401 protein-coding genes, 3 tRNA genes, 8 pseudogenes and 1 riboswitch (1 of these 413 running past the window's edge) are annotated in these 458,074 nt (G+C 71.7%); of the genes and pseudogenes, 221 read left to right on the forward strand and 191 right to left on the reverse strand.

Translation table 11 applies throughout. From position 1 onward, the window contains the following. Positions 1–105: 105 nt before the first annotated feature. Positions 106–2,067, reverse strand: coding sequence for a LamG-like jellyroll fold domain-containing protein (locus BR98_RS11725; protein ID WP_035844193.1), 1,962 nt, complete (start codon positions 2,065–2,067; stop codon positions 106–108). Between the two features lie 257 nt (positions 2,068–2,324). Further along, positions 2,325–2,810 (reverse strand): type 1 periplasmic-binding domain-containing protein, encoded by a 486-nt coding sequence (locus BR98_RS11730; protein ID WP_035844195.1) that lies wholly within the window; start codon positions 2,808–2,810, stop codon positions 2,325–2,327. A 413-nt stretch (positions 2,811–3,223) separates the two neighbouring features. On the opposite strand from BR98_RS11730, the gene BR98_RS11735 reads away from it, so the two are divergent. Both BR98_RS11735 and BR98_RS11740 read left to right on the forward strand, forming a co-directional pair. Further along, entirely contained in the window at positions 3,224–12,796 is a 9,573-nt protein-coding gene (locus BR98_RS11735) for a LamG-like jellyroll fold domain-containing protein (RefSeq protein ID WP_051969674.1), read from the forward strand. 133 nt (positions 12,797–12,929) lie between these two features. Further along, positions 12,930–13,328 carry a hypothetical protein gene (locus BR98_RS11740; RefSeq protein ID WP_035844197.1) on the forward strand — a complete coding sequence of 133 codons (399 nt, stop codon included), beginning with the start codon at positions 12,930–12,932 and terminating at the stop codon, positions 13,326–13,328. 209 nt (positions 13,329–13,537) lie between these two features. On the opposite strand, the gene BR98_RS11745 is transcribed toward BR98_RS11740, so the two are convergent. After that, a complete protein-coding gene (locus tag BR98_RS11745) occupies positions 13,538–15,448 on the reverse strand; it encodes an FUSC family protein (protein WP_035844199.1) in 1,911 nt (636 codons plus the stop codon). Between the two features lie 152 nt (positions 15,449–15,600). After that, positions 15,601–15,777: a hypothetical protein gene (locus BR98_RS39225; protein ID WP_157537690.1), complete on the reverse strand. Its 177-nt coding sequence runs from the start codon at positions 15,775–15,777 to the stop codon at positions 15,601–15,603. Positions 15,778–15,892: 115 nt separating this feature from the next. On the opposite strand from BR98_RS39225, the gene BR98_RS11750 reads away from it, so the two are divergent. Continuing rightward, a complete protein-coding gene (locus BR98_RS11750) occupies positions 15,893–16,588 on the forward strand; it encodes a hypothetical protein (protein ID WP_035844201.1) in 696 nt (231 codons plus the stop codon). Positions 16,589–16,673: 85 nt separating this feature from the next. Next, entirely contained in the window at positions 16,674–17,528 is an 855-nt protein-coding gene (locus BR98_RS11755; RefSeq protein WP_035844203.1) for a universal stress protein, read from the forward strand. 262 nt (positions 17,529–17,790) lie between these two features. Here the strand turns inward: BR98_RS11755 and BR98_RS11760 are convergent, their stop codons facing one another. Continuing rightward, positions 17,791–20,520 (reverse strand): bifunctional acetate--CoA ligase family protein/GNAT family N-acetyltransferase, encoded by a 2,730-nt coding sequence (locus BR98_RS11760; protein ID WP_035844205.1) that lies wholly within the window; start codon positions 20,518–20,520, stop codon positions 17,791–17,793. 201 nt (positions 20,521–20,721) lie between these two features. On the opposite strand from BR98_RS11760, the gene BR98_RS11765 reads away from it, so the two are divergent. Continuing rightward, the gene (locus BR98_RS11765) at positions 20,722–21,432 is read left to right on the forward strand and encodes a helix-turn-helix domain-containing protein (protein ID WP_035851697.1); all 711 of its coding nucleotides are present in this window, start codon (positions 20,722–20,724) and stop codon (positions 21,430–21,432) included. Positions 21,433–21,474: 42 nt separating this feature from the next. On the opposite strand, the gene BR98_RS11770 is transcribed toward BR98_RS11765, so the two are convergent. The 4 genes from BR98_RS11770 to BR98_RS11785 form a co-directional block, all read right to left on the reverse strand. Further along, positions 21,475–21,984, reverse strand: a complete 510-nt coding sequence (locus BR98_RS11770) for a flavodoxin domain-containing protein (RefSeq protein WP_035844207.1) — start codon at positions 21,982–21,984, stop codon at positions 21,475–21,477. Positions 21,985–22,085: 101 nt separating this feature from the next. Beyond that, positions 22,086–22,523 (reverse strand): pyridoxamine 5'-phosphate oxidase family protein, encoded by a 438-nt coding sequence (locus BR98_RS11775; protein WP_051969675.1) that lies wholly within the window; start codon positions 22,521–22,523, stop codon positions 22,086–22,088. Positions 22,524–22,621: 98 nt separating this feature from the next. Further along, entirely contained in the window at positions 22,622–23,617 is a 996-nt protein-coding gene (locus BR98_RS11780; protein WP_035844209.1) for an Acg family FMN-binding oxidoreductase, read from the reverse strand. A 25-nt stretch (positions 23,618–23,642) separates the two neighbouring features. Beyond that, positions 23,643–23,927: an SHOCT domain-containing protein gene (locus BR98_RS11785; RefSeq protein WP_198042204.1), complete on the reverse strand. Its 285-nt coding sequence runs from the start codon at positions 23,925–23,927 to the stop codon at positions 23,643–23,645. 648 nt (positions 23,928–24,575) lie between these two features. On the opposite strand from BR98_RS11785, the gene BR98_RS11790 reads away from it, so the two are divergent. After that, positions 24,576–25,232: a CBS domain-containing protein gene (locus tag BR98_RS11790; protein WP_035851718.1), complete on the forward strand. Its 657-nt coding sequence runs from the start codon at positions 24,576–24,578 to the stop codon at positions 25,230–25,232. 338 nt (positions 25,233–25,570) lie between these two features. Here BR98_RS11790 and BR98_RS11795 read toward each other — a convergent pair whose 3' ends face one another. Next, entirely contained in the window at positions 25,571–26,269 is a 699-nt protein-coding gene (locus BR98_RS11795) for a CBS domain-containing protein (RefSeq protein ID WP_035844211.1), read from the reverse strand. Between the two features lie 358 nt (positions 26,270–26,627). Here BR98_RS11795 and BR98_RS11800 point away from each other — a divergent pair, with 358 nt between their 5' ends. Continuing rightward, positions 26,628–29,012, forward strand: a complete 2,385-nt coding sequence (locus BR98_RS11800) for a glycoside hydrolase family 65 protein (RefSeq protein ID WP_035844213.1) — start codon at positions 26,628–26,630, stop codon at positions 29,010–29,012. A 113-nt stretch (positions 29,013–29,125) separates the two neighbouring features. Here BR98_RS11800 and BR98_RS11805 read toward each other — a convergent pair whose 3' ends face one another. Together BR98_RS11805 and BR98_RS11810 are read right to left on the reverse strand one after the other, a co-directional pair. After that, positions 29,126–29,563 carry a universal stress protein gene (locus tag BR98_RS11805; protein ID WP_035844215.1) on the reverse strand — a complete coding sequence of 146 codons (438 nt, stop codon included), beginning with the start codon at positions 29,561–29,563 and terminating at the stop codon, positions 29,126–29,128. Positions 29,564–29,685: 122 nt separating this feature from the next. After that, positions 29,686–33,273, reverse strand: a complete 3,588-nt coding sequence (locus BR98_RS11810) for a hydantoinase B/oxoprolinase family protein (protein WP_035844217.1) — start codon at positions 33,271–33,273, stop codon at positions 29,686–29,688. A gap of 166 nt (positions 33,274–33,439) precedes the next feature. On the opposite strand from BR98_RS11810, the gene BR98_RS11815 reads away from it, so the two are divergent. Together BR98_RS11815 and BR98_RS11820 are read left to right on the forward strand one after the other, a co-directional pair. Then, the gene (locus BR98_RS11815; protein WP_035844219.1) at positions 33,440–34,624 is read left to right on the forward strand and encodes a Rossmann-fold NAD(P)-binding domain-containing protein; all 1,185 of its coding nucleotides are present in this window, start codon (positions 33,440–33,442) and stop codon (positions 34,622–34,624) included. A gap of 14 nt (positions 34,625–34,638) precedes the next feature. Then, positions 34,639–36,960 carry a heavy metal translocating P-type ATPase gene (locus BR98_RS11820; protein ID WP_157537692.1) on the forward strand — a complete coding sequence of 774 codons (2,322 nt, stop codon included), beginning with the start codon at positions 34,639–34,641 and terminating at the stop codon, positions 36,958–36,960. Between the two features lie 14 nt (positions 36,961–36,974). Here the strand turns inward: BR98_RS11820 and BR98_RS11825 are convergent, their stop codons facing one another. Continuing rightward, positions 36,975–37,499, reverse strand: coding sequence for a PhoU domain-containing protein (locus tag BR98_RS11825; protein ID WP_198042205.1), 525 nt, complete (start codon positions 37,497–37,499; stop codon positions 36,975–36,977). 570 nt (positions 37,500–38,069) lie between these two features. Between BR98_RS11825 and BR98_RS11830 the strand changes: the two genes are divergently transcribed. Beyond that, a complete protein-coding gene (locus tag BR98_RS11830; RefSeq protein WP_035851723.1) occupies positions 38,070–38,702 on the forward strand; it encodes a DUF4389 domain-containing protein in 633 nt (210 codons plus the stop codon). Between the two features lie 45 nt (positions 38,703–38,747). Here the strand turns inward: BR98_RS11830 and BR98_RS11835 are convergent, their stop codons facing one another. From BR98_RS11835 to BR98_RS11855, 5 genes are read right to left on the reverse strand one after another with little or no spacing between them, the layout of a single operon-like run. Then, positions 38,748–40,127: a Ni/Fe hydrogenase subunit alpha gene (locus BR98_RS11835; RefSeq protein WP_035844223.1), complete on the reverse strand. Its 1,380-nt coding sequence runs from the start codon at positions 40,125–40,127 to the stop codon at positions 38,748–38,750. Then, complete coding sequence (locus BR98_RS11840) at positions 40,124–40,906, reverse strand: NADH-quinone oxidoreductase subunit B family protein (RefSeq protein WP_035844225.1); 783 nt, start codon at positions 40,904–40,906, stop codon at positions 40,124–40,126. Before BR98_RS11840 ends, BR98_RS11835 begins: the two co-directional genes overlap by 4 nt. 1 nt (position 40,907) lies before the next feature. Next, a complete protein-coding gene (locus BR98_RS11845; protein ID WP_035844227.1) occupies positions 40,908–41,702 on the reverse strand; it encodes an FAD/NAD(P)-binding protein in 795 nt (264 codons plus the stop codon). Beyond that, the gene (locus BR98_RS11850) at positions 41,699–42,145 is read right to left on the reverse strand and encodes a Crp/Fnr family transcriptional regulator (RefSeq protein ID WP_035844229.1); all 447 of its coding nucleotides are present in this window, start codon (positions 42,143–42,145) and stop codon (positions 41,699–41,701) included. Before BR98_RS11850 ends, BR98_RS11845 begins: the two co-directional genes overlap by 4 nt. Beyond that, a complete protein-coding gene (locus BR98_RS11855; RefSeq protein ID WP_035844231.1) occupies positions 42,142–43,269 on the reverse strand; it encodes a 4Fe-4S dicluster domain-containing protein in 1,128 nt (375 codons plus the stop codon). Before BR98_RS11855 ends, BR98_RS11850 begins: the two co-directional genes overlap by 4 nt. 172 nt (positions 43,270–43,441) lie before the next feature. Here BR98_RS11855 and BR98_RS11860 point away from each other — a divergent pair, with 172 nt between their 5' ends. Both BR98_RS11860 and BR98_RS11865 read left to right on the forward strand, forming a co-directional pair. Further along, the gene (locus tag BR98_RS11860) at positions 43,442–43,957 is read left to right on the forward strand and encodes a hydrogenase maturation protease (protein ID WP_051969678.1); all 516 of its coding nucleotides are present in this window, start codon (positions 43,442–43,444) and stop codon (positions 43,955–43,957) included. Positions 43,958–44,290: 333 nt separating this feature from the next. Next, complete coding sequence (locus tag BR98_RS11865; protein WP_035844233.1) at positions 44,291–45,163, forward strand: universal stress protein; 873 nt, start codon at positions 44,291–44,293, stop codon at positions 45,161–45,163. Positions 45,164–45,200: 37 nt separating this feature from the next. Here BR98_RS11865 and BR98_RS11870 read toward each other — a convergent pair whose 3' ends face one another. After that, the gene (locus BR98_RS11870; RefSeq protein ID WP_051969679.1) at positions 45,201–46,055 is read right to left on the reverse strand and encodes an alpha/beta fold hydrolase; all 855 of its coding nucleotides are present in this window, start codon (positions 46,053–46,055) and stop codon (positions 45,201–45,203) included. 261 nt (positions 46,056–46,316) lie between these two features. Between BR98_RS11870 and BR98_RS11875 the strand changes: the two genes are divergently transcribed. From BR98_RS11875 to BR98_RS11885, 3 genes are all read left to right on the forward strand, one after another. Continuing rightward, positions 46,317–46,940, forward strand: coding sequence for a potassium channel family protein (locus BR98_RS11875; protein WP_232247377.1), 624 nt, complete (start codon positions 46,317–46,319; stop codon positions 46,938–46,940). Between the two features lie 242 nt (positions 46,941–47,182). Further along, positions 47,183–48,604, forward strand: a complete 1,422-nt coding sequence (locus tag BR98_RS11880) for a diacylglycerol/lipid kinase family protein (protein ID WP_063774780.1) — start codon at positions 47,183–47,185, stop codon at positions 48,602–48,604. Beyond that, positions 48,582–49,136: a phosphatase PAP2 family protein gene (locus tag BR98_RS11885; RefSeq protein ID WP_035844235.1), complete on the forward strand. Its 555-nt coding sequence runs from the start codon at positions 48,582–48,584 to the stop codon at positions 49,134–49,136. The genes BR98_RS11880 and BR98_RS11885 overlap by 23 nt, the downstream gene beginning before the upstream one ends. Positions 49,137–49,390: 254 nt before the next feature. Here BR98_RS11885 and BR98_RS11890 read toward each other — a convergent pair whose 3' ends face one another. The 4 genes from BR98_RS11890 to BR98_RS11905 form a co-directional block, all read right to left on the reverse strand. Continuing rightward, complete coding sequence (locus BR98_RS11890) at positions 49,391–49,990, reverse strand: NAD(P)H-dependent oxidoreductase (protein WP_035844237.1); 600 nt, start codon at positions 49,988–49,990, stop codon at positions 49,391–49,393. A gap of 71 nt (positions 49,991–50,061) precedes the next feature. Then, the gene (locus tag BR98_RS11895; RefSeq protein WP_035844239.1) at positions 50,062–50,799 is read right to left on the reverse strand and encodes a hypothetical protein; all 738 of its coding nucleotides are present in this window, start codon (positions 50,797–50,799) and stop codon (positions 50,062–50,064) included. Next, a complete protein-coding gene (locus tag BR98_RS41140; RefSeq protein WP_035844241.1) occupies positions 50,796–51,050 on the reverse strand; it encodes a hypothetical protein in 255 nt (84 codons plus the stop codon). Before BR98_RS41140 ends, BR98_RS11895 begins: the two co-directional genes overlap by 4 nt. Positions 51,051–51,105: 55 nt before the next feature. After that, positions 51,106–51,903: a hypothetical protein gene (locus BR98_RS11905; RefSeq protein ID WP_035844243.1), complete on the reverse strand. Its 798-nt coding sequence runs from the start codon at positions 51,901–51,903 to the stop codon at positions 51,106–51,108. 112 nt (positions 51,904–52,015) lie between these two features. Between BR98_RS11905 and BR98_RS11910 the strand changes: the two genes are divergently transcribed. Continuing rightward, entirely contained in the window at positions 52,016–52,639 is a 624-nt protein-coding gene (locus tag BR98_RS11910) for a TetR/AcrR family transcriptional regulator (protein ID WP_035844245.1), read from the forward strand. Between the two features lie 108 nt (positions 52,640–52,747). On the opposite strand, the gene thpR is transcribed toward BR98_RS11910, so the two are convergent. Together thpR and BR98_RS11920 are read right to left on the reverse strand one after the other, a co-directional pair. Then, on the reverse strand, positions 52,748–53,365 hold the full coding sequence (gene thpR, locus BR98_RS11915) for an RNA 2',3'-cyclic phosphodiesterase (RefSeq protein WP_051969680.1): 618 nt from the start codon (positions 53,363–53,365) through the stop codon (positions 52,748–52,750). A 136-nt stretch (positions 53,366–53,501) separates the two neighbouring features. Then, on the reverse strand, positions 53,502–53,942 hold the full coding sequence (locus tag BR98_RS11920) for a VOC family protein (RefSeq protein ID WP_035844247.1): 441 nt from the start codon (positions 53,940–53,942) through the stop codon (positions 53,502–53,504). 504 nt (positions 53,943–54,446) lie between these two features. Here BR98_RS11920 and BR98_RS41145 point away from each other — a divergent pair. Next, positions 54,447–57,230 (forward strand): M4 family metallopeptidase, encoded by a 2,784-nt coding sequence (locus BR98_RS41145; protein ID WP_232247378.1) that lies wholly within the window; start codon positions 54,447–54,449, stop codon positions 57,228–57,230. A 98-nt stretch (positions 57,231–57,328) separates the two neighbouring features. Here BR98_RS41145 and BR98_RS11930 read toward each other — a convergent pair whose 3' ends face one another. After that, positions 57,329–58,261: a LysR family transcriptional regulator gene (locus BR98_RS11930; RefSeq protein ID WP_035844249.1), complete on the reverse strand. Its 933-nt coding sequence runs from the start codon at positions 58,259–58,261 to the stop codon at positions 57,329–57,331. 133 nt (positions 58,262–58,394) lie between these two features. Between BR98_RS11930 and BR98_RS11935 the strand changes: the two genes are divergently transcribed. Both BR98_RS11935 and BR98_RS11940 read left to right on the forward strand, forming a co-directional pair. Further along, on the forward strand, positions 58,395–59,675 hold the full coding sequence (locus BR98_RS11935) for an MFS transporter (protein WP_035844251.1): 1,281 nt from the start codon (positions 58,395–58,397) through the stop codon (positions 59,673–59,675). 118 nt (positions 59,676–59,793) lie between these two features. Continuing rightward, complete coding sequence (locus BR98_RS11940; RefSeq protein WP_051969681.1) at positions 59,794–60,213, forward strand: VOC family protein; 420 nt, start codon at positions 59,794–59,796, stop codon at positions 60,211–60,213. 96 nt (positions 60,214–60,309) lie between these two features. On the opposite strand, the gene BR98_RS11945 is transcribed toward BR98_RS11940, so the two are convergent. Continuing rightward, positions 60,310–60,882, reverse strand: coding sequence for a TetR/AcrR family transcriptional regulator (locus BR98_RS11945; RefSeq protein ID WP_035844253.1), 573 nt, complete (start codon positions 60,880–60,882; stop codon positions 60,310–60,312). Positions 60,883–61,003: 121 nt separating this feature from the next. Here BR98_RS11945 and BR98_RS11950 point away from each other — a divergent pair, with 121 nt between their 5' ends. The 6 genes from BR98_RS11950 (at position 61,004) to BR98_RS11975 (ending at position 67,658) form a co-directional block, all read left to right on the forward strand. Then, positions 61,004–61,444, forward strand: coding sequence for a nuclear transport factor 2 family protein (locus BR98_RS11950; protein WP_035844255.1), 441 nt, complete (start codon positions 61,004–61,006; stop codon positions 61,442–61,444). A gap of 140 nt (positions 61,445–61,584) precedes the next feature. Then, a tRNA-Met gene (locus tag BR98_RS11955) sits at positions 61,585–61,658 on the forward strand. Positions 61,659–61,829: 171 nt separating this feature from the next. Next, positions 61,830–62,075, forward strand: coding sequence for a hypothetical protein (locus BR98_RS11960; RefSeq protein ID WP_035844259.1), 246 nt, complete (start codon positions 61,830–61,832; stop codon positions 62,073–62,075). 375 nt (positions 62,076–62,450) lie between these two features. Then, positions 62,451–63,728, forward strand: a complete 1,278-nt coding sequence (locus BR98_RS11965) for a glycoside hydrolase family 3 N-terminal domain-containing protein (RefSeq protein ID WP_035844262.1) — start codon at positions 62,451–62,453, stop codon at positions 63,726–63,728. A gap of 610 nt (positions 63,729–64,338) precedes the next feature. Further along, the gene (locus BR98_RS11970; protein ID WP_157537698.1) at positions 64,339–65,502 is read left to right on the forward strand and encodes a PqqD family protein; all 1,164 of its coding nucleotides are present in this window, start codon (positions 64,339–64,341) and stop codon (positions 65,500–65,502) included. A 59-nt stretch (positions 65,503–65,561) separates the two neighbouring features. Further along, on the forward strand, positions 65,562–67,658 hold the full coding sequence (locus BR98_RS11975; protein ID WP_083976501.1) for a tetratricopeptide repeat protein: 2,097 nt from the start codon (positions 65,562–65,564) through the stop codon (positions 67,656–67,658). Positions 67,659–67,700: 42 nt separating this feature from the next. Here the strand turns inward: BR98_RS11975 and BR98_RS41985 are convergent, their stop codons facing one another. After that, on the reverse strand, positions 67,701–68,198 hold the full coding sequence (locus BR98_RS41985; protein WP_267886060.1) for an SDR family NAD(P)-dependent oxidoreductase: 498 nt from the start codon (positions 68,196–68,198) through the stop codon (positions 67,701–67,703). Continuing rightward, the gene (locus tag BR98_RS41990) at positions 68,198–68,569 is read right to left on the reverse strand and encodes an SDR family NAD(P)-dependent oxidoreductase (RefSeq protein WP_267886061.1); all 372 of its coding nucleotides are present in this window, start codon (positions 68,567–68,569) and stop codon (positions 68,198–68,200) included. Before BR98_RS41990 ends, BR98_RS41985 begins: the two co-directional genes overlap by 1 nt. 523 nt (positions 68,570–69,092) lie before the next feature. Between BR98_RS41990 and BR98_RS11985 the strand changes: the two genes are divergently transcribed. Beyond that, positions 69,093–69,707, forward strand: coding sequence for a hypothetical protein (locus BR98_RS11985; protein ID WP_035844265.1), 615 nt, complete (start codon positions 69,093–69,095; stop codon positions 69,705–69,707). Positions 69,708–69,770: 63 nt separating this feature from the next. Here BR98_RS11985 and BR98_RS11990 read toward each other — a convergent pair whose 3' ends face one another. Both BR98_RS11990 and BR98_RS11995 read right to left on the reverse strand, forming a co-directional pair. Beyond that, a complete protein-coding gene (locus BR98_RS11990) occupies positions 69,771–70,799 on the reverse strand; it encodes a S66 peptidase family protein (protein ID WP_035844268.1) in 1,029 nt (342 codons plus the stop codon). A gap of 187 nt (positions 70,800–70,986) precedes the next feature. Continuing rightward, the gene (locus tag BR98_RS11995; protein WP_035844271.1) at positions 70,987–71,577 is read right to left on the reverse strand and encodes a dihydrofolate reductase family protein; all 591 of its coding nucleotides are present in this window, start codon (positions 71,575–71,577) and stop codon (positions 70,987–70,989) included. A gap of 264 nt (positions 71,578–71,841) precedes the next feature. Here BR98_RS11995 and BR98_RS12000 point away from each other — a divergent pair, with 264 nt between their 5' ends. Next, the gene (locus BR98_RS12000; protein WP_035844274.1) at positions 71,842–72,330 is read left to right on the forward strand and encodes a hypothetical protein; all 489 of its coding nucleotides are present in this window, start codon (positions 71,842–71,844) and stop codon (positions 72,328–72,330) included. Here BR98_RS12000 and BR98_RS12005 read toward each other — a convergent pair. After that, positions 72,302–73,222, reverse strand: a complete 921-nt coding sequence (locus BR98_RS12005) for an IS5 family transposase (RefSeq protein WP_232247379.1) — start codon at positions 73,220–73,222, stop codon at positions 72,302–72,304. The two genes, BR98_RS12000 and BR98_RS12005, sit on opposite strands and share 29 nt — an antisense overlap. Positions 73,223–73,651: 429 nt before the next feature. Here BR98_RS12005 and BR98_RS41150 point away from each other — a divergent pair. Continuing rightward, positions 73,652–74,145: pseudogene (locus BR98_RS41150) on the forward strand (SMI1/KNR4 family protein); the annotation flags it as partial. Positions 74,146–74,205: 60 nt separating this feature from the next. On the opposite strand, the gene BR98_RS12015 reads toward BR98_RS41150, so the two are convergent. Both BR98_RS12015 and BR98_RS12020 read right to left on the reverse strand, forming a co-directional pair. Then, positions 74,206–75,855, reverse strand: coding sequence for an ISAzo13 family transposase (locus BR98_RS12015; protein ID WP_407639401.1), 1,650 nt, complete (start codon positions 75,853–75,855; stop codon positions 74,206–74,208). Between the two features lie 125 nt (positions 75,856–75,980). Next, positions 75,981–76,922 carry a LysR family transcriptional regulator gene (locus BR98_RS12020; RefSeq protein ID WP_051969684.1) on the reverse strand — a complete coding sequence of 314 codons (942 nt, stop codon included), beginning with the start codon at positions 76,920–76,922 and terminating at the stop codon, positions 75,981–75,983. 97 nt (positions 76,923–77,019) lie between these two features. Between BR98_RS12020 and BR98_RS12025 the strand changes: the two genes are divergently transcribed. The 3 genes from BR98_RS12025 to BR98_RS12035 all read left to right on the forward strand — a co-directional run bounded on the left by BR98_RS12025 (position 77,020) and on the right by BR98_RS12035 (position 80,380). Further along, entirely contained in the window at positions 77,020–78,180 is a 1,161-nt protein-coding gene (locus tag BR98_RS12025) for a nuclear transport factor 2 family protein (RefSeq protein ID WP_035844279.1), read from the forward strand. Positions 78,181–78,221: 41 nt separating this feature from the next. Next, entirely contained in the window at positions 78,222–79,871 is a 1,650-nt protein-coding gene (locus BR98_RS12030) for an ISAzo13 family transposase (RefSeq protein ID WP_407639401.1), read from the forward strand. Positions 79,872–80,110: 239 nt separating this feature from the next. Continuing rightward, a complete protein-coding gene (locus BR98_RS12035) occupies positions 80,111–80,380 on the forward strand; it encodes a helix-turn-helix domain-containing protein (RefSeq protein ID WP_051969685.1) in 270 nt (89 codons plus the stop codon). A gap of 200 nt (positions 80,381–80,580) precedes the next feature. Here the strand turns inward: BR98_RS12035 and BR98_RS39235 are convergent, their stop codons facing one another. Beyond that, positions 80,581–81,183, reverse strand: coding sequence for a hypothetical protein (locus BR98_RS39235; RefSeq protein WP_157537700.1), 603 nt, complete (start codon positions 81,181–81,183; stop codon positions 80,581–80,583). Between the two features lie 247 nt (positions 81,184–81,430). Here BR98_RS39235 and BR98_RS12045 point away from each other — a divergent pair, with 247 nt between their 5' ends. Next, a complete protein-coding gene (locus tag BR98_RS12045; RefSeq protein ID WP_035844281.1) occupies positions 81,431–82,120 on the forward strand; it encodes an SDR family NAD(P)-dependent oxidoreductase in 690 nt (229 codons plus the stop codon). 160 nt (positions 82,121–82,280) lie between these two features. Here the strand turns inward: BR98_RS12045 and BR98_RS12050 are convergent, their stop codons facing one another. Beyond that, positions 82,281–86,576 carry a bifunctional nitrate reductase/sulfite reductase flavoprotein subunit alpha gene (locus BR98_RS12050; RefSeq protein ID WP_035844283.1) on the reverse strand — a complete coding sequence of 1,432 codons (4,296 nt, stop codon included), beginning with the start codon at positions 86,574–86,576 and terminating at the stop codon, positions 82,281–82,283. 402 nt (positions 86,577–86,978) lie between these two features. Here BR98_RS12050 and BR98_RS12055 point away from each other — a divergent pair, with 402 nt between their 5' ends. Next, positions 86,979–88,535: a Re/Si-specific NAD(P)(+) transhydrogenase subunit alpha gene (locus BR98_RS12055; protein WP_035844285.1), complete on the forward strand. Its 1,557-nt coding sequence runs from the start codon at positions 86,979–86,981 to the stop codon at positions 88,533–88,535. Between the two features lie 6 nt (positions 88,536–88,541). Then, positions 88,542–90,029 carry a Re/Si-specific NAD(P)(+) transhydrogenase subunit beta gene (pntB, locus tag BR98_RS12060; RefSeq protein ID WP_035844287.1) on the forward strand — a complete coding sequence of 496 codons (1,488 nt, stop codon included), beginning with the start codon at positions 88,542–88,544 and terminating at the stop codon, positions 90,027–90,029. Positions 90,030–90,106: 77 nt separating this feature from the next. Here pntB and BR98_RS12065 read toward each other — a convergent pair whose 3' ends face one another. The 3 genes from BR98_RS12065 to BR98_RS12075 all read right to left on the reverse strand — a co-directional run bounded on the left by BR98_RS12065 (position 90,107) and on the right by BR98_RS12075 (position 92,089). Then, on the reverse strand, positions 90,107–90,526 hold the full coding sequence (locus BR98_RS12065) for a hypothetical protein (protein WP_035844289.1): 420 nt from the start codon (positions 90,524–90,526) through the stop codon (positions 90,107–90,109). A gap of 79 nt (positions 90,527–90,605) precedes the next feature. Continuing rightward, entirely contained in the window at positions 90,606–90,869 is a 264-nt protein-coding gene (locus BR98_RS39240; RefSeq protein ID WP_051969687.1) for a hypothetical protein, read from the reverse strand. 308 nt (positions 90,870–91,177) lie between these two features. Beyond that, positions 91,178–92,089, reverse strand: a complete 912-nt coding sequence (locus BR98_RS12075; protein ID WP_198042206.1) for a phosphotransferase family protein — start codon at positions 92,087–92,089, stop codon at positions 91,178–91,180. Between the two features lie 262 nt (positions 92,090–92,351). Between BR98_RS12075 and BR98_RS12080 the strand changes: the two genes are divergently transcribed. Then, positions 92,352–92,924 carry a GNAT family N-acetyltransferase gene (locus tag BR98_RS12080; protein WP_035851790.1) on the forward strand — a complete coding sequence of 191 codons (573 nt, stop codon included), beginning with the start codon at positions 92,352–92,354 and terminating at the stop codon, positions 92,922–92,924. Positions 92,925–93,028: 104 nt separating this feature from the next. After that, entirely contained in the window at positions 93,029–93,553 is a 525-nt protein-coding gene (locus tag BR98_RS12085; RefSeq protein WP_035844293.1) for an AAA family ATPase, read from the forward strand. A gap of 125 nt (positions 93,554–93,678) precedes the next feature. On the opposite strand, the gene BR98_RS12090 is transcribed toward BR98_RS12085, so the two are convergent. After that, positions 93,679–94,191 (reverse strand): hypothetical protein, encoded by a 513-nt coding sequence (locus tag BR98_RS12090; protein WP_198042406.1) that lies wholly within the window; start codon positions 94,189–94,191, stop codon positions 93,679–93,681. On the opposite strand from BR98_RS12090, the gene BR98_RS12095 reads away from it, so the two are divergent. The 3 genes from BR98_RS12095 (at position 94,156) to BR98_RS12100 (ending at position 97,970) form a co-directional block, all read left to right on the forward strand. Further along, positions 94,156–96,327, forward strand: a complete 2,172-nt coding sequence (locus tag BR98_RS12095; protein WP_035844297.1) for a TerD family protein — start codon at positions 94,156–94,158, stop codon at positions 96,325–96,327. The genes BR98_RS12090 and BR98_RS12095 overlap by 36 nt on opposite strands. Positions 96,328–96,704: 377 nt before the next feature. Then, positions 96,705–96,857 carry a hypothetical protein gene (locus BR98_RS39245; protein ID WP_157537702.1) on the forward strand — a complete coding sequence of 51 codons (153 nt, stop codon included), beginning with the start codon at positions 96,705–96,707 and terminating at the stop codon, positions 96,855–96,857. 225 nt (positions 96,858–97,082) lie between these two features. Continuing rightward, entirely contained in the window at positions 97,083–97,970 is an 888-nt protein-coding gene (locus BR98_RS12100) for an MBL fold metallo-hydrolase (protein ID WP_035844299.1), read from the forward strand. Positions 97,971–98,211: 241 nt separating this feature from the next. On the opposite strand, the gene BR98_RS42285 is transcribed toward BR98_RS12100, so the two are convergent. Continuing rightward, positions 98,212–98,337, reverse strand: a complete 126-nt coding sequence (locus BR98_RS42285) for a hypothetical protein (protein ID WP_324606706.1) — start codon at positions 98,335–98,337, stop codon at positions 98,212–98,214. Positions 98,338–98,464: 127 nt separating this feature from the next. Beyond that, positions 98,465–98,971, reverse strand: coding sequence for a hypothetical protein (locus BR98_RS12105; RefSeq protein ID WP_035844301.1), 507 nt, complete (start codon positions 98,969–98,971; stop codon positions 98,465–98,467). 356 nt (positions 98,972–99,327) lie between these two features. Here BR98_RS12105 and dacB (BR98_RS12110) point away from each other — a divergent pair, with 356 nt between their 5' ends. The 7 genes from dacB (BR98_RS12110) to BR98_RS12140 all read left to right on the forward strand — a co-directional run bounded on the left by dacB (BR98_RS12110) (position 99,328) and on the right by BR98_RS12140 (position 107,502). Continuing rightward, on the forward strand, positions 99,328–100,896 hold the full coding sequence (dacB, locus tag BR98_RS12110) for a D-alanyl-D-alanine carboxypeptidase/D-alanyl-D-alanine endopeptidase (protein WP_051969688.1): 1,569 nt from the start codon (positions 99,328–99,330) through the stop codon (positions 100,894–100,896). Positions 100,897–100,976: 80 nt separating this feature from the next. Further along, positions 100,977–102,569: a peptide ABC transporter substrate-binding protein gene (locus BR98_RS12115; protein ID WP_051969689.1), complete on the forward strand. Its 1,593-nt coding sequence runs from the start codon at positions 100,977–100,979 to the stop codon at positions 102,567–102,569. Between the two features lie 49 nt (positions 102,570–102,618). After that, a complete protein-coding gene (locus BR98_RS12120) occupies positions 102,619–103,545 on the forward strand; it encodes an ABC transporter permease (RefSeq protein WP_035844303.1) in 927 nt (308 codons plus the stop codon). Beyond that, positions 103,538–104,491 (forward strand): ABC transporter permease, encoded by a 954-nt coding sequence (locus tag BR98_RS12125; protein ID WP_035844305.1) that lies wholly within the window; start codon positions 103,538–103,540, stop codon positions 104,489–104,491. Before BR98_RS12120 ends, BR98_RS12125 begins: the two co-directional genes overlap by 8 nt. 8 nt (positions 104,492–104,499) lie before the next feature. Next, positions 104,500–104,982, forward strand: a complete 483-nt coding sequence (locus tag BR98_RS36240; RefSeq protein WP_051969691.1) for a hypothetical protein — start codon at positions 104,500–104,502, stop codon at positions 104,980–104,982. Next, the gene (locus BR98_RS12135; protein WP_035844307.1) at positions 104,970–105,803 is read left to right on the forward strand and encodes a M55 family metallopeptidase; all 834 of its coding nucleotides are present in this window, start codon (positions 104,970–104,972) and stop codon (positions 105,801–105,803) included. The genes BR98_RS36240 and BR98_RS12135 overlap by 13 nt, the downstream gene beginning before the upstream one ends. Before the next feature lie 130 nt (positions 105,804–105,933). Further along, entirely contained in the window at positions 105,934–107,502 is a 1,569-nt protein-coding gene (locus BR98_RS12140; protein ID WP_083976511.1) for a flavin-containing monooxygenase, read from the forward strand. A gap of 54 nt (positions 107,503–107,556) precedes the next feature. Here BR98_RS12140 and BR98_RS12145 read toward each other — a convergent pair whose 3' ends face one another. After that, on the reverse strand, positions 107,557–107,868 hold the full coding sequence (locus BR98_RS12145; RefSeq protein WP_035844308.1) for a hypothetical protein: 312 nt from the start codon (positions 107,866–107,868) through the stop codon (positions 107,557–107,559). Between the two features lie 259 nt (positions 107,869–108,127). Between BR98_RS12145 and BR98_RS41995 the strand changes: the two genes are divergently transcribed. Further along, on the forward strand, positions 108,128–109,930 hold the full coding sequence (locus tag BR98_RS41995; RefSeq protein ID WP_063774782.1) for a S53 family peptidase: 1,803 nt from the start codon (positions 108,128–108,130) through the stop codon (positions 109,928–109,930). A 139-nt stretch (positions 109,931–110,069) separates the two neighbouring features. On the opposite strand, the gene BR98_RS12155 is transcribed toward BR98_RS41995, so the two are convergent. Next, positions 110,070–111,011: a hypothetical protein gene (locus BR98_RS12155; RefSeq protein ID WP_035844309.1), complete on the reverse strand. Its 942-nt coding sequence runs from the start codon at positions 111,009–111,011 to the stop codon at positions 110,070–110,072. 161 nt (positions 111,012–111,172) lie between these two features. Next, positions 111,173–112,768: a D-alanyl-D-alanine carboxypeptidase/D-alanyl-D-alanine endopeptidase gene (dacB, locus tag BR98_RS12160; protein ID WP_063774783.1), complete on the reverse strand. Its 1,596-nt coding sequence runs from the start codon at positions 112,766–112,768 to the stop codon at positions 111,173–111,175. 429 nt (positions 112,769–113,197) lie between these two features. Between dacB (BR98_RS12160) and BR98_RS12165 the strand changes: the two genes are divergently transcribed. The 8 genes from BR98_RS12165 (at position 113,198) to BR98_RS12200 (ending at position 123,087) form a co-directional block, all read left to right on the forward strand. After that, complete coding sequence (locus tag BR98_RS12165; protein WP_035844311.1) at positions 113,198–114,142, forward strand: hypothetical protein; 945 nt, start codon at positions 113,198–113,200, stop codon at positions 114,140–114,142. A gap of 227 nt (positions 114,143–114,369) precedes the next feature. Further along, entirely contained in the window at positions 114,370–115,089 is a 720-nt protein-coding gene (locus BR98_RS39255; protein ID WP_051969692.1) for a ferric reductase-like transmembrane domain-containing protein, read from the forward strand. Beyond that, entirely contained in the window at positions 115,089–116,687 is a 1,599-nt protein-coding gene (locus BR98_RS36250) for an FAD-dependent oxidoreductase (protein ID WP_051969693.1), read from the forward strand. The genes BR98_RS39255 and BR98_RS36250 overlap by 1 nt, the downstream gene beginning before the upstream one ends. Positions 116,688–117,000: 313 nt before the next feature. Continuing rightward, on the forward strand, positions 117,001–118,314 hold the full coding sequence (locus BR98_RS12180) for a hypothetical protein (protein ID WP_198042207.1): 1,314 nt from the start codon (positions 117,001–117,003) through the stop codon (positions 118,312–118,314). A 67-nt stretch (positions 118,315–118,381) separates the two neighbouring features. Further along, positions 118,382–119,002: an ATP-binding protein gene (locus BR98_RS36255; protein WP_051969694.1), complete on the forward strand. Its 621-nt coding sequence runs from the start codon at positions 118,382–118,384 to the stop codon at positions 119,000–119,002. Positions 119,003–119,100: 98 nt separating this feature from the next. Further along, positions 119,101–119,829: a response regulator transcription factor gene (locus BR98_RS12190; protein ID WP_035844313.1), complete on the forward strand. Its 729-nt coding sequence runs from the start codon at positions 119,101–119,103 to the stop codon at positions 119,827–119,829. After that, a complete protein-coding gene (locus BR98_RS12195) occupies positions 119,826–121,241 on the forward strand; it encodes a sensor histidine kinase (protein ID WP_035844315.1) in 1,416 nt (471 codons plus the stop codon). Before BR98_RS12190 ends, BR98_RS12195 begins: the two co-directional genes overlap by 4 nt. Before the next feature lie 211 nt (positions 121,242–121,452). Further along, positions 121,453–123,087 (forward strand): hypothetical protein, encoded by a 1,635-nt coding sequence (locus BR98_RS12200; protein ID WP_157537708.1) that lies wholly within the window; start codon positions 121,453–121,455, stop codon positions 123,085–123,087. A 69-nt stretch (positions 123,088–123,156) separates the two neighbouring features. On the opposite strand, the gene BR98_RS36260 is transcribed toward BR98_RS12200, so the two are convergent. The 3 genes from BR98_RS36260 to BR98_RS12215 form a co-directional block, all read right to left on the reverse strand. Next, positions 123,157–123,978, reverse strand: a complete 822-nt coding sequence (locus BR98_RS36260) for a tetratricopeptide repeat protein (RefSeq protein ID WP_051969695.1) — start codon at positions 123,976–123,978, stop codon at positions 123,157–123,159. 145 nt (positions 123,979–124,123) lie between these two features. Further along, on the reverse strand, positions 124,124–132,946 hold the full coding sequence (locus BR98_RS12210; protein WP_051969696.1) for a DNRLRE domain-containing protein: 8,823 nt from the start codon (positions 132,944–132,946) through the stop codon (positions 124,124–124,126). Positions 132,947–133,421: 475 nt separating this feature from the next. Beyond that, positions 133,422–134,183 carry an SDR family NAD(P)-dependent oxidoreductase gene (locus BR98_RS12215; RefSeq protein ID WP_035844319.1) on the reverse strand — a complete coding sequence of 254 codons (762 nt, stop codon included), beginning with the start codon at positions 134,181–134,183 and terminating at the stop codon, positions 133,422–133,424. A gap of 632 nt (positions 134,184–134,815) precedes the next feature. On the opposite strand from BR98_RS12215, the gene BR98_RS12220 reads away from it, so the two are divergent. From BR98_RS12220 to BR98_RS12235, 4 genes are all read left to right on the forward strand, one after another. Beyond that, positions 134,816–135,148, forward strand: coding sequence for a YciI family protein (locus tag BR98_RS12220; protein ID WP_035844321.1), 333 nt, complete (start codon positions 134,816–134,818; stop codon positions 135,146–135,148). After that, entirely contained in the window at positions 135,145–136,410 is a 1,266-nt protein-coding gene (locus BR98_RS12225) for an RNA polymerase sigma factor (RefSeq protein ID WP_051969697.1), read from the forward strand. Before BR98_RS12220 ends, BR98_RS12225 begins: the two co-directional genes overlap by 4 nt. Positions 136,411–136,718: 308 nt before the next feature. After that, positions 136,719–137,441: a Type 1 glutamine amidotransferase-like domain-containing protein gene (locus BR98_RS12230; RefSeq protein ID WP_035844323.1), complete on the forward strand. Its 723-nt coding sequence runs from the start codon at positions 136,719–136,721 to the stop codon at positions 137,439–137,441. Positions 137,442–137,574: 133 nt separating this feature from the next. Beyond that, positions 137,575–137,970 carry a nuclear transport factor 2 family protein gene (locus BR98_RS12235; protein WP_035844325.1) on the forward strand — a complete coding sequence of 132 codons (396 nt, stop codon included), beginning with the start codon at positions 137,575–137,577 and terminating at the stop codon, positions 137,968–137,970. A gap of 97 nt (positions 137,971–138,067) precedes the next feature. Here the strand turns inward: BR98_RS12235 and BR98_RS12240 are convergent, their stop codons facing one another. Beyond that, on the reverse strand, positions 138,068–139,000 hold the full coding sequence (locus BR98_RS12240; protein ID WP_035844327.1) for an NADP-dependent oxidoreductase: 933 nt from the start codon (positions 138,998–139,000) through the stop codon (positions 138,068–138,070). A gap of 116 nt (positions 139,001–139,116) precedes the next feature. Here BR98_RS12240 and BR98_RS12245 point away from each other — a divergent pair, with 116 nt between their 5' ends. Then, a complete protein-coding gene (locus tag BR98_RS12245; RefSeq protein ID WP_051969698.1) occupies positions 139,117–139,533 on the forward strand; it encodes a winged helix-turn-helix transcriptional regulator in 417 nt (138 codons plus the stop codon). A 30-nt stretch (positions 139,534–139,563) separates the two neighbouring features. Here BR98_RS12245 and BR98_RS12250 read toward each other — a convergent pair whose 3' ends face one another. The 9 genes from BR98_RS12250 to rpmB form a co-directional block, all read right to left on the reverse strand. Further along, positions 139,564–139,914 (reverse strand): hypothetical protein, encoded by a 351-nt coding sequence (locus tag BR98_RS12250; protein WP_035844329.1) that lies wholly within the window; start codon positions 139,912–139,914, stop codon positions 139,564–139,566. Beyond that, positions 139,830–140,885: a metal ABC transporter permease gene (locus tag BR98_RS12255; protein WP_083976517.1), complete on the reverse strand. Its 1,056-nt coding sequence runs from the start codon at positions 140,883–140,885 to the stop codon at positions 139,830–139,832. Before BR98_RS12255 ends, BR98_RS12250 begins: the two co-directional genes overlap by 85 nt. Next, positions 140,882–141,841 (reverse strand): metal ABC transporter permease, encoded by a 960-nt coding sequence (locus BR98_RS12260; RefSeq protein WP_232247380.1) that lies wholly within the window; start codon positions 141,839–141,841, stop codon positions 140,882–140,884. Before BR98_RS12260 ends, BR98_RS12255 begins: the two co-directional genes overlap by 4 nt. Continuing rightward, positions 141,828–142,733 (reverse strand): metal ABC transporter ATP-binding protein, encoded by a 906-nt coding sequence (locus BR98_RS12265; RefSeq protein ID WP_051969699.1) that lies wholly within the window; start codon positions 142,731–142,733, stop codon positions 141,828–141,830. Before BR98_RS12265 ends, BR98_RS12260 begins: the two co-directional genes overlap by 14 nt. After that, on the reverse strand, positions 142,730–143,698 hold the full coding sequence (locus tag BR98_RS12270; RefSeq protein ID WP_035844331.1) for a metal ABC transporter solute-binding protein, Zn/Mn family: 969 nt from the start codon (positions 143,696–143,698) through the stop codon (positions 142,730–142,732). The genes BR98_RS12265 and BR98_RS12270 overlap by 4 nt, the downstream gene beginning before the upstream one ends. 163 nt (positions 143,699–143,861) lie before the next feature. Next, a complete protein-coding gene (locus BR98_RS42535; RefSeq protein ID WP_035844333.1) occupies positions 143,862–144,188 on the reverse strand; it encodes a GTP-binding protein in 327 nt (108 codons plus the stop codon). Between the two features lie 66 nt (positions 144,189–144,254). Beyond that, positions 144,255–145,445, reverse strand: a complete 1,191-nt coding sequence (locus BR98_RS12280; RefSeq protein WP_035844336.1) for a CobW family GTP-binding protein — start codon at positions 145,443–145,445, stop codon at positions 144,255–144,257. Positions 145,446–145,539: 94 nt separating this feature from the next. Further along, a complete protein-coding gene (gene rpsN, locus BR98_RS12285; RefSeq protein WP_035844337.1) occupies positions 145,540–145,845 on the reverse strand; it encodes a 30S ribosomal protein S14 in 306 nt (101 codons plus the stop codon). Beyond that, positions 145,845–146,081 carry a 50S ribosomal protein L28 gene (gene rpmB / locus BR98_RS12290; RefSeq protein WP_035844338.1) on the reverse strand — a complete coding sequence of 79 codons (237 nt, stop codon included), beginning with the start codon at positions 146,079–146,081 and terminating at the stop codon, positions 145,845–145,847. Before rpmB ends, rpsN begins: the two co-directional genes overlap by 1 nt. Before the next feature lie 221 nt (positions 146,082–146,302). On the opposite strand from rpmB, the gene rpmG reads away from it, so the two are divergent. Both rpmG and BR98_RS12300 read left to right on the forward strand, forming a co-directional pair. Next, positions 146,303–146,467, forward strand: coding sequence for a 50S ribosomal protein L33 (gene rpmG / locus BR98_RS12295; protein ID WP_035844340.1), 165 nt, complete (start codon positions 146,303–146,305; stop codon positions 146,465–146,467). Positions 146,468–146,499: 32 nt separating this feature from the next. Next, complete coding sequence (locus BR98_RS12300; protein ID WP_035844342.1) at positions 146,500–146,769, forward strand: type B 50S ribosomal protein L31; 270 nt, start codon at positions 146,500–146,502, stop codon at positions 146,767–146,769. A gap of 38 nt (positions 146,770–146,807) precedes the next feature. Here the strand turns inward: BR98_RS12300 and BR98_RS12305 are convergent, their stop codons facing one another. Beyond that, on the reverse strand, positions 146,808–147,161 hold the full coding sequence (locus tag BR98_RS12305; RefSeq protein ID WP_035844344.1) for a VOC family protein: 354 nt from the start codon (positions 147,159–147,161) through the stop codon (positions 146,808–146,810). Positions 147,162–147,411: 250 nt separating this feature from the next. Between BR98_RS12305 and BR98_RS12310 the strand changes: the two genes are divergently transcribed. Then, a complete protein-coding gene (locus tag BR98_RS12310; protein WP_035844345.1) occupies positions 147,412–148,176 on the forward strand; it encodes a maleylpyruvate isomerase family mycothiol-dependent enzyme in 765 nt (254 codons plus the stop codon). A 22-nt stretch (positions 148,177–148,198) separates the two neighbouring features. Here BR98_RS12310 and BR98_RS40230 read toward each other — a convergent pair. Further along, positions 148,199–148,511, reverse strand: a pseudogene (locus BR98_RS40230) (IS5/IS1182 family transposase); the annotation flags it as partial. A gap of 44 nt (positions 148,512–148,555) precedes the next feature. Between BR98_RS40230 and BR98_RS12315 the strand changes: the two are divergent. Next, on the forward strand, positions 148,556–149,326 hold the full coding sequence (locus tag BR98_RS12315) for an alpha/beta fold hydrolase (protein ID WP_035844346.1): 771 nt from the start codon (positions 148,556–148,558) through the stop codon (positions 149,324–149,326). A gap of 95 nt (positions 149,327–149,421) precedes the next feature. Here BR98_RS12315 and alr read toward each other — a convergent pair whose 3' ends face one another. The 3 genes from alr to BR98_RS12330 form a co-directional block, all read right to left on the reverse strand. After that, positions 149,422–150,576 (reverse strand): alanine racemase, encoded by a 1,155-nt coding sequence (gene alr / locus BR98_RS12320; protein WP_051969700.1) that lies wholly within the window; start codon positions 150,574–150,576, stop codon positions 149,422–149,424. 456 nt (positions 150,577–151,032) lie between these two features. Then, a complete protein-coding gene (locus BR98_RS12325; RefSeq protein ID WP_035844348.1) occupies positions 151,033–151,776 on the reverse strand; it encodes a class I SAM-dependent methyltransferase in 744 nt (247 codons plus the stop codon). A gap of 123 nt (positions 151,777–151,899) precedes the next feature. Then, a complete protein-coding gene (locus tag BR98_RS12330) occupies positions 151,900–152,862 on the reverse strand; it encodes a helix-turn-helix domain-containing protein (protein ID WP_035844350.1) in 963 nt (320 codons plus the stop codon). Between the two features lie 112 nt (positions 152,863–152,974). Between BR98_RS12330 and BR98_RS12335 the strand changes: the two genes are divergently transcribed. Next, the gene (locus tag BR98_RS12335; RefSeq protein ID WP_035844352.1) at positions 152,975–154,003 is read left to right on the forward strand and encodes a saccharopine dehydrogenase family protein; all 1,029 of its coding nucleotides are present in this window, start codon (positions 152,975–152,977) and stop codon (positions 154,001–154,003) included. A gap of 32 nt (positions 154,004–154,035) precedes the next feature. Here the strand turns inward: BR98_RS12335 and BR98_RS12340 are convergent, their stop codons facing one another. Beyond that, positions 154,036–154,494 carry an ArsI/CadI family heavy metal resistance metalloenzyme gene (locus BR98_RS12340; RefSeq protein ID WP_035844354.1) on the reverse strand — a complete coding sequence of 153 codons (459 nt, stop codon included), beginning with the start codon at positions 154,492–154,494 and terminating at the stop codon, positions 154,036–154,038. A 90-nt stretch (positions 154,495–154,584) separates the two neighbouring features. Between BR98_RS12340 and BR98_RS12345 the strand changes: the two genes are divergently transcribed. The 3 genes from BR98_RS12345 to BR98_RS12355 are packed head-to-tail and all read left to right on the forward strand — an operon-like array spanning position 154,585 to position 156,178. After that, positions 154,585–154,971, forward strand: coding sequence for an ArsR/SmtB family transcription factor (locus BR98_RS12345; RefSeq protein ID WP_035844356.1), 387 nt, complete (start codon positions 154,585–154,587; stop codon positions 154,969–154,971). Further along, entirely contained in the window at positions 154,968–155,711 is a 744-nt protein-coding gene (locus BR98_RS12350) for an aquaporin (protein ID WP_035844358.1), read from the forward strand. The genes BR98_RS12345 and BR98_RS12350 overlap by 4 nt, the downstream gene beginning before the upstream one ends. Positions 155,712–155,758: 47 nt before the next feature. Beyond that, a complete protein-coding gene (locus BR98_RS12355; protein ID WP_035844360.1) occupies positions 155,759–156,178 on the forward strand; it encodes an arsenate reductase ArsC in 420 nt (139 codons plus the stop codon). Positions 156,179–156,248: 70 nt separating this feature from the next. On the opposite strand, the gene BR98_RS12360 is transcribed toward BR98_RS12355, so the two are convergent. Both BR98_RS12360 and BR98_RS12365 read right to left on the reverse strand, forming a co-directional pair. Continuing rightward, positions 156,249–158,309: a phosphocholine-specific phospholipase C gene (locus tag BR98_RS12360; RefSeq protein ID WP_035844362.1), complete on the reverse strand. Its 2,061-nt coding sequence runs from the start codon at positions 158,307–158,309 to the stop codon at positions 156,249–156,251. A 126-nt stretch (positions 158,310–158,435) separates the two neighbouring features. Next, a complete protein-coding gene (locus BR98_RS12365; protein ID WP_035844364.1) occupies positions 158,436–159,434 on the reverse strand; it encodes an Lrp/AsnC family transcriptional regulator in 999 nt (332 codons plus the stop codon). Positions 159,435–159,602: 168 nt separating this feature from the next. Between BR98_RS12365 and BR98_RS12370 the strand changes: the two genes are divergently transcribed. Both BR98_RS12370 and BR98_RS12375 read left to right on the forward strand, forming a co-directional pair. Further along, the gene (locus BR98_RS12370; protein ID WP_083976521.1) at positions 159,603–161,045 is read left to right on the forward strand and encodes an MFS transporter; all 1,443 of its coding nucleotides are present in this window, start codon (positions 159,603–159,605) and stop codon (positions 161,043–161,045) included. An 87-nt stretch (positions 161,046–161,132) separates the two neighbouring features. Next, positions 161,133–161,408, forward strand: a complete 276-nt coding sequence (locus BR98_RS12375; protein ID WP_035844366.1) for a hypothetical protein — start codon at positions 161,133–161,135, stop codon at positions 161,406–161,408. Positions 161,409–161,589: 181 nt separating this feature from the next. On the opposite strand, the gene BR98_RS40235 is transcribed toward BR98_RS12375, so the two are convergent. After that, positions 161,590–162,450 carry a MerR family transcriptional regulator gene (locus BR98_RS40235; RefSeq protein WP_198042208.1) on the reverse strand — a complete coding sequence of 287 codons (861 nt, stop codon included), beginning with the start codon at positions 162,448–162,450 and terminating at the stop codon, positions 161,590–161,592. A 245-nt stretch (positions 162,451–162,695) separates the two neighbouring features. Here BR98_RS40235 and BR98_RS12385 point away from each other — a divergent pair, with 245 nt between their 5' ends. Further along, positions 162,696–163,025, forward strand: a complete 330-nt coding sequence (locus tag BR98_RS12385) for a MazG-like family protein (protein ID WP_035844368.1) — start codon at positions 162,696–162,698, stop codon at positions 163,023–163,025. Positions 163,026–163,085: 60 nt separating this feature from the next. On the opposite strand, the gene BR98_RS12390 is transcribed toward BR98_RS12385, so the two are convergent. Beyond that, positions 163,086–163,556 carry a winged helix DNA-binding protein gene (locus BR98_RS12390; RefSeq protein ID WP_035844370.1) on the reverse strand — a complete coding sequence of 157 codons (471 nt, stop codon included), beginning with the start codon at positions 163,554–163,556 and terminating at the stop codon, positions 163,086–163,088. 247 nt (positions 163,557–163,803) lie between these two features. Between BR98_RS12390 and BR98_RS36265 the strand changes: the two genes are divergently transcribed. The 3 genes from BR98_RS36265 to BR98_RS12405 all read left to right on the forward strand — a co-directional run bounded on the left by BR98_RS36265 (position 163,804) and on the right by BR98_RS12405 (position 167,275). After that, on the forward strand, positions 163,804–164,910 hold the full coding sequence (locus BR98_RS36265; protein WP_198042209.1) for an ATP-binding protein: 1,107 nt from the start codon (positions 163,804–163,806) through the stop codon (positions 164,908–164,910). Then, a complete protein-coding gene (locus tag BR98_RS40240; protein WP_035844372.1) occupies positions 164,907–165,386 on the forward strand; it encodes a helix-turn-helix transcriptional regulator in 480 nt (159 codons plus the stop codon). The genes BR98_RS36265 and BR98_RS40240 overlap by 4 nt, the downstream gene beginning before the upstream one ends. Positions 165,387–165,967: 581 nt before the next feature. Next, positions 165,968–167,275, forward strand: coding sequence for a phenylacetate--CoA ligase family protein (locus BR98_RS12405; RefSeq protein WP_232247381.1), 1,308 nt, complete (start codon positions 165,968–165,970; stop codon positions 167,273–167,275). 61 nt (positions 167,276–167,336) lie between these two features. On the opposite strand, the gene BR98_RS12410 is transcribed toward BR98_RS12405, so the two are convergent. The 4 genes from BR98_RS12410 to BR98_RS12425 all read right to left on the reverse strand — a co-directional run bounded on the left by BR98_RS12410 (position 167,337) and on the right by BR98_RS12425 (position 173,382). Continuing rightward, positions 167,337–169,871 carry an acyl-CoA reductase gene (locus BR98_RS12410; RefSeq protein WP_035844376.1) on the reverse strand — a complete coding sequence of 845 codons (2,535 nt, stop codon included), beginning with the start codon at positions 169,869–169,871 and terminating at the stop codon, positions 167,337–167,339. Beyond that, entirely contained in the window at positions 169,868–171,040 is a 1,173-nt protein-coding gene (locus BR98_RS12415) for a LuxE/PaaK family acyltransferase (RefSeq protein ID WP_035844378.1), read from the reverse strand. Before BR98_RS12415 ends, BR98_RS12410 begins: the two co-directional genes overlap by 4 nt. A 53-nt stretch (positions 171,041–171,093) precedes the next feature. After that, positions 171,094–172,194: a GNAT family N-acetyltransferase gene (locus BR98_RS12420; protein ID WP_157537710.1), complete on the reverse strand. Its 1,101-nt coding sequence runs from the start codon at positions 172,192–172,194 to the stop codon at positions 171,094–171,096. Positions 172,195–172,737: 543 nt separating this feature from the next. Continuing rightward, on the reverse strand, positions 172,738–173,382 hold the full coding sequence (locus BR98_RS12425) for a GAP family protein (protein WP_035844386.1): 645 nt from the start codon (positions 173,380–173,382) through the stop codon (positions 172,738–172,740). Positions 173,383–173,560: 178 nt separating this feature from the next. Between BR98_RS12425 and BR98_RS12430 the strand changes: the two genes are divergently transcribed. Further along, positions 173,561–174,508, forward strand: a complete 948-nt coding sequence (locus BR98_RS12430) for a Gfo/Idh/MocA family protein (RefSeq protein ID WP_035844388.1) — start codon at positions 173,561–173,563, stop codon at positions 174,506–174,508. A 10-nt stretch (positions 174,509–174,518) separates the two neighbouring features. On the opposite strand, the gene BR98_RS12435 is transcribed toward BR98_RS12430, so the two are convergent. Next, positions 174,519–175,385, reverse strand: a complete 867-nt coding sequence (locus BR98_RS12435; RefSeq protein ID WP_035844390.1) for an NAD-dependent protein deacetylase — start codon at positions 175,383–175,385, stop codon at positions 174,519–174,521. A gap of 106 nt (positions 175,386–175,491) precedes the next feature. Here BR98_RS12435 and BR98_RS39265 point away from each other — a divergent pair, with 106 nt between their 5' ends. After that, a complete protein-coding gene (locus BR98_RS39265) occupies positions 175,492–176,130 on the forward strand; it encodes a hypothetical protein (protein ID WP_051969702.1) in 639 nt (212 codons plus the stop codon). Here the strand turns inward: BR98_RS39265 and BR98_RS41175 are convergent. Next, positions 176,078–176,701, reverse strand: coding sequence for a cytochrome P450 (locus BR98_RS41175; RefSeq protein ID WP_232247382.1), 624 nt, complete (start codon positions 176,699–176,701; stop codon positions 176,078–176,080). The two genes, BR98_RS39265 and BR98_RS41175, sit on opposite strands and share 53 nt — an antisense overlap. On the opposite strand from BR98_RS41175, the gene BR98_RS41180 reads away from it, so the two are divergent. The 4 genes from BR98_RS41180 (at position 176,688) to BR98_RS12460 (ending at position 179,071) form a co-directional block, all read left to right on the forward strand. Continuing rightward, a complete protein-coding gene (locus BR98_RS41180) occupies positions 176,688–177,308 on the forward strand; it encodes a hypothetical protein (RefSeq protein ID WP_232247383.1) in 621 nt (206 codons plus the stop codon). The genes BR98_RS41175 and BR98_RS41180 overlap by 14 nt on opposite strands. Before the next feature lie 265 nt (positions 177,309–177,573). Beyond that, positions 177,574–178,086, forward strand: coding sequence for a DinB family protein (locus tag BR98_RS12450; protein ID WP_035844392.1), 513 nt, complete (start codon positions 177,574–177,576; stop codon positions 178,084–178,086). Positions 178,087–178,181: 95 nt separating this feature from the next. Beyond that, positions 178,182–178,415 (forward strand): DUF6296 family protein, encoded by a 234-nt coding sequence (locus tag BR98_RS12455; RefSeq protein ID WP_035844394.1) that lies wholly within the window; start codon positions 178,182–178,184, stop codon positions 178,413–178,415. 401 nt (positions 178,416–178,816) lie between these two features. Then, positions 178,817–179,071, forward strand: a complete 255-nt coding sequence (locus BR98_RS12460; RefSeq protein WP_035844396.1) for a hypothetical protein — start codon at positions 178,817–178,819, stop codon at positions 179,069–179,071. Between the two features lie 8 nt (positions 179,072–179,079). Here BR98_RS12460 and mscL read toward each other — a convergent pair whose 3' ends face one another. The 5 genes from mscL to BR98_RS12480 all read right to left on the reverse strand — a co-directional run bounded on the left by mscL (position 179,080) and on the right by BR98_RS12480 (position 181,956). Then, positions 179,080–179,472: a large conductance mechanosensitive channel protein MscL gene (gene mscL / locus BR98_RS12465; protein ID WP_198042210.1), complete on the reverse strand. Its 393-nt coding sequence runs from the start codon at positions 179,470–179,472 to the stop codon at positions 179,080–179,082. 104 nt (positions 179,473–179,576) lie between these two features. Then, positions 179,577–180,158 carry a DUF5954 family protein gene (locus BR98_RS37860; protein ID WP_232247384.1) on the reverse strand — a complete coding sequence of 194 codons (582 nt, stop codon included), beginning with the start codon at positions 180,156–180,158 and terminating at the stop codon, positions 179,577–179,579. Next, positions 180,115–180,354 carry a DUF5954 family protein gene (locus BR98_RS41185; protein WP_232247385.1) on the reverse strand — a complete coding sequence of 80 codons (240 nt, stop codon included), beginning with the start codon at positions 180,352–180,354 and terminating at the stop codon, positions 180,115–180,117. The genes BR98_RS37860 and BR98_RS41185 overlap by 44 nt, the downstream gene beginning before the upstream one ends. Before the next feature lie 85 nt (positions 180,355–180,439). Beyond that, complete coding sequence (locus BR98_RS12475; protein WP_035844398.1) at positions 180,440–181,138, reverse strand: response regulator; 699 nt, start codon at positions 181,136–181,138, stop codon at positions 180,440–180,442. Then, positions 181,135–181,956 carry a sensor histidine kinase gene (locus BR98_RS12480; RefSeq protein WP_083976523.1) on the reverse strand — a complete coding sequence of 274 codons (822 nt, stop codon included), beginning with the start codon at positions 181,954–181,956 and terminating at the stop codon, positions 181,135–181,137. Before BR98_RS12480 ends, BR98_RS12475 begins: the two co-directional genes overlap by 4 nt. A 139-nt stretch (positions 181,957–182,095) precedes the next feature. On the opposite strand from BR98_RS12480, the gene BR98_RS12485 reads away from it, so the two are divergent. From BR98_RS12485 to BR98_RS12500, 4 genes are all read left to right on the forward strand, one after another. Then, positions 182,096–182,812 (forward strand): ABC transporter ATP-binding protein, encoded by a 717-nt coding sequence (locus BR98_RS12485; RefSeq protein WP_051971032.1) that lies wholly within the window; start codon positions 182,096–182,098, stop codon positions 182,810–182,812. Next, positions 182,809–185,130, forward strand: coding sequence for an FtsX-like permease family protein (locus BR98_RS12490; RefSeq protein ID WP_051969704.1), 2,322 nt, complete (start codon positions 182,809–182,811; stop codon positions 185,128–185,130). Before BR98_RS12485 ends, BR98_RS12490 begins: the two co-directional genes overlap by 4 nt. Before the next feature lie 294 nt (positions 185,131–185,424). Further along, positions 185,425–189,024: a discoidin domain-containing protein gene (locus BR98_RS12495; protein WP_035844400.1), complete on the forward strand. Its 3,600-nt coding sequence runs from the start codon at positions 185,425–185,427 to the stop codon at positions 189,022–189,024. Positions 189,025–189,158: 134 nt separating this feature from the next. Further along, positions 189,159–189,674 (forward strand): mycothiol transferase, encoded by a 516-nt coding sequence (locus BR98_RS12500; protein ID WP_198042211.1) that lies wholly within the window; start codon positions 189,159–189,161, stop codon positions 189,672–189,674. 11 nt (positions 189,675–189,685) lie between these two features. Here BR98_RS12500 and BR98_RS12505 read toward each other — a convergent pair whose 3' ends face one another. The 3 genes from BR98_RS12505 to BR98_RS12515 all read right to left on the reverse strand — a co-directional run bounded on the left by BR98_RS12505 (position 189,686) and on the right by BR98_RS12515 (position 193,215). Beyond that, complete coding sequence (locus tag BR98_RS12505; protein ID WP_051971035.1) at positions 189,686–192,271, reverse strand: SpoIIE family protein phosphatase; 2,586 nt, start codon at positions 192,269–192,271, stop codon at positions 189,686–189,688. Positions 192,272–192,317: 46 nt separating this feature from the next. Continuing rightward, positions 192,318–192,593 (reverse strand): hypothetical protein, encoded by a 276-nt coding sequence (locus BR98_RS12510; protein ID WP_157537712.1) that lies wholly within the window; start codon positions 192,591–192,593, stop codon positions 192,318–192,320. A 97-nt stretch (positions 192,594–192,690) separates the two neighbouring features. Further along, on the reverse strand, positions 192,691–193,215 hold the full coding sequence (locus BR98_RS12515; RefSeq protein ID WP_035844404.1) for a gamma carbonic anhydrase family protein: 525 nt from the start codon (positions 193,213–193,215) through the stop codon (positions 192,691–192,693). A gap of 109 nt (positions 193,216–193,324) precedes the next feature. Between BR98_RS12515 and BR98_RS12520 the strand changes: the two genes are divergently transcribed. The 4 genes from BR98_RS12520 (at position 193,325) to BR98_RS12535 (ending at position 195,923) form a co-directional block, all read left to right on the forward strand. Then, a tRNA-OTHER gene (locus tag BR98_RS12520) sits at positions 193,325–193,398 on the forward strand. Between the two features lie 5 nt (positions 193,399–193,403). Then, positions 193,404–193,476 (forward strand) — tRNA-Val (locus tag BR98_RS12525). A 32-nt stretch (positions 193,477–193,508) separates the two neighbouring features. Then, on the forward strand, positions 193,509–194,918 hold the full coding sequence (locus BR98_RS12530) for an SDR family oxidoreductase (protein WP_035844406.1): 1,410 nt from the start codon (positions 193,509–193,511) through the stop codon (positions 194,916–194,918). A gap of 120 nt (positions 194,919–195,038) precedes the next feature. Then, positions 195,039–195,923, forward strand: coding sequence for a DMT family transporter (locus tag BR98_RS12535; protein ID WP_035844409.1), 885 nt, complete (start codon positions 195,039–195,041; stop codon positions 195,921–195,923). A 14-nt stretch (positions 195,924–195,937) separates the two neighbouring features. Here the strand turns inward: BR98_RS12535 and BR98_RS12540 are convergent, their stop codons facing one another. Next, entirely contained in the window at positions 195,938–196,300 is a 363-nt protein-coding gene (locus BR98_RS12540) for a PhlB family protein (RefSeq protein ID WP_035844411.1), read from the reverse strand. A gap of 79 nt (positions 196,301–196,379) precedes the next feature. Then, positions 196,380–197,117, reverse strand: coding sequence for a TetR family transcriptional regulator (locus tag BR98_RS12545; protein ID WP_035844413.1), 738 nt, complete (start codon positions 197,115–197,117; stop codon positions 196,380–196,382). 118 nt (positions 197,118–197,235) lie between these two features. Here BR98_RS12545 and BR98_RS12550 point away from each other — a divergent pair, with 118 nt between their 5' ends. Both BR98_RS12550 and BR98_RS12555 read left to right on the forward strand, forming a co-directional pair. Next, entirely contained in the window at positions 197,236–198,021 is a 786-nt protein-coding gene (locus tag BR98_RS12550) for an electron transfer flavoprotein subunit beta/FixA family protein (RefSeq protein ID WP_035844414.1), read from the forward strand. Between the two features lie 49 nt (positions 198,022–198,070). Beyond that, entirely contained in the window at positions 198,071–199,033 is a 963-nt protein-coding gene (locus BR98_RS12555; RefSeq protein ID WP_035844416.1) for an electron transfer flavoprotein subunit alpha/FixB family protein, read from the forward strand. A gap of 124 nt (positions 199,034–199,157) precedes the next feature. Here the strand turns inward: BR98_RS12555 and BR98_RS12560 are convergent, their stop codons facing one another. The 3 genes from BR98_RS12560 to BR98_RS12570 all read right to left on the reverse strand — a co-directional run bounded on the left by BR98_RS12560 (position 199,158) and on the right by BR98_RS12570 (position 202,073). Further along, positions 199,158–199,901 carry a pyridoxamine 5'-phosphate oxidase family protein gene (locus BR98_RS12560; protein ID WP_083976525.1) on the reverse strand — a complete coding sequence of 248 codons (744 nt, stop codon included), beginning with the start codon at positions 199,899–199,901 and terminating at the stop codon, positions 199,158–199,160. An 8-nt stretch (positions 199,902–199,909) separates the two neighbouring features. Next, positions 199,910–200,995 (reverse strand): globin domain-containing protein, encoded by a 1,086-nt coding sequence (locus BR98_RS12565; protein WP_232247386.1) that lies wholly within the window; start codon positions 200,993–200,995, stop codon positions 199,910–199,912. 445 nt (positions 200,996–201,440) lie between these two features. Continuing rightward, entirely contained in the window at positions 201,441–202,073 is a 633-nt protein-coding gene (locus tag BR98_RS12570; protein ID WP_035844418.1) for a class I SAM-dependent methyltransferase, read from the reverse strand. A gap of 136 nt (positions 202,074–202,209) precedes the next feature. Between BR98_RS12570 and BR98_RS12575 the strand changes: the two genes are divergently transcribed. From BR98_RS12575 to surE, 3 genes are all read left to right on the forward strand, one after another. After that, positions 202,210–203,034, forward strand: a complete 825-nt coding sequence (locus BR98_RS12575) for a maleylpyruvate isomerase family mycothiol-dependent enzyme (RefSeq protein ID WP_035844419.1) — start codon at positions 202,210–202,212, stop codon at positions 203,032–203,034. 140 nt (positions 203,035–203,174) lie between these two features. Beyond that, complete coding sequence (locus tag BR98_RS12580) at positions 203,175–204,152, forward strand: PfkB family carbohydrate kinase (RefSeq protein WP_035844421.1); 978 nt, start codon at positions 203,175–203,177, stop codon at positions 204,150–204,152. Beyond that, complete coding sequence (gene surE / locus BR98_RS12585; RefSeq protein WP_035844423.1) at positions 204,134–204,931, forward strand: 5'/3'-nucleotidase SurE; 798 nt, start codon at positions 204,134–204,136, stop codon at positions 204,929–204,931. Before BR98_RS12580 ends, surE begins: the two co-directional genes overlap by 19 nt. Positions 204,932–204,969: 38 nt before the next feature. On the opposite strand, the gene BR98_RS12590 is transcribed toward surE, so the two are convergent. Then, the gene (locus BR98_RS12590; RefSeq protein ID WP_051969705.1) at positions 204,970–205,407 is read right to left on the reverse strand and encodes an SsgA family sporulation/cell division regulator; all 438 of its coding nucleotides are present in this window, start codon (positions 205,405–205,407) and stop codon (positions 204,970–204,972) included. Positions 205,408–205,592: 185 nt separating this feature from the next. On the opposite strand from BR98_RS12590, the gene BR98_RS41190 reads away from it, so the two are divergent. Continuing rightward, positions 205,593–205,757: a hypothetical protein gene (locus BR98_RS41190; RefSeq protein WP_232247969.1), complete on the forward strand. Its 165-nt coding sequence runs from the start codon at positions 205,593–205,595 to the stop codon at positions 205,755–205,757. Then, positions 205,754–206,815 (forward strand): annotated as a pseudogene (locus tag BR98_RS12595) (aminotransferase-like domain-containing protein); the annotation flags it as partial. The gene BR98_RS41190 and the pseudogene BR98_RS12595, both read left to right, overlap by 4 nt. Before the next feature lie 24 nt (positions 206,816–206,839). Here the strand turns inward: BR98_RS12595 and BR98_RS41195 are convergent. Beyond that, complete coding sequence (locus BR98_RS41195) at positions 206,840–207,199, reverse strand: OsmC family protein (protein ID WP_232247387.1); 360 nt, start codon at positions 207,197–207,199, stop codon at positions 206,840–206,842. 11 nt (positions 207,200–207,210) lie between these two features. Then, positions 207,211–207,942: an SDR family NAD(P)-dependent oxidoreductase gene (locus tag BR98_RS12605; RefSeq protein ID WP_035844425.1), complete on the reverse strand. Its 732-nt coding sequence runs from the start codon at positions 207,940–207,942 to the stop codon at positions 207,211–207,213. 95 nt (positions 207,943–208,037) lie between these two features. On the opposite strand from BR98_RS12605, the gene BR98_RS12610 reads away from it, so the two are divergent. Further along, on the forward strand, positions 208,038–208,886 hold the full coding sequence (locus tag BR98_RS12610; RefSeq protein ID WP_035851900.1) for a LysR family transcriptional regulator: 849 nt from the start codon (positions 208,038–208,040) through the stop codon (positions 208,884–208,886). A 32-nt stretch (positions 208,887–208,918) separates the two neighbouring features. On the opposite strand, the gene BR98_RS12615 is transcribed toward BR98_RS12610, so the two are convergent. Continuing rightward, positions 208,919–210,226, reverse strand: coding sequence for a cytochrome P450 (locus BR98_RS12615; RefSeq protein WP_232247388.1), 1,308 nt, complete (start codon positions 210,224–210,226; stop codon positions 208,919–208,921). Between the two features lie 34 nt (positions 210,227–210,260). After that, a complete protein-coding gene (locus tag BR98_RS12620; RefSeq protein WP_051969706.1) occupies positions 210,261–212,702 on the reverse strand; it encodes a SpoIIE family protein phosphatase in 2,442 nt (813 codons plus the stop codon). A gap of 389 nt (positions 212,703–213,091) precedes the next feature. Here BR98_RS12620 and BR98_RS12625 point away from each other — a divergent pair, with 389 nt between their 5' ends. The 6 genes from BR98_RS12625 to BR98_RS12645 all read left to right on the forward strand — a co-directional run bounded on the left by BR98_RS12625 (position 213,092) and on the right by BR98_RS12645 (position 217,062). After that, positions 213,092–213,904, forward strand: a complete 813-nt coding sequence (locus BR98_RS12625) for an MBL fold metallo-hydrolase (RefSeq protein WP_035844427.1) — start codon at positions 213,092–213,094, stop codon at positions 213,902–213,904. Positions 213,905–214,017: 113 nt separating this feature from the next. Continuing rightward, the gene (locus tag BR98_RS41200; RefSeq protein WP_232247389.1) at positions 214,018–214,254 is read left to right on the forward strand and encodes a hypothetical protein; all 237 of its coding nucleotides are present in this window, start codon (positions 214,018–214,020) and stop codon (positions 214,252–214,254) included. Next, complete coding sequence (locus BR98_RS12630) at positions 214,251–214,631, forward strand: hypothetical protein (protein ID WP_051969707.1); 381 nt, start codon at positions 214,251–214,253, stop codon at positions 214,629–214,631. The genes BR98_RS41200 and BR98_RS12630 overlap by 4 nt, the downstream gene beginning before the upstream one ends. A 141-nt stretch (positions 214,632–214,772) precedes the next feature. Next, positions 214,773–215,723 carry a DUF1996 domain-containing protein gene (locus BR98_RS12635; RefSeq protein ID WP_035851911.1) on the forward strand — a complete coding sequence of 317 codons (951 nt, stop codon included), beginning with the start codon at positions 214,773–214,775 and terminating at the stop codon, positions 215,721–215,723. A 59-nt stretch (positions 215,724–215,782) separates the two neighbouring features. Then, positions 215,783–216,343 (forward strand): sigma-70 family RNA polymerase sigma factor, encoded by a 561-nt coding sequence (locus BR98_RS12640; protein WP_035844428.1) that lies wholly within the window; start codon positions 215,783–215,785, stop codon positions 216,341–216,343. Further along, the gene (locus tag BR98_RS12645) at positions 216,340–217,062 is read left to right on the forward strand and encodes a zf-HC2 domain-containing protein (RefSeq protein WP_035844431.1); all 723 of its coding nucleotides are present in this window, start codon (positions 216,340–216,342) and stop codon (positions 217,060–217,062) included. The genes BR98_RS12640 and BR98_RS12645 overlap by 4 nt, the downstream gene beginning before the upstream one ends. Positions 217,063–217,125: 63 nt before the next feature. Here BR98_RS12645 and BR98_RS12650 read toward each other — a convergent pair whose 3' ends face one another. Together BR98_RS12650 and BR98_RS12655 are read right to left on the reverse strand one after the other, a co-directional pair. After that, complete coding sequence (locus BR98_RS12650; protein ID WP_051969708.1) at positions 217,126–217,665, reverse strand: DUF6529 family protein; 540 nt, start codon at positions 217,663–217,665, stop codon at positions 217,126–217,128. Between the two features lie 39 nt (positions 217,666–217,704). Beyond that, positions 217,705–218,253: a COG4315 family predicted lipoprotein gene (locus BR98_RS12655; protein WP_035844433.1), complete on the reverse strand. Its 549-nt coding sequence runs from the start codon at positions 218,251–218,253 to the stop codon at positions 217,705–217,707. Between the two features lie 195 nt (positions 218,254–218,448). On the opposite strand from BR98_RS12655, the gene BR98_RS12660 reads away from it, so the two are divergent. From BR98_RS12660 to BR98_RS12670, 3 genes are all read left to right on the forward strand, one after another. After that, complete coding sequence (locus BR98_RS12660; RefSeq protein ID WP_051969709.1) at positions 218,449–219,861, forward strand: outer membrane protein assembly factor BamB family protein; 1,413 nt, start codon at positions 218,449–218,451, stop codon at positions 219,859–219,861. Between the two features lie 164 nt (positions 219,862–220,025). Continuing rightward, on the forward strand, positions 220,026–220,331 hold the full coding sequence (locus BR98_RS12665) for a DUF4193 domain-containing protein (RefSeq protein ID WP_035844434.1): 306 nt from the start codon (positions 220,026–220,028) through the stop codon (positions 220,329–220,331). Positions 220,332–220,507: 176 nt separating this feature from the next. Beyond that, the gene (locus BR98_RS12670) at positions 220,508–221,587 is read left to right on the forward strand and encodes a porin PorA family protein (RefSeq protein WP_035844435.1); all 1,080 of its coding nucleotides are present in this window, start codon (positions 220,508–220,510) and stop codon (positions 221,585–221,587) included. A 7-nt stretch (positions 221,588–221,594) separates the two neighbouring features. On the opposite strand, the gene BR98_RS12675 is transcribed toward BR98_RS12670, so the two are convergent. Further along, positions 221,595–222,110: a DinB family protein gene (locus tag BR98_RS12675; protein ID WP_035844437.1), complete on the reverse strand. Its 516-nt coding sequence runs from the start codon at positions 222,108–222,110 to the stop codon at positions 221,595–221,597. A gap of 110 nt (positions 222,111–222,220) precedes the next feature. After that, complete coding sequence (locus tag BR98_RS12680; protein WP_035844438.1) at positions 222,221–222,754, reverse strand: hypothetical protein; 534 nt, start codon at positions 222,752–222,754, stop codon at positions 222,221–222,223. 130 nt (positions 222,755–222,884) lie between these two features. Here BR98_RS12680 and BR98_RS12685 point away from each other — a divergent pair, with 130 nt between their 5' ends. The 4 genes from BR98_RS12685 (at position 222,885) to BR98_RS12700 (ending at position 227,442) form a co-directional block, all read left to right on the forward strand. Continuing rightward, positions 222,885–223,367, forward strand: coding sequence for an SRPBCC family protein (locus BR98_RS12685; protein WP_035844442.1), 483 nt, complete (start codon positions 222,885–222,887; stop codon positions 223,365–223,367). A gap of 9 nt (positions 223,368–223,376) precedes the next feature. Further along, on the forward strand, positions 223,377–226,574 hold the full coding sequence (locus BR98_RS12690; RefSeq protein ID WP_035844445.1) for an ATP-binding protein: 3,198 nt from the start codon (positions 223,377–223,379) through the stop codon (positions 226,572–226,574). Positions 226,575–226,650: 76 nt separating this feature from the next. Then, positions 226,651–227,046, forward strand: coding sequence for a cupin domain-containing protein (locus BR98_RS12695; RefSeq protein ID WP_035844449.1), 396 nt, complete (start codon positions 226,651–226,653; stop codon positions 227,044–227,046). A 3-nt stretch (positions 227,047–227,049) separates the two neighbouring features. Continuing rightward, positions 227,050–227,442, forward strand: coding sequence for a hypothetical protein (locus tag BR98_RS12700; protein WP_035844458.1), 393 nt, complete (start codon positions 227,050–227,052; stop codon positions 227,440–227,442). Positions 227,443–227,460: 18 nt separating this feature from the next. On the opposite strand, the gene BR98_RS12705 is transcribed toward BR98_RS12700, so the two are convergent. Together BR98_RS12705 and BR98_RS12710 are read right to left on the reverse strand one after the other, a co-directional pair. Then, a complete protein-coding gene (locus BR98_RS12705) occupies positions 227,461–228,732 on the reverse strand; it encodes a chymotrypsin family serine protease (protein ID WP_157537720.1) in 1,272 nt (423 codons plus the stop codon). A 147-nt stretch (positions 228,733–228,879) separates the two neighbouring features. Further along, positions 228,880–229,278 carry a nuclear transport factor 2 family protein gene (locus tag BR98_RS12710; RefSeq protein ID WP_035844463.1) on the reverse strand — a complete coding sequence of 133 codons (399 nt, stop codon included), beginning with the start codon at positions 229,276–229,278 and terminating at the stop codon, positions 228,880–228,882. 110 nt (positions 229,279–229,388) lie between these two features. On the opposite strand from BR98_RS12710, the gene BR98_RS12715 reads away from it, so the two are divergent. Further along, the gene (locus tag BR98_RS12715) at positions 229,389–230,672 is read left to right on the forward strand and encodes an ATP-binding protein (RefSeq protein ID WP_035844466.1); all 1,284 of its coding nucleotides are present in this window, start codon (positions 229,389–229,391) and stop codon (positions 230,670–230,672) included. Between the two features lie 78 nt (positions 230,673–230,750). Here the strand turns inward: BR98_RS12715 and hypE are convergent, their stop codons facing one another. The 16 genes from hypE to BR98_RS12790 all read right to left on the reverse strand — a co-directional run bounded on the left by hypE (position 230,751) and on the right by BR98_RS12790 (position 246,717). Beyond that, positions 230,751–231,833, reverse strand: a complete 1,083-nt coding sequence (gene hypE / locus BR98_RS12720) for a hydrogenase expression/formation protein HypE (RefSeq protein WP_051969710.1) — start codon at positions 231,831–231,833, stop codon at positions 230,751–230,753. After that, the gene (gene hypD / locus BR98_RS12725) at positions 231,826–232,959 is read right to left on the reverse strand and encodes a hydrogenase formation protein HypD (RefSeq protein WP_035844468.1); all 1,134 of its coding nucleotides are present in this window, start codon (positions 232,957–232,959) and stop codon (positions 231,826–231,828) included. Before hypD ends, hypE begins: the two co-directional genes overlap by 8 nt. After that, positions 232,956–233,276 (reverse strand): HypC/HybG/HupF family hydrogenase formation chaperone, encoded by a 321-nt coding sequence (locus BR98_RS12730; protein WP_035844470.1) that lies wholly within the window; start codon positions 233,274–233,276, stop codon positions 232,956–232,958. Before BR98_RS12730 ends, hypD begins: the two co-directional genes overlap by 4 nt. 36 nt (positions 233,277–233,312) lie before the next feature. Further along, positions 233,313–235,670, reverse strand: a complete 2,358-nt coding sequence (gene hypF, locus BR98_RS12735; protein ID WP_035844473.1) for a carbamoyltransferase HypF — start codon at positions 235,668–235,670, stop codon at positions 233,313–233,315. Beyond that, on the reverse strand, positions 235,667–236,458 hold the full coding sequence (gene hypB, locus BR98_RS12740; RefSeq protein WP_035844475.1) for a hydrogenase nickel incorporation protein HypB: 792 nt from the start codon (positions 236,456–236,458) through the stop codon (positions 235,667–235,669). The genes hypF and hypB overlap by 4 nt, the downstream gene beginning before the upstream one ends. Before the next feature lie 3 nt (positions 236,459–236,461). Further along, positions 236,462–236,854 carry a hydrogenase maturation nickel metallochaperone HypA/HybF gene (locus BR98_RS39270; RefSeq protein WP_035844477.1) on the reverse strand — a complete coding sequence of 131 codons (393 nt, stop codon included), beginning with the start codon at positions 236,852–236,854 and terminating at the stop codon, positions 236,462–236,464. A gap of 145 nt (positions 236,855–236,999) precedes the next feature. Further along, a complete protein-coding gene (locus BR98_RS42540) occupies positions 237,000–237,104 on the reverse strand; it encodes a DUF6893 family small protein (protein ID WP_407639446.1) in 105 nt (34 codons plus the stop codon). A gap of 17 nt (positions 237,105–237,121) precedes the next feature. Continuing rightward, the gene (locus BR98_RS39275; RefSeq protein WP_035844480.1) at positions 237,122–237,688 is read right to left on the reverse strand and encodes a hydrogenase maturation protease; all 567 of its coding nucleotides are present in this window, start codon (positions 237,686–237,688) and stop codon (positions 237,122–237,124) included. Next, a complete protein-coding gene (locus tag BR98_RS12755; RefSeq protein WP_232247390.1) occupies positions 237,685–239,112 on the reverse strand; it encodes a hypothetical protein in 1,428 nt (475 codons plus the stop codon). Before BR98_RS12755 ends, BR98_RS39275 begins: the two co-directional genes overlap by 4 nt. Next, positions 239,109–239,756, reverse strand: a complete 648-nt coding sequence (locus BR98_RS12760) for a DUF6084 family protein (RefSeq protein WP_035844482.1) — start codon at positions 239,754–239,756, stop codon at positions 239,109–239,111. Before BR98_RS12760 ends, BR98_RS12755 begins: the two co-directional genes overlap by 4 nt. Beyond that, positions 239,753–240,376: a DUF5947 family protein gene (locus BR98_RS12765; protein ID WP_035844485.1), complete on the reverse strand. Its 624-nt coding sequence runs from the start codon at positions 240,374–240,376 to the stop codon at positions 239,753–239,755. Before BR98_RS12765 ends, BR98_RS12760 begins: the two co-directional genes overlap by 4 nt. Beyond that, positions 240,373–240,903, reverse strand: a complete 531-nt coding sequence (locus BR98_RS12770) for a NifU family protein (protein WP_035844487.1) — start codon at positions 240,901–240,903, stop codon at positions 240,373–240,375. The genes BR98_RS12765 and BR98_RS12770 overlap by 4 nt, the downstream gene beginning before the upstream one ends. Next, positions 240,900–242,684 carry a nickel-dependent hydrogenase large subunit gene (locus BR98_RS12775; protein WP_035844490.1) on the reverse strand — a complete coding sequence of 595 codons (1,785 nt, stop codon included), beginning with the start codon at positions 242,682–242,684 and terminating at the stop codon, positions 240,900–240,902. The genes BR98_RS12770 and BR98_RS12775 overlap by 4 nt, the downstream gene beginning before the upstream one ends. A 100-nt stretch (positions 242,685–242,784) precedes the next feature. Then, on the reverse strand, positions 242,785–243,846 hold the full coding sequence (locus tag BR98_RS12780; RefSeq protein WP_035844492.1) for an NADH-quinone oxidoreductase subunit B family protein: 1,062 nt from the start codon (positions 243,844–243,846) through the stop codon (positions 242,785–242,787). Beyond that, the gene (locus tag BR98_RS12785; protein WP_083976527.1) at positions 243,830–245,653 is read right to left on the reverse strand and encodes a hydrogenase maturation protein; all 1,824 of its coding nucleotides are present in this window, start codon (positions 245,651–245,653) and stop codon (positions 243,830–243,832) included. The genes BR98_RS12780 and BR98_RS12785 overlap by 17 nt, the downstream gene beginning before the upstream one ends. A gap of 137 nt (positions 245,654–245,790) precedes the next feature. Next, a complete protein-coding gene (locus BR98_RS12790; RefSeq protein WP_035844493.1) occupies positions 245,791–246,717 on the reverse strand; it encodes an NADP-dependent oxidoreductase in 927 nt (308 codons plus the stop codon). 516 nt (positions 246,718–247,233) lie between these two features. Between BR98_RS12790 and BR98_RS12795 the strand changes: the two genes are divergently transcribed. Next, positions 247,234–248,709 carry a nucleobase:cation symporter-2 family protein gene (locus tag BR98_RS12795; protein WP_083976529.1) on the forward strand — a complete coding sequence of 492 codons (1,476 nt, stop codon included), beginning with the start codon at positions 247,234–247,236 and terminating at the stop codon, positions 248,707–248,709. A 45-nt stretch (positions 248,710–248,754) separates the two neighbouring features. Here the strand turns inward: BR98_RS12795 and BR98_RS12800 are convergent, their stop codons facing one another. Both BR98_RS12800 and BR98_RS12805 read right to left on the reverse strand, forming a co-directional pair. Beyond that, positions 248,755–250,071, reverse strand: a complete 1,317-nt coding sequence (locus tag BR98_RS12800; protein WP_035844495.1) for a tetratricopeptide repeat protein — start codon at positions 250,069–250,071, stop codon at positions 248,755–248,757. 76 nt (positions 250,072–250,147) lie between these two features. Next, a complete protein-coding gene (locus tag BR98_RS12805) occupies positions 250,148–251,530 on the reverse strand; it encodes a DUF4331 domain-containing protein (protein WP_232247391.1) in 1,383 nt (460 codons plus the stop codon). Positions 251,531–251,983: 453 nt separating this feature from the next. Between BR98_RS12805 and BR98_RS12810 the strand changes: the two genes are divergently transcribed. The 5 genes from BR98_RS12810 to BR98_RS12825 all read left to right on the forward strand — a co-directional run bounded on the left by BR98_RS12810 (position 251,984) and on the right by BR98_RS12825 (position 259,484). Next, entirely contained in the window at positions 251,984–253,699 is a 1,716-nt protein-coding gene (locus tag BR98_RS12810; RefSeq protein WP_051969711.1) for a hypothetical protein, read from the forward strand. Positions 253,700–253,775: 76 nt separating this feature from the next. After that, complete coding sequence (locus BR98_RS36275; RefSeq protein WP_051969712.1) at positions 253,776–253,967, forward strand: hypothetical protein; 192 nt, start codon at positions 253,776–253,778, stop codon at positions 253,965–253,967. Positions 253,968–253,979: 12 nt separating this feature from the next. Beyond that, positions 253,980–254,111, forward strand: coding sequence for a hypothetical protein (locus tag BR98_RS42000; RefSeq protein WP_267886062.1), 132 nt, complete (start codon positions 253,980–253,982; stop codon positions 254,109–254,111). A 322-nt stretch (positions 254,112–254,433) separates the two neighbouring features. Further along, positions 254,434–256,527 carry a SpoIIE family protein phosphatase gene (locus tag BR98_RS12820; RefSeq protein ID WP_035844498.1) on the forward strand — a complete coding sequence of 698 codons (2,094 nt, stop codon included), beginning with the start codon at positions 254,434–254,436 and terminating at the stop codon, positions 256,525–256,527. Positions 256,528–256,565: 38 nt separating this feature from the next. Further along, the gene (locus BR98_RS12825; protein WP_083977434.1) at positions 256,566–259,484 is read left to right on the forward strand and encodes a helix-turn-helix transcriptional regulator; all 2,919 of its coding nucleotides are present in this window, start codon (positions 256,566–256,568) and stop codon (positions 259,482–259,484) included. Positions 259,485–259,656: 172 nt separating this feature from the next. On the opposite strand, the gene BR98_RS12830 is transcribed toward BR98_RS12825, so the two are convergent. Next, the gene (locus BR98_RS12830; RefSeq protein WP_035844500.1) at positions 259,657–260,334 is read right to left on the reverse strand and encodes an alpha/beta hydrolase; all 678 of its coding nucleotides are present in this window, start codon (positions 260,332–260,334) and stop codon (positions 259,657–259,659) included. A gap of 160 nt (positions 260,335–260,494) precedes the next feature. Between BR98_RS12830 and BR98_RS12835 the strand changes: the two genes are divergently transcribed. Then, on the forward strand, positions 260,495–261,409 hold the full coding sequence (locus BR98_RS12835) for an IS982 family transposase (protein ID WP_035844502.1): 915 nt from the start codon (positions 260,495–260,497) through the stop codon (positions 261,407–261,409). A 39-nt stretch (positions 261,410–261,448) separates the two neighbouring features. On the opposite strand, the gene BR98_RS12840 is transcribed toward BR98_RS12835, so the two are convergent. The 3 genes from BR98_RS12840 to BR98_RS39280 all read right to left on the reverse strand — a co-directional run bounded on the left by BR98_RS12840 (position 261,449) and on the right by BR98_RS39280 (position 263,321). Continuing rightward, positions 261,449–261,823, reverse strand: coding sequence for a hypothetical protein (locus BR98_RS12840; RefSeq protein WP_035844505.1), 375 nt, complete (start codon positions 261,821–261,823; stop codon positions 261,449–261,451). A gap of 74 nt (positions 261,824–261,897) precedes the next feature. Next, positions 261,898–262,839: a S8 family serine peptidase gene (locus tag BR98_RS12845; protein ID WP_035844507.1), complete on the reverse strand. Its 942-nt coding sequence runs from the start codon at positions 262,837–262,839 to the stop codon at positions 261,898–261,900. A 326-nt stretch (positions 262,840–263,165) separates the two neighbouring features. Beyond that, positions 263,166–263,321, reverse strand: coding sequence for a cyanobactin maturation protease PatG family protein (locus tag BR98_RS39280; protein WP_157537724.1), 156 nt, complete (start codon positions 263,319–263,321; stop codon positions 263,166–263,168). A 134-nt stretch (positions 263,322–263,455) separates the two neighbouring features. On the opposite strand from BR98_RS39280, the gene BR98_RS12850 reads away from it, so the two are divergent. Next, on the forward strand, positions 263,456–263,740 hold the full coding sequence (locus BR98_RS12850; protein ID WP_035844509.1) for a hypothetical protein: 285 nt from the start codon (positions 263,456–263,458) through the stop codon (positions 263,738–263,740). A gap of 17 nt (positions 263,741–263,757) precedes the next feature. Here the strand turns inward: BR98_RS12850 and BR98_RS12855 are convergent, their stop codons facing one another. After that, complete coding sequence (locus tag BR98_RS12855; protein WP_035844512.1) at positions 263,758–265,233, reverse strand: glycosyltransferase family 39 protein; 1,476 nt, start codon at positions 265,231–265,233, stop codon at positions 263,758–263,760. 197 nt (positions 265,234–265,430) lie between these two features. Between BR98_RS12855 and BR98_RS12860 the strand changes: the two genes are divergently transcribed. Continuing rightward, entirely contained in the window at positions 265,431–266,090 is a 660-nt protein-coding gene (locus BR98_RS12860) for an NADPH-dependent FMN reductase (protein WP_035844514.1), read from the forward strand. A gap of 73 nt (positions 266,091–266,163) precedes the next feature. Continuing rightward, positions 266,164–267,108 (forward strand): DUF5996 family protein, encoded by a 945-nt coding sequence (locus tag BR98_RS12865; RefSeq protein WP_035844515.1) that lies wholly within the window; start codon positions 266,164–266,166, stop codon positions 267,106–267,108. 108 nt (positions 267,109–267,216) lie between these two features. Here BR98_RS12865 and BR98_RS12870 read toward each other — a convergent pair whose 3' ends face one another. Then, positions 267,217–267,576, reverse strand: coding sequence for a UBP-type zinc finger domain-containing protein (locus BR98_RS12870; protein ID WP_035844518.1), 360 nt, complete (start codon positions 267,574–267,576; stop codon positions 267,217–267,219). A 173-nt stretch (positions 267,577–267,749) separates the two neighbouring features. Here BR98_RS12870 and BR98_RS12875 point away from each other — a divergent pair, with 173 nt between their 5' ends. The 3 genes from BR98_RS12875 (at position 267,750) to BR98_RS36280 (ending at position 273,639) form a co-directional block, all read left to right on the forward strand. Then, positions 267,750–270,632: an AfsR/SARP family transcriptional regulator gene (locus BR98_RS12875; protein ID WP_035844520.1), complete on the forward strand. Its 2,883-nt coding sequence runs from the start codon at positions 267,750–267,752 to the stop codon at positions 270,630–270,632. 116 nt (positions 270,633–270,748) lie between these two features. Then, positions 270,749–272,920, forward strand: a complete 2,172-nt coding sequence (locus BR98_RS12880; RefSeq protein WP_232247392.1) for an RICIN domain-containing protein — start codon at positions 270,749–270,751, stop codon at positions 272,918–272,920. 98 nt (positions 272,921–273,018) lie between these two features. Next, positions 273,019–273,639, forward strand: coding sequence for a hypothetical protein (locus tag BR98_RS36280; RefSeq protein ID WP_051969713.1), 621 nt, complete (start codon positions 273,019–273,021; stop codon positions 273,637–273,639). On the opposite strand, the gene BR98_RS42545 is transcribed toward BR98_RS36280, so the two are convergent. Beyond that, entirely contained in the window at positions 273,636–273,794 is a 159-nt protein-coding gene (locus BR98_RS42545; RefSeq protein WP_157538137.1) for a nitric oxide synthase oxygenase, read from the reverse strand. The two genes, BR98_RS36280 and BR98_RS42545, sit on opposite strands and share 4 nt — an antisense overlap. Between BR98_RS42545 and BR98_RS12890 the strand changes: the two are divergent. The 5 genes and pseudogenes from BR98_RS12890 to BR98_RS12910 all read left to right on the forward strand — a co-directional run. Further along, positions 273,772–274,290: pseudogene (locus tag BR98_RS12890) on the forward strand (polyprenyl synthetase family protein); the annotation flags it as partial. The gene BR98_RS42545 and the pseudogene BR98_RS12890 overlap by 23 nt on opposite strands. 224 nt (positions 274,291–274,514) lie before the next feature. After that, a complete protein-coding gene (locus BR98_RS12895; RefSeq protein WP_035844522.1) occupies positions 274,515–275,747 on the forward strand; it encodes an ABC transporter substrate-binding protein in 1,233 nt (410 codons plus the stop codon). Positions 275,748–275,815: 68 nt separating this feature from the next. Beyond that, positions 275,816–276,172 carry an ArsR/SmtB family transcription factor gene (locus tag BR98_RS12900; RefSeq protein WP_035844524.1) on the forward strand — a complete coding sequence of 119 codons (357 nt, stop codon included), beginning with the start codon at positions 275,816–275,818 and terminating at the stop codon, positions 276,170–276,172. Positions 276,173–276,327: 155 nt separating this feature from the next. Further along, a complete protein-coding gene (locus BR98_RS12905) occupies positions 276,328–277,692 on the forward strand; it encodes an MFS transporter (protein ID WP_035844526.1) in 1,365 nt (454 codons plus the stop codon). A gap of 110 nt (positions 277,693–277,802) precedes the next feature. After that, positions 277,803–279,287 carry a glutamate synthase subunit beta gene (locus BR98_RS12910; RefSeq protein ID WP_035844528.1) on the forward strand — a complete coding sequence of 495 codons (1,485 nt, stop codon included), beginning with the start codon at positions 277,803–277,805 and terminating at the stop codon, positions 279,285–279,287. Here the strand turns inward: BR98_RS12910 and BR98_RS36285 are convergent. Continuing rightward, on the reverse strand, positions 279,215–280,459 hold the full coding sequence (locus BR98_RS36285) for a copper resistance D family protein (protein ID WP_051969714.1): 1,245 nt from the start codon (positions 280,457–280,459) through the stop codon (positions 279,215–279,217). The two genes, BR98_RS12910 and BR98_RS36285, sit on opposite strands and share 73 nt — an antisense overlap. A gap of 90 nt (positions 280,460–280,549) precedes the next feature. Here BR98_RS36285 and BR98_RS12920 point away from each other — a divergent pair, with 90 nt between their 5' ends. Continuing rightward, complete coding sequence (locus tag BR98_RS12920) at positions 280,550–283,948, forward strand: NB-ARC domain-containing protein (RefSeq protein ID WP_198042212.1); 3,399 nt, start codon at positions 280,550–280,552, stop codon at positions 283,946–283,948. A gap of 30 nt (positions 283,949–283,978) precedes the next feature. Here BR98_RS12920 and BR98_RS12925 read toward each other — a convergent pair whose 3' ends face one another. Next, on the reverse strand, positions 283,979–284,296 hold the full coding sequence (locus BR98_RS12925) for a hypothetical protein (RefSeq protein WP_157537726.1): 318 nt from the start codon (positions 284,294–284,296) through the stop codon (positions 283,979–283,981). Between the two features lie 8 nt (positions 284,297–284,304). Beyond that, positions 284,305–284,598 (reverse strand): hypothetical protein, encoded by a 294-nt coding sequence (locus BR98_RS12930; protein ID WP_051969715.1) that lies wholly within the window; start codon positions 284,596–284,598, stop codon positions 284,305–284,307. A 128-nt stretch (positions 284,599–284,726) separates the two neighbouring features. Between BR98_RS12930 and BR98_RS12935 the strand changes: the two genes are divergently transcribed. Both BR98_RS12935 and BR98_RS12940 read left to right on the forward strand, forming a co-directional pair. Then, positions 284,727–284,945: a hypothetical protein gene (locus BR98_RS12935; protein ID WP_035844534.1), complete on the forward strand. Its 219-nt coding sequence runs from the start codon at positions 284,727–284,729 to the stop codon at positions 284,943–284,945. Between the two features lie 147 nt (positions 284,946–285,092). After that, positions 285,093–285,479 carry a hypothetical protein gene (locus BR98_RS12940; RefSeq protein WP_035844536.1) on the forward strand — a complete coding sequence of 129 codons (387 nt, stop codon included), beginning with the start codon at positions 285,093–285,095 and terminating at the stop codon, positions 285,477–285,479. 27 nt (positions 285,480–285,506) lie between these two features. On the opposite strand, the gene BR98_RS12945 is transcribed toward BR98_RS12940, so the two are convergent. Beyond that, complete coding sequence (locus tag BR98_RS12945) at positions 285,507–285,944, reverse strand: ATP-binding protein (protein WP_035844539.1); 438 nt, start codon at positions 285,942–285,944, stop codon at positions 285,507–285,509. A 305-nt stretch (positions 285,945–286,249) separates the two neighbouring features. On the opposite strand from BR98_RS12945, the gene BR98_RS12950 reads away from it, so the two are divergent. Continuing rightward, positions 286,250–287,464, forward strand: a complete 1,215-nt coding sequence (locus tag BR98_RS12950; RefSeq protein WP_035851948.1) for an FUSC family protein — start codon at positions 286,250–286,252, stop codon at positions 287,462–287,464. Positions 287,465–287,583: 119 nt separating this feature from the next. Further along, positions 287,584–288,612 (forward strand): C40 family peptidase, encoded by a 1,029-nt coding sequence (locus tag BR98_RS12955; RefSeq protein WP_035844541.1) that lies wholly within the window; start codon positions 287,584–287,586, stop codon positions 288,610–288,612. Here BR98_RS12955 and BR98_RS12960 read toward each other — a convergent pair. Beyond that, positions 288,588–289,121: an NUDIX hydrolase gene (locus BR98_RS12960; protein WP_051969716.1), complete on the reverse strand. Its 534-nt coding sequence runs from the start codon at positions 289,119–289,121 to the stop codon at positions 288,588–288,590. The two genes, BR98_RS12955 and BR98_RS12960, sit on opposite strands and share 25 nt — an antisense overlap. A 161-nt stretch (positions 289,122–289,282) precedes the next feature. Between BR98_RS12960 and BR98_RS12965 the strand changes: the two genes are divergently transcribed. Further along, positions 289,283–290,653 (forward strand): lytic transglycosylase domain-containing protein, encoded by a 1,371-nt coding sequence (locus BR98_RS12965; protein WP_232247393.1) that lies wholly within the window; start codon positions 289,283–289,285, stop codon positions 290,651–290,653. Between the two features lie 56 nt (positions 290,654–290,709). Here BR98_RS12965 and BR98_RS12970 read toward each other — a convergent pair whose 3' ends face one another. Further along, positions 290,710–294,213, reverse strand: a complete 3,504-nt coding sequence (locus tag BR98_RS12970; RefSeq protein ID WP_035844545.1) for a S8 family serine peptidase — start codon at positions 294,211–294,213, stop codon at positions 290,710–290,712. A 485-nt stretch (positions 294,214–294,698) separates the two neighbouring features. Here BR98_RS12970 and BR98_RS12975 point away from each other — a divergent pair, with 485 nt between their 5' ends. The 3 genes from BR98_RS12975 (at position 294,699) to BR98_RS12985 (ending at position 298,299) form a co-directional block, all read left to right on the forward strand. Continuing rightward, positions 294,699–296,207 carry a S53 family peptidase gene (locus BR98_RS12975; protein ID WP_035844547.1) on the forward strand — a complete coding sequence of 503 codons (1,509 nt, stop codon included), beginning with the start codon at positions 294,699–294,701 and terminating at the stop codon, positions 296,205–296,207. A gap of 184 nt (positions 296,208–296,391) precedes the next feature. Further along, positions 296,392–297,582: a chromate efflux transporter gene (gene chrA, locus BR98_RS12980; RefSeq protein WP_035844549.1), complete on the forward strand. Its 1,191-nt coding sequence runs from the start codon at positions 296,392–296,394 to the stop codon at positions 297,580–297,582. A gap of 45 nt (positions 297,583–297,627) precedes the next feature. Next, the gene (locus BR98_RS12985; RefSeq protein ID WP_035844552.1) at positions 297,628–298,299 is read left to right on the forward strand and encodes a VOC family protein; all 672 of its coding nucleotides are present in this window, start codon (positions 297,628–297,630) and stop codon (positions 298,297–298,299) included. A gap of 18 nt (positions 298,300–298,317) precedes the next feature. On the opposite strand, the gene BR98_RS12990 is transcribed toward BR98_RS12985, so the two are convergent. Further along, on the reverse strand, positions 298,318–300,384 hold the full coding sequence (locus BR98_RS12990; RefSeq protein WP_035844555.1) for a phosphocholine-specific phospholipase C: 2,067 nt from the start codon (positions 300,382–300,384) through the stop codon (positions 298,318–298,320). A gap of 171 nt (positions 300,385–300,555) precedes the next feature. On the opposite strand from BR98_RS12990, the gene BR98_RS12995 reads away from it, so the two are divergent. The 5 genes from BR98_RS12995 to BR98_RS13015 all read left to right on the forward strand — a co-directional run bounded on the left by BR98_RS12995 (position 300,556) and on the right by BR98_RS13015 (position 304,054). Beyond that, positions 300,556–300,969 carry a PaaI family thioesterase gene (locus BR98_RS12995; RefSeq protein ID WP_035851951.1) on the forward strand — a complete coding sequence of 138 codons (414 nt, stop codon included), beginning with the start codon at positions 300,556–300,558 and terminating at the stop codon, positions 300,967–300,969. Positions 300,970–301,115: 146 nt separating this feature from the next. After that, positions 301,116–301,364, forward strand: a complete 249-nt coding sequence (locus tag BR98_RS13000) for a DUF6296 family protein (protein WP_035844556.1) — start codon at positions 301,116–301,118, stop codon at positions 301,362–301,364. A gap of 276 nt (positions 301,365–301,640) precedes the next feature. After that, positions 301,641–302,771 carry a glycoside hydrolase family 3 N-terminal domain-containing protein gene (locus BR98_RS13005; protein WP_083976535.1) on the forward strand — a complete coding sequence of 377 codons (1,131 nt, stop codon included), beginning with the start codon at positions 301,641–301,643 and terminating at the stop codon, positions 302,769–302,771. Positions 302,772–302,885: 114 nt separating this feature from the next. After that, positions 302,886–303,578 carry an HAD family hydrolase gene (locus BR98_RS13010; RefSeq protein WP_035851955.1) on the forward strand — a complete coding sequence of 231 codons (693 nt, stop codon included), beginning with the start codon at positions 302,886–302,888 and terminating at the stop codon, positions 303,576–303,578. Then, positions 303,578–304,054 (forward strand): NUDIX domain-containing protein, encoded by a 477-nt coding sequence (locus BR98_RS13015; protein ID WP_051969718.1) that lies wholly within the window; start codon positions 303,578–303,580, stop codon positions 304,052–304,054. Before BR98_RS13010 ends, BR98_RS13015 begins: the two co-directional genes overlap by 1 nt. On the opposite strand, the gene BR98_RS13020 is transcribed toward BR98_RS13015, so the two are convergent. From BR98_RS13020 to BR98_RS39290, 4 genes are all read right to left on the reverse strand, one after another. Beyond that, a complete protein-coding gene (locus BR98_RS13020; protein ID WP_035844557.1) occupies positions 304,012–304,815 on the reverse strand; it encodes a family 1 encapsulin nanocompartment shell protein in 804 nt (267 codons plus the stop codon). The genes BR98_RS13015 and BR98_RS13020 overlap by 43 nt on opposite strands. Further along, positions 304,812–305,873 (reverse strand): Dyp-type peroxidase, encoded by a 1,062-nt coding sequence (locus tag BR98_RS13025; RefSeq protein WP_198042352.1) that lies wholly within the window; start codon positions 305,871–305,873, stop codon positions 304,812–304,814. Before BR98_RS13025 ends, BR98_RS13020 begins: the two co-directional genes overlap by 4 nt. A 77-nt stretch (positions 305,874–305,950) precedes the next feature. Next, complete coding sequence (gene gndA / locus BR98_RS13030) at positions 305,951–307,393, reverse strand: NADP-dependent phosphogluconate dehydrogenase (protein ID WP_035844558.1); 1,443 nt, start codon at positions 307,391–307,393, stop codon at positions 305,951–305,953. 175 nt (positions 307,394–307,568) lie between these two features. Continuing rightward, positions 307,569–307,721: a hypothetical protein gene (locus BR98_RS39290; RefSeq protein ID WP_157537728.1), complete on the reverse strand. Its 153-nt coding sequence runs from the start codon at positions 307,719–307,721 to the stop codon at positions 307,569–307,571. 226 nt (positions 307,722–307,947) lie between these two features. On the opposite strand from BR98_RS39290, the gene BR98_RS13035 reads away from it, so the two are divergent. Both BR98_RS13035 and BR98_RS13040 read left to right on the forward strand, forming a co-directional pair. Beyond that, positions 307,948–308,688 carry a YoaK family protein gene (locus tag BR98_RS13035; RefSeq protein ID WP_035844561.1) on the forward strand — a complete coding sequence of 247 codons (741 nt, stop codon included), beginning with the start codon at positions 307,948–307,950 and terminating at the stop codon, positions 308,686–308,688. Positions 308,689–308,803: 115 nt separating this feature from the next. Continuing rightward, entirely contained in the window at positions 308,804–309,586 is a 783-nt protein-coding gene (locus BR98_RS13040; RefSeq protein ID WP_035844564.1) for an SGNH/GDSL hydrolase family protein, read from the forward strand. Positions 309,587–309,734: 148 nt separating this feature from the next. On the opposite strand, the gene BR98_RS13045 is transcribed toward BR98_RS13040, so the two are convergent. Both BR98_RS13045 and BR98_RS40245 read right to left on the reverse strand, forming a co-directional pair. Then, positions 309,735–310,016 (reverse strand): hypothetical protein, encoded by a 282-nt coding sequence (locus BR98_RS13045; protein WP_035844567.1) that lies wholly within the window; start codon positions 310,014–310,016, stop codon positions 309,735–309,737. A 26-nt stretch (positions 310,017–310,042) separates the two neighbouring features. After that, positions 310,043–310,198: a hypothetical protein gene (locus tag BR98_RS40245; RefSeq protein ID WP_198042213.1), complete on the reverse strand. Its 156-nt coding sequence runs from the start codon at positions 310,196–310,198 to the stop codon at positions 310,043–310,045. Positions 310,199–310,283: 85 nt separating this feature from the next. Here BR98_RS40245 and BR98_RS13050 point away from each other — a divergent pair, with 85 nt between their 5' ends. From BR98_RS13050 to BR98_RS36290, 3 genes and pseudogenes are all read left to right on the forward strand, one after another. Then, positions 310,284–310,949, forward strand: coding sequence for a TetR family transcriptional regulator (locus tag BR98_RS13050; RefSeq protein WP_035844570.1), 666 nt, complete (start codon positions 310,284–310,286; stop codon positions 310,947–310,949). Positions 310,950–311,102: 153 nt separating this feature from the next. Beyond that, complete coding sequence (locus BR98_RS13055) at positions 311,103–312,317, forward strand: glycosyltransferase family 2 protein (protein ID WP_035844574.1); 1,215 nt, start codon at positions 311,103–311,105, stop codon at positions 312,315–312,317. Between the two features lie 265 nt (positions 312,318–312,582). Continuing rightward, a pseudogene (locus tag BR98_RS36290) lies at positions 312,583–314,086 on the forward strand (SGNH hydrolase domain-containing protein); the annotation flags it as partial. 89 nt (positions 314,087–314,175) lie between these two features. Here BR98_RS36290 and lpdA read toward each other — a convergent pair. From lpdA to BR98_RS13095, 6 genes are all read right to left on the reverse strand, one after another. Further along, positions 314,176–315,585 carry a dihydrolipoyl dehydrogenase gene (lpdA, locus tag BR98_RS13070; RefSeq protein WP_035844578.1) on the reverse strand — a complete coding sequence of 470 codons (1,410 nt, stop codon included), beginning with the start codon at positions 315,583–315,585 and terminating at the stop codon, positions 314,176–314,178. A gap of 99 nt (positions 315,586–315,684) precedes the next feature. Continuing rightward, positions 315,685–316,662 carry an alpha/beta fold hydrolase gene (locus tag BR98_RS13075; protein ID WP_035844580.1) on the reverse strand — a complete coding sequence of 326 codons (978 nt, stop codon included), beginning with the start codon at positions 316,660–316,662 and terminating at the stop codon, positions 315,685–315,687. A 163-nt stretch (positions 316,663–316,825) separates the two neighbouring features. Next, on the reverse strand, positions 316,826–317,668 hold the full coding sequence (locus BR98_RS42295; protein ID WP_035844581.1) for a transglycosylase family protein: 843 nt from the start codon (positions 317,666–317,668) through the stop codon (positions 316,826–316,828). Positions 317,669–318,132: 464 nt separating this feature from the next. Continuing rightward, complete coding sequence (locus BR98_RS13085; protein WP_232247394.1) at positions 318,133–318,843, reverse strand: pyridoxine/pyridoxamine 5'-phosphate oxidase; 711 nt, start codon at positions 318,841–318,843, stop codon at positions 318,133–318,135. A 22-nt stretch (positions 318,844–318,865) separates the two neighbouring features. After that, complete coding sequence (locus BR98_RS13090; protein ID WP_035844583.1) at positions 318,866–319,789, reverse strand: pseudouridine synthase; 924 nt, start codon at positions 319,787–319,789, stop codon at positions 318,866–318,868. A gap of 62 nt (positions 319,790–319,851) precedes the next feature. Continuing rightward, on the reverse strand, positions 319,852–320,337 hold the full coding sequence (locus BR98_RS13095; protein ID WP_035844585.1) for a MarR family winged helix-turn-helix transcriptional regulator: 486 nt from the start codon (positions 320,335–320,337) through the stop codon (positions 319,852–319,854). A 104-nt stretch (positions 320,338–320,441) separates the two neighbouring features. On the opposite strand from BR98_RS13095, the gene BR98_RS13100 reads away from it, so the two are divergent. Beyond that, positions 320,442–320,804 carry an HGxxPAAW family protein gene (locus tag BR98_RS13100; protein ID WP_035844587.1) on the forward strand — a complete coding sequence of 121 codons (363 nt, stop codon included), beginning with the start codon at positions 320,442–320,444 and terminating at the stop codon, positions 320,802–320,804. 34 nt (positions 320,805–320,838) lie between these two features. Here the strand turns inward: BR98_RS13100 and BR98_RS40250 are convergent, their stop codons facing one another. Both BR98_RS40250 and BR98_RS40255 read right to left on the reverse strand, forming a co-directional pair. Beyond that, positions 320,839–321,006 (reverse strand): hypothetical protein, encoded by a 168-nt coding sequence (locus tag BR98_RS40250; protein WP_198042214.1) that lies wholly within the window; start codon positions 321,004–321,006, stop codon positions 320,839–320,841. Between the two features lie 73 nt (positions 321,007–321,079). Beyond that, positions 321,080–321,229 carry a hypothetical protein gene (locus tag BR98_RS40255; RefSeq protein ID WP_198042215.1) on the reverse strand — a complete coding sequence of 50 codons (150 nt, stop codon included), beginning with the start codon at positions 321,227–321,229 and terminating at the stop codon, positions 321,080–321,082. Between the two features lie 155 nt (positions 321,230–321,384). Here BR98_RS40255 and BR98_RS42550 point away from each other — a divergent pair. Next, positions 321,385–321,672 (forward strand): annotated as a pseudogene (locus BR98_RS42550) (helix-turn-helix domain-containing protein); the annotation flags it as partial. Between the two features lie 25 nt (positions 321,673–321,697). Here the strand turns inward: BR98_RS42550 and BR98_RS13110 are convergent. Both BR98_RS13110 and BR98_RS13115 read right to left on the reverse strand, forming a co-directional pair. Further along, positions 321,698–322,522, reverse strand: a complete 825-nt coding sequence (locus BR98_RS13110) for an SAM-dependent methyltransferase (RefSeq protein ID WP_051969721.1) — start codon at positions 322,520–322,522, stop codon at positions 321,698–321,700. 185 nt (positions 322,523–322,707) lie between these two features. Then, positions 322,708–323,928 (reverse strand): RNA-guided endonuclease InsQ/TnpB family protein, encoded by a 1,221-nt coding sequence (locus BR98_RS13115; RefSeq protein ID WP_035844591.1) that lies wholly within the window; start codon positions 323,926–323,928, stop codon positions 322,708–322,710. 158 nt (positions 323,929–324,086) lie between these two features. Here BR98_RS13115 and BR98_RS13120 point away from each other — a divergent pair, with 158 nt between their 5' ends. Beyond that, positions 324,087–325,490 carry a serine hydrolase domain-containing protein gene (locus BR98_RS13120; RefSeq protein ID WP_051969722.1) on the forward strand — a complete coding sequence of 468 codons (1,404 nt, stop codon included), beginning with the start codon at positions 324,087–324,089 and terminating at the stop codon, positions 325,488–325,490. Positions 325,491–325,696: 206 nt separating this feature from the next. Further along, positions 325,697–325,820, forward strand: a riboswitch (cyclic di-AMP (ydaO/yuaA leader). 5 nt (positions 325,821–325,825) lie between these two features. After that, positions 325,826–326,746: a LysM peptidoglycan-binding domain-containing protein gene (locus tag BR98_RS42300; RefSeq protein ID WP_324606669.1), complete on the forward strand. Its 921-nt coding sequence runs from the start codon at positions 325,826–325,828 to the stop codon at positions 326,744–326,746. Positions 326,747–326,972: 226 nt separating this feature from the next. On the opposite strand, the gene BR98_RS13130 is transcribed toward BR98_RS42300, so the two are convergent. Beyond that, complete coding sequence (locus tag BR98_RS13130) at positions 326,973–327,353, reverse strand: hypothetical protein (protein WP_157537732.1); 381 nt, start codon at positions 327,351–327,353, stop codon at positions 326,973–326,975. Positions 327,354–327,413: 60 nt separating this feature from the next. Beyond that, positions 327,414–327,836, reverse strand: a complete 423-nt coding sequence (locus BR98_RS13135) for a MarR family winged helix-turn-helix transcriptional regulator (RefSeq protein ID WP_035844594.1) — start codon at positions 327,834–327,836, stop codon at positions 327,414–327,416. A 271-nt stretch (positions 327,837–328,107) separates the two neighbouring features. Between BR98_RS13135 and BR98_RS13140 the strand changes: the two genes are divergently transcribed. Together BR98_RS13140 and BR98_RS13145 are read left to right on the forward strand one after the other, a co-directional pair. After that, positions 328,108–331,923, forward strand: coding sequence for an nSTAND1 domain-containing NTPase (locus BR98_RS13140; protein ID WP_083977438.1), 3,816 nt, complete (start codon positions 328,108–328,110; stop codon positions 331,921–331,923). Between the two features lie 276 nt (positions 331,924–332,199). Then, on the forward strand, positions 332,200–332,661 hold the full coding sequence (locus tag BR98_RS13145) for a hypothetical protein (protein WP_035844596.1): 462 nt from the start codon (positions 332,200–332,202) through the stop codon (positions 332,659–332,661). An 82-nt stretch (positions 332,662–332,743) separates the two neighbouring features. Here BR98_RS13145 and BR98_RS13150 read toward each other — a convergent pair whose 3' ends face one another. Further along, positions 332,744–333,733 carry an ArsR/SmtB family transcription factor gene (locus BR98_RS13150; protein WP_232247396.1) on the reverse strand — a complete coding sequence of 330 codons (990 nt, stop codon included), beginning with the start codon at positions 333,731–333,733 and terminating at the stop codon, positions 332,744–332,746. 70 nt (positions 333,734–333,803) lie between these two features. Here BR98_RS13150 and BR98_RS13155 point away from each other — a divergent pair, with 70 nt between their 5' ends. Continuing rightward, a complete protein-coding gene (locus BR98_RS13155) occupies positions 333,804–334,676 on the forward strand; it encodes an oxidoreductase (RefSeq protein WP_035844598.1) in 873 nt (290 codons plus the stop codon). A 150-nt stretch (positions 334,677–334,826) separates the two neighbouring features. Then, positions 334,827–335,729: an LLM class flavin-dependent oxidoreductase gene (locus tag BR98_RS13160; protein WP_232247397.1), complete on the forward strand. Its 903-nt coding sequence runs from the start codon at positions 334,827–334,829 to the stop codon at positions 335,727–335,729. Between the two features lie 118 nt (positions 335,730–335,847). On the opposite strand, the gene BR98_RS13165 is transcribed toward BR98_RS13160, so the two are convergent. Next, positions 335,848–336,366 (reverse strand): methylated-DNA--[protein]-cysteine S-methyltransferase, encoded by a 519-nt coding sequence (locus BR98_RS13165; protein ID WP_035844600.1) that lies wholly within the window; start codon positions 336,364–336,366, stop codon positions 335,848–335,850. A 180-nt stretch (positions 336,367–336,546) separates the two neighbouring features. On the opposite strand from BR98_RS13165, the gene BR98_RS13170 reads away from it, so the two are divergent. Then, positions 336,547–337,296 carry a hypothetical protein gene (locus BR98_RS13170; protein ID WP_051969723.1) on the forward strand — a complete coding sequence of 250 codons (750 nt, stop codon included), beginning with the start codon at positions 336,547–336,549 and terminating at the stop codon, positions 337,294–337,296. A gap of 27 nt (positions 337,297–337,323) precedes the next feature. Here BR98_RS13170 and BR98_RS13175 read toward each other — a convergent pair whose 3' ends face one another. After that, positions 337,324–337,887 (reverse strand): DinB family protein, encoded by a 564-nt coding sequence (locus tag BR98_RS13175; protein WP_035844601.1) that lies wholly within the window; start codon positions 337,885–337,887, stop codon positions 337,324–337,326. Positions 337,888–338,006: 119 nt separating this feature from the next. Between BR98_RS13175 and BR98_RS13180 the strand changes: the two genes are divergently transcribed. The 4 genes from BR98_RS13180 to BR98_RS13195 all read left to right on the forward strand — a co-directional run bounded on the left by BR98_RS13180 (position 338,007) and on the right by BR98_RS13195 (position 340,540). Further along, positions 338,007–338,663 (forward strand): ArsR/SmtB family transcription factor, encoded by a 657-nt coding sequence (locus tag BR98_RS13180; RefSeq protein ID WP_035851978.1) that lies wholly within the window; start codon positions 338,007–338,009, stop codon positions 338,661–338,663. 2 nt (positions 338,664–338,665) lie between these two features. Beyond that, positions 338,666–339,403: an SRPBCC family protein gene (locus BR98_RS13185; RefSeq protein ID WP_035844603.1), complete on the forward strand. Its 738-nt coding sequence runs from the start codon at positions 338,666–338,668 to the stop codon at positions 339,401–339,403. A gap of 126 nt (positions 339,404–339,529) precedes the next feature. Beyond that, positions 339,530–340,102: a dihydrofolate reductase family protein gene (locus tag BR98_RS13190; protein WP_035844605.1), complete on the forward strand. Its 573-nt coding sequence runs from the start codon at positions 339,530–339,532 to the stop codon at positions 340,100–340,102. Positions 340,103–340,198: 96 nt separating this feature from the next. Then, a complete protein-coding gene (locus BR98_RS13195; protein ID WP_035844606.1) occupies positions 340,199–340,540 on the forward strand; it encodes a hypothetical protein in 342 nt (113 codons plus the stop codon). 10 nt (positions 340,541–340,550) lie between these two features. Here BR98_RS13195 and BR98_RS13200 read toward each other — a convergent pair whose 3' ends face one another. Next, positions 340,551–340,988, reverse strand: a complete 438-nt coding sequence (locus tag BR98_RS13200) for a pyridoxamine 5'-phosphate oxidase family protein (RefSeq protein WP_035844607.1) — start codon at positions 340,986–340,988, stop codon at positions 340,551–340,553. A 228-nt stretch (positions 340,989–341,216) separates the two neighbouring features. Here BR98_RS13200 and BR98_RS13205 point away from each other — a divergent pair, with 228 nt between their 5' ends. Then, positions 341,217–342,128, forward strand: a complete 912-nt coding sequence (locus BR98_RS13205; protein WP_051969724.1) for a phosphatidylinositol-specific phospholipase C — start codon at positions 341,217–341,219, stop codon at positions 342,126–342,128. Between the two features lie 10 nt (positions 342,129–342,138). On the opposite strand, the gene BR98_RS13210 is transcribed toward BR98_RS13205, so the two are convergent. Further along, positions 342,139–342,444 (reverse strand): antibiotic biosynthesis monooxygenase family protein, encoded by a 306-nt coding sequence (locus BR98_RS13210; protein WP_051969725.1) that lies wholly within the window; start codon positions 342,442–342,444, stop codon positions 342,139–342,141. A gap of 280 nt (positions 342,445–342,724) precedes the next feature. Between BR98_RS13210 and BR98_RS13215 the strand changes: the two genes are divergently transcribed. From BR98_RS13215 to BR98_RS13280, 14 genes are all read left to right on the forward strand, one after another. After that, a complete protein-coding gene (locus BR98_RS13215; protein WP_035844610.1) occupies positions 342,725–343,618 on the forward strand; it encodes a DMT family transporter in 894 nt (297 codons plus the stop codon). A gap of 313 nt (positions 343,619–343,931) precedes the next feature. Then, positions 343,932–344,780 (forward strand): nitrilase-related carbon-nitrogen hydrolase, encoded by an 849-nt coding sequence (locus tag BR98_RS13220; RefSeq protein ID WP_035844612.1) that lies wholly within the window; start codon positions 343,932–343,934, stop codon positions 344,778–344,780. A 14-nt stretch (positions 344,781–344,794) separates the two neighbouring features. After that, entirely contained in the window at positions 344,795–346,075 is a 1,281-nt protein-coding gene (locus tag BR98_RS13225) for an aspartate aminotransferase family protein (protein ID WP_035844614.1), read from the forward strand. Further along, a complete protein-coding gene (hydA, locus tag BR98_RS13230; protein ID WP_035844616.1) occupies positions 346,072–347,478 on the forward strand; it encodes a dihydropyrimidinase in 1,407 nt (468 codons plus the stop codon). Before BR98_RS13225 ends, hydA begins: the two co-directional genes overlap by 4 nt. A gap of 30 nt (positions 347,479–347,508) precedes the next feature. Continuing rightward, positions 347,509–348,519 carry a TIGR03842 family LLM class F420-dependent oxidoreductase gene (locus BR98_RS13235; protein WP_035844618.1) on the forward strand — a complete coding sequence of 337 codons (1,011 nt, stop codon included), beginning with the start codon at positions 347,509–347,511 and terminating at the stop codon, positions 348,517–348,519. 270 nt (positions 348,520–348,789) lie between these two features. Continuing rightward, on the forward strand, positions 348,790–350,412 hold the full coding sequence (locus BR98_RS13240) for an AMP-binding protein (protein ID WP_035844620.1): 1,623 nt from the start codon (positions 348,790–348,792) through the stop codon (positions 350,410–350,412). Positions 350,413–350,480: 68 nt separating this feature from the next. Beyond that, a complete protein-coding gene (locus tag BR98_RS13245) occupies positions 350,481–350,975 on the forward strand; it encodes an acyl-CoA thioesterase (protein WP_051969726.1) in 495 nt (164 codons plus the stop codon). 66 nt (positions 350,976–351,041) lie between these two features. Further along, the gene (locus tag BR98_RS13250; protein WP_035844622.1) at positions 351,042–353,414 is read left to right on the forward strand and encodes an oxidoreductase; all 2,373 of its coding nucleotides are present in this window, start codon (positions 351,042–351,044) and stop codon (positions 353,412–353,414) included. A 35-nt stretch (positions 353,415–353,449) separates the two neighbouring features. Further along, positions 353,450–354,454: a carbon-nitrogen hydrolase family protein gene (locus BR98_RS13255; protein WP_051971051.1), complete on the forward strand. Its 1,005-nt coding sequence runs from the start codon at positions 353,450–353,452 to the stop codon at positions 354,452–354,454. After that, positions 354,451–355,572: a cupin domain-containing protein gene (locus BR98_RS13260; protein ID WP_035844624.1), complete on the forward strand. Its 1,122-nt coding sequence runs from the start codon at positions 354,451–354,453 to the stop codon at positions 355,570–355,572. Before BR98_RS13255 ends, BR98_RS13260 begins: the two co-directional genes overlap by 4 nt. Positions 355,573–355,626: 54 nt before the next feature. Next, complete coding sequence (locus tag BR98_RS13265) at positions 355,627–356,532, forward strand: fumarylacetoacetate hydrolase family protein (protein WP_035844626.1); 906 nt, start codon at positions 355,627–355,629, stop codon at positions 356,530–356,532. Between the two features lie 130 nt (positions 356,533–356,662). After that, positions 356,663–357,406 carry a maleate cis-trans isomerase family protein gene (locus BR98_RS13270; RefSeq protein ID WP_157538139.1) on the forward strand — a complete coding sequence of 248 codons (744 nt, stop codon included), beginning with the start codon at positions 356,663–356,665 and terminating at the stop codon, positions 357,404–357,406. 114 nt (positions 357,407–357,520) lie between these two features. Next, on the forward strand, positions 357,521–358,354 hold the full coding sequence (locus tag BR98_RS13275) for a PaaX family transcriptional regulator (RefSeq protein WP_035844630.1): 834 nt from the start codon (positions 357,521–357,523) through the stop codon (positions 358,352–358,354). Between the two features lie 111 nt (positions 358,355–358,465). Next, positions 358,466–360,094 (forward strand): amidohydrolase, encoded by a 1,629-nt coding sequence (locus BR98_RS13280; protein WP_035844632.1) that lies wholly within the window; start codon positions 358,466–358,468, stop codon positions 360,092–360,094. Here BR98_RS13280 and BR98_RS13285 read toward each other — a convergent pair whose 3' ends face one another. The 3 genes from BR98_RS13285 to BR98_RS42005 form a co-directional block, all read right to left on the reverse strand. Next, positions 360,095–360,949, reverse strand: a complete 855-nt coding sequence (locus BR98_RS13285; protein WP_035844634.1) for a DUF3626 domain-containing protein — start codon at positions 360,947–360,949, stop codon at positions 360,095–360,097. 179 nt (positions 360,950–361,128) lie between these two features. Then, positions 361,129–361,359: a tautomerase family protein gene (locus tag BR98_RS13290; protein ID WP_035844636.1), complete on the reverse strand. Its 231-nt coding sequence runs from the start codon at positions 361,357–361,359 to the stop codon at positions 361,129–361,131. 29 nt (positions 361,360–361,388) lie between these two features. Continuing rightward, entirely contained in the window at positions 361,389–361,517 is a 129-nt protein-coding gene (locus BR98_RS42005; protein ID WP_267886064.1) for a hypothetical protein, read from the reverse strand. 2 nt (positions 361,518–361,519) lie between these two features. On the opposite strand from BR98_RS42005, the pseudogene BR98_RS41220 reads away from it, so the two are divergent. From BR98_RS41220 to BR98_RS13305, 4 genes and pseudogenes are all read left to right on the forward strand, one after another. Continuing rightward, positions 361,520–361,678 (forward strand): annotated as a pseudogene (locus tag BR98_RS41220) (transcriptional regulator); the annotation flags it as partial. Further along, on the forward strand, positions 361,675–361,851 hold the full coding sequence (locus BR98_RS39305) for a hypothetical protein (RefSeq protein ID WP_232247398.1): 177 nt from the start codon (positions 361,675–361,677) through the stop codon (positions 361,849–361,851). The pseudogene BR98_RS41220 and the gene BR98_RS39305, both read left to right, overlap by 4 nt. Before the next feature lie 67 nt (positions 361,852–361,918). Continuing rightward, entirely contained in the window at positions 361,919–362,419 is a 501-nt protein-coding gene (locus BR98_RS36295; RefSeq protein ID WP_051969727.1) for a hypothetical protein, read from the forward strand. A 47-nt stretch (positions 362,420–362,466) separates the two neighbouring features. Then, on the forward strand, positions 362,467–362,760 hold the full coding sequence (locus tag BR98_RS13305) for an MTH1187 family thiamine-binding protein (RefSeq protein WP_035844640.1): 294 nt from the start codon (positions 362,467–362,469) through the stop codon (positions 362,758–362,760). 8 nt (positions 362,761–362,768) lie between these two features. On the opposite strand, the gene BR98_RS13310 is transcribed toward BR98_RS13305, so the two are convergent. Further along, positions 362,769–363,659, reverse strand: a complete 891-nt coding sequence (locus tag BR98_RS13310; protein WP_035844642.1) for an amidohydrolase family protein — start codon at positions 363,657–363,659, stop codon at positions 362,769–362,771. 207 nt (positions 363,660–363,866) lie between these two features. Here BR98_RS13310 and BR98_RS13315 point away from each other — a divergent pair, with 207 nt between their 5' ends. Both BR98_RS13315 and BR98_RS13320 read left to right on the forward strand, forming a co-directional pair. Continuing rightward, positions 363,867–364,436 (forward strand): hypothetical protein, encoded by a 570-nt coding sequence (locus tag BR98_RS13315; protein WP_232247399.1) that lies wholly within the window; start codon positions 363,867–363,869, stop codon positions 364,434–364,436. 162 nt (positions 364,437–364,598) lie between these two features. Further along, positions 364,599–365,675, forward strand: a complete 1,077-nt coding sequence (locus BR98_RS13320) for a hypothetical protein (protein WP_035844646.1) — start codon at positions 364,599–364,601, stop codon at positions 365,673–365,675. Between the two features lie 19 nt (positions 365,676–365,694). Here BR98_RS13320 and BR98_RS13325 read toward each other — a convergent pair whose 3' ends face one another. Next, the gene (locus tag BR98_RS13325; RefSeq protein ID WP_035844647.1) at positions 365,695–365,985 is read right to left on the reverse strand and encodes a hypothetical protein; all 291 of its coding nucleotides are present in this window, start codon (positions 365,983–365,985) and stop codon (positions 365,695–365,697) included. Positions 365,986–366,101: 116 nt separating this feature from the next. On the opposite strand from BR98_RS13325, the gene BR98_RS13330 reads away from it, so the two are divergent. Next, positions 366,102–366,965, forward strand: coding sequence for an alpha/beta fold hydrolase (locus tag BR98_RS13330; protein WP_035851997.1), 864 nt, complete (start codon positions 366,102–366,104; stop codon positions 366,963–366,965). A gap of 70 nt (positions 366,966–367,035) precedes the next feature. Here BR98_RS13330 and BR98_RS13335 read toward each other — a convergent pair whose 3' ends face one another. Then, positions 367,036–367,575: an AAA family ATPase gene (locus BR98_RS13335; RefSeq protein WP_035844648.1), complete on the reverse strand. Its 540-nt coding sequence runs from the start codon at positions 367,573–367,575 to the stop codon at positions 367,036–367,038. Then, positions 367,572–368,117, reverse strand: coding sequence for a GNAT family N-acetyltransferase (locus BR98_RS13340; RefSeq protein WP_035844649.1), 546 nt, complete (start codon positions 368,115–368,117; stop codon positions 367,572–367,574). The genes BR98_RS13335 and BR98_RS13340 overlap by 4 nt, the downstream gene beginning before the upstream one ends. Before the next feature lie 579 nt (positions 368,118–368,696). Between BR98_RS13340 and BR98_RS13345 the strand changes: the two genes are divergently transcribed. Further along, the gene (locus tag BR98_RS13345; protein ID WP_232247400.1) at positions 368,697–369,752 is read left to right on the forward strand and encodes an alpha/beta hydrolase; all 1,056 of its coding nucleotides are present in this window, start codon (positions 368,697–368,699) and stop codon (positions 369,750–369,752) included. 58 nt (positions 369,753–369,810) lie between these two features. On the opposite strand, the gene BR98_RS13350 is transcribed toward BR98_RS13345, so the two are convergent. Further along, on the reverse strand, positions 369,811–370,812 hold the full coding sequence (locus tag BR98_RS13350) for a DUF3048 domain-containing protein (RefSeq protein WP_035852002.1): 1,002 nt from the start codon (positions 370,810–370,812) through the stop codon (positions 369,811–369,813). Positions 370,813–371,100: 288 nt separating this feature from the next. Further along, the gene (locus BR98_RS13355) at positions 371,101–373,089 is read right to left on the reverse strand and encodes an alpha-galactosidase (protein WP_035844651.1); all 1,989 of its coding nucleotides are present in this window, start codon (positions 373,087–373,089) and stop codon (positions 371,101–371,103) included. Positions 373,090–373,450: 361 nt separating this feature from the next. On the opposite strand from BR98_RS13355, the gene BR98_RS13360 reads away from it, so the two are divergent. The 5 genes from BR98_RS13360 to glpX all read left to right on the forward strand — a co-directional run bounded on the left by BR98_RS13360 (position 373,451) and on the right by glpX (position 379,611). Continuing rightward, positions 373,451–374,731 (forward strand): extracellular solute-binding protein, encoded by a 1,281-nt coding sequence (locus BR98_RS13360; protein ID WP_035844653.1) that lies wholly within the window; start codon positions 373,451–373,453, stop codon positions 374,729–374,731. 125 nt (positions 374,732–374,856) lie between these two features. Continuing rightward, positions 374,857–375,792 (forward strand): carbohydrate ABC transporter permease, encoded by a 936-nt coding sequence (locus BR98_RS13365; protein WP_035844655.1) that lies wholly within the window; start codon positions 374,857–374,859, stop codon positions 375,790–375,792. Beyond that, positions 375,792–376,637 carry a carbohydrate ABC transporter permease gene (locus tag BR98_RS13370; protein ID WP_051969729.1) on the forward strand — a complete coding sequence of 282 codons (846 nt, stop codon included), beginning with the start codon at positions 375,792–375,794 and terminating at the stop codon, positions 376,635–376,637. The genes BR98_RS13365 and BR98_RS13370 overlap by 1 nt, the downstream gene beginning before the upstream one ends. A gap of 56 nt (positions 376,638–376,693) precedes the next feature. Further along, positions 376,694–378,640 (forward strand): acetate--CoA ligase, encoded by a 1,947-nt coding sequence (gene acs, locus BR98_RS13375; RefSeq protein ID WP_035844657.1) that lies wholly within the window; start codon positions 376,694–376,696, stop codon positions 378,638–378,640. Then, the gene (gene glpX / locus BR98_RS13380) at positions 378,637–379,611 is read left to right on the forward strand and encodes a class II fructose-bisphosphatase (RefSeq protein WP_035852005.1); all 975 of its coding nucleotides are present in this window, start codon (positions 378,637–378,639) and stop codon (positions 379,609–379,611) included. Before acs ends, glpX begins: the two co-directional genes overlap by 4 nt. Here glpX and BR98_RS13385 read toward each other — a convergent pair. Further along, entirely contained in the window at positions 379,608–380,240 is a 633-nt protein-coding gene (locus tag BR98_RS13385) for a TetR/AcrR family transcriptional regulator (protein ID WP_035844658.1), read from the reverse strand. The genes glpX and BR98_RS13385 overlap by 4 nt on opposite strands. Before the next feature lie 118 nt (positions 380,241–380,358). On the opposite strand from BR98_RS13385, the gene BR98_RS13390 reads away from it, so the two are divergent. Next, entirely contained in the window at positions 380,359–381,477 is a 1,119-nt protein-coding gene (locus BR98_RS13390) for a family 1 glycosylhydrolase (RefSeq protein ID WP_051969730.1), read from the forward strand. Positions 381,478–381,624: 147 nt separating this feature from the next. Then, on the forward strand, positions 381,625–382,434 hold the full coding sequence (locus BR98_RS13395) for an alpha/beta fold hydrolase (protein ID WP_035844659.1): 810 nt from the start codon (positions 381,625–381,627) through the stop codon (positions 382,432–382,434). 7 nt (positions 382,435–382,441) lie between these two features. Here BR98_RS13395 and BR98_RS13400 read toward each other — a convergent pair whose 3' ends face one another. Then, the gene (locus BR98_RS13400) at positions 382,442–383,983 is read right to left on the reverse strand and encodes an MFS transporter (protein WP_232247401.1); all 1,542 of its coding nucleotides are present in this window, start codon (positions 383,981–383,983) and stop codon (positions 382,442–382,444) included. Positions 383,984–384,060: 77 nt separating this feature from the next. Between BR98_RS13400 and BR98_RS13405 the strand changes: the two genes are divergently transcribed. Then, a complete protein-coding gene (locus BR98_RS13405) occupies positions 384,061–384,645 on the forward strand; it encodes a helix-turn-helix domain-containing protein (protein ID WP_035844661.1) in 585 nt (194 codons plus the stop codon). 23 nt (positions 384,646–384,668) lie between these two features. Here BR98_RS13405 and BR98_RS13410 read toward each other — a convergent pair whose 3' ends face one another. Both BR98_RS13410 and BR98_RS13415 read right to left on the reverse strand, forming a co-directional pair. Beyond that, positions 384,669–386,663, reverse strand: a complete 1,995-nt coding sequence (locus BR98_RS13410; protein WP_407639526.1) for an APC family permease — start codon at positions 386,661–386,663, stop codon at positions 384,669–384,671. A gap of 256 nt (positions 386,664–386,919) precedes the next feature. Continuing rightward, the gene (locus BR98_RS13415; protein ID WP_035844663.1) at positions 386,920–387,462 is read right to left on the reverse strand and encodes an MOSC domain-containing protein; all 543 of its coding nucleotides are present in this window, start codon (positions 387,460–387,462) and stop codon (positions 386,920–386,922) included. A 154-nt stretch (positions 387,463–387,616) separates the two neighbouring features. On the opposite strand from BR98_RS13415, the gene BR98_RS13420 reads away from it, so the two are divergent. Then, a complete protein-coding gene (locus tag BR98_RS13420; RefSeq protein WP_407639447.1) occupies positions 387,617–389,389 on the forward strand; it encodes a translation initiation factor 2 in 1,773 nt (590 codons plus the stop codon). On the opposite strand, the gene BR98_RS13425 is transcribed toward BR98_RS13420, so the two are convergent. Both BR98_RS13425 and BR98_RS39310 read right to left on the reverse strand, forming a co-directional pair. Further along, the gene (locus BR98_RS13425) at positions 389,377–391,503 is read right to left on the reverse strand and encodes an NB-ARC domain-containing protein (protein WP_035844664.1); all 2,127 of its coding nucleotides are present in this window, start codon (positions 391,501–391,503) and stop codon (positions 389,377–389,379) included. The genes BR98_RS13420 and BR98_RS13425 overlap by 13 nt on opposite strands. A gap of 497 nt (positions 391,504–392,000) precedes the next feature. Next, complete coding sequence (locus tag BR98_RS39310; protein ID WP_157537734.1) at positions 392,001–392,144, reverse strand: hypothetical protein; 144 nt, start codon at positions 392,142–392,144, stop codon at positions 392,001–392,003. A 379-nt stretch (positions 392,145–392,523) separates the two neighbouring features. Here BR98_RS39310 and BR98_RS13430 point away from each other — a divergent pair, with 379 nt between their 5' ends. Together BR98_RS13430 and BR98_RS13435 are read left to right on the forward strand one after the other, a co-directional pair. Then, positions 392,524–392,904, forward strand: coding sequence for a hypothetical protein (locus tag BR98_RS13430; protein ID WP_035844666.1), 381 nt, complete (start codon positions 392,524–392,526; stop codon positions 392,902–392,904). Between the two features lie 12 nt (positions 392,905–392,916). After that, positions 392,917–393,162 (forward strand): 2Fe-2S iron-sulfur cluster-binding protein, encoded by a 246-nt coding sequence (locus BR98_RS13435; protein ID WP_035844667.1) that lies wholly within the window; start codon positions 392,917–392,919, stop codon positions 393,160–393,162. Between the two features lie 6 nt (positions 393,163–393,168). Here BR98_RS13435 and BR98_RS42010 read toward each other — a convergent pair whose 3' ends face one another. Continuing rightward, a complete protein-coding gene (locus BR98_RS42010) occupies positions 393,169–394,203 on the reverse strand; it encodes a pyridoxal 5'-phosphate synthase (RefSeq protein WP_083976549.1) in 1,035 nt (344 codons plus the stop codon). 64 nt (positions 394,204–394,267) lie between these two features. Beyond that, a pseudogene (locus tag BR98_RS41230) lies at positions 394,268–394,497 on the reverse strand (substrate-binding domain-containing protein); the annotation flags it as partial. Between the two features lie 23 nt (positions 394,498–394,520). On the opposite strand from BR98_RS41230, the gene BR98_RS13445 reads away from it, so the two are divergent. Both BR98_RS13445 and BR98_RS13450 read left to right on the forward strand, forming a co-directional pair. Then, positions 394,521–395,300, forward strand: coding sequence for a class I SAM-dependent methyltransferase (locus tag BR98_RS13445; RefSeq protein ID WP_035844668.1), 780 nt, complete (start codon positions 394,521–394,523; stop codon positions 395,298–395,300). A gap of 250 nt (positions 395,301–395,550) precedes the next feature. Further along, on the forward strand, positions 395,551–396,078 hold the full coding sequence (locus BR98_RS13450) for a hypothetical protein (RefSeq protein WP_035844669.1): 528 nt from the start codon (positions 395,551–395,553) through the stop codon (positions 396,076–396,078). A gap of 408 nt (positions 396,079–396,486) precedes the next feature. On the opposite strand, the gene BR98_RS13455 is transcribed toward BR98_RS13450, so the two are convergent. Continuing rightward, the gene (locus BR98_RS13455) at positions 396,487–396,717 is read right to left on the reverse strand and encodes a tetratricopeptide repeat protein (RefSeq protein WP_198042218.1); all 231 of its coding nucleotides are present in this window, start codon (positions 396,715–396,717) and stop codon (positions 396,487–396,489) included. A gap of 36 nt (positions 396,718–396,753) precedes the next feature. Then, the gene (locus tag BR98_RS13460) at positions 396,754–398,007 is read right to left on the reverse strand and encodes an MFS transporter (protein ID WP_035844671.1); all 1,254 of its coding nucleotides are present in this window, start codon (positions 398,005–398,007) and stop codon (positions 396,754–396,756) included. Between the two features lie 234 nt (positions 398,008–398,241). Here BR98_RS13460 and BR98_RS13465 point away from each other — a divergent pair, with 234 nt between their 5' ends. Beyond that, entirely contained in the window at positions 398,242–399,432 is a 1,191-nt protein-coding gene (locus BR98_RS13465; RefSeq protein WP_035844674.1) for a CapA family protein, read from the forward strand. A gap of 24 nt (positions 399,433–399,456) precedes the next feature. Here BR98_RS13465 and BR98_RS13470 read toward each other — a convergent pair whose 3' ends face one another. Next, the gene (locus BR98_RS13470; RefSeq protein ID WP_232247403.1) at positions 399,457–401,880 is read right to left on the reverse strand and encodes a SpoIIE family protein phosphatase; all 2,424 of its coding nucleotides are present in this window, start codon (positions 401,878–401,880) and stop codon (positions 399,457–399,459) included. 147 nt (positions 401,881–402,027) lie between these two features. After that, positions 402,028–403,164 carry a PP2C family protein-serine/threonine phosphatase gene (locus BR98_RS13475; protein ID WP_051969732.1) on the reverse strand — a complete coding sequence of 379 codons (1,137 nt, stop codon included), beginning with the start codon at positions 403,162–403,164 and terminating at the stop codon, positions 402,028–402,030. A 216-nt stretch (positions 403,165–403,380) separates the two neighbouring features. On the opposite strand from BR98_RS13475, the gene BR98_RS13480 reads away from it, so the two are divergent. Together BR98_RS13480 and BR98_RS13485 are read left to right on the forward strand one after the other, a co-directional pair. Then, the gene (locus BR98_RS13480) at positions 403,381–404,547 is read left to right on the forward strand and encodes a 4-hydroxybenzoate 3-monooxygenase (RefSeq protein ID WP_035844676.1); all 1,167 of its coding nucleotides are present in this window, start codon (positions 403,381–403,383) and stop codon (positions 404,545–404,547) included. A gap of 53 nt (positions 404,548–404,600) precedes the next feature. Continuing rightward, positions 404,601–406,325, forward strand: coding sequence for a methyltransferase (locus BR98_RS13485; protein ID WP_035844678.1), 1,725 nt, complete (start codon positions 404,601–404,603; stop codon positions 406,323–406,325). 79 nt (positions 406,326–406,404) lie between these two features. Here the strand turns inward: BR98_RS13485 and xdhC are convergent, their stop codons facing one another. The 6 genes from xdhC to BR98_RS13515 all read right to left on the reverse strand — a co-directional run bounded on the left by xdhC (position 406,405) and on the right by BR98_RS13515 (position 416,811). Next, positions 406,405–407,214: a xanthine dehydrogenase accessory protein XdhC gene (xdhC, locus tag BR98_RS13490; protein WP_157537736.1), complete on the reverse strand. Its 810-nt coding sequence runs from the start codon at positions 407,212–407,214 to the stop codon at positions 406,405–406,407. Position 407,215: 1 nt separating this feature from the next. Further along, entirely contained in the window at positions 407,216–409,588 is a 2,373-nt protein-coding gene (gene xdhB, locus BR98_RS13495) for a xanthine dehydrogenase molybdopterin binding subunit (protein WP_035844682.1), read from the reverse strand. Further along, complete coding sequence (locus BR98_RS13500; protein ID WP_035844684.1) at positions 409,585–411,048, reverse strand: xanthine dehydrogenase small subunit; 1,464 nt, start codon at positions 411,046–411,048, stop codon at positions 409,585–409,587. Before BR98_RS13500 ends, xdhB begins: the two co-directional genes overlap by 4 nt. Positions 411,049–411,532: 484 nt before the next feature. Continuing rightward, entirely contained in the window at positions 411,533–413,872 is a 2,340-nt protein-coding gene (locus BR98_RS13505) for an alpha-L-fucosidase (protein WP_035844686.1), read from the reverse strand. Positions 413,873–413,999: 127 nt separating this feature from the next. Continuing rightward, on the reverse strand, positions 414,000–415,481 hold the full coding sequence (locus BR98_RS13510; protein WP_035844688.1) for an RICIN domain-containing protein: 1,482 nt from the start codon (positions 415,479–415,481) through the stop codon (positions 414,000–414,002). 631 nt (positions 415,482–416,112) lie between these two features. Then, the gene (locus BR98_RS13515) at positions 416,113–416,811 is read right to left on the reverse strand and encodes a GntR family transcriptional regulator (protein WP_051969733.1); all 699 of its coding nucleotides are present in this window, start codon (positions 416,809–416,811) and stop codon (positions 416,113–416,115) included. A 92-nt stretch (positions 416,812–416,903) separates the two neighbouring features. Here BR98_RS13515 and BR98_RS13520 point away from each other — a divergent pair, with 92 nt between their 5' ends. From BR98_RS13520 to BR98_RS13540, 5 genes are all read left to right on the forward strand, one after another. Then, positions 416,904–418,355, forward strand: a complete 1,452-nt coding sequence (locus tag BR98_RS13520) for an MmgE/PrpD family protein (protein ID WP_035844690.1) — start codon at positions 416,904–416,906, stop codon at positions 418,353–418,355. A gap of 19 nt (positions 418,356–418,374) precedes the next feature. After that, positions 418,375–419,259 (forward strand): isocitrate lyase/PEP mutase family protein, encoded by an 885-nt coding sequence (locus BR98_RS13525; protein WP_035844696.1) that lies wholly within the window; start codon positions 418,375–418,377, stop codon positions 419,257–419,259. An 88-nt stretch (positions 419,260–419,347) separates the two neighbouring features. Next, entirely contained in the window at positions 419,348–420,595 is a 1,248-nt protein-coding gene (locus BR98_RS13530) for a 3-isopropylmalate dehydratase large subunit (protein ID WP_232247405.1), read from the forward strand. Beyond that, on the forward strand, positions 420,595–421,113 hold the full coding sequence (locus BR98_RS13535; RefSeq protein WP_035844700.1) for a LeuD/DmdB family oxidoreductase small subunit: 519 nt from the start codon (positions 420,595–420,597) through the stop codon (positions 421,111–421,113). Before BR98_RS13530 ends, BR98_RS13535 begins: the two co-directional genes overlap by 1 nt. Beyond that, positions 421,106–421,801 carry an MBL fold metallo-hydrolase gene (locus BR98_RS13540; protein WP_051969734.1) on the forward strand — a complete coding sequence of 232 codons (696 nt, stop codon included), beginning with the start codon at positions 421,106–421,108 and terminating at the stop codon, positions 421,799–421,801. Before BR98_RS13535 ends, BR98_RS13540 begins: the two co-directional genes overlap by 8 nt. Before the next feature lie 116 nt (positions 421,802–421,917). Here the strand turns inward: BR98_RS13540 and BR98_RS37900 are convergent, their stop codons facing one another. Beyond that, positions 421,918–422,214: a hypothetical protein gene (locus BR98_RS37900; RefSeq protein WP_051969735.1), complete on the reverse strand. Its 297-nt coding sequence runs from the start codon at positions 422,212–422,214 to the stop codon at positions 421,918–421,920. Positions 422,215–422,283: 69 nt separating this feature from the next. Beyond that, positions 422,284–429,573, reverse strand: a complete 7,290-nt coding sequence (locus BR98_RS13550) for a polymorphic toxin-type HINT domain-containing protein (RefSeq protein ID WP_232247868.1) — start codon at positions 429,571–429,573, stop codon at positions 422,284–422,286. 1,068 nt (positions 429,574–430,641) lie between these two features. On the opposite strand from BR98_RS13550, the gene BR98_RS13555 reads away from it, so the two are divergent. The 6 genes from BR98_RS13555 to BR98_RS13580 all read left to right on the forward strand — a co-directional run bounded on the left by BR98_RS13555 (position 430,642) and on the right by BR98_RS13580 (position 439,138). After that, positions 430,642–432,312, forward strand: a complete 1,671-nt coding sequence (locus BR98_RS13555; protein ID WP_035844702.1) for a glycoside hydrolase family 27 protein — start codon at positions 430,642–430,644, stop codon at positions 432,310–432,312. A 114-nt stretch (positions 432,313–432,426) separates the two neighbouring features. Continuing rightward, positions 432,427–433,947: an arabinofuranosidase catalytic domain-containing protein gene (locus BR98_RS13560; protein ID WP_083976551.1), complete on the forward strand. Its 1,521-nt coding sequence runs from the start codon at positions 432,427–432,429 to the stop codon at positions 433,945–433,947. A 410-nt stretch (positions 433,948–434,357) separates the two neighbouring features. Then, positions 434,358–435,185: an FAD binding domain-containing protein gene (locus BR98_RS13565; protein WP_035844704.1), complete on the forward strand. Its 828-nt coding sequence runs from the start codon at positions 434,358–434,360 to the stop codon at positions 435,183–435,185. Next, positions 435,182–437,908 carry a molybdopterin-dependent oxidoreductase gene (locus tag BR98_RS13570; RefSeq protein ID WP_035844706.1) on the forward strand — a complete coding sequence of 909 codons (2,727 nt, stop codon included), beginning with the start codon at positions 435,182–435,184 and terminating at the stop codon, positions 437,906–437,908. Before BR98_RS13565 ends, BR98_RS13570 begins: the two co-directional genes overlap by 4 nt. Beyond that, positions 437,905–438,876 (forward strand): antibiotic biosynthesis monooxygenase, encoded by a 972-nt coding sequence (locus tag BR98_RS13575; protein WP_035844708.1) that lies wholly within the window; start codon positions 437,905–437,907, stop codon positions 438,874–438,876. The genes BR98_RS13570 and BR98_RS13575 overlap by 4 nt, the downstream gene beginning before the upstream one ends. 58 nt (positions 438,877–438,934) lie before the next feature. After that, positions 438,935–439,138 carry a hypothetical protein gene (locus BR98_RS13580; protein ID WP_035844710.1) on the forward strand — a complete coding sequence of 68 codons (204 nt, stop codon included), beginning with the start codon at positions 438,935–438,937 and terminating at the stop codon, positions 439,136–439,138. A 267-nt stretch (positions 439,139–439,405) separates the two neighbouring features. On the opposite strand, the gene BR98_RS13585 is transcribed toward BR98_RS13580, so the two are convergent. The 5 genes from BR98_RS13585 to BR98_RS13600 all read right to left on the reverse strand — a co-directional run bounded on the left by BR98_RS13585 (position 439,406) and on the right by BR98_RS13600 (position 443,815). After that, positions 439,406–440,038, reverse strand: a complete 633-nt coding sequence (locus tag BR98_RS13585) for a sigma-70 family RNA polymerase sigma factor (RefSeq protein WP_198042219.1) — start codon at positions 440,036–440,038, stop codon at positions 439,406–439,408. 152 nt (positions 440,039–440,190) lie between these two features. Next, entirely contained in the window at positions 440,191–440,949 is a 759-nt protein-coding gene (locus BR98_RS36300; protein WP_157537737.1) for a helix-turn-helix domain-containing protein, read from the reverse strand. A 920-nt stretch (positions 440,950–441,869) separates the two neighbouring features. After that, positions 441,870–442,436: a hypothetical protein gene (locus BR98_RS40275; protein WP_035844712.1), complete on the reverse strand. Its 567-nt coding sequence runs from the start codon at positions 442,434–442,436 to the stop codon at positions 441,870–441,872. Positions 442,437–442,715: 279 nt separating this feature from the next. Next, entirely contained in the window at positions 442,716–442,949 is a 234-nt protein-coding gene (locus BR98_RS42015) for an NAD(P)-binding domain-containing protein (RefSeq protein WP_267886065.1), read from the reverse strand. A 47-nt stretch (positions 442,950–442,996) separates the two neighbouring features. Then, the gene (locus BR98_RS13600) at positions 442,997–443,815 is read right to left on the reverse strand and encodes a 3'(2'),5'-bisphosphate nucleotidase CysQ (protein WP_035844714.1); all 819 of its coding nucleotides are present in this window, start codon (positions 443,813–443,815) and stop codon (positions 442,997–442,999) included. A gap of 140 nt (positions 443,816–443,955) precedes the next feature. Between BR98_RS13600 and BR98_RS13605 the strand changes: the two genes are divergently transcribed. After that, the gene (locus tag BR98_RS13605; RefSeq protein ID WP_035844716.1) at positions 443,956–444,861 is read left to right on the forward strand and encodes a LysR family transcriptional regulator; all 906 of its coding nucleotides are present in this window, start codon (positions 443,956–443,958) and stop codon (positions 444,859–444,861) included. A gap of 344 nt (positions 444,862–445,205) precedes the next feature. Here BR98_RS13605 and BR98_RS13615 read toward each other — a convergent pair whose 3' ends face one another. Further along, positions 445,206–446,570 carry a GH1 family beta-glucosidase gene (locus tag BR98_RS13615; RefSeq protein WP_035844720.1) on the reverse strand — a complete coding sequence of 455 codons (1,365 nt, stop codon included), beginning with the start codon at positions 446,568–446,570 and terminating at the stop codon, positions 445,206–445,208. A 270-nt stretch (positions 446,571–446,840) separates the two neighbouring features. Here BR98_RS13615 and BR98_RS13620 point away from each other — a divergent pair, with 270 nt between their 5' ends. From BR98_RS13620 to BR98_RS13645, 6 genes are all read left to right on the forward strand, one after another. After that, complete coding sequence (locus BR98_RS13620) at positions 446,841–448,370, forward strand: hypothetical protein (RefSeq protein ID WP_035844722.1); 1,530 nt, start codon at positions 446,841–446,843, stop codon at positions 448,368–448,370. A 106-nt stretch (positions 448,371–448,476) separates the two neighbouring features. Continuing rightward, on the forward strand, positions 448,477–449,778 hold the full coding sequence (locus BR98_RS13625) for a sigma 54-interacting transcriptional regulator (RefSeq protein ID WP_035844724.1): 1,302 nt from the start codon (positions 448,477–448,479) through the stop codon (positions 449,776–449,778). Continuing rightward, complete coding sequence (locus BR98_RS13630) at positions 449,775–451,163, forward strand: vWA domain-containing protein (protein ID WP_232247407.1); 1,389 nt, start codon at positions 449,775–449,777, stop codon at positions 451,161–451,163. The genes BR98_RS13625 and BR98_RS13630 overlap by 4 nt, the downstream gene beginning before the upstream one ends. Further along, complete coding sequence (locus BR98_RS42775) at positions 451,144–451,500, forward strand: WXG100-like domain-containing protein (RefSeq protein WP_035844728.1); 357 nt, start codon at positions 451,144–451,146, stop codon at positions 451,498–451,500. Before BR98_RS13630 ends, BR98_RS42775 begins: the two co-directional genes overlap by 20 nt. Before the next feature lie 59 nt (positions 451,501–451,559). Then, positions 451,560–452,438 carry a restriction endonuclease fold toxin-2 domain-containing protein gene (locus BR98_RS13640; RefSeq protein WP_157537739.1) on the forward strand — a complete coding sequence of 293 codons (879 nt, stop codon included), beginning with the start codon at positions 451,560–451,562 and terminating at the stop codon, positions 452,436–452,438. Between the two features lie 40 nt (positions 452,439–452,478). Next, the gene (locus tag BR98_RS13645; RefSeq protein ID WP_035844732.1) at positions 452,479–452,862 is read left to right on the forward strand and encodes a hypothetical protein; all 384 of its coding nucleotides are present in this window, start codon (positions 452,479–452,481) and stop codon (positions 452,860–452,862) included. Here BR98_RS13645 and BR98_RS37910 read toward each other — a convergent pair. Beyond that, entirely contained in the window at positions 452,842–453,030 is a 189-nt protein-coding gene (locus tag BR98_RS37910) for a family 1 glycosylhydrolase (RefSeq protein WP_035844734.1), read from the reverse strand. The genes BR98_RS13645 and BR98_RS37910 overlap by 21 nt on opposite strands. A gap of 186 nt (positions 453,031–453,216) precedes the next feature. On the opposite strand from BR98_RS37910, the gene BR98_RS13655 reads away from it, so the two are divergent. After that, a complete protein-coding gene (locus tag BR98_RS13655; RefSeq protein ID WP_035844736.1) occupies positions 453,217–454,038 on the forward strand; it encodes a MerR family transcriptional regulator in 822 nt (273 codons plus the stop codon). Between the two features lie 283 nt (positions 454,039–454,321). Then, positions 454,322–454,993, forward strand: coding sequence for a TetR family transcriptional regulator (locus BR98_RS13660; RefSeq protein ID WP_083976553.1), 672 nt, complete (start codon positions 454,322–454,324; stop codon positions 454,991–454,993). Between the two features lie 80 nt (positions 454,994–455,073). On the opposite strand, the gene BR98_RS13665 is transcribed toward BR98_RS13660, so the two are convergent. Then, positions 455,074–455,265, reverse strand: a complete 192-nt coding sequence (locus tag BR98_RS13665; RefSeq protein WP_157537741.1) for a hypothetical protein — start codon at positions 455,263–455,265, stop codon at positions 455,074–455,076. 264 nt (positions 455,266–455,529) lie between these two features. On the opposite strand from BR98_RS13665, the gene BR98_RS39320 reads away from it, so the two are divergent. Together BR98_RS39320 and BR98_RS13670 are read left to right on the forward strand one after the other, a co-directional pair. Continuing rightward, complete coding sequence (locus tag BR98_RS39320) at positions 455,530–455,790, forward strand: hypothetical protein (protein ID WP_157537743.1); 261 nt, start codon at positions 455,530–455,532, stop codon at positions 455,788–455,790. After that, positions 455,787–456,518, forward strand: a complete 732-nt coding sequence (locus BR98_RS13670) for a bestrophin-like domain (RefSeq protein WP_035844740.1) — start codon at positions 455,787–455,789, stop codon at positions 456,516–456,518. Before BR98_RS39320 ends, BR98_RS13670 begins: the two co-directional genes overlap by 4 nt. A 118-nt stretch (positions 456,519–456,636) precedes the next feature. Here BR98_RS13670 and BR98_RS13675 read toward each other — a convergent pair whose 3' ends face one another. After that, positions 456,637–458,074 carry the 3' portion of a M4 family metallopeptidase gene (locus tag BR98_RS13675; RefSeq protein ID WP_035844742.1) on the reverse strand. The gene runs 887 nt beyond the window's last position, so the window shows 1,438 of its 2,325 coding nt (coding positions 888–2,325); its start codon lies off the right edge, out of view — the gene reads right to left on this strand; it ends in the stop codon at positions 456,637–456,639.

Here is a 458,074-nt window from a genome sequence, read left to right on the forward strand (position 1 = left end):
ACCTCGGTGCGCTGCTGCCGGAGCGGACCGAGGGAGGCGAAGGGGCAAGGGGACGGTGTCGGCGAACGCGAGCCGGCACCGTCCCCTTCGGGCGCGGCTCCGGCGTCACGAGATCATGAACTCCTCCGTCGACAGCGCACGCTTCACGATCCGCACGTCGCCGATCCAGCCGTGGAGGATCTTGTCCAGCACGCCGGCGTACTCGTATCCGCCGAGCATCCACGGCTGCCCGAGGGTGGTGAGGCCGACGGCCGGGGTCGAGGGGTTGCGGGCCACCTCGCAGCCGTCCACGTACATCCGGTTGAGCCGGCCGTCGTTGACGACCGCGACGTGCCACCAGTGGTCCAGCGGCAGCTGGTGGCCCCAACAGGTCGACGCGCCGGTCTGGTTGAGCGGGTACACGCACCACTGCAGCGCGGGCTGATCGGACAGGCTGAGCGTGACGATCGGCTCCTGCGGGTCGGTCGAGTCGCCGCTCTTGCCGGCCTCGCCGCTCATGCCCCAGCGGCTCAGGATCGCCGACCACGCGTTCTGCCCCGGGTCCCAGTCCGCGGGCATCTTGAAGAAGGCCTCGATGGTGTAGCCGTGCTCGAACGTCTCGCGGTTGACGGGCGCGCCGGGCACGGTCTGGAGGAAGGCGCCGACCGGCGGCTTGTTGCGGCTGTCGAACAGCAGGCTGCCGTGGCCGGGCTGGTCCGGGTGGTGGTCGGACGACCAGGTGAGCGAGCTGTCGGGTGCGCCCGGGGTGCCCAGGCGGATCAGGTCGTTGCCCTGGCCGGTGAGGTCCCGGACGACCTGGCGGTCCGGGAGCGGCGTACCGGCCTTGCCGCCGTTGTCGAAGCGCCAGTAGGCGAGGGTGTCGCGGACGAGCAGGTCGCTCGCGGGCCGGGCCGGGCGCTGCGGGACGGGGGCGAAGCCGGCGAAGCGGTGCTCGAAGTCGATCGGGATGGAGAACCGGTCGACGTCGGAGGTCAGTTCGGCCTCCTGGGCGGCGAGGGCGTTGCGCTCCTCGGCTGCCTGCTCCAGGATCCACGGCGAGAGCGTCGACACGTCGATGGCGTTCCGGTCGAGGTCGAACCGGTAGGTGCGGATCATCGCCGCGCCGCCGTAGTAGCGGTCCTGGTAGTTGGTGATGTGGACGTGGACGTCGTGGCCGGCCTTGTTCTTGAGGACGGTGCGGCCGGGCGGCCAGTAGTGCCCGTTGACGGTGAGGAACACCTGGTCGTTGTCGTTGACGAGCTTGTCCCAGAGGCGGGTTCCGTAGTCGGAGAGCGTCGCCTTGCCGTTGTCGTCCGCGTAGGCCATCTCGTGGGTGGTGAGGATGACCGGCAGCTTCGGGTTCGCGGCGATCATCTTGTTGGCCCAGGCGAAGCCCGCGTCCGACAGGCGCCAGTCCAGTGAGAGGACCATCCACTCGCGGCCGGCCGCCTTGAAGACGTGGCAGGTGTTGTACCCGTCGGGGCTGGAGGCCCGGTAGCCGGGTGTGCGGGCGGCCCTCGCCGGGGTGAAAGTCTGCAGGTACGGGGTGCTGCCCCGCTGGTCGTCGGTCGAGGACCGGACGTCGTGGTTGCCCGCGAGCACGCCGTAGGCGACGCCGGCGTCGTCGAGCATTGCGAAGGACTTCGTCACGGCGGCGTACTCGGTGGGCAGTCCGTGCTCGGTGACGTCGCCGAGGTGGGCGAGGAAGACGATGTTGTCGTCCCCGCCGTCCTCGCGGTTCACCCCGCCGTCGAGGACGTAGCGGAAGGAGGCCTCCAGCGGGGCGGGGTGGATCCGGTCCTCATCGAACAGGTACTGCGTGTCCGGCATGACGACGAAGGTGAACTGCCGGCTGTCGGGGTCGGGCTCCCAGCGGTCCCGGCTGCTGCGGGTGTCGCGGGGCCCGGGCGTGTCTGCCGCCGCGGGCGCGGCAGCGCTGAAGACTCCGAGTCCCGCCGCGCCGACCCCGGCCCCCAACAGCCCGGCCCCGCGCAGGAACCGCCGACGGCTCGCCGCCGCCGTCCCGTGCCCGTCGAGGTCCGCGGTGCGGGGGCAGGCGCACGCGTCGGACGGATGGAATTCGTGCATGATCGCTCCAAGGAGTGGGGTGTCCCCAGACGCTAGGAACCGAACCTTGTCGCAGGTCATCCACGTGGTCACGCGGCGCTGAACAGCGGCCGAATGCCGCAAACTCGACGCCGGGCGCCCCGGCGCGGGAGGCGGGAAGGGCGGCCGCGATGATGTCAGGCATGATGCCGCCCGCACCGGCAGCGAGCGCCCGTCGCGGCTGGTTCCGCCGGGGCCGCTGAGCGCGCGTCAGCGGCACCCGCCGGCCTGGGTCCTGATCAGTGCGCCTGCGCGCTGTCGGTCACGGCCTGCCGCACCCGCTCCTGAAGGTCGTCGCCCGGCGGGAGGCTGCGCACATTGGCCGTGGTGGTGGCCGGGCCGACGAGCAGGAAGTGCTGCTCGGGGTGGGCCTTGGCGGCCGCTTCGACAGTCGGCGCGAACTGGCCGTCGGAGGAGGCGGCGACGATCAGGGTGCAGTTCTTCAGGATCAGGCCGCCGATCGCGCCGGCGGCCTGGGCGGACGTCGCCGTGACGTAGCTGGCGCGGGCGTGCAGCGGGGCGGTCGCGGCCTGGGCGCCGGCCCAGGCCCGGGCACCGGGCGTGCCGGGCGTGAGGCCCGCGGGGTCGGTGACCAGACAGGTGTTGAAGGCGATGAACGGCTGGGTCGGCGCCGGCTTGGGGGCCGCGTGGGCCGAACACCCGGTCAGCGCCGGGCCCCCGGTCAGCAGGGTGAGGGCAAGGGCGCCAGTGGCTCGTTTGGACATCTGCGGTCGCACTGCTGTTGCTCCCTTGTGCTCGTTGATCGGGGCTGAGCATAAGGCATGCGGAGCACCGCGAGGCACATCCAGAATTCGCCGAACCTGATGGCCGTTCAGTTTAGTTGGCACGCAGGATTCGTGGGGTTTCGGTGATATTTCGGCATGCATACGATCTATGGGTAATAAGCACCGTTTGCATACGACGGACTGACGGGCCCCGCCTTCGCACATGCGGTACGCATACTGTCGATCCGTCATCCATCGCAATTCCACCCATTGAACCACCAGGAAGCATGGAGTTTTTGGACATGCCAACCCGCCCACTGATAGAACTCGGAGCCCTTATATGATCTTTACACTGGAGGGGATACGTGCGCCCGCATTCAGGGTCACCATCACCGTTCGGCAGACGACGGCGCATGCTGCGCTGGACCTCGTCGCTGACCACGCTCGTCCTCGCGCTCGGCGTCGTGACCGACGCCGCCGATGCCGTCCCGCTGCCGGCGAAGGCCGTTGCCGCGACCGCCAAGAAGCGGGTGGACACCTCGAAGGTGAACACCCCCCGGCAGGGCTCCGGTTCGGCTGCGAACAAGTCGCACCAGGCGTCCACTGCCGACACCCGCGGTGCCGGCACCGGCCCGGTCGCCGGCCGCAGCCCCGGCAAGGCGCCGGGCGAGCTCGCGCCGTTCCAGCCGAACAACCGGGTGATCGACCCGTTCCTGGTGGACCGCTCGGGCAACGTGCAGACCTCGCCGACCGCCGGCCCCGACAAGCCGGCGCCCACCGGCTTCGACGCCGGTAAGAGCACCGAGGACACCGCCAAGCGCAACGACCACGAGAAGGTCTTCAAGAACCCGGACGGCACCCAGACCGTCCGGACCTTCTCCGGCCGGGTCTCCTACCCCAACCCGGACGGCACGTGGTCGGACATCGACCCGACCCTGGTCCCCGCCGCCACCTCGCGGGCCGCCGCCATGACGGCGGGCGGCAACGACGGCGCCGCCACCACCGGCGGCAGCGCCAAGCTGAAGAAGAAGGCCGACTCCCAGGACGTGGAGTTCGCCACCAGTGCCACCGACCCCGCGCTGATGTCGATCAGCGGGGACGGCGCGAACCGGGTCTCCTTCGGCCTGGACGACGCCGCGGCGGTCGCGGGCCAGGTCAACGGCAACGAGGTGCGCTACCCGAACGCGCGCCCGTCCGCCGACCTCGATCTGAAGTCCGTCAACGAGGGCTTCAAGGAGACCATCGTCCTCAACGGCCCGGACGCGCCGACCGTCTGGACCTTCCCGATCAGCTCCCCGGGCCTGACCCCGAAGATCGCCGCCAACGGCGACGCCGTCTTCGTCGACGCCTCGGGCGCCGTCAAGGTCACCGTCCCGGCGGGCACCATGACCGACGCGAAGATCGACCCGCGCTCGGGCGAGGGCACCTTCTCCAACGGCGTCAGGTACGCGGTGGTCGACGACCGGGGCGCCAAGGCGCTGCAGGTCACCGTCGACTCGGCCTGGCTGCACGACCCGTCCCGGGTCTTCCCGGTCAAGGTCGACCCGTCCTCGGCGAACACCACGACCGACACCTCGGCCTTCTTCGAGAACAACTTCATCGCCGGCCAGACCAACATCGCCAGCAGCTCGAGCAACCCCGACCTCAAGGTCGGCGACTACGACGGCTCGCACGCCTCGGCCGGCTACGTCCGCTTCCCGGTGCAGACCTCGATCCCGAACGCCTCGGTGATCAGCGGCGGCATCAACGTCTATACCACCTGGTCCGGCTACTGCGGCGCGGCCGAGGAGGTCGACGCCAAGCTGATCACCGGTGGTTGGAGCCTGGGCACCGTCCAGGGCTGGCCGGGCGTCGGCTACCCGTGGCCCACCTCCGGCGCGGCCTCGTTCACCGGCGGCACCGGCAGCGGCTGCGGCGGCGCCCAGTACGAGCGGATCCCGCTCAACTCCACCGGTGTCGGCCAGGTGACCTCCTGGACCCACGGTTCGGCCAACAACGGCTTCCTGCTGTACGGGTCCAGCAACGACGTGTACCACTGGAAGCGGTTCAACTCGGCGGCCTCCGGCTCCAACCTGCCGTACCTGGACATCACCTACGCCCCGGACGACGCGAGCTTCAACTTCGCGAGCAGCTGGGACTTCGCGCCCTCGCACATCCAGCAGGGCCAGATCGCCGTCACGGTGACCAACACGTCCTCCAACACCTGGGCGTCCGGAACCGGCAACGGCTCCTACGCGCTGGGCTCGCGCACTTACCGCACCGACGGCTCGCTGGTCGGCTGGGGTTCGAGCGTCTCGCTGCCGAACAACGTGGGCCCGAACCAGTCGGTGAAGCTGGAGGCGATCAGCCCCGCGCTCTCCCCCGGCACCTACACGCTCTGCTGGGAGATGGAGAAGCGCGGCTACTACGCGTTCAGCGACGTCGGCGGCCACAACGCCTGCTGGTCGTACACCATCACCAACATAGCGCCGGAGGTGGACAGTTCGTACCCGCCGAACAACGCCTCCGAGCCGACCTTGACCCCGACGCTGTTCGCCACCGGGCACGACCCGGACAACTGGCCGGGCACCGGGCTGAGCTACAAGTTCGGCGTCTGCTCCGGCACCCAGGCCGCTCCGGTCAACTGCTTCGACTCCGGCGGCTTCGCGGCCTCCACCTGGCAGGTCCCGACCGGCAAGCTGACCTGGGGCCAGTCCTACTTCTGGCAGGTCTGGACATCCGACGGCAACACGAGCGTCGGCCCGTTCGTCCAGGGCTACTTCAACACCGCCGTCGGCCAGCCGCAGATCACCTCGCACCTGACCGAGAACCCGGCCGCGCGCGGCTTCGACCCGCAGAGCGGCAACTACACCGCCGAAGCGACCGACTCCACGGTGGCCACCGCGGGCCCGGCACTGACGGTGCACCGCACCTACAACAGCCTGGACCCGCGGACCAACGGCATGTTCGGTGCCGGCTGGATCTCCCCGCTGGACATGCGGGCGGTCATCGACGACGACGGTTCCAACAACGTCGTGATCACCGACACCGACGGCCGGCAGATCCGCTTCGGCTGCAACCCGGCCACCGGCAGCACCGGACCGCCGTGCGCGTCCTACCAGCCGCCGCAGGGCATGTTCGCCACGCTGATCGCCCAGGCCGGCAGCGGCTCCTCGATCGCCTCCTTCACCCTGACCGAGAAGACCGGCACCAGCAGCACCTTCACCGCGGCCGCCGGTAGCACCTCGACCTTCCCGCTGACGCAGACCAAGGACTCCGACGGCCGGGTCAACACCCTGGCGTACGACGGCTCCGGGCTGCTGCAGAGCGTCACCAGCGGCACCAGCGGTCGCGCGCTGCACTTCGGCTGGAGCACACCGACCGGCGCGACCAGCCCGCACGTCGCCCGGGTGTTCACCGACCCGGTCTCGGGCACGGACCAGAACACCGACCTGACGTACCTGTACAACTACACCGGCGACAAGCTGACCTCGGTCTGCCCGCCGACCTCCACCACGGCCTGCACCACGTACAACTACACGGCCGGGTCGCACTACAAGACCGCGGTGCTGGACGCCGGCCCGCAGTCCTACTGGCGCCTGAACGAGTCCGCCGGTGCCGGCACCGCGGCCAGCAGCGTGGCCCTCAACGAGGGCAACGACAACGCCACGTTCAGCAATGTGACGCTGGGTCAGGCCGGTCCCATCGCAGGATCGCCGGCGACCGCCGCTTCGTTCAACGGCACCAACTCCTCGGTGCGGCTGCCGGACAACCTGCTCTCCTCCACCTCGAACCTCGCGGTGGAACTGTGGTTCAAGACCACGACGGCGGGTGGACCCCTGCTGTCGTACCAGGACGTCACCCTGGGCAGCACCGCCGCCAACTGGACCCCGGCGCTCTACCTGGGCATGGACGGCAAGCTGCGCGGTGAGTTCTGGCAGGGCGCGGCGACCCCGATCACCTCGGCGAGCCCGGTCAACGACGGCAACTGGCACCACGCGGTGCTCTCCGGCGCGCAGAACACCCAGACCCTGTACCTGGACGGCGCGCAGGTCGGCACCCTGGCCGGCACCATCGCCAACTCCAAGCAGCCCATCGCCTACATCGGCGCGGGCTTCTCCAGCGGGGACTGGCTCGGTTCGGGCCAGGGGTACGGCGACCGGTACTTCAACGGTCAGATCTCCGACGTCGCCTTCTTCAACCACCCCGTGGGCGCGGCCACCGCGTCGGCCCACAACCAGAGCGGCCGCACCCAGGCCGGCGCGCTGCTGACCAAGGTCACGCTGCCCTCCGGCGCCGTGCAGGCCCAGGTCTCCTACGACACCGCGGCCGACCGGGTCACCCAGGTCACCGACCAGAACGGCGGCGCCTGGAAGCTGAACACCCCCGCGGTGACCGGCTCCTCCGGCGTGTACCGCTCGGCGGTCCAGGCCTCCAACCCGCAGGGCTACTGGCGGCTGTCCGACACCGCCGGCGCCGACGCGGCCAACGTGTTCGGCACCGGCTACGGCAACTACGAGCAGACCACCCTCGGCGCCCCCGGTCCGTACTCCTCGGGTGACGTCACGGCAGCCTCGTTCAACGGCACGTCCTCCTGGACGGCACTGCCCTCCGGGCTGGTGCCGGACCACGGGCCGTCCGCGCTGGAGATGTGGTTCAACACGACCACGCCGGGCGGGGTGCTCTTCTCCTACTCCTCCCAGCTGGTGACCGACCCCAACGGCCCGCTCTGGTTCTACACCCCCGCGCTCTACGTGGGTAAGGACGGCAAGCTGCAGGGCGAGTTCTGGGACGGCAACGCCACCGCGATGGCGTCCACCGGCTCGGTGGCCGACGGCAAGTGGCACCACGTGGTGATGAGCACCGACGCCACCGGCGCCGGCCAGGCGCTCTACCTGGACGGCAACCAGATCGGCGCCAAGTCGAACACCGTCAGCCAGACCGGCTGGGGGATGACCAACGTCTACCTCGGCGCGGGTCTGATCAACGGCAACTGGCCCGACAGCCCGACCGACCAGGCCGGGCACTTCAAGGGCAGCATCAGTGAGTTCGCCTTCTACAACCACCAGCTGAGCTCGGCCGACGTCACCAAGCACTTCCAGGCCTACGCCGCCGCCCAGTCGGCGCTGACCACCACGGCGAGTGTGACGGACCCGACCGGCAAGACCGTCTCGTCCTCCTACGACCCGAACAACAGCGGCCGGATGGTCTCCTCCACCGACGCGCAGGGCGCCACCACGAAGTACGGGTACGACACCGGCGGCTTCCCGTCCACGATCACCGACCCGAACGGCAACACCAAGACCGAGGGGCATGACGCCCGGGGCAACGTGGTCAGCGAGACCACCTGCCAGGACCAGGCCCACCAGGTCTGCTCGACCGCCTATCACAGCTACTACCTGAACACCGCCAACCCGGTCGACCCCCGCAACGACGCGGTGACCGACACCCGGGACGGCCGCTCGGCCTCGGCGACCGACAACACCTACTGGACCCACAACGAGCTGGACGCCGCCGGGCGCCTGGTCTCCACCACGACCCCGCCGTACGTCAACGGCACCGGCCGGGTGGCGACCACCACGTACACCACCGGCACCGAGGCGGCCGCCGACTCCGGCACCGTCCCGCCGGGGCTGCTGGCCGTCAAGACCACCGCGAGCGGTGCGAAGGCGACCTACAGCTACTTCCACAACGGCGACCTCGCGCAGGTCACCGACCCGGTCGGCCTGGTCACCAAGTACCAGTACGACCAGTTGGGCCGGATGACCAGCCACACGGTCTACGACTCCGTCAGCTACCCGAACGGCCTGACCAGTTCGGCGACCTACGACGGAGACGGGAAGTTCCTCACCCAGACCGAGCCGGCCGTCACCGACCGGGTCACCGGTGCGGTGCACACGGAGAAGACCAGCTTCACCTACGATGCGGACGAGCACGTCCTCACCGAGGCCAAGACCGACCTGACCGGCGGTGACGCCGCCCGGACCGAGAGCTTCACCTACAACTCCCTCGGCCAGGTGGCCAGCACCACCGACGCCGCCGGCCACGGCGAGAGCTTCGGCTACGACGTCTACGGCAACCGGTCCTCCAAGACCGACGCCAACGGCACCACCATCGCCTACGCCTACTCGCCCCGCGGCGAGCTGCTGAGCAGCACGCTCAAGGGCTTCACGGGCGACCCGACCGCGCCTTCCCCGGCCACCGACCTGGTGCTGGACTCGAAGGCCTACGACCCCTCCGGCCGCCTCGCCTCGGACACCGACGCGATGGGCCGGACCAACTCCTACACCTACTTCGACGACAACCAGACCAAGACCGAGCAGCGCACCGACAGCACCACCGGTGCCTCGATCCAGCTGCACGCCTTCACCTACGACGGAGCGGGAGACCGGCTCAGCGACCTGGCCGACGGCGAGACGCTGACCAACTACACGGTCGACGCCGCCCACCGGGTCACCTCCGAGGCCGTCAAGGTCGGCCTGGATCCGAACAGCCAGCCGATCTGGCGCACCACGTCGACCACGTACGACGCGGACGACCGCGAGACCTCGGTCAGCAAGACCGACTCGACCGGCGCGCTGACCGAGCAGACCGACCACACCTACGACGCGATGGGCCGGGAGCTCACCGAGACCGTCCACAACGGTGCGAGCAACCTGGTCACCAGGTGGACCCGCGACCAGCGCGGTCTGGTGACGATGCTGGTCGACCCCAACGGGGACGAGACCGACTACGAGTACGACGAGGTCGGCAACCACAGCTACACCTCCGAGCCGTACCGCTCGGTCGAGGCGGTGGGCGGCACGGCCGTGATGGCCTCGCCGTACGTCACCTTCGGCTACGACACCTTCGGCGACCAGACCTCGCACTCGGACGAGCGCGGCAACGTCACCTACACCAGCTACGACGCGGTGGGCAAGGAGACCGGCACCATCGAGCCGAACTACACGGCTCCCGGTACCACGACCCCGATCACCGCGACCACCAGCAACAGCTACGACCAGCTCGACCAGTTGGTCGCGCACACCGACCAGCTGGGCAACACCACCACCTCGGTCTACGACCAGCTCGGCCGTGACGTCACCAAGACCGAGCCGGCTGTCGGCGGGGCGACCACCGGCGGCGTGTGGCACTACAGCTACGACGCCGTGGGTGAGCGGCTCTCGCAGACCGATCCGACCGGCTCCGTCCAGCAGGCCACCTACGACTTCCTCGGCCGCAAGCTGACGGAGACCCAGGTGGAGCGGTCCCCCGTGGCCGCCGCGTACACCACCACGCTGGCGTACAACAACACCGACGACCTGGTGTCGGAGACCTCGCCGACCGGCGTGGTCACCAACTACGGCTACGACCTGGCCCACCAGAAGACCAGCCAGTCGGACGCCTTCGGCAACACCACCCGCTTCGACTACGACCTGCTCGGGCGGGAGGTCAAGACCACCGATCCGTCCGGCACCGGACAGCGCACGGTCTACGACCCGGCCGGCCGGATCACCTCGGTGAGCGACTTCGACACCACCGGGACGACCCTGCGCACCCACAGCCTGACCTACGACGCCGGCGGCAACGTCCTGTCGGCGACCTCGGCGCTCGGCTCGACGGTGTCCTACACCTACGACAGCGACCACCAGCAGCTGACCGAGACGGAGACCCCCGCCACCGGCGTGGCCATCACCACCTCCTTCGGCTACGACGCGGCCGGCAACCGCACCCGCTACACCGACGGTCGCGGCAACAACTTCCTGACCACCTACAACAGTTGGAACCTGCCCGAATCCCAGGTCGAACCCGCCACCACGGCCTACCCGAACGCGGCCGACCGCACCTACACCACCAGCTACGACGCGGCCGGACAGGCCGCCGGCCTGGCGGAGCCGGGCGGCGTCACCCGCACCCGCACCTACGACCAGCTCGGACGGCTGACCAAGGAGACCGGCACCGGCGCCGAGAGCGCCACCAGTGACCACACCTTCGGCTACGACCTGATGGGCCGGATCACCTCGGCCGGCGCTCCCGGCGGCAACGACACGTTCGCCTACAACGACCGCGGTCAACTGCTGTCCGCGGCCGGGCCGTCGGGCTCCTCCTCCTTCGCCTACGACGGCGAAGGGAAGATGTCCTCCCGCACCGACGCCTCGGGCACCTCGTCCTACACCTACGACCAGGCCGGGCGACTGGCCACCATGGCCGACCCGGCCTCCGCGACGACCGCCACCTACGGCTACGACCGGGACTCCCAGCCCGTCACCGTCGGCTACGGGACCGGCAACAACAGCCGGACCTACGGCTTCGACGCGCTGCACCGGATCACCAACGACACGGTGACCACCCCCGGTGGAGCAACCGTCGCCTCGGTCGCCTACTCCTACAACCTCGACGACCAGCTGACCGCCAAGACCACCACGGGCTACGCGGGAGCGACCAACAACACCTACTCCTACGACCAGTCCGGGCGCCTGACCTCGTGGAACAACGGGACCACGAACACCGCCTACGCCTACGACGCCTCCGGCAACCGCACCCAGATCGGCTCCCGGGCGCAGACGTACGACGCCCGCAACCGGCTGATCTCGGACGGCACCGCGAGCTACACGTACACGGCGCGCGGCACGATGTCCGGCAAGACCCCGAACGGATCGCAGACCACCGAGGTCATGCAGTTCGACGCGTTCGACCGCCTCAAGGCGGACGGGGCGCAGACCTACTCCTACGACACGCTGGACCGGCTGCTGACCTCGGGGTCGAGCACGCTGGCCTACTCCGGCACCGGTGACTACGTCGCCTCGGACGGCGCCGCCGGCTACGCGCGCGACCCCGGTGGTCTGATCACCGGCATCTCGCAGGGCGGCGTCCACAGCATCGCCCTGACGGACCAGCACGACGACCTGGTCGGCGACTTCGCCGCGGCAGGCACCGCGCTGGCCGACTCGGCGGCGTACGACCCGCTCGGCAACACCATCGCCACGGTGGGCACCAAGCACCTGCTCGGGTTCCAGTCCGACTTCACGGACGCGACCACGGGCAAGGTGAACATGCTGTCCCGCTGGTACGACCCGTCGACCAGCAACTTCATCTCCCGCGACACCTACAACCCCGACCACGTCGTCTCGGACCTGCCCGACCGCTACGCGGTCGACGGCATGGACCCGTGGTGGTCGGACCCGAACCCGAGCATCGCCCAGGACCGTTACGCCTACGCCGACGGCGACCCGCTCGCGTTCACCGACCCTGACGGCCACTGGGGCCTGCCGAAGTGGGTCAAGTCGGTCGGCCACGCGATCTCCAGCGGGGCCTCCGAGGTGGTCAACCACCCGATGAGCGCGCTGGCGACCGGCGCCAACTTCGTCTACCAGGTCTCCGGCGCGGCCGACGTGGTCAACTGCGCCACCCACCCGGGCTGGAGCAGCTGCGGCCAGGCGGCCCTCGCGGTCGCCTCGTACATCCCGGTGGTCGGCGAAGGCGCCATCGCCCTGCGCGGTGCCTCGCTCGCCATGAAGGGCGCCCGAATCGCCGGCCAGGTCGGCCGGGGCGCCCGGGCGATCAACGGCTCCATCTACGCCTACCACGTGTACAGCGACGTGCGCGCCGGCCACTACAAGCAGGCGTTCAAGGACGTCGCCACCGGCGTGGTCCTCGGCAAGCTCGGCAAGCACCTGCCCGGCGCCGCGCGTCGAGTCGGACAGAAGGCGAACTGGGCGATTGCCAAGGGCAAGGTCAGGCTCGGGGAAAAGGCCTACCTGAACGGCCGGGTGGGAGGACGGTCGAAGCTGTTCGGTGATGTCGGAGCCACCGCCCTGCGCAAGGGCGAACTGAAGGCCGGCCGAGAGCCGGGCAAGTCCGGCATCCTGAACAAGGGAAACCGGAACACCAAGTGGGCGATCGGCTGGAGCGCCCACAACAGGAACGGGACGACCCGAGTCGTGTTCCGGGCAAAGGTCGCCGGATACAAGATCGACATCATCCACGGGCCCCGGAGAGGACGCCACGAATTCAAGCACCAGTGGTGACACCTCGATGAAGAGTTCTCCGCAGTAAGGCAGTACGCGGCTCATCGCTCCGGACTGCACTACTCGGAGGCATCCGGTAGGGTGGCCCGGGCCTACGACAGGCCCGGGCCACCCTCGCCCCATAAGGTAGAAAATGGATCTGACTGACACTTTCGCGGATATGTCTCGACTGATCGAGGCGGACTACAAAGAAACGGGAGTCACGGTCGAGCTGGTGGGGGTGGACCCAGAGCTCCTGCAAGTCACCGTGCAGGCCCCGGCAGGGCCGAAAATCTCAGTGCTCCCACTGGATTTCTCCGACGAGTTTCGAGTGCTCGTCAAGGAATACACTTTCGATTCAATTCCAGCGGGCTCCCTGGTTGACTTTGTTCGTGAGATCCTGGAACTTCGGGTGCGGGTCAAGGTCACCGGAAAGCTCATGAAGTGGGCCTGGCTGTCAATCGACGTCCGGGGGGAGACCTGGGAGGCCAGCAGGAGACTGAGGGGAGAACTGTCTTCCTGGGAGCAGACCCTGTTCGACTCCGGCAGGTAGATCCGGGTCGGCGGAAGCAGGCCGAGACCCCCGGCTCCGTTCACGGGTGACCCATCAGAATGCCCCCCGGGAGCCTCGCTGCACCTCCACGACCGTCAGACCAGTGAGCCACTGGCGCGCCGCCTCCCCGTAGTGGTGGGGTGTCCCCCACCCGTGAACGGCCCAGCGCGCGAACCCACCGACCGGTCACGGTGAGCACCGTCGCAGTGCTAAGCCGGCGTGAGCGCCAGGGCTTGGATCCGGTGCAGTTCGGTGAGGATGTCGTCCAGGGTGCGGCAGTCGGGGGCGGCCGGGCCGAGTTCGGGAGTGGTCGGGCCGCGGCCGTCCAGCGCGTCGGCGACGGCGGCCAGCGCCTCGGTGACCTGACGGACCGTCGGCTCGGCGGGCCGGGGCGCGCCGTGCTCCATCCGCACGGCGCAGGCGGTAGCGGCGTCGGCGATCCGTTCGGCGCCCGCGGCCATGCCCAGCCAGTCGTGCTGGGCGCCGGCGGCCAGCTCGGCGGCGGCGCTCTCGGCTGCCGCGCGGGCCTCGGCCAGCGAGTGGTAGGCGGCGCGGCGCAGGTCCGCGCGGCGCTCGGGGTGCTGCTGCTCGTCCTGTCCGTCGGTCAGCACGTGGTCGAGGTAGTCCAGGGTGTGCCGCAGGGCGTGCGCGGTGCGGTGCCCGACCCGGACCCGGGTGTCGGCCAGTCCCGGCAGGTGGCCGACCAGCAGCACGATGGCGCAGGCGATCGCGGTGTCGGCCAGCCGGGCACCGGCCGCCTGGGTGTCGCCGCCGACGCTGACGAAGCCGAGCACGGTGAGTGTGACCACGGCCGTCTGCAGCGCGAAGTGACGCGCCGCCGGCGGGATCAGCGCCCCGCAGCCGGCGACGAGGGCGACCGGCCACCACGGGCCACCGAGCACCCCGGCGACCAGGGCGAACAGCAGCACGGCGGCGCCGGTGCCGACGAAGCGGTTGACCACCCGTGAGAAGAGCGGACCGTAGTCGGGCTTGACCAGAAACGCGGCGGTGGCAGGCAGCCAGTACGCGTGGTCGGCGCGCAGCAGCAGCGCGACGGCGGCGCTCGCGGTGACGCAGACCGCGACCCGCAGGCCGTACTCACGCCCGGCCGGGCCGAGCGGGTGGACCCCGCGGCGGCGACGTACGAACGTGTTGCCAGGCGGCGGCTGCACGGTGCTGCCCGCCGAGCCGAAGGCGAGGCAGGCCTGCAGCACGGCCCGGTCGAAGGCGCTGCGGGCCGCACTGTCCGGCACCGGGGCCGGCAGCCGGCCGGGGTTGGCGTCGGCGCGGACGGCCTCGGCCAGCCGCCTGGGGCCCGAGGACAGCCGGGGCGGCAGCCGCTCGCCCTCCCAGAGCAGCGCCACGCTCGCCTCGCAGAGCGCCGCGGCGGCGGCGAACCGTTCGGTGAGCCGCTGCTCCCCCGCCCGGAGCGGACCCGGCCGGCGCAGCAGCTGGTGCAGGCGCAGCGCTTCGTCGGCCTTGTCCAACGCGACCGTCAGCCGGCGGCGGGCCGGCTCGGCCCCGGGGGTGCCGACCGCGTCCAGCGCATCGGCCAGCGCGTCGAAGACGGCGGCCACCGCCAGTCGTTCACCCGCGTGCCGGCCGCTCACCGCGCGCGCGGGGTGCAGCAGCAGGCTCAGCAGCAGGAGCCAGAGCGCGCCGACCAGGAACCAGCCGGCCCGGGCCCAGCCGGGCAGCGCCAACGGCATGCCGCTGGCGACGATGGTGAGCACCAGCAGTTGGATGGCGGCCGCCGAACTGACCGGCCCGGCGACGCTGATCGCCCCGGAGACCAGCCCGACCGCGAAGAGCAGCGGCAGCACCCACCAGCCGCCCGGCCGGCCGAGCAGCAGGCCGAGCGCCCCGGCCAGTGCCGGTACGCCGATCTGCCGCAGGCCGGTGCGCCGGGTGCCGGGCCGGTCGTTGATCCCGGCGAACATCGCGCCGAGTCCGGCCAGCACGCCGGCCTGCCGGTGTCCGGTGGCGACCGCGAGCGCCAGCACCGGACCCATGCCCAGCACTCCGCGGGCCATCGCCGCCCACGGCACCGGCAGGCGCTGCCAGCGCAGTGGGTGGACCAGCCAGCGGGGCGGCTCGGGTCGGCGTGTCGCTCTGCGCACGATCCTCCTTCAAGGGGGTGTTCTGGCAGCTTAGGCGGCTGAATTGTCCGGGCTGCTGCTGGTCCGTTACCGCCAGGTGTCGACCTACGGCCACGTCATGCCCACGGCCTCCGCCGGGGCGGCTGTCCCCTCCCCCGAAGCGCTTGAGGTCCTCAGGTCGAGGACTGCAGGAGGACCTGCTCACCCTCTCCGTTCGGCTCCTCGAAGTTGGTCAGGTAGCGGTTGAACAGCTGCGGATCGCCGCGGGCAGCGAAGTGCTGCTGCTCGGCCGGGACGGGTCGGTGCGGGCGGAGCGGCTCGTCCGGCAGCCGAACGTCCAGGACGGCCACCTGGGGCCGCAGCTCCGGGATCCGGGCGGCGCCCGGGCACCGGTGGCGGCCTCGCCGACCGCGTCGATACCGCTGCCCAGTGGTGTCCTCGGGTCGCAGACGGGACGCTGGAGACATGAGGGAGCGCCGACCCGGGGTGGTGCCACATGCTGTCGGCGCGGCGGCCGCCGCGCTGGCCGGCTACCGCGTGTTCGTCCGGCCACGGCTGCTGACCTGGGGTGCGACCGACGACGAAGCCGCTCGCCGCTTTCCCGGTGACGAGCTCATCCCCGCTGCCGGCAGCTCGTCGACGATGGCCACGACCCTGCCCGCGCCACCCGAGGAGGTCTGGCCCTGGCTGGTGCAGATGGGCTGCAACCGTGCCGGCTGGTACAGCTGGAACCGCTTGGACAACGGCGGAAGGCCCAGCGCGGATCGGATCGTGCCGAAGTGGCAGCAGCTGGAGGTCGGCCAGCGGCTGGACTCCGTACCCAGCGGCCGCTCCTGGTTCACGGTCGCGCTGCTCGTGCCCGGGCGGACCCTGGTGCTGCGGGCACAGCTCGAACTGCCCTCCGGCCGCCCCTTCGAGGCGCGGAGCGGGGCCCCGCCGAGGGCGTTCGTCGATTCGCTCTGGGGCTTCCACCTCGCGCCCGTCCCCGGCGGCCACACCCGTCTGGTGGTCCGTTCGCGCTCCCGCAGCCGCCCGCGCCCGCTGACCCGGCCCCTCGACCTGCTGTTCGGCGAGCCCGCCCACCTGATCATGCAGACCCGCCAGTTCCGCACTCTGCGTGCACGAGTCGGCGCGCCACAGGGGACCGAGCCACCGCCGTGACTCGGTCGACTCGGCCTGGGCCGAAGCCCGGACCAGGGAATCGGGCGGGGCCGCGCTCGTCCTACGGAACCGAAGGGAATTGACGATGGGCAAGCCCGTCATCGTGGGAGTGGACTCCTCCCGGGCGAGCAGGGACGCGCTCGACTGGGCGGCCGGCGAGGCGTCGCTGCGCGGCGAGCCGCTGAGCGTCCGGCACATCTGGGGGGAGGAGACCGTGAAAGCCCCCGACGGCGGGGAGTCGCCGCCCACCAGGGAGGCCGGCGAGGCGCTGCTCGACGAGGCCCTCGCGCGGACCCTGCGCCAGTACCCGGACATGGAGGTCACGATCGAGCTGCTGGACGGCCTGCTGCGCGACGCGATGACCGAGGCGGCGCACGGCGCGGACCTGCTGGTCCTGGGCGCGCGCGGCTCGGGCGGGTTCCCCGGGCTGCTGGTCGGTTCCACCAGCCTCTTCGTCGCCGCGCGCGCGGCCTGCCCGCTGGTTGTGGTCCGACCCGTTGACCCCGGTCCTGGCCGCGGCGGGGTGGTCGCGGGCGTCCACGGCGACCACGGTGACGCGGAAGTACTGGCGTTCGCCTTCGACTTCGCCCAGCGGCGGGACCTGCCGCTGCTCGCCGTGCACGCCTGGTCCTACCCGCTGATCACCATGCCCGGCCACGCCAGCCCGCCGGTCTTCGAGGAGAGCCACATCGCCGCCGAGCGGGACCGGCTGATCGCCGAGGTCCTGACCGGCTGGCGCGAGCGGTACCCGCAGGTCGACGTCACCGCGACGGCCGTGCGCGCCCAGCCGGCCGGGGAGTTGGTCGCCCGCTCGCGCGAGAACCAGCTGCTCGTCGTGGGCCGCCACGGCGAGCCGCACGGCCCGCTCGGCCGCCTGGGCTCCACGAGCCAGGCCACCGTCCTGCACGCGAACTGTCCCGTCGCCGTCGTCCCCACCTGACCTGCGGCGCCACCTCCGGACACGCGCGGTGCCTAGTCGGGAGCGCGGCGGCGTCGCTGCGGGTGCGGGTGCGCCCGGCGAGCTTGATGTGGCCCCGCTCGCACCTGACGTGCAGCACACCGGCGGCCTCTCCCGAGCCCGGGATGAGGGCCAGGGCCAGTGCTTCGTCGCGGATCGCCTCGTCGTCGCGGCGCAGCGCGTCCAGCAGGTACCCGCGAGGAGTCGGTCGGCGTGTCGTCAAGGACGCTGTGGTTCATGGCAGTCACTCCTGAGCGGTGGCGGCCGGTCGGCGCAGTCGGCGCAGGTAGGGGTCGAAGGCCGGCCGGGGTTCCAGGCGGACCCGGGCGTCGACGCAGAGCAGGCCGCCGGGCCGGGCGATCAGCGGGTTGAGGTCGGCCTCGGCGAGCTGCGGCAGGTCGGTGGCGAGGCGGGAGAGGCCGGCGAGCACCCGCCGCAGCGCCGCCAGGTCGACCGGCGGGGTGCCGGGTCGGCCCAGCAGCAGTGGGGCAGCGCGCAGTTCGCTGATCATCGTGGTCAGGTCGCGCTCGGTGAGCGGGGCGAGCCGGGCCGTGCGGTCGTCCAGCAGGTCGGTGGCGGTGCCGCCCAGGCCGAGCATGACCAGCGGGCCGAACACCTGGTCCTGGACCACTCCGGCGAGCAGTTCGAGCCCGGGGGCGGCCATCGGCTGCACCACGACACCGGCCATGGAGTCGCCGAAGCGCTCCTCGAAGTCGCGGTACGCGGCGCGGACCTCGTCGGCGCCGCGCAGGCCGGTGCGGACGGCGTCCGCCGCGCTCTTGTGGACCTGCTCGGGCCAGTACGCCTTGAGCACGACCTTGCCGTCGTGGCCGAGTTGACCCAGCGTCCGGACGGCGAGCAGCACGTCGTGCTCGCCCCGTGCCCAGATCGACGTGGTGAGCGGCAGGTCGTAGCAGTCCAGCAGGTCGGCCGTCTCCTTCGGATCGAGCCAGCCACCCTGCGGATGATCGGCGAGGAAGGCGGCAGCCAGGTGTTGGGCCACGGCGCTGTCGGCGGTGTCAGGGACGGCGTCGGGCGAGGGCGGCTCGGCCAGCCGGCGGGCGCGGTCGCGGGCATGGGCGAGGGCGCGAGCGGCTGCCGCCGGGTCGGCGTAGGCGGGGAGCCGGCCGCCGTCCGCGCAGGTCAGGTATCGCACGGGCGCCTCCTGGTCGGGCAGTACGGCGACGACCGGAACGCCCCGCCGGGCGGGGTGGTCGAGCAGGGCCTGGAGGGGTCCCGGCCCGGTTCCCAGCGCGGTCGGCACGATCGCCACCAGTAGCGCGTCGATCTCCCGACGCTTCGTCAGCCCGTCAATGCACTGGGCGAGTTCTCTCGATCCGACAGCCGCCGTGGTGTCCACCGGATTGCTCGTCCCGGCGCCGTCCGGCAGCAGACCGGCCAGCTCGGCCGCCGTCGCGGCTGGCAGTACGGGAAGGCTCAACCCTGCCTCGGCGCAGGCGTCGGCGGCCAGGATGCCGATCCCGCCCGCGTTGGAGACCACGGCGACCGCTCCCCGCGCGCCGGGCAGCGGTTGGGCGTGCAACAGGGCGGCCGTCTCGACGAGTTCGGCGATGCTGCGGGTGGCGGTGATGCCGGCCTGGCGGAAGAGCGCCTCGCGGGTCACCGTCGGGGTCGCTGCGGCGGCGGTGTGCGAGGCGGCGCCCCGTCGGCCGGCCGCCGAGCGTCCGGCGTCCACGGTGAGCACCGGTAGGGTGCGGGTGACCCGGCGGGCGGTGCGAGAGAAGCCGCGCGGGTTGCCGAAGGACTCCAGGTGCAGCAGCGCCAGGTCGGTGCGGCCGTCGCCCTCCCACCACTGCAGCAGGTCGTTGCCGCTGACGTCGTACTTGTCGCCGAGCGAGACGAAGCTGGAGACCCCGATGCCGAGGCGGGCCAACTGCCCGAGCAGGGCGATGCCGACGCCGCCGGACTGCACCGCGACCCCGGCCGTGCCGGGCAGGGCGGCGGCCCCACCGAACTCGGCGTCCAGGCGCACCGCCGGGTCCAGTTGCGCGATTCCCAGGCTGTTCGGGCCGACCAGCCGGATGCTGTGCCGTCGGCAGGCGTGCATCAGCAGCCGGGCCTGGTCGGCGTCCAGTCCCGCGGTGAGCACCACCAGCGCACGCACCCCGGCGGCGCCGCACTCCTCGGCTGCTCCTGCCACCACCTCGGCCGGCACCGCCAGCACGGCGAGGTCCGGGGTACCGGGCAGGGAGGCGAGCGACGGGTAGGCGGCCTCTCCGGCCACCCGCTGAGCGTAGGGGTTGACCGCCCACAGCTTGCCGCTGAACCCGTTCTGCCGGATCTTCCGCAGCACCGCCTGCCCGACCGAGCCGGGCCTGCGGGAGGCGCCGACCACCGCGACCGAACGCGGCCGTAGCAGCGCCGAGAGACTCGCGACGTCGGCGGCCCGGCCGCGCTGGTCGACGGCCTCCTGATAGTGCTCCTCGTCCTCGTCCAGCGGCACCACCACCCGGATCTCGCCCTGTTCGTAGCGCCGGTGGACGGGCAGGCCGAGGTCGGTGAAGAGCCGGTGCACCGCAAGGTTGTCGGCCAGCGTGTCCGCCTCGAACCGCTGGACCCCGCGTTTGCGGGCTGCGTGAACCAGGTGCTCGATCAGCAGGGTTCCGACTCCCCGGTGCTGCCAGGCGTCCGCGACCGCCAGTGCGAGTTCAGCGGCTTCAGGACGGCCCTCGACCGGTTCGCAGTCCGCCTCCCCGACCAGCTCACCGTCCACCCAGGCCCCCAGCACCAGCAGCTCGGACCGCTGCGGCCCGCACAGCCGGTCGGCGGTCATCTGCGGTGCTCGGCGGCTGGCGCCGAAGAACCGCAGCCGACGGCTGCCCTCGGACATCCGCTCGGCGTGCAGGTCGAGCACGGCGGCATGGTCGGCCGGACCGATCGGGCGGATCGTGGCGGTGGTGCCGTCGGCGAGCAGTGCTTCGACGGCATGCGGCGGGTACTGGACGGTAGGCATCTCGACTCCCTGGTCCGGCCATGGGCGGCAGCCCTCAGCTCCACGTTCCTCCAGAGCCGCGCGACAGGCCAGGGCCGGGAAGACCTGTGGAAGGGCCCGACCGGCCCTCGCCGCGCCCGCCGCTTCGGCCGATCATGGGAAGGGACGGTCGCGGTGGTCCGACACCGCCACGGCCCTGAGCAGGAGGAGGCGGAGATCCTCATGAGCACCGCAGGCCCGCACAGCTCCCAGGCCCGCCCCGCGCATCCGGGCGACATCGGCCGCAGGGTCGCCCACCGCCGCCGGCAACTGGGCCTCAGCCGCGAGGAGGTGGCGGAAAGGGCCGGAATCGCCGTCAGCTACCTGAAGTACCTGGAGTCGCAGCCCGATGTGGTCGAGCTGGAGACGGTCACCACGCTGGCCGGCGCGCTCGGCACCTCGCTGGGGTACCTGCTGGGCTCCGACCTGCCGCCCGGCCGGTCCCGACCGGCCGCCGGGCCCGCGCTGGAGGAACTGGCGCCGGAGCAGTGCTGGGCGAAGATCGCGCCGGGCGGTGTGGGCCGGATCGTGGTGTCGACACCCGACGGGCCGAGGGTGGCTCCCGTCAACTACCGCGTCCTCGACAACGTGATCCTCTACCGCACCGCCGCGCACGGCCTGCCCGCCAGCGCCGTCGGGATGGGGGTCCCCCCGGCCGAAGGCTGGGGGAAGGTCGCCTTCGAGGTGGACCAGTTGGACGACGCGCTCAGCAGCGGCTGGAGCGTGGTGGTCGCAGGCATCGCCGAGCGCCTCACCGATCCCGAGGAGCTCGAGTGGCTGACCGAACACGCCGATCCCGGTCCATGGGTCGGCGGCACCCGGGAGACCTGGGTGCGGATCAACCCGCAGAGCATCACCGGACGCCTGATCCGCACCGTCGACCTGCTGCCGTGACCGACCAGGCCTCGTCCGCCGGCACCCCGGTCCACCACCGGACTACTTCTCCTCGCCCGCGCGTAGTTCCTCGCCCACCTGGTGGGCCCAGCGCCGGATCTGCTCCGGGTTGCGGTAGTCACCGGCCTTCTCGTGCTTGACCATCGTCCGGGCGATGAACCCGGGCGTCTGCGCGGTGATGCTGCCGCCGAAGGTGACATGCCCCTTCGCGTGCAGGCGACGCATCTCCTTGGCGGCCGAGGGCACCGGCGGGATCTCGTGCTGCTCGGCCGAGCTGTCCACCGGGCCGCTGCTGAACAGCCACACCGGCCGGTGCGTCAGCGCCTCTTCGTTGCGGTGGGCGCAGCGCACGGCGTCCCGGTGCCAGTGACCCGCGTAGAGCGAGCCGCCGAGCACCACCGCGTCGAACTCCTCGACATCGCGTACCTCCCGAGCGGGGACGACCTGCGCCTCGAAACCGTCCTCCTGCAGCGTGTGACCGATCTGGTCGGCGATACCGGCTGTGGCACCGTGCTTGCTGCCGTAGGCCACCAGAACTCTCTGCTTCCTCATCGCACACCTCCCGCGTGCGGCGGCTGCGGGTCGGCCCGATCGGCCGGCCGCTACCCCCAGCCTGGCTCCAATGACCGCGGCGGAACAGGGCCACTCGCCCCTCAGTCCATGGACGGATCGGCCCCTGTTTTCACCCTCCGGATGCAGGTGATCGAGCGGCTCAGGTGGTCGTCGATGTGGTCGACCTGGAAGGACACGGCCGTACCCGGCTCGGCAGCAGCGGCGCCGTGCGGGGTGGTGCGGTAGGCCACGGTCTCGGCGTCCACCGTGTAGTTGACGGGGAAGACCAGTGGAGCAGGCAGGATGGGCAGGACGACGCGGCCCACTCCGTGGGTGCCGAGCTTGTCCCAGCACTCCGGCGTGGTGAGGCGGACCAGGGCCGGCCGGGAGGGCGCTCCGCTCTGGCCGGGGGCCGGGTCGCGCCGTCCTTCGATCAGCTCCTGGTAGGTGAGGTGGCTGGATGCAGGTTCACGGTGGCTCCTCGGCAGAGGTACGTACGGAAGAGGGCGACCCTTCAGCAGCGCCTTCCTGGCCCGCACTCCATTGGCTGTCCTCTCCAGCCTCCGCCCGGACCGCAGCCGGCCACATGGGCCGCACGGTCCCGACGCATCGGCGGCAGCTGCGCCGGCGCGTTCCGCTACCAGTCGGCTGACTCCTCGGCGTCCAGGACGTCCGAGACCGCCAGGCGCGGGGTCGGCGCACCCTCCCGCCCGTAGCCGAGTCGCAGCAGCATCTGCACGAAGCCCGGCCGGAGTTCGGGGTCACGCACCTCCCAGCGAAGTCCGGGCCACTCCAGCGCCTGGTGCAGCAGCGAGGCCCGCACCTCGTGCACCGTCGCCAGCAGCAGCACGTGCTCCAGGGCCATCCCGGCGCGCAGCCAGTCCGCCGGCCGGTCGTACTCGGTGGCAAGGACGGCGAGGCACGGCTCGGCCTCGAACCCGGCGGGCGGCAGGTGCTCGGCCGGGCGGATGGCGGAGAAGTCCCGCATCGGCAGGTGGCCGGTGGCGTCCTGGGGGCCGAGGGCTGCTGCCGGGATGCCATAGGGCGGGGCACCGGGCCCATGAATCCAGGCGCGGCTCTCGGCGCTGCGCTCGGGGTCGGTGGTGCTGCGGCGCTCGGCCTCGGCGGTCAGCCGCAGCAGCCGTTCGCGCTCCGCGTGGTCGGGGAAGACGAGAAGCGCCTCCTCGATCCGGGCGGCCTCGGCCAACTCCTCCCGGACACTGGCCGGGATCGCGTCCCCGCTGAACGGCGTGCGGATCGTGTGCCGGTGCCAGATCGCCCCGTAGAGCGCGCTCGTCGGAGCCAGGTGCACCGACGAGGGCTGGTCGAGTTCGACGGCTGCCAGCAGGTCCGGATCGCCGGGATCGGGCAGCAGCCGCACCTCGGGAGCCCAGCCCAGATGCCGGGCGGCGGTGCGCAGGTTGAGGACGGCTGCGCCCACCGAGATGTGCAGGGCCCGACCCTGCGGGTCAGTGGCAGGCACCGCGCGCTCGCGAGCGGCACGGACCTCCAGAGTGGAGATCTCGGGCCGCAGCCGGAAGTGCCACGGCTGGCTGTTGTGCAGCGACGGCGCCGCGACCGCGGCCGAGACCAGCTTCTCCAGTACGGCGGCGTCGAGAGTGATGGTACGCATGACGGGCTCCCTGACTGACGTGGCGTCAGCTGTCGTCCGGCCCAGAGCCGGAGCGCAACATGTCCAGCCGGCGCCGGTACTCGTCGGTGTCGATCTCGCCGCGGGCGAAGCGCTCCGCGAGCAGCCGCTCGGGCGAGCGGTCCTCGGGCGAGCGGTCCTCGGCTTCGGCGCCGCCGTGGTGCGGGACACGGCCCAGCTGCCGGAACAGCATGACGCCACCGAGAACGATCAGCACCCAGAAGATCAGCATGCCTGCGGTCATCAGGCCGAAGCCCCAGCCGCTCATGCCGTGGTCGTCCCAGAACATCATCGCGGCGCTCCTTAACCGATGTGCCAAGGGCAGTGGGCCTGTTCCCTCACTGCCTACTGTGCGCCCGCGGTCACCGCTCCCGCTTGGGCCGATCGGCTCCCCCCGGTGGGCCGGACGGGCTCAGTGGACCGCGCGGAGTGCGGCGGTTCGGTCTCGGCCGGCCCACGTGACCCCGGCGACGGGGCCGGCTGACCCATTCCCACCGCGCGGCTCGTCCGGCACGGTGGAGGCAAGGAGATCACCCGGTGCATCTCAGGCTGTGGTGACCGGCCTGACCTCGACGTCCACCACACCGGGGACGGCCCGCACGAGCCGCTCCAGCACGGGCAGCGCCGACGGGTCCGACAGCGTGCCGGTCAGGGTGTTCGGGCCGTCGCGGACACCGGTCGGCTCTGGCCCCGGCGCGCCCGGGCGTGCAGGCTCGGTAGTAGAGGGGCCCCGGCGCAGGCGTTACCGGGGCCGCGAGAAGGACGGGAGGCGAACACGATGTCGCTCATGCACAGGCGGACCAGCTCCCCGGAGAAGGCCGGGAGCGCGGGAGGGACGCGGGGTCGGGGGATCGACGTGACCGGAGGCCGGCCGACGCCCGAGGGTGCCGCCACCGGGGTCCCCGGTACGTTCCCGTGCCGGACCCGGGTCGCAGAGGTGATGAGCCGCCAGATCGTCGCGATCGATCCACGGGCCGGCTTCGCCGTCGTCCTCGCGGCCCTGCGGGAACACCACCACGACATGCTGCCCGTGGTCGACGGGGAACGACGGGTGATGGGCACGGTCTGTGCGTCCGACCTGCTCGCCAAACTCGCCGTCCAGAAGCTGCCACCCCGGTCCATGCTGTGGGAGTCCCGGCAGGTGCGGGCCGTTCGGAGCAAGTCGAAGGCCGTGGAGGCCTGTGAGCTGATGACCAGCCCGGCGGTGACCGTCCACGAGCAGACCAGCGTGGAGCAGGCCGCCCTGCTCGCGGCGCGGCGCCGCGTGCACCATCTGCCGGTGGTCGACGGGCAGCGACGGCTGACCGGGGTCGTCTGCCTGTGCGACCTACTGGACGTGCTGCGCCGCGACGACGCGGCCATTCTCGCGGACGTCGAGGCGGTCGCCCTTGCCCCGGACCTTGGCACGGTGGCCTCGACCCTGCGGATCAGCTGCGAGCAGGGCCGAGTGACGCTGGACGCCCGCACCGTCCACCACAGTCAGGCCGACCGGCTGGGCGAGCGGGTGCGAGCCGTCGAGGGCGTCGTCAGCGTCGCGGACGACCTGCGCTGGGAGATCGACGACGTCGGACTGGCCGGCCCCCAGGCTTCCGGTTGACGTGGCGGCCTCGGGCCGTCGCCAGTAGCCCCAGGCGACCGAGGAGGACACCACGCGTCGGCAACCCGCTGACCATCCTCCTGCGCAGCACACCGGGCCGGACACCTGGAGGTGTCCGGCCCGTCCGCACGACCGGCGACGATGCGGCGCGACCGTACCTGCCCGCCATGGCCTGCTCCCACATCACAGCGAAGTTGACGCTGGGTTACCAAAACATATCGCGCGTGACGTCCCCAACGCCCCCGACCGGGGCCGGGGAGCCAACACCCGAACGGCAGTTCGGCCGCCGTCAAGCCGCCGTCAGTCAGCAGGTCGCGGCGGCCGAGGTGGGACTGCGATCAGGACCGACCGGTGCCGTAGGCGTGCGGATGCTCCACCTGGAGCTGAGTGTCGTCCTCGGTCCAGGTCAGCGTCTGGTGGACCGCCACCACGCCGTCCACCGCCCGGCACAGCTGCTCCGTGATCGGGATCAGACTCCTGCGCGGCACCCGGCCGGTCAGGGTGACCACACCGTCCTGCACGGCGACCTCGACGTCTCCGGGGGGCAGCCAGAGGGTCTGGCCGAGCACGTCGTGGTTGATCTCCTCGCGGATCGCCGCATCGTGCCGCAGGAAGACCTGGAGCAGGTCGCGGCGGCTGACGATGCCGACCAGTCGGCCGACCTCGTCCACCACCGGCAGTCGCTTGACCTTGTGCTTGTCCATGGCCCGGGCGGCCTCCGCGATGGTCCAGGTGGCGCGGGCGGTGACGGCCGGGCTGGTCATCAGGCCGCCTGCGGTCTCCGCCTCGGCGCGAGCGCGGTCATGCGCGTCCAGCCAGCGGCCGGGGGTGCGGCCCTCGGGGTCGGGCAGGACCGCTTCCTTGCGAATCAGATCGGCCTCGGAGACCATGCCGAGCGGGCGGCCCTGGTCGTCGACGACCGGAAGCGCGGTGATGTCGTTGCGGTGGAACAGCCCCGCGACCTCCTTGAACGGCGTGTCGGGCCGCGCGGTGACCACCTCGTGGGTCATCACGTCCTGGACGTTGCGGTGCTGCATGGTCCTCACTCCTCACAGCTCGGCTTCCCTACCACCACTCTGCGCCCATCCTGGCGGCCGTCCCAGGGCCGTTCGGTCCCCGCACGAGGACCGGCCCGCCCACGACAGCAGGTCCGCGCTGGCTCACCATGGAAAGACAGCCCACCAGCCTCGGAGACGACCATGGACCACGGAATCAGCGTCGGGCTCGATCTCCCGTTCGGCCACGCAGTCGAGCGTGTGCGGGCCGCGCTGGCCGCGGAGGGCTTCGGTGTCCTGACCGAGATCGACGTCAGGCGACGCTGCGCGCCAGACTCGGCGAGGAGACGGCGGAGACATCGATGAACGCCAACGGCAACCGCGAGCCGGAGCCCACAGCATGACCGCACAGCGCCCGCCGAGCGATGCGTGGCATCTCCGCTTCGAAGGTTTCGACCCGGCCGAGGAGGGCGTGCGCGAAGTGCTCTGCGCGATCGGCAACGGCCGCCTGGTCAGCCGGGCCGCCGCCCCCGAGTCGTGCGCGGACGGCGTGCACTACCCGGGCACCTACCTGGCCGGCGTCTACGACCGCGCGAGGTCGGTGGTCGGCGGCCGGAGGGTCGAGAACGAGGACCTGGTCAACTGCCCGAACTGGCAGTCCTTCAGCTTCCGCCACCCCGACGGCGAATGGTTCACCGGGCCGCCCGCCGAGCAGCGGCTCGACCTCGACCTGCGCCGGGGCGTGCTGACCCGGCACGGGCTGGTGGTGGACGCGGACGGCCGTCGGACCAGGCTGGTGCAGCGCCGGATCGCCAGCCAGGCCCAGCCGCACCTGGTGGCGTTGGAGACCGAGCTGCTGGCGGAGAATTGGTCCGGTCTCCTGGAGGTTCGCTCCGCTCTGGACGGCACCGTGGAAAACACCGGTGTCGCCCGCTACCTGGGCCTGACCAGCCGTCACCTCGTCCCCACCGGGCAGGGCGTGGACGAGGACGGCGCGCTGTGGCTGGAGGTCGCCACCGTGGGCACGCCGCTGCACATCGCGCTCGCCGCCCGGACCCGGGCGGCACCGACAGAGGTGCACCGTGCCAGTGAGGTGCGGGACGGCTGGGCAGCCGAGCTGCTCACCCTGGACCTCACCGAGGGCCGGCCGGTCACCGTCGAGAAGACCGTGGCCGTGTACACCTCGCGCGATCCCGCCATCGAAGCACCCCTGCCTGCCGCACGGCGCCTGACGGCCCAAGCACCCGACTTCGAGCACCTGCTCCGCGAGCACGCCATGCGCTGGGCCGAGTTGTGGCGGCGCTGCCGGATCGAGGCCGACTTCGACAGCGAACTCGCACTCCACCTCAACCTGTTCCACCTGCTGCAGACCTACTCCGAGCACTCGGTGGACCTCGACGTCGGCATCCCCGCCCGGGGTCTGCACGGTGAGGGCTACCGAGGACACGTCTTCTGGGACGAGCTCTTCGTACTGCGCCTGCTCAACCTGCGCTTCCCCGAACTGGCCCGCGCCGTTCTCGACCACCGCCGCCGACGCCTGGACGCCGCCCGGCAGGCCGCCCGCGAGGCGGGCCTGTGCGGGGCGATGTACCCGTGGCAGAGCGCGAGCGACGGCCGCGAGGAGTCCCAGCAGCTGCACCTCAACCCGCTCTCCGGCCGGTGGCGGCCCGACCGCAGCCATCTGCAGCGCCACGTCGGCTCGGCCGTCGCCTACAACGTCTGGCAGCATTTCCAGGCCACCGGCGACCTCGACTTCCTGGCCACCAGCGGCGCCGAGATGCTGCTGGAGATCGCCCGCTTCTGGTCCTCCCTGGCCGCCTACGACCCAGAACGCTCGCGGTACTCGATCCGTGGTGTCCTGGGGCCCGACGAGTACCACGACGCCTACCCCTGGGCCGAGGGTCCCGGCCTGGACGACAACGCCTACACCAACGTGCTCGCCTCCTGGGTGCTCGCCCGCGCGCTCGACACCGTCGACCTGCTGCCCGAGTACCGCCGCGACGAACTGCTGGAGCGCCTGGCGATCGACCGCACCGAACTGGACCGCTGGCAGGAGGTCGGCCGCCACCTGCACGTGCCGTTCCACGACGGCGTGATCAGCCAGTTCGCCGGCTACGAGCGGCTCGCCGAACTCGACTGGGCGGCCTACCGAGGCCGCTACCCGGATCTGCGGCGCCTGGACCGGATCCTGGAGGCGGAGGGCGACAGCGTCAACCGTTACAAGGCGTCCAAGCAGGCCGACGTCCTGATGCTCTGCTACCTCTTCTCCTCGCGCGAACTGCGCGGCCTGCTGCGCCGACTCGGCTACCCGGCCGGACCCGAACTGCTGCGCCGCACCACCGACTACTACCTGCACCGCACCGTCCACGGATCGACGCTCAGCGCGGTGGTGCACGCCTGGGTGCTCACCCGCACCGACCGCCGCAGGTCCTGGCGGTTCTTCCGGGACGCGCTCAACAGCGACCTCCTCGACCTCCAACACGGCACCACCGCCGAGGGCGTCCACCTCGGCGCGATGGCTGGCGCCGTCGACCTGCTGCAGCGCTGCTACACCGGCCTGGAGATCCGCGAGGACACCCTGTGGCTGGCCCCACGCCTGCCCTCCTCCCTCGGCCGCCTCGAACTCGACCTGCGCTACCGGGGCCACTGGGGCGTGCGGATCGCCGTCGACCGGCACACCGCCACGGTCAGCCTGCGCGAGAGCCGCCAGCCGCCGATCCGGGTCGCCGTCCGAGGCTCGACGACGGCCATCGGCCCGGGCGAGATCCGCACCTTCTCGCTCTGAAGCCCGCTCTGAGGCCCGCCGGTCGCCGTCAGCACTCACCGCGGAGATCGACGACTGGGCCGACTGCATCCACCGCTCGCTCACAGCGGGCGGCCCGCGCTGACCCGGCCCGGTCAGTCCGGCCGGACGATCACGACCGGGCAGGAGGCGTGCGCCGCGCAGTGCTGGCTCACCGAGCCCAGCAACGCCCGCGCGAAGGTGCCGTGGCCCCTGCTCCCGACCACCAGGATCTCGGCGCCGCGCGACGCTTCGATCAACACGTCGGCGGGATTGCCGAGGATCAACTCCCGCCGCACTTCGACGGGTTGCCCATCTCCCAGCACCTGGTCGAGTTCCTGCTGGAACTTGCGGCGGCTGACGTCCTCGTCGAGGGCCGTGTCCACCGGGGGCGCGGACCAGCCGTACATCATCGGGACCTCCCACGCCCCGACGGCGTCCACCCTCCCCCCGATCAACTGCGCGTAGCCGATCGCCCACCGCAAGGCCGCGTGCGACGACGGCGAACCGTCGACACCGACCACGACCCGGCGAGCCGACTCGTTCCCGGCCATACCACTTCACCTCGCCAGCCTTGCCGGAGCTTCCACTCTTTCCACGCTGCGCCCGTTCCGTCCGCCCCGCCAGCAGAAGCCGTCGGTCGGGCCCCGCACGCCTTCGCGGACCGCGCAGCGCGTCAGGCCGGCCCGTAGCCTCCGCCGCCGGGTGTCTCGACCTCCAGAACGTCCCCGGTCGCGAGGTCGGCACGGTCGCAGCCGGCCAGGCGCAGCGTGCTGCCGTCACTGCGCAGCACCCGGTTGGCTCCCAGGGCGCCCGGGGAGCCGCCTGCCATCCCGTAGGGCGGCACCCGCCGGTGCCCGGAGAGGATGCTCACCGTCATCGGCTCGCGGAACCGGATCCGGCGCAGCGCCCCGGCGCCACCGCGCCAGTGCCCCGCGCCCCCGCTGCCGTCCCGGACGGCGAACTCCTCCAGCAGGACGGGCAGGCGCCATTCCAGGACCTCGGGGTCGGTCAGGCGGGAGTTGGTCATGTGCGTCTGCACCACGTCGGCGCCGTGGAAGCCGTCGCCCGCGCCGGAGCCGGAGGCGACCGTCTCGTAGTACTGGTGGTGCTCGTTGCCGAAGCTGAGGTTGTTCATCGTTCCCGAGCCCTCCGCCTGGACACCCAGCGCCGCGTAGAGCGCGCCGGTGATCGCCTGCGAGGTCTCGACGTTCCCGGCGACCACGGCGGCCGGGTAGACGGGGGCGAGCATCGAGCCGGGCGGGACGAGGATGCGCAGCGGGCGCAGGCAGCCGTCGTTGAGCGGGATGTCATCGGCGACCAGGGTGCGGAAGACGTAGAGCACGGCGGCGGTGACCACGGCGGAGGGCGCGTTGAGGTTGGAGTCCAGCTGGGCCGAGGTGCCGGTGAAGTCGACCGTGGCGCTGCGCCGTTCGCGATGGACCGCGACCCGTACCGCGATCACCGCGCCGGAGTCCGTCGCGTAGCGGAACTCGCCGTCCTGGAGGGAGTCGATGACCCGGCGGACCGCCTCCTCGGCGTTGTCCTGCACGTGCCGCATGTAGGCCTGCACCACGTCAAGCCCGAAGTGGTCGATCATCGCGGCCACTTCGTCCACGCCCTTCTGGTTGGCGGCGACCTGCGCGCGCAGGTCGGCGAGGTTGGTGTCGGGGTTGCGGGAGGGGTAGGGCGCCTCGGTGAGCAGCTTCCGTGTTTCGGCCTCGCGCAGCCGGCCGTCCGCCACGAGCAGCCAGTTGTCGAAGAGCACGCCTTCCTCGTGGATCGTCCGGCTGTTGGCCGGCATCGAGCCGGGCGTGAGGCCGCCGATCTCCGCGTGGTGTCCTCGGGAGGCGACGTGGAACAGGATCTCGGCGCCCGTGGAGTCGAAGACCGGCGTCACCACGGTGATGTCGGGCAGGTGGGTGCCACCGTGGTACGGGTCGTTGACCGCGTAGGCCTCACCCGGGTTCATGGCGCCGGCCCGGCGGCGGATCACCTCCTTCACCGTGGTGCCCATCGAGCCGAGGTGTACCGGGATGTGCGGGGCGTTGGCGACCAGGTTGCCCGCCGGGTCGAAGAGCGCGCAGGAGAAGTCCAGCCGTTCCTTGATGTTGACCGACTGCGCGGTCGACTCCAGCCGTGCGCCCATCTGCTGGGCGATGGCCATGAAGAGGTTGTTGAAGATCTCCAGCAGCACCGGGTCGGCCGTGGTGCCGACGCCCGGCTCGGCGCGGGCCGCGACCCGCTCCACCAGCAGGTGCCCGGTCGGCGTCGCCGCCGCGCGCCAGCCCTCGTCGACCACGGTGGTGGCGTTGGCCTCGGCGACGACCGCCGGGCCGGTCACCGTCTCCCCGGGCCGCATCCGCTCGCGCTCCAGCAGCGGCGCCAGGCGCCAGGCGCCTCTGCTGTAGAGCCGTACCGTTCGCGCCGGGGCGGGCTCGCCGGTCGTGCCGGCCGGGGTGTCGAGGTCCGGCTGTTCAGTGAGACCGGTGGCCTCCACCTCCAGGGCCTCGACGACGATCGGACGGTCCATCAGGAACGAATAGGTGGCGCGGTGCAACTTCTCGAAGGCAGCAGCCATCTCGGTCGGTTCGCCCAGCGCGACCCCGAGCGTGGTGTCGGTGCCGTCGTAGCGAAGCCGCGCGCGGTGGGCCACCCGGATTCGCTCCGGCGCGATCTCCTGGTCGAGCAGCTCGGCGCGGGCCGCCTTCGCCAACTCGGCGGCGACCTCGCCGACCGCCCTCATCGACGCCGGTTCGAGCGGACGCTCCACGGCCCGTTCGCGCAGCACCGTGGTGTCGGCGAGCCCGATGCCCAGCGCCGAGAGCACCCCGGCCATGGGCGGCACCAGCACCGTGCGGATGCCGAGCGCGTCGGCCACCGCGCAGGCGTGCTGCCCGCCCGCGCCGCCGAAGGTGGTCAGCGCGTACCGGGTGACGTCGCGCCCCTGCTGGACGGAGATCCGCTTGACGGCGTTGGCGATGTTGCCCACCGCGATCCGCAGGAACCCCTCGGCGACCTGCTCGGGCGAGCTCCGGTTCCGGGTGCGGTCACTGATCTCCTCGGCGAGCCCCGCGAACTGACGCCGCACCAGGGCCAGGTCGAGCGGCTGGTCCCCGTCCGGTCCGAAGACCTGCGGGAAGTGCTCGGCCTGGATCCTCCCGAGCATCAGGTTGGCGTCGGTGACGGTCAGCGGGCCGCCGCCTCGGTAGCAGGCCGGGCCCGGCCGGGCGCCCGCCGAGTCGGGGCCGACCCGCAGCCGGCTGCCGTCGAAGCGCAGCACCGAGCCGCCGCCGGCGGCGACGGTGTGGATGGCCAGCATCGGCGCGCGCAGCCGCACGCCGGCCACCTGGGTGGTGAGCACCCGCTCGTACTCGCCGGCGTAGTGCGACACGTCGGTGGAGGTGCCGCCCATGTCGAAGCCGATCACCCGGCCGAAGCCCGCCAGCCGGGACATCCGCACCATGCCGACGATGCCGCCCGCCGGGCCGGAGAGGACCGCGTCCTTGCCCCGGAAGTGGCCGGCCTCGGCGAGGCCGCCGTTGGACTGCATGAACATCAGCCGCACGCCCCGCAGTTCCTCGGCCACCTGACGGACGTAGTGGCGCAGCCCCGGCGAGAGGTACGCGTCGACCACCGCGGTGTCGCCACGCGGCACCAGCTTCATCAGCGGGCTGGCCTCGCTGGAGAGCGAGACCTGCGGGAAGCCGATCTCCTCGGCGAGCCGGCCGATCGCCCGCTCGTGCGCGGGGTGCAGGTAGCTGTGCAGGCAGACCACCGCGACCGCGCGGATGCCCTCGCGGTGGCAGCGGCGCAGGTCGCGCGCGAGCCCGTCGAGGTCGGGTGCGCGCAGCACCGTGCCCTCGGCGGTGATCCGCTCGTCCACCTCGATCACCCGCTCGTAGAGCGGCTCAGGCAGCTTGATCTCGCGGTCGAAGATGTGCGGCCGGTTCTGGTAGCCGATCCGCAGCGCGTCGGCGAAGCCCCGGGTGATCACCAGGGCGGTCGGCTCGCCGGTGCGCTCCAGCAGAGCGTTGGTCGCCACGGTCGTGCCCATCCGCACGCTGCTGATCGTGGCCTCCTCGCCGGCGGCCAGCGCCGGTGCCAGCAGGGCGTGGATCCCGGCGACAGCGGGGTCCCGGTACCTGGCCGGGTCGTACGAGAGCAGCTTGTGGGTCAGTACCCGCCCGTCCGGACTGAGCGCGACCACGTCGGTGAAGGTGCCGCCCCGGTCCACCCAGAACTGCCAGCCCCTGCCTGCCACCTCCGGCTCCCTCCGCTGGTCCGCCCGACGCTGGTCCGCCCGGCCCGGTCGCCCGTACGCCTCCGAGCAGGCCTGGCCCTGTGGCCGAGTATCCGGCCGGGCGATCAGCCGTCGCAAACGCGACATACTGGGCATGTCGGTCTGCTCCGAAGGCGGTGACCGGGCTATGACGGCGATGGCGGTGGGGGTCCTGCGCGAGACGGCACCCGGCGAACGGCGGGTGGCGCTCGTCCCCGAACTGGTCCGCGTGGTCGGCGCACTGGGCCTGACCGTCCTGGTGGAGCCCGGCGCCGGCACCCGGGCCTGGTTCCCCGACGAGGCCTACGCCGCGGCCGGAGCCGGTCTCGTCCCGCACGCCGAACTGCTGCGCCGCGCCGACGTGCTGCTCGGTGTGCAGGCCCCGAACCTCGGCCCCACCCACCGCTTCCGCCCCGGCCAGCTACTGATCGGGCTGCTGCGGCCCACCCTGATCCCCTTTCTGGTCCGCCAGTGGGCCGACCAGCGCCTCACGGCGATCGGGCTCGACCTGGTGCCACAGGGGATGAGCGCCGTCGGCACCTCAGCTGCTCGGCCGGTGGACGCCCGAGCCTCCCAGGCCCGGGTCGCCGGCTACCGGGCGGTCCTGACCGGGGCCGAGCACCTGAGCCGCTGCCTGCAGCCCTGGGGCTCTGCCGACACGGCGTTCGAGCCCGTCCGGGTCCTCGTCATCGGCGCCGACCCGGCGGGCCTGCAGGCGATCGACACCGCACGCCGCCTCGGCGCGCTCGTGCACGCCCACGAGCTGCGGCGGCAGCAACGCGCGGAGGTCGTCGCGCTGGGCGCCGCTCTGCTCGACCTGCCGTACCTACCTCCCGTGGTCGGCGCCGGCGGGCTGGCCCGGGCGCTGGACACCGAGCAGGACGAGCTGCGTCGGGGGCTGGCCGAGGTGCTCCCGCGCTTCGACCTGGTCCTCACAGCCGTCGAGCCGGCCGACCGGCGGCCACCGATGCTGCTCACCACCGAGGCGGTCCGGGCGATGCAACCGGGCTCGGTCGTGGTCGACCTTGCTGTCGGACCTCTGGGCGGCAACGTCGAGTGCGCCGAGGCGGACACCAGGACGCTGGTCGGCGACGGAGTGACGGTGATGGGCGCGGGCAACCTCCCCGCGCAGGTTCCCACCACCGCCTCGATCGCCTACGCGCACAACGTCACCGCACTGCTCCACCACCTGACCCGTGGCGGCGGCCCGCTGACGATCGATCCGACCGACCCGCTGCAGGCCGCCGTGCTGGTGACCCACCGCGGCAGCGTCCTCCACCCGGCCACCTGGCAGCTGATCATCGACGCCACCGCCGCCGCCGGCACCCCCTGACCTGGGATTCGAGCATGGCGAGCAGGAAGCACGGGCGGCATTCCCTCGTAGTCACCGGACACGGCGGCGAGGTCGCGCTGCTCGCGGTCACCACGGCGGCGCTGGTGGCCGGCGGGCTGGCCCGGCTCGCCGGGGCTCCGGCCGTGGCGGACGCCTGCTGGGCTCTCGGCACGGTGGCGGCCGTACCACCGGCCCTGGCCTGGGTGGTGGCCGCCCTGCGGCGCGGCCGCGCCGGAGTCGACCTGATCGCGGTGCTGGCCCTGATCGGCACCCTGCTGGTGCACGAGTACCTGGCCGGTGCCCTGATCGCGCTGATGCTGGCCACCGGTCGGACGCTGGAGGCGGCTGCCCAGCGGCGCGCCTCCCACGAACTGCGCGCGTTGCTGGAGCACGCCCCCCGCTCGGCCCGCCGCCGCACGGGGCAGCAGGTGCGCACGGTGGCGCTGGCCGAGGTGGCGGTGGGTGACCTGCTGGTGGTCGGCCCGGGCGAGGTGGTCCCGGTCGACGGGCGCATCGAGGGTGCCTCCCCGGCCGTACTGGACGAGTCGGTCCTCACCGGCGAGTCGCAGCAGGTCGAACGGCCGCCCGGTGAACGGGTGCGCAGTGGCGCGGTCAACGCGGGAACGGCCTTCGAGCTGCGGGCGGAGGCGACGGAGCAGCAGAGCACCTACGCCGAGATCGTCCGGCTGGCCCGCGAGGCCGGCGCGCAGAGCGCCCCGGTGGTGCGGCTCGCCGACCGTTACGCGGCCTGGTTCCTGCCGTTGTCGCTCGCGGTGGCCGGTCTGGCCTGGTTGGTCAGTGGCTCGGCGGTGCGAGCGGTCGCGGTCCTGGTGGTGGCCACACCCTGCCCGCTGCTGCTGGCCGCCCCGGTGGCGATCGTCTCCGGACTCTCCCGGGCCGCCCGCCTCGGCGTGGTGGTGCGCGACGGCGGCGCGCTGGAGAACCTGGGCCGGGCCCGCACGGTGGTGCTGGACAAGACCGGCACGCTCACCGCCGGCCGCCCGCGCGTGATCGAGGTGGCGGCAGCGCCGGGCCGGCGGCCTGGCGAGGTGCTCCGGCTGGCGGCCTCGCTCGACCAGCTCTCCCCGCATGTCCTGGCCAGGGCGCTGGTGGACGAGGCCGCAGCGCGCGGTCTGCCGCTGAGCATGCCCGAGGACGTGGCCGAGCAGCCCGGGCGGGGCGCCACCGGGAACGTCGACGGCCAGCAGCTCAGCGTGGGCCGGTTCGGGTCGGCGGAAGCGGGGCCCGCCTGGGCGCGAGCGGTCGACAACCGGGCCGTGCTGGACGGCGCAGCCCTCGTCTGGCTGACCGTGGACGGCGTCCTCGCCGGCGCCGTCCTGCTGCGCGACCCGCCGCGCCGCGACGCCCCCCGAGCGATGCGGCGGCTGCGCGCGGCCGGCATCCAGCGGCTGCTGATGCTCACCGGCGACCGGGTCGAGCCCGCCCAGGAGGTGGCGGCTGTGCTGGGCCTGGACACGGTGCGGGCCCAGCAGACCCCGGCCGACAAGGTCGCCGCTGTGCGAGCCGAACGCGAGCGGGCGGTGACGGTGATGGTCGGCGACGGTGTCAACGACGCCCCCGCCCTGGCCGCCGCCGATGTCGGTGTGGCGATGGGCGCGCACGGCTCCAGCGCCTCCTCCGAGGCCGCCGACGTGGTGCTCACCACCGACCGGGTGGACCGCCTCGCCGACGCCCTGACGATCGCGATCCGCTCCCGGCGGATCGCGGTGCAGAGCGCGCTGGGCGGCATGGCGCTCTCGCTGATCGCGATGGCGGCCGCGGCCTTCGGGCTCCTGCCGCCGGCCCCCGGCGCCCTGCTCCAGGAGGCCATCGACGTCACTGTCATCCTCAACGCGCTGCGCGCACTGCGCCCGGACCGCACCGGGCCACCGGACCTCGAACCCGCCACCGAGGACCTCATCCACCGCTTCGCCGCCGAGCACGACGACCTGCGCGACGTCCTGGACGCGGTCCGCGACACCGCTGATCTGCTGGCCGACGGCATCGGGCCGCAGGCTCTGGAGGCCGTCCGGGCGGTCCACCGGCTGCTGACCGAGCGGCTGCTGCCGCACGAGGACGCCGAGGAGCATGAGCTCTACCCCGCCCTCGCCGCCTCACTCGGCGGCCCCGAGGCGACCACCACGATGAGCAGGGCGCACACCGAGATCGCCCGGCTCGCCCACCGGCTGGCCACCCACCTCGCCCTCGCCGACGCGGCCGGCGAGCTGCGTCCGGAACAGCTCGACGATCTGCGCGCCTGCCTCTACGGGCTGCACACCGTGCTTCGGCTGCATTTCGCCCAGGAGGAGGAGAGCTACTTCTCGCTGGCGCCCTGAGCTCGGCCCGGCCCCTACGCGGTTGCCGTGAACAGGGCCGCGTGGCGCGCGATCGACACGGCGTGGCCTGCGCAGCGCTGGTAGTGGCAGGCCAGCAGGGTCGCGTCGGCGATGTCGCCGGCCGCGACCGGTTCGGCCCCGGACAGCAGCAGTTCGTACAGCAACCGCTGACGCTGGCCGACCTCGTGAGAGGTCGTTAGAAGATCCGCACCGGCTTCGGCGTCCTCGGACTCCAGCAGGTCGGCGGCCTTGGCGAGCATCGCCAGCGCGACCGCGCCCATCCCGTGCAGCGGAACGCGCAGCCGGTCCGGCCACGGCGCCGTCGACTGGCGCGACCAGGCAAGTCGCAGCAGCTGCTCGACGAGGTCTGCCAGACACTCCACCTCGCTGCCCACGTGGACGCCCACGACGATGGCATGCCGATCCGACACCTTCGGTGACCCGCCGCGCAACACTCCGGCCGCATCCTCCTCGATCCGCTCGCGCAGCTCGGACAAGGCCTTCTCGGCAGCCATCGCAGCACCCTCCAAGGTGGCCATGGGGGTCTCCCCGGCGGGAGGCCGGGGAGCGGTCAGCCCGTCCGCGACCTCACTCAGCGCCGTGCTCGCGAGCCGGACCAGATCGGCCAGTTCGCCGGACAGCCGACCGTGCGCGTCCTGTTCGTTCCCAGACATCCGTCGACTCCCTCTCGCTGCGGGCCGGCTCCGCCGCCTTCGTCGTACTCCTCCAGTCTCACCGCACCCGGGGGCGGGTGCCGAGCCGTCCGGCATGCGTCCGTGCTGCCGGTGGCGGGACTGAGCGGTCGTTCGGGCCGTCGCGAGCTGCCCCGGCTCGTGGTCGTGCCGGGTGGTGGCCAGGCGAACCGACGGGCGCGAGAAGGGCGATCTGGTACCAGTGGTGCCACCGCCGACGGCGAGACGCTGGAGACGTGAGCGAGAACCGGCCCGAGTTCGGGCGCGTTCCGTCGTCGCGGCCCTCCGGCCGGCCGTTCGTGCTCGGCGGACCACCGCCCCGCCCGTAAGTCGATTCGGATCGGGGTTTTCGCCACGCGCCCGCACCCGGCGGCCGGACTCGCGTCGGTCGGCGGTCCGCCAGGAGGGATGATCGACATGTCATCGGCAACGGTCCAGGCCGTCCGGCTGGAGGCGGTGCTCGACGCCCCGCTGTCACGCTGGCTCTGGCTCGTGAAGTGGCTGCTCGCCATCCCCCACTACGTCATCCTGGTGTTCCTGTGGTTGGCGTTCCTGGTGCTGACCGTGGTGGCGTTCTTCGCGATCCTGTTCACCGGCCGCTATCCACGGGCGATCTTCGACTTCAACGTGGGCGTCCTGCGCTGGAACTGGCGCGTCGCCTACTACTCGTACAGCGCGCTGGGCACCGACCGGTACCCCCCGTTCACCCTGGCCGACGTGCCGGACTATCCGACCCGCCTGACGGTGGCCTACCCCGAACAGCTCTCGCGCGGCCTGGCGCTGGTGAAGTGGTGGCTCCTGGCCATCCCCCACTACCTCGTGGTCGGCTTCTTCCTGGGCGGCACATGGTCCTCGGGCAATCTGATCGGTGTGCTGGTGCTGATCGCCGTCATCGCCTTGGCGTTCACCGGCGAGTACCCCGGCGGGATCTTCGAGTTCGTCATGGGCCTCAACCGGTGGGTGGTCCGGGTGGCGGTGTACGCCGCCCTGATGTCGGACGAGTATCCGCCGTTCCGGCTGGACCTGGGCGGCGCTGAGCCACAGCGCTGAAGGGCCTCGGCCGCCTCATCGGCGCGGAGGTCAGCTGCTTCGGGGTCACCACCCGTTCCCGGTCCACTCGACGGTGAGGTCGAGGAAGTGGGCCGAGCACGAGATGCAGGGGTCGTGGTTGCGGATCGCCCGTTCACACAGGGTGGTCAGCTCGGCATCGGTGGGGTCGCCGTCCGCCAGGCGTTGCTGCACGAGGCGGCGCAGGTCCTCCTCGATCGCGCCCTGGTTCTGCGCGGTCGGCGGGACCAGGCCGGCGTCGGTGATGGTCCCGTCGGCGTCGAGGGTGTAGCGGTGGTACAGCAGACCGCGCGGCGCCTCGGTGGCGCCGTGACCGGTCCCGGCTCGCGCGGGCACCTCCAGGTACGGACGGGGCGGGGGTTCGTAGGCCTCGATGATGCGCAGTGCCTCGTCGACCGCGTGGAGCACCTCGACCGCTCGAACGACGATGCTACGGAAGGGATTTCGGCAGACGGTGCCCTGCCGGGGGTCGCCGAGCCCGGCGTCCTGGGCGGCCTGCAGGGCGATCGGGGAGAGCCAGCGGCCGCTGATGGCGTAGCGGGCGAGCGAGCCGGTCAGGTGGCGGCGGCCGTCCAGCAGGGAGTGCAGGGCGGTGGAGTGAGGCACCTGGCTCTCGACGACGTGGCCGCCGAACTCGCGCACCCCGAAAGTCCGGGTGGGCAGCGAGCGAGCGGATCCGGGGGGAAGGCCTGCGGTGCTCGGCGCAGGCATGACGGTCGGGGTGCCGGACTCGATGGCGTAGCTGCCGGGTTCGGCCAGGGCGAGCAGGTCGTTGTCGCAGCCGGCGTCGGGAAACTCGAACTCGGCCACCCAGCGCACCGTCTCCTGTGCGTCGTCGCGGGCCCGGCGCAGCCGCTCGGCCAGTGGGCGAAGTTCGGCCGTGGTGGGGACGCGGTGGAAGCCGCCGAGGCGGACGTTGATCGGGTGGATCGCCCGGCCGCCGAGCAGCTCCATGATCGCGTTGCCGGCCTGCTTGAGTCTGAGGCCGCGTTCGACGTCGGCGCGCCGGGTGCGGGCCAGGTCGATCGCGCTGTCGCAGCCGAGGAAGTCCGGCGCGTGCAGGAGGTGGATGTGCAGCGTCTGGCTCTCGATCCACTCTCCGCAGTACAACAGTCTCCGCAGGGCGCCCAGTTGCCCGTCCACCACGACGCCGCAGGCGTCCTCGACGGCCCGGCAGGCGCTCAGCTGGTAGGCGACCGGGCAGATCCCGCAGACCCGGGAGGTGATGTCGGGCGGCTCGGTGTGGGAACGTCCGCGCAGGAACGCCTCGAAGAAGCGCGGAGGTTCGTAGATCGCCAGCCGGGCCTCGGCGACCCGGTCGCCGTCCATCCGCAGGTACAGTGCGGTCTCGCCCTCGACGCGGGCGAGCGATCCGACGTGCAGCACCCTGGAACCGCGGTGGGTCACTGGTCCAGCTCCTCGCGGGAGACCGCGTCGAACTCGGGGGCCGCGGTGTTGAAGGTGCGCAGCACCCGCACGATGTCCAGGGTGTCCATCCCGTCGCGGCGCAGCAGGGGGATGAAGGAGGGGAAGTTGGTCGAGTCGGACGGGCCGAAGCACCCGTAGCAGCCGCGCCCGTACGCGGGACAGAGCGCGCCGCACCCCGCGTGGGTGACCGGACCGAGGCAGGGCGTGCCGTGGGCCACCGTCACGCAGACCGTGCCGCGCTGCTTGCACTCGAAGCAGACGCTGTGCGCGGGTACGTCCGGCTTGCGCCCCGCGAGGTGGGCGGTGATGACCTCCACGAGTTGGCCTCGGTCGATGGGGCAGCCGCGCAGTTCGAAGTCGACGGGGACGTGGGCGCTGATCGGCGTGGAGGTGGCGAGCGTCTCGATGTAGTCCGGTCTGGCGTAGACGACGGCTTGGAACTCGGCGACGTCCGCGTAGTTGCGCAGCGCCTGGACGCCGCCGGCGGTCGCGCAGGCGCCGATGGTCACCAGCCGCCGGGAGACGGCACGGATGTGCTGGATCCGGTCGACGTCCTGTGGCGTGGTCACCGAGCCCTCGACCAGCGACAGGTCGTACGGGCCGGGACCGGTCGCGCTGGAGGCTTCCAGGAAGTGCGAGATCTCCACCTTGTCGGCGATGCCGAGGAGTTCGTCCTCGCAGTCGAGCAGGGTGAGCTGGCAGCCGTCGCAGGAGGCGAACTTCCACACGGCGAGCTTCGGGCGGCTGCTGGCGGTCATGTCACAACTCCCGGACCATGAGCAGGGGCTGGGCGAGTCTCCAGGTGACGACCGGCCCGTCGCGACAGAGCAGCAGCGGGCCGAGCTGGCAGTGCCCGCAGTGGCCGGTCGCGCAGTGCATGTTCCGCTCCAGCGAGACCCGGATCCGGTCCGGTTCGAGGCCTCGGTGCACCAGCTCGCCGGCGGTGGCCCGGATCATCGGCTCGGGGCCGCAGATGAACGCGGCCGCCGACGACGGATCGAAGGCGGCCCGGTCCAGCAGGGTCGTCACGACGCCGACCTCACCCTGCCACCGCTCGTCGGGCCGGTCCACGGTGGTCAGCGATCCCTGCCAGCTACGGACTTCCTCGGTGTAGAGCAGCTCGCGGGGCTCGCGGGCGCCGATCAGGACGCTCAACCGCCCGTACCGCCCGGGTGTGGCGAGCACCTCGCGCACGAGCGGGCGCAGCGGCGCCAGACCGATGCCGCCGGCCACCACCAGCAGATCGAGCCCGGAGGCGGCGGACAGCTCCCAGCCGGTGCCGAACGGGCCGCGCACCCCGACGATCCCACCGGGCCGCAGTGCGTGCAGCGCGCCGGAGATCGCGCCGACCGCGCGGACGGTGTGGGTCAGCCGGTGTCCGTCGATCGCGCTGACCGACAGCGGGATGTCGCCGACGCCGAAGGCGTACACCATCGCGAACTGCCCTGGCGTGAACGGTTGCAGGGCCGCCTCGACCGGTTCGAGGACGATCGTGGCGGTGTCGGGCGTCGCGGCCTCGCACTCCACCACCCGGTACGGTACGGGAACGGTCATCGGGGAGGCCCGTACAGGTCGAGCAGGCGCGTGCGAGTGGACTTCAGCCGCCGGGCGATCACCTGTGCGACGCAGTTGGTCACCGCCAGGCCGAAGGCGGGATCCTCCTCGCACGCGGCGCGCACCCGCCCCGCGTCGAACTCGGACGCCACTACGGCCGCGCGGGTCTGTGCGCCGAGGTGCCAGCGGTATGGCTCGAACAGCCAGGACCAGCCCAGCAGATCTCCCTCGCCGAGCGTCTCCACGACGGCTGCGCGCCGCCCCGGAACGTGCACGTCGAGGGCGACGACCCCGGAGCGGATGATCCAGAACCGGTCGGCGACGCCGTCCTCCTCGAAGACGCGGGTGCCTGCGGGGAAGGAGACGTCACGGGCGAATCCGGCCAGCCGGTCGCGGTGGGCGGGCGGGAGCGCGCCGAGGAAGCCGTGTCGCACGACGGTCATGGCGCCCCGTCCCGTTCCCGGTTCAGCGCGTGGGCCTCCTCGGTGATGTCGATACCGACGGGGCACCAGACGATGCAACGCCCGCAGCCGACACATCCGGAGCTGCCGAACTGGTCGAACCAGGTGCCGAGTTTGTGGGTGGCCCACTGCCGGTAGCGGCTGCGCGAGCTGTCCCGGACCGGGCCCGCCTGGAGGTGCGAGAAGTCCAGGTCGAAGCAGGACTCCCAGTGCCGCCAGCGCTCGGCGTGGTCACCCGTCAGGTCGGTGACGTCCTCGGTGCTGGTGCAGAAGCAGGTCGGGCACACCATCGTGCAGTTTCCGCAGGTCAGGCAGCGGGCCGCCACGTCGTCCCAGCGCTCGGCCGTGAGGGTCTCACGCATCAGGAGCTGCAGGTCCACCAGCGGCATGCTGCGGCCCATCCGGTCCGCCGCCTCGGCGACCCGCTCACGCGCGGCGGTCCGGGTGGCGGTGTCGGCGGCGCGGCGCGGCAGCTCCGCCAGGACCGACTCCCCCTGCTCGCTCCCGGCCCGGACAAGGAAGCGGTGGCCTTCGGCGTCGAGCACCTCGGTCAGCGCCAGGTCGTAGCCGGGCCCCACGGCCGGACCGGTCCCCATCGACGTGCAGAAGCAGGTGGCGCCCGGTTCGGTGCACTCCACCGCCACCAGGAAGGCCCGCTCGCGGCGCCCCCGGTAGGCCGGGTCGGTGTACGTCCCGCCGGTCAGCACCCGGTCCTGGATCGCGATGGCCCGCAGGTCGCAGGGGCGCACTCCGAGGAACGCGTACGACGGCTGCGGTGTCCGGTCCTGCGTCACCGTCAGCTGACCGTCAGCCCCTCGGTCGGCCGTCCACTGCCGCTCGCGCGGCGGGTGCAGGAAGGTCTTCCAGGACTGCGGGCCCGCGCTGTGCGCGAACGCGGCGCCGTCCTCGCGCGCCCGCAGCCGGTACAGGCCGGCCTCCAGCTCGACGCCCCAGCCGTACGGGAGTTCGTCGCCACCGGAGATCTCGGCGAGGACGATCGCACCGTCGCGGACCGTCGGTCCCACGACCGTGCGGCCCCGGCCCACGAGAACCGCAATCAGCGCGTCCAGCCCGTCCTTGTCGATGACCGCCGAGCCGTCCGCCACCGTCCACCTCCCGCGCCGATGCTGCCGCCCCGCCCAGTATGGACACCGGCCTGCCACCGGACCTGGGACGGCAGTGCCGATGTGCTCCAGGTGGCCGCGCCGTTGCCCCGTACGGACCACGCCGGGCCCCACCGGCGACTGACGAGCACCACGGAAGGGGAGGGCGACCCGCATGAAACTCACCGCGCGGAGCGTCGTCATCGGTGTCGGCAACGAGTACCGCCACGACGACGGGGTGGGCTGGGCCGTGGTGGCCCGGCTCGCGGAACGCGCCGAGCAGCGACCGCTCCCCCTCGGGACCGTCCTACGGGTGTGCGACGGTGACCCTGCCCGACTGATCACCCTGTGGGAGGCCACCGACCTCGCCATCGTGGTTGACGCGGCACACGCACACCCCGGGCATCCCGGCCGGGTGCACCGCCTGGACCTGGATGGCAGACAACTGCCCACCTCCGGCGGCCCGACGAGTTCCCACGGCCTCGGACTCGGTGAAGCCGTCGAACTGGCCCGCGCGCTGGACCGCCTGCCAAGGCGGCTCGTCGTCTACGCCATCGAGGGAACGGACAGCAGCCTCGGGACCGGACTGTCGGCAGCCGTCGCAGCCGCCGTGGAACCCCTCACCGAGCGGATCGCCGAGGATCTCCGCACGGTCCCCGCGATCACCGACAGGTTGCGGACGACACGTTGAACGGATCGCAGCTGGGAGCATTCCGCCGCGCCGCCGCCTGCCTCTTCGTCTCGTCCACGCGGTACCGCCGGTAACCGGTGAGGCGCTCGGCATCCACGAAACGACCCGTCACCGGGCACTGCTGCGGCGCGGCGAGCAGGCACTGGACACAGCCGCCGCCCTCGCCCGCCGACCGGGACCACCTCGCGGCGGGCGTCGCGAGTGCTCCCGACACTCGTGCCAGGCCGGTGGCCGCCGAAGCATGATGATCGGCGTGCGCGGCTCGCTACCTCGTGAGCACGATAGAAGCCCGGACCCATCGCTCTGAGCAGCGACCCGGCATGGAGGCGCGCAGTGGGCGAACGTGTGATCACCGGATTCGATGGATCGGACCCGAGCCGAGCGGCCGTCGAGTGGGCCGCGCGGGAGGCATCCCGGCTCGAGCTTCCGCTGGAGGTTCTCCAGGCATGGCCCTGGGGGCCGAGCAGGCCGCTGGGCACCGGGCAGGCCGAGCGCTGGGGGCGTGAGCAACTGGCCGCGCAGGCGGACACGATCCGGTCCCGCTTCCCCGGACTGGAGGTGCGCGCGACACACGTGCCGGACGACGCGGTCGCGGTGCTGAAGGCCGCCTCCGACCGAGCCGCGATCCTGGTGCTCGGCTCGCGCAGGCTCAGCGCACTGCGCGGCTTCCTGGTCGGTTCGGTGAGCCAACAGGTCCTCGGCCACGCCACCTGCCCGGTCGTCCTGGTGCGTGCGCCGTCCGACCTGACGGACGGGCCGAGTTCGGACGGCAGCGCGGAGCAGGGCCTGGTCGTGGGCCTGGACCTCGCGCACCCGTGCCAGGAGGTCCTGGCCTTCGCCTTCGAAATAGCCGCCCGGCGTGGAGTTTCGCTGACCGTGGTGCACGCGTGGGGTCCGCCCGCCGGGACCGAGTACATGCACTTCGGCGCGATCGGCGGCCTCGAGGACGAACTGGCCGAGCCCGAACGGCAGGCACTGGAGGAGGCGGTGATGCCCTGGCTGGAGCGCTACCCCGACCTGCCAACGGAGACCGCGTTGCTGCGCGGCCACGCCGGACTCACCCTGGTTGACGCCGCGGCGACGGCCGAACTGCTGGTGATCGGCGCCCGCCACCGTCGCAGCCCCGTGGGGGCACACCTCGGACCAGTGGCGCACGCGGTGATCCACCACGTGGGCTGCCCGGTCGCGGTCGTACCGCACCACTGAGGCGGACCGGGCACCAGTCGATCGACAGCGGGGACCTCTAGAGCGCGAGCATCGCTGCGGCGACCTCCTCGGCGGCCGCGTCGGGGATCGCGGTCGCGGCCTGTTCGAGCACCAGCAGTCGTGCACCGGGGATCTCGCGCGCGAGCGCCTCGCCGTTGCCGACCGGGAAGAACCGGTTGTGACGGCCGTGCAGCACGAGCGTCGGCAGTGCGAGCTCGGGCAGGCGCTCACGCCAGCGCGGCGTGCAGTCGAGTTTGGCGAACACCATGCCCATCTGGTTGGCCAGTTGGAGCGCGGGATCCGTGCTCGGCGTGCGGTCGAAGACGCGCTCGGCGGTGGCGCGTGCCGTAGTGGGATCGTCGCCGAGGATCTCCGCTCTGGCGGCGGCGAACTCCGCGACGGCGGCGCGATCGGACCAGTCGGGCATCGGGAGCGCGAACCGTCGCTCCATGGCCGCCTTGTCGTGGTCGGGCAGATCGTCGTCGACCGGGCCGGGGGCGACGGGCCGCGTCCCGGCGAGGGTGAGCGCCGAGAACACGTCCGGATGGTCGAGCGCGGCGACCTGGGCGACCATCCCGCCGACGCCGATGCCCGCCAGGTGCGCCGGCCGGTCGGCCAGTCCGCGGGCGAGCGCGGCCGCGTCGGCGGCGAGATCCCGGAGCGTGTACGCGGGCGCCTCGGGGTCGACGGTGGTCGAAGCGCCGCAGTCGCGCAGGTCGTAGCGCACGACGTGACGTCCGCCGCGCGCGAGCGACTCGCAGAGCGCGTCGGGCCACGACAGCATGGTCGTGCCGCCCGCGAGCAGCACGAGGGGCGAGGCCGCATCGCCGAAGTGCTCGACCCCGAGCGTGATGCCTTCGGGTGTGCGGAACGTACGGACCGTCGAGTGCATCGTCAACCTCCCGGGCAGGTGCGTGACCGTGGCCACGCTACCCCGCACCGGCGACACCGCCCCACGACCGGCGGCGCTACACACTCAGCTGCGAAGATCTCGACATCAAGCGCAGCGACGCTACTGCAGCGTCAGATGACGCCAGGTCAACGCGCCTCGCAGGCTCCCTGTCCGGCGGCGCTTGAGCCTCTACTCTCGTGGCGTGGACTTTTCCGGACCGCCCCGGCAGCCAGACTGACCGGGACAGCGCTTCAACCGCCGGTGCGCCGCCTGTCGGCTGTTTCGGGGGTTGACCATCTGTCACACGGACTGGAGGTTGGAGACACCGGGATGAATCGGCTGCCAGAGCTTGACGACCTTCCGACCCGCAAGAGGCGCCGTCTTGTGCTGCGCGCACTGCTGAGACCGACCCTGACCGCCACCGCCCTCGTAACCGCGTACTACGTGCTGCCGTTGGACAACGCCTTCAGCGTCGGTACGGCGGTCAAGCTGGTCCTCGGCCTGCTCGCGGTGGCCGTACTCTTCGCCTGGCAGACGCGCTCGATCGCCCAGTCCCAGTACCCGCGACTGAAGGCCGCCGAGGCGCTGGCGGTCACCTTCCCGTTGTTCATCCTCCTGTTCGCGACAACCTACTTCCTCATGGCGGGAAGCCAATCCGCTTCCTTCACCGAGCCCCTGACCCGAACAGATGCCGTCTACTTCACGGTCACGGTGTTCTCCACCGTGGGCTTCGGTGACATCGCGCCCAAAACAGAGCCGGCAAGACTCACGGTGGTGCTGCAGATGCTCGGAAACCTGGTGCTGGTCGGTTTCGCCGCCCACGTCCTCATCGGCGCCGTCAATGCGGGCCTCGACCGGCGCAAGCGCCAAGGACAACTCGGCTGAAGCGGCGCGCCCATCCACCGGGCGTTCAGTCCATACTCCGGCCCCGGGCTGCGAGCGGGCTCCGCCGATCGGGTGGGGCCGGTGCGCGCCGCGTCGTGCGCGGGCCACTTGGCGCGCCGTCAGGTGCCGTGCCGGTTACGGTGACCGAACCGGAGCGCGTGGATGGGCCGAGCGCGTGGATGGGCCGAGCGGTCCTTCAGCGGGCCGAGCGGACAGGTACAGGGACAAGGACAGGTGAGCCGATGTCGGGCGGGACGGTGGCGGCAGCGGAACGGCGGGCCCGCGTGCTGGCAAGGATCGCCCTGCTGTGCGCGGCCGCTGCCGTGGTCACGGTGTTGCTCACCGGGCCGCACGGGCTGGTGGTGCTGCTGGCCGGCCTGGCCGGGCTGGCGGTGATGGCGGTCGGCGGCTGGTGGGCGTTGGCTCACCATGGACTGCCGCGCGTCGTCGGCGCGGTCCTGGCCGTGGCCGCACCGGTGGGCGTGATCGTGCTGGCGGTCGCGCACCACGTGCTGCTGATCGTGCTGCTGGCGTTGGCGCTGTGGCTCGGCGGCTTGACCTGCGCCCGGTCCGCGCTGCGGGCGGCCCGGCCACCGAAGCCGATGCCGACCCGAGAGGCGCCGGCGCCACGCCGACCCGTGCTGATCATGAACCCGAAGTCCGGCGGTGGGAAGGTCCAGCGCTTCGAGCTGGTCCGGCGCGCCGAGGAGTTGGGCGCGCGCGTGGTGCTGCTGGACACGTCCGTACAGCAGGACGTCGCCGCGCTCGCCCGCCAGGCGGTCGCCGAAGGCGCCGACCTGCTCGGCGTCGCCGGTGGCGACGGCACGCAGGCGTTGGTGGCGCAGGTCGCGGCCGAGCACGGCCTGCCGTTCCTGGTGATCTCCGCCGGGACGCGCAACCACTTCGCCCTGGACCTCGGCCTGGACCGCACCGACCCTTCGACCTGTCTGGACGCGCTGCGCGACGGCGTCGAACTGCGCGTCGACCTCGGCCGGGTGGCGGGCCGGCCCTTCGTCAACACCGTCTCCTTCGGGGCCTACGCGCAGATCGTCCAGAGCCCGCAGTATCGCGATGCCAAGGCGACCACCGTCCTGGACCAACTGCCCGAGCTGCTGCTCGGCGAAGGCGGCCCGCGGCTGACCGTCGAAGCGGGGGAACACCGCCTCGACGCTCCGCAGGCACTGCTGGTCAGCAACAACCCCTACGCCGCGCCGGATCCGCTCAGCCTCGGCCACCGCCCCCGGCTGGACAAGGGCGTCCTCGGTGTCCTCGGCGTGCGCGTCGAAGGTCCCGCGCAGGCCGCCGAGCTGGCGCTGCGCCGCGCGCGGGCGGGCGGGATCTCGACGCTGACGGCCCGCCAGGTCACCGTCAACGCCGCCGCGCCCGAGATCCCGGTGGCGGTCGACGGCGAGGCGCTGAGCCTGCCGACCCCGGTCCAGTGCTCCCTCGCGGCCCGAGCACTCCGCGTCCGCGTGCCCCGCGACCGCCCCGGCGCGGACCCGCTGAAGCAGGACCGCACTCGGCCCCTGGACTGGCGGGACGTGGTCGGCCTCGCGCTCCCTTCGCGCTTGGGCGGCGGCGCGCAGCCCGGCACGCGACCGAGTTCCGCCGAGCACGCCCGCACCGAAGGGAGTAACGCGCGTGAACGACGCCGTCCTGCATGACCTGGCCGCTCTCGACGGTGCTCTCTACGCTGCTGTCGCCGCGACAGAAACCCCTGCGCTCGACAGGAGCCTGCGGCTGCTCTCCGCCGCCGCCGATCACTCGAAGATCAACCTCTCGGTCACGGCGGCGCTGATGCTGATCCCGGGACCGTGCCGGCGCGCTGGGTTGGTGGGCGCGGCCTCGGTCGGCCTCGCCTCGTTCACCGCGAACCTGGTCGGCAAGCGGCTGGCCCGCCGTCCGCGCCCGGACCGGGAGGCCTCGCGGGTGCCCGTGAACCGGCATGTGCCGATGCCGACCTCGCCGTCGTTCCCCTCCGGGCACACCGCCTCCGCCTTCGCGCTGGCCACCGCCGTCGGCACCGTACTGCCTGTCGCCACGGCACCGCTCGGGTTGCTGGCCTGCGCCGTCGGCTACTCCCGGATCCACACGGGCGTGCACTATCCCGGCGACATCGTCGCCGGGGCAGTGCTGGGCAGCAGTTGTGCGACCGTCGTGCTCGCCCTCGGCCGGCATCTCGCCCCGCAGACCTGAGACGGCGGACGCCCGGGGCTCCCGGAAATCGCGCCTAGCACCATCGACAGTGTCCGCCTGAGGCTTGAGCGGCTCGTCCTCGTCGGGCAACCGAACGGCCTGACCGGGCGTCACCTCGCGCGCTGGCGTGCCGCGAGTTCGCGGCCGAGCTGGTGGAAGCTCATTGCGGCCATCAGCACGCCTCCTCGATCGGACCTGACGGCCCCGTGCGGCCGGCTCCGGAAACCGGCCCGCAGTCGGCGGGTGACCGGGGTTCAGCTGATCAGTGCAGCTGCTTGGGCGCGGGCCTGCCGGAGCCACTCGGCGCGGGTCTCGGCGGCGGAGTCGGTCACGGTGCGGAACACCGTCCGGCGCACGTCGGTGACGCCGACATACGGCAGCACGCAGTCCGCCCAGATCCGCTCCAGTGGGTCGCCGAACTCGCTCTGCTCGCGCTCCTGCGGCGTGTCAGAAGTGTTGAGCACCAGAGCCCGCCCGGCGCGCAGCAGCCCGGTCGGTTCGCCGTCGGCCGTGCCGAGCTTGTAGGCGACACCGGGGGCCAGCACCCGCTGCACCCAGCCCACAAGCACGGCGGGAGGCATGCCCCACCAGTTGGGGTGGATCAGTACAAGCGCGTCCAGGGTGGCCACCTCGGCCCGGTGCAGCGCCAGTTGAGGGTCAGTCGACGTCTCGGCCTCGGCCACCGTGCCGGTCTCCCCGGCGGTGAGCAACGGCGCGAAACCCTCCGCGTAGAGGTCGTGGGCCCGGACCTCACAGCCGCGCCCGCGCAGTTCGTCGACCACGGCCTCGTGCAGTGCGTGGTTGAAGCTCCCCGGTCGCGGGTGCGCCAGGTAGACACCGATCCGGCTCATCATCCGTCCCCCTTCGGCTGATTGGAGCTGATGCTACGGCCCGGCGGTGCCGGCTTGCCCACCACTGTGCGGCCCTAGTGGGCCGGGGAGTCCGGGTGGGGCCGCATCAACAGCAGGTCCTCACCCCAGGCGTCCAGCACCGCCGCGTGGCCGGCGGCCCGGGCAGCCGCCTCGACTTGGGCGAAGAGCTGCTGCTGCGGCGCCACTTCGCCGGTCGCGGTGATCCGGGCGAGGGTGTCGAGCAGCGCGGCGCTCTCCCAGCCGGGCAGTGGGAACCGGTCGAGTTCCCAGGCCAGGTACTTGTTGTAGGGGCGCGGTCGGCGGTCCAGGGCGAAGAGCAGGTCGAGCAGGAATCCGATGCTGGCGGCCGCGTCGAGGTGGCCGGCGAGCGGGTTGCCGTCGCGGTGGTTCTTGACCGAGCGGTAGAGCGAGTTGGCGTAGGCGTCCAGCAGGTCGGCGCCGGACCGGAAGGCCTCCTCGGCGTCGAGTCGTCCCATGGCGGCGACGATCCGGGTGACCTCCCCGTCGCGGCGGTCGAACAGTACCCGGGAGCGGGCGATGGCGTACCGCTCCCAGTCGGCGGGGTGGCGGAACCGTTCGAGGGTGGTGACGACCAGGTCGAGGCGCGCGGAGCGGTAGCCGTCGAGCGCGGTCAGCTCGCTCGCCGCGTCGTCGGCGAGGATGACGTAGAGGTCGTGGTCGGAGTGACGGGTGGTCATGCCGTCGTGGGCCCGGGAGCCCTTGAGGACGAGCCCGACGACGGCCGGGTCGGCCGTCGCATCGGCCACGAATGCCGCGAAATCCAGCGTCATGCCAGGTCCTTGCGCATCAGCGTGCACATCGTCCCGTACCGCTGGATTGAGCCGTCCTCGGCCGCCACGTCCCAGGAGCCGAGCTCGCCCAGGCGGGCCTGCAAACGGGCGCTGTCGAACCCCGGGGCGCCGTCGCCCGCGCCGAGCGCACGGTTGACCGTACCGGCCACGTCGCGGTCGGTCTGTGCCAGGAGCTCGGCCATCTCCTGGGGGACGAGCTTCGACACTTCCCGGCGAAGGTTTTGCGACATGCTGTCTCCCTCGTGGTCACGGTGGAACGGCGCGGGCGGGGCGGGGGCCTTCCCGCTAGCCGGCGCTGCGGGTCCGCCGACCGAGGAGGCCGGTCAGCGAGGCGACGGTGGTGCGCGGCGGCTGCCGGAGGTCGCGGTCCGGGTGCAGGACGGTGCGGAAGGCGGCCCAGGCAAGTGTGCCGAGGGCGAAGCCGTAGGCGGAGACCAGCCCGTGTCCGTTCTGCTGCGCGAACCACATCGCCAGCCCGAGCACCGGCACCCCGAGCGCGAGCAGCCGGTTCGTGCGGACGGCCTTGGCGCGGCTCGCGCCCTCGTCGTCAAAACCCTGCCCGGCGCCCCTTGCGGAGTTCTCCTCGGCGCCGCCGCGCAGCAGCAGGGCCGCGGCCAGCGTCGCGCCCAGGAAGTAGGTGGCGCCGGAGCTGCCGGCGAAGTTGCGGGGGTCGGTGCTGTGGGAGGTCTGGCCCCACAGCTTGTCGATCTGCTCCGGCAGCAGGATGCCCGCGGCGAACAGGCCGAGTGTCAGCGGCGCACCCCAGAACCAGTCTGCGAAGGCCGCGACGGCGGCAAGGGTGGCGAGGTTCCAGGCCGCCCCGCCGAAGCCGCCGTTCTGCATGAAGACCGAGGTGACCACGCGCCACCAGCCGGACTTCGCCGGGTCCGAGTCGAGCGCGCCCATCGCACCAGACCAGCAGAGCTGGAGGGCCACTCCGGCGAGCGCGAGCCCGGTCAGACCGACGGCCGCCCAGGGGATCCGCCGCCGGCCCAGTGTGCTCTGGCCGACCAGGGCCAGACCGCCTTTGAACATCAACACCATCAGTGCCGCCGTGGTCACGTTGAACAGCAGGATGTCCATCGTCACCACCCCCCTCCGAGCCGTGTGCGATTTTGCCGATCATGACAGTAGCGCGGCCCGGAGGATTTTCAAACAGTGTTTGAAAGCTGGCGCGGCTCGCTAGACTGCGGCCGTGAAGCTGACCGCAGACCGGATCATCGACGCGGGGATGACGGTGTTCGCCCAGACCGGCTACCACGGCTTCTCCGTGCGCCAGGTCGCGGAGCGGCTCGACGTGCACGCCGGCAGCCTCTACTACCACGTGCCCAGCAAGGCCGCACTGCTCCAGCTGATGGCCGACCGGGTGGTCCGGCAGGCGTACGAGGCCGGCACCGCCGCCCTGGCCGCACTGCCCGCGCAGGCAGGCTGGCCGGCGCGGGTCACGGCGCAGGCCGTCGCCCTGCGGCAGAGCATCCGGCAGCACCCCGGCGGGGCGATCATGCTCGCCGGCAGCCCGAAGACCCTCAGCCCCGGCGCGCTCTCGCTGATGGAACGGCTGCTCGCCACCCTCGCCGAGGCCGGCGTGCCGCCGGAGCACTGCGGCACCGCCGCCGACACCGTGCTCAGCCACGTCACCGGCTACGTGCTCCAGGAACAGAGCGATCCACCTGCCGTGCCGGTCACCGCCGAGGACGGCGCCGCCCTCCACCGGAGCTTCCCCCGGACGGTGGCCGCCGCGACCGCGCACGGGCCGGACGAGAAGTTCACCCGCAGCCTGGACCTGCTCTGCGCCGGCATCGGGACACTGATCCGGTAACCGGCCGAGGCGGCGCCGCCCGAGGAAGCACGGTCCGCGGAAGCGCGGTCCGAGGAGCAGTTGTCGCAGTCGCCATGAGCACCGTTGCGATCGGCGCTCGCGTGTCGGCTACGGCTCGGCGGGAACGCTGTTGCCCTGGGCCTGGATCGCGGTGCCGAATCGCCATGCCTCGATGTCGCGGTAATGGATCGGCCCGGGGCCACGGCCGATGTTGCTGCCGACCAGGTGGAGGCGCTCGGTCCGCCACGGTCGGCCCACGAACTCGGCGAGCCCGGCCGCGACATGCGGCACGCTGGTGTGATCGTCGCGGCGGGAGCGTGCCAGAGTCAGATGGGGGTGCAGCGGACGGTCCCTGAACTCGATCCCGCAGGACCTGATCAGGTCGCGGATGTCGGCGGCGAGCAGGTGCAGTCCCTTCAGGTCCCCGTCGATCCCGCTCCACAGCAGTCGCTCGTCGAAGTGACCGCCACCGCGCAGGCCCAGCTGCAGGGCGGGCTGCAAAGCGGCCCTGTCGGCGAGCACCGACTGCAGAAACGGCACTGTTGTGGAGGGGAGTTCACCGAGGAAGGCCAGGGTGATGTGCCAGTCCTCGATCCGGTTCCACCGCAGGTGCGGGTACGCGGCGTAGGCGGGTTGCAGGGCCCGAGCCAGCTCGTCCTTGGCGTCGTCGGGCGGGGCCAGCGCCACGAAGACGCGCAGGGTCGAGGGCTCGGGGTGATCGTCCACGAGGGATTTCTAGCACCTCAGCCATGGTCCCGGCCGCCCGGCTCCGACCGCCTGCACCCGGATCGCCCTCCGGGCCCGTGGGCGCGCTGCGCCCGGGCGCCCAGCACAGCGGGTGGCGGCCGCCAGGCGGTCCTTCTCAGCGCAGTTGCTCGGCCAGTCCGACGATGACGCCCTCCGGGCCGCGGACGTAGCAGAGCAGATAGCTGTCCTCGAACCGGGCGATCTGGCCGACGAGTTCGGCGCCGCACGGGCGCAGGCGGGCAACGGTGTCCTCGATGTCGTCGACGGTGAACATGACGCGGTGCGTGCCCACGATGTTGTGCGGCCGGTTGCGCGGCCCGGCGCTGATCGCCGCGGGGCTGCGGTACTTCGCCAGCTCGAGCCGGCTCTGACCGTCCGGGGTCCGGACCATCGCGATGTCGCAGCGGACGCCGTCGAGTCCGGTGCACTGGTCGGCGAAGGGGCCCCCGACCTCCGCCCTGCCCTCCAGCTCCATACCGAGTTCCACGAAGAACGCGATGGCGGCGTCCATGTCCTCGACGACGATGCCGACGTTGTCCATCCGCTGAATCGCCATGCTGGTTTCTCCCTCTTCCTCCGAAGACGATCAGCCGCGGCGTGCCGTCCCCGCTCTTTCACTTCATCCTCGACGATTCGCAGCGTGCGCGCTCGAGCATGGCACCTCCCCGATCGATTCACGGTGCCGGCTCGCCCTTGGCGTGTGGATTCTGACCTGCGGTGAGGAGTTTTGGCCCGGCCGAACTCGCCGGACTGTCAAGGCAATTGGCGGAGATCAGCCATTGGCATGTTCCCGCCTGGAGCAGTAGCTGTTGACTCCGAGTCTCCTTCGCTACCGTTCTGGGGCTGGGCCGCTCCTACCGCCCGCACCTCACGGCTGTGGCACCCCCACCGCACTGCGTCCGTCCACCGTGATCCGGTGGCGTCCAGGCGCAGGCAATCTCTGCCACGGACCGGTCTGCACGTGCGCGAAATCCCCCATTTCCCGGGCCGGCACCAGTTCCAGGGCGACTCACGAGGCCGTTCCGGCGTGCCGTCCCCTGCCCCCAGGGAGGGCCGCCAGTTGCACACCCATGCCAGAAACTCCCGACGCCGCCCAAGCCGATCAGGCACAGCGGCGCTCGCCGCCGCCGGACTCCTGATCGCCGGCCTGGCCGCCGCCGGGACCTCGGCGGCAGTGCCGCCGCCCGCGCCCGAGTCGCCCCAGGCACTGGCCGTCCAGAATGCCGACGCGTTGGTGGCCAGCCGTCCGGCGTTCCTGCACGCCGGCGCGAACGAGCAGTTCACCCACCGTCAGGTCGCCTCGTCGGGTGGTACGCAGTACGTGCCCTACGAGCGCACCTACTCGGGCGTTCCGGTGGTCGGCGGCGACTTCGTGATCGTCACCAACAGCGCCGGCCAGGTGCTGTCCAACTCCGTCGCCCAGGAGCACTCGATCGGCACCTTGTCGGTCAGTCCCACTCTGAGCAGCGCCAAGGCCGAATCGGTGGCGTCGGCGCAGCTGAAGTCGGTGTCCAAGGTGGAGGGCACCCGACTGGTGGTGTACGCGCTGGGCGCGGCGCCGGCCGCCCTGGCCTGGGAGTCCACGGTGGACGGCACCGGCGACGACGGCTACAGCCGCCTGAGCGTGGACGTCGACGCGCGCACCGGCGCCGTGCTGCACACCCAGGAGCACGTGATGCACGGCAGTGGCACCGGGGCGTGGAACGGCCCCGCGCCGCTCACCATCAACACCACGTCCTCCGGCGGCACGTTCTCGATGAGCCCCACCAACATCACCAACATGCCGTGTCAGGACGCCGCGACCAACACGACGTTCACCAAGTCCACCGACACCTGGGGCAACGGCGACGCCACCAACAAGGAGACCGGCTGCGTCGACGCCGAGTACGTGGCGCAGGGCGAGTTCCGGATGCTCTCGCAGTGGCTGGGCCGCAACGGCATGGACGGCAGCGGCGGGGCCTGGCCGATCCGGGTGGGCCTGGCCGATGTCAACGCCTACTACGACGGCTCCCAGGTCCAGGTCGGACACAACGACGCCAACCAGTGGATCAGCGCCGTCGACGTCCTCGCCCACGAGATGGGCCACGGCATCGACGACCACACCCCCGGCGGCATCTCCGGCAACGGCACCCAGGAATTCGTCGCGGACGTCTACGGCGCCTCGACCGAGTTCTTCATCAACGAGCCGTCCCCGTACGCCGTCCCCGACTTCCTGGTCGGCGACCAGGTCAACCTGGTGGGCACCGGCCCGATCCGCAACATGTACAACCCGTCGCTGATCAACAACGACCCGAACTGCTACTCCAGCAGCATTCCGAACGCCGAGGTGCACTCCGCGGCCGGCCCCGGCAACCACTGGTTCTACCTGCTCGCGCAGGGCTCCAACCCCGCCGGTGGCCCGACCAGCCCCACCTGCAACAGTTCCACCGTCACCGGCATCGGGGTGCAGAACGCCCTCAAGATCCTGTACAACGCCCAGCTGATGAAGACCTCCGCCAGCTCGTACCTGATGTACCGCACCTGGACGTTGCGGGCGGCCAAGACCCTCGACCCGTCCTGCGCCCAGTTCAACACGGTCAAGGCCGCCTGGGACGCCGTCAGCGTCCCCGCCCAGTCCGGCGACCCGACCTGCACCGTCGGCAACGACTTCTCCATCGCGGTGTCCCCGGGCTCGGGTGCGGTCAACCCGGGTAGCTCGTTGACCACCACCGTGGCCACCACGCTCACCAACGGTTCGACGCAGACGGTGAACCTGTCGGCCTCCGGCCTGCCCACCGGCGCCACCGCGTCGTTCAACCCGGCATCCGTCTCGGCCGGCGGCACCTCCCAGCTGACCATCGGCACCGCCACCTCGACACCGGCCGGCACCTACACGGTGACCGTCACCGGCGCCGGGGCCTCGACGACCCACACGACCACCTTCTCGTTGACGGTCAACGGCACCGGCGGATCCGGAATCAGCAACGGCGGGTTCGAGAGCGGGAACCTCAGCGGCTGGACGACCTCCGGCGCCTCCGCGACCGTCGTCAACAGCGGCGCGCACTCCGGAACCTACGCGGCCCGACTCGGTTCGACCGCCGCGACCAACGGCGACGCCAACGCCGCGCAGACCTTCACCGCGCCCTCCGGCACGGGCACGCTGTCCTTCTGGTACAACGTCACCTGCCCGGACACCGTGAGCTACGACTGGGCCACCGCCACCCTCGCCGACAACACCGCCGGCACCAGCACCACGGTCCTGGCCAAGACCTGTGTGGCGAACTCGGGCTGGAAGCAGGCGTCCGCGCCGGTCACCGCGGGTCACAGCTACACCCTGACCCTCACCTCGCACGACGACAACTACAGCGGCGATCCGACGTACACGCTGTACGACGACGTCGCACTGAGCTCCTCGACCCCGCCGCCCACGAACCCGATCACCAACGGCACCTTCGAGACCGGCTCGCTCTCCGGCTGGACCACCGCCGGCACCGCGACGGCCGCGAACTCCGGTGCGCACTCGGGCACCTACGCCGCCCAGCTCGGCGGCTCCGCCCCGACCAACGGTGACTCCTCCGCCTCGCAGACGTTCACCGCCACCGGCGGCGGCACCCTGTCGTTCTGGTACAACGTCACCTGCCCGGACACGGTCACCTACGACTGGGCCACGGCGACACTGAAGGACAACACCGCCAACACCACCGCCACGGTCCTGGCCAAGACCTGCGTCGCCAGCTCCGGCTGGACCCAGGTCAGCAGTGCCCTGACCGCGGGACACTCCTACACCCTCACGCTGACGTCCCACGACGACAACTACGCCGGCGACTCGACCTACACCGGGTTCGACGACGTGACCGTGAGCTGACACGTGAGCTGACACCCACCGGCTCCACCGGGGGACGGCCGCTTCGGCCGTCCCCCACTCGTCGTGACGGCCGGTCGACGGGTGACCGCAGCGGCCCGCTAGATCACCCAGTCCGGCACCCAGGTCCCGGCGGCGTCGGGGGCGGCCGACGTGGCGGCGAGGTGGGCCCGCAGGGTGGCCAGTGCTGGGTGCGGGTTGTCGCGGTGCCACAGGAGCGAGTGCGGGTAGACGGGCGTCGGGTCGGTCACCGGGATGCGGCGCAGGCCGTGGCCGGCGGGCCAGACAAGGCGAGTCTGCTCGCCCATGAAGGTGGCCAGGGCCGGGGTGTCGGCGATGGTGTCGAGGAGGGCGTCGGAGCCGAAGTTGGGGCCGGTCGCCTCGATGGTGAGGCCGAACTCGGCGACGAGGTCGTCGTAGTAGGCGGCCCACTCGGTGCCGGGGACGATGAGGCCGGGCATCCAGATCCGGTGCCCGACGAGCTGAGCGATGGTCACCGACCGGGCGCCCGCCAGCGCGTGGGCGGGGCCGGTGAGGAGTTGGAGCGGCTCGTCGAGCACCCGGACGGACTCGATGTCCTCGGGAAGGGGTCGGCCGGGCGCGGCGACGGCGCGGAAGGACGCGTCGATCGCGCCGGACCGGATGGCGGCGACGGCCGCCTCGACGTCGAACAGCATCACCACGTCGAGCTCGATCTCGGGGTGCGCGCGGTGGAAACCGCGCATCAGGCCCGACTGCGCGCTGCGTGAGGCGATCACGTCGACGCGCAGCGGGCGGCGGCCGGTGTGCACGGACGCGACCGCGCGCTCGGCGACGCGCAGCAGCTCGCGTGCATGGGGCAGGAACGCCTGCCCGTCGATGGTGAGTTCGGCGCCGCGCGGGGTGCGGGTGAACAGTCGCACCCCGAGGTTGCGCTCCAGCGCGGCGATGCGCTTGGAGACGGCCTGCTGGGTGACCGCCAGCTCGGCGGCGGCCTCCTGGAACTGGCGCGCATCGGCGGCGGCGACGAAGGTCCGGACGGTGTCGAGGTCCATGCCAACACCTTATGGGTACAACTGTTGGTTGTGGCCGATGGCTCTGCGGTTGTTTGACCCCGGGATATGGCGCTCGCTTTGATGCTTCCGATCGCGGATCGGTTGTGCGGGTGAGTGGGGAGGGACGTCGGGCATGAGGAGCGGACACCGGCTGGGGCGGCGGTTCGGGTGGCTCTGGGGAGCGTACGGGACCAGTGCGCTCGGCACCTGGCTCGCCTTCGGCGCGTTCCCGCTGATCGCCGTCCGCGTGCTGCACGCCGGACCGGCCGAGGTCGCCGCGCTCTCGTCCACCGGGGCTGCGGTGGGCGCGGCCGTGGCGGTGCCGCTCGGCCCCTGGGTGGAGTTCCGCCGCAAGCGGCCGGTGCTGATCGCGATGGACCTGGTGCGGTTCGCGGCGCTGTTGACGATCCCCACGGCGTTCGCGCTCGGCGCGCTCACCTTCCTTCAGCTCCTGCTGGTCTCGGTGGTCGTCGCGGCGGCCGACATCACCTTCCGCGCCGGCTCCGGCGCGTACCTCAAGACGCTGCTGCCCGCCGAGGACCTGCTCGTCGCCAACGCCCGGTTCGAGTCCACGGCCTGGACGACCACGATCATCGGACCGCCGCTGGGCGGCGCCGCGATCGCGCTCCTCGGTCCGGTGGCGACGGTGCTGGCCGACGCGGTCAGCTACCTGCTCTCGGCCCTGGGCATCCGCGCGACCGGCGGGCCCGAGCCACGGCCCGAGCGCCGGGAGGGCGCACGCCTGCGGGCCGGGGACCTGCTCGACGGTTGGCGGTACATCCTGGCTGACTCGACACTGCGTCCGCTGTTCTTCAACACCGCCCTGTTCAACGGCCTGGTGATGGCCGCCGAGCCGCTGCTGGCCGTCCTGATGCTCGGCCGACTCGGATTCGCACCGTGGCAGTACGGCCTCGCCTTCGCCGCGCCCTCGATCGGCGGGCTGATCGGTTCGCGACTCGCCCGTCCGCTCGTCACCCGGTTCGGCCAGCACCAGGTCCTGGTCGCGACCGGGACGCTGCGCGCGATCTGGCCCGTCGGCCTGGTCTTCCTGCAGCCGGGGACCGGCGGGCTGCTGCTGGTGATCGGCGTCGAGCTCGGGCTCATCTTCTGCTGCGGGGTCTTCAACCCCGTCAACGCCACCTACCGCCTCGAGCGCACCGCGACCGACCAGCTCGCCCGCACGCTGTCCGCCTGGGCGGTGACGACCAAGGCCTCGACCGCGCTCCTGACGGCCGTCTGGGGCGGACTGGGCGCCCTACTCGGCCCGCGTACGGCCATCGGCCTGGCCGGCGTGCTCCTGCTGGCGACCCCGCTGCTGCTCCCCCGCCGCCCGGCAGCGAATCTCTCCGATCCCGAGCCCGATCCCGATCCCGAGCCGGAGCCGGAGCCCGAGCCGGCGCCGAGCCCGGCCTGAGAGCAGCCACGGTGAAAGTGACGAGCGGTCAGATCCGGCACAACGCGATCGCGTAGGCCAGCGTCCGCCGGCACGGGCCGACGGTCGCCTCTCGGGTTGTCCACGTACACTGACGGGCATGGCATGCCGCATCAGCGAGTTGGTCATCGACTGCGCCGACCCGGAACTGCTCGCCGCGTTCTGGAGCGAGGTCCTCGGCTACGTCGAGCTCGGCCAGGAGGACGACGGAAGCATCGAGATCGGGCCACCCGACACCGGCTTCGGCGGCCCGCAGCCCACCCTCGTTTTCGGCCCCAGCAGCGACCCTCGGCCCGGGAAGCTGCGACTGCACATCGACGTCAACGCCACCGACCGCGACCAGGACGCCGAGTTGGAGCGACTGCTCGCTCTCGGCGCCAGGCCCGTCGACGTCGGCCAGACCGGCGCCGAGAGCTGGCACGTCCTGGCCGACCCGGAGGGCAACGAATTCTGCCTCCTGCACGCCCGGCTGCAGCCCGTCTCGCCGCCGCAACTGCCGTTGGCCCAGGGCCAGGCCTGACCAGCGCAGTCAGCAGCGCGCACCGGTCCTGGGCCATGGCCACCAGGGAATCTGCGTTGCCAGGGCTCGGCTCGGGGATGCCGACACGGCGCCTGTTCAGCGTGGCCGCAGCCCGTCGAAGATCACCTCGAACATCCGCTGTCGGGCCGCCGGGTCGGCTCCGAGCTGCTCCATCATCGTGGTGGTGCCGACCAGCAGGGCGATAAGCTCCGACAGGCCGAGCTCCGGGCGGACCGCCGCGGCCCGTTGCGCCCCGACCAGTAGCCCGGCCAGCTGTGCCCGGATCGCCTTGCTGGGTTCCTGCAGGGCCGCCTGCGCGTCCACCCCGGCTGCGGCGAGCGCCTGGGCGAACTCGTTCTTGCCCGCGGACTGGTCGACCACCAGGCGGAAGCAGGCGAAGAAGGCCTCAGCGGGCTCGGAGTCGGCGGTCAGCTGCGCGCTCTGGGCGGCGATCGACTCCAGCCTGCGCACCATCACCGCCTCCAGCAGTGCTTCCTTGGTCGGGAAGTGCCGGAAGAGCGTGCCGACCCCGACTCCGGCGGCCCGGGCGATCTCCTCGGTCGGCACGCCGACGCCGCGGGTGGTGAACACCTCCGTGGCGACGTCCAGCAGTCTGGCCCGGTTACGGGCTGCGTCCGCCCGCAGCGGGCGTTCCTGAGCGCCGCTCATCCCTTCCACCTTCCCCTGCCGATGGCAGAGCCACCCTGGACAACCGGAGTCGCCAGTCCGTATCGTTGAGAACCGGAGTCACTAGTCCGATTCTAGTGACGAATCCGCCTGGGGGTTGATCATGTCTGAAACGCTGTCACCGCGCGCGGTCTTCCAGAAGCTGCTCGACGGCATCACCGAGCGGCGGTTCGCGGAGCTGGCCGAGCTCTACGCCGAGGACGCCGTGGTGGAGACCGTCTTCGCGCCGGTCGGGCCACGCCGGTTCGAGGGCCGGGCGGCACTCAAGGAGCGGTTCGCGGAGATCGCCGCGAATCTGCCCGTGCAGCTGACCGCGACGAATGTGGTGATCCGGGAGACCGACGACCCTGAGGTGGTGGTCACCGAGTGGAACTACCAGGTGCACCACCGGGTGACCGGGCGGGACTTCGAGGTGGCCAACATCCAGGTGCTGCAGGTCCGCGACGGCCTGATCGTCAGCAGCCGGGACTTCCACGACCACCTGGCCCTCGCCGTGGCCGGCGGCGACCTGCCGCAGCTGGTGGCGGCGCTGGACGGCAAGTAGCGCGAGCAGCAGCCGCGGGCCGGGACTCCCCCGGGGTCCCCGCCCGCGCGGGGCGCCCGGCCGTGCACTGCTTCGCCGGGCCGGGGCTGGAAATGGATTACCCGGCCGGGCCGTCCATGCCGTACAGTCGGCTTCTCCGACGCGGGGTGGAGCAGCTCGGTAGCTCGCTGGGCTCATAACCCAGAGGTCGCAGGTTCAAATCCTGTCCCCGCTACTGAGAAGGCCGGGGTCGGCGCACCGAGTGCGCCGACCCCGGCCTTCTTCCATGCCCGCTCGACGGCGAGGCCGCCTGGAGGCGGGCCTGCGGCCGCCCCACGCGCCGCCCCGCCCGCCGCCCCACGCGGCACCGGTGCGCAGGCCTGGTGTGCGGCGCTACCGTGGGAGCATGACGACGCTGGTGGAGCTCCCGACACACCTGGAGCAGCCTGTGGCCGAGGCTGCCGCCCGGGCGGGGCTGAGCGTGCAGGAGTACGTGGCCAGGGTGCTGACGGCCGATCAGGCCGCCGCTCGCGGCAGCCGCGAGGAGCGGATCGAGCGGGCCGGCACGCTCGCGGCCGCCGCCTATCAGCAGTGGGTCACCGGTGGGTGCAGCGAGGCGGGCGCGATGACCCTGGACGAGGTCTTCGAGTGACGGATCGTCACCCGGCGCGGATCGGCGCCGAGGTCGGCCAGATCATCAAGGCGATGCCCGCCGAGGTCCGCAAGGAGTTGCGCGCGGCGCTGGAACGGGCCGAGACGACCCCCGGTCCTGGCCGCAGGCCGACCGGTACGACAGCGACGACACGGTGCGGGTCATCAGGCTGCCCGACGTGATCGTGCACTATGCCATCGTGCCCGTCGGCGAGCCGCCGCACCTGTGGGTCTTCGCGGCCACCCTGCTCTGACGCTCGTGCCGGATCCCTCGCGGACCGGGCCGAGGTCGCGCATGCTCGTGGGTAGGCGGCACCAGCCCAGACCGAGCCGTGCGGAGCTGCACAGGAGGCCACCGATGCGCTCCTCTCCCGGGATGAACCGATCCGTCGGCAGGTTGCGCCTCCAGGTGCTGGGGGTGCTGCTGATCGGTGGTGTCGTGGCGGCCTGTTCGTCCTCGCCGGCGCCGACGGTAGCCCCCTCCCGCTCCCCCGCAGCCACCTCGGCACCGGCTTCGCCCCGACCGACCGGGCCGGAGTCCCCCACCGCCGGGTCGCCCGCCCCCGCCACGCCTCCGTCCTCGGCCGCCAAGCCCACGCCCTCGCCTTCGCCCTCGCCGACGCCGACGCCGACACTCGGCCGGACCGCGACGCTGACCCAGCAGCAGCTCGTCGGACAGCGGATCGTCTACTCCTACCCCGGCCTGACGCCGCCCGCCGCCCTGCTCCAGCACATCCGCGCGGGGGAAGCCGCCGGCGTCATCTTCTTCGGCCAGAACATCTCCAGCCCGGCCCAGCTCGGCTCGGCGATCGCCGAACTGCGCCAGGCGCAGGCGGACAGCCCGGTGCACGAGCCGCTGCTGCTGATGACCGACCAGGAGGGCGGCCAGGTCCGCCGCCTGCCCGGGGCGCCCGCGCTGTCGGCCAAGCAGATCGGCCAGACCGGCGACCCGTCGGCCGCCGCCTCGGCGGGCAGCGCCGCAGCGCAGAACCTGGCCGGTGTCGGCATGAACGTCAACCTGGCACCGGTTCTCGACGTCCTGCACGGCGCCGGCGACTTCATCGACCAGACCCAGCGCTCCTTCAGTGACAACCCGTCCGTGGTCACAGCCATGGGCCGGGCGTTCATCACGGCCCAGCAGCACGGCGGGGTCGCGGCCACGGCCAAGCACTTTCCCGGGCTGGGCGCGGCGGCCGCCAACCAGAACACCGACCTCGGCCCGGTCACGCTGAACGAGCGGCTGACCACCCTGCGCAATGTCGACGAGGCTCCATATCCCGCGGCGATCTCCGCCGGCGTGAAGCTGATCATGGTGAGCTGGGCGACCTATCCGGCGCTGGACCCGGCACACCCGGCCGGCCTGTCCGCCCCGGTCGTCCAGCAGGAGCTGCGCGGCCGCCTGGGCTTCACCGGGGTCACCATCACCGACGCCCTGGAGGCCAAGGCGCTCGACGCCTTCGGCACCACAGGCCAGCGCGCCGTCGCCGCCGCGGGCTCCGGCATGGACCTGCTGCTCTGCTCCGCTCAGGACGTGGGTCAGGGCGAGAGCGCGGCGGGCGCACTGGCGAGCGCGCTGAACAGCGGGCAGCTCGATCTGTCCGCGTTCCGCGCCGCTGCCGACCGGGTCACCACGCTGCGGGCCGGCCTGCATTAGCGGTGAAGCCCCTCATTGGCGTCTGCGGGGCAGTGCGGCGATTCGGGCGCGAGGCGCGGGGCGCGCCGAACTCCGCATCGAACTCACCGTTTCGGGTCCATACGGCAGATTTTCCGATTCCGTCAGGCCGTTTCTCGGCCACTTTCGCCACGCCGTTCGGCGCGGTCTGAACCAGTGCTCGGACGCGATGATTTTCGGCGAGAGTTCGCCGGCGAAATGCACCAGCTCAGATGGATGGAGAAGGATATCTCGATCTTCTCCGCTCATTCGAGCCAATGCCGGAGCTCTTGACGCACTCACGCCACGAGGGGACGTTGGGTCCGGCTCGGCCGCCGGCCGAGCCGGACATCGAACAGGGAGGTCCCCTTGAAGTCGACCGTCGCGATGAAGAAGCCCACGAAGAAGATCACCGTTCGCCGCACCGGCGACGTGCGTCTGACCTCGGCCGCGTGTCAGTGCCCGTACAGCGCCTCCGCCTGACGGTGACGCGCTAGCTCGCTGCCCGGGTGTGCCGAGTCCCGGCGCACCCGGACAGCGCCGGGCGCCGACCGCATTCGGCCAACGGATCTTTGGGAGCGCTGTGAGCGAATCAACCCTTGCGGTACACGAGTTGAGTTTTGTCTCCGAGGGTGACGAGGTCGTGGTCGGCCGGCTGGACACCGGTTCCTATGCCGTCTTTCCCTCCGACGGTGCGGAACTGCTCAAGCGGCTCACCGAGGGAATGCCGTTGGACGAGGCGGCCGCCTGGTACGAGGAGACCTTCGACGAGCCGGTTGATGTCGAGGACTTCGTCGCCACGCTCCACGAGTTGGGATTCGTCCGGGAGTCCGACGGCGCACCGCTCACACCCGCCGCACCGGTCCGCCTGCGCGGGCTGGGACGAGCAGCGTTCTCACCGGTGGCCTGGGCGTGCTACCTGGCGGTGCTGGTGGCCTGGCTGACGGCCGTCGCGATCCACCGCGAACTACGGCCGGCGCCCTCGCAGATCTTCTTCGTCAGGTCGCTGCTGGTGGTCCAGTTGGTGATCACCTTCGGTCAGGTCCCGTTGCTGCTGGCCCACGAGGGCTTCCACATCCTGGCCGGGCGGCGGCTGGGCCTGCCCACCAAGCTGCGACTGAGCAACCGGCTCACCTACATCGTGGCGGAGACGCAGACCAACGGCCTGATGAGCGTGGACCGCCGCAAGCGCTATCTGCCCTTCCTGGCGGGGATGGTCTGCGACGGCGTGGTGCTGGGGACCCTCGGGCTGATCGCCGCGGCCGACCGGCACGGCGACGGCAGCTTCTCGCTGACCGGCCGACTCTGCCTGGCACTGGCCTTCACCGTGGTCATGCGGATCCTCTGGCAGTTCCAGCTGTACCTGCGGACCGACCTCTACTACGTCTTCGCCACCGCGCTGCGCTGCTACGACCTGCACGACGCGAGCAAGGCGCTGCTGAAGAACCGGATCTGGCGCCTGCTGCGCCGCCCGGAGCGACAGGTCGACGAGGGACAGTGGACCGAACAGGACCGCAGGGTCGGCACCTTCTACGGACCGTTCATCGTGCTCGGCTTCTGCGTACTGGCCGCCATCACGATCTTCGCGAGCATCCCGGTCACCGTGAGCTACTTCCGGATCGCCGCCCATGCCATCGGGTCGGGCCGCGTCGACGCCCGCTTCTGGGACTCGCTGCTGTCGCTGTGCCTGAACGCGGCCCAGACGGTCGCACTGGTCGTCCTCTCCCGGCGCAAACGCCGTGAACAGCGACGCGCGGCGAACCCCGCACTCTCCTAGGCCCTGCCCGGCGCCGGCTGTCCCCGCCCCAGACCTCCCTGAACGAAAGGTGTTTCGACATGCCCGGTCATCGCATGATCGTGGGCGACAGCCCGGCGGCCCGACTGCGGCCGGCCGGCGCCGACGGTGACCTCGCGGTGGTGGCCCGCTGCCATCGGCGGCTGCGCGGCCCGTACACCGGCGTCGACACCGTGCTGCGGGCGGTGCTGCCCGAGGCGGCCCGTCGGTGGCCGGAGCTGGTGGAGCACCACCGGGTGGAACTCCTCTACGGGATGCCGGAGTTCGCCGAGCTGATCGGCCCTGCGCCGCGGACCCTGGCGGGCGAGTCCTCGTTCAAGGAGCGCACCAGGTTCTTCGGCGCCGGCATGATCCGCTGCATGAGTCAGGGAATCGTCTCCTTCCTGCTCGACTACGCCCGTCGGGTGCGGTCCTGCGGTGAACTGCCTGCCTACCTGGTCTTCGACGAAGTGGACCAGGCGGAGCCCACCACACAGGAGTTCATCGCCCTGCTGGTGCGCCGGGCCGACCCCGCACAGCTGCGGGTGGTGGTCTGCGCCGCGCCCGGCGAGCTGCCCGAGGAGCTGGCACAGGTGCTGGCTCGCCACACCGAGCGGATCGACGCGGGGCCGAGCGACGGCGGTGACAGGGGTGACGGCGCGCACCCGGGCGGCCGGCCGCGCAGCGCCGTCGAGTTGGCCGAGGCGTACGTCCTCGGTGACGGCACCGGCAGCGACCCCGCCGAGCTGCTCGCCTACCAGCAGGCGGACCCAGAGCTACGGGCGCGCCTGCACGACCTGCGCGCCGACGAGCTGGAGCAGGCGTCCCCCAGCTGGGGCGTCAGGGTCGGCGCCCTCGCCTACCACCGCGAGCACGGCAGTGACCGCGCCGGCGCCGGCCGGCTCGCGCTGCTGGCGGCCCAGCGCTACTGCGTGGAGGTCGGCTTCTCGGCAGCGGTGATCGACCTCGGTCTGCGCGGTCGGCTCGTCACGGATCCGAACGTCGACCAACACGACTTCTGGGAGTTCACCCACCAGGCTGCCGCCGCCTGCATCCCGGTCGGCCGGACCGTCCAGTCGATGGAGCTCTACCTCGACGTCATCCAGCGCTTCACGGACCCCAAGGTCCACATGATGACCAGCTATTCGATCGCGATGCTGCACACCCGCTTCCTCCAGCCACGTGACCATGACCTCGCCCTGCGCTGGCAGAACAACGCCGTGGCGATCGCGGGCATCCTGCCCGATCCGGCCGAGCGGCTCACCTTCAGTGTCTTCCACGACAACGGCCTGGCCCTGGTGGAGATGCACCGGGGCAACCTGGCCCGCTCGCTGGAGCTGGTCGAGTCCTGCATGGCCCGGCTCGACGCGAAACTGACGGACGAACAGTGGCGGCTGCACCGCTCGCAGTTGCTCTACAACCGCGCGCGGCTGCTGACCGCCACCGGCCGGCTGGACGAGGCGTTCGCCGACTACTCGACGCTGATCGACCTCGACCCCTACTACACCGACTACCTCTCCGAGCGGGCTCGGATCCACCGGGTGCGCGGCGACTTCGCAGCCGCCCTCGCCGACTACGACCGCGCGGTGCGACTGGCCCCGCCCTTCCCCGAGCTCTACTACAACCGCGGGACGGCCCGAGCGGAGGCCGGCGACGACAAGGGGGCCCTGGCTGACTTCGGCTACGTCCTGGAGATGGAGCCCGACGACGTCGACACCCGGCTCGCGCGGGCCGAAATGCTGCTCGAGAGCGAGGAGTTCGACGCCGCCGAGGCCGACGTCGCGGCCGGTCTGGCGCTGCGGCCCGACGAGCCCCGGCTGCTCTGCATGCGCGGCACCGTCGCCCTCCAACGCGGTGCGCTCACCGAGGCGTACCAAGCGCTCAGTTCGGCCCTCGACCTCGACCCGGGCTACCCCGCCGCACTGATCAACCGCGCGGTCGTCCACTACCAACAGGACCGCTACCAGGCCGCCGTGCAGGACCTCACCGCCACCTTGGGGCTGATCGGCGACGACCCCGACGTCCTGCTGAACCGCGGCATCGCCTACCAGGCCGAAGGACAACTCGACCTGGCTCTGGCCGACTTCGACCGTGCGCTGACCCTGCCGGGCGCGGACGTCGCGGAGTTGCGGGAGCAGCGCGAACGCTGCGGTGCCTAGGGTGGCCGGGTGGCTAGGCGGTGAGCGTGCGGCCGCCGTTCGTCAGGGCGTCTCGGTCAGTGCCGCGATGGCCTCGGCCACCACCGGGTTCTGGGTGAACTCTCGGCCCGCGGCGAGTTCGCGCTGCCCGAGCTGCTCGGTGGCCGCCAGGTACGCGTAGGCGTCAGCTCCGATCGGCAACCGCAGGGGCGCGGACTCGGTGGCGACGACGCGCAGGACCAGCTCGGCGAACTCCTCGGGACGGCCCAGCGACTCGTTGTGCCGCATGCCGCGCAGGGCCTCACGCACCGGCCCGGTGTTCTGGTCGTAGGCCGGTAGCCGTACCGCCGTCTCGGCAAGCGCGTCCCCGTAGCCGGTGGCGAAACCCCCCGGCTCCAGCACCGTCACTCGCACACCGAGCGGGCCTGCCTCCGCTGCCAACGCCTGACTCATGCCCTCCAGGGCGTACTTGCCGGTCACGTAGGCGGACAGCCCCGGAAAGGCCGTCCGTCCCGCCAGCGAGGAGACGTTCACGATGTGCCCGCGGCCTTGAGCGCGCATCAGCGGCAACACCAGCCTCGCCAGCCGCCACGGCGCCACGGCGCCACGACCAGCGTCTCCAACTGGGTGCGCAGCTCCTCGTCCGAGACCTCCTCGACGGTACCGGACAGACCGGCTCCCGCATTGTTGACCAGGACGTCCACACCGCCGAGGCGGTCCACCGCCAGTTGCACAGCGGCCTGCGCAGCTTCCGCGTCCCGCAGGTCCAGGGTGGCGACGACCAGCTGGTCCGGATGCTTCACGGCGAGTACGTCGAGGGCGGACGGCCTGCAGGTGGTGGCAACCAGCCGGTCCCCGGCACCCACGACCGCGGTTGCCAGCGCGAGTCCGAGTCCGGACGAACATCCGGTCACCAGCCAACGACGTGTCATATTCCCTCCCCTGTCCCTCGGGTACTCGGCCGCCCCGGGCCAGGGTAGGCACGCCGCCCTCCCCCGCACACCGCGCACGACACACGCGCCCAGAACACACCGGCGTACGCCCTGAAGGGCGCCAACCGCCCGCCGACCAGCGGGCTCGCGCCCGGGGCACCCGGGGGCCCGGGTGTTCAGCGGAACGCCTGCCAGGGTGGTGGGGCGTGTGATGGTGGGGCGTGTGATGGAGTAGTGCGGTACGGGTCGGATCGAACGAAAGGGGCAGGTGCCGCGCATGAGACCGGGACGTGGTGGGCGATTCGCGGTGGGGGCCTCGGTGCTGACAGTGGCGGCGGTGGCCCTGGCAGGGTGCTCGGGCGCAGCGGGCACCCGAGCCGCAGCAGGCGCGCCGCCGAGCCCGAGCAGCGCCTCACCGAGCAGCGCCTCACCGAGCAGCACCGCCCCGCCCACCCCACCCGCACCGACCGCGACGGCGTCCACGGCTCCCTCGGTGCCCCCAGCGCCGGCGCCGGAGACCAGCGTGCCCGCAACCTCGGGCCCGGGTGCGCAGTTGATCGGCAGTTACCTCAAGACCTTGCTGCCCAGACGCTCCTCCCTGGCCATGCTGGGCTTGGGTCCCACGCTGCCCTCCGGGTGGGTGGCCAATGACGTGCACGAGCGGGACAGCGGGCCCGCCGTCGCCGCCACCGCGGCACCCTCCGTGGTGGGCGCGGGTACCTGCTCCTACCTGACGGGCGAGGATCTCGACCTGGCCGGCGGCCTCAGCGTGGCCAGCGCGACCGAGCCGCTGAACTTCGGCAACGCGCACGCCGCGCTGACCCTCCATGCCTACGGGCCAGGCGATGCGGCCAAGTCGCTCGCCGAGGTCCGACAGAGCGTCACCTCGGCGTGCGCGTGGTTCACCGCGCTGTACCCGGCCGGCGCCGTGACCGTGAACGTCTCCGCGACCCCGGTCAGCGGCCTCGGCGACGAGGCGCTGCTGGTCAGCACCGCACCCCAGGGCCCCTATCTCGGCCAGGAGGACCTCCTGGTGCGCCGCGGCGACCTGATGCTGTCCCTGAACGCGGACAACAGCACCGGCAGCCTCCCCGACCTGTCCCCGGTGGCCGCGGCACTGGTCCCCGGAATGGGCTGACACCGGGAACACCCGCCAGGGTCCCTCTTTCACCTCAGGGCGACGGTCACCAGAGCGCGGTGCTCAGCTAACCGGTCCCGTCATCGTGTGCGGCCCTACCGCCGGTTCGAGCAGTGACAAAGTCCGCTGCTGCGCATCGAGGCCGACGCGGATGCCGACCGGCATGGGCAGATTCGGGCCGGCATGCCCGAACTCGACGTTGCCCAGGACCGGGATGTCACGGTCCCCGAGGACGTCGAGAACGATCTCGGGCAGGCTGGGGGACGCGCCGGGCTCGAGTCCACTGATCTCGCGCGGAACGCCCACGACCATGCCGGAGATCCGATCGAGGATGCCGCAGTGTCGCATCACCTGCAGATAGCTCCACACATGCGATGCCAGGCCGCCCATCTCCTCCCAGAACAGCACCGCACCGTCGAACCGTTCGAGCGGCAACGCGAAACGCGTCGCCTGCGCCAGCACGATGCGATTCATCACCCCGCCGATCAGCCGACCTTCGACACGACCAGGACGCCAGCACTCCCACGACGGGCTCGCGGGCAACGCACCGATCGCCTCGGTACCGGTCAACAACCTGCCGTAGAGCTCCTCGAGTTCCACTTGGCGCGCCACGGGCGCAGACTGCCAGTGCCCGCCGAAGCCGGGAACCGCCATGTCGGCATGGAACCCGACCAGACCCGTGCGCGCGTAGAGCACCAGATGCAGCAGCGAGATGTCGCTGTAGCCGAGGATCGGCTTGGGGTCGGCCCTGATCGCCTCGACATCGATCAGGTCCAGGTAGCCGAGCACCGTCTGCCCGCCGTCACTCGCAACGATCGCGCGCACCTCAGGATCGCGCAGAAGACCATTGAGCTCCCCCGCGATCTCCGCCGGCGTGGCCGCGCTCCACCAATGCCGGCGTCCTACTTCGAGTAGCGGAGCCCGACGCACACGGAAGCCCATCCGCTCCAGCACGACCACCGTCTGCTCGACGTTGGGCTCGTAAGCTACCGGCAGCGGACCGGACAGCGACGCGATGACAACGAGATCCCCGGGCCTCAGGGCACGCGGTCGAAGCAGTCGAGGCAGCAGAGGCGACGCAGAACCAGTCATGGCGCCAGTGTCGCCGTTGCCCTTGGTAGGGTCACGCGACTTTCGCCGGCCGTCCGCCCCAGGCCAGGGTGCTGCCCTCGGCGCCCAATTCACTGTCCTCGGGGAGACGTTCACCGCGCCGAAGCACACCTTCTGGGGCTGAGCCACCATCGAGATAACTGCGTGAAGGCTGTGCGCCCGGGTGCGTCTACCTGACCCAGCGGGTCTCCACGATGCCGCAGGCGTAGGCGGCCGAGTGGGCGGCCCGGTAATTCCGCGTGGCGAGCCGGGCCCCGAAGACGCTGGTCCCCTCGCCCGCGAAACCGGGGTTGGTGAACAGCCGGAGCTCGTCGGCCAGGTCCTCCCGCAGCACGGAGGAGACCAGGCCGGCGCCACCAAAGCAGACCAGGTCCCCGTCGGCCTGCTTCTTCGCCTGTTCCACGGTGTCGGCCAGCTCGCCGTTGAGCACCGTGGTCCGTGGCCAGTCGAGTTCGGGCCTGCCCGACCGGCTCACAACAAACTTGGGGAGTGCGCCGATGGCCCGGCTGAACTCCCAGTCGGGATCGCCGGGATGCTGCTCCGCCATCCGGCTCCAGTGCCCAAGGTAACCCTCGTCGGCCATGGGCCGACTCAGCAGGATGCCCGAAGCGCCACTGAGCAGGCCGTTGAAGGCCGCGCGGAGGTCCGCACTCCACGGCCAGTCGGGGCCCCAATTCCACAACTGCCAGTTGGCGTCCGACAAGCTGCTGTCGACGTAGCCGTCGATGGAGATCTGCATCGCCACAGTCAGGCGGCTCACGATTCTTCCGTCCCCTCGTCATGGTCAGGACTGCCGGTGGCTCGGAGGCCGTCCCTCAGTCTCACCCAACGAGTGCCAGCTGGACTCGCCAGGCCCGCCGATCCGAGCCGACATCGAGACGATAGCTCGGACAACTGACGTTTTCTGAGAAGCGATTCCCAAAGCGGACATAGCTTCAAGTTTTCGCTGTTCAGGCATGTAGTCGTCGCTGGGTAGGCAGGCTGGATCCGCTGTGTTCACGCTCGTTGTGTGCGGAGGTGGCGGATGCCGTCGGTGCTGGGACTCCTGGAGGAACGCGAACGGGCGGCGCTGGCCCGGGTGGAGGAGCTGCGCGCCGAGCTGGAACGGGTCCGGGCGGCGGTGGTGGAGGCCGAGGAGGCCGCGCGGCGCGCGGTCGTCGCCCGCGAGGAGGTCGTCGAGGCCCTGGCCGCCGCGCCGGGCGTGCCGGAGACCGGGGCGGTGGAGGTTGTGGGTGGTGTTGCGGCCAGGGTCGACGTCCCGCCGTGGCATCAGGGGTTGGATCTTGCGGTGCTGCCGGGTGACTGCGCGGCGATCGTGGCGCTGGTCGAGGACGACGCGGCCGGTGGCGGGGGTGGCGTGCGGGCCCGGCGGATGCGCGATCATCTGGGCTGGCAGGCCAGTGATGCGCGCGAGCAGGCCGCTCGGTTCCGTGCCAAGCGGCTGGTGGAGCGTGGGTGGTTGAGCGAGGAGGGGCCGGGGTTGTTCAGGCCGCGGCCGGCGCGGACCGATTGAGGCGGCGGGGTGCGGGGGTGCCTTGGCGGGCCAGTCGCCGGGTGGCGGGGATGCTGGCGGCCCACCAGAGCATGGCCTCGGCGCTGTCGGTGCGGGTTTCGTAGTCACGGGCCAGGCGTCGGGCCCGGATCAGGTGGGAGAAGCTGCGTTCGACCACCCAGCGGCGCGGTAGCACGGTGAAACCGGAGATGTCGTCGGGGCGCTTGACGATGGTCAGGGCGATCGCGAGGACAGTGGTGGCGAAGTCGACGAGCCAGCCGGTGTAGCCGCCGTCGGCCCATACCACGGTGATGGCGCGGTGGCGGGCGCGCAGGCGCTGCAGCAGGTCGCGGCCAGCTTCGCGGTCGCTGACCGAGGCTGCGGTGACCATCACGACCAGCAGCAGGCCGAGGGTGTCGACGGCGATGTGCCGCTTGCGGCCGTTGATCCTCTTCCCGGCGTCGTAGCCGCGCGAGACGGCGGGCACGGTGGCGTCGCCCTTCACCGACTGGGAGTCGATGATCGCGGCGGTGGGCTCGTCCTTCTTTCCGGCCAGCTCGCGCAGGCGGGCGCGCAGGCGGCCGTAGAGTTCCTTGATCAGGTCGTTGTCGCGCCAGCGGCGGAAGAACCGGTACACGGCCCGCCACCTGGGGAAGTCGGTCGGCAGGCTCGCCCAACGCACGCCCTCGGCGACCAGGTAGCGCACCGCATCGAACATCTGGCGGTGGCAGTACCCTTCCGGGCGCCCGCCGCGTCCGTTCAGCCAAGCCGGGACCGGCAGCAGCGGCCGGATCAGAGCCCATTCCGTGTCGGTCAGGTCGGATGTGTAGCGGCGGGCGCGGTCCGGCCGGTCGGCGGCGTTGCCGAACAGGTGGGCCAGGCAATCGCACGGCGACACGCCCGAGTTGGACACGGGACGAACGGTCACGACACAGTAGGGCACCAGGGCCTCCGGCACGCTCAGTTGACTCGACATCACCGAGCTGTGCAGGAGGCCCTTTCCCTATACGTCGATCCGCGACCGATCACCCGAACGAGATCGACACGCGCGACAGTTCGATCAGCAGGCGTGCCATCCGCTTTGGGAATTGCTTCTGAGGAGAAGGGCGGCGCGGGCGATGTCACCGATCCGGCTGGGGCTGAGCGTCACGTGCCTGAGCGCGCGCCAGCGCCCCTTGAGCTCGGCTGCGGCCCGCTCACCCTGGAGCGTGAAGCCCCTGGTAGGACGGTTCTCACCACAAGATTGTCCGCGACAACCAGAGGCTTCACGTAGGTCACCTATGTTGCCACGCTCGACGTCCCGCGCCACGTAGTGGAGTACCTCGCCGTCTGCTGAGAGGACCTTCCCGCGCCTGTCGGCGATGCCCAGATTGCGGAGGCCGAGAGGCAACTGGGCTTCGCGCTGCATCGCTACTTGCGCGCCTGTACCGCGAGGTCGCTGACGGCTGCTTCGGCCCTGACTACCGACTGCTGCCGCTGCTTGGTCCGGGCTCCAGCGTCGCTGGCGAATACCTGACGCGACGTGAGGCGTCCGTTGGCGTGGAGCACCCGGAGTGGCCCGAAGGCATCGTACCGATCCTGACCTGGGGCTGTGCCATGTACGCAGGCGTTGATTGTCTCGGTGAGGACGGTCAGGTCCTGCTCTTCGAGCCGAACCCGTATAGCGGCGGATCGTGGGATCGGTGTTGGTTCCTCGACTCCGCCAGCCTCGCAACGTGGCTGGAGACATGGCTCGCGGGGACGGGCTGGTTCGAGGAGGACGCCTTCGACAGAGAGGACCTGGTCGAGCCTCAGCCATGGGACCAGGCCGCAAGCCGACTGTCCTCCGGCGCATAGCGAAACACCAACGCTTCGTCCCGTTGGCGCAGACGCCGTCATCCCGGGGCCGTCGATGAATTAGTGGGTTGATTTGTCCTCGCGGTCTGCGGCTGTCGCGTGCATGACGTAGTTCGCGAGGTCGCTGGGGTCGATCAGGCGGGCGGGGATCGGTTCCGGGTGGTGTCCCAGGTCTTCCAGGATGGGGCGGACCTGCTTGATCAGGGCTCTGATCTGGTTCTCCCCGACGCGGAAGAGGTAAGCGGTCAGCGAGCGGGACAGGCCGCGCTGGTCGAGGATGGCGGCCCAGATGATGTTCTCTGTGGTCATCTTGCGGTGCCGGGGCCGCTCCTTGGGCGGCAGGGCGTCCAACCGGTCGCGGACGCTGACGGTGAGTTCGTCCAGGTCATGGCGCTCGATGCCGGTCAGCAGGGGGTGGGTGGCCAGGGTCGCGCCGAAGGTGTGCGCGTGCCGGGGGTGGGATCTGGGGCCGGGCGGGTGGAGCGGGACGTCGGGGATGCCGGGCTGGGGCGGGATCGTGTAGTTCCACTCCCCGTGGAAGTCTTCCGGGCGGATCGTGAGGGCGGACGCGTGTTGTTCGCTGATCTCGATGCCGGTGGGGTAGCTGCCGGTGTCCAGGCGGGCGGTCACGGTCAGTCCGGTGCGGGTGGTGGTCGCCGAGATGAGGTTCAGGGCGGTCTCGTAGCTGGTCAGCGGGTGGGAACGCCAGTTGAGGGAGATGAAGGAGAACAGGCGGTGCTCGACCCGGTTCCACTTCGAAGTTCCCGGAGGTAGGTGGCACACGCTGATCTCCAGGCCGGTCTCGGTGGCGAGAACGGCGAGGTTGGCCTTCCACGCCTTGGCGCGGGAGCTGTTGGAGCCGCCGCCGTCCGCGGTGATCAGCAGGCGTCTTGCCTGTGGATAGGCGGGCCGCCCTTCCTCGGTCCACCAGCGGCGCAGGCTGGAGACGGCGAACGCGGCGGTGTCGTGATCGGTGCCCACCACGACGAACCCGGTATTGCGGCCCAGGTCGTAGATGCCGTAGGGGATCGCTGTGCCCGTGGCGTGGGAGGGGAAGTCGTGGTCGAGGACCTTGACCGGGGCGCCCGGCGGGGCCCACTCGCGTCCGGGCCGGGCGAAGAGTCCGATCTGCTCCTTCTTCTTGGTGTCCACGCTGATCACCGGATCACCGGCCTGGAGGAACTCGGCCACCGTGGAGTTGAGATGCTGGAACTGCGCGTCCCGGTCTGGGTGGTGGCTGCCGGCCAGCACCCGCGCGTTGCCGCGCAGGCTGAACCCGGCCCCTTTCAGCAGGGCCGCGACAGTGTCGCGGCCCACCTTCCTGCCCTGGGCGGCGAGTTCATCCGCGAGGCGGCGCAACGACTTCGTCGTCCACGTCAGGGGCTTCATCGGATCGCCCTGTGTGCTGTCCTCGACCAGCGCCAGCAAGGCCGGCACCAAACCTGGGTCCCTGTCCGCCAGGGCCGGGCGGCCCGCACCCGACCGCCGTACCCGCCCGTCCGGTCCCTCGCCCGCATCGAGTTCGGCCAGGCCACGGCTGACGCGGCCTTTCGAGACGCCCGCAGCCTGTGCCACCGCGGCAATCCCGCCGTGCCCGAACTGCCGGGCCTCCGCCGCGTACAGGATCCGGCGCTGCCGCTCGTTCAAATGCGGCGTCACCGCCTCGAACTTCGCCCGTAACGACTCCACCGATCCATCAAAGCGCCCCATGCCACATCAACGAGCCCAACTACCGTAAGCAACCCACTAATTCATCGACGGCCCCGGGGCCGGCCATGCTCAGAGGGCGGAAAGCGAGCTCTTGTCCCGTTCTTCTTCGGGTGTTGGGCGGGCGCTCAGGCCAATGCCGATTCATGCGTTCCAGTGGACCACTGGGCGGCTTGGGCGGGACGAACTGAGCCGAAGGATGCCGCGAGCTGGTCGAGCAGGGGAGTTGCGGCTGGGTGCGGGGCGCGACGTGGTGTGATCGTGTAGATGCCGCGGGTGGGGGGATCGATGAGGGACACCGTGGTGACGTCGGACCGCAGCGCGCATGTCAGCACCCCGGGTATGAGGGCGATGGCGTGGCCGGTCGCGACCAGGGCCAGCTTGCCGGCGAGATCTGCCGCGGTGAGGTCGATGCGGGCGGTGGCTCCGGCGCGGGCGGCGTGCTGGTGCAGCAGTGCTGCCGAGCCGTCGTTGTCCTCGACCCAGGTCTGGTCGGCCAGCTCCTGAATGCGCACCGGTCCGTGCCCGGCTCGTGGATGGTCGACGGGCAGGACGACGACCATCTCGTCCATCCCCAGGAGCCGTCGTTCGATGCGCGGGTCATGGGGCAGCCCCGGTGGCGCGTCGGTGACGACGGCGACGTCGAGATCGCCGGCTGTCACGCGACCGTGCAGTTGTGCACTCAGCCCCGGCAACAGGCTCCACTGGAGTGGGCCGGCTTTGTCCAGCAGGCGGCGGATCGCCGTGGGCACGATCCCGGCGGCCAGGGACGGCGTCGCGCCGACGGCCAGCGGCCGCCCGAATGCCCCGTCACGGGCGTCTCGTGCGGCACGTACGGCGCGGTCGGCTTCGTTGACCGTGACAAGGGCGTGGTGACGGAACACCTCGCCGGCGGCGGTCGGACGCACGCCGCGTGCATGCCGCTCCACCAGCGGTACCCCGAGTTGGCGCTCCAGCCCTGCGATCTGCCGGGAGACAGCCGACTGTGTGTAACCGAGCTCGTCGGCCGCCGCCGACAGCGACCCGAGTCGGCACACCGTCACGAACGTCCGCCACGCAGTCAGCTCCATGGCCGCAAGTATGCCTGGGCTCTATGCGTGTCCCGCATGGCTGCCCTGCTGGATCTGCGCTTGTCGCAGGTATCGCGATGCCGCCACGGTGTGACACATGACCACACCGCGCACGATCGCCGTCCTCGGCCTGGGCCGCATGGGCGCCGCAATCGCGACACGACTCGCCGACCACGACTGGGACGTCATCGGTTGGACCCGCTCGGGGCGCACCGCAGGCGCTGTCGAGACGACCAGGGAGGCGAGCGACGCCGTGGCGAAGGCCGACGTCGTACTCCTGGCGTTGTTCGACGGCGAGGCCTGTCAGCAGGTCGTCGACCGAGTCCGCGACTCGCTGCGACCGGACACGATCCTGCTGAACGTCAGCACCGTCGCCCCCGCCGAGGCGTCGCAGCTGGCCAGGCAGCTCGGCCCGTCCTACGTCCACGCGCCGGTGCTCGGCTCCGTGCCGGCTGCCGCCGCCGGCACCCTGCGGATCCTCGCCGCAGCCGACCAAGGCGCGCTCGACCAGGTCCAACCGGTCCTGGAAACGCTCGGCACGATGCGGCGCGTCGACGCCGCCGCCAGTGCCGCCGCACTCAAGCTGATCGCCAACAGCAGCCTCGCCGGCTCCGTTCTCGCGCTGCGGGAGTCACTGCGGCAAGCCGATGCCCTGCGGCTGCCCCGTGCCGATGTGCTGGACGTACTCGAACTCGGCGTGCTCGGCGGGCTCGTCGCCCGTAAGCGAACCTTCCTCGCCGGCGAGCGGACCGCGGCCACGGCGGAGTTCACCATCGGCGCACTGGCCAAGGACATGGCGCTGCTGGCCGCCGCGTCGAACACGCCCCTGCACAGCGCGGCCGAACTGGCCAACACCCGGGCCGACCCCGAGGCCGACATCGCCATTGCCGCCACGGTCCCCGCTGTGGGTGGCGCCGTCCTCGAACCGCTACGCGCCTACATCCGCGGACACGCCACCGGCGACCCCACCCACTTCCGTGACGCGTTCCTGCCCAGCGCCCACATCGAGGGAATCCGGGACGGCGCACTCGTCTCATGGCGCCTGGGCGAGTACTGCGCTCTCTTCCAAGGCCGTCCAGCCCCGGACGAGCCGAGCCGCCTGCGCCGCATCGACGCCGTTGACGTCCACGGCATCGTCGCGACCGCAACCATGACGCTCTGGCACGGAGAGGACACCTTCACCGACGTCTTCCTGCTGGTCCGCACCGGTGGCAGCTGGCGCATCGCCAACAAGGCCTATCACAGGGGCCGTCGATGAATTAGTGGGTTGCTTACGGTAGTTGGGCTCGTTGATGTGGCATGGGGCGCTTTGATGGATCGGTGGAGTCGTTACGGGCGAAGTTCGAGGCGGTGACGCCGCATTTGAACGAGCGGCAGCGCCGGATCCTGTACGCGGCGGAGGCCCGGCAGTTCGGGCACGGCGGGATTGCCGCGGTGGCACAGGCTGCGGGCGTCTCGAAAGGCCGCGTCAGCCGTGGCCTGGCCGAACTCGATGCGGGCGAGGGACCGGACGGGCGGGTACGGCGGTCGGGTGCGGGCCGCCCGGCCCTGGCGGACAGGGACCCAGGTTTGGTGCCGGCCTTGCTGGCGCTGGTCGAGGACAGCACACAGGGCGATCCGATGAAGCCCCTGACGTGGACGACGAAGTCGTTGCGCCGCCTCGCGGATGAACTCGCCGCCCAGGGCAGGAAGGTGGGCCGCGACACTGTCGCGGCCCTGCTGAAAGGGGCCGGGTTCAGCCTGCGCGGCAACGCGCGGGTGCTGGCCGGCAGCCACCACCCAGACCGGGACGCGCAGTTCCAGCATCTCAACTCCACGGTGGCCGAGTTCCTCCAGGCCGGTGATCCGGTGATCAGCGTGGACACCAAGAAGAAGGAGCAGATCGGACTCTTCGCCCGGCCCGGACGCGAGTGGGCCCCGCCGGGCGCCCCGGTCAAGGTCCTCGACCACGACTTCCCCTCCCACGCCACGGGCACAGCGATCCCCTACGGCATCTACGACCTGGGCCGCAATACCGGGTTCGTCGTGGTGGGCACCGATCACGACACCGCCGCGTTCGCCGTCTCCAGCCTGCGCCGCTGGTGGACCGAGGAAGGGCGGCCCGCCTATCCACAGGCAAGACGCCTGCTGATCACCGCGGACGGCGGCGGCTCCAACAGCTCCCGCGCCAAGGCGTGGAAGGCCAACCTCGCCGTTCTCGCCACCGAGACCGGCCTGGAGATCAGCGTGTGCCACCTACCTCCGGGGACTTCGAAGTGGAACCGGGTCGAGCACCGCCTGTTCTCCTTCATCTCCCTCAACTGGCGTTCCCACCCGCTGACCAGCTACGAGACCGCCCTGAACCTCATCTCGGCGACCACCACCCGCACCGGACTGACCGTGACCGCCCGCCTGGACACCGGCAGCTACCCCACCGGCATCGAGATCAGCGAACAACACGCGTCCGCCCTCACGATCCGCCCGGAAGACTTCCACGGGGAGTGGAACTACACGATCCCGCCCCAGCCCGGCATCCCCGACGTCCCGCTCCACCCGCCCGGCCCCAGATCCCACCCCCGGCACGCGCACACCTTCGGCGCGACCCTGGCCACCCACCCCCTGCTGACCGGCATCGAGCGCCATGACCTGGACGAACTCACCGTCAGCGTCCGCGACCGGTTGGACGCCCTGCCGCCCAAGGAGCGGCCCCGGCACCGCAAGATGACCACAGAGAACATCATCTGGGCCGCCATCCTCGACCAGCGCGGCCTGTCCCGCTCGCTGACCGCTTACCTCTTCCGCGTCGGGGAGAACCAGATCAGAGCCCTGATCAAGCAGGTCCGCCCCATCCTGGAAGACCTGGGACACCACCCGGAACCGATCCCCGCCCGCCTGATCGACCCCAGCGACCTCGCGAACTACGTCATGCACGCGACAGCCGCAGACCGCGAGGACAAATCAACCCACTAATTCATCGACGGCCCCTGACAGACACTCCTGAGAGGGCAGTATGCGATGTCTTGCCCGATATCTGACTCTGTCATGGGATTGGCGTGCAGGTCAGGGCCAGACGAGCGCCGGTTGCATGGCGAGGACGAACAAATCGACTCGGGTCCGGCCTGGGGGCGTGTTGCCTTGGCCGGTGCCCTGGGGCCATGGGATCGAGTCAGAGGGCTGTCCCAGCCCAGACCCTGCGACATACTGCGGTCATGAGTGGAGAGGAATCGGCGCGGCTGACGAGAGCCCTCATCGAGTTCCGTGAGGCCGAAGGCATCTCGGAGCGTGAACTCGCGCGCCGCACCTGGCTCAGTGAGGCGACCATCAGGACCTTCGAACGCGACCCTGGGGACCTGCCCACTCCGACCGTTGCCCAAAGCTTCGAGGAAGTCCTCGGCTGGGCTCCGGGCAGCATCAAGACCACGCCGTCCGAGGCGACGGGCCGTGAGCCATCGGCCGACTCGGCCATCGGCCTCAAGTAGGCGGGTACCCGCCGCATTCGGCAAGCGACTCGTAGCAGAGCTTGGTCAGGTTGGTATCGCCGTGGGTACGCCGCGGTGACGGGTGGGGCAGGCGCCGGTCCGGAGCGCGAGGAGGAACCGCGGTTCGCAGGCGATCCGGTAGCGGCAACCATTCCAGGTGCGGCCCTCGAACCGGGGCAGGCCGCAACACGCGCGGGCGCTCAGTGCGGGGTGGGGACGGCGGTGTTCGGGAGCGGGGTGACGTAGCAGGGATTGCTGAGTGTCCCGCAGGTGGGCTGGGGACTGGGGTCCGGGTGGATGAGGGTGCAGTTGCAGCCGGGCCCGGGATCGTTGCTGGTCGGCCGTGGTCCCGGGGTGTTCGCGGCAGTGGTCGGTCCGGCGGGGTGCGCCGTACGCGAGGGGGCTGGACGGCTGCGGGTCGGGGTGGGCGACGGCGCGTCAGTCTCCGTGGCGGTGGCGGCGGTGGCCGTGGCGGCGGTGAGGGTCGGGCTGGGGGTGGGAGCGAGCGACGGCGACGGGGAGAGGGAGGGGGTCGGCGTCGGTGAGGGCGTGGGCGACACGGCGGGTGCCGAGGTGGGCGGTTGGGCGACGGCCGGGGAGGCGGTGTGCTGTCCGGCGAATCCCCAGACGGCCAGCGCCGTCACGGCAACCACAGCCGTCGCGGCAATCAGGGCGCCCGCCAGGCGGCGGCGCAGGAACCACGGGGCACGGGCGGCGGGCACAGCGGGCTCCGCTGCGCCCACAGCGGCCGCTATCGGCTCCCGCTGATCGTCCGTCGGGGCGGCTTCGCCGGCGTCCGTCACGTCGCATCCTTCCAGGTCGAGGCCGTCATCATCGCAGGTGGCGCCGACAGCTCCCGAGGCGGGGCGGGCGGGTGTGCGGACGGGGACTGAGACTGGGACCGACCGTCACCAGACGGCGGGCGGGGGATGCCCGCCGCAGCAGTGAAGCGATCGCCACGATGGGCTTCGGCGGCCCGGTCGAGCAGCGTCGCGGACCGGGTCGTAAACCACTGGCCGATCGCATCGTCCCGGAGGGAGGCTGTTCCCCATGACGACAACCTTGATCACCGGGGCCAACAAGGGCCTCGGCCACGAGACCGCCCGCCGCCTGATCGCCGCGGGCCACACCGTCTACCTGGGAGCGCGCAGCGTCGAGCGAGGCACGGCGGCCGCTGCCGAGCTCGGCGCCCGGTTCGTGCAACTCGACGTCACCGACGATGCGTCGGTGACCGCCGCGGTGGCCACCGTCGAGGCCGGCGGCGGCCTGGACGTCCTGGTCAACAACGCCGGAGTCGAGGTGCGGTCACCGGAGGGCGACATCATAGGGGCCACGGAGCTGACCGCCGACGTGATGCGGGAGGTGTTCGAGACCAACGTCTTCGGCCTGGTCCGGGTGACCCACGCCTTCCTGCCACTGCTGCAACGCTCGGCCGCGCCGGTCGTGGTCAATGTCAGCAGCGGCCTGGCCTCGCTGGCCCGGGCCGGCGCGGGGTACCCGGGGGTCGCCTACCCGGCCTCCAAAGCCACGGTCAACATGCTCACCGTGCAGTTCGCCAAGGCGTTCCCAGGGATGCGGATCAACGCCGTGGAGCCCGGCTACACCGCGACGGACCTGAACCGGCACGAGGGCAGGCAGACCGTCGCGCAGGGCGCCGAGATCATCGTACGGACGGCCCAGCTGGGACCGGACGGCCCGACCGGTGGCTACTTCGACGCTGCGGGCCCGCTGCCCTGGTAGGTCGGCCCCGCGTGACGGCGGCGGCGCCACCACTGGGCATCGGCGGGATGCAGTCGACGCTGGCCGCACGTCGTACCGCGCTCGCCGCTCGCCGCTCGCACGGGATAGCGGTGCACCGACGGCTGGTGCCGAGGAGCCCCGCGTTCGGCCCGGTGGCTGATCAGTAGACGTCGCGGACGTAGCGTTTCTCGCCGGCCAACTGCCGGACGTACAGGGCGGCTTCCTCCTCGTCCATGCCGCCGTGTGCGACGGCGATCTCCCGCAGGGCCCGGTCGACGTCCTTGGCCATTCGGCCGGCGTCGCCGCAGACGTAGAAGTGGGCGCCGTCCTGCAGCCACCGCCACAGGCGCGGGCCGTGCTCGCGCATCCGGTCCTGGACGTAGATCTTGTTGCGCTGGTCGCGCGAGAAGGCGACGTCGAGGCGGTCCAGGTGACCGGAGGTGCGGAATGCTTCCAGTTCCTGGCGGTAGTAGAAGTCGGTGGCTTCGCGCTGCTCGCCGAAGAACAGCCAGTTGGGTCCGGTGTGGCCGCGGGCTTGGCGGTCCTCCAGGAAGCCGATGAACGGTGCGACGCCGGTACCCGGCCCCACCATGATCATCGGGGTGGCAGAGTCGACGGGCGGGCGGAAGTGGCGCGAGCGTTGGACGAACACCTGCACCGGGCCGTCGTCGGCGCAGTCCGCCAGGTAGCTGGAGCAGACGCCCTTGCGCTCCCGGCCGTGGTCGTTGGTGTAGCGGACGACGGACACGGTGAGGCGGACCTCGTCGGGGTGCGCCAGCGGGCTGGAGGATATGGAGTAGAGGCGGGGCTGGAGTCGTTTCAGGACGGCTGCCCACTCGGCAGCGGAGGCTCGGACGGGGAAGGCACCGAGGACGTCCGCGGCCTGCCGGCCCCAACTCCACTTCGCCAATTCGCCCTTGTTGTCAGGGCGCAGGAGCCGTTGGAGATTGCGGTCGCTGGTGCGCGCGGCGACGAACCTGAGGAGATCCGGGGTCATTCCGGCGAGGTCGAAGCGGGTCCGCAGGGCTTCTCCGAGGGGTATGGCACCGGTGTCGGGGACGACGACGCGCTCATCGGGGTCGAGGCCGGTGAGGGCGAGCCATTCGGCGACGAGTTCGGAGCCGTTGGTCGGCCAGACGCCGAGGGCGTCTCCGGCCTCGTAGGCGAGTTCGCCGTCGCGGGTGTCGAAGGCGAACTGCCGTACCTCCTTCTGTGATCCGGGCAGGCTGAGCAGCCGGTTTCCGATCAGCAGGGTCGCGAACGGGGAGGCCTTGGAGTAGGTGGCGAGTGCGGACGGCGGGGCTTCGGCAGGGGCAGCGGAAGCCTCTGCTGCGGGTGCGGGGGCGGCCACTGGTCCCGCGGTGCTTGCCGTGGCCGTCATGACGGGCGCCCGCTGCTGGTCGGCCGCGGTGGCAAGGGCGGTGGTGACCTGGTCGAGCCACTGCCAGGCGGCTTCGTGGTAGTCGGGTTCGCAATCGGTGCGCGGGTGCAGGCGCGTGGCGCCGAGCTCCGCGAGGCGCTCGTCCAAACGGCGGCCGTATCCGCAGAAGTCGTCGTAGTTGGAGTCGCCGAACGCCAGGACGGAGTACCGCAGGCCGTCCAGCCGGACTGTGTCGCCGGAGGTGAGGCGCTGCCAGAACTCGGCGCCGTTGTCGGGGGCGTCGCCGTCGCCGAAGGTACTGGTGACGATCAGCAGGTCGGTGGTGGCGGTGAGCTGTCCGAGGGTGGTGTCCGCCATGGCGAGCACGGTCGGGGTACGGCCGGCCTCGATCAGGCGCCTGCCGGCCATGGCGGCGAACTCCTCCGCGTTGCCGGTCTGCGAGGCCCACAGCACGAGCAGCTCCCGGGTCGGCGCGACTTCGGGGGCCGAGCCGGCGGCGGGGCTCGGGGCGGCGCGGGCGGCAAGCGCCGTGGCTGGGGTGGCGGAGGCCGCGGATCGGGAGAACATGCCGGCCAGCAGGCCGTCCACCCACAGCGCCGTCGCAGGGTCGAACGGCGCGTTCGCGGGCAGCACCGGGACGCCGCCGGGCGGCGCCAGGGCCACACCGGAGAGGAATCCGGACAGGTAGCGGCGCTCCTGTTCGCCCAGCGCCGGGCCGGTGAGGTCGATCAGGCCGAACAGTGCGGCGAGCACGGAGACAGCGGAGCCGACGGTGGCGAACGCGGGGACAGCGGGGACAACGGGGCCGACGGTGTTGGGCCCGGGGACAGCGGGGACAGCGGGGCCGACGGCAGCAGGCACGGGGGCGGCATCCTTGGCTTCCCGGGCGGCCACCGCGCGCAACGCCACGGCACAGACCTTGAACTCGGGCTGGAACGAGATCGGATCGATGGCATCGCTGGTGACGGCGTTGATGCTGAGGTACTCCCCGAACAGGTCGTTCCAGTGGAACGGCGCGAAGCAGTTCCCGGGGCGTACCCGGTCGGTGACGACGGCCGGCAGGACGGCGCGCCCGCGGCGCGAGGCGACCTCGATCTGGTCGCCGTCCTTGGCGCCCATGGCGGCGGCGTCGTCCGGGTGCAGTTCGACGAGCGGCCCGGGGTTGAGCTTGTTGAGTTTGGCGACCTTCCCGGTCTTGGTGAGGGTGTGCCACTGGTGCTGGAGACGGCCGGTGTTCAGGACGAACGGGTAGTCGTCGTCGGGGAGTTCGGCTGGAGGCAGGTGCGGGCGGCCGAAGAACTGGGCGCGGCCGGTGGCCGTGGGGAACGCCAGCCGGGGCGCGGTCCCGTCCTCGCGCTCCAGCAGGGTCTGGCTGACCCCGTCGTTGAGGTAGCGGATCGGGTTCCGGTCGCTGCCGTGCATGGACGGGGCCGGCCACTGAACCGGGGTCTCGCGCAGCCGCTGGTAGCTGACGCCGCGCAGGTCCCAGCCGGTCTTCGGGTTCCAGGCCCGCTTGAGCTCCTCGAAGACGTCCTCGGCGCTCGCGTAGGTGAAGGCGTCGGCGAAGCCCATCTCGCAGGCCACGCGGGCGATCAGCTGCCAGTCGGGCAGGGCCTGCCCGGGCGGGTCGACCACTCCTTGGACGAGGCTGAGGCTCCGCTCCGAATTGATCATGACGCCGTCGGACTCGGCCCACAGCGTGGCGGGCAGCACGACATCGGCGTAGGCGTTGGTCTCGGTCTCCGTGAACACGTCCTGGGCGATGACCAGTTCGGCGGCCTCCAGACCCGCGATGACGGACCTGCGGTTGGCGACGGAGGCGACTGGGTTGGTGCAGATGATCCAGCACGCCTTGATGTCGCCGGCGGCCATCCGCTCGAACATCTCCACCGTGCCGCGCCCGACCTCGGTCCGCAGCGTGCCCGCCTCGATGCCCCAGAGCTCCTCGATGAAGGCGCGCTCCGCGTCCACGAGGACCGACCGCTGCCCTGGCAGGCCCGGTCCCATGTAGCCCATCTCACGCCCGCCCATCGCGTTCGGCTGGCCGGTGAGCGAGAACGGGCCGCTGCCCGGGCGGCAGATCGCGCCGGTGGCGAGGTGCAGGTTGACCAGGGCGTTGGTGTTCCAGGTGCCGTGCGTGGACTGGTTGAGGCCCATCGTCCAACAGCTCATCCACTCACCCGCCTCGCCGATCCACTGCGCGGCCTGCCGGATGTCCGCCTCCGGGATGCCGGTGATCTCGGCGACCTTCGCCGGCCGGTAGTCCGCCAGGAAGGCGGGCATCTCCTCCCAGCCGTCGGTGTACTGCGCGATGAACGTTTCGTCCGTGTGTCCGTTCTCCACCAGCAGGTGCAGCAGCCCGTTCAGCAGGGCCAGGTCCGTCCCCGGCTTGATCTGCAGGAACAGGTCGGCCTTGTCCGCGGTGGCGTTGCGTCGCGGGTCGACGACGATGAGCTTCGCCCCGGCCGACTTGATCCGGTCCATCATTCGTAGGAACAGGATCGGATGGCAGTCGGCCATGTTCGAGCCGATCACGAAGAACGCGTCCGCGCTGTCGAAGTCCTGGTAGGAACCGGGCGGGCCGTCCGCGCCCAGCGACAGCTTGTAGCCGGAGCCGGCACTGGCCATGCACAGGCGGGAGTTGGACTCGATCTGGTTCGTCCGCACGAAGCCCTTGGCCAGCTTGTTCGCCAGGTACTGCGCCTCCAGGGACATCTGCCCGGAGACGTAGAAGGAGAGCGCGTCGGGGCCGTGCTCATCGAGGATCGCACGCAGGCGCCTGGCGACCGCCGTGACCGCCGCGCCCACGTCCACCTCGGCGGGCGCGGTGCCGCGCTCGGTACGGATCAGAGCCGTGGTGGCCCGCCCGGTGGCGGCCATCATGTCTGCGCTGGTCGAGCCCTTGGTGCAGAGTCGCCCGAAGTTCGTCGGGTGGTTCTTGTCCCCTGAAGCCTTCTTGACGGTGCGTCTGCCCGTGGCGGCGTCCAGGCTGACGTCGAGCACGATGCCGCAGCCGACGCCGCAGTACGAGCAGACCGTCCGCACGCTGTCCGCCTTCGAGCCAGGCGTCGTCACCGAGAGCCCCTCCCCGGGAATCGCAGTCCCTGCCCCGCGCACGGGGGCGTGGCGTGGCAGGCAGTGGGAGATTCCCACGATCATCACACTAGAAAGATCACGTTACCGGGTCGTGACGGCACGAGGGTGCGGGGAGTTAACCGGACTGCACAGGTCGCTCTCCGCGCGTGTGAGCGGCACGCCACAAACCTGCCGTAGCGGGGCGGACCGCCCAACCCCGTCGGACCCGCGGCGGTGAAACGCGTCACGGTTCCAGCCTGTGCCGCCGGCGGGGTTCGGGCGTGTAGGTTCCTGCGTCCGAGGGCAGCACTTCCAGCACCCCGACCGCAGATGCCCTGACCGCAGATGCCCTGACCGCAGATTCCCCGTCAACAGCTCCTCCTGACTGGAGAGACACGAGAGATGTCCGCATACGACTCCATGCGCCACCCTCCTCAGCGCATCGGCGTGGTCGCCGAGTCGGCCGCTGGGGAGACCCGCGTCGCGGCGACCCCGGCGACGGTTCGTGGGCTGCTCGCGCTCGGCTACCAGGTCGTCGTCGAGTCCGGGGCCGGTTCGGCCTCCGGGTTCACCGACGAGGCCTATGCCGAGGCCGGCGCGACCATCGGCAACGCCTGGACCGCCGATGTCGTCCTGAAGGTCAACGCCCCGTCGACCGGCGAGATCGCCCTGCTGGGCGACGGCGCGACCCTGGTCGGCCTGCTCGCCCCGGCCCAGCGCCCCGACCTGCTGGAGGCGCTCTCCGCGCGTCCGGTCACCGCGCTCGCGCTGGACGCGGTGCCGCGGATCTCGCGGGCGCAGTCGATGGACGTGCTCAGCTCGATGGCCAACATCGCCGGGTACCGGGCCGTGATCGAGGCGGCGCACGTGTTCGGGCGCTTCTTCACCGGCCAAGTGACGGCTGCGGGCAAGGTCCCGCCGGCGAAGGTCCTGGTGGCGGGCGCCGGGGTGGCCGGGCTCGCCGCCATCGGCGCCGCCGCCAGCCTGGGCGCGATCGTCCGGGCGACCGACCCGCGGCCGGAAGTGGCCGACCAGGTGAAGTCCTTGGGCGGCGAGTACCTGCCCGTGGACGTGGTCCAGGAGGCCAGCACCGACGGGTACGCCAAGGCGACCTCCACCGACTACGACCGCGCCGCCGCCGAGCTCTACCACGAGCAGGCCGAGGACGTGGACATCATCATCACCACGGCGCTGATCCCCGGCCGGCCCGCCCCGCGCCTGGTCACCGCCGAGGACGTGGCGGCGATGAAGCCCGGCAGCGTCATCGTCGACATGGCCGCCGCCCAGGGCGGCAACGTCGCGGGCACGGTGCCGGGCCGCACGGTGGTCACCGACAACGGGGTCACCATCATCGGCTACACCGACCTCGCGTCCCGACTGCCCGCCCAGGCCTCGCAGCTGTTCGGCACCAACCTGGTCAACCTGCTGAAACTGCTGACACCGGGGCAGGACGGGCAGTTGGTCATCGACTTCGAGGACGTGGTCCAGCGGGCCGTGACCGTGGTCCGGGCGGGCGAGACCACCTGGCCACCGCCGCCCGTCGCCGTCTCGGCCGCTCCCGCCGCACAGCCCGTGCCCGTGCCCGCCGTCGTGGAGCCGAAGCGGTCCGGGCTCACCCCGGCGGCCCGCTTCGGTGTGATCGGCCTCGGCATGCTGGCGATGTTCGCCCTGGTCGCCTTTGCGCCGGCCCAACTCGCCGAGAACTTCACGGTCTTCGCGCTCGCGGTGGTCATCGGCTACTACGTCATCGGCAAGGTCCACCACGCCCTGCACACCCCGCTGATGTCGGTGACCAACGCGATCTCCGGGATCGTGGTGATCGGCGCCCTGCTGCAGATCGGGCACGAGAGCGTGGTCGTCACCGTGCTGTCCTGCGTGGCGATCCTGCTGACCAGCGTGAACATCTTCGGCGGCTTCGCCGTCACCCGCCGCATGCTGAGCATGTTCTCGAAAGGCTGAGCCCCGATGACTTCCACCACGGCCGCCCACGCCGCGGACCTGGTCGCCGCGCTGCTCTTCATCCTCAGCCTGGCCGGGCTGTCCCAGCACCGCACCTCCCGCGCCGGTGTCGTCTACGGCATCGCCGGCATGGCCCTCGCCCTGGTCGCCACCGTCGTGGTGGCGGCCCAGAGCATCACCGCCGGCGCGGTCGCACTGATCGTCCTCGCGATGGCACTGGGCGGCGTGATCGGGCTCTGGCGGGCCCGGCGGGTCGAGATGACCCAGATGCCCGAACTCATCGCCGTCCTGCACAGCTTCGTCGGCCTCGCCGCGGTGCTGGTCGGCTGGAACAGCTACCTGGAGGTCGAGTCGCACGGCTCGGCCGGGTCGCCGATCGCCGCGGACCTGCTGGGCATCCACCATGCCGAGGTGTTCATCGGCATCTTCATCGGCGCGGTGACCTTCACCGGCTCCATCGTCGCCTTCCTCAAGCTGTCCGCCCGGATCAACTCCCGACCGCTGGTGCTGCCGGGCAAGAACGCGCTCAACCTCGGCGCACTCGGCGCCTTCCTGGCGCTGACGGTCTGGTTCACCGTCAGCCCGAACCTCGGCCTGATGGTCGCGGTCACCGTGCTCGCCCTCGCGCTGGGCTGGCACCTGGTCGCCTCGATCGGCGGCGGGGACATGCCCGTCGTCGTCTCCATGCTCAACAGCTACTCCGGCTGGGCCGCGGCCGCCGCCGGGTTCCTGCTCGACAACAACCTGCTCATCGTCACCGGGGCACTGGTCGGCTCCTCCGGCGCCTACCTGTCCTACATCATGTGCAAGGCGATGAACCGGTCCTTCCTCTCCGTCATCGCCGGCGGCTTCGGCATCGAAGCCCCGTCCGGCGGCGGCGAGGAGCAGGGCGAGCACCAGGAGATCCGCGCGCAGGAGGCGGCGCAACTGCTCGCCCAGGCCCGGTCGGTGGTCATCACCCCCGGCTACGGCATGGCGGTGGCCCAGGCGCAGCACCCGGTCGCGGAGCTGACCCGCCGGCTGCGGGAGCGCGGCGTCGAGGTCCGCTTCGGCGTCCACCCCGTCGCCGGCCGGCTGCCCGGACACATGAACGTGCTGCTGGCCGAGGCGAAGGTGCCGTACGACATCGTGCTGGAGATGGACGAGATCAACGACGACTTCGCGGACACCTCCGTGGTCCTGGTCATCGGTGCCAACGACACCGTCAACCCGGCCGCCACCGAGGACCCGTCCAGCCCGCTCGCCGGCATGCCGGTGCTGCGGGTGTGGGAGTCGGAGCGGGTCATCGTCTTCAAGCGGTCGATGGCCTCCGGCTACGCCGGGGTCCAGAACCCGCTGTTCTTCCGCGAGAACAGCAGCATGCTGTTCGGCGACGCCAAGCAGAGCGTCGAGGAGATCCTCCAGGCACTGGGACAGGCGCCCGGCACCGAGGGCCGGCCGCCGGTCGCCGGCAGCAGTCGCCAAGCGGCGGCGGCGGGCCAGCCGGCGGTGTAGGGGTTCCTGCTGTGCGGGCACCGCTGTGCACGCATGAGGGTTACTGCTGTGCGTGCACCGCTGTGCGTACATGAGGGTTACTGCTGTGCCTGCGAGCTCTCCGTCAGCAAGGGGCTCTCGTAGGCCAGCATGACCGCCAGCACCAGCACACCCGTCAGCACGATGAGCAGGCCGAAGGCGGCCCAGCCGGACAGCGCGACGGCCAGGGCGGCCAGTACTCCGTTGAGGACCGCACAGACGAGCAGCAGGATCCGCACTGCCGGCCGCACCGCCTCGCGACCGGCCGAGAGCACCACCAGCACGGCGCAGACCAGCAGGAACACGGCCAGAACTCCCTGACCGATCCAGGAGCCCATGGCCATCCTGGAACTGGAGAGCCCACCGACCGACATGTGCTGCCGGCTGGCCGCGACACCCAGGATCAGCCCGACGAGTCCGACCACCACCGACTCGACCAGCAGCACCACCGCCGCCGCCGTGAGCACCACTTTGCGCATGCCCTCCGCCTCCCACCTCCGCGAACGGCGGGACCGCTACCCGGCCACGCCGCGAGCCAGATGTTACTGACGAGTTGTCTCACTCCTCAAGAGGTTGACCGCACCACTTTCCTCCAGGTGCCCGGTCGGCGGCGGTCATGGGGTCGATCAGGTGGCGGTTGGCCTGGCTCCAGGCGAGGCGGGCCCGGAGTTCGTCCAGGTGCCCTTCGGCGACCCAGGTGGCCTGGGGCTCGTGGCCCTGTTCGGCCAGGCGCCGGACGGCATCAATGCCGTGCTCCTGGACGGTGAGCACGGCATCGACCAGGCCCGCCGTGTCGGTGAGGCCGTAGGCGGTGGCGAACACCTCGAGGCGGTGACGCCGGTCGGGCGGCTGCGGGTTTCATAGCCGACGGCTTCCAGATGGCGGAGCAGGCCGTGAACCGCCGGGGTCCACGGACCGGCCGGCCGGTGCACCGTGTCGCCGATACGCTCGACCCGACCGAGATCTCGTGTGGTCATCTGGGAACCGTGGCGAGGAATCTGCCGTGGCACAACTGGTTATCGTGCCGGTGCACTGGCCGCAGCCGACCGCAACCAGATCGCCACAGCCGTAAACACCGCCTCAATCAGTTCGGTCAGCGCCGGGCCCCCGCCCCGGACCGCCTCGGCTGCTCAGCCCAGCGCCTCCATCAGGGCGGTGACATAGGCGTCCAGCCGCTCCGCCACGACCCGCGTCGTCAGCTCCGCCCTCCCGGTCTCCCGCCATGCCCGCGCCACCAGCTCCACCTCTTCGGAGAACGCCAGCGGGCTCCGCACCCGCCAGTACAGCCGCTCGCTCGCCGCTGCGGCCAGCACCCCGCCGGCCTCCTCGTACGCCTCGGCGAACCGCTGACCCCACTCGGGACCGTGCAGCAACGCCAGATTGGTGGAGCAGTGCGCCACATCGAGATCCGCCGGGCCCCAGGAGGTAGCCGCCCAGTCGACGACGCCGGTCAGCCGCGCACCGGCCGACCTTGCGGGCAGCACGTCGAACAGCACGTTCCCGGGTTGGAAGTCCCGGTGCAGGAATCGCCCTTCATAGGGCGGCGCGGGCCTGCGGATCACGTCGATCGCCGCGGCCCATGCCACCGCGTCGGCACCCCCTGGAACCACCACGGTGTCGGCGGTCGTCAACGCCACATACTCCCGGGGCCGCTCGACGGGTCGCAACGCGTGGATCGCGACCAGTTGACGGGCCAGCAGCGGGACGCGCGTCTCCAGTCCCTCGTCGTCGAAGACCGTCCCGCCCGCCAGATGTGTCATGAGGAGCGACGGATACTCGCACTGCGCGGCGGTCGGATCAACCGCGACCAGTCCAGGAGCCGGCACCTCGGACCCCGCCAGCAGTGTCAGGGCGCCGACCTCCCTGATCAGCGAGTCCTCGGCGCGCTCCAGGTAGTACGGGTCGACGTAGGTCCGCAGCACCAGGTCACGGGTGCCTCCGTCCCGGGTGCCGACGGTCAGCCTCCGCATCTCGGCGGTGCTGCCGCCGTGCAGCGCCTCAATTCTGACGATCCGTTCGCCGACCTCCAGTTGTCGGCTCACCCAAGCCCGTGTCAACGGTCGGACGGCGTCCGCCTCATGATGGTTGGTCACCGCGCCAGCTCATCATCCGGACGGCAGCACGCGCAAAAGCTTTTGGCGGAATGACCAGCGCCCTTTCTGTCCGACAAGCGCCGGGGCCCGATCGAGCCCGTGATCGATGAGCGGACACGTCGTTCTGCCAGCCCGCCGAGAAAACCCGTTGCGAGCGACCCGCACCGGATGTCTGATGGATCGGCTACCGATCATGGGACGGAACATGAGCATGTCGCTGCCCACCCCCTCGTTGCACACCGCTCGTCTTCGACTGCGTGCCTTCGAGGACGCTGATGCGAACGACCTCTTCGCACTGCACAGCAGCGCCTACGTGCTGCGCTACTGGGACTCGCCGCCGTGGAGCGAGCCCGCGCGCGCCGAGAAGTTCATCAGGGATTGCCGGCAGATGGCGCAGGAGGGCACCGGGGCGCGGCTCGCCGTGGATCGTGTCTCCGACGGGGCGTTCATCGGCTGGTGCAGCCTGAACAGGTGGAATCCGGACTACCGCAGCGCGGCGATCGGCTACTGCTTCGGCGATGCGGCGTGGGGTCACGGCTACGCGACCGAGGCCTCGCGCGCTCTGCTGCGGTGGGCATTCGACACGCTGGACCTGAATCGCGTCCAGGCTGAGGCCGATACGCGCAACGTGGCGTCTGCCCGCGTGCTGGAGAAGCTCGGCTTCGTGCGGGAAGGGACGTTGCGGGAAGACTGCGTCGTCAACGGCGATGTCTCTGACTCGTGGGTGTACGGGCTGATCAGGCGGGAGTGGCAGCCGTCGTCCGAGTCGGTTCCCACCCGCTGAGTTCCGTCGCCGTCAGCGTGGCCTCGATCCGCCAGTGGCTCAGGCCGTAATCAGGCCGACAAAAGCAGTGGCCGTCCGCCCGGCTTCGCTGACACGATCTGGGCGTGACCACGTTGTTCCTGATGGTCGGCCTGCCAGGGGCCGGAAAGACCACGAGGGCTCGGCAACTCGCCGATGAGCACGGCGCGCTGCGCCTGACGCCCGATGACTGGATGATTCCCCTGTTCGGCGAGGCGGAGTCGGACGGGAAGCGCGACGTGCTGGAGGGGCGCATGCTCTGGCTCGCCTTGGAGGCGGTCAAGCTGGGCACCAATGTCGTGGTGGACTACGGCTGTTGGTCCCGGGACGAACGGTCCGCGATCCGCTGGCTGGTGGAGGCCGAGGACGCGTCCTTCCGCATGGTTTACCTGCCGGTGGACGATGAGACGCAACGCGCCCGGATCGCCCATCGCTGGGCGACCACCCCCGAGGAGACGTTCCCGATGACTGAGGCCGACATCCTGGACGGGCGGGCGCACTTCGAGGAGCCCGACGCGGCGGAGCTGGGAGGCGGCGCGGCCGCCGGCCCGCCCTCCGGCTGGGCGGGCTGGCGGGAGTGGGCCGCCAGCCGGTGGCCGTCGTTCGCGTGACTGTTTCAGGTGGAGATCCGCTGACCGGACCCTGGCCTTGCGGAGTCCGAAGTCACGTGCGCAATACAGGAGTTCGCCACCTCGGACGGTCTTGAAGCGGCGGACCGTCTTGCGGTCCGGGCCGGCTACCCATCCCAAGGGTTACCGTGCGGCAGACAGCCGAAGGCCTGGAGGCGTGAGTCGACGTCTTTCAGACCGGCAACGCCCGTGCCGAACTCTTCCCAACCCAGGGCTTCCGTCTCCTTGGCCTGTGCCGGAGCCATGGTCGGGCCGAGGCGGAGGAGCGAGACGCTCATGACGCTGTCCAGGCCGGAGCCAAGGTGCTGCAAGGCGGTCGACCAAGCGGTCTGGGTCTCCTGGTCGGGTATCGGGCTGTACTGCCCGGCGCCGCGAAGATCCTTGTACGTCTGATTCAGGTCGATGACATTGCTGCCTTTGGCACGAAAGGCAGCACGTGTCACAGCCCCACGATCGAAACGCTCATCGGACCATCCTGCCGGAGCCGAGCGGTCCACCGCTCCCCCGTTTCCTCGCCGGCCGACCCGCCTGACCGCTCGAAAACCCGAATGCGTCGGCTCGCGTGGTTCTGGGATCATGCCCGGATGACCCACCATCTTGCGCCCCTGGTCATCCGTCACACGCACCGCCTCCCCGCCCCTTCCGGACCAGCCGGGCAAGGCGCCGTCGCAGCGCGGCGGTTCGACGCCGCGCTGATGTCCGCGGGCTTCAAGCTCTCGGCCGGCCTGCTGGAGCACCTGGCGGGGCTGTCCGAGGAAACGGTCGTCGACACCGCCGCGCGCACCCTGGACACCGTCCGCCAGATGGTCGGTGACCACGTCCAGCACAACGTCTACTTCGTCGACTTCCCGGCCAACGTGCCCGACACCTTCGAATTCTGGATGCGGTGCATCGGCGAGGCGCTCGCCGACGACGGCTCGCGCGAGAACACGCTCGCCCAGCTGCGCACCGGTGTGGTCGACCTGCTGACGCTCCCGTCGTACGGCAACTACCAGCACACGTACGCCGAGATGCTGGCCGCTCACGACGAGCTGATCGCGGCCGCGGGCGACCGTATGACGGTCCTGCAGCTGGGCGGTCCCCTGGAGGACGAGGTCACCGCGCTGTATCTGGCCCTGGCGGGCAGCACCACTCCGCTGGGCGAGGAGGGGCTGCGCGACCTCGGCACACTCGCCGAGCACTGCGTGGACGGTCCCCAGCCCGAGGCGATACCGGTGCGGGAGAACCGCGCCGTCGTCAACCTCACCCGCCTCCAGGCCGGCGCGGACCTCCTGCTGGACACCGTCACTGACGTGCTCCGCCTGGCCTGCGCGCTCTCGGACGGCGATGTGTCCCTGGTGGAACCGACCCGGTTCCGGTCGCCGGCCCGGCCGGTCCGCCGCGCCCTGCTCGCCGGCCTCGACGCGGTGGTCGCGGCGGCCCCCGCCAAGCTCGCCGATGTCAACGCGCACCGCGAGGCGTTCAAGCGCCTCGGCGAGCGGCTCCACCCGCACGAGTACCCGCGCTGGCCGCACGCCGCCCAGGTGTTCGCCGTCGCCCGGGGCGAGCAGGAGGCCCGGTCCTTCGACAGTCACCTCGAGGAACTGCTCGGCATGAACGACGTCGCCGGCGCCGCGCGGCTGCTGACGGGAGCCCCGGGCAAGCTGTTCCGCTCGCTGGACCGCCTGCTGCGCTCCTGCCTCACCGAGGACGAGCGCGATGCCGTGGTGGCCGCCGCCGAGCAGGTCGCCCCCCAGGTCTCCGGTCGGGTGCTGCTCTCGGTCCGCGAGCACCTCCACAACCGCGCGCAGGAGACCGGCGAGCGCCGCGTCTTCGTCAACCAGCGCGCCCGCGCCTGGGTCACCACGGACACCCGTTCCGTCGTGCTGCCGCCCGAGCGCGAGCGCCTGATCGCCGCCGTGGACGCCGAGATGCGCCGCCGCCTCCCGGACCCCGGGCACCTGCTGATCGACCCGGGCGTCCTCGACGTCGCGCTCCCGCTCAGCGGCAAGGCGACGACCGGCGGCTTCGGCGTGCTCCCCCGGGGCTCGCTCTCCCCGGTCGACGGCGAGCTGTTGCGGTTCTTCGTCTACTGGAAGCAGTCCAGCCACATCACCGACTTCGACCTGTCGGCGCTGATGCTGGACGCCGACTACAAGACCGTCAGCTGGCTTTCGTACACCACCCTCAAGGAGCTGGAGGGCGAGCACTCCGGCGACATCACCAACGCGCCCAACGGCGCCTCGGAGTTCATCAACCTGCGCCTGAACGCCGTGCGCGGCGCCTTCATCGTCCCGCAGGTCAACGTCTTCTCCGGGGAGGGCTTCGAGGAGGTCGAGGAGTCCTTCTTCGGCTTCATGCTGCGCGAGGCCGAGCAGCAGGGCCGCCCGTTCGAGCCGCGCACCGTGCGGATGAAGTCGGAGCTGCGCGGGCCGGGCAGGGTCGCGCTGCCGCTGGTGTTCCTGCGCGGGAACGACGGCCGCTGGCACGCCAAGTGGCTGCACCTGTACCTCCAGGGGCACCCGCACGCCAACCGGGTCGAGGGGAACCAGGTGTCGGTCGCCACACTGGTGCGCGGCATCGTCGAGCGCGAGTACCTGACGGTGCGCTACCTCACCGAGCTGCTCGCCGACCGGGCCACGGCCACCACGCTGTGGGACGGCACGACGGTCCCGAACGGCCCCGTCACCTACATCGGCCTGGAACGCCCGGTCGGACTGCACCCGGAGTCGCTGGTCGTCACCCCGGAAAATCTGCGTGCCCTGATCCCCGGCTGACTGCTAGCGTTGGCCCCGGCGAGGCCATGGACGGACTTCCTTCTCACTCCTCACTGAATTAGTCCGTCCGCTTTCCTCGCCCTCGACGTCACGCCGGGGTGCCCAAGGGCACCCCGGCGTTGTCGTTCCCCGATCCCCGTACTTGCGCCGCCGTGCGCGCCTTCCGGACACCCCGCGACACCCCCGCGGTCGGTCCCGGGTCACCAAACTGAGCCCAAACTGGCCTGAAGCCTTCGATCAACAGGCCATTCTCCGAACGGATGGCAAAAATGAAGGGCACCGGGCAAGTTTGGGTGTAGAATCAGAAGTGCGAGGGCGGCCCCCGCGACAGGCATCACGGTGATGCCGACGGACCGCCACATCCAGGGGGAGACACCATGACCTACCAACTCGACACTGCGCGGGCCACGATCGACGAGCGTCTGCGGGAGGCCGAGAACTACCGCCTCGCCCGCGCACTCCGGCTCAAGAACCGCGCCGAACGCACCACCCGGCGCGCGTACCAGGCCCTCACCAACCTGGCCTCATGAGCACCCCGACCTCAACGGGCCGTCACCGCACCATCGGTGACGGCCCGTTCTGCTTTCCGTAGACAGCGGCACTGGGCGCTCAGAGCAGCGCACCGCCGCAAGAACAAGATCCAAGGCCTCTTCCTTTATCCGCAGGACGCGGGGTACCTCTGGACTGTGAGCGGCCGGTCCGCAGGCGCAGCGCGCCGGCCGGTCGGCGGACGCAGCACCGAGGGAGGCAGGCCCATGAGCGATGAAGGCTTCGAGGACGGCTGGCAGGTGGACGGGCGTTGCACGAACTGCGACGTCGCCCGGCAGCTCGCCCCCGGCCTGATCGGTGAGGTCGACGGCCGCTCGGTCGTCCTGCGCCAGCCGCAGGACCAGGCCGAGGCCCGGCAGCTGCACGCCGCCGCGCACGCCTGCCCCACCCGGTCGATCCATCCCCCGGCCGGGCCGCTGGACCCAGCACTGGACCCGTTCCCGCTGGCCCTGGACGACACCGTGCACCTGTGCGGACACAACTCCAGGCACACCGCGGGCGCCAACTCCTACCTGCTGCGCCGCCCCGACGGCACCCGGATGATGGTCGACACGCCACGCTGGAGCGCTGCACTGGCCACGCGCTACGAAGGGCTGGGCCCCGTCACCGACGTCCTGCTCACCCACCGCGACCATGCCGCGCACGGCCGCCGCTACGCCGACCGCTTCGGCGCCCGGCTGTGGATCCACGAGGGTGACCTCGATGCCGCCCCGGACGCCGATCGTGTGCTGCGCGGCACCGATCCGGTGGAGATCGCCGAAGGGGTGCTCGCGCTGCCCTTCCCCGGGCACACGCGAGGCAGCGTGCTCTACCTGGCGGACCAGCGGTACTGCTTCAGCGGCGACAGCTTGTACTGGTCGCGGACCACCGCGGACATCGAGGTGGTCGACAATGTCACCTGGTACTCCATCGAGGAGTTGGCCGCCTCGTTGGCCCGGACCACCGACCTGCTGCACTTCGAGTGGCTGCTGCCGGGCCACGGCGACCGTCGACGCCTCCCCGCCGAGGACATCACCCGGCGGCTGCGGGACCTGACCGCGCGCACCCGAGAACTCCAGCCCCGCGCCGTCGACTTCACCGCGATGCGCTGGTAGCGGGCGACGACTGCGGAGGAGGCGTCGGTGCTGGCTCGACCCGGCCCCTGTCGGCGGAGCCCGGTCCTGTCAGCGGGGCCCGCTACCGTTCGCCGACAACCGACGTGGGGAGAAGTCCGTGGTGGACGCGGGGGCGGGCGTCCTGGGCTGCATGTTCATTCCTGGCTGACCCGGGGAGCCGGCGTGGGAAACTGACGTGGGGTCAACGGGCTTAGGTGCGCTGACCTTCTTCGATTCGACCTCAGTCGGCTGCCTTGTCCCGGGACAGCTTGGCGCCGATGTCCCTCCGGGTGGTGTCGAGCTTGCGCAGCACGTTGGCGACGTAGTGCTCGACCGTCCTCGGGGACTGGAAGAGGACCTCGGCGATCTACTGGTTGGTGGCGTTCCCGGCGAGCAGCTCGGCCACCTGCCGTTCGCGGGGGGAGGCGGTCGCCGTAGCCGCGCCGTCCGACGGTGGCGGGTTTGTTCAGTTGATGCCACCACCGGTGCACTGCCTAGAACCAGGGCTGCGCCACCGCCACGACACCGAGCATGACCACACCGGCAACGGCACGGTAGGGAAGCCGAAGACGCGGGGCCACCAGCAGTGCGCTGGACGTGTAAGACACCGCGAAGGCGGACACCACGAACCAGACGGGTGCGGAGGAGCCCCGCTCGCCGAGGAGGGATCCGGCCAGGACGAAGGTCGAGGGCGAGACCAGGGCTCCGAGCAGCGCCACCGCCCACGCCGGGCGCACATTCAGGCAGCGCAGGACGAGCCACGCCACCGGGAAGCTGAGGAATCGCAGGAACACGGAAACGGCGATGGCCCCGCCGAAGCAGCCGAACCCCGAACCTTTCTGCGCCTGCAGGCTCGCCTCGCACTGTGCGTCGCTTGCCAGCAGCCACGCCAGGACGAGGCCGCATGCGGCTCCCGCCAAAGCGGCGGCAGCCGCGCGGGTCACGGCATAGCGCGCGCCTTCGAGCGGCGGCGCCTTGGACGTGCTGTCGTCGACAGTCATGGCGCCAGGCTCCCAGAGGCGGCATCCAGACGTCCTGAGTACGCGTACTCAAAACCTCGGCACGGTCAGGTCGTCCGACAGAAGCGGCGCACCAACCCGCCACGCCTCGGGCCGGTGGCCGGTACCTGATCCAGGTGCCGGCCCGAGGCTTGGCGCCGCGTCAGACTGTCGGCCGTGCGGGGGAATTCTCGGCGGGCGCGGGTCAGCACCCGCCGATTCACGGGCGGCCGGCGCGAAGGTGGGGTCAGTCGGCGCGAAGGCGGGAGTCGGCGGCGCAGCTGGGCAGGCGGGCCCGGCCGGCAGTCCCGCCGGTGGCACCGGCTCGTCCCGCAACCCGTTCGCCCCTTGGAGGCGCCGTGCGCAGCGTTCCGATCCGGCAGTTGGCCGCGCCGCTCGCCGCCGTCCTGGTCGCGCTGCTGCTCACCGGCTCCGGCTCGGCGCCCCGGAGCCTGCCGGCCGCCGATCCCCTCGCCGCGGACCTGGACCGGCTGCTCGGCGACCCCCGCCTGACCGGTGCCGCAGTCTCCGTCCTGGTCACGGACGCCGCCACCGGCGAGGTGCGCTACCAGCGCGCGCCCGGCGCGCTGGTGCTCCCGGCGTCCACGCTCAAGACCGTCACCGCGGCCGCCGCGCTCGACCTGCTCGGCCGGGACCACCGTTTCAGCACCGAGGTGCTCGCGGCGGGGCCGCGCACCGGGGCGGCCCTCGACGGCGACCTCGTGCTCCATGGCGGTGGTGACCCCAGTCTGCTGCCCGCCGATCTGGACACGCTGGCCGGGCAGGTCGCGGCAGCCGGGATCGCCGAGGTGTCGGGCGCCGTACTGGCCGACGCCTCGCGCTACGACGCCGTGCCGCTCGGCGCCAACTGGGCGTGGGACGACCAGGCCGCCTACTACAGCCCGCAGATCTCCGCGCTCACCCTCACCACCGACGGCGACGACGACGTGGGCACCGTCCGGCTCACGCTGACTCCCGACGCGTCGCCCGGACGGCCGGCTGCCGTGCGCGTCACCCCGCCGGAGGCGCCGGTGCGGGTCAGCGGGCGGGTAGACACCGGCGCGGCCGGCGGCGAGGACACCGTGCGGGTGGACCGGCGGCCGGGCGGCAACGAGATCGTGCTGACCGGCAGCCTCCCCGCAGCCGGCGGTCCGACCGAGGAGTGGGTCGCGGTGGACGACCCGGCCCGCCTCACCGCCACGGTCTTCACCGCGGCCCTCGCCCGCCACGGCGTCACGGTGCGCGGCGGGGTGCGGGAGGGTCAGGCCCCCGGGGACGCCGTCGTGCTGGCGACCCACGACTCGGCGCCGCTCTCCGCGCTGATGGTGCCCTTCCTCAAGCTCAGCAACAACGGCATCGCCGAACACCTGGTCAAGGAGATCGGCAGGGTGCGGGCCGGGTCCGGCAGCTGGACCGCCGGGCTCGACCGGGTCCGGGACTTCCTGCACCGCAGCGGGCTGGAGCCGACGGCCGCACGGCAGGTGGACGGCTCGGGGCTGTCACGGCAGAACCTGATGACCAGTCAGCGGCTGGTGTCACTGCTGCGGTTCGCCCGGCAGCAGCCCTGGTTCGCCACCTGGTACGACGCGCTGCCGGTGGCCGGCGACCCGCGCCGGATGGTCGGCGGCACCCTCACCAACCGGCTGCGCGGCACACCGGCCGACGGGCGGGTGCACGCGAAGACCGGGTCGATGACGGGGGTGGACGCGCTGGCCGGCTACCTGGACCGGCCGGACGGGCACACGCTCGCTTTCAGCATCCTGCTCAACAACTTCGCCGGCGACACCCCTCGACCGGTCATCGACGCGTTCGTGGTCCGGCTCGCCTCCGACGGCGCGTCAGCGGCGCCACCGTCCGAGAACGGCGGCGACCGTCACCGCGCCACCCACGACTGGGAGGCCACCTGCCTGGCGGCCGCGCGTTGCTGAGCCGACGGCCCGCCCGGCGCCGGCCTGCTCGTAGCCGTCGGCCCGCTCGTAACCGCCCCACCCGCAGTCGGGCGGCGCTGGTGACGCTGCTGGCACTGGCGCTGCCGGCGGCCGCCCTGGCGGGCTGCGCGCGCGGCGCCGCCGACGACCAGCGGGACGTCCCGGCGGTGCCGGGCGGCGCCTACTCGGTCGCGCTCACCGAACCCGATCACCTGACCCCCGGCCGCACCACCAGCAGCTACGCGCTGCAGGTCCTGGAGGGCCTGTTCGACACCCCCGTCACCCTGGACCCGCACGACGGCCACCCCGTCCCGCTGGCGGCCCGGTCCGTGCAGACGGACGACCAGCGGGTCTGGACCCTGTCGCTGCGCCCGGACACCTCCTTCCACAACGGCGAGCGGGTCACCGCACGCAGCTTCGCCGCCGCCTGGGACGCCGCCGCCTACGGCCCGGGCGGCTGGGACGCCAACTCCTACTTCGCCCAGATCGAGGGCTACGACGACCTCAACCCGACCGACGGCCACGCACCCGCGACCCGCCACCTGAGCGGTCTGACGGTGCTTGACGACACCACGCTGCGGGTCACCCTCAAGGCCCCGTTCAGCCAGTTCCCGATGCTGCTCGCCTTTCCGGCCTTCGCGCCGCTTCCGCAGGCCGCGTTCGCCGATCCGGAGGGCTTCGACCTGCACCCGATCGGCAACGGCCCGTTCGAGATGGACGGCGGCTGGCAGCGCCACCAGCGGATCGACCTGCGGCGGGCCACCGGCTACACGGGCTCCCGCCCCCCGATGGCCGACGCCGTCCACTTCCGGATCTTCACCAGCAAGGACACCGCCTTCACCGAACTGCGCGCCGGCCACATCGACTTCGTCACCAACGTGCCCGCCGCCCGCGCCTACGAGGCCAAGCGCACCTTCGGTCGGCACTACTCCGTCCAGCCCAGCGGAACCATGGACTACCTCGGGCTGCCGCTGTGGGACCAGCGCTACGCCGATCCGCGGGTGCGCCGGGCGATCTCGATGGCCATCGACCGCAAGGGCATCACCCGGGCCATCTACAACGAGGTGTTCACCCCGGCCGACTCGCTGGTCGGCGCCACCATCCCCGGTCACCGGGCCGGCGCCTGCGGCGAGACCTGCAGCTACCAGCCGGCCCGGGCCAGGGAGTTGCTGCGGCAGGCGGGCGGCTTCAGCGGCACGCTGGAGCTGTACTTCGCCAACTCCGACCCCACGTACCTGCAGTGGATGACCGCCGTGGCCAACGAACTGCGCCAGAACCTCGACATCCGGGACATCGCGTTCCGCACGATGTCCGGTGCCGATCTCGCCCCGCTCCTGAGCGGCCACAAAGCCACCGGGCCCTACCGGCAGAACTGGGTCGCCGACTATCCCAGCGAGCAGAACTACCTGGCCGGCCTGCTCGGCCACGGCAACCGCACGGGCTGGCGCAACCCCGGCTTCGACGAGCAACTCGCCCTCGGCGACGCCGCCGCCACCGCCGAGCAGAGCATCGCCTGCTACCACCGGGCCGAGGACCTCGCGCTCCAGGACCTCCCGCTGATCCCGCTCTGGAACTGGCAGGACCAGACCGCCTGGAGCGGCCGGGTGGGCAACATCCTGCTCGACCCGTACGTCGCCGGACTCCATCTGGAGCAGGTGACCGTGCGGCACTGAAGGCGCCGAAGACCGTGCCAACCCCGAACGTCGGCCGAAGGGACAGCTGATGGGTCGCTACCTCGCCCGCCGCCTGCTGTACGCCATCCCGGTACTGCTGGCCACCACCTTCCTGATCCACGCGCTCGTCTTCGTGCTGCCCGGCGACCCGATCCAGGGGCTGGCCGGCGACCGCCCCGTCCCGCCCTCCGTGCTCGCCGAGTTGCACCACCGCTACCACCTCGACGACCCGCTGTTCCTGCAGTACGCCAAGTACGTGCGCGGTCTGCTCGGCGGGGACCTCGGCCGGACCTTCACCGGTGAGCCGGTCGCCGACGCGCTGGTCGGCCGCTGGCAGGTCACCCTCCGGCTCGGCCTCACCGCCTGGTTCCTGGAGGCCGTCCTGGGGGTGGGCCTCGGCCTGTGGGCCGCGCTGCGCCGGGACGGACCGGCCGACAAGGCGGTGCTGGCCGGGACCACGCTGGTGGTCGCCGTACCCGTCTACATCCTGGGCTACCTGGCCCAACTGGTGCTCGGCGTACGGCTCGGCTGGTTCCCCGTCTCCGGCGTGGAAGCCGGCTGGCCGGCCTCCTACCTCCTTCCCGGCCTGGTGCTGGCCTCCTTCGGGGTCGGCTACGTCGCCCGGCTCACCCGCTCCTCGCTGCTGGAGAACCTGCGCAGCGACTACGTGCGCACCGCGAGCGCCAAGGGCCTGTCCCGCCGCCGCGTGGTCGTCCGGCACACGCTGCGCAACTCGCTCATCCCGGTGACGACCTTCCTCGGCGTCGAGCTGGGGTCGCTGCTGGCCGGGGCCGTGGTCACCGAGTACATCTTCAACCTGCCGGGCATCGGCCAACAGGTCTTCCAGGCCATCCAGTTGCACGAGGGGCCCACCGTGGTCGGCATCACCACGGTGCTGGTGCTGGTCTTCTGCCTGGCCAACCTGGCCGTCGACATCCTCTACGGCGTGCTCGACCCGAGGATCCGTCATGACTAGCCCGCCACCGGTGATCGCCCCCGCCGAGCAGCTGCTGCCGCCCGCCCCGCGACCGCCACGGAGTCGTTGGCGCCACCGGCCGCGCCACCGGCGCTCGGCCGGGCCGGGCGGGGAGGGCTGGCGCGAGCTGACGGCCCGTCCGGCCGCCGTGGCCTGCGCGGGCGTGCTGCTGCTGCTCGCCGTGACGGCCGCCTTCCCGGGCCCGTTCATCGCGCTGCTGACCCACGACAGCGGACGCTGCGAGCTGGCCGACTCCCGGGTCGGGCCGAGCTGGCAGCATCCCTTCGGGTTCGACGTGCAGGGCTGCGACTACCTCGCCCAGACCATCCGCGGCAGCCGTCCCTCGCTGGTCATCGGCCTCGCGGTGACCGCCGGCGCGCTGGCGCTCTCCGTCCTGCTCGGGCTGCTGGGCGGCTTCTACGGCGGTTGGATCGACGGCCTGCTCTCCCGGGCCACCGACGTGTTCTTCGGCCTGCCGTTCGTGCTGGGCGCCACCGTGGTCCTGGTCGCCTTCCCCGACCACGGGCTGGGCGCCATGACGCTCGTGCTGGTGGCGCTCGGCTGGACGACCATGACCCGGCTGATGCGCGCCCAGGTGATCGCGGTGAAGGACGCCGACTTCGTGCAGGTCGCCCGCTCGACCGGCGCCGGACCGCTGCGCCTGATGGTCCGCCACATCCTGCCCAACGCCGTGACACCCGTCGTGGTGGTCGCCATGCTGAACGTCGGGAACGTCATCTCGGCAGAAGCGACGCTGGACTTCCTGGGCGTCGGACTGCAGTATCCGGCGATCTCCTGGGGGCTCCAACTCAACTCCGCACAAGCGTACTTCCTCGACTTCCCGCACCTGCTCCTGTTCCCGGCCCTGTTCCTGTCGGCCACCGTGCTGAGCTTCATGCTGCTGGGCGACGCGGTCCGGGACGCCTACGACCCGAAGCTGAGATGAGGACCGCCATGCCAGACACTCAGCCCGTCGACCCACCACCGGCCGCCGCCCCCTCCGCCGCCTCCTCCCACCGGGTGCCCCCGCGGTTGGGTCCGGGCGACCGGGTGGCGATCGCCGCGCCCGCTGCCGAAGGCTGCCTGCTGCTCCTGGAGGAGACCGGCGAGCAGCCGTACCGGCTCGACCGCATCCTCACCCAACTCACCAGGGCCGGCGTGCTCGGCCGGGCGGCGGGCCTGGTGCTCGGCGACTTCACCGACTGCGGCCCGGCCGATCAGGTGCAGGCGGTCCTCGCCGATCGCCTCGGCGGCCTGGGCATCCCCGTCGCCACCGGCCTGCCCGCAGGCCACGGACCGCTTCAACTCACCGTCCCGCTGGGCAGCCTGGCGCAGCTGCGGGCCGGGCCGTCCGGCACCACGCTCACCCTGCTGGAAACCCCGCTGGCACCCCGTCAGCTTCCGCCCCGACAGGAGGACCTCCCGTGCGCGTGCTGATCTCCGCCGACATGGAGGGCGCGACCGGCACCACCTGGCCCGGCGACGTGGTCCCGGGCACACCCGGCTGGGACCGGATGCGCCGGATGCTCACCTCCGACGTCAATGCCTGCGTGGCCGGCCTGGCTGCCGGCGGCGCCGAGGACGTGGTCGTCAACGAGGCCCACGACACCCAGCGCAACGTACTGCTGGAGGACCTCGACCCGCGGGCCCGGCTGCTCACCGGCCGGCACAAGCCGCTCGGCATGATGCAGGGCGTCCAGGACGCCGACGCCGTGGTGTTCCTCGGCTACCACACCGGTGCGGGCGTCCACGGCGTGCTCGCCCACACCTACCTGGGCGCCGGCCTGACGGGCTTTCGGATCGACGGCGAGCACGCCGACGAGGGGCGGATGAACGCGCTGACGGCCGCCGACCACGCGGTACCGGTCATCCTGGTCACCGGGGACGACCTCACCTGCGCCGCCGCTGCCCAGTGGGCGCCCGGCGCCCGCACCGCGGCCGTCAAGGAGTGCGTCAGCCGGTACGCGGCGATCTGCCTGCCGCCCGAGCGCAGCGCCGCGCTCATCCGCGAGCGGGCCGAACAGGCGATGGCCGACCACCGACGGCGCGGGCGCCCCGAGCCGGTGAGCGGCCCACACCGCTTCGAGATCGACTTCCACGCCACCCACCAGGCCGCGGCCGTGGCGCTGATTCCCACCGTCGAACAGATCGGCCCGTGCACCGTCGCCTTCACGGCGCCGAGCCCGACCAGGGCCGCCCTGACCTTCAAGATCTGCTGCGCCATCGCCAACGGCGCTGCCGAGGCGCACTACGGCTGACGACTGACGGCGGGTGTTCGCCGGTCCGCAGGTGACCTCCCGGCCTCCGCTTCGTTCTCCAGACACGACTCCGACGGTCTCTACGCCCGCCGGAGTCGCCCTGTTGCGCTGCGGAAGTCAGAAGGCACCGATGAACGAGACCGACCTGCGGACCAACGCCGTGATCCCGGCACAGACCACTCGGGCCGGGAAGCAGGTGCACGTCCTGGTCGTCGGCGCGGGGTTCTCGGGCATCGGCGCCGCCATCCGGCTGCGCCGGGCCGGGGTGCGCGACCTGCTCGTCCTGGAGGAGGCCTCGCAACTCGGCGGCACCTGGCGGGAGAACACCTACCCGGGCTGCGCCTGCGACGTCCCCTCGACGCTCTACAGCTACTCGTTCACCCCGCGCACCGCCTGGAGCCGGGTGTTCGCCGGACAGCCGGAGATCCAGGCCTACCTGCGGGCGACGGCCGAACAGCACGGACTCGGCAGCGTGCTGCGCTGCGGGGTGCAGGTGCGGGGAGCCCGGTGGGATCCGGCGGCCGGGCGCTGGTTACTGGAGACCAGCGACGGCCCCTACAGCGCCGCGGTGCTGGTGATCGCCACCGGGCAGTGGCACGTCCCGCGCCGCCTCGAGGTCCCCGGGATCGAGGAGTTCGCCGGCCCCGTGCTCCACACGGCCCGCTGGGACCAGAGCATCGACCTGACGGGCCGTCGGGTGGCCGTGGTGGGCACCGGTGCCTCCGCCGTCCAGCTCGTCCCCGCCGTCGCCGCCCGGGCGGCAGCCGTGCACCTCTTCCAGCGGACCGCCCAGTGGGTACTGCCCAAGCCCGACCTGCCCGTACCCGCGGCCGTCAACCAGGTCCTGGACCACCTGCCCGGCTCCCGAGGCGCACTGCGCGCCGGCCAGTACGCGCTCCAGGAAGGCTTCGGCTACGCCTTCCGCCACCCACGGCTCGCCCGCCTCCTCGAAACGGGGGCCCGCGCCCATCTGCGGCTCGCGGTCCGCGACCGGCAGCTGCGCCAGGCACTCACGCCCGACTACCGACTGGGCTGCAAGCGCCTGCTGACCTCGAGCACCTTCTACCAGGCCCTCAGCCAGCCGCACGTCCGCCTGCACCCCACCGCCGTGACGGCCGTACGCGGCAACGAGATCCTCGGCGCCGACGGCACTGTCGCCCAGGCTGACGTCCTCGTCACCGCCACCGGCTTCCGGATGGGCGAACTGCCGCTGGCCCGGAGTCTTCACGGCACCAACGGCCAGACCCTGCACGACACCTGGGGCGGCGAACCGCAGGCGTACCTGGGCACCACCGTCAGCGGCTTCCCCAACCTGTTCCTGCTCCTGGGCCCCAACCTGCTCGGCGGCTCCACCTCCGCGATCACCGTCCTGGAAGCCCAACTCACCTACCTCACCGCCGCCCTGGCCCACCTCGACCGCACCGGCCACCGCGCCCTGGAGGTCCGGCCGGCCACCCAGGCCGCGCACAACGAGGCGGTGCAGCAGGCGTTGCGGACCACCGTGTACAACTCCGGCGGCTGCACCAGCTACTACTTCAGCCCGAGCGGCCGGAACACCTTCGCCTGGCCCTGGTCCACCGGACGACTCACCCGCCACCTGAGCCACTTCGACCCCACCGCCTACGCCTGGCACCCCTCAGCCGGCCGTACACCCACCCCGATGCCCTCCCCCAACGCGGGCACAGCGCACCGCCCTTGAAGCAGGAGCGCCCCGAAGCCGCGCGGGCTGGGGCCGGCCTCCCGCCCGCACCGGTCAGCCGTTCAGCTTCTTCCTGAACTCGGCGTCGCGCTTGGCTTTGTCAGCCTTGTAGATCGCCTTGAAGTTGATCGCGGGATGGTCCACGTCGAACCGAACCTTGCCGGAGGTCGTGTCGAGGAGCAGCGGAACGTCGTGGCCCGTGGGGGGATTGATCATCTTCTTGCCGAGAAGTCCCCACACCTGCTTGAGCTCCACCCGCTGCGGCTCGCCGCCGTCCACCCGGTACTCGACCACGTACTTCCACTGTGTCGTGGACGAGCCGGACCCGCTCCCGCCGAGGACACGGGCGATCTCCGAGGCGATCACACGGCCCGAGATCTGCTTCCAATTCCGACCTGCCATACCGGACATGCTACTGAACTTGAGTCTGTGAGGCCGTCAGTCCGGGACGTGACCGCTCCCGTCGTTTCGAAGTATTCGGCCCCTTCCACAGTTTTGACAGACGAACCGCCGCACGCCTGTGAAACAGCCTTCTCATCAGGGCCTTGAGCCCCGACGCTGCCTTTACCCCCACGGCGGCGCCTGCGAAGCGCCCCGCGATGAACCCAGCGAACAGGAGTTCTCAGTGCGACGGATCCTCCCCAGCGGCGCGGCGATCATCGTCATAGCCGCGGCCGGAGCGGCAGTCCAAACCGGGCCGGCTGCGGCCGCGCCCACGCCCCAACTGGTCCCGGCCTCCTGTGCGACGGCGCAGGCCGGGTACGCCCACTGCAACGCGATCCAGCTGGTCGGCGCCGCGACGTCCGGTGCCGCCCAGCCGGCCGCGCCCAACGGCTACGGCCCCGCCGACATCCAGTCCGCGTACGGCCTCGGCACCAACCCCGGCAGCGGCCAGACCGTCGCCATCGTCGACGCCTACGACGATCCGAACGCCGAGCAGGACCTGGCCACCTACCGGGCCCAGTACGGGTTGTCGGCGTGCACCACCGCCAACGGCTGCTTCAAGAAGGTCAACCAGCGGGGCGGGACCTCCTACCCCAAGGGGGACACCGGGTGGGGCACCGAGATCACCCTCGACCTGGACGCGGTCAGCGCGGCCTGCCCCGGCTGCCACATCCTGCTGGTCGAGTCCGACGACAACCTCGACGTCAACCTCGGCGCGGCCGTCGACGAGGCCGTGCAGCTCGGCGCCAAGTTCGTCTCCAACAGCTACTCCGACTCCGAGTCCGACGTCCCGTCGGGCACCGACGCCCACTACAACCACCCCGGCGTGATGATCGCCGCGGCGACCGGCGACTACGGCAGCAAGTCGGGCGCCGACACGCAGTACCCGGCGAGCTCGCCCACCGTCGTCGCCATCGGCGGCACCTCGCTGCGGAAGGCGAACAGCACCCGCGGCTGGACCGAGACGGTGTGGGGCAGCAGCACGGCCGGTGCGCTCGGCACCGGCAGCGGCTGCTCGGGCACCTACGCCAAGCCCTCCTACCAGCAGAGCGTGAACACCTCCTGCGCCAAGCGCGCGACCTCGGACGTCTCGGCCGTCGCCGACCCGAACACGGGCCTGGCGATCTACGACAGTTACGGCCAGTCCGGCTGGCTCCAGTACGGCGGCACCAGCCTCGCGACGCCGGTGATCTCGTCGATGTGGGCCCTCGCCGGCGTCCCGGGCGCGAGCGACAACCCGGTCGCCTACCCCTACTCGCACGCCGACAAGTTCAACGACGTCACCTCCGGCACCAACGGGCCCTGCGGCGCACCGATCTGCACCGCCGGCACCGGCTGGGACGGCCCGACCGGGCTCGGCACCCCGACTGGCATCGACGCCTTCAAGGCCGGGAACCCCCCGCCGCCGCCGACCAACGACTTCTCGGTGTCGCTCTCCCCGACCTCCGGCAGCGCCGTCGAGGGCAAGTCGGTCACGTCCACGGTCTCCACCGCGGTCACCTCGGGCTCCGCGGTCAGCGTCCAGCTGTCCGCCAGTGGTCTGCCCTCCGGCGCGACCGCGACCTTCAGCCCGGCCTCGGTCACCGCCGGCAGCAGCTCCACCCTGACCATCGGCACCGCCGCGACGACGCCGGCCGGCAACTACTCGGTGACGGTCACCGGCACCGCCGGGAGCACCGCCCACTCGATGACCTACACCCTGACCGTCACCGGGACCGGCGGGGGCGGCATCGTCACCGTGAACAACCCCGGCACCCAGTACGCCTCCAGGTACTACGGTCCGGTCATCCAGATCAGCGCCACCGACAGCGCCGGGCTGCCGCTGACGTTCACCGCCTCCGGCCTGCCGGCCGGCGTCTCGATCACCCCTGGCGGCCGGATCTCCGGCAACCCGGCCGCGAGCGGCGCCTTCCAGGTGACCGTCACCGCGACCGACAGCCGGGGCGGCACGGGCACGACGACCTTCACCTATCAGGTGTTCTGACCGGTCCAGGCTCAGCGCGCCGGTCGGACTGAACGCTTCGCCTCACAGGCGCCGGAGCGTGGCGCCGGGCCCGGGATCCGTCCCGGGCCCGGCGGCCTCCGCGCTCCATCGCGCTGCATCGCGCTCCGGCTCGGTCCGCTCAGTCCCACTCCCAACGCATGCCCAGCACGCTCGGCGACACATCCAGGGCGACCACATGGGCCAACTGGGTCCCGCCGACCCATAACTCCCGCACCCGCCGGTCCGGCGCCGGGACCACTCTGCGCTCATAGCGCCAGCAGCGGGCCGGCACCGCCGCGGGGTCGAACTGCACCTGCAGCACGTACTCGCCCACCGGCGCCGGGAACACCCGGTAGTAGTAGTCCACCTCGCCGAAGGCCATGTCCGAGGCCTCGTATTCCACGACCGCCGTGTCGCCGCGATCAAGCACCCGGTCCAGCACCAGTTCGGCGACCAGGAAGCCGGCCGCGGCGTCGGCCCGGACCCGCCCGACCCGGCAGCCGCGCACAGCCCGCAGCCGAGGTGCCCGAGAGGCGGGATCCTCCTGCCGGTAGGTGACCGTGAACCGGGAGATCCGGTTCTCATGCGCGCGCAGCACCGCGCGCGTCGTGAGACCGACCTCTTCGCGGGTCGGCCCGACCGAGTAGAGGTCGTGGACACTCAGGCGGGTCAGGCCGTTGTGGACGGGGGTCTCGACGTCGTTCAGCAGCGCGTCGAACTCGGGACCGCCGCCGTAGGCCGCCGACAGGTCCAGTCCGCCGGCCGGATGGGTCAGCCAGCGGCCGCGAGGGCGCCGTGGTCCGAGCTGACCCGTCAGGGCGTACTCGGGTAAGTCGAGGATCTTCTCCAGCAGATGGACGGCGCGCAGCGATTCGGGCCGCTCCGGACGGCTCCGCCCCCGGCGCCAGTAACTGAGGGTCGAGACCGAGACGCGCACTCCGTGGGCCGTCAGCCGGTACTGCAACTCATCCAGAGTCAGGGCACTGGCCTCGATCGCGAGGTGCAGCAGCGCCGAGAACGGCCCGGTCCGCATCGCGTGCGCCAGTTCCCGGTCGAGCGTCTGCCGCCTCACCGCTTCCACGAGTGTCGAGTATGAACGCTACCCACAGCCCGGGGAAGGACGCCTCGGGGACCGGGGCCCAGTGTCCCGTCGTCGGTTGCGGCACACGAGGCTCCCTGGCTGGCTGGTCGAGACGCGTGGCAGCTCGCTCAACCACGCCCGGGAGCCTCGTACGGATCGCGTTACGGACGAATGCTCCGGGAGGGCGGTCTACTCGCGGACGTGACGGCCTTGTGGTGCGAACGGCCGGCGCCGTGACCTGCGCATGCCTCCTGCTGGAGGAGGACGGCGATCTGGTCGACGTCGTCGTTGACGTCGAAGAACCCCTGGATGTCCGGTGCGGCCGCGCCGTTGACGCCGACGTAGAAGGTGAAGAGGTGGCCGTCCTCTGCCTGCAGGTAGCCCGCGTAGGTCTGCGCGTTGATGGCGAGCTGCTGGTTGAGTTCGTCGAAGCCGATGATGGTGCCGGGCTTGGCGAAGACCTTGCCCTTGGCCGGGCAGGCGTCGGTGTTGCAGTAGAGAGCGCCCGTTCCCGACACCCCGAGGATCGGCAGTGAGGTGCGGAACGCGTCCGCGTCGGGGGTGCGCAGCCAGTACGCGAGCAGCTGGTTGAGCCCGGCGGGCGTGACGCGGTCGACGGGGACGTCGCCGCGTCCGTCGGCCAGCTGGAACTGGGTCGGGTCGACGTTGGCCGTATTGGTCAGGAAGTCGTGGATGACCGGGAAGCCGTCGAAGCAGTTGTGGCTGCCGACGTTCACGGCCATGTTGCACAGGGCCAGGTTCGCGCCGAGGTTGTGACTGACGTTCAGGATCAGCTTGGCGTACTCGCGGTACGGCGGTGAGACGAAGGCGGCCACCTGGGGATCGCCGGTGTACGAGGCGGGCAGCGTGCTGTCCGGGTTGGGCCCGGTCGGCGGGGCGGTGACGGTGACCCCGGCGCGGGCCAGGGCCTCGATCAGGGCGGTGCGCCCGAACGCGTTGGGGTCCTGGACCTGGGAGATCTTCAGGGTGGGCTTGGCGTCGGCGGCGATCGTGCCGGAGAGCGTGATCTTCGTGCCGTCAGGGGACGCGGAGACCTGGATGTCGGTGCTGCCGCCGGCCGCCACCGTCTGGACGTTGGAGGTGACCTGGTACGGCGCGACCTGCGGGCGCCAGCTCAGCTGGGCGGTCTGCCCGGGGGAGGTCGGCGTGCTCAGCAGGTCGATGAGGTTGTCGTTGATGATGAGGGGTGTCGGCTGGGGGTTGATCGGCGGGGGCGTGAACAGCCGCGGGTCGATGACGACATCGCCGTCCACCGTGGTGATGCCCGAGTCGCGGACCTGGTGGGCGATCTGGTCCAGGCCGGCGAGCGGGTCCTCCGGCGTGAGGGTGGCGCCCGGGATGTCGTTGGCATAGGTGTGGTCGATGGGAGTGAAGTCGACCGACCCGTCCGGCTTGGTCCGGCCGCCCATGGTGAGGTCGCCCTGGGCGACGAGCGCCAGGTTCCCGGTCAGGGTCGACCCGTTGAGGTGGCCGATCGCGTTCACCGGCGTGGTGAAGCGGTGGTCCGGGCCGAGGGCGTGCCAGGCGCCGGAGATGGTGATCAGCTTGACGGTCGAACCCGGCATGAAGAACTGGTCGGGGTACATGGAGTGGACGACCCGCCCGTTCTCGGGGTCGATCTCCAGCAGCCCCCACTGCGCGTGCTTGTACGCGGGCTTGTTCATGATCGCCGTGATGTCGGGCCCGAGGTCGCCGTGCGGGTTGTCCGCAGGTGCGGCGGCGGCGGTACCCGCCACGACCGCGAGAGTGACGCCGACGGTGGCCCAGGCCCGAAGCCGACCACGGATCCTTGATCTCATTCGCCCAGCCGTTTCTTGAGTCGGAAGCCCCGCTGTGCAGGGCACTCACGGCGCATGGTAGGTGTGCGGACTCCGGGGGCGAGGCTGTTGCGCGGTGTGCTGACGGCGCGGGATGTGAAAATCATTCGGTCGGTCGAAGGTAAGCACCCATATGAGTCACGGTCGAACTCTGGGCGGGCCGTCCGCCTGAGCCCCCCAGGCCGCCTCGTCGCCAACCGGACCGCCTAACCGGGAATCGGCACCTCGACCGGTCCGAGATCGCGGTACGAGCCGGTAATGTCACCGGAATCATTCCCCGGATATCGGTTCGGAGGAGATTCCATCGCAGACCTTTCTGAACACTCGCGGTACCCCTAAGCTGCGCGGGTGTCGCTCTTCCAAAGGCTTCGGGGCTCCGGCCCGCGCCTGCTCCCCGAACTCGACGACCGCAAGCTCGGCAACGTGCGCAAGCAACTGGATTCGCCTCCCACGCCGGGCCTGAGGGAAATTCAGGTCGACCAGGTCGAGCGGGTGATTCAGGATGCCGGCACGGATTGGGACCGTCGCTCGCATCGCATCGGGGTACTGGCGGCGGCCTCGGCCCATTCCGGTCTTGCCCAGTCCTGGCGGGCGTGGCGGCCGCAGAGTGCCAATCCGTTGATTTTCGAGGCGTGGGTCGAGCGGGTGCGCGGCCGGGCGGCCGGCGGGATGGACAACGCCCGGTCGGTGGCGAAGAACTGCTATCGCGCGGCCGAGCTCCAGCCGAACGATCCGACGCCCTGGGTGGTGCTGCTCGGGATCCTGCGGCTGCTGCGCAGTGACCAGCAGGAGGTGTTCCAGGTCTGGAGCGAGCTGACCGCCCGCGACTCCTGGCACCGCGAGGCCCACCTGCAGATGCTGGGGTACCTGTCACCGGAGGAGTGCGGCTCGTACGGCCAGCAGCTGGACTTCGTCGACTCGGTGCGCGCGCGAATGCCGGAGACGACGCCGACCGCGGGCCTGGAGCTGACCTTGGTGGTCGAGCAGCACCACCGGACGGTCGCCCGCGGTGGCGTCGACGCGCTGCTGGCGCGGCGGCAGTGGACCAACCCCCGGACGGCCGCCGGCCTGGAACAGGCGTTCCAGAGCTGGACCACGCCGGGCCGGCTCCAGCACGCGGCGGCACTGGCCGATCTGAACCTGCTGGCCTACGCCTTGGTGCAGGCGGGCCGTCTGCAGGAGGCGGGCGAGGTGTTCCGGCTGGTCGGCGCAACGGTCACGCCGTGGCCGTGGTCCCTGGACGGCGAACCGGTGCAGTCCTTCACTCACTGGCAGGCCCAGGCCATACGCTGATCAGCCGGGCCGCCCCCGAGGCGGCCGCCAGGCCCGCCGTGCAGCCGGCGCGCCGCCGGTTACCGAAGTCAGCACAACCTTATGGGTTGGTTAGAGGCTCCCGCAGTCCCGCATTCCCGTGCCGAAGTGACCATACGATCGGTGCCGGCCCTTCCCCGAAGGACCGACGCGTCGATCTCACTTCCCCGTCTCGGCATGCGCGCAGGAAACCACGGAGCCTGAAATCCATGACCCAGCGAACACGATTCGGAACCGGCCTGCTGGTACTGGTGGTTGTGCTTCTCGCCTTCGCGATATCCGTGCTGGCGATGCAGCCGGCGGCGGCCGCTGGTCCCATCCCGGGTTCCCCGCTGGACGCCTACGACCAGCGGATACCGTACGACATGGGCGTCCACAAGATCGCTCGACTGGCCGCGCTCATCTCCTATGTGCTGATGGCGGCCACGATCGTGCTCGGCATCGTGCTCCGGATGCGCTACTTCCAACGCACCGTCAATCGTGGGACGGTGTACGGGGCGCACATGACCGTCGCCCTTTCCGCGCTGATCTTCGGCGCCATTCACGGCGTGACCTTCACCTACCAGCCGGTGTGGGAAATCGACGTCATCCACCTCCTCGTCCCCTTCACCGGCGGCCGGCAACGGGTTCCGGTCGGCCTGGGCATCCTGGGCACGGAACTGGCCGTCGCAGCCGGATGTTCGGTGTGGCTGCAACGACGACTCGGCTATCGAAGGTGGCTGAGGTTCCACCAACTCTCCTATGTCGCATTCGGATTGATCTGGCTGCACATTTTCACCGTGCACCCGGAGCCGCGCCACATCAACCCCGCCGCGATCGGAGTCGCGGCAGGCTTCCTGTCCTGCCTGCTGGCCTTCCTCATTCGAGTCCTCCCCTCGCGCTCAAGGCTCAACCAGCGATCCTTCCCGAGTCATGTGGATGCCAACTGATGACTTTTCCGACCCAGAGGCCCGTCCCCGGCCTTGTCCCCGAGAGCGAACCGGTCAAGGTCAGCGTGGACAACAACCGCTGCCACATCTACGGGATCTGCCAACAGGAGGCGCCCGAGGTCTTCCGCATCTCCGAGAGCGGTGCGCTGCACTACACGGGCAACGTACCGGCGAACCTCGCGGCCGCGGCGCGGCAGGCGGTCCGCTGCTGCCCGATGCAGGCCATCGCGATCAGCGGCGGCGCGTCTCCCGCCGCCGCCCGCCATCCCCACCGTTCCCGCCGCTCCCGCCGTTCCCGAAACCGCACGGCGCGCCTCCACGACTACCGGAGGATCGTGGTCGCCGGGGGTGGGCTGGCCGGGCTCAGCGCCGCGAGCAGGCTGCGCGAGCGGGGCTTCGACGGCGAGTTGGTGGTGGTCGGCGAGGAGACCCGCCCGCCCTACAGCCGGCCGCCCCTGTCCAAGCAGTTCCTGGCCGGCGAGTTGGGCGGCGAGGACCTCACGTTCCGGGCCGAGGGCTCCCTCGACGCCCACTGGCTGCTGGGCAGTCACCTGATCGGGCTGGACACGGAGCGCCGGACGCTGAAGCTGCGCGGCGATGAACGGCTGTCCTACGACGGGCTGGTGATCGCCACCGGTGTCGACGCGAGGCGGCTGCCCGAGACCCCGGTGGTCAGCGACCGGATCCGCACGGTCCGCACCCTCGCGGACGCGGCCGTGGTCAGGAAAGCCATCCAGGCGGCCCGGGCCCAGCACGTGGTGATCCTCGGCGGCGGCTTCGTCGGCTGCGAACTCGCCTGCACCGCACGGGATCAGGGCATGGACGTGACCCTGGTCGTGCACAGCGCCCCGCTGCTCAGGCGGGTGCTGGGCAGCAAGCTGGGGGCGGTGGTCGGGCGCATCCAGGCCCGGGCCGGGGTCGACGTCCGGCTCAGCACCCGGATCACCGAATGGACCGACAGCGGCTCCGGACTGCGCCTTCGGCTGGACGACGGAGAGGTGGTCAACGCCGACTTCGTCGTGCTGGGCCTGGGCAGCGTGCCGCGCACCGAGTGGCTGCACGGCAGCGGACTCGACATCGCCGACGGCGTCCTCTGCGCCGCCACCTGTCACGCCGTGGATCTGACCGGTCGTCCGCTGCCCGAGGTCGTCGCCGCCGGCGATGTGGCGCGCTGGCCCAACGTTCGGTTCGACTCCACACCCCGGCGGGTGGAACACCTCATCCACGCCGTCGAGATGGGACAGCACGCCGCCGACGCGCTGCTCCACGGCCCGGCGCAGGCAGCGGAGTTCACTCCGGTACCGCGCTTCTGGTCGGAACAGCACGGGACTCGACTCCAGGCGGTCGGCATGCCCGGGCTGGGCGAGCGGATCGAGATCGTCGAGGGATCGCTGCGCTCCGAATGCTTCGTCGCCACCTACCACCGCGACACCGCACGAGGCGCCCAGACCGTGGCCGCCGTGGCCTTCGACATGCCGCGTCAGCTGCTCGACTACCGTGACCGCATCGGCCACTTCGGCCAGTTCGGCCACTTCAGCCGTACTGGCGGCACCGACTCGCTGGTCGGAGCGCTCACGGCCCGTGCCGGGCGGCGCTGATGGGCCACCGCACAGCTCATCGCAAGCGCCGCGCCACCCAGCACGGCGACACCCTGCGAAGGCTGTTGAGCCTACCCGCGCGCAGGAACGCCCGCTGGCCGTTCGTCGCCGCCGTGATGGCGGGGACCACGGGCCTGTACCTCCAGGTCCTGCTGACCGCCCCACCCATGCCCCCCGGCAACGCACCGGCACCCGAGAGCAGCAGCATCGGGCAGCCGTCGCACCGGGCGTCCGGCAGAACCCCCGACGCCCTCCCTCCAGTGTCGACACGACCAGGAGTCGGCGCATCGTCCCTCCAGTGGGGAGCCCCCATATGACCTCGTCCCGGACGTCAACCAGGCATCGGTCCCCCGGCCGACGCCGGCGGACTGTCGTCCTCAGCCTCGGCCTCGGTGGTGTCCTCACCACGGGTGCCGCTCTGCTGGGCGTGTCGTTCGCCGCCACCGCGCCGCCGCCGGCCCAGCCCAACCCGAACTGCACGCTCACCGTGCCGGCCAACCCGCTGACGGCCCAAGGCCTGGCCACCCCCTACAAGTTGACGGCCACCAATCCCGCTCAGGGTGCCTGCCACGAGTCGAATCCCAACCAGTCGGCCTTCGTTCAGGCCACCGTGCTCGACCCGGCCACCGGCGCGCTGGCCGTCTACAACCCCCTGGTCGTCGACCAGGGAACCACCGCCGCGATCCCGCCCGTCGTTCCGACCCTGCCGGCCAACGCCGTGGTGGGCATCTGGTTCGGCTTCAACGGCGCCACGCTCTCGGTGCAGGGCCAGACCCGGGCCGGAAACTGCGTGGGCGGCGCCCGTGGCGGACAGCCCTTCGGCCAGTTCGCCTACTGCAACGCCCCGGCCTTCTTCGCCGCGGCCAACACCGCGGAAGGGGCGGGCAGGCTCCTCGTCCCGCCGCTGGGCACCGGACGCGACGGCAAGCCCTGCCCGACCACCCGCGACTTCGGCCTCGTCGACCAGGACCAGAGCGACAACGTCACCACCGAGTACCTGGCCACGGCCCAGGGCAGAACCGCGCAGAAGACCGCGAAGAACTCCGCTGCCCTGGGCGGCGGACGGCGGATGCGGAACACCACCGCGCTGCTCAACGGCAGCGACAACCTGCTGCTGGTCGACTTCGAGGACCCGGCGCTGGGCTGCACCCCGTGGACCGCCCCCGACCTGGCCGACCCCGGCAGCAAGGTCACCGCGCTCGCACTCGACGAACTCCAGGCGGCCAAGTTCCAGACGGCTCCGATCGCCCTGGTCCCGCTCAACGACCCCATGGTGACCGAGAACGGCAAGCACAGCCGCCAGAAGGCCGACCTCTACCGAGCGGGGGTGGACCAGCCCGCGGTCAGCGCCGCCGCCAACGGCGATCCCCAGGCGTACTGCGCCGACCTGGCCGCCCTGGGAGCCCAGCGCATCAGGCTCGACCGGCCGTTCACCGCCAAGGCCGCGTCCCCGCAGGCCGGTCAGAGCCTCTTCGACTTCCTGACCCAGCGGCTCAGCGCCTCGCTCACCAGCCTCGGCTGCCCACAGGCCACCCCGCCGCCGAGGCCGAGGCCCAGCACGCCCGGCAGGCCCAGCGCCACCTCCACCACCGTGCCCAGCACCGCGCCCAGCCCGACCGGCAGGTAACACGCGGCTGTGCCCCCGGAGACGGGTTCGCCAAGGATCAGGCCGCTTCGCAGAGAGAGGTCATGGCATGCCGGCAGAACGCCGTGTCGCCCACTCCCGCCGCACCCTGTACTCCTGGGGCGCAGCCGAGCCGAACCCCACGGCCCAGGTCCGGCGCCGTCTGCACAAGGCGCTGAGCGGCCTGGGCGTCCCCCCGGACACGCTCCAGGACGCCCTGGTCATGGCGACCGAACTCACCGCCAACGCGCACTGCCACGCCATCACGCCCTGCCGGGTGGTGCTGGTCCTCACCCAGGCCGCCATCCTCGTCGAGGTCCATGACAGCGACCCCCGGCATCCGCCCGCGTCCGTGGGGCGAGCCGGCCCTGCCATAGCGACGGGCGGGGGCGCAGAGCTCGGCGACCCGATCCTCGCCCTCGCCGAGAGCGGCCGGGGCCTGCAGGTCGTCAACGCCCTCTCGCGCGGTCGCTGGGGATTCCGGGCGGACCTCCGGGGCAAGGCGGCCTGGTTCGCGCTCACCCGTGGCGCCCTACCCGACGGACCAGCGGTGTCCCGACTCGGGTCCGACACGACGTCGAAGAACACGCCGGCCACCACACCGGCGGTCCGGTCCGCAGCACACTACGGTTCCGGGCGGCTGGAATCCCGTGCTGCGAAAGCCTTTAACGAACACCTAAGGTTCCGCTGAGCTTCCGCACGGCATTCCCGGCCACCGGCCCAATTCGCTTGGTGCTACCGGCAGAAGAGAGGCTGGACGTGGCCGGGAAGTCGGCTACGGTGTGCGCCATGACGTCTGTCCTGGTCGTCGAGGACGACCCCGCGATTCGAACTTCCCTGATAGAGGTCCTGACCAGTCATCAGCTTCTGGTCCGCAGCTCTCCCGACGGGTTCGGCGCGCTGCGCGAGATCACCCAGTGGCAGCCGGACGCCGTCGTGCTGGACCTGGGTCTGCCCGACATCGACGGCGCCGACGCGCTGCGGATGATCCGCGGCCTGTCCCAGGTGCCGGTCCTGGTGGCGACCGCCCGCGACGACGACGCCGAGATCATCAGACTGCTCAACGCAGGAGCCGACGACTACCTGGTCAAGCCGTTCTCCGGTGGCCAGTTGATCGCCCGGCTGAGCGCCGTGCTGCGGCGCTGCGCCAATCCGTCCGCCACTCCGGGGCTGGGCGGCATGGGGAGGCCGGGCGGCGGGCCCGGTGCGAGCCATGCCCCCATGGTCACCGGCGAGCTGCGGATCGACCCGCTGGCGCGCACCGTCCATCTGGCCGGCCGGGAAGTGGCGCTGACCCGCCGCGAGTTCGACCTGCTGGCCTTCCTGGCCCGGAACGCCGGACGGGTCGTCTCCAAGCGACAGCTCCTCGCCGAGGTGTGGCGCCAACCGTATGTGGAGGAGCAGACCGTCGACGTTCATCTGTCCTGCCTGCGGCGGAAGTTGGGTGAGCGGGCGGCTCGGCCGCGGTACCTGCACACGGTGCGCGGAGTCGGCGTGAAGCTGGTATCGCCCCCGTGAGAGCCACCCTTGCCATGGTCGCCCTGGTGGTCACCTCCATGGTCGCCGTCTCCTTCCTGGTCCCGCTCGCCCTGCTGCTGCGCACCCAGGTGCAGACCCAGGCGACCCTCGTCGCCGAACAGCGCGCCGCGGCGGCAGTGCCGGCCCTGGCACTCTCCGCCCGGCCTGCGGACCTGGAACGCGTTGTCGCCCAGTTGGACACGTCCGCCCGGCTGGCCGTCCACCTGCCGGACGGCCGGGTCGTCGGCACTGCCCGCACGGCCGAGGCGATGGTCGGCCGCGCGGTCCGTGATCGGCAGCCGGTGACCGGTTCCGTCCCGGGTGGATGGGCGTACCTGCAGCCCGTGCTGCTGGACCAGGACCGGGTGGCCGTGATCGAGGAGTTCGTCCCGCAGGCCGAGTTGACCCGAGGGGTGGCCAGGGCATGGACCGTGATGTCCCTGCTGGCCGTGTCCCTGGTGATCGGCTCCGTCCTGGTCGCCGACCGTCTCGCCGCCCGGGTGGTGCGCGCCTCCCGCCGACTCTCCGAGGCCTCGGCGGCGCTCGGCTCGGGCGATCTGGATGTGCGGGTGGAGCCGACCGGGCCCCCGGAGCTGCACGCCGCCGGCCTGGCCTTCAACAGCATGGCTGACCACATCGCCAAACTCCTCGCGACCGAACGTGAGTTGGTCGCGGACTTGTCCCACCGGCTGAGGACTCCCCTGACGGCGCTGCAGCTCGCGGCCGAGCGGATCGGCCCGGTCCAGGGCGCCACCCGGGTGGCCGCCGCGATCCATCACCTGGAGTCCGAACTGGACTCGATCATCCTCGCCGCCCGAACTCCCCTGTCCACCAGGTCGATGAGCGCCGACGGCCGCACGGGCGCGCGGGAGGTCGGCAGCGCCCGTGCAGGGCAGCGGTCCGGCGAGGTGTGCCAGGCCTCCGAACTGGCCAGGCACCGGGTCGGCTTCTGGTCGGTGCTGGCCGAACAGCAGGGCCGGGCCTGCACGTTCGAGGCGACCGACGAACCGACGCCGGTTCGGCTGCGGGAGGACGACCTCGCCGCCGTGGTCGACGCCCTGGTGGGCAATGTCTTCCGCCACACGCCCCAGCGGACGGGCTTCGCGGTGAGCGTGCAGCGCACGGCGCAGAGCGTCGTCCTGGTGGTCGAGGACGCCGGTCCCGGCATCGAGGACCCGGCCAACGCGCTGTCGCGCGGGGTCAGCACCGGCGGGTCCACCGGTCTCGGGCTGGACATCGCCCGCAATGCGGCGGAGTCGACCAGAGGCCGGGTACGGGTGCTGCGCAGCGAGTTGGGAGGGGCGCGGGTGGAGGTGGCGCTCGGTCTGGCCTCGGATCCGCGCCGCACCCTCGGCGGTCGCTGGCGCCACCGGCATCGGCGGGCCGCGGAGAGAAACAGACTGAATCAGTAAGGGAAAAGCCATGTTGACAATATGTCAGCTAGGCGCCCGGTCATTCCTCGCACAGACCCGCACCGGGTCTTGACTTCGAATGTCCGGCACGGCCACTATCCCTCTACCGGCGGGTAGCAATGCTTCGTCGACGCCCGCAATGCGCCCGTCCCCGCTCTCTGTGTTGCCCTTTCGACTGCGTAACCCCAGGGTGATGCGCGAGGAGAAGAGATTGTCAGACTGGGTGGCGGCAGCGCTCACGGATGCCGAGCTCGCACAACGCATCCGTGACGGGAACCCCCGGGACCGGTCGGCCGTCGAGGAGATCACCGGCCGCCACCGCGCCGTCGTGCTGGCCTACGCCCGCCAGTGCTGCGCGGACCAGCGGGCCGCCGAGAAGCTGACGGCCGAGGCCTTCGAACGGACGCTGGCGGCCGTCCGCGCCGGAGTGGGACCCACCGAGGTCTGGCGCCCGTACCTGCTGGCGACGACCCGCCGAGCCGCCGCCCGCTGGGCCGGCACCGAACGCGGGTCCATGCTGTCGGCCGGCTTCAGCGCATGGCTCACGACGCTGCCCGACCCGAGTCCGGCGGAGCCCTCGGCCGAGGCGACAGAGCCGGCCCAGGCGGCAGCGACGCCAGTGGCAGCCGTGACCGCGGCCGAGTCGGACTCGCTGATGCTCCGGGCCTTCCTGTCCCTGTCGCAGTCCCAGCAGGCCGACCTGTGGCACGCGTTGGAAGAGGGGAACGCGGCCGGGACCGAACCATCGCGGCCCGAGACGACGGCCCGACGCCGCCTCCACGACGCCTACCTCCAGACGTACATCGCACGGGCCCGCAACCGCTTCTGCCGGCATCTGGCCGTCCAGATCGCCGACGGCGTACAACGTCCGCCCGAGGACCGGGTGAAGGACGTCGAACGCCACCTCAGCCGCTGCGCCGGCTGCGCCCGTACCCGCACCGAACTCACCGCCATCCACACCTGGCAGCGCCCCGTCCTCCGTCGTGCGCTGCTCCTGTGGTCGGGCGATCCGTCCTCGACCCCACCCGCCGTGACCTGCCCGGCGCCGCCCGCCGACCCGGCTCCCTGCGCGCCGCGCACGGGTGCGCGCAGGCCACGGGCACCCCGACAGCGCACCGGCGGCAGGCCGCGGATCGGTGGGAGACGCGTCCTGGGGTACTCCGCCGTGGCCGGCGCCGGGGCACTGGCGGCACTCGTGGGCGCCGCCGCCGTCCTCGCGACGGTCGACGCCGCCGGGGCGCACACTCCCTGGGCGGACACCGCGCTCGTCCCGCTCCCCGCGTCCTCGGCATCGACCGCGGGACCCGCGCCCACGCCGATCGGCCAGGCCACCTCGGCCGCTCCCCAGCCTTCGGACACCGCCGCCCCGTCGCCCGGCGCGCCGGGCGCTCTCCAACTCGTCAACGTGAGTTCCGGGCTCTGCGTGGGCATCGCCGATCCGGCCACCTTCGTCCTCCAGCTGCAGCCGTGCGCGGATTCCGGCTCCCCCCGCTGGGAACGCCTTCCGGCCGGTCAGGACGCCTACCAGCTCCGTGTCACCGGCGACGGCGCCGGCAGCGGAACCTGCCTCGACGGAACCACCGGCGGCGGAAACGTCGTCACCGTCGTCCTCCAGCCCTGCCGGTCCGATCCCGGCCGGGCCGAGCAGCTGTGGAAGTTCGTCCCGGGCCCGGACCCCGGAACGTTCCGCCTGTGGCTGCTGCCACCGGTCCCGTCCAGCGACTACTCCGCGCACCTGCTCGGACCGCAGGACTGGTCACCCGCCGATCCACCGCGCGCGGGATCGGTCCTCGCACAACTTCCCGACTACTACGACTCGGACAGCTTCCTCTTCACCCTGAGGTGACGCCGGTCAGCCGGTCTGGCGGGTGGGGTCGAACGGGGTGAACGGGGTGAACGGGCCGAACGGGCTGGTTCACGAAGGGCGCGCGATCTCGATCAGGAACTCCCCGTCCGGGGCACGATCGGCGAGTCGCGCCGCCTCGCGGACATCGGTGACGGACATCCGCTTCGCGAGTTCCATGGCGTCGTGCATCGCGTCGCGGCTGCCCACGTTCTGCATGGCGAGGAACCAGCGGAGCGCCTGCACCTCGTCCACCGCGACCCCGTGTCCGTCGCGGTAGAAGTAACCCGCTGCGTGCATGCCCTGGGCGTTTCCGGCTTCTGCGGCCCGCAGGAACCAGGACAGCGCCTCCGCCACGCGGTTCGACTCGCTCAGGAACTGGCCGAGCTGGCACATCGCTTCCGTGATGCCGCCTTCCGCGGCGCGTTCGAGGAGCGCGAACGCCTTCTCGGGGTCTGCCGGAACGCCTTCGCCGTGGAAGTACAGGGCGGCGAGGTTGAAGGCGCCGTACTCGTCGCCGCCCTCCATCGCCTGACGGAACAACACGGCCGCGCGCGTGGTGTCGGGGGCGACGCCCGTTCCGTTGGCCAGTGCGTGGCCCAGGACCCGCTGGGCCAGAGGGTTGCCGGCCGCCGCGGCGCGCTCGAGGTTCGCCAGGCCGCCGGCGACGTCCAGGCCGGATTCCAGGGCCATGTGCCCGTAGGCGGCCTGCGCGTCGAGCTCGCCGGCGTCGGCCTTCGCCCGCAGCTTCGACAGTTCGGCGTGGATCGCGTCCATCAGGTTCGGATCGCCCAGTGACGCCGCTTCGAGGTACTTGGCCGCCGCCGTCGCGCAGTCGCCGGCATTCCGGGCTGCATCGGCGTCTGCGACGAGTTGACTGGAATAGTCGATCACAATGGCCCACCCTGTTGAAGTCCACTGACGCCACGACGCTATCACCCGGTCCGGAACGCGCGGCCTCCCCGAGCAGTCGCTCTCCCTGCGGAGAGCCTGCGGGGCCGAGGAGGCCGCGCGCGTCGTTCAACGACCCGGAATCACCTCACTGGATGATCGTCCACCCCCCGTCGGGATCGAAGCGGAACACTCCGAACGGGTCGGTTATGTACAGGCTCCTGTTGAGGAACACGGCCTGCTTCGTGAACCAGACCATGCAGTCGTCGCAGACCTCCTTGCTCACCGCCAGCGGCGAGCCCGGAGACAGCACCGAACCCTGCTTCTCGGCGTGCCAGAGGTTGTAGGAGCCTTCCTCGCCGTTGTCGAGGAACGTCTGACCCGGCTTCAGGGCCTCGGCGGGCGAGGCCTCGTAGCCGATGTCCTGGGCCATCTGCTCCATGTCCGGCTCGGCCGGCCTGGTGAACCCGGACGGCAGCTTGAAGCGTCCGCCGCTGACGGTCCACAACTTCCCGTCCCAGCTGACCGTCTTGGACTTGAAGCTGGCGGGCAGCTTCGGCGGCGTGGGCAGGACGATCGGGCAGGTGGCGTCGCCCGGCTTCGGGTTGTTGTCGTTGTGCACCAGGACCGGGGTGTCGCCGGCTTCCACGTAGAAGTCGTGGTCGCCGGGCACCGTGAGGTCCCACATGTCGCCGTCGGACTTGGCCGGGACGGTCCCGCCCTCCACTGTGGCGACGCTGCCGTCGTCGGTGGTGAGCTCGTCGCCCTTGGCCAGCTTGGCGGCCTCCACCCAGCTGCGGCTGGTGCGGTCGTAGAACAGGTGGTGCTGCGTGGTGTTGACGACCTTGTCGCCCTTGGCGGTGTGGACCGTCAGGTCGTAGAGGTCGGTGTCGTGCTTGACCTCGACCACCGAGACGTCGCTGTCCTTGGTCTTGCCGGTCGAGGTGTCGGTCGACTTGACCTTGTCACCGGCACGCAGGGTGCTGATGGCCTTGGTGCTGCCGTCGGCCAGCGCCACCTTGGTGTCCGCGGTGAAACTCTCGCCGCCGCACCGGGTCCCGGAGCCCTCGCCTTCGAGCGCCGCGTCCTCGGAGCTGGAGGCCTTGGCGGCGCCGCCCTCGGCCGCCCCGGCGTCGGCCGCCCCGGCGTCCGCCGCAGCCAGGTCGACCGCAGCCGATTCCTCGAGCGCCGCCGCGCCGGCCACCACGCCGGCCGCGACGCCGACGCCCATGGAGCCGGCGATCGCCGCGCCACCTTCCATGATCGCGGCGAACACGCCGGCGCCGATCATGCCTCCGGCGCCCATGGCCGAACCCTCGGCCATCGCGGCGCCGATGGCGACCAGGCAACCGCCCTCGGTGATGATCGTGCACGCGACGCCGCCGACCACGGCGGCCGCCCCGAGGCCGATCTCGACGGCCGACATCCAGTCGTGGCCGTCCATCTCGACGTTGCTCACCGGGTTGCCGCCCGCGAAGCCGTACCGGTTCCCGGCGGCGGCCATGGCCTGGTCCGCGCTCGCGCCACTGAAGGTGTCACGCGTCATGAACCGGTTGATGTTCGGGTCGTAGCTGCGCGCGCCCATGTTGAGGGTGGACGTGGCGGTGTCGACGCGTGCCGAGTTGAACCGGTACGCGTTGTAGGGGAACGTCGAGACGCCGTTGCCGAGTTGGCTGTTCTTGTCGGTCCCGGAGTCCCAGGTGTTCGGGAAGTTGGCGGTGTCGACGCCGTAGGCGGTGTAGTCGTACGTCGCCGTCGTGCTGCCGGTGTTGCTGGTCAGCGCTTCCACGTCGGAGTGCGGGCTGTAGCTGTAGTAGTTGTACTGGGTCAGCCCCGGTCCGCTGCCGGAGTTGGTGTTGATCATGCCGAGCCGCTCGCCGCCGGGCGAGTAGTCGTACACCTTCTGCGCCGCGCTGAAGCCGGTGACGGTCTCGTCCTGCACGACGGTGCCGGCGCCGAGGTAGTCGAAGGTCGAGGTCTGCGCGGTGGAGCTGCCGTCGTTCTCCGTCTCGGTCAGCGGCCGGTTGATCGTGTCGTAGGTGTAGTCGGTCTTGTTGTTGACGGGATTCGTGGTGGTCCCGCTGGTGGACGCCTGCTCCAGGATGTTGTCGAAGGCGTCGTACTTGTAGCTCTGGCTGATGCCGTTGACGTAGCCGCTGGAGAAGCCGCTGGTGACGGCGGTCAGCCGGCCGAGCGTGTCGTACTGGTACGCACCGGTCGGCAGCGCCGGTACGGTGGCCGACTGGTTCTGCGTGTAGTCCATCCGGCCGCGATCGTAGAAGTACCCGATCTGGGTCTGGTTGACGGTCTGCACGCTGACGTTGCCGGCGCTGTCGTAGATGTAGTCCTCGACGTCGGCGCCGTTGTTCTTGACCTGGGTCACCTGGTTGTTCGGGCTGTAGCTGCGGGCCAGGGTCCGGGTCATGGCGGCGCCGGTGTCGGCGTTCTGCAACACCTGCGCGTCGGAGACGACGTTGTTGTTCGGGTCGTAGGTCAGGGTATGCGAGTCGACCGTGGTCCCGACCGAGGTGGCCTCGAGGCTCGAGGCCAGGGTGCCGTCGGAGTTGTAGGTCGCCGTGAGGAGGTTGCCGTTGCCCTTCTGCTCGGTGGCCGGTTTTCCGGTCGGGGTGTAGGTGTACGAGGTGGTGAGGCCGGGATCCAGACCGGACTGCTGGTTCAGTACGGACGTGAGCCGGCCCATGGCGTCGTACGTGTAGTTGTCGATCCGCGCGTCGAAGGTCTGCGTCTTGGGACGGCCCATCGGGTCGTAGGTGTAACCGATGGTGTGCTTGGCCGTGCCGGCGAGGTTCTCCTGCAGCTGGGTCATCTGGTTCAGCTGGTTGAACGCCGCGTGGAAGTCGTCGAACGTGGCGCCCGTCGTGTTGTCGAGCGCGTCGGTCCGGTTGCCGTCGGCGTCGTACACGTAGGAGTAGCTCTCCGGGACCGTCGTGCCGTCAGCGCCGTTGTCACGGACGATCTTCACGGCGTCCGCGGCCACCAGGTAGCCGCCCGGCGGTGCCAGGGTGATGCTCTGACCGGAGCCGGCCTTGAAGTTGAACTCCGTGGCCGAGGAGGTCTTCAGCTGCACCCACTGACCCTGGTTCGCGTTCTGGTTGACCAGGATCCCGGGGTTCGTGGAGCCGCCGTTGTAGGCCACCGTGTACGAGGCGTACGCCGAGGTCAGCGAAGTGTTGGTCGGGATGTGCACGTACACCGAGTAGTTGCCGTCCTGCGGCACCGAGAGGTTCCACTGGAAGACGTTGGTGTTGGAGCCACTGGCGGTCCAGTAGTCGGCGCCGTCGGCGCCGTCGCCGGAGACCTTGCTCCATTCCGTGTTGTTGGCGACGCTCGCCGCGGCGTTGCCCGCGAGCATGATCTGGGACTGCCAGCCGGCGGGCAGGCCGCTGTCCTGGAAGGACTGGAGCTTGCCGTCCGGGTAGTGGCCCCACTGCTGGGTGCGGCTGCCGGAGCCGTCCTCGGAGAGGATCATGCGCTTGGCCTGCCGGCCGGCGTTGTCGTAGTCGTAGGAGGTGATGATGTTGAAGGGGTCGGTGGAGTTCTGCGTCCAGCCGTTGTCGTAGTACGTGTAGGACGTGGTGGCGGTGGACTGCAGCGGCGCGAAGGTGCCCTGCGGGGTCACCGTGTGCTGGGTGACCGAGCTGATCCGGCCGGCCGGGTCGTAGCTGTAGTCACTCTCCGGCTGTTCGGGGGCACCGTAGTTGGTGTCACCGGGCAGGACCGCGCCCAGCTTCTTCGACACCCGGTTGTCCGCGTCGAACACCGTCGAGGTGGTGTAGGAGCCCGGGTGCGCGGTGGCGTTGAGGACCCCGAGCGGGGAGATGACGCCGGTCCGGTTGCCGACCTGGTCGTAGGTGTACTGCGTCGTGTCGTACACCGCGGTGGAACCGGTTCCGGTGTGCGGCGAGTTGACCTGGGTGACCTGACCGTCGGAGTCGGTGGTGTACACCGTCATGACGCCGTTCTGGTCCGTCGTGCTGTACCGGTAGCCGTCCGGGTCGTAGCTCACCGAGGCGACGTGGTTGAGCGCGTCGGTGACGGACAGGACCCGGTGCTCCAGGTCGTAGGCCAACTTGCTGATCTTGCCGAACGGGTCGGTCACCTGGAACTTATTGCCGACGTCGTCGTAGTCGGTCCTGGTGACGGCGCCCGCCGCGTCGGTGACCGAGGTCGCCTCGTTGGCCTTGTCGTAGCCGGTCGTGGTGGTGTACGACCCCGCGGTGGCGGTCGGGAGGTTCCCGTTCGGCTGAGTGGTCGTCAGCCGGTTGCCGACCGCGTCATAGGTGTAGGTCACCTTGCGGACCGGGGAGGTCGGGGTGTCCTGCGGCAGGGTCGTCGAGGTGATCCGGTCCATCGGGTCGAAGACCGCCGAGGACACCGCGCCCGTGGCCGAGGTGCTCTGGGTGGTGTTGTCGTTGGCGTCGTACACCGCGGCGGGCGTGGTGATGTACACCGCGTGGCGCTGGTCCTTGGGGACCGAGGAGTCCAGCCTGCGCAGGAACACGTCGTAGTTCTGGGTGGTGGTGTTCCCCAGCGGGTCGCTGGTGGCCGTCACCTCGCCGCGCTGGCCGTACACCATCTGGCCCGCGTTGCCCAGCGGGTCGGTGACGGTGCCCGGGGCCCCGGAGGGGTCGTAGTTGGCGTAGGTCGTCTTGTGGCCGTCGGCGTCGGTCTGCGAGAGCTTCTGGCCGAAGACGTCGTAGGTGTAGCTGGTGGTGTACGAGCCGGCGGCGGCCCCGGAGACGGTGCCGTTCGGGTCGACGGCGGTGAGCTGGTTGCCGAAACCGTCGTAGGTGTAGTGCCAGTGCCGGGCGCCGGGACTGCCCAGGTCCGTCAGGTGGGCGATGTGGCCGCCCTGGAGGAACTGGTAGTTGTAGGTGGTCTGGTAGTGCGTGCCGTCGCCGTTGGCCACCGCGCCGATCTTCGTCAGCGGGTAACCCGTGTTGGCGTCATAGGTCCACGTGGTCTTGGCGTTGTTGTCCTCGGTCAGGGTCGTGACGTTGTTGTCGGCGTCCCAGGCCATCGTGGTCTTCTGGTTCAGCGGGTTGACCACCTGGACCATCCGCCCGGCCGAGTCGGTCTGGTAGACGTACGGCTGGTTGTTCGCGTCCGTGACCGTGGACTGCGTCTGCGCGCCGCTGACGGTGCTCGCCGTGTTGGCGAACGTCGTGGTCCTGCCGTCCCGGTCGGTGATCGACCGGGTCTGCCACTTGGTGGCCGAGGAGGGCGGGTAGTAGGCGATGGCGGTGCTGTTCCCGCGCGGGTCCTGCACCGACACCAGCTTGACGTTCTTCATGCCCTGCGTGGCGTCGTAGCTGAAGTTGAACGTCTTGGCGCTGCTCGTGCCGGCGCCGTCGACCACGCGTTCCAGCAGACCGTTGGTGCTGTAGTAGAAGTTCACCGTGCGACCGGAGATGTCCGAGATCGACGACACGTGGTCGATGATCGCCGGGTCGGTCAGGTTGGTGCCGGTCTGCAGCGCGCCGGTGGAGTCGATGTAGGAGTAGCTGCCGCCCTTGAGGTAGTAGCCGACCTTCATCGTGGTCCGGCCGACCGGGTCGGTGATCTCGGTCAGCAGCTCCGCGGGCTTGTTCTCCGACTGGCGGTCCGAGTAGCCGAAGGTGGCGAAGTTGCCGTTGCGGTCCGCCGAACCGGTCGGATAGCCCTCGCAGTCGTAGTAGTCGACCGTGCCCTCGGGCCGGGTCATCGACCAGGCCTGGGAGTACGTGTCCTGCGGCCCGCAGGTGTGCAACTGCTGCAGCCACAGGTGCACGCCCGGCGGCGAGGTCCAGGACGGCGGGTTGGTGGCGGTGTTCAACGTCCACTGGTGGGCGTTGCCGGTACCGTCCTTCATGGCCACCGTCGTCGGGCTCTGCTGCGGGTGCCAGTACAGCGCCTGGCCCAGCCTGGTCGGCGTCGAGGCCTGCAGCGACCAGCCGAAGCCGGTGGTGGTGTCGGTGGTGTCGAGCGAGTTGTAGTTCAGGCGCAGGAAGGTGTTGAACCCTCGCGAGGGGTTGGAGAACAGGTCGTCGTTCCACACCGTGTTGCCGGAGGCGTTGTCGGTGTAGAGCGTCGAGCCGGAACCGGTGTCGGTCTTGGTGTACTGGTAGAACTTCTCCAGGCCGAGCTGGTTGTTGCCGGTCGGGTCCACGCTGATCTGCTGCTTGAGCGAGCCGATCCCGCCGGTGGTGCCGGCGGACATGACCGCGGCCTTGGCCGAGCCGCCCGACGAGGGCGAGGACGGCGAGGACGGCGCCCCGGCCGACAGGTACGCGCCGGTGGTCTTGTTGTACATGTCCCAGGCCAGGCTGTAGCCGCCCGTCTGGTTGGCGTCCGTCGGGGTCGGCGGTGTCACCTGGGCGTTCAGCGTCGCGGTGGCACCGGGCGCCAGGTCCGAGGGCAGCGCGGTCTGCAGCTGGCTGCTGCCGGTCACGTCGGTGCCGTCCGGCAACGTCCAGTGGTAGGTCAGGACTTCGCCGGCCGCCGCCCAGGTCGAGGACGTGGTGTTGTTGACCGTCACCGGAACCGTGTAGGTGGTGCCGGGCTGCATGTCCGACGGCGTGGTCGGGGCGTAGTACGTGGACCCGGTGGAGGAGTCCAGGTAGGTCACCACCAGGGTCGGGGCCAGGGCCGGCTCGGCGGTGCCCGGCCCGGCGAAGATGGTGCGCTCCTGCGGCGAGCCCGAGGTCTCCCCGGCCAGCTTCAGCAAGAGGCCGTGGTCACTGCCGGCGGTGTCGATCCAGCCCTGCACGGTCGACGTGGCGTCGAAGTTGCGCCGGTTCGGGTCGTTGGTGAAGCCGTTCAGGGTGCCGCCCGGCGCCGCGGTGTAGTCACCGCCCGCCGTGGTCCAGGCGGTGCCGGTGGCGGCCGAGTTCCAGGTGGCCTGGTTCCCGGTGAACGACCGGGTCAGACCGTGCAGCTCGTAGACCGCGCCGGAGCTGCCCGTGGTCGTCGTCTCCTGCCACAGCTTCAGGTGCGCGTCCAGGATCCGCGACCCGGCCGGCACCTGCGACAGCTGCCCGAAGTCCAGCACCGAGCGGGCGACGCCGTAGGTGGCGGAGTTGTCGCCGACCTCCAGCCACGGCTGCGGCGTGCCGGCGTTGCTCAGGGTGTTGAGCACCGAGGTCGACAGGGTGGACGACAGCGTGGTCGCGGCCACCGACGGGATCAGCAGCGTGGTCCGCCCGGCCTCCGGCAGCCGGACCAGCTGCGTGGGCCCGGAGATCAGCTGACCGCCCTTGGTCTTGATCGCGACCATGTAGTAGTAGGCGTTGCCGTACGGATCGGAGTTGTTCGCCGGGGTCGGCACGGCCGTGGAGTCCACGAAGGCCGTCTGGGACGGGTCCACCGGCGAGATCTCGGTGTCCGCGCCCGGCGAGAACGTCTGGAAGACGCTGCGGTGCACCTGGTACTGCGCGATGTCATTCGCGGTATTGCCGGTGGTGTTCGTGTAGGCGGGCCAGGACAGCTCCGCGCCGGTGGCGTGGATCACCGTCGGCGGCTTCACCGCGATCCCCGGGATCCCGTAACTGATGGTCAGCTTCGGGTAGTTCACGACCTCGCCGCCATAGGCGTAGATCGATCCCTCGAACCGGGGACCGCCTTGGCCCAGCGGCGTCTCGTTGGTGGCCCTGAGGACGAACCCGTTGTTCGCCGCCGAGCCGCTGATCCAGTTCTGCACCGCCGAGGTGACCGGGAAGTCGTCCCACACGCCCACCTGGTTGGCGTTCATCTGCGACGTACCGGCGACCGGGCCGCCGATCGACGAGGCGTTGCTCCAGGTGGCCGTCGTCGGCGACCAGGAGGCGTTCGCCTGCAGTGCCTGCATCGGCACGTTGTTGCTGCCGGTGGTGACCGTCTGGTCGTAGTACAGCTTCAGATCCGCCGAGTTGATCGTGCTCCCGGCCGGAACCGACGGCATCGGGAACTTGATCAGCGCCCGGGCCGCGCCGGTGGTCGTGGTCCCCACGGTCAGCCGCCACGACGTGCTGTAGTTCGTCGTCGCGCCGTCGGCCGAGATCATCACGTTCGACGCCGTCGCCGAGGTCGGCGAGACCAGCACCGTCGGATCGATGGTGACCGGGTAGGCCCGGGCCTTGTCGGCCAGCCAGGCCGCGTTCGGGGTCTCGGTCAGCCGCAGGGTCCCACCGGCCGCGTCGAAGGCCATGGTCTGCGTGACCTTCGAGCTGTAGGCCTTGCCGTAGGGCGAGTTCTTGTCGTCCTTGGCGTCCACCATGTAGGGCGCCGGGATCGTCATCACCGGATTCGCCGACTCGCCGCCGAGCAGGTCGATCGAGCCGTCCGGGTTCCGCCTCGGCGTCAGGCCGCCGCCCAGGTTCAGGGTGAACGAGTAACTCGCCGTGGCACTCGGCGCCTTCGCCAGGACGATGGACTCCTTCAACCCGGTCGGCAGGACCTGGTAGTCCAGATCGGTGTTCGCCCACGCGCCGGGGTAGGCGGCCGCCGAACCGGTCAGCTTCGGCGAGCCCACCGTCGCGCCGTCCGCGCCGAGCTGCACCGAGGCACCGCCGGACTCCAGCCGCACCAGCGAACCGGCCTGCGAGGAGAAGTACGTGTGGAAGGAGTTGCCCTCGGCCCCGGCGGTGAATCCGTTGTGGGCCAGCGGCTTCACCGTGCTGTCGATGTCCTGCCAGTCGCCCTTGGCGTCCTGGTAGTGCACCGGCGCCGCGGACAGGTCCTCCTGCGCGCTGCCGTCGGACATCTGGAAGAGCTTGCTGTTCGCCGTCCGCTTCCCGGTTAGCTCCTTGGTCCGGGTGGCGTGCGGATCGGCCGCGGCGGCCTGTGTGCCGCCGTGCTGGGCCGGCTTGGTGTAGGCGGCCGTGGTGTTCTTGCCCTTCGGGCCCGGCTTCCAGTTGCCGTCACCCGGCGGCTGGATGTGCACGCTCGAGTGCGCGTGTGCCGCCTCGGAGAACGCGAATTGGGACAGCGTCATCCCCGACACCAGGAGCGTGGATGTGGTGACCCAGGCCGTCCACCGGTGTAACCGCAGTCTTTTCTTCACTGCTGACCTTTCAGCCGTCTCGACCGCGCTCCATCGGCGGGTCCGGATGTACAGCGCGGCCGCCGTCGGGATCGTCACAAAGCTGCGACCTGCGGAAATGCCCGGCTGGACTGGGCATTTCCGCAGGTCGCGGGCGATCTACCCGCCGTGCGGCGGATGGCAAAAGGTCTGTAGAGGTTCTGCTCGGAAGCCCTTGTCTTCGGGCACGATCGACGAGCCCCGCCGAGCGGGTGTGATGTCGGTGCGTGTGGTTACCACCAAGGGCTCACGCCATCGTCTGTCCGTTCTCGAAGTACGCCACGAGGGCGGGATCCAGCGGCGGCACGTCGTACGGCATGCTGCCGGCACCACGGGCTCGGTGGTCAGAGTTGCTCGGTGTTCAGAGCCGCCCGGTGTCGCCCAGTGGTCAGAGCTGCTCGGTGGGGCGCACGAGCAACTCGTTGACGGCCACGTGCCGGGGGCGGGTGACGATGTAGCCGATGGCGTCGGCGATGTCCTGGCTCTGCAGCCGCTCGATGTCGCCCAGGGAGCTGGCGATGACCTGCTGGACGACCTGCGGGTTGTGGGTGCGCAGTTCGGTGTCGACGCTGCCCGGCTCGACCACGGACACCCGGACGTGCTGGCGGGCCAGCTCCTGGCGCAGCGATTCGGTGAAGGCGCCGACGCCGAACTTGGTGGCGCAGTACACGGCGGACATGGCGAAGGCGCTGCGGCCGGCGACCGAGCCGATGTTGACGATGTCGGCGACCTCGCGCGGGCCCTGGCCGGCTGCCTTGAGCAGGTGCGGAACGGCCGCATGGGTGGTGTACATCAGGCCCATGAGGTTGATGTCGATCATGCGACGCCAGTCGTTCAGGTCCGCGTCGGGGGCGGGCCCGAGCAGCATGAGACCGGCGTTGTTGACCAGGATGTCCAGCCGGCCCAGGCCCTCGACGGTCCGGGCGACCGCTGCCGCGGCGGCCTGGGCGTCGGTGATGTCGGCGGGCACGACCAAGGCCTGGCCACCAGTGCTGGAGATCTCCGCGGCGAGGTCGGTGAGCCGGTCCTCGCGGCGGCCGACCAGCGCCACTGACGCCCCCTCACGGGCGAGTTCCAGGGCGGTGGCGTGGCCGATGCCGCTGGAGGCTCCGGTGATCAGGGCGACGGTTCCTTCGAGACGACGAGTCATGGTTCAAACCTTTCGATGAGGACGGGAGTGGACGGGAGTCGAGGGAAGTGGATGGGGCTCTGGAGGACTGGCGTGGAGGCCGCTCAGGGCCGGGTCATGGGCACAACCCGATAGCGGGGCCGGCTCCCTCCGGGCCGCGCGAAACGGCGACCCGCTGCGGGGCCCCGGCCGGGCCGGGGCGCCGAGGATGTTGGGCATAACCTGCTCCGTCTTCACGAGAACCGCCCGCTGGGGAGCGGGTCCTTGGGCTGCGCCAGGGAGAAGGACCGGTCATTCCGTCCAGGGGCCGCCGCCCTCGCTCACGGCAAAGCCGTGCTGCGGCCGGCCTCCTGTCAGCATCCACCTCCGGAGGCCTGCCACCGCCCTGCCGGAGCCGCGGGCCGCATTGGCTCACACGGCCGGGCGAACGGCGTCGCAGCGGGCATGCCGACCTCAAGAAGGAGAAAGACTGGTCGTTCTACCTGCTCGCTCGACGATAACCTCCCCCGCCCCTTTGCGCCAACCTCACTCTCGGCGGCATGGTCTCCTCGAAGAACTCTCGGCGGAGCCTGTCGGATCGAGGCAGCGGCGTTCGTAGCAAGGGTGAGAGGCGGCCCGAGCGGGCGGCCGCACGACGGCAGGAGATGAATCCGATGGCGCAGTACCTGATGTCCGTGCTCGACGACACGACCGATTCCGCGACCCCCGAGGAGATGTCCGCGATCGGCGTGTTCAACGAGCAGCTCGACGCGGAAGGCCACTGGGTCTTCGCCGGCGGCCTCGCCTCTCCCAGCACCGCCACCGTGGTCGACGCCCGGGACGGGCAGCCGGTGTTCACCGACGGGCCCTACCTGGAGTCGAAGGAGTACCTCGGCGGCTTCTGGATCATCGAGGCTCCCGAGTTCGACGTGGCGCTCCGGCTCGCCGCCCTGGCGTCGAAGGCCTGCAACCGCAGGGTGGAACTGCGGCCGTTCCTGGGCGCATGACCGACGTCGAGCACGGGGGTACCGCCGGCCGGAGGCTGGGGGAGATCGCCCGGGTCCACCGCGAGGAGTGGGCCCGGGTGGTCGCGACCCTGGCCAGGCGCTTCGGGGACCTCGACCTCGCCGAGGACATGGCCGCCGAGGCCTTGGCGACCGCCGTCGAGCGCTGGCCGGTCGACGGCGTCCCGCCCAGCCCCGGCGGATGGCTCACCACCACCGCCCACCGCAAGGCCATCGACCGGATCCGGCGCGAGGCCAGGCGCGAGGAAAAGCACCGGGAGGCCATGATGCTGTCCGACACCCCCGAACCGCTCGGCGCCGGCGAGCCGCTCGGCGCCATCGAGGACGACCGGCTCCGCCTCGTCTTCACCTGCTGCCACCCCGTTCTCGCCATGGAGGCCCGGGTCGCGCTGACCCTGCGGATGGTCGGCGGCCTCACCGTGCCCGAGATCGCCCGCGCGTTCCTGGTCCAGGAGACCGCCATGGGCCGACGGATCACCCGCGCCAAGGCGAAGATCAAGGCGGCGAGGATCCCCTATCGGGTGCCGTCGCGTGCGGACCTGCCGGCCCGGGTCACCGGGGTGCTCGCCGTCCTCTACCTGATCTTCAACGAGGGTTACCTGGCCTCGGCCCCCGAGCGGGAGGCGGTCCGCGGCGATCTGACCGCCGAGGCGATCCGGCTGACCCGGCTGGTCCGTGACCTGATGCCGGCCGACGGGGAGGTCGCCGGACTCCTGGCGCTGATGCTCCTGACGGAGGCCCGCAGAGCCGCGCGGCTGTCGGCGAGCGGTGAGCTCGTCACCCTCGACGAGCAGGACCGTGGCTCCTGGGACCGTGCGCTGATCGCCGAGGGCCACGCCCTGGTCCGCTCGCGCCTCGCCTCCGGCCAGGCGCCGGGGCGCTACCAGATCCTCGCCGCGATCAACGCCGTCCACACCGACGCCCGCGACGTCCGCGACACCGACTGGTCGCAGGTCGTCGCGCTCTACGACCAGTTGGTCCGCCTTGACCCCTCGTCAATCGTGCGGCTCAACCGGGCGATCGCGGTCGCCGAGCTCGACGGCCCGGAGGTCGCGCTGGCGGCGGTGGACGGTCTGCCGCTGGATGGCTACCACGCCTTCCACGCCACCCGCGCCGACCTGCTGCGCCGGCTGGGCCGGAGCGAGGAGTCGCGGGCGGCGTACGACCGGGCCATCGGGCTGGCCGGCAACAGCGCCGAGACGGCGTACCTCATCCGTCGCCGCGGCCAGCTGGCCGGCCCGTGAAGTCAGAACCGGTGCGGGTCAGAACCAGCGCAGGCAGTGCGGGGAGCGCTCGGCGCGGAACAGGGCGTCGGCGAGGGCGGCCGCGCCCGGGCGGTGGGCCCGGATGTGTCCGGCGCGCACGAGCGTGCTCGGGGCCGTCCCCTGTTCTGGGCACCGCGACGCGCGGTGCCCCGGCACAGTGCAGCGTCACCTCGTCAGCAGGTCAAGCCGTGCTCCTGGAAATCCTTCGCTTCCAAGGTCAGTGGATTGCTACTGTCCGAGGCTGCACGGTGGGATCACCTGTGCGGGGATCTCACGAGGGCGGCGTTGTGACCACATATCTGATCGGTGGCGGCTGGAACGACGAGGCGGCGGAGCTGGTCTACGGACCGTTCCTCGCAGCGGCCGGTCCCGAGCCCGTGGTGGCCTGTCTGCTGATCGATGAGGGCGACGGCGCCGAGCAGTTCGCACGCTTCGAGGCGGTGCTGCGCAAGGTTGCTCCCTGCGTGCCCGTCCCCGTCCTGGTGCCGCTCGGCGGCGTTCTCGATCCGGCCGCGCTGGACGGGGCGAGCGCCCTGCTGGTCTGCGGTGGTCTGACCCCCGCGTACCAGGACGCGCTGGTACCGGTCCTCGCGGAACTGCCCACCCTGCTGGCCGCTCGCGACATGCCCTACGCGGGCTTCTCAGCCGGGGCCGTCGTCGCCGCGCAGGCGGCAGTGGTCGGGGGCTGGCTCTCGCACGGCACCCAGGTGTGCGCCGAGGAGGCCGCCGAGGACCTCGAGGAGATCGAGGTGCGACCGGGCCTGGGCCTCGTACCGTTCACCGTCGACGTGCACGCCGCCCAGTGGGGCACGCTGCCGCGCCTGATCGAGGCCGTCGCGCTCGGCGCGGCTGCATGCGGCGTGGCGATCGACGAGAACACCCTGCTCACGGTGGACGGCGACCGCGCCCACGTCTCCGGACTGGGCCGGGTGCACCTCGTCCGCGTGGATGGCCCCCATCGCACGGTCGCGCTCCGCGCCTACCGCCCCGGCGAGGAGTTCGCCCTGTAGCCCTCGCGGAACCGAGGCCACCGGGCAGCGGGGGCGCGGCGGATCCGACCCGGGTGGTCCCGCTGCCGGTGCGGTGCCAGGGTGGATACGTCAGCCCATTCCCCTGCTTGTACCAGGAAGGTGGCGAGAGGCCATGGCTGAACACCCACATGCCGCGCTGATCCGCAAGGGGTACGAGGCGTTCTCGGCCGGCGACATGCAGACCCTCAGAGACATGATGACCACCGACTGCACGCAGCACGTGCCGGGGAGTCACCAGCTGTCCGGCGACTTCAAGGGCGTGGATGCGGTACTCGGCTACTACGGCCGGCTCGCGGCGGAGACGGGCGGGACCTTCCGGGTCGACATGCAGCACCTCTTCGTTGACGGCCGGGGCCATGTGATGTCGGTGCACCGGTTCACCGCCGAGCGGGCCGGCAAGAAGATCGACATGGCGGGTGGCATCGTGTTCCGCATCGTCGGCGAGAAGGTCACCGACCTCGACGAGTGTGTCGAGGATCTGACGGCAGCGGACGACTTCTGGGCCTGACTTCAGGACCGCAACCGCCTGAACTCCACGCCATCACATCGGCATGCCGCCGAGCCGTCATGCCGGTGTGCCGCCGTGCCGTCATGTCCTCATGTCCTCATACCGTCAGGACGACCTTGCCCTGGACGCTGCCGGTGCCGACCAGCTCGTGGGCCTTGGCGGCGTCCGCCAAGGCGAAGGTCTGCTGCACGTACGGGCGCAGCTGCCCCGCCTCGACCAGGGCGTTCAGCCCCTCCAGGCCGACCGCGTCGGGCTCCACCGTGACCCCGGCGAACCGCACCCCGGCCTGCTCGGCAAGGGCCGGCAGCGTGGTGCTGGCCTTCTCCACCGCGGTGACCAGGATCCCGCCCGGACGCAGCACCGGCAGCGAGCGCTCGGCGGTGCCACCGCCGACCAACTCCAGCACCACGTCCACCTCGCGGACCTGCCCGGCGAAGTCGCCGGCCCGGTAGTCGATCAGCTGGTCGGCGCCCAGACCGCGCAGGAACTCGTGCTTGCCCGCGCTGGCCACGGCGATCACCTCGGCGCCCCGCGCCTTGGCGATCTGCACCGCCAAGTGGCCGACCCCGCCGCCGGCCGCCTGCACCAGCACCCGCTGGCCCGGATGCACCTCGGCGATGTCCACCAGCATCTGCCAGGCCGTCAGACCAGCCAGCGGCAGCGCGGCGGCCTGGACGTGGTCGAGCCCGGCGGGCTTGCGCACCAGCTGCCGCGACGGCGCGACGGCGAACTCGGCGTAGCCGCCGGCCTGCTTGGGGAAGAGCGGCATCCCGTAGACCTCGTCGCCCACCTTGAACCGGCTCACCCCCGGGTCGACCTCCGCCACCACCCCGGAGATGTCCCAGCCGAGCACGAACGGCGGCTCACCGATCAGCGGGAACGCGCCCGAGCGGATGTACAGCTCCACCGGGTTGACGCTCGCCGCCTTGACCTGCACCAGCACCTCGGTGGCGCCCGGCACCGGTCGCGGCGCCTCGACGGCCTCCAGCACCTCGGGACCGCCGAAGGACTTCTGAGTAATCGTCAGCATTGGGAGACACTCCGTCAGATCTCGGACTCCGCCCGGACGTTCCGGGGAGTGTCACCATCCTGCGGGTTGCTGGTATCCATTGAACAGTAGGCACCTTTCTGGTATCTAGGTACCTCATGGGTACTACCTCCGACCTGCGCGGCTACGGCGGCGCCAATGCCTATCTGGCGGCCTGCCCGTCCCGGACCATCCTCGACGTGCTCGCCAACAAGTGGACGATGCTGGTGATCGGCGCCCTCGGCGACGGTCCGCTGCGGTTCGGCGAGCTGCGCCGCCGACTCGACGGCATCACCCAGAAGATGCTCACCCAGACCCTGCGCGCCCTGGAGCGCGACGGCCTGGTCTCCCGCACCGTCTACCCCACCATCCCGCCCCGGGTCGACTACGCCCCCACCGAGCTGGGCCGCAATGTCAGCGGCCTGCTGGATTCCATCCGGATCTGGTCCGAGGACAACATCAACACCGTCCTCGCCTCCCGCTACGCCTACGACGAGCGGGCGGCCATGGAGGTGCCGCCGGTGACGGCCGGTTGACGGCTCTCCCCTCTCCCCAGGCGTTGAACCTCAGGCCACGATGGCTACGACAGGAGCCGCGTCCCCGACCTCGGTGCCCTTGCAGGTGACCTGGAAGCTCAGCCCCTTGACGTCCGACAGCGATGACATGGCGAAGGGGAAGTCCACCTGGAACGGGCTCGTACCCGGCACGTTGATGTGGGCCTGCCGGGCGACCCCGGAGGTCAGATCCTGGCCCGTGGTGCCGGCGTCGTCGATCAGGAGGAACTCGTAGTCCTCCATGTCGGGGCTGACGAGGCCGGTGTTGAACTGGCCCATCATCCGGGTGCTGGCACCCGGCAGGTCGTTGAAGCTGAACCGTCCGGTGATCTCACCCGAGAAGTCGGCGGATGCCGTGGCCATACTGCTGCTCCCTTGATCGAACCCGTCCAGACCGCGCTCCTGGCGGTCGCGTGAGAGCCCAGCTGACTCACCGTCAGGTCGTCCCGACACCTCATAACCAAGGCTTGACCGAACCCGAACCCGAACCCGAACCGGCCCGACCCGGCCCGACCCGGCCCACGGCCACGGCCACGGCGCAGGAAGGTGGCGGCGTAGACGGCGCTCGCGGTAGCCATGATCGCGAAGCTCGGCGGCAGCTTCGGCAGCTCGGCGCTGAGCAGCAGGCCCGCCCACATCTCCCCCACCGCGAGGCAGGCCGCGAGCGCGAGCGCCCGGAACGGACGGTCCGTCAGCCGGATCGCGGCCCCGGCCGGGGCGGCGAGCAGCCCGAGCAGCAGCAGCGAGCCGACGGCCTGGGTGGCTTCGGCCGCGCAGGCGCCGACCAGGGCGAGGAAGCCGAAGCCGAGCAGCCGCACGGGGACCCCGCGCGCCGCTGCGACGGCCTCGTCCAGGGTGGCGAAGAGCAGCGGCCGGGCGATCAGCAGCAGCATGGCGCAGATCGTGACGGCGATGGCGACGGCGAGCAGGGTCTGACTACCGTTCAGGCCGAAGATCGAGCCGAACAGCACGGTGGTGCCGGCGCCGCCCTGGACCCCGCTGCGGGAGGTGGTGTAGCGGGTGAGGAAGAAGGCGCCCAGGCCGAGGATCCAGGCGAAGACACTGCCGATGGCCACGTCGTCCGGGCGGCCCCGGCGACCGACACCGCCCATCAGCAGTCCCACGCCGATGGTGGCCGCGAACAGGCCGAGCCGCAGGTCGTAGCCGCCGGCCAGGGCGGCCATGGCACCGGTGAACGCGACGTGGCTGAGCGCGTCGCCGGTGAAGATCTGGGCGCGCAGCACCAGGAAGTACCCGACCAGGCCGGCCGCCAGCGCGATGAAGGTGCCGGCCAGTAGGGCGTGTTGGAGGAAGGGCTGGGTGAGGGCGTTCACGCCGTGCCTCCGATCGGGAACGAGGATCCCCGCCTCCGGGACCTGCGGGCGCGGGATCCACCGGCGCGGGATCCACCGGCGCGGCCGCGCGCCTCGCCCAGGATCCGCACGAGGTGGGCCAGCAGGTAGCCGGCGAAGGCGATGCCGGTGACGAAGAAGCCGAGCGGGTAGGGCTGGTAGTAGGCGGCGATCAGGCCCAGCCAGCAGCAGGCGAGTCCGACCAGTGCGGCCAGTGCCAGGCTCAACCCCGGCCGGGCAGTGAGCTGTTGGGCAGTGGCGGCCGGTATCACCATCAGCGCGAAGACCAGCAGAGTACCGGTGATCTGGCTTGCCCCGGCCGTCGCCGCGCCCAGCAGCACCAGGAACAGCGCGGACAACAGCCGCACCGGCACCCCGCGCCCGGCCGCGACCTCGGGGTCGACGGTGGCGAAGAGCAGCGGACGGCCGATCACCGCCAGCACGGCGAGCACGATCACGCCGACCACCGCCAACACTGTGACCTGGCCGGTGGTGATTCCCAGGAAGCTGCCGAAGAGCAGTGCGGTGGGCCCCTCCAGCAGGCCCTTGTACAGGCTGATGAACAGGTATCCGCAGGCCAGCGCGAAGGCCTGGACCGTCCCGGTGACGGCGGACTCCTCCGCGCCCGCGTCGCGGCCCTTGCGTCCGAGCGCGGCGATCACCAGGGCGGTGGCCACACAAAAACCGAAGTAGCCGAGGCTGGTACTGAGGCCGAGCAGGATCGCGAGCGAGGCGCCCGGGAAGGCGGCGACGGACAGGGTGTGCCCGGCGAAGGTCTGGCGGCGCAGCACCATGAACCAGCCGACGACCGCGCAGACCAGTGCGACGATCGCCCCGGCCCGGCAGGCGTTGACCATGAAGGGGTACGCCCACATCTCCTGGAGGTCGGTGAAGAGGTTCCAGGAGAAGGCAGGTGACGGGGCGTCAGCCAGCAGCACGGCCGCCACCTCCCGTGCCGTGCTCGGGGTGGGCACCGCGCCGGTCGCTGTGCAGCGCCGGCGCCTCGGGTTGGCCGACCACGACCAGTCGCCGGTCCGAGGTCCGCAGCACCTCGATCGGCGTGCGGTACAGCCGGGTCAGCGTCTCGGAGGTGATCACCTCGGCGGGCGTGCCGGCCGCCGCGCCACCCCCGGCGATGTACACCACCCGGTCCAGGTGGTGGAGTATCGGATTGACGTCGTGCGCGACCATCACCACGGCCACGCCCTCCTGACGGCAGATCCGCCCCAGCAGCCCCGCCACGGCACTCTGGTTGGGCAGGTCGAGGCTGTCCAACGGCTCGTCCAGCAGCAGCAGTCGGGGCCGACGCACCAGTGCCTGGGCGATCAGCAGCCGCTGCTGCTCACCGCCCGAGCACTGCCCGATCGGCCGGTGCGCGTAGCCGCTCGCACCGACCAACTCGACGACCTCCTCGACCCGGTCACGGGCGGCTCGGCGTTTGACACCGCCCAGGCCCGGCACGGGGATCCCCCACCGGTCCCCGTCGAGGCCGAGCCGCACCACATCGACCCCGCGCACGCGCAGGCTCGGGTCGAAGCTGCGCCGCTGCGGCAGGTAGCCCACCCGGGCGCCGCCGTGGCCGGGCGGGGCGCCGAGCACCCGTACCTCCCCGGCCGCCGCGGGCAGTACGCCGAGCAGCACCTTGACCAACGTGGACTTGCCGACCCCGTTGGGGCCGAGCACGGCGGTGAACTCCCCTGCCCCAACGGTGAGATCGACACTGGACCAGAGAGTCCGCCCGCCCACCCGCACAGCCGCACCGCGCAGCGACAGCACCGGTTCTCCCGATGCGACGGTGGGCGCGGGGATCTCGGTCACGGTGCTGCTCACTTGCCGGTCGCCTGCTTCAACGCGTCGGCGATGCCCTGCAGTTCGGCGCTCTGCCAGTCCTGGAAGGTGGCGCCGGCGGGGGTCAGGGTCTCGGTGACGGTGGCGACCGGGATGCCCTGCGCCTTGGCGGCGGCGACCTGCGCGGCGACGTCCGGCGTGGAGTTCTGCGAGTTGTAGACGTAGACCTTGATCTGCTTGCCGCTGATCTGCTGGTCGATGGTCGCCTTGTCGGCGGCGGTGGGGTCGGTGCCCTCGCTCATCGCGTCCAGGAAGGACTCCGGGGTGAGCATCTTCAGGCCCAGGCCCTCGGCGAGCGGGGTGACGATCGACTCCGAGCCGCCGATCGGGGTGCCCGCGTACTTCGTCTTGATGTCGGATATCAGCTGGTTGTACGCGGCGAGGGTCTTGGTCTCGAAGGTGGTCTTCTGGGTGTCGAAGTAGGCCGCGTCGGCGGGGTCGGCCTTCTTGTAGTCGGCGGTGATCTGGTCGATCACCTTGCCTACGCTCTCGGGCGAGTACCACTGGTGCGGGTTGTCGCCCTCCTTCTTGCCCAGCAGCTCGCCGACCTTCAGCGCGGTACGGCTCGGCGCCGGGTTCGCGGCGAGCAGCTTGTCCGACCAGGCGTCGTAGCCGATCCCGTTGGTGATCACGTAGTCCGCGCTCGCCACCGTGCGGCCGTCACCGGCGGTCGGCTCGTAGGAGTGCGGGTCGGTGTCGGGACTGGTGATGATGCTCGTGACCTTGACGTGGTCGCCGCCGAGCTGGCCGGCGATGCTGCCCCAGAAGTTCTCCGCAGCGGTCACCTGGAGCACCCTGCCACTGCCGGAGGAGCCGGTCGCGGCGCCTGCCTTGGGCGTGGCGGAGGTGGAGCACGCACTGGTGGCCGCGAGGGCGACGAGAGCGGCAGCGCCCAGCGCGAGCCGGACGGGGTGTCTGCGGGCGGAACGGGACAGGACGACGCGCATGGCGTGGGTGCTCCTCAACTGACCTTCGAGCCCCTGTGGCGGGGCCCGTCTCGGTGGATGACAAGAACGCTAATCGGGAATGATTTTCAACACCAGATCGATCGTGGCGGAGATGACAATCATTACCAAACCTTGACCGGGAAGCCCCGGGCCCGCTCCGGGCTCAGGACGGGACGGTCAGCAGACCGCGCCCGTAGGCGCGGACCAGGCTGCGCGGCACCAGGTGCTCGCGGCCGTCCACGGTGATCGGCACCAGCTGCGGCGCGCTCGCCTTCCACTGGGCCCGGCGGTGCCGCGCGCCCTCGCGGACCAGCGCGGCATCGATGTTGATCTCGCTCATGTCGTTGACGATGACCGCGACCCGCATCCCGTCCCGGTTGTTGAGGAGGTGGTTGAGCAGCGTGGTCTTGCCCGCACCGAGGAAGCCGGACAGCACGGTGACCGGGAGGCGACCGCTCAGCGGCCGGCTCGCACGGTGCTGGTGTCGCACGGACCCCGGTCGGAGATGGACATCTTGATCACAGTTCGCTCTTCCTGGAGAGAGTTGGGGTGCGCGTCAGGCGACAACGGGATCGAGCAGTTCCTCGAAGGCGTCCGGCAGGGCCTTCCAGCCCGCTTCACCGGCCGCGACTTCGGCGTCGGTGAGCAGGCAGGAGTCGAGCAGGGCGGTGATCCCGTCGGTGTCCAGCCCGTGGGCGGTGAAGCTGAGTTGCTGCACCCGGTCGCCGTGCACCGGGTCCCAGTCGAGTGCGGCGGCGGCCCGCCGGGCGGGCGGGTAGAGCTCCCAGACCGCGTCGGGCAGGCCGACCAGCCAGGGACCGCACTCCTCCACCGCCAGATTCGCGCCGGCCGCGTCCCAGGCAAGCATCAGGCCTGGGCGGTTGGCGAGCCAGAAGCGGCCACGGCTGCGCTGGGCGGCCGGGACCAGCTGGTCCAGCGCCTCGAACAGCCGCTCGGGGTGCAGCGGTCGGCGGCGCTCCCAGACCAGGGTGGCCACCCCCGCTTCGTCGGCCGCCTGCGGCAGCAGGGCCAGCGCCGGGTTGACCCGGTCCCGCGCGGCCGCCACGTCGAAGCCCGCCCGTGCCGCGCCGACCAACGCTCCGCCGCCGAGACGGACGAACCGGGCGGTCGGGTGGAGCTGGCGCAGCATCGCCAGGCCGGCGTTCAACTCGGCACTGCCGGCGGCCTCCTGGGTGTGCGCGACGGCCAACACGCTCGCGTACTCGATCTGGTGGGACAGCGCCTCGGCGAGGGTCCGGTCATCGTCCGTACAGGTGTGCAGGTGGTGCTCGAACAGCTGGTCCGAGACCGAGAGTTCCGGCACGATGCGCAGCGGGTCGACGGCGGTGACCACGCCGACCACGTCCAGCACCTCGTGCATGCAGCGGTCGCCGGCCTCGCCGCCCGCGATGACCTCGACCAGGGGATGCGGGTCGCTGCCGCCCCACAGCTCCACCACTGCCAGGCGATGGCTGCCCGCCTCGGCGATCTTCAGGAGTTCGGGCAGCAGGTCCTCGCGCAGCGCGCAGCACGGACAGTCGTTGGTGAGCGGCAGCTGGGCTTGGCCGAGCAGGCCCGAGGCGTCCTGGACCCGCCGGTGCACCCGACTCTCGTCGGCCGCCGTCAGGTCGTGGTGCAGGAGCACCGCGCCCTCGCAGCTGTCCAGCAGTTCCAGGACGGCTTGGCGGCGTGCGGCCTCGTGCAGGCCGCCGACCACCACCACGGGCAGCAGGCTGGATTCGGGCACCGTTCTTCCTTCCTCGGGGTCAGGGGAGGTCGCGTCCCGGATCGCACGGACCGGGACAGTGGCACGGTCCGGGACGCGACCGGCTTGGGAGGTGTTACCAGCTGGCCTTGCGGACGCCCGGCAGGAATCCGGCATGAGCCTGCTCCCGCAGGCCGATCCGGGAGAGGCCGAAGGCGCGCAGGTAGCCGCGGGGCCGGCCGTCGACCGCGTCGCGGTTGCGGATCCGGGTGGCGCTGGCGTCGCGCGGCTGGCGCTGCAGCTCGGCCTGGGCGGCGACGCGGGCCTCGGGTGCGGTCGCGGGCGAGGCGATCAGGCGCTTCAGCTCGGCCCGGCGCTCGGCGTACCGAGCCACCACCAGCCGGCGCTGCTCGTTCTTGGCGATCTTGCTGCGCTTGGCCATCAGACCCGCCCGCCCCGGGCCCGCACGACGGCGACGGCCTTCTCGATGCCGAGTTTGTCGACGGTCTTGATGCCCTTGGCGCTGAGCGTCAGGCGGACGACCCGGCCCTCGCTCGGCAGCCAGTAGCGCTTGGTCTGGATGTTGGGGTCGAAGCGGCGCCTGGTGCGCCGGTGCGAATGGGAGATGGCGTTGCCGAAACCGGGCTTGCGACCGGTGAGCTGGCAGTGGGCAGACATGGCGACTCCGTGCCGGTGAAGACAGCGACGGCAGACGGGACCGGCCCATGGGAATGCCGCCGCTGCCGCGAACGTTGAGCCGACAGTACACTAGATGAAAACGAAAACCATTACGTTATGGTGAGCCCTGTGGCGTCACAGCAAACCCGCACGGCAACACCGGCCAGCACCGCGTACCAGCACCAGCACCAGCACCAGCACCCGAAAGGACCCCGACCCCGATGGCCCGCAACGACCTGCGCCCGATCATCAAGCTCCGCTCCACCGCCGGGACCGGCTACACGTACGTGACCCGCAAGAGCCGCCGCAACGACCCCGACCGCTTGGTGCTGCGCAAGTACGACCCCACCGCCCGCACCCACGTCCTGTTCCGCGAAGAGCGCTGACCGACCCCGCCGACCCCTCCAGGAGGAACCCCATGAAGTCCGGCATCCACCCCGCCTACCGCCCCGTCGTCTTCCGCGACAAGGCCGGCGACCTCGCCTTCCTCACCCGCTCGACAGCGACCAGTGACAAGACCGTCGAGTGGCAGGACGGCAACACCTACCCCGTCATCGACGTCGAGATCTCCTCCGCCAGCCACCCCTTCTACACCGGCAACGCCCGCGTCCTGGACACCGCCGGCCGCGTCGAACGCTTCCAGCGCCGCTACGGCCTGGCCAACTCAAAGCCCGGCACGGCGAGCTGACCACACGTCAGTCGAGGAACCATGAAAGCGGTCGCCGATCAGGCGGGCTGCCACAGCTCGACCCGGTTGCCCTCCGGATCGGTGACCCACCCGAATCGACCGACGCCCGCCATCTCCTGCGTGTCCTCGGAAACGTCCGCTCCCTTGGCACGCAGTTGCGCGAGCATCGCATCCAGGTCGCGGACCCGGAAGTTGAGCATGGTCTGCTGGGCGCGCGACCCGAAGTAGTCGGTCTCGGACTCGAAGGTCGCGAAGACCGTCGGCCCGGCCTCCTGACGCCACAGGCCGTTCTCATCGGCGTCCAGGCCCAGGCAGTCGCGGTACCACGCGCTCAGGGCGGCCGGGTCGGCGGCTCGCATGAAATGTCCACCGATGCCAAGCACACGTTCCATGCCGCCATCCTGCCAGGGCGGCGAGCGGGCGGACGGGCACCACACTGGGCTTCTGACGAGATGGCCACCAGTTCCGGTTGGGGCAGCCGACCCACCACCCGCCGTCCCTGGTGATCCATCCGCCGACTGACCTCAGAAGTCATGTCATTTGGGCAGTGTTGGTGGTACCGGAAGCTCCGGTACGTCCGCAGGAATGAGATGCCTTCTTAATCGAGTGCGAGAGTCCCGGTCCGGGTGATACAAGGTCTGCGTGACTGAGCATCTCTACTTCCCCTCCCTGCTGCGGATGATTGACGAGCGGTCCGCCGCGTTCCGCGCCGCCGTCGCCGCAGCCCCCAGCCTCGACGCCGACGTCCCGTCCTGCCCGGGCTGGACGCTGTACGACCTGGCGAACCACCTCAGTGAGGGGGACCGCTTCTGGGCCTACATCGTGCTGAACACCGCGTCGGGCGACGAGCGGCCGAGCAAGGACGGGCTGGCGGCGCCCAGGGAGCGCGAGGCCCTCATAACCTGGCTGGCCGACTCGACGGAGCAGCTGCTTACTGCTCTGCGCGAGGCCGGCCCGGACCGGGGCTGCTGGGCCTGGTGGGAGCCGCTGGCCTCGCCGCACACGGTGGCCGCCGTGGCCCGCCGCCGCGTCCCGGAGTCGCTGATCCACACCTACGACGCCCAGTTGGCCTCCGGTACCCCGCAGGAGCTGCCGACGACCGAGGCGGTCGACACCATCGAGGAGTTCCTCGCCACCGTCTGCACCGTCACGGTCCCGTGGCCGGGCGAGCCCGCCACCATGGACTACCACGCAGCCGAGGCCGGCTCCTGGCGCCAGACGCTGGACGCCGCCGGTTCCCGCTTCACCCGCCTCACCGCGGCGGAGGCCGCCGAGAGCAAGCCCACCGCCGCCATCTACGGCACGGCGAGCGAGATGGCCCTGCTCATGTACATGCGCATCCCGGCCGGCTCGCTGCGGATAGAGGGCGACGCCGACCTGCTCCAGCAGCTGCAGGACTGGGACTAAGAAGGCATCTCATTTGGTGAGTCCTTCGGGTGCAGATGAGGGCTGCGGCGATGCCGGCGAAGGCGGCGAAGGCGGCGAAGTGGTCGGCCTTGCGCTCGTAGCGGCGGTGGAGCCGGCGGAAGCCGCCGAGCCAGGCGGTTCACGGTGCGCTCGATCACCCATCGGTGCCTGCCGAGCCGTTGGGAGGAGTCGATGCCTCGGCGGGCGATGCGGGCCGGGATCAGGGCCTGGCTGTCGTGGACGCTGGCCCCGGAGATCGCGAGCGACAGGGGTAAACCGGTGCGTTCGGTGCGTAGGTGGATCCTTGACCCGTACTTGCCCCGATCGACAGGGCTTAATTCCGGTGCGAGGCATCCAGCCCGCCCGCACAATGACCGCCATGACATGGGACGGCTTGATCCAGCTGGGCGACGGGGACGTATGGGCAGCGGACAGTGGGGGTGACGGGCCGCCCCTGGTACTGCTGCACCCTGGGGTGGGCGACTCGCGGATCTGGGACCGACTGTTGCCCGAACTCACCGCGCACTACCGGGTGATCCGCTACGACGTGCGCGGCTACGGCCGCTCGCCGCAGCCCACTGCGGCCTACTCGATGCTGGCCGACCTGCACACGGTGCTGGACTACTTCGGGCTCGACCGGGTCCACCTGGTCGGGTGCAGCATGGGCGGCGGGTCGGCGCTCGGGTTCGCACTCCAGCAGCCCGAGCGAGCGGAGTCGCTGGTGCTGTTGTGCCCCGGTGTGCCCGGTTTCCCATGGCCGGCCGAGCCGGAGTCGGACGCCGAGTACGACCGGCTGGTGGCCGCCGGCGACCTGGACGGGCTGACCGCCTACGGCCTGCGCGAGTGGGCGGCGGCCGGCGCGGACGAGGCGGCGGCCGCCCAGTTGCGCTCCGCCGCCCGGGCCTGGCCCGGCGAGGACGTCCACCAGCAGCCGGACCCGCCGCTCTACGACCGGCTCGGCGAGCTGTCGGCCCTGCCCGCGGTGGTGCTGGTCGGCGACCGCGACCGCCGCCCGGCGATCGACTGCGCCGAGCAGACCGCTGCCCGGATCGGCTGCGAACTGGTCCGGCTGCCCGGCGTCGACCACCTGCCGCCGCTGCGGGCGCCCGGCGCGATCCTGCGGGTGATCGGAGCGGTGGCCGCCCGATGACCGCGCCGTATCGCCAGCGCCGCGCCGCGTAGACCGTCGACACCTTGAGTCGTTCCACACTCGGCCGAGCTGACGCACCGTCAGATGTAGCGCCGTCACGGAAGGTACACGCGGGGTACGTCGGGCCCGATCCGGGTCACGATCTCGTAGGCGATCGTGTTCGCGGCCCGCGCCCAGTCCTCCGCGGTCGGCTCGCCGTGCTCTCCGGTGCCGAAGAGCACGACCTCGTCGCCGGCCCCCGCCGCGCTGTCCCGCAGATCGATGACGAACTGGTCCATGGCGATGCGGCCGACCGCCGGGTAGTGGCGACCGGCGACCGACACCGACGCGGCCCCGCTGGCGTGGCGCGGGATGCCCGCGCTGAAGCCGACGGGGACGAGGCCGAGCGTGGTCGGCGTATCGGTGCGATGGTCGTGGCCGTAGCCGACGCCGTGTCCGGCGGGGACCCGCTTCACCGAGGCCAGCGGGGCCACCAGCGTCATGACCGGGCGCAGGCCGAAGGACGCGGCCGTGCCGTGTTCCGGTGCCGGGGACAGGCCGAACAGTGACAGGCCCGTGCGCACCAGGTCGAAGCGGGTCTCGGGCAGGAGCAGGGTGGCGGCCGAGTTGGCCAGGTGCCGGACCTCCAGATCAGCGCCGGCCCGTTCGGCCGCCTCCACCGCGTAGCGGAACGCCTGGACCTGGGCGTTGACCGAAGGATGCGCGGGGTCGTCGGCGCAGGCGAGGTGCGACCAGACGCCCACCACCTTCAGCAGCCCGTCGCTCTGGGCAGCCATGGCGGCGCCCAGCAGTGACGCCCAGTCAGCGGGGGCGCAGCCGTTGCGACCGAGTCCGGTGTCGGCCTTGAGGTGTATTCGGGCGGTGCGTCCCACCCGTGCCGCGGCCTCGGACACCTTGTCGAGATCCCACCGTCCGCTGACCGAGATGTCGATGTCGGCCTCGATCGCTTCGGCGAACGGTCCCGCGGGGGTCCACAGCCAGCAGAGCATCCGGCCTTCCACCCCAGATCGGCGCAGGGTCAGGGCTTCGCGGGGCGTCGCGGTGGCCAGCCAGTCGGCGCCGGCCCGTTGGGCGGCCAGTGCGCAGGGGATCAGCCCGTGACCATAGGCGTTCGCCTTCACCACGGCCATGACCGCGGCGGTTCCCGCCCGCCGCTGGAGCACCTCGACGTTGCTCCGCAGGGCCCGCAGGTCGATGCGCGCCTCCGGACCGGAAGGCAGCGGGCTGTCGGTGTGCGGGGTGCCGCTCATGCCTCACCTCGTAGGTCGCAGTGCCCGGGCGGGGGCGGATGTGATGGCACCTCAGCACCGGCGAGACTTTGTTTTACCAAGGAGAGGCTTGGAAAGTCCAACCACCGTCTCGCGGTGCCGGCCCGGTGCACGTCTGGGCGACCAACCTGCGTTCAACCAACTCGGCCGACTACTTCGTCCACCAGCAGGACGTCACGCCGACCAACGGCTCCTACACGCTCACCCTGCAGCCCGGCTACGTCTACACGGCGAGCACCACCACCGGCCAGGGCAAGGGCGCCGCGACCCCGCCGGCGCCCGCGCCGCTCAACCTGCCGCACTCGGACTCCTTCGACACCCCGGCCGCGTGCGATCGTCTGGACCTGCAACGGCGGCGCCAACCAGCGGTGGACCCTGCCGTAACGGGACGGCGTGGTGAGCGGTCGGCCCACGGCGGCGCCGACCCCTCACCACCGATCAGGCACGGCAGCGCAGCATCTCCAGCGGCGGGTGCGCGAGGGCGTCCGCCCAGAACTCCTCACCGAACTCGCGGATGCCGGCCTCGGAGATCTGCAGCGGCACCCACTCGAGCTCACTGAACCCGGCCCCGCGCAGCGACTCCTCGTAGACCTCGCGGCGCGGGGCCGCACCGACGATGCTGATCGGCTGCGGGTCGAGGAGCGCCGTGACCCGCACCCGCGGACCGACCTCGATCTCCTCGCCGGTCGGCTCGCAGCGGAAGCCGTACTTGTCCAGGGACGGACAGTCGAACCGGTAGTCGGGGTTCTGCGCGAAGACGAAGAACTCCCCACCCGGCACCAGGTTCTGGTGGACGTTGCGGCACATCCGCTGCATCGCCGCGATGTCCTCGGCGTAGTTGAGGCACTGCACGGCCAGTGCGATGTCGAAGCGCCGGTCGAGCGGCCGCAGTTCGGCCACGTCACCGACCTCGTAGCTCAGCCCGAGCGGGTCACGCCGCTCGATCTCCCGCGCGACGGCGATCATCTCGCCGGAGATGTCGACGCCGAAGACCTCGGTGGCGCCGCGCCGCTTGACCTCCCGGCTGTAGAAACCGGTGCCGCAGGCCAGGTCGAGAACGGACTTGCCGCGCACCTCGCCGACCATGCCCAGGAAGCTCGGCACCTCCCCGAAGCGGATCAACGGCAGGGACTTGAACCCCTCGAACGCCTCGCCGATCTCGTCATACTGCTGCACGCTCATCTGACGCCCCCTCTTGTCCTTCGTCGCGTACCGGTCGTGGCGGAAAGTCTCCTCCGCCCGCTCCGGCCGCCGTACTGGCAGATGACACAAAGAAGTCGGCCGGGTGAATCGGGGCAGACCCTCCTATCCCCCAACACCACTGGGGCGGACGCGTGAGCGGAAGGTCCGGCGGTAGGTGTCCGGGGGCACGCCGACCGTGCGGTTGAAGTGTCGGCGCAGCGTCGTCGCGGTGCCCATGCCGGTGGCCGTCGCCACGGTGTCGACGCTGTCGTCGGTGGTCTCCAGCAACTCCTGGGCATGGCGGATCCGTTGGGTGAGCAGCCACTGCAATGGGGTGGTGCCGGTCACCGACCGGAAGTGGCGGCCCAGGTTGCGCGAGCTCATCCGCGCCTGGCGGGCCAGGTCCTCCACGGTCAGCGGATGGTCCAACCGTTCGATCACCCAAGGGAGGAGCTCGGCGAGCGGGTGGTTGTCCGGGGCGGGGACCGGCGTGGTGACGAACTGGGCCTGGCCGCCGTCCCGGTGCGGCGGCACGACCAGGCGGCGGGCGAGGGTGTTGGCGATCGCCGAGCCGTGGTCGAGGCGGACGAGGTGCAGGCACAGGTCCATGGCGGCGGCTTTGCCGGCGGAGGTGAGCACGCTGCCGTTGTCCACGTAGAGGACGTCCGGGTCGACGGTCACCCGGGGGTAGCGGTCGGCCAGGGCTCGGGTGTGCGCCCAGTGGGTGGTGGCGCGCTTGCCGTCCAACAGGCCGGCGGCGGCCAGGACGAAGGCGCCGGTGCACAGGGAGGCCACCCGTGCGCCTGCCTCGTGGGCCGCGCGCACCGCGTCGACCAGCTCGGCGGGTGGGTCCTGGTCGACGTCGGCCCAGCCGGGGACGATCACGGTGTCGGCCCGCGAGAGCCGGTCGAGTCCGTAGTCGGGCGGCAGCCGGAACGGGCCGATCCGCACGGCGCTCGGCCCGCAGACGGCGATGTCGTACCAGGGGCCGGTCAGGGCGGCCGGGGCGGACCCGAAGACCTCGTAGGCCAGGGCCAGTTCGAAGTGCAGCATCCCGTCGGTGACGGCCAGCGCGACAGTTTCCATGTCCGGAATTGTATGGGTCATGGCGTTCCAGACACTCACAGCCGGGTGTCCGCCCGGGTCAGGATGTGCGTGACGGATCGCAGGAGATCATTCGAGTACGGGGGAGAAACCCATGGGATCGGGACTCGCGGTGACGGTGTTCGGCGCCTACGGACACACCGGGCGCTTCGTGGTGGCACAGTTGCGGGAGCGCGGGTTCGTCCCGGTGCTGGCAGGGCGCGACGCCGACAAGTTGCGCGTGCCGGCGTCCGAGTTCGGCCTCGACGCCCGCCCGGCCTCGGTCGACGACCCGGCCTCGCTCGACCGCGCACTGGCTGGTGCGGCGGCCGTGATCAACTGCGCCGGGCCCTTCGCCACGACGGCCACCCCCGTGATCGAGGCGGCCCTGCGCGCCGGGATCCCGTATGTGGACGTGGCGGCCGAGATCGAGGCCAACGCCGACACCTTCGCGCACTTCACCGACCGCGCCCGCGCCGCAGGCGTGGCGGTCGTCCCGGCGATGGCCTTCTACGGCGGCCTCGGCGACCTGCTGGCCACGGCCGCGATGGGCGACTGGACGGCGGCCGACGAGGCGCACATCGCGTACGGGCTGAGCAGTTGGCACCCCACCGCCGGCACCCGTTCGGCGGGCGCGGTCTCCCGGCAGCGGCGCGGCGGCGGGCGCCTCGTCTACACGGACGGGCGGCTGCAGCACCGCCATGACAACCCGCCGACCCTGGAGTGGCCCTTCCCCGAGCCGATGGGCTCCCGGACCGTCATCGGGGAGTTCACGATGGCCGACGTCGTCACCGTCCCCAGCCACCTGTCGATCCCCGAAGTGCGCACCTACATGACGGTCGAGGCCGCCAAGCAGGTGACGGCCCCGGAGACACCGACGCCGGCCCCGGTCGACGAGCACGGACGGTCCGCGCAGACCTTCCTGGTCGATGTCGTGGTGCGCTCCGGCGACACCGAACGGCGAGCCGTGGCAACGGGCCAGGACATCTACGCCGTCACCGCGCCGCTCGCGGTGGAGGCGGTCGACCGCATCCTCACGGGACGGACCAGCACGGTCGGCGTCGCCTCGGCCGGCGAGATCTTCGACGCGCCCGACTTCCTGCGCGCGCTCTCCTCGCACATCTCCGTGGAAGTGCACCAGTAGCAGCCGGGCCGCCCACCGGATCGCCGGCTGCGTCAGCCGCCGCAGGCGCAGCCGGCGGCGGTGCAGCAGGAGGCGGTGGCGCAGCAGGCTTCCGGCGCGGTGCCGGCGTTCCGGTCGAGGGTGTCGGCGTCGGCCTTGACGACGTAGACCTCCCAGGACTCCTTGCCGGGGCCGTGCACCCAGACCTTGTCCTGGAGCGCGTAGCAGCAGGTCGTGTCGGCCTCCTCGAAGGTCGCGAGGCCCGCCTCCTTGAGGCGGGTGGTGGCGGCGTCGACCTCCTGGGTGCCGGCGACCTCGACGCCGAGGTGGTCCAGGCGGGTGTCCGCGCCGGGCTCGCCCTCGATGAGGACGAGCTTGAGCGGGGGCTCGGTGATGGCGAAGTTCGCGTAGCCCGAGCGGCGCTTGGCCGGCTCGGCGCCGAATAGCTTGGCGTAGAAGGCGACGGAGCCTTCGAGGTCGGCGACGCGAAGCGCGAGCTGTACACGGGACATGGTGGTCTCCCCGATCCGGTCCTCTTGTATCGACAGTTGTCGATACAGCCGAGCTTGCCAGCACGCTTAGATGACTGTCAACATAGACACATGTCGAATCTGCATTTGCCGGTGCTCGGGCAGGACGACCAGGCGGCGTGCTGCACACCGATGGTCCGCGAGCCGCTCGGCGAGGACGCCGCCCTCGATCTGGCGAAGATGTTCAAGGCTCTGTCGGACCCGGTCCGGCTGCGGCTGCTGTCCCTGATCGCCTCGCACGAAGGCGGCGAGGCCTGCGTCTGCGACCTGACCGGCCCGTTCGACGTGTCCCAGCCGACCATCTCGCACCACCTGAAGGTGCTGCGCGAGGCCGGCCTGGTGGGCTCCGAGCGGCGCGGCACCTGGGTCTACTACTGGGTGCTGCCCGCAGCCCTGGCCCGGCTCTCCTCGCTGCTGGAGGCCCCGGTCGGCACCGCCGCAGGGGTGGGTGCGAGATGACGGCGACACCTCTGGCCCGCCGCGCGGCCGTCGAACTGGTCGGCAGCGCCGCCCTGGTGGCGATCGTGGTCGGCTCCGGCATCCAGGCCACCGAGCTGTCCCACGACGTCGGGGTGCAGCTGCTGGCCAACTCGCTGGCCACGGTCTTCGGCCTGGGCGTGCTGATCGCCCTGCTCGGCCCGGTCTCCGGTGCCCACTTCAATCCGGCCGTCACCCTGGCGGCCTGGTGGACGGGTCGACGGAGCGGCGAGGGGCCGACCCCGCGCGAGCTCGCGGCGTACGTACCCGCGCAGATCGTCGGGGCGGTCGGCGGCGCCCTGCTCGCCGACGCGATGTTCGCCGAGCCGCTGGTGCACTGGTCCACCCACGACCGGTCGGCCCCGCATCTGTGGCTGGGCGAGGTGGTGGCCACCGCCGGTCTGATCCTGCTGATCTTCGGCCTGGCCCGCACCGGGCGCGCGCACTTCGCACCGGTCGCCGTCGCCTGCTACATCGGCGCCGCGTACTGGTTCACCTCCTCCACCAGCTTCGCCAACCCCGCGGTGACCATCGGCCGGGCCTTCACCGACACCTTCGCCGGCATCGCCCCGGGCTCGGTGCTGCCCTTCGTCGCGGCCCAACTCCTCGGCCTGGCCATCGGTGTGGGCCTGGTCGCCGTGCTGTTCGGCCGGCCCGCGCCCGCCGCCGAGGACGTCGTCCTCCCGCACGGCGAGCACCACCTCGCCGCCTCCGGCCGCTGACCCGGTCCTCCTCGCACAGCTCCCCTCGATCAAGGAAGTACCCTGCCGTGAGCTCCCCCGCCGTCCCGTCCGTGCTGTTCGTCTGCGTCCACAACGCCGGGCGCTCCCAGATGGCCGCCGCCTTCCTGACCCACCTCGGCCAGGGCCGGGTCCAGGTCCGCTCGGCCGGCTCCGCACCCGCCGACACCGTCAACCCGGCCGTGGTCGAGGCCATGAGCGAGGTCGGCATCGACGTCTCCGCCGAGACCCCGAAGGTGCTCACCGTCGAGGCCGTGCAGGCCTCGGACGTGGTGATCACCATGGGCTGCGGCGACGCCTGCCCCTACTTCCCCGGGAAGCGGTACCTGGACTGGACGTTGGAGGACCCCGCGGGCCAGGGTGTCGAGGCCGTCCGCCCGATCCGCCAGGAGATCGAGCAGCGGGTCCGCTGCCTGCTCGCCGAACTCGGCGTCCAGGCAGCCGCGTAGCACACGCACGTCGCCCCGGGCAGCTCAGGCTGCTCGGGGCGACGTGGTCGACCGACCGGTGACCGAGGGGTCAGTGGGTGAGGATGCCCGGGTCGGAGACACCCGGCGCGCCGGTCTCGACGTGGCCGGCGAGGCGACGGACGAAGTCGGTCGTGCTGGTGGAAGTGACCGTCACGTCGTACCAGTTGTGGCAGGCGCTCAGGTCGACGCAGTAGCTGACCGTCGCACCCTTGCGGACCGTGAGGCTCTGCGGGGCGCCGCCGTACGCGTTGGTGACGGTGAGGTGGGCGTCGGCGGTGGCCGCGTTGGTGAAGGTCAGCTCGAGGTTGCCGGTGGCCGCGTTGTGGCGCGCGGTGACCTCGGGCCCGGCGGTCTTGCCGGGGTTGCGCAGGCGGCGCAGGAAGCCGTTCGGGCCGAAGACGGTCAGGTCCGTGACGCCCTTGGAGTACTTGGTGTTCCAGCTGTCCGTGATCGACTTGCCCGCCTCGGCGGTGTACGTCCAGGGGCCGTCCGTGCGGTTGGCGGAGGTCACCAGGAACTGGGCGCCGGCCGAAGTCCCGCCGCTGAAGGTGAGGCTGAAGGTGCCGGCGGTGACGTCGGCCGCGCCGTCCACCGACGGCGCGTACTTCAGCGGGCGGGTCGGCTTGCTGCCCGCCTCCTGCTTGGGCAGGGTGCCGGTGGCGGGCGGGGTCGGCACGTAGTCCGGGTGCCGGTTGTGGTCCGGCGGCAGGTAGCCGGCCGTCGAAGGCAGCGCCGCCGGCGTCGAGTTCGACGTGCTGAAGTCGAAGGCCGAGGTCAGGTCGCCGCAGATGGCCCGCCGCCAGGGCGAGATGTTGGGCTCCTGGACGCCGAAGCGGCGCTCCATGAACCGGATGATCGAGGTGTGGTCGAAGGTCTCGGAGCAGGTGTAGCCACCGGTGCTCCACGGGGAGACGACCAGCATCGGCACCCGCTGGCCGAGGCCGTAGGGGCCCGCCGAGTAGCTGGAGTTGCCGGCGAAGTAGTCCGCCGTCGTCGACACGGTCGACCGGCCCTGCGAGGCGGCGGACGGCACGAACGGCGGCACGACGTGGTCGAAGAAACCGTCGTTCTCGTCGTAGGTGATGAACAGCGCCGTCTTCGCCCACACGTCGGGGTTGGCGGTCAGCGCGTCCAGCACCTGCGAGACGTACCAGGCACCGTAGTTCGCCGGCCAGTTGGGGTGCTCGGTGAAGGCCTCGGGTGCGGCGATCCAGGAGATCTGCGGCAGCGTACCGGCCTGGACGTCACGCTTGAGGACGTCGAAGAGCCCGTCGCCGTTCTTGGCGTCGGTGCCGGTGCGGGCCTTGTCGTACAGCGCGTCGCCGGGCTTGGCGTTGCGGTAACTGTTGAAGTACAGCAGCGAGTTGTCGCCGTAGTTGCCCCGGTACGCGTCGCTGATCCAGCCCCAGGAGCCGGCCGCGTCCAGGCCGTCGCCGATGTCCTGGTAGATCTTCCAGGAGACGCCGGCCTGCTCGAGCCGCTCCGGGTAGGTCGTCCAGCCGTAGCCGGCCTCCTGGTTGCCGAGGACCGGGCCGCCGCCGACACCGTCGTTGCCCGTGTAACCGGTCCACATGTAGTAGCGGTTCGGGTCGGTGGAGCCGATGAATGAGCAGTGGTACGCGTCGCAGATGGTGAACGCGTCGGCGAGCGCGTAGTGGAACGGGATGTCGTCACGCGTCAGGTACGCCATCGTGGTGGACGTCTTGGCGGGGATCCACTGGTCGTACTTGCCGTTGTTGAACGCCTTGTGGCCGCCGGCCCAGTCATGGTTGAGGTCCTGGATGAACTGCAGGCCCAGGTCGCTGACCTGGGGACGGAACGGCAGCACCTCCTTCTTGCTGCTGTCCGTCTGGTGCCACACCGACTTGCCGCTCGGCAGCGTCACCGGACGCGGGTCGCCGAAGCCCCGAACGCCCTTCATCGACCCGAAGTAGTGGTCGAAGGAACGGTTCTCCTGCATCAGCACGACGATGTGCTCGACGTCCTGGATCGTGCCCGTGCTGCCCTGGGGGGCGATGGACGCGGCTCGCGCGATGCTCTGCGACAGGGCTGCGAAGGCGGTGGTCGCACCGGCCAGTTGCAGGAAGCGGCGGCGGTTGAGTTCTGTCATCAGCGGGGTGACCTCTACATGTCGCGGGGTGGCGGACGTTCTCCCTAGGACAGCGGTTTCGGGACATCGCCCGGCGGACGACTCATGACTGCCCGCTGTACGGCAGACGAACGCCCCTCGACGGCGTCAGCCCGTGCGCAGTGTCGCCGCCGCCTTGTAGGTGCGCAGCACGGGCGCCGTCTCGATCCGGGTGACCGCATCCCAGGCCACCCGCCGCGTCAGGTAGTGGTGAAGGGCCTCGGCGTCCCGGCACAGCGCGTGCGCGACCAGGTTCGTCGAGCCGGTCGTCGCCGCGACCACCGCGAGCTCCCGGTGCCCGGCCAACGCCGTCGCCACCGCGTCCAACCGCGCGGGCGCCACCTGCATCCACAGCAGCGCGGACACCGTGACGCCGAGCAGCGCCGGTTCGATGTCCACGTCGAAGAACAGCGCGCCGCGCGCCCGCAGTTCGGCCAGCCGGCGGGCAGCGGTGGACGCGCTGGTACCGGTCGCGGCGGCCAGCTCCGCGTAGCTGCGGCGCGCGTCCTCGCGCAGCGCGGACAGCAGTCGGCGGTCCGCGTCCGTGAGGAGGTAGCCGGGGTCTTCGGGATCCGCCCCGCTGGTGTCAGCCGCCTCCGGGGTGCCGGCCCCGGCGCGCAGCCGCGCCTGCTGGCCCCCGTCCAGGACGTCCACCCGTCCGCGCCACGCGGTCGGCCCGCCCAGGTAGGTGTGCAGCAGGTAGTGCGCGGACACCGCGGTGATCCCGGCGGTGCGGGGGATGTCGCGCAGCAGCAGCGCGTGCGCGTCCGGGCCGGTGGGCGCGGTGTGGATGATCGCGACGATCTCCGTGCCACCGGAGGTGAGCCGCACCCAGGAGGTGTCGGGGCGGCGGGCCAGCGCCAGCGCGATGTCGTGCGCGCTGCGCGTCGCGGCGGTCAGCCGTACGAACCACTGGTTCGCGCCGGAGCTGCGGGGCGTGGGCAGCGCGACCACGCGCAGCCCGGCCTGCGCGTGCAGCCGGCGGTAGCGGCGGACCACGGTCTGCGTCGAGGAGCCCAGGACCTCGGCGATCAGCGTGAACGGCGCCCGGGCGTCCACCTGCAGGGCGTGGATCAGGCTCCGGTCCAGGGCATCCAGTTCGAGCATATTCACCAAACTAGCCGACCTCGATGGAAGTAATCACCGATAGAAGTCGCAGAAGTGGAAGCACCAGGACGCCGGGCGCCACCGTGGTCACCGGCCGCCGCCGCACGACGACTCCTCCGCTGGCCCGGCCACCACCGACACATCCGTGCCGTCCTCGGGGGGAGACCCATGTCCCGCGCCACGAACCGCACCGCCGGCCGCACCCGGCCGACCACCACCACCTCCGCCGGCCCGCCCGCCGCCAGTCGCCGTGGGCTCGCCCTGGCCGCGGTGCTGACCGCCGAGGCGATGAACCTCCTCGACGCCACGATCGTCCAGGTCGCGGGCCCCGTCATCCACGCCGACCTCGGCGGAGCACGGGCCACCATCCCGTGGTTCAGCGCGTCCTACACCCTCGCCTTCGCCCTCGGCCTGCTGACCGGCGCCCGGCTCGGCGACATCGCCGGCCGCCGACGGGTCTTCCGCATCGGCGTCATCACGTTCGCCGCCGCCTCCCTGGCCTGCGCCCTCGCGCCCGGCGCCGCCACGCTGATCGCGTTGCGCGCCGTGCAGGGCGCGGCCGCCGCCGCGATCATCCCGCAGACGTTCGGACTCATCCGCGCCATGTACGCCGGCGACGAACTCACCCGGGCGCTCGGCATGATCGGCCCGGTGATGGGCCTGTCGGCCGTCCTGGGCCCGGTCCTCGGCGGCGTGCTGACCCACGCGGACCTGCTCGGTTCCTCGTGGCGCGCGGTCTTCCTGGTCAACCTGCCGCTGGCCGCCGCCGTCCTGGCCGCGACCCCGTACCTGGCCGAGGACCGTGCACCGACCCGCCCCCGGCTCGACCCGGCCGGCACCGTGCTCGCGATGCTCGGCACCGCCCTGGTGGTGTGCCCGCTGGCCACCGGCGACCCCGCGCCCGCCGGGTGGGCCGTCGCTGCCGCGGGCACCGCGGTCCTGGGCGGGTTCGTCGCCCAACAGCGCCGCACCGCCCGCCGCGGCCGCGTCCCGCTGATCGAACCGGCCCTGCTGCGCGGCCGGGCGTTCCCCGCCGCACTGGCCACCTCCACACTCTTCTTCGCGGTCATGAACGGCGTCATGATCACCGTCGTGCTGCACCTCGAACTCGGCCTCCACGACGGCCCACTGACGGCCGGACTCACCCTGTTGCCGTGGTCCGCCGGACTGGCGATCGGCTCCTGGGCGGCCGGCGGCCACCTGGTCCCCCGGTACGGGACGCGCATCATGCACACCGGTGTCGCCGTTCTCGCGATCGGCCTCGCGGCCGCCGCCCTCGCGTACCGCGTCGCGGGCCCGGACAGCTACCCGGTCGCGCTGCCCGCCGCCCTGGCCGTCGCCGGGCTGGGCACCGGCCTGTTCACCCCGCCGTTCTTCAGCACCGCGCTGCGCGGCGTCGGCCCGCAGGAGACCGGCTCGGCCGCGGGCCTGCTCAACGCCGTCCAGCAACTCGGCGGCACGCTCGGCGTCGCGGTCGTCGGCGGCGTCTACCTCGGCGCGGCCGGCAGCGCGCACACCGCCGCCCAGCACGCACTGGGCGCGGCCGCGCTGCTCCTGGCCTTGACGGTGCCGGCAGCGGTGGCGATGACCGCGCGCAGCACGCGCCAGTGAATGCTGTGGTCGGGGTGAACGGCGACCTGGTACTCCGCTCCCCCGGCTGGAGGTGCATCCGGCGCTGAGCCGGTGCAGGGTCGAAGCATGGACAGCCTGATCGTGCTGCTGGAGCTGGAGCCCGCCACCGAGGTGATCGACGCGCAGGAGGTCGACATCGGCGCCCGGGTGCGGTGGGTGCACGCCGCCCTCGGGGACCCCCAGGCCCCACCGACTCCGCTGCCGCCGACCTTGTGCGGGCTGGCCGGCGACGAGCTGGAGCAGGAGGAGTACCGCCCCACGGCGCCCGATGAGCCCTGGTACCCACCGGAACACGCCACCCGCCACTGCCTGCAGTGCGACGCGGCCCTGCGCCGGAGCTGAGCTGTCCAACGTGAGGCTGGTCCTGAACGGTCCGCGAGCGGGCGAGGTCTGGCGCCTCGACCCGGACTGGGGCGGCTTCGTCCCGTTGAGGCTCTCCTTTCGCACCTGGTACACCGAGTGGCTGCGGTAGCTGACCCGACCGTCCAGACCTGGTGGCACACAGCTGTGAGGTCCGGGCGGGTCACCAGAAGCGTGGTTGGGCGGGGATGGACTCCAGGTCGGTGAGGACCAGTTCGCGGTCCTCCGCCTGGGCGATGTCCTCGGCTGCCGCCAGCGCCTGCTCGGTCCAGGCACGCGCCTGCTCCCGGTCGCCGGCCACGGCGTGGGCGCGGGCCAGGGACTCGTAGGCGTAGGCGAGGTCCCAGTCGCCGATGCCGTGGGCCCGGCAGATCTCCAGTCCGCGTCGGGCGTGGTGCAGGGCGGGCTCGGCCCGGCCCAGTACCGAGTACACGCGCGAGCACTGCCACTCGCCGCGGCTGAGGTTCACCGGTGCGCCGACCTGGCCCCAGTGGTAGCGCGAGGCGTGCGCCATGTGCAGCATGAGGTCGTCCTCCTCGGTGCTGCGGTCCTCCTTCTCCAGCAGCCGCCACACCCCGTTGAACAGGTCGACGGCCGTTCGGCGTTCGTCGCTCGCGGTCCCGGCGGTGTTCTGCTGCGTGTCCTGGCTGGTCATCAGTGCGGTGGCTCCGTCTTCGATGAGTTCGATGAGATGGTCGGTTCGGTGGAGGTCGCCCCGGACGCGGTCCAGGCGGGCCTGGAGCCGGCTCCGGTGTCGGACCAGGACCTGCTGGATCGCCCGCTCGTCGGTGGGGACCGCCAGGCAGGCCCGGACCTGCTCCAGCGGCACGTCGACCGAGCGCAGCAGTCGCACCAGCCGCGCGGCGGCGACCTGCTCGGCGCCGTAGAAGCGGTAACCCGTGTCGGGGTCGACCAGGGCGGGCGTCAGCAGCCCCACCCGGTCGTAGTGCCGCAGCGCCTTCGCGGTCAGGCCGACCCGACGGGCCAACTGACCGACCGTGAGCAGCTCCTGTCCGTCCACCATGCTCCGAACCTAGAACCTTGCCCCGCAGGAACCTCAAACGCAGGAACCTCAAACGCGGGAACCTCGAACACGTGAACGTCGAACACGGGCGCGGCAGCCGCAGATCGCATCAGCCGGTCAGTCTCCTCGCACCCCGCCCAGAAGACCAGCGGTCGAAAACGCCGCCTTCGCCTCGGGCTCGCCGAGAACCGCCAAGAACCGCCCGGCTTGATCGAGCGATTCGAACAGCGGCAGGATCAGCGCCCATGGAGCAGACCTGGGAGATCATCAACTCTCTTGCCAACAAGCTTGATTCATACTCACCCCTGGCCCCCGGGGAGCAGCGCTGGGCTTTCCAGGCGCTCAAATTGCAGGAGGAGTCCGGCGAGGTCGCGGAGGCCGTCATCGGGGCCCTCGGGCTGAACCCCCGCAAGGGCCACTCGCACACCTGGGAGGACGTGAAGAAGGAGACCTGCGACGTCGCGGTGAGTGCACTGGTGATGCTCGCCCGCATGGGCGGCGACCCCAAGTCGTTCTTCGAGGAGCACCTGCGGGGGCTGCAGGTCCGGGACCTGGCGCAGGAGGCGATGGACTGAGCACCGGGGGCGCCGCCGCACTCGTGATCCGGCCTCGATCCCGACCGGCGCCCCGGTACCTCAGGCGCCGGCCAGCTCGGCGTTCGCCCGCTCCGTGACCAGAGCCAACACGCGGCCCACGGTCGCCAGGTCCTCGGCCGGAATGCCGGCGTACAGCCGGGCGGAGATCTCGGCGGTCTCAGCGGCGGAGCTCTGGTACAGCTCCCGCCCGGCAGCCGTGAGCCGCACCCGGGACGCCTGCGCCGGGTCCTGCTCCAGCAGCTTCGCGGCCGTGAGCTCCTCGATCACGCTGCCAACGAGCGACTCTTCGGCCTTCAGCGAGCCGGTGACCTCGGCGAGGAGCTGGTCGCGGCCGATGGACTCGCCCGCGGCCAGGACGGCCCGGAGCGTCACACTCTGGTGGAACGTGGCTCCGTGGCGGGCCAGCACGCCCTCCAGGAGGGCACGCCCGGCGTAGTGCGCCAGGGCGATGGCCCGGGCGTTGCCGGTGGGTGCGGGGGTGGGTACGGCAGTGGGTGCGGTGGTGGTCATGACTGCTCCTTCTCGTTCTCGTTCTAGCTGCGCGGATCAGGAGATGTACGGGTCAAGAGGTGCGTCGAGCTCCCGCATCAATTAGCGTACATGGCTACTATGTACATGGCTACTAATTTCATGGCTGCCAATTTCATGGCGCGGCCCGGCCGCAGCAGAGCCGGCGCCAGGGCCCGTGTGGTGCTCCGTATCATCAGGAGTGAGGAACAGCGTTGCCCCGACGCCTGCTTGAAGGTGGGTGATCCTCGTGGCCGCGTTACGCGTCCAGCCGAGGCCCGGCAACCTGCCGGCCGACACCACCAGCTTCGTGGGACGGCACCAGGAGATCGCCGCCGCGAAGGGGCTCGTGTCCCAGGCCCGAGTGGTGACCCTCACCGGGCCCGGCGGGGTCGGCAAGACGCGGCTGGCCCTCCGGGTCGCCCACGCGGTGCGGCGGGACTTCCGCGACGGCGTCTGGCTCGTCGAACTCGCCGAGCTGGGTGACCCGTCCCTGCTGGCCGCCACCGTCGCGGAGCGGCTGGAGCTGCGCGACCAGTCGTTCCGCGCCCCGATCGACATCGTCACCGAGTACCTGGCCGAGCGCGAGGTACTGCTGGTTCTCGACAACTGCGAGCACCTGGTCGACGACTGCGCGCGGTTCACCTCCGCGGTGGTCCGGGCCTGTCCCCGGGTCCGCGTCCTGGCGACCGGTCGGCAGTCCCTCGGGGTCTACGGAGAGACCGTTCTCCCCGTACCACCGCTGCCCACGCCCGATCCGGACCGCCCACCGCCGGCGGACGCGCTCGCCCGCTACGACTCGGTCCGACTGTTCGTCGAGCGCGCCCTGATCGACTGGAGCCACGACCTGTGCTCCGGTCCCGAGCGGCTGGTCCGGGCCCGGGCCTCGGTGTTCGCCGGCAGCTTCGACCTCGCCGCCGTCGAGCACGTGGCGGGCGGCGACGGCGTGCCTCCCCACGGCGTCCCCGAACTCGTGCACTCCCTGGTCGACAAGTCGATCCTGCAGCGCGAGGACCACGACGGCGCCGCGCGCTACCGCATGCTGGAGACGCTGCGCGAGTACGGCGAGGAACAGCTCACCGCGGCCGGGGACGAAGGCGCCGTCCGACGTCGCCACCGCGACTGGTACCGGGACCTGATCACCAGGGCATGGCCTTGCTGGACGATTGCCTCGCCAGGACGGACCAGCTGGGCGAGCGGTACTACCGCTCCTGGGCGCTGTGGGCCGTCTCCTACATCGAGGCCGACCACGACCTGGAGCGGGCCGAGTCCGCCGCCCGGGAGGCGCTGGGCATCCACGCGCTGCTCGGTAACCGGGCGGGCACGGCCTTCGTGCTCGAAACACTCGCCTGGGTGAGCGTCCACCAGGACCGGCCCACCCGGGCCGCCACCCTGTTCGGCACGGCGGCCGCGGCCTGGCACGACATCGGCGAGTACACCGATCTGTACATTCCCGCGCACACCGTCCACGAGCTGCTCGTCGGCACGGTCCGGGCGAGCATCGGTGACGCCGGGTACGAGAAGGCCTTCCGCCACGGCTCCCGGCTCGGGAGGGAACAGGCCGCCGCCTTCGCGCTCGACCAGCAGGACCGCCCCGGACCGGTACCGCAGAGCGCCACCGCGGAGACGACGCTCACCCCTCGGGAGGAGGAGATCGCCGAGCTGCTCGCCGACGGACTGTCCAACAAGGACATCGCGGACCGGCTGGTCATCGCACCCCGGACCGCCGAGACCCACGTCGCACACATCCTCAGCAAACTGGGACTCACCTCCCGCGCCCAGGTCGCCGCCTGGTGCGCCGCCCAGCGGCACGCCGCTGCGGCTGCCGACTGATGGCGCACCTCAGAACCCTGCGCCGCCGGCCGGGAGTTGTCGGATCCTCAGGGTGAGGTAGCTGCTCCGGGCGGCCCGCGGGTTTACCTCGGCCCGATCGGTGCTGGAAGTGACGAGGGCACGACAGTGTGTAGCCGCAGGAGGAACTGCCATGTACGCTGCACTAGTTGCCTCGGGCGGACAAGCCTGGGGCCCGGTCGCCTTCCGTGGGGGAATCACGACCGGGCCCACCTTGTGTGCCGCCAGGGCTCGGACGCCCGTCTCGTGGGGAGGCGGGGCCGATCCCGACAGGTTCGGCAGCACGGTCCGGTCGCCGTTTCGTGGGGGAAACCGCGACCGGACCACCCTTGCTATGGGAGTGCTTACCCACAAGTACACGGTTCTGCACGTCTCCAGGCAGTCAATCAGATAACCATTTGACGAGATCAAGACAATCCGGACCAGCTGGTACAGCCGCTCGACTCCGTCCACAAACTGAGACGCCGTTGACGGAGCCGGGCTTCACCGGAACGTTGCTCGCCGGCCTCAATCCGGAGCAAGGATAAGATCATCATCTTGGATTGAGCAGCGAAAGTTGAACCATGACGCACCATCACGTGCCCCAACAGCAGTCCCAGCACATGTCTCAGCAGGTGTCCGAGCTCGTCCGCTTCGTCCGGGCCGGCTCCCCTTTCTACCGTGAGCTCTACGCGGACCTTCCGGACGAGGTCTCGGACCTCCCGACGCTGCCGCTGGTCGACCACGCGGCCTTCTGGGGCGCCCACGGGATCGCCGAGAGCCGGGTGATGACCGGCCCGCACACCGACGGGATCGTCTTCAAGACCGGTGGCACCACCGGTGCACCCCGGGTCTCCTTCTACACGCGCGAGGAGTGGCGGCAGATGGCCCGCCGCTTCGGCGACGGGCTGCCGGCCGCCGGGCTGCAGGCCGGCGACCGGGTCGCCAACCTCTTCTACGCCGGCGAGCTGTACTCCAGTTTCGTCTTCACCCTCAACCTCCTCCAGGAGGCGCCGGTCCCGACCGTGCAGCTGCCGATCGGCGGTGGCGCCCCACTGGAATATGTGATCGCCGCGCTGCGGGACTTCTCCGCGACCGTGCTCACGGCGCCGCCGACCTCGCTCTGCCGGCTGGCCCGCGAGGTGGTCGACACGGTCGGCTCGCTGCCCGGGATCCGGCTGGCGCTGTTCAGCGGGGAGGCCTTCTACCCGGACCAGATCGCCCTGATGGCGAAGGCCTTCCCCAACTGCACCGTCCGCTCGATCGGTTACGCGAGCGTGGACGCGGGCGTGCTGGCCGGACCGGTGGCCGGTGAGGTGGACAACCGGGTGCACGAGGTGTTCAGCCCGGAGAAGGTCGTGGAGCTGCTGGATCCGGAGAGCGGCGAGCCGATCGAGGAGCCGGGGCGGCCGGGTCGAGTGGTGGCCACCGACCTGGTCCGGCGGCTGATGCCGGTGATCCGTTACCCCGTGGGCGACTTGGCCGAATGGGTGGACTTCCCGAACCGCCGCTTCCGGCTGCTCGGCCGCTCCGAGGAGGGCGCCCGGGTCGGACCGGTCACCGTCTATCTGGAGGACCTGCGGGCCCTGGTGGCCGGTGCCGACGCGCAGGGGCGAGTCGGCGGTGTGCAGGTGGTACTGCGGCACCGCGACGGGCTGGACCAGCTGGTCCTGCGGCTCGCCGACACCGCACCGCCGGCGACCATCGAGGGCCGGGCGGCCGTGGAGGCCACGCTCGGCGAGCAACTCGCGGCCACCCGCCCGATGTTCGCCGATCATGTGGCCCGCGCGCTGATCCACCCGCTGGCCGTCGAATGGGTCGGACCGGACGGACTGAGCATCAACCCACGCACCGGCAAGGCCGTCCGTCTGTTGGACGAGCGGATGAGCTGAACGCGAGGAGGGGTGACGGCCGTTGCCGTCACCCCTACCGCTGACTTTGACTGACTGACCGTCAGAGGTTGCGTTCCCGCAGGTCGACCACCTCGCGCAGCTTTCCGCTGCTCACGGTTCGCGCCAAGGCCTGCGCCGGCACCCACTCGACCCGCAGCTCAACCAGCCGGTCGCGCTCGACGGCCGCCGCCAGCTCCGGGTACCCGTCCAGGAACGCCCGAACCGCGGCCGCCTCGTCCAACAGGCCGCCAGAATGGTCCTCCAGACGAACCGTCAGCGACTCGCCCGTCGTCCCGCCCTCCGCGAGCACGATCTGCAGTGCTCCCCGGTGCCCCAGCTCCTGCTCCGCCACCGCCGCGATCCGCCGGTAGTTGAGGAAGTGGCTGCCGCTGCGGAAGATGTCCCCGAACCGGCCGAGCAGTTCGAAGCGCGGTGTGCGCCGCCCGCACCCGCACTCCCCCTCGACCCAACGGCCGAGGTCCCCGATCTCGTACCGGTCGAGGCGCTGGCCGCGCCGGGTGTGCGCGGTGAAGACCAGCCGTCCGGCCTCGCCGGGCGCCACCGGGCGGTCCTCGTCCCGGTCCAGGATCTCCAGCGTCTGCAGGCCGCTGAACAGGTGGTGCACCCGGGCCGGGGCGTGTGCGCACTGGTAGCCGAGCGGCCCGGCGTCCACGCTGCCGTAGGCCCCCGAGCGGATCAGCTCGACGCCGAACTCCGCACGCAGCCAGTCCTGCTGGCTCTGCGGGAAGTGCTCACCGCCGAAGAGGACCTTCCGCACGCCCCGGTACGCCCGCAGCTCCTCCGCGCCCTCGGTGAAGACCCGCAGCAGGTAGTTCGGCATGCCGAACAGCGTGTCGACCCGGTGCTCGACGATCGCTCGGGCGACCAGCGCGTGGTCCTCCTGCGCGGCCATCGGGAACTGCACCGCCTGCAGCGTCTCCAGTACCGAGTAGAAGCTGTTGTAACCGCCGTAGAGCAGCCCGCCGAAGAACAGGTTCATCGCACGGTCGGTACGCGGGTCGAAGCCGGCCGCCAACAGCCCCTCGGCGCCCGAGCGCATGTGCTCGTGGTAGTCGTCCCAGCTGAAGGCGGAGAGCTTGGGCGCGCCCGAGCTGCCGCCACTGCGGAAGAAGACCTCGGCCCGGCTCAGATCGCCCTGCAGCAGCTCGAACTCGGTCTTCGCGGTCACCTCGACCTCGGGCACGGCCAACTCCCGCACGCCGACCAGGTCGTCCAGGCAGGCGTCACCGGCGAACCGCTCGTCCAACTGGACGTCCACCCGGCGGCTGTAGCGCTGCAGGGCGTAGACGCCGTCGTGCGGCTCGCCGTCGTAGCTGCCGAGCATGCCGCCGGGGACGGTGACCCGCTGGGCGCCGGCGGTGAGCACCAGGGCGGCCAGCACGGCGGTGTCGGCCCGCTCGGCGCCGATGCCGACGGTCTGCAGGTAGCGGCGCATCGGGCGCAGCACCTCGACGATCCGGGTGCGCGGCAGCGGCTTGACCCAGACCGTGCGGTGCAGCGGCGAGGCACGCAGCGCGCTGCGCAGGTCGGCGAGCACGTGCCAGCTGCCGTCGGGGGCCGCGTGCACCCTGGTCAGGCCGAGGTGCTGTTCCAGGCCGGCCACCAGCACGGTGTTGCTGATCTCCGCGCTCTCCAGCAGGTCCGGCTCGCGGGGTGAGAGCTCGGCGACGGCCTCGGCCAGCACGGCGGCGAAGCACTCGGCGAAGTCGAAGACCTGCTGCTCGTCCTCGGTGTCCAGGTAGACGACCTGCGGGCTGGAGCAGGCCTGCTGGTCCAGCCGGCAGATGTCGGCGGCGATCCCGCGCAGGGCCGCCGGCTCGGTCCAGGCGTCGGCGGTCAGGTAGGCGAAGGAGAGCTTGGGCCCCCAGTCGACCAGCCGGCAGCCGGCCGGCACCAGCGCGGCGACCCCGGCCAGCGCCTCCTCGCCACCCCAGGCGGCGACGGCGTCGGCCTGCGCACACAGCCGGGCCAACCAACTGGTCCGGGTGGATGGGAAGGCCAGCGCGATCACCCGGGCGGCGATCGCGCCGGTCGGGTCCAGCGTCGCGAGCTCGGCCAGCAGCAGCTGGGTGAAGCGCGAACCACCGCTGGTCTTGGCCGCGTTCACGTTGCCGGCGAGCAGTCCTTCGATCACGCTGAGGGCTCCGGCCGCAGGCGCGTTGCCCGGCGTGACGTGCACCAGCAGGCCGACCGGCAGCCAGCCCTCGAAGATCTGCCGGCGGAAGTCGAAGCGGGCCAGCCGGCCCGGGTCGATCCCGCCGAGCTCGCGCATCAGCTTGCTCTCCAACGCCTCGCGCTCCAGCGCCTCGGCGACGTCGTGCAGGGTCCGTTCGGCCTCCGCTCCAGGTATCCGACTGTGGGTCAGCTCCTGTGCCAGCAGCTTCGCCTGCGTACTCGACGGGTCGCGCAGCGCGGCGGACAGCCGGTCACAGGCGGCCAGCACGGTCAACGGGCTGAGCCGGGGCTCGGCGAGCACGGCGCGCAGCCGGGTGTCGAGTTCGTCCAGGCGGCGGTCGGCCTCGGCCTCGGAGACGAACTCCCCTTGCCAGTAGTGGGTCGGCTGATCGGTCGTCACGAGGTCCCCTTGAGCAGTTCGGCGGCGGCGATGGCGCAGCTGCGGTTGCGGCTGAGTCCGGCCCGCCCGTGCACGGCGAACCAGGGTGTGGGCAGGCCGCAACCGCACTCCTCGGGCGCGTGCTGCGAGACCAGGTCGCCCATCAGGACGGACTGGGCCGGCACGGAGGTGATGTACGGCGAGACGAACTGGGCGTAGCCGCGCTCACCGTGCGGCAGCGGCTGCAGCGTGCGCACGTCGCGGACCAGCATCCGCGACCAGGTGGGCACGTGCAGGCGGTGGTTGGCGCACTCCATGTAGAGCACCGAGTGCTCGACGGCGCCGTAGCCGTCGCGGATCCGCTCGTCCGGGATGCCCAGCTGCTCGTGGATCCGCCGGTACAGCTCCGGCTTGGCGACCTGCTTGTCGACGTGGCCCTTCCAGCCGCCGCCGAAGACCACCAGCGACCTGGGGTTCAACTGGACGGGCGGCAGGCCGATTTCGCGCATCCGATCGAGGGTGAAGGAGAGGAAGGCGGGGAACCCGAGGATCCGCACCGGCGCACCCTCCTCGGCGAACCGCAGCAGCGCGCGGACACAGCCGAACGGGTCGAACTCGTGCCCGCTGCCGGTGTGCTTGAGCGCGTACTCGACCGAGCGGACCGGCGCGAAGTGGCACAGGTACTCGTCGGTGAACGAGGTGCCGAGGTTCAGCCCGGGGCGCGGCTGGTAGTTGGAGAGCAGGTAGTTGACCGGCTCCTCCTCGCCGAGCCAGCCGTAGGAGTCGAAGACCCGGGCGACCATCCGCTGGCCGTTGCGCAGTGTCCACTCGTCGAAGAACATCTGCGACTTCTGCCCGGTGGTGCCGGAGGAGGTGACGTGCAGCTTGACGTCCTGCTCCGGGATCGAGACCACCTCGTGCGCCTTGAAGAAGTTGGCGTGCACGTACGGCAGTCGGGCGAGGTCCTCGACGGACTCGAGCGGCCGGGCGAACGCCTCGCTGTCCGCCCACAGCTTGGCGAAGAACGGCGAGCGGGCCGCGTGCCAGGCATTGGACTCGTTCATCGCCCGCGCGAACAGCTGGTCGGCGTCCGCGCCGACGGCGTAGGGCTCGGCGATGTCGCACAGCCGCTGGACGTGCGCCAGCGCCTCCGGGTCCGGCACCTGGACCGGGTCGAGGTAAGCGACCATACGACTGGTGACCTCTCCCCCAGCCTCCGGCCGGGGGGACCCCCACTGCTCGCTCACTGGAACACCCCGTGCGTGTTGAGGTACTGCTGCTTCCACAGCTCGATGTACTGCTCGGTGAACGGCTGGAAGGCCGCGTCGATGGACAGGCCGCGGAAGTCCAGCGGCTGCAGACTGCGGGCCATCACCACGTAGTCGCGGTAGCCGGCGCCCTGGCGGCGCATCGCCGGGTAGGCCGCCGCCGGCAGGAAGCCGTGCGCGAGCAGCAGTCGCAGGTCCTGGTAGCGGTCCAGTGGGACCAGCGCCTCGATGTGCGAGGCCCCGCACTCGGCGAGCCGGGCGATCAGCGAGTCGAACTCCTCGGCCAGTGCGGCCAGGCCGGGCCTGGCGCCGATCAGCGCGCAGTAGCCGTCGGCCGGGCTGAGCTGGGCGTAGACCTCGTGCCGGTTGTCCGCGGAGGCCAGCATCACGTTCGGCGTGTGGAACGGGTAGAAGCACAGCTCCGGGTCGGGGACCGCCTCGGCCATCCGCCGGCGGACGAACTGCGGGGCGTCGACGAACTCGAACCCCGGTCCGCCGGCGCCGGTCTGTCGGATCGGCAGTGGCTCGTGGTCGATGGCGGGCAGCGGCTGCTCGGGCAGGCCGACCGCCTCGTGCAGCGCCCGGACCAGGTCCCCCAACCCGGCCGGCACCCGGTCCACCGGCAGCCGCTGCTCCAGCACGCCGGCCCGGTGCTTGGCCAGCAGCACCATCGTCTCGTGGCGCTCGGCCTTGCGCAGGTTCGGGAAGATGCCGAGCGCCCGGAAGCCGGCGCTCAGACAGACCCGTTGCGGGGCGGTCGAGTTGGTGCGCGCGGTGGCGTAGACCGAGTCGGCGGCGTGCTCGCCGGTCAGCAGCAGCTCACTGAGCCGGCGGACCGCCTGGTGCGCCAACCCGGTGCCGCGGGCGTCGGGATGGATGGCCAGCCCCTGGAGCTTGCCGAGCCGGTTCTGCGGATCGACCGAGCCGATGATGGAGCCGATGATCCGCCCGCTGTCCGGCTCCCTGGCCACCAGCCAGGTGGTGCGCGGCGAGGCTATCTCCCGCGCCATCACGTCCGGGTCGGTGCCGATGGGCAGCGCGTAGCTGCTCCCGTAGACCTGCCGATAGAGCAACAACAGCCCGTTGATGTCACTCAGTTGAACGGCAGTGAACTGATGGGACAAAAATACCTCCCCGGTGTCACTGATGCGCCCACGGATCAGTGTGGTCTGCCGTGGCGCATCGCAGAACTGTCCTCACGATCGAATGCGTAGGCCCGGGTGGGGTGGGTCGCATGCGGAACTCCGCGTATGGCGGTTTCCGTGCCGCAGGGTCGCCGGATTGGGGATGGCCGGCGACTTGCGAGCCGAAAGGAGGAGAACGGCCGCGGGGTGACGCGACCAGCTCCCTCACCCTAGCGCGCGGGCAGCCGCGCTGACCATTCGTCAGCCCTCTGACCAGCTCGGATGCAGGTCAAGTGCGATCGAGATCACAGCCTGTCGATGAACCGATACAGCCGGGCACCGGGAACCGGCCGGGGTTGCACTGGTTTTCGGACAGTTCGTCAGACGCGTTCTTCATAAGGATTCTTGATGGTTGCCATAACGCCCCCTAGCAAACATCACCGGAAATCTCGGGGATTTCGATGACGGGCGGCCGAGCCCCTCGCGGTCCGGGCATCAGTTGACGAGTTGCAGGATGCTCTTCGCCATCAGCCACAGGCCCAACCCCAGCGAGAGTGACACGATGGCCTGATCCTGATGGCCGGCGATCCAGTCATGCAACGCGCCCAACCTGGCCTGCGCCGCCACCGGCTTGAACGTCGTGTAGAGCTCCATCACCAACAGGCTCGCCGTGGCCAGCAGGCAGTAGCCCACCAGGGACAGGTAGGTGGCGGCTTCGGAGAGATCCGCCTGGACCACCGTGGCGGCGCCTGCGCCGACCACGCCCCAGGGCTGCAGCAGCACCCCCATGCCCGCGGCCGTCCAGCCCGAGACGCTGTCAAGTCGTGCCAACCACTTGGGGGGCTTGCGGGGACGCTTGCCGCGCCGACGCTTGCGTTCCCCGTAGATCACCATGCCGAGGCCCAGCGCCAGCTTCACGGCCAGCGCCGCGGTGGACGAGGCGCTCTGGTGGGCCGGCGGCTTGCCACCGGTGATCAGCAGCACGCAGGCGATCACCACCACCAGGCTGGCGAGCCAGGCCAGGATGAACGCCACCCCCTTGCGCACACCCTTCTCCGCGGACAGCAGCAGGATGAACGCCGTGTTGTGCACCGGCCCCAGGGTGATGGCCAGCCCGATGAGCAGGAGGTCGAGAACCATCGCGTCTGCTCACCGCTCCACTCGGGGTCTGCTGACGGTACGGGGCCATCATGACCCGGGCTCGTCAGCCGGGGCATCTCGTCCGTACTCCGTTGGGCCGATCCGCAGCCGCACCCCGCAGGACAGCACCCCGCCGCCCCCGCCGACCGCGGGCCCAGCCGTGTGGCAGGCTGCACCCATGCGTATCGGACTGCTGGGCACCGGCCCCTGGGCGCAGCGCGTCCACGCGCCCGCCCTGGCCACCCACCCCGACCTGCGGTTCGTCGGCGTGTGGGGACGCCGGCCGCACGCCGCCCGGGCGCTGGCCGCGCTGCACCGCACCGCCGCCTTCTCGGCGGTCGACGAACTGTTCGAGCAGGTCGACGCGGTATCGATCGCGCTGCCGCCCGAGGTCCAGTCACCACTGGCCGTACGGGCCGCCGCGAGCGGCTGCCACCTGCTGCTGGACAAGCCCGTCGCCACCGACGTCCGCCAGGCCGCCGAGGTCGTCAGCACGGCCGCCCGCCACGGCGTGGCCGGCCAGGTCTTCTTCACCCTGCGCTTCGACCGGGCCGTCGCGAGGTGGGTCGAGGAGCAGGCCGCCACCGGCGGCTGGTCGGGCGGTCACGCCAGCTGGCTGTCCAGCGTCTTCACCGATGCCGCCAACCCGTACGCCGCCTCGCCCTGGCGCCGGGAGAAGGGCCCGCTGTGGGACATCGGCCCGCACGTGCTGTCCGTCCTGCTGCCGACACTCGGGCCGATCGAAGCCGTCACCGCCTCGGCCGGCGCGGGCGACGCCGTCCACCTGACCTTCCGGCACGGCGGCGGTGCCCGCAGCACCACGGACCTGAGCATGACCGCACCCGCTGAGGCCGCCGCGACGACGATCGAGCTGCACGGGGCCGACGGCACGAGCCGCATGCCGTTCCGCGGTGCCGACCCGGTCGCCGCATTCCACCGCGCCATCGACGCACTCCTCGCCGACAGCCGGGTCGACGTCGGCCCGGTCCACGTCGCCGCCGGGACCGTGCGCGCCGACGGAGCCGCTTCCTGCGACCTGGAGTTCGGGCTGACGGTGGTACGAATCCTCGCGGCCGCCCAGGAGGCGTTGACCTCCGGACGGACCGTACCCGTCACCACCCACTGACCCGCCGACCTCAGACCGCCGTTGGCGCGCCGCCGAGTTGGTCTGCCAACGCCGTCAGGGTGACACCCAGCGGCAGGCCGATCCTCGCCGTCGCGTAGTCGTCGCCGCGCGTCGCACCCTGGTTCACGATCACGACGGGCTTGCCGTGCTTGGCGGCGTGCCGCACGAAGCGCAGGCCGGACATGACGGTCAGTGAGGAGCCGAGGACCAGCAGCGCACGCGCCGCGTCGACCAGGGCGTAGCACCGCTCGACCCGTGGCTTGGGAACGTTCTCGCCGAAGAAGACCACATCCGGCTTGAGGATCCCGCCGCACACCTCGCACGGTGCGACTCGGAAAGCGGCCACCAGCGCGTCCGGTAGCTCGACGTCCCCGTCCGGCTTCACCTCGGCACCCGACTCCTCCGGCGCGCCGTTCAGCAGGTTCAGCCGCCGTTCGAGCTCCTCGCGCGTGCCGGAGCGCCCGCACCCCAGGCACACGACGCGGTGCAGGCCGCCGTGCAGTTCCACCGCGTCCAGCGTGCCCGCCGCGCGGTGCAGGCCGTCCACGTTCTGGGTGATCACCGCCGAGACGTGGCCACTGCGGCGCAGCTCCTCGACCGCCCGGTGCCCGGCGTTGGGCTCGGCTCCGGCGATCATTCGCCACCCGACATGACTGCGTGCCCAGTACCGGCGACGGGCCTCCTCGCTCGCCACGAACTCCTGGAACGTCATCGGCCGGTGGCGGCGCAGGCTGCCCGTGACTCCCCGATAGTCGGGAATACCCGACTCCGTCGAGAGCCCCGCACCACTCAGGACCACGACGCCTCGACCGGCCAGCAGGCGCGCCGCGTCCTCCACCCCGGCGAGCATCGGACTGAGCCTCGGACGCACATCCATACGGACAGGCTACCCACGCCTCGGGCTGTGACCGGAGTCACGGGGAACGTCCGGTCGCGTGGACCCCTCCTTCCTGCGTACCGACCGTCGCACCTGGAGGCCTGTTGTGAAGCGCCCTGTCCGTGTCGCCCTCTGGGCCGCACTCTCCGCCCAGTCGATCTGGTTCCTCACTCACGGGGCTGACGCCTTCGGGGTCTCCGTGCTGGTGGTGCTCGGCGGATTCGCCGCGCTGTCCGGCCGGTACCCGTGGACGGGTGTCCCGGTCCGGCTCCTGATGGCCGCCGATTTCCTGCTCTCGGTCGGCGCCCGGTTCGGCGCCTTCGGCGGGCCGGATTCGCCGGGCGTGACCTGGGGCGACTTCGCGCACTTCACCGCGTACACCCGGCAGGTGGCCTCGTTCCTGCCGGCCGGACTGGCACCGACGCTCGCGGTGCTGGCCACCATCGCCGAGACCGGCCTCGGACTGGCCCTGCTGCTCGGGGTCCGGCTCCGGCGCACGGCCCTCGGTGCCGCCTGCCTGCTCCTCTCCTTCGGGATCTCGATGTCCGTCTCGCTGCCGGTCTCCGAGCAGTTCCACTACTGCGTGTTCGCGCTGGCCGCCGGCATGCTCGACCTGTCCACGGCCGACCGGTACCCGCTCAGCCTCGACCGCCCGCTCAGCGCGACTCGGGCGGCTCGGGCGACTCGCGCGGCTAAGGGGTCCGTGCCGTCCAGCGCACCGGGAGCGACACCGGACCACGGGTGATGCCGGACGGGTGCCAGCGCAGCTCCTCGACGGGCACCGCCAGCTCCAGGTCAGGGAAGCGTTCCAGGAGCAGCCCGATGGCGACGGCGCCCTCGAGCCGGGCCAGCGGCGCGCCCAAGCAGTAGTGGATGCCGTGTCCGAAGGAGACGTGTCGCGCGTCGGGGCGGGTGACGTCCAGTCGCTCCAGGTCCTCGCCGTCGCGTCCGGCCGCGGTCAGGGCGAGCAGGACGATGTCACCGCGCCGGATCCGGGTGCCGGCCAGCTCCAGGTCCTCGGCGGCATAGCGGTGCGGAGTGAATTCCACCGGGGCGTCGTAGCGCAGGAACTCCTCGACCGCGCCGGGCAGCAGCGACGGATCGGCGCGCAGCAGGTCGGCCTGGTCGCGGTTCCGCAGCAGCGACAGGCCGGCGTTGGCCAGCAGGTTCACCGTCGTGTCGTGGCCGGCGACGATCAGCAGCACCGCGGTGCCGAGCAGCTCGGTGTCGGACAGTCGCCCGTCCGCCTCGTCGTGCACCGCGACCAGTGCCGAGAGCAGGTCGTCGCCCGGCTCGCGGCGCTTGGCGGCGAGCACCTCCCAGCAGCTGGTTGAGCCGCCGCGCGCCCTCCTGCTGCAGATGGAGGGGATTGCCGATGGCCTGCTGGGACCAGATGCGGAAGTCGGCGCGGTGGCGTTCGGGCACACCGAGCAGCTCCGAGATGACCGCCACCGGCAGCGGGGCGGCGAAGTCCGCCACCAGGTCGGCCTGCCCGGCCGGTGCCATCGCGTCCAGCAGCTGGGTGGTGATCTCCTCCACCCGCGGGCGCAGCAACTCGGTGCGGCGGGCGGTGAACGCGCCGGCGACCAGCTTGCGCAGCCGGGTGTGCTGCGGCGGGTCAGAGGTCAGCATGTTGCCGCCCAGGCCGACACCCGGGCGGTTGCCGGTGAATCCGACCGCGTCCAGGGCGTCCTGCGCGACCGTGGCGTCCTTCACCAACGCGTGGTGCAGGAACGCCTCGCGGACCGCCTGCTGCCCCACCACCACCCACGCCGGCAAGCCGTTGAGCAGCCTGGCCCGGTGCACCGGCCCGGCCGCCCGCAGCCGCGTGTACTGCTCGTGGGCGGTAGCCCGGAAGTCGGCATCGATCGTGAATGCCGGCTCCACGGTCGCCGCCACATCCGCCACGGCCTGGTCGACTGAAGCCATCTCTCCCCCATCGAGATCCTCGCCGGCCCGCCCACCCTCCCGTTGGCCTGGGCACACCGGCCCCCGATCCCTTCCCGCCCGCCGCGCACCGCATGCCGTGCCACGGCCGGAAGTTCCGGGGCTGAGCCCGCCCACCTCACCAGGGCGGATGGCCGACACCGGGCCCCGCGGCCCGCCCGGTGCCTGACCGGCCCGTGGGGCAATGACACAGTGGTGTCCTGACCCGCAACGGGTGGCGACCGCAGGAGGAAACAGCATCATGACGACCCCTCAGCACCCTGTCCCCGCCGGCGAGCGCGCCGACCTGCTGGAGACGCTCGCCAAGCACCGCGGTCTACTGCGCGTCACCGTCCGCGGCCTCACCGAGGAACAGGCCGCCCAGCGCACCACGGTGAGCGAGCTCTGCCTGGGCGGGCTGATCAAGCACCTGGCGGGGGTCGAGGAGCGGTGGATGCGCTTCGTGACCGGCGGGGCCAAGGCGATGCGCAGCGAACCGGTGGACTGGGAAAGCGAGTTCCGGATGCTCGACGGCGAGACGCTGGCCGGTCTGCTGGAGCGCTACGAGCAGGCGGCCCGCAGGACCGACGAGCTGGTGGCGACCCTGCCCGACCTGGACGCCTCGCACCTGCTGCCCGAGGCACCGTGGTTCGAGCCGGGCACGCGCTGGTCGGCCCGGCGGGTGCTGCTGCACGTCATCACCGAGATCTCCCAGCACGCCGGTCACGCCGACATCATCCGCGAGTCCCTGGACGGCGCGAAGAGCATGGGGTGACCGCCCGAGGTTGACGACCAGGACGGGTGGCCCGGCTCGCCCGGCACTACCGTGGAGGGGTGGCGGCAGCAGCCGGCCAGGACAGGAGGTGTCCGATGGCCGTACCCGGATACGAGCTGGTCTTCACCCGCACCGTCGACGGAACCGAGCACCAGGACATCGTGCAGGTCCACCCCATCGGCACCAGCGGCCCCGGCGGCCACCCGGTCTTCGCCGACCCCAGCGGGGTCGTCCGCGCCGAGATCAGCGACCGGGGCGAGATCCGGATGCTCGCCACCGGCGGCCACCAGGACCTGCAGTCACCCACCGAGGTGCGCCCGCTGCCGTAGGCCCGGCGGGCCGTCGCTCACCCGGGCGGCGGCCGACCTGCGTGTCGCGCCCCGTGGGCGGTCGCCGAGCCGGGAGCGGCCGCAGCGGTCGGCGCGCCGATGGGGCGACGATGTGGAACGTTGGATGTGGGGGTGAAACGTTCCGCTGGGAGAGGAGAGGCCATGTCATCGAAGCGACGCAGGAAGAAGAAGGGGCGCCGGAAGCACGCCGCCAACCACGGCCGTCGGCCCCAGTGCTGAAGACGGCAACCACCGGGGTGGGCCGGACACGCTGCGGAGTGCCCGGCCGCCGGCCCGCCCCTCCCGACGCCCGTCACGCCCCCTGATGTCGACTGCTGCTGACACCGCCCGACCGGTGGGTACAAGCTGAGCTGTCCGACTTCCACGCGAGGGGCTCAGCGATGGCCATGCAGGACGAGCTGAAGGCAGAACTACAAGCGGCCGCCGACAGGCTGTGGCGGCCGCACGTCAAGGTCAGGGCCATCGAGCACACCCGGCTGCGGGTGGACTCCGACGACGGCCCGAGGTGGGCGCTGGACGCGGCCGCCGGGTTCGCGGCGATCCCCGACTGGCAGGTGCGCGAGGTCCACAGCGAAAGCGGGCAACAGTTCACCCTGCTGCTGACCGTGGAGCGGAGCTCCTCCCCCGCCGGGTGACTCCAAGGTCAGGGGCGGGGCGGCGTGCGCATCAGGTCGCGCATCTCGGTGAGCAGTTCGACCTCGGTCGGCGGGTCCTCGATGGCCGGCAGGCCGGCCTTGCGGCGGCGGCGATCGGCCATCGCGTTCAGCGGGGCCACGACGAAGAAGTAGAGGGCTGCCGCGATCAGCACGAAGGAGATCAGGGCGTTGATGAAGGCGCCGTAGCGGAAGACGCTGTGGTTGACCGTGAAGGTCAGCGCGGAGAAGTCCTGCTTGCCGAAGATCGCCGCGATCAGCGGGGTCAGCAGGTCGTTGACCAGGCTGTTCACCACCGCGACGAAGGCGGCACCCATGACGAACGCGACGGCCAGGTCGAGCACGTTTCCGCGCAGGATGAACTTCTTGAAGCCTTGCAGCATCCCTGCCTCCTCCTCGGGTTGCACGCCTCTCCCCAGCCTTCGGCCCGCGCCGCACCCTGGCCTGTCGGGCAGTCCGAACAGGTGACTGGGGCGATGAGGCGGCGTCAGTCCCGTCGGGTGGTCCCGGGGGTGGTCCTGGGAGTGGTGCGCCCGCGGTCGACCCGGCGCCGCTGTTCGGCTTGGAAAAGGCGCATCAGTTCCTGGGTGGCCTCGTTCAGTTCGATCGGGGCGTCCTCGTCCGGGTCGACGCCCTGCTCGCGCAGTTGCTGGTCCTGGACCATGACGGGCAGCTCCGGGTCGTGGTCGGAGCGGCGCGGGCCCTCCGGACCGTCGGGGCCGAAGCGGATCATGCGCTCGACCCGGACGATGCGCAGCCGGCGGTCCGCGAGGGTGACCTCGTGGGATCGGTCGGCTTCGAGGCGGTCGGCCGCCTTGATGTAGGCGGCTCGCTCGGGAGCCGTCAGCCCGCGCTCGACCTGGTCGACGACGCGCAGGCGTACCGAGAGCACGTCCCGGGCGCGGAACGGCGTGGGCAGGTCGACGTAGCTGCCGGGGCGCCACCGGTCGCCAATGTGTTCGGCGATGGTGAATGCGGGCGGGAGCAGAACTGCTCCGGGGTGGGTACGGGAGGCGCGGAGCGCGTCATTGCGAACGTCTGTCGGAAATGCGCCGGTAGCCGGTACCATCTGGAGGCTGCAGCTCCCACCCGCCCTCCTCCCGTTCACGGGCGATGCCGAACACGGGGGCGCCGGCTGACAGGATCTCGGGGTACGACTCCCGCGCCGTCCACGCCTCGACATCAGCGAGCACCGCTACCGGAGAATCGGGAGCGGACATTCTGATCGTCAGATAACCGGGAACATTCCCATCGAAGTTCACCATGAATCCATGATGCAATCCGCGAACCGCCCTCCGCAGACAAACAGCTGATTTCGCGTCCACTGCGCCCGTCGCGAAGGATCCGGTTCTAGTCGCCCGGCGCGACCAGCCCCGTCTCATAGGCCAGCACGACCGCCTGGGCCCGGTCGCGCAGGCTGAGCTTGGCGAAGATCCGGGCCACGTGGGTCTTCACGGTGGCCTCACTGAGCGTCAGCTGCGCGGCCAGTTCGGCGTTGGACAGGCCCCGGCCGAGCAGCGTCAGCACCTCCAGCTCACGGGGTGTCAGCGTGGTCAGGTCGCGGTGGACGGCCCGCGGGTGGCCGGGGGGCTCGCGGGTCGGCCGCTCGGTGGCGAACCGCTCCACCAGGCGGCGGGTGATCGACGGTGAGAGCAGGGCGTCGCCGGTGTCCACCAGCCGCACCGCGGCGGCCAGGTGCGCGGCGGTGACGTCCTTGAGCAGGAAGCCGCTGGCGCCCAGGGCCAGCGCAGCGTAGATGTAGCGGTCCAGGTCGAAGGTGGTCAGCATCAGCACTCGGCAGTCGGGTTGCCGCGCCAGTACCCGGCGGGCCGCCTCCAGGCCGTCCATCTCGGGCATCCGGATGTCCATCAGCACCACGTCGGGGCGCAGCCGGGCAGCCAGCGCCACCGCCTCGGCACCGTCGGCCGCCTCGCCGACCACGTCGATGCCGCGCGCGGTCAGGATCATCCGGAAGCCGGTGCGGATCAGCTCCTGGTCGTCGGCGATCAGGACCCGGGGCGGCGGCTCGGCGGCCGCCGGGGTGGTCATGCCCCCTCCAGCGGGAGCCGGGCGCGCACCCGGTAGCCGCCGCCGAGCCGGCGCCGGGCGTCCAGGTCGCCGCCGTAGACGGCGACGCGCTCGCGCAGCCCGAGCAGGCCGCGACCCGTTCCGTCGGCCCTGCCGCCCGGCGCGGGCGCGCCGCCGCGCAGCACGCTCGGCCCGCTGTTCAGCACCTCCACCCGCAGGTAGCGCTCGCTGTAACGCACCGTCACCTCGGCCTTCCCCCCGTCGCCGTGCCGCAGCGCATTGGTCAGCGCCTCCTGCACGATCCGATACGCCGTCAGGTCGATCCCGGTCGGCAGCGTGCGCGGCTCCCCCGAGATGCGCACCTCCACCGGCAGCCCGGCGAAGGCGATCCGGTCCACCAGCGCGCTGAGTCGGCGCAGGCTCGGCTGCGGCGCGAGGTCGGGCTCCCGGTCGGTGCCGTCCGCCGCCGGGGCGAGCAGGCCGAGCAGGTGGCGCAGCTCCGTCATCGCGTCCCGGCCCGCGCCCTCCACCGCGCCCAGCGCGGCGGCCGCCGCCTCGGGCATGCTCTCCAACACCTCACGGGCCGCGCCGGCCTGCACCACCATCAGGCTCACGTTGTGGCTGACGATGTCGTGCAGCTCCTGGGCGATCCGAGCCCGCTCGGCGTCCACCGCGCCGCGCGCCGCGCTCTCCCGCTCGCGCTCCAGCAGCCAGCCGCGGTCCTCCAGCGCCTTGCGGTGCAACCGCCGCTCACGCAGCAACGCCACCCCCAGCCAGCCCGCTGCGACCACCGCCGCCACCAGGGCGACGACCAACCAGCCCCCCGCGTCCCCGTGCATTCGGCCACCCTGGCAGAGCCCGGGGCGATCCGCATCATCCGGCGGATCCAGCACCGTACATCTCCGGTATGACCCCGGCCGCGGATTGGACCCAGGGGTGGACGCCGGGCCGTACCCGCTCCCGGCAGGCTTCGGTGTCATGACGGAACAGGGGCACCAGGGGAACCTGGACAACGTGGTCGTCCGGCTGGACGACGTGCGCAAGGAGTACGGCGAGACCGCCGCACTGGACGGGGTCTCACTGGAGATCAGGGCCGGCGAGGCGGTGGCCGTGATGGGGCCCTCGGGCTGCGGGAAGTCCACCCTGCTCAACATGGTGGCCGGGCTGGACCGGCCCAGCTCGGGCCGGGTGGTGGTGAACGGCGAGGACCTCGGCACGCTGAACGAGACCGGCCTGGCGCTCTTCCGCCGCCGCCGGATCGGCATGGTCTTCCAGTTCTTCAACCTGATCGACGACCTGCCGGCGCTGGACAACGTGGCGCTGGCCGCCCAGCTCACCGGCAGCTCGGCGAGCCAGGCCCGCCGGCGGGCGCTGGAGCTGCTGGACGAACTCGGCATCGCCGACCGGCGCTCGGTCTACCCGGCGGCGCTCAGCGGCGGCGAGCGCCAGCGGGTGGCGGTGGCCCGGGCGCTGATGAACCGTCCGGCGCTGCTGCTGGCCGACGAGCCGACCGGGGCGCTGGACAGCCGCTCCGGCGAGCAGGTGATGGACCTGCTGATCGACCTCAACCAGATCGGGCAGACCCTGCTGCTGGTGACCCACGACCAGCGCCTGGCCACCCGCTGCGCCAGCCGGCTGATCGAACTCGCCGACGGCAGGGTGGCCCGCGAGAGCGCCCTGGAGCGGACGGCATGAGCGCGGTCTGGCGGGCCTCCCGCGCCGCGGTCAAGCGCCGCCGGCTGCAGACCTTGGTGATCGGCCTGGTGGTCTTCCTCTCCGCCACCACCCTGGTGGTCGCGCTCGGCCTGCTGGACGCCACCACCGCCCCCTTCGAGCGGGTCTTCAACGGCCGGTCCGGCGCCCAGCTGACCGCCACCTTCGACCCCGCCAAGGCCACCGGGGCCCAGCTCGCCGAGACCGCCCGCCGGCCGGGCGTGACGGCCGCGGCCGGCCCGTTCGGCGAGGCCGTGGTGACGCTGACCGACCTGCCGGTGGGCAACCCGAGCCAGCCCTTCACCCTGGTCGGCCGGACCGACCCGGGCGGGCCGGTGGACCGGCTGGACGTCTGGGCCGGCCGCTGGGCCACCGCCCCGGGCGAGGTGGTGCTCAACCTGCCGCGCGCCGTCGGCACCCTCCCCGACCTGATCGGCTCCGCCCGCACCGTCACCGGCCACGGCAAGCTCACCGTGGTCGGCGTGGCCTACAGCGTGACCCAGTCGGCCGACGGCTGGGTGACACCCGATCAGCTGGCCGAGCTGCATCCCGGCGCCGTCCAGATGCTCTACCGCTTCGCCCACGCCGGGACGGCCGGCGAGGTCGACGCGGGCAAGGCGGTGGTCACCGGCGGGCTGCCGGCCGGCTCACTGGTCACCGCGCTCTCCTATCTGACGATCGAGCAGCAGATCGCCGCCGGACCGGGGGCGTACGTCCCGCTGCTGGTGACCTTCGGCGTTCTCGGCCTGATCGTGGCGGTGCTGATCGTCGGCAATGTGATCAGCGGTGCGGTGGTCTCGGGCTTCCGGCACATCGGGGTGCTCAAGGCGCTCGGCTTCACCCCGAACCAGGTGGTGGCGGTCTATCTGACGATGCTCTCGGTACCGGCGGTGGTCGGCTGCGTGCTCGGCACGGTGCTGGGCAACCTGGCGGCGCAGCCGCTGGTGACCCAGACGCTGCGCGGCTTCGGCGGCTCGGAGTACGTGATCAGCCCCTGGGTGGACGTGGTGACGCTGCTCGGCCTGCCCGTGGTGGTGGTGCTCGCCGCGCTGGTCCCGGCGCTGCGCGCACACCGGCTCTCCGCCGCCCGGGCGATCAGCGCGGGCAGCGCGCCCCGGCCCGGGCGGGCGCTGCGGGTCCAGCGCCGGCTGGCCGGCAGCCGGCTGCCGCGCTCGGTCAGCCTGGGCCTGGGCCTGCCGTTCGCCCGTCCGGGGCGGACCGCGCTGACCCTGGCGGCGGTGCTGCTCGGCGCCGCCACCGTCACCCTCACCACCGGGCTGACCAGCACCATGACCAAGTACGGCGACGCGATCGAGGGGTCCGGCCACCGGTCGGTCGAGGTCTACTCCGGCAAGGCCCGGATGGGCCAGACCGAGCCGCGGCTGAGCAGTACCGACACCGAGGCGATGCTGCGCGGCCTGCCGGGCGCGGTGCACGTGATGGCCGACTCCTACGTGGACGCCAACCTGGTCGGCTTCCCGCAGACCGCCACCATCAGCGCGATGCGTGGCGACTCGGCGGTCCTCGGCCCCACGCTGCTCAAGGGTCGCTGGTTCTCCGGCCCGGGCGAGATCGTCGCCTCCGCCGGCTTCCTGAAGAAGCGCGGGCTCGCCGTCGGCGACCACCTCACGGTGGACCTGGGCGGCCGGCAGGGCCAGGTGGCCATCGTCGGCACCGCCATGATCGGCGCACCCGACCTGGTCTTCGCCGACTGGCGGGCCGTCCAGGCGATCGCGCCGGACGACCAGGCCCTCACCTGGTCGGTGCAGTACGAGGTCCAACTCGCGCCCGGCACCGACTACAACGCGTACATGGCGGCCGTGGCGGCGGCCGACCCGGGGCTCTACCCGCACGACGCGCGGGCGGTGAACGCCGGCGCCGTGACCGTGATCAGCACCGCGAGCATCCTCACCCTGCTGCTCGGCACGGTCACCGCGCTCGGCGTCTTCAACACCGTGGTGCTCAACACCCGCGAGCGCCGCCGCGACCTGGGCATGCTCAAGTCGATCGGGATGACGCCGCGTCAGGTGACGGTGATGATGGTGACCTCGATGGCCGGGGTGGGCCTGGTCGGCGGACTGCTCGGGACGCCGATCGGGGTCCTCGCCCACCAGCTGATCGTGCCGCTCTCCTTCGGGGTGGGCGGGGTGCAGCTCCCCGGCTCCATGCTGCACATCTGGTCGCCGCCGCTGCTGGCCGCGCTCGCGCTGGCCGGGATGCTGATCGCGGCCCTGGGCGCGCTGCTGCCGGCCCGGTCGGCGGCTCGGCTGACCATCGCCGAGGTGCTGCGCAGCGAGTGACCGGCGGGTGCCCCGCGCGAGAGCGGGGCGCCCGCCTTTCGCGTCCCCGGCCGGCTCCGCAAGCCGTTTGCGTCGGGCGACAGTTCTTTGCGAAGAAACCGGCGCCGCCGCGATGAGCGGTGGGGTGGATCGACCGCGCTGCCTGGGGGCTATGTCGGCCTTGGCGCTTGCGCTGCTTCCAAGCGTATTTGCATGAGAGAAGACGTTGTTTGCGTGATCTGATAGATCCCTTGCTCTCACACGGTGGAAACAATACGCTCCCGCGAAAAGCAGCCGCCCACCCCGAGGGAGACCATGTCCAGTACCCGACCGGCGAGGGCCAGAGCCGCCGCGCTCACGCTCCTCGCCATGCTCCTGGCCCTGCTGCCGCTGCTCAGTCCCGCGCCCGCCCGCGCGGCCGGCACCAACCTGGCGCTGGGCAAGGCCGCCTCGGCCAGCAGCACCACCGATGTCTACGCGGCCGGCGATCTCAACGACGGCAACCAGTCCAGCTACTGGGAGAGCGCCAACAACGCCTTCCCGCAGTGGGCGCAGATCGACCTCGGCGCGATCGCTTCGGTGAACCAGGTGGTGCTCAAGCTGCCGACCGCGAACTGGGCGGCCCGCACCCAGACGCTCTCCCTGCTGTCCAGCACCGACGGCAGCAGCTTCGGCACCGTGGTCGCCTCGGCCGGCTACACCTTCGACCCGGCGAGCAACAACACCGTCACCATCAACTTCGCCGCCACCAACGCCCGTTACCTGCGGGCCACGATCACCGCGAACACCGGTTGGCCGGCCGGCCAGCTGTCCGAGTTCGAGATCTACGGCACCCTCGGCGGTGACACCGCCCCGCCCACCGCGCCGACCAACCTCGCCTACACCCAGCCGCAGTCCGGCCAGATCAGGCTGACCTGGGGCGCCTCGACCGACAACGTCGGCGTCACCGGCTACGACGTCTACGCCAACGGCGCCAAGGTGGCGACCGTCGACGGCGCGACCCTGAGCTACACCGACAGCCGGCCGGACACCGCCACGGTCGGCTACACCGTGCGCGCCCACGACGCGGCGGGCAACCAGTCGCCGGACAGCAACAGCGTCACCCGCACCGGCTCCGGCGGCGGGACCGGCAGCAACCTGGCCGTCGGCAAGCCGATCTCCGGCAGCGCCAACACCTACGTCTACGCCCCCGCCAACGCCAACGACGGCGACCTGACCACCTACTTCGAGGGCTCCAGCTACCCGAGCACCCTCACCGTCAAGCTCGGCGCCAACGCGGACCTGAGCGCCGTCAAGGTGCTGCTCAACCCGGCCTCCGTCTGGTCCGCCCGGACCCAGACCATCCAGGTGCTGGGCCGCGAGCAGAGCGCCAGCGGCTTCACCTCCATCAGCGCCGCGCAGACCTACGGCTTCGACCCCGCCACCGGAAACGCCGTCACCATCCCGGTCGGCGCCCGCGTTTCGGACGTGGAGCTGAGCATCACCGGCAACAGCGGCGCACCGGGCGGGCAGGTCGCCGAGTTCCAGGTGATCGGCACGCCGGCGCCCAACCCGGACCTGACCGTCACCGCCTCCTCCTGGACGCCCACCGCGCCCGTGGAGACCGACCCGGTGACCGTCTCGGCCAGCGTCAAGAACGCCGGCAACGCCGCGGCGGGCGCCACCAGCGTCAACTTCTACCTGGGCAGCGCCAAGGTCGCCACCGCCGCGGTCGGCGCGCTGGCCGCGGGCGCGTCCCAGACCGTCAGCGCCTCGATCGGCACCCAGCCGGCGGGCGGTTACCCGCTGACCGCCAAGGTGAACGAGAACGGCGCCGTCATCGAGTCGAACACCGGCAACAACAGCTACACCAACCCGGGCAACCTGGTGGTCGCCGCCGTCCAGAGCTCGGACCTGGTCGCCGCGCCGGTCGCCTGGACGCCGTCGAACCCGTCGGCCGGAAACGCGGTCGGCTTCTCGGTGACGCTGAAGAACCAGGGCAACCTGGCCACCGCGAGCGGCTCGCACGCGATCACCAGCACGCTGCTGGACAGCACCGGTGCGACCGTGCAGACCTTCACCGGCTCGTACAGCGGCTCGTTGGCCCCGGGCGCCAGCAGCGCGCCGGTGGCGATGGGCAGTTGGACGGCCGTGGACGGCAAGTACACCGTGCACACGGTGATCGCCGCCGACGCCGACGAGTTGTCGGTCAAGCAGGCCAACAACACCAGTGACACGCCGCTGGCGGTCGGCCGCGGCGCCAACATGCCGTACGACACCTACCAGGCCGAGGACGGCCAACTCGGCGGCGGCGCGGCCGTGGTCGGCCCCAACCGGGTCATCGGCGACCTGGCCGGCGAGGCCTCCGGCCGCAAGGCGGTCACGCTCAACTCGACCGGCTCGTACGTGCAGTGGATCTCGCGGGAGAGCACCAACACGCTGGTCACCCGGTTCTCCGTCCCGGACGCCCCGGGCGGCGGCGGCAGCACGGCCACCCTCGACCTGTACGTGAACGGCACGCTGGTCCAGCCGGTCACGCTGACCTCGCACTACGCCTGGCTGTACGGCGCCGAGACCGGCCCGGGCAACGACCCCGGCGCCGGCGGGCCGCGCCACATCTACGACGAGGCGCACGTGCTGCTGGGCCAGACCATCCCGGCCGGCGCCACCATCAAGCTGCAGAAGGACGCCGCCAACTCCTCCCAGTACGCGATCGACTTCGTCGACCTCGAGCAGGCCACCGCGGTCGCCAACCCGGACCCCGCCGCCTACGTCACCCCCGCCGGCTTCGCCCAGCAGGACGTGCAGAACGCGCTCGACAAGGTCCGGATGGACACCACCGGCACCCTGACCGGCGTCTACCTGCCCGTCGGCCAGTACCAGGTGTCCAGCAAGCTCCAGGTCTACGGCAAGGCCGTCAAGGTGCTCGGCGCCGGCCCCTGGTTCACCCAGTTCGACTCCCCCACCACCCAGGACAGCACCGACGACGGCTGGTCGGTCTCGGCCAGCGCGAACGGCTCCTCGTTCGCCGGCTTCGCCTGGTTCGGCAACTACGTCTCGCGGATCGACGGCCCGGGCAAGGTCTTCGACCTCACCGACGTCTCCAACCTCACCGTCGACAACATCTGGATCGAGCACCAGGTGTGCGCCATCTGGGGGACGCACGTCAACGGCCTGACCGCGACCGACCTGCGCATCCGCGACACCTTCGCCGACGGCATCAACCTGACCAACGGCAGCCAGAACAACCTGGTCAGCAACGACGAGGCCCGCTCCACCGGTGACGACAGCTTCGCCCTGTTCGCCGCCACCGACCACAACAGCGCCGACCTGAAGAACAACACCTTCCAGAACCTCACCGCACTGACCCCCTGGCGGGCGGCCGGCGTCGCGGTCTACGGCGGCTACGCCAACACCCTGCAGAACCTGTACGTCGCCGACACCCTCACCTACGCCGGCATCACCGTCAGCTCGCTGAACTTCGGCTACCCCTTCGAGGGCTTCGGGGCCAGCCCGCAGACCGTGATCCAGAACGTCTCGCTGGTCCGCGACGGCGGGCACTTCTGGGGCAGCCAGGTCTTCCCCGCGCTCTGGCTCTTCTCGGCCACCCAGCCCTTCCAGGGCATCCGGATCAACAACCTGGACATCACCGACCCGACCTACGCGGGCATCATGTTCCAGACCGACTACTCCGGCGGCACCGCGCTCAACCCGATCACCGACACGGTCTTCACCAACGTCAGCATCACCGGCGCGCAGCAGAGCGGTGACGCCTACAACGCCAAGTCCGGCTACGGGATCTGGGCCAACCCGCTGCCGGAGAGCGGGCAGGGACCGGCGGTCGGCTCGGTCACCTTCAACCACCTGACCGAGAACAACAACCACATCGACCTGTACAACCCCACCTCGACCTTCACCATCACCGTCAACCCGTAACCGGCCAAGCCGTCAGGGCGCACGTCCGATCGGGTGTGCCGTTGGTGATTCCCGTGCGCAGCCGCCGCGAGCCGGGCAGGCTGGGGCGGGAACACCACAGCGCGAGTACCGGCGACCGACGAAGGAGTGCGCCCATGACGGCGGCGAGCGCCAAACTGCTGATCGACGGTTTCGAGCGGGTCCGGGAGGAGGTGGCCGAGGCGCTGGACGGGCTGACCCCCGAGGAGCTGGCCTGGCGGGGGCACGACCAGCGGACCAATCCGGTCGGCTGGCTGGTCTGGCATCTGAGCCGGGTTCAGGACCTGCAGATCTCCGATGTCGCCGAGCTGCCGGAGGTGTGGATCGCCCAGGACTGGCACCAGCGGTTCGCACTCCCGTACCCGGTCGACGCGAGCGGGTACGGCGCCTCCAGCACCCAGGTGCAGAAGTTCACCGCCCCGGTCGAGCTGCTGGCCGGCTACCACGAGGCGGTGCACCGGCAGACCGTGGACTACCTGGCGACCCTGCACGACCGGGACTACGGCCGGATCGTCGACACCGCCTGGGACCCGCCCGTGACGCTGGGCGTTCGGCTGATCAGCATCCTGTCCGACGACCTCCAGCACGTCGGCCAGGCCGCCTTCGTCCGCGGTTGCCTGGCCCGGCGGTAGCAGCCGGTAGCTCAGGGCAGCGGCTGCTCGGCCCAGATCACCTTGCCGGCCGCCGTGTAGCGGGTGCCCCAGCGCTCGGCGAGCTGGGCGACCATGAACAGGCCGCGGCCGCCCTCGTCGGTGGTCGCGGCGTACCGCAGGTGCGGGGCGGTGTTGCTGGCGTCCCAGACCTCGCAGATCAGCGTCCGGTCGCGGAGCAGCCGGACCCGGATCGGTTCGGTGGCGTAGCGGATCGCGTTGGTGAGCAGTTCGCTGAGGATCAGCTCGGTGGTGAACGCCAGTTCGTCCAGGCCCCAGTCGGTCAGGCGGCGGCTGACCGAGCGGCGGACCTCGGCGACGGCGGCGGGGTCGGCCGGGACGTCCCACTGCACCAGCGAGTCGGCCGGCAGCACCCGGGTGCGGGCGACCAGCAGCGCGATGTCGTCGGTCTGGTGGTCGGGCAGCAGCGCCTCGAGCACCGTGTCGCAGGTGGCCTCGGGCGCCGACGGGGCCAGTTCCAGGGCGCGTTGCAGCTGCCGCAGGCCGTCCTCGATGTCGCGCTCGCGGTCCTCGACCAGTCCGTCGGTGTAGAGCACCAGGCGGCTGCCCTCGGGCAGCCGCAGCTCGGCCGCCACGAAGGGCAGCCCTCCGACGCCGAGCGGCGGCCCGGCCGGTACGTCGGCGAGTTCCACGGTGCCGTCGGGGTGGACCAGCGCGGGGGGCGGGTGCCCGGCCCGGGCGATCGAGCAGCTGCGTTCGACCGGGTCGTAGATCGCGTACAGGCAGCTGGCGCCGATCACGGCGCCGCCGCCCGTACTGCCCTGCTCCTGGTCCAGGCGGATGACCAGGTCGTCCAGGTGGCCGAGCAGCTCGTCCGGCGGCATGTCCAGGGTGGCGAAGGTGTGCACGGCGGTGCGCAGCCGGCCCATGGTCGCGGCGGCGTGCAGGCCGTGGCCGACCACGTCGCCGACCACCAGCGCCACCTGGGCACCGGGCAGCGGGATGACGTCGAACCAGTCGCCGCTGACCCCCGCCTGGGCCGGCAGGTAGCGGTAGGCGACGTCCAGCGCGTTCTGCTCGGGCAGGGACTGCGGCAGCAGGCTGCGTTGCAGGGCGGTGGCCATCGCGTGCTCGCGGGCGTAGCGGCGGGCGTTGTCGATGCAGACGGCGGCGCGGGCCACCAGTTCCTCGGCGAGCGACAGGTCGTCCTCGTCGAACGGCTCGGTCCGTTCGGAGCGCCAGAACATGGCGCTGCCCAGCAGCGCGCCACGGGCACGCAGCGGGATCCGCATCGCCGAGTGGACGCCGAACTCGAGCAGCCGGCGGGCCCGCTCGGGGTCCTGGGCCTGCCAGGCGGTGGCGGTGCGCAGGTCGGCGTCCAGGGCGGCCTCGCCGGTGTCCAGGGTCTGCGCCCAGGGGGTGACCGGGACCACCGTGATCAGTTCGCCGGATGAGTAGAACGGCGCGTCGGAGCGGATGCCGTTGAGCGCCGCGCGCTGCAGTTGTGGGATCGCGCCGGGCTGCGGCTCGTCCCCGCGCAGCACCGACTCGGCGAGGTCGACGGTGACGTAGTCGGCGAAGGCGGGCACGGTGACCTGGGCGAGTTCCTCGGCGGTGCGGACCACGTCGAGGGTGGTGCCGACGGCCACGGTGGCGTCGTAGAGCAGTTTGAGGCGCCGCCGGGCGGCCACGGCCTTGCCGGAGACGGCGTGCAGTTCGGTGGAGTCGCGCAGCGTGGCGACGCTGCCGGGTGGTCCGCCGGCCCGGTCGGTGGGGCGCACGTTGACCACCAGCAGCCGGTCACCGATCGCCAGCATCTCGTCGTTGACCTCGCGCCCGGGCGCCAGCAGGTCGGTCGCGGCGCGATCGAGGCCCAGCGAGGTCACCGGGCGGCCCTCGGCGTCGGCGGGCAGGTCGAGCAGTCGGCGGGCCTCGTCGTTGACGAGCAGCAACCGCCCGTCGGCGTCGAGGATCAGCACACCCTCGCGGACGGCGTGCAGCACCGCGTCGTGGTGCTCGTACATCCTGGTCATCTCGACCGGGCCGAGGCCGTGGGTCTGGCGCCGCAGCCGGCGGCTGGCCAGCGCGGTGCCGGCGGTGGCCAGCGCCAGCGCGCCGGCCGCGGCACCGAGCAGCAGGGGCAGCTGGTGGTTGGCGACGCCGCTGACCTTGTTGATCGTGATGCCGGCGGAGACCTCGCCGACCACCACGTGGTTGGGGCCGTAGACCGGGACCACGGCCTGCACCAGCGGTCCGATGGTGCCGTTGACCTGCTCCACCACCACCTGGCCGTGCACGGCGGGCAGGTAGTTGCCGACGAACTTCTTGCCGATCCGGTCCACCAGTGGGTGGGTGTAGCGGATCCCGTCGGTGTTGAGCACCACGATGAAGTCCACCCCGGAGCCGACCCGGGCCGCCTCGGCCTTGGGTTGCAGGATCGCGGTCGGGTCGGGTGACTGCAGGGCGGCGACCATGCCCGGGGAGTTCGCGAAGGTCTGGGCGACGGCCAGCGAGCGGTTGCGGGCCTCCCGGTCGCTGTCGCGCTCGGACTGCAGGACCAGTGCCAGCACGGCCGCCACCACGAGCACCAGCACCACGGCCACCTGGACGGCGAACATCTGGCCCGCGACGCTGCGCAGGCCCCGGGTCCACCGCGGATGCGGCTCAGAACGGCGCGGCCGCACCACCGGCGATCTCCAGGCCACCGGTCCCCACCTGGTTCGTGACGGCCGTGAAGTCCGCCTCCGCGCCGTCGGGCAGCCGTAGCTGTCCGTCGCGGACCTTCGCCATCAGTTCGAAGTCCTCGTCGCGGTCGGCCTGCAGGTGTCCGCCCCAGGTGGCGCTCTGGCCCGGGTCGCGGGTGGCCAGATCGGCGTGGACCACGATCTCGAAGCCGTGGTCGATCAGGGTCGCCCATCCTCGGTACACGTTCTCGCTCACGCCGCCAGTCTCTGCCTTCAGCGGCCCGGGCGCATGGTGGGGCGGCGTAGGCGGTGACCCGGGAGCGTGGGGCCGCTCGGCTGGGGGTGCGGGCCGCTCAGCGCGGGATGGCGGCGTGCGCCTCGGCGAGTAGCAGGTAGCCCTCGGCGTTCGCCTTGATGCCGAGCAGCTCGTCCGGGGTGAGCGGGCGCCTGACCTTGGCGGGCACGCCCGCCACCAGGGAGCCCGCCGGGACCTGGGTGCCCTGCGGGACCACGGCGCCCGCCGCGACCAGCGAACCGGCGCCGATCCGGGCACCGTTGAGCACCCGGGCGCCCATGCCGACCAGCACGTCGTCCTCGACCAGGCAGCCGTGCAGGACCGCGTTGTGGCCGACCGTGACGCGTTCGCCGACCTCGACGTCGAAGCCGGGGTCGGCGTGCACGGTGCAGTTGTCCTGGATGTTGGAGTCCGCGCCGATGCTGATCGCCCCGGCGTCGCCGCGCAGCACCGCCTGGTACCAGACGCTCGCCCGGGGACCGAGCCGCACCGCGCCGACCACCACGGCGGTCGGCGCGACGAACGCGGTCGGGTCGACCTCGGGCTCGAAGCCCCCGACGCCAATGATCAGTGCCTCGGCCATGGTTCTCGGCTCTCCCTCGCTCGTTGGGTGCGCCACACGCTACCGGCCGGTACGCCGACGACAAACCAGTACCGGCCCGGGCTGATGATCTACTAACATCGGCGCAGCTGTCCGGCGTAGCGCAGAGGCAGGCGCTCCGCTGTCCGCACGGCGGCAACGCCGGTTCGAATCCGGCCCCGGGCAGCGCAGGCCCCGTAGCGCAGTTGGCCGGCGCGCCGCTACTACATGGCGGATACACCGGTTCGAATCCGGTCGGGGCCACTCATCAGTTCCGGACGAGCGCGGGGAGAGCCATGCCGAAGGTCGAGTTGACGGCCGGTGAGGCGGCCCGGGACCAGTTCGCCGCGCCGACCGAGGACGAGCTCGCCGCCTTCGCGAGCACCATCGGCCGGCTGAGCCGCCTCTCGCACGACCACCCGGCCCGGCTGCGTGCCGAGCACATCGCCGAGTCCTTCGTCCGCGACGGCCGCAAGCAGCGCCGAAAGGCCCAGCGGCTGCAGGACGTCGCCGCGGACGCCGCCCTGCTGGCCGGCACGGCCACCGGGGCGCTCGCCCGGCGCGAGGACGCGCCGTTGCCCGTCCCGGTCGCCGCTCCCGCACCGGTGGGCGAGCTCCGCCGGCCCCGCCGCTGCTACGTCTGCAAGGGCAGCTACCGCCAGGCCGACGGCTTCTACCACCAGCTCTGCCCGGACTGCGCGCGCGACAACTCCGCGTACCGGGCGATCAGCACCGACCTGCGCGGTCGCCGGGTGCTGCTCACCGGCGGGCGGGTGAAGATCGGCTTCCAGCTCGCCCTGATGATGCTGCGCGACGGCGCCGAACTGATCGTCACCAGCCGCTTCCCGCAGGACACCGTGCGCCGCTTCCAGGCCGCGCCCGGCAGCGAGGGGTGGCTGGAGCGGCTGCGCGTGGTCGGCATCGACCTGCGTGATCCGCGCCAGGTGCTGGGCCTGTGCGAGGAGTTGCGGGCCGAGGGTCGGCCGTTGGACATCCTGGTCAACAACGCGGCGCAGACCGTCCGTCGCCCGCCCGAGGCCTACGCCCTGCTGGTGGCCGGTGAGTCGGCCGACGAACTGCCCCCGGCGGCGCGCCGGGCGATCCGGCACGCCCCCGGCTTCACCGCGATACCCGCGCCCACCAACGAGTTGACCGCCGGGCTCGCGCTGCCGAGCACCGTCGCCGCGTTGGCGGACGAGGCCGGTCTGCTCCCCGACACCGCGCCCAGCAACTCCTGGTCGGCCCGGCTCGGCCAGCTGGACCCGACCGAGGTGCTGGAGACCCAGTTGGTCAACGCGCTGGCCCCCGCGCTGCTCTGCGACCGGCTGCTCCCGCTGCTGCTCGCCGCCCCGCACCCGAACCGCTACATCGTCAACGTCACCGCCGTCGAGGGCCGGTTCGCCGTCCGCCACAAGACCCCCGGGCACCCGCACACCAACATGGCCAAGGCCGCGCTCAACATGCTGACCCGCACCAGCGCGGCCGCCCTGGCCGAACAGGGCGTGCACATGTGCGCGGTGGACACCGGCTGGATCACCGACGAGAATCCGGCTCCGAAGAAGGCCAGGATCGCCGCGCGCGGCTTCCGCACGCCGCTGGACATCGTGGACGGCGCGGCCCGGGTCTACCACCCGATCGTGCAAGGCGAGGCGGGTGCGCCGCTGTCCGGGGTCTTCCTGAAGGACTATCAGCAGGCGCAGTGGTGAGCACTGCAACCGGCTTCTCACTCTGCGTGCCGGCGTGGGCACTTGACGCAACCCGGCCAATTGTGGGCGGTCCTGGGCGTTGCGGCGGCACCAAGCCGCGCGGCGAGCGATGATGGTCTGATGATCTCGATCCTGTTCGCCGTGCTGACTGCCATCAGCAACGGCACCGCCTCGGTGCTGCAGCGCCGGGCGGCGGCCGACGCGCCCGAGGAAGACGCGCTGCACCTGTCGCTGCTGCGCGACCTGCTGCGGCGCCCGGTCTGGCTGGGCGGGATCGCGATGAGCGCGGTGGCCGCACTCTGTCAGGCGGTGGCGCTGGCCACCGGGCCGATCGCCGTGGTGCAGCCGATCTTCGTGATCGAGCTGCCGTTCACGCTGCTGCTGGGCGGGCTGCTCTTCCGGGGCTCGTTCCCGCGCTCGGTCTGGATCGCGGTGGCCGCCGTGGCCGTTGGGTTGGCGCTGTTCCTGACGGCGGCCGCGCCGAGCGGCGGGAACGAGGCCGTCTCCGGTGGGGCCTGGGTCCCGGCGCTGCTGGCCACCGGGGCCTTCCTGGCGGTGGTGCTGGTGGTCGGGCTGCGGACCCGGGGCAACGCCCGGGCCGCCGCGCTCGGTCTGGCGGCGGCCTGCGGGTACGCGCTGACGGCCGCGCTGATGAAGGACGCGATGGCCCGGCTCGACCACGGTGTGGTGGCGCTGTTCTCCGCCTGGCAGTTGTACGGCACGGCGCTGGTCGGGGTGGGGTCGCTCTTCGTGCTGCAGAACGCGCTGCAGGCCGGTTCGTTGGCCGCCTCGCAGCCGATGCTCAGCATCGGCGACGCGCTGATCAGCACCTGCTACGGCGTCACGCTGTTCGCCGAGACGCTGCGCAGCGGCTGGTGGCTGCTGCCGCAACTGGCGGCCCTGGCCCTGGTGGTGGCGGGCTGCGTCGGCCTCTCGCGCTCCCCGCTCGCCGATGGTCTGGCCACGCCGGTCCCACGCCCGAGCGAGGTCCCGGCGACGGTGTAGCGCTTGCTCAGGAGTCAGACCAGCCGGAACTCGGCGACCTCGTGGTCGGTGCCGACCCCGGAGAGCTGGACCCTGGTGCCCACCGGGATCACCTCGTAGCGGGTGGCGATCACCACGGCGGGGATGGTGAGCCCCTCGTCCAGGGTGACCGCGCAGCTCTGCCGGATCCGGTGCTCCAGCAGCGCGGAGCGCACCACCGGGCCGATCCGGCGGACCACGCCGAGGCCGGCGCTCTGCAGCTCGTCCATGTCGGTGGCGCCGCACACCGGGCAGAGCAGCCGGAATCGCTCGGTGGGTGAACTGCACCACCGGCACTGGCGGTAGCGGAGCACGACCGCGTCATCCACGGCGGCGTCGGCAGTCAGCGTCTGGTTCATGGTCCCCTCCTGACGGCAAGTGTGGAGCGACCATATGGCACTCAGTGCCAGCGCACAAGGCACTGAGTGCCCTCGCTGGTCACCCGGATTCCAGGGCCACCTGGATCTCGTCCACCACCCGCCACATCGGTGTCCCGCGCCGCGCGACCAGGACCACGACCTCCTCCTCGGCCGCACCGCCCGAAGCGGGCTGGTCACCCCAGCCGGCGACCACGTAGGCGAGCGCCTCGTCCACGCTCGCCTCGGGGTCGTGGTCGGCGCCGGAGCGCAGCCAGGAGCGCAGCGCGTTGTTGTGGGCGGCGACCACGGCCGCCGCGACCACGTCGGCGCGCAGTCGCCCGTCCGGCCGAGCGGCGAACCGGATGCGCAGGAAGTCGGCGAGGGCGCGCTCGTAGCGCCAGACCACCGAGAGCTCGTGCGCCCGCAGGGCCGGGACCACCCGGGTGAGCTGGTAGCGGCGCACCGAGAAGACCGGGTCGGCGGCGTACATCCGCAGCACCTGCCGGGCCGCCGCGCAGGCGCGTTCGACCGGGTCCTCGGCAGCCCCGGCGGGGTCGGCGAGGAAGGCGTTCATCTCGGCCAGGCAGCCGTCGTGGTCCGGGAAGACCACCGACTCCTTGGACGGGAAGTACCGGAAGAACGAGCGGCGGCCGACCCCGGCGAGGGTGACGATGTCGTCAATGGTGGTCTGCTCGAAGCCCCGCTCGGCGAAGAGTCGCAGCGCCGCCGCCACCAGCGCGTCGCGCATCGGCGGCTTTGCGGCACCGGTCCGGCCTGCGGGTTCGCGGTCCTGATTGCTGGCGCGCTGCTGGCTCATGCTGCGGACGCTACCACCGAAAACGGGCCGAGGGTACTGAGTGCCTTTGCAAATGGCACTCAGTACCCTTATGGTGCGACTGGGCCCACTTGGACGAGACCAGTACAGGAGACAGGCCGTGAGCTTGAGGATCGTTGTCTGTGTGAAGTACGTGCCCGATGCGACTGGTGACCGTCGCTTCGCGGACGACACCACCACCGATCGGGATGCCGTGGACGGCCTCCTGTCGGAGCTCGACGAGTACGGCGTCGAGCAGGCGCTGCGGATCGCGGAGGCTTCCGGGGACGCGGAGGTGACCGTGTTGACCGTTGGTGGGGACGACGCGCGTGACGCGTTGAAGAAGGCCCTGTCGATGGGTGCGGACAAGGGTGTGCACGTCAATGACGACGACATCCACGGCTCGGACGTGATCGCGACCTCCGCGGTGATCGCCAAGGCGCTGGAGAAGACCGGTTTCGACCTGGTGGTGTGCGGGATGGCGTCCACCGACGGCACCATGGGCGTGCTGCCGGCGCTGCTGGCCGAGCGGCTGGGCCTGCCGCAGGCCACGCTGCTGTCGGAGGTGTCGGTCGAGGACGGCACCGTGCGCGGTCGTCGGGACGGGGACACGGCGACCGAGCAGGTCGAGGCGGCGCTGCCGGCGGTGGTGTCGGTGACCGACCAGTCCGGTGAGGCCCGTTACCCCTCGTTCAAGGGGATCATGGCGGCGAAGAAGAAGCCGGTCGTCGAGTGGGACCTGGACGACCTGGGCATCGACGCCGAGAGCGTGGGTCTGGCGGGCGCGTGGACGGCGGTCGAGACCGTGACCGAGCGTCCCGCGCGGACCAAGGGCACGATCGTCAAGGACGAGGGCGAGGGCGGCAAGCAGCTGGCCGGCTTCCTCGCCGAGCAGAAGTTCATCTAAGCCGCCCCTGATCCGCCGCCCCTGATCCGCTGTTAGGAGAACGAACGTCATGAGCGAGATCCTCGTCCTGGTCGACCACGCCGACGGCGCGGTGCGCAAGCCCGCGCTCGAACTGCTCACCCTGGCCCGCCGCCTGGGCACCCCCGCCGCGGTGGTGCTGGGCGCCGGCGACCACGCGGCCGCGATCGCCGCCAAGGCCGGCGAGTACGGCGCCGCGAAGGTCTACGTCGCCGACGCGCCCGAGTTCACCGACCTGCTCGTCGTGCCCAAGGTCGACGCGCTGACCCAGATCGCCCGGTCGTCGGGCGCGGTGGCGGTGCTGGTCACCTCCTCCGGCGAGGGCAAGGAGGTCGCCGCCCGCACCGCGCTGCGCCTGGGCTCGGGCGTGATCACCGACGCCGTGGACCTGGAGGCCGACACCGACGGCACCGCGGTCGCGACGCAGTCGGTGTTCGCGGCCTCGTTCCAGGTCAGGTCGAAGGTGACCAAGGGCGCGCCGGTGATCACCGTCAAGCCCAACGCGGCGGCCCCCGAGCCGGCCCCGGCGGCCGGTGCGGTGGAGAACGTGAGCGTGGTGTTCGGCGGGAACGCGGCAACGGTCACCGCCCGCACCCCGCGGGTGTCGACCGGCCGTCCGGAGCTGACCGAGGCCGCGATCGTGGTCTCGGGCGGTCGTGGTGTGGGTGCGGCGGAGGGCTTCTCGGTGGTCGAGGAGCTGGCCGACGCGCTGGGCGCGGCGGTGGGTGCCTCGCGCGCCGCGGTCGACGCGGGCTGGTACCCGCACAGCAACCAGGTCGGCCAGACCGGCAAGCAGGTCTCCCCGCAGCTGTACATCGCCGCGGGCATCTCCGGTGCGATCCAGCACCGGGCCGGCATGCAGACCTCCAAGACCATCGTCGCGATCAACAAGGACGACGAGGCGCCGATCTTCGACCTCGTCGACTACGGCGTCGTCGGCGACCTCTTCGACGTCCTCCCCCAGCTCACCACCGAGGCCACCGGCCGGAAGTAGGCAGCTCTCCGCACAGCAGTGAGGGACCGACCCCTTGGTGGGGTCGGTCCCTCACTGCTGTGCGGTCGGTGGCCCTGAGGCCCGTCCGGCCCCAGCCCCTGGCTGCGGCCAGCGGCCTCAGCCTCTAGCCGCGGCCCCTGGTCGAGCTGCTCCGGCGGCGGGTGCCCCACCGCCAGCTTCGCCGGCTCCCCGCGCCGGTCGGTGCCGCGGACCAGCTGGGCCGAGCGGCCGACTGCGGCTCCTCGGGGGTCTCCAGGGCGGCCGGCGCGCGGCGGGCGACCGGCTCGCCGGTGAAGTAGTCGGCGTCCTTGGGCCGTTCGGTCTGCGGGCGGCTCCGCGGGGCCGGCACGAGGTGCGGTATGTGCTTGGAGCAGTGGATGTAGGCCTCGTCCACCGACAGGTGGATCCAGAACTCGACCCGGCGCCCCGGCGCGGTCTCGAACGGCAGCTCCGGATGGGCGCTGCGCAGCGAGCTGTCGGGGCGCAGGTGGGCGGTGCCGTTGACGTGCAGGCCGATGTGGTCGTGGGAGAAGTCCAGGAAGAGCAGGCCGAGATGGGGGTTCTCGCTGATGTTCCCGGCGCTGGCCAGCACCCCGTTGCCCTTGTACTCGGGGTAGGCGAGGGTGTGGTCGTCGAGGACCTGGACGAATCCGGGCGGTCCGGCCCGGAAGCTGGCGTCGCAGGCGCCGTCGGCGTCCGCGGTGGAGAGGAAGACCATGGTCTGACGGGCGATGAACTCACGCATCTGGAGCGTCAGTTGCGGACGGACCTGGCGATCGTAGAAGTCCGCGGCACGCTCGGCGGTGCCGAACTCGAGCTGCAGCTGGTGCTCGCCGGCCGAACCGAAGCGGAGGGAGGGCTGGGTCACGGCGTTCCTCAGGAGGTGGGGTCTTCGAGCGACACGAACGGGTCGTGGTGGATCCGGTGCAGCGGGATTCCGCCGCGCAGGAGTACCCGGCCGGCGCTGACGATCATCGGTGCGGGGCCGCTGAGGTAGGCGTCGTGCCGCTGCCAAGGGCCGGCCTGCGCCAGGATGCTGGTCAGCTGGCCGGCGCCGTCCCGGACGTCCTCGTCGGCGACGGCCGCGCGGACGGTGAGCCAGCGGTACCGCTTGGACAACCGCAGCAGGTCGTCCAGTCCGAACAGCTCCTGGGCGGTGCGGGCGCCGAGGAAGACGTCCACCTGGCGGCGTACACCGTCCAGGGCGGCCTGCTCGATCAGCGCGCGGATCGGCGCGAGACCGGTGCCGCCGGCCACGCAGACGACATCGCGGGGCGAGGCCGGGTCGAGCACCATGTCGCCCTGCGGTGCGCCGAGTCGCAGTTGGTCGCCGACCTCGGCGCGGCGGACCAGCGCGTTGCTGATCCGGCCGCCGGTGACCGCCCGGACGTGGAAGGTGATGGTGCCGTCCTGGCGCGGGGCGTTGGCGGGCGAGTAGTACCGCCAGACCTTCGGCGACCAGGGGGTCTCCATGCTGACGTACTGTCCGCCGGTGAACGGGTACGGCTGGGTGGTCCGGACGGTGATCTCGGCGAGGTCCTGGCCGTGCAGGCGGTGGTCCACGATCCTGGCCTCCCAGGTGGCCGGGCGCAGTGCGGCGTCGGCCATGGCGGCGCCGTCCATCACCTCGGCCACCGTGGTGTAGGCGCGGGTCCAGGCGGCGGCGATCTCCGGTGTCCAGGCGGCGCCCGCGAAGTGCGCCAGGGTGGCCAGCAGGCACTCCCCGACGGCGTCGTAGTGCGCGCTCAGGGTGCCGAACTTGCGGTGGTCACGGCCCAGGTGGGAGCAGAACCGGACCAGGTTCTCGGGGTCGTCGACCAGCTCGACGATCATCAGCAGGGCGCGCAGCAGCCGGTCGTGCTGGACGTCCATGTCCGGTGGGAAGAGCTCGCGGACCTGCGGGTAGCGGTTGAACAGGGTCGCGTAGAAGAAGACCGGGAGATCGGCCGCGTACGGTTCCACCACCGCGAGGCTGGCCCGGATCAGTGCGCTGTCCGGCTGTGGCGCTGCAGCCGGTGGCAGCCATTCGCTCTCCGGTGTCGATGGCGCAAGGGCGCCTCCGGCAGAGCGTTTGGCGCGGAACTTCACGGTGTGGCTCTCCTGTCCAGCACTCCTCCCCCAAGGAGCCGCGATGGTGTGGCATGAATGGCTCAGATCATGCCCACAGTCACCCGCACCGTCGCAAGCAGGGTTGCGTGAATCGTTTGTGAAAGCGGAAAGAGCCGCCCGGCGGCTCCATTTCCCAGGAGCCGCCGGGCACTTATCACAGAACGTCTTATCGCTCCAAAGCTGCAGGTAGGAGCCCTGTCGGTCGGGCTCCCGAACCGAACACCCGAGGCGAGAACAAAGCCGCTTATGGTCATTCCGAGAATGTTCTGCGGGCACCCGGCTTTGGCCTGGGCGGGGTTCAGGTCACCCGGCGCAGCGCGATCACGTTGTCGGTGAGCACGGCCTGCTGCCCGTCGGGGCCCGTGGCCTGGCGCTCGGCGGAGGCCAACCGCTCGGTGCGCCACAGCCCCTGCGGCAGGTCGAGGGCGTCGAAGGTCTCCTGCGGGGTCGGGAAGTGCGTGTGCGCGTGCGCATGGGCGTGGCGGGACCACGGCGGGAAGGCGCCGTGCTCGACCACCAGCAGCAGGCCGCCGGGCGCCACCGCCTGCGCGGCCCGGCTCAGCACGCGCTCGCGCGGGAGCTCGACCGGTGACTGCAGGAACTGGGCGGAGACCAGGTCGAACCGGCCGGCCGGGAAGGCGGTGGCCAGGTCGAGCTGCTGGAAGTCGATGCGTTCCTGCACGCCGGCCTCGGCCGCACCGGTGGCGGCCCGGCGCAGCGCGGTGCCGGAGACGTCGACGGCGGTCACCCGCCAGCCGCGCCCGGCGAGCCAGACGGCGTCACCGCCCTCCCCGCACCCCAGGTCGAGCGCGCTGCCGGGCGTGAGCGGTCCGGCCACGTCGACCAGTACGGCGTTGGCCCGTCCGCTCCAGATCCGGTCGCGCTGCTGGTAGTGCCCTTCCCAGAACTCCTCGACCTCGCTGTTGGTCATCCGGCCCTCTCCTTGGACAGAGTTCGTCATACCCGCAGCCTCCGGCAGACTCGGGCGGACGCCAAGAAAAGTTGCTGGTCCGGCAACATGCCGGCGCCTCTGGACAGCCGCTGCGCCGTGGTCCAGGCTCCTCCCCATGACCGACTCCCCCGCCCCCGCCCCCGCTCCGGCCGGGGTGAGCACGCAGCTGATCGAGGCGACCGTCGCCACCGCCGAGGACATCGCCGAGCTGCTGCGGTCGAATCCGGACGCGACGGCGCGGATACCCGGAGCCGCCTGGTCGGCGGGCGAGGCGGCGGCGCACCTGGCGCTGGCGAACCTGCTGATGGCGGACCTGGCCCGCGGGGCGGCGCGACCGTACGGGGACGGGACGCCCGGCGGGCTGGCGGCGGCCAACGAGGAGTCGCTGGCCGCCTACCCGGAGCGCGAGCCGACCGTGCTGGCCGACGAGATCGTGCGGCACACCCGTGAGTTCGCGCAGGCGCTGGTCGGGCGGTCCGCCGAGGAGCCGGTGGTGACCCCGCTGGGGCCGATGGACCTGGGCACCCTGACCTGCTACCTGCTGACCCACCAGTTGGGGCACGGCTACGACCTGGCCCGGGCCCTGAAGCGGCCGCACATGATCGACCGGCGCCGGGTCGAGCTGTCGCTGCCGTTCCTGCTCACCGCGATGCCCCGGGTGGCGGACCCCGCCGCCACCGCCGGGCGCCGGGCGAGCTTCGCGATCGGCCTGCGGGGCGGCGCGCGGTTCGGGGTCGCCCTCGCCGACGGGGTGGTGACGGTCAGTCAGGATCCGCCGGACCGCCCGGACTGCACGATCATCACCGAGCCGGTCACCTTCTTCCTGATGGCGCTGGGCCGCTGCACACCGCTGCAGGCGATCAGCCGTGGCAAGATCCTCTCCTGGGGACGCAAGCCCTGGCTGGCGCCGAGCTTCCCCGGCTACTTCCGCGCTCCCTGAGCCTCAGGACCGGCGGCGGGCGCGGACCGGACCCCGCGCGGCACGTGCGCCGGACCACCACCCGCGCAACGGGCGGCCGCGGCCCGGGTGTACCCGGCCGGTGACCGGGTAAGTCCCGCGATGTGACCTCGGAGTACGCGATGGTCTTCGCACCCGCTCCAGTACTGGCAGTCACCGTGGAGCAGCGCGGCGAGGATCCCGATGTGCACCTGCATGCCGACGGGCAGGGCGTCCGCCAGGCACGGATGCTCACCGCGCTCGGCCACCGGGTGGTGCTCTGCGGCGGCTTCGGCGGGGAGAGCGGCCTGGTGCTGCGCCGCCTGCTGCGGGCCGAAGGCATCGCGCTGCGCCCGGTGCGCGGCACCTTCCGCAACGGGGTGCGGATCGAGGACCGGCGCCCGGCCGAGCAGCTGACGGTCGCCGAGGCACCGACCGCCGCGCCCTCCGGGCACGACCTGGACGAACTGCACAACCTTGCGCTGGTCACCGGGCTCGGCGCCGAACTCGCCCTGCTGAGCGAACCGGAGCCGGGCCGACCCGAGCCGGCGCCCTCGGACTTCTACTACCGGCTGACCGCCGACCTGACGGCCAACGGCCGCCGGGTGCTGGCCGACCTCGCCGGTCCCCGGCTCGCAGCGGCCGCCGAGGGGGGTGCGTACCTGGTCAAGCTCGACGAGGCCGAACTGCCCGACCGGGCAGCCGGCTCGATGGCAACCGCGATGCAGCAGCTGCGCGCCCGCGGCGCGCGCAACGTGCTGGTCACCCGGGGGGCCGCGACCGCCCTCGCACTGATCGGCTCGGAGCTGCTGGAGCTGCGCGCCGAACCACTGGCACCGGCCGATCCACCGATCGGCCAGGAGTCGATGACCGCCGGTGTCGCGGCCGGCCTGCTGCGCGGCGCGGACATCGGCGCGGCACTGCGCCTCGGCGCCGCGACCAGGGCCCTGAACGCCGTCCCGCACGCGCCCGGCGGCGGCCGCGAGGCGGTGCAGCGACTGCGCGGGGCGGTCGAGCGGCTGGCCCGGGACATCGAGCTGCGCCCGTACACCACGGACCAGCCGGAGCGACGGGTGCGGCTGAGCCGGGAGGAGCTGGCCTCATGGTGTCGCACGGACTGACCCGGGTGCTGGTCACCAACGACGACGGCATCGACTCCCCCGGCCTTCGCCACCTGGCGCTGGCCGCCCGCCGGATCGCCGAGCAGGTGGTGGTGGCCGCGCCGGCCCAGGAGTCCAGCGGCAGCAGCGCCGCGCTGGGCGCCGTCGAGGAGCACGGCCGGATCCCGGTCGAGGACCGGCGGCTGACCGGGCTGGACGACGTTCCCGCGCACGCCGTGCAGGCCCTGCCCGGCTTCATCGCGCTGATCGCCGGTCAGGGCGCCTTCGGCTCGCCGCCGGACCTGCTGCTCTCCGGCATCAACCGCGGCGCCAACACCGGCCGGGCGGTGCTGCACTCGGGCACGGTCGGCGCGGCGCTGACCGCCGTCCACGACGGGTGCCGGGCGCTGGCGGTCTCGCTGGACCTCGGCTCACCGCCGCACTGGTCGGCCGCCGAGGAGGTCACGGCGTGGATCCTGCCGCTGCTGCTGTCGGCCCCGGCGGGCACCCTCTTCAACCTGAACGTGCCGAACCGGCCGCTGGATCAGCTCAAGGGCGTGCGCGGCGCCGAGCTCGCGCCGTTCGGCACCGTGCAGACCACGGTCACCGAGCGGGGCCGGGGATTCGTCCGGGTGAGCCTGAGCGAGAACGGGCCGACGGCCGACCCCGGCGCCGAGCCGCGCACCGACGCCGACCTGCTGGCGCACGGCTACGCCTCGCTGAGCGTGCTGACCGCCGTCTCCGGGGCGCCCGGCGGGCCGGAGCTGCGTGCCGCGCTGGCCGGCCTGGGCCGGAGCTGAGCGCGGCGCCGACCGGCCCGGGCCCGAGCTGAGCCGTCTCACAGCCGGTCTTCGGGCGGCTCCCCGGTCACGAACTCGTCCAGCCAGCGCTCCAGCTCGTCCGCGCAGCGCTCACTGCCGGACGGGACGCTGGCGTAGCTGCGGTCCAGGAACTCGCGCAGCGGGTGCTCCTCGGCCCGCAGCACGGCTGAGCCGTTGGTGCCGCGCAGCAGCACCAGCACGTGGTCGTGGTCCTCCTCCGGCTCGATCAGCACGTCGCCGCCGCCGGCCGGTACGTCCAGGCCCTCGGTGAGCAGCTCACGGGCGAAGGTCCAGCGCTGGGTCCCACCGAACGGCAGCATGAAGTCGACGTGCACGGCCAGCGGGTCACGGGCGTCGTAGGCCCAGGTGGAGAGCAGGCAGATCCGGTCGTCCAGCCCCGGCACCAACAGGTCCAGTTCAACCTGGGCCGTCACCTCCGAACTGTTGCCGCTCATCAGGCGCCTCCTCGTGCCGACCACGCCATCGCTGCCATGTGGGCCCGCTCTTGCCCGCCCTGGCGAATCTCAAACCTGTCCGATCGACCGGTCCCCAGCCGGCCCGGAACTGACTCACCGTTACAGCGGTACCGGCTCACGCCCGGGCTCGGCCGATGTGAGCCTGCCTAATGAGCACCCCCGCCGTGACTGCGCAGGCCGCGCCGCCCGTCCTCGATCTGCGCCGGCGCAACATCGTCCTCGGCACCATCATCCTCGGCATGCTGCTCGCCGCCCCCGACCGGACCATCGTCGGCACCGCGCTGCCCACCATTGTCTCCGATCCCGGCAGCGCTTCCCACCTGTCCTGAGTGGTGACCTCCTACCTGCCCGCCGAGACGCGCTCGCCCGGACCGGGCGCCGCCCCGGGGCCTGGGGGCGACCGCCGGTCGAGGGCTTGACCGAACTGCGCGCCTGGTTCGCCCGGGACATCGGCGGGGACCTGACCGCCTCGGACGTCCTGATCACGGCGGGTGGGCAGAGCGTGCTCACCACGGCGCTGCGCTCCCTGGTCGCGCCCGGCGCGCCCGTGCTGGTCGAATCCCCCTCCTACCCGGGCACCTTGGCGGTCGCCCGGGCGGCCGGACTGCGGCCCGTCCCGGTACCGGTGGGCCGCGACGGCGTCCGGACCGAGCTGCTGGCCGACGCCTTCGCCGCCACCCGGGCCCGCGCGTTCGTCTGCCAACCGCTGTTCCAGAACCCGACCGGCGCCGTGCTCTCCCCCGAGCGCCGCCGCGAGGTGCTGCGGATCGCCCGCGCCGCCGGAGCCTTCGTCGTGGAGGACGACTTCGCCCGCCGGCTGGTCCACGCCGACGCCCCCGCCCTGCCGGCGCCGCTGGCGGCCGACGACCCGGATGGCGTGGTGGTGCACGTCCGTTCACTCACCAAGGCGGCCTCCCCGAGCCTAAGGGTCGCGGCCCTGACCGCGCGCGGCCCGGCGCTGGAACGCCTGCGCGCCGTCCAGGCGGTGGACAGCTTCTTCGTGCCACGTCCACTCCAGGAGACCGCACTGGAACTGGTCGGTTCCCCGGCCTGGGCCCGCCAGCTGCGCGAACTCGCCGCCGCGCTGCGGGACCGACGGCACGCGGCCGTCACCGCGCTGCGGCGCGGACTGCCCGGTCTGCCCGGTCTGCCCGGTCTGCCCGAACCGCACGTCCCGTACGGCGGCTACCACCTGTGGCTCAGGCTCCCCGACGGTACCGACGAATCCGCGCTCGCAGCGGCCGCGCTGCGGGCCGGTGTCGCCGTCACCGCCGGCCGCCCGTACTTCGCCGCCGAGGCCCCGGCCCCGCGCCTGCGACTCAGCTACGCCTGCACCGACAGCCCGTCCCAGGTCACCGAGGGCATCGAGCGCCTCGCCCGGGCGTAGCTGCACACCGCGTCAGCCCCCGGCTCAGACTGTCGCTTCGAGCCCGGGCAGGTGTGCCGCCAGTGCGACCTTCAGGGAGAAGCCCCCGTTGTCCAGGGCGATCAGGCTCACCGTGGACCTGACGGTCGACTCGCCCAGCTTCACCTTCTGCTGACCTCCTATCAGGCGCAGCCCGTTGTGGAAGCCGGAGGCGTAGCCGGCGGCGACGAGCTGCTCGGGGTTGGTCCTGTCGCCGCCGGGCCCGCCCATCTCCTTGGGGACCGCGAGGAGTTCGTCGAGCACCCCGTCGGAGGCGCGGACCTCTCCGGTGCGCCCGACGCGCCAGTGCCAGGCAACGCGGCCCGAGGCGGTGGGCCCCGGCCGCGCACCCCCGCGGATCAGCACCGCCGGTCACCTCACCAGGGCACTTCGCCGGCGTCCTCGAAGAACTGGCCGGTCGGGCCGTCCTCGGGCAGGGTCGCGAGCTTGATGGCGATCGCCGCGCCCTGTTCCGGGGTGCGCACGCCGCGGAAGCCGTTGAGGTCGGTCGCGACGTAGCCGGGGCAGCCGGCGTTGATCAGGATGTTCGTGCCGCGCAGCTCCCGGGCGTACTGGAGGGTGACGGCGTTCAGGAACGTCTTCGACGGCGCGTACGCCACGGCCACCGGACCCGTCGTCAGCTCGGCGGCGGGTCCCGCCTGCCGGGTGAGCGAGCCGACACTGCTGGACATGTTCACGATCCGCGGTGCGGCGGAGCGGCGCAGCAGCGGCATCATCGCATTGGTGACGCGGATGACGCCGATCACGTTGGTCTCCACGACCGTGCGGATGGTGGCGGGGTCGACCCGGGTGGGCTCCTGGGGCGCGCCGCCGGCGATGGCGGCGTTGTTGACCAGCACGTCGAGGCGCCCGGCCTGTTCCTCGATCAGCCGTGCGGCGGCGGTCGCGCTCGCGTCGTCGGTGACGTCCAGCGGTACGCCGAACGCGTCGACGCCGACCGCGCGCAGCCGCTCCACCGCGGCCTCACGGCGCTGATCGTCGCGGGCGCCGACTCCGACGCTCCAGCCGAGGGCGCCCAGGCCTGCGGCGATCTCGTAGCCAATTCCCTTGTTCGCGCCGGTGACCAGCGCAATCGTTCGTTCGCTCATGGGCACCATGCTGCCTCTGGGCCTGGCAGGGGGTCCAAGACCGATCAGGTGGGCAGCGATACCGTCCGGGTATGGATCCGGAGTACCGTGGCCGGATGGAGACCCGGGAACTGCGATATTTCGTCGCTGTCGCCGAAGAGTTGCACTTCGGGCGCGCCGCACTGCGACTCGGGATCGCGCAGCCGCCGCTGTCACGGGCGATCCAGCGGCTCGAACGCCGGCTCGGGGCAGCGCTGCTGGATCGGACCAGCCGCAGCGTCACGCTGACCGAGGCCGGCTCGGTGCTGTTGGTCGAGGGCCGAGCGGCCCTCGACGCGGTCGACGCTGCCGAGCGCCGGACCCGCCGCGCCGCCCTCTCCGCGACCGGCCGGCCCGGCCTGGCGCTGGTCACGAAAGCCAGCGCGTCCCGCGAACTGCTGGCGAAACTGCTCGACGCGTACGCCGCCGAACCCGGCGCGGTCCCCATCGAGGTCATCCTGTGCGGCCCGGCCGAGCAGCAACGACTCCTGCGCGAGGGCCGGGCCGACGTGGCGCTGCTGCACCGGCCGTTCGACTCGACGGCCGGGTTCCACACCGAGGAACTCAGCACGGAGGGCCAGGTGGTGGTCCTGCCGGCCGGGCATCCGCTCACCACCCGGGCCCATGTGCGGATGGCCGACATCACCGATCTCCCGGGCCTGCCCCTGCCACGCTGGCCCGACCCCGACGGCAGCTACCCTCCCGGCCCCGGCCCCCAAGTCCGCGACCACGCGCAGTTGTTGCAGCTCGTCGCGCTCGGCCGGGCCTGCGCGGTCTCGCCGGAGTCGTGCCGAGCCCAACTGCACGGTGACCTCGCCGCCGTACCCGTGCTGGACGCGCCGACCGTCACCACCGTGATCGCCTGGCCACCGCACAGCCGATCCAGAGCCGTCGCCGACCTCGTCCGAACTGCGACCCGCCTCTAGCGAGTTGACCACGGACAGCCCCGATGCACCGGTCAGGAGCAGCTCTGCCAACACAGCGGCAAGCTCTTCAACCCGTTCTGGAAGTTGGACACCAGCCGGGCCGGCGGACCGTCGCTGGACAGGGCCAGTTCGGGCAGCTCCAGCATGGTCCGGATCATCGCCTTCAGCTGCATCCGGGCCAGTTGGGCGCCCAGGCAGAAGTGCGGGCCGTAACCGAAGCTGACGTGGTCATTGGGTGTCCGGGTGATGTCGAAGCGGTCCGGGTCCGGGAAGACGGTCTCGTCGCGGTTGGCGGAGCCGTGGTAGACGACCACCTTCTGACCGCGCCGGATCCGGACGTCGGCCAGTTCGACGTCCTGCGTGGCAGTACGGCGGAAATCGACCACGGGCGGCCAGAACCGCAGCATCTCCTCGACGGCCGAGGCGAGCAACTCGGGCCGCCGCACCAGCAACCGGTACTGGTCCGGGTGGCTGAGCAGCGTGTACAGCCCACCCGGGAGGCCGTTGCGCACGGTCTCGTTGCCGGCGATCGCGAACAGGAAGAACGCGGTCTCGAACTCCTCGGTGCTCAGGCCGCCCTCGCGCATCCGGGAGAGCAGGCTGCCCGGCAGGGGGTCGGCCGCGAGACCGTGGGCGTAGGCGAACATGTCGGCCAGGGCGGCCCTGGAGCGGGGGTTGACCGGGCGGCCGTCCGGGGTCGTGCGGGTGGCGGGGCGGGCGGCGAGCGCGGTGCGGCCGAGTTCGGTGAGACGGGACGGGTCCACGGTACGGGAGTCGGCGTAGTCCGCGTCCTGGTACCCGATCACCCGATTCGACCAGTCCGCCAGCAACTGCCGGTCCTGCTCCGGCACCCCCAGAATCCAGGCCAACGTGCGCACCGGCAGGTCCGCCGCCAGCTGAACGAAGTCCGCCCTGCCCAACCCTCGCACCGAATCGACCTGCTCCCGGGCACACCTCTCGATCGCCGCGGCCAACTCCCCCAACGCCCGCGGCGTGAACGCGGCCGCCACGATCCGGCGCAGCCGCGAGTGCTCCGGCGGATCCTGGTTGAGCATCATCGTGCGGGCGAAGTCCAGGTCGGCCGCGGTGTCGGGGTCACGGATCTGGGTCGCGCCCAGCTGCGAGGAGAACACCTCCGGTGTCCGCAGCACGTGCTTCACGTCCGCGTGCCGCAGCACCGCCCAGTACCCCGGCCCGGCCGGCCACGCCCCCACCGCCGGTTCCTCCACCCAGCACACCGGCGACGAGGCCCGCAGCTCCTGCAGCAGCTCGTACGGCACACCGTCGGCGTATGTCTCGGGCAGGAAGATCCGGTTCACCCGCGTCTGATCGAGGATCACGACCACCGACCGTACGCCGACACCACACCAGTGCCTACCTCTCGCGGCGGGTGAGTAGCAGGGCTACGTCGTCGGCGCGGTGGGTGGAGCGGCGGGCGGGGGTGACCAGGCGGTCGGCGAGGGATTCGAGCGAGGCGGGGTCGGCGTGGGCGAGGGCGCTGCGGAGGCGGTCGATGCCCTGGTCGATGCCGGCGCCGGGCTCTTCGACCAGGCCGTCGGTGTAGAGGGCGAGGACCGAACCGGCCGGCAGGGTGAGGGTACTGCAGGGGAACTCGGCGGCGGGGTCGACCCCGAGCAGCGGGCCGCCGGGCAGCTCCAGCACCTCGGTGCGGCCGTCGGGATGGCGCAGCAGTGGCGGGAGGTGTCCGGCGCGGGCGGCGCGGGCGCGGCCGGCGGCCGGGTCCAGCTGGATCAGCAGGCAGCTGGCCAGCAGTCCGGGGTCGAGTTCGGCCAGCAGGTGGTTGGTGCGCGCCAGCACCTCCTCCGGGCCCGCCTGGATGGTCGCGAACGCACGGACGACGCTGCGCAGTTGGCCCATGGTGGCGGCCGCGGCCACGCTGTGGCCCTCGACGTCGCCGATCACCAGGCTCACCCCGTCCCCGGTGACGATCGCGTCGTACCAGTCGCCGCCGATCTCCATGCCGCTGGTGCCGGGCAGGTAGCGGGCGGCGATGGACAGCCCGGGCGGCTCGGGGAGCCGGTTGGGCAGCAGCGCGTGCTGGAGGCCGCGGGCGAGCGCGAACTCGGTGTCGTACAGGCGGGCCCGCTCCAGGGCCTGGGCGATCAGGCCGCCGAGCGCGGTCAGCACACCGCGTTCCTCGGGAGTGAACGGTCGGGACTCCTCGAAGCCGAGGATGCAGCTGCCGACCGGGCGGCCGGAGGCGATCAGCGGCAGGAAGGCCCAGGCGGACCGCTCGTCCAGCGCGATCCCGGGGTAGGCGGCGGCCAGCTCGTCGACCGACTCGAAGAAGATCGGCGAGCCGGTGCTGAGCGCCTCGACCCCGGGCAGCCGGGCCCGCATGGGGGTGCCTTCGAAGCGGTCGAGGAAGCCGTCGGGGTAGCCGGACTGAAAGGACAGGTGGAGCCGGTTGTCGCGGACCACGTAGATCGCCAGCTGCTGGCCGCCGAAGGCCGGCAGGATCTGTTCGGCCACCGTCTCGCACACCTCGCGCACGGTGACCGCCTGGGTGAGCAGGCTGGCCAGCTGCATCAGGTGGTACATCGAGCCGGGGCCGGCCGGCACGGACGTCTGCAGACCGGCCGGCGGGCCCTGCAGCGGGACGGGCGGGCCGGGCGGCGAGTGCCCGGCGGCAGTGGGCCCGCGCGCGGGGCCGTGCTCGGGGGCGGCGGCGGGGACCACCGTGCCGGTCACCCCGTGGGCGTCGGGGTAGAGCGAGAAGGCCAGCCAGTTCTCCGGCGGGCGGCAGGCCAGGAACGAGGTGGGCTGTTGGGAGAGCATCGCCGCCCGGTAGCGGTCCTCGTAGGTCGGATCGGCGAGCCAGGGCAGCGCCTCCCAGGGGTGGCGGCCGAGCAGGTCGGCGCGGGTGACGCCGAGCATCATCTCGGTGGCCCGGTTGACGCAGGTGATCCAGCCGTCCGGGTCGAGCGAGAAGACGCCGTGGCGCAGCCGCTCGATGGCGGCGGCCGCGGCCTCGCCCCAGGAGGCGTCGAGCACCGCCCCGACCAGCTGACGGGGGTTGGCGGCGAGGGCGCGGGCCCACAGCTGGACGGTACGGGTGCGCCCGTCCTCCTCGGTGAACCGCAGCCGCAGCGCGAGTGGTTCACCGCCGCCGTTCGGGTCGGTGCGCAGGGTGGACGCGGCGACCCGCAGGGTGGCGAGGTCGCCGGGGTGGAGCCGGCGGCCGAGCTCTGCGGACGTGGCGACCAGGGCCTGCGGGGAGAGCCCGAGCAGCGCGCCGGCCCGCTCGTCGGCGGTGAGCAGGTCGGTGCTGAGATTCCACTCGAACAGGCCGATGGCGGCCATCGGCCCGGGCGGCGCCGGCAGTTCGACGATGGCCGGGCTGTCGTCGGACTCGACCTGCTCGCCGCTCTCGGCCAACGCGGCGAGTGCGGCGCCCAGCCGGTTGGCCAGAGTGCGCAGGTGACGCCGGGCGCTGGGCACCATGCCGTGCGCGGAGGCGGGCCAGAGCGCGCAGAGCACGCCGTAGCTCTCCGACCCGCTACTGATCGGTACATAGAGGGAGGCGAAGGCGTAGGGCAGGCCGACCAGGAGCTGCGGGAAGCGGCGCATGGTCTCCTCGGGGCCGCTGAGCGCGACCGTGCGTCCGGTCCGGTAGGCGACAGCGCCCGGCAGCGCACTGCCGGCGGACACCCGTTGGAAGGCTCCGACCAGCGAGACGGGGACGCCGGCGACGGCGCTGAGCTGCAGCGCGCGGCGGTCCCGGGAGCGCAGGTAGATCAGGCAGCCGTACGAATCGCTGGACTGGACGGCCTTGCGAACTGCGGCAGCGAGCAGTTCGTCGCGGGACTCACGAGGCTCGTCGTGGGACTCACGAGGCTCGTCGTGGGACTCACGGGGCTCGTCGCGGAGTTCGGCGGGCTCGACGGCCTCCGGCGCGGGTCCGTCCGGCTCGGGTGCGGGGGCGTCGGCGGCGCGGCTGCGCGGGCGGCATGGCGGGCGCTGCCCGGCTCGGGCCCGGTGCGCTTCGCCCTGGTACCGCTGCCCGGTCGCGACCCGATGGGGTCCGCCGGTACGCCCTCGCGCACTCTCCCTCTCTATCCCCGGCCGCCAGGGGTGTCAACCGGGGCCCGACGTGCTCGGCGATGGCGGCGGCGCGGACCAGGGCCGAGGATGGACGGTAGGCCGTGCGCGATCGTCACCCCCGGGGGCCAGGGAGTTCCGCCATGCCGGTGCACAAGGTCCGAACGGACGTCAGCGTCCTGAGCGACAGTCTCGAGGTGCCCGGCATCGGGCACATTCCCGTCAACGCCTTCGTTCTGGGGGCCGCCGAGCCGGTCGTCGTCGACACCGGACTGGGGCTGCCGGACCGGAACTTCCTGGAGACGCTCGGTTCGGTGCTGGAGCCCGCCGACGTGCGCTGGATCTGGCTCACCCACCCGGACCGGGACCACACCGGCGGCATCTTCGACCTGCTGGCGGCGGCGCCGCGGGCCCGCGTCGTGACCACGTTCATCGGCGTCGGAATCATGTCCTGCGAGCGGCAGTTGCCGCTGGACCGGGTGTACCTGCTCAACCCGGGGCAGTCGCTGGACGTCGGCGACCGCACCCTCACCGGGTTCCGGCCGCCGCTGTTCGACAACCCGGCCACGGTCGGCTTCTTCGACGACTCCACCGGGGTCTGCTTCAGCTCGGACTGCTTCGGTGGTCCGATGCCCAGTGCGGAGCTGGCGCAGGCCACCGACGTCCGGGCGCTCGACCCCGAGGATCTGCGGGCGGCGCAGCTGCTCTGGGCGAGCGTGGACAGTCCCTGGTTGGAGAACGTGGACGAGCGACGGTTCCGCGCCTCCTTCGGGACGCTGCGGGACCGGGAACCGGAGCTCGTCCTCTCCACCCACCTGCCGTCGGCTCCGGGGATCACCGGACCGATGATCGACACGCTGAGTTCGGCGGCCGGCCGCTCCCCCTTCCTCGGACCGGACCAGGCGGCGCTGGAGCAGATGCTGGCCGGCTTCGAGCCCGCAGCGGGCGGCCGCTGAAAAAGTTCTCGAGGCGTTGAACCCCCCTCCGGGCAGTTCCGTGTTGAGGGTGCGAGCGACCTGAGCGCTCGCGGACCTCACACCAATTCACCTGTATCCAGGGGGAGTTCGCCATGCCCAAGACCAACGGTCGCCGCCTGATCCTCGCTGCCGGCCTCACCGCGATCGCACTCGCCGCCACCGCCTGCGGCACCACCACGAGCCCGTCCGCCGCGCCCGCCGCGCCTGCGGCTGCCGCCCCGGCCGGCAGTGCGGCGGCCCCGCGTCGAGCCCCGCCGCCGGTGCGGCGGGCGCGGCCGGCGCCGCCAAGCTCGTCGCCGTCGACTCCACCAAGCTGGGCCCGATCGTGACCGACTCCGCCGGACGCACCCTGTACCGCTTCGACAAGGACACCAACAAGCCCTCCGCCACCAACTGCACCGACGCCTGCGCCGCGAAGTGGCCGCCGGCCACCGTGCAGGACAAGGTCGACCTCGAGGGCGTCAGTTCGGCCCTGGTCGGCAGCGTGACCCGGCCCGACGGGACCAAGCAGCTGACCCTGAACGGCTGGCCGCTGTACCGCTTCGCCGGGGACAGCGCGGCCGGCCAGCTCAACGGGCAGGGCGTGGGCGGCACCTGGTTCGCCAGCACGCCCGAGGGCAAGAAGGCGCAGGGCGCCGGGCAGGCGCCGGCCCCGAGCGCCTCCGCCAGCGCCTCGCAGAACGGCGGCTACTCGAGCGGGTACTGACGATCGGCCACCGACGGCCGGCCGCTCGATCGCCCGGCCGTCGGCCCCGCCCCGCAGGCCGGGGCGGACTTGCCGCCACGGCGGTGAGCTGGAGAGACTGTCGCGGTGAACCCAGGTCGCGACCGCCGTCCGCTCGAGGGCATGGCGCTACCCGTCGGCACCCTGCTCTGCGTGGTGCTGGCGCTCGGCCTCCTGACGGTGCACCTGTGGCCGAAGCCGCCGGGCTCCCCGGACTACGTCCGGATCACCGAGGTCGGCGCCGAGCCGCCGACCGGACCGCCCGGCCCGGACGCGTCCACCGGCTCGTACACCGAGGACTGCGGGCGCAACCAGCAGCAGCACCGCAACACCGACAACGTGGTGATCTCACCGGGCAACGTCGGCGGCGCCCACCACGTGCACGACTACGTGGGCAACCTGTCCACCAACGCGCTGTCCACCGACCAGACCCTGGCCGCCGCCGGGACCAGCTGTGTCGGCGGCGATCTCTCCAGCTACTACTGGCCGGTGCTGCGCCGCACCGACCGCGGCGCCTCACCGGACAGCCAGGACGACGAGCACGGCAACAGCGGTGAGATCCTCGACCCCGAGTCGGTCTCCGTCGAGTTCCTCGGCAACCCGTGGAGCCAGGTCGTCCCGATGCCGCGCTTCCTGCGACTGCTGGAGGGCGACCCGACGGCGGGCACCGACGGCGGCGCCCAGGGCCATGCGCGGTGGGGCTGCAGCGGGTTCCCGGACCGGGCGACCACCCGCTACCCGCTCTGCCCCGGCAGCAGCCTGCTCACCCGCACCCTGGACTTCCCGAGCTGCTGGGACGGGCGCAGCACGGACAGTTCGGACCACCGCACCCAGGCGGTGTTCCCCGGCCCCTCGGGCGTCTGCCCGCGCGACACCTTCGCGATCCCGCACCTGCGGGTGACCGTCGGCTACCGGCCGCCGCCGGGCCGGGCGTTCGCACTGGACGCCTTCCCCGAGCAGCAGCACGACCCGACCACCGACCACGGGGTGTTCATCGACGTGATGACCGACAGTCGGATGGCGTCCGTGGTCGCCTGCCTGAACCAGAACCGCAACTGCCGGGAATCCGGTTGAACCCATCGCCCGTGCCGGACGTGCTGAGCGTGGCACATCACGACGGAGGAGTGGGGCGGATGGCAGGAACCCGATCCAGCGCCCGGCAGGGCGCAGCCGACGAGGCGTTGATCCGGACGCTGTACGAGCAGCACGGCGGCGCGCTGCTCGCCTATGCCGTCCGGTTGACCGGTGACCGGGCGGCGGCCGAGGACGTGGTTCAGGAGACCCTGATCCGCGCCTGGCGCAACCCCGATGTACTGACCAACAACCGAGGCTCGGTCCGTGGTTGGCTGCTGACGGTGGAACGCAACCTGATCACCGACCGGTTCCGGGCCCGGGCGGCGCGGCCGGCCGAGGTCGCCGAGGTGTCGGAGGAGCTGGCCACCGTGCCGGTGGCGCACGACCACGCGGACACCGTGGTGGAGTCGCTGGTGATGACGGAGGCGCTGGACCAGCTGTCCGCCGACCATCGCGCGGTGCTGCGGTCGATCTACTTCCAACGGTTGTCGGTCGCCGAGACGGCCGAGCAGTTGGGGATACCGGCGGGGACGGTCAAGTCCCGTGCACATTACGCGCTGCGGGCGCTGAAGCAGTCGTACACCGGGCGGGCTGGGACGTTGAAGGAGGCAGCGGTATGAACACCGAGCAGCACCAGCAGAGCGCGGGGCTCCTCGGCGCCTACGTCCTCGGCGCGTTGGAGGCGGCGGACCTGGCGTCGGTCGAGCGGCACCTGCTCGACTGCCCGCCCTGCCGGCAGGAGGTGGCCGAATTGCAGGATCTGGAACGAGCGTTGGGCGAGGTGCCGCCCGAGCTACTGGTGGACGGGCCGCCCGAGGGTGGTGACCTGCTGCTGCAGCGCACCCTGCGGCAGGCCCGCAGCGAACGCGGCACGCAACACCGCCGCCGCTGGGCGCTGGTCGGCGTGGCGGCGGTGGTCGCGGCCGCGGCCGTGCTGACCGGCGGCGTGCTGCTGGGCCGGGCGACGACTCCCGCAACGCCGCCCGTCGCGGTCGGCCCGGCGCCGTCGGTGTCGGTGACGCCGCCCCCGGCCGGCACCCGGACGGCCTCGGCGACCGACCAGTCGACGGGCGCCCGGATGACCCTGACGGTCACTCCGGCGGCGGGCTGGGTGCGGGTGAGCGCGGCCGTCACCGGCGTCCCCGCCGGTCAGCGCTGCCGCCTGGTGGTCAACGGCAAGGACGGGACGGCCACCGACGCGGGCAGCTGGCTGGTCTCCCCGGCCGGTGCCAAGTCCGGTACCTCGCTGGACGGATCGGCGCTGGTCGCGCCCGCCGAGGTCAGCTCGGTGTCGGTGGTGAACGACGCGGGGCAGACCTTCGTGACGGTCCCGCTGTAGCCGCTCCGGAGGCTCCCTCGGCCCGCGGCCGGCGGAGCCTCCGGAATCAGTCCTGACGTAGCGTCAGAAGCCCGGTGCCTGATAGCCGTTCAAGTACCAGAAGGCGGCCGAGTACCAGACCAGCGCGATCGCACAGATCAGCACGCCGCCCGCCACCGGCAAGGCCCAACCGGGCAGCCGGCGGTGGCGCACCACGATCACCTTGGCCACGAACGCGCCGTACAGGAAGCAGCCGGTGACCGCGTGCAGGGCCACCCGGCTGTCGGTCAACTGCGCACCGTAGGCGACCAGGCAGTGCTGGGCGATCGGGAGCGAGAGCAGGAAGGCGACCAGGCCGGTGACCCGGTGCGCGGTCCGCACCGGCTTCGGGGCCGGGCCCACGGCGGGCAACCGCCCGTACATCCACAGTGCCAGCAGCAGTTGGATCACCGCCAGGCCGAGCAGGGCGGTGCCCAGCTCGGCCTTCAGCTGGTTGGCGTCGCTGCCCCGCTGCCCGAACAGGCTGGCGGTGTAGTCGGGGGTGTGGGCCCGGCCGTACCAGTAGAGCCCGGCCGCCACCGCGATCGGCAGCAGCGCCCACAGCGCCACCCGAAGCGGAGCCAACGGTTGCCACCCGGAGGGTGGATCAGCGCGGTGCACTGCTCAGCTGCCCTCGACCTTGTTGCCCTTGGCGTCGACCACGAACCACTTGGCACCGAACGCGGTCGACCCCTCGCCCGAGGTGTCACCCTTCGTCGCGTCCCCGGTGAAGCGGTACAGCGGGTGGCCGTTGTAGACGACCTGGGTCCTGCCGTCGGGCCGGACGCTGGTGCTCAGCAGCGCCTGGTCGGCGCCGCTCCCGGCCGTGGGTGCGTCGGTCGTGGTCACCGGCGGCCAGGACGCCGCGCAGGCGTCGGTGCAGGTGGAGGTCGCCGAGGTGTCCTTCTCGAACAGGTACAGCGTCCAGCCGGCGGAGTCGACCAGGATCCCGGGGAACTTCCCGGCCGCGGCCACCGAGATGACGGCGCCGGCGCCCGTCACACTCGCACTGGCGCTCGCACCACCCGTCGCGTATCCGGAGGCCGACGCGGCGGCCGACGGCGAGCTGCTCGCGGCGGTCGACGTCTTCGTGCTGCTGGAACAGCCACCGCAGACGGCTACCAGCAGGGCGACGGCGGCGACCGAGGTGGCGGCCAGGCGGGCTTGTCCCATCGAAGCTCCTCCGGTGAGCGGATCGAATGTGCTCCCCCACACCTGCCCCCGGTCCGGCCGCCGCCGGCTCCAGGCGCGCCCGTAGCTCAGCGGTTCGGGTCGGGCGATTGAGCCGAATGGCAGACCGGGCAGGCGGCGGCCCCGGCAGCGGTGGGAGGGTCGGCGCAGCCGGCTGCCGGAGGGAAGGGGTTCGGGATGACCGCGCGGTGCGGGCGGGTCCGGGTCCTGCTCAGCCTGTCCGCTCTGCTGGCAGTGGTGGCGGGCTGCGCCTCGGGGCCGGCGGGCGGGCCGTTCGACGGCGGGTTCCCCGGCTCGGCGGCGGTCTCGGCCGGTGCCCGGGCCCCGGTCGCGCTCGCGCCCGGCGACTGGCCCACGTACCACCGGGACGCGGCCCGCAGCGGTCTGGCGCCGGGCCTGCCGCCGGCCGGCGGGGTGGCCCGGCTGTGGCGGGCCGCACTGGACGGGGCCGTCTACGGGCAGCCTCTGGTGGTCGGGGACCAGGTGCTGGCGGCGACCGAGAACAACACGCTGTACGCCCTGGACGCTGCCACCGGCGCGGTCCGGTGGCAGCGTCATGTGGGCGCGCCGGCCCGGGGCGCGGAGCTGCCGTGCGGAAACATCGACCCGCTGGGCATCACCGGCACCCCGGTCTTCGATCCGGCGACCGGACTGGTCCTCGCGGTCGCCGAACTGACCGGCGGCCGCCACCAGCTGGTCGGGCTGAACGCCGCCACCGGCGCGCCGGCGGTCAGCCGGGAGGTCGAGCCGCCGCAGGGCGACCGCCTGGCGCACCAGCAGCGGAGCGCGCTCGCGCTCTGGCAAGGGCGGGTCCAGATCGCCTTCGGCGGCCTGTACGGCGACTGCGGACAGTACGTCGGCGCGCTGCTGTCGGTGCCGGTGACCGGCAGCGGCCCGACCCTCGCCTACTCGGTGCCCACCCCGCGCCAGGGCGGGATCTGGGCGCCGGGCGGGCCGGTGGCGGACGGCGAGCGGCTGCTGGTCTCGGTCGGCAACGGCTCGGCCACCGGTGGCGGCTACGACGGCTCCGACTCGGTCCTCGCGCTCTCCGCGGACCTGCAGCGGACTGACTTCTTCGCACCCGCCTCCTGGGCCCAGGACAATGCCGCCGACCTCGATCTCGGGTCACTGTCACCAGTGCTGATCGGGCGCCAGGTACTGATCGCGGGCAAGCGCGGCACCGCCTACACACTGGCCGCCGACCACCTGGGCGGGATCGGGGGCCGACTCTCCCAGGCCCAGGTCTGCCCCGCCTACGGGGCTGCGGCGGTCGACGGACGCACCGTCTACCTGCCGTGCAGCGACGGCCTCGCCCAGCTGACGGTGGCCGAGGACGGGACGATCCACCCGGGCTGGCGGGTCCCGCTGAACGGCGCCGGCTCGCCGGTGGTCGGCGGCGGCGCCGTCTGGGTGGTCGACCAGGGCGGCGACCGGGGCAGCGGGCAACTGGACCTGCTCGACCCGGTCGACGGGCGGATCCGCGAGCGGCTGCCGGTGGGTCAGGTGCCGCACTTCGCCTCGCCGGTGCTCTCCGGCGCCCGGATCTTCCTCGGCACCATGGACGGCGTCCTCGCCTTCACCGGCGCCTGACAGCCGCGGGCGAAACCGGACGAACACGGACGAACACGGACGAACTCGCGCAGAACACAGGCTCCCGACGCGCGAAGATCGCAGTCCACGAGCGCGCGGGCCGCCGACAGGGCAAGCTGGCACGGATCATTTCCGCGAGCCCCACCTGACGAGAGGTTAGTACCTTGGCCACCGACTACGACGCCCCCCGCAACACCGGCGACGAGAGCGACAACGACAGCATCGAGGAACTGAAGGGCCGACGCGACCAGAAGGCGGACACCGCGGTCGACATCGACACCGAGGCCGTCGAGGGCATCGAGCTTCCGGGCGCCGACCTGTCGGGTGAAGAACTCACCGTCCGGGTCGTCCCGATCCAGCAGGACGAGTTCACCTGCATGACCTGTTTCCTGGTGCACCACCGCACCCAGCTCGCAGGCGAGGACAAGAACGGCCAGCCGATCTGCCAGGACTGCGCCGGCACCTCCTGACCGGCGCCCACCGCCCACCGCCCCACCGGTGACGGCGTGCGCGACGGCGGCATTGACGTCGTCGCGCGGCGGGTGGCGGGTCCCTGCCTGCCGGACGGGTGAACCGTGGGTCCGTTCGGCGGCCGTGGCCCCGGTGCTGCCCGCCGCCGGGCCCGGTGCGGAGGATCGTGGCTGGCATGCAACGACCGAACATCCTCCGTACCTGCGCCCTGGTGGTCGGCGTGCTGCTGATCGCGGGCGCGTTCCTGACCGCCTTCTGGATCACCCCGACCTATGTGGCCCGGCTGCCCGACGACGTCGACGTGCAGCGCCCGTTGGCCGGCACCTTCAAGACCCTGCTCGACGGCCAGGCACTGGCCCAGGGAAGCCTGGCGACGGCGCTCAAGCACGATGTCCCGCTCACCATCGACCGGCAGGTCAAGGTGCTGAAGACCGCGGAGAACACCGCGCTGGTCAGCGATGCGCGGACGACCAGCGCGGCGGGCACCAAGGTCGAGCAGACCACCTGGCAGTACGCGGTGGACCGGCGCAGCCTGGAGCCGTCGTCGCACCACCCGAGCAACTGGTCGGTCGTCGACGCACACGGCCTGACGATCAGCTTCCCGTTCGGCGCCCAGAAGAAGACCTACACCGGCTGGGTGCCGGAGACCGCGACCACCACGCCGGTCACCTACACCCGCGCGGAGCAGCGTTCCGGCCTGCAGACCTACGTGTACCAGGCGAGCGTCACCGCCACCCGGATCACCGACAGCCAGGTGCTGGCCGGTCTGCCCAAGGCGCTGCCGCAGAACCTGCTGAAACTGCTGGTCGAGTTCGGCCCGCTGACGCCTGATCAGCAGCAGAAGCTGACGGCGCTGCTCCCGGCCCTCGGCGATCCGGCCCCGCTCTCGTACACCCTTCAGGGCAGCGACACCTTCTGGGTGGAGCCGGAGACCGGCGCGGTGCTCGACATCCAGCGCTCCCAGCAGCGCATCGCGGCGGTCACCGCCCCCGACGGCAGCCTCGTCCCGCTGCTCCCGGTCATCGACGCCGACTACCGGCAGACCCCGGCGGCCGTGTCCGACGCCGTGAGCGACGCGAAGGACGGGCGCGACGCGATCCAGCTGGCCGGCACCACGCTGCCGATCATCGCGGGCATCCTCGGCGCGCTGCTCATCCTCGGTGCGCTGTTCATCCCCCGTCGCCGCCGCCCGGAGAGCGCGCCGCCGGAGGACGTCTCGCCCGAGGGGGGCGACTCAGGGGCGGTTCAGGAGTGACTGTCGGTCAGTAGTAGCCCGTCGAGCCGTCGACCAGCTCGCGGACGATGTCCAGGTGCCCGGCGTGCCGCGCGGTCTCCTCGATCATGTGCAACAGCGTCCAGCGCAGCGTGGCGGCGCCGGCCCGGAACTCCGTCTGCCGGCCGGCGTCGTCCAGTCCGTGGGCCGCGATGATCTCGTCCGAGACGGCGCACTGGCGGGTGTACTCCGCCAGCAGCTGCGCCAGCGGGACGCCCGCCACCCGCATGTCCCCGTCCTCGACGCTCTCGTCGAACAGCGGGCCGGACGGCGGCCGTCCCATCAGCATCACCTCGAACCAGCAGTGCTCGACCCACCGCATGTGCGAGACCAGGCCCGCGACGGTCATCAGCGGCGAGGTCGGGATCACCACCTTGTGGGCGTCCTCCTCGGAGAGCCCCTCGCACTTCCAGTGGATGATCGCCCGCTGCATGTCGAGCCAGCTGATCAACTGCGCTCGCTCGTCGACGTCGTAGGCGGGACGGGTGCGGGAAGGAGAGGTCATGGGCGACCACCGTACTGGGACCGGTCGCGCGGCGCCCGGCATTTTTGGCTCGACGTCCTCGCCGCGTCCTCACCGCGTCCTCACCGCGTCCTCTCGACGCCCTCGCGGCGTCAGGAGGCGTCGGGCTCCCGGTCCGGGCCCTGCGCGCGCAGCCGCCGCACCTGCTCCAGGGACTCGCGCAACTCCCCCAGCCAGTCCTCCGAGTGACGCTGCACCAGCTTCACGCACCAGCCGAGCGCCTCGCTGCGGCTGCGCGCCACGCCGGCCTCCACCAGGGTGTCGAGCACCTGCCGCTCGGGCTGGCGCAGCCTGGTCATCACCGGCGCCGCCACGGTGGTGAACAGCGCCCTGGTCCCCTCGCACTCGGCGCCCCAGGAGACCTTGCGCCCGAACCGGTGCTCGGCCTCGCGGGCGACGGCCATCCGCTCGCCCCTGGTGCGCTCGCGGAACTCGGCGAGCCGCCCCTCCACCGCGGCCGCCCGCTCCGCCGGCGACACCTCGGCACCGATCTCCGGCCCCGGGATCCGGCCGACGACGGTGATCTCCTCGCGGTCCACGGCGACCTCGACCAGCTCGACGAAGAGCCCGTCCGGGAGCCGCCCGGTGAACCAGCCACGCAGCGTTTCCTGCTCTGATGTAATCATGTAATCAACATTACGCCTCGCTCGAGCGTTGGCAAGGCCCTGGGCGAGACGGCGTTCGCCACGGCGGCATCCCTGGGAGACTGGGACCGTACCCATCCCCTGACGACCCCGTCGGGAACGGAGGGACGGTATGTCCGCCAACGGCAGCACCCGGAGCAAGTGGGCGGCGACGGTGAGCGGTTCGGTCCCGGCACCGCCGGACGAGGTGTTCGCGCTGGTCACCGACATCGCGCGGCTCCCGGAGTGGAACAGCGCCCTGAAGCGCGTCATCGAGCAGCCTGCGGCCCTGCAGCCGGGGGTCGAGTGGGTGGTCCGGATCAGGCCGGCGGGGTGGCCGGGCTGGGCCAGCCGGTCGCGGCTGGAGGAACTGGACCCGCGACGCCGGGTCTTCCGGCACCGCTCGACGGCCGAGGACCGCAATCCGTCCTACGCCGAGTGGCGCTGGCAGGTGGAGCCCGATGCGGACGGATCGCGGCTCACCGTCAGCTGGGAGCTGCACCCCAAGACCGTCGGACGCCGACTGCTGGCGGCGCCACTGCGCCACCGCCGGCTGGTCCGGGTGGAGGTGCCGGACTCGATCGCCGCGCTGGCCAGCCTGTTCGCCCGCCGGTGAGAAGCGGCCATGCCCGGGTTCCCCTTCGTCGGCCGTGCCGAGGTGCTGGCCGACCTCGACGCGGCGCTCGCCGACGCCCGGGCCGGGCGCGGCGCGCTGCTGGCGCTGACCGGCCCGGCGGGCGCCGGCAAGACCCGGGCGGCCGAGGAGGCCACACTCCGCGCCAAGGGGTTCCGGCTGCTCTGGACCTGGTGCCCGCCCGGCGCGGCCGCCGGCGCGCTACAGCCCTGGTCGGCGGTGGCCCGCGAGCTGGTGACCGGTGATCTGGCCGGTGGGCGGCTGGTCCGGGCCTCGCCGGGGCTGCGGGCGCTGGTGGCCGGTCGCGGCGTCGGCGGCCGGTCCGGCGGGTTGTCCGGTACCGGCGGGCTGTCCGGCACCGACCCGCAGGCGGCCCGGCTACGGCTCACCGGCGACCTGGTCCAACTGGTCCGTACCGGCGCCGCCGACCGGCCGCTGCTGCTGGTCGTCGACGACCTCCACGAGGCCGACGCCTCCTCCGTCCAGCTGCTGCTGGAACTGGCGGCCGGGGTGCGGACGACGCCGGTGCTGCTGCTGGTGACAGCGCGGGACGAGCCGGCGGCCTGGCGCGGGCGGGCTGCCGAACGGGCGGCGCTGCTGCGCACCGCGCGGAGCCTGCCGGTCGGACCGCTCGCGGAGCCGGAGGTGACCGCCCTGGTCCGGGCCGCCACCGGGGACTCCGCCGATCCGGCAACCGTCCGCGAACTGCTGGCCCGCACCGGCGGCGACGCCTTCTTCGTCACCGAGCTGCTACGCCACCGCGCCGCCGATCCGGTGCCAACCTCCGTACGGGCCGCCGTCGAGGCCCGGACCGCGCAGCTGCCGGCGGACTGCGCCCGGGTGTTGGGGGCCGCCTCGGTGCTCGGGACCGGATTTCGGCTGGACGTGCTCGGCGAGGTCGCCCAGGTGCCGTTGGGCGAACTGCGCGCGGTGCTGGCCGAGGCGGTGGCCGGCGGGCTGCTCGCCATGGTGGAACCGGGGTCCGGCGCGTTCCGGCACGACCTGATGCGCGAAGCGGTGTACGCGGCGCTGGAGCCGGCCCGGCGGGTCGAGTGGCACGATCGCGCGGCGGCCGTGCTGGCGCGGTTCACCGCGCGCGGCCGCGACGTCGGGCCCGCCCAGGTCGCGCACCACCTGCTGCTGGCCGGGCCGGAACGGGCCACCGAGGCCGCCGAGTTCGCCCGGCGGGCCGGGCACCGGGCAGCGGAGCTGCTGGCGTACGAGGACGCCGCCCACTGGTACGAGCGCTCCGTCGCGGCCCTGGGCACCGCCGGTGCGACGGACGGCCTGCTCGCCGAGTCGCTGCTCGACCTCGGGACGGCCCGGCTGGGCGCCGGGGAACGGGCGGCGGCACGCGCGGAGTTCCTGCGGGCCGCCGCCGTGGCCCGGCGCTGCGGGCGTCCCGACCTGCTGGCGGGCGCGGCGCTCGGGCTCGGCGCCGGACCGACCGGCTTCGAGGTGGACCTTCTCGACCGGACCCAGCTCGACCTGCTCACCGAAGCCCGAGCGGGGCTCGCGGCAGCGGGCCCCGCCGCAAGCGGATCTTCCCGGCAGTGGCCCTCGCTGCTGGCGGCCGTCACCGCGCGGCTGTCCGTGGCGGCCACCCTGATCGAGCCGGAGGCCGATCGGCGGGCCCTTGCCGAGGAGGCCGTGCGGCTGGCCCGGGCGGGCGGGGACGCCGCCACTCTCGCCTATGCGCTTTCCGCGCTCTGCGACGCGCAGGCCGGTCCGGCGCACTGCCGTGAACGCCGTGGCTGGTCCACCGAGATCGTCGAGTTGGCCCGGCAGCTGCCCGACCTGTCGCTCGAACTGCTCGGCCGCCGGCTGCGCTTGGTGGCCCTGCTGGAGCTCGGCGATCTCGCCGGGGCCGACGCCGAGGCGCAGGCCTTCGGTGCGGCGGAGGGCGCCCTGCGCCAGCCGTTGTACGCCTGGTACCCGGCGCTCTGGCAGGGCATGCGCGCGCTGCTGGAGGGACGGTTCGAGGACTGCCGGCGCAGCCTCGACCGGGTGGCGGAGCTGGGCCGCCGGGCCGGCAGCGACAACGCCCCGCTGCTTGCCGCCACTCAGCGCTGGTGCCTGCTCGCCGAGTTGGCGGACCGCGAAGGCCTCGCGGAGCTGCTCACCGGGCTGCCCGCGCTGGATGAGCTCCCGGGGGTGTGGCCCAAGGTCACCAAGGCGCTGGTCACCGCCCAACTCGGCGACCTCGATCAGGCCCGTCGGCGACTGGCCGCCGTGGCGCCGCTGCTGGCGGGCGCGCCACGCGACAGCGAGTGGCTGCCGATGCTCGCCCAGGTCGCCGAGACCGTGGCGCTGACCGGCCCGGCCCCGGTGGCCCGGCAGCTCTACGACTGGCTGGCGCCGTACCGGGAGCTGTTCGTGGTGGAAGGCATCGGCGCCGCGGTGCGCGGCCCGGTGCATCGTCACCTCGGTCTGCTGGCCAGCGCGCTCGGCGAGCCGGAGGCCGCGCGGCGCCACTTCGACGCGGCCCTGGCGGCGACCCGCGCGATCGGCGCGACCCGGCTGGCCGAGCGGATCGCCCGGGAGGCCGGCAGCTCCCCGGAGGCCGGCAGCTCCCGGGAGGCCCGCCCGGCGCCGCCCGCGGAGGAGCACCAGGTGTTCCGGCGCACCGGCGAGCTGTGGCAGCTCCGCTACGCCGGCCGCGAGGCGATCCTGCCCGACAGCAAGGGGATGCGTGACCTGGCGGTGCTGCTGTCCCGGCCCGGCACCCCGGTGCCGGCGCTGGACCTCGCCACCGCAGCCGGCGCCGGCTCGCGGTCGGTCGACGGGGCGCACTCCCCCGATGGCCTCGATGGCCTCCACTCCCCGGGCGACACCGGCGAACTGATCGACGCGACCGCCCGCGCCGCCTACCGCAGCCGGCTCCAGGAGCTGGAGCGCGAGGCCGCCGACGCGGACGCGGCCGGGGACGCCGAGGGCTCCGCGCGGATCGCCGTCGAGCGCGATGCGCTGGTCGGCCAGCTCTCGGCCGCGTACGGTCTGGGCGGCCGGGCTCGCCGCACCGGCTCCGCCCCCGAGCGGGCCAGGACCGCCGTCACCGCCCGGGTGCGGGCCTCGATCGACCGGATCGCCCGCGCGCACCCCGCTCTCGGTCGGCACCTGGCCAACGCCGTGCACACCGGCACGCTCTGCGTGTACGAGCCCGAGCAGCCGGTGGTCTGGCAGCTGTGAGCCGTGGCCGCACATCGTGCCGGCCGATCTCACGCCCTCCAGGTGAAGGGGGCCGGAACGGATCGAGGAGGCCACCGTGCCACGCATCTCCAAAGCCGAGGCGGCGCTCGTCCTGGACGAGCCGGTGATCGAAGGCCGCTACGCCGAACTGGACGGCTACACCGTCGGGTTCGAGACCCACAAGGCCGACATGGACCCGGCGACCCTGTTCGCCGGACTGCCCGAGGACCGCTGCCAGTGCCCGCACTGGGGTCTGGTGGTGACCGGAAAGCTGGTGTTCCGCTACCGGGATCACGACGAGGTCTACCAGGCCGGCGACGCCTACTACGGCGCGCCCGGCCACCTGCCGCTGGTCTTCGCCGGCACCGAGCTGATCGAGTTCAGTCCGACCGAGGCGCTGGAGCGGACCATGGCGGTCGTCGGCCGCAACCTGGACGCCGCAAAGCTCGGCGGCGCACTGACCGGGAGTTGAGCGATGAACGAGACGCTGGCGACCCGCCTGATCAGCTTCATGGAGACGGGAACCGTGCCTGAGGGCCTGTTCCGGCCGGACGTTTTCTGCGACCTCACGCTGCCGGCCTGGCGGCTCCAGTCCGAGGGCATCGAGGACCTGGTCGCGCTGCGCAAGGGCGGCCACCCGTCCCCGGGGAGGATCCCGCGCCACCGGGTGGACACCACACCGACGGGCTTCGTCCTCGAGGTCGAGGAGCGCTGGGAGCAGGACGGGCAGTCCTGGTACTGCCGGGAGCTGTTGCGCGCGGACGTCGAGGAGGGCGCGATCGCCCGGGTCTCGGTGTACTGCACCGGCGACTGGGACGCCGACCAGCAGCGCCGCCATGCCGAGGAGGTGACGCTGCTCAGGGCCTGAGCCATGGGACTGGCCGGTCTAGGAGAGGGAGATACCGAAGGTGTTGAGGATCGGCGTCATCGGGACGTACATCACCTGCCAGAAGCAGACGGTGTCGACCGCGGTGTCACTGCCGCCACGACACTGGATCTGGGTGCCTTTGCCGCCGGCCACGATGATTCCGCGCGCGGTCATCGCCGCCTGCGGGCCGGCCGGGTCGGCCACCACGGGGCCGCCGCTGTCGCCCAGGGCGACCACGACGGCGTGACCGCCGCGGTGCTCGCCGACGTCCACCGGGCTGATCACGTCCCCGTGCTCGTTGGCCATCCTGCCCTCGACCCCGGTCAGTTCCACGTCGCAGTGGTAGCCGGATGCGGCGCCCGAGGTGCAGGTGAGGTCGCCGACGTTGTTCCGTCCCGCGCCGTACAGGCCCCGGGTGGAGGGCGAGTTCCAGGCGCTGTCGAAGAACCGGCCCTCGGGGGTCTGGTCGATGCCGACCAGCGCGACGTCCAGCGCGCTGTTCGACTCCAGGCCGGGGCCGACCACCTGGCCGTCGCCGGTGCGGTAGTCGCCCAGCGGGCCGCAGTGCGCGGCGGTCAGCAGGACCCGCTGGTTGCCCTTGAAGCCGCCGAAGCCGGTGGAGCAGAACGAGCCCCGCGGAGTGCGCAGTTCGGCGCCGGCGTCCCACGGCCCGCGAGCGGCGCCGCGGGAGCCGGCCAGCGGTACGAAGCCCTGGCCGGGCGTGGCGCTGACCGGAACGCCCGTCATGGCAGCGGCCCTCGCCGCGTACCGGTCCGCGCTCGGCATCGGGCCGGCGATCCGGTGCGAGGTGGTCGGCTGGTAGGTGATCCGGATTCCGCTGCCCTGTTCCTGGCGGAACACCGAGGACCACTCCCCGGCCGAGCCGCGGGTCGCCGCGACGAACACGTCGATGGCGCGGTCCAGCTCGGCCCGGGAGAACCGGGCGGGATGCACGCTGACGGTGTACTGGTCGGGGGTCCTGGTGCTGATGATCGTACTGACCAGGGGCGGCAGCTCGCCCTTCCAGTACAGGGCCAGCGCGCGTGCGGTCGGGTCGACGATGATCCCCGCGTAGCCGTCGGTGCCCGGGGTGTGACTGTCCACCAGGTCCTGGATCGCGTCGGCGACCTGATGGAGCTTCGCCTGCCGGGTGCCGATGTCCTCGGTGATCAGGTTCACGCCGTGCAACAGGCCGCCCGCCTCGTCAACGGGCGGGGTGGGTCCCGCGCTGGACACGAAGAGGACCGCGACGGCGGCGAAGGCCACGGTCAGTGAGCGGCGAGGTCGCATGGACGGAGGTCTCCCAGCTGCGGACGGGGCGACCCCGGCCGCCACAGCAGGGCCGGGGCCGGGCACGGCGGTCCCGCCCTGTTAACGACCGCGCGGCGCATTGGCCACCGCCTCGGGCGAGCCAGTACCGCCCCATCCGTCCTGCGGTCAGGGCTGGTCGTACCAGGAGAAGGCCGCGATCCGCCAGCCCTGTGAGGTGCGGACGAACTGGATCGTCTTGGTCCCGCCGCCCTCGAACGGCTCACCGTCCAGGATCCCGGACTTGCGGTACTCGCCGAACCGCGAGGCGATGTCGCCCGCCAGCTCGGTCCGTTCCGAGGTCTCCCACTCCGAGAACTCGACCAGCCGACCGTCCGTCAGCAGCCGCCGGCGAGGCTCGATGAACTCCTCCACCGTGTACACCGTGAACTCCGGGCCGGTCTTGACGATCACACCCTCAGGTATGACCAGCCGCCGGATCCGCTCCAGGTCGGCCGTCTTCCCGCCCCGATTGTCAAAGGCCCCGAAGAACTCGGCGGTCAGCACATCAATCTCGATCTTCGACATGGCGCGACGGTAACACCGGGTCCTGACCGGCTTTCGGGCCCAGCACGGCGGGCGTCGACCGGCCGATCGGCTCAGGATGTAAGGAGTGCACGCGTCGACGGGAGCGGGCCATGACGAGTTGGCAGCTGCGGGACTTCGCGCCGGACGATCTGGAGGCCGTCGTCCGGCTGGACGCCCCCGCGAACCCTCCTGGCGACGAGGGCGGAGCCGACGACCGGGTGTTCCGGCTGTCGGACGTGGTCGCCGCCCTGCAGGCCGCGCACCCGGCGGTGGTGGCCGCGGCGGGCGAGCAGATCGTCGGCGCGGCGGTGGGCCGGGTGGACGGTGAGCGGGCCTGGGTGCTGCGGATCAGCCAGCACCCGTCCTGGCGGAACATGGGCCTGGGCAGCGCCCTGCTCGGCGCCCTGGAACACCGGCTGCTGGCCGCGGGTGCCCGGACGCTGGCGGCCCTGCTCCCGGACGAGGACCCTGGAGCCGTCGCCCTGCGCAACTCCGGCTTCCGTCCCCGCCCGGGCATGACCTACTTCCAGAAGTCCGAGGCGGTGACCGCCCAGGACGTGGTGCTGCTCTCCTCGCTGGGCGCGGAGGTCCCGAGCACGGGGCTGTGGGGCACGCTGGCGGGGATGGCCGCCGAGAAGCGACTGATCGAACGGCGCCTGGTGCTGCCGCTGGCCAATCCCGTGCTGGCCGCCCAGCACGGGGTGGAGCCGCCGCAGGCCGTCGTCCTGTTCGGGCCGCCGGGGACGGGCAAGAGCACCTTCGCGAAGGCCGTGGCCGGCCGCCTGGGCTGGCCGTTCGTGGAGCTGTTCCCGTCGCGGCTGGGGCTGGCCGACACCATGGCCGCCGGTCTGCGCGAGTGGTTCGACGAGGTGGCCCGACTGGACCACGTGCTGCTCTTCATCGACGAGGTCGAGGAGCTGGCCGGTCGGCGCAGTGCGGCCGAGCCGGCGGCCACGGCGGTGGTCAACGAGCTGCTCAAGTCGATCGTCCGGTTCCGCGACCGGGAGAGCCGGCTGCTGATCTGCGCCACCAACGACGTGGCGGCCCTCGATCCGGCCTTCCTGCGGCACGGCCGCTTCGACTACGTGCTGCCGGTCGGCCCGCCCGACCACGAGGCGCGGCGCGCCCTGTGGTCGAGCTACCTGGCCCGGGCCGGCGCGCAGGCGGACACCGGCGCCCTCTCGGACGCCAGCGAGGGGTTCACCCCGGCGGACATCGCCCAGGCGGCCCGTACCGTCGCCCAGGCGGTCTTCGAACGGACCCTGGACACCGGTGAGCGCTCGCATCCGAGCACCGACGACTACCTGCAGACCATCCGACGCACCCGGCCGACGGTGACGACCGAGATGGCGCTGGCGTTCGCCGACCACACCGTGCGCTTCGGCCGGGTCTGAACCCCGCCCGGCCGCCGGCACACCACCCGATCAGCACACCAGGCCGTCAGCACACCACCCGATCAGCACACCGGGCGATCAGCAGATCCGCGGCAGCTGTTCCCCGATCGGCAGGTCCACCACCCGGGTGCCGCCGAGGCCGGTCCGGGCCACCACCATGCCGGGGTGGGTCTCGACCGCCTCGCCGATCACCACCGCGTCCGCGCCCAGCGGGTGCGCGCGCATCGCGGCCAGTACCGCCTCCGCGTGTTCGCGCGGCACGAAGGCGACCAGCTTGCCCTCGTTGGCCACGTACATCGGGTCCAGGCCCAGCATCGCGCAGGCGCCCGCCACCGGCGGCGGCACCGGCACGCTGCGCTCCTGGATCACGACGCCGACTCCGGCGGCCGCCGCGATCTCGTTGAGGGCGGCCGCAAGCCCGCCGCGGGTGGGATCGCGCAGCACGTGCAGGTCCGGGGTCACGGCGAGCATCGCGTCGACCAGGCCGCCGAGCGGCGCACAGTCGCTCTCGATCTGCACCCCGAACTCCAGTCCCTCGCGCACGCTCAGGATCGCCACGCCGTGCAGTCCGATCGCGCCGCTGACGATCACCACGTCGCCGGGGACCACTCGCTGCGGTCGCAGGTCGACCCCGGCGGGCACCAGGCCGATGCCCGCGGTGTTGATGAAGATGCCGTCCCCGTGCCCGGCTTCGACCACCTTGGTGTCGCCGGTCGCCACCTCGACGCCGGCTACCCGCGCGGCGGCGCCAAGCGCCTCGGCCACCCGGCCGAGGACGGACATCTCCAGGCCCTCCTCCAGGATGAAGCCGCAGGACAGGTAGGTCGCCCGGGCGCCGCTCATCGCCAGGTCGTTGACGGTCCCGTTGACCGCCAGGTCACCGATGCTGCCGCCGGGGAAGAACAGCGGGCGCACCACGTACGAGTCGGTGGTGAAGGCCAGCCTCGCTCCCCCCAGCGACAGCACCGCGCTGTCCCCGAGACGGCCGAGCAGCTCGCCGCCGAAAGCGGGCGCGAAGACCTCGCTGACCAGCTCGGCGGTCATCGCGCCGCCGCCGCCGTGTCCGGTCACCACCCGCGGCTGGTCGCGCAGCGGGACCGGACAGGTCCAGGCGGTGAGGTCGGGCCGCGGGGCGGGCAGGATGTCGATGGGCTCAGGCAACGGGGCTCGCCTCCAGGTGCGCGGGAGCCGCGGGCGGGGTCTCCAGCCGGCGGTACAGGTAGTAGGCCGCGCAGGCGCCCTCGCTGGAGACCATGGTGGCGCCGAGCGGGTTGCGCGGGGTGCAGGTGGTGCCGAAGGCCTCGCACTCGTGCGGTTTGAGCAGCCCTTGCAGGACCTCGCCGGCGCGGCAGGCGGCGGGCTCGCGGGTCTGGATGCCGGTCACCGAGAAGCGCTGCTCGGCGTCGAACTCGCGGTATCGCTCGGACAGCCGCCAGCCGCTGCCGGGGATCGTGCCGATCCCGCGCCAGGCCCGGTCGGTGACCTCGAAGACGTCCTCCAGCATGGCCAGCGCCGCCGGGTTGCCCTCCGGCCGGACGGCTCGGGGATAGGCGTTCTCGACCGTGTGGATACCGCGCTCCAGCTGCCGCACCGCGCGCCGGACGCCCTCCAGGATGTCCAGCGGCTCGAATCCGGTGACCACGATGGGCACCCGGTGGCGCTCGGCCAGCACGGGGTACTCCGCGACGCCCATCACGCTGCACACGTGGCCGGCCGCCAGGAAGCCCTGGACCCGGCAGCTCGGCGACTGCATGATCGCCTCGATCGCCGGGGGCACCCGCACGTGCGAGACCAGCAGGCTGAAGTTGCGGATGCCGAGCTTGCGGGCCTGATGGACCGTCATGGCGTTGGGCGGCGCGGTGGTCTCGAACCCGATGCCGAAGAAGACCACCTGGCGCGTGGGGTTCTGCTGGGCGATCCGCAGCGCGTCCAGCGGCGAGTAGACCACCCGCACGTCGCCGCCCTCGGCGCGGACCCGGAACAGGTCGCGTCCGGTGCCGGGGACCCGCAGCATGTCGCCGAAGGAGCAGAAGATCACCTCCGGCCGGGAGGCGATCTCCAGTGCCTTGTCGATCACCTCCAGCGGGGTGACGCACACCGGGCAGCCCGGCCCGTGGATCAACTCCACTTGGTCCGGCAGCAGTTGGTCGATCCCGTGCCGGATGATGGTGTGGGTCTGCCCGCCGCAGACCTCCATCAGGGCCCACGGCCGGGTCACCGTGGCATGGATGTCGTCCAGCAGCCGCCGCGCCAGCTCGGGGTCCTGGAACTCCTCGATGTACTTCACCGTGTGGCCTCCTCGGCCGTGCCGTCGACCTCGGACCCGCCGAGCTCGGCCATCGCCGCGGCCGCCTCCCACGGGTCCCCGAACTCCTCCTGGAGCATGCCGAGGTCGGCGAAGAGCGCGAGCGTGCGCCGCGCCGACTCCTCGTCGAGGCGCTGCAGCGCGAATCCGACGTGGACGATCGCGTACTCGCCGACCTTCAGGTCCGGCAGGTACTCCAGGCACACCTCCTTGACCACGCCGCCGAAGTCGACGGTGGCCATCCGGGTACCGTCCTTCTCCTCGATCTCCAGCACTCTGCCGGGCACCGCCAGGCACATGGGCTTCTCCTCGTTGTGGGTGCGTTCCGCGGTCGGTCAGGCTTCGACCGCCGCGGCCGCGACCATCAGCTGACCGAGCGCCAGTCCCCCGTCGTTCGGCGGGACCAGCGCGTGGCGCAGGACCGTGAAGCCGTCCTCGCGCAGCGCGGCGGCGCAGCGCGCGGAGAGCAGCGTGTTGGCGAACACCCCGCCGGTCAGGGCTGCCGTGGCCAGGCCGGAGTGCTCGCGGGCCGCCGCGCAGGTGTCGCGGACCAGGTCGGCGACGGCGGCGTGGAAGCGGGCGGCGATCACGCTCCGTTCGACGCCGGCCCGCACGTCGGCGACCACGGCGGCCAGCACCGGGGTCGGGTCGGCGGTCAGCGGCTCGGTGGCGCGCAGCCCGAACGCATAGCCGGGCTCCCCCGCCGCGCCGACCGCCGCGCCCTCCAGTTCGACGGCGGCCTGGGCCTCGTAGCCGGCCAGCTGGCAGACGCCGGCCAGCGCGGAGACGGCGTCGAAGAGCCGTCCCATGCTGGAGGTGGCCACGCAGTTGACCCCGCGTTCCAGTTGACGGGCCAACAGGCGGCGTTCCTCGGGCGGGCAGGCGCGCACGGCGGGCAGGTCCTCGTCCCAGGCCAGGCCGGCCGCCCACAGGTGGGCCAGCGCCATCCGGTACGGGCGGTGCACGGCCGCGTCGCCGCCGGGCAGCGGGACGTACGCCAGGTGCGCGAACCGCTGGTACCCCTGGTAGCCGGCCAGCAGGAACTCGCCGCCCCAGACGGCACCGTCCTCGCCGTAGCCGGTGCCGTCGAAGGCGACCCCGATCACCCGCTCCCCGGCGGCCAGGCCGTGCTCGGCCATGGCCGCGGCGACGTGGGCGTGGTGGTGCTGGACGCGCCGCAACGGCCGGGCGGCCCGGTGCTTCTCGGCCCGGTGCTTTTCGGCCCACTGCGCGGACCGGTAGGCCGGATGACGGTCCGCCACCAGCAGCTCGGGCCGGACACCGGTGATCGACTCCAGCTGCTGCTCGGCGCGCTGGAAGGCCTGCTGGGTGGCGAGGTCGTCCATGTCTCCGATGTGCGCGGAGAGCCAGGCCCGGCCTCCCTCGCCCAGGCAGAGCGTGTTCTTGAGGTCCCCGCCGACCGCCAGCGTGGCAGGCACCGACCAGGGCAGGGTCAGCGGGAGCGGGGCGTAGCCGCGGGAACGACGGATCATCAGCGGTCGCCCGTCGCAGACCCGCAGCACGGAGTCGTCGCACGGGACCTGGATCGGGCGGTCGTGGGTGAGCCAGCCGTCGGCCAGCCCGGCGAGCCGCTCCAGGGCCTCGGTGTCCTCGGTGACGATCGGCTCGCCGGACAGGTTTCCGCTGGTCATCACCAGCAGCCGTGGTCCGGGCGGGTCGCCGGGCAGGCCGAGCAGCAGGTGGTGCAGCGGGGTGTACGGGAGCATCACGCCGAGGTCGGGGCTGCGCGGGGCCACGGTGTCCGGCAGCGCCACCGCCGGGTCGCGGCGGCGTCGCAGCAGCACGATCGGGCGGACGTTCCCGGTGAGCAGTGTCCGTTCCTCGGGGCCGAGTTCGACCAGGGCCTCGACCTCGGCGAGGTCGCGGGCCATCAGGGCGAACGGCTTGTCGCCGCGGGCCTTGCGCCGCCGCAGCCGGTCCACCGCCGCCGGGTCGAGGGCGTCGCAGGCCAGGTGGTAGCCGCCCAGGCCCTTGACCGCCAGGATCGCCCCGGCGGCGAGCAGCCGGCGGGCCTCGGCCACCGGATCCGCCACCGGCAGTTCGCGGGCGGGGGCGCCGGACTCCGGTCCGACGGCGAGCAGGCGCAGGCGCGGGCCGCAGGCGTGGCAGGCGATCGGCTGGGCGTGGAACCGGCGGTCGGCCGGGTCCGCGTACTCGCGGGCGCAGTCGCCGCACATCGGGAATCCGGCCATGGTGGTCCGGTCCCGGTCGTAGGGCAGCCCGGTGACGATGGTGAAACGCGGCCCGCAGTGCGTGCAGGTGATGAACGGGTGCCGATGGCGGCGGTCGGCGGGGTCGCTCAGCTCGGCCAGGCAGTCGGGGCAGGTGGCCGTGTCGGGCGAGACCAGGGTGCGGGCCGGGCCGGTGGGGTGGGAGGCGAGGATGCTGAATCCCACCGCGCCGAGCGCCGGCACGGTTTCCTGCCGGACCGAGTCGACCACGGCGAGCGGCGGCGCGTCGGTGGCGAGCAGCGCGCAGAACCGGGCCACCGCCTCGGCTGGTCCCTCGACCTCGGCGATCACGCCCTCGGCGGTGTTGCCGACCTGTCCGGCCAGACCGAGGCGGGTGGCGAGGGTGTAGACGAACGGCCGGAAGCCGACGCCCTGCACCACGCCGTGGACCGTCACCCGGCGGCGCTGCGCCACCTCGACGGCGGTGCCCACCGTGGTCACAGGTGCAGCGCCGGGTGCGGGTGGCCGTGCTCGTGCTCGTGGCCGTGCTCGTGTTCGTGCTCGTGCTCGTGGTCGTGCTCGTGCAGTGGGGTCTGCGCGGGCCGGCGGGCCATCACCGGGACGTGCACCGGCTCGCCGGCGTGCACGGCCAGGGCGCGCTCCAGCAGCTCGCCCCTCCCCACGCCGCCGCGCACCGAGGTCAGCAGCACCTCCACGCCGGGGTTGACCTGTTGGACGTTCGCGCGAAAGGCCGCCTCGTCGAACCCGACCGCCTCCGCGATGTCGGTCTTGGTCACCACGACCAGGTTCGCCAGGCCGAACGCCGTCGGGTACTTCAGTGGTTTGTCCTCGCCCTCGGTCACCGAGGCGAGCGCGACCCGCAGCGATTCGCCCAGCTCGTAGGAGGCGGGGCAGACCAGGTTCCCGACGTTCTCCACGAAGAGCAGCCGGGTGCCCTCGGGCAGCCAACCGTCCAGCTGGCCCGCCAGCATCTCGGCTTCCAGGTGGCACAGGCCGTCGGTCAGCACCTGCTTGACCGGCACACCGGAACGGGCCAGCCGCCGCGCGTCGTTCTCGGTGGCGAGGTCCGCGGTGAGCGCGGCGACCGGGACACCGCGTTCCCGGGCAGCCGTCAACTCTCCCTCCAGCAGAGCGGTCTTGCCGCTTCCCGGGCTGGAGAGCAGGTTGACGGCGATGGTGCCACGGGCTGCCAGTTCCTCGCGCAGCCGTCGCGCGCCGAGGTCGTTCTTGGCGAGGACCGCCTGTTGCAGGTCGACCACACGGCACATGGTTCAGCGCTCCTGGGGAGTCCGTTCGGGGGTGGCGGCGGGCACGCGGTCGTCCTCCCACCGCACACTGACGATCTGCAGCTCACGGCCGGTGAGCAGCTCGGCGGTGACCGTGCCGCAGACCGGGCAGCTCAGCTCGGGTGGCATGCCGACCAGCCATTCGTCCGCGCAGGGCCCGCACCGGGCGCGGGCCGGCACCGCTTCGGTGACCAGCTCGCAGCCCTCCAACACGGTGTCGGCGCAGGCCAGTTCGAAGCAGAAGCCGAGCGCGTCGGGCACCACTCCGGCCAGCTCCCCGACCTGGAGCAGCACCGATCGCACGGCGGTGGCGCCAGCCGCTCGGGCAGCCTCCTCCACCTGGCCGACGACAGCCATCGCGATCGACATCTCGTGCATCGGACCTCCCGCACGGCCGCCCCGTCGGGAGCCGCCGCCCCCCATTACAGGGCGGGTTCCACCGGGCCGCGCGGGCGCCGCGCCGCGGTCGAGGCGCGGCTTAGCCCGTTCGGGCCAAGGCCGGCTCTCCCGGGCGGGCGGACCGTCACATGCTGCGGATCCGCAGGTAGCGCTTGATGTCCGGCATGATCTGGATGGCAGCGCAGACGAGTCCGGCGATCACCAGGGCACTGATGAGGCACTTCTTCACGGCGTTGTTTCCTCTCGTCAGTTCGTGGCCGGGTCGGCCACGTTCGGCAGCAGCGGCGCGCCCGCTGCTTCCTCGGCCAGCAGCCGGTGGATCAGGCGCACGGCCTCCGGGACCGCCGCCGCGACCGGCTCGCTGAGCCCGATGCCCTCCTCGACGCCGGCCGGCTCGCAGCCCACCACCAGCGTTCGCCGGGGCGGCACCGATCCGGTGCCGGCACAGAGCGTGCCGAGCAGCGCCAGTACCGCGTCGGGGGTCATCCGGTGCCCGTCCAGCAGCGCGTCCCCTGGCTCGAGGGCACTGTGCTCGACGTCACTGGATTCGAGAGCGCTGGGCCCGCCCGCCTCGATCAGGTAGAGGGTGCCGGGCTCACCGCCACGGGCGGTCGCGTCCACCAGGACGAGCGTGTGGTAGCCGTCCAGCAGCTGGTACGCCAGGTGGACGCCGCGCACTCCGATGTCCACCACCTCGACGTGCTCGGGGAGTTGGCCGGGTGCCAGGCGGCGGACCACCTCGACGCCGAAGCCGTCGTCGCCGAGCAGGATGTTCCCGACCCCGGCGACCAGGGTCCTCGTCGGCGAGGTCACGCGTCCTCCAACGGGGCCAACTCGTCGGGCTGGAAGTACAGGAAGCGGCCCTGCTCGCGGCGGATGTCGGCGCCCGGGTCACCGTCGACGGTGACCGCCAGGTGCACCCCGCCGTCCACGTCGTGCAGCACCGCCTCGACCTGGGCGCTGCGGCCGTGCAGGAAGATGTCCTGGGCGTCGGTGCGCCGTCGGCCGGGCCGCAGCACCACCCGGCTGCCGGCCCCGATCGGGCGGCCGTCCACGAGCACCTGGTCCCGGTCCGGGTCGACGCTGCGGTCGCTCGCCGGGTCCCACCACGGGGCACCGGGAGAGAGCAGTTGCTCCAGCGGGTCGGCGGCCGTGGACGCGGCCACGGCCGGTTCGGTGATCTCCCGTAGCGAGCGGACCACGCCGTGCAGCCGTTCCAGTACCTCGGGGGGCATGGAGTCCGCGAGGTCGATCACGGCGGCCGCCCGCGCGTCGGTACCGCGGGCCTCGCGCTTCTCCTGGTCGGTCAGCGCGGCGGTGCGCAGGGCGAGGATCTCGTCGATCTCCAGGGCGTCGTAGAGGACGCCGGGGCTCTCCGGGGCGATCGCCGCGTGGTCCTCCAGGATGATCGGGGAGGAGAGCAGCAGGTCCGTGCTGCCCGGTTCGCCCGCCAGTACCGGCCAGGTGTGCAGGTTCTCGCACCCGGCCGTCGCGGCCTTGGCCCATTCCGGCGGGTCGGTGGGTGAGAGGAAGGAGCCGTGGTCCAGAGCGAGCAGCAGGTGGGCCGAGACCAGCGAGCGCGGCAGCGCGGCCTCCCGGTCGGCGGCCGGCTCGGGTGACCAGTCGGAGGTGTTCTCCACCACCGCCGTCAGCTTCCGTACCGAGTACGGTCCGGGGAGCTCGGTCGCCGAGATCCGCACGGCGCCGCGCAGTTCCTCGCGGCGCCGGACCAGGCGGCCCACCGGGCGGTCGCTCTCGTCGTGGACCGGCTCGATCTCCTCCCGGGCCGGGCTGGCGAACGGCACCGACCGGATCTCCTCACCCAGTTCGGCGACCGGAACGGCCAGTTGCACCCGCTCCTCCACGCCTTCGTCCCAGGGCGTCAACACCCGCTCGGCCAGCTCCAGTTCAGCCACCGCCTCGAACGATCCGTCGGCCCGGAGGCGTTGGACGGTGCGTCGCTGGGCGTGCAGGAAGCGCAGCTCGAGGAAGAGCGTCGCGCCCCGGCGCGGTTCCATCAGGCATTCGGTGCGCTGGAAGCTCTGTTCGCCCTGGTCGGTGCCCCAGGCGGGCGGCACCAGGACGCCGAACTGCCAGCGCATCCGGTTCTTGGCCGCGGACGCCCGGTAGGGGTAGAGCACATAGCCTTCGAAGAGGACGGCGTCCGCCAGCTGCCGGGCGGCGGAGAACCGGGCCTCGATCCGCGCGGTGGGAGCGGTGAGCGCGCTGTCGGTCACCGGGCGGCTCCGTCCGTCACGCCCGCGCAGTCCAGGAGTTCACGGACCGTCAGCTCCCAGGAGGGCAGCGCGCGACGGGACCGGAAGGCGAGCAGCTCGGCCATGGTGTCCTGGGACAGTCGGACCCAGCCGCAGCCGGGGAAGTGCTGGTCGACCATCTCGCGCCAGACCGCGACCGGCAGGCGCAGCCGCGCCTCCCGGTCCCAGGGCACCGGCTCCACGTGGAAGCCGGTGGCGCCGGTGAACGCGGTGCCGGAGAAGAGCATCAGCAGCGGCACCTCGCCCTCGCCCAGCGCCTGGAAGTAGCGGGTCGCGGCGATGTCCAGGTCGTAACTGCAGGGCACCGCCAGGTCCACCTCGGTCTCCCCGGTGAAGCCGGGGACCATCAGCGCGACTTCGGCGAACTGCAGCGGCTGCAGCGTGCTGCCCCAGCGCGAGCGCTCACCGAACAGGTCGGCCAACCCGTCGGCCTCCACGGGCTGGTAGCCGCGCTTGGCCGGTTCGATCCGCAGTTGGCAGCGCAGCGCGATGGCGTGCACCCGGGTGTCGGGGGTGGCGGTGATCCGCAGCCGGAAGACCAGGGTCGGCCCGGCGGCGTACCGGTCGGCCCGCACACCGGTGCAGCTGAAGGAGAACTCGGTCACGACCGTGCCACCTCCTGCGCCACCCGGGCCCGCCCGGCCACGTACCCGAAGAGCTCCTCCAGCTCGCTCCTGGCCCGGGCGCCGCCGTCGAATCCCTTCCAGTGCAGGCGCATCCGCCCGACCAGCTGGTAGCAGACGTCGATCGGGACCAGGAAGCAGGCGTACCCGTCGCGGGAGCGGCGCAGCAGCAGCGCCTCGACGTCCGGTTCCAGCAGCGTGGCCAGCCGGGTGCCGTCCAGCACCGCCTGCCAGGCCGCGGGGTCCAGCTCGCTCTCGGTGGCGCCGGCCGGGCTCGGGTAGAGCGCGACCAGCCGGTCCATCGCGCTGTTGCGGAAGAAGAACGCGACACCGACCGGGATCTGGAACAGGTCCCAAGTGCTGTCGTCCAGCCGCAGCTGAGGGTCGGTCAGGTAGCGGTCCGGGACGGTGCGGTACCTGCCCCCGGCGGCGCCGGAGTGCTCGAAGAGCAGGGCGCACGGGGTGCAGGCGCAGCTGAGCGAGCGCTGCTCGATGTCGACCAGGTGGCGGTGGCCGTGCTCGGCCACCACCGCGCCGCACAGCTCGCAGCGCTCCGGCGCGGGCTCGCGCGGTGCCAGGAAGCGGCGCAGACCTGCCGTCACGAGCCGCCGCCCGGGGCCCGGGTGGAGATCTGCAGCAGCGCCGACTCCTTGGCCGCGCCCTCCAGCTCCACCGAGGTCACCTCGGGTGCGAGCCCGGCGAGCGCGTCGGCGACGGTCTCGCGGGTCGCGGCCGAGGTGCTGGGGCAGCCGCAACCTCCACCGGTGGACCGCACCCGCAGGGTGCCGGTGGCCACGGCGAAGTCGACCACCTCGACCGGCTGGTGCGCCAGGGCCCGGGCGATCCTGCTCGGCAGGTCCTCCGGGTGCAGCTCGTGCAGCACCAGCAGGTTCGCCACCAGCTCGTCGTCCAGCAGGGTCTTCGCCACCGTGGCACTCCCCAGCAGGTCGACGATCCGGGCCAGGCCGGCGCCGTAGAACTCCATCAGGACGCGGACCAGTTCCTCGGCCGCGGCCGAGGCGTCCCGGTCGCCACCGGCCGCGAACTGGTCGAGGATCTCCTCGATCCGCCGCCCGACCTGCTCCGCGTTCACCGCACGGACCGGCGCGGCCGCCGCCACGGCGCTCATCCGCCCAGTCCGCTCAGGCCGGTGGGCACGTGCATCTGCTTCACGGTCCGGCCTTCGCCGGTGTACATGTGGACACCGCACGGCAGGCAGGGGTCGAAGCTGCGCACCGCGCGCATGATGTCGATGCCCTTGAAGTTCTCCGGGGTGTTCTCCTCGAAGATCGGCGTGTTCTGCACCGCGTCCTCGTAGGGGCCGGGTGTCCCGAACGTGTCGCGGGTGCTCGCGTTCCACGGGGTCGGCGGGTAGGGGTGGTAGTTGGCGATCTTGCCGTCCCGGATCACCAGGTGGTGCGAGAGGACCCCGCGCACGGCCTCGGTGAAGCCGACGCCCACACCCTCCTCGGGCACCTCGAACTTCTCCCAGGTCCGGGTGCGCCCGGCCCGCACCTCGGCGAGGCCCTTCTCGGCGAAGTGCAGTGCCACGGCGGCCGCGTAGGCCTGGAAGTAGGTGCGCGCGCGGTTGCGTTCCAGCGCGTTGCTCCACTTCGGGATCTTCCACTCGAAGGTGGCCTCCGGCTTGGTCATCGTCCTCGGCAGGTTGATCACCACGCTGTGGCCGGTGGCCTTGACGTAGCCGATGTCGACCAGGCCGGAGAGCGCCGTGGACCAGAGCCGGGCGATCGGGCCACCGCCGGTGTCCAGCGCCAGGTAGTCCTTGCCGTCGAACCAGCGCGGCGACATCACCCAGCTGTACTTGTCGTCGAAGTTCCGCTTCTGCGGAGCCGGGATGGTGTGCTGGTTCCAGGGGTGGCGCGGATCGACCGGATTGCCGAGCGGGTCGTGGGTGACGAACTGCTCCTTGCCCTGCCAGTCCTCGTAGTAGGAGCTGCCGAGCAGGATCCGGATGCCCAGGTTGATCTCGGTGAGGTCGTTGGTGACGAGCTTGCCGTCCACCACGATGCCCGGGGTGACGAACATCCGCCGGCCCCAGTCGGTCATGTTGCGGTAGGTGAAGTCGCAGTACTCGGGGTCGTTGAGCGCGCCCCAGCAACCCAGCATGATCCGCCGGCGGCCGACCTCCTCGTAGCCGGGCAGCGCCTCGTAGAAGAAGTCGAAGAGGTCGTCGTGCAGCGGGACGACCCGCTTCATGAACTCCACGTACCGCATCAGGCGGCTCAGGTAGTCGGTGAAGAGCTGGACCGAGGCGACGGTGCCGGTGCCGCCCGGGTAGAGCGTGGAGGGGTGCACATGGCGGCCCTCCATGAGGCAGAACATCTCCCGGGTGTAGCGGCTGACCTGCAGCGCCTCACGGTAGAACTCGCCCTCGATCGGATTGAGCGAGCGCATGATGTCGGCGATCGTCTTGTAGCCGTGCTCGCCGGCGTGCGGCGACGGGGTGCGCTCGGCGAGCTCCAGGACGCCCGGGTTGGTCTCCCGGACCATCTTCTCGCAGTAGTCCACCCCGACCAGGTTCTCCTGGAAGATGTTGTGGTCGAACATGTACTCCGCGGACTCGCCCAGGTTGATCAACCACTCGCCCAGGTGCGGCGGTTTCACGCCGTAGGCCATGTTCTGCGCGTACACCGAGCAGGTCGCGTGGTTGTCGCCGCAGATACCGCAGATCCGGCTGGTGATGAAGTGCGCGTCCCGGGGGTCCTTGCCGCGCATGAAGACGCTGTAGCCGCGGAACACCGATGAGGTGCTGTAGCACTCGGCGACCCGCTTCTGCTTGAAGTCGATCTTCGTGTGGATGCCGAGGCTGCCCACGATCCGGGTGATCGGATCCCAGGACATCTCCGTCAGGCCGCTGCCGTCGCCGGCCGCCTTCGTCGTCGGTGCCATCGTGTCTGCCGAGCCCTTCTTCATGCCGGGAGTTCTGCGGGACGCTGCGCTTGCGCGGGAGGCCGCGACTGCGCGGGACGCTGCGGTTGCGCGGGACTGCTCACCACGGCTTGCGGTACCCGGTGGTCAGCTTCTGGCCGGTGTGGCGCCACTTCGGCTCCTTGTCCAGCGTCGACGCCGTGATCGACCGCAGCCGGCGCACGACCGCGCCGTAGACGCCGCTGGCGGTGCTGGAGACCTTGGCGCCGGGCGGCTCGTCCATGAACGGCATGAACTTGTCCGGGAATCCGGGCATCGTGCAGCCGATGCAGATGCCGCCCACGTTGGGGCAGCCGCCGAGGCCGTTCATCCAGCCGCGCTTGGGCACGTTGCACTTCACGACCGGCCCCCAACAGCCCAGCTTCACCAGGCACTTGGGAGAGTCGTAGGTGGTTGCGAACTGGCCCTGCTCGTAGTAGCCGGCCCGGTCGCACCCCTCGTGCACGGTGGCGCCGAAGAGCCAGGTCGGGCGCAGCTGCTCGTCCAGCGGGATCATCGGGGCCGCGCCGGTGGCCTGGTGCAGCAGGTAGACCAGCGTCTCGGAGAAGTTGTCGGGCTGGATCGGGCAGCCTGGCACGCAGACGATCGGGATGCCCGCCTTGGACTTCCAGTCCCAGCCGAGGTAGTCGGGCACGCCCATGGCGCCGGTCGGGTTGCCGGCCATCGCGTGGATGCCGCCGTAGGTCGCGCAGGTGCCGATGGCGACCACCGCGAGGGCCTTGGGGGCGAGCCGGTCCAGCCACTCGCTGGTGGTGATCGGCTGACCGGTCGCCGGATCGTCGCCGAACCCGCACCAGTAGCCTTCCTTCTTGATCGACTCGTTGGGGATCGAGCCCTCGACGACCAGCACGAACGGGTCGATCTCGCCCCGCTCGCCCTTGAAGAACCACTCGATGAAGGTGTCGGCGCCCTGGACCGGGCCGCACTCGAAGTCGATCAGCGGCCAGTGCACCGCGATCTTGGGCAGGCCCGGAAGCGCACTGGTGGCGATCTCCTCGATGCTGGGCTGGGTGGCGGCGGTCAGCGACACGGAGTCGCCGTCGCAGCTCAGGCCGGCGTTGATCCAGAGGATGTGGATCACGGGCTCGTCGGTGGCGGGGGTCGCCTCAGCGGTGTCGGTCATGGGAAGCCTCCTCGTGGAGGTGGTCGCGAAGCCGGGTGTCCTTCCCAGGCTCCGGGGAATCGGGGCCGGAGGCGCCGTCGAACGGGGCCAATCCGGTGACGGCGGTCACCGGCCGTGACCGCTGTCGCGGCGGGGCGGCGGGTGGCTCCTTCCGCACGAACGCCCGCCGCAGCGCGTGGTAGGGCGCATCGGGGTCGAAGAAGATCCGGTGCATCCGGGCCAACTCCTCGTGCCGGTACGCGGCCAGCGGCTTGGCCGCCTCCTGGGCCTCGCGCGCCGCCTTCTTCGCGGCGATCCGCGCTCCGGTGACCGCCCCCGAGGAGGCCAGCCGCACCGCCCGCGCCCGGACCTCGGCGGCGAAGTCCTGCGGCGCGCAACCCAGCAGCCGGTCCACCAGGCCGAGCCGCTGCCCGGCCGCCGCGCTGAGCGGCAGCGCCCGGTCGGTGAGCCGCTCGGCCGTGCCGGCGCCCACCCGGCGGGGCAGCAGGTAGGTCCAGTACTCCGAACCGTAGAGACCCATCAGCCGGTAGTGCGGGTTGAGCACCGCGCCTGCCCTGCACCACACCTCGTCGGCCGCCAGCGCGAGCATGACGCCACCGGCCGCCGCGTTGCCGCCCAGGGCGGAGACGACCAGCCGGTCGGTGGTGTTCAGGACCGCCTCCACCAGGTCGTCCATCGCCTGGAGGTTGGCCCAGGACTCCGCGGCCGGATCGGCGGCGGCCTCGATCACGTTGAGGTGGATCCCGTTGGAGAAGAAGTCCCGGTCGCCGCCCAGCACCAGGACCGAGGTGGGGCGCGAGCAGGCCTGCCGATAGGCGGCCAGCAGGCGGCGGCACTGGTCGGTGCTCATCGCGCCGCCGGGGAAGGAGAAGGAGAGGAACCCGGCCGCCCCCTGCTCCCGGTAGCGGATGTCGCTCCAGGCGGTGTCGGGGCCGTCGGGCAGCGCGGGGACCTCGGGCAGCTCGGGGATCTGTCCGGCCAGTGCGAGCGCGGCGGGCAGTTTGAACGGGCGCTCCTGCCCCGGGCGGCGCCGAGCCCGCAGTTGCGGGATCCAGACCGCTCCGTCGGTGGTGGCCCGACACACCGCGCCGGCCCGGGTGGCCAGCAACTCCCCCGGCGTACCTCGCAGTTCGTGCTCCTGATGGCCGCCGTGCAGATACCACTCCTGGCCGGCGAGGCGGTCCAGCACTCCGGGGTGGGAGTCGGCCGCGCGCAGCTTGCGCAGCACGGTGGCGGTGGAGTCGGCCTCCCACTGGATCAGCCGCAGCCGCTGCGCGAAGTACGGCCGGGGGCGGCCCTGTGGATCGGGCGTGCGCTGCGGCCGGGGGACGTACGACCCTGCGGCGCAGCGGTCGACCGCCAGCAGCAGCGCGGTCAGGGCGGCGTCGGAGACCTCGTTGCGGTAGAGGTCGCTCTTGCCGACGGACGGCACCGGGCAGGGTTCCGAGGCCCAGACGTCACCGCCGTCCATCTCGGCGTTGGCCTGAAGAACCGTCACACCCCAGTGGGTGGCGCCCTCCTCGATGGCCCAGTCCAGCGAGGAGGGCCCGCGGTCGCCGACCGGTCCGGGGTGCACGATCAGGCACGGGCAGCTGGACCACACGTCGGGCGGCAGCGCGGTCTTCAGCATCGGCGCCACGATCAGCCGAGGTCGGTGCAGCCGGACCGCCGCGCGCAGCGCGCCGTCGCGCTCCGCCGCTTCGCCGTTCAGCAGCGTGACGGACACCTGGTGGCCTCGGTCGCCCAACTCCGCGTACGCGCGCTGGCTGAGACTGTTGAAGGCCGAGGCGACGAGCAGGATGTGCATGACAGCCTCCCGGCCGCCCGCAGGGGCAGCGGGTCCGGCCACCGCCGATGCTCGCGCCCCTCACGGCGCCGCCCCGGTCTGACAGGCCGTCGGCTCACCCGATAGCGCGAGCCCATCTGGCGGTAGCCGCCGGCTGCTCAGGCGACGGTGACCACGATCTTGCCGCGGGTGTGGCCCTCGGCGTTGAGGCGCTGTGCGTCGGCGGCCCGGTGCAGCGGGAAGGTCGCGGCGACCTCGACCTGCAGGCGGCCGCCCTCGGCGAGTTCGGTGAGCGCGGCGAGGTCACTGGCATCGGGACGGACGAAGACGTAGCGGCCGCCGAGGGCGAGCACCGCACCGTCGGCGATGGAGGCGAGCCGGCCGGCGGGGCCGAGCAGCGCGGGCGAGATCTGCAGGGCGTCGCCGCCGACCAGGTCCAGCACCGCGTCCACGCCCTGCGGCGCCAGTGCCCGGACCCGGTCCGCGAGTCCCTCGCCGTAGCTGACCGGCTCGGCGCCGAGGCCGCGCAGATAGTCGTGGTTGTGCTGGCCGGCGGTGCCGATCACCCGGGCGCCGAGGGCGCTGGCGATCTGCACGGCGAGCGAGCCGACGCCACCGGCGGCGGCGTGCACCAGCACGGTCTCGCCGGGCTTGACGGCCAGCGCCCCGGTGAGCGCCTGATAGGCGGTCAGGCCGGCCAGCGGCAGGCCGGCGGCCTGCTCGAAGCTGAGGTTGCGAGGCTTGCGAGCCAGGGTGCGGACGGGCGCGGCCACGTACTCCGCGAAGGTCCCGCGACCCACCATGTCCTCGCGGACATAGCCGATCACCTCGTCACCGGGGGCGAACTCGCTGACGCCGACGCCCACCTGCTCGACCACGCCGGCCACGTCCCAGCCGGGGATGACGGGGAAGACGGCGTCCATGACGCTGTCGAGGTAGCCCGCCTGGATCTTCCAGTCGACCGGGTTGACGGAGGCGGCCTTGACCTTGACCAGCACCGCGTCGGCACCGAGCTTGGGCTCGGGGACGTCGCCGTACTGCAGGACGTCGGGACCGCCGTAGGTGGCGTAGGTGATGGCCTTCATGGTGGTACTCCAAAGCAGAAAGATTTGACTTGCTTGATTGTTCAGCACCTCAAGTACTTCCTCGAAGTTATGCCTACATGATTGAGGATGTCAAGCATTCACCTCCTGGACTGTAGGGATCGTCCAGCCCCGCGCCGCTCACCCGCCCGCCGATATGGAGATTCATCCAGTAGCAGGCAGTAACCGACCCAGCTCTAATTGCTCCAACACGACACAGGGCCCCGCGACCTCCCACAAGAAGGCGCGACCCGCCGTGGCACCACCTCAACGAAACCGGATGTCGGCACCCTCACTCGCGATGGGAACGCCCCCCGGATAACCGTCCACCCAATGCAACGCCCGACCGTCCGCTCGCGCGCTGCCCGGCCGCCCCACCGCACGGCACACGTCACGCCCACTTCACCCCCTGCTTCACGCTCAGTTCACGGTTCACTGCGCAGCCCCCGTCATGCCCTGTCAGGCACGCCTCGCCGTCGTGCCATGCACGGCTGCCCTGCTGCCCCCACGGAGGTTCCGATGCAATCGACCGAGACCGACACACCCGCCAGACCCGGCCCCACCCAGGTCCACCCCGTCGACGAGGTACTGCCGCCGCCGAGGCTGGCGATCCTCGGCCTGCAACACGTCTTCATCATGTACGCCGGCGCGGTCGCGGTCCCCTTCATCGTGGGCAGCGCGCTCAAGCTCGACCTGCGCACGATCGCCCTGCTGGTCAACGCGGACCTGCTGGTCGCCGGCATCGCGACGATCATCCAGGCGGTCGGCATCTCGAAGATCTTCGGCGTCCGCCTGCCGGTGGTCGCCGGTGCGACCTTCACCGTGGTGAGCCCGATGATCACCATCGCCGCCAAGCACGGGCTACCGACCGTCTACGGCGCGATGCTCTGTTCCGGCGTCTTCGGACTGCTCATCGCCAAGCCGTTCTCCAAGATGATCAAGTACTTCCCGCCACTGGTCTCCGGCACCGTGATCGCGATCATCGGCCTGTCGCTGATCGGCCCGGGAGCCGGGATGATCGCGGGGCACAACACCTCGGCCCCGGACTACGGCCAGGTCTCCCACATCGCCCTGGGCCTGGGCGTCATCGCGCTGATCGTCGTCTTCAGCAAGGTACTTCGCGGTTTCCTCGGCCAGATCGCGCCGCTGCTCGCGCTGGTCATCGGCACGCTGGCCTCGATCCCGATGCACCTGCTCAACCTCGACGGGGTCAAGTCGGCCGGCTGGTTCGGGATCTCCGCACCGTTCCACTTCGGCGCGCCGCGGTTCGACGCGGCGGCCATCATCTCCATGTGCATCGTCCTGCTGGTCACCTACACCGAGTCCACCGCCGACATGCTCGCGGTGGCCGAGATGACCGGCAAGGAGCTCACCGACGCGGACATCGCCCGGGGTCTGGCCACTGACGGTCTGTCGGCCGTGCTCGGCGGCTGCATGAACTCCTTCCCGGACACCGCGTACGCCGAGAACGTGGGTCTGGTGCAGATGACCGGGGTCCGCTCCCGCTGGGTGGTCGCCGTCGCCGGCTGCTTCCTGCTGGTCATGGGGCTGGTGCCGAAGGTCGGCGCGTTCGTCGCGGCCGTGCCGGAACCCGTGGTCGGTGGCGCCGCGCTGGTCATGTTCGCCATGGTGACCGCGGTGGGCGTCCAGACGCTGAAGAAGGTCGACTTCACCGGCAACCACAACTTCCTGGTCGTCGCCGTCTCCCTCGGCGTCGGCATGCTGCCGGCCGTGGCCACCGACCCCTTCGGCAACGAGGTCTTCTTCAAGAACTTCCCGGACTGGACCCAGACCATCTTCGGCAGCCCGATCACCCTCACCGTCATCCTGGCCTTCGGGCTCAACCTGCTCTTCAACCACCTCCACCTCGGGGCCCCGAAGCCGCCCGCCGGCGTGCCGCAGGAGCACGAGCAGGAACAGGAGCCGGAGCTGGAGCGGGAGACCGCGGCAGTCGCCGACCCGGACGACACCCAACCCTCGGTCGCCGCGGTCTGAGCCGGCGGCTCGCCGCGCCGGCCCGGGCACCCACCGCCGCCCGGCTCAGGCCGGGCTGCTGAGGGCCGCCAGGTCGGCGCGGGCCCGGGGCGCCTGCAGCGGGTTGAAGTACGGGTCCAGGCGCAGGGCTTCGGCCAGGTCGGCGCGGGCGGCGTCGTCCTGGCCCAGCGCGCGTTCGATCTCGCCGCGGTGGTAGGCGAAGAGGGCGCTGTGCCAACCGGTGTGCTGCGCCTGCCGGGCGAGTTCGAGCGCCTCGGGGTCGGCGCCCTGGCGGTGCAGCGCCCAGGCCAGCGCGTCGGCGACCAGGACGTTGTGCCGGCGGGACCATTCGGTGCGCAGCAGGCGGACCGCCTCACCCGGGTCGCCGTGGTCGGCCCGGTACTGGCCCATGGTCAGGTCGTCCACCACGCCGTTGGCCGCGGCCAACCGCTGTTCGGCGTCCAGCAGTCGGTACTGCTGGTCGGCCTGCTCGGCCTGGCCCAGGGCTTGCTGGAGTTCGCCCAGCTCCAGCAGGTACTGGGGCAGTGGCACCTTGGCGATGGCGGTCCGGTAGTCGGCCACCGCGGTCGTGGTGTCGCCGAGCGCCGCTTCGGCTCGGGCCTTGCCGGCCAGGGCCGGGGTGTAGTCGGCGTCCTCGGTCAGGGCCTGCCGGTAGCCGGTCAGGGCCTGCTCGGGACGACCGGCGTTGCGGTCGAGTTCGGCGAGCTGGTAGCGGCAGAAGGCCTTGTCCGCGGGGTCGAACGCGCCGGCCAGGGCCTGTTGGAGGGCCTGTCTGGCGTCCTCGGTGCGGCCGTGCTGCTCCAGGTCGTAGGCGGCGCGGGTGAAGGCGGCGGTGCCGGGCCGGCGGTCCAGCAGGCCCTGGACCGCTTCGGTGGCGCCGGTGTCGTCGCCGAGCTGGGTGCGGGCGTCGGCGAGCACGGCGTAGGCCTGCCAGTGCAGGGGTGCGACGGCGACGGCCTGCTCGGCGAACTCCCGGGCCTGGTCGAACTGGTGGCGCGCGTTGGCCAGCGCCCCCAGGCCGGTGAGCGCATCGATGTTGTCCTCCGGGACCAGGGTGAGCGAGCGGTGCAGCGCCTCGTCGGCCTTGGGGTAGTACGAGGGGTCGGCGGTCAGCCGGGCCTGTTCCACGTACTCGGCGCCGAGGCGCGCCCAGCCTGACGCATCGTCAGGAAACCTGCGCAGGTGCTGCTGGTCGGCGCCGATGGCCTGCGGCAGGGAGCGGTCGGCGAGTGGCCCGCCGGTGCGTGGCGCGTTCTCGGCGGCGGGCGGCGGGTGCGGGGTGGCCCGGTCCTGCCACCCGCCGACGACGGCCAGGGCGCCGCAGAGCAGCGTGGTGGTGAGTGCGAGGGGCAGTCGTCGCATGTGCTGGTCCTCGGGGACTCGGCCGGCGGGAACTCGGGCGGCGGGGCGAGTCTCACGAACCCGCCCCGCGCGAGCACTACTTGGGCTGGTTGACGGCCTTGGCGTACGGCAGCGCCAGGTACGGGAACGTGCCGCCGAACGGCTTGTCCGCGGTGTCGACCTTGTCACCGGCGGCCAGCGCGCCGATCAGGTGGCCGGGGGTGGCCCCCTCCAGCACCTGCAGCCCGATGTCCAGCACGTCGTCGGTCAGCCGGCGTCCGTTCGGGAAGCCCTGGAAGTCGCCGTTGAGCACCCCGAGCCGGTCGGGCTTGGCGGTGACCGGGGTCGACATGTTGAGCCGCAGTTCCTCCGCGGGCACGAACTGGTTGACGTCGATGTCCTGGTTCATCAGCTGCGAGTTGAGGTCCACCGCCAACGGGCCGTTGGCGGCCTTGGCGATCCCGGTCAGGAAGATCTCCTGCAGGTCGGTGCGCGGCGTCGCCGGGGCCGGGATGCCGTAGATGCTCTGCACCAGGTGCGGGACCTCGGGGTCGAGGACCTTGGCGACCAGCGCCGGCTGGTTGTGGTCCTCCGACGGCGGCAGCGCGTTGAACGCGTCCTTCAGGCCGGCCGGCACCACCACCTCGTTGACCAGCGGGTTGCCCAGCCGGGACACCTGGACGTACTTGCCGACCGGCTTCTGCTCGCCCGGGCTCAGCTTCATGGTCTGCTTCTCGGTGCTGCTCCACACCCCGATGACCGGGTTGCGCCCCGCGTCGCCCTTGAACGCCAGCTCGCTCTTGGGGACTTGGATGGACAGCGTGTTGACGTTGTACCCGGCCAGCGTGTTCTGGCCGACCTCGGAGAGGTTGCCGCCGTAGAGCAGGTCGAAGACCCGCAGGTCGAGGAAGAACGGGTCGGCGGCCTGGGTCGCCACGGTCTGCCCGCCGTCCGGGAGTTGTACGGTCGCCTGGTCGCGCAGCCGCCCGTAGTCCGGCATCGACGCCTTGCCGGTGTCCGAGGGGGCGGCGGTGCCGTGCTCGACCAGAGTCCTGGGCTCGCAGCCGGGGCGCAGCTCCTGCAGCGTGTAGAACTGGCGGAAGAGCAGGGTGGGGTCGGTCAGGTTGTTCACCACGCCGTTGTTGTAGAGGAAGGTGTTGGTGCCGCGCTGGTCCTCGGTGTGGAAGGTCCAGCGGTAGGTGAGGTCGGGGTGGCCGGTGCCCTGCGAGTCGATGTTGATGTCGTAGTGCGCGCCGTCGGCCCACGGGAAGAAGTTGGGTCCGCCGTTCGGCTCCTGGAACGGCAGCCAGTTGGCGACCAGGGTGACGGTGTCCTGCTTGTCGGGGCTGGTGAACGCGTAGACGTCGGTGTTGTCGACCTGCGGGTCGGCGGCGATCAGCGGCGCCTCGCGGTGGCTCGACGCGGTGCTGACCCCGGCCCCCGTGCCCAGCAGGGCGGTGCTCGCCAGGGCCAGGCTCATGGTGGTCAGGATCGCCGCGGTGCGGGCGGTGGAGCGCGAACAGGCAGATCGGCGTGGGACGTTCATACGGGTGGGTGCTCGCTTCCGTGACGGGTGGCAGCCTCGTGGCCCGGTGGGCGGCGAGGGTCGGATCCGGCTGGACAGCCTGAAACCGACTGTGGATCGGATCCGGTCGCGAGTTCGCGAACGCGCGCGCTACCGGCCCGCCCTGTCACCCGGCTGGTTGAGCGGCTCCGCCCGGACAGACCAATCCAGGCCGGCGATCGAGCCCGGGGACGAGCCCGGACTGCGCCGTTCGGGTGAGCCGAGGGCCCGCACCAGTGTCGTTCGCCCTGGTCCGCGCGTTGGGTCGGGATGGTGGCACCGCCGGTGCCGGTGGACGGCGCCGCGCACCCACCCGTGCGCTGCCCTCGCAACTCCGCGGCAGCTTCGCCCGCCCGCCGGAGGCCGTGCGTGACCCGTTCCCGTTCCCGTACCCGTTCCCTGGCCCGCGCCGCAGTCCTGCTGGCCGGCACCGTCTGGCTGGCCGGCCCGGTGTTCGCCCCGCCCGCCGCCGCGCACCCGCTCGGGAACTTCTCCGTCAACCACTACACCGGCCTCACCGTGCACCCCGACCGGCTCGAGGCCCTGGCCGTCACCGACACCGCCGAGATCCCCACCGCACAGCAGAAGTCCGAGGTGGACCGGGACGGCAACGGTGTGGCCGACGAGGGCGAGCGCGCCGCCTGGGCGGCGCGGGAGTGCCGGCAGAGCGCCGAGCGGCTCACCGTCACCGCGGACGCCCGACCGCTCTCCTGGACGGTCACGGCCGCGCGGTTCCAGTACGCGCCGGGCTCGGCCGGCCTGGAGACCAGTCGGCTGGAGTGCGAACTCCAGGCGCCGCTGGACCTCGGCACCGCCGGTGCGCAGCTGCGGGTGGCCACCGGGAGCGACCCGAGCCGAGTCGGCTGGAACGAGATCACGGCGCGCGGGGAGGGCGTGCGGCTCGAACACAGCGATGTCCCCGAGGTGTCCAACTCCCAGCAGCTGCGCGACTATCCGCGGGACCTGCTGACCGATCCGAGCGGGGTGGTACAGGCCGCGTTCACCGCGGTACCGGGCAGTGCGGGCAGCGGCGGCGGACCGGCCGTGGCCGGGCTCGCCGCCGGCTCGCGGGGCAGCGGACCGACGGCCTGGCTCGCGCGGCTGGACGCCAAGCTCGCCGGGCTGGGCGCCACCCGGCGGCTGACCCTGCCGGTCGGGCTGCTCGCCGTACTGCTCTCGGTCGTGCTCGGCGCCGGCCACGCGCTGCTGCCCGGGCACGGGAAGACCATCATGGCGGCCTACCTCGCCGGGCGGCGCGGCAGTACGCGTGACGCGCTGACCGTCGGGGCGACCGTCACCGTCACGCACACCGCGGGCGTGCTGGTCCTCGGGCTCTGCCTGACCGCGTTCTCCTCGCTGGCCGGCGATCTGGTCCTCGGCTGGCTCGGAGTGACCTCCGGGGTGCTGGTCACGCTGGTCGGCGCGGGGCTGCTGCTCGACGCCGCCCGGCGCGCCCGAGGCGGCACGCACGCGCACCCGCACGCGAACGGACACTCGCATGGGCACCCGCACGACCACCCGCACGAACACGAGCACCCGCACCCGCACCCGCACCCGCACCCGCACCCGCACGCTGTCAGCACGACCGCCCAGCGCACCGACTCCCCCGTTCCCGTACTGACCGCTGCCCGCCCGGCCCAGACCGAACAGCACAGCCACCCGCACCCGCACCCCGCCCCGCACCCCCATCCGCACGGCGAACACACCCACCGCCACGGCCTGTTCGGCCACCACCACGCCCCGCACGACCGCCCGCTCGGCAAGCGCGGCCTGATCGGGCTGGGCATCGCCGGCGGCCTGGTGCCGAGCCCCTCCGCACTGGTGGTCCTGCTGGGCGCCGTGGCCCTCGGGCGAACGCTGTTCGGCGCGGGTCTGGTGCTCGCCTACGGCCTCGGCATGGCCGGCACCCTCACCGCGGCCGGGCTGCTCTTCGTCCGCCTCGGCGCCTCGCTCGCGGGCGCCGCCGACCGACCGTTCCTGCGCGCGGTCAACCGCATCACCCCGTACACGGCGCTGCTGACCGCCCTGCTGATCGTCACCGTGGGCATCGGGCTGGTCGTCCGCAGCCTGCCGGCCACGCTGTGAAGCCGCCGGTCCTCAGCGACACCGGTCCCCACCTCCACCGTCCCCCGAGCCACTGCCCCAGCAGGAGGTTCCGCTCGTGCCAGTCCCCCGCCGCCGTCACCGCGCGCTCCCCACGCTCGCTCTCGCGCTGGGCGCCTTCAGCACCGCCTGCGGCGCCGCGAGCGACGGCCGCTTCGACGCCCAGCCGGCCACCCCATCACCGACCTGTCTGCAGCACCAGCAGCCGGGCACCCGCTACACCGGCGGGCAGCAGGCCGACCCGACGTGAGTTCTGCAGCTGATGCGCTTCTACACGGCCAACGGCACCAAGGCCTACTGCGACGGCCGGCCGGCCACGGCGACGGACCAGCAGTGGACGCAGCTCTACCGCACCCTCGGCGGCGACCCCGTGCACGTCCGCACGGGCAGCTGAACCTCCTTCGGGCGCCGCCGAGCTGGGCAGGTCGCCCCTGGCGACCAGTCGCCGCGCCCAGCGTCACGCCGCCCACCGCCCGCCGCCCGCCGCGGCGCAGCCGACGAGTGCGCAGACCGGCACCTGGCCGTGCGGCGGCCCCGCGCAGTTCTTCGCACGACTTCGGCCAGGACGACAGCGGCGAGCTGCCCGACTGCACGATCCACCACGTCGAGATCGACCAGCGACCCCGAGACCGACCGACCGGCCGAGCCCCGCTCGGGCTGCCCGGCAGGCCGGTCCGGAGAGAGGATGGAGTCCATCAAGGCTAGGAGGGCTCGGTATGAGCGCATCCGATGCGTCCGGGCCCCGACTGGGCCCGGCGGGGGTCCCGTCCGAGCCCGGTGGCCTGCTGGACATGCTGGGCCTGGCCGCGGCGGTGCTGGATGCGGACGGGCGGATCGTGCTCTGGAGCCCGCAGGCCGAGCGGCTCTTCGGCTGGACCGCCGAGGAGGCCCTCGGCCGGTTCGCGGCCACCCTGCTGGTCGCCGAGGAGCACTTCGAGCTGATTCTCGAGCTGTTCGCCGAGGTGATGACCGGCAGCGGGGCCTGGGCCGGGGTGTTCCCGGTCCTGCACAAGGACGGCAGCACCCGCCCGGTGGAGTTCCGCAACATGCGGCTGCAGGACGAGCACGGCGGCCGCTACGCGCTCGGGATCGCCATCGACCGGGACACCCTGCGCGGTGTGGAGCGGGACCTCGCGCTCTCGATGGGGCTGGTCTCCCAGTCCCCGATCGGGCTGGCGGTGCTGGACACCGACCTGCGGTACGTCCTGGTCAACCCGGCGCTCGAGCGGATCAACGGCCTGCCGGCCGAGCGGCACCTGGGCCACACGGTCCGGGAGGCCCTGCCGTTCCTGGACGTCGAGGCGATCGAGTCGGCGATGCGCCATGTGCTGGCCTCCGGCACGGCGCTGGTGGACCAGTTCACCGTCGGCCGCACCGGTGCCGACCCGAATACCGAGCACGCCTGGCGGGCCTCGTACTACCGGTTGGCGGACCACGCCGACCGGGTGATCGGGCTCGCGACCTCCGTGGTGGACGTCACCGAGCAGCACCGCACGGCCGCCGAGGCGGCGGCGGCCCGGCGCCGGCTGGCCCTGATAGCCCGCGCCTCGGTGCGCATCGGCACCACCCTCGACCTGGACCGGACGGCCCGCGAGCTGGCCGAGTTCGTCGTGCCCGACCTGGCCGACATCGCCGCGGTGGACGTCCTCGACTCGGTGCTGAACGGACGCCAGGGCGTGGCGGGGCCCGCCTCGGGGACGGCCACCTTCCGGGCCCTCGCGGTGGCCGCGGCCTACCCGTCGGACGCCGTCGGGGCCGCCGACCCACCTGGTGAGATCGCCAAGTACGCCGCCGACCGCCTGGTCACCCGCTGTGTGACCACCGGCCGCCCCGTGCTGGTGGAGCGGGTCGAGGCCCGGGACCTGCCGCGGATCGCCCGCGACGAGACGGCCACCGTGCTGCTGGCCCAGGCCGGCCTGCACTCCTACCTGGCCGTGCCGCTGATCGCCCGCGGCGAGGTGCTCGGCGCCCTGGACCTCAAGCGCACCCACAACCCGCTGCCGTTCACTGAGGACGATGTGGTGCTGGCCGGCGAACTGGCCGCCCGGGCCGCCGTCTGCATCGACAACGCCCGCTGGTACCAGAGCCAACGCCACGCCGCGCTGACCCTGCAGCGCCACCTGCTGCCGCACCAGCCGCCGCAGCCCATGGGTCTGGAGGTCGCCTTCCGCTACCAGCCGGCGGCCGCGGCCGGCGAGGTCGGCGGCGACTGGTTCGACGTCATCCCGGTGGCGGGCGACCGGACCGCGCTGGTCGTCGGCGACGTCATGGGCAGCGGCATCAACGCTGCCGCCACCATGGGCCAACTGCGCACCGCCACCCGCACCCTGGCCGACCTGGACCTCGACCCGGCCCAGGTGCTGCAGCACCTGGACCACACCACGCACGGCCTCGAGGAGACCATCGCGACCTGCGTCTACGCCGTCTTCGACCCGCACCACGCGCAGTGCCGGATCGCCCTGGCGGGCCATCTGCCGCCCGCCCTGGTCCGCTGCGGCCGGGCCCCCGCGCTGCTGGAGCTGCCCACCGGCGCGCCGCTGGGCGTCGGCGGCGTCCCGTTCGAGGCGGTCTGCCTCGACCTGGCGCCCGGCGACCGGCTGGTGCTGTACACCGACGGGCTGGTCGAAACCCGCGACCAGTCGATCGACGTCCGCATGCAGGCCCTGCTCACGCTGCTCGCCGACCCCCGGCTCCCGCTCGAAGCCACCTGCGACCAGCTGCTGACCGCCCTGCGCCAACGCGACGGCCACGACGACGTGGCACTGCTGATCGCTCAGGTCGGACTCGTCACCGGTGCGGGACCGGACTAGCGTGACTGTCGGAGCCCGAGACGAGGTGGGCGGTGGGCGTGGCAACCAAACCCGAGCGCGACGGCGACGCGCAGCGTGGCGACGGCCTGCCGGACGGCCTTCCCTTTGTCGGCCGCCGGTCCGAGCTGGAGCTGCTGCAGCACGCCCTGCGGGAGCCGCCGGCGGTCGTGATGATCGAGGGCGAGGCGGGGATCGGCAAGTCCCGGTTGGCCCGGCAGGCCGTCGGGGCGCTGTCCGAAGCCGGCGGACGGGTCCTCACGGGCTTCTGCCACCCGCTGCGTGAGCCGTTCCCGTTCGGGCCGGTCAGTGACGCGCTGCGGGAGACCGGGCGCTGGCTGCCGCCGGTCGACCAGATCCCGCCGACGGCGGGCGCGCTGGCCTCGCTGCTGCCGGACCTGGCGCACCGGCTGCCGCCACCGCCCGCTCGCCCGTCGGACGCCCGCGCCGAGAAGTACCAGCTGGTGCAGGCGGTGCGGACGCTGCTCGAGGTGGTCGGCCCGGCCGTGCTGCTGGTCGAGGACCTGCACTGGGCCGACGACGCCACCCGCGAGCTGCTCCTGCTGCTGGCCCGGGACCTGCCGAAGGGGCTGAGCCTGGTGCTGACCTACCGGGCCGAGGACCTGCCGCCCCACACGCCCGTGCTGGGCTCCACCTACCGCCGCCCGGCCACCACCTCGGGTGCCGAGATCCACCTGACGCCGCTCGCCGAGTCCGACATCCAGCAGCTGGCCGAGGCGGCCCTCGGCCGGCAGGCCACCGCGGCGCTGGGCCAGATGCTGTTCGAACGCAGCGCGGGCCTGCCGCTGGTGGTCGAGGAGGACCTGCTGACCCTGAGCGAGCAGAGCCGGCGGAGCAGTCTCGGTGCGGTCCGCGACTTCGCCGCCGAACTGCAGCACGCCGAGGTGCCCAGGGCCCTGCGCGAGGCGGTGACCGAACGCCTGGCGGTGCTCTCACCGGCCGGTACGGCGATCGCCGAGGCGGCCGCGGTGCTGGCGGTCCCCGCCGCTGAGCCGCTGCTCGTCCAGGTCGCCGGGCTCGACCCGGAGCAGGGGTCGGCGGGGCTGATCGAGGCCCTGCACGCCGCCGTGCTCCACGAGGACGCGCCCGGCCCGTCCGGCTTCCGTTACGCCTTCCGGCACGCCCAGGCCCAGCAGGTCGCCTACCAGCACGTACCGGCCCCCCGGCGCAGTCAGCTGCACCGGCGGGCGATGGAGGTGCTGGAGGGCCAGTCGCCGGCGCCCCTGGTGCAGATCGCCCACCACGCCCTCGCGCTGGGCGACGAGACCGCCTGGCTGCACCGCGCCGAGGCCGCCGCAGACCAGGCCATCGCGCTCGGCGACACCGGCACGGCCGCCGCGCTACTGCACCAGATCCTGGCCCGGCCGCAGCTGACGGGCGACCTGCGGGCCCGGGCCGCCTTGGCGCTGGCCCGGATCGCCGCCAACCGGGTCGACTACACCAGCAGCGCCGCCGTGCTCCGCCGGATCCTCTCCGACCCTCAGCTGCCGGCCACCACCCGCGGCGAGATCCGCCTCACGCTCGGCCTGCTGATGGTCAATCACGCCGGGGACCAGTCCGGCCACCGGGAGCTCGAGCAGGCCATCGAGGAGCTGGCCGGTCGATCCGAGCGGGCCGCCCGGGCCATGGTCGCGATGGCCATGTACGAGCAGGACGGGGCCGGTGCGCAGAGCGAGGCCTGGCTCGACCGGGCCGACCGGGCCATCCGGGACAGCCCGGACGAGGGGGTGCGGGCCGCCGTCGGCGCCACCCGGCTGACCCTGCTCGCCCGGGACGGGAACCCGGCCGTGTGGGCGCTGCTGGACCGGCTGCCGCGTCAGGCGGACGATCCCGAAGTCCTGCGCCAGACCGCCCGCGCGCTGTACAACGTCGGCGAGCTCGCCATCGAACTGGGCCACGACCGGCGCGCCGCCGCACTGTTGCGGGAGAGCCGGGAACTCGCCCAGCACGCCGCCACCGCGCACATCGAGTGCTTCAGCCGGATCGCCCTGCTACGGCTCGACTACCTGGCCGGGCACTGGGCCGACCTGGAGGAACGGTTCGCCGCGCTCGGCGCCGAGTTCGCCGACATCGCGATGGCGAGCATGGAGCAGACGCTGGTCCTGGCCCGGCTCGTCGCCGCGCGCGGCCAGCACGCCCAAGCCCTGCAGCAGCTCGAGGTCGCGGCCGAGCAGGGCCGCAAGGAGTCGCATGTGACCAACTTCCTGCGGGCCGCCGCCCTGATCACCGCGATCCGGCTCGCCGACGGCTCGCCGGCCGGTGCCTGGGAGACCGCCGCCCCCGCCATGGCCGAACTCCGCATGGCCGCCGCCTGGGCCAGGGCCACCGGGCTGGTCCCGGCCGCCGTCGAGGCCGCGTTGGCCTGCGGCGAGCGGGCCGACGCCGTCCAGCTCGCCGAGGACGCCGAGCGCGGGCTGCGGGACCTGGACGCACCCGCGGCAGCCGCGGAACTGCGGCTGGCCCGCGGCCTCCTGCTGCTGGACGCGGACCCGGCGGCGGCCGCCGAGCAGTTCCACGACGCGCAGCTGCGATGGCAGTCGATCGGCCGCCCCTACTACTGTGCCCAGGCCACCGAACACCGTGGCCGGGCGCTGCTCGGCATCCGTCCGCACGACGCCGCCGCGCAGCTCAGCGAGGCGGCGGCCGGGTACGACCGGCTCGGCGCCACCTCCGACGCCGCCCGCTGCCGGCACACGCTGCGCGAGTTCGGCCTGGCCCGGCCCTCGCCACGCGGCCGGCGCGGCTACGGCGACCAGCTCTCGCCGCGCGAACTCGACGTGGCCCGGTTGCTCGCCCAGGGCGCCAGCAACCAGGACATCGCCCGCGCGCTCTTCCTCTCCCCCCGCACCGTGGAACACCACGTCGCCCGCACCCTGAAGAAGCTCGGCGTCCCCCGCGAGGGCGTCCGCGAGGTACTGGTCCGGGTGGCGCCCGACTAGATGACCTATTCCAAGGGGTGATGTGCGGCGATGGGTGAGGGCGCCGTGATCATGGTGTGGGCCGAGCAACCCGGGGATCCCGGCGGTGCTTCTCTACGTCGAGATCGAGTAGGTGGATGCCGACCAGCAGCCCAGTGCTGACGTGGAAGGCGGGCGTGGAGCCGGGTGGCTGTTACACCCCGGTTCGGTATGCCTCCAGGTGGTCGGCCAGCGCTGTGGGGTGGCCGAGCATAGGGCAGTGGTCGCCCGGCAGTTCGTCGGGTGTAATGCCCAGGCGCTCCCGCACGATCCGGCGCATGTACTCGGCGGGGAAGAAGTGGTCGTCCCGGGACAGCAGGAACTTCGTGGGCACATCCGGCCACGCGGCCAGTGGCCATGGCTTCATGAACGGGGCGGCCGACTGCGTGCGCGTGTGCTTCTGAGCCTCGGCGGCGAGTTCTGGCGGGGTGTCGTGGTGGAACAGAGCGGTGTCGTCGTCGGGGTCCCTGCCGTCGCGTTCGTCTTGTTCGCGCCTGGCCTGCTCGTAGCCAGTGTTGGCCCACCACTGGCCCGGACTCTCGCCCGGTGCCGGGATCTGTGCCTGCAGCATCACCAGCAGGTCCACCGGCACGCGATCGCACACCAGCGGGGCGGTGAACCCGCCGAAGGAATGGGCCACCAGGATCAGGTCGGCGCGATCACCGATGGCGTCGACCACGGTGTCGGCGTACTCGGCCAGCCCAGCCGAGTCGTCGTCGCACGGCAGGTCCACCGCCACCACGTCATGGCCCCGCCCACGCAGCTCGGCCTCCAGCAGATGCCAGTACCACGGGCCGGACGCGGCACCGGGAATCAACACGTACGTAGCCATCGTCAGTGACCCCCTCGGTAGCAGACGCGGTGCCTCAACGCCGTCGCTCGGCCCGTCGAGGCACGGCGAGCGAATGCCCCACCGCTGGGCTGGAGTTGTCCACGCACTCGGGAGGACTTGGTCCACGCGGTGAGGAGGCGAGGGCATCCATGATCATTGTGTGACGAACAATCTGGACACCCTCGCGACCGCACTCTATGTGAAGACCGACGACTTGCTGAAGGAATCGCCGCAGTTCGCTCCGTGGCGGCCAGCCGTGGGCATCGCGCCGCAGCTCGGCGACGCCGAGCTGGTGACGCTGGCGATGATGCAGGCGATGCTCGGCTTCACCTCCGAAGCCCGCTGGCTGCGGCACGCCCACGCCCGCCTGCGGCACCTGTTCCCCTACCTGCCCCAGCAACCCGGCTACAACAAGCGGCTGCGCAAGGCCGCCGAATTGATCCGCTACGTCACCCGAACGCTGGCCCGCGATACCACGCTGTGGACCGACGACGTGTGGGTCGTGGACTCCACTCCGGTCGAGTGCGGACGCTCCCGTGAGACCGTCAAGCGCTCCGACCTGGCCGGATGGGCCCAGTACGGGTACTGCGCCAGCCACTCGCGCTACTTCTGGGGGCTGCGGCTGCACCTGGTCTGCACCCTGCACGGCCTGCCGGTCGCCTTCGCACTGACTGGGGCCAAGGCTGACGAACGCGAGACGCTGCTCGACCTGCTCGCTATCGAGCCGCAGCTCACCGCCGAGCGCCCGGGCCAGACGCTGATCGGCGACAAGAACTACTTCGGCCGGGAGTTCGAGCAGCAGCTGGCCGAGCTTGACATCCGTCTGCTGCGGCCGGCCCGCAAGGGCGAGGCCGAGCGGGCCGGATTGCAACTGTTCAAGCCGCTGCGGCAGGTCATCGAGTCGGTCAACGAAACCTTCAAGGGCCAGCTCGACCTCGAACGGCACCGCGGTCGCACGCCCGGCGGCGTGGCCGTCCGCGTCCTGCAGCGCATCCTCGCGCTCACCGCCGCCATCTGGCACAACAACCGCACCGGCCAGCCGATCATGCGGGCGTTGACACCCTACGACCACTAAACCTCTTGGAATCGACCATCTAGGGCCTGTCGTCCAGCCCTAGTGTCCTGTGGCGGGTGAGCCGATCTTTCGGCGCTCGGCGGGCAGTTCCAGCACCCGGCAGCGCTGGGCCGTGATCCGGCGCACCACGTCGCGGGCGACCACGTCGTGCAGTGAGAAGACGAACGCGCCCGGTACCAGCACCACCTGGTAGGTCTTGGAGGCCACCAGCCGCAGCAGCTGTTCGCGCTGCGGCAGCGGCGCGCCGGACGGGAAGCCGTTGTCCAGGTACACGTCCGGCTCCGGCAGTCCCAGTTGCCTGGCGAAGTGCGTCAGCGCCCGGCAGTGCACCGACATCTGCCAGGTGTCGTGTGGGTAGCAGCGCAGGTACGCCGCGGTTCTGAGCCGACTGCCTGAGGGAATCGGGAGGTCCACGCTCCGCCTCCTGCTCGTCCGGTACTACAGCCAGTCAACGCGGAGCCGGTCGAGGTATCAACGCGTAGTCGCCCCTAATCCAGTCGCCGAACGTTAGGTGGCGCGCCGGGCGGGAGCAGGCCGGTCCACGCGGCCCACGCATCCAGTAGTGGCGGGACCACGGTCCGCCGCCGGGCGCAGCCGCTGCGCTCGACTGCGTGGCGCACCTCGGTCGGCGAGGCCTGGGGGAACTGGGAGAGGAGCAGCGCGACGGTCCCGACCACGAACGGGACGGCCGCGCTGGTGCCGGTGAGCCGCAGCGGACGGTCGCCGGGGCCCAGGCTCACGATCGCCTCCCCCGGGGCCCCGATGCCACGGCCGCCGATCGATCCGCCCAGGTTCGACAGGTTCATCGGCCGTCCCCGCGCATCGTAGGCGACCACCGGGATGGTCCACGGGTGCCGGGTCAGCACGGAGCCGGCCAGGCGGCCCTGGTTTCCCGCCGCGACCACGGTGATCACGCCCCGGTTCGCCGCATGGTCCAGCGCCGCCGTCAGCTCGCGGTGCCCGCCGTTCGACGGTCGCTCGGGTGCGACGCTCAGGTTCAGCACCCGGGCTCCCGCGTCCACGGTCTCCACGATGGCGGCCGCCAGGTCCTCGAGCCGGGCGGCGGCCCCGCCGGGTTGGCGGGGGCGGCCCGGGTGGTTCGGGTAGCCGGCGTGGCCGGGGTGGTCCGGTTCGAAGATCGGGCGGATCAGCAGGGTGCAGTCCGGGCAGATGCCGGGGGCCGCCGAGGACCGTTCGGCACTCAACACCCCGGCGACGAAGGTGCCGTGCAGGCACCGGGAGTTCGGCGCCGCCCGGTCGCACCCGCCTGCGCACGAAACGGCTTCGCCGGACAGCAGCCGGATCCGCCGGCCGTCGAAGGCGGGTTGGTCGGCCGCCACGAACCCGTCGACCAGCCCGACGGCCACCTCCGGCCGGCCTGCGGTCCGCGCCATCAGGGGCGCCAGCCGGACCAGGTCTACGGGCTTCACGCCGCCGCTTTCACTGCGCCGCCATCACGCGCCGCCCGACTCCGCAGCGCAGTCGGTCACGCAGCCCGCGATACAGGTCCGGCAGTGGGGCTCGTCCGCATGAGTGACGCAGTAGCTACCGCACGAGTTCTTGCACTCGGGGGCGCACCACCAGGGAATGTCGCCGCCGCCGTTCCGGTTGGATCGCCGGCCCTGCGGCCGGACGACCGCTCGGCCCGGCGCCACACCGTGCCGGCCGGCCCGGTACTGTCCGCAGCTGCGGTAGACCGCCGCGTCGGCGGTGAATCCGGGAATCCTCATCTCCATGCACCTCTTCTGACGAATCGTCAGCGGTCGTAGTAGGGAGACAACTTGGTCACCAGGAATGGGAACTCCTCGGTGACGTCCACCCGTACGAAGTGCTTCTCGGTGACATCGGTGTGGCGGTCCGTGAAGGAGAACAGGACACCGTCCGTCGCGGGAGTGTCCTGGTTTTCGCCCATGGTCGGCTCACCTGCTCCTCGGCCGTCAATTCCAGGCTGCTCCGGTTCGACCGGGCGTGCACCTCGTGCCCCGGGCCGGGCCGTCGGTCTGCGGGCAGCCTGGACAACGAGGGCCACGAGACGGGAGGTTCACCATGGGCATCCCTGGATTCCAAGCCGAGGCAGCCGTCTACCGCAGCACCGGCGCATACGCGACCGTCGCCCCCGCCCAGGCCGGCGGCACCGCCGGGCGGATCGCGCCGATGCTCTCGGATCTGCAAATCATGTGCGACCGGGACTACGACGGCTGCGAGGAGGAATGCGCCGTCCTCCTGGACAACTACGACGCGTGGAAGCCGTGTGGTGACGGCTGCCTGCAGAACTGGCGGATCTGCATGAACCCGGACCCGGACCCCGGCACCGACACAACGCGCTACTAGGACCTGTCCGGCCCTAGTTAGTAGAAGTGCCGAAGCTCGGGCCAGAGCGTGGACCACGGCGCGCTGGTCCCGGTGCAGAGCACCACGGCCGCGTGCTGTTCCTGGTTGGGTACGCCGTGGCCGTTGTCGACCTGGGCGACGGTCCGGCAACCGGTGAAGTACCGTTCCACGGCTGGGTACTTGGCCGGGTGCACCAGGAGCACCGGACCGTCGGCGGTGTCCGGGGGCCGGGCCCAGTCGGCGATGCTCATGTGTCCGGAGTACGGGGCCGGCAGGCCGTACCGGGGGCCGTAGTGGGCCAGGGCGCCGGCCTCGCCGTAGTTGGCGGCGAAGATCACCGCGTGCGACCGGCGGTCGGGCGGGACGGCGGACCAGCCTTCGCCGGTGGCTGCGGCGAGCTCGGGCCAGCCGACCTGCTCGCCCTGCTCCGGGTAGATCCAGTTCACCGCCGGAATCAGGCGCGGCGGCAGCACCGGCAGGGTGATCACGATGTTCACGGCGGCACCGAATGCCAGCCAGGCCAGCAGACTCGTCCGCCGCCGACCGGGGCGGGCGAGCCGCTCGGCCACCGGCTCGCAGCCGGCCGCCGTCAGCACCAGCAGCAGTGGGAGCGCGTAGTACGGCTTGCCGCCGGTGGCCAGCACCACGACGCAGACCAGCGGGTAGGCGAGCGCGAAGGCCTTGGCCCACCGCAGTGCGGGGTCGCGCAGCAGCCGACGGAATCCGCCAACCCAGATCGGTACCAGCACGGGTGACAGGTACAGGAACTGCATCGGCACGAACATCAGCCGGTTGTCGCCACCGTCCTTGTCGCTGATCCCGCCGGCCACCGTCAACTCGGGCCAGCCGTGCGCGGCCTGCCACCACAGGTTGGGCAGCACGATCACCGCCGCGACCGCCAGTCCCAGCACCGGCCACCAGCCGCGCAGCACCCGACGGGGACCGACGACCAGCACGGCGGGGACCAGGACGGCGGCGAGCAGCAGCACCAGGTCCTTGTTCAGCAGGGCGATCCCGGTCGCCGCGCCGACGGCCGGCCACCAGCACGCGTCCCCGGTCCGCAGCAGGCGCAGGGTGAGCAGACAGACCGTCAGCCAGGCGAACACGTCGAAGGTGGTGGTCAGCAGCAGATGGCCGACCGCCAGCACGAAGGCCGAGCAGGCCGCCGAGCCGGCCGCGAGCAGCTGGCCGCGTCGTCCGGCGCCCAACTCCCGGGCCAGCAGCGCCACCAGCGCGATGGACGCGGCGCTCAGCAGGGCCGGCACCACCCGCAGCCCGGTCGGGCTGTCGCCGAAGAGCGCCACCGAGGCCCGCGCGAGCAGCGGCGTGAGCGGCGGCTGGTCGGCGTATCCCCAGGCGGGGTGCTGACCGGCCATCAGGAAGTAGAGCTCGTCGCGGTGGAACCCGTAGCGTCCCGAGAGCAGCAGCAGCAGCGCGGCCACTGCGGCGGCCAGGGCCGCGACCGGCCCCTTCGCGAATGGTTGTACGGCCATGGCCGGGCTACCCGGTCCATCCCCCCGAATGTCCACGGCGCGAGTCTGGCAGCTGCCCCGCCTGGTGGGAAGTGGCGCGCCTCGAGCGGACGCCCGAGATCGAACGGCGTGTTGGCGTCGCAGCGGCGGCGAGCTGTGATCGGCTTGGGAGAAGCCCCGAGCAATGGAACACCTCGGATCAGGAGAGCACCACGTCCATGCCTACGGACACCGCCCCCGGGCCGCTGCGCGTGCTCGTCTTCGGCGCCTCCCTGCGGGGCGACTCGACCAATGCCCGACTCGCGGCGCTGGTTGCGCAGCTGGTCGCCGACGCGGGTGCCACCGCCGACCTCACGAGCCTGGGCGACTTCGAGATGCCGCTCTACAACGGCGACGTCGACGCCGCGCAGGGACCGCCCAAGGGGGCGCTGGACCTGCGGGACCGGATCGAGCGGTGCGACGGGTTCGTGATCGCCTCGCCCGAGTACAACGCGTCGGTGCCCGGGGTCCTGAAGAACGCGATCGACTGGGTCTCCCGGGTGCAGCCGCAGCCGCTGAAGGACAAGAACGCGATGCTGGTCTCCGCATCGCCCTCGCTGAGCGGCGGCAACCGCGGGCTGTGGGCGCTGCGGGTACCGCTGGAGCACCTCGGCACCCGGGTCTATCCCGACATGTTCAGCCTGGCCAACGCGTACCAGGGCTTCGCCGACGGCGGTCGGCTCGCCGACCCCCGTCTCCAGCAGCGCCTGTCGGACACCGTCGGCTCCTTCCTGAGCCTGGTCGAGTCCAGCGTGCGCTACGCCTCCCTGCAGCGCCGCTGGTACGAGTTCCTCGCCGACTGCACCGACGCGCCGATCACCCAGCGGGCCCAGGACTGATCACCGAGGACTGATCACCGGGCCCAGGACCGGTCAGCGAGCCGAGGGCCGATCCGGGAGGAAGGAGCACGCGATGGAGTTGTTCCCGCCGATGCCGCTCGCCGAGTGGCAGGACACCAAGGAGACGCTGCACCGCTTCGCGCAGATCGTCGGCAAGATCCGGCTCGCGGCGAGTGCCCGGCGCAACCACTGGTGGAACGTCCCGTTCCACCTGACCGGACGCGGGATGACCATGCGTCCGACGGGCCGGCTCGACGGCGGTCCGATCTTCACCATCGACTTCGACTTCGTCGAGCACCGAGGGATCGTCGCGACGGTGGACGGCCGGACGGTCTCCTTCCCGCTGATCGGCCAGTCGGTGGCGTCGTTCCACCGCGAGCTGCGGGAAGCGCTGGCGGCGCTGGGCGTGCGGGTCGAGATCGCCATCCCCAGGCCGTACGACCTGCCCGACTCCGCCCGGCCGTTCGCGCAGGACGTCGAACACGCGGCCTACGATCCGGTCTGGGCGAACCGCTACTGGCAGGTCCTCAGTCAGGTGGCACTGCTGCTGGAGGAGTTCGCGACCGGCTTCTCCGGGAAGGCCAGTCCGGTGCACCACTTCTGGCACTCCTTCGACATCGCGCACACCAGGTTCTCCGGGCGGTCGGCCGCGCAGTCCTCCAAGGTCGATCCGGTGACCCGGGAGGCGTACTCGCGAGAGCTGATCAGCTTCGGGTTCTGGTTCGGGGACGCCACCCTCGGCGAGCCGGCCTTCTACGCCTACGCGGCTCCCGAACCCCCGGGACTGGCCGCGGAGCCGCTGACGCCCGCCTCCGCGCAGTGGGTGCCGCGCAACGTGAGCCACTTGGCGGTGCTGCGCTACGAGGCGGCGCGGGCCGAGGCCGATCCGCGAGCGGCGGTCCTCGCCTTCTACGAGAGCGTGTACCGGGCCGGGGCCGCGCTGGCCGACTGGGACGTCGACCGGCTCGCCTGCCCGGACGGCGTCACGGACCCGTGCCTGCGGATCCCGCCCCGCTGACCGCGCCCCGTACGGGTCGGTGCCGGTTCAGCCGTCAGTGCCGGTGCAGCCGTCAGGCCGTCAGGCCGTCAGGCCGTCAGGCCGTCAGGCCGTCAGGCCGTCAGGCCGTCAGTGCAGGTGGTCCTGCCAGTCTGCGGGCACCTTGCCGCGCGGGCCCGGGGTCGGCTGGGCGACCGGGTGCGCGATCGGCGGCGCCAGCTGCGGCCCGTCGTAGAACTCCGCGGTCTCGATGCTCCAGAACCACTCCTCACCCGGTTCGAAGCTGGCCAGGAACGGGTGCCCCACCGCTCGGGCGTGCTTGGTGGCGTGCTGCGAGGGCGAGGAGTCGCAGCAGCCGATGTGCCCGCACGCGGCGCAGCGCCGCAGATGGAACCACCACCCCGGCCCGTCCCCCGCCAGGCACTCCACACAGCCGTCCCCGCTCGGCTTCACGCTGGGGTCGATTCCCGGGATCTCGTCGTGGCTCATGCCGTGTGCCTTCCTGCTGGGGCCGTGGGCAGGCGTCTTCCTGCATCGTAACGGCCGGTGTGGCCGAGAACACGGATCCCGCGCCCGCGCCGGGGTGGGCGCCCATGGCCGGGACCTGCACCGTTGCGGTTAGCATGCGCTGGTTGAACGACGGCGGCACAGGGAGAGCACGGATGAGGTTCGCGGTGCTCGGACCGGTGACGGTCTCGCGCGGCGGTGTGCCGATTCCGATCCGTGCGCCGATGGCGCGCAGCCTGCTGGCGGCACTGCTGCTGAACGCCAACCGGTCGGTGCCGATCCACCAGCTGCTCATCGCGCTGTGGGGCGACCGGCCGCCCGCCACCGCGACGGCCTCGCTGCACAACCACGTGATGCGGCTGCGTCGCACCCTCGGGGCCGCGGACGGCGTCGATCCGGTCCAGCGGACGCCCGACGGCTATCTGATCGCGGTTCGGCCCGGGCAGCTCGACCTGCAGGACTTCGCCGAGCAGTGCCGGCTCGGTCAGGAAGCCGTGGCGGCGGGGCGTTGGTCCGAGGCGGCGGGGCGTTGGTCCGAGGCGGCGGAGGTGCTGTCGGCAGCGCTGGCGCTCTGGCGTGGCGAGCCGCTCAGTGATGTGCCCGGCGTGGGAATCGACCCGGCCCGCCTCGAGGGGCTGCGCGAGGCCCGGTTGCAGGCCGTCGAGCGGCTGGCCGATGTGCGGCTGCGGTTGGGCCAGTACCACCGGGTGATCGCCGAGCTGCGGCCGGTGGTGCGTGAGCATCCCTGGGTCGAGGTGCTGCACGGGCAGTTGATGCGGGCGCTGTACGGTGCCGGCCGGCAGGCCGACGCGCTGGAGGTCTACCGGGAGCTGCGGCGGGAGCTGGCGAACGAGCTCGGGATCGAGCCGTCCGCCGCGATCCGCGCGCTGCACCAGCGCATCCTGGACTCCGCGCTGGAGGTGGTCGGGCCGCCGCCGGCCGAGGTCAGTGCCGGGGTCGCGGCCCAGGTGGCGGCCCAGGTCGGGGCTCAGATCGGGGCCCAGGTCCGGACGCCCGCCGGGCCGCCTCGGCTGGTGCCCCGCCAGTTGCCCCTGGTCACCCGGTACTTCACGGGCCGGATCGCGGAGCTGAAGTCCTTGGCCCAGTCCATGGAGGAGAGCGACGAGACCGGGGCCGGCGCCCGGATCACCACGATCACCGGCACCGCTGGGATCGGCAAGACCACCCTGGCCCTGCACTGGGCCCATCAGGCGGCCGAGCGCTTCCCGGACGGGCAGCTGTACGTCAACCTGCGCGGCTTCGACCCGAGCAGTCGGCCGATGACCGCCGAGCAGGCGGTGCGCGGGTTCCTCGACGCGCTCGGCACGGCGCCCGAGCGGATGCCGCGCACGCTGGAGACGCAGACCGCGCTCTACCGCAGCCTGGTCGCCGGGCGTCGGCTGCTGGTGGTGCTGGACAACGCCCGGGACGCCGAACAGGTCCGCCCGCTGCTGCCCGGCAGCGCGACCTGCCCGGTGCTGGTGACCAGTCGCAACCGGCTGGCGGGCCTGGTGGCGGTCGAGGGCGCGCACCCGCTGTCGCTGGACCTGCTCAGCCATCCCGAGGCCGCCGACCTGCTGGCCCGCCGGCTCGGCCCCGAGACGATGGCCAGGGAGTCGGCCGCGGTCGCCGAGCTGATCGAGTCCTGCGCCCGGCTCCCGCTGGCGCTGGGCGTGGCGGCCGCGCGCCTGGCGATGAACCCGACCTTCCCCGTCGCCGATCTGCTGACCCGGCTCGCCGACCTGCACGACCGCCTGACGACACTGAACGGGGGCGACAGCGCCACCGACGTACGGGCCGTGTTCTCCTGGTCCTACGAGCAGCTGAGCAGCCCGGCCGCCCGGCTGTTCCGGCTGCTCAGCGTGCATCCCGGCCCGGACCTCTCGCTGACCGTCGCCGCCCGGATCTCCGACCTGACGACCGGCCAGGCACGTGCGGCCCTGGACGAGCTGACGGACGCCCACCTGCTGACCGAGCACCAGCCCGGCCGGTTCCTCAGCCACGACCTGCTGCGCGCCTACGCGGGCGAGCTGGCCCGCGAACTGGACGGCGACCGGCAGCGCCGGGCCGCCACCGAGCGGATGCTCGACCACTGCCTGCACACCGCGTACGCGGCGGAGCGGCTGATCAGCCCGGCCCGCGACCCGATCGAGCTGGCACCGGCCTGCCCCGGCGGGTCGGCGGAACAGCTGCTGACCGCCGCGCAGGCGATGGACTGGTGCGACGCCGAGTACCGGGTGCTGCTGGCCGCCGGTCCGGCGGCGGCCGAGGCCGGCTTCGACACCCACGCCTGGCAGATCCCCTGGGCCACCATGACCTACCTGCTGCGGCGCGGCCGCCGGCACGACGTACGGGCCGGCCAGTTCGCCGCGCTGGCGGCGGCCCGCCGGTTGGACGACCGGCGCGGCCAGGCGCTGGCCCACCGCCACCTCGGCCAGGTCTGCCGCAGCCTGGGCGACCACGAACTCGCCCGCACCCACCTGCTGCAGGCGCTCGAGCTGGAGGGTGAGCTGAACAGCCCCAGCGGCCAGGCGACCGTCCTGCACAGCCTCGCCATCTGGTACGAGCAGGCGGGCGGCCACCAGCAGGCCCTCGACCACGCGCAGCGCGCCCTGGAGCTGTACCGGGCCGCCGGTCACCGGCCCGGGCAGGCCAGACTGCTCAACGCCGTGGGCTGGTACCACTCGCTGCTCGGCAACCACCAGCAGGCGCTCACCGACTGCCGGGCGGCGTTGACGCTGCTGCGGGAGAGCGGCGACCGCTACAGCGAGGCCTGCACCCTGGGCAGCCTCGGCCACGCCCACTGGCAGACCGGGGACGCCGAACAGGCCGTCGCGTCCTACCGACAGGCCCTCGAACTGCACCGGGAACTCGGCTCCCGCCCGCAGCAGGCCCTGGTCCTGACCGAGCTCGGCGACGTCCAGCAGGGCAGCGGCGAGCACGGCGCGGCCCGGCAGAGCTGGCAGGCGGCGCTGGCGATCCTCACCGAGCTCGGCCACCCCGATGCCGAACAGGTCCGCGCCAGACTCGCCCGCTGAGGCACCTCAAACCTCTCGCAAACATTTCGAACTGACTTTTTGTTATCCGCTGCTCGCCGCCGGCTCTCCCAAAGTGTCGGCAGCAGTTCCCCTCACCTGCCGACGAGGAGAGGGACATGACTCGCAGGAAAGCGGCACACGGACGCCGGAGCCGCCGGATACCGATGCTCACCGCCGTGGCGGCGACGGCGGCCGTGATCGCCGGCGCCATCGGCATCAACGCGGCGACCGGTAGCTCGGACACCCGCCCCGCCACCGCCTCGGCCGATCTGGGCCAGGCGGCCGCCGGGCAGGCCTCCGCCTCGGCGGCGGTCGGCAAGGCCGCCGCCTCGGCGGCGGTCGGCAAGGCCGCCGCCGGGAAGACCGGCCCCGCGCCGTCACCGGCGGCCGGACCGCAGCACAAGGACACGCCGACCCCGCCGCCCGCGGCGCCGAAGAGTGACCCGGCGCGCGGCATGGTCTACTCCGGGCTGGTCGTCGCGAGCAAGGACGACCCCTGTGCCGGTGTCTACCGGACCTCCGCCGCCGGGCTGTGCACCCACGGACCGGACCAGGCGCCGCAGGGCGTGGACATCCACGCGACCGTCACACCGGCCGTGGCCGCGGTCGCGCCGACGCCTTCGCTCCAGGGCAACGCCCAACCACCCACCGCGGACGACCTGCTGAAGGGCGCACCGCCCGTTCTCAACGCCCTGACCGCCGCCGAAGCCGGACCGAGCGCCGCAGCCGCCCCCGCCCCGGCCGCTTCCGGCAGCGCGGCCGCCGCCGGCTCCACGGTGGCTTGCGACGGCGACGGGACCACCGGCAACCGGGTGCAGGTGCTGTACGTGCACGGCCCGGGACAGGACCGGTACGCCCAGTACCTGGCCTCGTTCAAGAAGTGGGCGGCCGACGTCGACGTCATCTACAACGCGAGCGCGCAGCAGACCGGCGGCACCCGGCACGTCCGGTTCGTCACCGACGCCGACTGCACGGCCCAGGTGCTCGACGTCGAGCTGCCGGACTCGGCGCTGACCGAGTTCGGCGCCACCAACGACGCGTTGGCGGGCAAGGGCTTCAACCACCGCGACCGCAAGTACATGATGTTCGCCGACGCGCAGGTGTACTGCGGCATCGGCACCTTCATGGGCGACGAGCGGCCCGGCCAGGACAACCTGAGCAACTTCGGTCCCTCGTACGGCCGCAGCGACTCCGGCTGCTGGAGCGGCCATGTCGCGGCGCACGAACTCGGGCACAACCTGGGCGCGGTGAACAACAGCGCCCCCTACTCCAGCAAGGCCGGGCACTGCACGGTCACCTGGGACCTGATGTGCTACTCGGACGCGCCCTACTACCCCCAGATGCAGGAGCTCTGCCACGACCAGGCCCAGCAGGACCGGCTGGACTGCACCAAGGACGACTACTTCAACACCAGTCCCAAGCCGGGTAGTTACCTGTCCTCGCACTGGAACGTGGCGAACAACCGGTTCCTGATCGCGGGCGACGGCACCGGTCCGAACCCGAACCCGTCTCCCACGGCGAACCCGTCGCCCACCGCGAAGCCGTCGCCCACCGCGAAGCCGAGCCCCAGCCCGAGCCCGAGCCGGACCGGCGGCCCGAGCACCGGCCCCGATGTGACGATCAGTCAGATCACCCAGAACTCGGCGCTGCTCAGCTGGCCGCAGGTCGACTCCGCCGCCGACTACCAGATCCTGCTGAACGGGCGGGCGATCGGCACCGTCCGCTCGACCGTGGTGCGGCTGGTCTCGCTCCAGCCGGACACCGCGTACCAGATCGCCGTGGCGGTCCGTGACCAGAGCGGCCGCGTCTCGCAGCCCGGCGCCACGGCCACGCTGCACACGCTGCCCTCGCAGAGCACCACCAACCCGGCCACGCCCTACGTGATGACCAACTCCCTCACCGGGCAGGCGGCGGACATGTGGGGCGGGTCCAGCAACAACGGTGACGTGCTGATCGCCTACCAGCCCACCGGCTACGGCAACCAGCAGTGGCTCTTCGAGGACGCGGGCGGCGGCTACCTGCGGATCAAGAACGTGCAGTCCGGCAAGTGCCTCCAGGCGGGCGGCTCGCTGACGCCGGGTCAGTTCGTCTTCCAGCAGCCGTGCGGCACCTCGGACGCGCAGGCCTGGCAGCTGACCGACAGCGGCAGCGGCCACACCCTCACCGCCAAGGGCTCCACCCTGGTGCTCGGCGCCAGCAACCGCTGGTACTACGGCGGTTGGCTGCTGGAGCTGCAGCAGCCCACCGGCCAGGCGTACCAGAACTGGACCATTCAGCCGGCCTCCTGACGACCCCAGGCCGGCCGTCCTCCGTGGTGAGGTGGGGCGAACTGCCCCACCCCACCACGCCCCACCCTCCGCCTCACCCTCTGCACAGGAATCGCCCGATGAAACGACGTCTGTGGCCCGCCGCCCCCACCCTCTGCGGCCTCGCCTGCCTTGCCGTCCTGGGGCCGGCCGCCCCCGCCGAGGCGCACGGCGACACCATCCGCTTCCAGATCTCCGCGGTGGGCGACGGCCACCCCCGCGCCACGGCCTCCTACGAGGACGGCGACCCGGTCGACGAGCCGGTCGCCGCCACGCTCAGCGCGGTCTCGCCGGACGGCCGGGCGGTCGGTCCGTGGCCGCTGGTTCCGCTCCCCAACACCCAGGCCGGCTACACCACCCGGGAAACCCTGCCCCCTGGCACCTGGAAGGTGACCGTCGACTCCGGCTTCCCGGAACTGGGCCACGGCGAGGCCGAGATCACCGTCACCGCCGTCCCCGAAGGCGCGCCCACCCCGACAACCACCCCGACGCCGACCGGCACCACGCCGACCGTCGCCGCACCCGCGGCCGGCCCGACCCCGGCACCCGCAGCGGTGGCCGCTCAGTCGGCGACGAGCCAGCCGGCGAAGAGCCGGTCGGCGGTCGGCTGGTCGCTCGGCGCAGCGGGAGCCGTGCTGGTCCTCGGCCTGGCGGGCTGCCTGCTGGCCCTGCGCCGCCGCCGGCAGACCACCACCCGCTAGCCGCAGGCGTCCCAGGGCGCCGGGTGGGGAGTGAAGTTGGGCAGCGCCCGGGTCGGCTCGTAGCGGCGCTGCCAGACCGGTGTGGTCGATCCGCTGGCGGCCGGGACGATCGCGGACCAGTCGGCCGGGCAGCCGCCCCAGGAGCTGCTGCACAGCGTGGCCGACTACAAGAGCGCCCGCTACTCGGTGCTCGCCCCGCTGCAGCTCGGGCTACTGGCCGGCGGCGCGCACCCGCAGCACTTCGAGGCCGAACTGCGCCGCTACGCCCGACTGGTCGGGATCGTCGGGCAGTTGCGCGACGACTACCTCGACCTGTTCGGCGATGCCTCGGTACTGGGCAAGCCCACCGGCTCGGACCTGCGGGCAGGCCGGCGCAGCTACGCCGTCAGCGCGATCCTCGCCGCGGCCGGCGGGGCGGAGCGGGCGGTGGTGGAGTCGGCACTCGGCGACGGCACCTGCACCGAGCAGACCGTCAGCGCCGTCCGGGAGATCGGCCACCGGCACGGCGTCGACCGTAGGTTGCGGGCCGACCTGCGCCGCTACGCCGAGCAGGCCGCCGCCGAGGCCGCCGGCTGGCGGCCGCGCTGGCGGGCGGAGGCCGTCGCCTTCTTCGAGTGCCTCCCGCTGGCGGGCCCGGCCTCAATGGTGTGAGGGGGCTTGGCGTCTGAGCCGCTGTCGGGCGGCGGTCCGGTTCGCGTGCTGTCCGACTGCTCGCCCGCTGTTACGGCTTCGTCCGCCTGCCGTTCAGCCCGCGTATCTCCCTCCTTGTGCCGTGCCGGATTGGCTGTGCCGATCACAGGCGTGCCTGCTCACAAGCGTGGCAGCCCACATGCGTGCCGGCCCACAGGCGTGGCAGCTCGAGGAAGGCAGACGGCATGACCAGGTGGATCCGGCCGGGGAGCGCAACCGCTGCGCTGGCGCTACTCCCCGCGCTGCTCGCGACCTCCGCCTGCGGGGATTCGGCGGATGCCGCCGCCACGGAGTACACGGTGATGACCTGGTCCCCATCCGGCACCGGCGGGTTCGACCGGCCCGGGGTGACGGCGCTGGCCGAGGAGATCGGCAAGGACGTGAACGCCAAGGGCGGGCTGGACGGCCACCGGCTGCGGGTGATCACCTGCAACGAGCACAACACGGTCGAGGGTGGCACCGCCTGCGTGCGACAGGCGGTGGCCGAGAAGGTGGTCGCCGTGGTCGGCTCGTACAGCCTGAACAGCGACAGCCTGCTGCCCGGTCTGGAGGCGGCCAAGATCCCCTACCTCGGCGGCTACGGCCTGTCCAACGCCGAGTTCCGCAGCCCGCTCTCGTACCCGGTGGCCGGCGGCACCCCGACGCTGATCGCCGGGAACGGCCGCCAGCTGGTCGCGGCCGGCTGCCACACGATCGCGCTGGTCCGCCCCGACACCAAGGCCGGTGACACGCTCACCGGTTACCTCGGCAGCGCGCTGAAGCCGGAGGGGGTCAAGCTGGTGGACGTCAAGGTCAGCGAGAAGACCCCCGACTACGGCGACGCGGCCCGCAAGGCGCTCGGCGACGACCGCCCGGGCACCTGCGCGAGCGATGCGCTGGCCCCCGAGCAGAGCGTGAAGCTGCTCGACGCCTACCGCCAACTTGGCCCCAAGCACACACTGTTGGGCGCGGTGATCGGCAGCGTCCCGCAGTCGGTGCTCGGGCCGATGGGCGGCGACGGCGGGCCCCTGAACAACGCCTACGTGGCGGGCTGGTACCCGCCCGCGAGCTCGCGCGCCTGGGATGCGCTGCGCGCCGCCTCCTCCGGTGACAGCCGGATCGACGTCTCGGACCTAGCGGCGCAGACCACCTGGGTCGCGTACCAGGTGTTCCTGCAGGCCGCCGAGCGGCTCCGGGCCGCCGGCACGCCGCTGACCAGCCAGTCCCTGCGCGACCTGCTGGACAGCGGGGACTCGCTCAGAACCGGCGGCGTCACACCCTCGCTCAGCTGGGGCGAGATGCTGCCCAGCGCGGAGTCACCGCGCCTGGTCAACACCTGGGTCACCTACCAGCAGGTGAAGGCGAGCCAACTGACGGAGCAGCAGAGCGGCTTCCTGGACGTGCGCTGGGTGCTGACCGGGGGCAGGCCGCCGCAGTGACGCCCGGCTGCGGCCGCCGCCCGTCGGCCGGCCGCCTCGGCCCACGGGTGCGGCCGTACCATGTGCCAATGAGCACAGGCGCGCACCTGGCAGGTGCACACGGTTCGCAGCAGCAGGGCGACGGCGAACGGCTGGAGGTCGCCGCCGCCGTGCTCGCGCTGCTCGCGGACCGCACCCGCCTCGCGCTGCTGCAGCGGCTCGGTGCCGGGGAGGCCGACGTCACCACGCTGACCGAGGCCTGCGGCGCCGCCCGCCCGTCGGTCAGCCAGCACCTCGCCAAGCTGCGCCTGGCCGGGCTGGTCGCCACCCGCAAGGACGGTCGACGGGTCGTCTACTCGCTGCGCCACGGCCATCTGCGGCGCCTGGTCGACGAGGCACTCAGCGTGGCCGACCACCAGATCGGCGCGCTGCCGCCGCACGACTGAGCGGGCGCAGCCTGTCCCCAGCGGTGACGAAGGCCTTCCCATGCCGTGGCGCGGCCCTTCTCGTGCGGCGGCACAGGACCAACAGGTGCACGAGTACGCACTCATTGGCTACGATGATGCCGTCTCCGCCGACCCCTGCTTCCGGGACGGGACCAATGCTGTCCGTACTGCGCAACCGCACCTACCGGCACCTGTTCACCGCCCAGGTCGTCGCCCTGGTCGGCACCGGCCTCGCCACCGTGGCGCTGAGCCTGCTGGCCTACCGGATCGCCGGGGCCGACGCCTCCGCCGTGCTGGGCACCGCGCTGGCGATCAAGATGATCGCCTACGTCGCGATCGCCCCCGTGATCGGCGCCGTCGCCGACCGAATACCGCGCCGCGCCCTGCTGGTGTCGATGGACCTCACCCGCGCCGGGGTCGCGCTCACCCTGCCGTTCGTCACCCAGGTCTGGCAGATCTACCTGCTGATCTTCCTGCTGCAGTCCGCCTCGGCGGCCTTCACCCCCACCTTCCAGGCCACCGTGCCCGAAGTCCTGCCCGCCGAGCGCGACTACACCCAGGCCCTGTCGATGACCCGGATCGCCTACGACCTGGAGAGCCTGTTCAGTCCCGCGCTGGCCGCCGCCCTGCTGGCCGTGGTCCCGTACGGCTGGCTGTTCGCCGGCACCACGATCGGCTTCCTGGCCTCGGCCGCCCTGGTCGCCTCCGTCGCGCTGCCCCGGCCGGCTCCGGTCGAGCGCTCCGGCAGCGGCTACGCCAAGGCCGCCTTCGGCACCCGCCTGTTCTGGGCCACACCACGGCTGCGGGCACTGCTCACCCTGGACCTGGCGGTCGCGGCCGCCGGCGCGATCGTCTTCGTCAACACCGTGGTGCTGGTCCGCGACCACTTCCACCGGCCCGCCGGCGCCGTCTCGCTGGCCCTGGGCGCGTACGGGGCGGGCTCGATGCTCGCGGCCCTGCTGCTGCCTCGGGCGCTGCGCCGCCTGAGCGACCGCGCGGTGATGCTGCCGGCTGCCTTCGCCCTGCCGCTGATCCTCGCCGCCGTCGCCGCGCTCACCGCCGCCGGCCCGAGCGGCTGGTCCTGGTCCGCGCTGCTGGCGGCCTGGGCCGCGATCGGCGCCGCCTGCTCCGCCGTCCTCACGCCCGGCGGCCGGGTGCTGCGCCGCTCCACCGGCGAGGCCGACCTGCCCGCCGCGTTCGCCGCCCAGTTCTCGCTCTCGCACAGCTGCTGGCTGCTCACCTACCCCCTGGCCGGTTGGCTCGCCGCCGGCGCAGGCCTGCCGCTCACCGCCGTCGTCCTGGGCGCCCTCGCGCTGGCCGCCACGGTGGCCGCCACCGCCTGCTGGCCGGCCCGCGACCCCGCCGCCCTCCAGCACGTCCACACCGACCTCCCCGCCGACCACCCCCACCTCACCGACGCGCACCCCGCCGCACAGGGCTGGCTGCACGGCCACACCTACGTCATCGACCAGCACCACCACCGCTGGCCGGCACCCCGCCGCACGGCCCGGACGGGGTAGGCCCCAGGGGATCCCCGGCCACCGTTTCCCACCGCTACCGCCGGCGCCCGCACGGGCGTACCGTGGCCGAAACGAGCTGTTCGCACACAACCTCTCCCCCAGGGCCCGCGATGCCCGATCCGCTGTCCTTCCTCCACACTCCCCGCGCGGAGCGCGCCCGGCGCGCGGTCTCCGAGCGGGTGGGCGACTGGGCCGAGGTCTACCGGCCGCACAGCCTGCTGCCGATCGTCGGCGGGCAGGCCGAGCGCTGCATGGACTGCGGGCTGCCGTTCTGCCACCGGGCCTGCCCGCTGGGCAACCTGATCCCGGAGTGGAACCAGCTGGTCGCCGCCGAGGACTGGCGGGCCGCCGCGCACCGGCTGGCGGCCACCAACAACTTCCCCGAGTTCACCGGGCGGCTCTGCCCCGCGCCCTGCGAGAGTGCCTGCGTGCTGGCGATCGACGGCGATCCGGTGACCATCAAGAACATCGAGCTGGCGATCGCCGACCGCGCCTGGGCGGACGGCTACGAGGCGCCGTGCCCGCCGGAGTACCGCACCGGGCGGAGGGTGGCGGTGGTCGGCTCCGGACCGGCCGGCCTGGCCGCCGCCCAGCAGCTGACCCGGGCCGGGCACACCGTGACGGTGTACGAGCGGGACGAACGCCCCGGCGGGCTGCTGCGCTACGGCATCCCCGACTTCCGGTTGGAGAAGCACCGACTGGACCGGCGGATCGACCAACTCCGCGCCGAGGGCACCGTGTTCCGCACCGGCGTGGCGGTCGGCGAGGACCTGCCGGCCGACCGGCTCCGCGCCGAGTGCGACGCGCTGGTGATCGCGGCCGGCGCCCCGGCCTGGCGCGAACTCCCGGTGCCGGGCCGCGAGTTCGATGGTATTCGGCAGGCCATGGAGTACCTGCCGCCGGCCAACCGGGCGGCCGCCGGCGAACTCGCCGACTCCCCGCTGAGCGCACAGGGGCAACGGGTGGTGGTGATCGGCGGCGGCGACACCGCGGCCGACTGCGTGGGGACGGCGATCCGGCAGCGGGCCCGGCAGATCCAGCAGGTCGACATCAACGCCCGGCCGCCGAGCGACCGTTCCGCCGCCCACCCCTGGCCGGTGCACCCGAAGGTCTACCGCAGCACCACCTCCCACGAGGAGGCGGACGCGCTACGCACCCCGGCCGGCGAGATCCGGACCTTCGCGGCCACCACCGTCGGTTTCCAGGGCGACGCCGACGGACGGGTCACCGCCGTCCGGCTGGCCCGGGCCGCACCCGGGACCCGGGAGCCGCTGGCGGGCACCGAGACCGCGCTGGACGCCGACCTCGTGCTGCTGGCGCTCGGCTTCTCCGGCCCCGAAGCCGACTCCCCGATGCTCGAGCAGCTCGGCCTCCCGCTGGCCCCCCGCGGCACCCTGGCCCGCGACCGCTCCTTCGCCTCCCCTGTCGAAGGCGTCTTCGTCGCGGGCGACGCCGGCCGCGGCCAGTCCCTGATCGTCTGGGCCATAGCCGAGGGCCGCTCCGCGGCAGCCGCCGTCCACCGCTACCTCACCGGGAGCGACGAACTTCCGGCATCGGTCACGGCGGAGGACCTCGCCGTCACGCCCGAGGACTGACCGGCTTCGGCCTCACCCTGCCCGGCCCGCCGGGACAAGGCGTCGGAGGTCCTGACCGTGATGAAGAGCGAGGCCGCGAGGGTGAGGACCAGCGCGGCGCCCACGGCCAGGATGCTGCCGTTGGTGACCGGCGCCGGGCTGCCCGCCTCGGCACGGGCGGAGCCGCCGAGGAAGGGGACGACGGCCAGTACGCCGACACCGAGGGCGACCTCGGCCCAGACCACCTTCGGGAAGTGGCGCAGCGTCAGGTGCAGCAGCGAGGCGCTGGAGTCGGCGCGGCGGGCCTGTTCGATGCGGGGCATCAGCCAGAACTGGTTGACGCCGCCGGCCGCGACCATGCCGAGGACCAGCGCGATCTTGACGAACAGGAAGAGTCCGTAGGTGGTCGTCCACAGCTGGCCGATGCCGCCGACGTGCTTCCAGCTCATCCACAGGCCCGAGGTGAGCACCGCGCCGACGCAGACCAGGGCGACCAGGCTGAAGCGCCGCCAGAGGTCGGCCCAGAGCAGGCCGGCGTTCGCGGTCAGCCGACCGCGGGCGGCGGCGAGGGCGGCGAGCAGGGCCAGCCCGCCGAGCCAGACCGTGCCGCTGACGATGTGGACCTGGTCGAAGAGCGGGTCGAGCACGTGGTCCGCGTCCTTGGGCGCGACGGCGGGTACCGCGGCGATCAGCGACACCGCGAGCACCAGCGGCAGCGCGGTCAGCGCAAGCGCGTCGAGCTGGCGTCGGGCCCGTGGGACGAACAGCGCGATCAGCACGAGGCAGGCGAGCAGCAGGACGGCGTTCTGGACCAGGTAGATCGTGCCCTGCGCCACCCAGCTGCCCTTCGCGGCCGGTGCTCGCAGGAAGTCCCAGATCCGCCCCGGCGCCAGTGCGTCGCCGAACGGCAGGCCCTTGCGGGCCCGGGCCACGCGGCCGGCGAGCTGGAAGTAGCCGGCGACCGCCAGCACGACCCCGGCCCAGGCCAGGTACCGCGCCGTCCGCCGACGCAGAACCTCGACGTCGGCGCGCTCGCTCGCCGGTGCGCGCAGCGCCGGGCGGACCGCCGCCGCGTAGGTCACGGTGGCTCCGAGGGCTCCCGACAGGCCGACGAAGTAGCCCGACTTGGTCAGGATCCGCCAGAGCGGAGGCGTGGCATAGGCGGCCGTACCGGCCAGATGAGCGAGAGTCATGGTAGGTAAGCCTAACCTAAGTTCCCGGCCCGTCCGCAAGCCCGCCGAAGCCACTTGTCCCGCCGTTGACGAGCCGTGAGACTGCACATGATGAACGGGAACAGTGGCGGGGCAGGCGACGGCGTGCGGCCGACGACGGAGAACGACTTCTCGGGGCGGGCGTCCGCCGTGGTCCAGGCATCGGCGATCCACGGCAGCGTGATCTTCCAGGCGCCGGCCGCTGCCGCGCCCTCGCCCGCGCCGGCCATGGCCCCGGCCCTGCCGTCCCGCTTCGTGCCCCGGGCGGCCGTCGAGCACCGGTTGCTCGCCGAGCTGCTCCGGCCGGGAGCACGGGATGTGGTGCTGTCCGGCGCCGGCGGCTACGGGAAGACCACGGCCGCCAGTTGGGCCTGCCGACAGCCGCAGACGCGCGAGCGGTTCCCCGGTGGCGTGCTCTGGGTGGAGCTCGGGCCGACCCCCGGCGTCCAACGCACCACCAACGCGCTGGACGGGCTCACCGCCGTGCTCGCCGGCTCGACCGCCGGGCCGCACCCCGATGTGCCGTCCGCCGTCGGGGCGTTCCGCAACGCGCTGCCCGACCTCCCGGTCCTGCTGGCGGTCGACGACGTCTGGAGCGAGGCCGATCTGCGCCCCTTCCTGGGTGCCGGAGACCGCGTCACGGTGCTCGCCACCACGCGTCGTTCGGGCCTGCTGGACGGCACCGAGATCCGGGTGGACGCGATGAGCGAGCAGGAGTCGGTGACCCTGCTCGGGCTGGCGGGCGAGGAACAGAACCGGGAGCCGGCGAATCGGAGGCCTGCGAGCCGGGAGCTGGCGCCACTGCTGCTGCGGGCCGGGCACTGGCCACTCGCCCTGGGCATGCTCGCCGGACTGCTCGGCAGCCTGGTCGATCGGCACGCCATGACGGTCACCGAGGCGGTGGCGGCCCTCACCGAGGAGCTGGCCGACCACGGCGTCAAGGTACTTGACGAACTGTCGGATGCCGGAGTGCAGCGTGGCATCGCCCGCACCGTGGAGCTGAGCCTGGCCGATCTGGCCGCCTCCACCGGCGGAACCGACTCCCGGGACCGCTTCGTCTCACTGGCCGCCTTCCCCAGCGGCACGGTGATCCCCTACTGGCAGCTGCAACGCCTGTGGGGCCTCAGCGAGTTGCGGACCCGCACCGAGGCCGACCGGTTCGTCAGCCGCTCCCTCGCCAGCGCCCCGCACCCGGGCGGCCTGCGCCTGCACGACGTGACACAGGACGCGCTGCGCCGCCAGCAGCCGGAGCGGCTGGCAGCCGTGAGTGACCGGCTCCTCGAGCTGCTGCGCCCCGCCGCCGGCTGGCACCAACTACCCGAGGAGGAACGCCCGTTCGCCTCTTCGCTCGCCTTCCACCTGCGTCAGGCCGGCCGACTGGACGAACTCGGCGAACTGCTCCGGGACATGCGCTTCCTGGTGGGCCGGTTGGCCAGGTCCGGACCGCCGGCCCTGGAGGCCGACCTCGCGCTGTACACCGAGGCGCGCCCGGACGACGGCTACGCCCTGGAGTTGGCGGCGCTGGTCCAGCAGGAGGGCCGGGTGCTCAGCGGCGGGCTCGCGGCGAAGGACCTCGCGCCGGGCCTGGAGAGCCGGATGCTCGGCCGCCCGCACCTGCTGGAGCAGGTCCAGCACCGAGCCCAGGCCCGCCCTGCCGGCGGCCTGGTCGCCTCGCACCCACTGCCGGACCGCCACGATGCCGCACTGCTGCGCTCCTTCCCGGTCCACGACGGGGGCCAGTGCATGGCGCTGGACTGGCATCCGGACGGCGCCCTGCTCGCCACCGCCGGCTACGGGCCGGCGGTGCAGATCGTCACCGCCGACGGCTGGGACGTAGTGCGGACGATCGACATTCCCGGCGCTGTCATCCACGCCGTCCGGTGGAGTCCGGACGGCACCCGGCTGGCCGTCCTCGGTGACACCGACCGCTTCAGTCCGGGCGCGCACAACGGGAACCCGCCACCCCCGACCCACGCCCTCTGCGTCTACGACGCGCTGAGCGGAGCCGAGCTCGCGGTGACGGCAGTGCCCGGCACCGCTCGGGTGAAGTCGCCCACGTGCTGCTGGGCACCGGACTCCACCGCCCTGGCCGTGAGCCTGGGCGGCCAGATGCACTTGTGGGACCTGACCTCCGCCACGGCGCCGCCACGGCCGCTGCCCGGGATCGAGTCTGCAGTGCCTGGCGAGGTCTACGCCTTCGACTGGCACCCCGACCACGGGCTGTTGGCCCACCTCTTCGCCCCGGCGCCCGATGGCGCGGGCCTGCTGCTCTGGTCGGATCCCCACAGCCCCAGCCGCCCGGCCGTCTGGCGCCAGCACTCGTTCTACGCGCCGGCGACCGGCCTGGAGTGGCGGCCTGCAGGCCGTAGCGTCGCCCTGACCGTCGCCGGTACCGCCGTTCTGGTGGATCCGGTGGCCGAGCAGGTGCTCTGGCAGCACGGTGAGCCCTGGCGGATCTGCAGCACGCAGTGGTCCCCGGACGGTGAGCGGCTCGCGGTCCGCACACTCGGCGACGATCCGCAGATCCGGGCCACCCTGTGGCAGGTGCCGACCGACCGGGATTTGGCGCTCGGCGCACAGCCGTCCCAAGCGGCGGAGCTCGCTGTGGGGGCCGACCACACGTTGTCCGACCTGCTGGTCTGGCGGCCGGCCGGCACCGCCATCAGCACCACCAGCAACGGCCACTCGGTCAACCTCTGGCGACCGGACGGCGCGGCAGCCGCCGACGCCAACGCGACCAGGCGCCTCGGCCACGTGATGTGGAGCCCGGACGGCCAGACGCTGGCGGTGCACGGCATCGGCCGGCAGTGGTATGCCCTGGACCCGCGAAATCCGCGCTCAGGACTGCGGCCGTGCCCCGAGCACCCCTACCGGCGGCGCGACCCCGCCACACGACAGGACTGGGCCGCCGAGATGGGCGCGCTCAGGGAGTGGGAGTCCCCGAACGCTCCAGGGCTCCTGGTGGAGTTCGCGCCCGACGAGCAGACCTACCTGCTCGGCCGCTGGTTCGAAGCGTTGCGGGTCCTCGCCCCGGACGGACGGGGCACCACGCTCCTCGACTCGGCCGACGACTTCCGACGCTGGTACCGGGGTTCCTTCACCCCGGCCGGCGACCGGGTTGTGGTAGCCGCCGCGGACAACTCCTGGCGCCGAACGGCCCTCACCCTTTGGAACCTGACCGGTGCGCCCGAGGAGCCACCCGTCGCCTCGTGGACGACTGACCGGGACGAGGGCCCCGGGCCGCGGGTCGCCCACGTCCGGCAGGTCACAGCGAGCCGGACCCACGCGGCCGTCGCCGCCGACCCCGGCCTGATCGGCCTCTTCGACCTCGCCGACCTGCGCTGCGTCTGCTGGATCCGCACCAACGGCATCGTCCACGACGCCGCCTTCTCCCCCTCGGGCGACGAGCTCGCCGTCGTCGGCGATGCGGGCCTGTACCTCTTCACCGTGCAGACCGAGACCACCGGGTAGCCCACCGCATGGCGTCGGGCACGCCGCCGCTCACTCGTCCTCCTCCTGCGCGATCCCCAGGGCCAGGTCCTGCAGGATCGCCTCGGTCGAGCTCGCGGAGTCCGTCTCGTCGTAGGCGTCCGCCACCGCCTCGAAGGCCAGCACGAACCCGGTGACCAGGGCGCTCAGCGGCTCGGAGAGCTGACCCAGGACGGACAGGCCCACCTCTTTCGCGTCGGCGTCGACCGGTACGAAGAAGTAGTCGGGGATCACCTCGCCGAGCAGGTCCGAGACATACTCCGCCCCGACGCCGCTGCGCAGTGCGGTGAGTGCCGCGATCGCCTTGAGTTTGATCTCGTTCTCGGTCATGGCGTCGCTCACACCGCGGTGCGCTCCGACATGGGCTGCTCGGTCCCCCCGACCTTCAGCACGCAGGCCAGCCCGAGTGCCCCGGAGGTGTCGTGCTCGATCCGCACCACGAACGGCCGGCCCGGTTCGCCCGGCAGCTCGCCGGCGAGCTCGCGGGGCAGCGCGCCCGGGCCGTGGGCGCGGTGGAAGGCGACTTCCTTGCCGTCGACCAGCAGCTCGGTCTCGGTGATCCAGCCGGAGCGGATGTTGACCGTGACGGAGTGACCGGCATGGACGTGGTGGAAGCTGTGACGACGGCGCATAGCGGCCTCCGATGTGACGCCTGCTGCCAGTCTAGGGGCGCCCGCTTCGCCGGGCGGGGAAGGCCGAGCCGGGGCATCCCGGGTAATCCGGTCGGCTTTCGGTGGGCGGACCTGCGAGACTGGGGATCATGACCACTGACCGCGGCAGCCTCGGGCTGCCCGTTTTCTCCGCGCCCGCCACCGACGAGCCGGTCCCGGCCCAGGCCGGTGCGCTGCCGCCGCCCCGGGTGGCGCAGGGTGCGGACTTCCGCCAGCCGCCCGGCGAGGAGGTCCCGGATGCCGCCCCCGCCGGTCGCCCCCTCGGCGGCAGCGGCCTGGTCTTCTCCGATCCCGCCCGGCAGATCTGAACCGTCGCTCCGACGGATCTGAACCGTCGCTCCGGCAGATCTGAACCCTCGCTCTGACCTGTCCGTGTCATCAGTTGGCACTACCTCGGATCTGACGCACCGTCACATCCGTTCCGTTCCAGCTGTGTTACGGAAAGGTCGAGTCACATGACGATCCCGCGAATCGGCAAGCGCCTGATCGCAACCGCGGCCGCGGCGGCCTCGCTCGGCGCCGTCGCCGTGATCGGCACCGCGTCCCCGGCCGCCGCCTCCACCATCAGCAACGGCAACGTCCAGGTCTGCGCCCAGGGCACCTACCCCGTCTATGCGCAGTTCCCCTACCGGGGCGGCTGGTCGACCACCATCGTCAACCCCGGTAACTGCTGGCTCCACTACGTGGGCGGCAACTCCTGGGAGCCGATCAACGTGTACGGCCTCTACCCCAACTCCAGCGCCACCTTCAGCCTGGGCACCTTCTGGTACGACGGTGCCGTGAGCGGCATCGGCATCGGCGGCGAGGGCACCCCCTGGCAGCACGACACCTACATCTGGTAGCCCTGCACCGGCAGTTGCCTTTTCCCGCTACAGCCGGCGGCCCCCGCCCGCCCCTCGCGGCCCCGCCCCGGCCACCCCCGCCCAGACGGTCTTGCCCGCCAATGCCGGGCGGGCGCCCCACTCGCTGGCCACCAGCGCCACCACCCGCAGGCCGTGGCCACGGGGGGTGGCCGGGTCGGCGGGCGGGGCGGGGTCCGGGAGGGCGGGGCTGCGATCGGTCACCTCGATCCGGATCCGGTCCGGTTCCCGGTACAGCGCCAGCTCGGTCGGCCCTCCGGCGTGCAGGCAGGCGTTGGCGACCAGTTCGGAGACCACCAGCAGCACGTCGTCCACCTCCCGCTGCCGACGACGGTCCAGGGAGGGCAACCAGCACCAGTCGACCAGGGTGTTGAACGCGAAGTCCCGGCAGCGCCCGACCGTACCGGCGAGCGGGCCGGTCAGCTCCAGGCGGCGGACCGCGGTCATGGCAACCGCGCCGGGCGCGGCTCCGGACGGCAGGCCGGCTCACCGGCGGCCGCCTTGAGCCGCCTCGGGCCGCGCAGCTCGCCCGTCCACCGCGTCTGCCTCATCGCCCTGCTCCTCCGCCCCGCTGCTCGCCGGTCGAAGCTTCTGCTGTCCATCCTGCCTGGTTCGGCAGCCGACCGGCGAGACCGGCACCCGGCCGGTCAGCGGGGCATTTCTCCGGCTTCGGCGAGGCGACCGGTGTCCGGGCGGGGTCTGGTGGCAGCCTGTGCCAGGTGCGTGCTTTCCCGACGGCGGCGCAGGTGCGACTGCGTGCCGCGCGCGACACGGTGGCCGAGTCCGTGGTTCCCCGGCTGCGGCAGCCTGCCGCCGAGCAGACCCTGCGGGCCACGGCGGCGGCGACGCTCTCGTACATCGTCGCGATCCACCTCAGCAATGAGCCGGCGCCGCTGACCGCACCGCTCACCGCGCTGCTGGTCGTCCAGGTGACGCTGTACTCCACGCTGGCCACCGGTCTGCGCCGGGTGAACTCGGTGGTGGTCGGGGTGCTGATCGCGATCGCCTTCAGCTCGGTCACCGGGCTGTCCTGGTGGAGCCTCGGGTTGATCATCCTGGCCTCGCTGACCGTCGGGCGGTTCGTCCGGGTCGACGAGTTCGTCAACGAGGTCGCGATCAGCGCGATGCTGGTCCTCGGGGTGACCCGGCTGGCCTCGCAGGCCTGGGACCGGGTGCTGGAGACGCTGATCGGCGCCGTCATCGGACTGCTCTTCAACCTGGTGTTCGTCCCGCCGGTCTGGGTGCACACCGCGGCCGAGTCGATCGAGGACCTGTCCCGCCGCGCCCGCCACCTGCTGCTGAGCATCGGAGAGGAGCTGGCCGGGCCCGTCCCGGTCGAACAGGCGGCCGCCCGGCTGCACGAGGCGCGCCGGCTGGACCAGGCGATCGCTGACGTGGACGCCGCGCTGCGGCAGGCCGAGGACAGCCTGCGGCTGAACCCGCGGATCAGCGAGGGCGCGGTGAGTCGGGCGGTGCTGCGCACCGGCCTCGACACCCTGGAGATCTGCGTCGTGGTGATCCGGGTGCTGGCCCGCTCGCTCACCGATCTGGCCAAACGGCGCGGCGACGACGAGCAGCTCTTCCCCACCGAGGTCACGGTGGCGCTGGAGGAGCTGTTGGGACACCTCGGCGGTGCGCTGGTCAGCTTCGCGGTCCTGGTGACCACCCAGGTCAGCCAGGACGCCAACGCCGCGGAGGAGCGGCTCGCCACCGAGCTCGCGGCCGCCTGGAGCTGCCGGGAGAACGTGGCGCAGATGCTGCTGCGCCGGGTGCGGCAGCATCCGGAGGCCTGGCAGTTGCACGGCTCCCTGCTGGCCGAGGTCGACCGGATCCTGGACGAGCTGGACCTGGAGCACCGGTCCAACCGGCTGATGGAGGAGCTCGACCGGGCCGTCGTCCGGATCCCCGACCGCTTCCCCGGGCTGGCCGGGCTCCGGCGGGCCGCGCGCGGCGACCGTCGCGAGTGAAGATCGGGTGGGGGTGGTTGCGCTTCCCCGGTGGCTATCTACTAAGTTACTTAGTGGATTAGGCGACCGCATCCGCGGCCGCCGCGTCACCGCGTCACCTCGAAGGAGCCTGCGATCCGATGGGAAGCCACCGAAAGCCGAGCCCGCCGCATCGCGTCCGCGTCGCCGTGCTGACCACGGCCGCGGCCGGCAGCGTCCTGCTGGGCTCGGCCGGCGGCGCGCAGGCCGAGCCCGCTCCGACCGTGGCCTCGGTCAAGGAGCAGGTCGACAGGCTCAACGAGCAGGCCGAGGCCTCCACCGAGAAGTACGACGGGCTCAAGGCCCGGCAGCAGCAACTCCAGGCCGACGCCGGCCGACTGCAGGACCGCGTCGCCGCCGGCCAGGACCGGATGAACCGCCTGCGCACCCAACTGGGTGCCGTGGCCGCCGCCGAGTACCGCAACGGCGGGATCGACCCCTCCGTCCAACTCATCCTCAGCTCCGACCCGGAGAGCTACCTGCAGCAGGCCGCCGCCCAGCACCAGGCGACCGACACCACCGCGGCGCTGCTCAAGGAAGTCCAGGGCGAGCAGCGCCGGATGGACCAGGACCGCAAGGAGGCCACCGCGACCCTCGCCGAACTCGACACCAGCGGCACCGCGATGGCGAGCGAGAAGAAGGACATCCAGGACAAGCTGGCCCAGGCGCAGGCCCTGCTCAACAAGTTGAGCGCCGCCGACCGGGCAAGGGTCAACGGCCAGGACGCCGCCGCCCGCGCCACCCGCTCCGCCGACCGCCCGAGCTACCAGGGCCCGGCGACCGGCCGCGCCGCCGACGCCGTCCGCTTCGCCTACGCCCAACTCGGCAAACCGTACGTCTGGGGCTCTTCCGGCCCGGGCTCCTACGACTGCTCGGGCCTGACCGGCGCCGCCTGGGCCGCGGCCGGTGTCGCCCTGCCCCGGGTCTCCCAGGACCAGTGGAACGCCGGCCAGCACGTGGCCAGGGCCGATCTCCAGCCCGGAGACCTGGTCTTCTTCTACGGCGACCTGCACCACGTCGGCATCTACATCGGCAATGGCCAGATGATCCACGCCCCGCGCACCGGCGAGAACGTGATGATCCTCGCGCTGGACAACATGCCTTCCTACATGGGCGCGGTACGTCCATGACGCATTGCGCCGGCGGCCGGCCCCCCGAGGGCTTGGTACCGGTCGAGGGCTTCCAGGGCGTCGGGCACGAAGGGCCGACTGCGGACGGCCTCGCGCAGTTCGTCCTCGGTGAGCCAGGCGTGCCAGGCGATCTCCGAGACGTCCGGCGTGATGTCTCGGCCGACGGTGGCTTCGTGGAGGCCCAGCCAGTAGGGGCTGATCGCGCCACGGCACAGGAACTTGAGGACGAATCGGGCGTCTGCCCGGACTCCGAGTTCCTCGCCGACTTCCCGGGCGGCAGCCGATTCGTAGGACTCGCCGACCTCCACGGCGCCGCCGATCAGCCAGTTGTACTGGCCAGGGAAGCGTGAGACGCCGTCAGGGCGCCGGTGCACCAGGATCCGTCCACCGGGGTCGCGGCAGACGCTCGTCGCGACCCGGTGCAGCCACCGGTTGCGGATGGCCTCGCCGCGGTCCACGACCGCCAGCACCTGGTCCTGTCCGTCGACCCGCTCCACCAGTTCTCCCATGACTGCACACGATGTCAGAGCGGACCGACACAGCGGGAGGGAAGTGGGGTGGACCCTTCCTAGTAGTTCGCTTACCGCTGGTTGCTGACATAGGGTCGGTCCCGGTCCGTGCAGGGGCGGGCCGGTCGCTTCGGAGGGGGTCTTCAGGTATGGCGTTGCGGATGGACAGGCACACGCTCAGGGGGATAGCGGCGGCGGTCGCCGCCATGGCGGTGCTGTCGGCGCCGACGGCGCCGCTGCTCAACAGCCTCCCCGCGGCCGCGGCCACGCCGGACCCGACGCAGGCCACGGGAGCGACGCCCACGCAGGCACCGAGCGGGGCAGCCGAAGCGCCGGCGGCGGACGGCGGCGCGGTCCACGACCTGCAGCAGCCGCCGAGCGGCGTGCCGGCGGCCGCGACACCCACCACGGGCTCCACCGGCGCCCCGGCCACGGCAGGCACCGCGGTCGAGGTGACGCCGGGTCACGGGGCCACGCTCCCCAGCACCGTGTTCGCGGCCTACCGCAACGCGCAGAACGTGCTTGCCGCCAGCGCTCCCGGCTGCCACCTCGACTGGTCGCTGCTCGCCGGGATCGGGCAGGTGGAGTCCGGCCAGGCCGACGGCGGCCGGGTGGACGCGACCGGCACGACCTACACGCCGATCCTGGGCCCGTTCCTCGACGGCAACGGCTTCGCGGCGATCCCGGACACCGACCACGGAAGCTACGACGGCAGCGCGCTCTGGGACCGGGCCGTCGGCCCGATGCAGTTCATCCCCAGCACCTGGGCTTCCTGGGGCACCGACGGCAACGGGGACGGCAAGGCCGACCCCAACAACGTCTACGACGCCGCCCTGACGGCCGGCCGCTACCTGTGCGCGGGCGCCCGGGACCTGTCCGTGCCGGCCCAGCTGGACCAGGCGGTCCTCAGCTACAACCGCTCCGACGAGTACCTGAGCACGGTCAAGAACTGGATGCGCTACTTCGGCGCGCAGGCGACGACGGTGCCCGACGCGGTCCGCCCGCAGCTCCCGGCACAGCCGGGCACGTCGGCGCCCGTGGCGAGCCCCGACACGAGTCTCGGCGCGACTCCCACCACGGGCCCGGCGGCCAGTCCGAGCGCTCCGGCGCCGAGCGCGTCCGCCTCTGCGTCCGGGTCGGTACCCGCGCCGGTGGTGACGCCGTCTCCGCGGCCGAGCGGCTCCCCGTCCGCCTCCGGCACGCCCTCGCCGTCTCCCTCGCCCTCCGCGAGCAGCAGCCCCACCGGCTCGCCGTCCCCCAGCCCGACGGCCTCGCCCTCGCCCGGCTGCCCGCTGCCCACCGGCACCCCCAGCCCCACCCCCACCCCGACTGCGACTTCGAGCGCCACGGCCACCCCGTCCCCGTCGCCCTCCCCCACTCCCTCCGGTCCTTCGGCGTCCCCGACCCCCACGCCGGTGACGCCCTCGCCGCTCCCCAGCGGCTGCCCCTCGCCCACCCCGAGCGCCTCCGCCTCACCCACGCCGACAGCCGCCCCGAGCCCGAGCAGCAGCCCGAGCAGCAGCGGGCACTGAAAACCACTCGGCCCGCCAGGCAGCGCCTGGCGGGCCGAGGGTCGATCACGGGCGGGTCAGCCCGCGTTGACCTTGCTGATCAGGACGCTGCCGGTACCGGCCGGCGCGCCGTGCGCGTCAACCAGGTTGACCTCGCCGAACAGCTGGCGACCTGCCGGGGCCGGGCCGGTCGCTAGGACCTGGGCCTGGACCGTGGCGGTACCGCCGGCGGCCAGCGTGACCGGGTCGGCGGCCGCGTTGACGGAGCCGAGCTGCGGGGAGAAGTACACGTCCCGGTAGTCGTAGCCGGTCGTGCCGCTCGGAACGCTGTAGCCGTCCACCTTGACGGTGTAGGTGCCGGCCGCCGGGTTGAGCAGCGTCACCGACTCCTCCGAGGTGCTGCCGGCCGACTGACCGACAAGCTTGCCGTCCAGGTAGACGGACAGGTCGAGGTCGGCCTTGGCGTCGTCCGGGTGGCCGATGGCGACGTTGAACCGGGAGACGCCCGCGGGCAGGACCACCGTGCTGGTCTGCGCCCCGTGGTTGGCGATGGTCGGCCGGGTGGTCACGGCGGAGCCCAGCTCACCGCCCTTGAGCACGCCCTGGAACGGGCCGTAGGCGTTCTTCAGGGTCCAGCTGACGGGGCTCGCGGCGCCCTGGGTGACCGAGTCCAGCGTCTGGACCTGGGGGTCGAACCCGACTCCGAGGATCTTGGCGTCGATCGAGTACGGGTTGGCGTCGGTGCCGGTGGTCCGGCGCGCCTCGGTGACGATCTCCCAGACACCGGCCTGCGGTGCGCGGTAGCTCCGGTTGGTCGGGCTGCCGCACTTGGGGCCGGGGGTGGCGTAGTTGGTCCAGCACTCGTTGCTGGCCGTCGGGTCGGCGGGCATGCCGTCCGGCGCGATGGCCAGGAAGCGGACCTGGCTGCCGGCCGCGACGCCGTCCAGGTTGACCGCGAGGGTCTTGGCGCCCTCGGGCACCGTGATGAAGTGCCGCTCGACCCGGCTGCGCGCCACGCTGCCCGAGAAGCCGGACTGGAAGTCCGGGGCGCTCAGGGCCTGGCCGACGATCGAGGTCAGCATGATCTGCTGGTCGATGCCGAGGGTGTCCTCGTCGTCCACCCGCAGGATCGCGCTGTGCAGGCCGGCGGACTTCGGGGTGGCCGCGACCTTGACGGTGACGGGCTGGTTGAGCGGCAGATCGACCTTGCGGCCGCCCTGGATCGCCCAGGTGCCGTCGTCGCCGGCGATGGTCAGGCGGTGGGTGATCGCGTCGGGGTCACCGGTGGTGCGGGTGATGGTGACGTCGTACACCGAGCGCTTGCCGACGGCGGGACCGCCGGCCGCGGCCGGGGCACGGTCGTAGACGCCGGCGCCGAAGCCGGGCGTGGCCAGGTACGGCGAAAGGACGCTGGTGGCCGGGGCCTTGACCGTGTACTCATGGACGTCGCCGGCGCCGTTCTCCAGGTAGTGCCAGGCCGCGTTGACGTCGATCAGACCGGCCCCCTGCTCGGCGGCCTGGTAGCCGGGCAGCCAACGGGCGCTGCTGGTGAGCGCGTTGCGCAGGGCGAGCGGAGTGCTGCTGACCCGGTCGTCGGAACCCTTGGCGTAGCGGTTGTCCTCCTTCGCCGCCGAGATCAGCAGCGCGGTGGCGCCGGTGGCCTGCGGGGACGCCATCGAGGTGCCCTGCAGCATGCCGTAGCCCGGGGGCAGTTCGTAGCCGGCGGCCGGGAAGGACGCGCCGGGCTCCCAGGTCGGGATGGTGTTCACCGAGGAGCCCGGGGCGACCAGGGTCGGCGTGAAGCCGCCGTCCTCGCGCGGGCCGCGCGAGGAGAAGGTGAACAGGCCGTAGTCCTCGGCCGACTTGGCGCCGTAGTTGGACGCCCAGGTCTCCCGGCTGATCGCCGCGCCGACGCTGATCACCTTCGAGGCGAGGCCCGGGTCGCCGATGCTGTTGAGGCCCGGACCGTCGTTGCCCGCCGAGATGACCAGCTGGACGCCGGTCTGCTCGATGATCTGGGTGTAGAGCCGGGAGCGGGCGCTGTTGCCGTCGTTGAGCACCGGCAGGCCGCCGATGGACATGTTGATGACGTCGACGCCGTGGTTGAGCGCCAGGTCGGCCATGCCCTCGGTCAGCGCGGTGGCGCTGCAGCCCGGGCCGAAGACGCAGGCGCGGGCCGAGATGATCTTCGCGCCGGGGGCGGCGCCGGTCATCCGGCCGCCGAACAGGCCGTTGGCGGCGGTGATACCGGCCACGTGGGTGCCGTGCTCACTGGCGACCAGGCCGATGTTCACGAAGTCGGCGTGCTTGCCGACCCAGGGGCCGCCGACCGGGGACAGGTCCACGTTCTTGCGGGTCTCGATGGTGAACGGGACGGTCTTGGCGATCGGCGACCTTGCGTCGACGGTGCCGAAGTGGCCGACCTGGTTGCTCTCCTTGTAGGAGGACATCGCCTGGTCGTCGGTGAAGTCGGCGTTGTCGTTGAGGTCGACCCGGACCTTGCCGGTGGCCGGGTCGTACAGCACGGCCCAGGAGTCGGTGGTGGTGCCGTTGCGGTTGAGGTCACCCGCCTCGTCGCCGCCGAGGGTGACGCTCTCCTTGAACAGGGCGATCTTGTAGTTGCCCGCCGGGGCCGTGTAGGTACGGCCCTTGTAGCCGAAGCTCGGACCGGAGACGTCGGTGAGCATCGGCAGCCAGGTACCGTCGCCGTCGATCAGCGGGTCGGTCTCGGTCACCCAGTCGACGATCTTGCGCTCGCCGGTGGTGGTCCACTGCAGGGCGGGGTGGGCCAGGTCGACGCCCGAGTCGAGGATGCCGATGGTGACGCCGCGGCCGTCCGCCTCCGGGTGGCGCTTGACGAAGTCCACCGCGCCGATGTCGTTGGCGGGCTGGTACGGGTTGGCCGCAGGGGTGTCGGCGCCCGGCGCCGGGTACTTGCCCGGCTCCGGCGTGGGGCCGGTGACCGGCTTCGGCCGGTGGTCCTGCTGCTGCGGCGCCGGGTTGGCCTCGTCGTGGAAGTACGGCGCGCCGACGGTCGGGGTCGGGACCAGCGCGGCGCCGGCCGCCGGCGAGCCGGTACCGCCGTCGCCCACGCCACTGTCGACCTTGGGGGTGCGGGTGGCGGCGGGCGCGGCGTCGGTGTCCGCGTACGGGTTCTCCATCGGCACGGACTCGTTGAGGTCGATGGCCTGGACCTCGGAGAGCTTGGTGGCCCGGCCGAGCAGCGCGTCGGCCTTGTCGGTGGCGACCGTGGCGCGGACGTAGCCGATCCGGTCGATGGTCTTTCCGACGCTGGCACCCGCAGCGGTCAGCTGCTCGGCGGTGGCCGCGGTGCTGCCGGGCTTCACCGCGAGCATCAGCGTGACGGTGGCGGCGCCCTCGGCCTTCGCCTGGGCGAGCAGGTCCGCGTCGTGTGCGCTCAGCTTGTCGCTGATCCCCGGCTTCGCACCACCGGGAGCCGGGGCGGGGCTGGAGTCGGCCGCGAAGGCCGAGGTCAGGCCACCCGCGCCCAGGGCGGCGACGAGGCTCGCCGCCAGGGTCGCCCGGGCGAGGCGTCGGTGGGAACGTATCTGATGCGGCATCGATATCCCTGCTCAGAGGCTACATTCGGATGATCGAACAGACTGCCGACTACTGGCCGTCCATTACCAGTCCTTGACTTGGCGAATCCCGGCGTTGGCGTACAGTCGCCAGTCCGGCGCGCAACCTGACGCGCAACCAAATGACGCGCGGTTCAACCGGTCTGGGCCCCTGGACCTCCGCGAACCGGTGTCGCCCCAGCCGCCAACGGCCCTGCCCGCCTTGATGTTTCCTGAGAAAACGCGGCGCATCGTGTAAGGAGCTCGCGCAGCCGACCGCTGCGCCGCACACGCCCCCGCTGCACCGTGCGGGGAATCCGGGCGCACCCGTTGATCGGCTGCGCCTGCGCCCCTAGACTCGCCGCGCCCGCAGCCGCTCCCTGCGCTTCGGGATCACAGCTGCGTCGACAACTCCCGTGCCGGACGTGCCGATCCACGTCCCTACCGGGCTGTGCAGGTCCCCTGACAAACCCTCAAGGAGGACTGACTTGACGGCTTCCACCGCACGTCGCTGGCTGCTCGCCGGTGTGAGCAGCCTGGCGCTCGCCGCGACCGGCATCCTCTCCACCCCCGGCGGCGCCGCCTCGGCCGCAGGCTATCCGGCGGTCCACCCGACGGTCGCCGAGTACACCCAGCTCAGCACCGGCGAGACACCGCCGACCCCGGCCCAGTGCGCTTCGGCCGGCCGGCGCTGCTTCTCCCCGCAGGCCATCCGGGCGGCCTACGACCTCGGCCCGCTCTACGCCGCCGGCAACGACGGCCGGGGCCAGACGATCGCGATCGTCGACTCCTACGGCAGCGACACCATGGCCCACGACCTGCACGTCTTCGACCACACCTTCGGGGTGGCCGCGATGTGCGGCGAGGAGGGCGTGGCCTGCGCACCGGGCATGCCCACCTTCAGCGAGCTGCACGTGCAGGGCTCGCCGGCCACCTCCGCCCCGCCGCCGACCAGCAAGGGCACCGGGCAGGAGGACAAGTCCGCCTGGGCGCTCGAGGTGGCGCTCGACGTGGAGACCGCGCACGCGATGGCCCCCGGCGCCAACATCCTGCTGGTCAGCACGCCGACCGCGGAGACCCTAGGGGTGCAGGGCTTCCCGCAGATGATGGCCGCCGAGCAGTACGTGGTCGACCACCACCTGGCCACCGTCATCTCGCAGTCCTTCGCCTCCGCCGAGGGCGCGTTCGCCAGTGCGCAGTCACTGGAGCAGCTCCGGTACGCCTTCAAGTCGGCGGCGCAGAACGGCGTCACCGTACTCGGCTCGTCCGGTGACAACGGCACCGCGGACTCCACCAAGACCCCGGTGAAGTCCGGTGGCACGCCGATCCCCTACCCGTCCGTGGAGTGGCCGGCCTCGGACCCGCTGGTGACCGGTGTCGGCGGCACGTACCTGTGCACCGACCCGGGCGCGACCGGCGCCCGGGTGACCGACAGCTCCGACAATCCGGCGAAGTGCCAGTCCAACCCGGGTGCGGCCGAGGTTGGCTGGACCTTCTCCGGGGGCGGCTTCAGCCAGCTCTTCGACCGGCCGGCCTACCAGGGCACGCTGCCGGCCGGCAGCACCGCGATCGGCGCCAAGCGCGGCGTCCCGGACGTCTCGCTGCAGGCCAGCTCCGGCACCGGCGCGCTGGTGTACGTCTCGCTCCCGCCGGACGGACAGGGCGGGCTCAGCTGCGGCAGCGCGCCGTGCAGTTCCGGCTGGTACGACATCGGCGGCACCTCGCTCTCCTGCCCGCAGTGGGCCGGTCTGGTGGCGATCGCCGACCAGCTGAACGGCGGCGGCCTCGGTCTGCTCAACCCGGCGCTGTACCGGGTCGGCGCCGACCCGGCCAAGTACGCGGTCGACTTCCACGACGTCACGCTCGGCAACAACACCGCCGACCCGTCGGTGCCCGGCTACCCGGCCACCACCGGCTGGGACCCGATCACCGGCCTCGGCACGCCGGACGCGGCGAAGCTGCTCCCCGACCTGGTCGCGGCGGCGCACGCGGGCTGACCCCGAAGTACTCCCGAAGTACCGCTGTCCAGTGGCCCGCCGGAGCGATCCGGCGGGCCACCGCCGCGCTCGGGCCCAGCTGGGAGGCATCTGAGGGGCAGCTGGGGGCAAGCCTGCGTGCCGGGCCCGACCTGCTCGTTCGGTACCGTGCTGGCGCACCACCGGCGAGCGAGAGCAGGACGAGATGGCCCAGCAGGGGCAGCACGACGCGGCGCGGCCGAGCCTTCGCCGGATCGCCCTGGAGTGGGGCCGGATCGGTTGCATCGGCTTCGGCGGGCCGCCCACCCACATCGCGCTGCTGCGCGGGCTCTGCGTGGAGCGCGAAGGCTGGATCGCCGCCGCGGACTTCGAGGACGGCATCGCCGCGACGAACCTGCTGCCCGGGCCGGCCTCCACCCAACTGGCGATCCTGACGGCCTGGCAGCTTCGCGGGCTTCCCGGCGCGCTGGTCGGTGGGCTCTGCTTCATCGTGCCCGGCCTGGTGCTGATCCTGGCGTTGGCGGCGCTCTTCCTGGCCGGGAGTCCGCCCCGGTGGGTGCTGGGGGCCGCGGCCGGTGCCGGGTCGGCGGTGGCGGCGGTCGCCGTGCACGCGGCCGTTGGGCTGGTTCCCGCGAGCCGGCAGCGGATGGGCGGCGCCCGGGCCCAGCGGGGTCGGTGGATCGGCTACGGGCTGGCGGGCGGTGTCGCGGCGAGCCTGGCCGGCCCGTGGTTGGTGCTGGTGCTGATCGGCGCCGGACTGATCGAGGTCGCGGTGCGGACGGCCGGGCGCAACCGCCCGTCGCCGGGCGGCGGTGGACGAGCGGCCTGGCCGCTGCCGCTGGCCGTCGCGGCTCCCGGCGCCGCGGGGCTCGCGGCGCTGGCCTGGGTCGCGTTCAAGGTCGGCGCCCTGTCGTACGGCGGCGGCTTCGTGATCATCCCGCTGATGCAGAGCGACGCCGTCCACCGGTACCACTGGATGACCGATGCCCAGTTCCTGAACGCCGTCGCCCTCGGGCAGATCACCCCCGGCCCCGTGGTGCAGACGGTCGCCGTGGTCGGCTACGCGGCGGCCGGTGTCGGCGGCGGCCTGCTGGCCGCCGCGGTGGCCTTCGCCCCGTCCTTCCTCTTCGTGCTGCTCGGCGGGTCGCACTTCGACCGGCTGCGCGCCGACCCGGGCGTCCAGGCCTTCCTGACCGGGGCCGGGCCCGCCGTCATCGGCGCGATCGCGGGCTCGGCGATTCCGCTGGCGCTGGCCCTGCAACACGCCTGGCAGTACGCCGTGCTGGCCGCGGCGGCGGTGTGGCTGCTGGCCGGCCGCCGCGGTGTGGTCAGCGCGCTGCTCGGCGCCGGCGCCCTCGGCGTGGCCGCCTCCTGGGCCGGCTGGCCGGTGACCTGAGCAGACCGCCGACGCGCTGTCGCACCCACCCGCTACCGTGCCGGTATGACCCATGCTGAACTTCAGACCAAGCGGATCAGGCCCTGGCAGTTCCACCAGACGGCCGGTCTCGAGGAGTGGCGTGTCCTGGGCGAAGGCGCCTGCAGCTACTTCCGTACCGGCTCCTTCGCGGCCGGCGCCCGGCTCGTGCACGAGATCGGCGCACGGCTCGATGTCGAGGGCCGGCATCCCGACATCGACCTGCGCGCCGAGGGCGTGACGGTCCGGCTGATCACGCTCACCCAGGACTACTACGGGCTGACCGAGCAGGACGTCGAACTGGCCCGGCAGATCTCGGCGCTGGCGCGGGAGCTGGGCATCCCGGCCGACCCGTCCGCCGTGCAGACCGTCCAGGTCACCGTGGACGCGCTCGACATGTCCCGGGTCGTGCCGTTCTGGCGGGCCCTGCTCGGCTACCAGGACCGCGCGGGCAGCCCCGAGGACCTGATCGACCCGCACGGTCGCGGGGCGCCGTTCTACTTCCAGCAGATGGACGCCCCGCGCCCGCAGCGCAACCGGGTCCACCTCGACGTCTTCGTGCCGCACGACCAGGCCGAGGCCCGGATCGCGGCCGCGATCGCCGCCGGCGGCCGGCTGCTGAGCGACGAACACGCCCCGTCGCACTGGGTGCTGGCCGACCCGGAGGGCAACGAGGCGTGCGTCGGTACCTGCAACTGAGGCCGGTCGGTCCAAGGGTCAGCCGCTGATGCTCCCCGTGCCGGTCTCGATGTGGCCGGTGGCGCGGCGGCTCCAGCTGGGGTCGCCGCTCACGGTGGCGGTGAAGTCGTACCAGCCGTTGGTGTAGGCGACGGCGTTGAAGTAGTCCGAGACGGTGGCGCCGGGGGCCACCTGGTAGGTCCACGGGCCGTCGGTGCGGTAGTTGGTCGAGGTGATGGTGAAGGTCACGGTGCTGGTACCGGTGTTGGTCATCTTGAACCAGACCGCCTGCTTGCCGGTGTTCGGCGCCGGCGCGTAGTACGTCGAGGCCTCGGCGGTCTTCCCGGCGCTGGTGGCGTTGCCGGTGAAGCGGCGCAGGAAGCGGTTGGGGCCGACGACGGTGAGGTCGTACTTGCCGTCACCGTAGTTCGCACCGATGTTGAAGAAGTCGCTGGTGCCGCCGTCGGCGCCGGTCGAGGCGTTGTGGGGGGCGACGGTGTACTGCCAGGGCCCGCCGCTGCGGTAGGCGTTGGCGTAGATCGAGTAGTGCGCCCAGGCGGTGGCCTGCGGGCCCTGGTTGGCCAGGTCGATCCAGAGCAGGATCTGGTTGTTGGCGTCGTACTCGATCCGGTCCACCCAGGCGTTGGGCTGGTAGGGCAGCGCCCGAGCGGGCTTGCTGCCGCTCTCCTGGGTGGGCATCGAGTTGGTGCCGGGGCTCGGGTTGATCTGCACGTTGGCGGTGGCCTGGCTGATCGTCGCACTGGTGTCCGGCAGCCCCGGGAGGCCGTACACCGGGGTGCTGAAGTCGAAGGCGCCGGTGAGGTCGCCGCAGATCTGGCGGCGCCAGGTGCTGATGTTGTTGCAGACGGCGGGAGTGCCCAGGGCCGCCGTCCAGGTCTCCAGGAAGCGGATCACGCTGGTGTGGTCGTAGACCCGGGAGTCGACGTAGCCGCCGCGGGTCCACGGGGAGGCGATGATCATCGGCACCCGGAAGCCGAGACCGATGTTGGTGCCGTTGTAGAACTCGCCGGCGGTGCCGCTCGGCGCGACCGGCGGCGGCACGTGGTCGAAGAAGCCGTCGTTCTCGTCGTAGTTGAGGAAGAGCACGGTGGAGTTGAAGGTGTCCGGGTTCGCGGCCAGCGCCTGCAGCACCAGGTTGACGAAGTGCGCGCCGTTCTCCGGCGGGCCGTCCGGGTGCTCGGAGAACAGCTGGTTGGAGACCACCCAGGAGACCTGCGGCAGCGTCCCCGCGAGCGAGTCGGCTCTGATCGCGGCCGCGATGTCGTCCGGCGTGGAGCCGGTGCTCGGCACCGAGGCCATGCCGCGCTGCGCGAGCGGGCTCGAACTCGGGGCACCGGTGAACTGGTTGAAGTAGGCGAGGGCGTTGTCGCCGAAGTTGTCGGAGGCGTTCTGGTAGACCTTCCAGCTCACCCCGGCGTTCTGCAGCGCCTCGGCGTAGGTCTGCCAGTGCAGGCCCTTCTCGTCGCCGCCGTCGTAGGCCGGGCCGCCCGCGCTGCCCGCCGGGTCGATCGTGCCGGACCACAGGTAGGTGCGGTTGGGGCCGGTCGCCGACAGGATCGAGCAGTGGTAGGCGTCGCAGATGGTGTAGGCGTCGGCCAGCGCGTAGTGGAACGGGATGTCCGAGCGGTTCATGAAGCCCATGGTCCGGTCGGAGCCCTTGGCGGAGGTCCAGGAGTCCATCTTCCCGTTGTTCCACGCCTGGTGCTGGGTGCCCCAGGAGTGGTCGAGCGAGCCGTCGCACTGCGCCAGCAACTCCCCGCTGCTGCCCCACCACCAGGTGTTGGTCGCGCTCAGCTGCCAGGGGTACTGCCGGCCGCTGCCGTTGGGCTGGTTGAAGACGCTGTTGCCGCCGGCGATCTGGATGGTGGCCTTGTCGCCGAAGCCGCGCACGCCCTTGAGCGCGCCGAAGTAGTGGTCGAAGCTGCGGTTCTCCTGCATCAGCACGACGACGTGCTTGACGTCGGCTATCGTCCCCGTGCTGGCGGCGGCCGCGCGAGGCGCGGTGCCGGGCAGGGAGTCCAGGCCCACGGCTGCGCCGATGGCGGCGGCGGAGCCGAGGAAGGTACGACGAGTGACGGGGGTCACGTGAGGCCTCCGGGAAGATGGATATACAACTCCAGCCCGCAGACCATGCGACACCCGGGTGGCGACTGTCCAGTAACAATGTGGCGGCCAGATGAAAGACAGTCAACGATCCCGACCGGACCAACTGCGGGAAGGGTGTTGGGCCGCGCCGAGGACGGGCACAATGCCACCATGCCGATCACTGCCGCCGAGGCGGACAAGATCCTCGCCGAGAACTTCGCCCCCTGGGTGCTGGAGCTGGGCCTGTCGGTGACCGAGACCGGGGAGCGGCACTCCGTGCTGCGGCTGCCCTGGTCGGACCGACTCGCCCGGGAGGGAGGCGGGCTGTCGGGACAGGCACTGATGGCGGCCGCCGACACCGCGACGGTGATCGCGCTCAGCTCGGCGCTGGGCGGCTTCGGGCCGATGACCACGATTCAGCAGTCGACCAGCTTCCAGCGGGCGGTGCTGGGGCGGGACGTCCTGGTCACCGCCCGGGTGACCAAGCTGGGGCGACGACTGGCCTTCACCGACGTCACGCTGACCGCCGAGGGCGAGCAGGAGCCGGCCGCCCACGCGACCACCGTCTACGCCTTCCCGGGCTGACCGAGGCTCAGGATGTGGGCGGCATCACGCAGCCCTGGCGAAATGGTCATGCCAACTCTGGGTTGAACGGCGCGCCGCCGGGCAGACGCAAAGGGATCGGCCCGTGGACGTCGGTCCCGGGCCAGTGGTCCTGAGGAGGTCGGATCGTGGATCCCGTCCGGCGCTATGCCGTCTCGCTCCCCGGCCCCGTGGGCGGACACCGGCCCGTGACGGTGGTCGTGGTGCGCTGGACCCCCGGGTCGGTCGACGGCAACAGCGTCTACACCGACGACAGCGGGGAGTTCCGGGTCACCATCGACGCGGCCGGCGTGGCCCGCCTGCTGGACGCCGACACCGGTCACCAACACCAGTGCCTGCACGCGGTGCCACGGCCGCACCCGCGCTCGGCCGCGTAGCCGCCGACGGCCCAGGCTCAGGACTCCTCGCTCTCACCCGCCTCGCGCGCACCGCCGGTGTGCCCCGGCCACGCCGCCCCGGCCGAGCACGCGTACCACGCCGCACCGTCGGCGCTGTGCGTGGTGCTGCCTCCGCCCGGGTGAGCGCGGTCGCCCTCGCCGTGCCGTGGCCCCGGGCGCAACCGTCGGTGCGCGATCCTCGTCGGTAGTCGTCGGTCGTCACGGTGACCCGCCCGCCCCGGACGGCGATCCGTGCGCCCCAAGGAGCCCCGGCCCATGCCCTCCCCCACTCGCTGGCTGATCGGCTGCCTCGTCCTGCTGCTCACCGGTTGCAGTCCCACTCCCTCGCAGCAGACCGCCACGGACGCCTCCCCGGTACCGCCGGCGCCGGTCGCCACCCCCATGACGGCCGACCAGCTGGCCGGTCAACGGGTGGTGTACTCCTACCAGGGCCTCACGCCGCCGGAGCCGCTGCTCACCGCGATCCGCAGCGGCCGAGCCGCCGGGGTGATCTTCTTCGGGCCGAACACCGCCGATCCGGAGCAGTTCCGGCAGGCCGTCGCCGAGCTGCGCCAGGCCCAGCAGCAGAGCCCGGTGCACCATCCGCTGCTGCTGATGACCGACCAGGAGGGCGGCCTGGTCCGCCGGTTGCCCGGCGCACCCGAGCTGTCGGCCCGCGCGATCGGCACCGGGCCCGACCCGGTGGCGGCCGCCGGACTGGCCGGCCACGACGCGGGCGAGAACCTCGTGGCGGCCGGGCTGAACGTCAACCTGGCTCCCGTGCTGGACGTCTACCAGCAGCCCGGCAACTTCATCGACCAGAGCGAGCGCTCGTTCAGCCAGGATCCCGCCGTGGTCTCGGCGGTGGGGCGGGCGTTCGTCACCGGCCAGCAGCAGACCGGGGTCGCCGCCACCGCCAAGCACTTCCCGGGCCTGGGCACCGCCCCGGCCGGCGCCAACACCGACGAGGGCCCGGTCACCCTGACGGCCTCCCGCGAGCAACTGGCCACCGTCGACGAGACGCCGTACCCGGCCGTGATCGAGGCGGGGGTCGACCTGGTGATGCTCTCCTGGGCGGTCTATCCGGCGCTCGACCCCGCGCGGCCGGCGGGACTGTCCGCCACCGTAGTCGGCGGGGAGCTGCGCGGGCGCCTGGGCTTCCAGGGCGTCACCATCACCGACGCGCTCGAGGCCGGCGCGCTGCACGACTACGGGGACGCGGGCGCGCGGGCGGTGACGGCCGCGAGCGCCGGGATGGACCTGCTGCTCTGCTCGGCGCAGGACCCGGAGCAGGGCGCGGACGCGACCACCGCGCTGGCGGACGCGCTGACCACGGGACGGCTGGACCGCACCGCGTTCACCGCCGCCGTGGACCGGATCACCGCGCTCCGGGGCCGCCTGCACTGAGCTCTGCCCATGCCCCGACTGTCCGCGCACGTGGGTCTGTCCACACCCCGGGAGTTGTCCACAGGCGCACAAAAGGGCATGACGCTCCGTACGGACACCTTCTACGGTGGCCGCATGCGACGTGACAACCAGGTCCTCATCTTCGACGCCGACGACACCCTGTGGGAGAACAACATCCGCTTCGAGCGGGCCATCGACACCTTCCTCGACGAGGTGGCCCGGCCCCCGATCAGCCGCGCCGCCGCCCGCGCGGCGCTGGACCGGATCGAGGCCGCCAACGCCAAGACCCACGGCTACGGCGCCCAGGTCTTCCTGCGCAGCCTCGTGGAGTGCTTCGAGCAGCTGCGCGGCCGCCCGGCCGACGCCGCCGAGCAGGCGCGGTTCGCCGCCCTGGCGGCCTCGATCACCAGCGCCGAGGTGGAGCTGATACCCGGCGTCGCGCAGACCCTGCCCGCACTCGCGGCCAGGCACGAGCTGCTGCTGCTCACCAAGGGCGACCAGGCCGAGCAGCGGGCGAAGGTGGACGCCTCGGGCCTGGCCGGCCTGTTCCGTTCGGTGCACATCGTCGCGGAGAAGGACTTCTCCGAGTACTACTGGCTGATCGGCGAGGAGGCCCTGGAGCCGGAGCGGACCTGGATGATCGGCAACTCCCCGAAGTCCGACATCCTGCCGGCCCGCGCCGTGGGCCTCAACGCGGTCTTCATCCCGCACCAGCACACCTGGACGCTGGAGGAGGCCGAACTGGACCCGGCCGACTCGCGCGTCCTGCGACTGACCACCTTCGCCGAACTCGAGGAGCACTTCTGATGTCCAGTCACCTGACGCACAGTCAATTGACCGATCCCCACCCCTCGGTCTCCTGCGTCTTCGTCTGCCACGACGGCACCGGCCGGGTCCTGCTCGCCCGCCGCGCGGCCGCCGCCCGGGACGAGCCGGGGCGCTGGGACTGCGGCGCGGGCGCGCTGGAGTTCGGCGAGACCTTCGAGGCCGCCGTGGCCCGCGAGGTGCGCGAGGAGTACACCGCCGAGCCGCTGGAGATCACCGTCCTCGGCGTGCGCAACGTGCTGCGCGGCACCCCGGTCGACTCGCACTGGGTCGCGGTGGTCTGCGCGGTCCGGGTGGACCCGGCCGAGGTGGCGATCGGCGAGCCGCACAAGTTCGACGCCCTCGACTGGTTCACCCCGGACGCGCTGCCCGCCCCACTGCACTCGCAACTGCCCCCGACCCTGGAGCTGGCCGGCTACCTGGCCGCCGTCAGGGTGACCGCCGCCTCCGGGGAGTAGAGCGAGAAGGTGAGCGACTCCTGCAGGTAGAGCCGGATCGACTGGGCGTCGTGCGAGAGGTAGCCGATCGACAGGTCCTGGCCGAGGTGGAGCTCGAAGTCGCCGCCCCGGCTGGAGAGCACCACCGCGCCGGCCAGGGCCGGGGCCCAGATGATCTCGCCGGTCACCACCCGGGCCAGGTGTTGGCGGACCGGGTAGCCGTGGTTGGAGGTCTCGTTGACCGCCGTGTAGACATCGGCGCCGAGCAGCAGCGAGTAGGGCCCGTCCACCCCGGCCAGCCGCAGCCGGGTGAGCGCCTGGCTGACGGCGTCGGGGTAGTCGGTGACATCGGTGGGCAGGGTGATCGACGGGTTGTCGGTTCCGGTGCGCACGCCGGTGATCCCGGCCGCCGGCCAGCCGTCGAAGATCGCGGTGTCCTCGGCCTGGGCGATGGTGCGCGCGGCCTCCTTGACGGGCTGCCAGTCGGAGTTCTTCGAGCCGCGTTCCACGTCGTCCACGGCCTGCCGGTCCAGCACGAACGGCACCCGCAGCTCCACCACCGGGCGGGACTCGCGCGCGTGCGCCTGGGTACCGGGCACCAGGGTGGCGATCGGCCGCTGGTGGCCGGAGCCGACCGCCGCCAGCTCGGGCCCGGCCGGCCCGGACAGGTCCACCACCCGTCGGCCGGCCAGGTGCAGGGTGAAGGTGCGCCGGGCCTCCTCCTCGATCTGGGCCCAGGCCTCGGCGGAGATCGGGGCCAGATCACGGTGCAGGTTGTTCATCGGTCAACGCTCCTGTCAGTGGTCCGCTTGAGACTTCCGATGCCGAGTGAGCCGTCCCCTCTGGCCGGCGCAGCCAGGGATGCGGGCGAGGATGCAGACGACGCCGCGGCCGAAGCCGCCGGCGGCGGCGGGGAGTCCAGCAGGTCGGCCGAGGGCACGAAGAAGAGCCCCCCGGTGACCGCCGTGGAGAAGTCGAGCAGCCGGTCGTGGGTGCCCGGCGGCCTGCCGAGGAACATGTTCTCCAACATCTCCTCGGTGACCGCCGGCGTACGGCAGTAGCCGATGAAGTACGTCCCCAGCTCGCCACTGCGGTAGGACCCGAACGGCATGTTCAGCCGGACGATCTGCCGCTGCGTACCGTCCGGCGCCGGGTCCAGCGAGGTCAGCGCGACATGCGAGTCGGCCGGCTTCACCTCGTCGGCCAGCTCGATGTCCGCCAGCTTGGTGCGGCCCACCGCCCGCTCCTGCGCCTCGACCGGCAGCGCCTCCCAGCCGGCCAGGTCGTGCAGGTACTTCTGCACGACCACGTAGCTGCCGCCCGCGAAGGCGGCGTCCTCCGCACCGATCAGCGCGGCCGCGTCGGCCTCGGCGCCCTCCGGGTTCTCGGTGCCGTCCACGAAGCCGAGCAGGTCGCGCTGCTCGAAGTACTGGAAGCCGCAGACCTCGTCCGCCACGTCCACCGCGCCGCGCAGCCGGGCGAGCAGCTGTCCGGCCAGCTCGAAGCAGGCGTCCTGGCGCTCGGCGCGCAGGTGCAGCAGCAGGTCGCCGGGGGTGGCGGGGGCGGTGTGCCGGTTGCCGCGCAGCTCGCGGAACGGGTGCAGCTGGGCCGGGCGCGGTCCGGCGAAGAGCCGGTCCCAGAGCCGCGAGCCGATCCCGGCCACGCAGCTGAGCCGCGCCTGCGGGACCCGGAAGCCGACCGAGCGGCGCAGCCCCGCGAGGTCCGGCAGCAGCTCCCGGACGACCCGCTCGCCACCGGGGCGCACGGTGAGCACCAGGAACAGCGCGGCACTGGTCAGCGGCGCGCGGACGTCCTGCGGCTGCGGCACCGCCTGCGGTATCGCCTGCGCCTGCGGTATCGCCTGCGACTGGGGCGAGGGTGCCGACTGCGCGTCGGCCTCGGGAATCTGATCGACCGTCATCGGGGCTGCTCGCTTCGGTCGCCGGCCCAGAGGGTGTGGAAGGCCCCGTCCTGGTCCACCCGCCGGTAGGTGTGCGCGCCGAAGTAGTCGCGCTGCCCCTGGATCAGCGCGGCCGGCAGCCGTCTGGCCCGCAGCGAGTCGTAGTAGGCGAGCGCGGTGGCGAAGCCGGGCACCGGCACGCCCAGTTGCGCCGCGGTGGAGACCACCCGCCGCCAGGCCGACTGCGCCTCGCCGAGCGCCTGCTGGAAGTATTCGTCGGCGAGCAGCGTGGGCAGCGCCGGATCGGTCGCGTAGGCGGCCTCGATCCGGGTCAGGAACCGGGCCCGGATGATGCAGCCGCCGCGCCAGATCGCGGCCATCGCGCCCGAGGCGATCTGCCAGCCGTACTCGGCGCTGCCGGCCTGGATCTGGTTGAAGCCCTGCGCGTACGCGACGATCTTCGAGGCGTACAGCGCCTTCTCCACATCGCCCGCGAAGCGGTCGGCGGCGGCGCTGTCCAGCCAGGTCTCGGTGGGCCCGGGCAGGCCGCGGGCCGCGTGGCGCAGCTCGGCGCTGCCGGAGAGCGAGCGGGCGAAGACCGCCTCGGCGATGCCGCCCACCGGCACGCCCAGTTCGAGCGCGGTCTGCACGGTCCAGCGGCCGGTGCCCTTCTGTTCGGCCTGGTCCAGCACGATGTCCACGAAGGGCTTGCCGGTGGCCGGGTCGGAGTGACCGAGCACCTCGGCGGTGATCTCGATCAGGTAGGACTCCAGCCGGTCCGCGTTCCAGCTGCGGAAGATCTTGGCGATCTCGGCGGGCTGGCGTCCGGCGCCGTGCCGCAGCAGGTCGTAGGCCTCGGCGATCAACTGCATGTCGGCGTATTCGATGCCGTTGTGCACCATCTTGACGAAGTGTCCGGCGCCGTCGGGGCCGACGTGGGTGCAGCAGGGCCGCCCGTCCACCTTGGCGGCGATCGACTCCAGCAGCGGGCCGAGGCTCTGGTAGGCCTCGGCGGTGCCGCCGGGCATGATGCTCGGTCCCTCCAGCGCGCCCTCCTCACCACCGGAGATGCCGGTGCCGACGAAGTGCAGTCCGTGCTCGCGCAGCGCCGCCTCGCGCCGCCGGGTGTCCAGGAAGTGCGCGTTGCCGCCGTCCACCACGATGTCGCCGGGCTCCAGCAGCGGCACCAGTTCGTCGATCACGGCGTCGGTGGGGGCGCCCGCCTTGACCATGATGATGATCCGTCGGGGTCGGGCCAGCGCGGCGACGAACTCTGCCGCCGTCTCGGTCGGCACGAAGGCGCCCTCGTGTCCGAACTCGGCCATCAGCGCGCTGGTCCGGGCGGCGGTGCGGTTGTGCAGGGCGACCCGGTGACCGTGCCGGGCGAAGTTGCGGGCCAGGTTGCGGCCCATGACGGCCAGTCCGGTGACGCCGATGTCGGCGGAACTGAGCGCACTCATGCAGGGGACTCCACTTTCCTGGGGATCATCAGCCCAGCCTGCCGTGCGGTCCGCACAGATGCACCACGGCACGCCAGAGCGGCGCGGCTACTCCGTCCGTACGGCGGCCGTACAGCGTGCGGTCGGCCCGTTCCCGCTCCTACCGGGCGTATCGTCGCGTAGACCTGCTGCTCCGCTACCACCGCGCCGACTGACGCGCCGCCGCGTGCCGGCCCTTGCGCCGAGCTGGGGCCGGTTTCGACGGCTCGCGCTGGCGGGTCGGATCGGTGAGGCTGAGCAGCAGGGCGAGCACGGGCGGGACGGTCAGCAGGAGCAGGGTGAGCGTCAATCCGGGCACCTCTTCCGATCGTGAGCGAACGGCCTGAGGGGAGTGTCGCCGCTCACACCGCACCGGTAACCACCCGTCACACCGTCGCGCCAGCGTGATCACCCGCCCGCCGAGCCCCCTTCCGGCGACCGGCCGCACCGCGCATCCCGTCCGAGTGAGCACCCGTAACCGCCGCCCGGGCGTGGAGATCCACGGCCGGCACCCGGCCGCGTCCTAGGCTGGCCGAGTGCGATCACTGCTGCGCGGCGCCTGGCGGACGGCTGTGCCCGCGCCCGGGGACCGGCACGGGCCGCTGCCGCCGCTGCTGCTCGCGCTCACGGTGCTCAGTGGAGTGATCGACGCCGTCAGCTATCTGATGCTGGGTCATGTCTTCGTGGCCAACATGACCGGCAACGTGGTCTTCCTGGGCTTCGCGCTGGCCGGCGCCCCCGGCTTCTCGGTGACCGCCTCGCTGGTGGCCCTGGTCGCCTTCGCCGCCGGTGCCTTCCTCGGCGGCCGGCTGCTCGGCCAGGTCGGTCACCGCGGCCGCGCGGTGCTGCGGGCCGGCGTCGCCGAGACCGCGCTGATCGCGGCGGCCGCGCTGGTGGTGGCCGTCGACCCGGTCTCCGCCGCGGGAAGTTCGAACAGTCCGCGCTATCTGAGCGCCGCCGTGCTGGCCGTGGCGATGGGGATCCAGAACGCGATGGTCGCGGTGGTGGCGGTGCCCGACCTGACCACCACGGTGCTGACCCGGACCATCACGGGCGTCTTCGCCGACACCGGGCGGTCCGGGCGGCTGGAGGAGAAGGCCGGGCGCCAGCTGCTCTCCGTCCTCACCCTGGCCGGCGGCGCGGTGGCCGGCGCGGTGCTGGTGCTGCACAACGACCAGAGCACCGCGCTGGCGGTACCGGCCGCGCTCGCCGCGGTGGTCACCCTGGCGGCCGTCCGCCCGGCCCGGTCGGGAGAGCCGTGGACCGAGGCGGTCTGACGGCTCGTCAGCCATACGCCCGCCTATTCCCGACGGCCGGGTGGCCAAGGTCACGCTCCGCCACCCCACACCTACGGTGGCGTAGGTCACTTGAGACAGTGAACTATTTCTTCCCATGGCTGACCATCTGGAGATCCTTGACCTCAGCTCCTACGCGGCTCTCGGCGACAGCTTCACCGAGGGCCTGAACGACCCCAACCCGGACGGCACCTTCGCCGGCTGGGCCGACCGCCTCGCGGTGCTGCTGGCCGAGGGGCGGCCCGCCGGCGACTTCCGCTACGCCAACCTCGCGGTGCGCGGGCGGCTGCTGGACCAGATCGTCGCCGAGCAGGTGCCGCAGGTCCGGCGGATCCAGCCCGACCTGGTGACCTTCTGCGCGGGCGGCAACGACATCCTGCGTCCGGGCAGCGACCCGGACGAGGTCGCCGAGCGCTTCGAGAACGCGGTGGTCCAGCTCCGCGAGACGGCGCGGACGGTGCTGATCTGCACCGGCTTCGACACCCGGGACGTGCCGGTGCTGCGGCACCTGCGCGGCAAGATCGCGGCGTACAACCTGCACCTTCGGGCGATCGCCGACCGCAACGACTGCGCGGTGGCCGACCTCTGGTCGCTGCGGCCGCTGCGCGGCCGGCAGGCCTGGAGCGAGGACCGGCTGCACCTCTCCTCCGAGGGGCACCAGCGGGTCGCGCTGCTGGCCGCCCGGGCGCTCGGGCTGGCCACGGCGGCCGACCCGGCGGAGCCCTGGCCGGCCGAGGCCGAGCACACCCCGGCGGAGGTGCGCCGGGAGAACCTGCAGTGGGCGCGGGACTACCTGATCCCGTGGGTCGGTCGCCGGCTGCGCGGCGAGTCCTCGGGGGACAACGTCGAGGCGAAGCGCCCGGAGCTGCTGCCGCTGTAGGGCTCGAAGTAGCCTCGAGCCGGAACAAGCCGCGAGCCGGCCAGGACCAGTGCGGTCCGGGTCGGCTAGCGGGCCGTTGAACGGCCGGGTGCCGGCCGAGCGGCCGAGTGCCGGCCGAGCGGCCGAGTGCCAGCCCAGTGGCCGGGTGTCAGCCGACCAGCTGCCAGAGGGTGCCGTGGCTGGTGGCGATGGCCACCACCAGGATCACCAGGTCGGCCACGCCCAGGGTCAGGCCGAGCAGCGCCCGGCCGCGCCGGGCGGTGCCACGGGCCAGCGCGAGCGAACCGAGTACCAGGGAGAGCGGCCCGAGCACCACGTTGAAGAGCAGCAGGCCGATCAGGCCGAGCACGAACGAGGCGACGGCCATCCCGTCCGCCTCGGTCCTGCGCGTGGTGGGGGTGAGCTGCGGGGTCTGCGGCAGTGCGTCCATCGGAGGTCTCCTGTGGTGACGTGCCGTCAGCGGCGGCGCAGGTGGGCGACGCCCTCGCGGGCCCCGAAGGCCAGCAGCCAGGCGGCGATGAAGGCGGCGGCGGTGAGGAAGCCGGACAGCGTGGTGTGCGCGGCGGCGCCCAGCAGTACGCCCATCGCGACGAGCACAGCGAAGAAGAACATGATCAGCCCTTTCAGCTAACAACTGTTCGCCGACTCGCCCAGTCTACGCTGGCGAAAGTCGGCAAACAGTTGTTTACTGAATGATGTGAGTCACACTGACAGCCCGCCCGTCGCCGCGCACCCGACGGGCAGCCGGGCCGCCCAGAAGGAGCAGAGCCGCCGCGCCCTGCTCGACGCCGGCCTGCGCCTGCTCGAGCACCAGAACCTCAGCAGCCTCGGCGTGCGCGAGCTGACCCGGGAGGCCGGCCTCTCCCCCGCCGGCTTCTACCGCCACTTCCGCGACCTGGACGAGCTCGGCGTGGTCCTGGTGACCGAGTCGCTGCAGAGCCTGCACCTGATGATCGAGAAGATCCTGGCCGAGCGGGGCGAACCCGAGGAGCTGATCGACCGTTCGATCGCGGTGATCGCCCGGCACGTCCGCGAGCACCGCGCCCACATGCGCTTCCTGGCCCGCGAACGGCACGGCGGCGTTCAGCAGGTGCGGGCGGCGATCACGGCCGAACTGGCGGCCTTCACCGAACAGACCGCCGCCGCCCTCGGCAGCCAGCCGCAGAGCGCCCGGTGGAGCTCGGCCGACCTGCGGATGCTGGCCGGCCTCTACGTCGAGCACCTGGTCGCGACGGCCTCCGCCTTCCTGGAGGCGCCCGCCGAGTCCCGCACCGCCGAGCGCCGGATCGCCGCCCTGGCTCAGGACCAGCTGCGGCTGATCAGCATCGGCCGCCGCCACTGGCTCGACACGCCGGACGGCTGACAGCGCCCAGTAGACAGCACCCCCGGGCCGTGCCCCGCACCGCGTTCCACCTTGATCCAACTGTTCATCTCGGAACACGGCCCATTCACGAGTGGTCTATACCAATCAGGCAGGCTGCCCGCCGGAAGCTGTCGACACGGCCGTGGGGGCCATATGACTGTCCATCACCTTCCGGCGCCACCGAACGACCAGGAGCTGTACTGGTACTTCGGTCCGCAACGCCGGTCGGTCCTGCTCTGCACCTCGCTCGCCTTCGTACTGACGGCGGCGACCATGTTCACCTTCGCCCTGCGCACACCCGCGCTCGCCGACCCGGCGATCGGCATCGTGCAGAGCCCGCAGTGCTTCGACACCGACGCCTCGATGAGCTGGATCGAACGGGCCGCCGGCTCCGCGCAGGAGTGGTTCTTCCGCTGGATCCAGCCGTCCCGGGACGCCAGCGACGCGGCCATCTGCTGCGGCAGCAACGCCGTCTACCGGCGCACCGCGATCGAGGCCGCCGGCGGCTTCGCCAAGCTGGACCACAGCGAGGACATGTACACCGGACTCGCGCTCTACGAGCAGGGTTTCCGCACCCTGTACGTGCCGGTGCTGGTCGCCAAGGGCACCTCGCCGGACAGCCTGGCCTCCTTCGTCAACCAGCAGTACCGCTGGGCGATGGGCAACCTGCACCTGCTCACCGGCCGCGACCTGAAGCGGATGGGTGCGCCCTGGCGGATGCGGCTCTGCTTCTACGAGGGCATCGTCGGCTACCTGACCATGGCGGTGAACATCTTCGCGGCCCCGCTGCCGCCGCTGGTGATGATGTACGGCTACCCGGACCAGATCCGCCCCTGGCACGTGCTGCCGCTGCTGGCGCCGCTCTGGCTCTGGCACGTGCTGCTGCCCCGGGTCAGCCGGACCCGCTGGCGGGTCGAGGTGCTCCGGGCCAACGTGCTGATGAGCATCGCCTCCGGCGCCGCCTTCCTGCACACGCTGCGCGGCCGCAGCGCCGCCTGGGTGCCGACCGGTGCCGGCAAGGCCAGGCCCGGCGGACTGGCCCGCCGGGTGGTGCTGGTGGCGCTCGCCTGGACCGCCGGCTCGATCCTGGCCGCGGCCGGCGGGCTCGCCCTGGACGTGGCCGGGCAGGGCTGGGGCCCCAACTGGGGCATGCTGCTCTACCTGTTGGTGCAGGCCCAGATCGGTCTGCCGCTGGTCCGCGACCTGCTGGCCGAGCTGCGCAGCACGGCGCCCGCCAGGCGGCCCACCGACCGCGCCGGCATGCTGCCCCGCCGCTGGCCCGAGGGCCTGGCGATCACCACCGGCCTGACCCTGACCGCGCTGCTGGCTTCCGGTTGGGTCAGCCCGATGCTGCCCTGGCTGGGCTGAAAGGTCGTCAACTCCATGTCTGTGACGGTCCGTCCGGCCATCCCGGACGCCCCTACGCTGCGTGCCCGACCGCTCGCGGCGGGCAACCCCTCGTTCCGCTCCGACATCGAGGGCCTGCGCGCGATGGCGCTGCTGGCCGTGCTCGGCTTCCACGCCGCGATACCGCACCTGGCCGGCGGCTTCGTCGGAGTGGACGTCTTCTTCGTGATCTCCGGCTATCTGATCACCGGCCAGCTGCTGCGCGAGGCGGTGACCACCGGGCGCGCTGCCCGCGCTGGCCACCATGCGCTGGCTGGAGCGACCGCTGCGCCGCAACCCGGTGGTCACCGAACTGCCGAGGCGCGGGCTCTCCCTGGGGTTCAGCGCGGTGATCGTCCCGGTGGTGCTCGCACTGATCGTGGGCACCGGCACGCTGCGGCTGCTCGGGCCGGGCCTCCCGGTCGACCTGGCCGGCCTGCCACCGGGCTCCCCCGACGGCAGCTCGCTGCTCGTGGCCGCCGCCCAGCCGCACCGCGCGGCCGCCGTGGTGCCTGATCCGGCCCAGGCCCGCAAGGACTTCCCGCCGGACGGCGCCTGCGAGGTGCCGCCGACCACGGTCAGCAGCCCGCCCTGCCTGTTCGGCGACACCGCGAGCCCGGACCGGATCGTGCTGCTCGGCGACTCGCACGCCGGTCAGTGGTTCTCCGCCGCGCTCGCGATCGCCGCCGAACGGCACTGGGGTCTGGAGGAGTTGGTCAAGCAGGGCTGCCCGCTGCCGCAACTGACGGTGACCAATCCGCAGTTGGGCCGGGAGTACCGGGAGTGCGACAGCTGGCGGGCGAACAGCCTGGAGCGGCTGCGCACCGAGCCCAAGCCCCGCCTGGTGATGATCGCCGCACTCAACCGCTACACCGAGGACCGTGAACTCCTCGGCCGGGCTTGGGAGCAGACCCTCACCCCGGTGCGCGCCCTCGGCGTGCCGATCGTCTATCTGACCGACACCCCGATCCCGGGCAGCGACATCCCCGCCTGCGTCTCCGGCCACACCACCGATCCGACCGCCTGCTCCTTCCCACGCGCGAAGGCCAGCTGGCCGGACCCGCTGGCCGAGGCGATCGCGGCCGGCCGCGAGCCGGGGGTGCGTGCGGTCGAGGTCAACTCGGTGCTCTGCCCGGGTTCGGGGCGGGACTGCCCGGCGGTGCTGGAGCAGGTCCTGCTGTACCGCGACGATGCGCACCTGACCAATGTCGCCGCGGTGGTGCTCACCCCGCGCCTGGAACGGCTGCTGGTGGACGCCGGGTTGGTGCCGGCCCGGGGGCGCCGACGGCTGGACCCAGCTGCTGCGCGACGGCTACACCGGCTGGCCGGGCATCGGCGAGTTGGACGTGATGGAGTCGGTGAACGGGCATGGCTCGGTCTTCGGCACCATGCACTGCGGAGTGGCGCAGGGCGGCCCGTGCCAGGAGCCGCAGGGCCTCGGTTCCGGTGAACACCCGTGCCCGGGCTGCCAGGGCGGCTTCCACAGCTACGCGGTGGAGGTGGACCGCTCCACCAGTCCCGAGCAGGTGCGCTGGTACCTGGACGGCACCGGGTACCACCGGGTCAGCGCCGACCGGATCGACCCGGCCGCCTGGGACAAGGCGGTGCACCACGGGGTCTTCCTGATCCTGGACCTCGCGGTCGGCGGCGGCCTGCCCGCCGCGTTCGGCGGCTCGGCCACGGCGGCCACCGAGCCGGGGCACCCGATGCGGGTGCAGTACGTCTCGGTGCGCTCGCGGGGCGCGAAGTAGCGGTCACGAGGGAACAGTCACGAGGGAACGCGGTGGCCCGCCCGGCATGCTGGGCGGGCCACCGTCGATCTGATCGTCCGCTGGTCCGATCAGAAGTTGATCATGTGTCCGGCCAGGCCGTGGATGGCCTCCTTGACGGCCTCGCCCAGCGTCGGGTGGGCGTGCACATTGCGCGCCACCTCGTTCACCGTCAGGTCCCACTGCTGAGCCAACGTCAGCTCCGGCAGCAACTCGGTCACCTCGGGGCCGATCAGGTGCGCGCCCAGCAGCTCGCCGTACTTGGCGTCGCTGATCACCTTGACGAAGCCGATCGGGTGCCCCAGGCCGTGCGCCTTGCCGTTGGCGGTGAACGGGAACTTGGCGACCTTGACGTCGAAGCCCTGCTCGCGCGCCTGCGCCTCGGTGTAGCCGAAGCTGGCCACCTGCGGCTGGCAGTAGGTGGCGCGCGGGACCATCACGAAGTCGATCTCCATGGTCTCCGCACCGCCGATCGTCTCGGCGGCGATCACGGCCATGGCCTCGGCGGCGTGAGCCAGCATCAGCTTGGCGGTGACGTCACCGATGGCGAAGATGTGCGGCACGTTGGTGCGCCCGCGCCCGTCGACCGCGATCGCGCGGCGCTCGGTCAGCGCGACACCGGTGGCGTCCAGGCCGTAGCCGTCGACCCGCGGCGCGAAGCCGATCGCCTGCAGGACCTTGTCAGCCTCCAGCACCTGCTGCTGCCCGTTGCGGGTGACGGTGACCTTGACCTTGGCGTTCGGGTCGCTGTCGTCGATCGCGTCCACCCGGGTCGAGGTGAGGATCTCGATGCCCAGCTTCTTGTACTGCTTGCCCAGTTCGGTGGAGACGTCGACGTCCTCCAGCGGGACCACCCGGTCCAGGAACTCGACGATCGTCACCTTGACGCCGTAGCTGTTCAGCACGTAGGCGAACTCGACGCCGATCGCGCCGGCACCGGCGATGATGATGGACTCCGGCAGCTCGCTGCTGAGGATCTGCTCCTCGTAGGTCACCACCCGGTCGCTCAGCGCGGTGCCGGGCAGCAGCCGGGTGGTGGCACCGGCCGCGATGATGCAGTGGTCGAAGGTGACCGTGGCGAAGCCGCCCGCGCTGAGCGCCACCTGCAGGGTGTGGTCGTCCACGAAGGTGCCGCGACCGTCGTACTCGTCGATCGCGTTCTTCTTCATCAGGTAGTGGATGCCGGCAACCCGACCGTCCGCCACCTTGCGGCTGCGCAGATACGCCTCGTTGTAGTCGAAGGTCACCTGGCCCTCGACCTTGATGCCGAAGGTCTTCGCCTCACGGGTGAAGATGGTGGCCAGCTCGGCGTTGCGGAGCAGTGCCTTGGACGGGATACAGCCGACGTTCAGGCAGACCCCGCCCCAGTACTTCTCCTCGATGACCGCGGTCTTGAGCCCGAGCTGGGCCGAGCGGACAGCGGCGGTGTACCCGCCAGGACCCGCTCCCAGGACAACGACGTCGTAGTGCGTGGTGCTCATGATCCTCGTTCCGGCGTATCGGTGAGACATTGACGCCGTCGACTGTATGCCTCCCGTCCACCGCCGTGTGGACCTGGTCCTCGGGTCGCCGCGTGCGAGCTACTTGTCCAGGTGCGCGAGGAAGTCCAGCAGTGCCTCGTTGACCTCCGCCGGGCGCTCCTGCTGGGTCCAGTGGCCGCAGCCCGGCAGGGTGATGCTGGCGTGCAGCTTGGGGGCGATGGCGGGCAGCGCGGCACGCCGCCGGTCCACTCCGCGCAGCGTGGTCACCATGTCGCGGTCGCCGACGACATACAGCGCGGGCACCGTGACGCCGAGGCCCTGGAAGGCCGCGAGCAGTTCGTGGTTGCGGTCGATGTTGCGGTACCAGTTCAGCGGCCCGGTGAACGCGTGCTCGCCGTGCAGCGCGTAGTCCTCGGCGAAGACCGCGAGGTCCGCCTCGGTCAGCCAACCGGGCAACTCGCGCGGGCGGCCCAGCAGATCGAGCAGCGTGCGCCCTTCGGGGATCACCCAGGGCTTCGGCTCGCCCGGCCGGTCCCCCGAGCCGCCGGCCAGGATCCCCAGCAGGCTGGCCCGGATGTCGGCCGCCAACTCCGCGTCGGCCCGGCCGGGCTGCTGGAAGTACAGCTGGTAGAAGCCCTCGCCGTAGGTCTCCCGGCTCAGCGCGGTCGGTGCCAGCCCGGCGGGCAGCGCCGGCGGGGTGCTCAGTCCCACCACCCCGCGCACCAGGTCGGGCCGCAGCACCGCGGTCAGCCAGGCCACCGGCCCGCCCATGTCGTGGCCCACCAGCACCGCCGACTGCTCCCCGAGCGCCCGGATCAGCCCGACCACGTCACCGACCAGGTGCGGCAACGTGTACGAGGCCAGGTCGGCGGGCCGCTCACTGCGGGCGTAACCGCGCTGGTCCGGGGCGACCACCCGGTAGCCGGCTTCGGCGAGCGGGCCGAACTGATGCCGCCAGGAGTACCAGCTCTCCGGGAACCCGTGCAGCAGCAGGACCAGCGGCCCTTCCCCCTGTTCGGCGATGTGCAGCCGGATCCCGTTGACCTCGACCGACCCGTGCTTGACCGCCTGGACCACTACCGCTCCCTCGTCCTGGAGTTACTCACCCGTACTGTGGCCCTCCTCCCCCGTCGGCGCGCCCTCGACACCCGCTGTGGCCGAGCAGCGCAGAACGCCCGGCGCCCCCCTTCCCATGGCAGTGGGAAGGGGGGCGCCGGGTGTGGCGGTCGGTTCAGCGTGCTCAGATGCTGAGGACCTGGCCGGGCAGGATCAGGTCGGCGTTGGCGCCGACGACCTGCGCGTTGTGCTGGTACAGGCTCTGCCAGTTGGTGCCGTGGGCGGCGGCGATGGCGCTCAGGGTGTCACCGCTCTTGACGGTGTAGGTGGCGCCGGTGGTGGGCTTGGTGCTGGTCGGCGCGGCGGGCTTGTCGGCGGCCTTCGCGACGACCGGCTTCTCGGCCGGCTTCACGGCCGGCTTCACGGCCGGCTTCACGGCCGGCTTCACGGCCGGCTTCACGGCTGGCTTCTCGGCGGCCTTGGGGGCGGCCGGCTGCTGCGCCGGGGTAGCGGCGTGGGCCGGGGTGGCGGCCTTGGGGGTGGCCTGCTGGACCGGGGCGCTCTGCTTGGTGGCGGTGGTGGAGCCGGTGGTGGTCGAGGACGAGGTGTCGACCGCGGCCGGGGCGCCGCCGGCGGTCAGGCCCGCCTTGACGGAGCAGACCGGCCAGGCGCCGGGGCCCTGGTCGGCGAGGACCTTCTCGGCGATCGCGATCTGCTGGTCCTTGGTGGCCTGGTCCGCGCTGGCCGCGTACTGGGTGCCGCCGTAGGCCGCCCAGGTGGAGGAGGTGAACTGCAGGCCGCCGTAGAAGCCGTTGCCGCTGTTGATGCTCCAGTTGCCGGTGCTCTCGCACTGGGCGACCGCGTCCCAGGTGGAGGTGGGGGCGGCGGAGGCCGTGTTGGCCGCGACGAGGCCCGCCACCGGAAGGGCGAGCATCGCGCCGCCCATGACGGCCATCCGGACCCGGTTGCGCTTCTTCGGGGTGGCGGTGGCGGTGGTGGTGGCGGTGTTCTCGTTACGGAAAGTCAAGGTGATCCCTCTCGACAAGGTCCCGGTGGGCGCACGGAACCAGAGGCGGATGCCTTGGCTGGTTCGCTGGCCGCGTCCTGCGGACGGACGGTGACGTATGGGACGTCCCGCTCCGTCCCGGCCCCCCGTGGTGCCGCACCGCGTGAGCTGCGGTGGGGTGTTCGGGTGGTCCCGGGTTGCGCTTGCTGCGCTGAGATCGAAGTTAGGCAACCGGCTGCCCGTTATCAACCATTTTGGGATCGGCGCAGGCCAGCGGGCGTTACCCACGGAAACTCGGCCCGGGAAACCGGCGGAAACCACCGAAAACTCGGCAAACCGCCCCACCCGCCTGCGGCCCGTTGTGACCGAGGCCACCCGGGATCACCTCGGAATCCTCGACCGTGCGCCGACCCGCTGCGACTCAGCGTCACAATCCGGCCCTCCCGTGGCCCGGACCACACGCCTCACGTCTCACGTCTCACGTCTCAGGGCCAGACCAGACCCCGCTGCCAACCGTCCGCCGACCGCCGGTAGACCAGCCGGACGTGCCGGCGGTCCGCCGCCCCCTGCCAGAACTCCACCTCCTCGGCCCGCACCGCGTACCGGGTGTACCCCTCGGCGACGGTCCGCGGCTCCCGAGCCAGCTCCGCCGCCGCCTGCGCCCAGGCCGTCCGGAACTCCTCGGCTCCGGTCAACGGCTCGCTCTGCCGCCCGACCAGGGCGGCCGTCCGCGAGTTGGGGCTGAGCAGCCGGAACTGCTCGGCGGCGGCCGCCGCCTCGCCCGACTGCACCGTCCCGCGGACCCGGACCTGCCGCCCGAGCTGCGGCCAGTAGAAGGTGAGCGCCGCCCGGGGTTCGGCCGCCAGCTGGCGCCCCTTGGGGCTGTCCGCGTCCCCCGCGAACCACCACAGCCCGGCTGCCGGGTCGACATCGCGCAGCACCAGCACCCGTCCGTCGGGCCCGGCCGTGCTCAGCACCATCACCTGTGCGTCCGGCACACCCGCCCGGAAAGCCCCCAGCAGCCACTGGACGAACAGCTCCCCCGGCCCCGCCGGTGCCTCGTCCACCTCGAAGGCGGGCAGCTCGCGTGCCATCGGCGGGCGGTCGATCAGCAGCGTCCGCAGCTGGGCGAGCTCGTTCGCGCTCGCGTTCTCGCCCGCGTTCTGGTTCTCGTTCCCGCTCTGGTTCTCCGTCACGCGGTGATCTTCCCACCCGCCGTCAGGCGCGCCATGCCTCCAGCACCCGCCGGGACCGGAACCGCAGCTCGCGGCCGGTGATCGGGTCGGTGAACTCCAGGCCGGCGGCGAGCAGTTGCAGCGGGGCGTGGAAATCGTCGGTGGCGTCCGCCGGCAGCACCTCGGGGTAGACCGGGTCGTTGAGGATCGGGATGCCCTGGGAACAGAGGTGCAGGCGCAGCTGGTGGGTCCGGCCGGTGAACGGGGTCAGCCGGTAGCGGGCCAGGCCGTCGCGTTCGGCCAGCAGCTCGATGAGGGTCTCCGCGTTGACCGGCCCGGCTTCCTCGCGGGCCGCGATCACGCCGCGTTCCTTGACGATCCGGCTGCGCACCGTGCGGGGCAGTTCGAGGCTCGGGTCGAAGCGGGCGATCGCCTGGTACTCCTTGCGGACCAGGCGGTCGCGGAACATGGTCTGGTACGCGCCGCGGGCCTCCGGTCGGGCCACGAAGAGCACCAGCCCGGCGGTCAGCCGGTCCAGCCGGTGCGCGGGGCTGAGCTCGGGCAGCCCCAGCTCGTGCCGCAGTCGGGAGAGCGCGGTCTCCACCACATGGCTGCCGCGCGGGGTGGTGGCCAGGAAGTGCGGTTTGTCGACCACCACGATGTTCTCGTCCCGGTGCACCAGCTCCACCGGGAACGGCACCGGCACCTCGGCGGGCAGGTCGCGGTGGAACCAGACGCTGGCGCCGCCCCTATAAGGAGTGTCCGGACCGATCGGCCCGTCCGCGCCGAGGATCTCCCCGGCGTCGAGCATCTGCGCGAGCCGCCCGGCCACCGCATCCGGCAGCCGGTGCGCCAGGTACGCCCCGACCGTCGGCCACTCCCCGTCCGCGGGCAGCCGAACCCGCACCGGGTCCACCCCGTGCCGCTGCGGCAGGGGCGCGGGGGCCGGCTTCGTCCTGCGTCTCATTCCGGCAAGCCTAGGGCTGCTCCGCGGAATGCTGCGAATCAGCACCAGGGCTGGATCGGCCTCTACCGCTTGTTGTTCCTGATCTCGTCCAGGGACTGGTCCAGCGCTGCCTTGGCCCGGGTGAACCAATCGGCGATCACCGCGATCTCGTCGGGCGTGTAGTCGGCGAACAGCGCGCCGATGCGAGCGTAGAACGGGCCGTATACCTGAAGGATGCGGGCCTGCGCGTCGTCCGCCATCACCACGCGGACTCGCCTCCGGTCTCCCGGATCGACCTCGCGGTGGGCGTAGCCGGCCTTCTCCAGACGGTTGAGCACCCCGGTCACAGCCCCTGTGGTCAGTTGCGCGCGCTCGGCGAGGTCGCCGGCGGCCAGCGGCTCGCCGGCTAGCGCCGTCTCGACGACGAAGCCGAGGCAGGTGAGGTCCGTGACGTTGAGCCCGAGCCGGGCGGCGATGTCCTGCTGGCCGAACTGGGCCAGCGCGATCATCCGGTCCATCGCGTACTGCGCCTGCTCGGGTGTCGCCTGGGGGCGCGGCTTGCCTTTCACCCAAAATCTCCTTAGTATCTAAGATACTTATCTTGTGAGATAAATGAAACCGTTAGTCATTAACCACCGCCCGCCCGCCCGCCCATCACATCAAACGAGGAGACATGAGCGCACACAGCGATCACGACATGGGGCACACGGTCGCGGGCTGGACCGGGTCTGTCATCGCAATCCTCGGCTTCACCACCATGGGCGCGGCTTTCGTCCTCGACTCGCCCTCCGGGCTCTGGGCCGGCGGACTGCTCACAGCCCTCGGCGCGGTGGCCAGCTGGGTGCTGCATCTGGCCGGCTGGGGCAAGCCCACCGGCCCGCGCCCGCCCCACCGTCGGCATTGGCGCACCCCCGACCCGGACGCCTGCCACGGCCACCCTGACTGCCTCGGCTGCCGTCTCGCCGGCCGCCACAGAAGGGTGCGACATCCGGCCGAGGCCGTGCGCGTCGAACAGGGTGGCGTCGCCGACGCATAGAAGGAGGCCGATCCCATGCGTGGGGTCGGCCTCCTCAGTCGACGCACCTGGCGCTGATCCCCAGATGTCCGTTGAGGGTTGTTGAACAGATGGCCAGTTCGGTGAGGTAGAGGCCGCCCGCGCAGTCGAGGGCTTCCTCCGAGGAACCGGCGGACAGTCCGCTGGGCAGGATGCTGTCCCAACAGCTGTCATTAGCTGTCATTGCTGGCCGGGTAGAGGGCGAAGCCCCAGGTGTGCAGCGCTCCGGTGAAGCGCAGTCGGTACAGCAGCAGACGCTATCCGCCGGGCAACTCGGCTGCGATGTAGGCGAATCCGGAGCGGAAGCGGACCATGATGGCGTCTTCGTGCGGCCAGCGCTCGCGAGCGTGGCGGTTCAGGCGCTGGCGCAGGTGGTGTTGCATCGACTTCGACGGGTTCTTCGGCACGGGCCCATCCTGCCGGGTATGAGGGGTCGCCGCCATGATCGTTAGCCGTGGGGGGTGAGCGACGGGCACGGACGGCGGTGGCGGTAGCAATCGATCGACAGGTCCGCGAACGGCTGGTGAGGACGGTGGCGTCGGCAAAGTCCGAGGTTCGGGCGGTGCTGCGGGCCAAGATCGTGCTCGCGGCGGCGGACGGGCTCGCCAATGGCGCGATCGCCCGGGAGCTGGATATCAGTGTGAACACGGTGCGCAAATGGCGCGGCCGGTTCGCCGCCCTGGGCCCGAGCGGTCTGCGGGACGCCGAACGCTCGGGGCGACCGAAGGCCTACGGCCCCGAGGTCCGCGTGGCGATCGTGGCCACCGCGACCAGCGCGGCACCGCATCCGGAGGCGACCTGGTCGCACCGGGCCATCGCTCAGAAGGTGGCCCACACACACTCCGCGCCGGTCTCCTCCCAGGTCGGCCGTAGGTTCAGACCTTTCGGCCCACGCCCGCGTACATCCAGCGCGTGGTGCCCTCGGTCGGGCCGTCCGGGCGCCAGAGCGGGACGAAGTCCACGCCCGGGTCCAGCAGCTCCCAGCCGTCGAAGAACTCGGTCACCTGAGCGCGGCTGCGCAGCCGGATACCGGAGTCGGTCTTGTCCCAGGTCTTCGCGGCCTCGGCGGCCCGCTCGGGGTTGCCCTCGTAGGTGCTGTTGGAGAGCAGCAGGTAGCTGCCCGGCGCCACCCGCTCGAGGACCTGCCGCACCGCGCGGTGGGCCTCCTCGTCGCTGACGAAGTGCAGCACCGCGACCAGCAGCACAGCGACCGGCTGCGAGAAGTCCACCAGGGCCTGCAGCTCGGGGCGCTCGAAGAGCTCGTCGAGGTCGCGGACGTCGCCGGTCAGCACGGTGGTGCTGCGGTTGTCGGCCAGCAGCGCCCGCCCGTGGGTGAGCACGATCGGGTCGTTGTCGACGTACACCACCCGGCTCTCGGGAGCCACCGACTGGGCGACCTGGTGCACGTTGCCCGGCGAGGGCAGGCCCGCGCCGACGTCGACGAACTGCCGGATGCCCGCCTGTGCGGCCATCCGCACCGCCCGCTGCAGGAAGGCGCGGTTCTCGCGGGCGGCCGCCGGTATGTCGGCGGAGACGCTGATCGCGTGCTCGGCCGCCTTCCGGTCCGGCGGGAAGTTGTCCTTGCCGCCCAGCCAGTAGTCGTAGATCCGGGCGGGGTGCGGACGGTCGGTCTGAAGGTCCGTCACGTTCTCGTTGCCCCAGGCCTGCTGCACCGTCTCCCCTTTGTTCCGTACCCGCATCGCCGACCGCCTCCCCGGCGGTCCGGTGCAGCATAGCGGGCCCGTCCACGGCGGCGAGCGGGTGTCTCAGGTTATTAGCGAGCTCCCCGGGGCGGGCCCGAGTAATGTCGACAGTCGGCCACCCCGAGTCTGCGAATGCGAGATCAGTTGACATCCTCTCCGCCCTGAGGGGGCGGGGATTCCCCTCAGCCTCGCGGCTGAGCCGCCGCGCGCCTGCGCGGCGGTGGGACTACTTCCTGCTTCACCAACGACCGCCCGCCCGGAGTGCTCCGTTGAGGTCTTACACCGTCTCCACAGGCGGCAACCGCCAGCCCGGCGGCCAGAATATTCTTGGCTGCGTTCACGTCCCGGTCATGCGTCGTTCCACAGTTGCACGTCCACTCACGGACGTTGAGCGGCATCTTGCCCCGCAAGGTTCCGCAGGCCGAGCACAGCTTGGAACTGGGGAACCATCGGTCGACAACGACCAGGTCCCGCCCGTACCAATCGGCCTTGTATTCCAGCATGGACCGCATCTCGGTCCAGGAAGAGTCCGAGATGGCTCGGGAGAGCTTCCGGCTCCCGAGCATGTTCCGGACGCTCAGATCCTCGATCACGATCGTTTGGCTCTCACGAACGAGTCGAGTGGTCAGCCTATGCAGGAAGTCCCTGCGCCGATCGGCGATCCGGGCATACACCCGGCCGACCTTGATACGGACCTTCTCGCGATTGTTGGAGCCCTTCGCCTTGCGGGCAAGGTCCCGCTGAACCTTGGCCAGGCGTTCCCGGTCTCGGCGCTCATGCCTCGGGTTGGCGACCTTCTCCCCCGTGGAGAGCGTCACCAGGCTGGTGACACCGGCATCAACACCCACCGCCGCGTTCACGGCCGCAGGCATCGATGGCCGGTCCTCGCACAGCACAGAGACGAACCAGCGCCCGGCCGCGTCCTGCGACACGGTAACCATCGACGGCACACTGCCTTCGGGCAGCGGCCTCGACCACACGATATCCAGCGGATCGCTCATCTTCGCCAGCGTCAGCCGTCCGTCCCGGAACCGGAACGCGGAGCTGGTGTACTCCGCGGACTTGCGGGACTTCTTCCGCGACTTGAACGTCGGATACTTCGCCCGCTTCAGCCAGAAGTTGGCGAACGCCCCTTGCAGGTGCCGCAGCGCCTGCTGCAACGGAACCGACGACACCTCAGACAGGTAAGCCAGTTCCTCGGCCTTCTTCCACCCGGTCAGCATCGCGCTGGTGGCGTTGTAGTTGACCCGCTCCCGGCGAAGCGTCCACGCCTCCGTGCGGGCCTGCAACGCCATGTTGTAGACCTTTCGTACACACCCGAACGTGCGCGACAGCTCAGCCGCCTGCGCATCGGTCGGGTAGAAGCGGTACTTGAACGCCCGCTTCACGTGGGTGGCCGCCATGGATCACACACTGACATCCATCCTTGTGACCATCTGACGAGTAATCACCTACCGAAAGAGCATGCCGCCTTGACTGCGGCCTGCCCAGCCCTGACCCACTACCCGGGAGATCCAATCCCTCCCCGACCTGAAGGCCGGGGTTTCCTTGGAGGTATCAGATGACCGACCTGTCAGACGAGTTGCTGCCCCACGGCCTGCTGCCGGAGGCACTGCTGCCCGAGACCCGCCGCGCCCTGCTGCACCGTCTCGCGGTCGGCCAGGCGCAGGGCCGCACCCCCTCGCTGGTGGGCGCCGTGATGCGGGGCGGGCGGATGGTGTGGTCCGGCGCCCGCAGCATGATCGAGGGTCACGCGCCCGACGCCAACGTGCAGTACCGGATCGGCTCCATCTCCAAGACCTTCACCGCCGTGCTGGTGCTGCGGCTGCGCGACGAGGGGCTGCTCGATCTGGCCGATCCGCTGGAACAGCACCTGCCCGGAACCGTGGCCGGCCGCGCCACCATCCGCGAGTTGCTCTGCCACGCGGCCGGCCTGTCCTCCGAGACGCCCGGGCCGTGGTGGGAGCGCACCCCGGGGTCGCTCCGCCCGGAGCTGGCCGACCTGTTGGAGGAGCAGCCCTTCCGGCACCCGGCCGGCGAGCGGTTCCACTACTCCAACCCCGGCTACGCGCTGCTCGGCGCTCTGGTGGAGCGCCTGCGCGGGGAGCCGTGGGGCGAGGTGCTGCGGCAGGAGGTGCTGGAGCCGCTCGGGCTGACCCGCACCACGCTGCTGCCGCAGTCCCCGCACGCGGGTGGCTTCGCCGTGCACCCGTGGGCCGATGTGATGCTGCCCGAGCCGCTGACCGACACCGGCGCGATGGGGCCGGCCGGGCAGCTCTGGTCCACCGCCGCCGACCTGTGCCGCTGGGCCGCCTTCCTGCTGGCCGGGGACGAGAAGGTGCTCGCCACCGACACGCTGGCCGAGATGCGCCGTCCGGCCGTCGGGCCCGAGGGCGACTGGACCGCCTGCTACGGCCTCGGTCTGCAGCTGGCGCGGCGCAACGGTCGGGTGCTGGTCGGCCACGGCGGCTCGATGCCGGGCTTCCTGGCCGGGCTCTGGCTGAGCGAGGAGGACGATGTGGCGGCGGTCACCCTGGCCAATGTGACGAGCGGCACGCCCACCTCGACCATCGCCGCCGACCTGGTCTCGATCGTGGCCGAGCGCGAACCGCGCTTCCCCGCGCCCTGGCGGCCGTTCACCGACGCCGATCCGCAACTGCTGGCGCTGACCGGGCCCTGGTACTGGGGGCCGAACCCGGTCGCCCTGCACCTGCGGGCCGGCCGGGCGCTGGAGCTGACCGAGCTCGGCAGCGCGGCCCGCGCCTCGCGGTTCCGACCCGAGCCGGACGGCAGCTGGACCGGTCTGGACGGGTACTACGCGGGTGAGCCGCTGCGCGTGGTGCACGCCGCGGACGGCACGGTCAGCCATCTTGACCTGGGAAGTTTCGTCCTGACCCGGGAGCCGTACGGCCCCGCGGAGGCGATTCCCGGGGGTGTGGACCCGCAGGGGTGGCACGCGGGCTGACGGCCCGTCGGGTGACGATTTGTATCGTTATGGATCTTTAGGTCCCAACATGAGACACCTCACATTGGCTTGTGATGGGACCTTCGACCTGCCTACGGTGCTTCTCGTTCGTCCTCACACGAACCTCGCTCTCCGGAACGCCGAATCCTGCCGCCGGGCCGAGCGAGCACGTGCCTTCACAGCACCACGGCAGGGGCGGGGGAACCACAGGTAAGTCGCCTCACCCGGACTTGGTCCGGGCGGGGCTTGGGGTGAAGCCGCGCCTAGCGCGGCCGGGCAACTCCAGCCCGAATCCGACAGCTCACCTCGCAGGCGTGGGAGAGGAAAAGCTTTTCATGATGTCCCTCAACGGTCGTCCCAGCCTGCCCAGCCGCAGCACCATCAAGCGCGTTGTCGCCGCCGCCGTCGTGGCCGGCGTCGGTGCCGGTATCCCCGTGATCGCCGCCGGTGGCGCCACCGCCGCCCCGGCCCACCAGAACACCGCCGTCGCGCTGCAGGCCGCCGCCCCGACCCACGTGGTCGAGGCCGCCAAGCCGGCCGCCGTCCAGGCCGCGCCGCAGGCCGCCCCCCAGGCTGCCGCCCCGGCCGCTGCTCCCGCGACCTACACCGTGGTCTCGGGTGACTGGCTGTCCAAGATCGCCGCCTCGCACAACGTGCAGGGTGGCTGGCAGAAGCTCTACGAGCTGAACAAGTCCGTGCTCACCAAGGGCCCGAACCTGATCTTCCCCGGTCAGCACCTGACCCTGGCCACTGCCTCGGCTCCCGCCCAGGCTCCGGCGCAGGCCCCGGCCGCCCCGGCCGCTCCGGCCAAGCCGCAGAGCGCCCCGTCCACCCCGGCCCCGGCCAAGTCGGCCCCGGCCAAGGCTGCGCCGTCCGCCAAGAGCGACACCCAGGCTGCCAGCCGTTCGAACACCCGCAGCCCGCTGGCCGCCACCCCGGCCGCCGTGCCGGCTCCGGCCAACAACTCGGTCGCCTCGCTGCAGGCGCTCGCCGCGTCGATCGTCCCGGCCGACCAGCTGGCCTCGTTCGACCAGATCATCAGCCACGAGAGTGGCTGGAACATCACCGCCACCAACCCGAGCTCGGGTGCCTACGGCCTGCCGCAGGCCCTGCCCGGCAACAAGATGGCCTCGGCCGGCGCTGACTGGCAGACCAACCCCGCGACCCAGCTCCGCTGGGCGCTGCAGTACATGAACTCCACCTACGGCAGCCCGAACGCGGCGTGGGCCTTCTGGCAGACCCACTCGGCGTACTGAGCCGCCTGATCGCCTGATCTGATCCCTCGGGATTCCCCGGGTTGATTCCAGGATGATTCAGCCATCGGCCGGTCGTCGGGGCTTTGCAAACTTTGCAAAGCCCCGACGACCGGCCTTTTGGCTTTGCATGCCCGGGATCCGGGACCGGGGACCTGGGGGTCGGGAGTACCGGGGGGGGTCGGGAGTGCCGAGGGGCGGGAGTACTGGGGGTACCAGGATCCGCGGCCTACCGGCTCGGCTCGGCGACCGGGAGGTCGGAGCGGTGGATGTCCACCCAGCGGCTGCCGAAGCAGCGGTAGTAGGCAGTGCCGGCAATCCCGAGGCCGTTGTCCTCACAGGGCTTGCTCGGATCGATCCGCGGCAGGCCGAAGGAGCAGGCGTCGGCCGCGTTACCGGCCCGCACGCAGTCGTCGGGACGCAGTCCCCCGCTCGGTACGGCAACCGCGGTCGGCAGATCGGTGGCCGCCCGGGACGGCTTCTTGGTCGACTGCACCGTGGAGTGCCCAGCCGGCGAGACGCCCGCGCAACCGCTGAGCGCGAGCAGGGCGGCGGCGCCGGCGAGCTGCACGGTGCACTTGATGATCACGGGCGGCGAATCTATCAGCACGCCCGTTCGTATGCGGTGGCAGGCTCCGGGCTCAGCGTTGGCGAAGACCGGCTGCCGGGCTCAGTCGGCCGCGCCGTAGCGGACCAGGTACCCGGCCAGCCGCGCCACGTCCTCGTCGGTCCAGTCGGTGAACCGCTCCGTGAAGGACTGCCGGCGCATCTCATGGGCGTCGCGCAGCAGGGCCAGTCCGGCGTCGCTCGGCCGCAGGATCTGGCCGCGGTGGTCCTCCGGGTCCGCCTCGCGACTCAGGTACCCCAACTTCTCCAGCGCACCGACCTGTCGGCTCACCGTCGACTTGTCGAGCATGAAGTAGGCGGCCAGGTCGGCCGCCCGGCAGCCGCCGCGCTCGTTCATCAGGTCGAGCATGCTGTACGTCACCAGCGAGAGTTCCGGGTGCAGCTGCGAGGCCTTGTGCCGGGCCCGGCGGGCGAAGGCGGTCAGCTCGCGCTGGATGATCTCGATCGACGCGTCTCGGCCGGACACCCGACTGCTCCTCAGCTCAACCACTCAGCCCCACTGGTTGGGGAGTACAACATAGCCGGTCGGACCGGACGGTTACAAACGGTAGTCTTGGCGTGACAGATCCGACCGCCGCCACGGGCGGCCACCAGGGTGTCGCGGGGTGCACGTGGACTTCGATCCACCAGCTGAACAGCTCACCGACCAACCGGCCGACCAACCGGCTGAGCAGTCGTGCGACCTCGGCACCTCCGGCACCTCCGGCACTTTCGGCACCGAACTGCGGCGACTGCGGATGGCCCGTGGCCTGTCGCTGAGCGCGCTCTCCCGCCGGATCCACTACAGCAAGGGCTACCTCAGCAAGATCGAGAACGGCGGCAAGCCGGCCGGCCTCGACCTCGCCCGCCACTGCGACGACCTGCTCGGCGCCGGCGGGGCCTTGCTTCGGTTGGCCGAGGCGGCTGCCGCGCCGGGGGCGGAGCAGCCGAGCCGAGCGGCGACGGACGCGGAGGTCACGAGCCCCGACTCCCGCTGCCCCTACCTCGGCCTCGCGCCCTTCGGCCCGCAGGACGCCCACTGGTTCGCCGGCCGGGATGCCGCACTCGCCGCGCTCCTGGACCGCCTGGCCGAGCGTGCCGGTCAGGGCCCGCTCGCCCTGGTCGCCCCGTCCGGCGCGGGCAAGTCCTCGCTGCTCCGCGCCGGCCTGGTACCCGCCCTGCAGCGCGGCGAACTGCCCTCCGGCCGCCCGGCCCAGCATCGCCGGGTGCTGGTCCGAACGCCGACCGCGCACCCGCTCGCCATGCTGCGCGAGCTCCTTGACGCACCGTCGACCCAGGCCCCACTCCCCGCCCAGCCGAGCCGGCCGCCCGGCACCGGCAGCACCACCACCAGCAGCACCACCGCCGCCATCGCCGGCAGCACCGCCACCGCCGCCACCGGCCTGGTCCTGGTGGTGGACCAGTTCGAGGAGGTCTTCACCCTCTGCACCGACGAGGCCGAGCGCCGTGCCTTCATCCAGCGGCTCTGCGAGCTGGCGACCACTCCCATCTGCGACCTCGGCACCGACACACCGCCGCTGGTCGTGCTCGGCATCCGGGCCGACTTCTGTGGCCGCTGCCTCGACCACCCCGAGCTGGCCCCGGTGCTCACCCGCGGCCTGCTCGCACTGGGCCCGATGACCGCGGGCGAACTGCGCGAGACGATCACCCGCCCGGCTGCGGCGGCCAGCCTCACCCTGGAGCCGGGCCTGGTCGAGGTGCTGCTGCGCGACCTCGGCCTGCCCGAGCTCACCCTCCCGGACCAGGCCACCGGCTCGACCGCCGACTCGGCCACCGATCGGCCGCTCCCGGCCGCCCGCCATCCGCTGGCCGCAGGCGTGGCCGGCGTGCTCCCGCTGCTCTCGCATGCCCTGCTCGCCACCTGGCAGCAGCGCGAGGGCAGCACCCTCACGGTGGCCGGTTATCTGCGCACCGGCGGGATCCGCGGCGCCATCGCCGCCACTGCTGAGAACGTCTTCACCGGCCTGGGCGACCAGGGCCGGCAGACGGCCCGTCAACTGCTGCTGCAGCTGATCCAGGTGAGCGAGGAGAGCGAGGAGAGCGAGGAGGCCCGCCGCCCGGTCCCGCGCGACCAGCTGCTCCGCCAACTGCCCGCCGGCAGTGCCGCCGTGCTCGACGCCTTCGTCCAGGCCCGCCTGCTGACCGTCGACAGCCAGACGGTGACGCTGACCCATGAGGCGCTGCTGCGGGCCTGGCCCCGGCTGCGCGGCTGGCTGCACGAGGACCGGGCCGCGCTGCTGGTGCGCCAGCAACTGGCCGAGGCCGCCGCCGAGTGGGAGCGCGAGCAGCGCGATCCGGCCGCGCTCTACCGGGGGACCAGGCTGGCGACCGCCTACGACTTCCTGCGCGATCCCGACCGCCGTGCCGCGCTGACCCAGCGCGAGGCCGCCTTCCTGACGGCCAGTCACAACCAGCAGGAGGAGCGGCAGCGCACGGCCCGTCGGCAGGTCCGCCGGCGGCGGCAACTGCTGGTCGTCCTCGCGGTGCTGCTGGTGCTGGCCGTCACCGCCGGTGGGGTCGCCTACCAGCAGCGGTCGGCCGCGTTCGGCGAGCGCCGGACCGCCCTCTCCAAGGCGCTGGCGGCGGAGTCCGCCGCGCTGGCCGCCGGCCGGCCCGAGGCCTCGATGCTGCTGGCCGACCAGGCGTACCGCACCGCGCCGACCACCGAGGCGCGGGGCGCGCTGCTCAGCACCCAGGCCCAGCCGTTCGCCGGCCGGCTCTCCGGTCACACCGGCGCGGTCAACGCGGTGGCCTTCAGTCCGAACGGCATCTGGCTGGCCACCGGCAGCTCGGACTGCACAGTGAAGATCTGGCATGTGAAGGACCGTCAGGCCGACAGCACCCTGACCGGTCACGGCGGCTCGGTGCGCACGGTGGCCTTCGCCCCGGACAGCGAGACCGTCGCCTCGGGGAGCGCGGACGGCACGGTGCGGCTCTGGGACGTGACGGGGCGTCGGCCGACGGTGACCCTGTTCGGCTCCGGCGGCTCGGTGCGGTCGGTCGCGTTCAGCCCGGACGGGCGGACCCTGGTCGCGGGCGGTGACGACCATCTGGCCCGCCTCTGGGACACCGCCAGTCACACCCTGATCGCCACCCTGACCGGCCACACCGGCGAGATCCTGGCCGTGGCCTTCGGCCCCGACGGCCACACCGTCGCCACGGCCGGCGCCGACCACAGCATCCGGCTCTGGGACACCGGCACCGGCAACCCGGTCGCCACCCTGACCGGCCACAGTGACGAAGTCCTCGGCCTGGCCTTCAGCCCGGACGGCCGGACGCTGGCCTCGGGAGCCGCGGACCGCACCGTCCGGCTCTGGGACACCGTCGAGCACCACCTGATCACCACCCTCATCGGCCACAGCGACGACGTCAACAGCGTGGCCTACACCGACGACGGGCTGACCCTGGTCAGTGCCGGCGGCGACGGTACGGTCCGGCTCTGGGACCTGGCCACCCGCCGGGTGGTCGGCACCCTCAGCGGGCACACGGACTACGTCCAGGGCGTCGCCGTCAGCGCCGACGGCACGCTGCTCGCCACCGCCGGGTTCGACCAGACCGCGGCGCTCTGGGAGCTGGGCGCCTCCGCCCTGATCGTGCACCCGTTCGCCGAGGTGTGGCAGACCGCGTTCAGCCCGGACGGGCGGACCGTCGCGGCAGCCGACGCCGCGCACCTGATCCGGCTCTGGGACGTCGCCCACCACCGGCTGACCGGCACCCTGGCGGGGCACGACGGGTCGGTCTTCGGCATCGCGTTCAGCCCGGACGGGCGGCTGCTCGCCTCGGCCGGCGCCGATCAGACCATCCGCCTCTGGGACCTGTCCACGCAGCAGCAGGTGGCGGAGTTCACCGGCCATCAGGGCTCGGTCTTCGCGGTCGCGTTCAGTCCCGACGGGCGGGTGCTGGCCTCGGCCGGCGAGGACCGGACGGTCCGGCTCTGGGACGTCCGCGGCCACCGCCCGATGGGCGCACTGACCGGGCACACCGACTTCGTCAACGCCGTCACCTTCAGTCCGGACGGCCGGACCCTCGCCTCGGGCAGCGACGACCTGACGGTCCGGCTCTGGGACGTGAGCTACAAGCGGCTGACCACCACCTTGACCGGGCACACCGGCTCGGTGCGCGGGGTCGCGTTCTCCCCCGACGGCCGCACCCTGGCCAGCGCCGGCAACGACGGCACCGTCCGCACCTGGGACGCCGCCGGGCACACCCTCACCGCCACCCTGACCGGACACACCGGCTCGGTGCGCGGGGTCGCGTTCTCCCCCGACGGCCGCACCCTGGCCAGCGCCGGCAACGACGGCACCGTCCGCACCTGGGACACCGCCGCGCACGCCCTCACCGCCACCTTGACCGGACACACCGACGCCGCCTGGTCGGTGGCCTTCAGCCCGGACGGCCGCACCCTGGTCAGCGGTGGCAGTGACGGCACGGTCCGGCTCTGGACCTTCGACCTGCGGGACCGCACGGCCGGGATCTGCCGGGTGGTGGGGCGGGTCGGCCCGGACCGCTGGGCCAGGCTGCTGCCCGACCAGCCCTACCGACCCGACTGCTGACCCGACTGCTGACCCGATTGCTGGCCCGATTGCTGGCCCGACTCCTGACCCGATTGCTGACCCTAGAACAATTCCGCAGGTCAGAGCCGGTTTCCCAATTCGTTTCCCGTTTCCCGACGATTGGGCGACGGCTGCCTGCTGGACACCGCTCGGCCCGGGGACCACTCTCGAATCACCGGCAGCCAGCGGCACCGAGCAGCACCGAGCGTCACTGAGCATCCGTCAGCCGCGCTGGCCGGCCCCACTCCATGACACCTCATCAGAGGGGACTCCCTGATGCCCAGCTTCACCCTGTCCAGGTTCCGTACCGCCGCCGTCACCTCGGCCGCCCTCGCGCTCGGCGCCGGCCTGCTGATCGCCGTCCCGGCCGGCCCCGCCGCCGCCTCGGCCGCCGACTGCGCCGGGGGCGCCAACGGCTTCCACGACATCTCCGACACCGCCTCCGGCACCGTCCAGCGCTCCGCCTTCCACCAGGGCGACACGATCACCGTCCAGTCCGCGGGCGGCTCCGGCTTCGCCAAGCTCGAGGGGCAGACCCGGGGCGGTGAGAGCGTCTGGATGGACTGGACCCGCGACGGCGGCCACACCTGGCTCCAGTGCGGCCCGTTCGGTGTCGACCACGGCGACAACTCCTCGAAGACCTCCGCCGCCAAGCCCACCAGCTCCGACCCCAACTACCGCTTCCGCGCCTGCGCCCTGACCCTCGACCAGGCCATCACCTGCACCGACTGGTGGTAGGCCGTCCCGATCGTGGGTGCGGTCCCGAGCCCCCTGCCACCAGCCCGGGACCGCACTCACCCCACTCGCCGCTGAACGAGGTTCATGGGCCGGCCGCCGCGAGGACGGAGTCGGCCGCCGCGGTCCGGGCATAGAGGACCGAGCGGCCGGCTCGGTGGGCGCTGACCAGGCCGGCGTCACGCAGGGCGGTGAGGTACTGGGAGACACCGGCCGGGGAGAGTCCGGTGCGGCGGGCGAGTTCGGTGGTGGACGCCGGGGTCTCCAGTTCGGTCAACAGCCGGGTCCGCGAACGGCCGAGTACGGCGGCGAGGGCCTCCGTGCTCGGAACGGGTCGGGACTCCCACAGTGCGCCGATGCCGCGCGCCGGGTAGGCGAGCTGCGGCGGCTCGGCGGGCGCCACCCGGGTGAGCAGCTCCGGTCCGGTGAAGGCCGAGGGGATCAGCAGCAGTCCCCTGCCCGCGCCCTGCCGGGACAGAGCGCGCTTCCGGCGCGCCAGACGTAGCGCGTTGTCGTCCCAACTCAGGTATGGGTGCAGCTCGTTGAACAGGTGGCCGGTGCCGTGCTCGGCGGCCTGCCGGGCCCGGTGGAAGACGTCGGCGTCGAGTACGGTCCTGATCCGAGCCCAGTAGGGGGCGAGCGCGAGCTCCCAGTAGGTCTCGATCTCCTCCACGAGCCGGGCCAGGCGCTCCTGCGGCGCGGCGTACAGGGTCCGCAACCGGGGGCCGAGCAGCTCCTGTTCGTGTCTCAGGCGGTCGAGGTCCTGGCGTACCCGGGCCGCCGGCGCGGCCAGGATCCCGGTCAGCTCCTGCGCCAGGGTGGGGGCCGATCCGGTGGGGGCCGGATTGATGAAGTCGGGAACATAGCCCGACGGCGGGATCAACTCGGCGAGCCAACCCCGGTCCAGGCCGGCGGCGGCCACCCTGGGCCGCACCTGCTCAATCCAGGGCTGGTGAACGGGATGCGCGGCGCCGGAGGTCAGCAACCGAAAGCTGGTGCCGACCTCCCACATCGGTGAGACGGCGAACCGCACCAGGGCCAGGTCGGTCGCCGAGAACGCCAGCTCTGCCAGCACCGCTCTCCTCAGGATTCAGACATCTCTTAATGACTGGCCACCAGCCTAACCTCGTGGAGATCATCCCGGCATGACACCGGAGACGATCGCCTCGACCACCGCAGGCAGTTGGCAGCTCGACGGCCTGGAGCTGAGCCGGATCGGCTACGGCGCGATGCAGCTGGCGGGCCCGAAGGTCTGGGGGCCGCCCCGCGACCGGGACGCCGCCCTCGCCGTGCTGCGCGCCGCTGTCGAGGCGGGGATCACGCACATCGACACCAGCGATTACTACGGCCCGCAGGTGGTCAACGAGCTCATCCGTGAGGCGCTGCACCCCTATCCCGACCACCTGCGCATCGCCACCAAGGTCGGTGCCCGCCGCACCCCGGACCGTGCCTGGCCGGCCGCCCTGTCACCCGGCGAACTGGTACGGGCCGTCCACGACAACCTGGAGCGCCTGGACCTGCCGACGCTGGACCTGGTCAATCTGCGGATGACCGGCACCCTGGCCGCCGCCGACATCACCGAGCCCTTCGGCGTGCTCGCCGAACTGCGCGAGCAGGGACTGATCCGGCACCTGGGGGTCAGCAACGTCAGCGCCGAACAGGTCAGCGCCGCCCAGCAGATCGCCCCGGTGGCAGCCGTGCAGAACCACTACAACGTCGCCTCCCGCGCGGACGACGCCCTCGTCGACCAGTGCGCCGAGCAGGGCATCGCCTATGTGCCGTTCTACCCATTGGGCGGCTTCCGCCCGTTGCAGGTCGACGCCCTCAACGAGGTCGCCCTGGACCTGGGCGTCACCGCCCGGCAGGTCGCGCTGGCCTGGCTGCTGCACCGCTCCCCGACCATCATGCTCATCCCCGGCACCTCCTCGATCACCCACCTGCGCGAGAACATCGCCGCAGCTGCCGTCGAGCTGCCCGAGCAGGCGCTGCGCACCCTCGACGCGATTGCCACCGGCTGACCACCGATCACCGCCTGCCAGCTGCCGGCTGGCGCCTGCCGCCTGGCGCGCGATCCTGCCGGCCGATCAGGAATTGCCTGACTGAGCGTCAGCGACGCTCTAGGGTGGGCACTCGGGACGGCGTGCGGCCGTGCCCGGGAGCTGGGAGAGGTGGCATCGACCATGCAGCTGGGCATCTCGCTCGAACCGCCGCGGTGGCCGTCGAGTGCGGGCGGCATGGTGCTGCAGACCGCGCTGCGGGCCGAACAGCTGGGACTGCACTACGTGCTGATGTCGGATCACGTGCTGACCAGCGCCAACGGTTCGGGCCTCGACTCGATGACGCTGCTCTCCGCGATCGCCGGCGCCACCTCGAAGATCCGGCTGGCGACCAGCATCCTGGTGCTGCCGTACCGGCACCCGGTGGCCGTGGCCGGGCAGGCGGCCACTCTGGACATCGTCTCCGGTGGCCGCTTCTCGCTCGGCGTCGGGACGGGCTGGAACGCGAAGGAGTTCGCCGCCCTCGGGCTGGACGTGCGCCAGCGCGGCGCCCGGACCGACGAGTACCTGGCCGTGCTGCGCGCGCTCTGGTCCGGCGAACCGGTGGACTTCGCCGGACGGTTCACCACCCTGTCCAAGGCCGAGCCGGCCATCGCGCCCCGAACCAAGGGCGGCCCGGCGATCTGGGTCGGTGGGAGCAGTGACGCGGCGCTACGCCGGGCGTTGCGCTTCGGCGACGGCTGGCACGGCAGCGCCGCCGACGAGGCCGCCGTCCGAGACGTCCGCAGTCGGCTGGCCGTGCTCGGCGAGGAGCTCGACCGGGACCCGGAGCAGCTCAAGCTCTCCTCGGTCTGCTTCCTGGTCCCGCCGGGCTTCGAGACCAACGGTCCGCTGCCCGGTTCGCTGCTGGGCGGTCCGGCCGCGAGCACTCAGCAACTGCTGGACGCGCTCGGCCGGCTGGGTGCGGCGGGCCTGTCGATGGTCTCGCTCTGGATGCCGCTCGACCCGCACCAGCTCTCGGACGCCCTCGGCTGGGTGGCCACCGAGCTGCTGCCGGACCTGCGCGTGATCTGACTCCCCGGCGGGGCCGGCCGCCCAGGCGATTCCGGCCACCCAGGCGGGCCGACCGCTCAAGAAAGCCGACCGCTCAAGCGGGTCCGACCGCCCAGGCGCGGGCCCGCACCCGACAGCCTCAGCCCCGCCCGACCGGCCAGGCGCCCTCGTGCGCCAGCAGGTACTCCTTGCGCTCCAGGCCGCCGGCGTAGCCGGTCAGCGCGCCGGTGGCGCCGATCACCCGGTGGCACGCGCGGACGATGAGCAGCGGATTGGCCCCGATCGCGGAGCCGACGGCGCGCACTGCGGCCCGCGAGGCGCCGATCTGCTCGGCGAGCCGGCCGTAGGTGCTGGTCCCGCCGTACGGCACGGTGTCGATCGCCTGCCAGACCCGCTGCTGGAACTCCGTCCCCCGGGCCCGCAGCTCGAGGTCGAACTCCTTCAGGTCCCCGGCGAAGTACGCCTGCAGCTGCTCGGCCACCGCGACGAAGGCCGGGGCATCCTCGCGCCAGTCGTCCCGGACGGTGGCCGCGCCCTTCTGGCCGGTCATCGAGAGCGAGCAGAGAGCCAGCCCGCCGGGGGCGGTCGCGGACTCCTCGCCGACCAGCAGCAAGGCGCCGAGCGGGCTCTCGATGGTGGTGTGCACGGTGGTGGTCACGGCGCTGGGCCTCTCTCGTTCGCGGGTCGTCTACCCCTCTACTGTGCCGTCTCGCGGATGTCCGGTCTGGCGGATTTCGGACCTGGCACTCGCGCACAATTCATTCACAACTCATTGTTCGAGCTCGCGCGACCCGGTACCGTCGAAATGGGTTTAAATTCGAACGAAACAGGACCAAGCATGGCCAAGCAGCCCCGCAAGCACCCCGCCAAGCGCACCGACGGCTGGCCCAGCAGGGCCTACCCCACGAAGGTCAAACCTGCCGACGCCAAGCCCGCCCGCCGTACGCCGGTCGCCCGGCGCGCCGTGCTGGCCGGCGTGCTGGGCCTGGTGCTGGCCGGCGGCGTGACCGCCGTCGTGGCTGCCTCCCACGGTGGCGGTGCGAAGCCGGGCTCCACCGCCGCCGCGCTGCCCAGCCAGCCGCGCACCACCGCGGACGGCCGCACCACCTCGCCACCCTGGGACGCGCCCGCCGACGCGAGCGCGGCCGTCGCGGCGGCCGGCCTGCCGATGCTGGACGCCGAGGGCACGGTCGAGCACATCCACGCCCACCTGGACGTCTACCTGGACGGCAAGGCGGTGAGCGTCCCGCCACTGATCGGGATCGACGAGACCGCGCAGCGGATCAGCCCGCTGCACACCCACGACACCAGTGGTGTGATCCACATCGAGTCCCCGGTGAAGACCGACTTCACGCTCGGCCAGTTCATGACCGAGTGGCAGGTCTCCCTCGCCGCCGACCACCTCGGCGGGGCGACCACCGACGGCAGCCACACCCTGACCGCCTATGTCGACGGCAAGCCGGTCACCGGCGACCCGGCGGCCGTCGTTCTCGGCGCGCACCAGGAGATCGCCCTGGTCTACGGCACGGCCACGGAGAACGCCCAGGTCAGCGTCCCGAGCAGCTTCGCCTTCCCGAACGGCGAATGACCCCGTCGCCAACCGTGCCGCCGGCGCTCAGTAGCCGGTCGAACCGTCGAGCCGCTCGCGCAGCAGGTCGGCGTGCCCGTTGTGTCGGGCGTACTCGGCGACCATGCCGACCATGATCCGGCGCAGCGAGATCGGCTCCTCGCCCCTCGGCGCCGCCGCCAGTGCGTCCAGCGAGGGCGCGGCCGCGACGATCGCCCGGGAGCGGTCGCACTCGGCGCGCCAGACGGCGAGGTCCTGGGCCGGGTCGGCGCCGGTGAACTCGAAGTCCTGTTCCGGCTCCTCGTCGGAGTAGTACAGGTGCGGCAGCTCCTGGCCCGCGAACTGCAGGGCGAACCACCAGCGCTCGACCCCGGCCAGGTGCCGGATCAGACCGTGCAGGCTGAGCCCGGACGGGTCGATGCTCTTCTCGGCGAGGCGCTGCGGCGCGATGCCGGCGAGCTTGAGCTCGAAGGTGGCGCGGTGCCAGTCGAGGAAGGCCGTCAGCGTCTCCCGCTCGTCGCCCACCCGGGGCAGCGGCGCACGGGTGTCGAGCTCGGCGGGCCAGGCCGGGGAGAGGTTCTGCTCGGGAACCTCGTTCGCGTTCGCATTCATGCGCGCGAGTCTGGCAGCGGCCACTGACAACCCGACAACGGGCTGACAGCCCCGCGGCGCGACACACCGACAAGTTCTCCTGTCTTGACAAATCTTTTTGTCGGTTGGACTCTGGAGTGGTGCTGGACGTCGCTGTGATCGAAGAACCCGCTGCGGCCGGGGCATCCCTGGACCCGATCCGGGCCCGGATCCTCGCCGCCCTGGCCGAGCCCGGCTCGGCCGCCATGCTGGCCACCCGCTTGGGGCTGCCCCGGCAGAAGCTCAACTACCACCTGAAGGAGCTGGAGCGGCACGGACTGGTGGAGCTCGTCGAGGAGCGGCGCAAGGGCAACGTGACCGAGCGGATCTACCGCGCCACCGCCGCCTCCTACGTGATCTCCCCGAGCGTGCTCGCCGCCTTGAGCCCGGACCCGTCCCGTGCCCCCGACCAGCTCTCGGCCCGCTGGCTGCTGGCCCTGGGGTCGCGGCTGGTGCAGGAGGTCGGCCAGCTGCTGACCGGCGCGGCCCGCGCCGGGCGGCGGGTCGCCACCTTCGGCATCGACGCGGAGGTGCGGTTCGCCTCCGCGGCCGACCGGGCGGCGTTCGCCGAGGAACTCGCCCAGAGCGTGGCCGCCCTGGTCAGCCGCTACCACGACGCGGCCGCCCCGGGGGGCCGCAGCCACCGGGTGCTCGTCGGCCTGCACCAGATTCCCACCACGCCCGTCACCGAGGGCCGTGCCACGAACGCCGCCGGGCGGACCCTGGCAACGGAGTCCGAAGCCGGACAGGAGAACTGACGATGACTCACCCGTTCGAGATCGAGCTGGAAACCGTCCTGCCGGCGAGCCCGGAACAGGTCTGGGAAGCGATCGCCACCGGACCAGGGGTCGACTCCTGGTTCATGGGCCGCAACCAGATCGAGGCGCGCGAGGGCGGGATCGCCGCGATGGACACCGGCGGCCACCGGGAGGAGGCGCTGATCACCGCCTACGACCCCGGCAAGCGCTTGGCCACCCGCACGTCCACCGCCGAGGACGGCCGGTTCATGGCCTTCGAGTACCTCATCGAAGGACGCGACGGCGGCAGCACAGTCCTGCGCGTCGTCCACAGCGGCATGCTCGGCGACGACTGGCAGGACGAGTACGACGCCCTGCGCCGCGGCTGGCCGTTCCACCTCAACACGCTCCGCGAGTACCTCACGCACTTCGGCGGACGCACCGCCGTCCCCGTCTTCGCCGCGGCACCGACCGGCAGCTCCTCGGCGCAGGACGTCCGGGCGGCGCTCGCCCGCACCCTGTCGCTCCCCACCCCGGTGGCCCTCGGCACAGCGGCGCACGCGGAGCCGGCGGGCCTGCCCCCGCTGGACGGCGTAGTGGTCTGGGCGGACGACGAGCGGTTCGAGATCCGCACCTCCGACGGCATCTACACCTTCCACCAGGGTCCCGGCATCGTCCTGACGTTCCATCACCTCTTCGGAGCGGACACCGACGGAGCAGAGGACGCCTGGCAGCAGTGGCTGACCGGGCTCCTCGACTGACCCGACTCCCGACTGACCCAACTCCTCGGCTGGACTCAACTCCTCGGCCGACTCAACTCCTCGGCCGACTCAACTCCTCAGCCGACCCGACTTCTCAGCTTTCGCGACACATCTAAGGAACCTTCGATGCGCACTCTCATCAGCACCGCCTTCATCTCCCTCGACGGCGTCGTGGACTCGCCGGGCGGCGAGCCCGGCTACCGGAACTCCGGCTGGACCTTCAAGGAGGTCGAATTCGTCCCGGAGGCCTTCGAGATCAAGGGGCGCGAGCAGCAGGAGTCCACCGCCCTCCTCCTGGGCCGGGTCAGCTACGAGGCCTTCAGCGCCGTCTGGCCGGACATGGCGGAGTTCGCCCAGTACCGGGCCATGCCGAAGTACGTCGTCTCCACCACCCTCACCGACGACCAGCTGGTCTCGAACTGGGGCGAGACGAAGATCCTCCGCTCGCTCGACGAGGTCTCCGCGCTCAAGGAGACCGAGGGCGGCCCGATCATCGTCCACGGCAGCGCCTCCCTGAACCACGCCCTCTCCGACGCGGGCCTGATCGACCGCTACCACCTGCTCGTCTACCCGCTGCTGCTCGGCGCCGGCAGGCGCCTGTTCAGCACCACCGACAAGGACGCGCAGAAGCTGAAGCTCGTCGAGCACGAGGTCTACTCCAACGGTCTCCAGAAGCAGGTCTTCGACGTCGTCCGCTGACAGTCCACCGGCGGACCTCGCACAGTCCGGCCGGACTCCAGGACCCGCCGAGCGGCACTCCACGGATTGTCAGTACGGCTGCTTACGGTGGTTCCTGTGTTCACCGCCCCGGCTCCGGCCCTCTCGCTCCCTGACGACCTGATCGCCCTTCAGCGGGCGCTGCTCGCCGCCGATCAGGCTGTCGGCGACTACGCCCTAGCCGTACGCGACCGTCGGCGGGCCGCCTATCCCGAACGGTGGCAGGCGGTGCAGCGCTGCACCTGGACGGCGGGCGAGCAGGCCGAGTTCGACCGCCGCTGGGAGGCGTACGTCAGCGCGGGCGCGGCGGTGCGCAGTCACCCGGTGTTGGTCCGGGCCCGGGTGCTCGGCATCGAGGCGGCGGTACTGCGCGGCCTGCGGGAGGCGGCCGCCGCGGCCTCGGATCGCCGGGCGGCCTGAGGCTGAGCGATCAGGAGCCGGCCGGGCGGGGGCTGGTCCCGCGGCCGAGCGCGCGGGTGACGGTGATCTCGATGACCACCCGCTCGGGGTTGGCACGCGGCGCCCGGTACCGCCGGGCGTACCGCTGCTCGGCGTCGGCCACCACCGCCGGCTCCCGACGCAGCACCGCCCGGCCCTCCAGGGTGGCCCAGCGCCCGCCGTCCACCTGGCAGAGCGCAGCCACCGCGCCGTCCGCGCCCGCCGCCTCGACATTGCGCGCCTTGCGGCTGCCGCCGCTGGTGATCACCCGGGCGATCCCGGTCTCGGGGTCGAAGGTGGCGCCGACCGGAACCACGTGCGGGGTGCCGTCGGGGCGCAGGGTGGTCAGGGTGCAGATGTGCCGCTCCGCCCAGAAGGCGAGGAACTCGGGGGTGAGCGCGGGGCGGGCGGTGGCGGAGGCAGCGGTCATCGCACCAGCGTACGAAATGCCGGATCCCGCCCGACAAGCAGCTCCGCGGGTCTGGGCAGCGCGGCCCCACGGCCCAATAATGAGCATGCCATGACGCCCAGCCGCTCCGCCGCTCAGCCCAACTGTTCCGCCCTGCCGTTCCACCCAGTCGTTCCACCCAGTCGTTCCACCCAGTCGTTCCACCCAGTCGTTCCACCCCGCCGACCAGGCCAACCAGGGGGCACCCGCATGGATCTGACCGGACCTCAGCTGACCCGGCGCACCTTCACCCGGTCCGCCCTCGCCCTCGGCGCGACGAGCGCCCTGCTCGGCCTGGGCACCCTGCCCGCCCGGGCGGCCTCCGCGCCCGGTGGCGCCGACTGGCTGGCCGCACTGCCCGACTCGGCCCCGCTGGCCCGACTGACCCTGCCCGGCACCCACGACACCTGCTCGCTCTACGGCGGAGCGATCACCCAGACCCAGACCCTCTCGGTGCCCGACCAGCTGACCGCGGGCATCCGCTTCATGGACATCCGCTGCCGCGCCATCAACGGCGTCTTCGCGATCCACCACAGCCAGTTCTTCCAGAACATCTTCTTCGGCGACGTGCTCAACGACTGCCAGGCCTTCCTCGCCCAGCACCCCGGCGAGACCCTGGTGATGCGGGTCAAGCAGGAGTACTCCACGGTCCCCGACGCCGACTTCGCCGCGATCTTCTCCGACTACCAGAGCCGCTGGCCGGGCCTGCTCTGGACCGAGAACCGGATCCCGCGCCTGGGTGAGGTGCGCGGCCGGGTGGTGCTGCTGGCCGACAACGGCGGCCTGCCGGGCATCCGCTGGAACGGCCCACTCGTCGACCTGGAGGACGACTACCAGATCGGCACCATCTTCGAGATCGGCTCCCGCAAGTGGCCCGAGGTCTCGGCGCACCTGGACGCGGCCCGCTCCACCACCGACCCGCAGCGGCTCTTCATCACCTTCACCTCCTCCTCCGGCTGGGGCCTGTGGCCGCGCCAGGCCGCCGACGCCATGGCCCCCCGCCTCGCCGGCTACCTCGGCGGCCTCGACCACGGCTCCCGCCCGGTGCTCGGCACCGTGCCGATGGACTTCGTCACGCCCAGCTCGCCGGCCGCGCTGTACGCGCTGAACTTCGGCGCCTGAACGGTCCGCCTCACGGGCGGCTGATCACCGAGAAGTGCGAGACCTCGGGCGGGTGCGTCAGGTAGGTCTGCTCGGTGTCGGACCAGACCGGCCGCTTCGCCCACATCGGCCCGGCGTAGGCCTTCAGGGCCTCCTCGTCGCGCCAGCGGGTGATCACCAGTACCCGGTGCGTGCTGTCCGGCAGCGAGCGCAGCAGCTCGCCGCCGAGGTAGCCGTCCAGGCCGGCCAGCTGCGGCAGCATCTCCGACTGGATCACCGCGCAGAAGTCGCCGACCAGCTTGGGCGCGACCCGCGCCTCCCAGATCCGCACGATCATCGCTACCTCCTGCTCGCCTCGGGCAGCCCAGTTTCATTATCCGTTCGGGACGGCGGCGCCGGCCGCCGGTGCGGGTACGGGATGCCGGCCATCGGTCTCATATCGGCCATCAAAGTCGCCGGCCGGGGCTCGGGCGGCGGACGACACGCTAAGAGTGAGCAGACTTGGCACAGTACGGCCGAAGCGGAGGTACGCTGACCGCCAGTCTCGCGCCGCGCCGCCGGGTCGGGCCCGGACCGAGGCCGGTGCGACCGGACCACACGACGGCTGGTGATCCTGCGTGGCGGTCTTCCTCCTGGCGCTCGGCGCTGCCTGTTGCCTGGGCCTGGGTTTCGTGCTGCAGCAGCACGCGGCCCAGCGGGCACCACGCGACGACCTGTTGCGCTGGCGGCTGCTGCTCGACCTGCTCCGGATGCCCGAGTGGCTGGCCGGGATCGGGATCATGATCGTCGGCCTGGTGCTCAGCGCGCTGGCGCTCGGCTGGGGCGAGGTCTCGCTGGTGGAGCCGCTGCTCACCAGCAACCTGGTCTTCGCGATGGCGCTGGCCAGCGTGATCACCCGGCAGCGGCTCGGCCGCTCGGGCTGGGGCGGGGTGCTGCTGCTCGGGCTCGGGGTGACGGCGTTCATCGTGGCCGGCGATCCCCAGGGCGGCGGCGCGGTGGCCGGCGCGCTGCGGCACTGGCTGGTCTTCGGCATCGTCGCCGGTCTGGCCCTGCTGCTGGTCTCGCTGGCCCGGCGGCTGCCGCTGTTCGAGGAGGCGACCATCCTGGCGCTGGCGGCGGGCCTGCTCTACGGGCTGCAGGACGCCCTGACCCGGGCCACGGCCAGCCACGCGAACAGCGGCGGGATCACCGCGGTGCTGCACCACTGGGAGCCGTACGCGGTGGTCGGTCTGGGCGTCTTCGGCCTGCTGCTGGTGCAGAGCGCCTTCGAGGCGGCACCGCTGCGGATATCGCTGCCGGCCCTGACCGCCGCCCAGCCACTGGCCGGGATCGCCTGCGCGGTCGGCTTCCTGGGCGACCGGCTGCGGGTCACTCCGGGTGCGCTGGCCTGGGAGGTGAGCGGGCTGCTGGCGATGGTGCTGGGCGTGGTGGTGATCGGTCGGCACCCGTCGATGCCGGCGGCCTGCGGCGGTGGCCCGGAGTCCGGCGAGGACCCCGGACCACCGTCCTGACGCCTGCCGGACCACCGTCCTGACGCCTGCCGGACCACCGTCCTGACGCCTGCCGGACCACCGTCCTGACGCCTGCCGGACCACCCCTGACGCCCGTCGATCTGTCATCCGATCGGGCAACCGGCCCGGGAGAGCTGACAGAGTGTCGGGATTCGCTCGCAGTCGGTACGGGGAGTCTGCAAGGACACCCACCGCCAGGCACCTCGACCGTCGCCGGACGGTCTTCACCCATTCGTCCGAGTGACGCCGTGGCGTTCCACTCGTTGGCCCATGACCTGAAGTTCACTGTTGCCAACCCTTCAGGAGCGGTTCCATGTCGCAGTCGCAGATCGTCCGTGCCGCCCTCGTACAGACCCGGTGGACCGGCGAGCAGTCCTCGATGATCGAGCTCCACGAGCGGTACGCCCGCGAGGCGGCCGCCCGGGGCGCGCAGATCATCGGCTTCCAGGAGGTCTTCAACTCGCCGTACTTCTGCCAGGTCCAGGAGCCGGAGCACTACCGCTGGGCGGAGCCGGTGCCGGACGGGCCGACCGTCACCCGGATGCGGGAGCTGGCGGCCGAGCTCGGGCTGGTGATGGTGGTGCCGGTGTACGAGGTGGAGCAGTCCGGCGTGTACTACAACACCGCCGCCGTGATCGACGCCGACGGCAGCTACCTGGGCAAGTACCGCAAGCACCACATCCCGCAGGTCAAGGGCTTCTGGGAGAAGTACTACTTCAAGCCCGGCAATCTCGGCTGGCCGGTCTTCGACACGGCCGTCGGCAAGGTCGGCGTCTACATCTGCTACGACCGGCACTTCCCGGAGGGCTGGCGGGCCCTGGGCCTGGGCGGCGCCCAGATCGTCTACAACCCCTCGGCGACCAGTCGGGGCCTGTCCGCCTACCTCTGGCAGTTGGAGCAGCCGGCCGCGGCGGTGGCCAACGAGTACTTCGTCGCCGCGATCAACCGGGTCGGGGTGGAGGAGTACGGCGACAACGACTTCTACGGCACCAGCTACTTCGTGGACCCGCGCGGCCAGTTCGTCGGCGAGCCGGCCTCCGACAAGGAGGAGGAACTGCTGGTGCGGGACCTGGACCTCGGGGTGATCGAAGAGGTCCGCCAGCAGTGGGCGTTCTACCGAGACCGGCGCCCTGACGCTTACAGCCCGCTGACCGAGGCCTGAGGGAGAGGACCGACATGACCATCACCGCATCCCCCACCGCAGACCTGCGCGACCGCCACCGCGCCGTGCTGCCGTCCTGGCTGGCCACCTACTACCGCGAGCCGATCGAGCTGACCCACGGCGAGGGCCGGCACGTCTGGGACGCCGAGGGCAACCGCTACCTGGACTTCTTCGGCGGCATCCTGACCACGATGACCGCACACGCGCTGCCCGAGGTGACCAAGGCGGTGGCCGAGCAGGCCGGCCGGATCCTGCACACCTCGACGCTCTACCTGTCCACCGCGATGGTGGAGCTGGCCGAGCGGATCGCCGCGCTGTCCGGCATCCCGAACGCCAAGGTCTTCTTCACCACCTCCGGCACCGAGGCCAACGACGCGGCGCTGCTGCTGGCCACCACCTACCGCCGTTCCAACCAGGTGCTGGCGCTGCGCAACAGCTACCACGGCCGGTCCTTCTCCACGGTCGGCATCACCGGCAACACCGCCTGGTCCCCCACCAGCCTCTCCCCGCTGCAGACCCTCTACGTCCAGGGCGGGGTGCGCGACAGCGGCCCGTACGCCGCGCTGAGCGACGCCGAGTTCATCGCCGCCTGTGTCGAGGACCTGGAGGAGATGCTCGGCCAGGCGCAGGGCACGGTGGCCGCGCTGATCGCCGAACCGATCCAGGGCGTCGGCGGGTTCACCCACGGGCCGGACGGGCTGCTGGCCGCGTTCAAGACGGTGCTGGACCGGCACGGGATCCTGTGGATCAGCGACGAGGTGCAGACCGGCTGGGGCCGCACCGGCGACCACTTCTGGGGCTGGCAGGCGCACGACCAGTCCGGCCCGCCGGACATGCTGACCTTCGCCAAGGGCATCGCCAACGGCATGTCGATGGGCGGCGTGGTGGCCCGGGCCGAGGTGATGGACTGCCTGGGCGCCAACTCGATCTCCACCTTCGGCGGCAGCCCGATCACCTGCGCCGCCGGCCTGGCCAATCTCCAGTACCTGCTGGCGCACGACCTGCAGGGCAACGCCCGTCGCACCGGCGCCGTGCTGCGCTCACGGCTGGAGGCCGCCGACCTGCCGGTGGTGCGCGAGCTGCGTGGGCGGGGCCTGATGCTCGGCATCGAACTACCGGACGCCGAGGCCGCCACGGCCGCCCTCGAGCACGCAAGGGAGCTGGGCCTGTTGATCGGAAAGGGCGGCCGGGGCGGCAATGCGCTGCGGATCGCGCCGCCGCTGACCCTGACCGAGGCGGAGGCCCGCGAGGGCGCCGACCTGCTGATCGAGGCGCTGCGGCGGGTGGGCGCATGAGGACGCTGATCACCGGCGGGCTGGTCGTCACCGCCGCCGAGGAGATGACCGCCGACGTGCTGATCGAGGATCAGCGGATCGTCGCGCTGGCCGCCACCGGCAGTGCGGCGGCCGGCAGTTGGCAGGCCGAGACGGTGATCGACGCGACCGGGAGGTACGTGCTGCCCGGCGGGGTGGACGCGCACACCCACATGCAACTGCCGTTCGGCGGCACCAGCGCCTCGGACACCTTCGAGACCGGCACCCGGGCCGCCGCCTGGGGCGGCACCACCACGATCGTGGACTTCGCCGTGCAGTCGATGGGCGGCTCGCTGCGCGAGGGCCTGGACGCCTGGCACGCCAAGGCGGAGGGCAACTGCGCGATCGACTACGGGTTCCACACCATCGTCTCGGACGTCAACGACGCGGTGCTGAAGGAGATGGAACTGCTCACCGCGAGCGGCGAGTCGACCTCGTTCAAGCTCTTCATGGCCTACCCCGGCGTCTTCTACAGCGACGACGGGAAGATCCTGCGCGCCATGCAGCGCGGCGCCGCGAGCGGCGGCCTGATCATGATGCACGCCGAGAACGGCCCGGCGATCGACGTCCTGGTGGCCCAGGCGCTGACCGCCGGGCACACCGATCCGCGCTACCACGGCGAGGTGCGCCGGGAGTTGCTGGAGGCCGAGGCCACCCACCGGGCGATCAAACTGGCCCAGGTGGCCGGCGCGCCGCTGTACGTGGTGCACGTCTCGGCGGCCTCCGCGCTGGCCGAGCTGGCCACCGCCCGCGACCAGGGCCTGCCGGTCTTCGGCGAGACCTGCCCGCAGTACCTCTTCCTCTCCACCGACAACCTCGCCGAGCGCGGCGCCGACGGCTTCGAGGGCGCCAAGTACGTCTGCTCGACGCCACTGCGCCCGCGCGAGCACCAGGCCGAACTCTGGCGCGGCCTGCGCACCAACGACCTTCAGGTGGTCTCCACCGACCACTGCCCCTTCTGCTTCGTGGGCCAGAAGGAGCTGGGGCGCGGGGACTTCTCGAAGATCCCCAACGGCCTGCCGGGGGTGGAGAACCGGATGGACCTGCTGCACCAGGCGGTGGTGGAGGGGCGGATCTCGCGCCGCCGCTGGGTGGAGATCGCCTGCGCGACGCCGGCCCGGATGTTCGGTCTCTACCCGCGCAAGGGCACCATCGCGCCGGGCGCGGACGCCGACGTGGTGATCTACGACCCGGGCGCGGAGCAGGTGTTGTCGGCCGCCACCCACCACATGAACGTGGACTACTCGGCCTACGAGGGGAAGCGGGTGACCGGGCAGGTCCGCACGGTGCTCTCGCGCGGCGCCGTGGTCCTGGACGACGGGCGGTGGCTCGGCCGGGCCGGGCACGGGCGGTTCCTGACCCGGGCCACCTGTCAGTACCTCTGAACCTCATCTCTGCGAACGGTGGTTGTGCACATGGACATCGGGCTCGTGCTCCAGACGGATCCGCCCGCCCGGCTGCTGGTCGAGCGGATGCGCCGCGCCGAGGCGGCCGGCTTCAGCCACGGCTGGACCTTCGACTCCTGTGTGCTGTGGCAGGAGCCGTTCGTGATCTACAGTCAGATCCTGTCGCAGACCAGCCGGTTGACGGTCGGACCGATGGTCACCAACCCGTCCACCCGGACCTGGGAGGTGACCGCCTCGCTGTTCGCCACGCTCAACGAGATGTTCGGCAACCGGACCGTCTGCGGCATCGGGCGCGGCGACTCGGCGATGCGGGTGGCCGGACGCCGGCCGGCCACCCTGGCCCGGCTCAGCGAGGCGATGCACGTGATCAAGGAGCTGGCCGAGGGGCGTGGCACCGAGCTGGACGGCACCGAGGTGCACCTGCCGTGGATCCGCGACAGCCGGCTGCCGATCTGGATGGGCGCCTACGGCCCCAAGGCGCTGGCTCTGACGGGCCGTCAGGCCGACGGCTTCATCCTGCAGTTGGCCGACCCCTACCTGACCGAGTACATGATCAAGGCGGTCCGCAAGGCCGCCGCCGAGGCCGGCCGCGACCCGGCCTCGGTCACCATCTGCGTGGCCGCCCCCGCCTACGTCACCGCCGACGACTCCCCCGCCGCGCTGGCCCACGCTCGCGAACAGTGCCGCTGGTTCGGCGGCATGGTCGGCAACCACGTGGCCGACCTGGTCACCCACTACGGCGAGCACTCCGACCTGGTCCCCGAGGCCCTCACCGACTACATCAAGGGCCGCCAGGGCTACGACTACTCCCACCACGGCCGGGCCGGCAACCCCGACACCGCCTTCGTGCCGGACGAGATCGTCGACCGCTTCTGCCTGATCGGGCCGCCCGCGGCGCAGTTGGAGAAGCTGACCCGGCTGCGGGAGCTGGGGGTCGACCAGTTCGCCGTCTACGCGATGCACGACGCGATCGAGTCCACCATCGACGCCTACGGCACCGAGATCATCCCGCAGCTCTGAGAGCGCCGGGCAACCTGATCGCGCTGGTGCCGACGCTGCTCACCAGGCGCCGCCGTTGCTGGTGTGGATCGCGGTGAAGCCGGACGGCTTCGGCCCGTTGCTGTCGCAACCCTCGGCACTGGGGCGGGGCGGCAGGGCAGCAGTCGGCCCAATTACACGTGCAACTCGGCGGGGCCATGATTTTCCGGGCAGAGATATGCAGAAGCATTGACTGTCGTCAGCGGGGCGCCATACTTGCCTCACTCCCCGCTGACCCGAGAGGTGCCGCCGATGGAGCTGTCCCCCTCCGCCCATGTCGACACGTTCTGCCGCGACCACCTGCCGCCGGCCGAGCAGTGGCCGGAACTCCTCTTCGAGCTGCCCGAACTCCATTACCCGGAGCGCCTGAACTGCGCCCACGTCCTGGTCGACCAGGCCGTCGAGCTGTGGGGGCCGGACCGCCGCTGCCTGCTGACGCCCACCCAGCAGTGGACCTACGGCGAGCTGCGGCGACGCTCCGACCAGGTCGCCCAGGTGCTCACCGAGGACCTGGGCCTGGTGCCGGGCAACCGGGTCCTGCTGCGTGGCCCCAACAACCCCTGGCTGGTGGCCTGTTGGCTCGGCGTGCTGAAGGCCGGCGGCGTGGTCGTGACCACGATGCCGCTGCTGCGGGCCTGCGAGCTCACCTCACTGCACGAGATCAGCAAGCCGGTCGTGGCGCTGTGCGACCACCGCTTCCTCGAGGCGATCGAGGGGGCCGAGACGCCGGGGCTCACCGTCCTCCCGTACGGGGGCACGGCCGCTGACGACCTGGCGGTTCGCTGCGCGGCCAAGTACGGGGCGTTCGTCGCGGTCGACACGGCCGCCGACGACGTGGCGCTGATCGCCTTCACCTCCGGCACCACCGGCCACCCGAAGGCGACGCTGCACTTCCACCGGGACGTGCTGGCCAACGCCGACACCTTCTCCCGGCACATCGTGCGGCCCGAGCCCGACGACCTGTTCGCCGGCACCCCGCCGCTGGCCTTCACCTTCGGCCTCGGCGGCCTGGTGGTCTTCCCGCTGCGGGCCGGCGCGGCCACCCTGCTGGTCGAGCAGGCCAGCACCGACCAGCTCGCCGCCCTGGTCGCGGAGCACAAGGTGAGCGTGCTGTTCACCGCACCGACCGCCTACCGCGCGATCCTCGCGGCGGGCCTCGCCGACCGGCTGCGCGGACTGCGCCGCTGCGTGTCGGCGGGCGAACCGCTGCCGGCGGTCGTCTGGGAGGCCTTCCACCAGGCGACCGGGCTGCGCCTGATCGACGGCATCGGCGCCACCGAGATGCTCCACGTGTTCATATCGGCAGCCGACGGTGACATCAGACCGGGTGCCACCGGCCGACCCGTGCCCGGCTTCCGGGCGACCGTCCTGGACCAGGACGGCGCCCCGGTGCCCGACGGGCAACCCGGACTGCTCGCGGTCAAGGGCCCGACCGGCTGCCGGTACCTGGACGACGAACGCCAGCGCGTGTACGTGCGCGGCGGCTGGAACGTCACCGGCGACACCTACGTCCGCGACGCCGAGGGCTACTTCTGGTACCAGGCCCGCAGCGACGACATGATCGTCTCCGCCGGCTACAACATCGCCGGCCCCGAGGTCGAGCTGGCCCTCATCGCCCACCCCGACGTCGCGGACTGCGCCGTGGTCGGCGCGCCCGACGAGAGCCGCGGCGCGATCGTCAAGGCCTACGTGGTCCTGCGCGAGGGCGTCGCCGCCGACGCGCAGACCGTGCGGGCGCTGCAGGAGTTCGTCAAGCAGACCATCGCCCCCTTCAAGTACCCGCGCGCGGTCGAGTTCGTCGAGGGTCTGCCCCGCACCTCCAGCGGCAAGCTGCACCGCGCCGAACTCCGGCGCTGGGCGCACACCGGCCGCTGACCCGCACCCGCCCGCCGCCCCGCAGCGCGTCCGCCGGCGGCAATCCCCGACCGTGGAAAGGCACCGCCATGGACCACCCCGCGCCCCAGCAAGCCGAACCCGCCGAGGCCACGGAAGGGCGCGGCCCGGCCGCCCCGGCGCTGCCCAGCGTGGTGATCGAGCGGAGGGTCGAGTGGTCGGACACCGATGCTGCGGGCCACTACCACTTCTCCGCCGTGCTGCGCTGGGCCGAGGCGGCGGAGGCGGTGCTGCTGCGCCGCCTCGGCCTGGGGGACCTGTTCGGCAGCATCCCCCGGGTGCACTTCGAGGCGGACTACCTGGAGCGGCTCTGGTTCGGGGACCTCGTGCGCATCGAGTTGCGGGTCGACAAGGTCGGCACGTCCTCCCTGCACTACGCCTTCGAGGTGCACGGCCCCAACGGGCCGGCCGCAGCCGGGCGGATGTCGGTGGTCCACTCGGCCGCGACGGCCAAGGGCACCGCCCCCTGGCCCGAGGAGACGCGCGCCAGGCTCACCGAGTCCGGACCGCAGCGCCCGGAGTCCTACACGGGTCAGCATGTATAGCGATTCCTTGACGGTCGCCAGATTTGCGCAATACCTTGGGTGTCACGGAACCACGGGAGGACCCTCATGCGGGTAGCAGTCATCGGGGGCGGGCCCGGCGGCCTGTACTTCGCCGCGCTGGCCAAACAGCTCTCCCCCGCCTGGGACATCACGGTGTGGGAGCGCAACGCCCAGGGGGACGCGCTCGGCTTCGGAGTCGTCTTCTCCGACGAGACGCTGGACGGGATCGCCCAGGCCGACCCCGAGGTGTTCGCCGCGATGTCGGCCCGGTTCGCCCGCTGGAGCGACGTCGACATCCGCTACCGCGGCCAGGTCCGCACCTCCGGCGGCCACGGGTTCGCCGCCCTGGACCGCAACCGGCTCCGCGCGATCCTGCAGCAGCGCTGCGCGGCGCTCGGTGTCGAGCTGCGCTACCGAACCGAGGCACCGCCGCCGGCCGAACTGTCCACCGCCTACGACCTGGTGGTCGCGGCGGACGGCGTCCGCTCGCTCACCCGTGAGACCTTCCCCGAAAGCTTCGGCACCGAGCTGGACGAACGGACCTGCCGCTACATGTGGCTGGCCACCGACCGGGTCTTCGAGGCGTTCACCTTCATCGTCGAGGAGCGGGACTTCGGTGCCGTGCAGGTCCACGCCTACCCGTTCGACGACCGACGCAGCACCTTCATCGTGGAGATCGAGGAGGACGCCTGGCGCCGGGCCGGCTTCGAGGCTTTCGCCAACCGGGAGTTCGCCCGCGGTGACAGCGACCTGGAGAGCGTGCGACGGTGCGAGGAGATCCTCGCGGACCACCTCGACGGCCACCGGCTGATTCCCAACGCCTCGAAGTGGATCAGCTTCACCACCGTGCGCAACGCCCGCTGGCGGCACCGGAACGTGGTGCTGCTCGGCGACGCCGCCCACACCGCGCACTTCTCGATCGGCTCGGGCACCAAACTCGCCATGGAGGACGCCCTCGCACTCGCCGCGAGCCTGCACGAACACCCGACGGTCGACGAGGCGTTGGCCGCCTACGAGGCCGAGCGCAAGCCGGTCGTCGAGTCCACCCAGCGGGCCGCCCAGGCCAGCCTGGAATGGTTCGAGAGCATCGGCCGGTACACCGGCCAGGACGTCGACCAGTTCGCTTTCAACCTGCTCACCCGCAGCCGCCGCGTCACCTACGGCAACCTGCGCGAGCGCGACGCCGCGTTCGTCGACGCGGTCGACGCCGCGTTCACCGAGGGCGGCGCCACGGTCCCGCCGATGTTCCAGCCACTGCGGCTCGCCGACCTGACCCTGCGCAACCGCATCGTGGTCCCGCCGCTGGCGACCTACTCGGCGACCGACGGCCTCCCCAGCACCTTCGAGCGGACCCAACTGGCGGCCCACGCGCTGGGCGGCGCCGGCCTGGTGTTCGCCGGCTCGGTCGCGGTCAGCGCCGACGGCAGGACCACCAGGGGCTGCACCGGCCTGTACACGGCCGAGCAGGAACACGCCTGGCGCACGGCAGTCGGCGGTCTGCGGGAGGTGTCCGACACACCGCTGGGGATCCAACTCACCCACGCCGGGCGCCGCGCGGCGACCACGGCGCCCGGGCCGGACGGGCTCGGCCGGCCGCTCGGCGCGCGGGGCTGGCCGATCCTGTCGGCCTCCGCCCTGCCCTGGGACGAGGCCGGCCCGGCTCCCCGCGAGGCCACCCGCGCGGACCTGGCCGCCGTCAGCCGGGACTTCGCCGAGGCGGCCCAGCGCGCCCACCGGGCCGGATTCGACGTCCTGGAACTGCAGTTCGGCCACGGCCACCTGGTCTCCAGCTTCCTCTCGCCGCTCACCAACACCCGCCGGGACGAGTACGGCGCCACCCTGGCGGGCCGGCTGCGCTTCCCCCTGGAGGTGCTGTCCGCCGTCCGCGCCGCCTGGCCGGCCGGCAGGCCGCTCGTGGTGCGGATCTCGGCCTGCGACTGGGCCGAGGGCGGCACCACGCCGGCGGAGGCCGTCGAGATCAGCCGGGCCCTGGCCGCGGCCGGCGCGGATGCGATCGACGTGTCCACCGGCGAGGTCGTCGCCCACCAGCGGCCGCGGTACGGACGCAGCTACCAGACCCCGTTCGCCGACCTGATCCGCAACGCGACCGGCATCCCCACCATCGCGGTGGGCGCGATCTCCAGCTACGACGACGCCAACTCGATCATCCTCGCGGGTCGCGCGGACCTCGTCGCGGTGGGCCGCGCCCACCTGTGGGACCCGCTGTGGACGCTGCACGCCGCGGTGGAGCAGGGCTGCACCGGCCCCGGCGCCCGCTGGCCGCAGCCGTGGCAGGCCGGCAGCCGCAAGCCCGCCGGTCCGCGCGCCGACCGTGTCCCGCCGCGCCTGCACCTGCTGCGCGAGCCGGTCGCCCCGATCCACCGGCGGTGGCTGCCCACGCCCCCGGCCCGGCCGCTCGCGGTCCCGGCCTCCTGCTGACCCTCCCCCAGCCCGATCCGGAAACGGAGGAACTGATGGACCTGCCCCGCTTCACCGCGGCCGCCGTCCAGGCGTCCCCGGTCTACCTGGACGCCGCCGCGACCGTGGACAAGGCCGTCTCCCTCATCGGCGAGGCGGCCGGCCACGGCGCTTCGCTGATCGTCTTCCCCGAGGTGTTCGTCCCCGGATACCCCTACTGGAACTGGACGATGAACCCCGTCCAGGGCTCGCCCTGGTTCGAGCGGCTCTACCGCTCCTCGATCGACCTGCCGGGACCGCAGGTGGACGCCCTGCGCGAGGCCGCCCGCAGGCACGGCGTCACCGTGGTCATCGGCGTCAACGAACGCGGCGCGCACAGCCTGGGCGTGCTGTACAACACCCTGCTGACCATCGGCTCCGACGGCGAACTACTCGGTGTGCACCGCAAGTTGGTGCCGACCTGGGCCGAGAAGCTCACCTGGACCGGCGGCGACGGCAGTTCGCTGAAGGTCCACCAGACCGAGATCGGCCCGCTCGGGGTACTCGCCTGCGGGGAGAACACCAACACCCTGGCCCGCTTCGCCCTCCTCGCCCAGGGCGAACTCGTCCACGCCGCAAGCTACATCGCGCTGCCGGTCGCCCCGCAGGACTACGACATGGCGGACGCCATCGCGGTCCGTACGGCGGCGCACAGCTTCGAGGGCAAGGTCTTCTCGGTGGTGGCCTGCTCGACCGTCTCCCCGCAGATCGTCGACCTGATCGCCGGCGAGGACGCGGAGATCCGCACGATGCTCGCCCGCCCGCGCAGCGCCCTGTCCGGCGTCTTCGGCCCCGACGGCCGCCCGGTCACCGAACCGCTGATCGACGAGGAGGGCATCGTCTACGCCGAGATCGACCTCGCCAAGTGCATCCAGCCCAAGCAGATGCACGACATCGTCGGCCACTACAACCGCTTCGACGTCTTCCAGCTCCAGGTCGACAACCGCCCGCGCAGCGCGCTGACCTTCACCGCCCCGCCGATGGCGGAGCCCGTGCCGTCCGCTCCGAAGGAGGAAGCGTGACCACCCACGACGACAACCAGCCCGGTCGGGCCCGCGTGGCCGACAGCCCCGAACTGCTGGCCTACTACGACGAGTTGGCCAAGCTGGACGCGGGCGCCCTGTGGACCGTGGCCAACGACATCGAGCCCTGGTACCCGCAGCCCAAGTCCGTTCCGGTGCTGTGGCGTTACCAGGAGCTGCGGCCGCTCGTCCACAAGGCGCTGCCGCTGGTGACGGCCGACGACGCCGGCCGACGCGTGGTCATGCTGGTCAACCCCGGCCGCACCGAGCTCAGCGCGGCCGTCGGCCTGCTCTACACCGGCCTGCAGATCATGGGCCCCGGCGAGGCCATGACCGCCCACCGCCACCAGGCCGCCGCCCTGCGCTTCGTCCACGAGGGCCACGGCGCCTGGACCATCATCGACGGCCAGAAGCTCAAGGTCGGCCCGGGAGACTTCGCCATCACCCCCAACGGCACCTGGCACGAGCACGGCAACGAGTCCGCCGACGCACCCGTGATCTGGCAGGACGGCCTGGACATCCCCCTGGTCAACGCGCTCGACGCGGGCTTCTACCAGGTCCACCCCGAGCTGCACCAGGTGCCCGGAAAGGTCATCAACTCCTCCGTCCTCAGCTACGGCACCAACCTGCTGCCGTACGGGATGGAGAAGTGGACCCGCCCGTACTCGCCGGTCTTCGGCTTCCCCTGGGAGCCGACCTACCAGGCGCTGCTCAACCTGGCCAAGGCCGTCGAGGGCTCACCGTACGACGGCGTGATCATGGAGTACACCAACCCCCTCACCGGCGGCCCGGTCATGCCGACCATGGGCGCCCACATCCAGCTGCTGCGCCCCGGCCAGGCCACGCAGGCCCACCGCCACACCGGATCGGTGGTCTACACGGCGGCCAAGGGACGCGGCGTGTCGGTGATCGCGGGGCGGCGCTTCGAGTGGCAGCAGGGCGACATGTTCTGCGTCCCGTCCTGGGCCTGGCACGAGCACGCGAACCTCGACCAGTCCGAGGACGCCTGCCTGTTCTCGTTCAACGACTTCCCGGTCATGCGCTCGCTGAGCTTCTACCGCGAAGAGGCCCACGCCGACAACGACGGCCACCAGCCCGTCCAGCCGGGCGACCAGTAGAACGTGCCGGCCCACTGCCCCGTCCTCCCGACAGCGTCACCGCAAGGAGCCACCATGCGCCTGGTCACCTACACCCCGAACGACACCAGCCAGGCGCCCGCCCGCCTCGGCGCCCAACTCGGCGACCGGGTGGTCGATCTCGCCACCGCGGCCCGGCTGGCCGGCACCGACCTGCCCGGCGACCTGCTCTCCGTCGTCCGGACCGGGCCGCCGGCCCTGGACGCGGCACGCGCCCTGCTCCAGGGCGAGATCCCGGCCGAGGCGGTCCATGAGCTCGCCGGCGTCACCCTGCTGGCCCCGCTGCGCCCCGGCAAGATCATCGGCGTCGGGCTGAACTACGTCGAACACGTCGCCGAGTCCCACCGCACCCTGGACACCGACCGCGAACTCCCCGACCGGCCGGTGCTGTTCTCCAAGCCGGCCACCGCCGTCACCGGCCCCGGACAGCCGATCCTGCACAACGCCGACCTGACCAAGCAGCTCGACTGGGAGTGCGAACTCGCCGTCGTCATCGGCCGAACCGCGTTCCGGGTGGCCGAGGACGACGCGCTGGACCACGTCTTCGGCTACAGCATCATCAACGACATCAGCGCCCGCGACCAGCGCCGCTCCGGCCAGTGGTTCTTCTCCAAGGGCCAGGACTCCTACGCCCCCTTCGGCCCGGCCGTCGTCACGGCCGACGAGATCCCCGACCCGCAGAACCTCGACCTGTCGCTGCGCGTCAACGGGGAGACCAAGCAGGACTCCAACACCCGCCACATGCTCTTCAGGATCCAGCGGCTGATCGCCGACATCTCCTCCGGCGTCACCCTGGAGCCCGGCGACGTCATCGCCACCGGCTCCCCGTCCGGGGTCGGCGCCGGCCAGGTGCCCCCGCAGTTCCTCCAGCCCGGCGACCTGGTCGAGGCCACCATCGAGCTGGTGGGCACCCTCGCCAACCCGGTCGTCGACGCCCGCTGAACTCTTCTGGGTCGGCTTCCCCTCGCCCGGTCCCCCGGCCCACCCACCCCGCAGCACGAACCCAAGGGAGCGCCCCGTGTCGGCACGCACCTACCGGATCGGCCAGATCGTCCCCAGTTCCAACGTCACCATGGAGACCGAGGTCCCCGCCATCCTGCGCGCCCGGGAGACCATCGCCCCCGAGCGCTTCACCTTCCACTCCAGCCGTATGCGGATGACCCGGGTCACCCCCGACCAACTCAAGGCGATGGACGCCGACTCCGACCGCTGCGCCGTCGAACTCTCCGACGCCGCAGTCGATGTCCTCGGCTACGCCTGCCTGGTCGCGATCATGAGCATGGGCCACGGCTACCACCGCGTCTCCCAACAGCGCCTGCACGCCCGCACCGTCGAGAACGGCGCCCCCGCCCCGGTGGTCACCAGCGCCGGCGCCCTGGTCAACGGCCTGCACACGCTCGGCGCGAAGAAGATCGCGCTGGTCGCCCCCTACCTGCGCCCGCTGACCCGCACCGTGGTCGACTACCTGACCAACGAGGGCATCACCGTCCTCGACTACGAAGCCCTGGAGATCCCCGGCAACCTCGACGTCGCCGCCCACGATCCTGCCGAGCTGCCCGCCATCGCCAAGCGCCTCGACCACGCCGAGGCCGACGCCGTCGTGCTGTCCGCCTGCGTCCAACTGCCGTCGCTGGCCGCCATCGAGGAAGCCGAACAGCAGCTCGGCAAGCCCGTCGTCTCCGCAGCCGTCTGCACCGTCCACCAGATGCTGCGCTCCCTGGGCCTGCCGGCGCTCGCCCCCGGCGCCGGCCACCTGCTCTCCGGCGCCTACGCCGAGGCCCGGCGGCGGACCGACGGCGCCCCGGTCGCGGGCTGAACCCGGGGCGTGCCGGCCCCCTTTACAGCTCGCTCTACGGCTCCCTTTACGGCCCCGGGCAGCGGCACCACCGCTCGGTATGATCACGGAACCAGCGACGAAGGAGGGCAGAGCATGTCGGAGAGCACGGCGCGGCCCAGTTCCCTGATCAACACCGTCTACGGCGAGTTCGTCCGCCGCCTCGGCGGCTGGATCTCCATCGCCGACCTGATCGGGCTGATGGCGGAACTGGACGTCGACGGGCCCGCCGTCCGCTCCGCCATCTCCCGGCTCAAGAAGGGCGGCACCCTCGTCCAGGAGCGCCGCACCGGCACCGGCTACCGCCTCGGCCCCGACCTGGGCCCGGTCTTCGACGAAGGCGACCGCCGCATCTTCGGCAGCCTCGAACCCGCCGCCCTCGAGGACGGCTGGGTGATCGCGGTGTTCTCGGTGCCCGAGTCCGAGCGTGCCCACCGCCACCAGCTGCGCTCCCGGCTCACCTGGCTCGGCTTCGGCAACGCCTCCCCCGGCGTCTGGCTCGCCCCCGCCCGCCTGCTGCCCGACGCGCGGCGGCTGCTCCAGCGGCTCGGCCTCGCCGAGTACGTCCATCTGTTCACCTCCGACTACGCCGGCTTCGCCGACCTGAAGGAGGCGGTGAGTTCCTGGTGGGACTTCGCCGCCATCGAAGCGCAGTACGCCGCCTTCACCGACACCTACCAGCCCGTCGCGGAAGAGCTGCGGCAGGAGCCGAGGATCGACGACGTCGAGGCGTTCCGCGACTACGTGCCGATGCTCACCGACTGGCGGCGCCTGCCCTATCTCGACCCCGGCCTGCCGGTGGAACTGCTGCCCGACGACTGGAACGCCGTCGAAGCCCGCCAGATCTTCGTCCGACTCCACACCCGGCTGGCCGAACCCAGCCTGCGCCACGTCGTCAAGGTCACCGGCCTGGAGCCGCGGAACGCCTAGCCCGCCCGTCCTCGCGACGCTCGGCCGCACTTACGGTTACACGTGTCATCCCGAATCACCGCTTGCTTTCTGACGCTCCGTCACGAGTCCCGTCACAAGTGAGGACCAGACATGTCACAGCCGCACGCCGACCTGCTGATCAGGGCACACGCCGTGCACACCCTGGTGCCCGGCGAACCGGTCCAGCGGGCCCTCGCCGTCACCGGCGAGCGGATCAGCGCGCTCTCGCCCGAGCCGAACGGCCTGGACCACCTGGTCACCGAACACACCGCGGTCATCGACGCCACCGACGCGACCGTGCTGCCGGCCTTCGACGACACCCACACCCACCTCATCTTCGCCGCCTACAGCAGCCACGACGTGCCCGTCCACCAGGCCCGCAGCATCCCCGAGTTCCTCGACCTGATCCGGCAGCGCGCCGCCGTCACCCCGCCGGGCGAGTGGATCCGCACCACCACGAACTGGCAGGAACTCAACCTCGCCGAACGGCGGATGCCCACCCGCGCCGAACTCGACCAGGTCACCGCCGAGCACCCGGTGCTGGTCAAGCGCGGCGGCCACAACGACATGCTCAACTCCCCTGCGCTGCGGCTGGCCGGCATCACCGCCGACACCCCGGAGCCGCCCGGCGGCCAGATCGTCCGCGACCAGGACGGCCGGCCGACCGGCCGTCTGGTCGGCACCGCCCTGGCCCTGGTCGAGAAGCTCCTGCCGCGCCCGGACCTCGCGACCCGCATCGACGGCCTGCGGGCGGCCTCCCAGGACTACGCCGCCACCGGCATCGGCACGGTGCGCGACTGCCTGGTCCCGATCGAGGACCTCGACGTGCTGCGCGCCGCCCACCAGGCCGGGGCACTGCACGTCCGGATGCGGGCCCTGGTGTCAGGCTTCGGCGCGCGCTCCGCGGCCGAGGTCGACGAACTGCTGGACCGCATGGAGCCGTGGCGCGACGCCGAGGACCCCTGGCTGCAGGTCTGGGGCGTGAAGTTCGGCATCGACGGCGGCATCGAGGCCGGTGCGCTGGAAGAGCCGTATGCCGACCGGGACTGCTACCAGGGCCTGCTGCTGTGGGAGCCCGACACCCTGGTCGCCACCATCGAGCGGGTGGTCCGGCACGGCTGGCGGGTGGGCGTGCACGCCTGGGGCGACCGCGGACTGCGGATCCTGCTGGACGTGTACGAGCAGGTCCTCGACCGCCACCCTGGCCTGGAGCCCGGCACCCTGGTCATCGAACACGGTGGCCTGGCCACCCCCGAGCAGCGGGCCCGCGCGATCCGCCTCGGCATCCCGGTCACCGTCCAGCACCCCCTGCTGCACGACGCGGCCGCCCCGCAGATCCAGGCCTGGGGCCCGCAACGGGTCCGCGACATCTTCCCGCTGCGCGAATGGATCGACGAGGGTGCGCTCATCACCGCCGGATCCGATTTCCCCGTCGGCCCGTACGGCGCCATGCCCTCGCTGTGGGGCATGACGACCCGTCAGACCGCAGTCGGAGTCCAGGGAGCCGAGCACGCCATCAGCCGCGCGGAAGCGGTCGCCCTGCACACCACCAACGCGGCGCGGCTGCTCGGCGAGGACGGCGAGCGCGGCACCCTCGCCGTCGGCGCCCTCGCGGACCTGACCGTCTGGCCCGAGGACCCCTTCACCCGCCCGATCGAGGGCCTGGCCGCCATGCGCCCGACCGTCACCCTGGTCGGCGGACGCGCCGTGCACGACCCCGCCGGGCTGGCGACGCCGTAGCTAGGACCTGTCTGAGGGCGGAGCGCCGAAGCGGGCGAGGTAGTGCCAGACCCGCTTGAGGGACTGCTCGTCGTGGGCGCCGGCACGGGCGGCGGTGCCGATGATCGCGGGGTCGAGGTGACCGTCCCGGGCGATCTCGGCGCCGAGGTCGACGAACTCCTGGCCGCGGAAGTCGGGGTGGCGGCGCAGCTCGGCCACGCTCAGCCGGTAGCCGCCGTGCCACTCGACGGGGCAGGGCAGCCGGCGGGCCGCCGCCTCGATCTCGGTGCCGCGGTAGCAGGGGTCCAGGACCAGGGCCTCGATGTGCTCGGCGAGCAGCACCGGGCCGTGCACCTGGGCCTCGATGTAGTCGTCCAGCGGGTCGCGGGAGTCGGCGGCGGCCAGCTCGATCAAGGCGCTGAGCGCGGTGGCCACGCCGAAGTCGGTGGGCTCGGTGAAGCTGTCGGGATAACAGAAGGTGGCGCGGCCGACTGCCTCGGCGACCAGCCGGAAGTGCGCCGAGCCGAACCGGGGCGCCGCGCCGACCTGCTGCCGGCGGAAGTCCAACGCGCCGTAGACCGGGCGCTGGTGGGCCGGCGCCTCGTCGTAGGCGCCGCCGAAGATCCGCTGCTCCCAGCGCCAACGGTCGCCGCCCGGGTGCGCGGTCAGGCCGCCGTTGCTGGTGCCGGTGACGAACTGCGAACGGTAGACGCCGGCCTGACCCATCGCCACGAGGATCGGGCGGCCGCCGATCAGCCGGTCCGGATGGAAGTTGAGCGTCACCCGCAGGCTCGGCTCCGCGGCGCTGCCGTTGGCATGCGCGGCGACATGGCGCAGGGCGCGAAGCTGGGGCGAATCATCGGTGTCGAGACTCATGTAGGGCAGTCTGCCCGAGGATGATCAGTGGCCGACAGCCCCGGTGTGCTGGCTCGGACACCAGCCGCAAGGACATGGACGGCTCGACCTGGGGCTGACCGCTTCCGTGCCCCGTCCCCGCACTCCGGCGGACACCGCCGACCGGTCGAGTGCGGGGACACGATGAAGGGCCGGTGCGGTCAGGCGGCGCCGGTGTCGGTCGGTGTCGCCTCGCCGAGCATGGCGAGGGTCAGCACGTTGCCGGAGATGCCCCAGCCGCCGTCGGCGACCTCCTCGACCAGAACCATGGTGTTGTTGCGGGCGCGCTCACCGTAGATCTCGACGTACAGCTCGGTGGTGCGGGTGACGATCTCCTCCTTCTGCCTCGGGGTGAGGGTCTTCTCGGGGACCTTGAAGTTCGCGAACGGCATGGCTGGTTGTTCCTTCTCTCAGTGGGGCGTTACAGGGAGCTGCCTGCGGTGAGCAGGCTGTCCAGTCCGGTGCGGCGGAAGAAGTCGGCGCGGAGGCGGTCGGCGACGTCCGCGCGCACGGCGATCGCCCGGCCACTGCCGGCGACGGCCTCCTTCACGACTCGACTGCTACAACCTGCTCAGCGAGGACGGACGGCAACGCCTGCTGTGGTTCACCGCCCCGCCCGGAAGTCCGGGAGCCGAGCAGTTGGCACTGCTGTCTGTCGTAGGGACCCAGGAGCTGAGCGTCACGGAAGGCGTGGCACCCCGGCCGGCTTGAGGCTGTCCTGGCACCACTGGTCACGGAGCGACCTCCCGGACTCCACCCTGGCCGTCGCCTGGCCCAAGGACGCGCGCTCGCCGGCCGTCGCCGCCTTCGTACGCGCCGCATGCACCGTCGCGGCCGCCCAGCACCCACCAGCAGATCCGTTCATGCAGAGCACGACCAGCTGAGCCGCATTTCGGCGCAGGGTCTCCTTCTCGGCCCCGGCTCGTTGGGCCTGGTGTGGATCACAAAGGGATGGCGTGTGCGGGACTGGTGGCTGCGGTGCTGGTGCTGCTGACGGGGTGTGAGGAGCAGCAGGCGGCGCGGCTGGGCGGGTTGCCGGTGGCGGCGGTCTCCTCGGCGAGCCTGCCGCCGCTGCCGTTGACGAAGGGCGGTGCCCAGGGACTGCGGCGGGAGCGGGGGACGGTGCAGGCCTCGCCTTCGGCCACCGCGGAGGCGAGTCCGGGGGTCACGCCGGAGGCGAGCCTCGAGCCGGGCCCGGCTCCGGGCGCCGAGGAGGAGCCGGCCGCGCCCACCCCCGTCGTCGAGCCACCCCGCCCGAAGCCCTCGCCGCGCCGCTCCCCCGAGCCGCCACCCCGGGCACCGCAGACCGCGCAGCCGCCGCAGCAGCAGCCGGAGCCCGCGCCGGCCGCGCCCGGCGCCACCATGGGCATCTGCGACGCCGCCGAGCACTTCGGCCAGTGGGCGCCCGGTTCCGAGCAGGAGCGGCTCTGCCGCAGCGTCTACGGGGGCTGACCTGTGGCAGCATCAGCTGGAGGATCGCCCAGCTGTGGAGGACTCAGATGATCGCCGCGTTCAGCGTCACCCCGCTCGGGATCGGTGAGGATGTCGCCGAGGCCGTTGCCGCCGCTGTGAAGGTGGTCCGCGCCAGCGGGCTGCCCAATCGGACGGACGCCATGTTCACCTCGATCGAGGGCGAGTGGGACGAGGTGATGGCCGTGATCAAGGAGGCGGTGGACGCGGTGAAGCCGTTCGCCAACCGGGTCAGCACGGTGATCAAGATCGACGACCGGGCGGGCGTCACGGACGGCCTCACCCGCAAGATGGAGTCGCTGGAACGCCACCTCGCGGGCTGAACACCACGTCAGATCCCGAACAGCCGGGCCGCGTTCCGGTAGCAGACCGCGCGCAGCCAGTCGTCGCCCAGGCCGAGGCCGGCCAGTGACTCGAGCGCGTGCTCGTACGGGTAGGGGATGTTCGGGTAGTCGGTGCCGAGCAGGATCCGGTCCTGCAGGTCGAGCAGCCGGGGGCGCAGCGCGGGCGGGAACGGGGTCAGCCGCTCGGTGAACTCGGTGAAGGCCATCGTGGTGTCGAGGTACACCTCGGGGTGCGCGGCGGCCAGGTCGAGGAACTCGGCGTACTCGGGCAGGCCGAGGTGGGCGACGATCAGCCGCAGACTCGGGTGACGGGCCATCACCTCGCCGATCGGTCCCGGGCCGGTGTGCTTGCCGGGCGCCGGCCCGGACCCGCAGTGCGTGACCACCGGAACACCGCGCTCGGCGAGCTCGCCCCAGACCTCGTCCAGCAGCGGGTCCGTCGGGTCGTAGCCGCCGACCTGCAGATGTGCCTTGAAGACCCGGGCACCCGCGTCCAACGCCTCGGCCACGTAGCGTCCGGCCCCGGGTTCGGCGAAGAACGTCGCCGTGTGCAGGCAGTCCGGCGTCCGCGCGGCGAAGTCGGCGCCCCATTCGTTGAGCCACTGCGCCATCCCCGCCTTGTGCGGATAGAGCATCGCCGTGAACGCCCGCACCCCGAACCCGCGCAGCACGGCCAGCCGTTCGGCCTCGTCCTCGCGGTAGGTGATCCCCCACTCCCGCCCGATCAGCGGCCCGGCCGCGTCGAAGTAGGCCCAGACCTTGGCGAGCACGTTCTCCGGCATGAAGTGCGTGTGCACGTCGATCAGCCCGGGAAGGCCCAACCGCTGCCAGAAGTCGGTGATCCGCTCCGCCTCCGGACCCTGCCGCACCGCATCCATCCGGGGCCACCTTCCACGCTCGGGAGTTGATCAGGCCCCAGTATCCACGTGGCGTTCAAGTGGGGTCCGTGACGAAGTCGTTCTACGCGCGTCATCAACAATTAACCGCATACCCCCTTCAAGCAGTGCCACCGCACTGCTGTCATGGACGCATCTGCCACGGCGACCCCACGCCGGGTCAACTCCCCTGGAGCTCCCATGCGTTCAATGCACAGACGGCTCGCAACCGGCGGCACCGCGCTCGCGGTCACCTTCGCGGCCGGCACCCTCTCGCTGACCGGCGCCCCCACCGCGCAGGCCGCGGGCCACCCCACCACCGTCCGTCCGGCCGTCGTCGCCGGCAGCTGCTCGCAGGCCTACCTGCCGCTGCCCGACCCCTCCTGCACCCCGGGCGTGCTCAACCCGGACGTCACGCAGGACACCATCGACAGCACCATCTGCGTCTCCGGCTGGACCGCGACGATCCGGCCGTCGACCACGTACACCAACAAGCTGAAGGCGCAAGGGATCATCGCCTACGGCTACTCCGACACCAACATGTCGGACTACGAGGAGGACCACTTCATACCGCTCGAGCTGGGCGGTTCCCCGACCTCCCCGCTCAACCTGTGGCCCGAGCCGCACTACGTGACCAACGGGACCGGCACCTCCTCCACCAAGGACGGCGTGGAGACGAAGCTGAAGCGGGCGGTCTGCGCCGGCACCGTCACCCTGGCCGACGCGCAGGACGCGCTCGTCACCGACTGGACCACCGCGCTCTCGTCGCTCGGTCTCTGAAGCAGTTGACGCCACCGAAGTTCTGACAGCGCCGATCTGCTGACATAGCCGCTGTTCTGACATCGCCGCTGTTCTGACGCCGCTGGGCTGAATCGGTGTCAGACCCCGGTCCGCGCGGCGCGGACGCTCGCGGACCGGGAGGCGGCGTGCCGATGGTGGAGCATGACGGATCTGGCGGAGACGGTCGGCCGGCGTGCGGTGCTGGCCGCCGCGCTGGCGGGGGCGGTCGCGGGAGCGGTCGCGGGGTGCGGGAGTTCGCCGAAGGGCGGCGCGAGCCCGACTCCCCGTACGAGTCAGCCTCCGAACCCGAGTCCCGGTACGAGTCAGCCTCCGAACCCGAGTCCCAGTACGAGTCCGACCCCGGGTTCGAGCTCCGCGTCCAGCAGCCCCCACCCCACCGGCAGCGCCTCCCCCCTCCCCGCCACCACCGCCTGGCAGCCCGGGCCCGGCGAGATCCAACCGGACGTCAAACTCCGTGCCGTGCAGCTGGTCGAGGCGCTCGGCAACTGGCCGCCCGGCGGCTCCGGCACGGCCGCCGCCCGCAGCCGGGTGGCGGCACTCGGCGGTCTCGACCCGGCGCTCGTGGACCAGGCCGGGCCGCTGCTGTCCGGTGCCGACCAGGCCGCGCTCCAGGTGGTCTACGCCCAGTACGGCGGCATCCTCGCCGACTCGGCCAGCGTGCTGGTGGTCTGCGAGCAGTGGGCCACCAGCACGCCGCCCGGCGGCACCACGGTGGACGTCCGGCTGAGCGCGGCCTCGCCCCGCTGGACCGTCAGCGAGCTGCACCCCGCCGCGCCCGGCAGCCCGGCCGGCACGCTCTCCGCCGCCGCGCAGAGCGTGCTGACAGACCAGCGGATCGAGCTGCCACCGGCCGCCTCGGCCGATGTGCGCAGCGGCCAGGTGCACGACAGCGTGCTGCACGCGATGCTGACGCTGGCGCAGAGCTACACGATCACCGTCAGCGTGGTCCGCTCCGGCCATCCGCTCGACGTGTTCGGCACCACCCGCCCCAGCGACCATCCGCTCGGCCGCGCCTTCGACGTGTGGCGGATCAACGGCCGGCCCGTGGTGGACCCGGGGACCCCGCCCGCGCTGGTCGACGGTTTCATGCGGGCGGCCGCGGCGGCGGGCTCGTACAACGTGGGCGGGCCACGGCTGCTGTCGGGCGGGGCGACCGCCAACCAGTTCTTCAGCGACGACACCCATCACGATCACGTGCACATCGGCTTCACCGGCTGAAGCGCAGCCGAGGCACCGGTCAGCGCCAGCGGCGCGCCTTCGCCGGCGGCTCGTCCATGACCTCGGGGTGCGCGACGAACAGCAGCAGGTGGCCGCAGGCGCGGCACGCAACCGCCTCGACGTCGCTGCGCCGGGCGAACATCCGGCCCGCCAGGTAGACCTTGACCAGCAGGCTGCCCATCCGGTCGGTCCGGCAGGCCACCTGCACCGGACGCAACTCCCCCGCGCAGAGCGGGCAGGCCGCCGGGGGCCGGTAGGTCGACCCGTCCCCCGGCAGATCGTCCTCGAAAGTCCGCTCGTTCTCCGGCATGCTCCCACCCCCGTGCTCGTGCCAGCCCACTTCGTGGGTGCAGGGTATGACCTCACCCCCAGCAGCCTCCCGCTGCCCCCTGCCCCACCGGTTCCGGGCCCACTATGCTCAGTCGGGTGCTGGACGAGACTGATCTCCACTGTGCCGACGGGCGCAGGCTGCACGTCTACGACTGGTCACCCGACACCGCTGGTGCGGCTGACGCCGAGGACCGCCTCGCCGTCTTCTGGCACCACGGCACCCCGAACCTCGGCGCGCCGCCCGAGCCGCTCTTCGCCGTCGCCGAACGACTCGGCATCCGCTGGATCGGTTACGACCGACCCGGTTACGGCGCCTCCACTCCGCTGCCGGGCCGGGACCTCGCCTCGGCGGCCGGCGATGTCGCCGCCGTGGCCAACGCGTTGGGCATCGGGCGGTTCGCCGTGATGGGCCACTCCGGCGGCGCCAACCACGCGCTGGCCTGCGGTGCGCTGCTGGCGGACCGGGTGCTCGGGGTGGTCTGCGCCTCCGGCCTGGCCCCGATGGCGGCCGACGGGCTGGACTGGTTCGCGGGCATGCACCCCTCCGGAGAGTCGGAGCTGCGCGCCGCTGCCGCGGGCCGTGCGGCACTGGAACACTGCCTGGCCACCGACGAGTTCGACCCCGAGGTGTTCACCCCGGCCGACCACGCCGCGCTCGGCGCCGACTGGTCCTGGCTGGCGGCCATCGCCGGGCAGGCCCTGCGGGGCGGCCTGGGCGGGATGGTGGACGACGACCTGGCGTACGTCGCCCCCTGGGGGTTCGACCCGAGTCGGGTCGCCGCTCCGCTGCTCGTCCTGCACGGTGGCGAGGACCGGATGGTGCCCGTCGCGCACGGCGAGTGGCTGGCCCGGCAGTCGGGCGCCACGGAGTTCTGGCCGCGCCCGGCGGACGGGCACATCTCGGTCCTCAACTCCGCTGCGGCGGCGCTGGAGTGGCTCCGGGCGGCGAGCAAGGGCTGAGCGGGTGACGCACCCGCGCTCGCCGCCGATGGCGGGGTCACCGAGGAGTTCGGCCGGCCCGTGAGTGCTTTCAGGCGGTGGCGAACTCGACGATCCGGGCCAGCGGCGGCTGCCACCCCTGGGTGGTGTCCACGACCAGGCAGGGGAGGTCGAGCGCGATCGGAACCCACGACTCGATCGGCTGTTTCCCCTCGGCGATGCGGCCCAGCAGCTCGGCGTCCGCGTGCACGGCGCGCGAGGGCTCTTCGGCGGCCCTGCGGGTGATGCGCAGGCGGGCGAGTTCGGGATCCACGACACAGCGCACGACGCGGATGCCGGCCAGGTCCGCGAGCGGCTCCAGGCCCGGACGCCAGAGGCGATCCTGGAAGGCGGCCTCTGCCACCACGCTCGTTCCCGACGTCAGCAGCTCACCGATGGTGCGGAAGAACACCGCCAGCGTCTCCAGGTCCAGGTGACCGGCGGGATCGGCACTGGTGGCGGCCATCCGCTCCTTGATCTCGTCACGGCAGACCGCCGGCCAGCCGAGCGCGTCGGCCAAGGCGTGCGCCAGCGTCGTCTTGCCGGCCCCGGGAGGGCCGCTGACGGCGACCAGGGTCGGGCGTCGCGTCATGCAGTGCCTCGTTCATAGGGGGAGTCCGATGAGGTCAGCTCCTCCGCCAGCAGGTCCATCAGCAGGGAGTCGTGCCACTGGCCGTCGGCGCCGCGCTCGTGGCGGCGCATGATGCCCACCGGGCGGAAGCCGACCTTGGTGTAGCAGCGGATGGCGGCGAGGTTGTCGGCGGCGGGGTCGATCTCCAGGCGGTGGTGGCCGAGGTCGGTGATCAGGTGGCGGGCCAGGGTGCGGACGGCGTCGGTGCCGAGGCCCTGGCCGTGGACGGCCGGGTCGAGGTAGATGTCGATGCTCGCGTGGCGGTAGTCCGGCTCGGGCTCCTCGGCCCACTGGATGTAGCCGACCACCCGGTCCTGGAACAGGATGACCAGCGACTCGCCGGGCTCGGCGAGGTCCTCGGCGACGGCGGCGGCCAGGTCGGCGCCGCCGCGCCAGCGATGGTGGACCTCGGGGGTGCGGCGGATCGCCGCCAGCACGGGGATGTCCGCCGCACTGGCCGGACGCAGCACCACCTGGTCCCCACAAAGGAACTGACTGTCCATCAGTTGACACTCCCTATGGTCCGGTCGGCGGTCACCCGCTCGCCGAGCAGGGTGGGTTTCTCCGCGAAGGTGGTCGGTTCGGTCCTCATGCCCGGATTCTGGGCGGGCGGCGAGCAGCCTGGCAACCGATTTCGACGGCCCGGCGAGGCGCCCGGTCAGGTGCCACCGCCACCGGAGGCTGCCGGGCGCCGACGCCGCATCCCGGGGCCGGCCGACCGCCCTCGGGCCGACCCGAGGCCGAGTCCGGTGCGGGGCCCGAGGCCGGCCCGGGCGCCGGTCACGGCCCACGGGAGGCTTCGGCGAGGGGCACATGCGAACTGACACACCTTCGGGGACGGCGCAGCCGGGGATCTTCATCCGCCAGCCTCCGAGACCCGCCGCCGCCGGTGCAAGCCCAGCGGCCCGGCTTGACCCGGCCGGCGGTACGTCCGACGACGGCACCGGGGACAGCGCGGCCGACCCGGCGGGTGTTCACGCCCCTGCCCAGCAGCCGTACTCTCCGGTAGGTTTCCGGGGGCAGCGGTGCCGCGGTGGTCGCGTACCGTGGCCGAGCACGGGTTGGGCGACTCGCCAGGAGGCATGATGACGGTCCCGTTCCAGGTCCGGGCGCAGGCGGCGGCAGTGCGGGCGGCCTATGCGCTGCCCGGTCCGCTGCGTCGGCTGATCGCGGGCGCACCGGTCCGGCGGGACGGCCAGGAGTTGGCGTTGGACGCGCAGTTGCTGCTGCGGCTGCAGAAGACGGCCGGGACCGAGCTGGTCGCCGCGGGCGGGGTGGCGTCCTCGCGGGTGGCGCTGGACCTGGGTCGGCATCTGGTGAGCGGTCCGCCGATCGAGCCGGTGGCGACCCGGGAGGTGGCGATCCCGGTCGAGTACGGCGAGTTGCCGGCCACCCTGTACACGCCGGGCGGGCTGCCGGAGCGCTCCGGTCTGCTGGTCTTCTTCCACGGCGGCGGCTGGGTGCTCGGTACCCGGACCAGCCACGACAACACGGCGCGGTTCCTGGCCCAGCGGGCCGGGGTGCGGGTGCTGTCGGTGGAGTACCGGTTGGCCCCCGAGCACATCTTCCCGGCCGCCGTCGACGATGCGCTCGCCGCCTTCGACTTCGCGCACGCCGAGGCTGCGGAACTCGGTGTCGATCCGGGGCGGATCGCGGTCGGCGGGGACAGCGCGGGCGGCAACCTCGCGGCCGTCACCGCGCAGTCGGCGACCCGTCGCGGCGGGCCCGCGCCGGTGTTCCAGCTGCTGTTCTACCCGACGACGGACGCCTCGCGGCGCCGGCCGTCCCGGGAGCTGTTCGGCGACGGCTTCTTCCTCACCGACGCGCAGATGGACTGGTTCGCCGACCACTACGCGCCCGACGGCGTGGACCGCACCGACCCGCGGCTGTCCCCGCTGCTCGCCGAGGACCTCAGTGGCCTGCCGCCCGCGTACATCGCCACGGCCGGCTTCGATCCGCTGCGTGACGAGGGCGAGGCCTACGCCGAACGGTTGACCGAGGCCGGGGTGGCGGTCGCGCTCAGCCGGCAGCCGGACCTGATCCACGGCTACGTGAACTTCCTGGGCATCGGGCAGCGCTTCCGCGAGGCCACCGCGGAGGCCGCCGGCGCGTTGCGGCTGGCGCTCAGCCGGTCCTGACCGGGCGACAGCCCTGGCGCGGCCCGACGCAGACCGGGTCACCCCTGGGCAAGCCAGGTCAGGCCGGTTCCAGGATCACCCAGACCTGCCCGGAGTGGAAGGGCATCGGCTGCCCCGCGTAGCTGAAGGTGGTCCCGCTGCCCGGGTCGGGCCGTGACCAGCTGCCGGTGTAGGCCTTGCCGTCGCGAAGGAAGACGGCGGCGCCGCTGCCGACGGTCGGCGCGTACGGGGAGGGCACGCCCGGATCGTCCTCGAAGCCGCGCGGCGAGGTGGTCTCGGCCACCTTCTGGACGACGACCGTCGGTGCGCCCAGCTGTCCCCCGTCGGTGGTCTGCCCGGGCTTGCCGTCCAGGGCCACCAGGTACTTGCCCTGGGCCGGCGACCAGCTGAAGGTGAACGATGCGGCGGGCATCCGCGCGCTGTACGAGTCGGTGGGGACGCCGCCGGCCGGCGCCGCGCCGAACCGGAAGCCGATGTCCTTGGCCGGTGCGGCGTTCGGGAAGTCGCGCAGGATGCCCGAGGGCGCCACGTACTGGTTGAACGGCGCCACCCTGGACTGGCTGCGGACGTAGGCGTTGGCGGCCTGGTCCGGGGAGGCGTTGTAGACGTCCGCCGCGGCCAGCACCGGCAGGAACTTGGTCAGGGCGCCGGAGTAGGCGAAGTCGACCTTGCCGTACTGCTGGAGGATCGGCAGGTCGCTCTCCCGGGCGCTGCGCACCGGACCGATGCTGTCGCCGGCGGGCAGGTGGTTGGAGTCGTAGATCGCCAGGAAGCGTGCGATGCCGCCCTCGACCTCGATCGCGTAGACCACGTCGGCCGCGTTCACCCCGGTCTGCGGTCGGGCGTTGACGATGTTGTCGATCTTGACGGCAAGGATCCGGCCGGCCTCCCCCGGCAGCCCGGTGAGCGGCGAGGTGCCCCCGCCGGGTGACGGCTTGGCGACCGGATGGTGGGCGCCGCAGCCTGCGACGACGAGGGCGAGCAGCATCGCACTGGTGGCGGCGAGGACCGCCCGGCCCCTGCTCGCACGAGCGGGGCTGCCTTCGAGCTTCTGCGCCATGACCGGGTTCACCTCCGGGGCCGGCCCGGTTGATCCCCTCATCCTAGTTTCGCGGTCGTGGTTTCGCGGTCCTGGTTTCGCGGCTCGCCGCCCAGCGAACGGTCCGCCGCCTAACGAACCCCCTACGATTCCCCCACACCGCGACCCGATCGCAACGCCACCTTCTCCTCCCCGCATCGTGTTCCGCCCGGCGGCTGACCTCTGCTGGATGTCATGGGTACGGGAAGCGGACGTGCGGGAGGCCCGCGGCGCCGGTTGGCGCCGCGGGCCTCCCCAAGGGTGGTCCGGTCAGGACGCGGGCGGGGCGCTGAAGGGGACCGCCCAGGTCTGGTTGGTCTGGACGGCGTTCGGCGAGGCGCCGCAGTCGTACAGGTCGACCGGCTGACCGTTGGTGGTGGTCGCACCCAGGTAGACGTCCAGGCACTTGGTGGTGCCGGCCAGCTTCAGGTTGCCGTCCCGGGTGTAGGTCCAGGTCTGGTATCCCGGGGCGGAGCCGCAGGGTGCGACCCCGGCCCACTGACCGGACTGGCCATTGACCACGCCGGTGGTGGTGCCGCTCTGCGCGGTCAGGCAGAGGTTCGAGGTACCGGTCTGCAGCAGCTGGACGGAGCCGTCCGCGTTCGGCTGCCACTGCTGGTTGGAGCCGCCGCTGCACGGCCACAGGTCGACCGGGTTGTTGGTGCCGGTGCCGGAACGGTAGTTGTCCAGGCAGAGCGAGGCCTTGCCCCAGGTGTCGCGGGAGGCGGTGATCTGGCCGCGCGGGGTGACGGTGCCGCAGCCGTTCTGCGGGGTGATCTTCAGCATCGCGTTGTCGTGCGAGCCGATGGTCAGCGGCACCGAGCCGGTGGAGCTGCTGGTGCTGTGCGCCCACAGGTCGCGCACGTCATAGCCGCAGCCGCCGGTGCTGAAGCCGAGGGCCGACAGCGAGAGCGTGTAACTGGCACTGGAGGCGCCCTTGTTGAGCACGACGACGGATCGGCTGCCGTCGGCCAGCGGCTTGACCACCACGTCGATGCCGCTGCTCGCGGCCGGCGTGCCGTCGCTGTTGGCACCGCCGCCGGTCAGCCGGTAGCCGCCGGCGCCCAGCGGGTCCTGGTCGACCGCGATGACCTCGGAGTTGCCGAGGATCGCCACCGAGGCGTTCAGGTGCGCGGCCTCGCTCGGGTGCGCGGCGATGTAGGAGGGCTCGAACTTGCGGGCGTCGGTGGAGATCACCAGCGGCGCGGCCAGCGAGGAGAAGAGCGCCAGCTGGCTGCGCTCCTCGGCGGTGGTCATGCCGTTGTCGCCGATCAGCAGCATGTCGGCGTCGTTCCAGTTGCCGGGACCCTGGTAGCGGCTGAGCTCGAGGGAGTTGTCGAAGCTCTGGTAGGCACCGAAGTTGTAGCCGGACAGCGGGACGTTCCACGGGTCCTTGCCGTCACCGTAGTTCCAGATGTCCGGGCCCACCCGCCACAGCTGGCCGAGCGAGCGGACCGTGTTCATCGCGCCGAACTTGGTCGAGCCGTTCCCGTAGCCGGCGGGGGCCGAGATGTTGAACATCACGTTGGGCGTGGGGGTGCCCGCGTTGTTGGCGTTGGTGACCGCCGTGTTCAGGGCGCCGGACATCCGCGCGTCCAGCGTCGGGATGGGCAGCTGGGCGCCACAGTTGTCGTACTTGAGCTCGTCGACGCCCCAGAAGACGAAGGAGTTGGCGTCGACCTGCTCGTGGTCCTCGCTGCCGTTGGGCAGGTTGGGCGAGGTCGGCGTCGCGGTGCTGCAGGTGTGCGTGCCGGAGGTCTCGTAGATGCCGAACTTGGCGCCCAGGCTGTGCAGGTAGTCGCCGTAGGCGGTCAGCTCGTAGTCGAAACCGGGCTGCCTGGTGGCGTCGCGGACGTCGGTGGCGCCGCCCCAGTTGAGCCCACCGTGCAGGTAGCCGGAGCTGTTGCGGTACATCCAGCAGTCGTCGACCGTGATGCTCTTGTAGCCGGCGTTGATCAGACCGGAGTCCGCCAGGCCCTTGGCGTTGTCCTCCATGTACTGCTGGAACGAGTAGTTGAGCCGGTTGGAGCCGTCCAGCGGCGCCTGCGGCGTGCAGGTGGCGCGCGACCAGTTGTTGAAGCCCATCGGCGGCACGGCGGCCAGGGGCGTGTTCGGGGTGGCCGCCGACGAGTAGTTGGCGGCCGACTGGGTGACGCCGTCGTTGGCGACGGCCGATCCGGTGCCGAGCAGGCAGCCGGCGGGGAGCAGCGCCACGGTCAGCGCGGCGAGCAGGGGTCTGCGGAGCGGTCTGATTGCCACGGGGGTTGGCTCCTTCGGGCGAGGGTGGCTGCCGGGCCGGACGAGCTGACGGCCGCCGGCGCGGACTCGCCATGGGCTGTCGGCGTGTGGGGTTGCCGAACCGGCCGGGTCGGGGGCAGGCAAGCCTGGCGAGTGGGTCACATGATCTGCGCGTTCGTGCTCTGTAGTCAACCGTAACGCGCACATTCGCTCAGAGCGGTGCGATCGCAACGGTCCCATAACGGCATCTGGACCTACCCGTGCCCCTGGTGAATACTTCGCGGCACGGCAAGGCTCCGCTCGGAACTGATTGAAACTCGCAGATTCCGCGCAGGATTGAGCATCAGGCTCCAGGTTCGACGGCACGAAGGCGGTAACCGCAATGAACAAGCGCGTACTCGGTATCTCGGCGGTCTGCGCGATCAGCGCTCTCGCGCTCACGGCCTGCGGTGGCGGGGGCGGGGGCGGCGGAAAGGGCAGTGCCGCCGGTGCGCCGGTGACCCTCAAGCTGGTCGCGGCGGACTACGGCGACAAGGCCTCCAACAGCTCGACGCTGTACTGGAACGACCTGGTCAAGGGCTTCGAGGCGGCCAACCCGAACATCAAGGTCGATGTCCAGGTGATCAACTGGAACGACATCGACAAGCAGGTCAAGACGATGATCCAGAGCGGCAACGTGCCCGACGTCCTGCAGACCGGCGGCTACGCCGACAAGGTCGCCGACAAGCTGCTCTACCCCGCCAACGACGTGCTCTCGCTGACCACCCGGGGCTCCTTCATCGACTCCTTCGCCAAGGCCGGCGAGGTCGACGGCACCCAGTACGGCATCCCCTTCGTCTCCTCCGCCCGCGCCTTCTTCTACAACAAGGCGATCTTCGCCCAGGCCGGCATCACCGAGGCCCCCAAGACCTGGGACGACGTCAAGGCCGACGCCGCCCTGATCAAGGCCAAGGTCCCCGGCGTCACGCCGTACGCGCTGCCGCTCGGCCCCGAGGAGGCGCAGGGCGAGAGCATGATGTGGGAACTGGGCAACGGCGGCGGCATCACCGACGCCGGCGGCAAGTACGCGCTCAACAGTCAGGCCAACACTGACACCTTCAGCTGGCTCAAGGCCAACCTGGTCGACCCCGGCCTGACCTACGCCAACCCGGCCAGCACCGACCGCAAGACCGCCTTCGCGGACTTCGCCGCCGGCAAGGCCGCGATGCTCAATGGACACCCGTCGCTGATCCAGATGGCCAAGGACGGCAAGGTGGACTACGCCGTCGCGCCGATCCCGGGCAAGGCCGGTGCGCTCAAGTCCACGCTGGGCGTGGCCGACTGGATGATGGCCTTCAAGAAGAACGGCCACAAGGACCAGATCAAGGCCTTCTTCGACTTCGCGTACTCCAAGGAGAACACGGAGAAGTTCGACGAGCTCTACAACCTGATGCCGGTCACTCAGGACACCCTCGGCGACATGACCAGCAACGGCAAGCACAAGGACCTCGAGCCGTTCTTCGCGCTGCTGCCGGGCGCCTCCTTCTACCCGCTGGGCGACACCAGCTGGGACGCCGTCTCCGCCGAGATCAAGAAGAGCATCGGCACCGCCGTGGCGGGTGACCCGGCCAAGGTGCTCGGCGACCTGCAGAAGAAGGCCCAGGACGCCGCGGCCGACAAGTAGCAGGCGCCGACCGCCACCGGTGCCGGCCGTCCAGCCGGCGCCGGCCTCCCTCCTGCTCGTCCCCGCACCCGCACCTCGCCGGCCGCCCGGCAGGCACTGCCGCACACACACGGAAGGCACCACCCGTGTCCCCCAACTCCGCCACTCCCAGGGCCTCCAGGGCCCGCCGGGGCACAGCACCCAGCAGGCGTTCGAGCCTCAGCGGGCTGGGCCCGCTGCCCTGGATCGGTCCGGCCGTCCTGCTGATCCTGCTGGTCGTGCTCTGGCCCGTCTACGAGATGGTCCACACCTCGGTCCTGCGGATCAGCACCAGCGGATTCGTCCGCGGCTCGGCCGGACTGGACAAGTACCGCAAGCTGTTCGGCGAGACCGACCTCGGCCACGTGCTGCTCGCCACCGTGATCTGGACCGTGGTCGTGGTCGGCCTGACCATGGTCCTGTCGCTGGCCCTGGCCCAGCTGTTCAACCAGCACTTCCCGGGCCGGCGACTGACCCGCTGGGCGCTGATCGCCCCCTGGGCGGCGTCCGTGCTGATGACCGCCATCGGCTTCAAGTGGATGCTCAACCAGACCGCCGGCGTGCTCAACACCGCCATGACCGACCTCGGCCTGATCGACGGCCCGCAGGACTGGCTCGGCCGGCCCGGTACCGCCTGGCCCTGGATGATGTTCGTCGCCGTCTTCGTCTCGTTGCCGTTCACCACCTACACCCTGCTGGCCGGCCTGCAGACCGTGCCCGGCGAGGTGTACGAGGCGGCCAGGGTCGACGGAGCGTCAACCTGGCAGACCTACCTGCGGATCACGCTGCCGCTGCTGCGCCCGGCCTTCCTGGTCGGCGTGGTGATCAACCTGATCAACGTCTTCAACTCGTTCCCCATCATCTGGGGCATGACCCAGGGCGGCCCGAGCAGCGCCACCGCCACCACCACCGTCTTCATGTACCAGCTGAAGAGCACCGACATCGGCGAATCCGCCGCCATGTCCGTGGTCAACTTCGCCCTGGTCGTACTGCTCGTCCTGGTCTTCCTCAAGGTCAGCCGCTGGAACGAGGAGGAGAGCTGATGAGCCGTCACATCAAGCCCACCAAGCCGAGGTTGCGGCCGCGCACGGTGCTCGTCGCGGCGACCGCCTGGCTGCTGGCGGCGGCCTTCCTGCTGCCGTACCTGGAGATGGTGGTCACCGCACTGCGCCCGGCCGACGAGCTGCGCGACCCCAGCTACCTGCCGGAGCACTTCGCCTGGTCCAACTTCATCGACGTCTGGCGCGACTCGACGCTGGGCGACAACCTGCGGGTCACCCTGCTGGTGGCCGGCGGCTCCACGCTGCTGGCGCTGCTGGTCGCACTTCCGGCGGCGTACTACACGGCGCGGATCAAGTACCGCGGCCGCAGGTTCTTCCTGCTGCTCGTGCTGGTCACCCAGATGTTCCAGCCGACCTCACTGCTGGTCGGGCTCTACCGCGAGTTCTACCAGCTCGACATGCTCAACTCGGTCTGGACGCTGATCCTGTGCAACGCCGCGTTCAACCTGGCCTTCGCGGTCTGGATCCTCACCGCCTACATCGGTTCCATCCCGGTGGAGTTGGAGGAGGCCGCGATGATCGACGGGCTCGGGCGGCTGGGTGCGCTGCGCCGGGTCGTGCTGCCGCTGGCGCTGCCGGGCGTGGTCACCGCGGTGATCTTCACCTTCATCTCGGCCTGGAACGAGTTCGTGATGGGCCTGACCCTCTCCACCGTCCCCGAGAACCAGCCGCTCACCGTGGGCATCAACAGCTTCATCGGCAACTACACGGTGCAGTGGAACTACCTGTTCGCCGGCTCGGTGGTCGCCATCCTGCCGGTGGTGGTGCTGTTCGCCTTCATCGAGCGCCAGGTGGTCTCCGGACTGACCGCCGGGTCGGTGAAGTAGCCGACCGGCTGCCCGTACAACTGATGGATAGTCACTTCACTGATGAGGAATGTGCGTTGAGCAACGAGAGCCTGGCCAACCTGCTCAAGGAGGAGCGGCGTTTCGCCCCGCCCGCAGAACTCGCCGCGGCCGCCAACGTCACCGCGGACGCCTACACCCAGGCGTCCCAGGACCGCCTCGGCTTCTGGGCCGAGCAGGCCCGCCGCCTCGACTGGGCCGTCGAGCCGACCCAGACCCTGGACTGGTCCAACCCGCCGTTCGCCAAGTGGTTCGCCGACGGCACCCTGAACGTCGCGTACAACTGCGTCGACCGCCACGTCGAGGCCGGCAACGGCGACCGCGTCGCCATCCACTTCGAGGGCGAACCCGGCGACAGCCGCTCCATCACCTACGCCCAGCTCAAGGACGAGGTCTCCCAGGCCGCCAACGCCCTGCTCGAACTCGGCGTCACCAAGGGCGACCGCGTGGCGATCTACCTCCCGATGATCGCCGAGGCCGTCGTCGCGATGCTCGCCTGCGCCCGCATCGGCGCGGCCCACTCCGTCGTCTTCGGCGGCTTCTCCGCCGATGCCGTCGCCTCCCGCATCCAGGACGCCGACGCCAAACTCGTCATCACCGCCGACGGCGGCCACCGCCGCGGCAAGCCCACCGCCCTCAAGCCCGCCATCGACGAGGCCCTGGCCAAGTGCCCCCAGGTCGAACACGTGCTGGTGGTCCGCCGCACCGGCCAGGACATCTCCTTCACCAAGGGCCGCGACGTGTGGTGGCACGAGACGGTCGCCCGCCAGTCCACCGAGCACACCCCCCAGGCACACGACGCCGAACACCCGCTGTTCATCCTCTACACCTCCGGCACCACCGGTAAGCCCAAGGGCATCCTGCACACCTCCGGCGGCTACCTCACCCAGGCCGCCTACACCCACCACGCCGTCTTCGACCTCAAGCCCGAGACCGACGTCTACTGGTGCACCGCCGACATCGGCTGGGTGACCGGCCACTCCTACATCGTCTACGGCCCCCTCGCCAACGGCGCCACCCAGGTCATCTACGAAGGCACCCCCGACACCCCCCACCAGGGCCGCTTCTGGGAGATCATCCAGAAGTACAAGGTCACCATCCTCTACACCGCGCCCACCGCGATCCGCACGTTCATGAAGTGGGGAGACGACATCCCCGCCAAGTTCGACCTGTCCTCGCTGCGCATCCTCGGCTCGGTCGGGGAGCCGATCAACCCCGAGGCGTGGATCTGGTACCGCGAGCACATCGGCGCCAACAAGACGCCCATCGTCGACACCTGGTGGCAGACCGAGACCGGCGCCATGATGATCAGTCCACTGCCCGGCGTCACCGCCACCAAGCCCGGCTCCGCCCAACGCGCCCTGCCCGGCATCGCCGCCACCGTCGTCGACGACGAAGCCAACGAGGTGCCCAACGGCTCCGGCGGCTACCTCGTCCTCACCGAGCCGTGGCCCTCCATGCTGCGCACCATCTGGGGCGACGACCAGCGCTACATCGACACCTACTGGTCCCGCTTCCCCGGCCGCTACTTCGCCGGCGACGGCGCGAAGAAGGACGAGGACGGCGACATCTGGCTGCTCGGCCGCGTCGACGACGTCATGCTCGTCTCCGGCCACAACATCTCCACCACCGAGGTCGAGTCCGCCCTCGTCGGCCACCCGGCCGTCGCCGAGTCCGCCGTCGTCGGCGCCACCGACGCCACCACCGGACAGGCCATCGTCGCCTTCGTCATCCTGCGCGGCACCGCCACCGACAGCCCCGAGCTGATCGCCGAACTGCGCGACCACGTCGGCAAGACCCTGGGCCCGATCGCCAAGCCCAAGCAGATCAAGGTCGTCAGCGAACTGCCGAAGACCCGCTCCGGCAAGATCATGCGCCGCCTGCTGCGCGACATCGCCGAAGGCCGCGAAGTCGGCGACACCACCACCCTCGCCGACTCCACCGTCATGAACCTCATCCAGTCCCAGCAGCGAGGAACCTCGTGACACTCCGTCAGCAGGAGCTCCTCGTACGCCCGGACCGCAACCTCGCCCTGGAGCTGGTCCGGGTCACCGAGGCAGCGGCCATGGCGGCCGGCCGCTGGGTCGGCCGTGGCGACAAGAACGGCGCCGACGGCGCGGCCGTCCGAGCGATGCGGTCGATGTTCGCGACCGTGTCGATGAGCGGCGTCGTCGTCATCGGTGAAGGGGAGAAGGACGAAGCCCCGATGCTCTACAACGGCGAGCGGGTCGGCGACGGCACCGGCGCCGAGTGCGACGTCGCCGTGGACCCGGTGGACGGCACCACGCTGACCGCCAAGGGCATGAACAACGCCGTCGCGGTACTCGCCGTGGCCGACCGCGGCACCATGTTCGACCCCAGCGCCGTCTTCTACATGGACAAGCTGGTCTGCGGCCCCGAGGCCGCCGACTACGTCGACATCACCGCCCCCGCCGCCGTCAACATCCGCCGGGTCGCCAAGGCCAAGGGCAGTGCCGTCGAGGACGTCACCGTCGTCCTGGTGGACCGGCCGCGCCATCGGGAGCTGGTCCGGGAGATCCGCGAGGCGGGCGCCCGGATCAAGTTCATCTCCGACGGCGACGTGGCCGGAGCCATCATGGCCGCCCGCGAGGGCACCGGCATCGACCTGCTGATGGGCGTCGGCGGCACCCCCGAGGGCATCATCGCCGCCTGCGCCGTGCGCTGCATGGGCGGCGTCATCCAGGGCCGCCTGTGGCCCAAGGACGAGGCCGAGAAGCAGAAGGCCCTGGACGCCGGCCACGACCTCGACCGGGTGCTCAGCACCAACGACCTGGTCAGCGGCGAGAACGTGTTCTTCGTCGCCACCGGCATCACCGACGGCGAACTGCTGCGCGGCGTCCACTACCGCCAGGAGACCGCCACCACCAGCTCCCTGGTGATGCGCTCCAAGAGCGGCACCATCCGCCAGATCGACTCCACCCACAGGCTCAGCTAGGGAGTTCCGGCCTCGCCCTGGTCCCCGTCAGCGGGTGGGTGGATGGCCTCGATCAGGAGGTCGCGCAGCCGGGCGAGGTCCCCGGCCATGTCGATCGACGGCTCCAGCAGCCACTGCAGCTGCAGGCCGTCGGTCGCGGCCAGCAGCATCCTGGCCGCCCAGTCGGCGTCCGCCGGCCGGCTCTGCGGAGTGGGGACCACGGACGCGGGCGGTCCGGCGATCAGGGCTGCGGCCAGCTGCAGCCGCAGGTTCCGGTAGCGCTCCTCGAAGAACGCGTGTGCCGGGTGCCCGGGCTCGGCGGCGGCTGCGGCGAGGTCGACGAAGAGCTTGACCAGGCCGGGGGTGTCGACGTTCTTCGCCAGCAGGTCGGCGCGCCAGAGCACGCCCTCCTCGCCGTAGGTCTCGGCGTCGGCGATGTCGCGGGCTTCGAGGACGGCGGTGAGCAGGGCCTCACGACTGCCGAAGTGGTGGAGTACTCCCGCGTCCGTCAGACCCACGCGTTCGGCGATGTCCCGGACCGAGACGCCTCGACTGCCGGCCTGCGCGTAGGCCGCGAGCGCGGCGTCGAGGATCAGTTTCCGCTTGGCGGCGCTCTTGGCGTAGGGGCCGCGGGGACCACGGGTGCTCACCGCAGCACTGTAGCTCCACACAAGACCTCGCTAAAACCTCGACACACTAAGTTTCTAGATTTACCGTGGACGGAAGGCGGTCCCCACCACCGCCCGCACCGCCCGAAAGGTCCCCACCATGCTGTCCCGTACCAGGGGTCTGCTCCTGCCCAGCCGCTTCCTGTTCGGCGCCTCGAGCTGCGCCCACCAGACCGAGGGCGGCAACACCAACAGCGACTGGTGGCAGCTGGAGCACCGCAGCGGCGCGACCCACCGGCCCAGCGGCGATGCTGCCGACAGCTACCACCGCTGGCCGGTGGACATGGACCTACTGGCCGAACTCGGCTTCACCGACTACCGGTTCAGCATCGAGTGGGCCCGGATCGAACCCGCACCCGGCCACTTCTCCCGGGCCGCGCTCGCGCACTACCGGCGGATGGTCGAAGGCGCGCTCGAACGAGGTCTGCGGCCCCTGGTCACCCTGCAGCACTTCACCCTCCCCCGCTGGTTCGCCGACCAGGGCGGTTGGACCGCCGAGGCGGCGGCCGACCGCTTCGCCCGGTACGTGGCCGCCACGGCACCGATCATCGGCAGCGACGTCCAGCACGTCTGCACCATCAACGAGCCCGACACCGTCGCCGCACTCAGCACCGACGAGGGCACCGAAGACCTCACCGACAAGGCCACCGACAAGGTCGCCGACACCCTGATCCGCGCCCACCGGCAGGCAGTTGCCGCGATCAAGGAGATCTCCCCGGACGTCCAGGTCGGCTGGTCCGTGACCGGCCGCAACGAGGCCTTCCTGAGGGCGGCCCGCGAGGACGACTGGATCGGCGTCCAGGTCTGCACCGCCTTGCCGATCGGCCCCGACGGACCGCCCCCGCCGCCCGCCCTCAACGGCTGGGATTACCAGCGCACCGCACTTGGGCAGGCGCTGCGCCGCACCGCCGAGGTGGTCGGCGAGCTACCGATGATCGTCACCGAGAACGGCGTCGCCACCGCCGACGACACCCACCGGATCGAGCACACCGCCCGGGCGCTCCAGGACCTGGCCGCCGCGCTCGCGGACGGCGTCGACATCCGCGGCTACTTCCACTGGAGCGCCCTCGACAGCCACGCGTGGTCCACCCACCGCCCCGCCCACGGGCTGATCGCCGTCGACCCGGAGACCTTCATCCGCGCGCCCCGGCCGTCCGCCCGGTGGCTCGGCCGGATCGCCGCCGACCGCGTCCTGCCGCTGCCCTGTGTCGGGGCCTGACGGACACGCCGTGGCCCGACGCGGATAGGCCGTGGCCTGACGGATACGCCGGGGCTTGTCGGATACGCCGGGCCTGACGCGCAGCGACACGCCGCGTCCGGAGCACGGTGGTTGCCCGGCTCGGGCGGCGGACCCAGGCTGTGCTGCATGAGCACCGAGAACGGGCGCACGGGTTGGGACATCCGCCGGGCTGGTCCCGAGGATGCCGAGCACCGACTGCTGATGCTGCCCGGCGGGATGTGCACGACGGAGTTCTACGCCGATCTGATGGCCGAGCCCGCGTTGGCTCAGGCCCGACTCGGCATGGTGGCCGTGACGCTGCCGGGGTTCGGCCGCACGCCCCCGCCACGGAATCCGACGATCGAGAACTACGCCCGGCTGATGGGCGAGTTCGCCACCGAGGCCGGCTGTGACGTGGTGGTCGGGCACAGCTACGGAGCGAACGTGGCGATCGAGATGGTGGCGGCCGGGACCTTCTCCGGGCCGGTGGTGCTGCTGTCGCCGACCTTCTCCCGTGGGGACGAGGCGAAGTTCCTGGGTGTGTTGAACTCGGTGGGCCGGGTGCCCGGCCTGGGGGCGCTGGCCTGGACGGTGATGATCAAGGCGCTGCCGAGCGCGATGCGCAAGGAGTTCCCGCCGGAGCGCGCTGACGCGCTCTCGGCGGACCTCGGCAACAACGACCCGGGGTTCTGCCGGTTGCTGGTCCGGAACTACTACAGCTACCTGGACCAGCACCGTTCGCTGGTCGACCGGCTCTGTGCGTCGGGCGCGTCGGCCTGGGTGGTCCGCGGCGACCGGGACGACATCGGGCTCACCGTGGCGGAGGCCCAGGGGCTGCGGGCCTGCCCGCAGGTCACCATGGTGACGGTGCCGGACGCCGGGCACGTCGCCCTGGTGCAGCAGCCCGCGCGGATCGCCGAGGTGCTGGTCGCGGCGGCCAACGCGAAACGGAGTTGAACACGGGTCAGCTGGTGGGCCGTTCGGCGCCCTCGCCCTGGTCACCTCCCGATTCGCGGCCCTGGGCACCTCCCGCTTCGCGGCCCTGGGCACTCCCGCTTCGCGCGCGGCTGCCCACCGCCAGGGCGAGCGCGACGGCGATCAGCACCGCCGCGACGGCGAAGGTGACCCGCATACCGGTGGCCACGGCCGCGGGATGCGCCGTGCTGACGTCGGTGGTCGCCGAGGCGAGTGCGAACACGGCGCCCATCACGGATGCTCCGGTGATCAGCCCGAGATTGCGCGACAGGTTGAGCAGACCGGAGGTGACGCCCCGTCGGTCCGGGGGGACGTCCGTCATGACGCCGGTGTTGTTGGCCGTCTGGAACACCGCGTAGCCGGCGGTGACGACCACGATCGGCGCGAGGTAGCCGAGGATTCCGAACCTCAGCGGCGTCAGCGACAGGACGAGCGAGCCGGCCGCGATCGCGGTGAGCCCGAGGACGGTCATGCGGTGGGCGCCGAAGCGGTCCGCGATGCGGCCGGCCGGCACCCCCGTCAGCGCGGCGACCAGCGGACCCGCCGACAGGACCAGCCCGACCAGCGCCGCTTGGAGCCCCAGCCCACGGGAGAGGTAGAACGGCCCGACCACCAGGGTCGCCATCATCACCGTCGAGACCAGCGCGCTCATGGCGAGGCTCGCGCTCAGCGCCCGGTCGCGGAACATGGCCAACCGGATCAGCGGTGCGGCCACCCTGGCCTCGGCCCGGACGAAGAGAACCGCGCCCAGGGCGGCAGCCACCAGCAGGGCCGTGTTGACCGCACCGAAACTGCCGCGCCCCAGGGTCATGGCGAGTGCGTACGCCGCGAGGGTCAGCGCGAGCAGCACCGTGCCCACCGTGTCGAAACGGACCCGCTCGGCTCTGGGCTCGCGCCGGTCGACGGGCAGGTAGCGGTGCGCGAGCAGCAGGGTCAGCACCCCCAGCGGGGCGTTGACCAGGAAGACCGCCCGCCAGCCCGGTCCGGCGATCAGCACGCCGCCCAGCGACGGACCGAGCGCGGTGCCGATCGCGGACATGGTGCCGAGCAGCCCCATCGCGCTGCCGGTCCGCTCCTTCGGCACGGTCTCGCCGACGAACGCCATGGTCAGGGCCATCATGACGGCCGCGCCGAGGCCCTGCGCCGCCCGGGCGGCGATCAGCAGCCAGAGCGTGGGGGCGACGCCGCACAGCACCGAGGCCGCCGTGAACAGGGAGATTCCGGCCAGCAGCAGCCGTCGGCGGCCTATGAGGTCACCGAGCTTTCCGACGCTGACGATCAGCGTGGTGATGGCGAGCAGGTAGGCCAGGACGATCCACTGGACTTGCTGGAAGGAGGCGCCGAACACCTGGGCCAGCGTGGGCAGGGCGACGTTGGCGATGCTGGTGCCGAGCGAGGACAGCAGCATGGACAGCGAGAGGCCGGCCAGCGCCCACCGGGGCGAGGGCATCCGGGGCGTCACCAGGTCGGTGCCGGCGAGGTCGGTGCCGGCGTGCGGGGAAGTCCGGGCGCGGAATCGTTGTGGGCTCATGCCGAGGAGCGTCCACCCCACGGATGGCAGCAGCAACTTCTGTTGCCATTTCCGGGACAGCGGAGTGGAATGCCCGCATGGACGAAACACCGCCGTACCAAGCGGTCCTGGACGAGGTCGCGCCCCGGCTCCGACGGCTGCGCGCCAAGCGCGGCCTGACCCTGGCCGCGCTCTCCGAGACGACCGGCATCTCCAAGAGCACCCTGTCCCGGCTGGAGTCCGGCCAGCGCCGCCCGAGCCTGGAACTGCTGCTGCCGCTGGCCGGTGCGTACCAGGTGCCGCTGGACGACCTGGTCGGCGCGCCCGAGGTGGGTGATCCTCGGGTACGGATGACGCCCCGCGCCATGGCGCACGGCGGTACCGCCGTGCCGCTGACCCGGGGCCCGGGGCCGCTCCAGGCGTACAAGATGCTCATCCCTGACCGGGGTACCGAGCCGGAGCTCCGGACCCACGAGGGCTATGAGTGGCTCTACGTGCTGGACGGCCGACTGCGGCTGGTCCTCGCCGAGCACGATCTGATCCTCGGACCGGGCGAGGTAGCCGAGTGGGACACTCGGCTACCTCACTGGTTCGGCAGCGCCGACGGGCGGCCGGTCGAGGTGCTCAGCCTCTTCGGGCGGCAGGGGGAACGCATCCACGTCCGCGCGAAGCCCCGCACCTGACGGATCGTCAGCTCCGGACCTTGTCAGCTCCGGAGTTGGTCCGGCTCCGGCGCCAGGTCGACGTTGCGCCTCGGCTCGCCGCGACGGACCGAGCCGGGGGCCCGGCGGGCCGGGTGGTCGGCGCGCGGCGCGGAGGAGAGCTGCCAGGGCACGCTGATCACCATCACACCCGGGGTGAAGAGCAGCCGGCTCTTCAGCCACAGGGCGGACTGGTTGTGCAGCAGGTGCTCCCACCAGTGGCCGACCACGTACTCCGGGATGAACACCGCCACCGCGTCCCTGGGGCTGCCGCGGCGGACGTCGCGCACATAGCCGACCACCGGCTTGGTGATCTCGCGGTACGGCGAGTCCAGCACCTTGAGCGGCACCTGGATGTCGAACTCCTCCCACTGCGCCTTCAGTTCCTCGGTGGACTCCTTCTCCACCGCGACGCTGACCGCCTCCAGGACGTCGGGCCGGAACGCCTCCGCGTACCCGATCGCCCGCAGCGTCGGCTTGTGCAGCTTGGAGACCAGCACGATGCCGTGCACCTTCGACGGGCGCACCGACTCCGCCTTCGGGTCCTCGATCGCCAACTCCTCGGAGACCGAGTCGTAGTGCTTGCGGATCCCGCGCATCATCGCGAAGAGCACGATCGCGGCGAGCACCGCCAGCCAGGCGCCCTCGGTGAACTTGGTGGCCATCACGATCACGAAGACCAGGCCGGTGGTGAAGGCGCCGAAGGCGTTGATCACCCGCGAACGCTGGGCCGCCGCCCGCACCTTGGGGTCGCTCTCGGTGCCCAGCACCTCGTTCCAGTGCCGGACCATGCCGATCTGGGAGAGCGTGAAGGAGGTGAACACACCCAGGATGTAGAGGTGGATCAGGTTGTTCACGTTCGCCTTGTAGCCCCACAGCAGCAGGACGTTCACCACGGCCAGCGCGATGATGCCGTTGGAGAAGGCCAGTCGGTCGCCGCGGGTGTGGAACTGCCGGGGCAGGTAGCGGTGCTGGGCCAGGATCGAGCCGAGCAGCGGGAACCCGTTGAAGGCGGTGTTCGCGGCCAGGATCAGCACCAGCGCGGTCGCCGCCTGGATGAAGTAGAACAGGATGCTGTGGTCGCCGCCGAAGATCGAGGAGGCCAGCTGGGCGATCACGGTCGGCTGCGAGGCGGTGTGGCAGTCGCCGGCGTAGCCCACCAACTGGCAGGTGTCGTCGGTCTTGTGCACCTTGGCGATCAGGGCCAGGGCGGTGATGCCGATGAACATCACCACCGCGGTGACGCCCATCACGGCCATCGTGCTGGCCGCGTTCTTCGACTTCGGCTTTCGGAAGGCCGGCACGCCGTTGGAGATCGCCTCCACACCGGTGAGCGCGGTGCAGCCGGAGGCGAAGGCCTTCAGACCCAGCATGATCAGCGCGATCCCGGCGAGGCTGCCGTTGTGGTCGGTCGGCAGGATCGAGTACTGGGCGCTGGACGCCACCGGCGGGTGCCCGAAGATCATCTTGATGAAGCCGGTGACGATCATCAGCAAGATGCCGAAGATGAACAGGTAGGTCGGCGCGGCGAAGGCCTTGCCGGACTCCCGCACCCCGCGCAGGTTCATCGCGGCCAGGATCACCACGAAGGCGATCGCCATCGCGACCCGGTAGTCCCCCAGCCCGGGGAAGGCCGAGATGATGTTGTCCACGCCGGAGGCGACCGAGACGGCCACCGTCATCACGTAGTCGACCATCAGTGAGGCGGCCACCACCAGGCCCGCCCGGGCGCCGAGGTTGCGCGTCACCACCTCGTAGGAGCCGCCACCGCCCGGGTAGGCGTGCACCACCTGCCGGTAGGACAGGACGACGACCGCCATCAGCGCCACCACGGCCGCGGCGATCCACGGCGTCAGGTACAGGAAGGCGGTGCCACCCACGGTGAGCACCAGCAGGATCTCCTCGGTGGCGTAGGCCACCGAGGAGAGCGGGTCGGAAGCGAAGATCGGCAGTGCGAGACGCTTGGGCAGCAGGGTCTCGCCCAGCTCCTCGCTGCGCATGGCTTTACCGATCACAAGGCGCTTGAGCGCCGAAGGCACGTTGAACACAAGCGCGAGCGTAGGACGCAAAAGCGTTAAGGAAACGGCCTCACCCGCCGCCTCCCGAGCCATCCGGAGCCGCCGAAGCCTCCCGTTTCCGCAGGTCATGCGCGAGATGCGGACGCCTGAGCGGGCCCTTGGGCGCTCGCCGTTAAGACATCGTCAAGATGCGCAGCTACGATCACATAACGCCATCAAAGCGGACAAGTTGACCGACTCAGACCCGTTCGAGCGGCCGGTGCGGCGGGCGCGGGAGCTCCGCCGTGATGGTGTCGCCGGGACGCACCACGCCGCCCACCCGGACAACGCTCATGATTCCGGCCTTGCGCACGATGTTCCCCACCTCGTCCCGCCCGACGACCCGCTTCAGCAGCCCGTCCTGGAAGTTGTCGATCTGCAGGCAGGGGTTGCGCAGACCGGTGACCTCCACGACCGCCTCGTCGCCGATCCGCAGCAGTGTCCCCACGGGCAGGCCGAGCAGGTCGATGCCGCTGGTGGTGATGTTCTCGCCGAGCTCACCGGGCCTCACCTCGAACCCCGCCTCGCCGACTTCGGCGAAGAGCTCCTGGTGAATGAGGTGAACCTGACGCAGGTTCGGTTGGGTGGGGTCCTGCGCGACGCGTGAGCGGTGCTTGACCGTGACGCCGGCGTGCACATCGCCCGCCACACCGAGCCCGGCGAGCAAGGTGATGAAGGCCCGGTTGGGTTTGCTGAACGAGTACTCGCCGTTGCTGCTGACTGCCGTTACCGCCCCACCCATGCCCGCGGCCCCCGTTTCTGAAGCGATGGTTCGCCCCGAGCCTAACTCGAGGGGCCTCTGCCACCGGAGCGCCGGGCGCTGCTGGACCGAGCCGCCGACCCGCCGAGCTGGAGAGTTGAGAGCGCGCTCGCGCACCGCCGGTACGATCAACGCTATGCCGCACGGGAGCCCTGGTGAGTCCGCTGAGCTGGACCAGCGCACCGGCCTCCCGCAGGGCGCCTCTGCTAAAGTAGAGAGTTTCGGGCAGCGGGCAGCGGGCAGCGGGCAGCGGGCAGCGGGCAGCGGGCAGCGGACCGTCCTGTTGGCCGTTCGGTCGGCTGGCGCGCTGCACCGGCTTCTCGACGCGCTGCCGGTCTTCGAGGGTGACACCCGCATCACCACCCGCTTCACCCTGGTGCCCGGTTCCGAGTTCGACCTGGACGCCCTCGCGGCCCTGGAGCGTTCCGGCGCCCGCTGCCTGAGTTGGGAGGAGGCCTGCCGGCGCCCCCACGACCTGGTGCTGAGCGCCAGCCCGAAGGGCGCGTTGTGGGCGCTGTCCGGCCCCCGGGTCCTGCTCCCCCACGGCGCGGGGTTCAACAAGGCGATCAGCGGCGAGGGTTCGCCCCGCATCCCGTCCGGCCTCGACCCGCACTACCTGCTCGCCGACGGCGAACCGCTGGCCGCCCTGCACGCGCTGGCACACGGTGACCAGCTCGCGCGGCTGACCGAGTCCTGCCCGCCCGCCGCGGCCCGGGCCACCGTCGTGGGCGATCCGACGCTGGACCGCCTGCTCCGCTCGCTCACCGCGCGGGACAGCCACCGCGCCGCCCTGGGCACCGGTGAGCGCCGACTGATCGTCATGACCTCCACCTGGGGGCCGGAGTCCCTGCTGGCCAGGCGCCCCGAGCTGCCGCTCGCCCTACTGACCGCCCTGCCCGTCGACGCCTACCAGTTCGGACTCGTGCTGCACCCCAACGAGTTCAGCCGGACCGGCTCCTTCGACCTCTCCCGGCAGCTCGCACCGGCGCTGCGCGCCGGACTCCTGCTGGCCCGGCCGCACGAGGAGTGGGCCGCGCTGCTGGTCGCGGCCGACGCCGTGATCACCGACCACGGCTCCACCGCGCTCTACGCCGCAGCCGCCGGTCGGCCGGTCATCGGCGCCTACGACGGTGGCAGCGAGCTCATGGCCGGCAGCCCGATGGCCGGGCTGCTGGCCCGGGCACCCCGGCTGACCGGGCCGGCGAGCCTACCGGAAGCACTCGAGGCGGCCCGAGCCACGGACGTCCGCGCATCGGCCGACGCGGCATTCGCCCTGCCGGGCCGCTCGCTGCCGCACCTGCGCCGCGAGTTGTACCGGCTGCTCGGGCTCCGGTCGCGAGCTGTTCCGGTGGCGCCGCACCCCTTCCCCCTGCCGACCACCACGCCCCAGCAGCCCACCGCGCTTGCCGTGCGGGCCCAGCCGGCCGGCCGACGGATCGTCATCGAGCGGTTCCCCTGCGACACGTCCAGCGCCGTCCATCATCTGGCCGCCGCCTATCCGCAGGCCGGCCCGCGCCAGCTCCAGAGCGCAGCGGTGCTGTGGACCCGGGCCGACCCCGACGCTCGCGCACCGCATGCGAGCAGTTGGACGGCCGCCGGCTGGACGGCTCGGATACTCGACGAGGCCCCGGGATGCCGGACGGCGGCGGCGATCCTCACTTCGGAGCGCTGCCTGCTCAGGCACCGCCGTGCCGGGCTGCTCAGCCTGCGGATCGAATCCTGCCGAGCGGATGGGCGGGTCCGGCGGGTGGACCCGGCCGCTGTCGTCTCGGCCGTCCATGCCTGGCTCGGCGCCAACCCCGGCTGGGTCCCGCCGGCCTCGGCCTCGCTCAGCTGCGAACTCGGCCCGCTGACCGTCCAGGTGGAACTGGCCGAGGCAGACGAAGAAGACCTCGACTACGAGCTCTGATCGCTCGCCGGCAGGCCGCCGAAGCGCTCGGTCAGCGCGCTGGCCGCCGTCCGGTACTCCTCGGCCTCGACGCCCTGCCCGGCATCGTCCGCCAGGCGGGCCAGCTCCGCCAGAACGCGCACCTCGTCGGTGGTCGAGCCCCGTTCCCGGGCGCTCGCCAGCGCGGCCCGGGCCAGCGGTGCCGCCTCCGCGAGGCGCCCGCCCCGGCGCAGCGCGCGGGCCAGTTCGAAGCCGGTCCGCGCGGTCATCCGTTCCCGCTGCTGCTCGCGCGCCATCCGGTGGGCCTCGCCGAGCAGTTCGGCGGCCCGCTGGTAGTCGGCAGCGCCCAGGGCGGCCTTGCCGAGCTGGTAGGTCTGGAGCAGGACGCCGTAGGCGTTGCCGATCGCCAGGTGCTGCTGTCGAGAGACCTCGAAGTCGGCGGCGGCATCGGCCCATTGGCCCTGGGCGAGCTTCAGCAGGCCGTGGAACTCCAGTGCCGAGGCCCGTAGTTTGCGTTCCGGTTCGGTGTCGCCGAGGGCCTCGGCCGCATGCAGCGCGTGCCGCAGCTGCGCCCCGGCCTCCTCGTACTGCTCCTGCTCCCACAGTGGCCGAGCCAGCTGGCACCGCATCCGGACCATGGCGGGCAGCTCCTCCAGGGCGTCGGCGGCGGCCACCCCGGCTCGGAAGGCGTCCGTGACGTCCGCGTAGTGCTGGTGGTCGAGGAAGTGCGTCCAGAGCGGTTCGCACAGCGCCACCGTGTCCTCGTACCACCCGGAGTCGAAGGCCAGTCGGACGCAGCCGTACAGGGCCAGGCGCTGCGACTCCAGCCAGCGCAGCGCATCCGCCTTGCCGCTGAACTCGACGTCGGGAACCTCCGGGAGCGGCGGTTCGGACACCGCGAACGTCATGCGCGGGCCGGCCGCGAGCAGGTCGGCCCGGGCGGCCTGGCGCCGGTACCAGCGGACCAGCCGGCGCCGCGCCGCGCTCCGCTCCACCCCGCCGGAGTCGGCGTCGGCGTCGGCGTCGGCGTCGGCGTCAGCCTGGTGTGCTCGGCGCTCGGCGTGACCGCGCAGCAGGTCGTGCATCCGGTAGCCCTCGGCCCTGCTCTCGAGCAGACCGGCCGCCTCCAGCTCCTCCAGCGCGTCCTCGGCCGGCAGCAGTCCAGCGCCCAGCAGCACGGCGGCAGTCGAGGTGGTGACGGCCGGCCCTGGCAGCTGCGGCAACAGCCGGTAGAGCAGCGCGGCCTCCGGTCCCAACCCCGCGTGCGCGGCGTCCCACACCGCCTCCACCATCGGGATGCCCTTCTCGCGCAGCTCCGCGCCGAGCTCGGCGACCAGTCGACTCAGGCTGCGCCGACGGTACTTGCGGATCCACTGGCCGGCCACCTGGAGCGCGGCGGGCAGACCGCCGCAGCCGTGAGCGAGGTCCGCCAGTGCCGCCGGTTCCGCGGCCAGCCGGGGATCGTCCACGATGTGCCGCAGCAGCTCGACCGCTTCGTCCGCGGCCAGCGGGCTCATCGGCACCTCGACCGTCGCCACGCCGTCCAGGTCGTAGAGCTGTCCTTGGCTGGTCACGATCACCAGGCTCCGGGCGGACGCGGGCAGCAGCGGTACGGCCTCGGTGCCGTACCGGGCGTTGTCGATCACCACGAGCAGACGCTGCTCGCGGGTGCGGGTCCAGTACTGCTTCGCCCGGCCGGCGTAGGAACGCTGCAGCCACTCCGGTGCGACGCCGAGACCGCCGAGCAACTCCGCCAGGGCGTCGGCGACCTCCACCGCGCCGTCCCGGCGCAGGTCGTCGAGATCCACGTACAGCACACCGTCGGGGAAGTCCTCGCTGAGCCGGCGCGCGACGTGGAACCCCAGGGCGGTCTTGCCGACCCCGCCGATCCCGGTCATGGCGACCACCAGCGGTCCGCCCTGGCCCTGGTGGCTTCCGGCGGCCCGCAGGATCCGCTCCTGCTCCGCCTGGCGATCGGCGAAATAGGAGGGTGCCGGGGGGAGTTGATAAGGCGTCGGGGCTTCCGGCGCGGGTGCCGCGTGCATGTGCTGGTGCAGCTCGTTGATGGTCCGGGCCTGGACGACCGCCCCCACCTGCGCCTGGCCGCCCACGCTGTTGTACGTCTCCTCCGCCACCCCGCAACCCTACGCCCTCACCACACGCATGACGGATCGACAGCACCCTCGGCTGCCGAGGAGTTCATCGAGCAGCGCACCTGGTACCGCCACATGCGGCCCGGCGCAGCGTCCGCCGCAATCTCGCCGAACCCGCCGGCCAGCTAGCCCTATTCGCCTGACCCGGTGCCCCGCCGCCCCTGCGGCGGGGCACCGCCTTTCCCTGCGGCGCAGACCGCACCCCCGAACACCCTCACCAGGAGAGTGACCGCACCATGTCCTCGGCCCTTCAGCCCGGACCGGCCGCCCCCACCCCGCAGCAATTGGCCTTCGACGTGCCGGGCGAGACGAGCTGGTGCCAGCGGTGGAAGGCGCGCCGGCCATCGTGGCGGCGGACCGGCGAGGGAGGGTTCGACCCGGAGGCGTACCGGTGCATGGTGCTGGCGGAGGGCCCGGCCCGGCGGTTCGCCCAGGCCCACCACTACGGGAGCCGACTGCTGCGTGTCAACGGGCGACGGTCAGCCCAGGACGATCATGCCTGTCAGCATCACGAGGAAGCTGCCCAGGACGCCGATCCGCTGGCGCCCGTCCCAGTTGTACCAACCGCGCTCGAACTTGCTGAAGAACCCGACACCGGTCATCCCCAGCACCAGAAAGAACATTCCGACTGCGAACCTCATCCTGTCCCCTTCCGTTCGAACGCCGTCGGCCATCCTAGAACCACGACGGAACCAGACCACTGCCGCTCGCGTAGTGACGGGTATCCGTACCGGCCTCGTAACAGAACGGCTTCTGGCCGGCCGTCAGCATGGCGTTCGGGCTGCAACGGGTCGACGAGGAGCCGGGGCCGGGCGAGCCGCCCGGGGCCGGCTGCAGGGCGTGCTGACGCTGGCGGCCGAGCGGGGGTTCGCGGCGTCGTCGCGCACTCCGATCCGCAGCCGCGGACGCGGCCTACCCCGGAGGAGCCCGAGTTGGTGTCCCCTGGTCATGTCGGCCATATCTACGCAGTCCAGGGGTTCGCGTACCTCGGCCTCGGCGGCGGTGACTCCCGACTGGACCTGTGGCACCTCGCTGACCTCGAACACGGTCCACCTGGTGTTCCAGTGCGACGGCAACCTCGTCCTCTACCGCAACAGCGATGGGCATGCCATGTGGGCCGCCGGCAGCGACGACGGCAGCACAGGCTTCGCCAACCACATCGATCGCGTCAACTTTCACTCCGACGGGACCATCCACCTGTGGCACCTGGGGACCTTCCCCAAGGATGAGTGCACGATCAACGCAGGTGCCGCCGCCCCGTTCGGGCACATGAGTGTTCAGGACGACGGAAACCTCGTGGTCTACACCGATGGCGGACACGCCGTCTGGTCGAGCAACACGTACAACAACATGCAGGGAATCCTGCACGCCTGCCCGATCTAACCTCGATCTTGCATGACGGACCGTCAGCTCGGCTGGCGGGCCGTTCTTGCGTCCATCGCCGAGGTCCTCACCGCCAACGGCGTCGAAGTCGAGCTCTCCTGCGAACAGGGCATCTGCGGTGCCTGCCTCACCCCGGTCCTGGCCGGAGAACCCGACCACCGCGACGAGGTCCAGACGGACGAGGAGCGGGCCGCGAACAACCAGATCACCATCTGCTGCTCGCGCGCCCGCAGCCCCGAACTCGTGCTGGGGTTCTGAGCAGGGCTACGGCCACAGCGCGTGGCGCTCCCATGCGCTGTGGCGGTCGGGGCGTTCGTAGCGCAGCCGGTCGTGCAGGCGGCCCTTGTCCGCCTGCCAGAACTCGACCGCCGTCGGCACGAGCGTGCAGAGCCTCCACTCCGGACTGACCAGAGCGGGTTCCGACTCGATCCGGGCCAGTGCCGTACGCAGAGCCCGGTCACGCTCCTCGGTGTCGGCCAGGTGCTCGCTCTGACGGCCCAGCAGAACCTCGGCACGGGCGGAGGACGAACGGGCCAACAGGTCGGCGGCGCTCTGCTCGGCCGGCGCGGGCTCGACGGCACCCCGCACCCGAACCTGCCGCCCCAGCAGGGGCCAGTAGAAGGTAAGCGCCGCGCGAGGCCGGTCGGCCAACTGACGGCCCTTGGGACTGCCGGCGTGCACGGCGAACTGCCAGCCGTCGCCGTCCACGTTCTTGAGGATCAGCACCCGGGCGTCCGGACCGCCGTCCTCACCGACCGTCGACAGGGTCATGGCGTGCGGATCAGGCACACCCACCGCGACCGCCTCCCGCAGCCAGCCCAGGAACAACTCGACCGGATCGGCGGGAGCGGCGGCCGGATCGAAGTCGGCCAGCGGGCCGGCGAAGACCTCCAGGCTCCGCAGCCACTCCCGCACGCCCACGGTCTGCTCGGCGTTCCTGCGCTCCAGATAGACCCACGCACGGGTTCCCGACCGCAAGGTGACCTCGCCCCGGGCATAGTCGTCGACCTCGTAGGCGTCGGCCATGGCCAGTTCGTCGTCGCTGATCGTGAAGACCTGGCCCTCGACGGCGTCATCCGGGTCCGTGGAGACGACGACCAGCGGGTGCCGGTCGGTGCCGCTGGCCTCGATCACGGCGGGATCGGTGATCTGGATGGTCGTCATGCGGTGGCCGGGCAGCGCGTCGGCGGTGCCCTGAAGCAAGCGGCCGAACTGGGAGAGCTGCACCTCGGGCAGTTGCAGGGTGCCGTAGGAGAAGAGGTGGTGGACGGTCTGAGCGGGCGCGGTCGGATCAGCCATGCGGCAAAGTCTCCTACACTCGGCCAGCAGGCGGCAGACCCGGCCCTTCGGGTGCGTGGACGGGCTACCAGGCTCGCTTTCCACGGCCGACACGGCCCGGCGACGGACGACACGGCTTGAGGAACCCGGACTCGGTCAGGCTCTTCCGGCCCTCGGCGGACCGCACAAGCGCGATGAACGCCTTGGCGGCCTCGGCGTTCTTGAAGTCCATCAACAAGGTGACGGGGAGTCGTTGACGGCGTCGGCCGACTCGGGGAAGTCCACGCCCTCCACCGGGGCCGGGACGGAAGTCTTGACAGCGTGGCTAGGTTTGGATCGTGAGCGAACGCGGGGCGGACGGCAGCGCAGGGGATGCGGACTACGGCACGATAGGCGGCGGGTACGCCACCTACCGGCAGCCGGACGCAAGGATCGAGCAGGCGATCACCGCCGCCCTGGGTGGGGCGCGCACAGTGGTCAATGTCGGGGCCGGGGCGGGGTCATACGAGTCGGCGACGCTGGAGGTGACTGCGGTTGAGCCGTCGGCGTCGATGCGTGCCCAGCGCCCCGCACACCTGTCAGCCGCCGTCGATGCCGTGGCCGAGAACCTGCCGTTCGGCGACGACGCGTTCGACGCGGCCATGACCACCTTCAGTGTGCACCAGTGGAGCGACTTCAAGGCAGGGCTGCGCGAGATGCGCCGGGTGGCGCGCGGCCCCGTCGTCGTGCTGACCTGCGACCCTGATCTCGTTCGGGACTTCTGGCTGTACGAGTACGCGCCGGAGGTGTTGGACACGGAGGCGCGCCGTTACCCGGTGATCGCGGATCTGACCGGGACTCTCGGCGGACACACGACGGTGACCCGGGTGCCGATACCCGTCGACTGCACCGACGGCTTCAACGAGGCGTACTACGCGCGCCCCGAGATGCTGCTCGACCCCGGTGCTCGACAGGCGTGCTCGGCGTGGAGCTTCGTCGACGAGCACTCACGCGAACGATTTGCCGCGGATTTGCGGCGCGACCTGGCCAGCGGAGCATGGGACGCCCGGTTCGGCGCCCTGCGGCAACAGCCTTTTTACGAGGGCTCGTTGGTTGTGATCCGGTCCGTTCCGGCCTGATACCTGCGTCGCAGCTCCGCTCGCGCTGTGACGTGAGGGGACGTCAAGTCCGTTGCTGGTAGCCGCCTCGTCCGGCCTGGGGGGAGGAAGCCTTGGCGGGTGAGGCATCCCAAGCGCCTGCGGGTGACGCACTGACATCGTGCATCTCATCGGCGTCCAGCGAGAATTGACGCTTGCTCCGTTGGTGACGATGTCCTGCGTGGGGCAGCCAGAGCGTGCCCCCTACTCATCCATCGTGAGGAGATGTGGCTTGACTGTCTCATGGGACCTGCTGATATCCACGGCAGGTGGTGTCACCGCCACCGTCGTTGGCGTCCTCGCAGGCGGTATCGTCGGGCGCCGCGGCCAGAACCGGCAATGGCTGCAGGCAACGCAGACCGCAGCCTACGAGAAGTTCCTGCAGGCGTTCGGAGCCGTGGAGGCTGAGATGCGCGAGGCCTTCCTCGAAGAGCGCAGGCCGGTAGTCGCCTGGGATCCCTTCGTGGCCGCCTCGCACTCGGTCAGCCTGGTCGCGGACCCGGCGACCAGTGCAGCGGCGGAGCAGCTCTGCGATGTCGTGGAGGATTTCACCATCCTGTTCCATGGTCGTCAGCCGACCGACTTGGAGGAACTGCGGCCGATCCATACCGCATTGACAGAGGCTCACCTGAAGTTCATCAATGCGGCGCGGCTCTCCCTCGACCCGTCCCTGAAGCGCCTGGACCGGTCCCTGGGGGGCCCGTCGCCCTGGCGCGGTGTCGAGTCCTTCCACGCCCGAGCCGACAGAAACCTGTACTGACTTCCCTCTCTCCGACGCGCGTCGCCGATCACTCAGCGGCCACGTTCCTGGTGTTGGGGAGTGTGGGGGCCCTTTCGGGGATCTCGGTGGGGTAGATCTGGTCCATGCCGTCGAGGTTCGTGCTCCCCCACCCTTCAGCTCTTTGACGAAGATCTCTTTCAAGTCGTGGTCCATGTCTCGCCTGAGCAAGGGGATCAGATAGCCCAGTGGCTACGCATCGTCAGGTCGGGGGGACCGTCCATGAGTTCACGTACAACTCGAACTTCCCAGCCATGGAGATGCACACCTCTCGTTCGGGTAGCCCCGGCAATCAACGTAGGGTCAACTTCCGCTCGCTGCCTTCCGGATGTGCTCTCCGAGTGCCCGCCCAGACGGCGAGCGGATGGCACCGCCCCGGGTCCCTGGACGTCAGGAGCCCGGGGCGGTGTGGGTCTGGGGGTGGTGGGGGCCCAGGAGCCGACTGCGGGCAGCCAGAACCTGCTCTCCGACGGCGATGGCCTCGTCGTTGCGGCCCGTGCTGTGGTAAGACACCAGCTGCACGAAGGCCTGGTACAGGGCGGCGCCAGTATGGGTGTGCGGGGAGTATGCCTCGGCCTGGGCGCCGTGCCGCAGAGCAGCGTCCGGGCGATGAAGTTCCACCCCCAACGTCATCGCCAGCCTCGCTGCTCGCCCCGGTCAAGCAACACCGCGGATGCGGTGGACGAGGACGCCGGCGAGCAAGGTGACCAGAGCCGTGGTCAGGTAGAGGCCGAAGTAGCCGCCGGCGTCAGCGACGATGGGGGCGGCGAGGGCGGGCGCGAGTACCTGGGGGCCGGAGTTGGCGATGTTGATCACGCCCAGGTCCTTGGCCCGGTCGGCCGCGGTGGGCAGCACCTGGGTGATCAGTGCCTGGTCGACGGCGAGGTAGACGCCGTAGCCGGCACCGAGGACGGCGGCGGCCACGACGGTGGCGGGCCAGGTGTGGATCAGGGCCAGCAGCAGTGCGGCGGCGGCCATCACCGCGCAGGAGGCGACTACCAGCGCACGACGCCGTCCGGTGCGGTCGGAGATCACGCCGGACGGGATCGCAGTGCCCAGCGCGGCGAGGGTGTAGACGGCGGTGAGGATCAGCACGCCGGTGTCGGGCGAGTGGTAGTGCACGGCGTCGGTGAGGTAGTAGAGCAGGTAGAGCGTGCCGATCGCATTCCCGAGATTGATCAGAAACCGGGTCAGCCAGGCCCAGCCGAAGTCCGGATAGCGGCGCGGGCTCACCCAGTAACCAGCCACCATCACAGCGAAGTTGAGCGGAGCCCTCAGCTCACGGGGCAGCAGCGGGTCACGGAAGCACAGGACGAACGGCAGCGCCAGCACCACCGTCATGGCCGCCGTCACCGCGTAACCGCTCAAGACGCCGCCGACCAGCACCGTCACCAGCACCGCGCCGACCACCAGCCCCAGTGACTGGCTGATCCCCGTCCAGCCGGACACCACGGCCCGCTGCCCTACGGGCACCTGGTCGGCCACCGGCGCAGTGACACCGGCAAGCATGACATTCAGTCCTGCTTGGGCAACCGCCCATCCGACGGCGATACCGACCAGCCCATGTTGGCCGGCCGTGAGCAACAGTCCACCAGCGCCGACCAGCGCACCGACCAGGATCCACGGACGCCGACGTCCGAAGCGCGAGGTCGTACGGTCGGAGACCGCACCGGCCAACGGGTTGACCAGCATGGCGACCACGGCACCGATACCGGTCACCCAGGAGAGCAGGCCAGCCTTGTGCACGGCGTCCAGGCGCTCCAACTGCGACGGGAGCAGGATCTGGATCGGCGTGAAGAAGCCCAGGAAGACGGCGAGGTTGGCCAGGCTGAGCGCCGCCGTCCAGCCCGGGCCCACCCGGGTGCGGGGTTCGGCGAGGGCGGCGGGGAGTTCGACGTCCGCAGATATCATGAGGCTGACTCATCTCCCCTGGCGCTGCCGGGCGATCAGCTCGCGGCACGCGTATCCATCTCCGATAAATACGAGTGTTCCTCATGTTAGTGAGGCAACGGCGGAACACCAGATGTCCGACAGCGATCCGTCGGCCCCCAACGGGATGACAACAGGGGCGTGGATCCCGGATCCGTCGGCCGACCACCCGCATAGTCGGAACCACGTGATGTCCGATCGTGAGATGAGCCGACCATGCGTCTGCCAAGCCGTCAGGCCCTCATCGCAACCGTGGCCTTGCTCGTCACCGTCGCCGGGTGCGGCGGCCCGGCCACCCGGCCGACCGCACCCTCGCCTCCTCGGGATGCGGGCTCCGCGGTCGCCTCCTCCCCCACCGGCCCACGGGCATTCACGCTGGTCGCCACGGGCGACGTCCTGCCCCACACCGAGATCATCCGCCAGGCCGCGGAGGACGCCGGAGGCAGCGGGTACGACTTCACCAAGATGCTCGCCGGTGTCAAACCGGTGATCAGCAGCGCGGACCTGGCCATCTGCCACATGGAGACCGTCTACGGTCCCGACGGCGGGCCGTTCACCGGCTATCCGTCCTTCAAATCACCCCCTCAGGTCGCCCGGGCCCTCAAGGACGCCGGCTACACCTCCTGTGACACGGCTTCCAACCACACCCTCGACGACGGTTCCGCAGGCATCCGGCGCACGCTCGACGCCATGGACGCCGTGGGCCTGAAGCACACGGGCTCCGCACGCAGCGCGGACGAGGCCGGCAGGCCCGCGCTGCTCAAGGCGGGTGGCGCCACCGTGGCCCAGCTCGCCTACACCTACGCCACCAACGGCATCCCGCTGCCCGAAGGGCAGCCCTGGGCGGTCAATCTCATCGACCGGGACCGAATCCTCGCCGACGCACGGGCCGCGCGTGCTGCCGGGGCGGACATCGTGGTGGTCAGCGTCCACTGGGGCACCGAGTGGCAGGACGAGCCGAACGAACAACAGCTCACCCTCGCTGCCGATCTGACGTCCCGGCAGAGTGACGGCCGGCAGGACATCGATCTGATCCTCGGCACCCACGCCCACATCCCGCAGGCGTACGAGAAGGTCAACGGCATCTGGACGGTCTACGGAATGGGCGACCAGCTCGCCGGACACATGTTCAACTACTCCGGGGCGGAGGACCCGCGAGGCAACTGGAGCTCCATCGCCCGGTTCACCTTCTCCCCACCGGGTCCAGGAGGACAGCGGTGGACCGTCAGCAAGGCCGAGTTCATCCCGCAGCTCACCGATCTCGGCCCGCCCTACCGAGTCCTCAACCTGACCGAGGCGGTCCGGCGCGACCCCGGTCGCAGCGACTACGCGCGCGCCCTGGAGCACATTCGGTCGGTCGTGCTCAGCCGCGGTGGTGCCGCCGCGGGACTGACGACGGCCCCTTGAGCGGCAGGCCCGTCGAAGGCCCCGTCACCGTACCTCGCCGGTCCCGCCGGGCAGCGCCTGCTCGGCCCAGATGGTCTTCCCGGTACCGGTGTGGCGGGTACCCCAGCGGTCGGTGAGCTGGGCGACGAGCATCAGCCCGCGTCCGCCCTCGTCATAGGTGCGGGCACGGCGCAGGTGGGGGGCGGTGCTGCTGGCGTCGGAGACCTCGCAGACCAGCGTCCGCTCCTTGATCAGCCGGAGCCGGACCGGCGGGGCGGCGTACCGGATCGCATTGGTGACCAGCTCGCTGACGACGAGTTCGGTGACGAAGGCGAGGGCATCCAGGCCCCAGGCTTGGAGTTGGGCCGTCGCCCGGGCCCGTGCCTCGGCGACGACGGCGGGGTCACTGGGCACCTCCCACTCCGCGACCTGCTCGGCGTCCAGCGCCCGGGTCCGGGCGACGAGCAGCGCGACGTCGTCGGGGTTGGGCTCGGCGAGCATGGCCCCGAGCACGAGGTCGCAGGTGTTCTCCAGCGAGGGCTCCGCACCGCCGAGCGCGGTGAGCAGGGCGTCCAGGCCGACGTCCACGTCGCGGTGTCGGGTCTCGATGAGGCCGTCCGTGTACAGCGCGAGGAGGCTGCCCTCCGGAAGCCGGCGGTCGACGGATTCGAAGGGCAGTCCACCCAGTCCCAGGGGTGGGCCGGTGGGCAGGCGCAGGAAGTCCACGGTGCCGTCGGGGGTGACCACGGCGGGATCGGGATGGCCGGCACTGGCCAGTGAGCAGATCCGCGACACCGGGTCGTAGACCGCGTAGAGGCAGGTGGCGCCGAGGTCCGAGTCGGGGGCGTGCACGTCGGCGGCGCGTCCGGTGCCGAGCCGGATCACCAGGTCGTCCAGGTGGGCGAGCAGTTCGTCGGGGGCGAGGTCGACATCGGCGAGGGTGCGCACTGCCGTGCGCAGTCGGCCCATCGCGGCGGAGGCGTGGATGCCGTGACCGACCACGTCACCGACGACCAGGGCGACGCGGGCCCCGGAGAGCGGAATGACGTCGTACCAGTCGCCACCGACGCCGGCCCGGGAGTCGGCGGGCAGGTAGCGGCCCGCGACTTCCACGGCGACCTGCTCCGACAGTTCCTGGGGCAGCAGACTGTGCTGGAGCGCGAGGGCGGTGGTGCGTTCCCCGGTGTACCGGCGGGCATTGTCGATGCAGACGGCGGCACGGGTCGCGAGCTCCTCGGCGATCCGCAGGTCCTCCGGGCCGTACGGAGCGGTGTGCGGCGCCAGGCGGACGCACAGGATGGCTCCGAGGTTCGTACCGCGGGCACGCAGCGGCACGGCGAGCATGGAGTGGGGGCGGTACTCGCGCACCCAGGCGGCCCGTTCCGGGTCCTCGGCGAGCCAGTGGGCGATCTCGGGGTCGGTGATGTGGTGGATAGCGCCCTGCCCGGTGGCGAGGCAGCGGGCGACCGGTGAGGACTCCGGGTAGCTCGCGGTGCGACCGAGCTCGACCGCCGGCGGCACCGTGGCGCACACGGCCGCGCGCCGCAGCAGGAGGTGGGCATCGGCGAGGATCGGGGCCGGCTCCTCGCCGCGCAGTACCGGCTCCAGCAGGTCGACCGAGACGAAGTCGCCGCAGACGGGCACGGCGACGTCGGCCAGCTCCTGGGCGGTGCGGACGACGTCCAGGCTGCTGCCGATGGACCGGCTGGCCCGGTCCAGAAGCGCGAGACGCTCACGGGCGGCTGCCTGCTCGGAGAAGTCGAGCGCGGCCAGTTGGACACCGTGCACCGTCCCGGCCTGGTCCTTGAGCGGGGCGAAGTGCACGATCCAGGCGTGCGGGCTGGGCTCCCCCGGGACGCGGACGAAGTTCTCGACGTGCTCGGGCTCGCCGGTCGCCGCCACCCGGTCGACGTAGCGCTCGGGCAACCGGAACGCCGGATCGGGCATGTGCTCGGTGATCCTCAGGCCGCGAACCTCGTTTTCGGGGGCGGCGAGCTGGCGGGCCATCGGCTCGTTGATGCGCAGGAACCGGCCCTCGGTGTCGTAGATCGCGAGGGCGAACGGGGACTGGTCGAACGCCCAGCGCAGCAGCGTGTCGTTCGCCCGCTCGTCCTCGTAGGAGGCCGCGCCGGCCGCCAGCGGTTCGGCCTCGAACAGCCAGCCGGCCCGCACCTCAGCGGCTCGCAGCGGACAAGCGCGGAGCAGGCAGTCCACCGGGTGGCCGTCGCGGTGCCGGAGGGCGACCCGTCCCACCCACTCCTGCTGCGCGGCGAGCCGCTCGCGGGCCGACGCGGGCAGGCCGCCGCCGAGCAGCGCCGTGGCAGGCCGGCCGACGACCTCGGCAGCGGAGTAGCCGAGCAGGTCCTGCGCACCGGAACTCCAGCCCGCCAGCTCCCCGTCGGGTCCCGCCACCGCGACGGCGGCGACCATGGCGGCGCCGGGTCGGCCGGCACCGGCTTGGGCGTTCATGGCCGACCACCTCGCCTTCCAACCTCTCACTTGACCAGGATCCCCTGACCAGGCCGGTCACGCACCGGGCTCCGCTCCTGCCAGGTAGCGGCGCCCGGTGCCGGCCCCTTGCTGTCGCTGTGCCGGATCTGCCGCGCAGGCCGCCGCCTACAGCAGTCCGTGCAGACCGTGACCGGGCCGTCCGGCCGTGCGCTGGACGGCCACGACGGCTGCGTCGTCCCCGAGGCGCCCGCCGGCATGAGCCAGCAGATCGCGGCGGATGTGGTTGACCAGTGCCTCCGGCGTGCAACCGGTCCAGCGGGCGACCCGTTCGGCAAGTGGGTAGAACACCCCGGCGCGGTCACGGGCCTCGACCACACCGTCGGTGTAGAGCAGGAGGGTGTCCCCGACCTCGAAGCGGAACGTGTCGTCCGGGTAGTCGTCCGCCACCAGACTGCCAAGGCCCAAGGGCGGTGCGGCGCCCGCGCCGTCGAGCAGGACGACGCGATCGTGGCGCAGCAGCAGCGGTGCCGGGTGCCCGCAGTTGGTCAGGTGAGCCACCGGGGCGTCGTCGGGGATGTCGAGGAACAGGGCGGTGACGAAGTGCTCTTCGGTCTCGCTGTCCGTCTGGGCGAAGTCGAGCAGGAAGCGGCTGACGTTGTGGTCCAGCGTGCAGGCGAGGTCGGGCAGCGTGGCGTGCTGTGCGGCGATGAGCCGAAAGGCACTGAGCAGCAGGGCGGACTCGCCGACCGCGGCCAGGCCCTTCCCCCGGACGTCTCCGACGATCATCCGCGTCCCGCTGCCGCTGCGGGTCGCGGTGTAGAGGTCGCCGCCGATCTGTGCCTCGTACTCCGCGGCCAGGTACACGGTGGCGATCTGCAGGGAGCCGATCTGTTCGGGAATCGGGCGCAGCAGAGCACGCTGAGCGGCTTCGGCCACCGACTGGGCACGGGCGAGCTGCCGGCTGCGGCGTTCCCGGACCACCGTGAAGAACACGATCATCGTCGACAGCGCGGCGAGTGCGACGAGCTGTGCCAGGTGGCCGCCCGCGGTCAGGCCACCGCGCAGGACGGCGATGAGGATGCCGGCGGCGACGGTGAGCGCTCCGACGGCGGCGGTGACCCGGGGCCCGGCCAGGGAGGGGGTCAGGGCGGGGGCGATCACGAGCAGCGGGCCGAGATGGGCTGCGGCGGGCGACTGGAGAATCGCGACGGTGAGCCCCACGACGAGGGCGATCGGTACCAGCACCAGGGCGGGGGTGCGACCCCAGGGGTGCTCACCTGGTGAGCGCTGTCCGACGTCCATGCCCTCAACTGTGCGCTGCGCCCAAGTGCGCTGCATCCGGCATGTGCGCAGTTCGCGGTCCGGTCGATGTGCACGGATGTATCGCCGCCGGCGAGTGGTCGCCGCGGCCACTGCGGCATACGGGTGAATCTGTCCCTTCAGTGCGTTTATCCATGCCTATGATCCATTTTCGTGACGGAAAGTCAGAGCATCCCAGCGGCACGTGACACAGCCGACGTGGTCATCCTCGGCGCCGGGCCCGCCGGCCTGGTGCTCGGGAACCTGCTCCACGCGAGCGGCGTCGACTGTGTCGTGCTGGAACGTGCCACCCGGGTGCAGGTCCAGGCCCGCTCACGCGCCGGCTTCCTCGCGGCCAACACCGTCCGGATCCTGGACCGGCACGGCCTCGCCGAGGGCCTGCGCCGGAACGGCCGGGAGCACGCGACCTGCGAGTTCCGCAGCGAGGACGGCCGCTTCCGGCTGGACTACGGCAGCCTGGGCCGCAGGGAGCGGCACACCGTCTATCCGCAGCACGAACTGGTGACGGATCTGCTGACGCAGTACCTGGAGGCCGGCGGACGGGTTCGCTTCGAGACCGCGGCGGTGGCCGTGCACGGAGCGGACGGCCCGCGGCCCTCCGTCACCGTGCGCGAGGCCGACGGCCGGCCGGGCAGGTGGCAGGCCAGATACGTCGCCGGCTGCGACGGCCGGCACGGCGCGGCACGGCGCTCGCTCCCGCCCGGCACGGTCCGCCGCCACCAGCACGACCACGGCGTCTCCTGGCTCGGCCTGCTGGCCGAGGCGCCACCGAGTCTGGACGCCGTCGGCTACGCGGTGCACAGCCGGGGCTTCGCCGGGCACATGGCCCGAACCCCCGAGGTCACCCGCTACTACCTGCAGTGCGAGCGGGACGGCTCGCCCGAGGCCTGGTCCGAGGACCGGATCTGGGACGAACTGGCGCTGCGGATGCGCGTCGAGGACTACGGCCCGCTGCGCCGGGGCCGGATCGTCCACCGCTCCCTGGTCGGCCTGGAGTCCGACGTGATCGAGCCTCTGCGCCACGGCGCGCTCTTCCTCGCGGGCGACGCCGCGAGCCTGATCAGCCCGTCCGCCGCCAAGGGGGCGAACCTCGCCGTGCTCGAGGCGGAGATCCTCGCCCGCGCCCTGATCGACGATCTCCGCCATGGCAGCGCCGAAGGCCTCGACCGCTACTCCGCGCAGTGCCTGGCGCACATCTGGCGCGCACAGGACTTCTCGCAGTGGATGGTCCAGCTGCTGCACGGCGTTCCCGGCTCGGCCGGCGGGTCGGTGTTCCACGACTCCCTGCGCCGTTCCCGCCTCGAATCGCTGCGCGTCTCCCGCAGCTGTCAGGACTGGTTCGCCGAGAACTACGTGGGCGTGTGACACCCGCCTGAGAGAACCGTTTTTCCCCAGTACCGAAATGAGGATGCACCGCGATGACGACGACAATGCCATGTGACACGGCCCGGTTACGCGAGACGGTCGACTTCGTCAGGGAACAGGACGCCGCGACCCTGCTGCCGCTCCTGCTGCCCGGGCTGGACGGCTTGGAACTGCGAGCGCTGGTGGACCGCTGCCGCTTCTCGCACGCCGCGCTCCTGATCTTCCCATCGGCTCCGGAGGGCTTGCGCACCGTTCTGGCCGACTGCGGGCTCGCCGCCGAGGTGGCGCCGCGGCCCAGCGTGGTCGTCCGCCAACGGCTCGCCGCGCGGCACGGGCGCGACGCGGCGGAGCTCGACGTTCAGATCGTCCGTCCGCGTGTGGCCGGCCCCGACGGGACGAGCCGGACGGTCGAGGTGTTCACGCTGACCGTGCCACCGGGTTCGGAGCTCGCCGGGATCGCCGAGCACGAACGTGCCCGGGAGCACGAGGCGCACCTCGCCTTCGAGGTCGAGCGCCCGGATCCCCTGGTCCTGCGCGGCATGTGCTCGATCCTGGCGCGGCACGGCGCGGTGGCCGAGGGCGGTGGGTACAACCCGCACGAGGACGGCACGGTGTTCTACTTCACCGCTCCCACCGATTCCAAGGCCGGATACCGGCGGGTGGAGCTCTATGTGCCCGGCGACCACCGGGACGTCCTCGCCGCCCACTTGGCGGAGCACCAGGCGCGACAGCCTGCTGAAACGCTCCTGCGCCTGCTGACCGGGGCGTGGACGACCCAGGCCCTGGCCGTCTTCGCCGAGCTGCGGCTGCCCGACACCATGGACACGGACGCGGGAGTCGACGCCGAGGCGCTGGCGCGAGCCGTCTGCGCCGACCCGGAGAGCCTGGCGGCGCTCCTGCGCTACCTCGCGATGCTGGACGTGGTGGCAACCGACCGGCGCGGCTTCCGGCTCACCGAGCTCGGCGCGCTGCTGCGGGCGAACGCCCCGGGTTCGATGCGTCCGCTCGCTCTCATGTACGGCGGCCCGTTCTACCAGTCCTTCACGGGCCTCGGGCACACGGTGCGGACCGGGGAGGTGGCCTTCGACCGTCTCTTCGGCGAGAACCACTTCGACTACTTCGCCCGCCGCCCCGAACTCGCGGACCTGTTCGACCAGTCCATGGCCGCCAGCTCGCGCATGTTCGAGCCGCTCCCCGCACACCCGGCCGTCACCGCCGCGAGTGCGGCACCGAACGCCGGGACGGTCGTCGATGTCGCGGGCGGGAACGGGGAACTGCTCGGCCGCATCCTCACCGCGCACCCGCGCCTCAACGGTGTTCTGCTCGAACGCCCGCACGCCGTCGAGGCCGCGCGTCGGTCCCTCGGCGCCGCCGGCCGCGGCGAGCGGTGCACCTACCTGGCAGGCGACTTCGCGGACGTGCCGCCGGGCGGCGACGTCTACATCCTCTCCAGGATCCTGCACGACTGGGACGACGACCGCTGCCGGGAGATCCTGCGCCACTGCGCCCGCGCGATGCACGCCGAAGCCGACCTGCTCATCGTCGAACGCGTGCTGCCCGCCGACGACTCGGCCTCACTGGCCACCTCCTGGGACCTCCACATGAGGTGCAACGTCGGAGGCCGCGAACGCCGTGCCGACCACTACGCCCGGCTGCTCGCCGACGCGGGGCTGGCACTCGTGAGCCTCGCACCGCTGCCGCTGGGTGCCGCCGTGCTCCATGCCCGCAAGGCCGACACACCCGGTCCCGACCGGACGCCCCATCAGATGAGCCCGTAGCGAGTCCGTCAGGCCAGGGGTGCCTCGCAGGTGCGCGTTCGCACGAGCGCGGGGCACCCCTGGCGATCCGCTTGGCGGGTCATTCCCCTTCGGTTTCGAAGGTCCGCAGCAGGTCTGCTGCGACGCTCACGGCAATGGTCGCGGGTTCCTTGCCGGTGATGTCGGCCAGCCCGATCGGGGTCTTGATCCGATCGATGGTGGCCTCGTCGTGACCGCCCTCGGTGGCGAGGCGATTGCGGAACCGCACCCACTTGGCCGCCGACCCGATCAGCCCGATGGAGCCGAGATGGGTCGTGCGCAGGGCGGCGTCGCACAGCGCGGCGTCCTCGGCGTGATCATGGGTCATGATCAGGACGTGGGTGCCGCGCGGCAACCCGGCCAGCGCCTCCTCCGGCAGCAGCGGCGTGTGATGCACGGTCACCTGCGCCACCGCGTCTGCCAGCACGTCGAGCCGCTCCTCGGTGAGGAGGTCGGAGCGGGTGTCGATCAGATGGAGGTCGAGGTCCTGACGTGCCAGGATGCGGGCCAGTTCCAGCCCGATGTGCCCGACGCCGAAGATCGCCACCGCCCGTGCCGTCGGCAGCGGTTCGAGCAGCACCGAGACCGTGCCGCCGCAGCACTGCACGCCGTGCCTGTTGGTCACCTTGTCGTTCAGGGCGAAATCGATCAGCTCCGGCTCGGGCTTGGCCGCGGCGATCATCTCCCGGGCCCGATCGATCGCGACGGCCTCGACATTGCCGCCACCGATCGAGCCCCACGTCTCGGTGCGCCCCACGACGAGTTTCGCACCGGCCTCGCGCGGGGCATGGCCGCGCACGGTCACGACGGTCACCAGCACGCCGGACTCCCGGCGGGCTCGCAACCGTACGACCGCGGCGACCCACGTCATGTCAGGCACCGCTCAACGCTTCTGCGTCGGTTCGGTCGGTTCGGACATCGCCCCGGCGAGCCGCCTGGATCGCCCAGTACACCGCCTCCGGCGTTGCGGGCGAGGCCAACTCGACGCTGACCCCGCCCGGCCCGAACGCGGCGGCGGCCTGCCGCAACGCCTCTCGCACCGAGAAGGCCAGCATCAGCGGAGGCTCACCCACCGCCTTGGACCCGTATACCGCGCCCTCCTCGGTGGCGTTCTCCAGCAGCGTGACGTTGAACTCCTCCGGCATCTCCGAGAAGCTCGGCAGCTTGTAGGTGCTCGCGGCCTGGGTCAGCAGCCGGCCGCGGCTCGGCCCGTCGCTGGCGTCCCAACGCAGGTCCTCGAGTGTCAGCCAGCCCGCTCCCTGCACGAAACCGCCCTCGACCTGACCGATGTCGATCATCGGGGACAGGCTGTCGCCGACATCGTGCACGATGTCCACCCGCCGCAGGCGGTACGCGCCGGTGAAGCCGTCCACCTCCACCTCGGCTGCGGCGGCGCCATAGGCGAAGTACTTGAACGGCGAGCCCCTGAACGTCTTCGCGTCCCAGTGCAGGCCCTCGGTCCGGTAGAAACCGGCCGCCGACAGCTGGACTCGCTGGAAGTACGCGGTGCGCACCAGGTCGTCCCAGGCCAACTCCCGGTCGCTGCCCAGGGTGCGCGCGACGCCCTCGACGATCCGCACGTCCGAGGCACTCGAACCCAGCTGGGTGGCGGCCACCTGCAGCAGCCGCTCGCGCAACTGCTCACAGGCGTTCTTCACCGCCGCACCGTTCAGATCCGCGCCGGCGCTGGCGGCGGTGGCAGAGGTGTTGGGCACCTTGTCGGTTCGGGTCGGGGCCAGCCGCACCTTGTGCAGCGGGATGCCCAGCGTGGTCGCGGCCACCTGCAGCATCTTGGTGTGCAGGCCCTGGCCCATCTCGGTGCCACCGTGGTTGATCAGGACCGAGCCGTCCTTGTAGATCAGCACCAGCGCGCCGGCCTGGTTGAAGGCGGTGAGGTTGAACGAGATGCCGAACTTGAGGCCGGTGATCGCAAGTGCCCGCTTGGTGTTCGGGTGCGCGGCATTGAAGGCGGCGATCTCGCGCTCGCGATCGGCGACGCCGGCGTCGTCCTGCACCTGCCGCCAGACGGCGGAGATCCGTTCGGGCTGGAGGACCGGCTGTCCGTACGGCGTCGACTGGCCCTGCCGGTAGAAGTTGCGCTCCCGCAACTCCGTCGGATCCAGGCCGAGCAGCGGCGCGCACCGGCCCATGATGTCCTCGATCACCAGCATGCCCTGCGGTCCGCCGAAGCCGCGGAAGGCGGTGTTGGAGACCTTGTTGGTCCTGGCGATGCGACCGGCGATGCGCGCGTTGGGAAGCCAGTAGGTGTTGTCGATGTGGCACAGCGCCCGGGCCACCACCGGCTCGGAGAGGTCCAGGCTCCAGCCGCCGTCCGCGGTCAGGGTGGCGTCCAGGGCCTGGATACGGCCGTCGGCGTCGAAGCCGATCTTCCACTCGGCGTGGAACCCGTGCCGCTTGCCGGACATGGTCAGATCCTGGGTCCGGTTGAGCCGCACCCGAACGGGCCGACCGGTCAGCTTGGCGCCGAGCGCGGCGACGGCCGCGAACCCGTGCGGCTGCATCTCCTTGCCGCCGAAGCCGCCACCCATCCGCAGGCACTGCACGGTCACCTCGTGACTGTGCAGGCCGAGCACGTGCGCGACGATCTCCTGGGTCTCCGAAGGATGCTGGGTGCTGCTCTGGACGAACACCTGCCCGTTCTCATCGACCAGGGCCAGCGCCGCGTGCGTCTCGAGGTAGAAGTGCTCCTGATCGGAGAACTGGAGCTCGCCGGTGAACACGTGGGCGGAATCGGCGAAGCCGACGTCGACGTCACCGGTCAGCATCACCGGCCGGGCGCCGTGGAAACTGTCGGCCGCGATCGCCTCCTGCAGCGTGATCACGGAGGGCTGTTCGTCGAGTTCCACCTCGACGGCCGCCGCACCTAGCCGGGCCGCCTCCAGGGTCTCGCCGAGCACCCAGGCGACCGCGTGGCCGTAGAACATGACCTCGTCGGGGAACAACGGTTCGTCGTGCTTCATGCCGGCGTCGTTGACCCCGGGCACGTCGGCGACGGTCAGCACGCGGACCACACCGGGCACGGCGAGCGCGGGCTTTGTGCGCAGCTCGGTGATCCTGCCGTGGGCCTTCATGACCTGGACCGGGTGGGCGTGCAGCACGTCCTTGGTGCGATGGACCAGGTCGTCGGTGTAGAGCGCGGTGCCGGTGACATGCAGGGCGGCGCTCTCGTGCGGCATCGAAACGCCGACGACGGGCTTTGCGGGGCGCTCGGACAACTGGCTCATGACGACACCGCCTCGGTGGTCTGCGCGTACAGCTTCGGCAGGCTCTGGCCGAGCATCGCGCAACGGTAGTCGGCGCTGGCGCGGTGATCGTTCATCGGCGTGCCCTCGGCCCGCAGCACCCCGGCCGCGGCCTCGACGGTCGCCGCCGCCCACGGCCTGCCCTCCAGGGCCGCCTCGGTGGCGAGGGCCCGGATCGGGGTGGCGGCCACACCGCCCAGGCCGATGCGTGCCTTGCGGACGATCCCGTCCTCGATGTCGAGCGCGAAAGCGACTGCCACACTGGAGATGTCGTCGAAGCGACGCTTGGCGATCTTGTGGAAGGCCGTGACCGGCGACAGCGGCAGCGGGATGCGCACCGTGCGGATCAGCTCGCCGGGACGGCGCACGCTCTGCCGGTAGCCGGTGAAGTAGTCCGCCAGCGGGACCTCGCGCTCACCGTCGGCGTCGGCGAGCACCACCGACGCCTCCAGCGCGAGCAGCGCCGGCGGGCTGTCACCGATGGGCGAGCCGGTCCCCAGGTTGCCGCCGAGGGTCGCACCGTTGCGGATCAGCCGGGACGCGAACTGCGGGAACAGCTCTGCCAACAGCGGGACGGCGCCGTCGAGGCGGCGTTCGATCTCGGTGAGCGTCAGCGCCGCCCCGATCTCGACGCGGTCGGATTCGACCCGCAGCTCCCGCAGTTCCGCCAGCCGGTCGATGGCGACCACGCAATCCGCCCGGCGGGAACGGATATTGACCTCCACGCCCCAGTCGGTCGAGCCGGCGACCACCACCGCGTCGGGCCGCTCACGCAGCAACCGCAGCGTTTCGGCCAGGGTGTCCCTGCGCAGGAACGCGCTGTCGTCCCGGGTGTATTCGGTGGCAACCGGTGCGGGCGGGGACTGCTCGCGACGCTGCGCCAGCGGGTCCTCATCGGCAGGCGTGCCGACGGCGAACGCGGCATCGCGAATCGGACGATAGCCGGTGCAGCGGCACAGGTTTCCGCTCAGCGCGTGCAGATCGAAACCGTTCGGACCGTGCTCGGCGTCGGTGCGGTCGGCCGGGTCCGCCGGCGCGCAGCGGTCGGGTCGGTAGTACTCGGCGGCCATGCTGCAGACGAATCCCGGCGTGCAGTAACCGCATTGGGAGCCGCCGCGGACCGCCATCTCCTGCTGCACCGGGTGCAGGGTGGGCGGCCTGCCGGGTTCGCCGGCGGTGGCGAGGCCTTCGGAGGTGACGATCTCCTGACCGTCGAGCGCCGCGACCGGGACCAGGCAGGCGTTGACCGCCACCCAGTCGGTGGGCTTGTTCACCCCCGGACGGGCCACCAGGACCGAACAGGCACCGCATTCACCCTCGGCGCAACCTTCCTTGGTGCCGGTGAGGCCACGCTCGCGCAGAAAATCCAGCACCGTGGTGTGCGGCGCGGCCGGTGAGATCGGTGCTTCTCTCCCATTGACCTTGATCCGCGCCGCTACCATGACAGGCCTTCGATTCGGTGCGCGATCGGTCGATTCATCATGTTCGCCAATGTCAGGCAGCTTTCTGTGTTCAGACGCGCCACGTGCGAGGAGCGGGCGCGGAAACGGCACGCCCACAGCGATGTGCCGGCAGGTCACGTGGGAGGAGCGGGCGCGGAACGGCACGCACAGCAACGTGCGTGGCGGCGGTGACGGGAAACCCGGAAGGTGCCTTGGCCGGGCAGATCAGAGCGGCGTGCTCAGCAGCCGTGCGCGATCCGACCCGGAACCCAGACCGTGCGGCGGGCGAGGCGACCGAGATCAGAGCAGGTGCACATCCGCTGGTCGCCTCCTTTCGGTCGTCACGGGTCGGCGTCTTGACGCAAAGTAATGGCTCGGGCCACCGAGGTCAAGAGCGTGACCTGTCCCGCCGCCGGTCGCGGCGGGGCCCCGCCGCGTGGGTCCGGGTGCGGCGGGGCCTCGGGAGTGCGGGTGTCAGCAGCCGTCAGACGGCGAGGATCTGCCAGTCCTGGTTGTCGCCGCCGGTGGTGGGCCACTGGACGACATGGGCGCCGTCGGCGGTGGAGGCGTCCTTGACGTCGGCGCACCACCCGCTGCGGACGTTGACGAGCCGGTAGTAGCCGCTGGTCGTGGAGGGGACGAGCTGCCACCCCTGGTTGTCGCCGCCGTTGCCGGTCCACTGGTCGAGGTTCGCGCCCTGGGTGGAGCTGCCGGGGCTCTCGAGGACCTTGCCGCTCTTGACGTTGGACAGCCGGTAGGACCCGTCCGCGTTGGGCACCAGCTTCCACTGCTGGTTGGTGCCGCCGGTCCAGGGCCACTGGATGACACTGGCGCCGTCGGCGGTGGAGGCGTCGCTGACGTCCATCACCTTGCCGCTCCTGCGGTTGACCAGTTTGAAGGTGCCCAGGTCCGCGCCGAAGGGCCGGTCGTAGACCTCCAGGCTGCGGATGGACGCCCACACACCGTCCGGTAGCCCGGTGACCGTGACGCGTATGTACCGTGCCTGGGTGCGGAACTGGGAGACCTGGACCTGGCTGGTGCTGGTCGTGGTGGTGAGGTCGGCCAACGTGGTCCAGGCGGCGTTGTCGGTGGAACCCTCGATCCTGTACCGGTAGTTGGTCTTGTCCAGCTCCCAGGCGATCCGGGTGCCGGTCAGTGAGCGGGTCGAGCCGAGGTCGACCTTCAACCAGTGGCCGGTGCTGCCGTCGTTGGCGCACCAGCGGGTGGCGGTGGCCCCGTCGATCGCCTTGGCCGCGGTGTTGCCCTTGGAGCTCTCCTCGCTGTCGGCGGTCGCGGTCCGGCCGGGGGCGATGTCGGCCGGCTGCACGCTCCGGTCGAGGACGACGCCGATGACGCTGTCCTGGGGGTGGGTGGTGCGGTCGATGCCGTTGATCGTGACCCGGCCGTCGGCGCTGACGCTGGAGGAGAGGCTGCCGCCGGACCGTACGTCGAACACCCGGGTGACCTGCGCGTCGCCGATCGGCGGGGTGGTGAAGGTGGTTCCGCTGTAGCCGGGCAGCAGGTGGACGTAGAAGGTGTTGTCCTTGTACGTGAAGCCGTACTGGCCGTCCACCGGGTTCCACGGGCCGCCGCGGGTGCCGTAGACGGACTGGCCGCAGGCGGTCATGAAGGTGCCGATCTGCCGCAGCAGGCCGGCCTGGGCGTCGGAGACGGTGCCGTGCCGGTCCGGGCCGACGTTGACCATCACGGTCATGTTCCGCACCCAGCAGTTGACCAGGATGTTCATGGCGGTGCCGTAGCTCATGACAGGGGAGTTGGAGAAGCCCCACGTGCCACCGACGCTGAAGACCTTCTCGACCAGCCTGCCCGTGCGGATCTCCCCGCTCGGCACCCCCGGGCCCTCGTCGCTGTCGTAGTCGCCCTTCCAGCCGGAGCGCGAGGTGGCGACGATGTCGGGCTGGTGCTTGCGGACCATGCCCATCAGGCCCAGCGGCTTGCCACTGGCGTCCGTCTCGCCGTACGCGGCGTCCACCGGCCACTGGTTGGCGGTGTCGCGGAACTGGCCGGGCTCCCAGAAGAACGCGCCGGCCGCGTCGGTGCCCTGCTCCGCGACCCAGCCGCCGTCCCACCACAGGTCGTCGATCACGCCGTACTGGGTGACCAGCTCCTTGACCGACTCGTACACCTCGGTCTTCATGATCCGCGCGTTCTCCTTGTGCGCGGGATCGGTGGTGTAACCCCAGGGGTTCGTCGCGCAGTTGGTGCCGGTCACGTCGTAGTAGCCGGGGTAGCGCCAGTCGATCGGCGAGTAGTACAGGCCCACCCTCAGACCGGCCGCCCGCACCGCCGCGACATAGTCCTTGACGAAGTCACGGCTGAGCGGCGCCTGCCCGGAGTTCCAGCTGTTGGGGTGGTTCAGCGGCCACAGCGCGAAGCCGTCGTGGTGGCGGGTGGTCAGCGTCGTGTACCTCGCCCCGAAGTCCTTCGCCAACTGGGCCCAGGCCGCCGGGTTGTAGGCATCGGCGGTGAACTGCTCGCTGGTCGCGTCGGTGACGAACTTCTGATAGTTCGCCGGGGTGACCGCGGCGTTGTGCATGTACCACTCGCCCTTGGCCGGGCCCGCGTACACGCCCCAGTGGATGAACATCCCCAGCTTGGCGTCCATCAGCCACTGGATCTTGGAGTCCGGCTGCTGCTCGAGGCCCAGGTCGGTCTGCGGGATCCGCAGCGGCGGGAGCGGCAGCGGGTCGGCGGTCGTCGCGGCGTACGCGGGCGTCGTCATGGCGACGGAGCCGACCGTGGCGGCAACCGTCATGGCCGCCACGCCGACGAGAACCGATCTGCGCGGGATGGATTCCGGCACCGTAACTCCTTCTGTTCGACGTTGAACGATGGTGTTGAGGTTGTCGGCGCGTGTCGCCCGGCGGCGCTCGATCGGGCCACCCGCCGGGCGGGCCCGGTCGCCGGCCGGGCCCGCTGCTGTCAGTCGGTCAGGACAGGGTCCAGCTCTCGCTGGCGGCGCTCGCACTGCCGCCGGTCTCCTGGTCCACCGCCGCTCCCTGCGTGGTCGAGCCGCCGGTGCCCAGGGTCAGGCCACTGGCGACGTTGACCAGCGCGTACTTGCCGCCGGTGAGGTCCAGCGCCCACTGCTGGTTGCCGCCGCCGTTGCAGGTCCACTGCTGCAACTGCACGCCGCTGGTGGTCGAGTAGCCGGGAACGTCCAGGCACAGTCCGCTGTTGACGCTGGTCAGGGTGAAGACGTTGTCCGCCACCCTGGTGAGCGTCCACTTCTGGTTGGCACCGCCGGTCGACGGCCATTGGATGACCCCGCCCCCGTTGGAGGTGGAGGCGCCGGACACGTCCAGCCGCATCGAACTGGCCGCGTTGGTCAGGGTGTAGGTGCCGGCGGAGGGGATTCCGCTGCCGGCCGACCAGGTGCCCGCTGACGTGTCGAGGGACCAGCTGGGGTACTGACCGAGGTTCACCGTCGTCCCCCTGATGGTCAGCGGGAGCCAGATCAGCTGGGAGTTGCCCAGGTCGCCGGTGTTCCAGCGGTCACCCGCGTAGATGTACGAAGTGCCCGAGGAGCCCTGGACGGTGATGATGTTGGCCGTCTGGCTGTCGTACGTGCTGCTGCCGGGGGCGGCCAGGTCCTTCCAGGACGACCACGGTCCGCTCGGGGACGTGGCGGTGGCGTAGACGTTGTCGTTGTTGTACCAGCCCGACAGGTGCGACCCGAACAGGTAGTAGGTGCCGCCGATCTTCACCATGGCCGGGGCCTCGATGCTGCCGCCGCCCAGGAGCGCGATCGCACTGTCCACCGAGAGGTAGTCGGCGGAGAGTTTGTCGACCCGCAGGCCGCCGCTGTTGCGGTCCTCGGTCAGCAGGTAGCCGGTGCCGTCGGTGTCCTGGAACAGACCCAGGTCACGGCTGACGTTGCCCAGCGGCCGGAAGCTGCCCCGGTAGGAGTACGGGCCGCAGGGGGTGCTGCTGGTGGCAACGCCGGCCCTCGCGTCGGAGTAGTCGGCGCTGTCGATGTGCACGTACATCACGTACAGGCCGGTCGACGCGTTGTACATGACCTTCGGCCGCTCAACGATCCGGTTCGGCCCCAGGTCGCCGCTGCTCTGCTTGGCCAGCGCCACACCCTGGTAGGTCCAGCTGCCGAGGTCGTTGGAGGTGTAGCAGGGGATGTCCTGGAACGAGGTGTTCGACTGGGTCTCGCCGGTCTTGTCCTCGCCGAAGCCGTACCAGGTGCTCCCGACCTTGACGATGCCCAACCCGTGCAACTGGAGCGTGTGGCCGTTCTGGTCGGTGCGGGTGGCTCCCAGGGTGAACGTCACGGTGGCCGCCTGGGCCTGGGCGACGGGCAGCAGCACCGCCGCGAAGGCCCCGAGCAGGGCGAGAAGCCCGGCTAGTGCGGTTCGCCACCGGCTGACCGGTCGGCCGTCGCGTGAAGGACTGCGGAACAAGGGTTTCACCTCTCCTTTGAGGACGTGTTCAGCGATGCTCGTCGGCCAGCCCGCGTCGGAAGCTGGTGGATTCTGTCAAGGAGGCTCTCCTTGCTGTCCCCGGATCGGGTGGCCGGAGCTGCGGGTCGAGCCTGAAGACGGGCATGCCGGACGGGTCACCGCTGTGGCGATCCACGTGCGGAGCCGCACGGCGGTTCATCGACAGCGTCCATGACATGGGATGGATTAAGGCGCATAGGTCGGGTGCTTGTCTAGAGGTTTGGCAGCTTCTGACGACTTATCGCCCGCAGGAGCGGCGATCCGGCCGACCCGATGGTGATGGACATCGGATGTCTTGCTACCCCTGAGTGCCCCTGCGTTCCCTGCGCGTCGACCTGGATCAGCGTCGCCCGCATCGAGCCGGCGGACGGCTATTCCTGTCCGAAGCGTTGACGCGACCGCGCGAACTGCCTACCGTCCTGCAACGGAGCCCCACATATTTCAACAATTCACAACCCCGGCGTGGGAAGGAGCCGCAACCTCGTGGGGTCGGGCGGGCCCGGGACGACGACGACCGAGAAGCACGCGGTGGACCGTCCCGAAGCGCTGGAGTGAAGCCCCTCGGCCCGTCGAACGCCCGGGCATCGGCCGCTCAGTCCGTGGCGGTGTCCGAGCCCGCCGGCAGGAGGCGGTGGAAGTCGCCCTGACCGCTGTTGCGGTGGCCTGCCATCAGCCGCAGCGCTTCGTCGACGTTCCCCGCCTCGAGCGCGGCGAGGATCTCGCCGTGCTCGTGGACGATCTCGTCCGCACGGACCCGGTCGCCGTCAGCGGCGGTCCGCCGGTAGGCGAGTGCGCGGTGTGGTTCCAGTGCCTCCCACAGCTGCCGGACGAAGCGCAGCAGCCACTGGTTGTCGCAGCGGTCGAGCAGTGCGAAGTGGAAGGCCTTGTTCGCCATGATCGCGGCATGGGCATCGGCGTCGTCGGTTGCCTGCGCCTGCGCTTCGAGCGCCTCCCGCATGGCGGCGAGGTCTTCGGGCCGCACCTTGGCCACGGCCCTCGTCTCGGCCTCGGTCTCCAGCAGCTCCCTCAGGCGGAAGATGTCATCGACGCTCGAAGGTCGCAGCTCGGCGACGGTGTAGCCACGCTGGGCCTGGTAGTCGACGATGCCCTCGCCCGCGAGGGTCTTCAGGGCCTCGCGAACGGGGATGACGCTCAGACCGAGCTGCTCCGCGGCGGCGCTCTGGCGGATGGGGGCGCCGGGGGGCAGGTCGCCGCGGATGATCGCGTCGCGCAGTTCCGCGAGCGCGACGGCCTCGGCGGTACGCGGAAGAGAAGTGCGTCTGAGAGCCACCCGCTCACCCTACCCGGCGACAGGTGCGAACATAGATGTTATAAATTCGAATGTAGCTCTATTTCGCCGCCCGCCGACCCAGGAGTCGCACCATGTCCGAGTCCCCGTCCTCGCCCCCACAAGGGAGAGAACCCACTGCCCCGCAGGAGCCCACCGGCCGGCTGGCCACCTGGCTGAGCGGTGCCGGCACCCAGGAGATCCCCCCGCGAGTCCGCGCACGGGCCGCGCATCTGGTCCTCGACGGCATCGGCTGCGCGCTCATCGGCGCGCAGCTGCCGTGGTCGCGCACCGCGGTCGAGGCGGTCCTGGCGATGGAGGGAGCCGGCGATGCGCCACTGATCGGCTGGGGCCGCACCACCAGCGCTCCGGCCGCGGCCGTCCTCAACGGCACGTTCATCCAGGGCTTCGAACTCGACGACTACTTCCCGTCGGCGCCGCTGCACAGCGCCTCCCTCGTCCTGCCGGCGCTCCTGTCGACCGTCGCGCAGATCGGGCCGGTCTCCGGGAAACGCTTCCTGCAAGCAGCGATCGCCGGTTTCGAGGTCGGCCCTCGGGTGGGCCTGGCCCTCAACGGGCCCGAGATGCTGGTCCGCGGCTGGCACTCCGGCTCCGTCTTCGGCACCCACGCGGCGGCCGCCGCCGCGGGTGTGCTGCGGGGCTTGGACGCGGCCACGTTCGAGGACGCGCTCGGCCTGGCCGCCACGCAGTCCGCGGGGCTGATGGCCGCCCAGTACGAGGCGATGTCCAAGCGGATGCACCACGGCTTCGCCGCTCGCAACGGCTGCTACGCCGCCGGTCTCGCCGCCGCCGGATACACCGGCATCAAGCGGGTCTTCGAGCGCCCGTTCGGCGGGTTCCTGTCCACCTTCGGTGAGGGCCACGACCCGGACGCCTCCCGGATCGTGGACGGACTGGGCGAGCGGTGGAACACCGAGGCCATCACCATCAAGATCCACGCCGCGATGGGCGGGCTGCATCCGGCCATCGATGCCACCCGCCTGCTGGCCGACGAGCACTCCTTCACCGCCGAGGACGTCGTGGCCATCCGGATCCAGGTGCCCGCCGCCGTCCACCACCACGGCTGGTGGCAGCCGGAGCGGCCGCTGACGACGATCGGCGCGCAGATGAACATCGCCTACGCCGTCGCCGTCGCCGTGCTGGACGGAACGGTGGGCCCGGCACAGTTCACCGACGAGCGGATCGACGCGGACGACGTGTGGGCGCTGATCGCCCGCACCACGGTCGAGCAGGTCGACCTCCAGCAGGACCCCTCCTGGGACCAGCCCGGCTACAACACCCGCGTCACCTTCCGGCTCCACGACGGACGGAACGTCACCCACGCACTCAACCAGCCGCACGGCGGCCCGGACGACCCGCTGACCGACGACGAGATCGTCGCCAAGTTCCGCGGCCTGTCCGCCCACGTCATCGACCAGGACCGGGCGCAGCAGATCGAACGGCGCGTCCTCGCCCTGGATTCCGAGCGCGACCTGGGCCCGCTCATCGACCTGCTCGCCGCCCCCGTCCGCGGCGCACTGGACTGACCCCGAAACCGAGGCAACCATGACCACCACCCTCACCCCGGGCGCGCGGCTGCGCCGGCTGCTGGCCGACGACGGCCTGATCACCGCTCCCGGCGTCTACGACGGGCTCGGCGCCCAGCTGGTCGCGCGCTGCGGCTTCACCGCCGCCTACCTGACCGGCGCCGGCGTGGCCGTCGCCGGGTTCGGCCTGCCCGACATCGGGCTGCTCACCGCCACCGAGATGACCGAGCGGGCCGGCGTCGTCGCCGAGTGCCTCGGGGAGGTCCCGCTGATCGCGGACGCCGACACCGGGTACGGCGAGCCCATGAACGTGGTCCGCACCGTGCGCGCCTACGAGCGGGCCGGAGTGGCCGCGATCCAGCTGGAGGACCAGGCGTTCCCGAAGAAGTGCGGCCACCTGCCGGACAAGGAACTGGTCACGGCCGACGAGTTCGAGGCCAAACTCCGCGCCGCCCTGGACGCGCGCACCGACCCGGACACGGTGATCGTCGCCCGCACCGACGCGCGCGGTCCGCTGGGGATCGACGCGGCGATCGACCGGGCCAACCGCTACGCTGCGGCCGGCGCCGACGTCATCTTCGTCGAGGCCCCGCAGAGCCCGGCGGAGATCGAGCGGATCGCCACCCAGGTCGACGCACCCCTGTTGATCAACATGGTGCAGGGCGGCCTCACCCCCGACACCGCCGCCGACAGGCTGGCCGCACTGGGGTTCCGCATCGCGATCCACCCCGGGGCGCTGCTGGGACCGGCCGTGCTGGCCGGCCTCGAATCCCTCCAGCGCCTCGGCGGCACCGTGCCGACCGACCTCACCCCCGGCCCCCAGGGCCTGTTCGAGCTGGTCGGGCTGCGCGAGTGGTCCGCCATCGGCGACCGCCACCGCCCCACCGCACCGACCCCGGCCTGACCTGCCGACCGGACCCGGCCTCGCGACCCGACCCATCCGACCGGCTGAACGCCGGCCCCGAACGATGAAGGTGGAATGCCCGATGGGCATGACCATGATTGAGAAGATCCTGGCCCGCAAGGCCGGCCGGGAACAGGTGACAACCGGTCAGACCGTCGTCTGTGACGTCGACCTGACCGTGATGATCGACTTGCAGTTCGCCACCATGTGGGTGCCGCCGCTGCGGATCAACGACCCCGAGAAGGTCGCCGTCATCATGGACCACGCGGTCCCCGCCCCCTCGGTGGGCGACGCCCTCGGCGGCACCCACGCCCGCGCGTTCGCTCGCGACTTCGCCATCACGAAGTTCTACGACGTCGGCCGGCACGGCATCTGCCACCAGGTCATCGCCGAGAACGGCCTGGCCCGTCCCGGCGAGATCCTCGCCTGCACCGACTCCCACACCTGCGCCGCCGGCGCGTACAACACCGCCGCCCGTGGCCTCGGCCCCGCCGAGGTCTACTCGATCCTGTGCACCGGCCGGACCTGGTTCCAGGTCGCCCCCACCCTGCGCTACGAGTTCACCGGCACCAAGCCCGCCGCCGTCTCCGGCAAGGACATCTTCCTGCACATCGCCGGGACCTGGGGCGACGCCACCAACCACAACCTGGAGTTCGGCGGAGCCGGCCTCGCCTCCATCCCGATGAACGACCGGCGCACCATCGCCACCCAGGGCGCCGAGATATCCGCCGACTACTCGACCTTCCCCATCGACGGCCTTGCCCGGGACTTCCTCGCCGAACGCGGCGCCACGCCCGACTCCTACCGGCCGGCCGACCCCGACCCGGACGCCGCCTACGCCGCCGTGCGCACCGTCGACCTGTCCGCGCTGGAGCCGTACGTCGCGCGGCCCGGCACCGTGAGCAACAACTCCTTCCCGGTGTCCGCGATCGAAAGGCGACCGGTGAATCAGTGCTTCATCGGCTCCTGTGCCAACGGGCAGTTGGAGGACATCGCGATCGCCGCCGCCACCGTCAGGGGCCGCACGGTCGCCCCGGGCGTGCGGCTGCTGGTCACCCCCGCCTCGCAGGCCGTGTACCGGGAGGCGATGCGCGCAGGCTACCTGCAGGACCTGGCCGACGCCGGCGCGGTGGTCACCAACTCCACCTGTGGCGCCTGCTTCGGCTACCACATGGGCCTGCTCGCCCCCGGCGAGGTCTGCCTGACCTCGTCCACCCGCAACTTCACCGGCCGCATGGGCAGCCCCGAGGCGGAGATCTACATGGCCTCCCCGGCCACCGTCGCCGCCTCCGCCCTGACCGGCTACGTCACCGACCCGCGAGGAGAGCTGAACTGATGGACACGCAGATCTCTGGCCGCGTCTGGGTGGTGGGCGACTCGGTCACCACCGACGCCATGTACCCGGCCTTCGCCATGAAGCTGTCGATCCCCGAGGCGGCCAGGCACATCTTCTACGAGCTGCGCCCCGGCTGGGCGGACCGGGTCGACAAGGGCGACATCGTGATCGCCGGCCGCAACTTCGGCCTCGGCTCCTCCCGGCCCGTCGCCGCGCTCTTCCGCGAACTCGGCATCGCCGCGGTGGTCGCCGAGGAGTTCAACTCCCTGTTCCTGCGCAACTGCATCAACCACGGCCTGCCCGCCCTCACCGTTGCGGGCGTGCACACCGCGTTCACCGACGGCGACGGCGCCGCCCTCGACTTCGCCGAAGGCTGGATCGAGAACACCACCACCGGCGTGCGCCTGACCGGCGGCGCCCTGCCGCCGCTGGTCCTGGACATCCTCGCCGCCGGCGGCATCCTCCCCAAGCTCGCCCGCGAAGGCTACGTCCCCCTCCCCAGGGCCTCCCATGTCTGATCAACTCGCTCCCGGGATCATCCGCATCCCCACCACCCGCCGCGACAACGCCTTCCTCGTCGACGCCGAGGACGGCCTCACCCTGGTCGACGTCGGCTGGGCCGACGCACCCCGCGCCATCCTCGGGACCCTCGCCGAACTGGGCCGCAAACCGTCCGACATCAAGCGCGTCGTGATCACGCACGCCCACCCCGACCACGTCCAAGGCGCCTACGACCTACGGGAGCTGACCGGGGCACCGTTCCTCATCCACGAGGCCGAACGCACCTGGCTGGAGAACGGCCGGGTGCCCGGCGCCGGGCGTTCCGGCGCCGCCGGACGGCTCCTCGACCGTCTGCCCAAACTGCACTGGCGCCCGCTCTCGGCCGACCAGTGCCTCGTTGACGGCGACCTCGTGGAGGCCAGCGGTCTGCGCGTCATCCATACCCCCGGCCACTCCCCCGGCCACATCGTCCTGCTGCACGAACCCAGCAGCACGCTGCTGACCGGCGATGCCGTGTTCCACCGCGGCGAACTCGGCCTGGGCCCCGCCGCGCTCGCGGCCGACCCCGCTCTGCGGACCGGCAGCCTGGCCCGAATTCCGCGTGATCTCAAGGCCGTCGGCTTCGCCCACGGCGCCGCCCTCACCGGTCGTGGCATCGACGACTTCCACCAGTGGCTCGACGCGCTGGAGGCCCACCGACCGTGAACCGGACGCCCGGGCACGCGAGGCGCTGGAGCGGCTGAGCCGGGGTGAGCACCTTTCGCCGAAGACGCGAAGCCCCGCCGAGTGCTCGGCGGGGCTTCTGCTGGCCTGAAGGCGTGTCAGTCGCCGATGAACCACAGGTACCGGTGCGGCGCGCCGAGGGAGAACACGCACAGCTCCCGGAGTTCGGAGAGGAATTCCGAAATACCCTCCGCCTCCCCCGAGTACCGCGCGATCTCCTCGATGATGCGCTTCACCTGGAGGTGGTTGAACACCGTGTCACCATACGGATCGATGGAACTCAGCATGGGATAGGCAGCCACGCTGACGCCGTCGAGGACCGGATTGAAATCCGGGTCGATGACCAGGCGCCTCAGCCTCTCTCCGTTGGCCCGGCGCACCTCAGCCTTGATCACTACGAAAGTCTCCTTTCCCGACTTCCCGAGGTGGGCCTGCGGACATCATCCGCAGGCCCACCTCACCTGCTAGAAGCCGAACGGATCAGTGAGATCCTTCGGCAGTCCCGGGTGCATGGTCACGAGGTCACCCAGGGCGTACTCCGCTCCCTCACGAACGATGGTCAAGATCGTCGTATTGTTGCCGAAGCGGTCGGTGCCCATGAAGCGCTTCATGTCATAGACCCAGCGGACACGGCCATTCGCCTCCTGGACCTTGCCAATGTACTGGCCGCTGAGCGCGGCCAGTCCCAGCAGGGAATCCGGATCCGACAGGTCAGGGCTGAACGTGGACTTGCCCGCCACGTTCTCGTCTCCACCGGCCACGTGGCGGGGCATGACGTGTTCCCTGATCTGCTCCTGGTCCTGGGATTCCGGGTGCGACACCTCGCCGGAGGCCGCCTCACCGGAGCTCTCCCGCAGCTTCACCGGCTGGTCCCAGTTGCAGTAGCAGTCGTCCGCATGGGCGGGATTGCCGCACTCGTTGTGCACCAGGATCGGCGCGTTTCCGGCCAGCACGTAGTACGTGTGGAGCTGCTGGACCGTCAGGTTGTACATCGCCTTGAGGCCGGCGACGAGGCGGACACCGATGACGCGGACGCGCTGCCCGGTGCTCGTCTTGAGGTAGTCGCCCGCCTTGAGCTCGCCCGCCGGGGTGAACGACTTCGTCGTGTCGTCCCAGAACGGGTGGTTGCTCGTGGTGTGCAGCGTGCTGTCCGTGCCGTCGGCGCTCTGGACCGTCACATCGGCCAGGTCCTCGTCGTGGTGGACGAGGGTGGCCTGCACGGCGCGGGCGCCCTGGTCGGTGGCGGTCTGCTGGTCGGCGGACTGCACCAGGTCGCCGACGGTGATGTCCCCGATCGGCTTGGTGCTCCCGTCGGCCATCAGGACCTGGGTGTCGGGCGTGAAGCTGCAGGTGGTGCCGCTGGACGAGGAGTCGCCCGGCGCGGCGTCGTCGTGCGAGACGTCGTCGGACCGGTCGTGGCTGTCGACGTGGTGGTCACCGTCGGAGTTGTCGGTGCCGCCACCGCCGCCACCACTGTTGCTGTCCTCGGCGCTCGAACCACCGCCGCCGCCACCACCGGTGTCGTCTCCACCGGCGCCGTCCGGTACGGACGGCTCTGACGGGTTGTCAGCGGTGGGCGTGTCGTCGCCCGTCGGCGGGTCGACGAAGTCGTCGCCCCGACCCGGGGCGAAGTCCTCGCCGAGCTGGGCCGGCGGCTCCTCGACCGGGAAGTAGTCGCCTTCCGGTGCGGTCGGGTCCTCCAGACCGTCCATCGGGCCGGCATCGCCGCCCATCAGGCCCACGCCGACGCCGAACGCGAGCGTGCCCGCCGCGACGCACTCGGGAGCGATGATGACGGTCCCCAGGCACGCGATGCCGGCGACCACGACGGCGCCGACGGCCACGCCGATGCCGACGTCCTCCGCGACCTCACCGAGGTCGTCCCAGAAGTCGAGACCGGTGGGGTCGCTGCCGTTGGTGGGGCTGTCGCCGGCGTAGGTGTAGCCGCCCATCTGGTTGGGGTCGCCGACCTCCAGGATCGGGTCCGCGCTCATGAACCGGCCGAGCACCGGGTCGTAGTTGCGGGCCCCCAGCAGGTTGAGCCCCGTGACGGGGTCGACCGGCTGGCCGAGGAAGCCGTGGTTGTCCGCCCAGTTGGCCGCCGCCGTCCCGCGGGTACCGCCGTACGGGTCGAACGAGCGCCGGGTGACCGCCAGGGTACTGGCGTTGACCTGGAGCAGGGCCGTCCGCTGCGGGTTGGTGGGCTGGTAGACGACCGTGCCGCTGCTCGAACGGACGATCACCGTGCCGTCGGGGTTCTTGTAGTACCGCTGACCGGTGACGGTGCTGCCGATGAGGGTGAGCTGCTCGGCCCCGCCGAACAGGTAGAGGATCGTGCTGCCCGAGCCGCGCTGGATGAGCAGCTTGCCGTCGGCGTCGTACAGGTAACCGGTGTTCTGCGCGCTGCCCGTCCCGACCGTCGTGGCGACGGCGGAAGTGCGACCCTCGGCGTCGTAGCTGAAGGTCTGGCTGACCGGGTTGACCCCGACCGTGGCACGGCTGACGGTGTTGCCCGCCGCGTCGTACTTCGGGGTCTGCGTGCTGGTGCCGGTCGGGCCGCCCGTGGTGACGGTGGTGGCGGTGTTCGGCTGGGCCGCCGCCGTGCTGCCGTTGCCGGGGTACACGCTGGTCTGCGTGACGTTGTTGGCGGTGTTGCCCGTGACGTCGTGCTTGACCTGCTGGGTGCGGTCACCGAGCAGGTCGTACTGCCAGGACTCCCAGTACGGGGCCGGGCCGCCGATGGTCGCCGGGGCCGGCGCACCGCTGTTGCAGTGCGCGAGCTGACCCGCCGTCGGGCTGGAGATCCCCGCCGTGTCCGTCCACGCGGTGGTCAACCGGCGCAGTCCGTTGTACTGGAAGCACTGGGTGTCGAAGACCTGGTCGGTGCCGCCCGAGGACTGCATCTCGCTGACCGTGGTCAGGTTCCCGGCCTGGTCGTACCCGTACGTCGAGCTGGAGATGGGGTTGGTGCCGGCGGTCTGCAGCGAGACGCGGTTGGTCGTCGGACGGCCGGTGGCGTCGTCGTAGGTCTGCGCGGTGCGCAGTTGCTTGCCGAGCGGCCCGAAGGTGGACTGCAGGACCTGGCCGAGCGGGCTGTAGGAGGCCACGTCCAGGTACGGGGTGGTGTCCGAGCCGGTGGCGACCAGGCCGCCCTGGAGGTTGTAGCCGTAGCCGATGTCCTCGGAGGGCAGGCCGCCCTCGGTGCCGTAGACGGTGTCGGAGTGCAGGCCGACGTTCGGCGTGTAGCCGGCACCGAGCGCGTACGTGCCGGCCAGCTTGCCCTCGGCGGCCGGGATGGTGACCGACATGCCGGTGGGCTGGTAGGCCGTGTTGTAGCCGGTGATCGCCTCGGTGTACGCGCTGCCGGTGGCGGAGCCGCCGACGTACCGGGTCGCCGAGGTCAGCTGGCCCTTCACCAGCGTGTCGAAGCTGTACGAGGTCAGCTGCTGGCCCTTGTTGGTGGTGTCCGTGCCCGCGTACTCCCCGGTCCTGCGGCCGAGCAGGTCGTAGCTGAAGGAGAGGGTCTGGTTGCGGGCGTCGGTGGTGCTGGCGACCCGGCCGAACTGGTCGTAGCTGGTGCTCGACGACCCGGTGTCCGGGTCGGTCGACGCCGTCCGGTGGCCCTGCAGGTCGTAGCTGTTCGTCCAGGTGTTGCCCGCCGTGTCCTTGATCGTGGACACCTGGCCGGCCGGGGTGTAGGTGTAGCTCGTCGTCAGGTCACCGGTGCCGGTGCCGCCGTGCGCGACCTGCATGGTGGTCTGCCGGAGCGCGTTGGTGAACACCGACGTCGCCGTGCCGCCGGCCGGCGGGGTGGTGTCGGTCTCGTCGGCGCCCGGGTACGCGTGGCTGGTCGTCCAGAGCGGCGAGGCCTTGGTGTACAGGGTCTCGGTGAGCTTGCGGCCCAGACCGTCGTAGCCGTTCACCGTCTCCGAGGGCAGGGTGTTCTCCACCTCGACGAAGAGCGTGCTGCCCGGCGCCGTGGTGGTGTCGACGAACGCCCCGGTGGCGCTGTGCTCCCAGCCGTGGCTGTCGTAGTGCGTGGAGGCGATCAGCCGGCCCGCACTGTTGTTGGCCGTCGTGGACTGGGTCTGGCGCTTGCGCAGCAGGCCGTCGTAGATCTCCACCGAGGTGTTGTACGACTGGTCCTCGCGCAGCGTCTGCGTGGTCACGCTCGACGGGCTCGGGTTCGTACCCGCGCCGTTGACCGCGTAGCTGAACACCTTGTCCGCGCTCTGCGTGCCCTTGGTGCGGCCCGGCAGCCAGGTCTGGGTGCGGCGGCCGAGGGCGTCGAAGGTGGAGTCGGTCACCCGGTTGTTGGCGTCCACCTCGTGGGTGGTCAGGCCGCGCGTCGGGGTGATCGTCTTGGTCACCGTCCAGCCCAGCGCGTTGGTGGCCGTCACCGTGGTGGGCAGCGTCCCGGTCGCGGGCAGGTACGCCGTGCTGGTCGCGGAGCCCGCGGTGTCGAGCTGCTTGGTGACGCGGCCGTACTGGTCGACCGTCTGCGCGTTCAGCGTCTGGAACTGCGGGTTGCCCGAGGCGTCGTAGGACTTCACGTCCTGCGTGGCGGTGACGTAGCCGTTGGTGCCGAGCGCACCGAAGGCGGGCAGGTTGCTGATGCTTCCGTCGCCGTCGTAGAACAGGCGCCGGTCGCTGATCGTGGTGCCGGTGCCCGGGGCGGTGCCACACGGACCGGAGACCTTGATCGACTCGCTCGGGAAGGCCAGCATCATCGGGTTGGCCGCGGGCGGGTTGGCGTAGCTGGTGGTGGTGCAGGTCTCCTGGGACGGGACCGACACGTCGCCCTTGCTGTCCACCTGCTGCGGGCGGCCGAGGCCGTCGTAGCTGGTGGTGGCCTGGACGGTGCGCCAGGTGCCGTTCGCCAGCAGGTTCTGCGACTTGCTGATCGACGACTGGATGCGGCGGGCCGTCAGGTCCGGCAGCGTGGACAGCGTCGCCGGGGCCGGGGTCTTCGAGGTCCAGGCCGTGCGCGGCGAGGTCACCGTGACGGTGGTGGTCTCCGGCTCGGCCAGGTTCTTCGCCACGACGGTGCCGCCGGCCTGGGTGTAGCTGTCGCTCTCCTGCGGGCTGCCGGCCAGCCAGGCGCCGTCCGTCATGCCCTCGCCGATGGAGTTGGTGAGGGAGACGGAGCGCTGGGTGCCGTCGGCCTTGTAGTCGCCGTCCATGCCCTGGAAGTAGTTGACCACCGTCTGGGTGATCGGGTCCGGGGCGGCGCCGGTCTGGGTGGTGACGGTGCGGTAGCCGCGGAACTGGTTCCAGGTGCGGTACTGGTCGTCGGAGAGGTCGGAGTCGTCCCGGTGCCAGGCCGCGCCGCCGCTGTAGGTGTAGTTCGTCACCTTGGCGGGCGAGTTGGCCTTGGTGGAGTCGTTGTCCGACACCTGCGAGACCAGGGTCTTCTGGAACCAGTCGGCGATCGGGTCCTTGGCGCCCGGGGTCGTCCAGTAGGCCTGGTAGCAGGCCATGGTGTCCGAGTCGGCCGAGGCCGGCATGGTGTTGTTGACCCGCGAGCACTCGGGAGCCCGGTAGGTGACCACGATGGACTCACCGGACTCGGTCTGGATGCTGGAGATCCGGGGGTGGTACAGCGGCGGGGCCGCCGGGGTCGGGCCGTCCACCCGGTTGTCGGTCTCGATGCCGGTGAATACGACCGGGTCAAGGGTGATCGTGCCGGAGCCGCCCGCGCTGGTGTCCAGGCCGGTGCGCTGGATCTGCGACAGCCACATCACCTGCTGCAGCGCGCCCGCGTCCTTGGGGTCCACGGTCCTGCCGGTCACCGGGTCCATGGTCGCGCCCGCGTTGGAGAACAGGTGGGTCAGCGTCCAGGAGTCGACGTCCTGCCAGGTCGAGCCGTTCTTGACCGAGGTCTTGATCGAGCTGAGCCGGTAGGTGGACCAGAAGGTCGGCGCCGCGACGCTGCAGACATTGCTGCCGGTGCCCGAAGTCTGCATCCCGGCACTGCAGTTGAGGTCGTACGGGGTGTCCGGCCAGTTCGTCGCGGTCGAGGTCGACAGGTTCGAGGACTGGCAGGTGGTCGGGTCGGTGACGCAGCGCTGCGCGGTGGTGAAGACCACCTTCGCCGCCGGGTCGCGACCCGCCTGCTCGTCGGCGAGCTGGTAGCCGTAGGAGATCTGGGTCAGGTACCCGCCACGGGTGTAGGCCGTCAGGGTGCCGCCGGCACCGGCGGACTGGCCGTAGCCCATGTTGTAGTAGTTCGACTCGTTCGCCCAGTCGTAGCGCTGCACGTTGCCGTGCACGTCGACCACGAAGTCCAGGTTGAACCGGTAGCCCGGCTCCGCCGAGCACTGCGACTTGTTGCCCTGGGCCGCGCTGTAGCAGGGGTCACCGGAGTTCGGGAAGTACACCGGCGCGCCCCAGGCGCTGTTGGTCGCCGGGTCGCTGGTGGTTCCCGGGGAGTGGTTGATACCCAGGTAGTACTGGGTGCCGTCGGTGGTGGTGACCTTGAAGTACTCGCCGTTCCACAGGCCGTTGGACGCACCGGTCAGGTCCTCGACCTTGGTGCCGTCGTCGTTCTGCAGGTGGTACTGGCCGTTCGCGTCGCGCACCAGCTGCCCGTTGTGCGAGCCGAGCGAGATGGTCGCGTTCCAGCCGGCCCAGCACTTGTCGCCGGAGTTGGCGATGCCGTCGTTGGCGCAGGTCCGGTACTGGCGCTCGACGTACCCGGGCGCGTAGCCCCAGCCGTCACCGATCCAGGAGGACTGCGAGTTGCGGGCCGAGGTCTCGCCGTCGATCGACTGCGAGTTGTACGAGAGCCCGACCTCCGGGGCGGCGCCGCCCAGCGCGGGCGGGACCGGGATCGGGTAGTTGTAGGTGAACGCACCCGAGGAGGACTGCGCCCAGGTGCCCGAGGCGGACAGCGGGGTGGCCCCGTAGTTGCCCTGCGAGCCGCTGCTGCCGGCCACCGCGGCCACCGCCATCGTGCTCGCCGCGGTGCTCACCCCCATCGGCGCGGCCTTCGCGGAGCCGATCAGCGCGGCGGAGACCGCCTTCGACTGAGCGGCGGTCCCGTCGGTGAGGGCGGCGCCCTGGGTGGTGCTGCCGGGCAGCGCGACCGTCGCGGTCAGCTTGTTCGAGGCCGTGTCGTTGGTGGCCGCCAACGGGGTCTGCGTGCGGCACTCCGTCAGCTGAGGCGTGGTCAGCGCACAGGCCGGCATCGCGACCAACTGCAGGCGCGAGGCCCAACCACCGCCGTAGGCCTGCGCGATGGTGGAGTAGTCGACCGAGACCGACACCTTGCCGGGCGCCGACGAGCCGTCAGCCCGCGCCAGGCCGACCAGCAGGCCGTCCACGTTCGCCGCCTGCGCCTTCGCCCGGTCGGCGGTCTCCACCCGCACCGTCGACGGCGTTGTCTCGGCGCTGCCGGCGGCCTCGGTCGCCGCACGCGCGGCGGCTGGGCCGGCGGGAGCCGGCGCCACCGTCACCGGTGAGGCCGGCGCGGCGGCCGAGTCCGGCAACGGCGCGGCCGCGGAACGCGAACCCACGCCCGCCGCACCGACACTGACCGTACTGGTCGACGCCGCCGGCCACGTCGGTGCGACCGGCTTGTGCGGGTGCATCGACTTCGCACCCGGCGGCATCTGGGCGGGCGGCACGGCACCGTGGCCAGTCGCCGGCTGCCCCTTCACCTTCGGCTGGGCGGGGAGCGGATCGGCCGCCCACACCTTGCCCTTGAACCGGTAACCCCCGACCACCGTCTCGGCGTGTGCCAACGGCACCACCAGCGCCAAGGCCGCCAGCGTCGCGACAGCGACGGTACCTCGGCGATTCACCGCCCGGCCACGGGCAGCATCCAACCACGCAAATCTTGCGCGCACTTAATCCCCGCTGTTCCTAACGGGCCCTCAGGAGGGCCCCTAAGCTGCCCGGATCCGGATACCGGGCAGTCGGCGCGGACGGTAGATGGCGTCGAACAGGTGCCGCAATGGGATATCTCGGCTACTCAGCGTCAGATCGCCACATCAAGAGCACGTCTGCCACACATCAGGAGACGCGGCGGCCGACTTCTAGGGCGCCAACTGGTCCCAAAAACCCCATGGGTCACAGCAGTGCAATCTGATGTTCACTCAAACCTTTACTGGCCCTTGATCATCATGACGGGGCTTCAGCCTCCTCGCGACCCCCACCTCCACCCCCCACCCCCGCCCCCGCCCCTCGCCACGCCACCCCGCGGGGAGGGGATATCCCGTGCGCGGAAGCAGCGGAGCCGAGCGATCGTGGCGCCACAACGCAGGGGCCGGCCATCGGGATGCGCGCATTGTTGCAAGAAGGGTTGACACTGCGCGCAGGGTATTGGAAGCTCCCATTGGCCAACGCCGGGGACATTCACCTCGGTGATCTTTTTTACGATTGATTGTTAGCGCTAACACTCAGTCGTCGAATCCACCGCCGATGGGGAGGCCGGCATGCGGACCTGAGCGCCACGACCGGCCACCGGCGGGCCTCGTGCGGCCACCGGGGCACTGCACGGCCGGACGGCGAGCGAGGAGTCGCGCCGACTCGCCGGCTCCTTCCGCTTCTTCCGGCGCCCACGAGGCCGAACCGGAGATCCGGGTTTGATTCGCCGTCCCGATAAACCGGGGAATCCGCACCGGAAATACCGGCGCGCAGTCCTCCATTTCTTCACGCGGTGGCCTCGCTGCCCAAGCGAGTCATCTCGGAGCCCCCACCCCGCAACTGTGGGACCATCCACCGAAACGCGTTTGTCATGCTCACAAAGAGGCTGTGCGCATGCCGAACCGCGAGAAACAGACACCTCCCCCCACCCACTCCCACCAGGAGGCGACCACATGCTCCACGCGAACCCGCGCGTCACCCGACCATCGACGCGCACCCGGCTGCGGAGGACGCTTGCCTGCGTAGTCTCGGCGTTACTCCTGTCCTTGGCGATTCCACTGCTCTCCCTGGGCACGGCCACGCCGGCTGCGGCCCTGGGCAACGGTTTGGCGACCACGCCGCCGATGGGTTTCAACGACTGGAACGCCTACGGCTGCAACGTCTCCGAGCCCCTGATCAAGAGCACGGCGCAAGCCATGCACAACAACGGCATGCAGAGCGCCGGCTACCAGTACGTCAACATCGATGACTGCTGGATGACCCACACTCGGGGCTCCGACGGGCGCCTGGTACCTGATCCGAACAAGTTCCCGGACGGGATCAAGGGCACCGCCGACTACGTCCACTCGCTGGGGTTGAAGCTGGGCATCTACGAGGACGCCGGACTGCAGACCTGCGCCGGCTTCCCGGGCAGCCTGGGCCACGAGACCACGGACGCGCAGACCTTCGCCGCCTGGGGCGTGGACTACCTGAAGTACGACAACTGCTATGCGGGCCCGGGCTGTTGGCTGAATTCCTGCCCCAATGGCAACAAGGCGCCCGCGCAGACCCGTTACACCACGATGCGCGACGCCCTGGCCTCGAGCGGTCGGTCCATCCTGTTCAGCCTGTGCAGCTGGGGCGAGGACAACGTGTGGACCTGGGGCGCCGGCGTCGGCAACAGCTGGCGCACCACCGGCGACATCAACGCCAGCTATGGCAGCATGCTGTCGATCTTCCACAGCAACGTGAACCTGGCTGCCTACGCCGGGCCCGGTCACTGGAACGACCCGGACATGCTCGAGGTCGGCAACAGCCCGCTCACCGACACCGAGGCCCGCTCGGAGTTCAGCCTGTGGGCGGAGATGGCGGCTCCGCTGATCGCCGGCACCAACGTCGCCTCGGCCAGCCCGGCCACCCTGGCCACGCTCACCAATACCCGGGTGATCGCGGTGGACCAGGACTCGCTCGGCAAGCAGGGCACCCTGGTGTCCTCCGCCAACGGTCTCGACGTGCTGGCCAAGCCGCTGGCGAACGGCGACGTCTCGGTGGCCCTGTTCAACGAGACCGGATCGACCGCGACCATCAGCACCTCCGCCGCCGCGATCGGGAAGACCGGAGCCTCCAGCTACAACCTCACCGACCTGTGGTCCGGCGCGACCTCGACCACCACCGGCACCATCAGCGCCTCGGTTCCGGCGCACGGCACCACCATGTTCCGCGTCGCGGGCGGCACCGGCGGCGGAACCGACCAGACCGGCCCGGTGCGCGCGGTCGGTGCGAACAAGTGCCTGGACGTGCCGAACTCGACCACCACCGCGGGCACCCAGCTGCAGATCTGGGACTGCAACAGCCAGCCGAACCAGAGCTGGACCCGCACTGCCTCCGGCCAGCTGACCGTCACCTCGGGCGGCACCCAGATGTGCCTGGACGCGTACAACAGCCAGACCGCGCCCGGCACCAAGGTCGAGATCTGGACCTGCAACGGCCAGGCGAACCAGCAGTGGAAGGTGAACGCCGACGGCACCATCACCAGCGCCCAGTCCGGGCTCTGCCTCGACGTCACCGCCAAGTCCACCGCCAACGGCGCCCTGATCGAGCTGTGGACCTGCAACGGCCAGTCCAACCAGCAGTGGGCCGTCTGACCGGTCACCGGGCGCAACTGCCGTGCTGTCCCCGAGTTCCCAACCTCGTGAGACAGCACGGCAGTTGCGCCGTCCATCACGCCCCGTTCACCTGACGAGACGCAGGGAGCCCAGATGCGCGACAGTCAAGACCCGGAACGACGACCGAGGATTGCGCCCTCGCTTCACCGCCGGCTCGGCACGCTGATCCGCGCGGCCGCCACGATCCTGCTGGTCGTCGGCGGTCTCGCCGGTGCGGGATCGTTCGCCGACAGTGCGAGGGCCGCCACCGCCGGCCCGTGTGACATCTACGCGGCAGGCGGGACTGCCTGTGTGGCCGCGCACTCCACGACCCGTGCGCTCTACTCGGCGTACAGCGGAGCGCTCTACCAGGTCCGGCGGGGCTCGGACAGCAGGACGCAGAACGTCGGCGTCGTCGGTGCCGGGGGCGTCGCCAACGCGGCCACCCAGGACGCCTTCTGCGCGGGCACCTCCTGCGTGGTCACAGTGATCTTCGACCAGTCCGGGCACGGCAACGACCTCGCCTACCAGGGCCCCGGGGGCGCCGGAGGCAGTGACACCCCGGCCAGCGCGACCAGCGAGGCCCTCACGCTCGGCGGAGCCAAGGCGTACTCGCTCTACATCAACCCCGGGAACAGCTACTGGCACAACGGGTCCTCCTCCGGGATGCCGCTCGGCAGCGCCCCCCAGGGCGCGTACATGGTGACCAGCGGCACTCACGTCAACGGCGGCTGCTGCTTCGACTACGGGAACAGCGAGACGGACCGCAAGGCAGACGGCGCGGGCGCCATGAACGCCATCTACTTCGGCACCAGCTGCTGGTTCGGCGGCTGCTCGGGGACCGGTCCGTGGGTGCAGGCCGACCTCGAGTACGGCCTGTACTCCGGCGGCAGCCAGTCGTGGAACCAGAACCAGCGGGCCTTCACCAGCCGCTACGTCACCGCGATGCTGAAGAACAACGGCACCTCCCAGTTCGCGCTCAAGGGCGGTGACGCCCAGTCCGGCGGGCTCACGACGCTCTGGAACGGCGCGCTCCCGCCCGGCTACAACCCGATGAAGCAGCAGGGCGCCATCATCCTGGGCAGCGGCGGCGACTGCTGCGCGAGCAACACCAACCAGAGCCTCGGCACCTTCTACGAAGGCGCCGTCGTCAGCGGCTACCCGTCCGACGCCACCGACAACGCCGTCCAGGCCAACATCGCGGCAGCCGGCTACAGCGCCGGCTCCGGCGGCGGCTCCAGCATCGGCCCGCTGCACGCCGTCGGCGCCGCGAAGTGCCTGGACATTCCCAACTCCAGTACCACCAGCGGCACCCAGGCCCAGATCTACTCCTGCTCCGGAGCCGCGAACCAGACCTGGACCGCCACCTCCTCGGGCCAGCTGACGGTGTACTCCGGCAGCAGCCAGATGTGCCTGGACGCCAACGGCAAGGGCACCGCCAACGGCACGAAGGCGATCATCTGGACCTGCAACGGACAGCCCAACCAGCAGTGGACCCGAAACGCCGACGGCACCATCACCGGCGTCCAGTCGGGACTCTGTCTGGACGTCAGTGGAGCGTCGACGGCGAACGGGGCCCCGGTCCAGTTGTGGGCCTGCAACGGGCAGAGCAACCAGCAGTGGAAGCTCGGATGACTTCCGCCTGAAGGGCTCGCCAGCCGGCCGCCCTCCCGCCACATCAAACGAGCCAAGCCCGTTCCACACCAGCAGCGCCGCAGGGGGAGGCCATCGGGTCGGCCGCGTGCGCCAGGACGCGGCCGACCACCGGTGGTGTCCGGCCGCACGCGACAGCCGGACACCACTGGGCCGGCCCGTTCTGCGATACGCTTGACAGGAATCTCCGCACCCGCCGCCAACAGTTCGACAGCGATCGAAGGTCGATTCTGTCGCTCAAGATTGCGGCACTTCCAGGGCGCATCACAATCCGTCGGCATGCGACGAGAGCATCGCGGGTTTCCACACAACCGAGCGGCGTCACGCGCTGGTTTCTCGCGTTTGGCAGACGGTCCGCCGCATGACTGTCGTGAGGTAGGAGACCAGTTCCCATGGACCTCAACACCATCACCGAAGTCGTCCGCCGACCGTCCGACCGGCCAGGCGAGGACTGGCAGAACGGGGACGCCTGGCTCGCAGGCGGAACATGGCTGTTCTCCGTGGAGCAGCCGGGCCTGCGCCGCCTGATTGACCTGACAGCGTTACGTTGGAAGCCGCTCGTCCCGAGCAACGCGGGTCTCGAGATCGGCGCGACGTGCACCATCGGCGACCTGTACGCCTTCGCGCCGCCGCCCGACTGGATCGCGGGCAGTCTCCTCGCAACATCCTGCGAGGCGTTCCTCTCCTCGTTCAAAGTCTGGAACTCGGCCACCGTCGGCGGAAACATCTGCATGTCCCTGCCAGCCGGCCCGATGGTCAGTCTGACGGTCGCGCTCGAGGCACGGTACGAGCTCTGGGCTTCCGACGGGTCCATGCGCACCGTCGATGCCCTCGACTTCGTGGCCGGGAACGGCAGGAACATCCTCGCTCCCGGCGAGATACTGCGCCGCATCGAGATTCCGGCGCGCGCCCTGAGGAAACGCGCCGCCCACCGCCGCTTCACGCTGACCCGCCTCGGCCGTTCGACGGTGTTCCTCATCGGCACGCACACTCCCGGAACGAGCGATCTGCTGCTCACCGTCACCGCCGGCACCACGCGGCCCGTCCGTCTCGCTTTCGACACCATGCCGGATGGCCAGGCCCTACGGCAGAGCATCGACGGAATCCCCGCCGACTTCTGGTTCGCCGACCCCAATGGGACCCCCGACCACCGTCGCCACCTGACGCAACACTTCGCCGAAGAGATTCGCAGCGAACTCATGGCTGGGGGCCCGGCATGACCTACCTGGTGAACGGCAGAAGTTTCGACGAAGAGCCGGACCCCGGCCAGTGCCTGCGCACCTTCCTACGTGCACTCGGCCACTTCGGCGTCAAGAAGGGTTGCGACTCGGGCGACTGCGGTGCGTGCACGGTGTGGCTGGACGGCAGTCCGGTCCACAGCTGCATCACCCCCGCTTTCCGCGCGGAAGGCCGTGAGGTGACCACGATCGAGGGTCTCGGATCGCCCGGCGACCTGCATCCGGTGCAGCGTCGGTTCCGGGACGCCCCGGGGTTCCAGTGCGGTTTCTGCACCGCCGGGATGATCATGACGTCGGCGACCTTCACCGAGGACCAGAAGGAGGACCTGCCAAGGGCATTGAAGGGCAATCTCTGCCGCTGCACCGGCTATCGGGCCATCGAGGACGCCGTGCGGGGCGTCGTCGGCGTGCGGACGGCCGCACCGGGAAAGGCCGTCGGGACGAGCGTCGGCGCGCCGGCGGCCGACGATGTGGTGACCGGTCGGGCCGAGTTCACGATGGACACCCGGATGGAAGGCATGCTGCACCTCAAAGTGCTGCACTCGCCGCACGCCCACGCCCGGATCGTCTCGGTCGACAAGAGCGCCGCACTCGCCGTCCCCGGCGTGCATCGCGTCTACACCTGGGAGGATGTGCCGCGCAAGCGCTTCAACACGGCGATCCACACCGACCACCTCGTCGATCCGGACGACACCTACATCCTCGACAACACGGTCCGCTTCGTCGGCCAGCGCGTCGTCGCCGTCCTCGCCGACACGGTCGGGGCTGCGGAGGAGGGCTGCCGAAGGGTGGCCGTGGAGTACGAGGTGCTGCCGGCGGTCTTCGACCCTGAGGAGGCCATGGCCAACGGCGCGCCACAACTGCACGACTCGCAGGATCCGTTCGTCCGGGACTCCGTCCACAACCTCCTGCTCGAGCTCCACTCGCACATCGGCGACGTCGACGCGGGTTTCGCCGCGGCCGACGTGATCCATGAGGGCACGTACTCCTCACCACGCGTCCAGCACGCGCATCTTGAGACCCACGGCTCGATCGCCTGGATGGCGGACGGCCGGCTGAACGTCCGCACCAGTTCGCAGTCGCCGTCGATCGCGAAGGTCAAACTGGCCCATCTGTTCGCGCTCCGCCCGGACCAGCTCCGCGTGTTCTGCAAGCGCGTCGGCGGCGGTTTCGGTGGCAAGCAGGAGGTCATCTCGGAGGACCTCGTCGCGCTCGCCGCCCTGGACACCGGACGGCCGGTCTGTCTCGAGTACACGCGCGAGGAGGAGTTCACCACGGCTTCGCCCCGGCACCCGATGAAGCTGACAGTCAGGCTCGGCGCGAAGGCGGACGGCACGCTCACGGCGTTCCAGGTGCGCAACGTGTCCAACACGGGCGCCTACGGCAACCACGGCGGCGAGACGCTGTACGCGGGGGGCGCCGCCGTGATGACCTACCGCTGCCCCAATAAGAAGTACGACGCCTTCTCCGTCTACACGAACACCGTTCCGAGCGGCGCACTGCGTGGTTACGGGATGACCCAGCCGGCCTTCGCCGTGGAATCGGCGATGGACGAGCTGGCCCTCGCCCTGCACATGGATCCGTTGGAACTGCGACGCCGCAACATCGTGCGCCCCGGCGATCCGCTCGTCGCGATGCACGACGGTCCCGACGACGTGATGTTCACCGAGGACGGGCTCGCCGAGTGCATCGACCTCGTGGCCGGTGCTCTGGCCCGTACCGCCGATCAGCCGTCCCCCGGCCCCGGGTGGCTCGTGGGGGTCGGCGTCGCGAGCTCGCTGCACGAGACCGCGCCGCCGACCGAGCACATCTCCGAAGCCTGGGTCACGCTCGGCGACGACCTCATGTACGAACTGGCCGTCGGCACCGTCGAATTCGGCGAGGGCACGTCCACCGCGCACGTCCAGATCGCAGCCAACCAGCTGGGTACGGTGCCGTCGCGGATCCGCCTGGTGCAGTCCGACACCGACCGCACGGGATTCGACACCGGCGCCTTCGCCAGTGCCGGACTCTTCGTGGCGGGCAACGCGGTTCTCCGAGCGGCCAACGCGGTGCGTGACCGCATCCTGGAGTTCGCCGCCGCGCACACGGGTGTCCACCTCGTGATGTGCTCCATGGACGACACGGACGTCGTCTGCGGAGACGAGCGCGTCCCGCTGGCCGAACTCGTCGCCCTGGCCCGGGCGCGCGGCATTCGCTTCACCGCCGCCCGCAAGGCCTACGGCTCGCCCCGCAGCGTCACCTCCAACACCCAGGGGTTCCGCATCGCCGTCCACCGGGTGACGGGCGAGGTCCGCATCCTGTACAGCGTCCAGGCTGCCGACGCCGGAGGGCTCATCAACCCCCAGCAGGTCCGGGGACAGGTGGACGGCGGTGTCGCCCAGGGCATCGGATTCGCAATGACCGAGAACTACCAGGTCGACGCGGACGGTGCCATGGTCAACCCGAACCTCCGCAACTACCGGATCCCCACCTACGCCGATGTCCCCCGCACCGACCTCCTCCTGGTGGACTCGTCGGACTCCGTCGGGCCCATGCGGTCGAAGGGGATGGCGGAATGCTGCATCAACCCGGTGGCACCCGCGTTGGCGAACGCGCTTCGCGACGCCACGGGCATCCGCTACCGCGAGCTGCCCCTCACTCCGGAACGGATCTACGCCCGCCTCGTTGAGAGCGAGTCGGCACGGACGGGCCCGAGACGATGACCGCCGAGAAGCACGCGGACGCCACGGCGACGGTCATCCTCGGCCGGAAGGTCCGCCAGGGAATGGAACGGGAGTACGAGGAATGGCAGGAGGGCGTCAACGCCGCTGCCGCCGAGTACGCCGGACACCTCGGCGCCGAGATCTCCCCGCCGACGGCCCTGCAACCCGACTGGGTCGTCGTCTACCGCTTCGACTCGATCGCCCACCTACAGGCGTGGATCAACGGCGCGACCCGGCAGAGACTCCTCGACATCGGCGAGAAGTACTTCGACGGTCCCGCGACCCAGCAGGTGATCAGCGGCGGCACGCAACCGGCTGACCCGCTGGTCACCGTTGTGGTGACCCACCGCGTCCACCCGAACCAGGTCGACGACTTCCTCGACTGGCAGGGCCGCATGAGCCGGGAGGAGAGCGCGTTCCAAGGGTTCCGCGGCACCGAGATCTTCCGTCCGATCGAGGGCCTTCAGGACGAATGGACCACCCTGTACCGCTACGACAACGCCGAACACCTCGACGCCTGGCTGACGTCTGCGAAGCGGCGGGAGGTTCTCGCCGAAGGGGAGAAGTTCAAGGACTTCAACCTGCGGACAATCGACAGCTCGTTCGGCAGCTGGTTCGCCTTCGAGGAGAACGGCAAGGAAGCGCCCCCGCCCTCGGGCACCAAGACCGCCATCGCGGTCTGGGTCGGCCTCTACCCGACCGTTGTGCTGCTGACGCTCGCCCTGTCGCCGCTGAAGTGGCCGCTCTGGCTCGGGCTGCTCGTGGGCAACCTGCTGTCGAGCTTCATCATGAGCTTCTTCACGATGCCCTACTACGTGAACCGGCTGCTCAAGCGGTGGCTGCGGCCCCCGCCGGACGAACCGCCGGCGAAGACCAACCGCATCGGCCTGGGCATCGTGGTAGCGGTGACCGTGTTCTGGGCCGTTCTCTTCTACGTCATTACGACCCGAATCTGGACGCTGCCCTGACCCAGCACTGAACCCCACGGCCCGTCGAACAAAGGAAGCCGGCGGCGAATCCCAGGACATGCTCGCGAGCTTCGATCAGCAAGTCCGCGACAGCCGACTCCAGGGCTTCGCGGCCGACTTGGTCGCAGACCTCCGTCAGCGGGTCATCGGGCCGGGAGCGTTCGACGCCGGAGCCGGCGCTCAGATCAGGTACCGGGTGCGCTTCGAGAACGGGTTTGTGCTCGGCGGAATCGAAGCGGGCTGGCTGACCGGAGCCTGGTGATCGCAGTGGGTCCGCCGGGGACGTCGAGCCACTGTGCGAGCCGGTGCCGGGCCCACCAGGACAGGAAGAGCGAGAAGGCGGCGCTGCCGGGCCCGCCGGGCCCGCGGTGGCCAACCCCTCGTTCCCGGCCGGTTCCTCCCGCCTCATCGGTCGCGCGCGCTCGAGCACGATCCGGCGGAGACCGGGGGTCGCCGTGAAAGGCCCGGGCGTCGGAGATGAGCGCGGCGAGCTCCCTGCTGCGGTCGCCGGTGCGGATCTCGCGGGGCATCAGCCCTGCTCCTCGCACACGAGGATGGCCGTCAGCGCTTTGACGGCCCGATAGTTGAGGGTCTTGACCGCGCCGCGCGACCTCCCCATGATGGCCGCCGTCTCAGCCGTCGAGTAGCCCAGGCAGGCTCGCAGAGCCACGCACTCCCGCTGCGGGGGCGTGAGCAGCACGAGCGCGTCGAGTGCTTTGGCGAGGAGCAGCCTCGCGACGACGAGGTCCTCCACGCCGGGCAGGGAAGGGCCGTTCTCGATGGCTGGGAACAGGACCTCTCTGCCCTTCTGGGTCGACCTCAGATGGTCGATCAGCAGATTCCTGGCGATGGTCACCAGCCAGGCACCGAAGTCCCGTCCCTGCCAGCTGAACGAGTCGATCCGTCGCAGGGCGCGCAGGAAGGTCTCACTGGTCAGGTCCTCCACGGCCGCCGCATCGGCGACCTTCCGGGACAAGTAGCGTCGCACGACGGGCGTGTACTGCTGGTAGAGCCGCCCGAACGCCTCCCGGTCGCCGGCCTGCGCCCGGGCCACCAGCACCACCACCGACGGACCCTGCCGCTGCCCGGGGACGGCCGCTTCTCGCCCGCTTGCGGGCACGAGCCGCCGGCCGGGCGTGCGGCGGTTGCTCGGGTGGATCACCTGTGACATCGAACTCCCTCATCGGCGGGACGATGGGGAAGGATGTTGCCAGGCCCACAGCGCCTCGAACGAGGTCATAAGGCGGTCATTGGGCGGCCACTCGCCGGACGTTGCGCACCGAGGACGGGAATGTCCGCAGAAGGGACAGCTGCTCACGGGTTGGCCTGCGAGACCGTGAGGGTGGATCCGCTGGTGGTGCCCGAGGGAAGGTCCAGGACCACCGACAAGGTGACGGCCGACTGTCCGCGCCGCAAGGTCACCGGGAGCACCAGCAGTTGTTCACCGGCGTCAGCGCCGTCGACCGTCCAGTGGAACGGTGTGTCGGGCGGGACGGCTGCGTAGTAGAGACCGCGCTGCTCAGGTGCCAGGGTGGCGGGCCCGTAGATGTGCACGGCGTGCCAATCCGCTCCGGCCCCGAAGGGAAGCGTGCCGAGATGAGTCGGTGTCGGCTCCTGGGTGCGCTGGACGGTGGATGACTGGAGGCTCATCCAGACGATGGCGACGAGGACGCCGACGCTGACGACCGTACTGAGCAGCCCGACCGACAGCACCGCGAGCTGGTGCTCACCGAAAGCGCGGACCAGGGATGCGGCACGTCCTGGCAGGCGGCCCCGGCCGGCTCCGGCGGAGGGGACAGGCGCCATGCTCGGCGCGGCCGGGGCGGGCGGGGAATCAGCGAACCCGAGTTGGGCCAGCGTGCGGCCGGTGGCCTGCTCCAGGAGCCGCTGGAACACCGGCCGCGGGCGCGCGACCTCGCCGTTCTCCCAGCGCCGGACCAGTCGGACCGAGCACTCGACCGGCTCGCCGTTCTCCCGGGAGAGCCGCTCCAGCAGGTCGGCGAACTCCTGCTGGCTCAGGCGCATCTCGGTGCGGGCGTTTCGCAGACCCTCAGGTCTGGATGGATCGTTCACATCAGTTCCTGGAGTGTGTGGTGCTTCGCCTTCAGCCGGTGGTTCCGGCGTGGGAGCCGGGCCGGACCTCACCCGGTGGGATCCTGGCCGGGCGCGGGCGGCAGACCGGCAGAGCGGAGCGCAAGGGGTGAGTCCACTGCCAAGGCCCGTATTCGCCGACTGTGCGCGGGAAACAGGCACGGAAAGGTGCCGCGCCTGGGAGGATCACGGACAGCCGAGCACGCGTCGATGGCGATGGCCGTCACCGTGGTCAAGCCGCCTGCGTTCGGGTCACGGGCTCGCTGGTGCCGACAGACACTTCACGAGCCGGCGTAGGCAACTCGCGCGTGGCAGAGCACGTTAGCACGCCGGCCGGGAACGTTTTGCCGAATCGGCGAGCGACAGCTGCGGCACCTCCGGACGAATCCCCAACCGCTTGGCTGATATGACGTCGCGTCAGCGGTGTGACTGTCCGGCCGGCACCGCCGAGCCCCCTTTGAACAGGCGAGATGCGATGCCATTGCCACGGCATGCAATGCCATTGCCATGCTCATTTCCGACGGCATCTCGCGAGCGGGCCGAATTCGAGCCCGTGGGTGAAAAATCAGTGTCGCGAAGGCCTTGCACTGCGAAGCCGGAGTAGCCTACCGTCCGCGCCTGCCAAGCCGGCCGGCGTGCATGCGAAGTCCCGGATCACCCGGCCATTGGTAATTTATGACGACACGTCGCACCACGGCCCTACTCGGAGCCCTGGCGCAGCATTCCCTCGGGTCCGGACGCCGGACCGTGCCGATCGTTGCGGTGCTCGCGATCGGGACAAGCCCGCGGACCGCGCTTGTCCCGATCGATCAGGAACCGAGGAGCCGGACGTCGGCGCGGGACGTAGCGTGAACACGTCGCCGGGGGATCCGGCGCCGCTGGTCTTCCGTCGGACACCGTCATCAGGAAGTCCTGTGCCGTACATCGTCGACTTCGAGAACGTTTCCACCGGCGGCCTGGAATCGTCCCCGGTCGCGGAGGCTGACCTCGGCGTTCCGGCTCGGATCGGCCTCGGCATCCCGGCGGTCCAGAGCCTCTGCGGTCGCGGGGTACTTGGCGCGGAGCCGGTCCCGGAGGGACTGGGCGGGCTTGCCGGCCGCCGATCCCGCGTCGAGTTCCACCCCCGGGCCGGGGACCACGACTCCGGGTGCACGCAACTGCGTCAGCTCCGCTTCCAGCTCAGCGACACGGGCCTCAAGTCGCTGCACCTCTCGGGTCGCATCCTTGTATCCCTCCTGGTTGCGCCTGGCGACGTGTGTGAGGGTGTCCACCCGGTCCGCGAAGGCGTCGCGTTCGGCTGCGATCGACTGCACGACCTGGCCGGCGATGACTGCGGCAATCCAGTCAACCCATTCGTTGATGCGCTCGGTGCCCGGGTTGCCGATCAGCTCGACATCCTGCAGGCCGTTGAGCATGGCCGGGCGGATGGTGTCGGCGATGCGCTGCTGCGGGCCGGGCTGCTCGGTCACAGCTGCTCCTCGATGACGATTCGGACGGCTTCGCCGACCGCTCTGGTGCGGATGGTGTCGGGGAACAGATCTTCCCACGCGCCGGCTGTCCATTCGACGCGGGCGAGCCTGCCCAGCCGTGCAGTCGACGCTCTTCCTTGCCCGCCCAACAGCACACTCGGTCAGCGGCCACCGTGTCCCCGATGGTCTCTCCACCGATCGCGGCACTGGCCGAGGCCGAGCTTCACCGGGCCGCCCAAGCCGCCCCGCCCCCGGCCCCGCCGTGCTTCAGGGCTCCGGCTACGCCGTGTGTCCGCAGGCCCTGACCGCTTCTGCGGAGGCCCGTGTCCACCTGACAAGCCCTCGGCGCCGGGTTCGACATCTCGCGAGCGACCGCCTCCGGGCTGTTCGGGCGGCGTCGGCGGCGGCGCCCGGCGTGCGGTCCGCCACGGTCACCTCATGTCCTGCCCGGGTGAGGGCGGTGGCCAGGTTGCCGCCGACGCGGCCGTTTCCGATGACTGCGATCGTGGTCATGATGATGTGGTCCTTCCGGGGGTGCGGGTGCGGGTTGTGGTGCGCGGTCAGCGTGAAAGAGTGGCGACGGCCCCGGCGTGGACGCCGGGCGCGGCGGCCAGGAAGCTTTCGCTCTGCGGGGTCCAGGGGCGGCCCTCGGCGTCGGAGATCTGTCCGCCGGCCTCGGTGACGAGCAGCGCTCCGGGGAGCAGGTCCGCGCGGGCGCCGGCGAACTGCCAGAAGGCGTCGATCCGGCCGGCGGCCACGTTCAGCAGGTGCAGGGTCGCGGGCACGGCGACGCGGACGACGAGCGCGTCGAAGAGCATCGCGGTGATCGAGGAGCCGACGCGTCGCACGACCTTCTCGTCCTCGTCGGGCCGGGCCTGGCTGGTGGCCACGATGCTCAGGCCGAGGTCCGCGGTCCGGGAGACGTTCAGCGGCCGGCCGTCGAGGTGGGCGCCAGCGCCGGTGAGCGCGGTGTAGGTCTCGCCGGTCAACGGCAGGTGGACCGCGGTGAGCACCGGCTGGTTGTCGCGCACGAGGGTGGCGGTCACCGCCCACTCGGGCAGGGCGTGCAGGTGGTTGACGTTGCCTTCGGCCGGATCCACGACCCACCATTCGCCGGGCGGTAGCGCCCCGCCGTCCAGCTCGTCCTCCACCCAGCCGGCGTCCGGGCGCAGGCGTGTGAGGCGGGGGCGCAGGATGTCGAGGGCCGCGTCGTCGTTGGCGGCGAGCGCGCGCATCAGCCCTTCGCGGGTCCGGTAGGGGATCACCTCGCCGTACCGCTCGCGCAGTGCCGAACCGGCCTCACGCACGGCGGCCGCGGTCCGGTCGAGCAGGTCGGCGTCGGAGACGATGGCGTCAGTGGTCTGAAGCGTTTCGGACATGGTGGAACTCCCGTCTGGGCAAGGGGCGTTGAAGAGGATTTCGGGCCAGGACGCGCGTTCCGTCCTGCGCCGTGGTGACGACGCTATCCACCCCCTCCATTAACATCAAATGCATGTCAAGCACGGCTGGGATTACTCCCATGCAATTGGATTTGAATCTGCTCACCGCGCTCGACGCGCTGCTGGAGGAGGGCAGCGTGGCCGGGGCGGCCGCACGACTGCACGTCACCGCCCCCGCGATGAGCCGGAGTCTGGGCCGGATCCGGCGCACGACCGGGGACCAGATCCTGGTGCGCACCGGCCGCACCATGACCCCGACGCCCTATGCGATCGCCGTCCGGGAGCAGGTGCACGAACTGCTGCACCAGGTCCGGGGCGTGCTGGCCCCGAGCCGTGAACTCGATCCGGCAACGCTGGAACGCACCTTCACACTCCGCTGGCACGATTCCCTGGTCGCCATGAGTGGCCCCACGCTGCTCGCGGCCGTACGCGGACAGGCGCCGGGCGTGCGATTGCGCTTCGTCGCGGAATCGAGCGTCGACACCCCCGAGTTGCGGCGAGGTGAGGTCGATCTGGAGGCGAACGCCAACCGTCCGAGCGCACCCGACATCCGCGCCGAGAAGGTGGGCGAGACCCGCCTCGTCGCCGTCGTGAGGCAGGGGCACCCCCTCACCCGCGCCCGAACCGTCACCACAGAGCGGTACGCCGCCGCCGAACACGTCACCGTCTCGCGACGTGGAAACCTCAGCAACGCCGTCGACGACGCCCTCGCTCGGCTCGGCCTCACCCGCCGTGTGGTGGCGACCGCGCCCACGGAAGCGGCCGCGCTGGAGTTCGCGCGCGGCTCCGATCTCCTGATCAGCGTCCCCGAAATCACCACACGCACCGCGGCCGCCGGCCTCGGTCTGGTCGTGCTCCCACTGCCGCTCGAACTGCCGTCGGCACCGGTTTACCTGTCATGGCATCAGCGCTACGACACCGACCACGCCCACACCTGGCTGCGCGCACTGGCGCGAACCGCACTGGCCACCTGCGGAGCGTCGTAGCCGACGCCGTACGGCCGCGCGCTGCGGCCTGTCCGGCACGGCCGTCCGGGCGGGGCCGGCCCTCCCGCTCCGAGCGCGCGGCACCCGGTTCTTGGCCGGCCCGGTGTCACGCATGATCCACACCCTCCCGGACGGACACCGCTGGGACCGGGTGCGGCAGGATTGTGATGTCGGGGTGGTGGGTCATCTCCTCGATGAAGCCGTTGATCCGGGCGTCGGTGGTGGGGGCACCTCGCAGGTCGGGGGGCGGCCAGCGTCTGCTGCACCTGTGCGGCAGCTGTGGCGGCGACCAGGCGCCCTCCACTTCGGCTTCGCAAGCATCCCCAGGACCGCCGCGCGGCCCACTACCTTCCTTGGCCGGCCCGGTGAACCGCGATCAGCTCGCGATACCAGGCGTATGAGGACTTCGGGGTGCGGCGCTGGGTGGTGAAGTCAACGTGCACAAGGCCGAATCTTTGATTGAACCCTTCCGCCCACTCATAATTGTCAAGTAGTGACCAGGTGAAGTAGCCGCGGACGTCCACGCCTTGGGCGACCGCCGCGCCCAGGGCATCGAGGTGGCCGGCCAGGTAGTCGATCCGGCGCTGGTCGTGGACCGTGCCGTCCGGCCCCGGCTCGTCGGCGACCGAGCAGCCGTTCTCGGTGATGGTGATCGGCGGCAGTGCAGCGCCGTACCGCTCCCGCAGGCCGACCAGGAGTTCGCGCAGACCGTCCGGAACGACCGGCCAGCCGAAGGCGGTTCGGGGTACCCCCTCGATCTCGGCCTCGGCGAACGGGAGTCCGCCCGGCTCGGCGGGGGCCGCGATCCGGGTCGGGTTGTAGTAGTTGACGCCGAGCCCGTCCAGGCCGGGGCCGGGGCCGGCGATCAACCCCAGGTCGCCGGGACGGACGCTGCCGCCGAGGTCCTCCCCGACACCGTAGGCGGACAGGTCGGGGTAGCGGCCGAGCAGCAGCGGGTCGGTGAACAGCCGGTTGTGCAGAGCGTCGTACGCTTCGGCGGCCGCCAGGTCCGCCGGGGTGTCACTCGCCGGCCACACCGGCGTGAGGTTGTTGGCGATCAGCACCTCCCGCCCGCGCTCGCGCAGCACCGCGGCCGCCAGCCCGTGCCCGAGCAACTGGTGGTGCGCGGCCGGCAGCGCGTCGAGCATCAGCGCGCGACCGGGCGCATGGATCCCGAGCGCATAGCCGAACACCATATGCACGAAAGGCTCGTTGAGCGTGATCCAGGCCGGCACCCGGTCGCCGAGCCGGTCCGCGACGATCTCGGCGTACTCGGCGAAGCGATAGGCCGTGTCCCGGGCGAGCCAGCCACCGCCGTCCTCCAGCGCCTGCGGCAGGTCCCAGTGGAACAGGGTTGGCAGCGGGGTGATGCCTGCCTCGAGCAGGGCGTCCACGAGGCGGTCGTAGAAGGCGAGTCCAGCCTGGTTGGCCGGGCCGCTGCCAGTGGCCTGGATGCGGGGCCAGGCGATGGAGAACCGGTAGCCATCGAGCCCGAGGCCGCGCATGAGAGCGATGTCCTCGGCATAGCGGTGGTAGTGGTCGCAGGCGACCCGCCCGGTATGACCGTCGCGAACCGCACCGGGGCGAGCCGCGAAGACGTCCCACACGGAGGGCCCGCGCCCGTCCTCGTCGACCGCGCCCTCGATCTGATACGCGGCCGTCGAGGCACCCCAGCGAAAGTCGGCAGGTAGGTCAAGGCGGTGCGGCATGAGCTGGCTCCTCCTGAACACGTCCCCTCACAATATGAGTACTCCTCATGTTATCTGCCAACCGCCGGAACGCCAGATCCCAACGGGGGCGTGGTCCACCGCCTCCCCTCCGCGCCGAGTGGAGGGCGGCTCACGGCAACGCCCGGGCAGCGGATCGGACCGGCGACCAAAAGCGGGCTGACAGATCGTCCGCGCAGTGGCTACGCTGCGGGCGATGAAGAACTTCGCCTCGTACCGAATGGGGGAATCGTTCTCGCAAGGTGAGTGCTGATGGCACCTCATCTCGTGAACGAGTTTCCGACCCACCTGTTGATGTGGCAGCGCGTGCGCGAGTACGCCGTGCCACCGTCCATGATCGAGACCGCGACGGCACGGCGCGCCCGGGGCGACTGGGCGGGGGCATGCGCCGCCGCCCGGATCGACGTGGATCTCGATCTGCGCGCCGTGCGGCACCGCCACGGCACCGTTGTCGCCACGCGCCTCCGGACGGATCTGCGCCTGCTCGCGCCGGATCTGCTCCGCTGGCACCTGCCCCGGATCGCCCCTGACGGCCGGCTCCGGCCCGGCCTCACCATCTCGCTGGTCCGCTACGGGTCCGGCGATACCGCAGGGCCACTGCACCTGGTGGTGCGGACACCGCCGGCCTGGGCGGATGCCGGACAGCGCGTCTCGCTCGCCCTGTGGGAGGGGCCGGGGAGCGGCGCTCCCGGGCACCACCCGCATCCGCATCCCGACCGGCGCTTCCGGCTCGACCTGCACCGGCACCTCTGGGATGCCGGTCGGAGCGGTGAACTGGCCCGCCGCTGCGGTGCGGACGGGCCGCCGATCGCGGCGCCGCCCGGTCACCCGTATGCAGCCGGTCACCCGCACGCGTCCGACCAGCCGGTCCCGCCGGATCGCTCGCGCCCGCTGGAGCGAGCTGATCCGCGCGCCGTCCACGAGTCCTGGTGGACCGCGCGGTGGGCCGCCGAGGCGGAGTTGCTGTTGCGGGCGGAGGGACGCTCGCGCGGCGGCTTCACCGTGCGGCTCGGCAGACGCGACCACGCCGTGTTCGAGCTCGTCGCCCCCGACGACAGCCATGCCCCGACGGTCCGGCCGCTGCGGGAGGCGCTGGGGCCGCAGGACGTCGCGGCGCTTCCCGCGCTCCCGGAGGCGGCGATCCGGATCCCGCCGGATCTGGAGCTGCTGCGGGCCGGCCTGGTCACCGTCGAGCGGTTGCACCCGCTCGTCGCCGAGGCACTGGGTGGAACCGGCTCGCCCTCGGCAGCCGCCCGCACGCGCTGGCCCGTTGATCCACACCGGGTGGAGTGCCGCGGCGAGGTCCACCGGATCGCGCTGCGCAACGGGGTGCTGACGGCGATCGATCACGACCTGGCCCAACTGCGCCGGGAAGAACTGCTGGTGGCACTCGGCGGCCCTGCTCTGCCCTGCCTGCGGGCGATCGACGCGGTGCACCGCAGTCCGCAGGCCCTGCCCGCGGTGCGGGAGCGGCTCACCCACGGGGACTTCGCCGGGGCGCTCACCGTGGTCGAGGGGCTGCTCGGCCCCAAAGCGGTCCTGCGTGACGGGCCGCTCCGGGACGAACTGGAGTCGGCCGCGGCCGGCCGCATCGACCACGGGGTCTTCCGTGCGGGGCTGATCGCCGTGCACCCCGCCGCCGGCGCTGCCGGGGGCGGGAACGACCCGGGCGAGCGGCACGCCGAGTGGGGACATCGCCCCCGTCTCGACCGCCACACGCCGCTCGCCCTGCGCCGCAAGCGGAGCAGCCGACCCCGGCCCCGCGCCGGCCTGGCCTCCTGACCGGCTCCCCACGGGCCACTTTCCAGCGCTGCACCCAACCATCCGGCGCACCCACGACTTCCGGGACGGGCTGCCCCGTTCCCCTACCCCATCCCAGGTGATACCTATGACCTCCACCGCTCTCCTGCCGGTTCCGGCCGCCGTCACGCCGTTGTCCAGCCCGTCCGAGGCTGCCGACACCGACACCCAACTCGCCGTCGCCGACGACCTCTTGACCTTGCTGCGGACGACCACGACCAAACCGCGCCCCGACGAGCAGCTCGAAGCGCTCACCCTGGCCGTCGCCGCCGACCTGCCGGTCCTGATCTGGGGCGAGCCGGGCATCGGCAAGACCGCGGCCCTGACCCAGCTCGCCGCCTCCCTCGATCTGCCGCTGACGACCGTCATCGCCAGCGTCCACGAACCGTCCGACTTCTCCGGGCTGCCCATCGTGGGCGACGACCCGGCCGTACAGGGGGTGCCGATGGCACCACCGCAGTGGGCCGTGGAGCTCGTGCGGGCCGGGCGGGGGCTGCTCTTCCTGGACGAACTCTCCACCGCCACCCCGGCCGTCCAGGCCGCGCTGCTCCGGGTCGTCCTGGAGCGGCGGGTCGGCGCACTGCAACTGCCCGCCGGGGTACGGATCGTGGCCGCCGCCAACCCTCGCGCGTCGGCAGCGGACGGCTGGGAGCTGAGCCCGCCGCTGGCCAACCGCTTCGTGCACCTGTACTGGGTGCACGACCGTGAGGTGGTGGTGCGCGGCCTCGGCGGAGTCTGGCCCCGGGCCGAGCTGCCCCGGCTGGCGCCCGGCCGGTTGCCGGAGGCGGTGGCCTTCGCGCGGCTCGCGGTCTGCGGGTTCCTGAACGTCCGGCCGACCCTGATCCACCGACTGCCGACCACGGAGACACGGCGCGGCGGCGCCTGGCCCTCGCCCCGGAGCTGGGAGGCCGCGCTCACCCTGCTGGCCTTCGGTACGGCGGCCGGCGTCTCCCGCGAGGTGCTGGCACTGCTGGTGCGGGGAGCGGTGGGGGACGGTCCGGGGTTCGAACTCCTCGCCCATCTGGACCGGATGGACCTGCCTGACCCGGAGACGCTGCTGGCCGACCCGGCCGCCGCCGAGCTGCCGGCACGGGGTGACCTGCGTCAGGCGACGTTGGAGGCGGTGGTGGCCGCCGTCGGGGCACGGCCGGAGCGAGCGCGGTGGGAGGCGGGCTGGGCGGTGCTGGTACGGGCGCTCGAGACCGGCGCCCCGGACCTGCTGGTCGCCCCGGCAACGGCGTTGGCCGCGTTGCGGCGCGACGACTGGGAGGTGCCGGACGCGGTGGAGCGACTGGTCGGGGTGGTCGGTCTCGCCCGGCGGTCGGACCGCTCGGTGGCTCGGGTCGCGGCGGCGGGCGGCGCCGCGACCGCGACGGGGGCCCACCGATGACGGGGGCCCCGAAGCACCCCGCGCGGCGCCCCGAGCCGTACTCCGAAGCGCGCTCCGAGCCGCGGCCGCTGCCGCGCCCGATGTCCCAACCCGCGCCGCCGCGTCCGGTGCGGACGACAGTGCCGCGGCCACCGGTCGGCTCCGGCACGCCGGTCGGCCGCCCCGGCGAACCGCTGGACACCGAGAAGCTGTTCGCCGCCCGGCTCCATGCGGTGACGGTCCGCCCCTACCTTGCCAGCGCGCTCTTCGCGCTGCACGTGGTCGAGGACCACTCGGTGCCGACGATGGCGGTGGACACCCACTGGCGCTGCTACGTCTCCCCCGGCTTCGTGGCGCGCACCTCGCTGGAGGACCTGGCCGGCGTCTGGGTGCACGAGGTCTCCCACCTCCTGCGGGACCACCACGGGCGGGGCGAGCGGTATGCGCGGGAGCACGAGGAGGACGGGCCGGGCGAGAGGCTGCGGCGCAACATCGCCGCCGACTTCGAGATCAACGACGACATCTACGGCGACGGTCTGCCCGTGCCGGCCGGAGCGGTTCTGCCGTCACTGCTGGCGTTGCCCGACGGGCTGCTGATGGAGGAGTACCTGCGCCTGGCGCCGATGTCCGGGTTCGCCGCGGACCTGGCCTGGCTGGACTGCGGCAGCGGTGCCGACGGGCAGGAACGGCCGTGGGAGCTCGGGCCCGGCGGGGCAGGGGGGCTGACCAGGCTGCAACGGGACGCGGTCCGCTTCCGGGTCGCCGAGGGGATCAAGGGCCGACCGGGCGACGCGCCGCAAGGATGGCGCCGGTGGGCCGACGAGGCGTTCCATCCGCCGCAGCCGTGGCGGCAGTTGCTGGGCGCCGCGATCCGCTCGGCGGCGGGCGCCCCGGGGCTCGGCGAGGACCACAGCTACCGGCGGCCGTCCCGGCGCTCGGCCAGCGTCCCCGGGGCACTGCTGCCGAGCCTGCGCCGCAAGCCGCCCCGCGTCTGTGTAGTGATCGACACCTCCGGCTCGGTGAGCGATGCGGAGCTCGGCAGCGCGCTGCTGGAGGTGGCGGCGATCTCCCGGGCCGTCGGCGGGCGGCGCGACCTGGTGTCGGTGATCTCCTGCGACGCGGCGGCCGGGATCGCCGTCCCACTCTGCCGCGCCGAGAACATCGAACTCGTCGGCGGCGGCGGAACGGACCTGCGCTCCGGCTTCGCCCGGGCCCTGCGTTCCCGGCCCCGCCCCGACGTCATCGTCGCCCTGACCGACGGTCAGACCCCGTGGCCCTCCACGGCACCACCCTGCCGCACCGTCGTTGGCCTCTTCCCCCGCCCCGCCCGCGCCGTGAACGAGGACGATCCCGCCTACCTCCCGGACGCCCCGCCGTCCTGGGCGCGTGTCGTCACGATCGACTGAGCCGGCACTCCGCGAGGGCCCGCGCTTCAGCTCCGGGCCTTCGCTCGACCGAGTAGTCGGCCGTGCGACCATCATCGCGCAGTTCTGGCCCCAGGGGGACCCAGACAAGTTGCGGCAGGCTGGTGCCGACTGGAAGCAGCTCGCCGGGCTGATGAGTCGCGTCGGTACTGAGGGGGACCTTCGGGTCCAGAGAATAACGGCCTCCAGCACCGCGGCCGCGGTCGACTCCTTCGCCGCGAACTGGGCGAAGGTGCACGACGGATGCGCCACCGAAGGGCCGTTGCTGAACAGCATCACCAACGCCGCATACAAACTCGGTGCGGCCTGCGAGTCCTAGCGACGGCAGTTGATGACCTGCGCTCCACACTCCAGGACCTGGCGATCGGCGCTGGCGTCGTGGCCGGCGTCGGCATCGGGCTGACGATTTTCACGCTCGGCATCTCCGACGTCGTTGCGGCTGGAGGTGAGGCGGCCATAGCGGGGGAAGCAGGGGCGGCTGCCCTGGCCATGACCGCCGGGATCGAAGGCAGCGCCGAACTGGCGGTCCTCGCCGAAGCCGAAGCCATCGTCAACGAAGCCGCTGCGTCCCTCATACCGGTCAGCGCCGCGGGCGTCGCCGCCGTCGCAACTGCCGGGGTGGCGCTCGCCTCCGCTACCCCGGCTATGGCCGCCGGGAAGCCGCCGGTGCCGAACACCGTCACCCCTGGCCTACCTCCGCTACCGCCTGCTGCGGACAATCCTTTCAAGGATCTGACGCCCGCCCAGCAGGGACAGGTACAGGCCTGGATGGCGCAAGCCGAGGCCACTGTCGGTCCCCCGAAGCGGTACTGGGTGGCCAATGACCCGCTCAACTCGCGGACTCCTGAGGATGCGGCGCGCCGCGCCTACCAGATCCGCGTGGCCGGCAGCGGTACCTACAGCCTGTACACCACCCTCGATAACCCGAAGAAGCCCGGGACCGAGGCGACGATGAACGCTGACGGCATCCGCCCGCAAGACGGGGCTGCGGTCGACTCCAAGTACATCGGGCAGAAGCCCAACTGCAAGTCCCCGCTCCGACTCAACAACGAGGACAACGTCTTCCACATCGCGTACGAGAACTCGCTGCAGGACCAGACGTGGGAGGCGCAACGGTATGCATCGGCCTTCAAGGATCCGCGGAACGAGCCGATCAATCACCTAGAGGTGATCACCAACGACGAGAAGGGCGCGGCGTACTTCAACGCCATTCTGGCCGCCCAGAACTGCCCGGGATACGTCCGCATCGTGAAGTAGCCTGCGGAGATCCGAGCAACGACAGCACAGGGAGCAGCAGGTGTCGGGCAAGTACTACGTAATGGCGGACGAGGAACGCAATGGCACCTGGGCGTTCGCCCCGGACCAGGTGGAGCAGGCACTGACCGCCCATTGGCCGCAGGCACAGATGGCAGGGCCCATGGGCCAGTTCGACGTATTCGACCTGACGGTCAGCCTCGACGACTCCGAAGAGCCCGTGGAGTTGACCTACTACGCCAACCGGCGGTTCTTCGCGTTCGCCGACCAGGACCCACTCGATGCCCCATTCCGGGTCATCTTCACTGTGCTGAGCACGCTCAGCCAGGAGACGCCGGTCGTGTGGACCACGGATTGGGACGCCACCCCTCACAGGGTTGACCTCTCGGTGGGGCTGCCTGAGCTGCTACGCCCGTTCGAGCTGTAGCCGGCGACAGCGGTCACAGGCCGTCCGGCTGCAAATCTGCCCTCGGGCGGCGAACACGGTCCAGATCGAGGGCCCCCGCCCGTCCTCCGCCACCGCGCCCTCGATCTGGTACGCGGCCGTGGAGACGCCCCAGCGGGAGTCCGCCGGCAGGTCGTGCCGATCCTGCATGCCCAGCCCCTTTCACAAACATGAGGTCACCTCATGTTAGTGGGCCGAGGCTGGAACGCCAGATGCCCGACGCCGGCCTCACCCAGCGGTGACAGCCCGCTCCAGCAGACCGCGTTCTGCCTTCCGCCGGCCGCCGAGTAGCTTCTTGACCCTCACACCGTGTCAGGCATTCAACTCGGAGACATCATGTTCACCATCGGAGACTTCGCCCGGCACGGCCGCGTCTCGGTCCGGATGCTGCGCCACTACGACGCGACCGGCCTGCTGCGCCCGGCCCACGTCGACCCGGCCAGCGGCTACCGCTACTACACGGCCGCCCAGTTGGCCCGCCTCAACCGCGTCATCGCGCTCAAGGACCTCGGCCTGACCCTCCAGCAGGTCCAGGAGATCCTGGACGAGACGGTCACCACCGAGGAACTGCGCGCCATGCTCCGGCTGCGACGGGCTGAGCTGGAGGCCGGCATGGCCGCGGCGGCCATGCGGCTGGTACAGGTCGAGGCAAGGCTCCGAGCGATCGAGAGCGAGGGGCAGATGCCCACGAACGATGTCGTCATCAAGAACGTCCCGGCCGTACGGGTGGCCGAGCTGACCGCGACCGCCGCCAGTTACCAGCCCGAGGACATCGGCCCGGTCATCGGGCCCCTTTACCAGGAGCTGTTCCGGCGACTGGAGGCGGCCGGCATCACTCCCACGGGACCCGGTGTCGCCTACTACGAGGACGCCCCGGAGGGCGGCGGCCGGATCAGCGTTCACGCGGCCGTCCAGGTCGCCGCCCCTCTCCAGGAGGGCCCCTTCCAGGTGCTCGACCTGCCTCCGCTCGAGCAGGCGGCGACCATTGTGCACCGCGGCTCGATGGACACCGTGCTTCCCACCGCCCAGACGCTGGCCCGCTGGATCGACGGCCACGGGTACCGGTCGGCCGGATACCCCCGGGAGATCAACCTGGAGTGCCCGGAGGACCGCGAGGACTGGGTGACGGAACTGCAAGCACCGGTGACCGGGGCCTGACCGAGCACCCTCGGGAAAGCTCGGGGCGGCGCGGCAGTTACGGCCGCGCCGCCCCGGTGCCGGCGTACGCACGCGGACCGTGACGGCTGACAGCTGACAGCTGACAGCTGACGGCCTGCGCGAGTGCCGACCGCGCCTCCTCTGCAAGCCCGCCGCCCTGGCTGAACATGAGTGACGCTCACGACAGTGATTCGCGCACGGTACGCCGGATGCGGCACAGTGGTGTTTGGCCGGCGTGGTTGGACAAGGACGCGAAGCCAGGACGCGAAAGAAGGGCAGGCCCATGGGCGAACGGAGCGCGGGCGGCACCGGCGGGACCACGACGGTCGAGGTGACGGAGCCCGAGTTGCGGCGAAAGCCCGTCCAGCAGCGCAGTCAGGAGCGGCTGGAGCGGATCCTGGACGCCTGCGCGGAGTTGCTCGACGAGCAGGGCGCCGCCGCCCTGACCACCAAGGAGATCGCCGCCCGGGCCCAGGTACCGATCGGCACCCTGTACCAGTTCTTCACCGGCAAGCAGAGCCTGCTGGCGGCGCTCGCCCGGCGCAACCTGCGCCGCTACCTGGACCGGCTCACCAGGCGCCTGGAGGCCGAGAGCCCGCAGGACATCGGTGGCTTCGTGGACCTCGCGGTCGAGGAGTTCGTGGCGATGAAGCGGGCCGTACCCGGCTTCGGCGCGCTGGACTTCGGTCTGACCGGGCCGACCCCGCCCGCCCTGGACGATGTCGAGCACCTGCTCGACCTGACCCTCGACAACAACAGCGCGGTGGCCCAACTGCTGCACCGGCTCACCTCCGAACACCTCTCCGGCGAGGGGCGCAGGCCGGGGCCGCTGGCCCTTCGGGTGGCCCTGGAGTGCGCGGACTCGGTGCTCAAACTCGCCTTCCAGCAGGACCGGGACGGCGATCCGGCACTGATCGCCGAGTGCAAGCTGCTGCTCCGCCGCTATCTCGCCTGAGCGACCCGACGGGGCCCGCCTGCGACGGAACATGAGTTCGGCACACGTACGGCCACGCCAGAAGTTGACCCCCGGAAGGGTCAATTCCCGTGCGGACGGCGCAATCCGAGGCTCACGCGGGCGCGCGCCTGATTATCGTCCTGCTCATGCAAGGCGACGACGAACCGGAGTACCCCGAGCACCCTGCAGTCCCTGCACTCCCAGCCCTCCCAGAGCACCTCGAACACCTCGCGCACCCCGGCGACCACGACCACCACGAGCAGCACGAACATCCCGGCCACCCCTGCCCGTGCGCCTGTCCTCCGCCACCTCCCCCGCCTCCCCCGCCTCCCCCGCCCCACCGCCGCACTCCTGCCCACCCGACCCCCGCTCCCACCCACGCCACCGCCACCGCCACCTCCCCCGCCGCCTCCGCCGCCACCCCCTCCCCGCCGGTACCCACCCCGCACCCCGCCCCGCCCATCACCCACCCCACCCTCGCCGCCCCGCCCCCTCCCGCGCCGAAGCCGCCGCCGGCCCCCGCGCACCCAACACCGGTGCACCCCACCCCCGTCCACCCCGCGCCCGCACCCCCGCCGCCTCCGCCGGTCCTGCCGCCCACCCCGGCGCTGCCCGCTCCTCCCCCGCCCAGCCAGCAGCACGCCGTCACCGTGACACCGACCCATCACCCCGACGACAGCTTCGCCATGCCCGTCGCGGACCCGCAGAACGCCTTCGCCTTCATCGCCATCACCGTCCCGGCCGTCCTCACGGCGGCCGTCACCTTCATCAACCAAACCGCAGGGAGACGTCGTTGAGCATCGGTATCGTGATCGCCGTGGCCCTCGGCGCCGCGCTGGCCGTGGGCATCCTGGCCGTCTTCGGCCGCACCGCCCGGTCGCGCGAGGGCATCTTCTCCGGAGGCGCGCTCAGCTTTCTGGGTTCGGCCTCGCTCTCCTCGTTCATCCTGGTCGCGGCCTTCCTGATCGCCGGCTCCTGGTCCAACCTCAACACCGCCCGTGGGCACACCTGGGACGAGGCGCGGGCGCTCAACGCGGCCTACACGGACGCCGACGACAGCACCCGCCCGCTGCTGCGCTCCTATGTGAGTGATGTGATCGGCCCGGACTTCGAGGCGATGACCCACGGCGACGCGGCTCCCACCGCCTGGGCCGGCCTGGACGCCGTCCGGGCGCATGTCGAGGCTCTTCCCGCCTCGCCCCAACGGGCCACCATGCTGAGCGAGTTGGACGACATCTACACCAAGCGGCAGATCCGCCTGGCGGACGCCTCGCTCTCGCTGCCGGCCCCGCTCTATCCGGCGCTGATCGGCACCGGCCTGCTGGTGCTGCTGTACGCCCCGATCGCCGGATTGACCTTCCAGCGCCGGGAGGCCATCGCACTCGGCCTGGTCGGCTCGGTGGTCGGTTTCGGCATCTACCTGGTGCTGCACATGACGCACCCTTACACCGGCCCGATGCACGTCACCCCGGTGGCCTACCAGCAGAGCCTGGAGCGGTTCACCCAACTCTCCCAGCAGAGCTGACCGGCCCCCCGGTGCAGAGAGCTGACGGTCCATCAGCTACAAATGGAGTCGGCCCGGTTCGGGTGGTGTGCGCGCACCACCCGAACCGGGCCGACCGGTTACCCAGCAGAGGTCAACGTCAGGAGACGTTCACCGCGGCGTCGTCGATGACGAAGCTGGTCTGCAGCGAGGTGTCCTCGACACCGGTGAACTTCAGGGTCACCGTCTGGCCGGCGTAGGCCGACAGGTCGATGGTGCGCTGGGTGTAGCCGGTCGCGGCGTCCACGTTGGAGTAGGTCTTCAGCGTGGTGCCGTTGGCGGTCACGGTCAGCTTGTCGTACGCGGTGCTGCCGGTCTCGGCGGTGTCGACGTGCAGCCAGAAGCTGAACGTCGCCTTGCAGCCCGCCGGGATGGTGACCGACTGCGACAGCGTGTCGGTGTGCGAGCTGCCGTAGCCGTCCATCCAGGCCTTCCAGCTACCGCCGTGCGCGGCCTGGGACGAGGAGTTGTCCACCACGCCACTCGAAGCGGTCCACGGCGCGGCCGAGCCGGTCTCGAAGCCGCCGTTGCCGATCAGCTGCGCCGGGGTGCAGCCACCGCCACCGCCGCCGACCGTCCAGCTGAAGGTGGTGGAGCCGGTCGCGCCGGCCGAGTCCTTGGCGGTCACGGTCACGGTGTAGCTGCCGGCGGTGCTCGCGGTGCCGGTGATCAGGCCCGAGGAGCTGATCGACAGGCCGGTCGGCAGACCGGTGGCCGAGTAGGTCAGCGTGCCGCTGCCGCCGCTGGCCTTGATCTGCAGGCTGACCGCGCCGCCCTGGGCGGTGCTCTGGTTGCCCGGGTTGGTGACGGTGACCCCGCCGGTCGGCAGCGAGCCGACGTTGACGGCGGCCCAGGCGGTGGCGACCGCGTTGTACTCGGCGCTGTTGGCGCCGTACAGGTCGGTCGCGGCGGCCAGCGTCGCGGTACGCGCACCCGCGTAGTTGGTGGTCGAGGTCATGTGCGCGGTGAGCGCCTGGTACCAGATGTGCAGCGCCTTGTCGCGGCCGATGCCGTTGACCGTGATGTTGTTGATCGTCGGGCTGTTGTAGTTCACCCCGTTGATGGTCTTCGCGCCGCTGCCCTCGGAGAGCAGGTAGAAGAAGTGGTTGGCCACGCCCGAGGAGTAGTGCACGTCGAGGTTGCCGACACTGGAGGACCAGGAGTCGGCCGAGTTGCCGTCCTTGGAGGGCTTGTCCATGTAGCGCAGCGGGGTGCCGTCACCGTTGAGGTTGACCAGCTCGCCGATCAGGTAGTCCGGCTTGTCGCTGGCCAGGTTGGCGTACCACTCGACGCCGGTGCCCAGGATGTCCGAGGTGGCCTCGTTCAGGCCGCCGGGCTCGCCCGAGTAGTTCAGGCCCGCGGTGTTGGAGGTGACGCCGTGGGTCATCTCGTGGCCGGAGACGTCGATCTCGGTCAGCGGGTGGGTGTTGCTGGCACCGTCGCCGTAGGTCATGCAGAAGCAGCCGTCGTCCCAGAACGCGTTGGTGTAGTTGCTGTCGTAGTGCACCCGGCTGAAGGCGCCGACACCGTCGTTGCGG

It is taken from the genome of Kitasatospora azatica KCTC 9699 (genome assembly GCF_000744785.1).
GTDB classification, from domain to species: Bacteria; Actinomycetota; Actinomycetes; order Streptomycetales; family Streptomycetaceae; genus Kitasatospora; species Kitasatospora azatica.

What these genes read in the sequence shown, in the direction of transcription:
- BR98_RS12210 (WP_051969696.1), bottom strand. Translation starts at nt 132,946, where the DNA reads ATGACGCTGTCCCAATTCGCGTTCTCCGAGGCGGCACACGCGCACTCG.
- BR98_RS12095 (WP_035844297.1), top strand. Translation starts at nt 94,156, where the DNA reads ATGACCCACCATCTTGCGCCCCTGGTCATCCGTCACACGCACCGCCTC.
- BR98_RS13100 (WP_035844587.1), top strand. Translation starts at nt 320,442, where the DNA reads ATGAGCGCACACAGCGATCACGACATGGGGCACACGGTCGCGGGCTGG.
- BR98_RS12360 (WP_035844362.1), bottom strand. Translation starts at nt 158,309, where the DNA reads ATGACAGAACTCAACCGCCGCCGCTTCCTGCAACTGGCCGGTGCGACC.
- BR98_RS12875 (WP_035844520.1), top strand. Translation starts at nt 267,750, where the DNA reads ATGAGGTTCGCGGTGCTCGGACCGGTGACGGTCTCGCGCGGCGGTGTG.
- BR98_RS13010 (WP_035851955.1), top strand. Translation starts at nt 302,886, where the DNA reads ATGCGACGTGACAACCAGGTCCTCATCTTCGACGCCGACGACACCCTG.
- BR98_RS12515 (WP_035844404.1), bottom strand. Translation starts at nt 193,215, where the DNA reads ATGGCCGAGGCACTGATCATTGGCGTCGGGGGCTTCGAGCCCGAGGTC.
- BR98_RS12425 (WP_035844386.1), bottom strand. Translation starts at nt 173,382, where the DNA reads ATGGTTCTCGACCTCCTGCTCATCGGGCTGGCCATCACCCTGGGGCCG.
- BR98_RS12925 (WP_157537726.1), bottom strand. Translation starts at nt 284,296, where the DNA reads ATGACCGAGAACGAGATCAAACTCAAGGCGATCGCGGCACTCACCGCA.
- pntB (WP_035844287.1), top strand. Translation starts at nt 88,542, where the DNA reads ATGACTTCCACCACGGCCGCCCACGCCGCGGACCTGGTCGCCGCGCTG.
- BR98_RS12480 (WP_083976523.1), bottom strand. Translation starts at nt 181,956, where the DNA reads ATGCACGGGGACGCGGGGGGCTGGTTGGTCGTCGCCCTGGTGGCGGCG.
- BR98_RS12690 (WP_035844445.1), top strand. Translation starts at nt 223,377, where the DNA reads ATGCCCGGGTTCCCCTTCGTCGGCCGTGCCGAGGTGCTGGCCGACCTC.
- BR98_RS11850 (WP_035844229.1), bottom strand. Translation starts at nt 42,145, where the DNA reads ATGACCGTCGTGCGACACGGCTTCCTCGGCGCGCTCCCGCCCGCCCAC.
- BR98_RS13255 (WP_051971051.1), top strand. Translation starts at nt 353,450, where the DNA reads ATGGACCTGCCCCGCTTCACCGCGGCCGCCGTCCAGGCGTCCCCGGTC.
- BR98_RS13485 (WP_035844678.1), top strand. Translation starts at nt 404,601, where the DNA reads ATGACGACGACAATGCCATGTGACACGGCCCGGTTACGCGAGACGGTC.
- BR98_RS11790 (WP_035851718.1), top strand. Translation starts at nt 24,576, where the DNA reads ATGAGCCGCCAGATCGTCGCGATCGATCCACGGGCCGGCTTCGCCGTC.
- BR98_RS12100 (WP_035844299.1), top strand. Translation starts at nt 97,083, where the DNA reads ATGAGCGATGAAGGCTTCGAGGACGGCTGGCAGGTGGACGGGCGTTGC.
- BR98_RS12435 (WP_035844390.1), bottom strand. Translation starts at nt 175,385, where the DNA reads ATGGATGTGCGTCCGAGGCTCAGTCCGATGCTCGCCGGGGTGGAGGAC.
- BR98_RS11805 (WP_035844215.1), bottom strand. Translation starts at nt 29,563, where the DNA reads ATGGCCGGGAACGAGTCGGCTCGCCGGGTCGTGGTCGGTGTCGACGGT.
- BR98_RS13090 (WP_035844583.1), bottom strand. Translation starts at nt 319,789, where the DNA reads ATGAGACGCAGGACGAAGCCGGCCCCCGCGCCCCTGCCGCAGCGGCAC.
- BR98_RS13530 (WP_232247405.1), top strand. Translation starts at nt 419,348, where the DNA reads ATGACCATGATTGAGAAGATCCTGGCCCGCAAGGCCGGCCGGGAACAG.
- BR98_RS13405 (WP_035844661.1), top strand. Translation starts at nt 384,061, where the DNA reads ATGGACGAAACACCGCCGTACCAAGCGGTCCTGGACGAGGTCGCGCCC.
- BR98_RS13020 (WP_035844557.1), bottom strand. Translation starts at nt 304,815, where the DNA reads ATGAACAACCTGCACCGTGATCTGGCCCCGATCTCCGCCGAGGCCTGG.
- BR98_RS13470 (WP_232247403.1), bottom strand. Translation starts at nt 401,880, where the DNA reads ATGAACGCCCAAGCCGGTGCCGGCCGACCCGGCGCCGCCATGGTCGCC.
- BR98_RS12020 (WP_051969684.1), bottom strand. Translation starts at nt 76,922, where the DNA reads ATGGAGCTGACTGCGTGGCGGACGTTCGTGACGGTGTGCCGACTCGGG.
- BR98_RS12895 (WP_035844522.1), top strand. Translation starts at nt 274,515, where the DNA reads ATGACCAGGTGGATCCGGCCGGGGAGCGCAACCGCTGCGCTGGCGCTA.
- BR98_RS12730 (WP_035844470.1), bottom strand. Translation starts at nt 233,276, where the DNA reads ATGTGCCTGGCGGTGCCCGGCAGAGTGCTGGAGATCGAGGAGAAGGAC.
- BR98_RS13045 (WP_035844567.1), bottom strand. Translation starts at nt 310,016, where the DNA reads ATGGACGCACTGCCGCAGACCCCGCAGCTCACCCCCACCACGCGCAGG.
- BR98_RS12660 (WP_051969709.1), top strand. Translation starts at nt 218,449, where the DNA reads ATGACCGCGCGGTGCGGGCGGGTCCGGGTCCTGCTCAGCCTGTCCGCT.
- BR98_RS42010 (WP_083976549.1), bottom strand. Translation starts at nt 394,203, where the DNA reads ATGGCTGATCCGACCGCGCCCGCTCAGACCGTCCACCACCTCTTCTCC.
- BR98_RS13565 (WP_035844704.1), top strand. Translation starts at nt 434,358, where the DNA reads ATGGACCTCAACACCATCACCGAAGTCGTCCGCCGACCGTCCGACCGG.
- BR98_RS12335 (WP_035844352.1), top strand. Translation starts at nt 152,975, where the DNA reads ATGGGATCGGGACTCGCGGTGACGGTGTTCGGCGCCTACGGACACACC.
- BR98_RS11725 (WP_035844193.1), bottom strand. Translation starts at nt 2,067, where the DNA reads ATGCACGAATTCCATCCGTCCGACGCGTGCGCCTGCCCCCGCACCGCG.
- BR98_RS12215 (WP_035844319.1), bottom strand. Translation starts at nt 134,183, where the DNA reads ATGACTCGTCGTCTCGAAGGAACCGTCGCCCTGATCACCGGAGCCTCC.
- BR98_RS13270 (WP_157538139.1), top strand. Translation starts at nt 356,663, where the DNA reads ATGGAGACCGAGGTCCCCGCCATCCTGCGCGCCCGGGAGACCATCGCC.
- BR98_RS37860 (WP_232247384.1), bottom strand. Translation starts at nt 180,158, where the DNA reads ATGGTACCGGCTACCGGCGCATTTCCGACAGACGTTCGCAATGACGCG.
- BR98_RS13140 (WP_083977438.1), top strand. Translation starts at nt 328,108, where the DNA reads ATGGCCCGTGGCCTGTCGCTGAGCGCGCTCTCCCGCCGGATCCACTAC.
- BR98_RS12610 (WP_035851900.1), top strand. Translation starts at nt 208,038, where the DNA reads ATGGAGACCCGGGAACTGCGATATTTCGTCGCTGTCGCCGAAGAGTTG.
- BR98_RS11950 (WP_035844255.1), top strand. Translation starts at nt 61,004, where the DNA reads ATGTCTGAAACGCTGTCACCGCGCGCGGTCTTCCAGAAGCTGCTCGAC.
- BR98_RS12240 (WP_035844327.1), bottom strand. Translation starts at nt 139,000, where the DNA reads ATGCTGACGATTACTCAGAAGTCCTTCGGCGGTCCCGAGGTGCTGGAG.
- BR98_RS13055 (WP_035844574.1), top strand. Translation starts at nt 311,103, where the DNA reads ATGACTGTCCATCACCTTCCGGCGCCACCGAACGACCAGGAGCTGTAC.
- BR98_RS13620 (WP_035844722.1), top strand. Translation starts at nt 446,841, where the DNA reads ATGGCACCTCATCTCGTGAACGAGTTTCCGACCCACCTGTTGATGTGG.
- BR98_RS41200 (WP_232247389.1), top strand. Translation starts at nt 214,018, where the DNA reads ATGCCCAAGACCAACGGTCGCCGCCTGATCCTCGCTGCCGGCCTCACC.
- BR98_RS13520 (WP_035844690.1), top strand. Translation starts at nt 416,904, where the DNA reads ATGTCCGAGTCCCCGTCCTCGCCCCCACAAGGGAGAGAACCCACTGCC.
- BR98_RS42000 (WP_267886062.1), top strand. Translation starts at nt 253,980, where the DNA reads ATGCGCTTCTACACGGCCAACGGCACCAAGGCCTACTGCGACGGCCGG.
- BR98_RS13395 (WP_035844659.1), top strand. Translation starts at nt 381,625, where the DNA reads ATGAGCACCGAGAACGGGCGCACGGGTTGGGACATCCGCCGGGCTGGT.
- BR98_RS40250 (WP_198042214.1), bottom strand. Translation starts at nt 321,006, where the DNA reads ATGACAGCTAATGACAGCTGTTGGGACAGCATCCTGCCCAGCGGACTG.
- BR98_RS13350 (WP_035852002.1), bottom strand. Translation starts at nt 370,812, where the DNA reads ATGGCGCAGAAGCTCGAAGGCAGCCCCGCTCGTGCGAGCAGGGGCCGG.
- BR98_RS12700 (WP_035844458.1), top strand. Translation starts at nt 227,050, where the DNA reads ATGAACGAGACGCTGGCGACCCGCCTGATCAGCTTCATGGAGACGGGA.
- BR98_RS13310 (WP_035844642.1), bottom strand. Translation starts at nt 363,659, where the DNA reads ATGGATGCGGTGCGGCAGGGTCCGGAGGCGGAGCGGATCACCGACTTC.
- BR98_RS13655 (WP_035844736.1), top strand. Translation starts at nt 453,217, where the DNA reads ATGTTCACCATCGGAGACTTCGCCCGGCACGGCCGCGTCTCGGTCCGG.
- BR98_RS11930 (WP_035844249.1), bottom strand. Translation starts at nt 58,261, where the DNA reads ATGGACCTCGACACCGTCCGGACCTTCGTCGCCGCCGCCGATGCGCGC.
- BR98_RS12570 (WP_035844418.1), bottom strand. Translation starts at nt 202,073, where the DNA reads ATGACCAACAGCGAGGTCGAGGAGTTCTGGGAAGGGCACTACCAGCAG.
- BR98_RS12140 (WP_083976511.1), top strand. Translation starts at nt 105,934, where the DNA reads ATGAACGAGACCGACCTGCGGACCAACGCCGTGATCCCGGCACAGACC.
- BR98_RS12575 (WP_035844419.1), top strand. Translation starts at nt 202,210, where the DNA reads ATGACCGACTCCCCCGCCCCCGCCCCCGCTCCGGCCGGGGTGAGCACG.
- xdhC (WP_157537736.1), bottom strand. Translation starts at nt 407,214, where the DNA reads ATGACGTGGGTCGCCGCGGTCGTACGGTTGCGAGCCCGCCGGGAGTCC.
- BR98_RS11825 (WP_198042205.1), bottom strand. Translation starts at nt 37,499, where the DNA reads ATGGCCACCTTGGAGGGTGCTGCGATGGCTGCCGAGAAGGCCTTGTCC.
- BR98_RS13280 (WP_035844632.1), top strand. Translation starts at nt 358,466, where the DNA reads ATGTCACAGCCGCACGCCGACCTGCTGATCAGGGCACACGCCGTGCAC.
- BR98_RS12450 (WP_035844392.1), top strand. Translation starts at nt 177,574, where the DNA reads ATGACGACCCCTCAGCACCCTGTCCCCGCCGGCGAGCGCGCCGACCTG.
- BR98_RS12495 (WP_035844400.1), top strand. Translation starts at nt 185,425, where the DNA reads ATGTCCAGTACCCGACCGGCGAGGGCCAGAGCCGCCGCGCTCACGCTC.
- BR98_RS12345 (WP_035844356.1), top strand. Translation starts at nt 154,585, where the DNA reads ATGTCGAATCTGCATTTGCCGGTGCTCGGGCAGGACGACCAGGCGGCG.
- BR98_RS12540 (WP_035844411.1), bottom strand. Translation starts at nt 196,300, where the DNA reads ATGAACCAGACGCTGACTGCCGACGCCGCCGTGGATGACGCGGTCGTG.
- BR98_RS13200 (WP_035844607.1), bottom strand. Translation starts at nt 340,988, where the DNA reads ATGACCGCTGCCTCCGCCACCGCCCGCCCCGCGCTCACCCCCGAGTTC.
- BR98_RS12385 (WP_035844368.1), top strand. Translation starts at nt 162,696, where the DNA reads ATGGAGCAGACCTGGGAGATCATCAACTCTCTTGCCAACAAGCTTGAT.
- BR98_RS11755 (WP_035844203.1), top strand. Translation starts at nt 16,674, where the DNA reads ATGGGCAAGCCCGTCATCGTGGGAGTGGACTCCTCCCGGGCGAGCAGG.
- BR98_RS11785 (WP_198042204.1), bottom strand. Translation starts at nt 23,927, where the DNA reads ATGATGTTCTGGGACGACCACGGCATGAGCGGCTGGGGCTTCGGCCTG.
- BR98_RS40245 (WP_198042213.1), bottom strand. Translation starts at nt 310,198, where the DNA reads ATGTTCTTCTTCGCTGTGCTCGTCGCGATGGGCGTACTGCTGGGCGCC.
- BR98_RS13600 (WP_035844714.1), bottom strand. Translation starts at nt 443,815, where the DNA reads ATGTCCGAAACGCTTCAGACCACTGACGCCATCGTCTCCGACGCCGAC.
- BR98_RS12905 (WP_035844526.1), top strand. Translation starts at nt 276,328, where the DNA reads ATGCTGTCCGTACTGCGCAACCGCACCTACCGGCACCTGTTCACCGCC.
- BR98_RS13555 (WP_035844702.1), top strand. Translation starts at nt 430,642, where the DNA reads ATGCTCCACGCGAACCCGCGCGTCACCCGACCATCGACGCGCACCCGG.
- BR98_RS42300 (WP_324606669.1), top strand. Translation starts at nt 325,826, where the DNA reads ATGATGTCCCTCAACGGTCGTCCCAGCCTGCCCAGCCGCAGCACCATC.
- BR98_RS11890 (WP_035844237.1), bottom strand. Translation starts at nt 49,990, where the DNA reads ATGATGAGCCGGATCGGTGTCTACCTGGCGCACCCGCGACCGGGGAGC.
- BR98_RS13175 (WP_035844601.1), bottom strand. Translation starts at nt 337,887, where the DNA reads ATGAATGCGAACGCGAACGAGGTTCCCGAGCAGAACCTCTCCCCGGCC.
- BR98_RS13325 (WP_035844647.1), bottom strand. Translation starts at nt 365,985, where the DNA reads ATGCCGGAGAACGAGCGGACTTTCGAGGACGATCTGCCGGGGGACGGG.
- BR98_RS41990 (WP_267886061.1), bottom strand. Translation starts at nt 68,569, where the DNA reads ATGACACGTCGTTGGCTGGTGACCGGATGTTCGTCCGGACTCGGACTC.
- BR98_RS13630 (WP_232247407.1), top strand. Translation starts at nt 449,775, where the DNA reads ATGACGGGGGCCCCGAAGCACCCCGCGCGGCGCCCCGAGCCGTACTCC.
- hypB (WP_035844475.1), bottom strand. Translation starts at nt 236,458, where the DNA reads ATGTGCCGTGTGGTCGACCTGCAACAGGCGGTCCTCGCCAAGAACGAC.
- BR98_RS36250 (WP_051969693.1), top strand. Translation starts at nt 115,089, where the DNA reads ATGACTTTTCCGACCCAGAGGCCCGTCCCCGGCCTTGTCCCCGAGAGC.
- BR98_RS12960 (WP_051969716.1), bottom strand. Translation starts at nt 289,121, where the DNA reads ATGGGAGAACTGGTGGAGCGGGTCGACGGACAGGACCAGGTGCTGGCG.
- BR98_RS12800 (WP_035844495.1), bottom strand. Translation starts at nt 250,071, where the DNA reads ATGCGACGACTGCCCCTCGCACTCACCACCACGCTGCTCTGCGGCGCC.
- BR98_RS11750 (WP_035844201.1), top strand. Translation starts at nt 15,893, where the DNA reads ATGAGGGAGCGCCGACCCGGGGTGGTGCCACATGCTGTCGGCGCGGCG.
- BR98_RS12015 (WP_407639401.1), bottom strand. Translation starts at nt 75,855, where the DNA reads ATGGGGCGCTTTGATGGATCGGTGGAGTCGTTACGGGCGAAGTTCGAG.
- BR98_RS12315 (WP_035844346.1), top strand. Translation starts at nt 148,556, where the DNA reads ATGACATGGGACGGCTTGATCCAGCTGGGCGACGGGGACGTATGGGCA.
- BR98_RS12325 (WP_035844348.1), bottom strand. Translation starts at nt 151,776, where the DNA reads ATGAGCGTGCAGCAGTATGACGAGATCGGCGAGGCGTTCGAGGGGTTC.
- BR98_RS13275 (WP_035844630.1), top strand. Translation starts at nt 357,521, where the DNA reads ATGTCGGAGAGCACGGCGCGGCCCAGTTCCCTGATCAACACCGTCTAC.
- BR98_RS12220 (WP_035844321.1), top strand. Translation starts at nt 134,816, where the DNA reads ATGGCGCAGTACCTGATGTCCGTGCTCGACGACACGACCGATTCCGCG.
- BR98_RS41985 (WP_267886060.1), bottom strand. Translation starts at nt 68,198, where the DNA reads ATGCGCGCTCAAGGCCGCGGGCACATCGTGAACGTCTCCTCGCTGGCG.
- BR98_RS12795 (WP_083976529.1), top strand. Translation starts at nt 247,234, where the DNA reads ATGCAATCGACCGAGACCGACACACCCGCCAGACCCGGCCCCACCCAG.
- BR98_RS36255 (WP_051969694.1), top strand. Translation starts at nt 118,382, where the DNA reads ATGCCGGCAGAACGCCGTGTCGCCCACTCCCGCCGCACCCTGTACTCC.
- BR98_RS12865 (WP_035844515.1), top strand. Translation starts at nt 266,164, where the DNA reads ATGGAGTTGTTCCCGCCGATGCCGCTCGCCGAGTGGCAGGACACCAAG.
- BR98_RS12235 (WP_035844325.1), top strand. Translation starts at nt 137,575, where the DNA reads ATGGCTGAACACCCACATGCCGCGCTGATCCGCAAGGGGTACGAGGCG.
- BR98_RS12485 (WP_051971032.1), top strand. Translation starts at nt 182,096, where the DNA reads ATGACGGAACAGGGGCACCAGGGGAACCTGGACAACGTGGTCGTCCGG.
- BR98_RS12940 (WP_035844536.1), top strand. Translation starts at nt 285,093, where the DNA reads ATGACGATCCCGCGAATCGGCAAGCGCCTGATCGCAACCGCGGCCGCG.
- BR98_RS13235 (WP_035844618.1), top strand. Translation starts at nt 347,509, where the DNA reads ATGGACATCGGGCTCGTGCTCCAGACGGATCCGCCCGCCCGGCTGCTG.
- BR98_RS12715 (WP_035844466.1), top strand. Translation starts at nt 229,389, where the DNA reads ATGACGAGTTGGCAGCTGCGGGACTTCGCGCCGGACGATCTGGAGGCC.
- BR98_RS12935 (WP_035844534.1), top strand. Translation starts at nt 284,727, where the DNA reads ATGACCACTGACCGCGGCAGCCTCGGGCTGCCCGTTTTCTCCGCGCCC.
- BR98_RS13245 (WP_051969726.1), top strand. Translation starts at nt 350,481, where the DNA reads ATGGACCACCCCGCGCCCCAGCAAGCCGAACCCGCCGAGGCCACGGAA.
- BR98_RS13210 (WP_051969725.1), bottom strand. Translation starts at nt 342,444, where the DNA reads ATGATCGTGCGGATCTGGGAGGCGCGGGTCGCGCCCAAGCTGGTCGGC.
- BR98_RS13110 (WP_051969721.1), bottom strand. Translation starts at nt 322,522, where the DNA reads ATGCGGGTACGGAACAAAGGGGAGACGGTGCAGCAGGCCTGGGGCAAC.
- BR98_RS12855 (WP_035844512.1), bottom strand. Translation starts at nt 265,233, where the DNA reads ATGGCCGTACAACCATTCGCGAAGGGGCCGGTCGCGGCCCTGGCCGCC.
- BR98_RS12655 (WP_035844433.1), bottom strand. Translation starts at nt 218,253, where the DNA reads ATGGGACAAGCCCGCCTGGCCGCCACCTCGGTCGCCGCCGTCGCCCTG.
- BR98_RS36280 (WP_051969713.1), top strand. Translation starts at nt 273,019, where the DNA reads ATGAAACGACGTCTGTGGCCCGCCGCCCCCACCCTCTGCGGCCTCGCC.
- BR98_RS11895 (WP_035844239.1), bottom strand. Translation starts at nt 50,799, where the DNA reads ATGACGCTGGATTTCGCGGCATTCGTGGCCGATGCGACGGCCGACCCG.
- BR98_RS12415 (WP_035844378.1), bottom strand. Translation starts at nt 171,040, where the DNA reads ATGGTCGCTTACCTCGACCCGGTCCAGGTGCCGGACCCGGAGGCGCTG.
- BR98_RS13525 (WP_035844696.1), top strand. Translation starts at nt 418,375, where the DNA reads ATGACCACCACCCTCACCCCGGGCGCGCGGCTGCGCCGGCTGCTGGCC.
- BR98_RS12670 (WP_035844435.1), top strand. Translation starts at nt 220,508, where the DNA reads ATGCAACGACCGAACATCCTCCGTACCTGCGCCCTGGTGGTCGGCGTG.
- BR98_RS12030 (WP_407639401.1), top strand. Translation starts at nt 78,222, where the DNA reads ATGGGGCGCTTTGATGGATCGGTGGAGTCGTTACGGGCGAAGTTCGAG.
- BR98_RS13435 (WP_035844667.1), top strand. Translation starts at nt 392,917, where the DNA reads ATGACGGACCGTCAGCTCGGCTGGCGGGCCGTTCTTGCGTCCATCGCC.
- BR98_RS11770 (WP_035844207.1), bottom strand. Translation starts at nt 21,984, where the DNA reads ATGAGGAAGCAGAGAGTTCTGGTGGCCTACGGCAGCAAGCACGGTGCC.
- BR98_RS11840 (WP_035844225.1), bottom strand. Translation starts at nt 40,906, where the DNA reads ATGACCGCCAGCAGCCGCCCGAAGCTCGCCGTGTGGAAGTTCGCCTCC.
- BR98_RS12880 (WP_232247392.1), top strand. Translation starts at nt 270,749, where the DNA reads ATGACTCGCAGGAAAGCGGCACACGGACGCCGGAGCCGCCGGATACCG.
- BR98_RS12035 (WP_051969685.1), top strand. Translation starts at nt 80,111, where the DNA reads ATGAGTGGAGAGGAATCGGCGCGGCTGACGAGAGCCCTCATCGAGTTC.
- BR98_RS12080 (WP_035851790.1), top strand. Translation starts at nt 92,352, where the DNA reads ATGTCGCTGCCCACCCCCTCGTTGCACACCGCTCGTCTTCGACTGCGT.
- BR98_RS13240 (WP_035844620.1), top strand. Translation starts at nt 348,790, where the DNA reads ATGGAGCTGTCCCCCTCCGCCCATGTCGACACGTTCTGCCGCGACCAC.
- rpmB (WP_035844338.1), bottom strand. Translation starts at nt 146,081, where the DNA reads ATGTCTGCCCACTGCCAGCTCACCGGTCGCAAGCCCGGTTTCGGCAAC.
- BR98_RS12900 (WP_035844524.1), top strand. Translation starts at nt 275,816, where the DNA reads ATGAGCACAGGCGCGCACCTGGCAGGTGCACACGGTTCGCAGCAGCAG.
- BR98_RS11920 (WP_035844247.1), bottom strand. Translation starts at nt 53,942, where the DNA reads ATGGCGATTCAGCGGATGGACAACGTCGGCATCGTCGTCGAGGACATG.
- BR98_RS13570 (WP_035844706.1), top strand. Translation starts at nt 435,182, where the DNA reads ATGACCTACCTGGTGAACGGCAGAAGTTTCGACGAAGAGCCGGACCCC.
- BR98_RS13475 (WP_051969732.1), bottom strand. Translation starts at nt 403,164, where the DNA reads ATGGACGTCGGACAGCGCTCACCAGGTGAGCACCCCTGGGGTCGCACC.
- BR98_RS13360 (WP_035844653.1), top strand. Translation starts at nt 373,451, where the DNA reads ATGAACAAGCGCGTACTCGGTATCTCGGCGGTCTGCGCGATCAGCGCT.
- BR98_RS13535 (WP_035844700.1), top strand. Translation starts at nt 420,595, where the DNA reads ATGGACACGCAGATCTCTGGCCGCGTCTGGGTGGTGGGCGACTCGGTC.
- BR98_RS12505 (WP_051971035.1), bottom strand. Translation starts at nt 192,271, where the DNA reads ATGTTCGCCGTCCAGGTGGCCGTGGTGCTGGTGCTCGTGGTGGCGGCC.
- BR98_RS13225 (WP_035844614.1), top strand. Translation starts at nt 344,795, where the DNA reads ATGACCATCACCGCATCCCCCACCGCAGACCTGCGCGACCGCCACCGC.
- BR98_RS39270 (WP_035844477.1), bottom strand. Translation starts at nt 236,854, where the DNA reads ATGCACGAGATGTCGATCGCGATGGCTGTCGTCGGCCAGGTGGAGGAG.
- BR98_RS39310 (WP_157537734.1), bottom strand. Translation starts at nt 392,144, where the DNA reads ATGTTCTTTCTGGTGCTGGGGATGACCGGTGTCGGGTTCTTCAGCAAG.
- BR98_RS12945 (WP_035844539.1), bottom strand. Translation starts at nt 285,944, where the DNA reads ATGACCGCGGTCCGCCGCCTGGAGCTGACCGGCCCGCTCGCCGGTACG.
- BR98_RS12930 (WP_051969715.1), bottom strand. Translation starts at nt 284,598, where the DNA reads ATGCGCCGTCGTCACAGCTTCCACCACGTCCATGCCGGTCACTCCGTC.
- mscL (WP_198042210.1), bottom strand. Translation starts at nt 179,472, where the DNA reads ATGCTGCAAGGCTTCAAGAAGTTCATCCTGCGCGGAAACGTGCTCGAC.
- BR98_RS13460 (WP_035844671.1), bottom strand. Translation starts at nt 398,007, where the DNA reads ATGATATCTGCGGACGTCGAACTCCCCGCCGCCCTCGCCGAACCCCGC.
- BR98_RS12580 (WP_035844421.1), top strand. Translation starts at nt 203,175, where the DNA reads ATGGTCTTCGCACCCGCTCCAGTACTGGCAGTCACCGTGGAGCAGCGC.
- BR98_RS12955 (WP_035844541.1), top strand. Translation starts at nt 287,584, where the DNA reads ATGGGAAGCCACCGAAAGCCGAGCCCGCCGCATCGCGTCCGCGTCGCC.
- BR98_RS12535 (WP_035844409.1), top strand. Translation starts at nt 195,039, where the DNA reads ATGATCTCGATCCTGTTCGCCGTGCTGACTGCCATCAGCAACGGCACC.
- BR98_RS12805 (WP_232247391.1), bottom strand. Translation starts at nt 251,530, where the DNA reads ATGAGCCTGGCCCTGGCGAGCACCGCCCTGCTGGGCACGGGGGCCGGG.
- BR98_RS12460 (WP_035844396.1), top strand. Translation starts at nt 178,817, where the DNA reads ATGGCCATGCAGGACGAGCTGAAGGCAGAACTACAAGCGGCCGCCGAC.
- BR98_RS13190 (WP_035844605.1), top strand. Translation starts at nt 339,530, where the DNA reads ATGCGCACTCTCATCAGCACCGCCTTCATCTCCCTCGACGGCGTCGTG.
- BR98_RS13410 (WP_407639526.1), bottom strand. Translation starts at nt 386,663, where the DNA reads ATGCGCAGCGAGGAGCTGGGCGAGACCCTGCTGCCCAAGCGTCTCGCA.
- BR98_RS13370 (WP_051969729.1), top strand. Translation starts at nt 375,792, where the DNA reads ATGAGCCGTCACATCAAGCCCACCAAGCCGAGGTTGCGGCCGCGCACG.
- BR98_RS39255 (WP_051969692.1), top strand. Translation starts at nt 114,370, where the DNA reads ATGACCCAGCGAACACGATTCGGAACCGGCCTGCTGGTACTGGTGGTT.
- BR98_RS13665 (WP_157537741.1), bottom strand. Translation starts at nt 455,265, where the DNA reads ATGTTCGTGCTGCTCGTGGTGGTCGTGGTCGCCGGGGTGCGCGAGGTG.
- BR98_RS13390 (WP_051969730.1), top strand. Translation starts at nt 380,359, where the DNA reads ATGCTGTCCCGTACCAGGGGTCTGCTCCTGCCCAGCCGCTTCCTGTTC.
- BR98_RS13420 (WP_407639447.1), top strand. Translation starts at nt 387,617, where the DNA reads ATGCCGCACGGGAGCCCTGGTGAGTCCGCTGAGCTGGACCAGCGCACC.
- BR98_RS12775 (WP_035844490.1), bottom strand. Translation starts at nt 242,684, where the DNA reads ATGGCACCGACGACGAAGGCGGCCGGCGACGGCAGCGGCCTGACGGAG.
- BR98_RS11845 (WP_035844227.1), bottom strand. Translation starts at nt 41,702, where the DNA reads ATGACCGTTCCCGTACCGTACCGGGTGGTGGAGTGCGAGGCCGCGACG.
- BR98_RS12375 (WP_035844366.1), top strand. Translation starts at nt 161,133, where the DNA reads ATGGACAGCCTGATCGTGCTGCTGGAGCTGGAGCCCGCCACCGAGGTG.
- BR98_RS12675 (WP_035844437.1), bottom strand. Translation starts at nt 222,110, where the DNA reads ATGACCTCTCCTTCCCGCACCCGTCCCGCCTACGACGTCGACGAGCGA.
- BR98_RS12985 (WP_035844552.1), top strand. Translation starts at nt 297,628, where the DNA reads ATGACCCATGCTGAACTTCAGACCAAGCGGATCAGGCCCTGGCAGTTC.
- BR98_RS11935 (WP_035844251.1), top strand. Translation starts at nt 58,395, where the DNA reads ATGAGGAGCGGACACCGGCTGGGGCGGCGGTTCGGGTGGCTCTGGGGA.
- BR98_RS12350 (WP_035844358.1), top strand. Translation starts at nt 154,968, where the DNA reads ATGACGGCGACACCTCTGGCCCGCCGCGCGGCCGTCGAACTGGTCGGC.
- BR98_RS13660 (WP_083976553.1), top strand. Translation starts at nt 454,322, where the DNA reads ATGGGCGAACGGAGCGCGGGCGGCACCGGCGGGACCACGACGGTCGAG.
- BR98_RS11795 (WP_035844211.1), bottom strand. Translation starts at nt 26,269, where the DNA reads ATGCAGCACCGCAACGTCCAGGACGTGATGACCCACGAGGTGGTCACC.
- BR98_RS12870 (WP_035844518.1), bottom strand. Translation starts at nt 267,576, where the DNA reads ATGAGCCACGACGAGATCCCGGGAATCGACCCCAGCGTGAAGCCGAGC.
- BR98_RS11990 (WP_035844268.1), bottom strand. Translation starts at nt 70,799, where the DNA reads ATGACTGGTTCTGCGTCGCCTCTGCTGCCTCGACTGCTTCGACCGCGT.
- BR98_RS12500 (WP_198042211.1), top strand. Translation starts at nt 189,159, where the DNA reads ATGACGGCGGCGAGCGCCAAACTGCTGATCGACGGTTTCGAGCGGGTC.
- BR98_RS12920 (WP_198042212.1), top strand. Translation starts at nt 280,550, where the DNA reads ATGAACGGGAACAGTGGCGGGGCAGGCGACGGCGTGCGGCCGACGACG.
- BR98_RS12430 (WP_035844388.1), top strand. Translation starts at nt 173,561, where the DNA reads ATGCGTATCGGACTGCTGGGCACCGGCCCCTGGGCGCAGCGCGTCCAC.
- BR98_RS41185 (WP_232247385.1), bottom strand. Translation starts at nt 180,354, where the DNA reads ATGGTGAACTTCGATGGGAATGTTCCCGGTTATCTGACGATCAGAATG.
- BR98_RS12340 (WP_035844354.1), bottom strand. Translation starts at nt 154,494, where the DNA reads ATGTCCCGTGTACAGCTCGCGCTTCGCGTCGCCGACCTCGAAGGCTCC.
- BR98_RS12390 (WP_035844370.1), bottom strand. Translation starts at nt 163,556, where the DNA reads ATGACCACCACCGCACCCACTGCCGTACCCACCCCCGCACCCACCGGC.
- BR98_RS12365 (WP_035844364.1), bottom strand. Translation starts at nt 159,434, where the DNA reads ATGCTCGAACTGGATGCCCTGGACCGGAGCCTGATCCACGCCCTGCAG.
- BR98_RS13315 (WP_232247399.1), top strand. Translation starts at nt 363,867, where the DNA reads ATGCACAGACGGCTCGCAACCGGCGGCACCGCGCTCGCGGTCACCTTC.
- BR98_RS12685 (WP_035844442.1), top strand. Translation starts at nt 222,885, where the DNA reads ATGTCCGCCAACGGCAGCACCCGGAGCAAGTGGGCGGCGACGGTGAGC.
- BR98_RS12635 (WP_035851911.1), top strand. Translation starts at nt 214,773, where the DNA reads ATGGCGCTACCCGTCGGCACCCTGCTCTGCGTGGTGCTGGCGCTCGGC.
- BR98_RS12250 (WP_035844329.1), bottom strand. Translation starts at nt 139,914, where the DNA reads ATGGCCACGGCATCCGCCGACTTCTCGGGTGAGATCACCGGACGGTTC.
- BR98_RS12245 (WP_051969698.1), top strand. Translation starts at nt 139,117, where the DNA reads ATGGGTACTACCTCCGACCTGCGCGGCTACGGCGGCGCCAATGCCTAT.
- BR98_RS11740 (WP_035844197.1), top strand. Translation starts at nt 12,930, where the DNA reads ATGGATCTGACTGACACTTTCGCGGATATGTCTCGACTGATCGAGGCG.
- BR98_RS11765 (WP_035851697.1), top strand. Translation starts at nt 20,722, where the DNA reads ATGAGCACCGCAGGCCCGCACAGCTCCCAGGCCCGCCCCGCGCATCCG.
- BR98_RS12190 (WP_035844313.1), top strand. Translation starts at nt 119,101, where the DNA reads ATGACGTCTGTCCTGGTCGTCGAGGACGACCCCGCGATTCGAACTTCC.
- rpsN (WP_035844337.1), bottom strand. Translation starts at nt 145,845, where the DNA reads ATGGCCAAGCGCAGCAAGATCGCCAAGAACGAGCAGCGCCGGCTGGTG.
- BR98_RS12475 (WP_035844398.1), bottom strand. Translation starts at nt 181,138, where the DNA reads ATGACCACCCCGGCGGCCGCCGAGCCGCCGCCCCGGGTCCTGATCGCC.
- BR98_RS13170 (WP_051969723.1), top strand. Translation starts at nt 336,547, where the DNA reads ATGGCCAAGCAGCCCCGCAAGCACCCCGCCAAGCGCACCGACGGCTGG.
- BR98_RS12065 (WP_035844289.1), bottom strand. Translation starts at nt 90,526, where the DNA reads ATGCGCAAAGTGGTGCTCACGGCGGCGGCGGTGGTGCTGCTGGTCGAG.
- BR98_RS12770 (WP_035844487.1), bottom strand. Translation starts at nt 240,903, where the DNA reads ATGAGCGCCGTGGCGGCGGCCGCGCCGGTCCGTGCGGTGAACGCGGAG.
- BR98_RS13250 (WP_035844622.1), top strand. Translation starts at nt 351,042, where the DNA reads ATGCGGGTAGCAGTCATCGGGGGCGGGCCCGGCGGCCTGTACTTCGCC.
- BR98_RS12555 (WP_035844416.1), top strand. Translation starts at nt 198,071, where the DNA reads ATGAGCGAGATCCTCGTCCTGGTCGACCACGCCGACGGCGCGGTGCGC.
- chrA (WP_035844549.1), top strand. Translation starts at nt 296,392, where the DNA reads ATGGCCCAGCAGGGGCAGCACGACGCGGCGCGGCCGAGCCTTCGCCGG.
- BR98_RS12860 (WP_035844514.1), top strand. Translation starts at nt 265,431, where the DNA reads ATGCCTACGGACACCGCCCCCGGGCCGCTGCGCGTGCTCGTCTTCGGC.
- lpdA (WP_035844578.1), bottom strand. Translation starts at nt 315,585, where the DNA reads ATGAGCACCACGCACTACGACGTCGTTGTCCTGGGAGCGGGTCCTGGC.
- BR98_RS13015 (WP_051969718.1), top strand. Translation starts at nt 303,578, where the DNA reads ATGTCCAGTCACCTGACGCACAGTCAATTGACCGATCCCCACCCCTCG.
- BR98_RS13415 (WP_035844663.1), bottom strand. Translation starts at nt 387,462, where the DNA reads ATGGGTGGGGCGGTAACGGCAGTCAGCAGCAACGGCGAGTACTCGTTC.
- BR98_RS13580 (WP_035844710.1), top strand. Translation starts at nt 438,935, where the DNA reads ATGCTCGCGAGCTTCGATCAGCAAGTCCGCGACAGCCGACTCCAGGGC.
- BR98_RS12640 (WP_035844428.1), top strand. Translation starts at nt 215,783, where the DNA reads ATGGCAGGAACCCGATCCAGCGCCCGGCAGGGCGCAGCCGACGAGGCG.
- BR98_RS11870 (WP_051969679.1), bottom strand. Translation starts at nt 46,055, where the DNA reads ATGCACTCGACGGTCCGTACGTTCCGCACACCCGAAGGCATCACGCTC.
- BR98_RS39280 (WP_157537724.1), bottom strand. Translation starts at nt 263,321, where the DNA reads ATGGGCGAAAACCAGGACACTCCCGCGACGGACGGTGTCCTGTTCTCC.
- hydA (WP_035844616.1), top strand. Translation starts at nt 346,072, where the DNA reads ATGAGGACGCTGATCACCGGCGGGCTGGTCGTCACCGCCGCCGAGGAG.
- BR98_RS13040 (WP_035844564.1), top strand. Translation starts at nt 308,804, where the DNA reads ATGGCTGACCATCTGGAGATCCTTGACCTCAGCTCCTACGCGGCTCTC.
- BR98_RS11880 (WP_063774780.1), top strand. Translation starts at nt 47,183, where the DNA reads ATGTCGGGCGGGACGGTGGCGGCAGCGGAACGGCGGGCCCGCGTGCTG.
- BR98_RS41140 (WP_035844241.1), bottom strand. Translation starts at nt 51,050, where the DNA reads ATGTCGCAAAACCTTCGCCGGGAAGTGTCGAAGCTCGTCCCCCAGGAG.
- BR98_RS42015 (WP_267886065.1), bottom strand. Translation starts at nt 442,949, where the DNA reads ATGACCACGATCGCAGTCATCGGAAACGGCCGCGTCGGCGGCAACCTG.
- BR98_RS12590 (WP_051969705.1), bottom strand. Translation starts at nt 205,407, where the DNA reads ATGAGCGGCAACAGTTCGGAGGTGACGGCCCAGGTTGAACTGGACCTG.
- BR98_RS12000 (WP_035844274.1), top strand. Translation starts at nt 71,842, where the DNA reads ATGCCGTCGGTGCTGGGACTCCTGGAGGAACGCGAACGGGCGGCGCTG.
- surE (WP_035844423.1), top strand. Translation starts at nt 204,134, where the DNA reads ATGGTGTCGCACGGACTGACCCGGGTGCTGGTCACCAACGACGACGGC.
- BR98_RS12780 (WP_035844492.1), bottom strand. Translation starts at nt 243,846, where the DNA reads ATGACCGACACCGCTGAGGCGACCCCCGCCACCGACGAGCCCGTGATC.
- BR98_RS13285 (WP_035844634.1), bottom strand. Translation starts at nt 360,949, where the DNA reads ATGAGTCTCGACACCGATGATTCGCCCCAGCTTCGCGCCCTGCGCCAT.
- BR98_RS11820 (WP_157537692.1), top strand. Translation starts at nt 34,639, where the DNA reads ATGGCGAGCAGGAAGCACGGGCGGCATTCCCTCGTAGTCACCGGACAC.
- BR98_RS12025 (WP_035844279.1), top strand. Translation starts at nt 77,020, where the DNA reads ATGACCACACCGCGCACGATCGCCGTCCTCGGCCTGGGCCGCATGGGC.
- BR98_RS12045 (WP_035844281.1), top strand. Translation starts at nt 81,431, where the DNA reads ATGACGACAACCTTGATCACCGGGGCCAACAAGGGCCTCGGCCACGAG.
- BR98_RS11860 (WP_051969678.1), top strand. Translation starts at nt 43,442, where the DNA reads ATGAAACTCACCGCGCGGAGCGTCGTCATCGGTGTCGGCAACGAGTAC.
- BR98_RS11780 (WP_035844209.1), bottom strand. Translation starts at nt 23,617, where the DNA reads ATGCGTACCATCACTCTCGACGCCGCCGTACTGGAGAAGCTGGTCTCG.
- BR98_RS12490 (WP_051969704.1), top strand. Translation starts at nt 182,809, where the DNA reads ATGAGCGCGGTCTGGCGGGCCTCCCGCGCCGCGGTCAAGCGCCGCCGG.
- BR98_RS12055 (WP_035844285.1), top strand. Translation starts at nt 86,979, where the DNA reads ATGTCCGCATACGACTCCATGCGCCACCCTCCTCAGCGCATCGGCGTG.
- rpmG (WP_035844340.1), top strand. Translation starts at nt 146,303, where the DNA reads ATGGCCCGCAACGACCTGCGCCCGATCATCAAGCTCCGCTCCACCGCC.
- BR98_RS12270 (WP_035844331.1), bottom strand. Translation starts at nt 143,698, where the DNA reads ATGCGCGTCGTCCTGTCCCGTTCCGCCCGCAGACACCCCGTCCGGCTC.
- alr (WP_051969700.1), bottom strand. Translation starts at nt 150,576, where the DNA reads ATGAGCGGCACCCCGCACACCGACAGCCCGCTGCCTTCCGGTCCGGAG.
- BR98_RS13005 (WP_083976535.1), top strand. Translation starts at nt 301,641, where the DNA reads ATGCCCTCCCCCACTCGCTGGCTGATCGGCTGCCTCGTCCTGCTGCTC.
- BR98_RS13205 (WP_051969724.1), top strand. Translation starts at nt 341,217, where the DNA reads ATGGATCTGACCGGACCTCAGCTGACCCGGCGCACCTTCACCCGGTCC.
- BR98_RS39245 (WP_157537702.1), top strand. Translation starts at nt 96,705, where the DNA reads ATGACCTACCAACTCGACACTGCGCGGGCCACGATCGACGAGCGTCTG.
- BR98_RS13335 (WP_035844648.1), bottom strand. Translation starts at nt 367,575, where the DNA reads ATGACGCGACGCCCGACCCTGGTCGCCGTCAGCGGCCCTCCCGGGGCC.
- BR98_RS12105 (WP_035844301.1), bottom strand. Translation starts at nt 98,971, where the DNA reads ATGACTGTCGACGACAGCACGTCCAAGGCGCCGCCGCTCGAAGGCGCG.
- BR98_RS12405 (WP_232247381.1), top strand. Translation starts at nt 165,968, where the DNA reads ATGACGCACCATCACGTGCCCCAACAGCAGTCCCAGCACATGTCTCAG.
- BR98_RS12680 (WP_035844438.1), bottom strand. Translation starts at nt 222,754, where the DNA reads ATGATTACATCAGAGCAGGAAACGCTGCGTGGCTGGTTCACCGGGCGG.
- BR98_RS13345 (WP_232247400.1), top strand. Translation starts at nt 368,697, where the DNA reads ATGATGACGGTCCCGTTCCAGGTCCGGGCGCAGGCGGCGGCAGTGCGG.
- BR98_RS13185 (WP_035844603.1), top strand. Translation starts at nt 338,666, where the DNA reads ATGACTCACCCGTTCGAGATCGAGCTGGAAACCGTCCTGCCGGCGAGC.
- BR98_RS13220 (WP_035844612.1), top strand. Translation starts at nt 343,932, where the DNA reads ATGTCGCAGTCGCAGATCGTCCGTGCCGCCCTCGTACAGACCCGGTGG.
- BR98_RS11940 (WP_051969681.1), top strand. Translation starts at nt 59,794, where the DNA reads ATGGCATGCCGCATCAGCGAGTTGGTCATCGACTGCGCCGACCCGGAA.
- BR98_RS11960 (WP_035844259.1), top strand. Translation starts at nt 61,830, where the DNA reads ATGACGACGCTGGTGGAGCTCCCGACACACCTGGAGCAGCCTGTGGCC.
- BR98_RS12830 (WP_035844500.1), bottom strand. Translation starts at nt 260,334, where the DNA reads ATGGCTACGTACGTGTTGATTCCCGGTGCCGCGTCCGGCCCGTGGTAC.
- BR98_RS12820 (WP_035844498.1), top strand. Translation starts at nt 254,434, where the DNA reads ATGAGCGCATCCGATGCGTCCGGGCCCCGACTGGGCCCGGCGGGGGTC.
- BR98_RS13290 (WP_035844636.1), bottom strand. Translation starts at nt 361,359, where the DNA reads ATGCCGTTCGCGAACTTCAAGGTCCCCGAGAAGACCCTCACCCCGAGG.
- BR98_RS12785 (WP_083976527.1), bottom strand. Translation starts at nt 245,653, where the DNA reads ATGCACATCCTGCTCGTCGCCTCGGCCTTCAACAGTCTCAGCCAGCGC.
- BR98_RS12970 (WP_035844545.1), bottom strand. Translation starts at nt 294,213, where the DNA reads ATGCCGCATCAGATACGTTCCCACCGACGCCTCGCCCGGGCGACCCTG.
- BR98_RS36285 (WP_051969714.1), bottom strand. Translation starts at nt 280,459, where the DNA reads ATGACTCTCGCTCATCTGGCCGGTACGGCCGCCTATGCCACGCCTCCG.
- BR98_RS12710 (WP_035844463.1), bottom strand. Translation starts at nt 229,278, where the DNA reads ATGTCGAAGATCGAGATTGATGTGCTGACCGCCGAGTTCTTCGGGGCC.
- BR98_RS12305 (WP_035844344.1), bottom strand. Translation starts at nt 147,161, where the DNA reads ATGGAACGTGTGCTTGGCATCGGTGGACATTTCATGCGAGCCGCCGAC.
- BR98_RS13400 (WP_232247401.1), bottom strand. Translation starts at nt 383,983, where the DNA reads ATGAGCCCACAACGATTCCGCGCCCGGACTTCCCCGCACGCCGGCACC.
- BR98_RS12545 (WP_035844413.1), bottom strand. Translation starts at nt 197,117, where the DNA reads ATGAGCCAGCAGCGCGCCAGCAATCAGGACCGCGAACCCGCAGGCCGG.
- BR98_RS13340 (WP_035844649.1), bottom strand. Translation starts at nt 368,117, where the DNA reads ATGGACAGTCAGTTCCTTTGTGGGGACCAGGTGGTGCTGCGTCCGGCC.
- BR98_RS13265 (WP_035844626.1), top strand. Translation starts at nt 355,627, where the DNA reads ATGCGCCTGGTCACCTACACCCCGAACGACACCAGCCAGGCGCCCGCC.
- BR98_RS12705 (WP_157537720.1), bottom strand. Translation starts at nt 228,732, where the DNA reads ATGCGACCTCGCCGCTCACTGACCGTGGCCTTCGCCGCCGTCGCGGTC.
- BR98_RS12180 (WP_198042207.1), top strand. Translation starts at nt 117,001, where the DNA reads ATGACCTCGTCCCGGACGTCAACCAGGCATCGGTCCCCCGGCCGACGC.
- BR98_RS12965 (WP_232247393.1), top strand. Translation starts at nt 289,283, where the DNA reads ATGGACAGGCACACGCTCAGGGGGATAGCGGCGGCGGTCGCCGCCATG.
- BR98_RS12455 (WP_035844394.1), top strand. Translation starts at nt 178,182, where the DNA reads ATGGCCGTACCCGGATACGAGCTGGTCTTCACCCGCACCGTCGACGGA.
- BR98_RS12605 (WP_035844425.1), bottom strand. Translation starts at nt 207,942, where the DNA reads ATGAGCGAACGAACGATTGCGCTGGTCACCGGCGCGAACAAGGGAATT.
- BR98_RS12625 (WP_035844427.1), top strand. Translation starts at nt 213,092, where the DNA reads ATGCCGGTGCACAAGGTCCGAACGGACGTCAGCGTCCTGAGCGACAGT.
- BR98_RS13115 (WP_035844591.1), bottom strand. Translation starts at nt 323,928, where the DNA reads ATGGCGGCCACCCACGTGAAGCGGGCGTTCAAGTACCGCTTCTACCCG.
- BR98_RS13625 (WP_035844724.1), top strand. Translation starts at nt 448,477, where the DNA reads ATGACCTCCACCGCTCTCCTGCCGGTTCCGGCCGCCGTCACGCCGTTG.
- gndA (WP_035844558.1), bottom strand. Translation starts at nt 307,393, where the DNA reads ATGAGTGCGCTCAGTTCCGCCGACATCGGCGTCACCGGACTGGCCGTC.
- BR98_RS11965 (WP_035844262.1), top strand. Translation starts at nt 62,451, where the DNA reads ATGAACCGATCCGTCGGCAGGTTGCGCCTCCAGGTGCTGGGGGTGCTG.
- BR98_RS12330 (WP_035844350.1), bottom strand. Translation starts at nt 152,862, where the DNA reads ATGGAAACTGTCGCGCTGGCCGTCACCGACGGGATGCTGCACTTCGAA.
- BR98_RS12125 (WP_035844305.1), top strand. Translation starts at nt 103,538, where the DNA reads ATGACTAGCCCGCCACCGGTGATCGCCCCCGCCGAGCAGCTGCTGCCG.
- BR98_RS37910 (WP_035844734.1), bottom strand. Translation starts at nt 453,030, where the DNA reads ATGCAGGATCGGCACGACCTGCCGGCGGACTCCCGCTGGGGCGTCTCC.
- BR98_RS12995 (WP_035851951.1), top strand. Translation starts at nt 300,556, where the DNA reads ATGCCGATCACTGCCGCCGAGGCGGACAAGATCCTCGCCGAGAACTTC.
- BR98_RS13155 (WP_035844598.1), top strand. Translation starts at nt 333,804, where the DNA reads ATGACACCGGAGACGATCGCCTCGACCACCGCAGGCAGTTGGCAGCTC.
- BR98_RS11760 (WP_035844205.1), bottom strand. Translation starts at nt 20,520, where the DNA reads ATGCCTACCGTCCAGTACCCGCCGCATGCCGTCGAAGCACTGCTCGCC.
- BR98_RS13320 (WP_035844646.1), top strand. Translation starts at nt 364,599, where the DNA reads ATGACGGATCTGGCGGAGACGGTCGGCCGGCGTGCGGTGCTGGCCGCC.
- xdhB (WP_035844682.1), bottom strand. Translation starts at nt 409,588, where the DNA reads ATGAGCCAGTTGTCCGAGCGCCCCGCAAAGCCCGTCGTCGGCGTTTCG.
- BR98_RS11945 (WP_035844253.1), bottom strand. Translation starts at nt 60,882, where the DNA reads ATGAGCGGCGCTCAGGAACGCCCGCTGCGGGCGGACGCAGCCCGTAAC.
- BR98_RS36240 (WP_051969691.1), top strand. Translation starts at nt 104,500, where the DNA reads ATGCCAGACACTCAGCCCGTCGACCCACCACCGGCCGCCGCCCCCTCC.
- BR98_RS13500 (WP_035844684.1), bottom strand. Translation starts at nt 411,048, where the DNA reads ATGGTAGCGGCGCGGATCAAGGTCAATGGGAGAGAAGCACCGATCTCA.
- BR98_RS11735 (WP_051969674.1), top strand. Translation starts at nt 3,224, where the DNA reads ATGCTGCGCTGGACCTCGTCGCTGACCACGCTCGTCCTCGCGCTCGGC.
- BR98_RS13605 (WP_035844716.1), top strand. Translation starts at nt 443,956, where the DNA reads ATGCAATTGGATTTGAATCTGCTCACCGCGCTCGACGCGCTGCTGGAG.
- BR98_RS11975 (WP_083976501.1), top strand. Translation starts at nt 65,562, where the DNA reads ATGCCCGGTCATCGCATGATCGTGGGCGACAGCCCGGCGGCCCGACTG.
- BR98_RS12790 (WP_035844493.1), bottom strand. Translation starts at nt 246,717, where the DNA reads ATGAAGGCCATCACCTACGCCACCTACGGCGGTCCCGACGTCCTGCAG.
- BR98_RS13560 (WP_083976551.1), top strand. Translation starts at nt 432,427, where the DNA reads ATGCGCGACAGTCAAGACCCGGAACGACGACCGAGGATTGCGCCCTCG.
- BR98_RS12120 (WP_035844303.1), top strand. Translation starts at nt 102,619, where the DNA reads ATGGGTCGCTACCTCGCCCGCCGCCTGCTGTACGCCATCCCGGTACTG.
- BR98_RS11800 (WP_035844213.1), top strand. Translation starts at nt 26,628, where the DNA reads ATGACCGCACAGCGCCCGCCGAGCGATGCGTGGCATCTCCGCTTCGAA.
- BR98_RS13305 (WP_035844640.1), top strand. Translation starts at nt 362,467, where the DNA reads ATGATCGCCGCGTTCAGCGTCACCCCGCTCGGGATCGGTGAGGATGTC.
- BR98_RS12300 (WP_035844342.1), top strand. Translation starts at nt 146,500, where the DNA reads ATGAAGTCCGGCATCCACCCCGCCTACCGCCCCGTCGTCTTCCGCGAC.
- BR98_RS13145 (WP_035844596.1), top strand. Translation starts at nt 332,200, where the DNA reads ATGCCCAGCTTCACCCTGTCCAGGTTCCGTACCGCCGCCGTCACCTCG.
- BR98_RS12645 (WP_035844431.1), top strand. Translation starts at nt 216,340, where the DNA reads ATGAACACCGAGCAGCACCAGCAGAGCGCGGGGCTCCTCGGCGCCTAC.
- BR98_RS13575 (WP_035844708.1), top strand. Translation starts at nt 437,905, where the DNA reads ATGACCGCCGAGAAGCACGCGGACGCCACGGCGACGGTCATCCTCGGC.
- BR98_RS12370 (WP_083976521.1), top strand. Translation starts at nt 159,603, where the DNA reads ATGTCCCGCGCCACGAACCGCACCGCCGGCCGCACCCGGCCGACCACC.
- BR98_RS12225 (WP_051969697.1), top strand. Translation starts at nt 135,145, where the DNA reads ATGACCGACGTCGAGCACGGGGGTACCGCCGGCCGGAGGCTGGGGGAG.
- BR98_RS40235 (WP_198042208.1), bottom strand. Translation starts at nt 162,450, where the DNA reads ATGGTGGACGGACAGGAGCTGCTCACGGTCGGTCAGTTGGCCCGTCGG.
- BR98_RS13465 (WP_035844674.1), top strand. Translation starts at nt 398,242, where the DNA reads ATGCGTCTGCCAAGCCGTCAGGCCCTCATCGCAACCGTGGCCTTGCTC.
- BR98_RS13540 (WP_051969734.1), top strand. Translation starts at nt 421,106, where the DNA reads ATGTCTGATCAACTCGCTCCCGGGATCATCCGCATCCCCACCACCCGC.
- BR98_RS13120 (WP_051969722.1), top strand. Translation starts at nt 324,087, where the DNA reads ATGACCGACCTGTCAGACGAGTTGCTGCCCCACGGCCTGCTGCCGGAG.
- BR98_RS11905 (WP_035844243.1), bottom strand. Translation starts at nt 51,903, where the DNA reads ATGGACATCCTGCTGTTCAACGTGACCACGGCGGCACTGATGGTGTTG.
- BR98_RS36295 (WP_051969727.1), top strand. Translation starts at nt 361,919, where the DNA reads ATGGCGTGTGCGGGACTGGTGGCTGCGGTGCTGGTGCTGCTGACGGGG.
- BR98_RS11730 (WP_035844195.1), bottom strand. Translation starts at nt 2,810, where the DNA reads ATGTCCAAACGAGCCACTGGCGCCCTTGCCCTCACCCTGCTGACCGGG.
- BR98_RS12910 (WP_035844528.1), top strand. Translation starts at nt 277,803, where the DNA reads ATGCCCGATCCGCTGTCCTTCCTCCACACTCCCCGCGCGGAGCGCGCC.
- BR98_RS11815 (WP_035844219.1), top strand. Translation starts at nt 33,440, where the DNA reads ATGACGGCGATGGCGGTGGGGGTCCTGCGCGAGACGGCACCCGGCGAA.
- BR98_RS13615 (WP_035844720.1), bottom strand. Translation starts at nt 446,570, where the DNA reads ATGCCGCACCGCCTTGACCTACCTGCCGACTTTCGCTGGGGTGCCTCG.
- BR98_RS11830 (WP_035851723.1), top strand. Translation starts at nt 38,070, where the DNA reads ATGTCATCGGCAACGGTCCAGGCCGTCCGGCTGGAGGCGGTGCTCGAC.
- BR98_RS12850 (WP_035844509.1), top strand. Translation starts at nt 263,456, where the DNA reads ATGGGCATCCCTGGATTCCAAGCCGAGGCAGCCGTCTACCGCAGCACC.
- BR98_RS12530 (WP_035844406.1), top strand. Translation starts at nt 193,509, where the DNA reads ATGCCGAAGGTCGAGTTGACGGCCGGTGAGGCGGCCCGGGACCAGTTC.